This window comes from Pseudomonas sp. AC172 (assembly GCF_979258595.1).
In genome coordinates, this window is sequence record NZ_OZ409868.1 from 2,452,894 (window position 1) to 2,914,266 (window position 461,373).

The 461,373-nt window shown below is 59.8% G+C and carries 397 protein-coding genes and 4 pseudogenes (2 of these 401 cut by a window edge); 210 read left to right on the plus strand and 191 right to left on the minus strand.

Features of this window, described 5'->3' with window-relative positions:
• From ACZ0A4_RS10980 to ACZ0A4_RS11000, 5 genes are all read left to right on the plus strand, one after another.
• On the plus strand, positions 1–654 hold the end of the coding sequence (locus ACZ0A4_RS10980) for a methyltransferase regulatory domain-containing protein (protein ID WP_463574633.1). Its footprint begins 888 nt before the window's first position; 654 of the gene's 1,542 nt are visible here — the last part of the coding sequence; the start codon falls outside the window, past its left edge; its stop codon occupies positions 652–654.
• 59 nt (positions 655–713) lie between these two features.
• Complete coding sequence (locus ACZ0A4_RS10985; RefSeq protein ID WP_463574635.1) at positions 714–1,175, plus strand: VOC family protein; 462 nt, start codon at positions 714–716, stop codon at positions 1,173–1,175.
• A gap of 66 nt (positions 1,176–1,241) precedes the next feature.
• Positions 1,242–2,150: an alpha/beta fold hydrolase gene (locus ACZ0A4_RS10990; protein WP_397481073.1), complete on the plus strand. Its 909-nt coding sequence runs from the start codon at positions 1,242–1,244 to the stop codon at positions 2,148–2,150.
• Positions 2,151–2,218: 68 nt separating this feature from the next.
• Positions 2,219–2,542, plus strand: coding sequence for a gamma-glutamylcyclotransferase family protein (locus ACZ0A4_RS10995; protein ID WP_463574637.1), 324 nt, complete (start codon positions 2,219–2,221; stop codon positions 2,540–2,542).
• 33 nt (positions 2,543–2,575) lie between these two features.
• Entirely contained in the window at positions 2,576–2,731 is a 156-nt protein-coding gene (locus ACZ0A4_RS11000; RefSeq protein ID WP_463574639.1) for a DUF2986 domain-containing protein, read from the plus strand.
• Positions 2,732–2,743: 12 nt separating this feature from the next.
• Here the strand turns inward: ACZ0A4_RS11000 and ACZ0A4_RS11005 are convergent, their stop codons facing one another.
• Positions 2,744–3,196, minus strand: a complete 453-nt coding sequence (locus ACZ0A4_RS11005; protein WP_463574641.1) for an Lrp/AsnC family transcriptional regulator — start codon at positions 3,194–3,196, stop codon at positions 2,744–2,746.
• 149 nt (positions 3,197–3,345) lie between these two features.
• On the opposite strand from ACZ0A4_RS11005, the gene ACZ0A4_RS11010 reads away from it, so the two are divergent.
• Both ACZ0A4_RS11010 and ACZ0A4_RS11015 read left to right on the plus strand, forming a co-directional pair.
• A complete protein-coding gene (locus ACZ0A4_RS11010; RefSeq protein WP_463574643.1) occupies positions 3,346–3,963 on the plus strand; it encodes a LysE family translocator in 618 nt (205 codons plus the stop codon).
• A gap of 230 nt (positions 3,964–4,193) precedes the next feature.
• Positions 4,194–4,745 (plus strand): GNAT family N-acetyltransferase, encoded by a 552-nt coding sequence (locus tag ACZ0A4_RS11015; protein WP_463574645.1) that lies wholly within the window; start codon positions 4,194–4,196, stop codon positions 4,743–4,745.
• On the opposite strand, the gene ACZ0A4_RS11020 is transcribed toward ACZ0A4_RS11015, so the two are convergent.
• Complete coding sequence (locus ACZ0A4_RS11020; protein WP_463574647.1) at positions 4,742–5,626, minus strand: EamA family transporter; 885 nt, start codon at positions 5,624–5,626, stop codon at positions 4,742–4,744. The two genes, ACZ0A4_RS11015 and ACZ0A4_RS11020, sit on opposite strands and share 4 nt — an antisense overlap.
• Before the next feature lie 108 nt (positions 5,627–5,734).
• Here ACZ0A4_RS11020 and ACZ0A4_RS11025 point away from each other — a divergent pair, with 108 nt between their 5' ends.
• A complete protein-coding gene (locus tag ACZ0A4_RS11025) occupies positions 5,735–6,502 on the plus strand; it encodes an AraC family transcriptional regulator (protein WP_463574649.1) in 768 nt (255 codons plus the stop codon).
• On the opposite strand, the pseudogene ACZ0A4_RS11030 reads toward ACZ0A4_RS11025, so the two are convergent.
• The 6 genes and pseudogenes from ACZ0A4_RS11030 to ACZ0A4_RS11055 all read right to left on the minus strand — a co-directional run.
• Positions 6,499–7,107, minus strand: a pseudogene (locus tag ACZ0A4_RS11030) (class I SAM-dependent methyltransferase); the annotation flags it as partial. The gene ACZ0A4_RS11025 and the pseudogene ACZ0A4_RS11030 sit on opposite strands and share 4 nt — an antisense overlap.
• Before the next feature lie 31 nt (positions 7,108–7,138).
• Positions 7,139–7,525: a nuclear transport factor 2 family protein gene (locus ACZ0A4_RS11035; RefSeq protein WP_463574651.1), complete on the minus strand. Its 387-nt coding sequence runs from the start codon at positions 7,523–7,525 to the stop codon at positions 7,139–7,141.
• A gap of 80 nt (positions 7,526–7,605) precedes the next feature.
• Positions 7,606–8,385, minus strand: coding sequence for an SDR family oxidoreductase (locus ACZ0A4_RS11040; RefSeq protein ID WP_463574653.1), 780 nt, complete (start codon positions 8,383–8,385; stop codon positions 7,606–7,608).
• A 46-nt stretch (positions 8,386–8,431) separates the two neighbouring features.
• Positions 8,432–9,500 (minus strand): annotated as a pseudogene (locus ACZ0A4_RS11045) (alkene reductase).
• A 117-nt stretch (positions 9,501–9,617) separates the two neighbouring features.
• Complete coding sequence (locus tag ACZ0A4_RS11050; RefSeq protein ID WP_463574655.1) at positions 9,618–10,874, minus strand: cation:dicarboxylate symporter family transporter; 1,257 nt, start codon at positions 10,872–10,874, stop codon at positions 9,618–9,620.
• Positions 10,875–10,986: 112 nt separating this feature from the next.
• Entirely contained in the window at positions 10,987–11,412 is a 426-nt protein-coding gene (locus tag ACZ0A4_RS11055; RefSeq protein WP_026000724.1) for a VOC family protein, read from the minus strand.
• A 155-nt stretch (positions 11,413–11,567) separates the two neighbouring features.
• Between ACZ0A4_RS11055 and ACZ0A4_RS11060 the strand changes: the two genes are divergently transcribed.
• From ACZ0A4_RS11060 to ACZ0A4_RS11075, 4 genes are all read left to right on the plus strand, one after another.
• Positions 11,568–12,446 carry a LysR family transcriptional regulator gene (locus ACZ0A4_RS11060; RefSeq protein ID WP_463574658.1) on the plus strand — a complete coding sequence of 293 codons (879 nt, stop codon included), beginning with the start codon at positions 11,568–11,570 and terminating at the stop codon, positions 12,444–12,446.
• Positions 12,447–12,571: 125 nt separating this feature from the next.
• On the plus strand, positions 12,572–12,805 hold the full coding sequence (locus ACZ0A4_RS11065) for a hypothetical protein (RefSeq protein ID WP_034155454.1): 234 nt from the start codon (positions 12,572–12,574) through the stop codon (positions 12,803–12,805).
• A gap of 168 nt (positions 12,806–12,973) precedes the next feature.
• Positions 12,974–15,358, plus strand: coding sequence for a DUF3772 domain-containing protein (locus ACZ0A4_RS11070; RefSeq protein ID WP_463574661.1), 2,385 nt, complete (start codon positions 12,974–12,976; stop codon positions 15,356–15,358).
• Between the two features lie 197 nt (positions 15,359–15,555).
• The gene (locus ACZ0A4_RS11075; RefSeq protein WP_463574663.1) at positions 15,556–16,017 is read left to right on the plus strand and encodes a DUF3574 domain-containing protein; all 462 of its coding nucleotides are present in this window, start codon (positions 15,556–15,558) and stop codon (positions 16,015–16,017) included.
• 296 nt (positions 16,018–16,313) lie between these two features.
• On the opposite strand, the gene ACZ0A4_RS11080 is transcribed toward ACZ0A4_RS11075, so the two are convergent.
• The 21 genes from ACZ0A4_RS11080 to ACZ0A4_RS11180 form a co-directional block, all read right to left on the minus strand.
• Positions 16,314–17,405, minus strand: a complete 1,092-nt coding sequence (locus ACZ0A4_RS11080; protein ID WP_463577540.1) for an IS481 family transposase — start codon at positions 17,403–17,405, stop codon at positions 16,314–16,316.
• Entirely contained in the window at positions 17,291–18,898 is a 1,608-nt protein-coding gene (locus ACZ0A4_RS11085) for an APC family permease (RefSeq protein WP_463574665.1), read from the minus strand. The genes ACZ0A4_RS11080 and ACZ0A4_RS11085 overlap by 115 nt, the downstream gene beginning before the upstream one ends.
• Positions 18,888–21,275 carry a TonB-dependent receptor plug domain-containing protein gene (locus tag ACZ0A4_RS11090; protein WP_463574668.1) on the minus strand — a complete coding sequence of 796 codons (2,388 nt, stop codon included), beginning with the start codon at positions 21,273–21,275 and terminating at the stop codon, positions 18,888–18,890. Before ACZ0A4_RS11090 ends, ACZ0A4_RS11085 begins: the two co-directional genes overlap by 11 nt.
• 429 nt (positions 21,276–21,704) lie before the next feature.
• Positions 21,705–22,370 carry a sulfite oxidase-like oxidoreductase gene (locus ACZ0A4_RS11095; RefSeq protein WP_463574669.1) on the minus strand — a complete coding sequence of 222 codons (666 nt, stop codon included), beginning with the start codon at positions 22,368–22,370 and terminating at the stop codon, positions 21,705–21,707.
• 69 nt (positions 22,371–22,439) lie between these two features.
• A complete protein-coding gene (locus tag ACZ0A4_RS11100; protein ID WP_463574671.1) occupies positions 22,440–23,495 on the minus strand; it encodes a substrate-binding domain-containing protein in 1,056 nt (351 codons plus the stop codon).
• A 23-nt stretch (positions 23,496–23,518) separates the two neighbouring features.
• A complete protein-coding gene (locus ACZ0A4_RS11105) occupies positions 23,519–24,544 on the minus strand; it encodes an ABC transporter permease (RefSeq protein WP_463574673.1) in 1,026 nt (341 codons plus the stop codon).
• A complete protein-coding gene (locus ACZ0A4_RS11110; RefSeq protein WP_463574675.1) occupies positions 24,537–26,093 on the minus strand; it encodes a sugar ABC transporter ATP-binding protein in 1,557 nt (518 codons plus the stop codon). Before ACZ0A4_RS11110 ends, ACZ0A4_RS11105 begins: the two co-directional genes overlap by 8 nt.
• Positions 26,094–26,101: 8 nt before the next feature.
• A complete protein-coding gene (locus ACZ0A4_RS11115) occupies positions 26,102–26,773 on the minus strand; it encodes a methionine ABC transporter permease (protein WP_463574677.1) in 672 nt (223 codons plus the stop codon).
• A complete protein-coding gene (locus tag ACZ0A4_RS11120; RefSeq protein ID WP_463574679.1) occupies positions 26,770–27,570 on the minus strand; it encodes a methionine ABC transporter ATP-binding protein in 801 nt (266 codons plus the stop codon). Before ACZ0A4_RS11120 ends, ACZ0A4_RS11115 begins: the two co-directional genes overlap by 4 nt.
• On the minus strand, positions 27,567–28,376 hold the full coding sequence (locus tag ACZ0A4_RS11125; protein WP_463574681.1) for a MetQ/NlpA family ABC transporter substrate-binding protein: 810 nt from the start codon (positions 28,374–28,376) through the stop codon (positions 27,567–27,569). Before ACZ0A4_RS11125 ends, ACZ0A4_RS11120 begins: the two co-directional genes overlap by 4 nt.
• 27 nt (positions 28,377–28,403) lie before the next feature.
• On the minus strand, positions 28,404–29,450 hold the full coding sequence (locus ACZ0A4_RS11130; RefSeq protein WP_463558622.1) for an isopenicillin N synthase family dioxygenase: 1,047 nt from the start codon (positions 29,448–29,450) through the stop codon (positions 28,404–28,406).
• Positions 29,451–29,945: 495 nt separating this feature from the next.
• Positions 29,946–30,863, minus strand: a complete 918-nt coding sequence (gene catA, locus ACZ0A4_RS11135) for a catechol 1,2-dioxygenase (RefSeq protein ID WP_463574683.1) — start codon at positions 30,861–30,863, stop codon at positions 29,946–29,948.
• A 171-nt stretch (positions 30,864–31,034) separates the two neighbouring features.
• Complete coding sequence (gene catC / locus ACZ0A4_RS11140; RefSeq protein WP_463396569.1) at positions 31,035–31,325, minus strand: muconolactone Delta-isomerase; 291 nt, start codon at positions 31,323–31,325, stop codon at positions 31,035–31,037.
• Positions 31,326–31,340: 15 nt separating this feature from the next.
• Positions 31,341–32,459 carry a muconate cycloisomerase family protein gene (locus tag ACZ0A4_RS11145; RefSeq protein ID WP_463574685.1) on the minus strand — a complete coding sequence of 373 codons (1,119 nt, stop codon included), beginning with the start codon at positions 32,457–32,459 and terminating at the stop codon, positions 31,341–31,343.
• Between the two features lie 21 nt (positions 32,460–32,480).
• Positions 32,481–33,242: a 1,6-dihydroxycyclohexa-2,4-diene-1-carboxylate dehydrogenase gene (locus ACZ0A4_RS11150; RefSeq protein WP_463574687.1), complete on the minus strand. Its 762-nt coding sequence runs from the start codon at positions 33,240–33,242 to the stop codon at positions 32,481–32,483.
• A 20-nt stretch (positions 33,243–33,262) separates the two neighbouring features.
• Complete coding sequence (gene benC, locus ACZ0A4_RS11155) at positions 33,263–34,276, minus strand: benzoate 1,2-dioxygenase electron transfer component BenC (RefSeq protein WP_463574689.1); 1,014 nt, start codon at positions 34,274–34,276, stop codon at positions 33,263–33,265.
• Between the two features lie 20 nt (positions 34,277–34,296).
• Complete coding sequence (gene benB / locus ACZ0A4_RS11160; protein WP_463574691.1) at positions 34,297–34,785, minus strand: benzoate 1,2-dioxygenase small subunit; 489 nt, start codon at positions 34,783–34,785, stop codon at positions 34,297–34,299.
• Entirely contained in the window at positions 34,785–36,140 is a 1,356-nt protein-coding gene (gene benA, locus ACZ0A4_RS11165; protein ID WP_463574692.1) for a benzoate 1,2-dioxygenase large subunit, read from the minus strand. The genes benB and benA overlap by 1 nt, the downstream gene beginning before the upstream one ends.
• Positions 36,141–36,293: 153 nt before the next feature.
• Positions 36,294–37,250 carry an AraC family transcriptional regulator gene (locus ACZ0A4_RS11170; protein WP_463574693.1) on the minus strand — a complete coding sequence of 319 codons (957 nt, stop codon included), beginning with the start codon at positions 37,248–37,250 and terminating at the stop codon, positions 36,294–36,296.
• 879 nt (positions 37,251–38,129) lie between these two features.
• Complete coding sequence (locus ACZ0A4_RS11175) at positions 38,130–39,053, minus strand: bifunctional helix-turn-helix transcriptional regulator/GNAT family N-acetyltransferase (RefSeq protein WP_463574695.1); 924 nt, start codon at positions 39,051–39,053, stop codon at positions 38,130–38,132.
• A gap of 67 nt (positions 39,054–39,120) precedes the next feature.
• Positions 39,121–39,396: a hypothetical protein gene (locus ACZ0A4_RS11180; RefSeq protein ID WP_463574697.1), complete on the minus strand. Its 276-nt coding sequence runs from the start codon at positions 39,394–39,396 to the stop codon at positions 39,121–39,123.
• 137 nt (positions 39,397–39,533) lie between these two features.
• Here ACZ0A4_RS11180 and ACZ0A4_RS11185 point away from each other — a divergent pair, with 137 nt between their 5' ends.
• Entirely contained in the window at positions 39,534–40,370 is an 837-nt protein-coding gene (locus ACZ0A4_RS11185) for an AraC family transcriptional regulator (RefSeq protein WP_463574699.1), read from the plus strand.
• 54 nt (positions 40,371–40,424) lie between these two features.
• Complete coding sequence (locus ACZ0A4_RS11190) at positions 40,425–41,021, plus strand: LysE family translocator (protein WP_463574701.1); 597 nt, start codon at positions 40,425–40,427, stop codon at positions 41,019–41,021.
• Here ACZ0A4_RS11190 and ACZ0A4_RS11195 read toward each other — a convergent pair.
• Positions 41,018–41,788, minus strand: a complete 771-nt coding sequence (locus ACZ0A4_RS11195; protein ID WP_463574703.1) for a PAS domain-containing protein — start codon at positions 41,786–41,788, stop codon at positions 41,018–41,020. The genes ACZ0A4_RS11190 and ACZ0A4_RS11195 overlap by 4 nt on opposite strands.
• A 231-nt stretch (positions 41,789–42,019) precedes the next feature.
• Here ACZ0A4_RS11195 and ACZ0A4_RS11200 point away from each other — a divergent pair, with 231 nt between their 5' ends.
• The 7 genes from ACZ0A4_RS11200 (at position 42,020) to ACZ0A4_RS11230 (ending at position 50,471) form a co-directional block, all read left to right on the plus strand.
• Complete coding sequence (locus ACZ0A4_RS11200) at positions 42,020–43,645, plus strand: APC family permease (protein WP_463574704.1); 1,626 nt, start codon at positions 42,020–42,022, stop codon at positions 43,643–43,645.
• Between the two features lie 22 nt (positions 43,646–43,667).
• Positions 43,668–44,594 (plus strand): 4-hydroxyproline epimerase, encoded by a 927-nt coding sequence (locus ACZ0A4_RS11205; RefSeq protein WP_463574705.1) that lies wholly within the window; start codon positions 43,668–43,670, stop codon positions 44,592–44,594.
• A 56-nt stretch (positions 44,595–44,650) separates the two neighbouring features.
• Positions 44,651–45,598: a dihydrodipicolinate synthase family protein gene (locus ACZ0A4_RS11210; protein ID WP_463574706.1), complete on the plus strand. Its 948-nt coding sequence runs from the start codon at positions 44,651–44,653 to the stop codon at positions 45,596–45,598.
• A gap of 72 nt (positions 45,599–45,670) precedes the next feature.
• Positions 45,671–47,263, plus strand: a complete 1,593-nt coding sequence (locus ACZ0A4_RS11215; protein ID WP_463574707.1) for an aldehyde dehydrogenase (NADP(+)) — start codon at positions 45,671–45,673, stop codon at positions 47,261–47,263.
• Positions 47,253–48,515, plus strand: a complete 1,263-nt coding sequence (locus ACZ0A4_RS11220; RefSeq protein ID WP_463574709.1) for an NAD(P)/FAD-dependent oxidoreductase — start codon at positions 47,253–47,255, stop codon at positions 48,513–48,515. Before ACZ0A4_RS11215 ends, ACZ0A4_RS11220 begins: the two co-directional genes overlap by 11 nt.
• A 172-nt stretch (positions 48,516–48,687) precedes the next feature.
• The gene (locus ACZ0A4_RS11225) at positions 48,688–49,521 is read left to right on the plus strand and encodes an oxidoreductase (protein ID WP_463574711.1); all 834 of its coding nucleotides are present in this window, start codon (positions 48,688–48,690) and stop codon (positions 49,519–49,521) included.
• 11 nt (positions 49,522–49,532) lie between these two features.
• Positions 49,533–50,471 carry an AraC family transcriptional regulator gene (locus ACZ0A4_RS11230; RefSeq protein WP_463574712.1) on the plus strand — a complete coding sequence of 313 codons (939 nt, stop codon included), beginning with the start codon at positions 49,533–49,535 and terminating at the stop codon, positions 50,469–50,471.
• A gap of 5 nt (positions 50,472–50,476) precedes the next feature.
• Here ACZ0A4_RS11230 and ACZ0A4_RS11235 read toward each other — a convergent pair whose 3' ends face one another.
• Positions 50,477–50,677, minus strand: coding sequence for a hypothetical protein (locus ACZ0A4_RS11235; RefSeq protein WP_463574713.1), 201 nt, complete (start codon positions 50,675–50,677; stop codon positions 50,477–50,479).
• 169 nt (positions 50,678–50,846) lie between these two features.
• Entirely contained in the window at positions 50,847–51,773 is a 927-nt protein-coding gene (locus ACZ0A4_RS11240; RefSeq protein WP_463574714.1) for a Gfo/Idh/MocA family protein, read from the minus strand.
• Positions 51,774–51,961: 188 nt separating this feature from the next.
• On the opposite strand from ACZ0A4_RS11240, the gene ACZ0A4_RS11245 reads away from it, so the two are divergent.
• The 6 genes from ACZ0A4_RS11245 (at position 51,962) to ACZ0A4_RS11270 (ending at position 56,652) form a co-directional block, all read left to right on the plus strand.
• The gene (locus ACZ0A4_RS11245; RefSeq protein ID WP_463574716.1) at positions 51,962–53,011 is read left to right on the plus strand and encodes an NAD(P)-dependent alcohol dehydrogenase; all 1,050 of its coding nucleotides are present in this window, start codon (positions 51,962–51,964) and stop codon (positions 53,009–53,011) included.
• 145 nt (positions 53,012–53,156) lie between these two features.
• Positions 53,157–53,852 carry a tRNA (adenine(22)-N(1))-methyltransferase gene (locus tag ACZ0A4_RS11250; protein WP_463574718.1) on the plus strand — a complete coding sequence of 232 codons (696 nt, stop codon included), beginning with the start codon at positions 53,157–53,159 and terminating at the stop codon, positions 53,850–53,852.
• 158 nt (positions 53,853–54,010) lie between these two features.
• The gene (locus tag ACZ0A4_RS11255; protein WP_007916028.1) at positions 54,011–54,226 is read left to right on the plus strand and encodes a tautomerase family protein; all 216 of its coding nucleotides are present in this window, start codon (positions 54,011–54,013) and stop codon (positions 54,224–54,226) included.
• Positions 54,223–54,879 (plus strand): DsbA family oxidoreductase, encoded by a 657-nt coding sequence (locus tag ACZ0A4_RS11260; RefSeq protein WP_463574719.1) that lies wholly within the window; start codon positions 54,223–54,225, stop codon positions 54,877–54,879. Before ACZ0A4_RS11255 ends, ACZ0A4_RS11260 begins: the two co-directional genes overlap by 4 nt.
• 48 nt (positions 54,880–54,927) lie before the next feature.
• A complete protein-coding gene (locus tag ACZ0A4_RS11265) occupies positions 54,928–55,638 on the plus strand; it encodes an SDR family NAD(P)-dependent oxidoreductase (protein WP_463574720.1) in 711 nt (236 codons plus the stop codon).
• A 93-nt stretch (positions 55,639–55,731) separates the two neighbouring features.
• Positions 55,732–56,652, plus strand: a complete 921-nt coding sequence (locus ACZ0A4_RS11270; protein ID WP_463574721.1) for a LysR family transcriptional regulator — start codon at positions 55,732–55,734, stop codon at positions 56,650–56,652.
• A gap of 75 nt (positions 56,653–56,727) precedes the next feature.
• Here ACZ0A4_RS11270 and ycaC (ACZ0A4_RS11275) read toward each other — a convergent pair whose 3' ends face one another.
• Positions 56,728–57,360 carry an isochorismate family cysteine hydrolase YcaC gene (gene ycaC / locus ACZ0A4_RS11275; RefSeq protein WP_007916011.1) on the minus strand — a complete coding sequence of 211 codons (633 nt, stop codon included), beginning with the start codon at positions 57,358–57,360 and terminating at the stop codon, positions 56,728–56,730.
• A gap of 128 nt (positions 57,361–57,488) precedes the next feature.
• Entirely contained in the window at positions 57,489–58,085 is a 597-nt protein-coding gene (locus ACZ0A4_RS11280) for a TetR family transcriptional regulator (RefSeq protein WP_463577541.1), read from the minus strand.
• Positions 58,086–58,226: 141 nt separating this feature from the next.
• On the opposite strand from ACZ0A4_RS11280, the gene ACZ0A4_RS11285 reads away from it, so the two are divergent.
• From ACZ0A4_RS11285 to ACZ0A4_RS11305, 5 genes are all read left to right on the plus strand, one after another.
• A complete protein-coding gene (locus tag ACZ0A4_RS11285) occupies positions 58,227–59,327 on the plus strand; it encodes an alkene reductase (RefSeq protein ID WP_463574723.1) in 1,101 nt (366 codons plus the stop codon).
• A 71-nt stretch (positions 59,328–59,398) separates the two neighbouring features.
• Positions 59,399–60,181: an SDR family NAD(P)-dependent oxidoreductase gene (locus ACZ0A4_RS11290; RefSeq protein ID WP_463574724.1), complete on the plus strand. Its 783-nt coding sequence runs from the start codon at positions 59,399–59,401 to the stop codon at positions 60,179–60,181.
• A 5-nt stretch (positions 60,182–60,186) separates the two neighbouring features.
• Positions 60,187–61,026, plus strand: a complete 840-nt coding sequence (locus ACZ0A4_RS11295; protein ID WP_463574725.1) for an alpha/beta fold hydrolase — start codon at positions 60,187–60,189, stop codon at positions 61,024–61,026.
• Positions 61,027–61,079: 53 nt separating this feature from the next.
• Entirely contained in the window at positions 61,080–62,078 is a 999-nt protein-coding gene (locus tag ACZ0A4_RS11300; RefSeq protein WP_463574726.1) for an NADP-dependent oxidoreductase, read from the plus strand.
• A gap of 32 nt (positions 62,079–62,110) precedes the next feature.
• Positions 62,111–62,272, plus strand: coding sequence for a hypothetical protein (locus ACZ0A4_RS11305; protein WP_463574728.1), 162 nt, complete (start codon positions 62,111–62,113; stop codon positions 62,270–62,272).
• A gap of 16 nt (positions 62,273–62,288) precedes the next feature.
• Here the strand turns inward: ACZ0A4_RS11305 and ACZ0A4_RS11310 are convergent, their stop codons facing one another.
• Positions 62,289–63,221: a helix-turn-helix transcriptional regulator gene (locus tag ACZ0A4_RS11310; RefSeq protein WP_463574729.1), complete on the minus strand. Its 933-nt coding sequence runs from the start codon at positions 63,219–63,221 to the stop codon at positions 62,289–62,291.
• A gap of 562 nt (positions 63,222–63,783) precedes the next feature.
• On the opposite strand from ACZ0A4_RS11310, the gene ACZ0A4_RS11315 reads away from it, so the two are divergent.
• From ACZ0A4_RS11315 to ACZ0A4_RS11330, 4 genes are all read left to right on the plus strand, one after another.
• Complete coding sequence (locus ACZ0A4_RS11315) at positions 63,784–65,133, plus strand: MFS transporter (protein ID WP_463574730.1); 1,350 nt, start codon at positions 63,784–63,786, stop codon at positions 65,131–65,133.
• 99 nt (positions 65,134–65,232) lie between these two features.
• Positions 65,233–65,925, plus strand: a complete 693-nt coding sequence (locus tag ACZ0A4_RS11320) for a fumarylacetoacetate hydrolase family protein (protein ID WP_463574732.1) — start codon at positions 65,233–65,235, stop codon at positions 65,923–65,925.
• A 50-nt stretch (positions 65,926–65,975) separates the two neighbouring features.
• Positions 65,976–66,734, plus strand: coding sequence for an SDR family oxidoreductase (locus ACZ0A4_RS11325; RefSeq protein WP_463577543.1), 759 nt, complete (start codon positions 65,976–65,978; stop codon positions 66,732–66,734).
• Between the two features lie 32 nt (positions 66,735–66,766).
• The gene (locus ACZ0A4_RS11330; protein WP_463574733.1) at positions 66,767–67,723 is read left to right on the plus strand and encodes a 2-hydroxyacid dehydrogenase; all 957 of its coding nucleotides are present in this window, start codon (positions 66,767–66,769) and stop codon (positions 67,721–67,723) included.
• A 251-nt stretch (positions 67,724–67,974) separates the two neighbouring features.
• Here ACZ0A4_RS11330 and ACZ0A4_RS11335 read toward each other — a convergent pair.
• Positions 67,975–70,102, minus strand: a pseudogene (locus tag ACZ0A4_RS11335) (TonB-dependent siderophore receptor).
• 167 nt (positions 70,103–70,269) lie between these two features.
• The gene (locus tag ACZ0A4_RS11340; RefSeq protein WP_463574735.1) at positions 70,270–70,854 is read right to left on the minus strand and encodes a TetR/AcrR family transcriptional regulator; all 585 of its coding nucleotides are present in this window, start codon (positions 70,852–70,854) and stop codon (positions 70,270–70,272) included.
• 212 nt (positions 70,855–71,066) lie between these two features.
• On the opposite strand from ACZ0A4_RS11340, the gene ACZ0A4_RS11345 reads away from it, so the two are divergent.
• The 4 genes from ACZ0A4_RS11345 to ACZ0A4_RS11360 all read left to right on the plus strand — a co-directional run bounded on the left by ACZ0A4_RS11345 (position 71,067) and on the right by ACZ0A4_RS11360 (position 77,282).
• Positions 71,067–71,744 (plus strand): type 1 glutamine amidotransferase domain-containing protein, encoded by a 678-nt coding sequence (locus ACZ0A4_RS11345; protein WP_463574737.1) that lies wholly within the window; start codon positions 71,067–71,069, stop codon positions 71,742–71,744.
• 105 nt (positions 71,745–71,849) lie between these two features.
• The gene (locus ACZ0A4_RS11350) at positions 71,850–72,974 is read left to right on the plus strand and encodes an alkene reductase (RefSeq protein ID WP_463574738.1); all 1,125 of its coding nucleotides are present in this window, start codon (positions 71,850–71,852) and stop codon (positions 72,972–72,974) included.
• Positions 72,975–73,154: 180 nt separating this feature from the next.
• Positions 73,155–74,693 carry a cryptochrome/photolyase family protein gene (locus ACZ0A4_RS11355; protein ID WP_463574740.1) on the plus strand — a complete coding sequence of 513 codons (1,539 nt, stop codon included), beginning with the start codon at positions 73,155–73,157 and terminating at the stop codon, positions 74,691–74,693.
• Positions 74,694–74,819: 126 nt separating this feature from the next.
• Positions 74,820–77,282 carry a PAS domain-containing protein gene (locus ACZ0A4_RS11360; RefSeq protein WP_463574742.1) on the plus strand — a complete coding sequence of 821 codons (2,463 nt, stop codon included), beginning with the start codon at positions 74,820–74,822 and terminating at the stop codon, positions 77,280–77,282.
• Here ACZ0A4_RS11360 and ACZ0A4_RS11365 read toward each other — a convergent pair.
• The gene (locus ACZ0A4_RS11365; protein WP_463574743.1) at positions 77,244–78,791 is read right to left on the minus strand and encodes a sensor domain-containing diguanylate cyclase; all 1,548 of its coding nucleotides are present in this window, start codon (positions 78,789–78,791) and stop codon (positions 77,244–77,246) included. The two genes, ACZ0A4_RS11360 and ACZ0A4_RS11365, sit on opposite strands and share 39 nt — an antisense overlap.
• 265 nt (positions 78,792–79,056) lie before the next feature.
• Here ACZ0A4_RS11365 and ACZ0A4_RS11370 point away from each other — a divergent pair, with 265 nt between their 5' ends.
• Complete coding sequence (locus ACZ0A4_RS11370; RefSeq protein WP_463574744.1) at positions 79,057–80,313, plus strand: MFS transporter; 1,257 nt, start codon at positions 79,057–79,059, stop codon at positions 80,311–80,313.
• Between the two features lie 179 nt (positions 80,314–80,492).
• Positions 80,493–81,515: an alpha/beta hydrolase gene (locus ACZ0A4_RS11375; RefSeq protein ID WP_463574745.1), complete on the plus strand. Its 1,023-nt coding sequence runs from the start codon at positions 80,493–80,495 to the stop codon at positions 81,513–81,515.
• 86 nt (positions 81,516–81,601) lie between these two features.
• On the opposite strand, the gene ycaC (ACZ0A4_RS11380) is transcribed toward ACZ0A4_RS11375, so the two are convergent.
• A complete protein-coding gene (gene ycaC / locus ACZ0A4_RS11380) occupies positions 81,602–82,234 on the minus strand; it encodes an isochorismate family cysteine hydrolase YcaC (protein ID WP_007916011.1) in 633 nt (210 codons plus the stop codon).
• 320 nt (positions 82,235–82,554) lie between these two features.
• On the opposite strand from ycaC (ACZ0A4_RS11380), the gene ACZ0A4_RS11385 reads away from it, so the two are divergent.
• Positions 82,555–83,301, plus strand: a complete 747-nt coding sequence (locus tag ACZ0A4_RS11385; protein ID WP_463574746.1) for a response regulator transcription factor — start codon at positions 82,555–82,557, stop codon at positions 83,299–83,301.
• A gap of 201 nt (positions 83,302–83,502) precedes the next feature.
• Here the strand turns inward: ACZ0A4_RS11385 and ACZ0A4_RS11390 are convergent, their stop codons facing one another.
• From ACZ0A4_RS11390 to ACZ0A4_RS11420, 7 genes and pseudogenes are all read right to left on the minus strand, one after another.
• The gene (locus ACZ0A4_RS11390; protein ID WP_463574747.1) at positions 83,503–83,784 is read right to left on the minus strand and encodes a DUF6124 family protein; all 282 of its coding nucleotides are present in this window, start codon (positions 83,782–83,784) and stop codon (positions 83,503–83,505) included.
• A gap of 59 nt (positions 83,785–83,843) precedes the next feature.
• Positions 83,844–84,209 (minus strand): annotated as a pseudogene (locus ACZ0A4_RS11395) (DUF6124 family protein).
• Between the two features lie 593 nt (positions 84,210–84,802).
• Positions 84,803–86,761, minus strand: coding sequence for a MacB family efflux pump subunit (locus ACZ0A4_RS11400; protein ID WP_463574748.1), 1,959 nt, complete (start codon positions 86,759–86,761; stop codon positions 84,803–84,805).
• Between the two features lie 2 nt (positions 86,762–86,763).
• Positions 86,764–87,912, minus strand: coding sequence for a macrolide transporter subunit MacA (macA, locus tag ACZ0A4_RS11405; RefSeq protein WP_463574749.1), 1,149 nt, complete (start codon positions 87,910–87,912; stop codon positions 86,764–86,766).
• 66 nt (positions 87,913–87,978) lie between these two features.
• Positions 87,979–105,825, minus strand: coding sequence for a non-ribosomal peptide synthase/polyketide synthase (locus tag ACZ0A4_RS11410; protein WP_463574751.1), 17,847 nt, complete (start codon positions 105,823–105,825; stop codon positions 87,979–87,981).
• On the minus strand, positions 105,822–118,838 hold the full coding sequence (locus ACZ0A4_RS11415; RefSeq protein WP_463574753.1) for an amino acid adenylation domain-containing protein: 13,017 nt from the start codon (positions 118,836–118,838) through the stop codon (positions 105,822–105,824). The genes ACZ0A4_RS11410 and ACZ0A4_RS11415 overlap by 4 nt, the downstream gene beginning before the upstream one ends.
• A 257-nt stretch (positions 118,839–119,095) precedes the next feature.
• Positions 119,096–125,506 (minus strand): amino acid adenylation domain-containing protein, encoded by a 6,411-nt coding sequence (locus ACZ0A4_RS11420; protein WP_463574754.1) that lies wholly within the window; start codon positions 125,504–125,506, stop codon positions 119,096–119,098.
• Between the two features lie 486 nt (positions 125,507–125,992).
• On the opposite strand from ACZ0A4_RS11420, the gene ACZ0A4_RS11425 reads away from it, so the two are divergent.
• The 4 genes from ACZ0A4_RS11425 (at position 125,993) to ACZ0A4_RS11440 (ending at position 129,457) form a co-directional block, all read left to right on the plus strand.
• Positions 125,993–126,787, plus strand: coding sequence for a helix-turn-helix transcriptional regulator (locus ACZ0A4_RS11425; protein WP_463574755.1), 795 nt, complete (start codon positions 125,993–125,995; stop codon positions 126,785–126,787).
• A gap of 33 nt (positions 126,788–126,820) precedes the next feature.
• Positions 126,821–128,215, plus strand: a complete 1,395-nt coding sequence (locus ACZ0A4_RS11430; protein WP_463574756.1) for an efflux transporter outer membrane subunit — start codon at positions 126,821–126,823, stop codon at positions 128,213–128,215.
• 157 nt (positions 128,216–128,372) lie between these two features.
• Positions 128,373–128,978, plus strand: coding sequence for an SCO family protein (locus ACZ0A4_RS11435; RefSeq protein WP_008079652.1), 606 nt, complete (start codon positions 128,373–128,375; stop codon positions 128,976–128,978).
• On the plus strand, positions 128,978–129,457 hold the full coding sequence (locus ACZ0A4_RS11440) for a copper chaperone PCu(A)C (protein ID WP_463574758.1): 480 nt from the start codon (positions 128,978–128,980) through the stop codon (positions 129,455–129,457). Before ACZ0A4_RS11435 ends, ACZ0A4_RS11440 begins: the two co-directional genes overlap by 1 nt.
• A gap of 79 nt (positions 129,458–129,536) precedes the next feature.
• Here the strand turns inward: ACZ0A4_RS11440 and ACZ0A4_RS11445 are convergent, their stop codons facing one another.
• The 3 genes from ACZ0A4_RS11445 to ACZ0A4_RS11455 form a co-directional block, all read right to left on the minus strand.
• Complete coding sequence (locus tag ACZ0A4_RS11445; protein WP_463574760.1) at positions 129,537–130,034, minus strand: hypothetical protein; 498 nt, start codon at positions 130,032–130,034, stop codon at positions 129,537–129,539.
• 127 nt (positions 130,035–130,161) lie between these two features.
• Entirely contained in the window at positions 130,162–131,178 is a 1,017-nt protein-coding gene (locus ACZ0A4_RS11450; RefSeq protein ID WP_463574761.1) for an ABC transporter substrate-binding protein, read from the minus strand.
• Positions 131,179–131,252: 74 nt separating this feature from the next.
• On the minus strand, positions 131,253–132,272 hold the full coding sequence (locus ACZ0A4_RS11455; RefSeq protein ID WP_463574762.1) for a sterol desaturase family protein: 1,020 nt from the start codon (positions 132,270–132,272) through the stop codon (positions 131,253–131,255).
• Between the two features lie 375 nt (positions 132,273–132,647).
• Between ACZ0A4_RS11455 and ACZ0A4_RS11460 the strand changes: the two genes are divergently transcribed.
• Positions 132,648–134,858 carry an LTA synthase family protein gene (locus ACZ0A4_RS11460; protein ID WP_463574763.1) on the plus strand — a complete coding sequence of 737 codons (2,211 nt, stop codon included), beginning with the start codon at positions 132,648–132,650 and terminating at the stop codon, positions 134,856–134,858.
• Between the two features lie 63 nt (positions 134,859–134,921).
• On the opposite strand, the gene ACZ0A4_RS11465 is transcribed toward ACZ0A4_RS11460, so the two are convergent.
• A complete protein-coding gene (locus tag ACZ0A4_RS11465) occupies positions 134,922–135,317 on the minus strand; it encodes a hypothetical protein (RefSeq protein ID WP_463574765.1) in 396 nt (131 codons plus the stop codon).
• A gap of 272 nt (positions 135,318–135,589) precedes the next feature.
• Between ACZ0A4_RS11465 and katG the strand changes: the two genes are divergently transcribed.
• Entirely contained in the window at positions 135,590–137,860 is a 2,271-nt protein-coding gene (katG, locus tag ACZ0A4_RS11470; protein WP_463574766.1) for a catalase/peroxidase HPI, read from the plus strand.
• Between the two features lie 283 nt (positions 137,861–138,143).
• Here the strand turns inward: katG and pepN are convergent, their stop codons facing one another.
• From pepN to ACZ0A4_RS11500, 6 genes are read right to left on the minus strand one after another with little or no spacing between them, the layout of a single operon-like run.
• The gene (pepN, locus tag ACZ0A4_RS11475) at positions 138,144–140,801 is read right to left on the minus strand and encodes an aminopeptidase N (RefSeq protein WP_463574767.1); all 2,658 of its coding nucleotides are present in this window, start codon (positions 140,799–140,801) and stop codon (positions 138,144–138,146) included.
• 10 nt (positions 140,802–140,811) lie between these two features.
• The gene (locus ACZ0A4_RS11480; protein WP_463574768.1) at positions 140,812–141,642 is read right to left on the minus strand and encodes a DUF2797 domain-containing protein; all 831 of its coding nucleotides are present in this window, start codon (positions 141,640–141,642) and stop codon (positions 140,812–140,814) included.
• Positions 141,639–141,899 (minus strand): YeaC family protein, encoded by a 261-nt coding sequence (locus ACZ0A4_RS11485; RefSeq protein ID WP_007919229.1) that lies wholly within the window; start codon positions 141,897–141,899, stop codon positions 141,639–141,641. The genes ACZ0A4_RS11480 and ACZ0A4_RS11485 overlap by 4 nt, the downstream gene beginning before the upstream one ends.
• 34 nt (positions 141,900–141,933) lie before the next feature.
• Positions 141,934–142,803, minus strand: a complete 870-nt coding sequence (locus tag ACZ0A4_RS11490; RefSeq protein WP_463574769.1) for a rhomboid family intramembrane serine protease — start codon at positions 142,801–142,803, stop codon at positions 141,934–141,936.
• Complete coding sequence (locus ACZ0A4_RS11495) at positions 142,800–143,771, minus strand: metallophosphoesterase (protein WP_397481172.1); 972 nt, start codon at positions 143,769–143,771, stop codon at positions 142,800–142,802. The genes ACZ0A4_RS11490 and ACZ0A4_RS11495 overlap by 4 nt, the downstream gene beginning before the upstream one ends.
• Entirely contained in the window at positions 143,771–144,661 is an 891-nt protein-coding gene (locus ACZ0A4_RS11500) for an NAD(+) kinase (protein WP_003224174.1), read from the minus strand. The genes ACZ0A4_RS11495 and ACZ0A4_RS11500 overlap by 1 nt, the downstream gene beginning before the upstream one ends.
• Positions 144,662–144,776: 115 nt before the next feature.
• On the opposite strand from ACZ0A4_RS11500, the gene ACZ0A4_RS11505 reads away from it, so the two are divergent.
• Positions 144,777–145,727 carry a DUF1853 family protein gene (locus tag ACZ0A4_RS11505; RefSeq protein ID WP_463574770.1) on the plus strand — a complete coding sequence of 317 codons (951 nt, stop codon included), beginning with the start codon at positions 144,777–144,779 and terminating at the stop codon, positions 145,725–145,727.
• Positions 145,728–145,831: 104 nt separating this feature from the next.
• On the opposite strand, the gene ACZ0A4_RS11510 is transcribed toward ACZ0A4_RS11505, so the two are convergent.
• Positions 145,832–147,115, minus strand: a complete 1,284-nt coding sequence (locus ACZ0A4_RS11510) for an arsenic transporter (RefSeq protein WP_463574771.1) — start codon at positions 147,113–147,115, stop codon at positions 145,832–145,834.
• Positions 147,116–147,280: 165 nt separating this feature from the next.
• Positions 147,281–147,838 carry an NADPH-dependent FMN reductase gene (locus ACZ0A4_RS11515; protein ID WP_463574772.1) on the minus strand — a complete coding sequence of 186 codons (558 nt, stop codon included), beginning with the start codon at positions 147,836–147,838 and terminating at the stop codon, positions 147,281–147,283.
• Between the two features lie 183 nt (positions 147,839–148,021).
• On the opposite strand from ACZ0A4_RS11515, the gene ACZ0A4_RS11520 reads away from it, so the two are divergent.
• Both ACZ0A4_RS11520 and ACZ0A4_RS11525 read left to right on the plus strand, forming a co-directional pair.
• Positions 148,022–148,252: a hypothetical protein gene (locus ACZ0A4_RS11520; protein ID WP_129394326.1), complete on the plus strand. Its 231-nt coding sequence runs from the start codon at positions 148,022–148,024 to the stop codon at positions 148,250–148,252.
• Positions 148,253–148,337: 85 nt separating this feature from the next.
• Complete coding sequence (locus tag ACZ0A4_RS11525) at positions 148,338–149,231, plus strand: LysR family transcriptional regulator (RefSeq protein ID WP_463574774.1); 894 nt, start codon at positions 148,338–148,340, stop codon at positions 149,229–149,231.
• Here ACZ0A4_RS11525 and ACZ0A4_RS11530 read toward each other — a convergent pair.
• The 5 genes from ACZ0A4_RS11530 to ACZ0A4_RS11550 form a co-directional block, all read right to left on the minus strand.
• A complete protein-coding gene (locus ACZ0A4_RS11530) occupies positions 149,197–149,811 on the minus strand; it encodes a GNAT family N-acetyltransferase (RefSeq protein ID WP_463574775.1) in 615 nt (204 codons plus the stop codon). The genes ACZ0A4_RS11525 and ACZ0A4_RS11530 overlap by 35 nt on opposite strands.
• A gap of 14 nt (positions 149,812–149,825) precedes the next feature.
• Entirely contained in the window at positions 149,826–152,081 is a 2,256-nt protein-coding gene (locus ACZ0A4_RS11535) for an Orn/Lys/Arg family decarboxylase (protein ID WP_463574776.1), read from the minus strand.
• Positions 152,082–152,269: 188 nt separating this feature from the next.
• Entirely contained in the window at positions 152,270–153,028 is a 759-nt protein-coding gene (gene dnaQ / locus ACZ0A4_RS11540; RefSeq protein ID WP_122599561.1) for a DNA polymerase III subunit epsilon, read from the minus strand.
• Between the two features lie 180 nt (positions 153,029–153,208).
• On the minus strand, positions 153,209–153,679 hold the full coding sequence (gene rnhA / locus ACZ0A4_RS11545; RefSeq protein ID WP_007910572.1) for a ribonuclease HI: 471 nt from the start codon (positions 153,677–153,679) through the stop codon (positions 153,209–153,211).
• Positions 153,680–153,770: 91 nt separating this feature from the next.
• Positions 153,771–154,529: a class I SAM-dependent methyltransferase gene (locus ACZ0A4_RS11550; protein ID WP_007910573.1), complete on the minus strand. Its 759-nt coding sequence runs from the start codon at positions 154,527–154,529 to the stop codon at positions 153,771–153,773.
• Between the two features lie 66 nt (positions 154,530–154,595).
• On the opposite strand from ACZ0A4_RS11550, the gene gloB reads away from it, so the two are divergent.
• From gloB to fabI, 8 genes are all read left to right on the plus strand, one after another.
• Positions 154,596–155,363 carry a hydroxyacylglutathione hydrolase gene (gene gloB / locus ACZ0A4_RS11555; RefSeq protein WP_463574777.1) on the plus strand — a complete coding sequence of 256 codons (768 nt, stop codon included), beginning with the start codon at positions 154,596–154,598 and terminating at the stop codon, positions 155,361–155,363.
• A gap of 99 nt (positions 155,364–155,462) precedes the next feature.
• Positions 155,463–156,926 (plus strand): transglycosylase SLT domain-containing protein, encoded by a 1,464-nt coding sequence (locus ACZ0A4_RS11560; RefSeq protein ID WP_463574779.1) that lies wholly within the window; start codon positions 155,463–155,465, stop codon positions 156,924–156,926.
• Between the two features lie 334 nt (positions 156,927–157,260).
• Complete coding sequence (locus ACZ0A4_RS11565; RefSeq protein WP_463574781.1) at positions 157,261–159,093, plus strand: extracellular solute-binding protein; 1,833 nt, start codon at positions 157,261–157,263, stop codon at positions 159,091–159,093.
• Positions 159,090–160,931, plus strand: coding sequence for an extracellular solute-binding protein (locus tag ACZ0A4_RS11570; RefSeq protein WP_463574782.1), 1,842 nt, complete (start codon positions 159,090–159,092; stop codon positions 160,929–160,931). The genes ACZ0A4_RS11565 and ACZ0A4_RS11570 overlap by 4 nt, the downstream gene beginning before the upstream one ends.
• Positions 160,932–160,935: 4 nt before the next feature.
• On the plus strand, positions 160,936–162,009 hold the full coding sequence (locus ACZ0A4_RS11575; protein ID WP_016987121.1) for a microcin C ABC transporter permease YejB: 1,074 nt from the start codon (positions 160,936–160,938) through the stop codon (positions 162,007–162,009).
• A 1-nt stretch (position 162,010) separates the two neighbouring features.
• Positions 162,011–163,030, plus strand: coding sequence for an ABC transporter permease (locus ACZ0A4_RS11580; protein ID WP_016987120.1), 1,020 nt, complete (start codon positions 162,011–162,013; stop codon positions 163,028–163,030).
• A 1-nt stretch (position 163,031) separates the two neighbouring features.
• On the plus strand, positions 163,032–164,642 hold the full coding sequence (locus ACZ0A4_RS11585; protein WP_463574783.1) for an ABC transporter ATP-binding protein: 1,611 nt from the start codon (positions 163,032–163,034) through the stop codon (positions 164,640–164,642).
• 19 nt (positions 164,643–164,661) lie between these two features.
• A complete protein-coding gene (gene fabI / locus ACZ0A4_RS11590) occupies positions 164,662–165,456 on the plus strand; it encodes an enoyl-ACP reductase FabI (RefSeq protein ID WP_007910591.1) in 795 nt (264 codons plus the stop codon).
• Between the two features lie 174 nt (positions 165,457–165,630).
• Here the strand turns inward: fabI and ACZ0A4_RS11595 are convergent, their stop codons facing one another.
• From ACZ0A4_RS11595 to ACZ0A4_RS11610, 4 genes are all read right to left on the minus strand, one after another.
• On the minus strand, positions 165,631–166,596 hold the full coding sequence (locus ACZ0A4_RS11595; protein ID WP_463574785.1) for a GGDEF domain-containing protein: 966 nt from the start codon (positions 166,594–166,596) through the stop codon (positions 165,631–165,633).
• Positions 166,597–166,659: 63 nt separating this feature from the next.
• Entirely contained in the window at positions 166,660–167,238 is a 579-nt protein-coding gene (locus tag ACZ0A4_RS11600; RefSeq protein WP_463574786.1) for a hypothetical protein, read from the minus strand.
• 1 nt (position 167,239) lies between these two features.
• Positions 167,240–169,402, minus strand: a complete 2,163-nt coding sequence (locus tag ACZ0A4_RS11605) for a xanthine dehydrogenase family protein molybdopterin-binding subunit (protein WP_463574787.1) — start codon at positions 169,400–169,402, stop codon at positions 167,240–167,242.
• A 22-nt stretch (positions 169,403–169,424) separates the two neighbouring features.
• On the minus strand, positions 169,425–169,880 hold the full coding sequence (locus tag ACZ0A4_RS11610) for a (2Fe-2S)-binding protein (RefSeq protein ID WP_003224136.1): 456 nt from the start codon (positions 169,878–169,880) through the stop codon (positions 169,425–169,427).
• Positions 169,881–170,146: 266 nt separating this feature from the next.
• On the opposite strand from ACZ0A4_RS11610, the gene ACZ0A4_RS11615 reads away from it, so the two are divergent.
• Entirely contained in the window at positions 170,147–170,977 is an 831-nt protein-coding gene (locus tag ACZ0A4_RS11615; RefSeq protein WP_463574789.1) for an alpha/beta fold hydrolase, read from the plus strand.
• A gap of 143 nt (positions 170,978–171,120) precedes the next feature.
• Here ACZ0A4_RS11615 and ACZ0A4_RS11620 read toward each other — a convergent pair whose 3' ends face one another.
• Positions 171,121–171,513, minus strand: a complete 393-nt coding sequence (locus tag ACZ0A4_RS11620) for a GFA family protein (RefSeq protein ID WP_463574790.1) — start codon at positions 171,511–171,513, stop codon at positions 171,121–171,123.
• Positions 171,514–172,141: 628 nt separating this feature from the next.
• Here ACZ0A4_RS11620 and ACZ0A4_RS11625 point away from each other — a divergent pair.
• From ACZ0A4_RS11625 to ACZ0A4_RS11635, 3 genes are all read left to right on the plus strand, one after another.
• The gene (locus tag ACZ0A4_RS11625) at positions 172,142–172,507 is read left to right on the plus strand and encodes a DUF6124 family protein (RefSeq protein WP_463574791.1); all 366 of its coding nucleotides are present in this window, start codon (positions 172,142–172,144) and stop codon (positions 172,505–172,507) included.
• A gap of 156 nt (positions 172,508–172,663) precedes the next feature.
• On the plus strand, positions 172,664–173,575 hold the full coding sequence (locus ACZ0A4_RS11630) for a carboxymuconolactone decarboxylase family protein (RefSeq protein ID WP_463574792.1): 912 nt from the start codon (positions 172,664–172,666) through the stop codon (positions 173,573–173,575).
• 103 nt (positions 173,576–173,678) lie between these two features.
• Positions 173,679–174,347: a class I SAM-dependent methyltransferase gene (locus ACZ0A4_RS11635; protein ID WP_463574793.1), complete on the plus strand. Its 669-nt coding sequence runs from the start codon at positions 173,679–173,681 to the stop codon at positions 174,345–174,347.
• 250 nt (positions 174,348–174,597) lie between these two features.
• Here the strand turns inward: ACZ0A4_RS11635 and ACZ0A4_RS11640 are convergent, their stop codons facing one another.
• Positions 174,598–174,849, minus strand: coding sequence for a transmembrane sensor/regulator PpyR (locus tag ACZ0A4_RS11640; RefSeq protein ID WP_463574794.1), 252 nt, complete (start codon positions 174,847–174,849; stop codon positions 174,598–174,600).
• 289 nt (positions 174,850–175,138) lie between these two features.
• Between ACZ0A4_RS11640 and ACZ0A4_RS11645 the strand changes: the two genes are divergently transcribed.
• From ACZ0A4_RS11645 to ACZ0A4_RS11680, 8 genes are all read left to right on the plus strand, one after another.
• Complete coding sequence (locus ACZ0A4_RS11645; RefSeq protein ID WP_463574795.1) at positions 175,139–175,663, plus strand: sigma-70 family RNA polymerase sigma factor; 525 nt, start codon at positions 175,139–175,141, stop codon at positions 175,661–175,663.
• Entirely contained in the window at positions 175,656–176,633 is a 978-nt protein-coding gene (locus ACZ0A4_RS11650) for a FecR domain-containing protein (protein ID WP_463574796.1), read from the plus strand. The genes ACZ0A4_RS11645 and ACZ0A4_RS11650 overlap by 8 nt, the downstream gene beginning before the upstream one ends.
• A gap of 87 nt (positions 176,634–176,720) precedes the next feature.
• Positions 176,721–179,144 (plus strand): TonB-dependent siderophore receptor, encoded by a 2,424-nt coding sequence (locus tag ACZ0A4_RS11655; protein WP_463574797.1) that lies wholly within the window; start codon positions 176,721–176,723, stop codon positions 179,142–179,144.
• A 94-nt stretch (positions 179,145–179,238) separates the two neighbouring features.
• The gene (locus tag ACZ0A4_RS11660; protein WP_463574798.1) at positions 179,239–179,742 is read left to right on the plus strand and encodes a VOC family protein; all 504 of its coding nucleotides are present in this window, start codon (positions 179,239–179,241) and stop codon (positions 179,740–179,742) included.
• Between the two features lie 35 nt (positions 179,743–179,777).
• Positions 179,778–180,611 carry a helix-turn-helix transcriptional regulator gene (locus tag ACZ0A4_RS11665; RefSeq protein WP_463574799.1) on the plus strand — a complete coding sequence of 278 codons (834 nt, stop codon included), beginning with the start codon at positions 179,778–179,780 and terminating at the stop codon, positions 180,609–180,611.
• A 191-nt stretch (positions 180,612–180,802) separates the two neighbouring features.
• Entirely contained in the window at positions 180,803–181,105 is a 303-nt protein-coding gene (locus tag ACZ0A4_RS11670; protein ID WP_077572353.1) for an ArsR/SmtB family transcription factor, read from the plus strand.
• Between the two features lie 61 nt (positions 181,106–181,166).
• Complete coding sequence (locus tag ACZ0A4_RS11675) at positions 181,167–182,150, plus strand: zinc-dependent alcohol dehydrogenase family protein (protein WP_463574801.1); 984 nt, start codon at positions 181,167–181,169, stop codon at positions 182,148–182,150.
• Between the two features lie 21 nt (positions 182,151–182,171).
• Positions 182,172–182,480: an antibiotic biosynthesis monooxygenase family protein gene (locus ACZ0A4_RS11680; RefSeq protein WP_463574802.1), complete on the plus strand. Its 309-nt coding sequence runs from the start codon at positions 182,172–182,174 to the stop codon at positions 182,478–182,480.
• 55 nt (positions 182,481–182,535) lie between these two features.
• Here the strand turns inward: ACZ0A4_RS11680 and ACZ0A4_RS11685 are convergent, their stop codons facing one another.
• The 3 genes from ACZ0A4_RS11685 to ACZ0A4_RS11695 form a co-directional block, all read right to left on the minus strand.
• Complete coding sequence (locus tag ACZ0A4_RS11685) at positions 182,536–183,123, minus strand: LysE family translocator (protein ID WP_463574803.1); 588 nt, start codon at positions 183,121–183,123, stop codon at positions 182,536–182,538.
• Between the two features lie 197 nt (positions 183,124–183,320).
• A complete protein-coding gene (locus ACZ0A4_RS11690) occupies positions 183,321–185,558 on the minus strand; it encodes an ATP-binding protein (RefSeq protein ID WP_463574805.1) in 2,238 nt (745 codons plus the stop codon).
• Positions 185,555–186,169, minus strand: coding sequence for a biliverdin-producing heme oxygenase (locus ACZ0A4_RS11695; RefSeq protein ID WP_463574806.1), 615 nt, complete (start codon positions 186,167–186,169; stop codon positions 185,555–185,557). Before ACZ0A4_RS11695 ends, ACZ0A4_RS11690 begins: the two co-directional genes overlap by 4 nt.
• Before the next feature lie 275 nt (positions 186,170–186,444).
• Here ACZ0A4_RS11695 and ACZ0A4_RS11700 point away from each other — a divergent pair, with 275 nt between their 5' ends.
• On the plus strand, positions 186,445–187,065 hold the full coding sequence (locus ACZ0A4_RS11700; RefSeq protein WP_463574807.1) for a LysE family translocator: 621 nt from the start codon (positions 186,445–186,447) through the stop codon (positions 187,063–187,065).
• Here the strand turns inward: ACZ0A4_RS11700 and ACZ0A4_RS11705 are convergent.
• Entirely contained in the window at positions 187,062–187,475 is a 414-nt protein-coding gene (locus tag ACZ0A4_RS11705) for a VOC family protein (protein WP_463574808.1), read from the minus strand. The genes ACZ0A4_RS11700 and ACZ0A4_RS11705 overlap by 4 nt on opposite strands.
• Before the next feature lie 196 nt (positions 187,476–187,671).
• On the opposite strand from ACZ0A4_RS11705, the gene ACZ0A4_RS11710 reads away from it, so the two are divergent.
• Genes ACZ0A4_RS11710 through ACZ0A4_RS11720 form a run of 3 tightly spaced genes read left to right on the plus strand, consistent with a single transcriptional unit; the run spans position 187,672 to position 190,215 of the window.
• Positions 187,672–188,754, plus strand: coding sequence for a bifunctional transcriptional activator/DNA repair enzyme AdaA (locus ACZ0A4_RS11710; RefSeq protein WP_463574809.1), 1,083 nt, complete (start codon positions 187,672–187,674; stop codon positions 188,752–188,754).
• Between the two features lie 32 nt (positions 188,755–188,786).
• The gene (locus ACZ0A4_RS11715) at positions 188,787–189,584 is read left to right on the plus strand and encodes an isocitrate lyase/PEP mutase family protein (RefSeq protein WP_463574811.1); all 798 of its coding nucleotides are present in this window, start codon (positions 188,787–188,789) and stop codon (positions 189,582–189,584) included.
• A gap of 1 nt (position 189,585) precedes the next feature.
• On the plus strand, positions 189,586–190,215 hold the full coding sequence (locus ACZ0A4_RS11720; protein WP_463574812.1) for a DNA-3-methyladenine glycosylase family protein: 630 nt from the start codon (positions 189,586–189,588) through the stop codon (positions 190,213–190,215).
• A 194-nt stretch (positions 190,216–190,409) separates the two neighbouring features.
• On the opposite strand, the gene ACZ0A4_RS11725 is transcribed toward ACZ0A4_RS11720, so the two are convergent.
• The 3 genes from ACZ0A4_RS11725 to ACZ0A4_RS11735 all read right to left on the minus strand — a co-directional run bounded on the left by ACZ0A4_RS11725 (position 190,410) and on the right by ACZ0A4_RS11735 (position 193,609).
• The gene (locus ACZ0A4_RS11725) at positions 190,410–191,507 is read right to left on the minus strand and encodes an extracellular solute-binding protein (protein ID WP_463574813.1); all 1,098 of its coding nucleotides are present in this window, start codon (positions 191,505–191,507) and stop codon (positions 190,410–190,412) included.
• Between the two features lie 2 nt (positions 191,508–191,509).
• Positions 191,510–192,625: an agmatine deiminase gene (gene aguA / locus ACZ0A4_RS11730; protein ID WP_463574814.1), complete on the minus strand. Its 1,116-nt coding sequence runs from the start codon at positions 192,623–192,625 to the stop codon at positions 191,510–191,512.
• A 99-nt stretch (positions 192,626–192,724) separates the two neighbouring features.
• Entirely contained in the window at positions 192,725–193,609 is an 885-nt protein-coding gene (locus ACZ0A4_RS11735; protein ID WP_463574815.1) for a LysR substrate-binding domain-containing protein, read from the minus strand.
• A 378-nt stretch (positions 193,610–193,987) separates the two neighbouring features.
• Between ACZ0A4_RS11735 and ACZ0A4_RS11740 the strand changes: the two genes are divergently transcribed.
• Positions 193,988–194,503: an HvfX family Cu-binding RiPP maturation protein gene (locus tag ACZ0A4_RS11740; protein ID WP_463574816.1), complete on the plus strand. Its 516-nt coding sequence runs from the start codon at positions 193,988–193,990 to the stop codon at positions 194,501–194,503.
• Positions 194,504–194,506: 3 nt separating this feature from the next.
• On the opposite strand, the gene ACZ0A4_RS11745 is transcribed toward ACZ0A4_RS11740, so the two are convergent.
• On the minus strand, positions 194,507–196,123 hold the full coding sequence (locus ACZ0A4_RS11745; RefSeq protein WP_463574817.1) for a L,D-transpeptidase family protein: 1,617 nt from the start codon (positions 196,121–196,123) through the stop codon (positions 194,507–194,509).
• Positions 196,124–196,274: 151 nt separating this feature from the next.
• Here ACZ0A4_RS11745 and ACZ0A4_RS11750 point away from each other — a divergent pair, with 151 nt between their 5' ends.
• The 4 genes from ACZ0A4_RS11750 (at position 196,275) to ACZ0A4_RS11765 (ending at position 199,582) form a co-directional block, all read left to right on the plus strand.
• Positions 196,275–196,988 carry a murein L,D-transpeptidase catalytic domain family protein gene (locus tag ACZ0A4_RS11750; RefSeq protein WP_463558745.1) on the plus strand — a complete coding sequence of 238 codons (714 nt, stop codon included), beginning with the start codon at positions 196,275–196,277 and terminating at the stop codon, positions 196,986–196,988.
• Between the two features lie 255 nt (positions 196,989–197,243).
• Positions 197,244–197,501: a DUF2790 domain-containing protein gene (locus ACZ0A4_RS11755; protein ID WP_463574818.1), complete on the plus strand. Its 258-nt coding sequence runs from the start codon at positions 197,244–197,246 to the stop codon at positions 197,499–197,501.
• A gap of 9 nt (positions 197,502–197,510) precedes the next feature.
• Entirely contained in the window at positions 197,511–198,182 is a 672-nt protein-coding gene (locus ACZ0A4_RS11760) for a heavy metal response regulator transcription factor (RefSeq protein ID WP_016985270.1), read from the plus strand.
• On the plus strand, positions 198,179–199,582 hold the full coding sequence (locus ACZ0A4_RS11765; protein WP_463574819.1) for a heavy metal sensor histidine kinase: 1,404 nt from the start codon (positions 198,179–198,181) through the stop codon (positions 199,580–199,582). The genes ACZ0A4_RS11760 and ACZ0A4_RS11765 overlap by 4 nt, the downstream gene beginning before the upstream one ends.
• Before the next feature lie 55 nt (positions 199,583–199,637).
• On the opposite strand, the gene ACZ0A4_RS11770 is transcribed toward ACZ0A4_RS11765, so the two are convergent.
• Positions 199,638–201,050 carry an MFS transporter gene (locus ACZ0A4_RS11770; RefSeq protein WP_463574821.1) on the minus strand — a complete coding sequence of 471 codons (1,413 nt, stop codon included), beginning with the start codon at positions 201,048–201,050 and terminating at the stop codon, positions 199,638–199,640.
• Between the two features lie 103 nt (positions 201,051–201,153).
• On the opposite strand from ACZ0A4_RS11770, the gene ACZ0A4_RS11775 reads away from it, so the two are divergent.
• Complete coding sequence (locus ACZ0A4_RS11775; RefSeq protein ID WP_463574822.1) at positions 201,154–202,041, plus strand: LysR family transcriptional regulator; 888 nt, start codon at positions 201,154–201,156, stop codon at positions 202,039–202,041.
• Here ACZ0A4_RS11775 and ACZ0A4_RS11780 read toward each other — a convergent pair.
• Positions 202,038–202,658 carry a cell wall hydrolase gene (locus tag ACZ0A4_RS11780; RefSeq protein ID WP_463574823.1) on the minus strand — a complete coding sequence of 207 codons (621 nt, stop codon included), beginning with the start codon at positions 202,656–202,658 and terminating at the stop codon, positions 202,038–202,040. The two genes, ACZ0A4_RS11775 and ACZ0A4_RS11780, sit on opposite strands and share 4 nt — an antisense overlap.
• Before the next feature lie 199 nt (positions 202,659–202,857).
• Between ACZ0A4_RS11780 and ACZ0A4_RS11785 the strand changes: the two genes are divergently transcribed.
• On the plus strand, positions 202,858–203,709 hold the full coding sequence (locus ACZ0A4_RS11785) for a CAP domain-containing protein (RefSeq protein ID WP_463574824.1): 852 nt from the start codon (positions 202,858–202,860) through the stop codon (positions 203,707–203,709).
• 182 nt (positions 203,710–203,891) lie between these two features.
• Here the strand turns inward: ACZ0A4_RS11785 and ACZ0A4_RS11790 are convergent, their stop codons facing one another.
• The 4 genes from ACZ0A4_RS11790 to ACZ0A4_RS11805 form a co-directional block, all read right to left on the minus strand.
• Positions 203,892–204,047 (minus strand): DUF2474 domain-containing protein, encoded by a 156-nt coding sequence (locus tag ACZ0A4_RS11790; RefSeq protein WP_081265204.1) that lies wholly within the window; start codon positions 204,045–204,047, stop codon positions 203,892–203,894.
• On the minus strand, positions 204,034–205,050 hold the full coding sequence (gene cydB, locus ACZ0A4_RS11795) for a cytochrome d ubiquinol oxidase subunit II (RefSeq protein WP_463574825.1): 1,017 nt from the start codon (positions 205,048–205,050) through the stop codon (positions 204,034–204,036). Before cydB ends, ACZ0A4_RS11790 begins: the two co-directional genes overlap by 14 nt.
• Before the next feature lie 3 nt (positions 205,051–205,053).
• Positions 205,054–206,457 (minus strand): cytochrome ubiquinol oxidase subunit I, encoded by a 1,404-nt coding sequence (locus tag ACZ0A4_RS11800; RefSeq protein WP_463574826.1) that lies wholly within the window; start codon positions 206,455–206,457, stop codon positions 205,054–205,056.
• Between the two features lie 106 nt (positions 206,458–206,563).
• Entirely contained in the window at positions 206,564–208,888 is a 2,325-nt protein-coding gene (locus tag ACZ0A4_RS11805; protein ID WP_463574827.1) for an FdhF/YdeP family oxidoreductase, read from the minus strand.
• A gap of 354 nt (positions 208,889–209,242) precedes the next feature.
• Between ACZ0A4_RS11805 and moaA the strand changes: the two genes are divergently transcribed.
• A complete protein-coding gene (gene moaA / locus ACZ0A4_RS11810) occupies positions 209,243–210,241 on the plus strand; it encodes a GTP 3',8-cyclase MoaA (protein WP_463574828.1) in 999 nt (332 codons plus the stop codon).
• A 36-nt stretch (positions 210,242–210,277) separates the two neighbouring features.
• Entirely contained in the window at positions 210,278–211,174 is an 897-nt protein-coding gene (locus tag ACZ0A4_RS11815) for a bestrophin family protein (protein ID WP_463574829.1), read from the plus strand.
• A gap of 406 nt (positions 211,175–211,580) precedes the next feature.
• Here ACZ0A4_RS11815 and ACZ0A4_RS11820 read toward each other — a convergent pair whose 3' ends face one another.
• Together ACZ0A4_RS11820 and moaB are read right to left on the minus strand one after the other, a co-directional pair.
• Positions 211,581–212,786 carry a molybdopterin molybdotransferase MoeA gene (locus tag ACZ0A4_RS11820; protein ID WP_463574830.1) on the minus strand — a complete coding sequence of 402 codons (1,206 nt, stop codon included), beginning with the start codon at positions 212,784–212,786 and terminating at the stop codon, positions 211,581–211,583.
• Positions 212,783–213,322 (minus strand): molybdenum cofactor biosynthesis protein B, encoded by a 540-nt coding sequence (moaB, locus tag ACZ0A4_RS11825; RefSeq protein WP_064389336.1) that lies wholly within the window; start codon positions 213,320–213,322, stop codon positions 212,783–212,785. Before moaB ends, ACZ0A4_RS11820 begins: the two co-directional genes overlap by 4 nt.
• Positions 213,323–213,611: 289 nt before the next feature.
• Here moaB and ACZ0A4_RS11830 point away from each other — a divergent pair, with 289 nt between their 5' ends.
• From ACZ0A4_RS11830 to ACZ0A4_RS11865, 8 genes are all read left to right on the plus strand, one after another.
• Positions 213,612–214,511: a LysR family transcriptional regulator gene (locus tag ACZ0A4_RS11830; protein ID WP_463574831.1), complete on the plus strand. Its 900-nt coding sequence runs from the start codon at positions 213,612–213,614 to the stop codon at positions 214,509–214,511.
• Between the two features lie 240 nt (positions 214,512–214,751).
• On the plus strand, positions 214,752–215,597 hold the full coding sequence (gene fdhD / locus ACZ0A4_RS11835) for a formate dehydrogenase accessory sulfurtransferase FdhD (protein ID WP_463574833.1): 846 nt from the start codon (positions 214,752–214,754) through the stop codon (positions 215,595–215,597).
• Entirely contained in the window at positions 215,594–216,079 is a 486-nt protein-coding gene (moaC, locus tag ACZ0A4_RS11840) for a cyclic pyranopterin monophosphate synthase MoaC (RefSeq protein ID WP_123376707.1), read from the plus strand. The genes fdhD and moaC overlap by 4 nt, the downstream gene beginning before the upstream one ends.
• Positions 216,076–216,327: a MoaD/ThiS family protein gene (locus ACZ0A4_RS11845; protein WP_463574834.1), complete on the plus strand. Its 252-nt coding sequence runs from the start codon at positions 216,076–216,078 to the stop codon at positions 216,325–216,327. The genes moaC and ACZ0A4_RS11845 overlap by 4 nt, the downstream gene beginning before the upstream one ends.
• Before the next feature lie 3 nt (positions 216,328–216,330).
• Positions 216,331–216,792 carry a molybdopterin synthase catalytic subunit MoaE gene (gene moaE / locus ACZ0A4_RS11850; RefSeq protein ID WP_463574836.1) on the plus strand — a complete coding sequence of 154 codons (462 nt, stop codon included), beginning with the start codon at positions 216,331–216,333 and terminating at the stop codon, positions 216,790–216,792.
• 312 nt (positions 216,793–217,104) lie between these two features.
• Positions 217,105–218,448 (plus strand): chromate efflux transporter, encoded by a 1,344-nt coding sequence (chrA, locus tag ACZ0A4_RS11855; protein ID WP_463574837.1) that lies wholly within the window; start codon positions 217,105–217,107, stop codon positions 218,446–218,448.
• Between the two features lie 408 nt (positions 218,449–218,856).
• Positions 218,857–220,221 carry a glutamine synthetase family protein gene (locus tag ACZ0A4_RS11860; protein ID WP_463574838.1) on the plus strand — a complete coding sequence of 455 codons (1,365 nt, stop codon included), beginning with the start codon at positions 218,857–218,859 and terminating at the stop codon, positions 220,219–220,221.
• Between the two features lie 148 nt (positions 220,222–220,369).
• A complete protein-coding gene (locus tag ACZ0A4_RS11865; RefSeq protein WP_463574839.1) occupies positions 220,370–221,653 on the plus strand; it encodes an NAD(P)/FAD-dependent oxidoreductase in 1,284 nt (427 codons plus the stop codon).
• 140 nt (positions 221,654–221,793) lie between these two features.
• Here the strand turns inward: ACZ0A4_RS11865 and ACZ0A4_RS11870 are convergent, their stop codons facing one another.
• Positions 221,794–222,579 (minus strand): DeoR/GlpR family DNA-binding transcription regulator, encoded by a 786-nt coding sequence (locus tag ACZ0A4_RS11870; protein ID WP_463574841.1) that lies wholly within the window; start codon positions 222,577–222,579, stop codon positions 221,794–221,796.
• Between the two features lie 255 nt (positions 222,580–222,834).
• Positions 222,835–223,728: a LysR family transcriptional regulator gene (locus tag ACZ0A4_RS11875; RefSeq protein ID WP_463574842.1), complete on the minus strand. Its 894-nt coding sequence runs from the start codon at positions 223,726–223,728 to the stop codon at positions 222,835–222,837.
• Between the two features lie 85 nt (positions 223,729–223,813).
• Between ACZ0A4_RS11875 and ACZ0A4_RS11880 the strand changes: the two genes are divergently transcribed.
• On the plus strand, positions 223,814–224,590 hold the full coding sequence (locus ACZ0A4_RS11880) for an NAD(P)H-dependent oxidoreductase (protein WP_463574843.1): 777 nt from the start codon (positions 223,814–223,816) through the stop codon (positions 224,588–224,590).
• Positions 224,591–224,807: 217 nt separating this feature from the next.
• Here ACZ0A4_RS11880 and ACZ0A4_RS11885 read toward each other — a convergent pair whose 3' ends face one another.
• The 4 genes from ACZ0A4_RS11885 to ACZ0A4_RS11900 form a co-directional block, all read right to left on the minus strand.
• A complete protein-coding gene (locus tag ACZ0A4_RS11885; RefSeq protein ID WP_463574844.1) occupies positions 224,808–225,830 on the minus strand; it encodes an AbrB family transcriptional regulator in 1,023 nt (340 codons plus the stop codon).
• A 50-nt stretch (positions 225,831–225,880) separates the two neighbouring features.
• Positions 225,881–226,528 (minus strand): hypothetical protein, encoded by a 648-nt coding sequence (locus tag ACZ0A4_RS11890; RefSeq protein ID WP_463574845.1) that lies wholly within the window; start codon positions 226,526–226,528, stop codon positions 225,881–225,883.
• A gap of 71 nt (positions 226,529–226,599) precedes the next feature.
• Positions 226,600–227,022 carry an HD domain-containing protein gene (locus ACZ0A4_RS11895; RefSeq protein ID WP_463574846.1) on the minus strand — a complete coding sequence of 141 codons (423 nt, stop codon included), beginning with the start codon at positions 227,020–227,022 and terminating at the stop codon, positions 226,600–226,602.
• Between the two features lie 15 nt (positions 227,023–227,037).
• The gene (locus ACZ0A4_RS11900; RefSeq protein WP_463577545.1) at positions 227,038–227,427 is read right to left on the minus strand and encodes a hypothetical protein; all 390 of its coding nucleotides are present in this window, start codon (positions 227,425–227,427) and stop codon (positions 227,038–227,040) included.
• A 166-nt stretch (positions 227,428–227,593) separates the two neighbouring features.
• Between ACZ0A4_RS11900 and ACZ0A4_RS11905 the strand changes: the two genes are divergently transcribed.
• Entirely contained in the window at positions 227,594–228,025 is a 432-nt protein-coding gene (locus ACZ0A4_RS11905; RefSeq protein WP_463574848.1) for a hypothetical protein, read from the plus strand.
• Between the two features lie 77 nt (positions 228,026–228,102).
• On the opposite strand, the gene ACZ0A4_RS11910 is transcribed toward ACZ0A4_RS11905, so the two are convergent.
• On the minus strand, positions 228,103–228,387 hold the full coding sequence (locus ACZ0A4_RS11910) for a hypothetical protein (protein ID WP_463574849.1): 285 nt from the start codon (positions 228,385–228,387) through the stop codon (positions 228,103–228,105).
• A 738-nt stretch (positions 228,388–229,125) separates the two neighbouring features.
• Here ACZ0A4_RS11910 and ACZ0A4_RS11915 point away from each other — a divergent pair.
• Positions 229,126–230,199 carry a hypothetical protein gene (locus ACZ0A4_RS11915; RefSeq protein WP_463574851.1) on the plus strand — a complete coding sequence of 358 codons (1,074 nt, stop codon included), beginning with the start codon at positions 229,126–229,128 and terminating at the stop codon, positions 230,197–230,199.
• Between the two features lie 707 nt (positions 230,200–230,906).
• Here ACZ0A4_RS11915 and ACZ0A4_RS11920 read toward each other — a convergent pair.
• The 4 genes from ACZ0A4_RS11920 to ACZ0A4_RS11935 all read right to left on the minus strand — a co-directional run bounded on the left by ACZ0A4_RS11920 (position 230,907) and on the right by ACZ0A4_RS11935 (position 236,554).
• Positions 230,907–231,455, minus strand: coding sequence for a cupin domain-containing protein (locus ACZ0A4_RS11920; protein ID WP_007950154.1), 549 nt, complete (start codon positions 231,453–231,455; stop codon positions 230,907–230,909).
• 643 nt (positions 231,456–232,098) lie between these two features.
• Complete coding sequence (locus ACZ0A4_RS11925) at positions 232,099–233,382, minus strand: NAD(P)/FAD-dependent oxidoreductase (RefSeq protein ID WP_122854266.1); 1,284 nt, start codon at positions 233,380–233,382, stop codon at positions 232,099–232,101.
• Between the two features lie 51 nt (positions 233,383–233,433).
• Positions 233,434–234,924, minus strand: a complete 1,491-nt coding sequence (locus ACZ0A4_RS11930; protein ID WP_463574852.1) for an aldehyde dehydrogenase — start codon at positions 234,922–234,924, stop codon at positions 233,434–233,436.
• A gap of 253 nt (positions 234,925–235,177) precedes the next feature.
• A complete protein-coding gene (locus ACZ0A4_RS11935) occupies positions 235,178–236,554 on the minus strand; it encodes a glutamine synthetase family protein (protein WP_007918694.1) in 1,377 nt (458 codons plus the stop codon).
• A 282-nt stretch (positions 236,555–236,836) separates the two neighbouring features.
• Between ACZ0A4_RS11935 and ACZ0A4_RS11940 the strand changes: the two genes are divergently transcribed.
• The 5 genes from ACZ0A4_RS11940 to ACZ0A4_RS11960 all read left to right on the plus strand — a co-directional run bounded on the left by ACZ0A4_RS11940 (position 236,837) and on the right by ACZ0A4_RS11960 (position 242,171).
• On the plus strand, positions 236,837–237,598 hold the full coding sequence (locus tag ACZ0A4_RS11940) for a gamma-glutamyl-gamma-aminobutyrate hydrolase family protein (protein ID WP_463574853.1): 762 nt from the start codon (positions 236,837–236,839) through the stop codon (positions 237,596–237,598).
• A 368-nt stretch (positions 237,599–237,966) separates the two neighbouring features.
• Complete coding sequence (locus ACZ0A4_RS11945) at positions 237,967–239,109, plus strand: ABC transporter ATP-binding protein (RefSeq protein ID WP_007919249.1); 1,143 nt, start codon at positions 237,967–237,969, stop codon at positions 239,107–239,109.
• Entirely contained in the window at positions 239,106–240,020 is a 915-nt protein-coding gene (locus ACZ0A4_RS11950; protein ID WP_064120850.1) for an ABC transporter permease subunit, read from the plus strand. Before ACZ0A4_RS11945 ends, ACZ0A4_RS11950 begins: the two co-directional genes overlap by 4 nt.
• A complete protein-coding gene (locus ACZ0A4_RS11955) occupies positions 240,017–240,892 on the plus strand; it encodes an ABC transporter permease subunit (RefSeq protein ID WP_034155531.1) in 876 nt (291 codons plus the stop codon). The genes ACZ0A4_RS11950 and ACZ0A4_RS11955 overlap by 4 nt, the downstream gene beginning before the upstream one ends.
• Before the next feature lie 181 nt (positions 240,893–241,073).
• The gene (locus ACZ0A4_RS11960) at positions 241,074–242,171 is read left to right on the plus strand and encodes a polyamine ABC transporter substrate-binding protein (protein ID WP_463574854.1); all 1,098 of its coding nucleotides are present in this window, start codon (positions 241,074–241,076) and stop codon (positions 242,169–242,171) included.
• 252 nt (positions 242,172–242,423) lie between these two features.
• Here ACZ0A4_RS11960 and thpR read toward each other — a convergent pair whose 3' ends face one another.
• Positions 242,424–242,945, minus strand: a complete 522-nt coding sequence (gene thpR, locus ACZ0A4_RS11965; protein WP_463574855.1) for an RNA 2',3'-cyclic phosphodiesterase — start codon at positions 242,943–242,945, stop codon at positions 242,424–242,426.
• Positions 242,946–243,052: 107 nt separating this feature from the next.
• Between thpR and ACZ0A4_RS11970 the strand changes: the two genes are divergently transcribed.
• Positions 243,053–243,247: a hypothetical protein gene (locus ACZ0A4_RS11970; protein WP_463574856.1), complete on the plus strand. Its 195-nt coding sequence runs from the start codon at positions 243,053–243,055 to the stop codon at positions 243,245–243,247.
• A gap of 157 nt (positions 243,248–243,404) precedes the next feature.
• Here ACZ0A4_RS11970 and ACZ0A4_RS11975 read toward each other — a convergent pair whose 3' ends face one another.
• Entirely contained in the window at positions 243,405–243,758 is a 354-nt protein-coding gene (locus ACZ0A4_RS11975) for a DUF1428 domain-containing protein (RefSeq protein WP_463574857.1), read from the minus strand.
• Between the two features lie 2 nt (positions 243,759–243,760).
• Complete coding sequence (locus ACZ0A4_RS11980; RefSeq protein ID WP_463574858.1) at positions 243,761–244,843, minus strand: hypothetical protein; 1,083 nt, start codon at positions 244,841–244,843, stop codon at positions 243,761–243,763.
• Positions 244,844–245,142: 299 nt separating this feature from the next.
• Between ACZ0A4_RS11980 and ACZ0A4_RS11985 the strand changes: the two genes are divergently transcribed.
• A complete protein-coding gene (locus tag ACZ0A4_RS11985) occupies positions 245,143–245,418 on the plus strand; it encodes a hypothetical protein (protein WP_277758297.1) in 276 nt (91 codons plus the stop codon).
• 71 nt (positions 245,419–245,489) lie between these two features.
• On the opposite strand, the gene ACZ0A4_RS11990 is transcribed toward ACZ0A4_RS11985, so the two are convergent.
• Together ACZ0A4_RS11990 and ACZ0A4_RS11995 are read right to left on the minus strand one after the other, a co-directional pair.
• The gene (locus ACZ0A4_RS11990) at positions 245,490–246,554 is read right to left on the minus strand and encodes a hypothetical protein (RefSeq protein WP_463574859.1); all 1,065 of its coding nucleotides are present in this window, start codon (positions 246,552–246,554) and stop codon (positions 245,490–245,492) included.
• A gap of 115 nt (positions 246,555–246,669) precedes the next feature.
• The gene (locus tag ACZ0A4_RS11995) at positions 246,670–246,873 is read right to left on the minus strand and encodes a hypothetical protein (RefSeq protein ID WP_463574860.1); all 204 of its coding nucleotides are present in this window, start codon (positions 246,871–246,873) and stop codon (positions 246,670–246,672) included.
• 243 nt (positions 246,874–247,116) lie between these two features.
• Between ACZ0A4_RS11995 and ACZ0A4_RS12000 the strand changes: the two genes are divergently transcribed.
• The 4 genes from ACZ0A4_RS12000 (at position 247,117) to paoC (ending at position 252,919) form a co-directional block, all read left to right on the plus strand.
• Positions 247,117–248,871, plus strand: coding sequence for an L-lactate permease (locus tag ACZ0A4_RS12000; RefSeq protein ID WP_463574861.1), 1,755 nt, complete (start codon positions 247,117–247,119; stop codon positions 248,869–248,871).
• A gap of 207 nt (positions 248,872–249,078) precedes the next feature.
• Positions 249,079–249,771 (plus strand): aldehyde dehydrogenase iron-sulfur subunit PaoA, encoded by a 693-nt coding sequence (paoA, locus tag ACZ0A4_RS12005; protein WP_463574862.1) that lies wholly within the window; start codon positions 249,079–249,081, stop codon positions 249,769–249,771.
• Positions 249,768–250,724 carry an FAD binding domain-containing protein gene (locus tag ACZ0A4_RS12010; RefSeq protein WP_463574863.1) on the plus strand — a complete coding sequence of 319 codons (957 nt, stop codon included), beginning with the start codon at positions 249,768–249,770 and terminating at the stop codon, positions 250,722–250,724. The genes paoA and ACZ0A4_RS12010 overlap by 4 nt, the downstream gene beginning before the upstream one ends.
• Complete coding sequence (paoC, locus tag ACZ0A4_RS12015; RefSeq protein WP_463574864.1) at positions 250,721–252,919, plus strand: aldehyde oxidoreductase molybdenum-binding subunit PaoC; 2,199 nt, start codon at positions 250,721–250,723, stop codon at positions 252,917–252,919. The genes ACZ0A4_RS12010 and paoC overlap by 4 nt, the downstream gene beginning before the upstream one ends.
• Positions 252,920–253,199: 280 nt before the next feature.
• Here the strand turns inward: paoC and ACZ0A4_RS12020 are convergent, their stop codons facing one another.
• The gene (locus ACZ0A4_RS12020) at positions 253,200–253,676 is read right to left on the minus strand and encodes a (R)-mandelonitrile lyase (protein WP_463574865.1); all 477 of its coding nucleotides are present in this window, start codon (positions 253,674–253,676) and stop codon (positions 253,200–253,202) included.
• A 97-nt stretch (positions 253,677–253,773) separates the two neighbouring features.
• Here ACZ0A4_RS12020 and ACZ0A4_RS12025 point away from each other — a divergent pair, with 97 nt between their 5' ends.
• Entirely contained in the window at positions 253,774–254,667 is an 894-nt protein-coding gene (locus ACZ0A4_RS12025) for a LysR family transcriptional regulator (protein WP_463574866.1), read from the plus strand.
• 357 nt (positions 254,668–255,024) lie between these two features.
• Here the strand turns inward: ACZ0A4_RS12025 and ACZ0A4_RS12030 are convergent, their stop codons facing one another.
• Complete coding sequence (locus ACZ0A4_RS12030) at positions 255,025–255,969, minus strand: aldo/keto reductase (protein WP_463574867.1); 945 nt, start codon at positions 255,967–255,969, stop codon at positions 255,025–255,027.
• 113 nt (positions 255,970–256,082) lie between these two features.
• Between ACZ0A4_RS12030 and ACZ0A4_RS12035 the strand changes: the two genes are divergently transcribed.
• Both ACZ0A4_RS12035 and ACZ0A4_RS12040 read left to right on the plus strand, forming a co-directional pair.
• A complete protein-coding gene (locus ACZ0A4_RS12035) occupies positions 256,083–256,853 on the plus strand; it encodes an alpha/beta hydrolase (RefSeq protein WP_463574868.1) in 771 nt (256 codons plus the stop codon).
• A gap of 88 nt (positions 256,854–256,941) precedes the next feature.
• Positions 256,942–257,808, plus strand: coding sequence for a CAP domain-containing protein (locus ACZ0A4_RS12040; RefSeq protein WP_463574869.1), 867 nt, complete (start codon positions 256,942–256,944; stop codon positions 257,806–257,808).
• Here ACZ0A4_RS12040 and ACZ0A4_RS12045 read toward each other — a convergent pair.
• The 3 genes from ACZ0A4_RS12045 to ACZ0A4_RS12055 all read right to left on the minus strand — a co-directional run bounded on the left by ACZ0A4_RS12045 (position 257,778) and on the right by ACZ0A4_RS12055 (position 261,759).
• Entirely contained in the window at positions 257,778–258,719 is a 942-nt protein-coding gene (locus tag ACZ0A4_RS12045; protein ID WP_463574870.1) for a DHH family phosphoesterase, read from the minus strand. The two genes, ACZ0A4_RS12040 and ACZ0A4_RS12045, sit on opposite strands and share 31 nt — an antisense overlap.
• A 127-nt stretch (positions 258,720–258,846) precedes the next feature.
• Positions 258,847–260,130, minus strand: a complete 1,284-nt coding sequence (locus tag ACZ0A4_RS12050; RefSeq protein WP_463574871.1) for an allantoate amidohydrolase — start codon at positions 260,128–260,130, stop codon at positions 258,847–258,849.
• 144 nt (positions 260,131–260,274) lie between these two features.
• On the minus strand, positions 260,275–261,759 hold the full coding sequence (locus ACZ0A4_RS12055) for an NCS1 family nucleobase:cation symporter-1 (RefSeq protein WP_463574872.1): 1,485 nt from the start codon (positions 261,757–261,759) through the stop codon (positions 260,275–260,277).
• Between the two features lie 626 nt (positions 261,760–262,385).
• Between ACZ0A4_RS12055 and hydA the strand changes: the two genes are divergently transcribed.
• The 3 genes from hydA (at position 262,386) to preA (ending at position 266,625) form a co-directional block, all read left to right on the plus strand.
• Positions 262,386–263,825, plus strand: a complete 1,440-nt coding sequence (gene hydA / locus ACZ0A4_RS12060; RefSeq protein ID WP_463574873.1) for a dihydropyrimidinase — start codon at positions 262,386–262,388, stop codon at positions 263,823–263,825.
• A 157-nt stretch (positions 263,826–263,982) separates the two neighbouring features.
• The gene (locus ACZ0A4_RS12065; RefSeq protein ID WP_463574874.1) at positions 263,983–265,350 is read left to right on the plus strand and encodes an NAD(P)-dependent oxidoreductase; all 1,368 of its coding nucleotides are present in this window, start codon (positions 263,983–263,985) and stop codon (positions 265,348–265,350) included.
• Positions 265,351–266,625 (plus strand): NAD-dependent dihydropyrimidine dehydrogenase subunit PreA, encoded by a 1,275-nt coding sequence (gene preA / locus ACZ0A4_RS12070; RefSeq protein ID WP_077573438.1) that lies wholly within the window; start codon positions 265,351–265,353, stop codon positions 266,623–266,625.
• Between the two features lie 183 nt (positions 266,626–266,808).
• On the opposite strand, the gene ACZ0A4_RS12075 is transcribed toward preA, so the two are convergent.
• On the minus strand, positions 266,809–267,429 hold the full coding sequence (locus ACZ0A4_RS12075; protein WP_463558803.1) for a TetR/AcrR family transcriptional regulator: 621 nt from the start codon (positions 267,427–267,429) through the stop codon (positions 266,809–266,811).
• Between the two features lie 139 nt (positions 267,430–267,568).
• Here ACZ0A4_RS12075 and copC point away from each other — a divergent pair, with 139 nt between their 5' ends.
• Both copC and copD read left to right on the plus strand, forming a co-directional pair.
• Positions 267,569–267,931, plus strand: a complete 363-nt coding sequence (gene copC, locus ACZ0A4_RS12080; RefSeq protein ID WP_102899264.1) for a copper homeostasis periplasmic binding protein CopC — start codon at positions 267,569–267,571, stop codon at positions 267,929–267,931.
• 3 nt (positions 267,932–267,934) lie between these two features.
• Positions 267,935–268,792 (plus strand): copper homeostasis membrane protein CopD, encoded by an 858-nt coding sequence (copD, locus tag ACZ0A4_RS12085; RefSeq protein ID WP_463574875.1) that lies wholly within the window; start codon positions 267,935–267,937, stop codon positions 268,790–268,792.
• A gap of 115 nt (positions 268,793–268,907) precedes the next feature.
• Here copD and ACZ0A4_RS12090 read toward each other — a convergent pair whose 3' ends face one another.
• Together ACZ0A4_RS12090 and ACZ0A4_RS12095 are read right to left on the minus strand one after the other, a co-directional pair.
• Positions 268,908–270,050, minus strand: a complete 1,143-nt coding sequence (locus ACZ0A4_RS12090) for an HlyD family secretion protein (RefSeq protein WP_463574876.1) — start codon at positions 270,048–270,050, stop codon at positions 268,908–268,910.
• Positions 270,047–271,702, minus strand: coding sequence for an MFS transporter (locus tag ACZ0A4_RS12095; protein ID WP_463574877.1), 1,656 nt, complete (start codon positions 271,700–271,702; stop codon positions 270,047–270,049). The genes ACZ0A4_RS12090 and ACZ0A4_RS12095 overlap by 4 nt, the downstream gene beginning before the upstream one ends.
• Positions 271,703–272,026: 324 nt before the next feature.
• On the opposite strand from ACZ0A4_RS12095, the gene ACZ0A4_RS12100 reads away from it, so the two are divergent.
• From ACZ0A4_RS12100 to ACZ0A4_RS12125, 6 genes are all read left to right on the plus strand, one after another.
• Complete coding sequence (locus ACZ0A4_RS12100; protein ID WP_463574878.1) at positions 272,027–273,313, plus strand: OprD family porin; 1,287 nt, start codon at positions 272,027–272,029, stop codon at positions 273,311–273,313.
• Positions 273,314–273,583: 270 nt separating this feature from the next.
• Positions 273,584–274,408: an NAD-dependent epimerase/dehydratase family protein gene (locus tag ACZ0A4_RS12105; RefSeq protein ID WP_463574879.1), complete on the plus strand. Its 825-nt coding sequence runs from the start codon at positions 273,584–273,586 to the stop codon at positions 274,406–274,408.
• A gap of 30 nt (positions 274,409–274,438) precedes the next feature.
• Positions 274,439–275,332, plus strand: coding sequence for an SMP-30/gluconolactonase/LRE family protein (locus tag ACZ0A4_RS12110; protein WP_463574880.1), 894 nt, complete (start codon positions 274,439–274,441; stop codon positions 275,330–275,332).
• A gap of 62 nt (positions 275,333–275,394) precedes the next feature.
• Positions 275,395–276,366 (plus strand): TRAP transporter substrate-binding protein, encoded by a 972-nt coding sequence (locus ACZ0A4_RS12115; protein ID WP_463574881.1) that lies wholly within the window; start codon positions 275,395–275,397, stop codon positions 276,364–276,366.
• Between the two features lie 75 nt (positions 276,367–276,441).
• Positions 276,442–276,969 (plus strand): TRAP transporter small permease, encoded by a 528-nt coding sequence (locus tag ACZ0A4_RS12120; RefSeq protein WP_463574882.1) that lies wholly within the window; start codon positions 276,442–276,444, stop codon positions 276,967–276,969.
• Entirely contained in the window at positions 276,969–278,249 is a 1,281-nt protein-coding gene (locus ACZ0A4_RS12125; RefSeq protein WP_397481281.1) for a TRAP transporter large permease, read from the plus strand. Before ACZ0A4_RS12120 ends, ACZ0A4_RS12125 begins: the two co-directional genes overlap by 1 nt.
• A 43-nt stretch (positions 278,250–278,292) precedes the next feature.
• Here ACZ0A4_RS12125 and ACZ0A4_RS12130 read toward each other — a convergent pair whose 3' ends face one another.
• The 3 genes from ACZ0A4_RS12130 to ACZ0A4_RS12140 all read right to left on the minus strand — a co-directional run bounded on the left by ACZ0A4_RS12130 (position 278,293) and on the right by ACZ0A4_RS12140 (position 280,856).
• Entirely contained in the window at positions 278,293–279,093 is an 801-nt protein-coding gene (locus ACZ0A4_RS12130) for a sulfite exporter TauE/SafE family protein (protein WP_463574883.1), read from the minus strand.
• A gap of 9 nt (positions 279,094–279,102) precedes the next feature.
• Positions 279,103–280,347, minus strand: coding sequence for an NAD(P)/FAD-dependent oxidoreductase (locus tag ACZ0A4_RS12135; protein ID WP_463574884.1), 1,245 nt, complete (start codon positions 280,345–280,347; stop codon positions 279,103–279,105).
• Positions 280,348–280,514: 167 nt separating this feature from the next.
• Complete coding sequence (locus ACZ0A4_RS12140; protein WP_008086967.1) at positions 280,515–280,856, minus strand: ArsR/SmtB family transcription factor; 342 nt, start codon at positions 280,854–280,856, stop codon at positions 280,515–280,517.
• A gap of 104 nt (positions 280,857–280,960) precedes the next feature.
• On the opposite strand from ACZ0A4_RS12140, the gene ACZ0A4_RS12145 reads away from it, so the two are divergent.
• Both ACZ0A4_RS12145 and ACZ0A4_RS12150 read left to right on the plus strand, forming a co-directional pair.
• Entirely contained in the window at positions 280,961–281,824 is an 864-nt protein-coding gene (locus ACZ0A4_RS12145; RefSeq protein WP_463574885.1) for an MBL fold metallo-hydrolase, read from the plus strand.
• Between the two features lie 202 nt (positions 281,825–282,026).
• On the plus strand, positions 282,027–284,555 hold the full coding sequence (locus tag ACZ0A4_RS12150) for a UvrD-helicase domain-containing protein (protein WP_463574886.1): 2,529 nt from the start codon (positions 282,027–282,029) through the stop codon (positions 284,553–284,555).
• 26 nt (positions 284,556–284,581) lie between these two features.
• Here ACZ0A4_RS12150 and bkdR read toward each other — a convergent pair whose 3' ends face one another.
• Positions 284,582–285,070 carry a Bkd operon transcriptional regulator BkdR gene (gene bkdR / locus ACZ0A4_RS12155; RefSeq protein ID WP_008059350.1) on the minus strand — a complete coding sequence of 163 codons (489 nt, stop codon included), beginning with the start codon at positions 285,068–285,070 and terminating at the stop codon, positions 284,582–284,584.
• Between the two features lie 185 nt (positions 285,071–285,255).
• Between bkdR and ACZ0A4_RS12160 the strand changes: the two genes are divergently transcribed.
• The 5 genes from ACZ0A4_RS12160 (at position 285,256) to ACZ0A4_RS12180 (ending at position 291,457) form a co-directional block, all read left to right on the plus strand.
• Entirely contained in the window at positions 285,256–286,491 is a 1,236-nt protein-coding gene (locus ACZ0A4_RS12160) for a 3-methyl-2-oxobutanoate dehydrogenase (2-methylpropanoyl-transferring) subunit alpha (RefSeq protein ID WP_160058537.1), read from the plus strand.
• 1 nt (position 286,492) lies between these two features.
• Complete coding sequence (locus ACZ0A4_RS12165; protein WP_003224000.1) at positions 286,493–287,551, plus strand: alpha-ketoacid dehydrogenase subunit beta; 1,059 nt, start codon at positions 286,493–286,495, stop codon at positions 287,549–287,551.
• Complete coding sequence (locus ACZ0A4_RS12170; protein WP_463574887.1) at positions 287,552–288,823, plus strand: dihydrolipoamide acetyltransferase family protein; 1,272 nt, start codon at positions 287,552–287,554, stop codon at positions 288,821–288,823.
• 7 nt (positions 288,824–288,830) lie between these two features.
• Complete coding sequence (lpdA, locus tag ACZ0A4_RS12175) at positions 288,831–290,204, plus strand: dihydrolipoyl dehydrogenase (protein WP_463574888.1); 1,374 nt, start codon at positions 288,831–288,833, stop codon at positions 290,202–290,204.
• A gap of 233 nt (positions 290,205–290,437) precedes the next feature.
• Positions 290,438–291,457 carry a branched-chain amino acid aminotransferase gene (locus ACZ0A4_RS12180; RefSeq protein WP_053121443.1) on the plus strand — a complete coding sequence of 340 codons (1,020 nt, stop codon included), beginning with the start codon at positions 290,438–290,440 and terminating at the stop codon, positions 291,455–291,457.
• Between the two features lie 265 nt (positions 291,458–291,722).
• On the opposite strand, the gene ACZ0A4_RS12185 is transcribed toward ACZ0A4_RS12180, so the two are convergent.
• The 3 genes from ACZ0A4_RS12185 to ACZ0A4_RS12195 all read right to left on the minus strand — a co-directional run bounded on the left by ACZ0A4_RS12185 (position 291,723) and on the right by ACZ0A4_RS12195 (position 294,668).
• Positions 291,723–292,556, minus strand: coding sequence for a TIGR03915 family putative DNA repair protein (locus ACZ0A4_RS12185; RefSeq protein ID WP_463574889.1), 834 nt, complete (start codon positions 292,554–292,556; stop codon positions 291,723–291,725).
• Positions 292,553–293,773 carry a putative DNA modification/repair radical SAM protein gene (locus ACZ0A4_RS12190; protein WP_463574890.1) on the minus strand — a complete coding sequence of 407 codons (1,221 nt, stop codon included), beginning with the start codon at positions 293,771–293,773 and terminating at the stop codon, positions 292,553–292,555. Before ACZ0A4_RS12190 ends, ACZ0A4_RS12185 begins: the two co-directional genes overlap by 4 nt.
• 121 nt (positions 293,774–293,894) lie before the next feature.
• Positions 293,895–294,668: an ArsR/SmtB family transcription factor gene (locus tag ACZ0A4_RS12195; RefSeq protein WP_463574891.1), complete on the minus strand. Its 774-nt coding sequence runs from the start codon at positions 294,666–294,668 to the stop codon at positions 293,895–293,897.
• 79 nt (positions 294,669–294,747) lie between these two features.
• Here ACZ0A4_RS12195 and ACZ0A4_RS12200 point away from each other — a divergent pair, with 79 nt between their 5' ends.
• Entirely contained in the window at positions 294,748–295,851 is a 1,104-nt protein-coding gene (locus tag ACZ0A4_RS12200; RefSeq protein ID WP_463574892.1) for a cytochrome P450, read from the plus strand.
• Positions 295,852–295,981: 130 nt separating this feature from the next.
• On the opposite strand, the gene ACZ0A4_RS12205 is transcribed toward ACZ0A4_RS12200, so the two are convergent.
• Together ACZ0A4_RS12205 and ACZ0A4_RS12210 are read right to left on the minus strand one after the other, a co-directional pair.
• Positions 295,982–297,301: an Nramp family divalent metal transporter gene (locus ACZ0A4_RS12205; RefSeq protein ID WP_463574893.1), complete on the minus strand. Its 1,320-nt coding sequence runs from the start codon at positions 297,299–297,301 to the stop codon at positions 295,982–295,984.
• Positions 297,302–297,373: 72 nt separating this feature from the next.
• Entirely contained in the window at positions 297,374–297,910 is a 537-nt protein-coding gene (locus tag ACZ0A4_RS12210; protein WP_463574894.1) for a chalcone isomerase family protein, read from the minus strand.
• A gap of 147 nt (positions 297,911–298,057) precedes the next feature.
• Between ACZ0A4_RS12210 and ACZ0A4_RS12215 the strand changes: the two genes are divergently transcribed.
• A complete protein-coding gene (locus tag ACZ0A4_RS12215) occupies positions 298,058–298,831 on the plus strand; it encodes a hypothetical protein (protein ID WP_463574895.1) in 774 nt (257 codons plus the stop codon).
• Between the two features lie 84 nt (positions 298,832–298,915).
• Positions 298,916–299,473: a DcrB/PsbP domain-containing protein gene (locus ACZ0A4_RS12220; RefSeq protein WP_463574896.1), complete on the plus strand. Its 558-nt coding sequence runs from the start codon at positions 298,916–298,918 to the stop codon at positions 299,471–299,473.
• Here ACZ0A4_RS12220 and ACZ0A4_RS12225 read toward each other — a convergent pair.
• The 4 genes from ACZ0A4_RS12225 to ACZ0A4_RS12240 form a co-directional block, all read right to left on the minus strand.
• Positions 299,463–300,179: an alpha/beta hydrolase gene (locus ACZ0A4_RS12225; protein WP_463574898.1), complete on the minus strand. Its 717-nt coding sequence runs from the start codon at positions 300,177–300,179 to the stop codon at positions 299,463–299,465. The genes ACZ0A4_RS12220 and ACZ0A4_RS12225 overlap by 11 nt on opposite strands.
• A gap of 204 nt (positions 300,180–300,383) precedes the next feature.
• The gene (locus ACZ0A4_RS12230; protein WP_463554868.1) at positions 300,384–301,496 is read right to left on the minus strand and encodes a succinylglutamate desuccinylase/aspartoacylase family protein; all 1,113 of its coding nucleotides are present in this window, start codon (positions 301,494–301,496) and stop codon (positions 300,384–300,386) included.
• A 210-nt stretch (positions 301,497–301,706) separates the two neighbouring features.
• Positions 301,707–302,486 carry an ABC transporter substrate-binding protein gene (locus tag ACZ0A4_RS12235; protein ID WP_016775210.1) on the minus strand — a complete coding sequence of 260 codons (780 nt, stop codon included), beginning with the start codon at positions 302,484–302,486 and terminating at the stop codon, positions 301,707–301,709.
• Positions 302,487–302,732: 246 nt separating this feature from the next.
• Positions 302,733–303,161, minus strand: a complete 429-nt coding sequence (locus ACZ0A4_RS12240) for a rhodanese-like domain-containing protein (protein ID WP_463574901.1) — start codon at positions 303,159–303,161, stop codon at positions 302,733–302,735.
• A 100-nt stretch (positions 303,162–303,261) separates the two neighbouring features.
• Between ACZ0A4_RS12240 and ftrA the strand changes: the two genes are divergently transcribed.
• From ftrA to ACZ0A4_RS12265, 5 genes are all read left to right on the plus strand, one after another.
• Positions 303,262–304,236, plus strand: a complete 975-nt coding sequence (ftrA, locus tag ACZ0A4_RS12245; RefSeq protein ID WP_463574903.1) for a transcriptional regulator FtrA — start codon at positions 303,262–303,264, stop codon at positions 304,234–304,236.
• A 438-nt stretch (positions 304,237–304,674) separates the two neighbouring features.
• Complete coding sequence (locus ACZ0A4_RS12250) at positions 304,675–305,055, plus strand: DUF6124 family protein (protein ID WP_463574905.1); 381 nt, start codon at positions 304,675–304,677, stop codon at positions 305,053–305,055.
• Between the two features lie 2 nt (positions 305,056–305,057).
• Positions 305,058–305,327: a hypothetical protein gene (locus ACZ0A4_RS12255; protein WP_116030089.1), complete on the plus strand. Its 270-nt coding sequence runs from the start codon at positions 305,058–305,060 to the stop codon at positions 305,325–305,327.
• Positions 305,328–305,604: 277 nt separating this feature from the next.
• The gene (locus ACZ0A4_RS12260) at positions 305,605–305,928 is read left to right on the plus strand and encodes a type II toxin-antitoxin system RelE/ParE family toxin (RefSeq protein ID WP_463574906.1); all 324 of its coding nucleotides are present in this window, start codon (positions 305,605–305,607) and stop codon (positions 305,926–305,928) included.
• A gap of 3 nt (positions 305,929–305,931) precedes the next feature.
• Positions 305,932–306,243, plus strand: coding sequence for a helix-turn-helix domain-containing protein (locus ACZ0A4_RS12265; protein ID WP_405123365.1), 312 nt, complete (start codon positions 305,932–305,934; stop codon positions 306,241–306,243).
• An 88-nt stretch (positions 306,244–306,331) separates the two neighbouring features.
• Here the strand turns inward: ACZ0A4_RS12265 and ACZ0A4_RS12270 are convergent, their stop codons facing one another.
• Positions 306,332–306,670, minus strand: a complete 339-nt coding sequence (locus tag ACZ0A4_RS12270) for an FKBP-type peptidyl-prolyl cis-trans isomerase (RefSeq protein WP_053121462.1) — start codon at positions 306,668–306,670, stop codon at positions 306,332–306,334.
• A gap of 163 nt (positions 306,671–306,833) precedes the next feature.
• Between ACZ0A4_RS12270 and ACZ0A4_RS12275 the strand changes: the two genes are divergently transcribed.
• On the plus strand, positions 306,834–307,910 hold the full coding sequence (locus tag ACZ0A4_RS12275; RefSeq protein WP_463574907.1) for a diguanylate cyclase domain-containing protein: 1,077 nt from the start codon (positions 306,834–306,836) through the stop codon (positions 307,908–307,910).
• Positions 307,911–307,995: 85 nt separating this feature from the next.
• Here ACZ0A4_RS12275 and ACZ0A4_RS12280 read toward each other — a convergent pair whose 3' ends face one another.
• Both ACZ0A4_RS12280 and ACZ0A4_RS12285 read right to left on the minus strand, forming a co-directional pair.
• Positions 307,996–309,963 (minus strand): DUF262 domain-containing protein, encoded by a 1,968-nt coding sequence (locus ACZ0A4_RS12280; RefSeq protein ID WP_463574908.1) that lies wholly within the window; start codon positions 309,961–309,963, stop codon positions 307,996–307,998.
• Positions 309,964–310,220: 257 nt separating this feature from the next.
• Complete coding sequence (locus ACZ0A4_RS12285) at positions 310,221–310,526, minus strand: RcnB family protein (protein ID WP_463574909.1); 306 nt, start codon at positions 310,524–310,526, stop codon at positions 310,221–310,223.
• A 468-nt stretch (positions 310,527–310,994) separates the two neighbouring features.
• Here ACZ0A4_RS12285 and tcuC point away from each other — a divergent pair, with 468 nt between their 5' ends.
• A complete protein-coding gene (gene tcuC, locus ACZ0A4_RS12290; protein WP_463574911.1) occupies positions 310,995–312,287 on the plus strand; it encodes a tricarballylate/proton symporter TcuC in 1,293 nt (430 codons plus the stop codon).
• Between the two features lie 12 nt (positions 312,288–312,299).
• On the plus strand, positions 312,300–313,070 hold the full coding sequence (locus tag ACZ0A4_RS12295; protein WP_463574912.1) for a substrate-binding domain-containing protein: 771 nt from the start codon (positions 312,300–312,302) through the stop codon (positions 313,068–313,070).
• On the opposite strand, the gene ACZ0A4_RS12300 is transcribed toward ACZ0A4_RS12295, so the two are convergent.
• Entirely contained in the window at positions 313,060–313,974 is a 915-nt protein-coding gene (locus ACZ0A4_RS12300) for a LysR family transcriptional regulator (RefSeq protein WP_463574913.1), read from the minus strand. The genes ACZ0A4_RS12295 and ACZ0A4_RS12300 overlap by 11 nt on opposite strands.
• 252 nt (positions 313,975–314,226) lie before the next feature.
• Between ACZ0A4_RS12300 and ACZ0A4_RS12305 the strand changes: the two genes are divergently transcribed.
• Entirely contained in the window at positions 314,227–316,035 is a 1,809-nt protein-coding gene (locus ACZ0A4_RS12305; RefSeq protein WP_463574914.1) for a monovalent cation:proton antiporter-2 (CPA2) family protein, read from the plus strand.
• 117 nt (positions 316,036–316,152) lie between these two features.
• On the opposite strand, the gene hcnC is transcribed toward ACZ0A4_RS12305, so the two are convergent.
• The 6 genes from hcnC to ACZ0A4_RS12335 all read right to left on the minus strand — a co-directional run bounded on the left by hcnC (position 316,153) and on the right by ACZ0A4_RS12335 (position 321,566).
• A complete protein-coding gene (gene hcnC / locus ACZ0A4_RS12310) occupies positions 316,153–317,412 on the minus strand; it encodes a cyanide-forming glycine dehydrogenase subunit HcnC (protein WP_463574915.1) in 1,260 nt (419 codons plus the stop codon).
• Positions 317,405–318,814 (minus strand): cyanide-forming glycine dehydrogenase subunit HcnB, encoded by a 1,410-nt coding sequence (gene hcnB, locus ACZ0A4_RS12315; RefSeq protein WP_463574916.1) that lies wholly within the window; start codon positions 318,812–318,814, stop codon positions 317,405–317,407. The genes hcnC and hcnB overlap by 8 nt, the downstream gene beginning before the upstream one ends.
• Positions 318,811–319,128, minus strand: coding sequence for a (2Fe-2S)-binding protein (locus ACZ0A4_RS12320; protein WP_463574917.1), 318 nt, complete (start codon positions 319,126–319,128; stop codon positions 318,811–318,813). Before ACZ0A4_RS12320 ends, hcnB begins: the two co-directional genes overlap by 4 nt.
• A 241-nt stretch (positions 319,129–319,369) precedes the next feature.
• Entirely contained in the window at positions 319,370–319,909 is a 540-nt protein-coding gene (locus tag ACZ0A4_RS12325; RefSeq protein WP_463574918.1) for a hypothetical protein, read from the minus strand.
• Between the two features lie 226 nt (positions 319,910–320,135).
• Complete coding sequence (locus ACZ0A4_RS12330) at positions 320,136–321,065, minus strand: hypothetical protein (RefSeq protein WP_463574920.1); 930 nt, start codon at positions 321,063–321,065, stop codon at positions 320,136–320,138.
• A 192-nt stretch (positions 321,066–321,257) separates the two neighbouring features.
• The gene (locus ACZ0A4_RS12335; RefSeq protein ID WP_463577546.1) at positions 321,258–321,566 is read right to left on the minus strand and encodes a YdcA family protein; all 309 of its coding nucleotides are present in this window, start codon (positions 321,564–321,566) and stop codon (positions 321,258–321,260) included.
• Positions 321,567–321,759: 193 nt separating this feature from the next.
• Here ACZ0A4_RS12335 and ACZ0A4_RS12340 point away from each other — a divergent pair, with 193 nt between their 5' ends.
• Positions 321,760–322,443 carry a response regulator transcription factor gene (locus tag ACZ0A4_RS12340; RefSeq protein WP_007914996.1) on the plus strand — a complete coding sequence of 228 codons (684 nt, stop codon included), beginning with the start codon at positions 321,760–321,762 and terminating at the stop codon, positions 322,441–322,443.
• The gene (locus ACZ0A4_RS12345; protein ID WP_463574922.1) at positions 322,421–323,815 is read left to right on the plus strand and encodes a sensor histidine kinase; all 1,395 of its coding nucleotides are present in this window, start codon (positions 322,421–322,423) and stop codon (positions 323,813–323,815) included. The genes ACZ0A4_RS12340 and ACZ0A4_RS12345 overlap by 23 nt, the downstream gene beginning before the upstream one ends.
• Before the next feature lie 140 nt (positions 323,816–323,955).
• On the opposite strand, the gene ACZ0A4_RS12350 is transcribed toward ACZ0A4_RS12345, so the two are convergent.
• Genes ACZ0A4_RS12350 through ACZ0A4_RS12360 form a run of 3 tightly spaced genes read right to left on the minus strand, consistent with a single transcriptional unit; the run spans position 323,956 to position 326,206 of the window.
• Positions 323,956–324,366 carry an SRPBCC family protein gene (locus ACZ0A4_RS12350; protein ID WP_463574923.1) on the minus strand — a complete coding sequence of 137 codons (411 nt, stop codon included), beginning with the start codon at positions 324,364–324,366 and terminating at the stop codon, positions 323,956–323,958.
• Between the two features lie 23 nt (positions 324,367–324,389).
• Positions 324,390–325,187, minus strand: a complete 798-nt coding sequence (locus tag ACZ0A4_RS12355) for an SDR family NAD(P)-dependent oxidoreductase (protein ID WP_463574924.1) — start codon at positions 325,185–325,187, stop codon at positions 324,390–324,392.
• Positions 325,184–326,206 carry an aldo/keto reductase gene (locus ACZ0A4_RS12360; protein ID WP_463574926.1) on the minus strand — a complete coding sequence of 341 codons (1,023 nt, stop codon included), beginning with the start codon at positions 326,204–326,206 and terminating at the stop codon, positions 325,184–325,186. The genes ACZ0A4_RS12355 and ACZ0A4_RS12360 overlap by 4 nt, the downstream gene beginning before the upstream one ends.
• 113 nt (positions 326,207–326,319) lie before the next feature.
• Here ACZ0A4_RS12360 and ACZ0A4_RS12365 point away from each other — a divergent pair, with 113 nt between their 5' ends.
• Positions 326,320–327,216 carry a LysR substrate-binding domain-containing protein gene (locus tag ACZ0A4_RS12365; protein ID WP_463574927.1) on the plus strand — a complete coding sequence of 299 codons (897 nt, stop codon included), beginning with the start codon at positions 326,320–326,322 and terminating at the stop codon, positions 327,214–327,216.
• Positions 327,217–327,388: 172 nt separating this feature from the next.
• Positions 327,389–328,048 (plus strand): methyltransferase family protein, encoded by a 660-nt coding sequence (locus ACZ0A4_RS12370; RefSeq protein ID WP_463574928.1) that lies wholly within the window; start codon positions 327,389–327,391, stop codon positions 328,046–328,048.
• 124 nt (positions 328,049–328,172) lie between these two features.
• Here the strand turns inward: ACZ0A4_RS12370 and ACZ0A4_RS12375 are convergent, their stop codons facing one another.
• Together ACZ0A4_RS12375 and ACZ0A4_RS12380 are read right to left on the minus strand one after the other, a co-directional pair.
• On the minus strand, positions 328,173–328,841 hold the full coding sequence (locus ACZ0A4_RS12375) for an HAD family hydrolase (protein WP_463574929.1): 669 nt from the start codon (positions 328,839–328,841) through the stop codon (positions 328,173–328,175).
• A gap of 69 nt (positions 328,842–328,910) precedes the next feature.
• Positions 328,911–329,324, minus strand: a complete 414-nt coding sequence (locus tag ACZ0A4_RS12380; RefSeq protein WP_463574930.1) for a response regulator — start codon at positions 329,322–329,324, stop codon at positions 328,911–328,913.
• Positions 329,325–329,522: 198 nt separating this feature from the next.
• Between ACZ0A4_RS12380 and ACZ0A4_RS12385 the strand changes: the two genes are divergently transcribed.
• Positions 329,523–330,464: a class I SAM-dependent methyltransferase gene (locus ACZ0A4_RS12385; RefSeq protein WP_463574932.1), complete on the plus strand. Its 942-nt coding sequence runs from the start codon at positions 329,523–329,525 to the stop codon at positions 330,462–330,464.
• Positions 330,465–330,600: 136 nt separating this feature from the next.
• Here the strand turns inward: ACZ0A4_RS12385 and ACZ0A4_RS12390 are convergent, their stop codons facing one another.
• Positions 330,601–331,380 (minus strand): helix-turn-helix transcriptional regulator, encoded by a 780-nt coding sequence (locus ACZ0A4_RS12390; protein WP_463574934.1) that lies wholly within the window; start codon positions 331,378–331,380, stop codon positions 330,601–330,603.
• Positions 331,381–331,490: 110 nt separating this feature from the next.
• Here ACZ0A4_RS12390 and ACZ0A4_RS12395 point away from each other — a divergent pair, with 110 nt between their 5' ends.
• Together ACZ0A4_RS12395 and ACZ0A4_RS12400 are read left to right on the plus strand one after the other, a co-directional pair.
• Positions 331,491–332,606 carry an extracellular solute-binding protein gene (locus ACZ0A4_RS12395; RefSeq protein ID WP_463574936.1) on the plus strand — a complete coding sequence of 372 codons (1,116 nt, stop codon included), beginning with the start codon at positions 331,491–331,493 and terminating at the stop codon, positions 332,604–332,606.
• 158 nt (positions 332,607–332,764) lie between these two features.
• Positions 332,765–333,883 (plus strand): DmpA family aminopeptidase, encoded by a 1,119-nt coding sequence (locus tag ACZ0A4_RS12400; protein ID WP_463574938.1) that lies wholly within the window; start codon positions 332,765–332,767, stop codon positions 333,881–333,883.
• Positions 333,884–334,220: 337 nt separating this feature from the next.
• Here ACZ0A4_RS12400 and ACZ0A4_RS12405 read toward each other — a convergent pair whose 3' ends face one another.
• Positions 334,221–334,853, minus strand: coding sequence for a TetR/AcrR family transcriptional regulator (locus tag ACZ0A4_RS12405; protein ID WP_463574939.1), 633 nt, complete (start codon positions 334,851–334,853; stop codon positions 334,221–334,223).
• Positions 334,854–335,017: 164 nt separating this feature from the next.
• Between ACZ0A4_RS12405 and ACZ0A4_RS12410 the strand changes: the two genes are divergently transcribed.
• On the plus strand, positions 335,018–335,458 hold the full coding sequence (locus ACZ0A4_RS12410; RefSeq protein WP_463574940.1) for a hotdog fold domain-containing protein: 441 nt from the start codon (positions 335,018–335,020) through the stop codon (positions 335,456–335,458).
• Positions 335,459–335,522: 64 nt separating this feature from the next.
• On the opposite strand, the gene ACZ0A4_RS12415 is transcribed toward ACZ0A4_RS12410, so the two are convergent.
• Positions 335,523–336,209, minus strand: a complete 687-nt coding sequence (locus ACZ0A4_RS12415; RefSeq protein WP_463574942.1) for a GNAT family N-acetyltransferase — start codon at positions 336,207–336,209, stop codon at positions 335,523–335,525.
• A 151-nt stretch (positions 336,210–336,360) separates the two neighbouring features.
• Here ACZ0A4_RS12415 and ACZ0A4_RS12420 point away from each other — a divergent pair, with 151 nt between their 5' ends.
• Positions 336,361–336,846: a hypothetical protein gene (locus ACZ0A4_RS12420; RefSeq protein WP_463574944.1), complete on the plus strand. Its 486-nt coding sequence runs from the start codon at positions 336,361–336,363 to the stop codon at positions 336,844–336,846.
• Positions 336,847–336,855: 9 nt separating this feature from the next.
• Here ACZ0A4_RS12420 and ACZ0A4_RS12425 read toward each other — a convergent pair whose 3' ends face one another.
• The gene (locus tag ACZ0A4_RS12425; RefSeq protein WP_463574946.1) at positions 336,856–337,413 is read right to left on the minus strand and encodes a YceI family protein; all 558 of its coding nucleotides are present in this window, start codon (positions 337,411–337,413) and stop codon (positions 336,856–336,858) included.
• Between the two features lie 73 nt (positions 337,414–337,486).
• Positions 337,487–338,842, minus strand: coding sequence for an MATE family efflux transporter (locus ACZ0A4_RS12430; RefSeq protein WP_463574948.1), 1,356 nt, complete (start codon positions 338,840–338,842; stop codon positions 337,487–337,489).
• Positions 338,843–339,042: 200 nt separating this feature from the next.
• Between ACZ0A4_RS12430 and ACZ0A4_RS12435 the strand changes: the two genes are divergently transcribed.
• From ACZ0A4_RS12435 to ACZ0A4_RS12445, 3 genes are all read left to right on the plus strand, one after another.
• The gene (locus ACZ0A4_RS12435) at positions 339,043–339,603 is read left to right on the plus strand and encodes a chorismate mutase (RefSeq protein WP_463574950.1); all 561 of its coding nucleotides are present in this window, start codon (positions 339,043–339,045) and stop codon (positions 339,601–339,603) included.
• Positions 339,604–339,726: 123 nt separating this feature from the next.
• Positions 339,727–340,206: a phage infection protein gene (locus ACZ0A4_RS12440; RefSeq protein ID WP_463574951.1), complete on the plus strand. Its 480-nt coding sequence runs from the start codon at positions 339,727–339,729 to the stop codon at positions 340,204–340,206.
• Positions 340,207–340,352: 146 nt separating this feature from the next.
• The gene (locus ACZ0A4_RS12445) at positions 340,353–341,996 is read left to right on the plus strand and encodes a sensor domain-containing diguanylate cyclase (RefSeq protein WP_463574953.1); all 1,644 of its coding nucleotides are present in this window, start codon (positions 340,353–340,355) and stop codon (positions 341,994–341,996) included.
• Positions 341,997–342,004: 8 nt separating this feature from the next.
• On the opposite strand, the gene ACZ0A4_RS12450 is transcribed toward ACZ0A4_RS12445, so the two are convergent.
• The 3 genes from ACZ0A4_RS12450 to ACZ0A4_RS12460 form a co-directional block, all read right to left on the minus strand.
• Positions 342,005–342,700, minus strand: coding sequence for a hypothetical protein (locus ACZ0A4_RS12450; protein WP_463574955.1), 696 nt, complete (start codon positions 342,698–342,700; stop codon positions 342,005–342,007).
• 97 nt (positions 342,701–342,797) lie between these two features.
• Positions 342,798–343,217, minus strand: coding sequence for a c-type cytochrome (locus ACZ0A4_RS12455; RefSeq protein WP_463574956.1), 420 nt, complete (start codon positions 343,215–343,217; stop codon positions 342,798–342,800).
• 52 nt (positions 343,218–343,269) lie between these two features.
• A complete protein-coding gene (locus ACZ0A4_RS12460; protein ID WP_463574957.1) occupies positions 343,270–344,601 on the minus strand; it encodes an aminotransferase-like domain-containing protein in 1,332 nt (443 codons plus the stop codon).
• Between the two features lie 89 nt (positions 344,602–344,690).
• Here ACZ0A4_RS12460 and ACZ0A4_RS12465 point away from each other — a divergent pair, with 89 nt between their 5' ends.
• Entirely contained in the window at positions 344,691–345,584 is an 894-nt protein-coding gene (locus ACZ0A4_RS12465) for a DMT family transporter (protein ID WP_463574959.1), read from the plus strand.
• A 3-nt stretch (positions 345,585–345,587) separates the two neighbouring features.
• Here the strand turns inward: ACZ0A4_RS12465 and ACZ0A4_RS12470 are convergent, their stop codons facing one another.
• Positions 345,588–346,403 carry a cupin domain-containing protein gene (locus tag ACZ0A4_RS12470; RefSeq protein WP_463574960.1) on the minus strand — a complete coding sequence of 272 codons (816 nt, stop codon included), beginning with the start codon at positions 346,401–346,403 and terminating at the stop codon, positions 345,588–345,590.
• A 131-nt stretch (positions 346,404–346,534) separates the two neighbouring features.
• Here ACZ0A4_RS12470 and ACZ0A4_RS12475 point away from each other — a divergent pair, with 131 nt between their 5' ends.
• Positions 346,535–346,957, plus strand: a complete 423-nt coding sequence (locus tag ACZ0A4_RS12475) for a carboxymuconolactone decarboxylase family protein (RefSeq protein WP_463574961.1) — start codon at positions 346,535–346,537, stop codon at positions 346,955–346,957.
• A gap of 406 nt (positions 346,958–347,363) precedes the next feature.
• Here the strand turns inward: ACZ0A4_RS12475 and ACZ0A4_RS12480 are convergent, their stop codons facing one another.
• Positions 347,364–348,809, minus strand: a complete 1,446-nt coding sequence (locus ACZ0A4_RS12480; RefSeq protein ID WP_463574962.1) for a SulP family inorganic anion transporter — start codon at positions 348,807–348,809, stop codon at positions 347,364–347,366.
• Between the two features lie 157 nt (positions 348,810–348,966).
• Between ACZ0A4_RS12480 and ACZ0A4_RS12485 the strand changes: the two genes are divergently transcribed.
• Both ACZ0A4_RS12485 and ACZ0A4_RS12490 read left to right on the plus strand, forming a co-directional pair.
• Positions 348,967–349,284, plus strand: coding sequence for a DUF7693 family protein (locus tag ACZ0A4_RS12485; RefSeq protein ID WP_463574964.1), 318 nt, complete (start codon positions 348,967–348,969; stop codon positions 349,282–349,284).
• A 53-nt stretch (positions 349,285–349,337) separates the two neighbouring features.
• Positions 349,338–349,883: a hypothetical protein gene (locus tag ACZ0A4_RS12490; protein ID WP_463574965.1), complete on the plus strand. Its 546-nt coding sequence runs from the start codon at positions 349,338–349,340 to the stop codon at positions 349,881–349,883.
• 41 nt (positions 349,884–349,924) lie between these two features.
• On the opposite strand, the gene ACZ0A4_RS12495 is transcribed toward ACZ0A4_RS12490, so the two are convergent.
• Complete coding sequence (locus tag ACZ0A4_RS12495; RefSeq protein ID WP_463574966.1) at positions 349,925–350,560, minus strand: hypothetical protein; 636 nt, start codon at positions 350,558–350,560, stop codon at positions 349,925–349,927.
• A gap of 128 nt (positions 350,561–350,688) precedes the next feature.
• On the minus strand, positions 350,689–351,147 hold the full coding sequence (locus tag ACZ0A4_RS12500) for a GNAT family N-acetyltransferase (RefSeq protein ID WP_463574967.1): 459 nt from the start codon (positions 351,145–351,147) through the stop codon (positions 350,689–350,691).
• Between the two features lie 143 nt (positions 351,148–351,290).
• Between ACZ0A4_RS12500 and ACZ0A4_RS12505 the strand changes: the two genes are divergently transcribed.
• Positions 351,291–351,935 carry a TetR family transcriptional regulator C-terminal domain-containing protein gene (locus ACZ0A4_RS12505; protein ID WP_463574969.1) on the plus strand — a complete coding sequence of 215 codons (645 nt, stop codon included), beginning with the start codon at positions 351,291–351,293 and terminating at the stop codon, positions 351,933–351,935.
• 48 nt (positions 351,936–351,983) lie between these two features.
• On the opposite strand, the gene ACZ0A4_RS12510 is transcribed toward ACZ0A4_RS12505, so the two are convergent.
• The 3 genes from ACZ0A4_RS12510 to ggt all read right to left on the minus strand — a co-directional run bounded on the left by ACZ0A4_RS12510 (position 351,984) and on the right by ggt (position 355,528).
• Positions 351,984–353,003 (minus strand): lysozyme inhibitor LprI family protein, encoded by a 1,020-nt coding sequence (locus tag ACZ0A4_RS12510; protein WP_463574971.1) that lies wholly within the window; start codon positions 353,001–353,003, stop codon positions 351,984–351,986.
• Positions 353,004–353,200: 197 nt separating this feature from the next.
• A complete protein-coding gene (locus ACZ0A4_RS12515; protein ID WP_463574972.1) occupies positions 353,201–353,734 on the minus strand; it encodes a cysteine hydrolase family protein in 534 nt (177 codons plus the stop codon).
• A gap of 66 nt (positions 353,735–353,800) precedes the next feature.
• Entirely contained in the window at positions 353,801–355,528 is a 1,728-nt protein-coding gene (gene ggt, locus ACZ0A4_RS12520) for a gamma-glutamyltransferase (RefSeq protein WP_141129087.1), read from the minus strand.
• Between the two features lie 154 nt (positions 355,529–355,682).
• On the opposite strand from ggt, the gene ACZ0A4_RS12525 reads away from it, so the two are divergent.
• Positions 355,683–356,198: a methylated-DNA--[protein]-cysteine S-methyltransferase gene (locus tag ACZ0A4_RS12525; protein WP_463574973.1), complete on the plus strand. Its 516-nt coding sequence runs from the start codon at positions 355,683–355,685 to the stop codon at positions 356,196–356,198.
• A gap of 1 nt (position 356,199) precedes the next feature.
• Here ACZ0A4_RS12525 and ACZ0A4_RS12530 read toward each other — a convergent pair whose 3' ends face one another.
• Positions 356,200–356,790 carry an NUDIX domain-containing protein gene (locus ACZ0A4_RS12530; RefSeq protein ID WP_463574974.1) on the minus strand — a complete coding sequence of 197 codons (591 nt, stop codon included), beginning with the start codon at positions 356,788–356,790 and terminating at the stop codon, positions 356,200–356,202.
• Between the two features lie 195 nt (positions 356,791–356,985).
• Between ACZ0A4_RS12530 and ACZ0A4_RS12535 the strand changes: the two genes are divergently transcribed.
• The 3 genes from ACZ0A4_RS12535 (at position 356,986) to ACZ0A4_RS12545 (ending at position 362,732) form a co-directional block, all read left to right on the plus strand.
• Complete coding sequence (locus tag ACZ0A4_RS12535) at positions 356,986–361,836, plus strand: RHS repeat-associated core domain-containing protein (RefSeq protein WP_463574975.1); 4,851 nt, start codon at positions 356,986–356,988, stop codon at positions 361,834–361,836.
• Positions 361,833–362,225 carry a hypothetical protein gene (locus ACZ0A4_RS12540; RefSeq protein ID WP_463574976.1) on the plus strand — a complete coding sequence of 131 codons (393 nt, stop codon included), beginning with the start codon at positions 361,833–361,835 and terminating at the stop codon, positions 362,223–362,225. The genes ACZ0A4_RS12535 and ACZ0A4_RS12540 overlap by 4 nt, the downstream gene beginning before the upstream one ends.
• A gap of 102 nt (positions 362,226–362,327) precedes the next feature.
• Positions 362,328–362,732: a hypothetical protein gene (locus tag ACZ0A4_RS12545; protein WP_463574977.1), complete on the plus strand. Its 405-nt coding sequence runs from the start codon at positions 362,328–362,330 to the stop codon at positions 362,730–362,732.
• A 298-nt stretch (positions 362,733–363,030) separates the two neighbouring features.
• Here the strand turns inward: ACZ0A4_RS12545 and ACZ0A4_RS12550 are convergent, their stop codons facing one another.
• The 3 genes from ACZ0A4_RS12550 to ACZ0A4_RS12560 all read right to left on the minus strand — a co-directional run bounded on the left by ACZ0A4_RS12550 (position 363,031) and on the right by ACZ0A4_RS12560 (position 365,427).
• Positions 363,031–364,089, minus strand: a complete 1,059-nt coding sequence (locus tag ACZ0A4_RS12550) for a chitinase (protein WP_463574978.1) — start codon at positions 364,087–364,089, stop codon at positions 363,031–363,033.
• A 43-nt stretch (positions 364,090–364,132) separates the two neighbouring features.
• Positions 364,133–364,768: a lytic polysaccharide monooxygenase auxiliary activity family 9 protein gene (locus tag ACZ0A4_RS12555; protein ID WP_463574979.1), complete on the minus strand. Its 636-nt coding sequence runs from the start codon at positions 364,766–364,768 to the stop codon at positions 364,133–364,135.
• A 221-nt stretch (positions 364,769–364,989) separates the two neighbouring features.
• A complete protein-coding gene (locus tag ACZ0A4_RS12560; protein WP_463574980.1) occupies positions 364,990–365,427 on the minus strand; it encodes a hemerythrin domain-containing protein in 438 nt (145 codons plus the stop codon).
• A gap of 148 nt (positions 365,428–365,575) precedes the next feature.
• On the opposite strand from ACZ0A4_RS12560, the gene ACZ0A4_RS12565 reads away from it, so the two are divergent.
• Complete coding sequence (locus ACZ0A4_RS12565; protein WP_064390654.1) at positions 365,576–366,001, plus strand: GNAT family N-acetyltransferase; 426 nt, start codon at positions 365,576–365,578, stop codon at positions 365,999–366,001.
• 117 nt (positions 366,002–366,118) lie between these two features.
• On the opposite strand, the gene ACZ0A4_RS12570 is transcribed toward ACZ0A4_RS12565, so the two are convergent.
• Entirely contained in the window at positions 366,119–366,469 is a 351-nt protein-coding gene (locus ACZ0A4_RS12570) for a hypothetical protein (RefSeq protein WP_463574982.1), read from the minus strand.
• A gap of 134 nt (positions 366,470–366,603) precedes the next feature.
• Here ACZ0A4_RS12570 and ACZ0A4_RS12575 point away from each other — a divergent pair, with 134 nt between their 5' ends.
• The 8 genes from ACZ0A4_RS12575 to ACZ0A4_RS12610 all read left to right on the plus strand — a co-directional run bounded on the left by ACZ0A4_RS12575 (position 366,604) and on the right by ACZ0A4_RS12610 (position 371,300).
• Positions 366,604–366,933, plus strand: coding sequence for a DUF6388 family protein (locus ACZ0A4_RS12575; RefSeq protein ID WP_463574983.1), 330 nt, complete (start codon positions 366,604–366,606; stop codon positions 366,931–366,933).
• A 23-nt stretch (positions 366,934–366,956) separates the two neighbouring features.
• Positions 366,957–367,661 (plus strand): YoaK family protein, encoded by a 705-nt coding sequence (locus ACZ0A4_RS12580; RefSeq protein WP_463574984.1) that lies wholly within the window; start codon positions 366,957–366,959, stop codon positions 367,659–367,661.
• A gap of 172 nt (positions 367,662–367,833) precedes the next feature.
• Positions 367,834–368,226, plus strand: a complete 393-nt coding sequence (gene tusD / locus ACZ0A4_RS12585; RefSeq protein WP_463577548.1) for a sulfurtransferase complex subunit TusD — start codon at positions 367,834–367,836, stop codon at positions 368,224–368,226.
• A 1-nt stretch (position 368,227) separates the two neighbouring features.
• Positions 368,228–368,584 (plus strand): sulfurtransferase complex subunit TusC, encoded by a 357-nt coding sequence (gene tusC, locus ACZ0A4_RS12590; protein WP_463574986.1) that lies wholly within the window; start codon positions 368,228–368,230, stop codon positions 368,582–368,584.
• Positions 368,584–368,877 carry a sulfurtransferase complex subunit TusB gene (gene tusB, locus ACZ0A4_RS12595; RefSeq protein ID WP_141129772.1) on the plus strand — a complete coding sequence of 98 codons (294 nt, stop codon included), beginning with the start codon at positions 368,584–368,586 and terminating at the stop codon, positions 368,875–368,877. Before tusC ends, tusB begins: the two co-directional genes overlap by 1 nt.
• Entirely contained in the window at positions 368,874–369,209 is a 336-nt protein-coding gene (locus ACZ0A4_RS12600) for a TusE/DsrC/DsvC family sulfur relay protein (protein WP_463574987.1), read from the plus strand. Before tusB ends, ACZ0A4_RS12600 begins: the two co-directional genes overlap by 4 nt.
• Entirely contained in the window at positions 369,206–370,207 is a 1,002-nt protein-coding gene (locus tag ACZ0A4_RS12605; protein WP_463574988.1) for a glycosyl transferase family protein, read from the plus strand. The genes ACZ0A4_RS12600 and ACZ0A4_RS12605 overlap by 4 nt, the downstream gene beginning before the upstream one ends.
• Before the next feature lie 91 nt (positions 370,208–370,298).
• Positions 370,299–371,300, plus strand: coding sequence for a glutathione S-transferase family protein (locus tag ACZ0A4_RS12610; RefSeq protein WP_463574989.1), 1,002 nt, complete (start codon positions 370,299–370,301; stop codon positions 371,298–371,300).
• A 132-nt stretch (positions 371,301–371,432) separates the two neighbouring features.
• On the opposite strand, the gene cysG is transcribed toward ACZ0A4_RS12610, so the two are convergent.
• The 6 genes from cysG to ACZ0A4_RS12640 all read right to left on the minus strand — a co-directional run bounded on the left by cysG (position 371,433) and on the right by ACZ0A4_RS12640 (position 379,075).
• A complete protein-coding gene (cysG, locus tag ACZ0A4_RS12615) occupies positions 371,433–372,827 on the minus strand; it encodes a siroheme synthase CysG (protein WP_463574990.1) in 1,395 nt (464 codons plus the stop codon).
• Positions 372,828–374,108 (minus strand): serine--tRNA ligase, encoded by a 1,281-nt coding sequence (gene serS, locus ACZ0A4_RS12620; protein ID WP_007908080.1) that lies wholly within the window; start codon positions 374,106–374,108, stop codon positions 372,828–372,830. It abuts the gene before it with no gap.
• Positions 374,109–374,123: 15 nt separating this feature from the next.
• Complete coding sequence (gene crcB / locus ACZ0A4_RS12625; RefSeq protein ID WP_007908079.1) at positions 374,124–374,498, minus strand: fluoride efflux transporter CrcB; 375 nt, start codon at positions 374,496–374,498, stop codon at positions 374,124–374,126.
• Positions 374,498–375,820, minus strand: a complete 1,323-nt coding sequence (locus tag ACZ0A4_RS12630) for a replication-associated recombination protein A (RefSeq protein ID WP_463577549.1) — start codon at positions 375,818–375,820, stop codon at positions 374,498–374,500. Before ACZ0A4_RS12630 ends, crcB begins: the two co-directional genes overlap by 1 nt.
• 137 nt (positions 375,821–375,957) lie before the next feature.
• Positions 375,958–376,578, minus strand: coding sequence for an outer membrane lipoprotein periplasmic chaperone LolA (lolA, locus tag ACZ0A4_RS12635; RefSeq protein WP_242207637.1), 621 nt, complete (start codon positions 376,576–376,578; stop codon positions 375,958–375,960).
• A 67-nt stretch (positions 376,579–376,645) separates the two neighbouring features.
• A complete protein-coding gene (locus tag ACZ0A4_RS12640) occupies positions 376,646–379,075 on the minus strand; it encodes a DNA translocase FtsK (RefSeq protein ID WP_177409230.1) in 2,430 nt (809 codons plus the stop codon).
• A gap of 288 nt (positions 379,076–379,363) precedes the next feature.
• Here ACZ0A4_RS12640 and trxB point away from each other — a divergent pair, with 288 nt between their 5' ends.
• The 4 genes from trxB (at position 379,364) to infA (ending at position 382,163) form a co-directional block, all read left to right on the plus strand.
• Complete coding sequence (trxB, locus tag ACZ0A4_RS12645; RefSeq protein ID WP_463574991.1) at positions 379,364–380,323, plus strand: thioredoxin-disulfide reductase; 960 nt, start codon at positions 379,364–379,366, stop codon at positions 380,321–380,323.
• A gap of 63 nt (positions 380,324–380,386) precedes the next feature.
• Positions 380,387–381,067: a leucyl/phenylalanyl-tRNA--protein transferase gene (gene aat / locus ACZ0A4_RS12650; protein WP_463574992.1), complete on the plus strand. Its 681-nt coding sequence runs from the start codon at positions 380,387–380,389 to the stop codon at positions 381,065–381,067.
• A 57-nt stretch (positions 381,068–381,124) separates the two neighbouring features.
• Positions 381,125–381,832 carry an arginyltransferase gene (locus tag ACZ0A4_RS12655; RefSeq protein WP_463574994.1) on the plus strand — a complete coding sequence of 236 codons (708 nt, stop codon included), beginning with the start codon at positions 381,125–381,127 and terminating at the stop codon, positions 381,830–381,832.
• A 112-nt stretch (positions 381,833–381,944) separates the two neighbouring features.
• Complete coding sequence (gene infA, locus ACZ0A4_RS12660; protein WP_002553999.1) at positions 381,945–382,163, plus strand: translation initiation factor IF-1; 219 nt, start codon at positions 381,945–381,947, stop codon at positions 382,161–382,163.
• A gap of 971 nt (positions 382,164–383,134) precedes the next feature.
• On the opposite strand, the gene clpA is transcribed toward infA, so the two are convergent.
• Entirely contained in the window at positions 383,135–385,405 is a 2,271-nt protein-coding gene (gene clpA, locus ACZ0A4_RS12665) for an ATP-dependent Clp protease ATP-binding subunit ClpA (protein WP_007920210.1), read from the minus strand.
• Positions 385,406–385,435: 30 nt separating this feature from the next.
• Complete coding sequence (clpS, locus tag ACZ0A4_RS12670) at positions 385,436–385,819, minus strand: ATP-dependent Clp protease adapter ClpS (RefSeq protein ID WP_011334948.1); 384 nt, start codon at positions 385,817–385,819, stop codon at positions 385,436–385,438.
• A 224-nt stretch (positions 385,820–386,043) separates the two neighbouring features.
• Between clpS and ACZ0A4_RS12675 the strand changes: the two genes are divergently transcribed.
• Positions 386,044–386,361, plus strand: a complete 318-nt coding sequence (locus tag ACZ0A4_RS12675) for a cold shock domain-containing protein (protein ID WP_141130076.1) — start codon at positions 386,044–386,046, stop codon at positions 386,359–386,361.
• An 84-nt stretch (positions 386,362–386,445) separates the two neighbouring features.
• Here ACZ0A4_RS12675 and icd read toward each other — a convergent pair whose 3' ends face one another.
• Entirely contained in the window at positions 386,446–387,702 is a 1,257-nt protein-coding gene (icd, locus tag ACZ0A4_RS12680) for an NADP-dependent isocitrate dehydrogenase (RefSeq protein WP_008087051.1), read from the minus strand.
• 481 nt (positions 387,703–388,183) lie between these two features.
• Between icd and ACZ0A4_RS12685 the strand changes: the two genes are divergently transcribed.
• The 25 genes from ACZ0A4_RS12685 (at position 388,184) to ACZ0A4_RS12805 (ending at position 417,029) form a co-directional block, all read left to right on the plus strand.
• Positions 388,184–390,409 carry an NADP-dependent isocitrate dehydrogenase gene (locus ACZ0A4_RS12685; protein WP_463574996.1) on the plus strand — a complete coding sequence of 742 codons (2,226 nt, stop codon included), beginning with the start codon at positions 388,184–388,186 and terminating at the stop codon, positions 390,407–390,409.
• A 205-nt stretch (positions 390,410–390,614) separates the two neighbouring features.
• Positions 390,615–391,061 (plus strand): NUDIX hydrolase, encoded by a 447-nt coding sequence (locus ACZ0A4_RS12690; RefSeq protein WP_463574997.1) that lies wholly within the window; start codon positions 390,615–390,617, stop codon positions 391,059–391,061.
• 59 nt (positions 391,062–391,120) lie between these two features.
• Positions 391,121–392,245 carry a tRNA 2-thiouridine(34) synthase MnmA gene (gene mnmA, locus ACZ0A4_RS12695; protein WP_127928939.1) on the plus strand — a complete coding sequence of 375 codons (1,125 nt, stop codon included), beginning with the start codon at positions 391,121–391,123 and terminating at the stop codon, positions 392,243–392,245.
• A complete protein-coding gene (gene hflD / locus ACZ0A4_RS12700; protein ID WP_038362633.1) occupies positions 392,242–392,865 on the plus strand; it encodes a high frequency lysogenization protein HflD in 624 nt (207 codons plus the stop codon). The genes mnmA and hflD overlap by 4 nt, the downstream gene beginning before the upstream one ends.
• 126 nt (positions 392,866–392,991) lie before the next feature.
• Complete coding sequence (purB, locus tag ACZ0A4_RS12705) at positions 392,992–394,362, plus strand: adenylosuccinate lyase (RefSeq protein WP_400776682.1); 1,371 nt, start codon at positions 392,992–392,994, stop codon at positions 394,360–394,362.
• 86 nt (positions 394,363–394,448) lie between these two features.
• On the plus strand, positions 394,449–395,618 hold the full coding sequence (locus ACZ0A4_RS12710; protein WP_463574998.1) for a ribosomal protein uL16 3-hydroxylase: 1,170 nt from the start codon (positions 394,449–394,451) through the stop codon (positions 395,616–395,618).
• Positions 395,611–396,036, plus strand: a complete 426-nt coding sequence (locus ACZ0A4_RS12715) for a GNAT family N-acetyltransferase (RefSeq protein ID WP_034155132.1) — start codon at positions 395,611–395,613, stop codon at positions 396,034–396,036. The genes ACZ0A4_RS12710 and ACZ0A4_RS12715 overlap by 8 nt, the downstream gene beginning before the upstream one ends.
• A 243-nt stretch (positions 396,037–396,279) precedes the next feature.
• Complete coding sequence (locus ACZ0A4_RS12720) at positions 396,280–397,041, plus strand: secretin N-terminal domain-containing protein (protein ID WP_099756645.1); 762 nt, start codon at positions 396,280–396,282, stop codon at positions 397,039–397,041.
• 473 nt (positions 397,042–397,514) lie between these two features.
• Positions 397,515–398,840, plus strand: a complete 1,326-nt coding sequence (gene aceA, locus ACZ0A4_RS12725; RefSeq protein ID WP_007920195.1) for an isocitrate lyase — start codon at positions 397,515–397,517, stop codon at positions 398,838–398,840.
• A gap of 643 nt (positions 398,841–399,483) precedes the next feature.
• Entirely contained in the window at positions 399,484–399,897 is a 414-nt protein-coding gene (locus tag ACZ0A4_RS12730) for an NADH-quinone oxidoreductase subunit A (RefSeq protein WP_003223812.1), read from the plus strand.
• A gap of 10 nt (positions 399,898–399,907) precedes the next feature.
• Entirely contained in the window at positions 399,908–400,582 is a 675-nt protein-coding gene (locus tag ACZ0A4_RS12735) for a NuoB/complex I 20 kDa subunit family protein (RefSeq protein WP_007920192.1), read from the plus strand.
• A gap of 73 nt (positions 400,583–400,655) precedes the next feature.
• The gene (gene nuoC / locus ACZ0A4_RS12740; RefSeq protein WP_463574999.1) at positions 400,656–402,440 is read left to right on the plus strand and encodes an NADH-quinone oxidoreductase subunit C/D; all 1,785 of its coding nucleotides are present in this window, start codon (positions 400,656–400,658) and stop codon (positions 402,438–402,440) included.
• Positions 402,441–402,442: 2 nt separating this feature from the next.
• A complete protein-coding gene (nuoE, locus tag ACZ0A4_RS12745; protein ID WP_007920186.1) occupies positions 402,443–402,940 on the plus strand; it encodes an NADH-quinone oxidoreductase subunit NuoE in 498 nt (165 codons plus the stop codon).
• Complete coding sequence (nuoF, locus tag ACZ0A4_RS12750; protein ID WP_007920184.1) at positions 402,937–404,292, plus strand: NADH-quinone oxidoreductase subunit NuoF; 1,356 nt, start codon at positions 402,937–402,939, stop codon at positions 404,290–404,292. Before nuoE ends, nuoF begins: the two co-directional genes overlap by 4 nt.
• 134 nt (positions 404,293–404,426) lie before the next feature.
• A complete protein-coding gene (gene nuoG / locus ACZ0A4_RS12755) occupies positions 404,427–407,141 on the plus strand; it encodes an NADH-quinone oxidoreductase subunit NuoG (protein WP_463575000.1) in 2,715 nt (904 codons plus the stop codon).
• Positions 407,138–408,145 carry an NADH-quinone oxidoreductase subunit NuoH gene (nuoH, locus tag ACZ0A4_RS12760; RefSeq protein WP_007920179.1) on the plus strand — a complete coding sequence of 336 codons (1,008 nt, stop codon included), beginning with the start codon at positions 407,138–407,140 and terminating at the stop codon, positions 408,143–408,145. Before nuoG ends, nuoH begins: the two co-directional genes overlap by 4 nt.
• Positions 408,146–408,156: 11 nt before the next feature.
• The gene (gene nuoI / locus ACZ0A4_RS12765) at positions 408,157–408,705 is read left to right on the plus strand and encodes an NADH-quinone oxidoreductase subunit NuoI (RefSeq protein WP_007920177.1); all 549 of its coding nucleotides are present in this window, start codon (positions 408,157–408,159) and stop codon (positions 408,703–408,705) included.
• Positions 408,706–408,714: 9 nt separating this feature from the next.
• Positions 408,715–409,215, plus strand: a complete 501-nt coding sequence (gene nuoJ / locus ACZ0A4_RS12770) for an NADH-quinone oxidoreductase subunit J (protein ID WP_322844037.1) — start codon at positions 408,715–408,717, stop codon at positions 409,213–409,215.
• Positions 409,216–409,218: 3 nt separating this feature from the next.
• Entirely contained in the window at positions 409,219–409,527 is a 309-nt protein-coding gene (gene nuoK / locus ACZ0A4_RS12775; RefSeq protein WP_003223790.1) for an NADH-quinone oxidoreductase subunit NuoK, read from the plus strand.
• Positions 409,524–411,377 carry an NADH-quinone oxidoreductase subunit L gene (nuoL, locus tag ACZ0A4_RS12780; RefSeq protein ID WP_007920175.1) on the plus strand — a complete coding sequence of 618 codons (1,854 nt, stop codon included), beginning with the start codon at positions 409,524–409,526 and terminating at the stop codon, positions 411,375–411,377. Before nuoK ends, nuoL begins: the two co-directional genes overlap by 4 nt.
• A 39-nt stretch (positions 411,378–411,416) precedes the next feature.
• Complete coding sequence (gene nuoM, locus ACZ0A4_RS12785) at positions 411,417–412,949, plus strand: NADH-quinone oxidoreductase subunit M (RefSeq protein ID WP_186622542.1); 1,533 nt, start codon at positions 411,417–411,419, stop codon at positions 412,947–412,949.
• A 7-nt stretch (positions 412,950–412,956) separates the two neighbouring features.
• Complete coding sequence (gene nuoN / locus ACZ0A4_RS12790; protein ID WP_007920173.1) at positions 412,957–414,420, plus strand: NADH-quinone oxidoreductase subunit NuoN; 1,464 nt, start codon at positions 412,957–412,959, stop codon at positions 414,418–414,420.
• Between the two features lie 455 nt (positions 414,421–414,875).
• Complete coding sequence (locus ACZ0A4_RS12795; RefSeq protein ID WP_093434372.1) at positions 414,876–415,226, plus strand: type II toxin-antitoxin system RelE/ParE family toxin; 351 nt, start codon at positions 414,876–414,878, stop codon at positions 415,224–415,226.
• Positions 415,216–415,530: a helix-turn-helix domain-containing protein gene (locus ACZ0A4_RS12800; protein WP_007964870.1), complete on the plus strand. Its 315-nt coding sequence runs from the start codon at positions 415,216–415,218 to the stop codon at positions 415,528–415,530. The genes ACZ0A4_RS12795 and ACZ0A4_RS12800 overlap by 11 nt, the downstream gene beginning before the upstream one ends.
• Positions 415,531–415,703: 173 nt before the next feature.
• A complete protein-coding gene (locus tag ACZ0A4_RS12805; RefSeq protein ID WP_463575002.1) occupies positions 415,704–417,029 on the plus strand; it encodes an OprD family porin in 1,326 nt (441 codons plus the stop codon).
• Positions 417,030–417,493: 464 nt separating this feature from the next.
• Here the strand turns inward: ACZ0A4_RS12805 and ACZ0A4_RS12810 are convergent, their stop codons facing one another.
• From ACZ0A4_RS12810 to ACZ0A4_RS12840, 7 genes are all read right to left on the minus strand, one after another.
• Positions 417,494–417,739 carry a hypothetical protein gene (locus tag ACZ0A4_RS12810; protein ID WP_463575003.1) on the minus strand — a complete coding sequence of 82 codons (246 nt, stop codon included), beginning with the start codon at positions 417,737–417,739 and terminating at the stop codon, positions 417,494–417,496.
• A gap of 85 nt (positions 417,740–417,824) precedes the next feature.
• Positions 417,825–418,205, minus strand: coding sequence for a DUF6124 family protein (locus ACZ0A4_RS12815; protein ID WP_463575004.1), 381 nt, complete (start codon positions 418,203–418,205; stop codon positions 417,825–417,827).
• Positions 418,206–418,578: 373 nt separating this feature from the next.
• Positions 418,579–418,911, minus strand: coding sequence for a DUF2790 domain-containing protein (locus tag ACZ0A4_RS12820; protein ID WP_463575006.1), 333 nt, complete (start codon positions 418,909–418,911; stop codon positions 418,579–418,581).
• Positions 418,912–418,990: 79 nt separating this feature from the next.
• Positions 418,991–419,194, minus strand: coding sequence for a co-regulatory protein PtrA N-terminal domain-containing protein (locus ACZ0A4_RS12825; protein WP_463575007.1), 204 nt, complete (start codon positions 419,192–419,194; stop codon positions 418,991–418,993).
• A 222-nt stretch (positions 419,195–419,416) separates the two neighbouring features.
• On the minus strand, positions 419,417–422,569 hold the full coding sequence (locus tag ACZ0A4_RS12830; RefSeq protein WP_463575008.1) for a CusA/CzcA family heavy metal efflux RND transporter: 3,153 nt from the start codon (positions 422,567–422,569) through the stop codon (positions 419,417–419,419).
• A gap of 14 nt (positions 422,570–422,583) precedes the next feature.
• Complete coding sequence (locus tag ACZ0A4_RS12835; RefSeq protein ID WP_463575009.1) at positions 422,584–423,771, minus strand: efflux RND transporter periplasmic adaptor subunit; 1,188 nt, start codon at positions 423,769–423,771, stop codon at positions 422,584–422,586.
• 49 nt (positions 423,772–423,820) lie between these two features.
• Positions 423,821–425,068: a TolC family protein gene (locus tag ACZ0A4_RS12840; RefSeq protein WP_463575010.1), complete on the minus strand. Its 1,248-nt coding sequence runs from the start codon at positions 425,066–425,068 to the stop codon at positions 423,821–423,823.
• Between the two features lie 536 nt (positions 425,069–425,604).
• On the opposite strand from ACZ0A4_RS12840, the gene ACZ0A4_RS12845 reads away from it, so the two are divergent.
• From ACZ0A4_RS12845 to ACZ0A4_RS12860, 4 genes are all read left to right on the plus strand, one after another.
• A complete protein-coding gene (locus ACZ0A4_RS12845; protein ID WP_095048087.1) occupies positions 425,605–426,279 on the plus strand; it encodes a heavy metal response regulator transcription factor in 675 nt (224 codons plus the stop codon).
• Positions 426,276–427,709: a heavy metal sensor histidine kinase gene (locus ACZ0A4_RS12850; protein ID WP_463575011.1), complete on the plus strand. Its 1,434-nt coding sequence runs from the start codon at positions 426,276–426,278 to the stop codon at positions 427,707–427,709. The genes ACZ0A4_RS12845 and ACZ0A4_RS12850 overlap by 4 nt, the downstream gene beginning before the upstream one ends.
• 365 nt (positions 427,710–428,074) lie before the next feature.
• The gene (locus ACZ0A4_RS12855; RefSeq protein ID WP_224789363.1) at positions 428,075–428,413 is read left to right on the plus strand and encodes a type II toxin-antitoxin system Phd/YefM family antitoxin; all 339 of its coding nucleotides are present in this window, start codon (positions 428,075–428,077) and stop codon (positions 428,411–428,413) included.
• Complete coding sequence (locus tag ACZ0A4_RS12860) at positions 428,410–428,787, plus strand: type II toxin-antitoxin system VapC family toxin (RefSeq protein WP_064389299.1); 378 nt, start codon at positions 428,410–428,412, stop codon at positions 428,785–428,787. Before ACZ0A4_RS12855 ends, ACZ0A4_RS12860 begins: the two co-directional genes overlap by 4 nt.
• Before the next feature lie 221 nt (positions 428,788–429,008).
• On the opposite strand, the gene ACZ0A4_RS12865 is transcribed toward ACZ0A4_RS12860, so the two are convergent.
• Genes ACZ0A4_RS12865 through ACZ0A4_RS12890 form a run of 6 tightly spaced genes read right to left on the minus strand, consistent with a single transcriptional unit; the run spans position 429,009 to position 434,958 of the window.
• On the minus strand, positions 429,009–430,751 hold the full coding sequence (locus ACZ0A4_RS12865; protein WP_016986564.1) for an ABC transporter substrate-binding protein: 1,743 nt from the start codon (positions 430,749–430,751) through the stop codon (positions 429,009–429,011).
• 47 nt (positions 430,752–430,798) lie between these two features.
• Entirely contained in the window at positions 430,799–431,071 is a 273-nt protein-coding gene (locus ACZ0A4_RS12870; protein ID WP_007912485.1) for a DUF2160 domain-containing protein, read from the minus strand.
• 10 nt (positions 431,072–431,081) lie between these two features.
• Complete coding sequence (locus ACZ0A4_RS12875) at positions 431,082–431,882, minus strand: carbohydrate ABC transporter permease (protein WP_090284391.1); 801 nt, start codon at positions 431,880–431,882, stop codon at positions 431,082–431,084.
• 9 nt (positions 431,883–431,891) lie between these two features.
• A complete protein-coding gene (locus ACZ0A4_RS12880; protein ID WP_007912484.1) occupies positions 431,892–432,758 on the minus strand; it encodes a carbohydrate ABC transporter permease in 867 nt (288 codons plus the stop codon).
• A complete protein-coding gene (locus tag ACZ0A4_RS12885; protein ID WP_463575012.1) occupies positions 432,755–433,864 on the minus strand; it encodes an ABC transporter ATP-binding protein in 1,110 nt (369 codons plus the stop codon). The genes ACZ0A4_RS12880 and ACZ0A4_RS12885 overlap by 4 nt, the downstream gene beginning before the upstream one ends.
• The gene (locus ACZ0A4_RS12890) at positions 433,864–434,958 is read right to left on the minus strand and encodes an ABC transporter ATP-binding protein (RefSeq protein ID WP_064117772.1); all 1,095 of its coding nucleotides are present in this window, start codon (positions 434,956–434,958) and stop codon (positions 433,864–433,866) included. Before ACZ0A4_RS12890 ends, ACZ0A4_RS12885 begins: the two co-directional genes overlap by 1 nt.
• A gap of 370 nt (positions 434,959–435,328) precedes the next feature.
• On the opposite strand from ACZ0A4_RS12890, the gene ACZ0A4_RS12895 reads away from it, so the two are divergent.
• Positions 435,329–437,167 (plus strand): sigma-54-dependent Fis family transcriptional regulator, encoded by a 1,839-nt coding sequence (locus ACZ0A4_RS12895; protein WP_463575013.1) that lies wholly within the window; start codon positions 435,329–435,331, stop codon positions 437,165–437,167.
• 174 nt (positions 437,168–437,341) lie between these two features.
• On the opposite strand, the gene ACZ0A4_RS12900 is transcribed toward ACZ0A4_RS12895, so the two are convergent.
• The 3 genes from ACZ0A4_RS12900 to ACZ0A4_RS12910 form a co-directional block, all read right to left on the minus strand.
• Positions 437,342–438,559, minus strand: a complete 1,218-nt coding sequence (locus ACZ0A4_RS12900; protein ID WP_463575014.1) for an MFS transporter — start codon at positions 438,557–438,559, stop codon at positions 437,342–437,344.
• Positions 438,560–438,934: 375 nt separating this feature from the next.
• On the minus strand, positions 438,935–440,317 hold the full coding sequence (gene cysS, locus ACZ0A4_RS12905; RefSeq protein WP_463575015.1) for a cysteine--tRNA ligase: 1,383 nt from the start codon (positions 440,315–440,317) through the stop codon (positions 438,935–438,937).
• 22 nt (positions 440,318–440,339) lie between these two features.
• On the minus strand, positions 440,340–442,037 hold the full coding sequence (locus ACZ0A4_RS12910) for a glutamine--tRNA ligase/YqeY domain fusion protein (RefSeq protein WP_463575016.1): 1,698 nt from the start codon (positions 442,035–442,037) through the stop codon (positions 440,340–440,342).
• Positions 442,038–442,302: 265 nt separating this feature from the next.
• Between ACZ0A4_RS12910 and ACZ0A4_RS12915 the strand changes: the two genes are divergently transcribed.
• Both ACZ0A4_RS12915 and lpxH read left to right on the plus strand, forming a co-directional pair.
• On the plus strand, positions 442,303–442,809 hold the full coding sequence (locus ACZ0A4_RS12915) for a peptidylprolyl isomerase (protein ID WP_123450822.1): 507 nt from the start codon (positions 442,303–442,305) through the stop codon (positions 442,807–442,809).
• Positions 442,806–443,552, plus strand: a complete 747-nt coding sequence (gene lpxH, locus ACZ0A4_RS12920) for a UDP-2,3-diacylglucosamine diphosphatase (protein ID WP_463575017.1) — start codon at positions 442,806–442,808, stop codon at positions 443,550–443,552. The genes ACZ0A4_RS12915 and lpxH overlap by 4 nt, the downstream gene beginning before the upstream one ends.
• A gap of 194 nt (positions 443,553–443,746) precedes the next feature.
• On the opposite strand, the gene ACZ0A4_RS12925 is transcribed toward lpxH, so the two are convergent.
• The 8 genes from ACZ0A4_RS12925 to ACZ0A4_RS12960 form a co-directional block, all read right to left on the minus strand.
• The gene (locus ACZ0A4_RS12925; protein WP_016986555.1) at positions 443,747–445,276 is read right to left on the minus strand and encodes a DHA2 family efflux MFS transporter permease subunit; all 1,530 of its coding nucleotides are present in this window, start codon (positions 445,274–445,276) and stop codon (positions 443,747–443,749) included.
• Positions 445,277–445,356: 80 nt separating this feature from the next.
• On the minus strand, positions 445,357–446,559 hold the full coding sequence (locus ACZ0A4_RS12930) for an HlyD family secretion protein (protein ID WP_463575018.1): 1,203 nt from the start codon (positions 446,557–446,559) through the stop codon (positions 445,357–445,359).
• 15 nt (positions 446,560–446,574) lie between these two features.
• On the minus strand, positions 446,575–448,044 hold the full coding sequence (locus ACZ0A4_RS12935; protein WP_463575019.1) for an efflux transporter outer membrane subunit: 1,470 nt from the start codon (positions 448,042–448,044) through the stop codon (positions 446,575–446,577).
• The gene (locus tag ACZ0A4_RS12940; protein ID WP_463575020.1) at positions 448,034–448,516 is read right to left on the minus strand and encodes a MarR family winged helix-turn-helix transcriptional regulator; all 483 of its coding nucleotides are present in this window, start codon (positions 448,514–448,516) and stop codon (positions 448,034–448,036) included. Before ACZ0A4_RS12940 ends, ACZ0A4_RS12935 begins: the two co-directional genes overlap by 11 nt.
• Before the next feature lie 253 nt (positions 448,517–448,769).
• Positions 448,770–450,089, minus strand: coding sequence for a hypothetical protein (locus tag ACZ0A4_RS12945; protein WP_463575022.1), 1,320 nt, complete (start codon positions 450,087–450,089; stop codon positions 448,770–448,772).
• 118 nt (positions 450,090–450,207) lie between these two features.
• Complete coding sequence (locus tag ACZ0A4_RS12950) at positions 450,208–453,882, minus strand: translocation/assembly module TamB domain-containing protein (RefSeq protein WP_463575023.1); 3,675 nt, start codon at positions 453,880–453,882, stop codon at positions 450,208–450,210.
• Entirely contained in the window at positions 453,879–455,606 is a 1,728-nt protein-coding gene (locus ACZ0A4_RS12955; protein WP_463575024.1) for an autotransporter assembly complex protein TamA, read from the minus strand. Before ACZ0A4_RS12955 ends, ACZ0A4_RS12950 begins: the two co-directional genes overlap by 4 nt.
• A gap of 66 nt (positions 455,607–455,672) precedes the next feature.
• Positions 455,673–456,323, minus strand: a complete 651-nt coding sequence (locus ACZ0A4_RS12960; RefSeq protein ID WP_108225630.1) for a GNAT family N-acetyltransferase — start codon at positions 456,321–456,323, stop codon at positions 455,673–455,675.
• Positions 456,324–456,619: 296 nt separating this feature from the next.
• On the opposite strand from ACZ0A4_RS12960, the gene xthA reads away from it, so the two are divergent.
• Together xthA and ACZ0A4_RS12970 are read left to right on the plus strand one after the other, a co-directional pair.
• Positions 456,620–457,432 (plus strand): exodeoxyribonuclease III, encoded by an 813-nt coding sequence (gene xthA, locus ACZ0A4_RS12965; RefSeq protein WP_463575025.1) that lies wholly within the window; start codon positions 456,620–456,622, stop codon positions 457,430–457,432.
• 191 nt (positions 457,433–457,623) lie between these two features.
• Positions 457,624–458,958, plus strand: coding sequence for a substrate-binding domain-containing protein (locus tag ACZ0A4_RS12970; RefSeq protein ID WP_463575026.1), 1,335 nt, complete (start codon positions 457,624–457,626; stop codon positions 458,956–458,958).
• Between the two features lie 144 nt (positions 458,959–459,102).
• Here the strand turns inward: ACZ0A4_RS12970 and ACZ0A4_RS12975 are convergent, their stop codons facing one another.
• Positions 459,103–460,332, minus strand: coding sequence for an acyl-CoA dehydrogenase (locus ACZ0A4_RS12975; protein WP_007917231.1), 1,230 nt, complete (start codon positions 460,330–460,332; stop codon positions 459,103–459,105).
• A gap of 185 nt (positions 460,333–460,517) precedes the next feature.
• On the opposite strand from ACZ0A4_RS12975, the gene ACZ0A4_RS12980 reads away from it, so the two are divergent.
• A protein-coding gene (locus tag ACZ0A4_RS12980; RefSeq protein ID WP_016986544.1) for a LysR family transcriptional regulator crosses the window boundary here: on the plus strand, positions 460,518–461,373 show its 5' portion. It continues 74 nt past the right edge of the window; only the first 856 of its 930 coding nucleotides appear in the window; it begins with the start codon at positions 460,518–460,520; its stop codon lies off the right edge, out of view.

The following is a 461,373-nucleotide window of genomic DNA, read 5'->3' on the forward strand; positions in this document are numbered from 1 at the left end:
GATCTATACGTGCGCGGTGCCAACCGACTCAGCGCGGCCGAGCGCCGGTCGCGTATGCTCAACACGCGATTTATCCTCATGCAACCGACAGAGAACGTAGCGTCCAGCGTCACCGGCCCCGCTGGCGAAGCGTCATTGCAAGCGGACATTTACCGCCCGCTCCTCGCTGCCCTCGCGGGCCAGACGTATGAAGCCAAAACGATGCAGCATTTGCTCGATGCGCTGTCGCCAATGGCCTATGACGATCTGGAACAGGCCATCGCCATTCTGGTTGGCATGGGCGCGGTAGCCCCTTGCCAGAGCGAAGCTGCCGAGGCGCTGGTGTACGAACGCTGCGCTGCGTTCAACCTGCAACTGTGCAAGCGCGCGTTGTTCAACGCCGACATTCAGGTGCTGAGCAGCCCGGTCACCGGGGGCGGCGTCATGGTCAGCCGCTTCCAGCAACTGTTCCTGATTGCAATCCGCCAAGGCAAACAGCACCCGGCAGAGTGGGCGCAACTGGCGTGGAGCATCATCGCTGAACAAAACGAAGTGTTGGTCAAGGACGGCAAACCGCTGACCACCGCCGAAGCCAACATTGCCGCGCTGACCGAACAGGCTCAGGCTTTTGCCGAGCAATCGCTGATTGTGCTGAGTGCTTTGAAAATCGTCTGACACTCGAATCAAGCGGACCTCGTCCGTGCCTCTCGACACCGCTCGACAGGAGCCGTTCCATGGATTTGAAATTCAGCCACATCGACGTTCTGGTCAATGACCTTGAAGAAACCTGCGCCTACTACACAAAGATACTCAAGGCGCGGATCTCCACAACGCAGATCTGGAATCGTGGTGGCCTGCACGTGCGCTATGCCGTCGCGCTGATCGGTCAGGAACGCTTCATGCTGGTCCAGCCGCTGGCGGGGAATCTCAAGGAACTGTTGGATACAGTGGGCGAAGGCATGATTTACCGTCATTGCTACACGACCCCTGATATCGAACTGGCCTACGACGAACTGGTCGCCAGCGGGGTTCAGCCGGAGGACGAAAACGGCCAGCCGCTGACTCGCGAGCACCTGCATTCGCCGTCCGGAACGCGCATCCTCTGGTTGCCCAAACGCTTCGGTCACTTCTCTATCGAGATTCTTGAGGAGAAGGCGCTGGGGGCGTTTATCGAGGCGGCGTTCGCTTCCAAATGAAACTCCTCCGGCCCTGATCGATACGTCTACGCTTTCTCCATCGCCATCACGCTTGGAGACTTCGTCATGACTCGCCCGCTACTGACCGCCCTCGCCCTTCTTGCCCTAAGTTTCCAGGCTCATGCCGACGTCGTCCCTTTTCCTGCGACCTTCCATACTCAGGACATCAAGGTCGACGGCGCGACGATGCACGTGCGTGTCGGTGGCAAAGGCCCCGCCGTGGTGCTGTTGCATGGTTTCGGTGATACCGGTGACATGTGGGCGCCGCTGGCGGCGGATCTGGCCCGCGATCACACCGTGGTGGTGCCGGATCTGCGTGGCATGGGCTTGTCGTCGATTCCCGAAGGCGGCTATGACAAAAAGACTCAGGCCGGCGACATTCGTCAGGTATTGAGCGCACTGAAGATCGAGCACTCGGTGGTCATCGGGCATGACATCGGCACCATGGTCGCGTTCGCCTATGCCGCGCGCTATCCCGAGCTGACCGAGCGCCTGGTGGTGATGGATGCGCCCGTGCCCGGCATCACACCGTGGAACGACATCGTTCGTTCGCCGATGCTCTGGCACTTCGACTTCGGCGGTGCGGACATGGAGCGTCTGGTCGCCGGGCGTGAGCGCATCTACCTCGACCGCTTCTGGAACGAGTTCGCCGGCACCCCGGCCAAAGTCGATGAAGGCACCCGCCAGCACTACGCCAAGCTTTACGCCCGCCCTGGCGCCATGCACGCCGCGTTCGCCCAGTTCCGCAGCATTCGTCAGGACGCCCTCGACAACGCCCCCGTTCTGCAGAAACACTTGAGCATGCCGGTGCTGGCCGTGGGCGGTGAAAAGTCCTTCGGCAACAACGAAGCGATCGTCATGCGCAATGCTGCGGACAATGTGACCGAAGTGGTGATACCGGCGGCGGGACACTGGTTGATGGAAGAAGCCCCGGCGCCGACCATCAAGGCTGTACGCGACTTTATCGCGATGTAAGGAATTGGCATTGCCTTGGCCCGAGGCTTACGTCAGGATTCGCCCCTTTTCGAGCGAAAGGAGCAAACGTGGAGCGTCTATTCGTTTATGGAACCCTGGGACCAGGGCGCCCGAATGAGCATGTCATGCTGAACATCGGCGGCACATGGCAAACCGCCTCGCTCAAGGGCCGTTTGGCTCAGGCAGGCTGGGGCGCGGAAATGGGTTTCCCGGGGCTGGTGATTGCGGACGATGGCGACGCTATCGAAGGCTACGTTTTCTCGTCTGAAAACTTCGCCGCCCATTGGGCGGCCCTCGATGAGTTCGAAGGCGCCGAGTACCAGCGTCTCCTGACTCAAGTGACACTGGCTGACGGCTCGCCCCTTGATGCGTACGTTTACGCCCTTCGCTAGTCGTTACTCAAACTTGTAGGCCGGACAGAAAACATGAATCGCCAAAAGAAACTCAAGCAGTTGTTCAAGGAAAAGGCCAAAAAGGCCAGCGCCAAACTGGCACCGAAGAAGCCCAAATACATCAGTAAGGCTGACCGGGCGAAACTGGAGGCTGAAGCCGCAGAGCCAATCGAGACCAGCGAAAGCTGAAATCCCCCTCACCTACAACGGCAGCGGCCGATCCTGTACCACCCGTTTCATCACCAGCGTCGAGGTCAGCCGCTGCACGTTGGGCAAGGTCGACAGGCTGTCGTCATACAGACGCTGGAACGCAGGCAAGTCCTCAGTGATGACGTGCAGCAAGTAATCCGGTTCGCCAAACAGCCTTTGCGCATCGACCACTTGTGCAATGTCCACCAGCGCCGATTCAAAGGCCTCGACTGCTGGCCGGTCCCCCTCACGCAACGTGACAAAGACCATCGCGGAGAAATTGAGGCCGAGTGCGCTGGGGTCCAGTTGCGCACGATAACCCAGCAGCACACCGGACTCTTCCAGTGCGCGCACACGACGATGGCAAGGCGAAAGGCTCAGGCCGACGCGGTCTGCCAGTTCAGTGACCGACAAGCGACCGTCCTTTTGCAGTTCAGCAAGAATCTTCCTGTCTATTCTGTCCATGCAGTAAAACCTTCCAATATGAAGTGCAATGACGACGCTCTTTGAAAGAAGATTCTAGCGGACTTTCATTATTCTTCCTTCAGGCAAAAACGTCTTCGGGGAGTCATGATGAAACAAACAACGTCGTATCAACGGTCGTGGGTGACGCCATGACCTTCAGCATGTTCGTCGCGTTCTGGGCGGTGTCGATCCTGTTCGTGATCACTCCGGGCGCCGATTGGGCCTACGCGATCTCCGCCGGCCTGAAGCACCGCGTCGTGCTGCCCGCCGTAGGCGGACTGCTATCCGGTCATTTGCTGGCGACGCTGATCGTTGCCGCCGGCGTCGGCACGCTGATCGCCAACCACCCACTGGCCTTGTCCGTACTGACCGTGGCCGGCGCGGGTTACTTGCTGTGGCTCGGCGTCAACATGCTCGTCCGCCCTTCCACACCGCATGCGGATGCCAGCCAGGCGACTGACTCATGGGCACGCTGGGCATTCAAGGGGCTTTGCGTCAGCGGTTTGAATCCGAAAGTGTTCCTGCTGTTTCTGGCGTTGTTGCCGCAGTTCACCGATACACACGCACCATGGCCGCTGCCGGTACAAATGGTGGCGCTCGGTTTGCTGCATACCGTCAGCTGTGGGGTGATTTATCTGCTGGTGGGGTTTGGCTCACAAATCGTGCTGCAGGCGCGACCTGCGGCGGCGCGCTGGGTCAGTCGAACGTCTGGATTGATCATGATTGTCATTGCGCTGGTGTTGCTGATTGAGCAGTGGCGCGGTTGACCTATTCTGGCTGAACGATCGCCCATGAGCGGCACATGCCTGAGAATCGCCAATCTGCACACGGACCCGCGTCAAACGCTTGCATAACCTTTCAAAGCAACAGATCCACCCACTTACGCTGCGAAACCCGTAAGCCGATGGCTCCATGAATCCACCTCGAATTGGATCTTTCCCTAATGTCCTGCCGCCCTAAACTGGCCGCACACCGGGTTCGACCAGGAACGGAAACCATGCCTGTACGAGATTTCTACTGCCCATCCGCCCTTTATGGACGCACGCTGACACTCAGGGCGCTGACCGCCAGTGATTGTGAAGCGCTGTTCCTGGCCGCCAGCGACCCGCTCATCTGGGCCGGCCACCCCGCCAGCGATCGCTATGAACGGCAAGTGTTTGAAGCGTACTTCGCCGCGCGACTGGCCAGCGCAAAAGCACTTGCCGTCATCGATATCGAGTCGGGGCAGATCGTGGGAATGTCCAGCTACTACTCGCCGCCGGATCTGCCCGAAAGTATCGCCATCGGCTACACCTTTCTGGTGCGGGCGAAATGGGGTGGCGATGCCAATCGTGAGTTGAAGTCACTGATGCTGGAACATGCATTCACGGTCTACGACATCGTCTATTTCCACGTCGGCCCCGCCAATATCCGATCGCAAAAAGCGCTGCTGAAAATCGGCGCCGTGCACTTTTATGATGCCGAGTTGAATCTCTCCGGGGGACCTGCGCTGTGCAAGTGCTACGGACTGTCCAAGGCACAGTGGCTGGCCTCAATCGCTGAACGTTAATGGCGTACGCGAGGGCGAAGTAGCAATCCGTGCAGGTGCCCTGACCCCAAGGCGATTGCCAGTAGCACCAGCATAATCAAAAGCCAATCAGCAAGACCTGGATACTGGCCGAAAATCGCCATCGAGCTGAGGATGCCGAACACAGGAATCAACAGCGACAACGGTGCCACTCGCGACATCGGGTATTCGCGCAACAGCAGGTTCCATCCCCAATAACTGAAGTGCGTCGCGGCGTAGACCTGAAACGCCAGCGAAAACACCGTCAGCGCATTGAGCTGCGACGGCAGCGCAGTGAACGGTGCCGAGCCATGCAGCAACCATGTCAGCAGCATGAGCGGGATGGGCGGGAACAGGCTGGCCCACACCACAAACGCGAAGATCTCACGCACTTTCGACACCTTGATCACCACGTTGCCGATGCTCCACGCCAAGGCGCTGCCGATAACCAGTGCCAATCCAGCGGTTGAAGCGTCGCCGGGGCTACTCAGTACGATGCCCAGCAAACCTGCGGCGGCCAACAAGCTGCCGAGCCATTGCAACCGGCCCAGACGTTCACCAAAAAAGACCACGCCCCACGCCAAGGTGAAAAACGCACTGAACTGGATCAGCAAAGATGCCGTCCCCGGTGGCACGCCCCAAGCGATACCGAGGTTGATCAACGCCCACATCGCCACGCCAAAGATCAATCCGTAAGCAGCCAGCCAGCGAAACGCCACGCGCGGACGCTCGACGAAAAACACCCAAGGCAATGCAGCCAGGGTGAAACGCAATGCCGTCAGCAACAGCGGGTCGATAGCGGCCAGTCCGAGTTTGGTCACGGGGAAGTTCAATCCCCAGACAGCCGTCACCAGAACGGCGAGTACAAGATGCTTCTTTTGCATGGTCAATCTTTCCCGGCGCCGAGCGGAAGTACTCGGCCGCGAGGAAATATGCAGGCAATCGGCTTGGCCTGCTTTCATTCACAGGCCAACTTTCATTAGAATCGGGCCATGCGAGAAATCTCCAGCCATCCCTATCAGAACACCCCACGCGATGCCGTCGTGACCGCCATTGATTACGCGGACGGCACGCTGTTCCCGCTGCACGATCATCAGCGCGGCCAATTCGCCTATGCCGCCAGCGGCGTCATCACGGTTTTTACCGATGTCGGCAACTGGGTCGTGCCGCCGCAACGCGGCATCTGGGTACCGGCGCAACTGCCCCACTCCATGCAAATGCGCGGGCCTGTCACGCTGCACAACACCTACATCCGCAAACAAGCGGCGCAGCGCCTCGGACTATCGGGGCAATGCCAGGTGCTGGACGTGTCGCCGTTGCTGCGACATCTGCTGATGAAAGCCATCGATGTGCCCGCGCGCTATTCCACTAAAGGGCGTGACGGCCATTTGATGGGCTTGCTGCTGCATGAAATCGCCAGCATGCCTGCGCTTTCGCTCAACGCGCCGTTACCGGCAGAACCGCGTCTGGCGACGGTGTGCCGCGCGTTTCTGCAGCAGCCTTCTTTGCAGGCCGGTATTGATGAAATGGCGCACCGTGCAGGAATGAGCCGACGCACCTTTACCCGCCATTTTCGTCTGCACACCGGAGTCAGCTATATCGAATGGCGGCAACAAGCCTGTCTGCTGGCGGCGGTTGTCATGCTGGGCAACGGTCAGTCGGTCACACAAGTCGCGATGGACTTGGGTTACAGCAGCTCCAGTGCGTTTGCGACGGTGTTCAAGCAAGTGTTGGGGGAAGTGCCGAGTCGCTACTTTTAGAGGCTTTCGTTTTTATACGTCAGCCACGCCCCCCAAAATAAACTGCTGAAGAACCGCGTCGCCTCGCCAAACCCGGCCTCGCTCAACAGCGTCTGAACCGCTGCCTCGGAATGCGGTGGATCGGCACCTTGCAGAATCTTGCCCAGCTTGGCCTTCACCTCCTCCGCACAGGCACCTTGCTGCCGCCAGCGTTGTCCCCACGCCTGGAGCAATAGCGGTTGGCTGGCATAAGCGTAATGGTTGCCCGCGACAATCAGCGGCGCGCCCGGTTTGAGACAAGCCTGAATCGATTGCAGGATCTGGCGTTTGGGGTCATCACCGTTCAGATGATGGAGCACGCCTATCAATGTTGCGGCGTCGAACGACGCTTCGGCCGGCAAGTCCTCGACCTGCCCGAGATGAACCTGCGTGCGATGCAGCAAGTCGTTGGCCTCCAACTGCTGCACGGCGGCTTCAAGCATCGGCGCGGAGGGATCAACCGCCATGAAACGCCACTGCGGTTCCAGCGCCGCCATCGCAATGATTTCCTGTGCCGTACCGCCCGCGCCGACCACCAGTATGTTGGCCGGTCGCGAACCGAGACTGGCCGCCAACATGCAGGCCGCCCGGCAGCAGACTGCCGGGACCGATGGGTACTCAGCCCTCGAACTGGTGATACACCTTGGCGATGACCTTCCAGACGCCGTCAATTTTGATCAGGGTCAGGTAGTCGTTGTAGTCGGCACCGATCGCATCCGCTTCCATGTCCACACGTACCACCGCAGTGGTCGGGGTGATCGCCAGCACGTCAAGTCGCGTGCTGATCTCGGGGGCTGCGCCGTTTTTCTCGACGAAATCGAACAGGTTCCTGATCGGCCCGCCGAGCAGTTCCCCGTTGGTGAAACCGTACATCACTGCCTCTTTATGGAAGGCTTGAGCGAGGCCTTGCGCGCTGCCAATGCGAAGGCCTTCGACGTATTGATTGGCGGTAGCGATGACAGCGTTGTATTCAGCCGTCGGCACGGCTTTGATGTTCTTGGACATGATTGTTCCTATCGTTGCAGGTGAATGACAAAGTCTGCCGGGAGCCGGGGTTGGCACTCGGCAGCGGGAGTAGCCGACGTTCACCAATCCTGGCGCGTCGGCGAAATGATCAGGTCGTTGACGGTGACGTTTTCCGGTTGGTTGAGCGCGTAGATCACGGCACGCGCGATATCGTCGGGCGCGATGGCGATGCGGTTCAGTTCCTGGGCGACCTTGCGCCCTTGTGGATCACTGACCTTGTCCGCCCAGCCGGTATTGATGACGCCGGGGCTGACCGTATTGACGCGGATGCCGTGCTGCACGCCCAACTCTTTGCGCATGGACTCGGTCATGGCCTGCACGAAAAATTTGGTGGCGCTGTAAACACCCGCCGCTGGCCCGACCTGGTGCCCGGCCACCGAGTCCATGTTGAGGATCTGCCCGGACTTCTGCTCCAGCATCTTTGGCAGCACGGCCGCTGTGGCATTGAGATAGCCTTTGATGTTCACGTCGATCATCTTGTCCCAATCCGTCACAGCCAGATCGACCCAGTTGGAGAACAGCATCAGCCCGGCGTTGTTCACCAGAATGTCGACAGCGCCATAGGTGTCCTGCGCGAATCTGGCGAGCGCCCGGGTTTGATCCGGCCGGGTCACATCAGTGGTAAAAGCGGCCACGTCGTGACCGGTTTCACGCAACTCGGCGACGAAGGCTGCCAGACCGTGTTCATCCAGCGCGGCGGCAACGACGCGAACGCCGTGTGCGGCCAGCGCGGCGGCAACGACGCGAACGCCGTGTGCGGCCAGCGCACGAGTGATTGCCGCCCCGATACCGGACGATGCGCCGGTGACGATGGCGACTTTGTTGTGTAGATAATTCATGTTCCGTTCCTCTTTACAGTGAATGCGATTGCGCCCGGGCAGTCATTCAGGCGTTGGCGGTTGGCCAATCGATGTAGCCTTTGGCGCCCCCGCCGTAGTAACTCTCACGCGGCGCAATGGTCAGTTCGAGACCGCGCCGCAGACGCTCCACCAGGTCGGGGTTGGCGATAAAAAAGCGACCAAACGCCACCGCGTCGATACGGCCCTGCGCCCGACGCTCAAGCGCCATCGCCAGGTCGTAATTGTTGTTGCCAATGAACGCGCCTTCGAACTGCGCACTCAACGCGTCCAGATCCACGCCCGCCGGCACGGTGCGCGAAGTGGCCGTGGCGCCTTCGACGAAATGCAGGTAGGCCAGATTGAATCGATTGAGTTGCTGGATCAGGTACCCGTATGTCGCCATGACGTTGCTGTCGGGCGGCGTATTGCCGGCATCGGGCGTTACAGGTGAAAGGCGGATACCGACGCGGTCGCTGCCCCAGATGGACACCACCGCTTCGGTGACTTCCAGCGTAAGCCGGGCACGGTTTTCGATGGAGCCGCCGTACTGATCGGTGCGCTGATTGGTCGAATCGCGCAGAAACTGGTCGAGCAGATAACTGTTGGCAGAATGCACTTCCACACCGTCGAAACCGGCGCGCTTGGCGTTCTCGGCAGCCAGTTTGTACTGCTCGATGATTCCCGGAATTTCCGAGGTCTCAAGCGCACGCGGCATCGACACTTCAACAAAACCTTTCTCGGTGTACGTGCAGCCCTCAGCCTTGATCGCCGAAGGCGCGACCGGTACCTGGCCATTGGGCTGCAACTCGACACTGGAAAAACGCCCGACATGCCACAACTGGCTGACGATTTTTCCGCCCGGCGACCTGCTCTTGCGACCAGATTCCCGGGGTCATCGCATAGCCGCGTCCCTGAGCGGAAATGTTCGTCGCTTCGGCGATGATCAAGCCTGCACTGGCGCGCTGGGCGTAATAGGTCGCATGCATTTCATTCGGCACGCCGTCTTCGGCCATCCGGCTGCGGGTCACCGGTGCCATGACAATCCGGTTGGCTAACTGCAGCGCGCCCATGGCCATGGGCGAAAAAAGGTCGGTATCAACAACGTTATCAATCATAAGAACTCCAAATCAATAGACCGGTCGTCTAGTAAAAAGACCCAAAAAAACGCCCCTGTGCCAGCGGGCGTGCACTCGTTAAAAGTGCGATTTCAAAAGCGAATGTCCGCGAAAAACTCACACTTCGGCTGCGGTACGAGCACGTGAGGGTTCAAGCACAGCCCTTTCCCACTTGGCAATCACCAGCGGCGCGATGGCGTTGCCCAATACGTTCAGCGTGGTAGTACCGCTATCGATGATCCTGAAAATACCTGCGATCAACGCCACACCCTCTAAAGGAAGACCGGCCGAAGCCAACGTTGCGGAGAGGATGATGATGGCAAACCCGGGCACCCCCGCCGCGCCTTTCGAGGTCAGCACCATCGTCACCACCAGCAGGATCTGCTGCGACAACGACAGGTCGATGCCATAGAGCTGCGCGACGAAGATCGTCGCGACGCCGAGGAAGATCGAAGCGCCATCCAGATTGAATGCATAACCCACCGGCACCACGAAACTGACGATCCGACGCGGTACACCGTAACTCTCCAATCGGCTCATCAACTGCGGCATGACGGCGGCGGATGCGGCACTTGAGAACGCCAGAATCAATTCACTGCGGAAGTAGCGGATCAATTTGAAAATGTTCTCGCCAATCAAGTAACAGATGCCACCGAGTATCACCAAGGCGAAGACCACCAGCGCCAGGTAAACCACGCCGATCAACTTGAGCAACGGCAAGAGCGAGGCGAAACCAAACGTTGCGACAGTCGCGCCGATCATGCCGAAGACCCCAATCGGCGCGTAGGCCATGACCATTGAGACCACTTTGAACATCGCGTCGGAAATGCTCTGAACCAGCGCGATTGCAGGTGCACTTTTTTCTCTCGGCAGCGCATTCAGGGCGAGGCCGAACAGCACGGCGAAGAACAGCACCGAGAGCAATTTCGCTTCCGACATCGCCAGCAGAACGTTGTCCGGCACGATGTTCTGCAAGATCACCAGCGCGCCTTTTGACGGCTCCATGTTGATCGATGCCGTACCGTGGGACAGGCCGGAAATATCGGTACCGTTACCCGGTTCGAAGATATTTGCGAAACACAGGCCGATAACAATCGCCAGCGCGGTAATCGCAAAGAAATACCCCAGCGACTTGATGCCCATGCGGCCAAACGACTTGTTATCGCCACCGCCGGCAATGCCCAGGATCATGCAGCAGAACACAATCGGTACCACCACCATCTTCATCATCTTGATAAAGATGTCACCCAGAGGCTTCAGAATCTGCGCGCTGACCCATGTTTGATACTGCGGATGGGTATTCAAATACCAACCGACGAGCACGCCAAGCAGCAGCCCGGCAACGATTTGCCACACCAGGGGAATACGTTTCATGTCTAGCCTTTTTGTTGGAATGAAAGGTCTGCGCTAAGGGCAGTTGCTAGAGTCATGAGCTTCCAGCTCACTTGAAACCGAATGGCACAACCGGGTTGTGCCATGACGTTTGTCACTTGGCGAAGAGCTGGCTCATATCCTTGAACGCTTTGAATTCCAGAGCGTTGCCGCAGGGATCAAAGAGAAACATGGTGGCTTGCTCGCCAACCTGCCCCTGAAAGCGAATGTACGGTTCGATCACAAACTCGGTGCCAAAGGACTTAAGGCGTTCGGCCAACGCTTCCCACTGCTGCCATCCCAAAATGATGCCGAAGTGCGGAACTGGAACGTCATGTCCGTCGACCGGATTGCTGTGAACACTTTCCTGGGACGCGGTTTTCGGGTGTTCGTGAATGACCAGTTGGTGGCCATAAAAGTCAAAATCGACCCACTGAGTACTGGAGCGCCCTTCTTCAAGACCAAAAACTTCACCGTAAAAGGTGCGCGCTGCAGCCAGATCGTAAACGGGGATAGCGAGGTGGAAAGGCGAGAGGCTCATCAGAACTCCGATCATATTGTTGTGGGTTGGCGAACATTCCTGTCGTCATCGGCGCTTGGGTTCAGCCGCTGCCGGTGGATGGGAAACATCCTAGGACGGAAAACCAAACATAAAAATCAATATATATTTCTCAGAAACACAATTAATATTTGTGAATGATCAAAGAACTGAAGACACTTATCGCCGTTGCGCGTGAAGGTACTTTTGCTGCCGCAGGCAACAAAATCGGCCTCACGCAGGCCGCCGTCAGCGCACAGATCCAGCGCCTGGAAGCTGAGCTCGGCTTCGAACTTTTCGACAGAAAGGGGCGCTCGGCACACCTCAACAGAATGGGCCATCAGATCCTTCTGCAAGCGCAGGAACTGCTCAGGCTCTACGACAGCCTCGGTTCGACAACGGTGGGACTGCCGCCCAGCGTGCTGGTCAACATTGGCGCGATTGCCTCGGTGCAGCGCTCTTATTTGCCTGACGCGCTGGCAAAGTTTCACCAGCACTGCCCGCAATGCCGATCCCGGGTAGTGCCGGGTTTGTCGATGGAACTGGTCAACCTGGTGGATGCTGGCGAGATCGACATGGCCGTGATCATCCGCCCGCCCTTTTCACTGCAGAGCGACCTGCGCTGGACGACGCTGGCGCTGGAGCCTTACCGGTTGATCGTGCCGCGTGATATGCCGGGAGATGACTGGACCCGGTTGCTTTCCAGCCAGCCGTTCATTCGATATGACCGATCTTCCTTTGGCGGCAGGCAGGTCGACCGCTTTTTACGGCAGATGCATTTCACGCTGCGTGAGGTCTGCGAACTGGATGAGCTGGAGGCGATTATCAAACTGGTCGAGAACGGTGTCGGGGTGGCGCTGGTGCCGCAAACGGCGCCCGACTTTGCATGGCCTGCCGGTGTCCGGGTGCTCGACCTGGGGCAGCACACCTTCCACCGTGATATCGGACTGGTGCACCGGTCGCGGCAGACTTTTACAGAACCTGTGCGGATGCTGGCTGAACTGATCAGTGCTCAGGTGAAGGTGGGGTATGAGTGAGGCCTTCAAAAAAAACAATCATTAACCGCATCAATAACAACCATTGATTCAATGAAGTTCTCTTATCAGGCTCGCGGCGTAAGATCGGCTCCAGATCTCACCACTACCCCACGGAGCACACACTCATGAAACGCCAAGCCCTTTTCAGCATCGCTTTCTCACTGTTCGCCCTGAATGCTTTTGCCGCTGAACCTGCCACCCAGACTGATCCACTGTTCAGCGATGCAGTAGCCGCCGCGACCCAGACTGATCCGCTGTTCAGCGATGCCGTAGCCGCCGCCACCCAGACCGATCCACTGTTCAGCGACGCAGTCGCCGAAGGCGGTTCAGACCGTTTGCTCGAACGCCGCGCCGTCTGAATGCGGCGCTTCAACGCCGTCACCGAAGAAAGGCCCGACCTCACCCGTCGGGCTTTTTTCGTCTGGAAGCGCTGCGCAGCTGCCCTGCTCTGCCGGAAAGTTTTCCTCGCTGATCGGCTCGATCACCTAACCTCATAGACTGTGTGATCCATTCGAGCCGCCTCACCCATGCGCAACACATTGAAGTCGTTGTTTTTTGTCGCATTCATGCTGCTGGTTGGCGGCATTCCGACGCTATTGGCTGCCGACTTGCCGGCGCCGGTGACTACCGCTGCCACGCCGTTGCCGGTGATTTCGCAAAGCGATCTGCAAGCCCTGCAACAACGCCTCGACGGCCTCAAACAACAGATTTCTGCAGCAAATAACTACAACCAGCTCGAAGGCCCGCAGGATCGGGTGCAGGCATTCATTCTGGATGTCGACCGGTTGTCGGCGGCGTTGTTGCCGCAGCAGGCGCAACTGGCGGTGCAGCTGGGGGTGTTGGGGGCTGCGCCGGATGCCGATCTGGCGGCGGAGCAGGCCGATATCGTCGCGCAGCGGGCGTCGCTGGCCGAGCAAAAGAGCAAGGTCGACGGCACGTTGAAGAGCCTGGCGGCGCTGAAGCAGAGCGCGGCGGATCTGATTACGCAGATCGCCGGTATCCGCCGCACACTGCTCGAAAGTGAGCTGACGCTGGGCACTGACAGCGTGCTGAGCCCGAGTTTCTGGTCGCCGCTGGTGAGTCCGAGTGACGACGACCGTCAGCGTTTACGCTTTTTCGTCGCGCAGGTGCGCGATACCTGGGCCACCGTGTGGGCACCAGGGGAACGGTTCTACACCAGTGTGTTGATGGCGTTGGCGCTGATCATCTGGACATTTGGGCGCAGGCTGGCCGAACGCGGTCTGACCTGGGTGTGCATTCACCGCATGCCCGAGGGCCGCCTGCGTCGCAGTGCGCTGGCGTTCGCCTCGGCGCTGGCGACCATCGCCACCACCGGCATTGCCTTGCAATTGTTGTTCTACGCCTGCACCCGCCACCAACCCTTGCCGCCAGTGCTGGAAACCTTCTCCGAAGAGTTCGAGAAGGTCGTGTATGCGTGCGTGCTGCTCACCGGGTTGAGCCGCGCGTTGCTGTCGACCGAACACCCCTCGTGGCGCCTGCCAGCAATTGCCGATCAGGTGGCGCTGGCGCTCAGGCCCTACCCGCGTATTTTGTCCTGCACGTTATTGGTGCTGGTGACGCTGGTGCAGGTCAGCAATGCCACGGGCATGAGCAGCCAGATTGTGATTGCCGGGCGCGGGGTCATTTCAATCGTCGTGCTGGCGATCGTGACGGTCCTGCTGCTGCGCGTCGGCAAGGTGCGCAAGGCACTGGTCGCGGCCAATGATACGGCGGCGGCCAACAGTACGTTCGCCGGGGTGATTTACACCATTGCCAGCCTCTCGATGTTCGTCTCGGCAATCGCTTTGCTCACTGGTTATGTGTCGCTGGCGCGGTTCATCAGTTATGAGCTGGTGTGGGCGTACATTGTCTTGTCGGGTTTCTACCTGCTGATTCAACTGGTCAAGGACGCCTGTGAGCATGTGTTTTCACCCCGACATGCGAGCGGCAAGGCGCTCAAACAGCTGCTCGGCATTGGCGATCGACGGCTTGATCAGATCGAGATTCTGCTGTCGGGTTTCAGTCGGGCAGCGCTGCTGTTGCTGGCGGTCATCGCCCTGTTTGTCGGCGGCATCGGCACCACGCTCGGGCAACTGACGAGCAACATCATGGCGATCCTCGGCGGCGCCGGACTGCGCAAACTGAACATCGTCCCCGGCCACCTGCTCAATGCCGTCCTCGCACTGATGATCGGCATCTGGCTGATCCGCGCCCTGCGCCGTTGGCTCGACAACGAGTTCCTGCCTAAAACCGACATGGACCCGGGCATGTGTGCCTCGCTGAGCACGCTGTTTTCCAACATCGGTTACGCCTTCGTGATTCTGCTGACGTTGTCGTCGCTGGGGGTGCAGTGGACCAATCTGGCGTGGATTGTCAGTGCGCTGTCGGTGGGTATCGGTTTCGGCCTGCAGGAGATCGTGAAGAACTTCGTCTCCGGCCTGATTCTGTTGACTGAACGACCGGTGAAAGTCGGCGACTTGATCAGCATCAGTGGCGTCGAAGGCGACATCCGCCGCATCAATGTGCGCGCCACGGAAATCCAGCTCAGCGACCGCTCGATCGTCATCGTGCCCAACTCGCAACTGATCTCGCAGAACCTGCGCAATGTGACCCTGGGCGGCAGCGCGCAAGGTGTGGCGTCACTGGAATTGGTGTTCCCGCTGGACATCGATCCCGAAGAGGTCAAGGACCTGTTGCTCAACACGTATCGGGAGAACGAAACCATCCTCGATAAACCGGCACCGTTCGTGCGCTTCAGCAAGTTGTCGCCGGACGGGATCACCTTGACGGTGACCGGGTATGTAGGCAGCCCGAGGATTGTCGGGGTGACCAAAAGTGATTTGTTGTTTGAAATTCTCAAGCGCCTGGGTGCAGCAGAAATTGCGTTGGCGAAACCACCGGCGAGTGCGTAATGAATCGGTGAGGCTCTGGCATGGAATATTTTCGCCGTCTGAAAAATCGCTTTCGCGAGCAGGCTCGCTCCCACAATTTTTGCGCGGTAAAGGGTTATTCCCGAAGCGCCTAAACGCCTGCTTTTTAGGTCTTTATTGGCGGTCAGACAGCAACCTTATACTTGAGCGGTTTACTCATCGTTCAATAAGGATGTTCCATGCCTCGACGTCTTCTACTGGCGGCGCTGTTCGTCGCCCTCGCCGGTTGTGCCAGCCCTCCTCCTGCGTCCGTTCACACCCATGATCCCGCCAGTTCGACCCTGCAAGGCGATGCTTCACGACCGGCGCAGGCGCAGTGGATTCGCACCGAGTTGTACTTCTCCGTGGGCTCGATTGATGGAAAGGAAGGTGCGGTCAGCCCGGCGCGCTGGCGCGAGTTTCTTGATCAGGAAGTCACGTCGCGCTTTCCCGATGGTTTCAGTGTGCTGGATGCCTATGGGCAGTGGCGGGACAAGGGCGCGAAAGAGCCTGAGCGCTTGAGCACCAAGGTGATTGTGATCTTGCATGAGAACAGTGCGAAGAATGGGGCCAGCATCGAAGCGATCCGATTGGCTTACAAGCGTATTACCGGGGATTTGTCGGTGCTGCGGTTGTCGCAGCCGGCGGAGGTGTCCTTCTAGAATCAGAAGCCCCTCACCCTAGCCCTCTCCCCGAGGGAGAGGGAACTGATTGGGGGATATTGGAGAAGTACGCCGACCTGAACGTGGCGCACTGAATCCATAATCGACCTCAGCCTGTTTTTGCCTCACTGAATCCATAATCGACCTCGACCTGTGCTTGCCTCACTGAATCCATAATCGACTCGGTCTTTCAGGTCGATGTATCACCCAAGACACCTCGGTCGGCCCCCTCTCCCTCTGGGAGTGTATGTACCGGAGACATGGTGGACACATGTTCGGAGACATGGTGGACGGTTTTAGATCTTCTTACCTGCCGTAACGATCTGCAAGTTCAAGTCGATCCGGGCGATACGATGTCTACTCCAGTAGACATCGTGGATGCCGTCCTCCGTCGTTTCCCGGATAGCTACTGACCTCCCGTGAAAAGCCTTTCCGACTGTGTATTCACGGTTCCTCCAGTAGATCTCTCCTTTTACCTGAACCTTCCTGACCACATCCCCATCGTCGTACTCCGGCGCCGCCGGTTGCTCCTGATATTCCCGTGGGCTGCTGCTGTAGCGAGTAGCAGGAACCTGCATGTTCAACGCTTGATGCGGACGCTTCTGGTTGTAAATCTCACGCCAGATATCAAACGCCCGTTGTGCATCGTCCAGATCGGTGAAGGGATGGCCTTGCAGGACTTCCCTTTTCAGGCTGCGGTGGAAGCGCTCCAGCTTTCCCTGGGTTTGCGGGTGATAAGGTCGGGAGTGGCCGACCTTGATGCCCTGGCTCATCAGCCAGACCTCCAGCGCGGTATAAACGCCGGTCTGGTCACCCCATGGCGAACCGTTGTCCATCGTCATGCGCAGAGGCAGACCGTAGAGCCGAAAGGCCCGCATTAGTTGCTCCTGGACGGTTCGGCGCTGCTCATTGGCGCACGCAGCGATGCACAGTGAGAACCGCGAGTGATCGTCCAGTATCGTCAGCGGATGGCAACGTCCGTGGCTCAGGCTGATATGGCCCTTGAAGTCGATCTGCCAAAGATCGTTGGGCTCCTCGTGCTCGAACCGGATAAACGGTTTGACCTCGGCAGCCTTTGGATCAACCCGCGAATGACGTTGTAAAACCGCATGCACGGTGCTGACAGAGGGCATCACTTTGCCGTCGTCTTCCAACACACGCTTGAGCTTGCGAGCGCCCCAAGCGGCGTACTCCTGACTCAGGGTCAAAATCTGCTGCTCAACCTCTTCAGCGCAGCGTTTGGGTGACGTCTTTGGTCGTCGAGACTGATCGATCAACCCTTGCGCACCGAGATTTTCAAACCTGCTGAGCCATTTGTAGGCAGTGCTTGGGCTGATATTGAATCGACGGCAAAGCTGCCGAACATTGGCCCCTTCTTGCCGAGCCAAAAGCACGAATTCTGAACGAAGCTGCACGGTGGACACCTCTTCCCAGGACACAGGTCATCTCCTCGGTGATGAGCAATGTGTCTATTAAAAAGTGTCCACCATGTCTCCGAACACCCGTCCACCATGTCTCCGGTACATACAGGGAGAGGGCTGGGGTGAGGGGCTGTTGGCAGTCGGCTCAACACGGCCAGAATCACCGCCCCCACCAACAACACCGCAATCCCCAACAACGCCCCAAACCCCACCACCGTCACGCTGCAATACAGCATGTACAGGCACAACCCGAAAAACAGCAGCGGTAACAACGGATACAACGGCACCTTCACCGGTCGCGGTACCTCGGGAAAACGCCGTCGCAGAATGATCAGCGCCACACTGCTCAAACTCAAGAACAGCCAATACACCGGGGTCAGGTATTCGACCATGGTGTTGAAGCCACTCTGGGTAAAACTGCCGAACAACACCAGCAACAACGCCACCGCGCCTTCTGCCAGCAACGCTTTGCGCGGTACACCGTCGCGGTCGTCCCAGTCGCCGAAACTGCGCAGTGGCGGCACATCGCGCGCAGCAGCGTAGGTGGTGCGCGCGCCGACCAGCAGGGTCGAGTTGATGGTCGCAATCGCGGCAATGCCGACCATCAGCAAAATCAGCATGACACCCGGTGCACCGAAGGCCCGGTTCAACAACTCAACCGCTGGCGCATTGCTGGCGGCCAGTCCAGCGAATCCCAAGCCCTGAACGAACGCCCAGTTGAGCGCCAGATAGATCGCCATCAACACGCTCAGCGCACCGAGCATGGCGATGAAAATCCCCCGCCGGCCATCACGCACTTCCGACGACAACGTCGCCGCATCGCTCCAGCCACCGAACGCCAGAAAGACGAAAATCATCGCCGCCGAAAACCCGGCCATCCCGGTGTTTTCCGCGACGGGCGAGAGACCCGGCGCAGGCGGTTCGATGCCTTGCCAGGCCAAAAAAACGCCGGCACTGGCAATGCTCAAAAAACCCAGTGCCAACAGCCCCACCAACAAGGTCTGGGTCATAAAACCAATCTGCTTGCCAGTGAGGTTGAGCAGCACCAACGCCGCAATCACCGCCCCGGCAAACAGCCCCGAACCGTACTGCCCCAATGGCACCACCGCATTGACATAATCGGCAAACATGAACGCCGATAACGCTATCCACCCGGTGTGCATCACCGAAAACCTCGACCAGGCGAACAACAATCCCATGCGTTCGCCGTACGCAGTGCGCAGAAAGTGATAGTCGCCGCCCGGGTGCGCAAACGCTGTGGCCATCTCGGCAAAACACAGCGCGCCCATCATCGAGGCGACACCGCCCAGCACCCACACCAGGTAGAAATGCTCCGGCCCGACGTTGAGAGCGACGGTCGGCGCGGTTTTCAGGATGTCGGTGGTGATCACCATGCCCAGCGTGATCAACAACGCCTGAAACACCGGCAGATGCCGCCCCGGCCCTGCGTCAGAAACCATAGGTAGCGCGGGCGTAGTAATAGGCGCCGTTGGTGCCGATGGGCGAGAGCACGTCGTACGGCAGGTTGCCGCCGTAGTTGATCGCCGAGCCGGAACGTTCCGGGTAGTTGTCGGTGAGGTTGTTGCCGCCCACGGCAAGGTTGAATTTCGGGGTGAATTTGTAAGCCACCTCGGCGTCCAGTTGCCACACCGCGCCGTAGGTTTGCTCCGGTTGCGAGTCGCCGAAATCGAACACGCGAGTGGTCTCGCCCTGTCGCGTCAGCCTCCCCAGCAGGCCCCAGTGTTCGCTGGCCCAGTTGGCGGAAAAGATGAAGCGATCCTTCGGCGCTGCATCGGTCAGGGTGTTGGTTTCTTCAACGCCAACGAGGGCGTCATTGCCGATGCCCAGCGCCGTCAGTTGCGACGGCGTGCCTTTGGTGCTGGTGACTTTGGTGTGGTTGTAGGTGTAGGCGGTGGTCAGGCCCAGTTGCCCTTCGTAAAACGGTTGGTGGTAGTTGAGCACCAGTTCGGCGCCGTGGGTGCTGGTGTCCGCAGCGTTGGTGAAGAAGTTGACGTCGTGCACGCCAGCAACGCCGAAGTTGTCATTGATGTAGTTTTCCAGCGCATCGCTGCCGATGCGTTGCGACAGGGTGATGCGGTCTTTGACGTCGATGCGGAACACGTCCAGAGATGCATCGAAGCGTTCGTTCAACTGAAAGGTCAGGCCGAGGCTGAAGTTTTTCGAGGTTTCCGGGTCGAGCTTCTCGGCGCCGAGTGCACGGGCGATCGGGTCGTTGACCGAGAGCACGCGGATGTCGGTCAGCGTGCCGCCATCACCGAAGTTGCTGGTGGTGTTCTGAAAGCCGCTTTGGGCCAGAGACGGCGCGCGGAAGTTGTTCGAGACCGCACCGCGCAAGGCCCATTGCTCGGTGAGTTTGTAGCGACCACTGAGTTTGCCGGTGAGTTTGCTGCCGGCATCGTCGTAATGCTCCCAGCGGGTGGCGGCGTCGACGAAGAAGCGGTCGGTGAGATCGCCGGACAACTCGGCGTAAGTGCCGAACACGTTGCGATCCAGATCCGACTCTTCGCTCGGGCGCAGGCCATTGGCGCCGTCGGCTCCGGAGCCGATGTAGGAGGCCTCGTCACCGGCATGGGTCAGGTAGTTTTCGTAGCGGTATTCACCACCGACCGCCAGTACGAACGAGCGCTCGCCGAGGCGCAATTCGCGGCTGAAATCGAGGTTGGTGGTGGTCTGGCGCAGCTCGTAATCGCCGGTATCGAACTTCGTCGGTGAGTCTTCGCCGAGGCTGACGTTGAGCGTGTGCCGGGTCGATCCGTCGAAGCGGTTACGACCGTGGGTGACGCTGCTGTCGAAGTCCCACTCGTCACCGATCAGACCCTTGAAACCGGCGGTGGCGGAGACGTCTTTGTTGTCACCGAGCGATTGCGGCAAGTAGCCGTTGGGGTAGAACTGCGGCTGTTCGTACGGGTAGCGATAGAACTCGGCGCCGGTGGTGTGACGCTGGTTATAGGTGCCGAAGCTGTACGCCTTGCCGCCGGCCAGCGGCAATTCGCTGTTGAACCACAGGTTGACGTCGCGCGCGACGCCGTCGCCCATCACGTAGTTGCGCTGGCCGGGGGTATCGGCAAAGCCGTCAAAACCGGCGCGGTTGGTCGGGTTGCGATCCTTGTATTCGGTGCCGCCACGGATAAACCCGCCCTCCTCACCCAAACGCGTGCCGATCTTCGCGGTGGTCACACTGTTCTGGCCGTCGGTGGTGGTCTTGTCGATGGCGTCCTGATGGGTGTGATAGGCGCCATAGCTGGTCGACACTTCGCCGCCCTCGGGCGCGTCGTCGAGAATGATGTTGATGACCCCGGCAATCGCGTCTGAACCGTACTGCGCACCGGCGCCGTCACGCAGCACTTCGATGCGTTTGATCGCGCTGATCGGGATCGAGTTGAAGTCCACCGGTGCTGTCCCGCGACCGATCTTCGAGGAGTCGTTGACCACCGCTGACGTGTGGCGACGCTTGCCATTGACCAGCACCAGCACCTGATCCGGGCTCATGCCACGCAGTTGCGCCGCACGCACGTGGTCGGCGCCACCGGAGTTGGATTGGCGCGGCAGGCTGAAGGATGGCAACAGCGTCTGCAACGCCGCGCCCAATTCACCGTCAGCGGCGCCGGCGGATTTGAGGTCTTCGGCGGTGAGCACGTCGACCGGCACCGGCGAATCGAGCACGGTGCGCGAAGTGCCGCGAGTGCCGGTGACCAACACGGTGCCGAGTCGGGATTCGCTGTCGGCACTGACGGAAGTTTCTTCTGCGTTGGCCGGAAGTTGCCAGATGGCGGACACGACGGCAGCCGCCAGTAATGAACGGGAACGGTAATGCATATAACAGCTCCTTGAATCGCAGTTAATACCCGGCCGTTACCGACAATAAAGTTCGGCAAGCAATGCGCGGCAATGTCTGCTGTAGTTTTGGATTTCTGGAAGGCAGTGAAGGCTTTTCAACTTGGAATTAATGGTGAATCGCAGTTTCCCCAGCGTGAGACGTTTCCCCTTTAAAGCTGATGCTAGAAGATCGGCTGCCGATCGCAAAAGAACCAATAACACTTAGGTTAGATCGCTATAAAGGAGTGTTCTTAGTTCAGCAGAAGTGTTGCTGAGCCAACACTTAAACCAACTAACAAACTACTGAATCAACTGTAAACACGATTCCTGTGGGAGCTGGCTTGCCAGCGATGACGGTGTATCAGCCAACTAAGATATCGACTGACAGGACCTCATCGCTGGCAAGCCAGCTCCCACAGGGTACGAGGCTTAATCGAACTCTTTTTCCAGCCATGCATCCTCCGCAATATCCAGTTCATCACCACTGAAACGCTGCTCTGCAAACGGATCGGCGTGCAAATGAAAGCCGTTTTGCTCCCAAAACCCCGCTTGTTCCTGCTCGACAAACTCCAGCCCGCGCAACCACTTCGCACTCTTCCAGAAATACCGCCCCGCCACCACCAGCCGCAGTGGCCAGCCATGTTGCGCGGTCAGCGGCTGGCCAGCGTAATGGGTGGCCAACAGACTGTCGGGGTGCAACAGATCATCGAGTCGCAAGTTGGTCTGGTAATCGTGGTCGGCATGGGCCATGACGAACGCTGATGTCGGTTGGATATCGAACGCCTGCAACAAATCCTGCAGATGCACCCCGCTCCACTCGGTGTCGAACTTAGACCAGCGCGTCACGCAATGGATGTCGCAGCGCAGTTGCCGTTGCGGCAGAGCTTGCAGATCGGCGTAGCGTAATTCGATTGGCCGTGCGAGTGTGCCGAACAGGCGCAGCGACCAATGAGCAAAGTCGTATTCCGGTATCTCGCCCTCGTGGAGAATGGGAAATCGCTCCGTCAGCACCTGGCCTGGGGGCAGTCGATTGCCTTGCGCGGGATCCGCCTTCGGGGAACGGCTTTTGCGTAAGCGGTCAGCTTTGTTGTGCATGTTAGCTCCAGAACTCCCTCAGTTTCCGCAACTACGCGCTCCCACATGGGCGATGTCGTGGCAAATGTTCTAGTTAGCCACTGGAATCCACGGTGCCCGCGCGACATTCGCGGTATCACCGAAGCTCGGGAGCTTCTGCGCCAGGTCACGAACATTCTTCACATCCAGATCCAGCAACTGCTGACGGGTAATCAGCGTCGGCGGCACCAACACCTGATGCCCCGGATTTTCCCCGGCAATCAACATCGCCAGACTGCGCACGCTGATCGCCCCCGCCACTTGCGGATTGACCGCGGCCGTTGCCGCCCAGGCGCTGTCCGGTTCTTTCATGATCTGAATATCAGCGGTGGAAATATCGGCGCTGTAGATCTTCACCTTGCTCGTCAGCCCCGCCTCGTCAACGGCGATTTTCGCGCCTTTGGCGAACTCATCGAACGGCGCAAAAATCACGCTGATACCGGGGTTGGCTCGAAGCACGGCGCTGGCCTGATCAGCAACGGAGTTGGCAATCGGCGGATTCAGCGTGCCAAAGCGGGCCTTCTCGACGATCCCCGGATTGGCCTTCTTCACCTGACTCCAGATCTCGTCACGCCGCTCCATCGGCGTAAAACCGCTGATGTACACATAGCCGGCATCGAACTTCGTGCCGTTATCCTTCACGGCTTGATCGAGGGCCAAACGCGCCAGCGCATGGTGATCCTGCTCGACCTGGGTCACTTGCGGCGTGTTCAGATCGACATCGAAAGCGACGACTTTGATGCCTTTGGCAATCGCCCGGTCGATCGGTGCTTTCAGGGTTTCGGCCAAGCCGAGCTGGACGATGATGCCGTCGACGCCGAGATCGATCGCCTGATCGATCATTTCGCCCTGGCTCGCCGCCTGCTGCCGGGCATCGAATACCCGCAGATTGACACCGAGCGCTTCGGTCTGTTTTTCCACGCCACGCAAATACGCCTCGGGGAAGTCCCCGGAGAACAAATAACCGACCAATGCAATCTGTACCTGACCTTTGTCGAACGGCGCGGGTGCACCGGGCAAGGCTTTGGCCTGAGCGTTCAGCGCCATCGCCGAAAACAACGCACCGGCGAGGCAATGACGGGCGAACTGGGTGATTGAACCGTGCATACAACATCCTTGAATGAAGCGGCTCAACGCGCCCGATGCGCGAGGCCGAAGGTGAACATCAGGGCCAGCACCAAAACCAGTCCCTTGACGAAATCCTGCGCGTAATACGGCGCGTTGAGCATGGTCAGGCCGTTGAGCAGCGCCGCCACCAGCAGCGCACCGACCAGGGTGCCGAAGGCGTTGGGCTTCTTCGCACCGAGTACGGCAAAACCGATCAGCGCCGCGCCGAGAGCATCCAGTACCAGACCGTTGCCCGAACTGACGTCACCACGGCCCAAGCGCGCCGCAAGCAACAATCCGCCCAGCGATGCGAGCAACGCCGAAAGCACGTAAGCCAATAACTTGAAGCGCTGCACCGGCGCACCGGCCAGTCGCGCCGCTTGCTCGTTGCCGCCGATGGCATAGAACAAACGACCAATGCGCGTGCGTTCGAGAAACAGCCACACAGCCACCGCTACCACCGCCGCGATCAATACCGGAATCGGCACGACCTCCCACAATCGCCCGCGCCCCAGCGCCAGAAACGCGGCACTGAACGTACCTTCGGTTTCCTCACCGCTGGGCAAGGTCATGCCCACTGCAATCGAGCGTCCACCGGTGGGAATCAGTTGCACGCCGATCACCAGAAACATGCTCCCCAGCGTCGCGAGAATGTCCGGCACCCGCAATTTTACGATCAGCCAGCCATTCAGCAGACCGACCAACGCCCCACCCGCCAGACTGATCAACACCGCCGGCACCGCGCCCCAGCCGAGCACGACCATCACGTAACTGGCGATCATCAGACTCATCGCCGCCACCGCGCCAATCGACAGATCGAGGCCGCCGACGGCCATGGTCAGCGTCACGCCCAGCGCCAGCAGCGCGACAATCGACACTGATTGCAGGATGCTGAACAGGTTGCCGACGCGCAGGAATGCCGGCTCGGCCAGACTGAAAAAAACCACAATAAGCGCCAGCAGCCATAACAGGCCGTAGCGGATCAACCCGTGCAGCAGACGTTCGGCGCGTGCCGGCCCGGTCGATAACAGTGAACTTGAATCAGGCACTCGCTCTGCTCCTTGGCGTGGCTTGAGGGGGATGTTCGGTCACGTCGCTGCCGGCCAATGCAGCGACCAGATCAGCACGATTGAGGCCGGCGCGCGGGTACTCGGCAACCACGGCGTGATCGCGCACCAGCAGGATGCGGTCGGCGATTTCCAGGGCCTCATCGACGTCGGCGCAAATCACCAGCGTCGCGCGGCCCTTGGCGCTGTCGCGCAGCAGTTGGCCGATATCGCGACGGGCGCGTACGTCGACGCCTTGAAAGGGTTCATCGAGGATCAATGCCCGCCCCTCGCCGAGCAGCCAGCGGCCGAGCACGACTTTCTGTTGATTGCCACCCGACAGCGCGGTCATTGGCTCATCGATGCCGGCAGTCTTGATCCCGAGCGCGGCTACTTGCGCTGTCACCGCTGCCGCTTCTGCGCGGTTGCGGATGAAACCGCCGCGGGTAAAGCGTTCAAGAAACGGCAAAGTCAGGGTGCGACGCAAAGAGAAATCAGGTACCAGCGACTGACTGGCGCGATCTTCGGCCGCGAAGAAAACCCCGCTTTGAATGGCTTGACGCGGTGAGTCCGCACGCCAGTCCGCGTTATCCAGTTGCACGCGGCCCGAGGTGGCTTTACGCAGGCCGAACAGCACCTCGGCGATTTCACTTTTACCGGCGCCCAACAGCCCGGTGAGCACCACCACTTCGTTTTCGTGCAGGGTCAAATCAAACGCAGCGGATCGCGGCAGGATTTGCAGGGCGTTGAGTTTCAACACCTCGCGACCGGCCACGCACGGCTGGTAAACATGCTCGGCCAGCGCCTGCCCGAGCATGGCGCTCACCGCTTCGGGTAACTGCCGTGCCGTGAACTCGCCCGCGAACTGGCCATCGCGCAGAACGATGGCGCGATCTGCCACGCGTTGCAGGTCGGAGAGTCGATGGGAAATGTACAGAATCGCCACACCGCGACTGCGCAAGGTGTCGATCAAACCAAACAAACGCTGCGCTTCGGCATCGGAGAGCGCGGCGGTGGGCTCGTCCAGAATCAGCAGGCGCGGTTGCAAGGCCAAGGCCCGAGCAAGCACCACCAATTGCCGTTCGGCCTGACCGAGATGTTCGATTGGCTGCTCCAGCGGCAAGGTCAAACCCAGCCCGGCGGCGATGCTCGCAGCGCGCTCCAGCAGGCGTTTACGATTGAGCCAGAAGACCGCGTCCGGCTTGCACAGTTCATCGAGCAGAAGGTTTTCCGCGACGCTCAAACCCGGTGCGATGCCCTCGTTGATCTGCTGGTGCACCGCGACAATGCCGAAGCGCCGCGCCGACAGCGGCGAACTGAAATGGCGGGGCGCGCCCTCCAGCCAGATCTCGCCAGCGTCGGCAGTCTGGCTGCCCGCCAGGATCTTCACCAGGGTCGACTTGCCCGCGCCATTGGCACCGAGCAGCGCCACCACTTCGGCGGGATAAATATCCAGGCTGACGGCATCAAGCGCCCGGCTCGCACCAAATATTTTGCTTAACTCACGCACACGAATCAGTGGCTCGCGAACCACAGCGACCGGCACACTCATACAATTCCTTAGCGGCGATGCGCCAGCGAACGAACCAATCGATCGCCCAGGCTTTGCACGCCCTGAACGAGGATCACCAACACCACCACCGTGGCAACCATCACTTCATTGTTGAATCGCTGATAGCCGTAACGGATCGCCAGATCACCCAGCCCGCCACCACCGATCACGCCGGCCATCGAGGAAAACCCGATCAGCATCACCAGCGTCAGCGTGATACCCGCAAGCAATGCCGGCAGCGCTTCGGGCAACAACACTTTGAAAATCACATGGCCGATGTCGCCGCCCATGGCGAGGATCGCTTCGATGCGGCCCTTGTCGACTTCGTCCAGAGCGTTTTCGACGATGCGTGCGAAGAACGGAAAGGCGCCGATGGTGATCGGTACCACAGCGGCAGTGCTGCCCAGCGTTGTGCCGACCACCAGCCGCGTCAGCGGGATCAGGGCAATCAGCATCACCACGAATGGCAGTGAACGGCCGAGGTTGACCACGCCACCCAGCACGGCATTCAAGCGTTGCATCGGCAGCAGTCCGTCGCGGCGACTGATAAACAGCAACACGCCCAGCGGCAAACCGATCAGCAGCGTGAACAGCCCCGCGAGCAGGACCATGTACAGGGTTTCACCGGTGGCGTTGAACACCAGTTGCAGGATTTCATCCCGGTTGACCGTGCGGTTCATAAGTGCGCCGCCCGTAAACCGTATTGTTTTAGAAAACTCAGGCCCGGTGCATCGTGACCCAACGGCAAGCCGCAGGTCGGCCGCAGCGATGCGCCTAGTTGTGACTGCGGATCGGCCAGCAGCCGCGGCACCGGCCCAGCCTCGACCAGACGTCCGTTGGCCATGAACGCGGCGTGGTCACAGATCGACTTGACCACCTCCAGTTCATGGGTGATCAGCACGATGGTCACGCCCAGTTGCCGATTGATATCGCGCAGCAGCTCAAGGATGGATGCTGTGGTTTCCGGGTCGAGCGCACTGGTGGCCTCGTCCGACAACAGATACGCCGGTTCAGCAGCCAGAGCGCGGGCAATGCCGACGCGCTGTTTCTGCCCGCCGGACAACTGCGAGGGAAAGGCCTGCGCCTTGTCACTCAAACCGACCAGATCAAGCAGTTCGCGAACCCGCACGTGACGCCACGGCTTGCCCACCTTGGCGATCTCCAGCGGCACCGCGATGTTGTCGAACACCGTGCGCGAATGCAGCAGGTTGAAGCCTTGAAAGATCATGCCGATGCGCTGGCGCTGCTGGCGCAGTTCGCTGACCGACAGCATCGTCAGGTCGATGCCATCGAGCAGTATGCGTCCGCTGTCCGGTCGTTCGAGCAGATTGAGGCAGCGTAGCAGCGTCGATTTACCCGCACCGCTGCGCCCGAGAATCCCGTAGACCGCGCCGTTGGGAATGCTCAGCGAGACCTGATCGAGTGCCGGTTGCGCGGCCGAAGGATAGGTCTTGCTCAACTGCTCGACGGTAATCATGGCTTGCCGCCTGCCACTGGGATCACCGAGCCGGCGAAGTTGTCGGTGATGTATTTGGCGACCTCTGGCGACGTCAGGTCTTTGGCCAGTTGCGCGATGCGCGGGTCGTGCGCAAGCTTCGGCGTCGTCACCAGTATGTTGGCGTAGGGATTGTGTTCCGCCTTCTCCAGGCCCAAGGCATCCTTGGCCGGCACCAGACCTGCGTCCAACGCGTAGTTGCCGTTGATCACGGCCAGATCGACGTCGTCCAGCGAGCGCGGAATCTGCGGCGATTCGATCTCCAGAATCTTCAGCTGTTTGGGGTTTTCGGCGATGTCCTTGGGCGTTGCCTGATCGGCCGCCGGATCGTTGAAGCCGGGTTTGAGTTTGATCAGGCCATTGTCCTGCAACAGGTACAGCGCCCGGCTCAGATTGGTGACGTTGTTAGGCACGGCGACGGTGCCTTTTACCGGCACGTCGGCGAAGCTTTTGTGTCGATGTGAATAGATGCCCAAGGGCTCGATATGCACCGTGGCCGCCACCGCGAGTTTTTCACCGAGGGCTTTTTCCTGTGATTTCAGGTACGGCAGGTGCTGGAAGTAATTGGCATCGACGTCACCGTGTACCAACAGCTCGTTGGAGTTCACGCCGTTGGGGATCTCGATGACTTTGAGATTGAGCTGCGGATCGATTTTCTGGATGTACGCGAGAATCTGCGCGTGGGGCACCGGGTCGGCGGCGACGCGCAACGGCTCCAGCGCCTGCGCACTGAACGACGTCAGCAGCGCGCCGAGCACGGCCAGGGTCAAACCTGCTTTCTTGATCATGTGCGGAGTCCTTGAGCGAGTGATGAGTCAGGCAGATTTGCGAACGGGCGGTGGCGGCAGCAGCGCGTCGGCGTAGAAGCGCTGCGCGACATCGGGATGCGAGCGCAAACGACCTTTGAGGTAGTTCCAGCCGACATCGCGAAACAGTGGGTTGAGCGGATCACTGGCCGGCCCGCGCGCCTCGCGTAACAGTGCGGTGGGCAGCGGATACAGCGGCACCACGGCGTCGAGTTGCGCGCCAAGGAAGAAGGCGATGGACAGGCGTTCACTGCCCTCGGGCGGTGATACGACCCGGTGCACCGTAGCGCGCAGATAACCGTTGCTGGCCAGCTCGAGCAGTTCACCGATGTTCACCACCAGAGTGTTCTCGCGCGGCAACGCGTCGATCCAGCGGCCGTCTTCGATTTCGACCTGCAGACCGGCCTGCTGGTCTTGCAGGAGAAAGCTGAGGAAACCGGAGTCCTTGTGCGCGCCGACACCTTGATGGCTCGACTCGCTGGACTGGCCGGGATAGCGCATCAGTTTGATGTGTTCGTTGGGTTTGTCGCCGTAGAGTTGATCGAAAGCATCGGCGCGCAGCGACAGTGCCTGAGCGAAGGCGCGCAGCAGGCGCAATGACATCCGCGTCATCGCCTCCTGCCATTCCAGCAGTAACGGTTTCAGTTCCGGCAATGCCGCCGGCCATTGATTGGGACCTTGCAGCCGCGCCCAGAACGGGCTGTCCGCCGTCAAGGGCAGCGCCTCGCGCTCGGCGCCCAGATCGAACTGTTCACGCAAATCGGGCTGGCCACGGGTGATCTCCGAGGCGGCACGGTTGTAACCGCGAAAGTGCGGTGAATTGATCATGCCAACGGCGGTTTTCTCGCTGTCGGACAAGGCGAAGAACTGCTGAGCATGAGCCTGAACGCGCTTGAGTAAAGCGCTGTCGATGCCGTGACCGGTCAGGTAGAAGAAGCCAACATCGCGGGCGGCGTGGCGCAGGTTTTCAAGAAACTCGTAACGCTGCTGTGCCGTGCCTTCGAACAGCGACAGGTCCAGCGTCGGTAATGCGGTGATGTCGAGGGTATGCGGCATGATTCACTCCCGTGTGAATCAAACCTGAAAAACCTGTGATCGATTCAGCGTGTGCCGTCATGGCAATCGGGGGTCTATCGGTTTGATGCGTTTTGATTCGTCGTTAAATCAAAACTAAACGATCTTAAAAACGCTGAGCCAATATCTTTTTCGCATTACCTTAGGCCTGATTTCCCCTCACCCCAGCCCTCTCCCGGAGGGAGAGGGAGCCGACCGAGGTGTGTATCGCGATACATCGACCTGAACGACCGAGTCGATTATGGATTCGGCACAAACTGTTCAGGTCGGCGTAGCACTAAATATCGCCTCGGTCAGTACCCTCCCAGCCCTCTCCCGGAGGGAGCCGACCGAGTTGTTTAGCGTTATGCACCGACCTGAACGACCGGGTTGGATTCGGTACAAAACGTTCAGGTCGACGTAGCACTCAAGATCACCCCGATCAGTCCCCTCTCCCTCTGGGAGAGGGTTAGGGTGAGGGAATCAGACGACGCGGTATCAAGCCTCTTGCAACGCACGCGGCCGCTGACTGCGCTGTTCGGCACTGATGTCCGGCGCCGGTTGCAACTGGAAGTCGAACTTCAGCTCGGCATAGCGCCCCAACGCCGCGTCCTCACGAAACACCACCTCCCCGACCAACCCTTCACGGGTCGCATAGGCGAAGTCATCCCACAAATACTGATCACCCGACAGATTGATCTGCGTGGTCAGGTGCCGATGCCCCGGTGCACTGATGAAGAAGTGCACATGGGCCGGGCGCTGGCCATGGCGGCCGAGCAGGTTCAGGCATTCCTGGGTCGGCCCTTGCGGATCGCAACCATACCCGGACGGCACGATACTGCGAGCGCGGTAACGGCCTTCGGCGTTGGTGATGATGCGGCGACGCAGGTTGTATTCGGACTGGCTCGAGTCGAAAAACGAGTAGGTGCCCTTGGTGTTCGCATGCCACAGGTCAACCGTGGCACCGGCCAATGGCTGGCCATGCAGATCGAACACCTGACCTTCAAGAAGCATCACCGTGGCGACGCCCTCCTCACTGCCGTCATCCATTCGGCACTCACCTTCACACAACGGTGCGCAAGCCACGTACAGCGGGCCTTCGATGGTGCGCGGCGTGCCGCCGGTCAAGCCGACCTGTGCGTCCTTGGCGTCCTGCAACAGGTCGAGGAAATGTTCCAGGCCAAGGCCGGCGACCAGCAGTCCTGCTTCCGAGCGAGCGCCCAAACGGTTGAGATAATCGACCGATTTCCAGAACTCGTCCTCGCTGATTTCAAGGTCTTCGATGATTTTCGCGCTGTCCTGCAAGATGCGCAGGACGATGGTTTTCAGCCGGGAGTTACCGTCATCGTTGGCAAGACCGGCGGCTTCTTTGAAGAAGGCTTGCAGTTCGGCGGTGTGGGCAATTTTCACGGTCATGGTGGTTTACCTCATCTTGTTTTTTTCGGCGCAGTTCTCTTACTCAGCGCACTTCCCCTGTGGGAGCGAGCTTGCTCGCGAATGCGTTGTGTCATCCTGCATCTATGGCGACTGGCTCACCGCTTTCGCGAGCAAGCTCGCTCCCACAAGGAAAATGCGGCGAGCTCAGAATTAGCGGTCGTCGCTGTGCATCGACGACGGATGCCGGCACAGGCCATCCACCTCGATGTCCATGTAGGGAAACAACGGCAAGCGCATCAGCGTGTCGTGCAGCGCCTCAACGCTCGGCACATCGAAAACGCTGTAATTGGCGTAGTGCCCGGCAATGCGCCACAGGTGCCGCCATACGCCTTCGCGTTGCAGGCGTTGCGCGAGTTCCTTCTCGTCAGCCTTGAGCCGATTGGCCAGTGACGGATCCATATCGACGGGCAATTTCACGGTCATTTTTACGTGGAACAACATGCTGGTTCTCCTGATTCAATGGCGACGAAAACGCGCCAGACGCTCTTCATCCAGCGCTAGGCCAAGGCCCGGAGTTCGCGGGATGTGCAGGTGAAAATCGCGGTACTGCGGCGTTTCGATGACGATGTCTTCTGTCAGCAACAGTGGGCCGAACAGCTCGGTGCTCCAAGTCAGTTTCTTAAGGGTCAGGAAGGCATGCGCCGAGGCCAGCGTGCCGACGGAGCCTTCGAGCATGGTGCCGCCGTACAGCGCGATGCCAGCGGCTTCAGCGATCTGCGCGGTTCTGAGCACGGCACGCGGGCCGCCGTTCTTGGCGATTTTCAGGGCGAACACACTGGCGGCGCCGTCGGCAGCGAGGCTGAAGGCGTCTTCGACACTTTCGATCGATTCGTCGGCCATAATCGGTGCCGGGCCGCGCTGATTCAGGCGAATCTGCCCGGAGCGATTGACCCGCGAGATCGGCTGTTCAATCAGGTCAATGCCGTTGTCACCCAATACCTGGCAGCCGCGAATCGCCTGGGATTCATCCCAATACTGGTTGACGTCGACCCGCCTGGCGCGTTCGCCCAAGGCTTTTTTGATCGCCACGACGTGCTTGAGGTCTTGCTCCAGCGGATTGGCGCCGATCTTCAATTTGAAGATGCGATGGCGGCGTGCTTCAAGCATCTGCTCTGCTTCGGCGATGTCGCGGGCGGTGTCGCCGCTGGCCAGAGTCCAGGCCACCTCGAGGCTGTCACGCACGCGGCCGCCGAGCAGCTCGCTGACCGGCAGTCCGAGGCGTTTGCCTTGAGCATCGAGCAGTGCGCTTTCGATGCCGGACTTGGCGAAGGTGTTGCCTTTGGCGATCTTGTCGAGCCGCTGCATCGCCGCGTTGATGTTGTCGGCTTCCATGCCCACCAGCGCTGGTGCGAGATGCGCATCGATATTGGCTTTGATGCTTTCCGGGCTTTCGTAGCCGTAGGCTAGGCCACCGATGGTGGTGGCTTCGCCGATGCCTTCAATGCCATCGCTGCAACGCAGGCGCAGGATCACCAGCGTCTGTTTCTGCATCGTGTGCATCGCCAGTTTGTGCGGGCGGATGGTCGGCAGGTCGACGATGATCGTCGACAGGCTCTCAATCAGAACTCGCTGCATTTCAATGTCCTTGAAAAGTGCTCAACCGAGGTCGCCGCCACCGACCGGCAAGGTCACGCCGGTGATGTACGAGGCGTCATCGGAAGCCAGAAAGAGGATCGCTCCGACCTGTTCGTCGAGGCTGCCGTAGCGCTTCATCAGGCTGCTGTCGAGGGTTTGCGCGACGATCTCCTGATACCAGGCCTGCTCCTGCGCCGACTGTTCGCCGGCACTGCGCGGGATGCGTCGCGGCGGAGCTTCGGTGCCGCCCGGTGCGGTGGCGTTGACGCGAATCCCGCGCTCGGCGTTCTCGAACGCCAGGCACGCAGTCAGGGCATTGATGCCGCCCTTGGCCGCGCCGTACGGCACGCGATTGATGCTGCGGGTAGCGATCGACGACACGTTGACGATGGCGCCGCGCCCTTGCTTGAGCATGTACGGCAGCGCCGCGTGGCAGCACCATAGAGTCGGAAACAGCGAACGGCGCACTTCCGCTTCGATCTGTTCGACTTCGTAGTGCTCGAACGGCTTGGCCCAGATCGTGCCGCCGACGTTGTTGATCAGGATGTCGAGGCGGCCGAAGGTGTTGATCGCCTCGGCCATGACCCGCGCACAATCGGCGTATTGTTCAAGGTCAGCGGTCAGCACGAGAACGCCCTCGCCTTGCATTTCGTGAACCAGTTCGGAGCGATCAACCGCGACCACTTGCGCGCCTTCGTTCAGCAGGCGTTCACACACACGGCGGCCGATACCCTGCGCCGCGCCGGTGACCAGCGCGACCTTGTTGGAGAATCTGTTGTTCATGACAACCTCGGAAAAGGATTTCAGGCAGCCGCAGCGGCAAATTTTTCGTAGTAGAAATTCGCAGGGGTGATGCCCTGCTCGCGGATGTATTGGCTGACGGCTTCAACCATCGGCGGCGGCCCGCACAGGTACACGTCGACGTCGCCCTCATTGAGATGGCGCGGCTCAATGTGCTGAGTGACGTAGCCCTTAAGCGGATGCGCGCTCTGCGGGTTGGCGACGCAGGCGCCGAAGCTGAAATTGGCGATGCGGGCGGCGAAGGCTTCGAGGCGGTCGAGTTCAACCAGATCGAAGTCATTGGTGACGCCGTAGATCAAATGCACGGGATGATCGCTGCCCTGCTCGGCGATTTTCTCCAGCATCGCGGTGAACGGTGCCAAGCCTGTACCGCCCGCCAGCAACAAGAGCGGACGCTTGATTTCGCGCAGGTAAAAACTGCCCAACGGCCCGGCCAGATTCAGGCTGTCACCCGCCTTGGCCAGCCCGGTCAGAAAGCTGCTCATCAAGCCACCGGGCACGTTGCGAATCAGAAAGCTGACCTCGCCGTTCTTCTGCAACGAGCTGAAGGAATAGGCGCGGGACTGTTCGCTGCCGGGCACTTGCAGGTTGACGTACTGGCCCGGCAGAAACGCCAGTTTGCTCAGCGCCTCGCCCTTGATCGACAGCGCGATTGTGCTCTCGGACAACTGTCGTACATCGCTGATCGAGGCCTGGAAATTCGCCTGTTCGGTCTTGCACACCTGCGAACCGGCCGGCACTCGCACGACGCAATCACTTGCGGCGCGCATCTGGCAGGTCAGCACATAACCTTGCGCAAGCTCATCTGCGCTCAAGGCGTCTTCGATAAAATTGTCGCCCATGTCGTAACGCCCGGCTTCGGCGAAACATTTGCAAGTGCCGCAGGCGCCGTCACGGCAGTCCAGCGGGATGTTGATGCCTTGGCGATACGCCGCATCGGCCACGGTTTCATGGCCGCCAGCCTCGATGAATCGGGTGACGCCGTCTTCAAAATTAAGCGCGATCTGGAAATTCATGGTGCACCTCGTCGTGTCGACTAGATGTGATAAATGTCGATGACCTGACGGACGTAGTCGTTTTTCAGCACGACTTTCTTCGCCTTGATCAGCGGCTGTTCGCCGCGCAGATCGAGGGTGTAGAAACTGCTGCCGAAGTAGCTGTCGGTGACCTGGTAGCGAAAGCTCAGGGTGTGCCAGTTGAAACGCACTTGGCACTGGCCTTCGCCGTGCTCGACGATTTCGATGTTGCTCAGGTTGTGCGAGGTGCGGGTGTCGGGGATGGTCGCGCTGGAGCGTTCGGTCTTGATCCGGAAGACGCGGTCTTCGAGGCCGCCACGGTTGCCGTACCAGATCAACGAGATTTCGCTTTGCGGGTCTTCGGTGAGTTTGTCGTTGTCGTCCCAGGCCGGCATCCAGAAAGACGCGTCGCAGGCGTAGAGTTCCAGCCATTGATCCCACTGGCCGTCATCGAGATAGCGCGCTTCGCGGTAGAGAAAATCGCGCACGGTGTCGTAGAGATTGCTCATCACACGGCCTCCACGGAGATCAACTGTGGCTCGGTGGCAGCGGCCTTGAGCATGGTTTCTTGCCAGTACTTGTGTTGCAGCACAAACAAGCCTTCGTCCTCGGTACGCATACCGGAGAGCAACGGTTTGAGATCGATTTCTTCGGCGGCAGCGTCAGCGCCTTCAACCCAGTGGGTCGCGCCCCGGGACATGTCGTTCCAGCCTCGCCCGGCGCCGTATCCGGTCTGGCACGAACGAAACTCTTCCAGGTCATCCGGCGTGGCCATGCCGCTGACGTTGAAGAAATCTTCGTACTGCCGAATGCGTTTGGCGCGCGCCTCGGCACTCTCGCCTTTGGGGGCGATGCAGTAAATGGTGATTTCGGTCTTGTCGACCGAGATCGGCCGGGCGATACGGATCTGCGAACTGAACTGATCCATCAGGTAAACGTTGGGGTACAGGCACAGATTGCGCGAGTTTTCGATCATCCAGTCGGCACGGGCCTGACCGAAATCCCGGGCGAGTTCGTCGCGGCGCTCGTAAGCGGGACGGTCTTCGGGGTTGGCCCAGCGGGTCCAGAGCAACAGGTGGCCATGATCGAACGAATAGAAACCGCCGCCCTTCTTCGCCCAACTGCCGGCGCTCATGGTCTTGATCGCTTCGCCCGCTTCGCGCTGTTGGCGCTGGTTCTGGGTGGCAGCGTAGTTCCAGTGCACCGAGCTGACGTGGTAGCCGTCGGCACCGTTTTCGGCGGTGAGTTTCCAGTTGCCTTCGTAGATATACGAGCTGGAACCACGCAGCACTTCCAGGCCTTCTGGCGACTGGTCGACGATCATGTCGATGATCTTCGCTGACTCGCCCAAGTGTTCAGCGAGGGTTTTCACATCGGCATTCAGGCTGCCGAACAGAAAGCCGCGATAGGATTCGAAACGCGCGACTTTGGTCAGGTCGTGGGAGCCTTCGCAATTGAAACCCTGCGGGTAACCGGCTTCGCTCGGGTCTTTGACCTTGAGCAGTTTGCCGCTGTTGTTGAACGTCCAGCCGTGAAACGGGCAGGTGTAGCTGGAACGGTTGCCGGACTTGTGCCGGCAGAGCATGGCGCCGCGATGGCTGCAGGCATTGAGGAACGCGTTGAGCACACCGTCCTTGTTGCGCGCGATAAAGATCGGCTGACGCCCCATGGTGGTGGTCAGAAAATCGTTGTTGTTGGGGAGCTGGCTTTCGTGGGCGAGGTAAATCCAGTTGCCTTCGAAGATGTGCGCCATCTCCAGTTCAAACAGACGCGGATCAGTGAACATCTCCCGCTTGCAGCGGTAGGCACCCTTCTCCTTGTCTTCTTCAAGCATGGCATTGAGGTAATCGATTCCCAGGGACATGGCCGGGGCCTCCATTGTTATTGTTCAGGCCAGGTCAGATTAGGGAGGCGATGCACGGGGCAATAGCCGAATCCTGCAGATCGCTATCCGTTTTTTGCAGGATGGCGCGCGTCAGATGATCCGGATTGTTTTATAGAGGGTTTAACGGGAGCTTCAATGGCGGCGTTTGAAGGTCTGCGACGGCAGTTCGCCGAACTGCTGACGATAGCTTTCGGAGAAACGGCCCAGGTGCAGGAAACCGTAGTCCAGGGCCAGTTCAGTGAGGTTACGTACCGGACAGCTCGGATCGCTGAGGCAGGTGTGGATGCGCGCAAGTTTGCGCTGGCGGATGTATTGCATCGGTGTGACGCCGAGTTGGCGCTCGAACAAGCTGTACAGCGAGCGCGGGCTCATGCTCGCCTGCGCGGCCAGATGTTCGGCCGGCAGATCCTGTTTCAGATTGCGCTCGATGTAATCGACGATGCGCTCGAAGCTGACGTTCGGTGCACTCAGGCACTCACGGCTGACGTTGGTGTTCATCAGCGAGATCAGTTTGCTGCCGATGATCTGCGCGTAATGCTCCTGCACGCGCAGCAACGGATCGCTGGCCTCGGCTTCCTGGCAGATCATCGCCAGCAGGTGGGTGAAGCCTTCCAGCTCATCCAGCCGATAGTGATTGCGCAGGAAACGGATACCACTTGCCGGACGCTGCCAACGCTGCTCGTCGCACACCGATTCGAGCACGCTGACCGGCACCTTGAGGATGAATTTCTCGCAATCATCCGAGTAAGTCAGATCGACCCGATCATCCGGGTTGATCAACAGCAACTCGCCAGGCACCAGATGCTGCTCGCGCTTGTGCCCGCGCCAGAGGCAATTGCCTTGCAGCAGCACTTGCAGATGGTAAACGGTCTCTAGCGCCACCGAGGTCACGCGCACACTGCCGCCATAGCTGATGCGCGCCAGATCGAGGTCGGCCAGTTTTCGGTGGTTGAGGCTGGCTTGCGGGTGGGCGGTCCTGGACAGGCCGATGAAGTGCTGGCCGACGTGCTGATTGACGTAGTCGGAGACGGCATAAGGGTCAGCGTGACGGAACACGCTGCTGCGATCGCTCAGCAGATGGCTGTCCATGGGAAATGCTCGTTGTTGTCGTTATTTTGGTTTCACGGGGTTTCAGGCATCACGAGTCACAGTACGCCGGAGTGTCAGGGTGGGCAATTGGACGAAGGTTTGGGTACTCGATAATCGAACACTTTTTGCGGATTACAGAGTGGTTTTAACAACGCCTACACTTGCGGAAGAAATGCCCTACACGCCAAAAAATCAGATACAGAAAATTCCTACTTATGACAGCTTTAAAAGGACAAAAAAAGCCCGCTTCAGTCGAAACTGAAACGGGCTTTTCCCACATTAACGGCCGTTACTTCAGGCCGTCAAAGTGGTCTCGCAGGAACTCGTAAAAGCGAAAGGCTTTAAACAATCTCCATACAAGGCTCAGCGTACGCAGCAAAAGCTTCATACGTTTTGGCCTCCAGGGCTGGGGGCCAAACCTCCAGCAAGCTTACCGGACCATGCTTGCTTTCAGCCTGAACGTCAGTTCGACTAGTGAGGCGGCCGGTTGAAAGCCCTCTGAGCCATCATCCCGGCACGGGTGCAAAACCGTGTCAAAGGGAATGAAACTGTTAAGTTTTCCAGCCAGACCTCACTACCGAACCAACATACGAGCGCCTGCATCATAACCTCAATAAAAGGATTTCATGCAGAGAGTTCTATTGCCTTTGTAAACCGTTATTTCTGTCTGTTTATTAGAGTAAGCAGATCTGGAAAAAGTCGTTCAAAAAAAGCCATTACCGTTGCAAGGTGGCGCAAAGGCTCATACTATCCTCACACGTCAGTTCGGCTAGTGAAGCAACAAACCTCGGTCGCAAACCAAGGTTTACAAAAAAACCACCTCGCTAAGGTGGTTTTTTTTCGTCTGCCTTTTCACTGCACCCGACGACGAAAAACAGATCACAACACCCGCGCCCACGTCTGACTCACCAGATCCTTGCCAAAGCTGTGAACCGCCTCCTCCTCCACCAATTCAAATCCGGCCTGCTGATAAATCTTGCGCGCTGCCGTCAGGTTGCTGGTCGTCCACAAGGTCATTTTCTGGTAGCCAATCTGCCGGGCAAAGCGCAGGCACTCCTCGACCAGACGGCTGCCAATGCCCAAGCCCCGCGCGCTGGCGTCGACGTAGAGCATGCGCAGTTTGGCGGTGGTGGCGTCCTGGCGAACGATGAACACGGAGCCGATGACCTTGCCGTCCTTTTCCGCTATCCAGCAGCGCTCACAGGTGGGGTCGTAGTCGCGCAGGTACTTGGCGACCACCTCGGCCACCAGCGCCTCGAACTCTGAGTTCCAGCCGTATTCGCGGGTATACAGTGCGGCTTGCTGTTGCATCACCGTGCCCATGTCACCGGGCTGCGGATCGCGCAATACATAGTTCGAATCCTTGTTGCCTTGCAGCAGTGTCTGAATCAGCGTCATGGCGCCGATCAGTTGCTTCTGCTGCGGCTCCGGCAATCGTTCGAGCATGGCAACGATCTGTTCACGGGAGGCCTTTTCCAGCGGAGTCAGGATTTCCCGGCCCAGATCGGTTAAGTGCAATTGCGCAGCGCGGGCATCCGTGGGCGACGGGACTTTCTCAATCAGGCCGCGCTTCTCGAAACCGCTGATGATGCGACTCATGTAACCGGCGTCCAGCCCTAGCATCTGGCGCAGATTCGCGCTGGTCAGGTCACCGCGCGAGGCCAATTCATACAAGATGCGCAGCTCAGTCAGCGAGTAGTCGCTTTGCAGCAGATGCTCCTGCAGTACGCCGATCTGATGGGTGTAGAAGCGGTTGAAGCCGCGCACAACGTCGGCTTGCTGAAGGAGATGGCTGCTGGACATGACCCATGCTCATATAATTGCTTTAGGCAACTATATATTTGCCTGAAGCAACGATGTCAACAGAAAGCTATCGACACTTGGCCAACACTACCTGACAGGTAGCTGGCGTCCCCCCTGAGCGCCCGGCATAACGAATACAGTTGTTCATCGACTTCTGCCGCGCCATGTTCAAACTGGAACCCCAGGCCAGACCGCCCTCGCCGACCGACGGCAAGGCCTTGGCGTAGCAGGCATCGCCAACACCCGACGGTGGATAGTGTTTTCGGCTGGAGCAGCCTGCGGTCAGCGCCAGGCTTAGGCCGATCAAGGTGAGCAGGCCCCAGAGCGAGCATCGGATGAGCATCGTATTTCACCTGCTGCCAAAGGGGTTGCGACCTACAGAGTCTAGTCCCCTCACCTGCACAAATCTTCTAAACGTGGATGACCATTGCGCGGTATTTTATGGGGCCGCACCTTTCAACGTCGAACTCTGGAGCCTTCGTGGATAAACGCAACTGGATCGAGCTGTCCCAGGATGTCGACACCGGGATTGAATCGATTCGCGCTCACTTCGAGGGGCATGCCTACGATCCGCACTGGCATGACAGTTTCCTCGTCGGCGTCACCGAGCAAGGTGTGCAGCAGTTCAATTGTCGCCGCGTGCGCCATCGCAGTACGCCGGGCAACGTGTTCCTGCTGGAGCCGGGCGAAATCCACGATGGGCAAGCGCCGACCGAGGAAGGTTTTACCTATTCGATGCTCTACCTCGATCCGCACTGGCTGGAGCGCGAAATGCACGCGCTGTTCGAAGACGCCCCGGCCGACAGCCAGCCCGGTTTTGCCGACACGCTGAGTCAGGACCCGCGTCTGGCCACAGCGATCAGTCACGCTTTCCATGCGGTGCATGACGGCGATCTGCGCATCGTCCGGCAGACCGCCATCGATGGTTTGCTGGGTTCGCTCACGCGCCATCTCGACTGGCGCAAACGTCAGGAATTCGATCCGCGCCTGCCATTGGTGGCGCAACTGGCACGGGATTATCTGCACGCGCATACCTATGAAGATATCGGTCTCGATGATCTCGCGCAGGTCTGCGGGGTAGACCGTTTTCGTCTCAGCCGCGCCTTCAAGACAACATTTGGCCTGGCGCCGCACGCGTACCTGATCCAGTTACGGCTGGCCAAGGCGCGGCAATTACTTGCCCGCGGTGAAACACCGGCGCAGGTCGCCAGCGTGCTCGGTTTTGCTGATCAGAGTCACCTCGGGCGCTGGTTTCGCCGGGCCTACCAACTCACTCCCGCCGACTACCGCAAGCGCTGCTCAAACCTTCCAGACTGACGCGCACCGACTGGCGATCATGGCTTCCTGTGTTCACTCCCAAGGAATCCGCCCATGGCGTCATTATTGCCCTTCCTGCTGTTTGCTTTCGTTGCCTCGATCACGCCGGGGCCGACCAATATTCTGGTGTTGAGCCACAGTTCACGCCAAGGCTTGGTCGCCACGCTGCCGATCATTTTTGGCGCCTGCGCGGCGGCGGCGCTGATTGTGTTGGTGGTTGGCCTCGGTGCCGGCGAAACGTTGCTGCGCTACCCGCGTGTGCAGCAAGGCATGGCCTGGGGCGGCGTGCTCTGGTTGAGCTGGCTGGCGTGGCAGATCTTTCGAAGCGCGCCGCCATCGCTGAACCCTGCTGATACACACGGGGAAGGTTTCAGCGTGCTGGGCGCCGCCATGCTGCAACTGGTCAATCCCAAGGTGTGGATGATGGCCGTGGCGGTGGTTAGCGTGTTTGTCGGCGGTGGCGACAAAACCCTGCGGCTGCTGGTGTTGTCGCTGGCGTTTCTGTTGGTGTCGCTGCCGTGCATGACGTTCTGGGCGTTGCTGGGTGTGGGCAGTGCGCGGTTGATGGGATCGCCAAAGGCGTTCAAGCGGATGAACGCAGCACTCGCGTTGTTGTTACTGCTCTCGGCCTGGCTGACCGTCCTGGCCTAGTGCCCCGTGGCGTGGCGATACTCGCGGGGGGTAAAACCAGTCGATGCCTTGAACTGGCGGGTGAAAGCGCTGTGATCGGTATAACCGCATTGCAGCGCCACATCGGTAATCGGCAAGTCGGTGTGCAGCAATCGATGCGCGTGTTCGAGGCGCACTTTCTGGATCATCTGCCGTGGCGTCAGGTGGAACACCCGTTTGCAGTAACGCTCCAGTTGCGCGACTGAAATACCGGCAATGCGGGTCAGCTCACCGAGGGTCACGCGGCGATGGAAATTCGCGCGGATATGTTCATCGACAGCCGCCAGCCGCTCGAATGCCGGGTGCGTTTCACTGGCCGATTGCAGGTCCACCGAAATCCCCGCCAAGCCAATGATCACCCCATCACGGTTGTACAGCGGTTGCTTGTGCGTCAGGCACCAGCCCGGTTCGCGACTGCCATACAGATGCAGCTCCAGCTGATCTTCCAGCACAAAGCCCTCCTCCAGCACCTTGCGATCCTGCTCGGTGTACCCCGGCCCGAGTTGCGCCGGGAACACCTGCGCGCTGGTTTTTCCTAGCAGCGGGCGCAAATCCTTCAAGCCACAGCGCTGCACCAGCGTGCGGTTGGCGAGCACGTAACGGGCTTGCACATCCTTGATGAAAATCGCCGCGTTGGGGATCACATCGAGCATCGGCAACAGCAGCGCGGCGCCGGCCAAGAGTTCCTCCAGTGTCTGCGGACGATGCCCATCAATGCCTTGAGACAGGATCGAGAAAGCCTGCTGCATCAAACAATCCCCTCATAACGTGGATGGACAAAGTGCCTGCCATGCGGCCTTCGCGTGCAGATTGCAGCATCGTTCAAGACCTGTCGAGGGCCACGTTTCGCCAGCGCGATTGTGCTGATTTCGTCATCGAAGCCGCCGCAAAACATCAATCGCCACAGCGTCGACAAGTTCAAAGTCTGGCCGTCCCAGTGACACAACTGCCTATCCAATAACTCACAAGAAGGCGATGCCATGTCAGGCCAAGGCAAGTTCAAAAAACAGCTTTCACTGATCGACCTCACATTTATCGGGCTGGGGGCGATCTTCGGTTCCGGCTGGTTGTTCGCGGCCAGCCATGTGTCCGCCATTGCCGGGCCGGCGGGGATTTTTTCCTGGCTGCTGGGCGGCTTCGCCGTGTTGTTGCTGGGCATCGTCTATTGCGAACTCGGCGCCGCATTACCGCGTGCAGGCGGCGTGGTGCGTTATCCGGTTTACTCCCACGGGCCACTGCTCGGCTACCTGATGGGCTTCATCACCCTGATCGCGTTTTCCAGTCTGGTGGCGATCGAAGTGGTTGCTTCACGCCAATACGCGGCAGCGTGGTTTCCCGAGCTGACCAAGGCTGGCTCTGGCGATCCGACGATCCTCGGCTGGATGGTGCAGTTCGGCCTGCTCTGTGTGTTCTTCCTGCTCAACTACCGCAGCGTGAAGACCTTCGCCAAAGCCAACAATCTGGTCAGTGTGTTCAAGTTCATCGTGCCGCTGCTGGTGATCGGCGTGCTGTTCACCTTCTTCAAACCGGCCAACTTTCACGTGCAAGGTTTCGCCCCGTTCGGCTTGTCCGGTATCGAAATGGCGGTATCGGCGGGTGGCGTGATTTTCGCTTATCTGGGGCTGACACCGATCATCTCGGTGGCCAGTGAGGTGAAGAATCCGCAGCGCACCATTCCCATCGCGCTGATCCTCTCGGTGCTGCTGTCGACGTTGATTTATGTGCTGCTGCAAATGGCCTTTCTCGGCAGTATCCCGACGGAAATGCTCGCCAATGGCTGGGCCGGTATCAGCAAGGAGTTTTCCCTGCCGTACCGCGACATCGCACTGGCACTGGGCGTGGGCTGGCTGGCCTGGCTGGTCGTCGCCGACGCGGTGATCTCGCCAAGTGGTTGCGGCAACATCTACATGAACGCGACCCCGCGCGTGATCTACGGCTGGGCGCAGACCGGGACCTTTTTCAAAGTCTTCACCCACATCGACGAAAAATCCGGCATCCCACGTCCGGCACTGTGGCTGACCTTCGCCCTGTCGGTATTCTGGACACTGCCGTTCCCGTCGTGGGAAGCGCTGATCAACGTGGTCTCCGCCGCGCTGGTGTTGAGCTACGCCGTGGCGCCGGTGTCCGTGGCTGCGCTGCGTCGCAATGCGCCAGACATGCCGCGGCCGTTCCGGGTCAAGTGCATGGGTGTACTCGGACCGGTGTCGTTCATCATCGCCGCGCTGATCGTTTACTGGTCGGGCTGGAACACCGTGTCGTGGCTGCTCGGCCTGCAGATCCTGATGTTCGTGGTGTACCTGCTCTGCGGTCGTTTTGTGCCGACCGCTCACCTCAATCTGGCCAGCCAAGTGCGCTCCTCGGCGTGGCTGATCGCCTTCTACGCGGTGACCATCGTGCTGTCGAAACTCGGCACCTTCGGTGGCCTGGGCATCCTCGCTCATCCGTTCGACACCCTCATCGTCGCTGCTTGCGCCACCGGCATTTATTACTGGGGCGCGGCGACCGGTGTGCCGGCGCATCTGCTGCGTCTGGAAGAGGACGACGAAGAAAGCGAAGTCACCGCCCCTGCCTCGACCGTGGCTGCGCGCCCTGCCGGTGCCTACTGAAATCACCTAAAGGAATCTATCCATGAAAGAACTACACGTCATTGATTCACACACCGGCGGTGAACCCACGCGTCTGGTGATGACAGGCTTCCCCGACCTGCCCGGCAACAGCATGGTGGAAAAACGCGATGCGCTGCGCACACAGCATGATCAATGGCGCCGCGCCTGCCTGCTGGAACCGCGCGGTAACGATGTGCTGGTCGGCGCGTTGTATTGCGAGCCGGTCTCGCCGGACGCCACTTGCGGGGTGATTTTCTTCAACAACGCCGGCTATCTGGGCATGTGCGGCCACGGCACCATCGGCTTGATCAATTCATTGCAGTACTTGGGAAAAATCCAACCGGGCATCCACAAAATCGACACGCCCGTCGGCACGGTCAGCGCCACGTTGCATGACGACGGAACCGTCACCTTGGGCAACGTGCCCGCTTATCGCCACCGCAAACAGGTGCCGGTGGATGTTCCAGGATTCGGCCGTGTCTTCGGCGACATCGCCTATGGCGGCAACTGGTTTTTCCTCGTTTCCGAGCACGGTCAGACGCTGACGATGGACCACGTCGAACGCCTCACCGCTTACACCTGGGCGATGCTCAAGGCCCTCGAAGACCAAGGCATCTACGGCGAGGACGGTGCCGTCATCGATCACATCGAACTGTTCGCAGACGACGCCGTTGCCGACAGCCGCAACTTCGTCATGTGCCCCGGCAAAGCCTACGACCGCTCCCCGTGCGGCACCGGCACCAGCGCCAAACTCGCCTGTCTGGCCGCCGACGACAAGCTGCAACCCGGCGTGACCTGGGTGCAGGCGAGCATCACTGGCAGCCAGTTCGAAGGCCGCTTCGAATGGCAAGGCGAACACATTCGCCCGTACATCACTGGCCGCGCCTACATGACCGCCGACAGCACCTTACTGATCGACGAAGCAGACCCGTTCGCGTGGGGCATCTGAGCCACCGCGCGGGCTTTTCACCTCAATTTGAATGATGTGCCAAGGAGTTAAAAACAATGAGCGACAACATCTTCACCGGTTGCATGCCAGCCCTGATGACCCCGTGCACCGCCCAACGCAAACCGGACTTCGATGCGCTGGTCGCCAAGGGTCGCGAGCTGATCGATATCGGCATGAGCGCCGTAGTCTATTGCGGCTCGATGGGTGACTGGCCGCTGCTGACCGAAGCCGAACGTCAGGAAGGCGTGGCGCGTCTGGTCGCCGCCGGGGTTCCAACCATTGTCGGTACCGGCGCAGTGAACTCTCGTGAAGCGGTTTCCCACGCGGCCCACGCGGCAAAAGTCGGCGCTCAGGGTCTGATGGTAATCCCCCGCGTGCTGTCCCGTGGCGCTTCGGTCACTGCGCAAAAAGCCCACTTCGCAGCGATTCTGCAAGCCGCGCCAAACCTGCCAGCAGTGATCTACAACAGCCCTTACTACGGCTTCGCCACCCGCGCCGACCTGTTCTTCGAACTGCGCCGCGAGTACCCGAACCTGATCGGCTTCAAGGAATTCGGCGGTGGCGCCGACCTGCGTTATGCCGCCGAAAACATCACCTCCAAGGACGATGACGTGACCCTGATGGTCGGCGTCGACACGCAAGTGGTGCACGGTTTCGTCAACTGCAACGCCACCGGCGCCATCACCGGCATCGGCAACGCTCTGCCCCGCGAAGTACTGCAACTGGTGGCGCTAAGCAAGCAAGCGGCCAAGGGTGACGCCAAGGCCCGCCGTCAGGCGCGGGAACTGGAATCGGCGCTGGCCGTGTTGTCGTCGTTCGATGAGGGCTGCGATCTGGTGCTGTATTACAAGCACCTGATGGTGCTCAACGGCGATAAGGAATACACCCTGCACTTCAACGAAACCGATGCGTTGAGCGATTCGCAGCGGCGTTATGCCGAGAAGCAGTATTCGCTGTTCCGTCACTGGTACGAGAACTGGTTGGCGGAACAGAACTTCGCCTGATCGTCTTACCCTCACCTGCCGCGAAGCCTTGTGAGGCGCGGCAGGCCCCCCCTTTTTTTTCAGGAAGACACCATGACTCTGACGGGCCACATGCTGATCGGACAGCACACGGTTGCTGGCCATCGCGCCGCCATTCGCGGGACCAATCCGGCTACCAATGAAACGCTGGCGCCAGCGTATGCCGGCGGATCGGCCGAGCATGTCGAACAGGCCTGTGCTCTGGCTTGGGCAGCGTTCGATGTTTATCGCGAAACGGCGCTGAATGTTCGCGCTGATTTTCTCGAAAGTATCGCCATGGAAATCGAAGCCATCGGCGATGAACTGATCGACCGCGCCCACGCCGAAAGCGGCCTGCCGCGTGCGCGTTTACTGGGCGAACGCGGGCGTACTTGTCAGCAATTAAGAATGTTCGCCCGCACGGTGCGCGCCGGCGAATGGCTGGATGTGCGTGTCGATAGCGCACAACCGCAACGCCAGCCGCTGCCGCGTGCGGATCTGCGTCAGCGTCAGATCGCGCTGGGGCCGGTCGCGGTGTTTGGTGCGAGCAATTTTCCGCTGGCATTTTCGGTGGCAGGCGGTGACACCGCGTCAGCATTGGCCGCCGGTTGCCCGGTGATCGTCAAGGCGCACAGCGCGCATCCCGGCACCAGCGAACTGATCGGTCGCGCGGTTGCTCGGGCGGTAAAAAACTCTGGCTTGCCGGAAGGCGTGTTCTCGTTGCTGTACGGTTCCGGCCGCGAAGTGGGCATCGCACTGGTCACAGATTCACGGATCAAAGCGGTGGCATTTACCGGTTCGCGCAGCGGTGGCCTGGCGTTGATTCAAGCGGCACAGGCCAGACCCGAACCGATTCCGGTGTACGCGGAAATGAGTTCGATCAATCCGGTGCTGCTGTTTCCGACGGCGCTGGACAATCGCACGCAGGCGTTGGCTGAAGGGTTTGTGGCCTCGCTGACACTCGGCGCGGGCCAGTTCTGCACCAATCCGGGCTTGCTGATTGCCTTGAAAGGACCGGCGCTGGACAGGTTTATTGCCGCCACCGCCGAGATCATTCAACGCAGTCCGGCGCAGACGATGCTGACACCGGGCATTTTCAGCGCTTACGAATCTGCTGTGAATTCACTGGCCGGGAATGCCGCAGCACGCATCACCGGCATCGGTCAGGCCAGCACCGGCCCGAACCAATGTCAGGCGCACCTGTTCGTCACCGAGGCCGCCGACTTTCTCACCGATCACAGGCTGCAAGCCGAAGCGTTCGGGGCGGCCGCGCTGATCGTGCAATGCAGCAGTGAGGCTGAAATCCGCCAGGTCACCGAACATCTGGAGGGCCAGTTGACCGCGACATTGCATCTGGATGAGCAAGACCTGGAACAGGCGCGTGCATTGCTGCCGACACTGGAGCGCAAGGCCGGTCGGTTGCTGGTCAACGGCTGGCCCACCGGGGTCGAGGTGTGTGACGCAATGGTGCATGGCGGGCCGTTCCCGGCAACCTCAGACTCGCGAACGACATCCGTGGGTTCAGCGGCGATCCTGCGTTTTCTGCGTCCGGTGTGCTATCAGGACTTCCCGGACAGCCTGTTGCCGACCGCACTGAAGCAGGCCAATCCGCTGCAATTGCGTCGTCTGCTCGATGGGCAAAGGGAAGCTCTGCACCATGGCCAATAACGTTTACCATGACATCGCCGTGGTTGGCGCAGGCATCATCGGCGTCGCCTGTGCATTGCGTCTGGCTCGCCAAGGGTTGCGCGTGGTGGTGATCGATCGGCAGCCACCCGGCCATGGCGCTTCGTTCGGCAACGCCGGGCATCTGGCGACCGAGCAGGTGTTTCCGATTGCCGACGCGTCCATCCTCAAGCACTTGCCGGCGATGCTGATGGACCCTATGGGACCACTGAGGCTGGACTGGAAATACCTGCCGCGCGCCTTGCCGTGGTTCACCCGGTTGTTACTGAATCTGCGTCGGGCGCCTTTTCAGAACACCGTGGCCGGATTGCGCGCACTCAATGAAAGCAGTCTGGAGGCCTGGCAGCGCTTGCTCGCCGATATCCAGCGGCCCGATCTCCTCAGGGTCGACGGCTCATTGCTGGTGTTCGAAAAGCCTGAATCCCGTCACGCCATCGAAGCGCTGCAAGCGCGCATGGCTCAGCAGCAGGTAGCGGTCGACTACTGGCAAGCCAGCGCCATACGCGAAACCGCGCCGCAACTCAGCGAACACATTCAGGGCGGCTTGTTTTTTCCGCGCACCGGGCACTTCATCGACCCGTATCGCGTGGTGTGTGAATTGGTCGAAGCGGCCAAGACCAGCGGCGTGAGCTTCGTACAGCAGCAGGTTCAGGGTGGCTATGTGCAAGAGCACGGGGTGACGCTGACCACCGGCAATGGCGGTCTGACTGCCAGCCGCGTGCTGATTGCCTGCGGTGCACATTCGGCGAAACTCACCGCCGCCCTCACCGGCAAAAAAGTACCGCTGGACACCGAGCGCGGTTATCACCTGATGCTGCCCCAGGAACACGACCGACTGCCCTTCCCCGTGACCTCACTGGAGCGCAAATTCATCATGACGCCGATGTCCGAGGGGTTGCGGTTGGCGGGTACCGTCGAGTTCGCCGGTCTGGAAAAACCGCCGAGCATGGAACGCGCGTGGCAGTTGCATCGATTGAGTCAGGGCTTGTTTCGCAGGGATCTGAGCGCTGAAGCGGCGACGCCGTGGATGGGTTTTCGACCGTCGTTACCGGATTCGTTGCCAGTGATTGATCAGGTCTGTGGGGGCAAGGTGTTGCTTGCTTTTGGGCACCAGCATCTGGGGCTGACACAGGCGGCGGTGACTGCGGAGATGGTGGTGCGGATGACGGGCGCAGATGCAATCCCGGCAACGGCTTTGCCAAGTGGCGCGCCCTATCGACTGGCACGTTTCTGACGGCCACAGAACGGCAAGATCGACCGTGAGCGTGCTTAGCGGCGCTGCCACCGTTTTTTCTGAACATCACGAGCGCCTGATAGAAATAGGCAAGGCTGCAAGACAAACCGGCATAGGTTACCGCTTGTGTGGTGGCTACCATGACGTCACACCCGAGTCATTGGAGACCGTCATGAAACCAAGCAAAACCCTGTTCATCACCGGCGTCAGCAGCGGTTTCGGCCATGCGCTGGCCAAGGAAGCCATTGCCAACGGCCACCGCGTGATCGGTACTGTGCGCAATGAAACCGACCTGAAAAATTTTCAGGCACTGTCCCCGGACAACGCTTGCGGCGTGCTGCTGGATGTCACTGATTTCGAGCGGATCGACAGTGTCGTTGCGCAAGTCGAAGCCACACACGGCCCGATCGACGTGCTGGTCAACAACGCCGGTTATGGCCACGAAGGCGTTTTCGAAGAATCACCCTTGCAGGAGATGCGCCGTCAGTTCGACGTCAACGTGTTCGGTGCCGTGGCGATGATCAAAGCCTGTTTGCCGTTCTTTCGCGAGCGCCGCGCGGGGCATATCCTCAATATCACCTCCATGGGCGGCACCATCACCATGCCGGGCATCGCCTATTACTGCGGCAGCAAATTTGCCCTCGAAGGGATCTCAGATACCCTGAGCAAGGAGCTGCGGCCCTTTAACATTTTCGTCACTGCCGTGGCACCGGGCTCGTTCCGTACCGATTGGGCGGGTCGTTCGATGCAACGCACCGAGCGCAGCATTGCCGACTACGACGCCAGTTTCGACCCTATCCGTAAAGCGCGGGAGGAGAAAAGCGGCAAACAGCTGGGCGATCCGCAAAAAGCGGCCCAAGCGATGTTGCAGATCATCGCCAGCCCGGCACCACCCGCCCACTTGCTGCTGGGCAGTGACGCCTTGAGTCTGGTCCGTGACAAACTGAAATATGCGGCCAACGAGATAGATCAATGGGAAGCGTTGACCCGGTCCACCGATCATTGAGAGAGGATGTGATGACGCAGGTCGATGCAAGCACCGCGCGCATGGTGCAACTGATGGAAGTCCTCGCGCCGGTCGAGGGCTACAACCTCAGCGCGCTCGATGACGTGCGCTTCCTGCGCTCGAATCGCCCACTGACCCGCACGCCGGTGTTGTACGACCCCGGCATTGTCATCCTCTGCCAGGGTCGCAAGCGCGGTTATCTGGGTGGGGACACCTACGTCTATGACGCGCAGCATTATCTGGTGGTGTCCGTGCCCATCCCCTTCACCATGGAGACCGACGCCACGGCAGCCGAGCCGATGCTCGCGATTTACATGCAACTGGACTTTCAGCTGGCCAGCGAGTTGATGTTGCAAGTCGATGAGGTGCATGGCGTCAGCGATGCTGAGCCAAAAGGCATGTACGCCTCGCCGATGGACGACGCGCTGCGCACCACGACCCTGCGTTTTCTCGAGGCGATGAGCGTCGCCGGTGAAGCGCAAATTCTCGGGCCGGCGCTGGTACGTGAGATCTATTACCGCATCCTCACGGGCGAGCAAGGTGGATCAATGCGTGCCGCGCTGCATCGTCGCGGGCATTTCGGCAAGGTGAGCCGGGCGATCCGCAAGATTCACAGCTGTTATCAGCAGCGCCTCGACGTCGAGCAGTTGGCCCACGAAGCGAGTATGAGCGTGCCGAGTTTTCACCTGCACTTTCGCAGCGTGACCGATACCTCGCCGATGCAGTACCTGAAGTCGACACGCCTGCATCAGGCGCGACTGCTGATGCTGCGCCAAGCCATGAGCGCATCGGCGGCGGCGTTCGACGTCGGTTATGAAAGCGCCTCGCAATTCAGTCGCGAGTTCAAACGTTTTTTCGGCCGGACGCCACAGGCGGAGATTGAATGGATGAAGGCGACGTACTCATTGCCGCCGCCGACAACGCCTTGCGAATTCGTATCGTCGCACTAGACCGGTCATTGCGACTCGGGATGCTCGCTCGACACCGAGTTGTTGGCCGTCACATCCGTCATGTCTTCATCGACCGGCGACTCTTCATCGGCGGGCAACGGAACCTCGGGCTGGTTGCGTTTCGGATCATGCCCCGTCTCATTGTCCGTCGTTCGTGTCACGTCTTGCTGTGACCGGTTGCCCGGCGCATTTTCATCGATGTCCATGCTTGTTTCTCCGTTCTTGTACGCGGGATATCCGCGCTTAAACGTGAGAGGCAACGGCACCGCGCAAGTGCCGGGCAATGGACGAACGGTGCTCCAACGAAAAAAGCCTGCCGTTCAAGGGCAGGCTTTCGCTTGGCGACTGAAATAACCGCGCCGGGCCAGCCGGCCTCTAATCGTAAAACGCCTCGACCGACACTCGACTCCCGACAAAGAAACTGTCCGCCACCAAGCGCAGCGGCTGCACATCCAGATCGCTGGCCTTGTCGCCAATCAACTGCTGAAAATGCCGATACACCGCTGCGTACTCGCCCTCCTCCGACACCGCCTGGCGCACGCCGTCGATGCTCAACAGCGCGCCACCGTTATCCAGGCGCAAAACGCCTTCGGCGCAACGCACCTCGATACTCCACAGCTCATCATGGCCGTGGTCGAAGTCGAACTCCGCACGCACATCGAGTTGATGCGCATCAGCCATTTTGATCGACGCAGCAATCGGTGACTGGCAGTTGTTCGGTACGCGCAGTTCGGCCGATTCGACAAACAGCGGCAGCGCCAGTAAATGAGTCACGATCGACAAGGCATTGATGCCCGGATCGAATACGCCGAGACCACCGGGTTGCCAGATCCACGTTTGGCCGGGGTGCCATTTGCGTACATCTTCTTTCCAGTCGATCTGCACGCTTTGCAAAGTGCGCGAGGCAAGCCAGTCGCGAGCGGCTTCGATACCGGGCGCGTAGCGTGAATGCCAGGCAAACAATGCGCTGACGCCCTGCCCGGCAGCCTGATCGACCAGCGCCATTGCCTCGCCCAACGTGGCACACGGCGGCTTTTCCACCAGCACGTGTTTGCCGGCGGCCAGTGCTTGCTGCACCAGCGCAAAGCGCCCTTGCGGGGGGGTGCAGAAGGCAATCGCGTCAACCGGCGGGCCGTTTTCCAGCAACTCACTCAGCGATTGGAAATTTTCCACGCCAGCACAAGGCTTGCCTTGGGTGGCGACGGAGACCAACTGGAAAGCGGGATTGGCGAGGATTGCCGGGACGTGTTGATCCTGGGCGATCTTGCCGTAGCCCACCAGACCGAGACGGATTGGTTGCATCAATGACTCCTGTTTTGATTTTGTTGTCGTCAGTGAACCGGGAGATTACCTGCAAACGCCACGAGCGTCTGTCCGCGCAATGTCACAACAACGCACAGGATCAGGCAAGGATTGCACAGGAATGCACTAGTGCCCGCAGCGCTGGAAAAGAAACAATGCCTTACGACAAACCGATCGAGGATGTTCCCATGCTTGTACAAGCCTACGGCGCCCACGCGGGCGACAAACCCCTTGAACCGATGCAGATCAAGCGCCGCGCGCCGGCCGCCCATGATGTGCAGATCGATATCGCGTTTTGTGGCATCTGCCATTCCGACCTGCACCAGGTGCGCGCCGAATGGGCCGGCACACAATTTCCTTGCGTACCGGGGCACGAGATCGTCGGTCGCGTGTCGGCCGTTGGCGCCCATGTTTCAGACTACAAGGTCGGTGACCTGGTCGGCGTCGGCTGCATTGTCGACAGCTGCAAACATTGCGATGACTGTGAAAGCGGTCTGGAAAACTACTGCGACAGCATGATCGGCACCTATAACTTCCCGACGCCGGATGCACCGGGCTGGACGCTGGGTGGCTATTCGCAAAACATCGTCGTGCATGAACGCTACGTGCTGCGCATCCGTCATCCCGAGGCACAACTGGCCGCCGTCGCGCCGCTGCTGTGTGCCGGTATCACCACCTACTCGCCACTGCGCCACTGGAACGCCGGTCCCGGCAAGAAAGTCGGCGTGGTCGGCATCGGTGGCCTCGGCCACATGGGCATCAAACTGGCTCACGCTCTGGGTGCCCACGTTGTCGCGTTCACCACCTCTGAATCCAAGCGTGAAGCGGCCAGGGCGCTGGGCGCCGATGAGGTTGTGGTGTCGCGCAATGCCGAAGAAATGGCCGCGCACGCCAAGAGTTTCGACCTGATCCTCAACACCGTCGCGGCGCCGCACGATCTCGATGCTTTCCTCGTGCTGCTCAAGCGCGATGGTGCCTTGACGCTGGTCGGCGCGCCAGCCACCTCGCACCCGTCGCCGAACGTCTTCAACCTGATCATGAAGCGCCGCACGATTGCCGGTTCGATGATCGGCGGCATTGCGGAAACTCAGGAGATGCTCGACTTCTGCGCCGAGCACGGCATCGTTTCCGACATCGAACTGATCCGCGCCGACCAGATCAACGAGTCCTACGAGCGCATGCTCAGGGGTGACGTGAAATATCGCTTCGTGATCGACAACGCGACGTTGGCGGGCTAAGCGCAAACGGCTGACGGGCAGCCCGGTGTTGCCAATCAGCCGTTGAATTCCGTCGCCGGGATTTGACAGGCCCGGCGATGCTCGCCAGAGTCGCACCCCTTTGCCTGCCATCGGGCCGCAGGATTGTGTTGAACAGGGGTTGCCGTTGAACGAACAGACATTGTCCATGCGCCTTGAGCGCGTGGCTGCACACGTGCCGGCCGGCGCGCGACTGGCCGATATCGGCTCGGATCACGGCTATCTGCCGGTGGCGCTGATGCGCCGTGGCCTGATCGCATCGGGCGTGGCGGGTGAAGTCGCGTCGACGCCGTTCCACGCGGCCGCACGCACCGTGCGCGAGAATGATCTGCAGCGCCACATCAGCGTGCGCCTGGCTGATGGTCTGGCGGCCATCGAATCTGACGACGCGATTACCGCCATCACGATCTGCGGCATGGGTGGTGAAACCATCCGCGACATCCTCGACAGCGGCAAAGCCCGTTTGAGCGGCAAAGAACGCCTGATCCTGCAACCCAATGGTGGCGAACAACCGCTGCGCCTATGGCTGATGGAAAACGGCTATCGCATCCTCAGCGAAGAACTGCTGCGGGAGAACCGCTTCCACTATGAAATCATCGTTGCCGAGCGCGCCGAACCGGTGACTTATTCCGCCAGGGAACTGTACTTCGGCCCCTTGCAGATGCAGACCCGCAGCCCCGAGTTTCTGCGCAAATGGCAGCACAAACTTCGCCACAAGCAGAAGACGCTCAGCCAGCTCGCCCATGCGCAGCAGGGTTTACCGGATGGAAAGGTGCAAGACCTGACGCAACAGACACGCTGGATTAGCGAACTGCTGGCCTGAGCGCCGGCGTCTCGCTGGAAAGGCGCGCGCCCTCATTTGATACACCGCATCACAAATGATGTACCTCAAACCCCATTTATCAACTCCCACCCTCCTCTTAAAGTTCTCTCCAACAGCCGCCCATCACTCCGACGGGCCGGCGACTGGAGAGTCCTCAAATGCCTTTCATCAGCGTACGCATCACCCGTGACGGCGTGACCCGGGAACAGAAAGCCCAAGTCATCAAGGAAATCACCGAAACGATGGAGCGGGTTCTGCACAAGGATCCGAAACTCACCCACATCGTCATCGAAGAAGTCGACACCGATAACTGGGGTTATGCCGGCATCACCACCACCGAATATCGCCAGCAGTTAGCGGATTCGCAGTCGTGAGTCGTACCGTGAAAATCGACTTCGTCTCGGATGTCGTTTGCCCCTGGTGCGCGTTGGGTGTCACTGCGCTGGAGCAAGCGATCCAGAATCTGGCCGGCGAAGTCGACGTGGAACTGACCTACAAACCGTTCGAACTGAACCCGGACATGCCCGCCGAAGGTGAGCACGCCATCGAGCACATGATGCGCAAATACGGGCGCAGTGCCGAGCAAGTGGCGGATCGCAACGCGATGATCATCGAACGCGGCGAGCAGATCGGTTTTCACTTCGACCTGGAAAAACGCAGCCATTTCCACAACACCTTCGATGCCCATCGACTGCTGTTCTGGGCCGCCACACAAGGCCGTCAGCGTGAGTTGAAGCGAGCCTTGCTCAAGGCCTACTTCACTGACGGCTTGAACCCGAATGACCACGCCACGCTGGTGATGCTGGCAGGCGCAGTCGGGCTCGACAGTCAGCGTGCGCAAGAGGTGCTGGCCAATGCTGAGTTCAGCCAGGCCGTGCGCGAACTCGAACGGTTTTATCAGCAGCGCGGTATCGATTCGGTTCCGGCGATGGTGATCGATGACAAACAGGTCATCCCCGGTTCCCAGTCCATTGCTTATTACGAGCAAGCATTACGTCAGGCAGCGCAGCTTCCGGCTCACGCCTGACCAGCGACATCCGTTTATTCAACCATCCAGATTGCATGAGGAAACATCATGAGCACGTCCAAGAAAGTTGTTGTGATTACCGGCGCCTCGCAAGGCATTGGTGCAGGCCTGGTCAAGGGTTTCCGTGAGCGCGGCTATCAGGTTGTCGCGACCTCGCGCTCGATCAAAGCGTCCACCGACCCGGATATTCTCGCCGTCGCCGGTGACATCGCCGACCCGCAAACCGCCGAGCGGGTGATCCGCGAAGCCGTCGCACGTTTCGGGCGCATCGACACGCTGGTCAATAACGCCGGGATCTTCGTCGCCAAACCCTTCACCGAATACAGCAAAGAAGACTACTCACAGGTCGTGGCGACCAACATGAGCGGCTTTTTCCATATCTCGCAATTGGCCATTGCCGAAATGGAGAAAAACGCCAGCGGCCACATCGTCAGCGTCACCACTAGCCTGGTTGACCACGCGATTGACGGCGTACCGTCGGTGCTCGCCTCGCTGACCAAGGGTGGCATCAACGCAGCGACCAAGTCGCTGGCCATCGAGTACGCCAAGCGCGGCATTCGGGTCAACGCGGTATCACCGGGCATCATCAAAACGCCGATGCACGGTGAAGAGACTCACGCCGCCCTCGGCAGCCTGCACCCGGTGGGTCATATGGGTGAAATCGATGACATCGTGCAAGCGATCCTCTACCTGGACGGCGCGAACTTCGTGACCGGCGAAATCCTCCATGTCGACGGTGGTCAGAGCGCTGGCCACTGAGACCGCCGCGCAGCACTGCCGGTGTGTACCGGCGGTGCCGCTTCATGAGATAAGGCGGAGGATGAAATGTCAGTTGATCCTCGGTGTACTCACATGAAGCGCCACTTTGATGACTTGCAACTGGGCAGTATCGAACTGTTCTGCCTCGCCGCTGAAGCCGGCAGTTTCACCGCTGCCGCCCAGCTTGCAGGCGTTACGCCGGCAGCGGTGAGCCGGTCGATTCTGCGTCTGGAACAGCGCTTGGGCTCACGCTTGTTTGCCCGAACCACCCGCAGCATTCGCTTGACCGAGGCTGGCAGAAACTTTTTCGTCCAGTGCAGCCAGGCGCTGACGCAACTGGTCGAAGCGCAACAAGAAGTCATGGGCGCACAGTCGTCACCCTCCGGGCTGTTGCGCATCAGCCTGCCCACCACTTACGGGCATCACCGCATCCTGCCGCTGCTGCCAAAATTTCGCGCGCTCTACCCTGACGTCACCGTCGACATCCACTTGGGCAACCGCAACATCGACTTTGTCGGCGAAGGCTACGATCTGGCGATCCGCGTCCGCGCGCAGCCGGACTCGACCATGGTCGCGCGCCTGCTGGAGGATGCAAAACTGGTGGTGGTCGCCTCCCCCGACTATCTGAAAAAGGCTGGCACACCGCAGACGCTTGAGGATCTGGTGCAACACGAGTGCATTCAGTTCGAACTGCCGAGCAGCGGGCGGCGAATTTCCTGGCTGTTTCAGGAACACGGGCAGGATCGCGAAGTGTTTTCCGACGGGGGGTACTCGTGCTCCGACGATGTACTGGGCGGCGTCACCTTGGCCAAACATGGTGCCGGGGTCTTCCAGACGTACAAGTTCATTGTCGAAAAAGAGCTGGCCGACGGCAGCCTCGTCGAAGTTCTCCAGCCGTACGCCGGCCGCTCGCGCCCCTACACATTGTTGTACCCGCACGGTCGGTATGTGCCGCAACGGGTACGGGCGTTTGTTGATTTTCTGTTGCAGTTTCGGGATGAGTGGGCCAGTTAACGCTGATTAAATCGGCGCAGCACAAATGATAAAAGCCTGCTTTTCATGGCAGGCTTTCGTTTGTATCGCGCAGGCTTACTTCTGCTGAGCGGTCAGCGCCGAGTAGCTGTTCATCAGGTTGCGGTAGTTCGGGATCCGTTGCGACAGCAGGTTGCCCAAGCCTTCAATGTCGTTGCGCCAGTCACGGTGCAGCTCACACGCCACCGAGAACCAGTTCATCATCTGTGCACCGGCCTGAGTCATGCGGCTCCACGCGGCTTGTTGCACAGTGGTATTGAAGGTGCCGGAAGCGTCGGTCACCACAAACACATCAAAGCCTTCCGCCAGCGCCGACAAGGTCGGAAACGCTACGCAGACATCGGTCACCACACCGGCAATGATGATCTGCTTGCGACCGGTGGCCTTGATCGCTTTGACGAAGTCTTCGTTGTCCCAGGCGTTGATCTGGCCTGGACGAGCGATGTACGGCGCGTCCGGGAACATCTCTTTCAGCTCCGGGACCAGCGGGCCGTTCGGGCCTTGTTCGAAACTGGTGGTGAGGATGGTTGGCAGTTCGAAGAACTTGGCCAGGTCGGCCAAGGCCAGCACGTTGTTCTTGAATTCGTTTGGCGAGAAGTCCTGCACCAGAGAAATCAGGCCGGTCTGGTGGTCGACCAGCAGCACGATGGCGTCGTCTTTGTTCAGGCGGTTGTAGGTTGGAGTGGTCATGGTCTGAGTCCCTTTTGAGTTTTTGAATTTGTTGTTGCGTTCAAGTTGGGTACAGATTACTGACGCACAGGGACGGGATAAATCGGCTGAAACGCGTTTCACCGTCAACTCAAAAGGGACAATACCGATCAACCACCCTCTGCTTCACTGTTGGTAGAAGTCGACAATGAGGCGGTCATTTCAGCGTGGCACACCGCAAGTATTTCATCGGCCAGCGCTGAATCATCCGGGCAGGCCCGCGACAGGATAATCGCGCCAACCGCTCGCGCTAGCATGTCGATCATTTTCACTCGCCCCTCACCAGATTCCGCGTCGGGCCCTGTCGGGTACTTGTCGCCAAGCGTCTGCAGCGTGCGCTCGATCCCATCGGCAAACGCCGTTTTCACATCGTCAGACTGACGCGCTGCGTCGCCGCACAAAGCGGCCATGGTGCAACCGCTGCCCCGCCCGTCCCGATGCTCCCTCGACACATAGACGTCGACAAAGCCCTGAACATCGACCATTTCGGCACCGACCAAAGAGCGCGCAAGACTGTTGGCCGAAGCTTCGGACATCAGGTCGGCTTTCGAGCCAAAGTGTTTGTAGAAACCGCCGTGGGTGAATCCGGCAGCCGCCATGAGATCCGCGACGCCGACACCGTCAAAACCTCGCTCACGAAACAACTCCGAAGCGGTCTCGACGATGTGCTCGCGGTTTGCCTGGGCCTGGGCTTTGGTGACTCTCACGTGCAATACCTCCGCTGAAAAATCATGCGCCGATGATACATAGATGTCAGCCATAATCAAAACCGTTGACAGTTTAGATTTCGATCATCATCCTAATGACAGACATTATCGCTGCTCATCCACAGGCACGGATCCAACCCCATGACCGATCAAAATCTGTTCACGTCGTACACGCTTGGCTCCCTGACGCTGGCGAATCGCATCGTTCTCGCGCCGCTGACCCGTAATCGAGCGGGCGAAGGCTTTGTGCCCAGTGAATTCGCAGCCACCTACTACAGTCAGCGCGCCTCTGCAGGCCTGCTGATTTCCGAGGCGTCGCAGATCTCCCGACAAGGCCAGGGCTATCAGGACACCCCGGGGATTTACACGCAGGCGCAGATCGATGGCTGGCGCAAGGTGACCGCTGCGGTGCACGAAAAAGGCGCGAAGATCTTTCTGCAACTGTGGCATGTCGGTCGTGTTTCACATGTTGATCTTCAAGAAAACAGCGCCGCACCAGTAGCGCCCTCCGCGATACGCCCGGCGAGCAAAGTGTTCGTCAACAACCGTTTTGAAGACGTTTCGGCGCCGCGCGCGCTGGACATCAGCGAGCTGCCCGGGATCGTCAACGATTTTCGTCAGGCAGCGGTTAACGCTATCGCTGCCGGGTTTGATGGTGTGGAAATCCACGGTGCCAACGGCTATCTGCTCGATCAATTCATCAAGGATGGCGCCAACGTGCGCACCGATGCCTACGGCGGCTCGATTGAAAATCGTGCGCGCTTGTTGCTGGAAGTGACGGCCGCGGTCGTCGCCGAGATTGGCGCAGATCGCACCGGCATTCGCCTCTCGCCGGTGTCGCCGGCCAACGGCGTTTCGAGCAGCGACCCGCAAGGGCAATTCGATTACATCGTCGAGCAACTCGATGCGCTGGGCATCGTTTATCTGCACGTGGTCGAAGGCGCAACCGGCGGGCCGCGCGATGTCGCGCCGTTCGATTTCGGCTCTCTGCGCCAGCGTTTCAAAAACACTTACATCGCCAACAACGGCTACGACCTCGACCTGGCGAACGCGCGGATCGCCGAGGACCACGCCGATCTGATCGCCTTCGGTCGCCCGTTCATTGGCAATCCCGATCTGGTCGAGCGTTTGGCGGCCGGTGCACCGTTGGCCGGTTTCAACCCCGCCACCCTGTATGGCGGTGGTGCGGAAGGCTACATCGACTACCCGACCCTGGCGGAATGGAGCGCTGCTGCTCAGTAAGCCGAGCACCAGCGCATTTACTGCTTCATGCATCAGTCCCTGATCGACTTTTTTGACTAAGAGATGACCCTATGAACGCCCAACCTGCTGCTCTGATCACTGGCGCCTCTACCGGCATTGGCGCGGTTTACGCCGAACGCTTTGCCCAACGCGGGCATGATCTGGTGCTGGTCGCCCGCGACCTTGATCGCTTGGAAACACTCGCAGCGAAGTTGCGTAACGAACACAGCGTCGCCGTGGACGTGCTTCAGGCCGACCTGACCCAACTCAGCGATCTGCACACCGTCGAAACGCGCCTGCGCGACGATGCGCGCATTGGCATCCTCGTCAATAACGCGGGTGCCGCGCAGTCCGGCAACTTCATCGAGCAGAGCACCGACAAAGTGGCCAATCTGGTCGCCCTCAACACCACGGCACTGGTGCGGCTCGCCAGTGCCATCGCCCCCCGTCTGGCCAAGGCCGGTGACGGCGCGATTATCAACATCGGCTCGGTAGTCGGTCTGGCCCCGGAGTTCGGCATGTCGGTGTACGGCGCGACCAAGGCGTTTGTCCTGTTCCTGTCTCAGGGCCTGAGCCTGGAACTGTCACCACTGGGCGTTTACGTGCAAGCCGTGCTGCCGGCCGCGACGCGTACCGAGATCTGGGATCGCGCGGGCATCGACATCAACACCTTGAGCGAGATCATGGAAGTCACCGATCTGGTCGATGCGGCGCTGGTCGGTTTCGATCGTCGTGAGCCGGTGACCATTCCGCCGCTGCACGAAGGTGAGCGCTGGGACGCCTTGCAAACCGCGCGGCAGGGCCTGCTGACACAGATCCGCCAGTCGGCAGTCGCCCAGCGCTATCTGGCGTGAGTGCAATGGAGCAGATGCTTTTCGTCAGCGCCGCCAACCAATCGATTGAGGTTGGCAACACGACCTTCGCCTATCGAGACCTCGGCCCGAAATCGGCGGTGCCGCTGATCATGCTGAATCATTGGGGCGCGGTACTGGACGACTTCGATCCGCGAATCGTCGATGGTCTGGCGCGGAACCGGCGCGTGATCGCCATTGACTATCGCGGTGTCGGCGGCTCAGGCGGCACCGCGCCCCTGACCGTCGCGCAGATGGCTGACGACGTCATCAGCCTGATCGGCGCGCTGAAATTCACCAGCGTCGATCTGCTGGGTTTTTCCCTCGGCGGATTCGTTGCTCAGGACATTGCGCTCAAAGCCCCGGCCTTGGTACGTCGATTGATTCTGACGGGCACCGGACCTGCTGGCGGTGTCGGTATCGACAAGGTCGGTGCGGTTTCCTGGCCACTGATGTTCAAGGCCTCGTTGACCCTGCAAGATCCCAAGGTCCACTTGTTTTTCACCACAACAGCCAATGGACGCCGGGCCGCGACAGACTTTTTGCAACGCCTGAAAGAACGCCGCAAAGACCGCGACAAGCGCCCGACACCCAGCGCTTTTCTGCGTCAGTTGAAAGCCATCAAGGCCTGGGGGAAACAGACGCCGCAGAACCTTGGCGGCCTGCAAATTCCGACACTGGTGGTCAACGGGGACAACGACATCATGGTGCCCACGGTCAACTCGATTGATCTGGCGAACCGGATTGCCCACGCGCAATTGATCATTTATGAAGACGCCGGACACGGTGCAATCTTCCAGAACTACGCTGATTTTGTCAGTAAGGCGCAGGCGTTTCTCGATCGCTGAGGCAATCCGCTCGGGCAACGCAGCCCTCCCCCAACACTGTGAGAACCGTCCCCATGAAAGCATTTTTGATCGATCGCTACGGCAAGCAGAACGGCGGTATCGGCGAGGTACCCGAACCTGTGCCAGGCAGCCACGACGTGCTGATTGAAGTGCATGCTGCCAGCGTCAACCTACTCGACTCAAAGATTCGCAGCGGCGAATTCAAACTGATTCTGCCGTATTCATTCCCCTTGGTACTGGGCAACGACTTAGCCGGCGTGGTGATTCAGACAGGCGCTGAGGTCAAGGGATTCAAGCCCGGAGACGAGGTATATGCGCGCGTGCCCGAACAGCGAATCGGCACCTTTGCCGAGCGAATCGCCGTCGACCAAAACGCGGTGGCCTTGAAGCCCGCCAACCTCAGCATGGAGCAAGCCGCAGCTGTTCCTTTGGTTGCCCTGACAGCCTGGCAAGCGCTGGTCGATATCGCCGGTTTGCAAAAGGGCCAAAAAATCTTGATTCACGCCGGTTCCGGCGGTGTCGGAACCATCGCCATTCAACTGGCCAAACACCTCGGTGCTGTTGTCGCAACCACCACCAGCACCGCGAATGTCGAGTGGGTGAAGGCGCTGGGCGCAGACGTGGTGATTGATTACAAACACCAGCAATTCGAGCAGGAACTGCGCGACTACGACGTGGTACTGAACAGCCTTGGCGCTGATGTTCTGGAGCATTCATTGAAGGTGCTCAAGCCAGGCGGCCAGCTGATTTCCATTTCAGGCCCGCCAACCGCAGAGTTCGCCAAGGCGCAAGGATTAGCCTGGCCACTGCGGCAAGTCATGCGTTTGTTGAGCCTGAGTATTCGGCGCAAGGCGCGCAAGCAGGATGTCCGTTACAGCTTTCTGTTCATGCGGGCGAACGGCTCACAGCTGAGCGACATCACCACCCTGATCGAGGCTGGCGAGATCACGCCGGTGCTGGACCGCACCTTTGCCTTCGAGTCGACGAGTGAAGCCCTGAAGTACGTTGAACAGGGTCGCGCAAAAGGCAAAGTCATCGTTCGGATCAAATAGCGGCAGATCGGTCATCATCTGGCGAAAGACATATGGATAACGCAACCTGCACCACCGAAGATCCTGCCGCCGGTGAACAACACGACGTGCAGAACCAAAAGGACACTGAGCAGGCGTCGCCCACGCCTGCATTGCAAGGCACGATGCTCAGCACGGCGCCTGTCGTCTGGCGACCTTTAATGCTCGAATCTTAAACGCCCCGGTCCTGGCTCAGGTGTCCAACGGCGTTTGCGGCGTATCGGGATTGAGTTGCCGACGACGGAATTGCCCGGGCGGCTGGCCATGAATCTGTCGAAAACGTCGAGAGAAATACGCCTCGTCCGCGAAGCCGCACAAGCGTGCGACCTCGCCCACCGAGCGCGTGCTGTTGAGCAGGAAATTGCGTGCCGCGTGCATTCTGCGTTCGAGCACCAGTTCGGTGAAAGTCTTGCCAATCTCCTTGCGCAACCAGTGCGTGAGATACGTCGGTGACAGGTAAGTCGCTGCTGCCACTTTGATCAGATTGAGATCGGGGTCAGCGATGTTCTTGCGCAAGTACTCGAACATCCGGCTCATTGCATCCCGCCGGCTGGCCTCGGCCGCGTTCTCTTCAGCCAGGCGTTTGAGCGGCTCGGCGTATAGAAAGCAAACGCTGCCGATCAGTTGCAACAGCAAGCCCTTGAGCATCTCGCGCGTACCGAACTGGCGGTTCTCGTCCAGCGCGCGCATCTCTTCGATCAGGGCGCAAACCCTGGCGAAATCCTCATCGCCCAGAGTGAAATCCAAGTGCTCCTGAAAACGGAACGGCGACAACTCCGGCGCCAGCAGGATCGACACTTCTTCGAGATCCATCGGGTCGCACTGCAAATGCGGCAGCAGAAAGGTCTGGGAAAAATTGATCACTATAAAGTTGCTGTCCGCCGGATGCGGAATCACATGCACCCGGTGCGGCAGGATGAATGCCAGGGTGTTACGCGGGAACGGTCGCTCGACGTTGCCGATGTGCTGCAAGGTGTCGCCACCAAGGTTGATCTGAATCTGGAAATACTCGTGCCGATGCGGACTGGTCTCGGCACGGCGACCCTTTTTGTCGCGGATGTAGAAGTCCGTCAATTCGCTGCGTTGCTGCATGACATAGGTGGGAATGCGGTGCTGTGACGACATCTGCTGAGGATCCTCGACAGGTACGTTGGGCGTAAACGGGCGTCCGTCATCTTGCAGCCATGCGGCCAACGCATCAAGACGTCATACGATGACTTTGTCGAGGCGAAATTATTTCGCCGCAGGGTGGCATTTAGCCTGTCCAAAAAAACCATGAAAGAACAAAATTTTTTTTGTTCTTATTTTCAGTATGTTGAGAGATATTCCTCATCTATAAAATCAAAAGTCTAGCGTTTGATTTTCTTGGACAGGTTTATCAAAGCCATTTTCATATGGAAAAAATGATCTAACACCGCAGTTGATTAGAAGAGGTTGTACGACCACTGTAACAACCAACGCAGCCCAACCTCTTCCAAAAACAATCAAAGGTGTGCACGTCATGATCCTGCTATTGCCCCTCGCTGACCCGCCCGATTGCTCCCCGATCACGCCGCCCGGAAGACGTACCTGAACGTCTGACGCAGCCGCTCATTTCAGTCTCGATTGCCATGCCCTGTCCGATGCGGGCAACGCTTTCGGCTGCGCGAAAACATCTCGATTCTTCTAACAATAACGAGGTCTCTTCATGTCGAATTCACATGTTTCCCAAGCCACCGTGCCGCCGGTGATAGACGGTTCCCGGGACGCCATCGTGCCGCAACGCCTGCCCTCGCGGCGACGCTGGTTCATGCTCTCGCTGTTGCTGATTGCGACGATCATCAACTACATCGACCGGGTCAACATCTCGATTGCCGCGCCGTTCATGGCCAAGGATCTGGGTCTGGACAAGATCGAGATGGGCCTGATTTTCTCGGCATTTGCCTGGACTTACGCCTTGGCCCTGGTGCCGGCCGGGTTCATCGCCGACCGCTTCGGTTCGCGCTTCACTTACGGGGTTTCCCTGATCAGTTGGTCGACGGTGACCGTATGCCAGGGCTTTGCCACAGGCTTCGCGTCATTGTTCGGTTTGCGTCTGGCGGTCGGTGCCATGGAAGCACCGGCGTTCCCGGCCAACAGCCGTGCGGTGACGGTGTGGTTTCCGGCGCGGGAACGCGGGCTGGCCAGCAGTATCTATGTCTGCGGGCAATACCTGGGGACGGCGCTGTTTACCGGTGCGCTGCTCTGGCTGGCAACCACCTTCGACTGGCGTCACGTGTTCTACAGCACCGGCGTACTCGGCATCGTGTTCGGGGTGTTGTGGCTGTACCTGTATCGCGACCCGCTGAACTGCAAGAAAGTCAGCAAAGAAGAACTGAAGTACATCGAAGCCGGCGGCGGTCTGGTCAAAAGCAGTCAGGAACGCACCCGATTCAACTGGCGGCAAATCGCCGAGTTGTTCAGCTACCGGCAGATCTGGGCGATTTGCATCGGCAAATTCGCCAGCACCTCGGCGCTGTACTTCTTCCTGACCTGGTTCCCCACCTATCTGATTGAAGAACGCAAGCTGACCATGATCAAGGCCGGGATCTTCGCCGTGTTGCCCTTCGTCGGTGCAACAGTCGGCATCCTCCTCGCCGGCATCGTGTCGGACTTGTTGATCCGCCGTGGCTACTCGATGTCGTTCGCCCGCAAGTTGCCGCTGGTGATCGGCTCGATGCTGGGCATGTCCATCGTGCTGGTGAATTTCACCGACTCGAACACGATCTGCATTGCCGTGCTGACCATTGCCTTCTTCGCCCAAGGCATTGCCTCGTCCTCGTGGGCAGCGGTGTCGGAAGTTGCGCCCAAGGAACTGATCGGCTTGACCGGCGGAATCACCAGCCTCGCTGCAAACATTGGCGGCATCGTCACGCCGATCGTGATTGGCGCGATTGTGCATGCCACCGGTTCCTTCGCCTGGGCCTTCTGGTTCATCGGTGGCGTAGCCCTGATCGGCACTCTCTCCTACTCGCTGTTGCTCGGGCGCTTGTACCGCATCGAATTGAAGGTGCGCTGAAGCCAACAGCACCGTTTTCTCCAACTGGAGGCGGCTTTCGTCCAACTTCACCAACGACTGCCGCCGTACGCTGAAGATACCAACAGGACTCTTAACAGGATGAACATGACTGAATACGTCTTCACCCCGGATCTGCCCGTGACTTTGCCGGTGCTTGGCAGTGAGCAGCGTTTTCCCGTCGGCCGGGTGTTTTGTGTCGGCCGCAACTATCCATGGCCAGACGCAGTCGGCCAGTCGCGCCAGCCGCCGGTGTTTTTCATGAAGCCGGCGAGCAATGTCGTCGACGCGGTCGGTGAGGTGGCGTTCCCGGCGCTGACCGATGATTTCGCCCACGAAATCGAACTGGTGGTAGCCATCGGTGAAGGTGGCGCGAACATCCCCGAAAGCGAGGCGCTGGCTTATGTCTGGGGTTACGCCGCCGGCCTCGACCTGACCCGCCGCGACGTTCAGCGCGCAGCCAAGAGCAACGGTTTGCCGTGGGAGGGCGCCAAGGTATTTGACGGAGCCGCGCCGATGACCGCCATCGTCCCGGTGACCCGCGCCGGCCATCCCGAAGGCGAATTATGGTTGAACGTCAACGGCGAGGAGCGTCAACGCGACAGCCTCGACAGCCAGATCTGGTCGGTCGCTGAAGTGATCAGCCGGATCTCCCGGTCAGTCGCGCTCAGGGCCGGCGACCTGATCATGACCGGCAGCCCGGCCGGCGTCGACGGCCTGCAACCGGGCGATGTGATCAACGCCGGAATCGACGGCATCGGCCAGCTGGAAATGCGCGTCGGCCGCAAGCCTTGACCGCTACGTACGCCTCAGTGATTTGAAGACAGGAGAACAACAGGATGTCCATCACTCAACCTTTGAAAGTCGCGCTGGTCACCGGCGCCGGTAGCGGCATCGGCCGCTCCGTGGCGCTTGGCCTGCTGGCCGACGGTTACACCGTGGTGCTTGCCGGGCGCCGGCCGGAACCGCTGCAAGCACTGGTCGAACTGGCGGCGAGCGAGGGCCACGCAGCCTTGGCAGTGCCGACCGATGTGCGCGATCCAGCCAGTGTCGATGCACTGTTTGCCAGCATTGCCGAGGTCTACGGACGTCTGGATGTGGTGTTCAACAATGCCGGAGTCAATGCCCCGGCCGTGCCGCTCGATGAACTGACGTTCGAGCAGTGGCGCAACGTGATCGACACCAACCTCAACGGGGTTTTCCTCTGTGCTCGTGGTGCCTTCGGACTGATGCGTCGTCAGCAGCCTCAGGGCGGACGCATCATCAATAACGGTTCGATTTCGGCACACACACCACGTCCATTCAGCAGCGCCTACACCGCCAGTAAACATGCGGTACTGGGCCTGACCAAATCGCTGGCGCTGGACGGTCGCGAATTCAACATCGCCTGCAGCCAGATCGACATCGGCAACGCCCTGACCGAAATGTCGGTACGCATGACCAAAGGTGTACGTCAGGCCAACGGCAGCATCGCCGTGGAGCCGATGGTTGACGTCAAGCATGTCGCCGATGCCGTGCGCTACATCGCCGGCCTGCCGCTGTCGGCCAACGTTCTGAACATGACCGTCATGGCCAGCGCCATGCCGTTTGCCGGCCGCGGTTGAGCCGGTCTTTTTATTCGGTTAGAGAGGTTTACATGAAGCCAGAAGTCTTGCAGCTCAGCCCGATCCTGATTCCTGAAATCAACACGCGTCTCGATGAACTGTTCACGGTCCGCCGCTATTTCCAGCAAACGGACAAAGCGGCGTATTTGCAGGAACACGGCGCGAATATTCGCGGGGTGATCACCGGCGGCCATACCGGCATCACCCAGGCCGTCATGGCGCAACTGCCGAAACTTGAAGTGGTGGCGGTCAACGGCGTCGGCACCGATGCGGTTGATCTGGCTTACGCTCGGGATCGCGGTATCCGCGTGACGGCGACCATTGGCGCGCTGACCGAAGACGTCGCCGACCTTGCCATCGGCTTGCTGATTTCCGTGTGTCGCGGACTGTGCACCAGTGATCGTTACGTACGCTCCGGCCAGTGGCCGCAAAGTCCGACTCCGCTGGCGCCACTGCCCCTCGCGCGTCAGGTGTCCGGCATGCGTATCGGCATCGTCGGCATGGGCCGGGTTGGCCGCGCGGTGGCCAGCCGAGCGGCTGCCTTCGGCTGTCCGATCAGTTACACCGACCTGCAACCGATGAGCGATGTCACCCACACTTTCGTCGCCGACCTCAAGCAATTGGCCCGTGACAGCGATGCGCTGATTCTCGCCGCCGCTGCCGACAAGGCTGAAGCCATCATCGATGCGCGAGTGCTCCAGGCCTTGGGCAAGGATGGCTATCTGATCAACGTGGCACGGGGCAAACTGGTCAACGAGGGTGATCTGGTGGCGGCGCTGAATGCCGGAGAGATCGCCGGTGCGGGGCTGGATGTGTTTGTTGATGAGCCGAATGTGCCGGAAGCCTTGTTCGGTAACGAACAGGTGGTGCTGCAACCGCACCGCGCCAGCGCGACATTGCAGACGCGCACGCGGATGGGTGAGATGGTGGTGGCGAGTTTGCTGGACAGCTTTGCCGGGAGGACGCCGGAGGGTTGTGTCACTGGTTAAGTGGCGCGTGCCGAAACAGCTGCCCTCACCCTAGCCCTCTCCCCCAGGAGAGGGGACCGATTGGGGGATATTAAGCATGAGCGCCGACGTGCAATAGCGTCTGTGAATCCATTACCGCCAAGCATTGCGGATGAAACCGTAATCGACGCGTTCTGTCAGGTCGATGCATCTCCCAAGACACCTCGGTCGGCTCCCTCTCCCTCCGGGAGAGGGCTGGGGTGAGGGGCCGCCGTTGCAGCGTCGATCTCAACTTACAGAGTGTAAGAAATCCCCACTTGCACGGTTCTTGGCGCCCCCGGATAGGCGTACACATTACCGAACGCGCCCTCTTCGTAATCGCGGTCAAACAGGTTTTTCACGTCTAGATTCAGCCGCACCTTCTCGTTGACCTTGTAGAAGCCAAGCAAATCGACAACGGTGTAGCTGTCCATCGAGAACGCGGTATTGGCGGTTTGTCCGGCGCGCTCGTCGACGTATTTGAGTCCGGTGCCCAGGCCGAGGCCTTTGAGCGTGCCGTCCTGAAACTCATAGACGTTGAGCAGGCTGAAGCTGTTTTGCGGAATGTTCATCAGCCGTGTGCCTGAGCGAATCACGTTGTCCTTGGTCACCTCGGCATCTACATAGGCGTAGCCACCGATCACGCGCCATTCGGGGGTCAGATTGCCGGCGACGTTCAGGTCGAAACCACGGCTGCGCACTTCCCCGGCCGCCACACTGAAGGTTGAATCTACGGGGTCGGTGGTCAGCACGTTGCGTTTTCTCGATCTGGTAAATCGCGGCATCCACGCTCAACTGATGATCCAGCGCTTCCCACTTGACGCCCATTTCGTAGGATTTGCCTTTCTCCGGGGCGAAGCCTCCGCCCACGCGGCTCGCGCCGGTATTGGGCTTGAACGAGCGCGCGGTGTCCGCATAAACCGCCAGGGTCTCGGTCAGGTCGTAGGTCACGCCGAGGCGTGGGGTCACCGCGTTATCACTGGCCTGCCAGCTCTTGCCGCCCGGCACGTAGGTTTCATAGTCGTGTTCGAAGCGCTCGAAACGCGCCCCGGCGAGAACCTTCAGACGCTCGGTCAACGCCACCTGATCCTGCACGAACGCCGCATAGGTCTTGAGGTTTTCCTTGTCGTGGGTCGGCGTGCGAGTCAGCGCCGGACGCGGTTGGCCGTAGACCGGATCGAAGATGTCGATCGGGTAGGCGCCGACCGCGCCGCTGGAGCGTTGAATGATCGACTTGTAGTCGTAATCTTCGTATTCGATGCCGGTCAGCAAGGTGTGCTGCAAGCCACCGGTGCTGAAATGACCGGTCAGATTGAGCTGGGCGTCCTTATCGGTCCACTCCAGTTTGCGGTAGTTGAAATTGCGGCCCAGGGTTCGGCCGTCAGCGGCAATGCCGTTGGCTTCGATCGCGTTGCCTTCCAGCGAACCGTCGAGCCACTGGAAGCCACCGCCCAACGTCCAGTCATCATTGAGCAGATGTTCGAAACGAAGCTGCGCCATGTTGTTGTCGTTGCGCAATTTGCCGGCGTCTTTTTCGCCGAAAAACGTATCCCGCGAGGCGGTGCCAATCTGCTTGGGGTAACGCGTCACACCGCGATCCAGCGGGTGATTGTTACGCATGAAATCACCCTCGAAGATCACTCGCGTGGCGTCACTGGCCTGCCAGGTCAGCACCGGCGTCACCCCGTAGCGCTCGGTTTCGACGTGATCGCGGAAGGTATCGCCACCCTCACCCACCACGTTCAGTCGATAGGCCAGGCGCCCCTCTTCATCCAGCGGGCCGGAGGCATCGAGGGTGCCGCGCTTCATGCCTTGATCATTCAACTGACTGCCCAACGTGACCGTGCGCTCGGCCAACGGCTGCTTGGAAACAACGTTGAAGGTGCCGCCGGGATCGCCACGGCCGTAGAGCATGGTCGCCGGCCCGCGCAACACTTCCAGACGCTCGATGGTGTTGGCGTCAGGCATGTTCGGGTAACCGCGATTGATCGGGAAACCGTTGCGGTAAAACTCGCCCGTGGTGAAGCCGCGCACGGTGAACGTGGTCAGTCCCTGCCCGCCGAAATTGTTCGCCCGGCCCACGCCGCCCGCGTAGTCCAGTGCATCTTGCAGTCGCGTGGCGCCGAGGTCTTCGACCGCATCCCTGGTCACTACGCTGATCGATTGCGGGATTTCATGGATGGCGGTATCGGTGCGCGTAGCACTGGCAGAACGCGTCGCGCGATAACCCTGCACCGGGCCGTCGGCCCGTTCGTAATCCGCCGTGCCGACCACATCGGTCGCCTCCAGCTCTAGCGCTGCGGGTGTTGAATCGGCCTGTTCGGCCCACGAGGAAGAAGACAACGCTTGCAGTACACACACGGAAAGCAGAGTACGACGCATGAAAAGAAAACCTTACGAATAGGCCAGAACGAAGGGTAAAACCGCCAGCAAAGCGCTGCGGATGGTATACCAAAGCATTCTGTTATTGAAACTTATTCCCATTCGTATGTTTAAGCTGACCGCGTGCCGGTACACATGTCATCCATTGCGTCGCAAAAAAAACCTGGTCAAACGTGCAAAAGCTGTTTCGTCATCGCCATCGAAGTGTCCAGAGATTGCCCGGTACGCTGCAACTTGTTGAGCAAACTGGCGCCCAGCCACAGCTGATACAAGGTTTCCGCCAGATGCCGGGCATCGCCCTTGGGCAGGCTGTTTTCAGCCTGACCCTGCTCGATACACAGGGTGATTCGCGCCACCACTTGCTCGGCACCATCGCGCAAGGTGAGGCGCATCGACTCCGACAAGTCGGCAACTTCGGCGCTGAGTTTCACCACCAGACACTCATCACCGTGGCCTTCGAGGATGCAGCGGTTCTGCCAGCCTTGCCAGTAATCCATCAGCCGCTCATTGGCGCTCAGGCCCGGCAGCGTCAGGCGTCGCTCCATGTCGGCGAGGTAGCCGACGAAGTAATCCGCCAGCAACGCCTGGCCGTACAGCTCCTTGGATTTGAAGTAGTGATAGAACGAACCCTTGGGCACACCGGCGGTTTGCAGGATTTCGTTGAGGCCGACACTGGTGAAGCCCTTCTCGGCCATCATCCGGTGGCCGGTGTCGAGCAAATGTTGGCGGGTATCGTCGTAGGTCGCTTTCATGGGGCGCAAATTACCAGGCAATAGACCAGTCGTATATTGGGAGGAACGGAAGTTTGCCATACCTGTCGATGAAAAACCCTAGGATAAAAAATTACTAGACGACTGGTCTAATTGGAATCTATGCTGCGCCCCGACAAACGTTTTCTGACCGGTGTGGCCGATGTGCGAATCCTTCGCCCAATCGAAGACACCTGATCGACTCAAGGTGCTCTATGAAAATCCTGATGGTTTTGACTTCCCACGATCAACTCGGCAACACCGGCAAGAAAACCGGCTTCTGGCTGGAAGAGTTCGCCGCGCCCTACTACGCCTTCAAGGACGCTGGCATCGACGTCACCCTGGTCTCGCCGGCAGGTGGCCAGCCGCCGCTCGACCCGAAAAGCGATGAGCCCGATGCGCAGACCGCCGAGACTGATCGCTTCCGCAAAGACTCTGCCGCGCAACAGGCACTGGCCAATACCGGGCGCTTGGCCGACGTCAGCGCTGATGAATTCGATGCGGTGTTTTACCCGGGCGGCCACGGCCCACTGTGGGACCTGGCCGAAGACAAGCAGTCGATCGCATTGATCGAAGCGTTTGACCGCGCGAACAAACCCCACGGTTTCGTCTGCCATGCGCCGGGTGTGTTGCGTCACGCCCTCACCGCTGATGGCAAACCGCTGGTCCAGCATCGTCAGGTCACCGGTTTCACCAATTCCGAAGAAGAGGCCGTAGGCCTGACGGACGTGGTGCCGTTCCTGATCGAGGACGAGTTCCAGCGCCTCGGCGGTTATTACTCGAAAGTGGCTGACTGGCAGGTGCATGTGGTCGCCGACGGGCAACTGGTCACTGGCCAGAATCCTGCCAGTTCCGCCGCCGTCGCGAAAAAACTGCTGGAGATGCTGGGCTAAAACTTCGCTTCCAACCTTCCTAACGTCGGGTGCGTGTTACCCGGCGTTATTTTTTCACCTGATAAATAGTCGACTGGTCTAATAAACCGAAAGGCAAGGTAATCCATGAATAGCAGCCCGTTCTTCACCCCGGCCAAACTCGGCCATCACACCCTGAAAAACCGCATCGTCCTGCCGCCACTCACCCGCCAGCGCAGCACCCAACCGGGCAACATCGCCAATGAGCTGATGGCCGAGTATTACCAACAGCGCGCCGGCGCCGGTTTACTGGTCACCGAAGGTACGCAGATCGAGCCGCGTGGCCAGGGTTATGCATGGACGCCGGGCATTCATACGCCTGAGCAAATCGCCGGATGGCGCAAAGTCACCGACGCCGTGCACGCCGTGGACGGGGTGATTTTCGCCCAGCTGTGGCACGTCGGCCGTGTCTCCCACACCGCGCTGCAACCCGACGGTGCTGCTCCGGTCTCGGCCTCCGCCGTGGCTACAGATCGGGTCAGCGTGTTTATCGAAACCGCGCCCGGCGCCGGTGAACTGGTGCCGCCATCGGCACCGCGCGCACTCAGCACCGATGAAGTTCAGGCATTGATTCAGCTGTACATCCAGGCGGCGCGCAACGCCATGGACGCGGGTTTCGATGGCATCGAATTGCACTGTGCCAACGGTTATCTGGTCAACCAGTTCATCTCGGCTCACAGCAACTTGCGCGACGATCAGTACGGTGGTTCGCTGCACAATCGCCTGCGCTTTTTGAAGGAAGTAGTGGCTGGCGTCGCCGAGTGCATCGGCAAGGAAAAAGTCGGCGTGCGTTTCGCCCCGTTGTTCACCACCACCGATGAAGCGCGCACCTACCTGGGTATGGTCGAGGAAGATCCGCACGCCACTTACATCGAAGCGATCAAAATCCTGCAAGACGTCGGCATTGCTTATCTGTCCATCGCCGAAGCCGATTGGGACAACGCCCCGGCGATGCCACAAACGTTCCGTCAGGCGGTGCGCGAGACCTTCAGCGGCGCGATCATTTATGCCGGGCGCTACACCGCCGAATCCGGCGCGCAACTGCTCGAATCCGGGCTGGCCGACCTGGTCGCCTTCGGCCGGCCGTTCATGGCCAACCCCGATCTGCCGGCGCGGATTGCCAATGACTGGCCGTTGAATGCGTTGAACCCGGCGACGGTGTATGGCGGCAACGCCGAAGGCTATACCGACTACCCCGTTTATCGCGGCTAACCGTTAAACACCTCGCCAAAGGCGCACCTGAGACATCAGGGGCGCTTTTCGCGTTCGCCCTGATTTTGCTCAATCCTGACCATAAATACCTATACACCAACTACAATCTGTACAACTATCTGGACTTAGCACTTAAACGTCCACTCGGCAGCCTGCTGCTCACTACGCTGAATCCGTGAAATGAACAAAACCCATCGGCTTTGCCTCGTTCTGGGCGACCAGTTATCGTTTGATCTGGCTTCATTGGCAGGTCTGGATCGCGAACATGATCGTGTGCTGCTGGTCGAGGTCATGGAAGAAGCCAGCCATGTCGCCCATCACCCACAAAAGATCGCCCTGATCTTCAGCGCCATGCGTCACTTCGCTCAGGCACTCAAAGACCAAGGCTTCCAAGTGCACTACGTGATCCTCGACGATCCGCAGAACAGCGGCTCGGTGCCCGGCGAATTAAAGCGCTGGCAGGCTTTGTTGCAGGCCAACGAATTGCACGTGACGGAGTGCGGCGACTGGCGTCTGGAGCAATCGCTGAAAGATTGTGGTTTACCCATCCACTGGCACGCCGACAACCGCTTCCTGTGCAGCCGCGACGAATTCCGCACGTGGGCCGCTGGCAAAAAGCAGCTGCGCATGGAGTTCTTCTATCGCGAGATGCGCCGCAAAAGTCGCCTGTTGCTCAACGGTGACGGCACGCCAGTCGGCGGCGCGTGGAACTTTGATGCCGACAACCGCAAAGCCCTGCCAAAATCCGTCAAGGCGCCCTACCCGACCGGTTTTACCAACGATGCAATCACCCTCGAAGTCCTCGCCCTGGTCAAGGAGCGCTTCGCCAATCACTACGGCAGCCTGGATGATTTCAACTATCCGGTGACCCACGCCGACGCCCAGGCATTGTGGGCGTACTTTCTCGACTATGGGCTGGCGGGCTTCGGCGATTATCAGGACGCCATGGCCAGCAACGAACCGTTTCTGTTCCATGCCCGTATCAGCGCTGCGCTGAACATTGGTTTGCTGGACCTGCGCCAACTCTGCAGTGATGTGGAGTCGGCCTATTGGTCCGGCAGCATCGCACTGAATGCTGCTGAAGGCTTCATCCGCCAACTGATCGGTTGGCGCGAATATGTTCGAGGCGTTTACTGGCTGCACATGCCCGAGTACGCCGAGGGCAATGCCTTCGGTAATACGCGGCGCCTGCCAGAGTTCTACTGGACCGGCGAGACGCAGATGAACTGCATGCGCCAGGCCATCGGCCAAAGCCTCAAACACGCCTACGCCCATCACATTCAGCGCTTGATGGTGACCGGCAATTTCGCCCTGCTCGCCGGCATCGCACCGAGCCAGATTTGTGAATGGTATCTGGCGATTTATATGGACGCTTTCGACTGGGTCGAGCTGCCCAATACCCTCGGCATGGTCATGCACGCCGATGGCGGTTACCTCGGTTCGAAGCCTTATTGCGCCAGCGGTCAGTACATCAACCGGATGTCCGACTACTGTCGCGATTGTGCTTACTCAGTGCGTGAAACCACGGCCGATAACGCTTGCCCGTTCAATGCGTTGTACTGGCATTTTCTGATGCGCCACGGTGACCTTCTACGCGGCAATCAGCGCATGGGCATGATGTACAAAAACCTCGATCGCATGCCGCTGGAAAAACAGCAGGCTTTGTGGCAACGCGGGCAAGGCCTGCTCGACAGACTCGATCGCGGCGAATCGATATGAAAGCGCGCATGCCTTGATCCCCGTGCAACTTAAACATGAGGCCCCGGGTCAATGGCTCACAAAGCTTGTAAAGCAGAGGCTTGAAACACGCCAATTGAACGCAAGCCAACCATCAACGCATGAAGGGTGAACATCCTGAAACAGCTTACTCGCGAGGAGCTTGAGTCTGAGGTCACGCGCCTGCGTCTGGCCGTCAAGGCGACCTGCGACGCCGTCTGGGACTGGGATCTGAAAACCAATCAGGTCATCTGGAACGACTCGCTGCAACAGGCGTATGGTTACGCGTCAGCAGCCATCGAGCCGACGTGTGATTGGCGATTTGCGCAGATCCACACGCAGGATCGCGCGCGCGTGACAACCTCGATTCGCTCGGCGATTGACGGCTCCGGGACGACCTGGAGCGCGGAGTACCGCTTCCTCTGCCACGATGGTTCATACGCCGAAGTGCTTGATCGCGGGCATCTGATCCGCAATGCCGATGGCGAGGCCGAACGCATGATCGGTGCGATGCTCGACCTGACCCGTTCGCGCAGCGCCGAAACGGCATTGCGCCAGAGTGAAGAGCGCTTCAGCACCATTCTGGAAACCATCGAGGCGGCGTTCGCCATCGTCAAAGTCAAATTCGACGCCGACGACCACCCCATCGACTATTGCTTTGTCGAGGCCAACCCGGCGTTCGAACGTCAGGCCGGGGTTAATCTGCGTGGCAAGTGGGTGACCGAATTTGCGCCCAACCTGGAGAAATTCTGGTTCGAGACCTACGGCCATGTGGCCAAGACCGGCGAGCCGGCCAACTTCGAGAACTACGCCAATACCTTCGAGCGCTGGTTCGATGTGCGCGCCGTCCGCGTCGGCGACCCGGCCGATCGGCAGATTGCGATCTTCTTCAGCGATGTCACCGAGCGCCGCGACGCGCAAGAACGCTTGCGCATCAGCGAGTCCGTCGCCCGGGAAAACGTCGAACGTGTCCAGCTCGCCCTGGCCGCCGGCGCCATTATCGGTACCTGGCACTGGCACCTGCCCAGTGATCGCTTCAGCGTCGATGAAGCCTTCGCACGGGTTTTCGACCTCGATCCGGCCTGGGGTCTCGACGGTCTGAGCCTGGAGCAAGTGGTGATGACCGTTCACCCGGATGACAGAGAAGGACTCACAACCGCGATCAACGAAGTCATTGCCCGCGGAGGTGCCTATTCGCACCAATACCGAGTGCGCGGAGCGGCTGGCAAATACACCTGGATTGAAGCGAACGGCCGCGTCGAGTGCGCCGAAGACGGCACGCCTTTACGCTTTCCTGGCGTGCTTATCGATGTCGAAGACCGGCGCAACGTCGAAGCCGAGCGCGACCGGGTCACCGCCGCGTTAAAAGCCCTCAACGACACCCTGGAACAACGGGTCTCGGCGCGCACCGCAGACCTGATGCAGGCCGAAGAAAAGTTGCGCCAATCGCAGAAAATGGAAGCGGTTGGACAACTCACTGGTGGTCTGGCCCATGACTTCAACAACCTGCTGGCGGGCATCTGCGCATCCCTTGAGCTGATGGACAAACGCATCACTCAGGGTCGTCTGAACGACATCGACAAATACATGCTGATCGCTCAGGACGCAGCCAAACGCGCCACCGCCCTGACCCATCGCCTGCTGGCCTTTTCCCGGCGACAGACCCTCGATCCACGGCCGACCGAAGTCAACGCACTGATTGCCGGCATGACCGAGTTGATCCAGCGCACCGTCGGCCCGAGCATTCGCCTGAAGACGGTCGTCGCTGCCGATTTGTGGCCAGCGCTGGTCGATGCCAGCCAACTGGAAAACGCCCTGCTCAACCTGTGCATCAACGCCCGCGACGCGATGCCCGATGGCGGCAGCATCACCGTCGAGACTGCCAATCGAACCCTGGATGCTGAATCGGCGCGCGTACGGGAAATGCCCGAAGGACAATACCTGTGCTTGTCGGTCGCCGACACCGGTACCGGTATGAGTGCGGAAGTGATCGCCAAGGCCTTCGACCCGTTTTTCACCACTAAACCGCTGGGCCAGGGCACCGGGCTCGGGCTGTCGATGATCTACGGTTTCACCAAGCAATCAGGCGGACAGGTGCGGGTGCAATCGACCGTGGGGCAAGGCACCACCATGTGCGTTTACCTGCCGCGCTACCTCGGCGAAACGCAACGCAATCACGATGACGCGCAAAGCTCGGCAACCCTGCAGGCAAAGGCCGGCGAGACCATCCTGATTGTCGACGACGAACCCACCGTCCGCATGCTGCTCAAGGATGTGCTGAACGACCTCGGCTACAACCTGCTCGAAGCGGCCGACAGCGTTGAGGGACTGGAAGTATTGCGTTCCAGCGCGCACATCGACCTGCTCATTACCGATGTCGGTTTGCCCGGCGGCATGAACGGCCGGCAGATGGCCGATGCGGGCAGGCAAATCAGGCCGAAGCTGAAGACCTTGTTCATTACCGGGTACGCGGAAAACTCAGTAATCGGCAACGGTCAACTCGGCCCAGGCATGCAGGTGCTGACCAAACCGTTTGCTGTCGACACGTTGGTATCACGGGTCAATGGTCTGTTGTCCATTAACGTCGAATGAGGGTTGCGCAGCGGACGTCATGAACCGGTTGCGCCCTGCCGTTTTCGCTTGATACAGCGCTTGATCGGCGCACTCGATCAGAGCGCTCACCGGATCCAGGCGCGGACCGCGCGCAGCGGCAATACCGATGCTCAGGCTCACGCGGGCCACGGGACTGTCAGGGTGGGCAAAGTTGGCGTACTGCAAGCGCTCGATTATCAGCTGCGCCACCACCTCGGCACCGTCAATATCGGTGTCGGGCATGATCACCGCGAACTCCTCGCCACCGTAGCGCGCCACCAGATCTGACGGGCGCCGCACGCACGCATCCAGCACGCTACCGACGGCTTGCAGACAGGCGTCGCCGGCAACGTGCCCAAGCGCGTCGTTGAACCGCTTGAAGTAATCGATATCGATCATCATCAAGGCCAGCGACGAGCCATCGCGCTGTGCCCGCCGCGCCTCTGTGGCCAGGGTCTGATCAAAGCAACGCCGATTCGCCAGACCGGTCAGCGCATCCTTCATGGCCAACAGTTCCAGCTGTCGATTGGAACCGAGTAATTGCTGCTGAGCGATGCGCAGTTCGCCTTCAACCTGGGTCCGGCGCCGGATGTCGAGGATCAAGAACCAGCCAATCAGGCCGGTAAGCCCCAACAGCCCCGCCACCACCACCGCCGACAAAAGCGCTTCCGTTCGCCACGCGGTAAGCGCTTCACGCTTGCCGATGGCGACCGTGGTGATCAGCGGCAATTTCTCACTTTTGCGGAACGCATAGAGGCGTTCGACGCCATCCAGGCTGGAGGTATAAGACGCGGTGCCGACCGATTGATCGACCAGGTATTTGGCGTAGATCGGCGACTTGGAAAAGTTGCGGCCCATGTCCTGCTCGCGGAACGGATAGCGCACCAGCAACGTGCCGTCGGTGTACGACAAACCGATGGCACCTTCCTGCCCAACGTCGAGTTTGCCGAACAGGCGCAGGAAGTTTTCCACGCCCAACGTCACGGCCACGACACCGGCAAACTCACCGCGATCATCATTGAAACGCCGGCTTACAGTGATCACCCACTCCTGATTGGAGCGGCTACGGATGGGTGGCCCGATAAAAGGTTCGCGGCTCGGGTCGTCACGATGATGAATGAAATAGGCCCGGTCACTGCTGTTGGCACCCGCCGGAATCGGCCGGTTCGACGACATCAGCCAATGACCCTGACGGTCATAGATGGTGATACCGCTCATTTGTGGCATCAACGGCTGCTGGCGGTTGATCAGCGCACCCAAGCGCTGGATCTGCGCGGGACCACTGCCTTCGGTTTCCAGGCGTTCGACCAGCCCGAGTAGCAGCAGCGAACTTTGCCGGACAATGCCCTCGGAATAGGTCTCGAGTGCCTGGGTCAGGTTCAACCCGTGCACGTTGACCTCTTCCAGCGCGCGATCGCGCGAAGACAGCACTTTCCAGATGGTCAGCGACGCCAGAGAGCAGCCGATGACCAGCAGCAAGAGGATGACGAGGTGGGTATCACGCTTCACGAAAGTACCTAATGGAAAGTCCGGTTTCCCGTTCCGGCCGTTACTGATTCAAGGCAATAACAGCGGTCGTATGTCCTCGACCGGCGCAAGGATACAAGTAGCGCGTCGAACGCGCAGCAACCGTGTGACGGAACCTCGTTTTCAGCCCCTTGGCGTTGTTTCGCAACGACACGGCGACGGCCTGCAACTTATATTCGTGGCCGCAGGTCATTAGGCTTGCTGAGGTTGAATCCATCCGCAAACCTCGAACATTGAAGACACTGCCGTGGCCGTTGACCTCGATCGCCGCAACAACCTGTCACTGGACAGCCTGAACTTTTTCCTCGCCGACGTGCGTGATGGTCTCGGCCCCTATCTGGCCATTTACCTGTTGGCGGTGCATCACTGGGAACCGGCGAGCATTGGCCTGGTGATGACCATCGCCGGGGTCGCCGCGCTGATCACCCAGACACCCGCCGGCGCCTGGGTCGACAACAGCCGGCGCAAACGTGCGCTGATTGCGATCGCAGCCCTGCTGGTGACCGCAAGTTGCCTGCTGCTGCCGTTCGTGACGTCCTTCACGTGGGTGGCGTTGACACAAACCCTGAGTGCGATGGCCGCTTCGATATTCGCCCCGGCCATTTGCGCAATTACCCTGGGCATGACCGGGCCACGGGCGTTTACCCGCCGAACCGGGCGCAACGAAACCTTCAATCATGCCGGCAATGCCTGCGCCGCGCTGCTGGCCGGCGTGTTCGCTTATCTGTTCGGCCCGGTGGCGGTGTTCTATCTGATGGCGGCCATGGCCCTGGCCAGTGTCATCGCCATTGCCTGCGTGTCGCCAGCCGCCATCGACCATGATCTGGCACGCGGACTGGATCCGGCCGACGCCGGGCATCGCCAGCCTTCCGGTTTGTCGGTGCTGCTGAGCAACCGGCCGCTGTTGCTGTTCGCCATTTGCTGTGCACTGTTCCACCTCGCCAATGCGGCGATGTTGCCGCTGGTGAGTCAAAAGCTTGCGCAAGCCAATTTGCAGATGGCCACCCCGCTGACCTCGGCCTGCATCGTCGCGGCGCAACTGGTGATGGTGCCAGCGGCATTACTGGTCGGAGCGAAAGCCGATCTGTGGGGACGCAAACCGCTGCTGCTCGCCGGTTTTCTGATCCTGCCGTTGCGCGGTGTGCTCTATACGCTGTCGGACGATGCTTATTGGCTGGTCGCGGTGCAACTGCTCGACGGTGTTGGCGCCGGTCTGTTCGGCGCCTTGTTTCCGATCATGGTCAAGGATCTCACCCGGGGCACCGGCCACTTCAACATCAGCCTGGGCGCACTGACGACTGCGTTCGGACTCGGCGCGGCACTGAGCAACGGCCTTGCCGGGTTCGTTGTGCAGGAGGCCGGCTACAGCGCAGCGTTTCTGACCCTGGCCGCTATTGCGGCGGTGGCGGTTGTGTTGCTCGGGATCGGGGTTCCTGAAACCCAGCGCAGTGGTCGTCAGGCTGAACCCGGCGTGATCGAGGCCAGCGCTGATTCCTCAGCGTAATCCAATCTCATCCCTGCCCTCTGATCGCCGCCATATCGTGTCTGCGCGGCGTTGAAAATCCAGATTCAGTGGATCAGGCAAGCAATCCAGAGGAATGCACTACGGCGCTGAAGCGCTGATCGAGAGAATGTTCGTGCACAGGCTCAGACGAACAAACCCTCAATCGCAAGGACATTCCAGTGAAAGGTTTTTGCTTGGCCTTCGGGCTGCTCTTCAGTACTTTTTCAGCCATGGGAGCCGATATGTCGAACGGCGCAGACAACTTCTACACCAGCGATAAAGTGACCGTCGAAAAGGTCACCTTCAAGAACCAGTACGGGATGAAGGTCGCAGGCAATCTGTTCAGCCTGAAGAACCTCGACCCCCAGTCAAAAAATGCCGTGATCATCGTCGGCCACCCGATGGGCGCGGTGAAAGAGCAAAGTGCCAATCTCTACGCGACCAAAATGGCCGAACAAGGCTTCGTCACGCTGTCGTTCGACTTGTCCTTCTGGGGCGAAAGCGAGGGCCTGCCACGCCAGTCGGTTGCGCCGGACATTTATGCCGAAGACTTCAGCGCGGCGGTGGACTTTCTCGGCACTCGCCCACTGGTCGATCGCGAGCGCATCGGCGTCATCGGTATTTGCGGCAGCGGCAGCTTTGCCATCAGCGCCGCCAAGATCGACCCACGTTTGAAAGCGATTGCCACCGTCAGCATGTACGACATGGGTGCCGCCAACCGCAACGGCCTCAAGCATTCGCTCACGCCAGCGCAACGCCAATCCATCATTGAACATACGGCGCAGCAGCGTAACGCGCAGTCCTGGGGCGGCCCCGTCCGCTACACCGGCGGCACATCGCTCAAACTCACCGGCAACGCCGTGGGTGACGAGTTCTACGATTTCTACCGCACCCCGCGTGGTCAGGTCACTCCGGCCGGCGCTTCGCCGCAGACCACCACCATGCCGACGCTGATCAGCAATGTGAAGTTCATGAGCTTCTACCCGTTCAATGACATCGAGAGCATCTCCCCGCGCCCGCTGCTGTTCATTGCCGGTGCTCAGGCGCACTCCCGCGAGTTCAGTGAAGACGCGTACCAGCGCGCGGCCGAACCCAAAGAGCTGCTGATCATTCCAGGGGCCGGCCATGTCGACTTGTACGACCGGGTCAACCTGATTCCCTTCGCCAAATTGACCGAGTTCTTCAGCCATAACCTTAAGTAACGCCATCGCAACGCTGCCAGCGCTTTAAAGCGCAGACACGACAAAAGCCTGCTTTTCAGGGCAGGCTTTTGTTCGGTCGCGCAGGCTTACTTTTGCTGAGCGGTCAACGCCGAGTAGCTGTTCATCAGGTTGCGGTAGTTAGGAATCCGCTGCGACAGCAGATTGCCCAGCCCTTCAATATCGTTGCGCCAGTCACGGTGCAGCTCACACGCCACCGAGAACCAGTTCATCATCTGTGCGCCGGCCTGAGTCATGCGGCTCCACGCGGCTTGTTGCACGGTGGTGTTGAAGGTGCCGGACGCATCAGTCACCACAAACACATCAAACCCCTCCGCCAGCGCCGACAAGGTCGGGAACGCTACGCAGACATCCGTGACCACACCGGCAATGATGATCTGCTTGCGCCCGGTGGCCTTGATCGCTTTGACGAAGTCTTCGTTGTCCCACGCGTTGATCTGACCTGGACGAGCAATGTACGGCGCATCCGGGAACATCTCTTTCAGCTCCGGGACCAGCGGGCCGTTCGGGCCTTGTTCGAAACTGGTGGTGAGGATGGTCGGCAGTTCGAAGAACTTGGCCAGGTCGGCCAGGGCCAGCACGTTGTTCTTGAATTCGTTTGGCGAGAAGTCCTGCACCAGGGAAATCAGGCCTGTCTGGTGGTCGACCAGCAGCACGATGGCGTCGTCTTTGTTGAGGCGGTTGTAGGTTGGAGTGGTCATGGTGGGCGTCCCTTTTCAATGTTGGAAAGTTGTTGTTGCGTTCAAGTTGTGTACAGGTTACTGACGCATCGAAAAGGGATAAATCGGTTGAAACGCGTTTCACCGTCAACCTGAGCAGGACAATTCAGGGACAGAACCCTCAGCGCTTTCACCTCCGAGCCAGCAGAGTCGTGGTTATTAGCTAATAACACCTTCATTAAACCGTCGCTCAAACGTTGTACTAGGATAGGATCCAAGTCTGCCGTATTTCGTCGACCAAGGAGATCGACAACAGTGCGGCAGACGTTTATGACTTAACGCCTCTCAGGGATGACACGCATATGAATTCACACTTGTTCCCCCACATCGGCAAGGTCATCGCCAGCACCGGCAGCCGGCACTTTCCGCGGATGCTGCATGACCTGATCCTGACGCAACTGGCGGTAGACGCCACGCACATCCGGCAGATGCGCGTCGAACCCGTAGGCCGCGCGTCGAACCGCAGCGAGCCGGAGCCGCTGAAAGAGCCGGCGCTGCTCGCCGAAACGGTGTTTTCCGAACACAGTGCGGCGGCCCACCATTTACAGAATCCGCCGGCCGCGACCAGCGCTGACGCCTCGCAACTGCACCTGACCCGGCGCAAGGACGGCTACCGCTACGTGATTTCGGTGTATCGCAACGATGAGTCGCAGCGTTTTTCCGCGCAGGAACGCAGCCTGTTGCAGGACATTTCCCCGGTGCTGCTGCCGATGGTGGAAAAACACATCAACGCCCTGCAACCGACCACCCCTGATCCACAAAGCCCACCCGAGGCCGCCGAAGGCAACGGTCTGGAAACCTTGCGCCTGCGCTTTGACGAACGCCTGGAGCAACTGGGGCTGAGCCTGTCGAACCGTGAAACCGAAGTGTGTGTCGGCCTGCTCGCCGGCCGCACCGCGCCGGAACTGGCTGAGCAGTTGGCGCTGAAGGTCAACACCGTGGAGAGTTATCTGAAACGGGCGGCGATCAAGTTGGGCATCAGTGGGCGGCATTCGTTGATGCGCTGGATGTATTCGCCGTTGGAGACGTTGGCGTCGAGTGCGGCGTGATACGCAGGGATAGTGAGAGTTTCGGCTTTTTGGGTGTGTCAGTGAGATTTCCCCCCTCACCCCAGCCCTCTCCCCCCAAGGGGGCGAGGGGGAAAGGGAGCCGATCGTTGTGCTGTTCAAAACCCGAGTTCGGCTCGGCATCCCACGTCGGTGCATCTCGACAGAACCCTGCGATCAGTCCCCTCTCCCTCCGGGAGAGGGTTAGGGTGAGGGCAATCCCGCGACGTGCTCCAATGCCTGATTCACCGCCAATTCCCCCAACATCACCACTTGCGCAATGCCCAGCAAGGTATTGCGATGCGGCCCCTCCAGCATCCCGGCAAAATCACACAACATGACCGAGGCAGATGCCAGCGATTCACAGGCATTTGCCAGCAGGGATTCGGTATCGGTTTGCGGGTTGACCTGGAACATAGCGTTGGGCGTGTAGGGCGTAGCCATGATGCTGGCCGCAGTCACCGGCGGATCGGGTGTCTTGGACATCAGTTCAAACTCCTTCTGCGCAGCGAGGGAGCAGGCTCCCTCTCGCGGCTGTTTCGCAATTAGTTGGGCAAGCGCTGGTTGTCGAGGACGCGACTCACCACCAATTCACTCAACATGATCACCTGCTGCAGGATCAACATTTTCTTGCGGTGAGGGCTGTCGACCGAGTCGGCAAGGTCGCGGGCCATGTCACTGGCCGATCACAACGATTCGTAGGCTTCGACGAGCAGGGTTTCGTCATCAACGGTAGGGTCGATCAGGTAGATCTTGCCGGTTTTGCGGGTGGGTTTTGAGGTTTTGAGCGCGGAAGGATTGAGGTAGAAATTGATCGCCCGTTCTGTGGCCTCTTTGATGTTTTGAGGTTCGAGCGCGGCGTCGTAGGGGATTGGATCGGTATCTGGTGGGTTGGGTGTGGCTTTGAACATAGATAAAGTCTCGTATCGAAATTAACCGGAGCCATCACTTTCGCTACCAAACGAAGGTGGCGGCCATGCGCGGGTTGGTAGACCGGTCGATACGGAAACCCGGCGCTCATGAATGAGCCCCACGCATGTCCACCATATAAAACGCAGCCGCAAAAAAAGACTGCATAAGGTGGCGCCATACGGCGGTACCGAAGCGGGCTACCAAACCCGATCACTGATTTGCAGTGACAGGCGAACGATATATCCCGACCCATAGCCGCGTAAGCCGGCGGATTCTGGCGTACGCGTAGGTAACGACGCAAGGTGTTGTAGGCGTTATGACGTAACGGTTCGTGTAATTTAAACGCGCTCACGGCGTTGTGTTTATTGATGGCAATTCTGGATGGCGGTGGTTCGAGGTTTCGCGGTGGGTCAGTGGGATCTACCCCCTCACCCCAGCCCTCTCCCCCAGGGGGGGTGAGGGGGAAAGGGAGCCGATTTTTGTGCTGTTCAAAACCTGAGTTCGGCTCAGTATCCCACGTCGGTGTAACTCGAAAGAACACCGCGATCAGTCCCCTCTCCCTCCGGGAGAGGGCTAGGGTGAGGGTCGGCCCTTAATCCCGCGCCAACGCCTCAATCGGATCAAGCCGCGAAGCATTCCGCGCCGGCACAAAGCCAAACACAACGCCAATCAAGGTCGAGCACACTACCGCCGTCAGCACTGACGCCAGCGAGAACACCATCTCCCATTCCTTGATAAACACCGAAAACAGATGCCCGATGGCATACGACAGAGATATCCCGATCGCTCCGCCCAACAAGCAAACCATCACCGCCTCCACCAGAAACTGCTGACGAATGTCCGACTGCCGCGCACCTACCGCCATGCGAATGCCGATCTCGCGGGTCCGCTCGGTCACCGACACCAGCATGATGTTCATCACCCCGATACCGCCGACGACCAGGGAAATCACCGCAATCAGCGACAGCAGCAACGCCAGTGAGCGGCTGGTTTTCTGCACGGTCTGCAAGACGCTGTCGAGGTTGTTGGTGAAGAAATCCTTGGTGCCGTGGCGTTGCAGCAACAGTTGGGTAACGTGCTCTTCCACCACTTTGCTCGGCTGGCCGTCCTTCATGCGCACGCTGATGCTGTCCAGATAACGCTGGCCCAACACCCGCCCGGCGGCGGTTTCGTAGGGCACCCAAACGTTGAGGGTCTTGCCCGAGGCAAACAGGCTTTTATCCTGCGCGGCCACGCCGATCACCGTGCACGGCAGGTTGCCGATCAGGATCACCTGGCCCAACGGATCGACATCCTGGCCGAACAGGCGCTGCCGGGTGTTGTGATCGATGACCACCACCTGCGCCTGGCGCCGCGCATCGCTTTCGCTGAAGGGGATACCGGCGGCCATCTTGATTCCGCGCACTTTGAAGTACTGATCGCTGACGCCGTTGACCTGCGCATCCAGGTCGATATTGCGATAGCGCAGCAACAGGCTGCGGCCGATCATCGGCGTGGCGCTGTCGACGTAGTACAGCTGATTCAAAGCGGTGACATCGGCCGGTGTCAGGGTTTCGATGGCCGCTGCACGTTTGTCGCCGTAACTGCTGCCGGGATAGACATCGATGGTGTTGCTGCCAATCGCGGCGATGTCCTTGAGCACGTAGTTCTTCGCGCCCTCGCCGACCGCTGAAATTGACACCACCGAGGTGATGCCAATGACGATGCCAAGCATGGTCAGCAAGGTGCGCATGCGATGGGAAATCAACGCCACCCAAGCCATGGCGAACGCCTCTTTGAACAAACCGAGACTGGCAACAAGACGTCGAGAGGCGGTGGCTTTCGGCGTTACCGGTTCGTCGCTGAGCATCTGCGTAGTGTCGCGTTCGTTGGCACGGTCGCTGAGGATTTCGCCGTCGCTGACTTCGATGATGCGCTCGGCATTGGCGGCGACTTTCGGGTCGTGGGTCACCAGAATCACCGTGTGCCCCGCCGCGTGCAGCTCCAGCAGGATGCGCATCACCTCCTTGCCGCTGGCGGTGTCGAGGGCGCCGGTGGGTTCGTCGGCGAGGATCACTTCACCGCCGTTCATCAACGCCCGGGCGATACTCACCCGTTGCTGCTGACCGCCGGAAAGCTGGCTCGGCCGATGCGTCAAATGCCCTTCCAGGCCCAGGCGTGCCAATAACTCGCGGGCGCGGGCATGGCGCTGAAGCTGCGGTATGCCGGCGTAAATAGCCGGCATCTCGACGTTGTGCATCGCGCTCAAATGCGGCAGCAAGTGGTAACGCTGAAAGATGAAACCAAAGTAGTCGCGGCGCAGCTCGGCCAAGGCCTGATTGTCCAGATCGCGGGTTTCCTGGCCGCTGATCCTGTAGCTGCCGGCGGTGGCGTAATCGAGGCAACCGAGGATGTTCATCAGCGTCGATTTACCGGAGCCGGAAGCGCCGATGATCGCGACCATTTCCCCGGCATGGATCGTCAGGTTGATGTTCTTCAACGCAAGAAATTCGCGGTCGCCCGCGGTGAAACTGCGGGTGATGCCGGTGAGCTGTAACAGTGGCTCGGTCATGCTCAGGCCCCCGCCACATTGGTCAGCGGATCACCGATGACCACGCGATCACCTTCAGCCAGACCATCATTGATCTGCACTTTGACGTTGTTGTTGATCCCGGTCTGCACATTGCGCGACTGCGCGTGGCCCTTGGCGTCGAGCACCCGTACCGGAAAACTGCCATCGGCATTGCGCGGGCCGAGCGCTGCGACCGGCACGGTCAGCACAGCCTTGGCGGTGTCGAGGATAATGCGCACCTGCGCGGTCATCGATATGCGCAAACGATGGTCGGGGTTCGGCACCTCGAACAAGGCGTTGTAGAACACCGCGCTGCTTTGCTTCGGTGTACCGGCGGGCGGCGTTTCAAGAAAGTTCTGTGGCGCCGGATCCGTGCCGCGCAATTTCGCGTAGTAGCGTTTGTCCTCGCCAAGAATGGTGAAGTACACCTCCTGACCCGGGGCGATGTGAATCACATCGGCCTCGGACACCTGCGCTTTCACCGTCATGGTGTCCAGATCCGCCAGTTTCAGCAGGACCGGCGCCAGTTGGCTGGCGATCACCGTTTGCCCTTCCTGGGTCACCACGCCGACCACGTCGCCATCGATTGGCGCGACAATCCGCGTGTACGCCAGATTGACCTTGGCCGTGTCGATCTGGATGTGCGCGCTTTTGATCTGCGCGTCCAGCGACATCAGATTGGCCTGCTGAACCTGATAGTTCGACTCGGCGTTTTCGAAATCCTGGCGCGAGATCGACGCGTCGTCCTGCAAGTTCTTGTAGCGCTCGTAAATTGCCTTGGTCTGCCTGAGCTGGGCTTGCGTGGCGCGCTTTTGCGCTTGCAGGTTCTCCTCATCGACCTGGGCCTGACGCAGGGTGTTCTGCAACACCAGCGGATCGATTTCCGCCAGCCACTGCCCTTTCTTCACCTTGTCGCCGACCTTGACCTTGAGCGACTTCAATTGCCCGGACACTTGCGCGCCGACGTCCACTTGCTTGATGCCTTCGAGCAACCCGGTGGCGAGCACCGCGTTTTCGATGTCACTGCGTTCAACCGGCGCGGTCAGGTATTGCGGCGCCTCGGCCGGTGCCTGCACCGCGTAGAACGCCAATCCTGTTACTGCCACTAACGCTAAACCCATACCGACTTTGCGCAACTTCGACTTTTCCATAAATAACCACAAGTCCGTTCAGGGGTGAACCCGGCCAACGGCCGGGCTCTGGTAGATAAACAACAATCAGGACATTACTTTGCCGGCCGGCACTTTCAGGCCGTCATGCCACCACGCCGCGAGACTGAAGACGTTAGGCGCCTTGAGAATCGTGAAGTGGTTGCCCGGCCCGTACCACACCGCCAGATCCGCAACCTGTCGCTGCCAGCCTTCGACCATCGCCGCTTGCTCGCGCTGATTGCCCCACGCATCCAGCGTCGGATCATCGACCAGCGCCAGCCGCACCGGCCCGGTGTAGGCCCGTTGCGGTTGATAGACCGTGCGCAAGGCTGTGGCGAAGGTGCGGACCGGGCCGTGCATGGCCTGCGCCGACGAACGCGCAGACAACACACCGGCGCGCACCATGCCCTCGTGCAACAGGCGCATTTGCGTGGTGTCGTCAGCCTCGGCGAACAACAGCGGATCGATGCCCAACGACTTGCCGCTGGACAGTTGCAGCGTCTCGATCAAACGCTCCAGCGCAGCGGTCGTTGTGTACGGCTTGCCCGCCGTACCGTTGCCGCCGGGAGATTCACTGTCGATCAGGGTCAACGACGCCACCTCCCGCCCAGCCGCCTGCAACAGCGCGGCCATGGCATGCGCGACCCAACCGCCGAACGAATGGCCGATCAGGTGCACCGGGCCTTGCGGATACAACTGCTCGACGGCTTGCAGATAACAACCCGCTGCCGCCTCTACCTGACTGTGCGGTACGCCGCTGCCATCAAGCCCGCGGGGTTGCAGACCGTAGATTGGCCACTCCGGGCCGAGCGCTTCGGTCAGATGAATGAACCCGGTGACACTGTCGCCCGCCCCCGGCACGCAGAAGATCGGGGCATGCCCGGGGTGCCCGCTCTGGATCGTCAACACGGGCTGATACGCCTGTGGTTGCGGGGCTTGAGCAGCGGCCATAGCCTGACTCAAGGCCTGGCCGAGTGCCTGGACATCCGGGTTTTTCATCATGCTGCGGTGATCCCCCGGCACATCGATGCAGCGCAGCAATCCTGTACCGACCTTGTTCTCCCAACCACGGGTCGGACTCGGCTGTGCCTGCCCCGGCATCAATCCCTGCGCGCGGAACAAGTGCACTGGCTGACTGGCCGGGCTGACCCGGTAATGCGCCAGCGCCAGGCCATGAGCGGTCTCACGATCGAAGTAACTTAAGGCCTGCGACGCGGTCAGTGCGGCCAGTTCCGGGTCGGGCAATTGCTGTTCGCAGCAGCGCTGGAACAGTTCATCGAACGCGATGAGTTCGACTTCAGCCTCCAGCCGCTTCACCTCAGCCAACGCTGGCAGCCCTTCTTCTCCACGCATCTGCGAACGCGCGCGGCAGTGCTCAAGCAATTGACGCTTGTCGCGATGCTCGCCGCTCCAGCGGGTTTTATCCTGACTCGCAGGATGTGGCGCGTAGGTATCGAGCAGGCCGACAAACGCCACCGCCTCATCGAGACCGAGCAATTGCTGGGCGACTTCGTACGCCAGCAAGCCGCCAAACGACCACCCGGCCAGACGATACGGCCCATGCGGCTGCACCGCGCGGATAATCCCGACCATCCGCGTGGCCATGCACTCAAGGGTGCGCAGTTGCGGCTGCCCCAGTGGCACGCCGGGCAAACCGTAAATCGGAAACTCGCCCTCGATATGCAGGCCCAATGCCGGGAAATATACGTCCCGGCCGCTGAACTCATGAATCAGGAACAGCGCATTGCCGCCCTCGCCCGGTCGCACCACGACCAGTCCTTCCGGCTGCGCGGGCACGGCATGGCGTTGACTGAGCAGCGCAGCCAGCGACTCGACACTCGGACGCTGGAACAGCTCCGCCAGCGTCACCTGCTGCCCCGCACGTTGCAGCAGATTGACCAGACGAATCGCCAGCAACGAATGCCCGCCCAATTCGAAAAAGTGGTCGTGGCGCCCTACCTGTTCGACCTTCAACACCTCGCCCCAGACCTGCGCAAGCAAGCTTTCGACTTCGCCTTGCGGCGCTTCGTAGTGGCGGCTGAGCACCGCATCGAGGCCCGGCGCCGGCAGCGCCTGCCGGTCGATCTTGCCGTTGGGACTCAACGGCAGAACCTCAAGCGCGACGAACGCACCCGGCACCATGTACTCGGGCAATTGTTCGAGGATGAATGCGCGCAACGTGTCGATAGCGGGCGCAGCAATGCCCTCGCACAGAGTGAAATACGCCACCAGACGCTCGTCGCGCATCAGTACCACCACCTCGCGCACCTGCGGGTGCTGGATCAAGCGTGCTTCGATTTCACCGAGTTCCAGACGCAAGCCGTGCAGCTTGACCTGGAAGTCGTTGCGCCCGAGGAATTCGAGGTTGCCGTCAGCGCGGTAACGCACCAGATCGCCCGTGCGGTACAAGCGATCACCGGCCACAAACGGACTGTCGATAAAGCGCTCGGCCTGCATCTGCGGCAGCCCCATGTAACCGCGCGCCACGCCGATACCGCCGATGTGCAACTGGCCGATGACGCCCAGCGGTACCGGTTGGTCATGCGCATCGAGCACATACAGGCGGGTGTTACAGATGGCTTTGCCGATCGGCAATTCCGACGTTGGCACCGGCATGTGCGGTTCCAGTGTCCATGCCGTGCTGTCGACCGTGGCTTCGGTCGGGCCATACACGTTATGCAGGCGCACCCACGGCAGGTGCTGGCGCACAGCAGCGGCCAGCGCCGCCGTGAGTTCGCCACCACCACAGAACACATCGGTGAGGCTGGTGCATTCACTGACCTCCTGCAGTTCAACAAACTGCTGCAGCAGCGCCGGCACAAACTTGACCACTGTAATTCGTTGCTGACGAATCACTTGCGCGAGATAGGCCGGCTCCCGGTGACCGCCCGGCCGTGCCAGCACCAGACGCACACCGGCCGTCAGCGGCCAGAAGAACTCCCACACCGAACCATCGAAACTGAACGGCGCTTTCTGCAACAGCGCGCCGTCCGTGGTCGGCGGGCAGATCTGCGAGCCCCAATGCATCAGATTGCACAAGCCACGATGTTCCAGCATCACGCCTTTTGGTGTGCCGGTCGAACCCGAGGTGTAGATCATGTACGCCAGATTCGCAGGGCTCAGGCCAGGCACCTGCGGATTGCCCTCCGATTGCGCGTGCCAGTTGCATTGGTCAAAGTCGATCACAGCTACGTTGGTCCCGGCAAACAGCGATCGGGTGGCCGAGTGAACCAGCACTGCCACCGGCGCGCAGTCCCTGAGCATAAAATCGAGGCGCTCCGTCGGGTAAGACGGATCCAGCGGCACGTAGGCACCACCGGCCTTGAGAATACCAAGTAACCCCACCACCAGATCGAGTCCCCGCTCGACGCACAGCGCCACCCGCGCATCCGGCCCCACGCCCTGTTCGCGCAGGTGATGCGCGAGACGGTTGGCACGGGCATTCAGCTCGCGATAGGTCAGGCTGTGTTCGCCCGACTGTACGGCAATGGCTTCAGGCTGACGCTGCACCTGCGCTTCGAACAGGCTCTGGACCGGTTGTTCGACCGGGCAATCGAGTTGTGTCGCGTTGAAGTCGCCGAGCAAGCGCTGCTGTTCCTGCGCCGCGAGCAAATTGACCCGCGCCAACACCGCTTGATCATCGCTGACCAGCGCCGTCAGCAAGCGCTGCAAGTAACCGACAACACGCTGCACGGTCGACTCATCGAACAACGCCGTGGCATAGCGCAGCGTGCCTCGGATACCTTGCGGGTTTTCCCCCAGGCTCAGCGACAGGTCGAACTTCACAAAGTGATTGTCCCCGGCCAGACCTTCCAGCGTCAGCCCGCCCAACGCCAGGGCGGGCGCGACGCTGCTGTCCCAGCTCACCAAGGTCTGGAACAACGGCGTGTGGGAAAGGCTGCGCACCGGTCGGGTGATTTCCACCACGTGTTCGAACGGCAGATCCTGATGCGCCTGCGCCGCCAGCGTCTGCGCCTTGACCCGCGCCAGCAGCGCCGCACCGGTCAGATCGCCCGAGGTATCGATGCGCAACGCAAGCGTGTTGACGAACATGCCGATCAACCCTTCGATCTCGGCGCGGGTACGGTTGGCCACCGGCGAGCCAATGACCACATCAGATTGCCCGGACAGGCGCGCGAGCAACATTGCCCAGGCGCTCATGAGCACCATGTACGGTGTCACGGCATGACGCTGACACAACGTCTTCAGGCCGGCGCTGGTCTGCACATCCAGCACGATCTCGACACTACCGCCGCGGTGATCCTGTTGCGCCGGGCGCGGACGGTCGGTTGGCAGGCTCAACAAGGCCGGGGCACCGGCCAGCGTCTGCTGCCAGTAGTCGCTCTGGCGCTGCAACACCTCGCCGCTCAGCCAGCGCCGTTGCCACACCGCGTAATCCGCGTATTGCAGGGCCAGTGGAGGCAGCGGATCGTCCTCGCCGTGGCTGAACGCCTGATACAGCGCCATCAGTTCGCGGGTCAGCACGCCCATCGACCAGCCGTCGGAGATGATGTGGTGCATCGTCAACAAGAGCACATGGTGCTCATCGGCCAGACGCACCAGACGTCCACGAATCAATGGATCGTCCTGCAAGTTGAATAGCCCACGCGCTTCAGTTTCGACCAAAGCACGCAAGGTCTCCTCGGTCTGCGGCTGTTGTCGCCAGTCTTCCACAATCAGCGGCAAGCCACTGTCGACCGGGGCAATCAGCACCTGTGCTTCGTCGCGCAATTGCGCGAAACGGCTGCGCAGGGTTTCGTGACGAGCGACGATCCGCGCCAATGCCCGTTGCAGGGCCACGGCGTCGAGGCGGCCACGCAAATGCAGGCCCAGAGGAATGTTGTAGGCGGTGTTGCCGCCGTCCATCTGCGCGAGGAACCACAAGCGTTGCTGGGCGAAGGACAACGGCAGCGCCTGATCGCGCGGCGCTGGCAGAATCTCCGGCAAGCGGCTGCGTTCGGCCTGGCTCAACACCTCGGCGACCGCCGCCAGTTCCGGGTTGGCAAACAGATCGGCCAGCGCCAGTTCCACGCCCAATTGCTGGCGCACCTGGGAGAGCATGCGCATGGCCAGCAATGAATGGCCGCCGAGTTCGAAGAAGTTGTCGTGGCGACCGACCTGCCCGACCTGCAACACCTCGGCCCAGACCCGCGCCAGGCTTGCCTCCAGTGGATTGGCCGGCGCCTCGTAGACCCGACTGAGCAGCGCCTCCTGGGTCGGTGCCGGCAGTGCCTTGCGGTCGACCTTGCCGTTGTTGTTCAGCGGCAATACCTCGAGTTGCACCCACGCCGTCGGCAGCATGTATTCCGGCAGGCGGGCATGCAATTGCGCGTGCAGTCCGGCGCTGTCCAACAGTCCCGCTTGCGCCGTGTAGTACGCCACCAGACGCGGGGTGTCCTGTCCGTCACGGCGCGCCAGCACCACCGCCTCCTTGATCCCCGGGCAATTGAGCAGGCGATTCTCGATTTCTCCCAGCTCGATACGGAAACCGCGAATCTTCACCTGATCGTCGTTACGCCCGATGCAGTCGAGTTGCCCCGGCGCCAGCCAGCGCGCGAGGTCGCCGGTGCGATAGAGCAACGCGCCGGGCTTGTCGCTGAACGGATCGCGGAGGAATTTCTCGGCGGTCAGATCCGGCCGGTTCAGGTAACCCAGCGCAACGCCCTGCCCGCCGATATACAGCTCACCAGTCACGCCCATAGGCACCGGGTGCTGATACGCGTCGAGCACGTACACTTGCGTGTTGCCGATCGGCCCGCCAATCGGCACGCTGTCGGCGTTTTCGGCCACCGCTTGCACTTCGAACGTCGTGGCGTAAGTGGTGGTTTCGGTCGGGCCGTAGCAATGCACGATACGCAGCGCGGGTGCCTCGGCCAACAGTCGACGGAACGCTGCCGGATCACCACGTTCACCGCCGCACAAGAGGATGCGCAAGCCCTTGAGCGCCTGCGGAATCAGTTGCACGTACTGGTTGAACAGCGCAGTGGTGACGAACAGCACCGTCGCGCCACTGGCACTCAGTTCGCGGCCAAAGGCATTCGGATCGAGCAAGGTTTGATGGTCAATGATCACCACGCGACCGCCATTAAGCAGTGGCCCCCAGATGTCCATGGTGCTCGCATCGAACGCCGGGTTCGAGGCGAAGACCACACGATCCTGCGCATTGAAATCGGCGTAACCGTTGTTAAGCACCAAGCGGCCGATGCCCCGGTGCGGCACCATCACCCCTTTCGGTGTGCCGGTGGAACCCGAGGTGTACATGATGTACGCCTGCGTCTGCGACGACTGCACAAGATTCGGGTTGTGCGTCGGCTGGCCGTTGAGGGTCAGCGTGTCGAGGTCGATACGCGGTGCGGCGTAGTCGATGACTTCGCTGCTGAGGGTTAACAGCGCCACCGCCTGACAATCCTCGACCATGAACGCCTGACGCTCGCTCGGCGCATGGATGTCCAGCGGCACATAGGCCGCCGCGCATTTGGCAATGGCCAGTTGCGCGACCAGCAGTTCCAGCGAACGTGGCAGCAGAATCGCCACGTGATCGCCCGGTTGCACGCCCTCTTCGACGATCAGGTGATGGGCCAGACGGTTGGCCTGAGCGTTCAACTCAAAGTAGCTCAGTGACTGTGCGCCATGCACCGCCGCCACAGCCTTGGGATGTGCGGCGGCCTGCTGTTGGAAAATCCCGTGCACGGTCAGCGTTTGCGGGTAGTCACGCGCGGTGGCGTTGAAGTCGCTGAGCAAGCGCTGGCGCTCATCCGCCGCCAGCAACGGCACGCTTTCCAGCACCACTTGATCACTGGCAATCATTGCTTGGAGCAGGCGCTCGAAATAACCGATGTAACGCGCAATCGTCGGCGCTTCGAACAGCGCCGTGGCGTAGTTCAGCGTGCCACGAATCACCCCGTTGACCTCACCCAGTGTCAGCGTCAGGTCAAACTTGGCGACCTCGCCCGGGCCGGCAACGCCCTCCAGCGTCAGATCACCCAACGCCAGTTGCGGGCCGACGCTGCTGTCCCAGCTCAGCGTGGTCTGGAACAGCGGGCTATGGGCCAGACTGCGCAGCGGCCGGGTGATTTCCACCACCTGCTCGAACGGCAGATCCTGGTGCGCCTGCGCCTCAAGTGTCCGCGCCTTGACCCGTGCCAGCAACGCTTCGACGCTCGGTGCGCCCGAGGTGTCGATGCGCACGGCGAGCGTATTGACGAACATGCCGATCAGGCCTTCGACTTCAGCAAGGCTGCGGTTGGCCACCGGCGAGCCGATCACGATATCGGACTGCCCGGACAGGCGACTCATCAGCATCGCCCAGGCACTCATCAGGGTCATGAACAGGGTCGCGCCGTGACGCTGGCTCAACGCTTTGAGGCCGGTACTCAGGCGCTCGTCCAGCAGCACTTCGACGTGGCTGCCGGCATAGTCCGGTTGTGCCGGTCGCGGGCGATCGGTGGGCAGCGTCAACAAGGCCGGCGCGCCGTCGAGGGTCTGCTGCCAGTAGTCGCTTTGCCGCTGCAGCACGTCACCGCTGAGCCACTGACGCTGCCACACCGCGTAGTCGCCGTATTGCAGGGTCAGTGGCGGCAGCGGATCAGGCTGACTGTGGCTGAACGCTTGATACAACGCCATCAACTCACCGGTCAGCACGCCCATCGACCAGCCGTCGGCGACGATGTGATGCACCGTCAACAGCAACACATGGTGATCGTCGGCCAGGCGCACCAACCGTCCGCGAATCAACGGATCGTTGTGCAGATCAAACGCTGTCGAGGCTTCCTGCGCCATCAATCCCTGCACGGAGTGCTCAGCTTGCAAGTCTTCGCGCAGGTCTTCCACGCGCAAGAGCAAACCGCTGTCAACCGGGGCAATCGACACCTGCGCGCTGTCGTTGAGGCTGATGAAACGGCTGCGCAGGGTTTCATGACGGGCAACGATCCGTGCCAGTGCCGCTTGCAGGGCGTCGACGTCGAGGTGACCGCGCAGGCGCAGGCCGAGAGGAATGTTGTACGCCGAGTTGCCACCCGTCATCTGCGCCAGGAACCACAGGCGTTGCTGGGCGAAGGACATCGGCAACGGTTGATCACGCGGCACCGGCACAATGTCCGGCAGCACGCTGCGCCCGGCGCGATTCAATACTTCGGCGACTGCGCTCAATTGAGCGTCGGCAAACAGATCACTCAGCGCCAGTTCCACCCCAAGGCGCTGACGAATCAGCGAGACCATGCGCATCGCCAACAGCGAATGACCGCCGAGCTCAAAGAAGTGATCGTGACGACCGACCTGCCCGACTTGCAGCACGTCGGCCCAGATCTGCGCCAGTGCGGTTTCCAGTTGGCCTTGCGGCGCCACGTATTCGCGAGTCGGCAGCGCGGCCAGATCAGGTTTCGGCAACGCCTTGCGGTCGACCTTGCCATTGGCGGTCAGCGGTAAAGCCTCGAGCCGGACAAACGCGGCGGGCACCATGTAATCCGGCAACTGCATGAGTAACTGCGCGCGCAATTCGGCCACCGCCAGTGGCTCGGCCCCCGCCCGTTCGGTGAAATACGCCACCAGTTGCGGTTGACCGGGTTGGTCCTCACGGGCCAGTAGCACCGCCTCGTTGATACCGGGGAGCTGATTGAGGCGAGTCTCGATTTCACCCAACTCAATGCGCATGCCACGGATTTTTACCTGGTCGTCGTTACGCCCCAGATAGTCGAGCGAGCCGTCTTCGCGCCAGCGGGCAAGGTCACCGGTGCGGTACATGCGCGCATTCGGCGTGCGGCTGAACGGGTCGTGCAGGAAGCGTTCGGCAGTCAGATCGGCGCGGTTCAGATAACCCCGGGCCACCCCCGCCCCGCCTACGTACAACTCGCCCATGACGCCCATTGGCACCGGACGTTGCTGCTCGTCGAGCAAGTAAATAAAGGCGTTAGCCACTGGTTTGCCGATGTGCAATGCCGCGCCGACTTCAATGCGGCCCGAAGTGGCAACCACGGTGGCCTCGGTAGGGCCGTAGTTGTTGATCACGGCGAAGCGCTGGTCGAGGTTGAACTGACGCAAGCGGTCGCCACCGATCAACAGGGTGCGCAAGGTCGGATGGTCGAGGTTCTGGCTGAATGCGTATTCGGCAATCGGCGTCGGCAGGAAGCTCACATCCAGTGGTTGCCCGCGCCACCAATCGAGCAGCGCGTCGATGTCTTCACTGCCTTCGTGCACCGGCGCCAAGTGCAAGGTCGCGCCCACACACAGCGCCGGCCAGACTTCCCACGCCATCGCATCAAAGCCAAACCCGGCCAGGCTTGAGGTGTGGCTGTCAGCGCGCAGATCGAACGTTTCACAGTGCCAGTCGACCAGGTTGGACAGCGTCTGATGCTCGACCATGACCCCTTTGGGCAGACCGGTCGAACCCGAGGTGTAGATCACGTACGCCAGAAGCGCAACGCTCAGTCCCGGCACCGCAGGGTTGTGCTGCGCCTGCGCTGGCCATGCGCACAGGTCGACATCGATCACTGGCACGGTCAGCAGTGGCAGTCTCTCGTGCAGATCGCTTTGCGTGAGCACTGCGACTGGCGCGCTGTCGCCGAGCAAATAGCTGATCCGCTCGACGGGATGCGCCGGATCAATCGGCACATAACCGGCGCCAGCCTTGAGAATAGCCACCAGACCGACCAGCGTATCCAGACCGCGACGGGCGACGATGGCCACCCGATCATCGGGTTTCACACCCAATTCAATCAGGTGATGCGCCAACGCATTGGCCTGTCGATTGAGCTGCAAGTAAGTCAGTGGCTGCCCGGCAAACACCGCTGCCACCGCTTGCGGACGCTCGGCGACCTGCGCTTCGAAGCGCTGTGCAATCGTCAGCCCACGCGGGTAGTCAGCCGAGGTCGCGTTGAAGCCCGCCAGCAGCTGGTCACGCTCGTGCGCCGGCAGGATCGACAACCGATCAAAACCCACAGGCGGCGTGTGCTCCAGCGCATCAAGCAACACGCTCAACGCAGCTCGCATGTACCCGCAGATTCGCTGTGCATCAATCCCAGCCCCGGCCAATACTTTCAGACTGAAACCTTCACCGAGATCGTCAACGCTGAGGGTCAGGCGATAGTTGGTATGCTCCTCGGCTGCCAGCAATTGCATGCCCTGCCACGCCGCTTGCACCTCGGCGGACACCGACCCGACCGGAGCGCTGTGACGATAGTTGAGCAGTGTGCTGAACAGCGGCGTTCCCGACGGCATCGCGCTGCACTGTTGCACCTGCGCCAGTTGCGCGTGCTCATGAGCGAGTAGCTGACTCAGGCGTTCATGGGTGGACAGCGCCGCTCCTTTGACGCTGTGCGCGTTGAGTTCGATGCACAGCGGCAAGGTGTTGATGAACACACCCAGCGCGCGCTCCGAGCCTTCACCGCCCTGCAATCGGCCGAGCAACACCGTGCCGAACACCACCGCGTCGCGCCCGGACAATTGCCCCAGCACCTGCGCCCAGGCGAGGTGCATCAGGCTGGCTGCGCTGACACCCAAGCGCCGTGCTTGTTGACGTACGCTGTGGCTGAGTGTGTTTTCCAGCATCAACCGGGCTTCTTGCGCGGGACCGTCATGGGCCAGATTCTGACCGTAGGGCAAGGTCGGTTCATCGATCGCACCGAGCATTTCGCGGAAGAAGCTTTCGTGCTCTTGCGCGCTCAGCCCGGCGCGGGTGTGCGCCACGTAGTTGCGATACGGCACCGGTTCGCTCAAGTGCGCGGCGTTGCCCAACAGAAACGCCTGCATCTCGTGCTGCAACACCTCAAGCGCCACGTGATCCATGACCAAATGATGGAACAGCAACAACGCCACCACGCGTTGATTGGCGGCATCGCGGCTGTACACCACGCGCATCAGCGGCGCCTCGGTGACGGGCATGCGGTAGTTGTCGATGGTGAAGCGGTCACGCAACTGGCTCAGTGCATCGCCCGCTTCGTTATCCAACTCCAAGGCCTCACAGCTCAGCGAAGCCTGACGCCAGACCACTTGCACCGGCTCATCCAGCCCCTCCCAGAACAGCGAAGTACGCAGAATGTCATGGCGTTCAATCACCCGATGCAGGGCAGTGGTGAAAGCTTGCAAACGCTGTTCATCGGCGAAGGCAAACTGCGCCTGCAGCACATACGGATCACCCTGCGCGGCCGACAAATGGTGGAACAGGATGCCGGTCTGCAAAGGCGCCAGCGGGTAGATGTCCTGCACGTTACGCGCACCGCCGGGGACACTCGCAACGATGCGGTCAATCGTCGCTTGATCCAGCGCCACCAGTGGCAGCAGTTCGGGCGTAATACGCGCGCAACCCGCCGGAACAAGATTAGCCGGCACCGCTGCCTCAGGCTCTCCGCCCACCGCCGCTGCCAATGCGGCCAGCGTCGGCTGGCCGAACAGCACGCGGATATCCACCGACAGTCCGGCCCGGCGCATGCGCGCGACCAGATTGACCGCCAGCAGCGAGTGGCCGCCCAGTTCGAAGAAATGATCAAAGCGCCCTACCCGCTCGACCTTGAGCAATTCGGCCCAGATACCGGCAATCACGGTTTCGACTTCACCGACCGGCGCTTCGTACTCGCGGGTCAGCCGTGCAGTCTGGTCAGGGGCCGGCAAGGCCCGTCGATCCAGTTTGCCGTTGGGGCTCAGCGGCAAGGCCTGCAAATGCACAAACACGGCAGGCACCATGTAATCCGGCAGATGCGTGAGCAATTGGCTGCGCAGCTGATCTGTTTCCAGTAGCTCGCCGCTGTAATACGCCACCAGCCGCTGATCGCCCGGCACGTCTTCACGGGCCAGCACCGCCGCTTCACGCACGCCGTCGACATGCGCCAGATGCGCCTGAATCTCGCCCAGTTCAATGCGCAAACCACGGATCTTGACCTGATCGTCATTGCGCCCCAGATACTCGATGTTGCCATCGGCCAGATACCGTGCGACGTCGCCGGTGCGGTACAAACGTGCGCCAGGCTGATCACTGAACGGATCGTCGAGGAAGCGTTCGGCGGTCAGCTCAGGCCGATTCAGATAACCCCGCGCCACCTGCACCCCGCCCAGATACATCTCGCCGACCACACCCAATGGAGCCGGTTGCTGGTGAGCGTCGAGGATATACACGCGGGTGTTGCACAGTGGTTTGCCAATCGGCGGCGCGCCTTGCGGTACCGGCGAATGAGGCTCCAGCGTCCATACGGTGCTGTCGACGGTGGCTTCGGTCGGGCCATAAACGTTGTGCAAGCGTACCTGCGGCAGACGCTCGCGGACGCTGCGCACCAACGCGGCGGTCAGCTCACCGCCACCACAAAACACATCGCTCAGGCTGCTGCACTCAACGACTTCTTCCACTTCGAGGAATTGTTGCAACAACGCCGGTACGAACTGGATGACATTGACCTGTTGCTCACGAATCAGCTGTACCAGCGCGGCCGGATCGCGGTGATCGTCCGGGCCGGCGAGAACCAGGCGCATGCCGCAGCTCAACGGCCAGAACAGCTCCCACACCGAGGCGTCAAAACTGAACGGGGTTTTCTGCAGCAGTGCGGCGCCGGTAGAAAGCGGGCACAGCCCGGCACTCCAGTGCAGCAGATTGCCCAGGTTACGATGCTCGACCATTACGCCTTTCGGCGTGCCGGTGGAGCCGGAGGTGTAAATCACATAGGCCAGATTCGCCGCGCTCAAGTCCGGTACCTGCGGATTGCTCTGCGCAAGGTCTTGCCAGGTGCACTGGTCGAAATCGACCCGCACGCCCGCCCACTCGCCGATCAGCGCACGCGTCGGCGCATGCACCAGCACCGCCACGGGCGCGCTGTCCTCAAGCATGTAGGCCAGACGTTCGGCGGGATAACCCGGGTCCAGCGGCACATAAGCGCCGCCGGCCTTGAGAATCGCCAGCAGACCGACCAGCAACTGCGGCCCACGCTCGACGCAGATCGCCACCCGCGATTCGCTGCCCACGCCACACTGGCGCAGGTGATGGGCGAGTTGGTTGGCGCGGCGGTTCAACTCGGCGTAACTCAAACGCAGCTCACCGGCCACCACGGCGTCAGCGTCAGGTGTGCGCAATACCTGCGCCTCGAAGCGGCCATGAACGGTCTGCTCGAGATCGTGGGCGACGGCGGTTGCGTTCAGATCGAACAGCAGATGCTGACGCTCGTCATCTGCCAACAGCGCCACCTGCTCCAGCACCGCTTGATCGTTGTTGACCATTGCCTGCAACAGTCGCTGGAAGTAACCGACGTAGCGCTGAATAGTCGACTCATCGAACAAGGCAATCGCGTACTCCAGCACACCGCGAATCCCGCCCGGCGCCTCAGCCAGCGTCAGCGACAAATCGAATTTGGCAAAGTGGCTCGGCTCGGCGACGCTTTCCAGCGTCAGCTCACCCAGGCTCAGGCTCGCGCCGTGGCCGCTGTCCCAACTGAACATCGCTTGAAACAGCGGACTGTGCGCCATGCTGCGCAGCGGCCGGGTGACTTCCACCACTTGCTCGAACGGCAGATCCTGATGCGCCTGCGCTTCTAACGTTCGCGCCTTGACCCGCGCTAACAGCGCCTCAGTGCTCAACTCGCCGGAGGTATCGATTCGCAAGGCCAGCGTGTTGACGAACATGCCGATCAAGCCTTCGATCTCGGCACGGGTACGGTTAGCCACAGGTGAACCGATGACCACTTCCGATTGCCCGGACAAACGACTCAACAGGCTCGCCCAGGCACTGAGCATGAGCATGTACATCGTCACGCCATGTCGCTGAGCCAAGGCCTTGAGTCCTGCGCTCAAGCGTTCGTCGAGCAGCACCTCGACGGTGTTGCCGGCGTAATCCTGCTGTGCCGGGCGCACGCGGTCAGTCGGCAGGGTCAGCAGCGCTGGCGCGCCGGCCAAGGTCTGTTGCCAGTATTGACTTTGGCGCTGCAACACCTCACCACTGAGCCAGCGTCGCTGCCACACCGCGTAGTCGCTGTATTGCAACGCCAAGGGCGGCAGCGGATCCGGCTGACCGAGGCTGAACGCCTGATACAACGCCATCAGTTCACGGGTCAGAACCCCCATCGACCAGCCATCGGAGATGATGTGGTGCAGGGTCAGCAACAGCACGTGATGATCGTCGGCGAGGCGCACCAACCGACCGCGAATCAGCGCATCGTCCTGCAAATCGAACGGCCCCGAGGCTTCGCCCTGAATCAGCGCCGCTAAGGTTTCGTCGGGTTGCGCGTGCTGGCGCAGGTCTTCAACGCGCAACAGTAGACCGCTGTCGACCGGGGCGATCAGCACTTGCGCATCGTCATTGAACTGGGCAAAACGGCTGCGCAGGGTTTCATGCCGCGCGACGATGCGCGCCAAGGCTTGTTGCAGGGCCGGTTCATTCAACTGCCCACGCAGGCGCAGGCCGATGGGAATGTTGTACGCGGTGTTGGCGCCTTCCATTTGTGCAAGAAACCACAAGCGCTGCTGAGCGAACGACAACGGCAAGGCGCCGTCACGGGCCACCGCAACTATTTCCGGTTGCGTGCTGCGCCCCGCTTGCGCCACCGCCTCGGCAACCGCAGCCAGTTCGGCGTTGGCAAACAGATCGCCCAGTGCCAGCTCCACGCCCAGACGCTGGCGAACCTGGGACACCATGCGCATGGCCAACAGCGAATGGCCGCCCAGTTCAAAGAAATGATCCTGGCGTCCTACTCGCTCGACCTGCAGCACCTGCGCCCAGATCTGCGCCAAGGCGCTTTCCAGTTCGTTGTGCGGGGCCTCGTATTCGCGGGTGAACAGCGCCGCACGCTCGGGTTTCGGCAGGGCCTTACGGTCGACCTTGCCATTGGCGGTCAGCGGTAGTGCGTCGAGTCTGACGAAGGCCACCGGCACCATGTACTCCGGCAAGCGGCTCAGCAGTTGCGCGCGCAACTCGCCGACCGGCAGCGCTTCAACCTGTGCTTGTTCGGTGAAATACGCCACCAGTCGTGGCTGGCCGGGCTGATCTTCGCGGGCCAGCAGCACGGCTTCCTGAATCCCCGGCAACTGATTGAGGCAGGTTTCGATTTCCCCCAGTTCGATGCGCACGCCACGGATTTTCACCTGATCGTCGTTGCGACCCAGGTATTCGAGCGTGCCGTCCTCGCGCCAGCGCGCAAGATCACCGGTGCGATACATGCGCGCGTTCGGCAGGCGGCTGAACGGGTCACGCAGAAAGCGCTCGGCGGTCATTTCCGGTCGATTGAGGTAACCACGAGCGACACCCGCCCCGCCGACGTACAGCTCGCCCGCCACGCCCATCGGCACCGGACGTTGCTGCTCATCAAGCAGGTACACCGTGGCGTTGCTCACCGGTTGACCGATGTGCAATGCGTCGCCGCTGTCGACCCGTCCCGATGTCGCGACCACCGTGGCCTCGGTCGGGCCATAGTTGTTGATCACGTCGAAATGCTGGTTGCGATTGAACTGGCGCAAGCGGTCACCGCCGATCAGCAGCGTGCGCAGCGTCGGGTGTTCGAGGTTCTGGCTGAAGGCGTATTCAGCCACTGGCGTCGGCAGAAAGCTCACGTCCAGCGGTTGCGCCTGCCACCACGCCAATAGCGCGTCGATGTCTTCATTGCCATTGTGGGTCGGCGCCAAGTGCAAGGTCGCGCCTGCGCACAGGGCCGGCCAGACTTCCCAAGCCATCGCGTCGAAACCGAAACCGGCGAGGCTTGAGGTGTGGCGACCGGCGCACAGGTCGAAGGCCGTGCAGTGCCAATCGACCAGGTTGTTCAAGGTGTGATGCTCGACCATCACGCCTTTGGGCAGGCCGGTAGAGCCGGAGGTGTAGATCACGTAGGCGAGGTGTGAGGGAGTCAGGCCCGGCACGTGCGGGTCGAGCGTGCAGGTCAGTGGCCAGGTGCAGCGGTCGAGGTCGATCACCGGCACGTCCAGCGCCGGCAAGCGCTCACGCAGATCGGTTTGGGTGAGGACGACCACCGGCGCGCTGTCACCGAGCAGATAGTTCAAGCGCTCGGCCGGGTGTGCCGGATCGACCGGCACGTAACCGGCGCCGGCCTTGAGAATAGCGACGAGCCCGATCAGCGTATCGAGCCCCCGGCGGGCGACGATGGCCACGCGGTCGTCGGGTTTTACCCCGCGCTCGATCAGGTGATGCGCCAAGGCATTGGCGTGGCGGTTCAACTCGGCGTAGGTCAATTGTGCGCCGGCAAACACAGCTGCCAGCGCTTCCGGCCGCTCGGCAACCTGGGCTTCGAAGCGTTGCTGAAGGGTCTGAGCCGGCGGGAAACTCATTTGTGTAGCGTTGAAGCCGACCAGCACTTGCTCAAGCTCCGCTGCCGGCAGAACCGGCAACTGATTGACCGGCGTTTGCGGCGCCTGCTCGAGTGCCAGCAGCAGATTTTCGAGTGCGCAGTGCATGTAGGCGCAGATCCGCTGCGGGTCGATTTGCGTGCTCGCCAGCAACGTCAGACTGAACGCGTCGCCGAAGTCGTCAACGCTCAGGGTAAGCGGATAGTTGGTGCGCTCCTCGGAGTGCAGGGTGGCAATGCCCTCCCACGCCGCGAGCGTTTCAGCGCTGGCCGTGGTGACGTTGTGGCTGTGGCGGTAGTTGAGCAGCGTGCTGAACAGCGGCGTCGGTGCGACCACGTTGCTGCAGCGCTGGGCCAATGCCAGCGGCGCGTATTCATGGCGCATCAGTGAGGTCAGCCGCGCATGGGTCGCGTTGACGGTGGCACGCACGTCGGCGCTGTCGACATTCACCCGCAACGGCAAGGTGTTAATGAAAATCCCTAGCGCGCGGTCAATGGCTTCGGCGCCCTGCATGCGCCCCATCAGCACCGTGCCGAACACCACCTGCTGCTTGCCGGTCAACGCTGCCAGCACCTGCGCCCAACCGAGGTGAAACAGGCTCGCGGCACTCACCCCGAGCTGGCGTGCCTGGGCGCGCAAGCGCTGGCCCAGCAGCGGCTCGATCGGCTGGCTCAATTCGGCAATCTCGCTGCCGTCACCTTGCACGTCTTGCAAACCGTACGGCAACGTCGGCTCGTCGATGTCGCCAAGCATGTCGCGGAAAAACGCCTCATGCTCGGCCTCACTGACACCCAGACGCGCCTGCGCCACGTAATTGCGAAACGGCACCGGCCGCCCCAACAACTCGCGCTGGCCGCTGAGGCAGGCGCGCATTTCATGCCGCACCACGTCGAGGGCCGAGTGGTCGAGGGCCATGTGATGGAACAGCAAGGTGGCGATCACTCGCTGTCCGGCCTCGTCCCAGGCATGGGCCAGACGCATGAGAGGCGCGCGGCTGACGTCGAGGCGAAAGTGTCGGGCGTCGAAACGCTCGTGCAGGTACGCCAGCACATCGCTGTCAGCGTCAGGCACCACGACCTCTTCCACGGGCAGTTCGGCGCGACGCCAAACCACCTGCACCGGAGCGTCCAGGCCTTGCCAGTGCACCGAGGTGCGCAGAATGTCGTGGCGATCGATCACCGTTTGCAACGCTTGCGCGAACGCCTGAAAACGTTCGCGGCTGGCGAAGGCGAATTGCGACTGCATGACATACGGATCGCCTTCACCGCCACTGACGTGATGATAAAGAATGCCTTCCTGCAACGGCGCCAGCGGGTAGATATCCTGGACATTCACCGCGCCGCCGGGCACTTGCGCCACGAGGTGGTCGATACTGGCCTGATCCAGCTCGACCATGGTCAGCATCGACGGAGTGATCAGCGTGGCGTCGGCCGCGATGCCGTTGGCCGGTACTTCGACCTGACCGGCCTTGGTGGCCGAGTATTGCCCGGCCTTGATCAGTTCGATCAGCGCCGGTTTATGTTCACGCAACAGCGCCAGCAATGCCGGATCGCTCAAGGCCTGCTTGTTGCCGTTCACCCGCAGCTGATCATCGGTCACCGCCAACTGAATGTCTTTTGCCTTCAGGGTTGCCAATAGTTCGAGCACATTCACAGGACGATCTCCATTCTTTCCGTAATTGCGGCGTAGCCGGCCAGGGTCGGTTGTTCGAACAACGCCCTGACATCGGCTTCCATGCCTTCCTGACGTAACCGGCCGATCAGACTGACCGCCAGTAATGAGTGACCACCCAGTTCAAAGAAGTGGTCGTGGCGCCCTACCCGTTCGACGTTGAGCAGTTCGGCCCAGAGCCGTGCGAGGGTGATTTCGACGTCACCGACCGGGGCTTCGTATTCGCGTGTTTTCAACGATTGCTGATCCGGTGCCGGCAGCGCCTTGCGGTCGAGCTTGCCGTTGGGGCTCAGTGGCAAAGCGTCGAGATGCACAAACACCGCAGGCACCATGTAGTCCGGCAAATTTTCCAGCAGTTGAGCGCGCAGCACGTCGATTTCCAGGCGTTCACCGGTGTAATACGCGACCAGACGTTTGTCGCCGGGCACGTCTTCACGGGCGACCACCACGGCCTCCTGCACACCTTCGATCCGGGCAAGCCGCGCCTGAATTTCGCCCAGCTCAATGCGCAGACCGCGAATTTTCACCTGATCATCGTTGCGCCCCAGATATTCGATGTTGCCGTCCGCCAGATAGCGGGCGACGTCACCGGTGCGATACATCCGCCCGTTGGCCTGGAACGGATCGTCGAGGAAGCGCTCGGCACTTAGCTCAGGTCGGTTCAGATAACCGCGCGCCACCTGCACACCGGCGATGTACAACTCGCCGATCACGCCTTGCGGCACCGGTTGCTGCTGCGCATCGAGGATGTAGAGGCGGGTGTTGGCGATCGGTTTGCCGATCGGCGTGTTGTCCGGGGTCTGCTCGACAGGCCCGGCGCAGTTCCACGCGGTCACATCGACGGCGGCTTCCGTCGGGCCGTAGAGGTTATGCAACTCGCTGCCCGTCAACTGAAGTTTGAAACGTCGCACCAGACTGCCCGGCAACGCTTCACCGCTGCACATCACCTGACGCAGGCTGTCGCAGCGTGTGGTGTCGCTGTTGGCGAGGAACACATCGAGCATCGACGGCACAAAGTGCAGCGTGGTGATGTGTTCGCGCTCGATTACATCGCTGAGGTATTGCGGATCCTTGTGCCCGTCGGGCCGCGCCATGACCAGGCGTGCGCCGGTCATCAACGGCCAGAAGAACTCCCACACCGACACGTCGAAGCTGAACGGGGTCTTCTGCAACACCGAATCGGCAGCGGTCAGGCGATAGGCGTCCTGCATCCACAGCAAGCGGTTGACCACCCCGGCATGCTCGTTGACCACGCCTTTCGGTTGGCCCGTGGAGCCGGAGGTGTAAATCACGTAGGCGCTGTGTTGTGGTGTCAGCGCCGGGATCTGCGGATTGTCTGCGGACAGGGATTGCCAGGTGTTCTGGTCGAGATCGACCGCCCTAATATCCCCCAGCAACTCGCGGGTCGCCCTGTGCACCAACACCACGGCCGGCGCGCTGTCCTCAAGCATGTAGGCCAGACGCTCCGGCGGATAGGCCGGGTCCAGCGGCACATAAGCGGCGCCAGCCTTGTTGATCGCCAGCAGGCCGATGACCATTTCCAGGCTGCGTTCGACGCAGATCGCCACCCGTGAATCCACTTGCACGCCGAGGCTGATCAAGTGCCGGGCCAAGCGGTTGGCGCGCTCGTTCAGTTGCGCGTAGCTCAATGTCTGATCGTCGGCGACGACGGCCAATGCCTGTGGCGTGCGCCGCACCTGCGCCTCGAACAGGCCGTGCAGCGTCTGCTGCACATCGTAATCGACGTCGGTGGCATTGAGGCCGAACAGCAACGTCTGCCGCTCTTTGTCCGACAACACCGTCAGGCGATTCAACGCTTGCTGTGGGGTGTGCTCCAAGGCTTCAACCAGCGCGGTCAGCGCGTTGTGCATGTACTGACCGATGCGTGCTGCACCGATGCGCGACGGCGTCATCACTGTCAGTTCAAAACCGCTGCCCAGATCGTCGACGTTGAGGGTCAACGGGTAATTGGTGCGCTCCTCGCCGGCAAGGGATTCGATGCCCTGCCAGGATTCACGCTTGGCGTTCTGACGGGCCTCGCTGTCGCTATGCCGGTAATTGAGCATCGCACTGAACAGCGGCGACGGCGCCGCGATACCGCTGCAACGCTGGGCCAGCGCCAACGAAGCATGTTCGTGCGCCAACAGCGCACTGAGCCGCGCATGCGTGGCCTTGACCCCGGCGCGCACGTTGCTTTCGTCAACATCCACACGCAATGGCAAGGTGTTGATGAACATGCCCAACCCGCGATCCGCGCCCGCCCCGCCCTGCATGCGGCCAAGCAGCACCGTGCCAAAGACCACGCGTTCCTGACCGGACGTTGCCGCCAGCACCCGCGCCCAGGCGAGATGGAACAAACTGGCGACGCTGACACCGAGCAACCGCGCCTGACTGCGCAGTCGCTGCGCCACCACGGCGGGCAGCGGCTGGCAGACCTCCTCGATGTCATTACCGTCGCCATGCACATCGTGCAGGCCGAACGGAAGCGTCGGTTCGTCGATGTCGCCGAGCATTTCGCGGAAGAATGCTTCGTGCTCTTGTTCGCTGACGCCAAGGCGAGTCTGTGCGACATAATTGCGGTACGGCACAGCGGCCACCGGCAATCGTTCATCGCCGCGCAAAATGGCCTGCATTTCTTCGCTGACCACCGCCAGCGCGGTGTGGTCCATGGCAATGTGGTGGAACAACAGTATGGCAACCACGCGCTGATTGTCCGGGTCGAGCGCATACACCAGACGCATCAGTGGTGCCTGATCCAGCTCCAGACGCCAGTGCCGCGCATCGAAGCGCGCCCGCAGTTGCTCGATGGCTTCACCCTGCGCGGGCTCCAGCGCCACGGCTTGTACCGGCAACTCGGCACGCCGCCAGACCACTTGCACCGGCGCCGCCAGCCCTTGCCAGACGATGGACGTGCGCAGAATGTCGTGGCGCGTCATGACCTGGCGCAGCGCGGCAGCGAACGCCTGGAAACGCTCGAGACTGTCGAATGCCAGACACGATTGCAGCAGGTACGGATCGCCTTTCACGGCGCTAAGGTGGTGATACAAAATCCCTTCCTGCAACGGCGCCAGCGGATAAATGTCCTGCACATTGGCCGCGCCACCCGGCACCGTAGCGACGATGCGCTCGATGCCGGCCTGATCCAGTTGCAACAGCGGCAGCATGTCCGGGGTGATGTGAATGCAATCGGCTGCAATCAGGTTCTCCGGCACTGCAACCTCACGCCCACTGCCCACCGCAGCCGCCAGTGCGGCCAACGTCGGCTGGCTGAAGAGCACACGCACATCGGTGCTCAGATCGACCTGACGCATGCGCTCGATCAGCGTCACCGCCAGCAATGAATGCCCGCCCAGTTCGAAGAAGTTGTCGTGACGGCCGACCTGTTCGACGTTCAAGACGTCCGACCATATCTGCGCCAGCGCGATTTCCACCGAACCTTGCGGCGCGGCATATTCGCGGCTCAGCCACGCCGTTTGATCCGGCTCCGGCAACGCCTTGCGGTCGAGCTTGCCGTTGGCCGTCAGCGGCAGTGTTGGCAGGCGCACGTAAGCGGCGGGCACCAGGGCTTGCGGCAATTGCGTTTGCAGATGATTGCGCAAGTCCTCGATCTCGACGCTCAGGCGCTCGGTGAACCACGCCAGCAACTGGCCGTCGCGCACCAGCACCACGCAATCCTGCACGGCTTCGTGAGCGCTCAACGCCGCTTCGATTTCGCCCAACTCGATGCGCACGCCGCGCAGTTTGACCTGATCATCGTTGCGTCCCAGATACTCGATTGTGCCGTCGGCGAGCCAGCGCGCGAGGTCACCAGTGCGATACATGCGCGCCTGCGGTTCGTCGCTGAACGGGTCGTCGAGGAAGCGCTCGGCAGTCAACTCGGGGCGATGCAGATACCCCCGCGCCACACCGGCACCGCCGACATACAACTCTCCCGCAACGCCGACCGGGACTGGACGCTGCTGGTCGTCGAGCAAGTAAATCTTCGCGTTGGCCATTGGCCGACCGATATGCAGCACCTGCCCGGCCTCGACCGCGCCGGAGGTGGCAACCACCGTGGCTTCGGTCGGGCCGTAGTTATTGATCACCGCGAAGGTCTGCTCACGCGAAAACTGGCGCAGTTTGTCGCCACCGATCAACAGCGTGCGCAAGGTCGGGTGGCCGAGGTCGCGACTGAACGCATATTCGGCAACCGGCGTCGGCAGGAAACTCACCTGTAACGGCTGCGCACGCCACCATTCCAGCAACTCATCGAGGTGCTCGTTGCTCACCGATTGAGGCGGTAGGTGCAGGGTCGCGCCCACGCACAACGCCGGCCAGACCTCCCACGCCATCGCATCGAAACCGAACCCGGCGACACTCGACGTGTGGCTGCCGGCGCGCAGGTCAAAGGCCTCGCAGTGCCAGTGCACCAGGTTCTCCAGCGTCGCGTGTTCGACCATCACGCCCTTCGGCTGGCCGGTGGAGCCGGAGGTGTAGATCACGTAGGCCAGATGTGCCGGGGTCAGCGTCGGTACTTGCGGATTGCTCTCGGACAACTGCTGCCAGGTGGGATTGTCCAGATCAATCAGCGGTACGGCGCCGAGCAAATCAGCCGTCGCAGCCTGGGCCAGCACCGCCATCGGCGCGCAGTCCTGCAACAGATAAGCGATGCGTTCCGCCGGATACGCTGGATCGACCGGCACATAACCGGCCCCAGCCTTGAGGATCGCCAACAACGCGACGAGCATGTCCGGGCCACGGCGCAGACACACGGCAATGCGGTCATCGGGCTGCACGCCGAGCCCGAGCAAGTGATGGGCCAGGCGATTGGCGCGCTGATTGAGCTGAGCGTAGGTCAGTTGCCGGGCGCCCTGAACCACTGCCAGTGCCTCCGGCCGCTGCTCGGCCTGAGCCTCGACCAGGCGGTGAATCGTCGCGCCACGCGGATAGGCCGCTGAATGTTGGTTGAAGCCGACCAGCAAATGCTCGTATTCCGCCACCGAAAGCACCGGCAAACGGTTGAGCGGACGCTGCGGCGTCTCTTCCAGTGCCGTCACCAGATGTTCGAGCGCGGTGTGCATGTAATTGCAAATCCGTTGCGCACCGATCTCGGCGAGCGCCAGCACATTGAGGGCAAAGCCTTCGCCCAGATCATCCACCGACAAGGTCAGCGGATAATTGCTGCGCTCCTCACCGCCCAGCATGCGCACGCCCTGCCAGATCCCCTGGTTGTCGCGCGGCTGTTGTTCGGCGGCGCTGTGTCGATAGTTGAGCAAGGCGCTGAACAACGGTGCGGAACCGCCCATTGCAGTGCAACGCTGGGCCAGCGCCAGCGACGCGTGTTCGTGGCCGAGCAACGCCGTCAGCCGCGCATGGGTGGTTTTCACCCCGGCACGCACGCCTTCAGCGAGATCAACGCGCAGCGGCAAGGTATTGATGAATACCCCGAGCGTGCGGTCGGCGCCCTCCCCGCCCTGCATCCGCCCCATCAACACAGTGCCAAAGACCACGTCGCAGCGGCCGGAGACCACGCCCAGCACCTGCGCCCAGGCCATGTGCATCAGGCTCGCCGGGCTGACGCCCAATTGCCGGGCGTGCTCACGCAGGCGCAGATTGAGCCCGGCATCGACCGCTTGCAGCGCTTCTTCGATGCCACGCCCGTCGCCCTGAACATCCTGCAGACCGAAGGGCAAGGTCGGCTCGTCGATATCGCCGAGCATCTCGCGGAAGAACGCCTCATGTTCCTGCGCATCGGCGCCCAAGCGCGCCTGCGCCACGTAGTTGCGGTACGGCATCGGCGGCGTCAGCGTGTCGATCTGATCGAACATCAATGCGTGCATTTCCCGGCCGATCACGTCCATGGCGGTGTGGTCGAGAATCGAGTGATGGAACAGCACGATGGCGACGACTTGCTGTTGCGCCGGATCCTCGGCGTAGACCATGCGGATCAGCGGTGCCTGATTCAGATCGAGGCGGAAATGCCGGGCATCGAAACGCGCGTGCAGCTGTTCGAGGATATCGCCGTCCTGTGGATCAAGCGGCACTTGCTGCACGACCATCTGCGCCTGCCGCCAGACCACTTGCTGCGGGCTGGGCAAGCCTTCCCAGACCACGCTGGTGCGCAGAATGTCGTGACGGGCGATGACCTGCTGCAAGTGTGCGGCGAAGGTCTGTAAACGTTCGCGGTTGTCGAAAGCCAGACGTGATTGCAGCAGATACGGATCGCCCTGCCCGGCACTCAAATGGTGATAGAGGATGCCTTCCTGCAACGGCGCCAGCGGATAGATATCCTGCACATTGACGGCGCCGCCCGGCACCGTGGCGACGATGCGTTCGATGCTGGCCTGATCGAGTGTGGTCAGTGTCAGCATGTCGGGGGTGATGTGCGTGCAATCGGCTGGAATCAGATTGGCCGGCACGTCGATTTCCCGGCCACTGCCCAAGGCCCGCGCCAGCGCGGCCAGGCTCGGTTGGTTGAACAGCACGCGCACATCGGCGCTCAGACCGGCCTGACGCATGCGCTCGATCAGGCTCACCGCCAACAGCGAATGACCGCCGAGTTCGAAGAAGTTGTCGTGACGACCGATCTGTTCGATGTTGAGTACGTCGGCCCAGATCTGCGCCAACGCCATTTCGACCAAGCCTTGCGGCGCTTCATATTCACGGCTGAGCCACGCGTCCTGATCCGGTTCGGGCAAGGCCTTGCGGTCGAGTTTGCCGTGGGCGGTCAGCGGCAGGCTGTCGAGCCGCACATAGGCAGCCGGCACCAACGTGTCCGGCAGTCGCGCTTGCAGATGGCGGTGCAAGTCGCCGATCTCGACCTGCTCGATGTCAGTGAACCACGCAACCAGACGCCCGTCGCGCACCAGTACCACGCATTCGCGGACCGCGTCATGAGCGCTCAACGCGGCTTCGATTTCGCCGAGTTCAATGCGTACACCGCGCAGTTTCACCTGATCGTCGTTGCGCCCCAGGTATTCGATATTGCCGTCGTCCAGCCAGCGCGCGAGGTCGCCGGTGCGGTACATGCGTGCGAGCGGCTCGTCGCTGAACGGGTCGTCGAGGAACTGTGTGGCGGTCAAATCCGGGCGATTCAGATAGCCGCGTGCAACCCCGGCGCCACCGACATACAACTCGCCCTGCACACCGGTCGGCACCGGCTGTTGCTGGCGGTCGAGCAGATAAACCCGGGCATTAGCGATTGGCCGGCCAATGTGCAAAACCCGCCCGGTTTCGATGCGCCCGGACGTCGCGACCACCGTGGCTTCGGTCGGGCCGTAGTTGTTTATCACATCGAACGTCTGATCACGCGGGAACTGGCGCAACTTGTCGCCACCGATCAGCAGCGTGCGCAGGGTTGGATGGCCCAGTTCACGACTGAAGGCATATTCGGCCACCGGGGTCGGCAAAAAGCTCACTTGCAACGGCTGCGCACGCCACCATTCGAGCAGTTCATCAAGGTGTTCATTTTTGATCGAGGGCGGTGGCAGATGCACGGTCGCGCCGACACACAGCGCTGGCCAGACTTCCCAGGCCATGGCATCGAAACCGCAACCGGCAACACTGGCGGTGTGGCTGCCAGCGTGCAGATCGAAGGCTTCAGCGTGCCAGTGCACGAGGTTTTCCAGGGTGCGGTGCTCGACCATCACGCCTTTCGGCTGCCCGGTGGAACCCGAGGTGTAGATCACGTAGGCGAGATTCGCCGGGGTCAGCCCCGGCCGTTGCGGGTTGTTGTCCGGCAAATGCTGCCAGTCGCTGGCATCCAGATCGATCACCGGCACTCTGCCAAGCAGGTCACGCGTCGAGGCCTGCGCCAGCACCGCGATCGGGTCGCTGTCCTGCAACAGGTAGACAATGCGTTCTGCCGGATAATCCGCATCGATCGGCACGTAACCCGCGCCGGCCTTGAGAATCGCCAGCAGTGCGACGAGCATGTCCGGCCCGCGACGCAGGCACAGCGCAACACGATCGTCGACTTGCACGCCGAGGCCGATCAAGTGATGAGCGAGACGATTGGCGCGCTGGTTCAGTTCGCGGTAGCTGAACTGTTGCTCAGCCTGCACCACTGCCAACGCTTCGGGATGCGCCAAGACTTGCGCTTCAAAGAGCCGCGGCACTGTCTGCGCGGGCGGGTATTCCCGACCGCTGATGTTGAAGCCAACCAGCACGCGCTGCCGCTCGCCCGGCGACACGATCGATAGCTGCTGCAACGGTGCCGTCGGCGTGTACTCCAGCGCCGTGACCAGACTGTGCAGCGCGGTTTGCAGGAAATCACAGACCCGCGCGCCATCCACCTGCGGCACGGCCTGCACGCTCAGACGGAACCCTTCGCCGAGGTCGTCGACACTGACCACCAACGGATAGTTACTACGCTCGCGCGAGCTGAGAATCTGCACGCCGTCCCACGTTACAGCGGCCGACTCCGGCGTACTGTGGCGGTAGTTGAGCAAGGTGCTGAACAGCGTCTGCGCACCGCCAACACCGCTGCAACGCTGGGCCAGCGCCAATGACGCCTGCTCATGGCCGAGCAACTGCGCCAGACGCGCATGCGTGGCACGCACGCCGTGTTCTACCGCATCAGCACCGACGCTGACGCGTAACGGCAAGGTGTTGATGAACATGCCCAGCGCCCGATCTGCACCTTCTCCGCCCTGCATGCGCCCCAGTAATACAGTGCCGAACACCACGTCTTGCTGGCCGGAAACCTGCGCCAACACCTGAGCCCAGGCCTGATGCACCAGGCTGGCAACGCTGACACCCAGCCGCCGCGCCTGCTCGCGCAGACGTTGGCCCAGGTCGGCGTCCAGCTCTGATTGGCTGTCGAGGATGGCGCTGCCGTCGCCGTGCACGTCCTGCAAACCGAAGGCCACGGTCGGTTCGTCGATATCGCCAAGCATCTCGCGGAAGAACGCTTCGTGGGCCTGATCATCGGCGCCGAGCCGCGCCTGCGCGACAAAGTGGCGGTATTGCACCGGCGGCGGCAGGTCGCTGCTGCGGCCGAGCATGACGTCGTTCATTTCCGCGACCAGCACGTCCAGCGCGGTGTGATCGAGGACGATATGGTGCAGCAGGAGAATGCCGATCCAGCGCTGGTGCGGCTGATCTTCGGTGTAGACAAAGCGCATCAGCGGCGCGCGATTGAGGTCCAGACGATAGTGGCGTGGATCGAAACGCGCCTGCATCTGCTCCAGCACGTCGCCGTCGAGTTCATCGGCATCGACGCGCTCCAGCGCCAGTGGCGCCTCACGCCACACCACTTGCACCGCCTCTTCCAGCCCTTCCCAGACAATGCCGGTGCGCAGAATGTCATGGCGCTCGATCACGCCGTTCAAGGCACGAACGAAGTCTTTGATCTGCGCCAGACCGTCGAACGCAAATTGCGCCTGCAACACATAGGGATCACCGGCACTGGTCGCCAAGTGGTGATAGAGAATCCCCGCCTGCAACGGCGCCAGCCCATAGATGTCCTGCACATTGGCGATGCCGCCCGGTACGCTGGCAACCACGCGGTCGATCGCGGCCTGATCGAGATGGGCCAGCGGCAGCATGGCCGGGGTAATGCGCGAGCAACCCGCCTCGATCAGATTGTCCGGCACGACGATGACGCGTTCGCTGCTCAAGGTCGCCGCCAGCGCTGCCACACTTGGCTGACCGAACAGCACGCGCACGTCGCAATGCAAATCCTGTTGGCGCATGCGCTCGATCAGCTTCACCGCCAGTAACGAATGCCCACCGAGTTCGAAGAAGTTGTCATGGCGACCGACCTGCTCGACTCCGAGTAACGTCTGCCAGAGATCGGCAATCAGGTTTTCCACGGCACCGACCGGCGCTTCGAAACCACGGTGGGCGAAGGCCTCGCTGTCCGGTGCCGGCAAGGCTTTGCGGTCGAGCTTGCCATTGGTGGTCAGCGGGAAGGCTTCCAGGCGAACGAACGCGCTCGGCACCATGTAGTCGGCCAACGTGGCCAGCAAATGATCACGCAACTGCGCCACGTCAGGCGCGGCGCCGACGTCGGCGTCGGCCAGCCAGTAGGCAACCAGACGCTGATCACCGGGGCTGTCCTCACGGGCAATCACCACGGCTTCGCGCACGCCTTCGCAACTAGACAGACGTGCCTCGATCTCACCCAGCTCAATGCGGAAACCGCGAATTTTCACCTGATCGTCATTGCGGCCGAGATATTCGAGGCTGCCATCCGCCGCCCAACGTGCAAGGTCGCCGGTTTTATACAACCGCGCCTCGGCGTTTGCGCCAAACGGATCATTGATAAAACGCTCGGCCGTCAGCGCTTCGCGATTCAGATAACCGCGCGCCAGCCCGGCGCCTCCGACGTACAGCTCACCGATCACGCCGACGGGGACCGGCTCGCGCAGAGCATCGAGGACATACAGTTGCAGGTCGGGAATGCGCACGCCTATCGGGCTGACACCGAGCAACTGCGCGTCGGCGGCTTGCAGCGGGCGATAGGTCACGTGCACCGTGGTTTCGGTGATGCCGTACATGTTCACCAGCCGCGTTCCGGCATTGCCGACCCGTGCGTACCAAGGTTTGAGCAGACCCGGCTCCAGCGCTTCGCCACCGAAAATCACTTCCCGCAAGGAGTGCTGCAACCGACTGCGACCCTGCGCGGCGATGAGTTGGCGGAACGCACTCGGCGTCTGGTTGAGCACGGTCACGCCGGTTTCGCAGAGCAATGCATAGCAGTCGTCCGGCGCGCGGCTGACGGCTTGCGGGACCAGTAGCAATTGCCCGCCGAAAGCCAATGCGCCCCAGATTTCCCACACCGAGAAGTCGAACGCGAAGGAATGGAACAGCGCCCAGGTGTCCTGTTGATTGAACTGAAACCAGTCATGGGTGGCAGAAAACAGCCGCGCCACGTTGCGGTGCTCGACCATTACGCCTTTGGGCAGACCCGTGGAGCCTGAGGTGTAGATCACGTACGCCAGATGCGTCGGGGTCAGCTCGGGGATCTGCGGATTGCTGTCGGGTTCGGCCTTGAAGTGAGCGCTGTCGAGGTCGATCTGCGGCACGTCGAGAGCGGTCACGCGATCACGGGTCGCCGCCTGCATCAGCACCGCTGCCGGGGCGCTGTCCTCCAAGGTGAAGCTGATTCTGTCGAGCGGATAGGCCGGATCGATCGGCACGTAACCGGCGCCCGCCTTGAGCACGCCGAGCAGGCCAATGATCATCTGTGGGCCACGCTCGACGCAGATGGCCACGCGGTCGTCAGGGCGAATGTTCAGCGCCAGCAAATGGTGGGCGACCTGATTGGCGCGACGATTGAGTTGGCCGTAGCTGAGCGTCTGCCCTTCGAAGATCAGCGCCGTGGCGTCCGGGCGGGCCATTGCATGGGCTTCGAATTGCTGGTGGATCAGCGGGGTGGCGGGGAACTGCGTCAGCGGCAAATTGCTGCCGTGCAGCAGGTGCTCGCGTTCGCTGGCGGGGAGGATTTTCAGCGCTTGCAGCGCCACATCGGCACTGGATTGCAGGGCTGCCGCCAGACTCTCCAGCGCCGTATTCAGGTACGCGGCCATGCGCTCGGCACCCAGCGCCGCATCCGCCAGTGCGGTGATGCGCAAGTCTGCGCCGAGGTCATCGATGTTGATGGTCAACGGATAATTGGTGCGCTCACGCGCGCCGAGCACCTGCACACCGGGGGCAATGTCGACCACGTCAGCGACTTCTTCGGCACTGCTGTGCCGGTAGTTGAGAATCGCGCTGAACAGCGGCGTCGGCACCGCGACGGCGCTGCAGCGTTGCGCCAACGCCAGCGAAGCCTGCTCATGCGCCAGCAGCGCGGTCAGGCGCCGATGGGTCGCCCGCACGCCGGCACGCACGTTTTGCTCGCCGACATCAACGCGCAGCGGCAAGGTGTTGATGAACATCCCCAACGCCTGCTCACCGCCCTCGCCCGCGTCCATCCGCCCCAGCAGCACGGTGCCAAACACCACCGCCGTGCGCCCGGACAATTGCCCCAACACCCGCGCCAAGGCCAGATGCGTCAGGCTCGCGACACTCACGCCGAGCTGCCGCGCCTGCTCGCGCAACTGCCGGCTCAAGCGGCTGTCGAGCATCAGCGAGGCTTCCTCGATGGCGTGGCCGTCACCCTGCACATCTTGCAAACCACAGGGCAGCGTCGGCTCGTCGATATCGGCGAGCATGTCGCGGAAAAAAGCTTCCTGCGCCTGCTCGTTGCCGGCACCGCGTGCATTGGCCAAGTGATCACGATACGGCACCGCCGCTGGCACCTGCGCAGTTTGCCCGAGCAGACAGGCCTGAATTTCCCGGCGCAGCACATCCAGCGCGACGTGATCCATGATCATGTGATGAAACAGCAACAGCGCAACGACGCGGCCCTGCGCAGGATCCTGCGCATAGACCATGCGCAACAGCGGCGCTTGCTGCATGTCGAGACGAAAGTGCTGCGGATCGTGACGTTCGAGCAGTTGCGTGAGCACGTCGGCACCACTGTCGACGCTGACTTCCTCACACACCAGCGGCGCCTCGCGCCAGACCACTTGCACCGCTTCATCGAGGTATTCCCAGACGAACGAGGTGCGCAGGATATCGTGGCGCTTGACCACCCAGCGCAGCGCGTCGGCGAAGGCGTCCAGCCGGTGCCGGCTGTCGAACGCGAAGCGTGCCTGCGAGATGTAAGGGTCGCCAGCAGCCGCCGAGAGGTGGTGATAGAGCATGCCCTCCTGCAATGCGGACAGCGGATAAATGTCCTGCACATTGGCGGCGCCGCCCGGCACGGTGGCGACGATGCGGTCCAGCGTGTCCTGATTCAGCTTTACCAGCGGCAGCATGTCCGGGGTGATGCGAAAGGCCGGGCTCAGCCAGTCACCGCCGTGTTCTGCAACCAGTTCCAGCAGTTGCGCCTTGTGCGCCGAGAGGCTGTCCCACAACGCGTCATCCAGCGCGTCGTCGCTGCCCAGAATGATCAGGTCTTCATCTTCCTGTTGAAGGCGGATCGCATGGGTGGAAATAACAGCCATCAGTTCGCTGAAATGCATGAGGTAACCTGCTGTAAATACGGAAAAAAGGAGCGCGCAGCAGCGAGTCCGTGCACGCGGCGCGCAGCCTGGAAAAACTAAAACATCGGGGCTTGGGTGTCTGACATGGGAAGCGGGGACAAGCCGCGCGCTTGAGCACCGCAAGCCCCCTGTGGGAGCGAGCCTGCTCGCGAAAGCGGTGGGTCAGTCGACATCATCATTGACTGAACCAACGCCTTCGCGAGCAGGCTCGCTCACACAGGTTTTGTGTCCGAGGATCAGAGCCGGCGTTTGCGGTTGAGGTTCGGGATGGTGGTCTGGGCGATCTCGACGTGCCTGGCCTGCCGCGTGGTCTGTGCTGCCAGCGCGGCCAGTGTCGGCTGGCTGAACAGCGTCCGCGCGTCGACATGCAGGCCGGCCAGGCGCATGCGCGCGACCAAACTGACCGCCAGCAGCGAATGCCCGCCCAGTTCGAAGAAGTTGTCGTCGCGCCCCACCTGCTCGACCTTGAGCACCTGCGCCCAGATCTGCGCCAGGGCCGTTTCCACATCGCCTTCCGGGGCCTCGTAAGGACGGCTGAGCAGCGCCTCCGCCCCCGGTTCCGGCAACGCCTTGCGATCGATTTTGTCGTTGGGCGTCAACGGCAACGCCGCCAGCATCACGTAGGCGCCGGGCACCATGAACTCCGGCAACTGCGCCAATACATGCGCTCGCAATGCTTCAAGCGTCGGCGCAGCCAGCTCGGCACGCAGGGTGTAATAAGCCACCAGCCGCTCATCGCGCACCAGCACCACCGCCTCGCGAATGGCCGGATGTTCCAGCAGGCGCGCTTCAATCTCGCCCAGCTCAAGGCGCACCCCGCGCAGCTTGACCTGGAAGTCATTGCGACCGAGGAATTCGAGATTGCCGTCAGCGCCGTAACGCACCAGATCCCCAGTGCGATACAAGCGGTCACCGGCCACGAACGGGCTGTCGATAAAGCGTTCGGACTGCAATTGCGGCAGTCCCAGATAGCCCCGCGCCACGCCCACCCCGCCAATGTGCAAATGCCCGCTGACGCCAAACGGCACCGGTTGATCGCCGGCATCGAGCACATACAGCCGCGTGTTACTCAGGGCCTTGCCGATCGGCACCAGCGTCGGCGGCACCGGTTCGCCGGGTTCCAGGGTCCAGCCACTGCTGTCGACCGTGGTTTCGGTCGGCCCATAGACGTTGTGCAGACGCACCCACGGCAGGCGCTCGCGCACTTGCCGGGCCAGGGCAACGGTCAACTCGCCGCCACCGTTAAGCACGTCGGTGAGGCTGGTGCACTGGCTGACATCGTCCTGTTCGATGAACTGTTGCAACAACGCCGGCACGAACTTGACCACGGTAATGTTCTGCTCGCGGATCACTTGCGTCACATAGGCCGAATCGCGATTGCCATCGGCCCGCGCCAAGACCAAACGCATCCCCGAGCACAGTGGCCAGAAAATCTCCCACACCGAACTGTCGAAACTGTACGGCGCCTTTTGCAGTAACGCGCCGTGTTCAGTGGGCGGCGACAACTGCGAACCCCAGTGCACCATGTTGCAGGCACTGCGGTGCTCGATCATCACGCCTTTTGGCGTACCGGTGGAGCCGGAGGTATAGATCATGTAGGCCAGATTCGCCGCGCCGAGGCCCGGCACCTGCGGATTGTCGTGCGGTTGGTCCTGCCATGCACCGAGATCGAGATCGATCAGCGGCACGCCGGGTTCGCCCAGCAGATCGCGCGTCGCGGCATGCACCAGCAGCGCGACCGGTGCGCTGTCCTGCAACATGTAGTTCAGTCGTTGCAGCGGATAATCCGGATCGAGCGGCACATATGCACCACCCGCCTTGAGAATGCCCAGCAGACCGATCACCAGCTCAGGCCCGCGCTCGACGCAGATCGCCACCCGTGAATCCGGCTGTACGCCGAGTTCGCGCAGTTGATGGGCCAGACGGTTGGCCTGCTTGTTCAACTCGCGATAGCTCAGGCGCTGCTCGGCAAATTGCACGGCGATGGCATCCGGTTGGCGCTGCACCTGCTGTTCGAACAGCGCCTGCAGTGGCTGGTCCATCGGGCAATCGACTTCAGTAGCGTTGAACTCGATCAGCAGCCGTTGCCGTTCTTCCTGCGGTAACAACGGCAAGCTGTTCAGCGGCCGCTGCGGCGTGGTCTCCAACGCTTCGACTAAACCGTTCAGCGCTGACTGCACGTAAGCGCAAATCCGCTGCGCGCCTATGTTCAACAAGGTTCTGCTGGTCAGACGCAAACCTGTGCCGAGGTCATCGACACTCAGGGTAAACGGGTAATTGGTGCGCTCCTCGTTGGCCAGAGTCTCGATGCCCTGCCAGGTCTGCCGGGAGGTTTTTTGCTCGACATCATCGCTGTGCCGATAGTTGAGCAAGGCGCTGAACAACGGCGCTGGCGCAGCAACGCCGCTGCAACGTTGAGCCAGCGCCAAAGAGCCGTGCTCATGGGCGAGCAACGCGGTCAGGCGGGAATGGGTGGACTTCACCGCCGCGCGCGCGCCTTGGCCGACATCGACCCGCAGCGGCAAGGTGTTGATGAACACCCCCAGCGCCCGGTCGGCACCCGCGCCGCCCTGCATGCGCCCCATCAGCACCGTGCCGAATACGACACTTTGCTGGCCGGATGTCGCCGCCAATACTTGCGCCCAAGCGAGGTGGATCAGGCTGGCGACACTCACGCCAGCCGAACGCGCCTGCTGTTGCATGCGCTGATAGAGACCGGATGCCAGGGTTTGCTCGGCTTCTTCGATGTTGCTGCCGTCACCCTGCACGTTCTGCAAAGCGAACGGCAAGGTCGGCTCGTCGATGTCGCCGAGCATCTGGCGAAAGAACGCTTCATGCTCCTGCTCGCTGACGCCCAGCCGCGTCTGCGCCACGTAGTTGCGATACGGTACTGGCGGCGCCAGCGTCTCCGAGTGCCCGGACAGGCTGGCATGAATTTCTTCGCGCATCGCTTCCAGCGCAATGTGATCCATCGCCAGATGATGGAACAGCAAAATGCCGACCAATCGGTTGTGCGCCGGATCACGGGCATACATCAGGCGCAGCAGCGGCGCCTGACTGACGTCGAGGCGATAGCGCCGCGCATCGAAGCGCTGGTGTAATTGATCGATGATCGCGCCGTGGGCAGGATCAAGTTCAACCTCTTGCACCGGCAAGATGGCCTCGCGCCAGACCACTTGCACCGGTGACGTCAGTCCTTCCCAGACCACTGCCGTGCGCAAGATGTCGTGCCGCGCCATGACCTCACGCAGCGCAGCGGCGAAGGCCTCGACCCGTTCGAGACTGTCGAACGCCAGCAGTGATTGCAGCAGATACGGATCGCCCTGTGCGGCGGTGATGTGGTGATAGAGAATGCCTTCCTGCAATGGCGCCAAGGGGTAGATGTCCTGCACGTTGGCGGCACCGCCCGGCACTGTTGCGACGATATGCTCGATCATCGCCTGATCCAGCTGCACCAGCGGCAGCAGCTCTGGCGTGATGTGCGTGCAATCGGCGGGAATGCGATTGGCCGGCACCTCGACCTCACGGCCGCTGCCCTCCGCTGCAGCCAACGCGGCCAGTGTTGGTTGGCTGAACAGCACGCGAACATCGCTGCTCATGCCGATCTGGCGCATGCGCTCGATCAGCCCGACCGCCAACAACGAGTGGCCGCCCAGCTCAAAGAAATGGTCGTGACGCCCTACCCGTTCGACCTGCAAGACCTCGGCCCAGATCTGCGCCAGGGCGATTTCGACGTCACCTTGCGGCGCCTCGTATTCGCGACGGATCAACGCCTCCGGTCCCGGTGCTGGCAAGGCCTGGCGATCGAGCTTGCCGTTGGCGGTCAGTGGCAACGTTGCCAAGCGCACGTACGCCGTCGGCAACAGGGCGGACGGCAAGCGCGAGGTCAGGTGCGCGTGCAGATGCAGGATGTCCAGCGCTTCACGCTCGGTGAACCATGCCAACAGCTGACCGTCGCGCACCAGCACCACAGCTTCCTGTACCGCGTCATGACTGCTGAGCGCCGCTTCGATTTCGCCCGGCTCGACACGCACACCGCGCACCTTCACCTGATCATCGTTGCGACCGATGTATTCAAGGTTGCCGTCGGCGCACCACCGGGCCAGATCGCCGGTGCGGTACATGCGCGCATCCGGCTGCACACTGAACGGGTCGTCGAGGAAGCGTTCGGCGGTCAGATCAGGACGATTCAGGTAACCCCGAGCCACCCCGGCGCCGCCGACATACAACTCGCCAATAATGCCGATCGGCACCGGGCGCTGTTGATCATCGAGCAGGTACGTCGTGGCATTGCTGACGGGTTTGCCGATGTGCAACGCCTGCCCCGGTGCGATCAGTCCTGAAGTGGCGACCACCGTGGCTTCGGTCGGGCCATAGTTGTTGACCACCGCAAACGACTGCGCACGGTTGAACTGGCGCAGACGATCACCGCCGATCAGCAAGGTGCGCAAGGTCGGGTGATCGAGTTGTTTGCTGAAGGCATATTCGGCAATCGGTGTTGGCAGGAAACTGACGTCCAACGGCTGCGCACGCCACCAGTCGAGCAGCGCGTCGATGTCTTCGCTGCCTTCGCTTGCGGGTGACAAATGTAGCGTCGCCCCGGCACACAACGCCGGCCAGACCTCCCACGCCATCGCGTCGAAACCGAAGCCGGCGAGGCTCGACGTGTGCTGTCCGATGCCGAGACCGAACGCCGCGCAGTGCCAGTCGACCAGATTGCCGAGTGTGCGGTGCTCGACCATCACGCCTTTGGGCAACCCGGTTGAGCCGGAGGTGTAAATCACATAAGCGAGGTTGTCCGTGGTCAAACCCGGCAGGTCAGGATCGGTCGTGTTGTCGAGCAACCATTCGCGCCGATCAAGCTCGATCACCGGCAGCGCTGTGGCAGGCAAACGCTCACGCAGATCGCTTTGGCTCAGCAACGCCACCGGAGCGCTGTCACTGAGCAAATAGCTCAGGCGCTCGGGCGGATGCGCCGGGTCAATCGGCACATAAGCGGCGCCAGCCTTGAGAATCGCCAACAGCCCGACCAATGTCTCCAAGCCCCTGCGCGCGACGATTGCCACCCGGTCATCCGGCCGTACACCGAGGCCCAGCAGATGATGAGCCAACGCATTGGCTTGCCGGTTCAGTTCGGCGTAGCTCAGCGTCCGCCCCTGACAAGTCGCCACAACAGCGTCCGGTTGTTCGCTCACTCGGGATTCAAATCGCCGATGAATCAGTTGGCCCTGCGGATAACTGACCCAGGTGTCGTTCCACTCGTTCAGCAGGGCCTGCTCTGCCAGGCTATTGAGGTTGAAGTCAGCGATAACCCGTTCCGGACATTCCAGGCCTTGCTGCAGAATCAGCAACAAACGCTCGGTGAACGACGCGATCTCGTCAGCCGTGAAACAGGCCGGCGAGTACACCAGATGCAACCAGGCTTTGTCGTTGTAGCGGTTGCTGCGCAGGTGAATGGCCAGCGGTGTCGCCTCGTGCTGGCTGGAGACCTTGACCGAGTGTCCCGACGCCTCACCGTAACGGTAGTCATGGTCGTCCTGCTCGTAGGACACCGACAGTTCGAACAGTTGCGCACGGTCTTCACGCAACAGGCCCAGTGCGCGGTTCATCTCGCTCAGCGGGTAGCGTTGATGGCGGAAATCCTGCTTCAGGCCAGCACCAATCGCTTTGATCAACTCACCGAATGACAGCGCCCGGCCAAACCCCATGCGCATTGCACTGACCTGGGTGAATAACCCTAGCGTGCTTTTGAAGCGGGCACCGGAGCGATTGAGAATCGGCAACCCGACCACCCACTCGTCACGTTGGGCCGTGCGACTGAAATACACATGCAGCGCCGCGAGCAAGACGTGAAAGGCCGAGCCACCCAATTGCCGCGCGCAGTCTTTCATGCGCTCGTGCAGCACGGTTGGAAAAGCCTCGACGTGGATGCGGCTGGGGGCGGCTTCAACGTCGAGGGATTCGCGATGGCGAGCAGTCAACAAGGGTTCGGGCAAGCTGTGGTACTTGTCCAGCCAGTAGCGTTGGTCTCGCTCATAGCGGGGTGACTGATGGTAGCGCGCGTCATCTTCGATAAAGCCGACATAGGACGGTGCCGCCCCACTCGGGCGCTCGCCACGGCACAACGCGCTGTAGATGTCGCCCAGCGACTTGAACAGCAGAGCGAAAGCCCAGCCATCGATAATCAAGTGGTGGGCCTGCGCTGCCAACCAGTGGTGATCGCGATCGAGGCGAATCAGAGTGAAGCGGAACAACGCTTGCCCGTGCAACACGAAGGCATGCGCCATCTGCTCTTCGACCAGCGTGCGGGCCGCCGACTGCGGATCGGGGTGCCCACTGAAGTCATGCAGTGGCATGGCCACCGGCAACGCCTGGGCAAACCCTTGCAACGGCAGCCCGTCGTGACCAACGTTCGATCGCAGAACAATGCGCAAGGCATCGTTGGCTTCCACCAGATATTCAAGTGCCGATTGCAGCAATGCCGGATCCAGCGGCCCGGTCAGTTCGACATAACCGCCAATGTTATACAGCGGCGAATCTCCGCGGCTCAGTTGGTCCAGCCAGATATCCCGTTGAGCGGCTGTCAGCGCGAATGTCTCGACAGGCACGGACAGATCGTCCGCCACGTTGGCAGAATTAGGCTGCATAAGATCCTTCTCATGTGATTTTGCCGGTATTCAAACATCGGCCCTGACGCTGACATGACACCTGAAACCCGGACAATCACCCCGTCCGTACCCGCCTGTGAAGCTTTGCTGGCGTGGTTGTCGCAGGCACTGTCTAAAAGTTCGGAGAGGAAATACTGAAAAGCTTGTAGGAAAAAAACCACATAGCAGCGCCGCCATTTGCTCGAGCGTTGCCGATCAGAATTGACCATCGCCCGGGTTTCCGGGGCCTGAGCGTGACTGAACAGTCACTCACACCGGTACACCTGTGTTCAGCGGCGTCAGAACCCCGGCGCCAACATTCAGAAATAGTGGCACTTTGTGTCCCTGTTTTCCCCTACAGACGTAGGACAAATCCATAGGCTTAAATCCCGCTCCAGATCATGTTCAAGGAGAAATGACTGCGTGGGCGGCTTTTACAGAGACGGCAGACGATTCAGTGATGGCTCTGAACCAGGGATGAAGGATATGAATCTGACCGGCACTATTCGCAACACCGAAAACCCACACTTCTACTGGCAACTCGGTGAACTGATTGCCAGTACCGGCGATGATCATTTTGCCACGAACATGTTCCAGTTGGTCGACACACTGGTGCCGGTCAACCGGGTAGATCTCAGTGAGTGGACGCTGGATGAGCGTCAGGCCAGTGTGGTCGACATCAAACCCTTGGGCAGCGCCGGTCCGGCGCAGACGTGTGCCCCGCCCGATCCGCTGGAGAGTCCCGACGATCATCCGCTGTTGCAAAAAATGATCGAGATGAACGATTCGCTGCTGATTCAACTGAGAGCCTCGCTGCAGCCGCGCCATCCGCAGCACAGCGCCCATCAATGCAATCTGGTTTCGCGTACGTCTAACCGCCGTTGCGTGATTTCGTTTTACCGACCGCATACGCAACGGGTGTTTTCCCTGCCGGAGTTGTCGTTTCTGAAAAGTCTGTCCGACACCCTGCTGCCACTGATCGAACGTCACGCGCAGATCAATCGGCAAATCCTCGCCCGGCAACCTCGCCAGCCCTTGGCCGAACTTGATCAGGCGCCGCTGGCACAGGTGTTCGATGAGCGCCTGGCATTAAGCGACATCGCCCTGTCGGTGCGCGAAAAAGAAGTCTGTCTGGGCCTTTTGACCGGCGGCACCGTGCCGCAAATGGCGGAAAAGCTGCGGGTCAAAAACAGCTCGATCGAGACCTATCTCAAACGCGCCACGGCCAAACTTGGGGTCAGTGGTCGCCACGGTCTGGCGAAATGGATGGCCGGCGCCTGAGCACAACGCTCTTTTAATGCATGAGGCAGTTCGATGTTGACGTTGCGACTTTCCCTGCTGTCCATGGCAATGCTGATGGGCGGTTGTTCCTTGATTCCCGAGTACCAGCGCCCCGCTTCACCCAGTGCCGCGCAATATCCGACAGAAACGCAAGCGGCCACGACCAGCGAGGACTGGCGCACGCTGTTCACCGACCCGGCGCTGCGACAGCTGATTGAAAGCGCCTTGGTCAACAACCGTGACCTGCGCGTGGCGGCATTGAACGTCGAAGCCTTTCAGGCGCAATACCGCATTCAGCGCGCCGACCTGTTCCCGGCGGTGTCGGCCAACGCCAACGAGTTACGCCAGCGGATGCCGCCGAGCGTGACCGGAAGCAAAGCGCTGATCAACTCGACGTACTCGGCCAACCTCGGCATCAGCGCCTATGAACTGGACTTCTTCGGTCGCGTGCGCAGCCTCAGCGAGCAAGCCTTGCAAACCTGGCTTGCGACTGAGGAAGCGCGGCGCAGTGCGCAGTTGAGTCTGGTAGCCAACGTCGCCAATGCCTACCTGACCTGGCGCGCCGATCAGGAGCTGCTGGAACTGACCCGCGACACCCTCGCCGCCGACGTACAGAGCCTGCACCTGACCACGCGCAATCGCGAAGCCGGCAAGTCTTCGGCGTTGGAGCAGGCGCAGGCGCAGACCAGCGTCGACAGTTCACGGGCCAATCTGGCGCGTTATCAGCGGCAGGTCGCGCAGGACTTGAACAGCCTGACCCTGCTGGTCGGCGCACCAGTGCCGGACTCTCTGCCGGCACGTCCGCTGGCCAGCGATCTGGTGCAACAACTGCCGGCCGGTTTGCCATCGGATCTGTTGCAGCGCCGTCCGGACATTCTCCAGGCTGAATACAAACTCAAGGCCGCCAACGCCAATATCGGTGCAGCGCGAGCGGCGTTTTTCCCCAGCGTCAGCCTGACGGCCAATGCCGGCACCTCCAGTCGTGACCTGTCCGGATTGTTCGGCGCCGGCTCGGGCGCGTGGACCTTTCAGCCGCAGATCAGCCTGCCGATCTTCAACGCCGGCAGCCTGCGCGCGAGTCTGGATTATTCGAAGTTGCAGAAAGACGTGGCGGTGGCCGAATACGAAAAGTCGATCCAGACCGCGTTTCAGGAAGTCGCCGACGGCCTCGCCGCGCGCAGTACGTATCAGCAGCAATTGCAGGCGCAGCGCGATCTGGTCGCGGCTACTCAGACCTATTACAACCTCGCGCAGAATCGTTACAAGAACGGCGTCGACAGCAGCCTGACGTTTCTCGATGCGCAGCGTTCGCTGTTCAGTTCGCAACAGGGTCTGATCACCGATCGCCTCGCGCAACTGGTCGCCGAGGTCAATCTGTACACCGCGCTGGGCGGCGGCTGGAGCGTTGAGGATTCGCGGGTGCAGTGAGTCCGTCGTCACTTTTTCTTACACCTTTTGTCGCTCGATCCTGTGCCGCGCGGCGATCCGTGGCCGGCGTCTGCCTGCAGTTTGGTATCATGCGCCGCTTTTACGGTTAACCCCCCGCCAGTCCTGCCGACTGACGGGCTGCAAAAGGCGGTATTAGATGACGGCTTTGTTGACTCGCCGCAAGGTGCTTGCGGGAATGGGCGTGCTTGGGCTCGGCCTGCTCGCCGGCTGCGACACCCGTGGCCAATTGTCGTACAAGTACGGCAAGGATCTGAGTAACAAGATCATGGGACGTACCTTCAAACTGAAGAACACCGATGGCGAAACCATGACGCTGTCGAGCTTTCGCGGCATGATGCCGATGGTCTTCTTCGGCTTCACCCAGTGCCCGGCAGTCTGCCCGACCACCCTCGCCCGCGCGGCGAAAATCAAGAAGCTGATGGGCGCCGATGGCGACCGTTTACAGGTGATTTTCATCAGCCTCGATCCCGAACGCGATACACCAGAAATCCTCGACGCCTACATGAAAGCCTTCGACCCGACGTTCGTTGCGCTGTACGGCACGCTTGAGGAAACCGCGGCCACGGCAAAGGAATTCGACGTGTTCTACGAGAAAGTCCCGGCCGGCGACACCTATACCATCTCGCACACTGCCACCAGTTACGTTTACGACTCCAATGGCGGCTTGCGCCTGGGGCTGTCCACTTCGCTTTCGGCAGAACAATGCACGGAAGATTTGCTTACTGTTATGGAGGTTTGCTGATGCAACCTGTTCTGAACCACATCAAACGCGCTGTTATCGGTCTGTCTCTGCTGGGCCTGGCGTTCCAGGTCTCCGCGCAGACCAAAGTCGACGACGCCTGGGTCCGTGCCACCGTGGCGACCCAGTCCGCCAGCGGCGCGTTCATGACCCTCACCGCCGACACCGACAGCAAGTTGCTCAGCGTCGCGACGCCCGTGGCCAAAGACGTGCAGATCCACGAAATGACCATGAAGAACGACGTCATGAGCATGGGCCCGGTGAAGTTCGTCGAACTGCCAGCCGGCAAAGCCGTCAAGCTGGATCCGAACGGCTACCACGTGATGCTGATGGGCCTGACCGGTCAGCTCAAGGAAGGCGAAAGCGTGCCGCTGACCCTGACCGTGGAAAACGCCAAAGGCGAGAAAGAGACCATCGAAGTCAAAGCGCCGGTTCGCGCGCTGACCAACATGGAAGGTCACGATCACAGCAAAATGCACTGATCTGACTGAGCGGCAATAAAAAAGGGGCGGCCTGATCGATGATCAGGCCGCCCCTTTTTTGTTTTTGATGTGTGCCGAATTACCGCTTGCGGGCCAATGCCTTGCGCACGCTTTCCCGTGACATCCCCGAGCCGGAACGGGGCACGGCTTCAACGACGGTTGCCTTGGCCAACTGTCCCTTGCGCTTTTCCACCTCACGCCACTGGTAACCGAGATATCCGCCTGCCACCACAATCCCCAGCCAACCGAACACCGAACTGACGAAGAACCACAGCGCCAGTGTGATCCACACGGTTTTCGAGTTGAACAACTTCAAACTGTCATCGACAGGCAGCGGTTCCTCCGGTTCAACCGCTGCCTGCGTTACCGGTACTCTATGCACCCCATCCAGATCAATGCGCCAAGCGAAATCCGCCCCGGCCACCGGAACGTCTAGCTGATTGCCTTCAGCACGATGCACACGAATGTCGCCATCGACGAGCGACATGGAGCTAAAACTGATCTGGGTTTCATAGTGAATCTCGCCGTTGACCTGGGTCACGACCGTTCGTTTTTGGTCAATGGGGGTGTCGCGCATGTCGATTCCTTGAGCGTTCCACGTCGGACGACGTGCGAAGAGATAATCCGTTGGAGTCGAATGCTACTGAGTGGCTATTACGCTGTCCAGAAACAACCCACGGCGTTCCCTCCTTGACCCGGCGTTATCAGCTCCCCGCGCCACCATGCGCTTCCTCAAAGAAATAATCCTTCCAGCTGTCGGCCTTGTTCTTCAGCACGCCCAGCTCCTGCAACTTCTCGGCGTAGATAAAGGTGCGCTGCGGTACCACGGTGAAATCGATTTCCGGGTCTTTGACGATTTGCTCGACCAGGGCCAGCGGCAATTTCGACTGTTCGACACGAATGTACGCCTGTGCAGCAGCGGGTTTGTCAGCCTTGATGATTTTCTCGGCCTCAGCCAACGCGTCGTAGAACGCCTTGTAGGTTTTCGGGTTTTCGTCGTGGAATTTTTCTGTGGTGTAGAGCACGTTGAACGTCGCCTGTCCGCCGAGCACGTCGTAGGAACTCAGCACTTTGTGCACGTTGGGATTCTGCAAAGCCTGATACTGGAACGGCGGGCTGGAGAAATGCGAGTTGATTTCCGAGCCGCCGGCAATCAGCGCGGCCGTCGCATCGGGGTGCGGCAGGCTGACTGAGATGTCGTCGAATTTCTTGAATTGCGCGTCACCGAATTCCTTCGCGGTTTCGATCTGCAAGGTGCGTGACTGGAAGCCCACGCCGGCGGCAGGCACGGCGATCCTGTCCTTTTCGGTGTAATCCTTGAGTGTCTTGATATTGGGATTGTTGGTCAGCAGATAGTTGGGCATCGAACCCAGTGCGGCGATGGCTTTGACGTTCTGTTTGCCTTTGGTGCGATCCCACACGGTGAGCATCGGCGGTACACCGGCGGAAACCACATCGAGCGATCCGGTGAGGAGCGCTTCGTTCATCGCCGTGGCGCCGGAAATGCTGTTCCATTCGACCTTGATGTCGAGGCCCTGCGCTTTACCGTGTTTTTCGATGAGGTTCTGGTCGCGCACCACATCGAGAATCAGGTAACCGATACCGAATTGCTGGGCGATGCTGATCTTGCCTTCAGCCTGAGCGCCGGTGCTGAACAACGCACTCGCGGCCAGAGAAGCGGCCAGCAGAGTCAGTGCGGAACGTTTAAACGGTGTGGCCATGACAACCTCGCAGCATGGGGTGGTTTGCTGAAAGGTCTGACTTTATAGATATAAAAAACAGAAATTAAATATCTTTATCGCATATCGATAGCACGAGGACGCTTGGCAGGCAGAAAGCGCCGCGTGCTATCGACGAAGGGTTTCACGATCAAGTCGTACAGCGTGAGGTAGCGCCCGCGATCGGCCTCGCCCGTGCCAAAGCGCAACGGTTCCGGTGTCGAAGTGGTGAGGTAGAGCGTGCCGAACATCCAGTCCCAGATCGACAAATTCGTGGCGAAGTTCTTGTTGTGGTGGCGAGGTGCATCGCTGTGGTGAATCTGGTGTTGCGCCGGGCTGTTGAGCACATGCTCGATCCTCGGGCCGAACGATAGCCAGACGTGACTGTGACGCAGATTGGCTGCCAGGCTGTTGACGAACAACACCAGCCAGGTCACGCCGAACAAGGTGTAGCGGCTGACTTCACCACCACAGGCGTACCAGACCACGCCGGCAAACGCCGCGAGCCCGACCGTCATCACCAGTCTTTCCACTACCGTTTCGACGATGTGAATCCGGCTCGCCGTGGCCGGCACCAGTACCGGCGCGGAATGATGAACCTTGTGAAAATCCCACAGGTAGCGCGAATGAAAGGCGCGATGAATCCAGTAATGCAGGAAGTCTCTGAGCAGGAACGCCCCGAAGCCGTAGAGCGAAGCGATCCATGGGTGATTGGGCACTTGCTCGCGTGCGCCCCATAGTTGCGTGAAAAACTGCTGATAGTCGCCGGAGCGCAGGATGTAGGGATCAACCAAGGCCACCAGCGGCAAGACCAGCGCCACTTTGAGTATCGCCTTGATGAAGTAGTAGCGGTAATCGAGCCATGCCGAGCGATGGCCGAACACCCGCCGGCCGCCGATAAATTGCCAGAAGGTCTGCGCATCGGTCAGCTGGCGCGACTTTCTATAGCGGAACAGTGCGTAGGCAATGCTGAACGAAGCAAAAAGAAAAACCACGCCGAGGCGACCATTGAGGTCGAACAGGCCGAAAAATTGCGTGGTGACCGGGGTGATCACCCATCGCTCAAGCAGAGCAAGCAGTTGTGTGAGGACATCCACGAAGACCGGTCTCCGACAGAGGTCGGGCATTGTAAATCGCAACGGTTCGCAAATGCAGCTTTTACGGATCAAAGGCCCATTCTGCTTTCCTGGTCTGTCTACCCATCAAATGTGGGAGCGAGCAAGCTCGCTCCCACACTGGATCTTCGGTGGCGGATGACGGGTTAAACAGCCTGAAACAATAAATCCACCCGCAGCAATATCGCCGATTGCCCTGCCACACAAGGCCCGGTCAGGGCCGCAGACATTCCAGCGCCTTCAGAGGGCACCGCGCCAGCGCATCGGCTGTGCGTTTAAAAGGGCGATCAGACAGCCTACCCTTGGTATCATCGCCCACACTTTTATGACGTTTTAATGGCTGGAAGGTCTTTTTTTGTGAGCGCTCTTTTTAACCGGTTGCGGCAGCCGTATGCCCGCCTCTTTTCGCTGATTTTTCTCGTGTTGATTGTGCCGGTGTGCCTGCGTGCAGCACTGGGCTGGTCGACACCGCTGGGCTATGTGTCGGACCTGGCCATTGGCAGTCTGCTGGTGGCTTTGCTGCATCGTCGGGCCTGGTGGCTGGCCTTGCCGGTGCTGCTGTTCTGGGGCTTGCTGGCCGTGGCGACCGCTGAACTGGTCAGCGCCGTCGGTCGTCTGCCGACGCCTTCCGACATTCATTATCTGATCGATCCGCAGTTCGTGGAAAATTCCACCGGTGGCGGACTGGCGCATCCGGCATTGGGCATCACCTTGCTGCTGGCCCTGCTGTTTTGGCTGCTGACTCAATTTGCCGGCCGTGGCGTGCCGCGTCCGCCCCTGCTACGCGCGATCTGGAGCGCACCGCTGGTGTTGTTCGCCGCGCACTGGGGCGCGCAGAATCTTTGGCCGAGCGAAGCGGACCCGTGGCGCCAATACAACCTGCCGCACCAGTTGCTGGCCACCGAGGTCGCCGATCTGCAGATTCGGGGCGAGGAATGGCTGGACGGCGATGTAGAAGAACCCGCGCCAGCCATGGCCGGGCTCACCGACGTCGACCTCAACGGGCAGAAAATGCTGGCCGCACCGGGGCAAGCGCGCAACGTGCTGATCATCGCCCTGGAAGGCATTCCCGGTGCCTATATCCGCGCAAACCGCGAGGCCATCGGCAGCCATTATCAAGAAGACCTGATGCCCAACCTCAGCCGCTGGGCCGAGCGCGGCATGAACACCCCGGATTACGTGCTGCATACGCACCAGACCATTCGCGGTCTGTACGCGATGCTTTGCGGTGACTACGACAAACTCAACAACGGCACGCCCAAAGGCGTGGAGATGCTTACTCTCAACGAGCGCAATCAGGCCTGCCTGCCGGCGCAACTGCGGGACCACGGCTTCAGCACGCACTATCTGCAAGGTGCCGGGCTGCGCTTCATGGCCAAAGACAAGATCATGCCGCACATCGGTTTCGATGCGACTCATGGTCTGGAATGGTTCAGCAACAGCAACTATCTGGAATTCCCGTGGGGCAAGGATGACAAGGCGTTTTTCGAAGGCGCGCTGGACTATGTCGGCCAACTGAAAAAGCAGAAAAAGCCGTGGATGCTAACGTTGCTGACCGTCGGCACCCATCAGCCCTACTCCGCCCCCGAGGAATATCTGGAGCGCTACGAAACGCCGAAACAAGCCGCCGTCGGTTATCTCGACGATGCGCTGGAACAGTTCCTCAGCGGCCTCGAACGTCAGGGTGTTCTGAAAGACACGCTGGTGGTGATCACTTCCGACGAATCCCACGGTATCGATGGCGTGCGACTGGCCTCGTCGTGGGGCTTCAATCTGACCCTGGCGCCGGAACATGAACAACTGCCACGACTGAACAAAGGCGTATATGGCCACGTCGATCTGAGCACCTCGATCCTCGACTACTTCGACTTGCCGGTGCCTTCCGCGCTGAGCGGCCGCTCGCTGTTTCGCGACTACGACAGCGGCCGCGAAATCATGTCGTTCACCAACGGCAAACTGCGCTATCACAACGGTCAGGGGATCTTCTCCGAGTGCGACATGCCACGCCGCTGCCGCTATTACGAAAGCGCCGGCTTCATCGCCGAAACTGCCACATACAAAGGCAACTACAGCGGTCACCCGGCCCGGCAAATCGCCGCTCGCGCTAACGCCCTCGATCTGTCACTGCTGCGCACGCCGCTCAATCACCGCTATCAGTTCGGCAGTACCAACGTCATCCCGCTGCAAGCGCAGATCAACGATGACTGGGCCGACAACCTGATTGGCGCGCAGTACCTGGAAATGCCCAAAGGCTCGCACACTCGCGTGCGTCTGACGGTACGCTCAGTCGATCCGCAGCAGGCGGCTTACATTCAGCTCAAGGCCAAGGAATTCGAACAGGACGTGCAGATCGGCCTGCCGCAGGAAATGGTCGCAACCGCCGACCAGCCGCTGGAAATGAACTTCAGCTTCGACAACCCCCAAGAGCGCAAAGCGTTTTCTTTCCATTTGCTGGGGTATGGGCTGGGTGCGGTTGAGGTGACGGACTTCAGTGTGATTACTGAATTGCCGGGGCAGGATGACTTGCTTGATGAAGTGCCAGACGATAACACCGCACAATCAAGCTGATCCTGCCCTTCTGACCGTGAATAACGCGAACGGTTTACCGGAAATACCCGGCTCAAACGCGCATTACACAGGACCAGGATTCTGGAGATTGAATTTCCCGGTCACACTCCTTCCATCCTTAAGTTTGAAGTCGATGTCTCCGACTGCTCGCCTATAATTGAAATCAAAGGTAATTGTTACAAAGCCTGAATCCACAACATGTACATCACCATTGATCCAGACATCCCATCGAAGTCCCTCGGTGTAAAGCTTTACTTGGTGTGGGCGGTTTTCTTCCAGCTTTGTCGGCACGGAAAAAGCCGCTTCGTTTCCGTGACCATCGCCTGCAGTAATTATGAAATCCGTGCCTGCGTCATGTAGCAAACAATAGCTGCTCTCAAGAAATATCTTTTCATTAACGAAAGCACTGAGTGATCCTTTCGTACCTCTCCATTTACCCAAAAGTTCGAAAATTTTCATTGATGTCTCTCCTTGAGTATTCGTTAATTTAACTTTCTTCGCACAACAAAACTAACTGGCACAAGCATCGAGCACCACTGTCAGAACTGACAGTCATTCAGATCTATTCGAAATAAGAACCGAACTTTCAATTACCCGTTAGAAAAAAATGAAAGACTTTGCCTATCAGCGTCCAATAGTCGGCCTATTAGCTGACTCTCCAAGTCGGGTCTAGCCTTACTAGTCCGAAGTCGGCACGAGCCGGCCGTAGCAGACCTGATAAGGACCCGAACATGGCAAACGAATCGAAATGCCCGTTCAACCACGCCGCCGGTGGTGGTACGACGAACCGTGACTGGTGGCCGAATCAACTCAACCTGAAAATCCTCAGTCAGCATTCGCCCAAGTCCGACCCGCTGGGCAAGGATTTCGACTACGCCAAAGCCTTCAAAAGCCTCGACTTTCAAGCGCTGAAACAAGACCTCACCGCATTGATGACTGACTCTCAGGACTGGTGGCCGGCCGACTTCGGCCACTACGGCCCCCTCTTTATCCGCATGGCCTGGCACAGCGCCGGCACTTATCGCACCGCCGATGGCCGTGGTGGCGCCGGCTCCGGCCAGCAACGTTTTGCGCCACTGAATAGTTGGCCGGACAACGTCAGCCTCGACAAGGCCCGCCGCCTGCTTTGGCCGATCAAACAGAAATATGGCCGCAATATTTCCTGGGCGGACCTGATTGTTCTCACCGGTAACGTTGCGCTGGAATCCATGGGTTTCAAAACCTTCGGTTTCTCCGGTGGCCGCCCTGATGTGTGGGAACCGGACGAAGACGTTTACTGGGGTTCGGAGCACGAGTGGCTCGGTGGCGACAGTCGTTACGGCAAAGACAAGTCCGCCATGCAGGAGCCCGGTGACGGCACGCTGGTCGCCGAGCCGGATTTGCATGGCAAGGAAGAAAGCCGCACCGATCAGGGCGAACGCAATCTGGAAAACCCGCTCGCTGCGGTGCAAATGGGCCTGATCTACGTTAACCCCGAAGGCCCCGAGGGCAACCCGGACCCGGTCGCTTCCGCCCACGACATCCGCGAAACCTTTGGCCGCATGGCCATGAACGATGAAGAAACCGTGGCACTGATCGCCGGCGGTCACGCCTTCGGTAAAACCCACGGCGCCGGCCCTGCCGACAACGTCGGGCCTGAGCCGGAAGCGGCGGGCCTGGAAGAACAGGGCCTCGGCTGGCGCAACGCGTTCGGCACCGGCAAGGGCGCCGACACCATCACCAGCGGCCTCGAAGTAACCTGGACCACCACACCGACGAAGTGGAGCAACAACTACCTGGAAAACCTGTTCGGCTTCGAGTGGGAGCTGAGCAAAAGCCCGGCCGGTGCGCATCAGTGGATTCCGAAGAACGGCGCCGGTGCCGGTACCGTTCCCCACGCCCATGATCCGAACAAGAAACTCTCGCCAACCATGCTCACCTCTGACCTGGCGCTGCGTTTTGACCCGGCTTACGAGCAAATTTCCCGGCGCTTCCTCGCCAACCCGGATCAACTGGCCGATGCCTTCGCCCGCGCCTGGTACAAACTGATCCACCGCGACATGGGCCCGCTGTCCCGCTACCTTGGCCCGGAACTGCCGAACGAAGAACTGCTGTGGCAGGACCCGATTCCTGATGTCACCCACCCGTTGATCGACGACAGCGACGCGGCTGCGCTGAAAAGTAAAGTGCTTGCCTCGGGTTTGTCGGTGTCGCAACTGGTCTCCACCGCCTGGGCGGCACTCTCGACGTTCCGCGGTTCAGACAAGCGTGGCGGCGCCAACGGTGGTCGTCTGCGTCTGGCGCCGCAGAAGTTCTGGCAGGCCAACCAGCCTGAGCAACTGGCCAACGTGCTGCAAACACTTGAAGGCATTCAGGGCGAGTTCAATAGCGGCGGCGCTGGCAAGAAAGTCTCGTTGGCAGACCTGATCGTATTGGCGGGTAATGCCGGGGTTGAGCAAGCAGCGAAAAACGCCGGCCATTCGGTCACGGTGCCGTTCTCGCCGGGACGTGCGGACGCCTCGCAAGAGCAAACTGACGTTGACTCATTCGGTTTCCTTGAGCCGATCGCCGATGGTTTCCGCAATTACAGCAAGGGCAAATACACCGTGTCGGCCGAGGCGCTACTGATCGACAAGGCGCAACTGCTGACCCTCACCGCACCGGAGATGACTGTGCTGCTGGGTGGCTTGCGCGTGTTGAACACCAATGTCGGGCAAACCCGGCATGGCGTGTTCACTTCGCAGACTGAAGCGCTGACCAACGACTTCTTCACCAACCTGCTGGACATGGGGGTGGAGTGGAAGCCGACTTCGAGGGATGCGGATGAGTTCGAGGGGCGCGACCGTAAAACCGGCAGCGTGAAGTGGACGGCGACGCGGGTTGATCTGGTGTTTGGTTCCAACGCGCAGCTAAGGGCGTTGGCTGAGGTGTATGCCAGTTCGGATGCGAAGGAGCAGTTTGTTAAGGACTTCGTTGCTGCGTGGACGAAGGTGACGAATCTGGATCGATTTGATTTGAAGTAATTTCGGCAAATAAAAACGCCGCATTGGTTAATGCGGCGTTTTTTTATGCGTACGGCTCGGGGTTTGTGGTGAGGCGTGGATCTTACCCCCTCACCCCAGCCCTCTCCCCCAGGGGGGCGAGGGGGAAAGGGAGCCGATCTTGGGGCTTTTCAAAATCCGGGGTCGACTCCGGACTTTCAGGTCGGCGTATAGCGCAAAAACACCTCAGTCAGTCCCCTCTCCCACTGGGAGAGGGTTAGGGTGAGGGCCGGTCCAAAGCTGGAATACCGACGCCAACACACCATCAAGCCAGGCTTTTGCTCACCACTTCATACACATCACTCGACAACTGCCCCGACGCCCGAATCCGCTCCAGCTCGCCTTTCATCAACGCCTGCCGCGCATCGTCATATTTGCGCCAGCGCGTCAGCGGCGCCAGTTGACGCGAAGCAATCTGTGGGTTGAAGCCATTCAACTCAATCACCAGATCCGCGAGGAAGCGATAACCCGAGCCGTCCGCCGCATGGAAGTTGATCAGGTTCTGCCCGGCAAACGCGCCGACCAATGCACGCACCTTGTTCGGGTTCTTGATGTTGAACGCCGGGTGCTGCATCAACGCTTTCACGCGTTCCAGACCGCCTGGCAAAGTGCTGCCGGCCTGCACGCTGAACCACTGATCCATGACCAACGGGTTGTCCTTGAAGTGGTCGGCGAAACTGGCCAGCGCCAATGCCTTCTGCTCTTCGAACGGCGAGTTGACCAACACCGCCAGCGCCGTCAAGCGCTCGGTCATGTTGTCGGCGCTCTCGAACTGCTCCAGCGCCGCCGCCAATACTTCCGGCTTGCCGCTGAGCATCAGGTACGACAGCGCAATGTTTTGCAGCGCGCGACGGGCAAAGTGCTCGGCTTCAGCCACGTACGGGGTTTTCTTCGACAGGTCACGATTGGCCTGATAACGCAGCCACAGCGCTTCGAACAGGCCTTCGGCCAATTGCTGACGAGCGAACTCACGGGCGATATGAATCGCATCGACGTCAGCCACTTCGCTGATTTCAGTGAGGTACGCCTCACCCGGCAACGAGAGCATTTCCGCGACCATCGCCTGATCCAGCGATTCGTCCGACAGCACCGTGCGCAGTGCCGACACCAGACGCGGGTCAAGCTTCAGGCTCTCGCCCTTCTGCTGCTGGGCAATCAGTTCTTGCAGCACTTGCACCGACAGTTGCTGACCGGCATCCCAGCGGTTGAAACCGTCGCTGTCGTGCTGCATCAGGAACATCAACTGATCGCGGTTATACGGGAAGCTCAGTTTCACCGGTGCCGAGAAACCGCGCAGCAGCGATGGCAGCGGTTGCTCAGCGATGTCGACGAAGGTGAAAGTCTGCTCGGCTTCGGTCACCGAAATCACGCGCGTGGTGCCTTGCGCCGACGCTTCGCCGCTCAGACGCAGGGCAATCTCGTTTCCTTGGCTGTCCAGCAGGCCCAACTCGACCGGAATCACAAACGGCAGTTTTTCAACCTTGTCCGGGGTTTCCGGGCAACTCTGGCGGAAGGTCAGGCTGTAGGTTTTCGCGGCAGCGTCGTACGACTCGCTCACCGCCAGACGCGGTGTACCGGCCTGGCTGTACCAGCGCTTGAACTGGGTCAGATCGACGCCGTTGGCATCTTCCATCGCCTTGATGAAGTCGTCGCACGTCACGGCTTGGCCATCATGGCGATCGAAGTACAGATCGCTGCCCTTACGGAAGCCTTCAGCGCCGAGCAAGGTGTGGATCATGCCGACCACTTCCGAGCCTTTTTCGTACACGGTAAGGGTGTAGAAGTTGGAAATCTCGATGAAGCTGTCCGGGCGCACGGCGTGAGCCATGGGACCTGCATCTTCGGCGAACTGGTGGGTACGCAGATAGGCGACGTCCTGAATGCGCTTGACCGTGGCCGAGTTCATGTCGGCCGAGAAGCCGGAATCACGGAATACGGTGAAGCCTTCTTTCAGCGACAGCTGGAACCAGTCGCGGCAGGTCACGCGGTTGCCCGACCAGTTGTGGAAATATTCGTGGGCGACGATCGCCTCGACGCGCTGGTGCGCAGCGTCGGTCGCGGTTTCGGCGCGAGCGAGCACGGCGCTGGAGTTGAAGATATTGAGGCCCTTGTTCTCCATCGCGCCCATGTTGAAGTCATTCACGGCGACGATCATGAAGATGTCCAGATCGTACTCGCGACCATAGACCTCTTCGTCCCAGCGCATCGACTTCTTCAGGCTGTTCATCGCGTGCTGGCACTTGTCGATGTTTTCCGGCTCGACATAAATGCGCAGTGCAACGTTGCGGTTGGTCATGGTGGTAAAGGTGTCTTCGACGCACCACAAGTCACCGGCCACCAGCGCGAACAGGTACGCCGGTTTCATGAACGGGTCTTCCCAGGTTGCCCAGTGCCGGCCGTCTTCGCCCGGGCCACTGGCAATCGGGTTGCCGTTGGAGAGCAATACCGGATAGCTGTGCTGCTCGGCGACCACGGTGGTGGTGAACTTGCTCATCACGTCCGGGCGGTCGAGGTAATAAGTGATCTTGCGGAAGCCTTCGGCTTCGCACTGGGTGCAGAACATCGTGCCCGACTTGTACAGGCCTTCCAGCGCGGTGTTGGTTTCCGGGTGGATCTTGACGCTGGTGTCGACCGTGAAGGTTTCGGCGGTCGGCTGCAGGGTCAGATGATTCTCGGACAATTGATAGTCAGCAGCGCCAAGCTCTTTATCGGCCAGGGTCACCGAGAGCAATTCCAGCTGCTGGCCATCGAGTACCAGCGGCGGCAGGCCCGGGCCACGCGCCGGGTTGCGGCGCATGACCAACTGCGCATGCACCAGGCTGTGATCCTCGAACAACTCGAAGGTCAGGTGTGTTTCGTCGATCAGGTACTCGGGCGCCTGATAGTCCTTCAGGTAAATCATCTTCGGTTGTTCGGTGCGCATGCTGGCGTCCTTATTGATGCACGGCGAGCTGATAGGCCGTGTACTTGCGAATGTTGATCACGCCGGTGTCGAAGATCAGGTACTGGCCCTTGATCCCCAACAACGTGCCTTCGGCAATCGGGTTCTTGTCCAGGTTGAAGCTAACGATTTTGGCCGGATATTGCTCGACCGGGTAGCGGATTTCCAGCGGCTCTACATCGGCAATCGTCTGAATGGCTTGTAGGCCGAATCGCTCTTGCAAGCCTTGCAGACCTTCAGCGCAACTCTCGAACAGTTGATCGCGCACTTGCGCCAGATCGACCGCTACCGCATCGCCCTTGAGCAACGCGCGCCAGTTGGTCTTGTCGGCCACCTGACTGCGGAACAGATCTTCAACAAAGCCCGATTGCTGCCGCGTGGCAACGCGCATGATCGGCAACGCCTGACACGCCCCCTGATCGATCCAGCGAGTCGGCAGTTGCGTAGCACGAGTGATGCCAACCTTGATGCCCGACGAATTGGACAGGTAAACCACATGATCGGTCATGCAGAACTGCTCGCCCCACGCTGGATCGCGGCAGGTACCGGCGTCATAGTGGCAACGCTCCGGGCTCATGATGCACAGGTCGCACTGCGCCAGTTTGGTCATGCACGGGTAGCAATAACCCTGACTGAAACTGGTTTTGGTCTTGCGCCCGCAATGGGTGCAGTGGATCGCCCCCAGGTATTCCAGACGCACCGTGCTGCCGATCAATGGGTTGACCGGCACCTCGACGTCATCCAGACGAAACGCGTATTGCACGTTCGGCCCGTCGAGGCGCGCCGACATTTTGCTGATTGCACCGCGGCCAATCTCGATCAATGGATGGCATCCGACTTGAACAGGATGTTCGGCACTTCGATCGACTTCGATGCACATTCCTGCGGGCCCATGTAACCGGTGCGCTGGTCTTCAGGCAGGTTCTGGATTTCCCAGGCGATCATCGCCTGCAACGACAGCTCGCGCTGCTCGGCGGTGAGCTTGCCACCGTCGGACCACTTGCCGATTTCCACGGCCAGTTTCAGGCTCTCGTAGATGTCCGGGGTAATGTTGTTGATCATGTCGTTAAAAGAGGACATCAGGGGTCTCCGTGCTCTTTATCTTCAGAAAATTTTAGGCGGCCAGTTTACGGCGGTTATACAAACCGCCCAACAAACCGGTGAAGCATCCGATGAGTAACCCGCCGACGTGCGCGGCGTTGGCGATTTCGCCGAAACCGATCATCGAGATCAGCCCGGACATGCATACCAGCAACCACACCAGCATCATCACCAGCACGCCGCGCGGCAGGCGATAGGCCGGGTTCGGCGCCAGCAACTGGAAGATCCAGCAATGTCCGAGCAAACCGTAAAGCACGCCGGACAGACCACCGAACAAGGTCGGGCCGCTCCAGACAAACTGTGCGTAGTTGGACACCAGGCTGAACAGCAGCGTCAGGCCGATCAGGTTGATACTGCCCTGACGCGACTCGATGCGTCGCCCCAGCTCCCAGTACCACATGCCGTTCATGGCCAGGTGGAGGATGCCGAAGTGGATCAGCATCGGCGTGACCAGCCGCCACCACTGCCCCGCCGCCAGGCTGTCGGCCAACGGCGTGAAATGGATGTACTCGCCGACCACCTGAAAATCGAGGAAGGTCAGCCAGCGCAGGGTCTGCAGATTCTCACCGAGGTACGTCAATCCACCAACGATCAGGCACAACAACAGGATGAACCCGGTGGCCCTGGCGTATTTCAGTTGCTCGGCAAAGCTCGGCCGCTTGACGGTCGGCGCGACGGGAATGTCCATTTGCTGATCGGGATCGCCAGCCGGGAAGCGTTCGTAGAGTGAACGCACGTCTTCGCTGATTTCCGCCGGCGCCCACAGCACCTGTTCGCCAGCCTCTTCGCTGACGCGATGTGGCACTTGCATGCGTTGCAGCAGTTTGACGAAACCGCTCAAGTCCACCGCCAACGGCAGACGCAATACCGCTACCGCACTCATTGCAGCACCTCCGGCCGCTCGACATCGACCCAGACAAATTTATGCGGATCCAGACGGGTTTCCTGATCCAGACGATAGGCGACCAGTTTGCCGTAGAGCACCGCGCTGTAATCCAGGCACGCGAGGTTCGGGCGGATCGGCGCCGGTTTGCCGCTGCGCCAGTAGTGGCCGACGAACAACAAGGGTTCGTCGACGCCGTAGCGCAGCAGATTGTTTTTTTCGCTGGAGGTCAGCGGTTTCTGCGCCACCGGTTCCGGCAGTGCATCAGGCTGGAAGACGATGTCGCCGTAGGTTTTCGGGTCATCTTCCCAGAACTTGGTGCGGAAGAAGGAACGCACCAGACCGTCGCCGCTGGTCATGGTCAGACCATCCGGCAGGCGCATGTCGGTGCCGCGCAGCAGGCGGTCGAACACGGTGCAGGCAAAACTGCCGGGCACGGCGGACGCCTGAAGAAAGTGTTCATCAATGCAGCCGTTCGCAAATTGCGCACGCAACGGTTCGATCAGGCCGGCGTCCCAACAGGCATGCACCACCCGGAAGCGTCCAGCGTCGACAAACAACGGCAACTCATAGAACCAGCGCTGGAAATCGTGCCAGTCGCCAGGATGGTCTTCAAACTGGGTCAGGGTTTCGTGCAGCAGACGCGCATGGCGCGGCGTGTGTTCGCGGACGAACTGCTTGCCGCTGCCCGGAGGCGCCGGAGTGCTCCAGCCGAGGGCGTTGAATTCGTGGTTGCCCATGATGCACAAGGCTTGACCGGCCTCGACCATGTCATGGACGATGTGCAGCGCCTCGCGAATGCGCGGGCCACGGTCGATGATGTCGCCGACGAACACGGCCATGCGCGATGGATGCCGCCAGACCCCGCCCTGCTTGTGATAACCGAGGCGGTCAAGCAAGTGTTCGAGGGTCAGGGCGCATCCGTGCACGTCACCAATCAGGTCATAACTGCGCGCGGGATCGAGCATCAGTCGCCTCCACCGCCCAGCTTGCTGCCCCAGCCGAGCTTGGTGCGGCAGACTTCGTAATAGTTGTGGTCGAGCGGGTGAATCAGGCGCAGCTTCTGCGCTTTCTTGCTGACGGTGATGGTGTCGCCCGGCGCGCAGGTGAAGTGATTCTGCCCGTCGCAGGAGACTTGCGGGTAAATCTGCATGTTTTTCGACACGACGATTTTCAGCTCACTGTTGCCATCGACCACAATTGGTCTACTGGACAACATATGGGGGTACATCGGCACGATCACAATGGCATCGAGCTTGGGATGCATGATCGGCCCGCCGGCAGACAATGCGTACGCGGTGGAACCGGTCGGCGTGGCGACGATCAGGCCGTCGGCCTTCTGGCTGCAGACGAACTGGCCGTCGATGTACAGCTCGAACTCGATCATCCGCGTCGATTTGCCGGGATGCAGCACCACGTCGTTGAGTGCATCGCCCTGGCCGATGGCCTCGGCATGCCGGCGGACTTCGGCTTGCAGCAGGAAGCGGTTTTCCACCAGATAGTGGCCGTCGAGCACCTTGGCGACTTCGACTTCCAGCTCATCCGGGCGAATATCGGTGAGGAAACCGAGGCTGCCACGGTTGATCCCCAGCACCGGAATATTGTGTTTGGCCAGCGCCCGCGCTGCACCGAGCAGGCTGCCGTCACCGCCGACGACGATGACCATGTCGCAGACTTCGCCGAGCATCTTGCGCGACGAGGTTTGCAGGCCGTGGCCCGGCAGGACCTCGGCGATAGTGTCTTCGAGGATCACATGCAGGTGACGATCGAGCAGAAACCGTTTCAGTCGGCGGACGGTATCCAGCACCTGGGAACTGCCCAGGCGACCGATGATGCCGATATTGCGAAATTGCTCCATGGGACCTCTGCGGACAATCGAAAACGCGAAAAACCCGATTATGGGCGAAAGCGCCGGTTAGACAAAATCCTTTCAGCCTCAAGGGTGTGCTCGTGTTTACGGCTATGCTCGCAAGATGATCCTATTTCCCGACTTGCTGCAGTTACCTCACCAATTACGTCACCCGGAAGTGCGCGATCTGGCGTGGGTGATCCTCGCCCCGCCGATGCTCGCCACCACGCCATGGCCGCAGCGCCATCCGTTGGCGGGCAGCGATTGGGTGCACGACCCGCAACGACTGGAACACTGGTTGCGCCAGCTCGACCGCGACAGTTATGGCTTGTTGCATTGGCTGTCGCAGGCACGTACGCGACGGCTGGGCCTGTATTATGAGCGCTTGTGGCAATTTGCGGTTCAGCATGCGCCAGGGATCGAGCTGATCGCCGCCAACCTGCCGATCCGTCGCGAGGGCCATACCCTCGGCGAGCTGGACATGCTGCTGCGAGACCGCGACGGCGTGCATCACCAGGAACTGGCGATCAAGCTTTACCTCGGTCCGCAAAATGGCGACGGTCGTGATCCGGCGCAGTGGCTGGGGCCGGGTTGTCATGATCGGCTGGACCGCAAACTGGCGCATCTGGCCGAACATCAGTTGCCGATTTCGGCGCGCCCGGAAAGCCGCGCCGTGCTGGCGGCGCTGGATATCGAGGTGTTCAGCGCGCAGCTGTGGCTGGGCGGTTATTTGTTGTATCCGTGGCCGGGACAGGCTGAATCACCGAGCGGCGCACATCCGCAACATTTGCGCGGTAGTTGGTTGCATCAAAAGGATTGGCCGGCGTTTGTCGCGCAACGTCCGGCCGGCCGCTGGCAACCCCTGCCCCGCCACGCCTGGCTGGCACCGGCGCATTACCCGGCGGATCAGACGTGGACTTTGGAGCATTTACAGATGTGGCTGGAAGACCTGGAGCCACTGGCTCCGGCGCAATTGCTGGTGCGCCTGACCGAGAATGCGCGGGGGGAATGGGAAGAGGCGGAGCGGTTGTTTCTGGTGTCGGACCTTTGGCCGAATGTCCCCGGCCAGGCCTGAGTTTTTGGGGCGTGTGTACCGGCCCCATCGCGAGCAGGCTCACTCCTACAGGGGAACGCATTTCAAGGTAGGAGTGAGCCTGCTCGCGATGGGGCCACCTCGTTCTAGAGCGAAAGCCGCACCGCCAAAGCCGCCAACGTCACCAATAACACCGGCACCGTCAGCACAATCCCGACCCGGAAGTAATAACCCCAGCCAATGTGAATGCCCTTGCGCTCCAGCACATGCAGCCACAACAACGTGGCCAGACTGCCAATCGGCGTAATCTTCGGCCCCAGGTCACTGCCAATCACGTTGGCATAAATCATCGCTTCCTTGACCACCCCGCTCGCCTGACTGGCATCAATCGACAGCAAACCAATCAACACGGTCGGCAAGTTATTCATGATCGACGACAGCAACGCTGTCAGCACACCGGTGCCCATTGCCGCGCCCCACACGCCGTGGCCGGCAAACACATCCAGCCAACCGGCCAGATACCCGGTCAGCCCGGCATTGCGCAGGCCATACACCACCAGATACATGCCCAGCGAAAAAATCACGATCTGCCACGGCGCTTCTTTCATCACTTTGCGCGTGGAAATCTTGTGGCCGCGAGCGGCGATGCCCAACAACAGCGCGGCGCAAACAGCGGAAATCGCACTGATCGGAATGCCCAAGGGCTCCAGCGCGAAACAGCCGATCAACAGGATTGCCAACACCGCCCAACCGGCATAGAACGTGGCTTTATCGTGGATCGCGGTTTCTGGATGCTCCAGTTGCTCAGGATCGTAAGCCGATGGAATGTCACGGCGAAAGAACCACAGCAACATGCCCAGCGTTGCCGCCACGCTGACGAAGTTCACCGGCACCATCACCGCTGCATAGCGGTTGAAACCGATGTGAAAGAAGTCCGCCGAGACAATGTTGACCAGGTTCGACACCACAAGCGGCAGGCTCGCGGTATCCGCAATAAACCCCGCGCCCATGACGAATGCCAACGTAGCCGCCGGAGAAAAGCGTAGCGCCAGCAGCATCGAAATCACGATTGGCGTGAGGATCAGCGCCGCGCCGTCATTGGCAAACAACGCCGATACCAGCGCGCCGAGCAGCACCATGAAGGCAAACAGCTTGCGCCCGCTGCCCCGCCCCCAACGCGCCACGTGCAGCGCCGCCCAGTTAAAGAACCCGGCTTCGTCGAGCAACAGGCTGATGATGATCAGCGCGACGAAAGTGCCGGTGGCGTTCCAGATGATTTGCCACACCAGCGGGATATCGCTGAGGTGCACGACGCCGAAAATCAGCGCCAATACGGCGCCAAGCGTCGCACTCCAGCCGACGCCGAGGCTTTTGGGTTGCCAGATGACAAGGGTAATGGTCAGCAGGAAAATCAGTGACGCAGCGAGCATCCGCAACAGCCTTAAATTAAGTAAAAGAGCTGAACACTAAAACCTGTGGGAGCGAGCTTGCTCGCGAAGGCGGACTGTCAGTCACCCATGATGGGTGGCTGATGGCCCCTTCGCGAGCAAGCTCGCTCCCACAGGATCTCTGTTGTGCCAGGAATTTCGGTGAGGTTACTTCTTGTGTTGCTCTACGAACTCTCCGTAGGCATTGATAAAACTCTGCAGAAAAGGTTTCACCGACTCGCTCAACTTGCCCGCCTCATCAAACGCCGAACCCGCGCCGCCCAGGTATGCTTCAGGCTGCTGCATGCACGGCACATTGAGAAACACGAACGACTGGCGCAGATGTTGATTCGCGCCGAAACCACCAATGGCGCCGGGCGATACGCTGATCACCGCCCCCGGTTTGCCACTCCAGACAGCTTTGCCATAAGGCCGCGAACCAACGTCGATGGCATTCTTCAACGGCGCCGGCACCGAACGGTTGTATTCGGGCGTGACAAACAGCACCGCGTCGGATGAAGCCACTTTTTGCCTGAAAGTGCTGTAGGCTGCCGGCGGTGAATCACCGTCGATGTCTTCGTTATACAGTGGCAGATCGCCAATTTCGACAATCTCAAGTTTGAGGTTGGCCGGGGCCAGCTCCGCCAGTGCCAGGGCGACTTTACGATTGATCGATGCTTTGCGCAGGCTACCGACCACTACGGCGACGTTGTAGACATTGCTCATGGAAGACTCTCGATGGTCCGTGGGAAGAGCCAGTAGTTATAGATGATCCGGTGACGATTCCACCAGCACCCGAGGGAAATTCCCGCGTGTTGATTATTTTTTTCCTGTAGGAAAACTTACAGGCCTTGATGACGGTCTACCAAGCCGCAAATCAAGCGTTTTATCTCCAGAGGTTCTAAGCAGATGGCAGCAGTACTCGTCGGTCAGTTCCATGCAAGAGATGCGGAAGGCCGCGTTTATTCCGTGCATGAGTTCCAGGAATCCAACCCGTCGGTAGACGGTATCACCGGCTCGGAGCCCGTTTACAAACTGGCCATCGGCGATCGCATCAGAAAGATCGATGAGCAAACGTTCGAGCTGGTTCAGTCAGGCATCACCCTGACGCGCGAACCTGAGCCAACCGTCGCTTCATAACCGACCGTTATGAGCAGAAGTCATATGCGCAGACTTGGGGTAGGATTCAGCCACTGACCCCACCTGCTGAACATGGACTTCACGCATGCGTTTACGTCATATCGAAGTGATTCAGGCGCTCTTGCAGACCGGTCACCTGGGCACCGCCGCCGAATGGTTGCAGTTGCCGGTGGCCGAGGTCGAAGAGCGTTTGCGCGAAGCCGAGAGTCAGTTGGGGTTCATGCTGTTCGCCAGCGTGCGCGGACGCCTGCAATCGACGCCCGAGGCGCGGGCGTTGCAGATGGAAATCGCCCACGTTTATGACGCACTTGAACCGGTGCAACGGCTGGCCAGCAGCCTCAGGCAATACCTCGCCCCGCCCGTGCGCATCATCGGCACCCCGCCGTTGGCGCAGCAATTACTGCCACAAAGTCTCGCCGCCCTGCGCCGACGTCTGCCGGATGCACCATGCAGCCTGCTCAGCGCGCCGACCCGGGATATCGTCCGCAGCCTGCTGTTGCGCGAAAGCGAGCTCGGCTTGAGCCTGCACGATCCCGAACATCCCGACATTGATTGCCGCCCATTGGCCCAAGGCAAGCTGCAATTACTTGCGCCCCACGGCTGGCTGCAACCGAAACAGAAATACATTTCCCTGCAAGATCTCGCGGGTCAGGCCATGGTCGGCCTCGAAGGCCAGGACCCACTGAGCCCGGCGCTGGAAAACAAACTCCAAGCGCTACGTCCGGCGCCAAACATCCAGACCCGCGTGCAAACCCATCAGATGATGCGCAGCATGGTCGAGGCCGGCGAAGGCCTGGCCATCGTCGACCCGTTCACCGCACTGGGCGCGCGCGCCGCCGGGCTGGATGCCTGCCCGCTATCGCCGGCCGTGCCGATCAGCCTCTACGCTCTGACCTTCAAGCACGCCGCGCCAGCATCGGCGATTCAGACGTTACTGCCGATCATCACGGAACAAGCCGAGGCGATGCTGTCGAGCTGAGCGGATTTTCCAGCGGATTATCAAACAATCGATACCAGAACAGCGCCACTTCGGCGGTGTTCGGATCAATGCCGCGATAGCGCAACTGGTCAACGCCACCGATCACGTAGCCGCAACGCTCATACAGCCGACAGGCGCCAAGGTTGTTGTTCTGGGTTTCCAGCATGATCCCCGGCAGCTTTTTCTTGCGGCTCCAGAACTGCGCGACATCCAGCAATGCCTTGGCCACACCATGCCGACGCGCCGGCGCATGCACCGCCAGCTCGTCAATATGCGCGAAGCCGTTCCAGTTGGTGCTGATCACCAGATGCCCGACCGCCTCATCGTCGAGATAGGCCATGAAAATCGCGCTGTCCGGCGCGTTGTGGAAAGCGCTGAATTCCTCGGGGTCGATGCCGTAACACTTGCGGTACGGGAGGATCGGCGTCACCCGCCATTGCTCGACAGCCTGGCCAATCACGGCGGCGCCATAGGCTGCAACTTCGAAACTGAAGTCGCTGCCCCAGATATACGGCGCAAAGCCTTCATCGGCGACCCGTACCGACAGCCCTGGGTATTTCGGATTCATGACCGGTCGCATGCTCGCAAAGCTCCTCATTCCTTGACGCAATCGACGGTGTAGTGCCGTCCATTGCCTTCATCTTCGTGCTGCAATCCATGCACATCCGCGACAAAACCGGGGAAGCTGCTATCGAACGTGCGAGCAAATTTCAGGTAATCAATAATCGAGCGGGTCGATTCGGTAAAGCGTTCGCCGGGCATGATCAACGGAATGCCCGGTGGATACGGCACCAGCATCACCGCTGCGATGCGCCCTTCCAGCTCGTCGATGGGCACCGCCTCGACTTCGCCGCGCACCAGATGATCGTAGGCGTGGGCCGGCTTCATGGCGATTTCCGGGAGCACGGTGTACATGCGTTTAAGGTGTTTGGCCGTGGCGTTGCTGCGGTAGCAGGCATGCAATTGATCGCACAGATCGCGCAGGCCCATGCCGCGATAACGCGCGGTGTCTTCTTGCGCCACACACGGCAGGCAAGTTTCCAGACGCACGTTGGCGTCGTAACTGCGTTTGAATTCGAGTAATTCGGTGAGCAGCGTGCTCCATTTGCCTTTGGTGATGCCCATCGAGAACAGCACCAGGAATGAATACAGCCCGGTCTTCTCCACCACCAGGCCGCGCTCCCAGAGAAACTTGCTGACGACCGCCGCCGGGATGCCTTTCTCGCTGAGCGCGCCACCGGCATTGAGCCCCGGCATTACCAGCGTGACCTTGATTGGGTCGAGCAAGACGTAATCGTCACTGACTTCGCCAAAGCCGTGCCATTCGGCATCCGGTTGCAATAACCAGTCTGCGGTCTGCACGCGCTCGATACCCTCGACACCCGGCGGCTGCCAGATCGAAAACCACCAGTCATCAGCGGCGATGTGCTGGCGCAGATTGGCCAGCGCGCGACGGAAGCTCAGCGCTTCATCGAAGGTTTCCTGCAACAGCGAACGCCCGGCCGGGCCTTCCATCATCGCCGAGGCGACGTCGAGCGAAGCGATGATGCTGTACTGCGGCGAGGTCGAGATGTGCATCATGAACGCTTCGTTGAAGCGGTCGCGATCGAGTTGCCGCGCGCCGCCGTCCTGTACATGAATCATCGAGGCCTGACTGAACGCCGCGAGCAGCTTGTGGGTGGAATGGGTGGTGAACACCAGCGGGCTGTCGTCGCTGCGCGAAGTGGCCATGCCGTAGCGCCCGGCGAAAAACTCGTGGAATGCCGCATAGGCGTACCAGGCCTCATCGAAATGCAGCACTTCGACGCTGTTGCCGAGGCTTTGCTTGATCAGCTCGGCGTTGTAGCAGAGGCCGTCGTAGGTCGAGTTGGTGACCACGGCGAGTTTGACTTTCGGTGCGCGGCCCTTGGTCAACGGGCTGGCATCGATCTTGGCCTGAATCGATTCGCGGCTGAATTCACTCAGCGGGATCGGCCCGATAATCCCCAGCTCATTGCGCTCCGGGCACAGGTACAACGGAATCGCGCCGGTCATGATGATCGCGTGCAAAACAGACTTGTGGCAGTTGCGATCGACCAGCACCAGATCGTCGCGCGCAACCATCGAATGCCAGACAATCTTGTTGGCAGTCGAGGTGCCATTGATCACGAAAAAGGTGTGATCAGCGCCGAAATTGCGCGCCGCTCGCGCTTCCGCTTCGGCGAGCGGGCCGGTGTGATCGAGCAGAGAGCCAAGCTCCGGCACCGATACCGACAAATCCGAACGCAGGGTGTTTTCACCGAAGAACTGGTGAAACGCCTGTCCCACCGGGCTTTTGTGATAGGCCACACCGCCGCCATGGCCGGGGGTGTGCCAGGAATAATTGGAATCGGCGGTGTGCTGCACCAGCGCCTTGAAAAACGGTGGCAACAAACCATCCAGATACTTGCGCGCCGCCCGCGCCACTTGCCGGGCCAGAAACGGCACGGTGTCTTCGAACAGATAGAGAATGCCGCGCAGTTGATTGAGCTCGGCCATGGCATCCGCCGGCGCGTTTTCCAGGGTGACTTGCTCACCGAGGGCAAAGATCGGCAGATCCGGCGCACGCACCCGCGCCAGACCGATCAGTTCGGCCATGTTCTGCAACAAATGCGAGTGGGTGCTGGCGTCCTCGGCGGCAATCAACATGCACGCCAAGCCATGGTGAGTAGACGCAACCAGCCGCCCTTCGGCGTAATCGATGGCCGAAACGATATTGAAACCTTCCTGCTCCAACTCCCGGGCGATGCCACGGATACGGTCACCGGCGACCGTGTCGGCCTTGATATCGCGATGGACGATCAACACCGGAAACTTCAAATCTTTGTACATGAGGCTCAGTGTCCTGAGGCGGCAGGTTTGAATCTGCCAATGCACTCAGGGTAGAGGGTTGCAGCGAATGTGGCGAGGGTGGCCAGTTGTCAGTATTTCCAGAAACAAAAAGATCGCAGCCTGCGGCAGCTCCTACATTGGAATGTGATCCCCTGTAGGAGCTGCCGCAGGCTGCGATCTTTGGAACTTCAGGCCTGAGCGTCGGCCTCGGCGATTTGCGTCCACATCGCCGGGCCGCCGGCAGACTTGGCAATAATTTCCAGCCGCACCAGATGCGCCGCGAGCTCATCTTCAGTTGCACGAATGATCCGCGCTGGCTGGCGATCCGCCGGCAAACGACGAATTTCCGTGGCCGAGTTGTCGGCGCCATCGCCGGTGCCATTGCCGTCAGACGCGTTACCCGCCAGCGACAGACTGGTCTGGCCGCCGGTCATGGTCAGGTAGACGTCGGCGAGAATCTCCGAGTCGAGCAAGGCGCCGTGCAACTCACGGCCGGAGTTGTCGACGCCATAACGTTTGCACAACGCATCGAGGCTGTTGCGCTGCCCCGGGTGACGTTCCCGGGCCATCATCAGGGTGTCGAGGATCGAACAGTGTTGCGTGATGTCAGCGCGATCCTGCTGACCCATCAAGGCGAATTCGTTGTTGATGAAGCCAACGTCGAACGCCGCGTTGTGGATGATCAGCTGCGCGCCTTTGATGAACTCGAAGAACTCATCAGCGACTTCGGCAAAGCGCGGCTTGCCGACCAGGAATTCATTGGTGATGCCGTGAACGCCGATGGCGCCTTCATCACTCTCGCGATCCGGTTGCAGGTAAACGTGAAAATGCCGGCCCGTCAGGCGCCGACCGATCAGTTCGACACAGCCGATTTCAATGATCCGGTGACCATCGGTCACCGGCATGCCGGTGGTTTCGGTATCGAGTACAACGGATCTGGTGGCCATCAGTGCTCAGCTCTCAACGGGTCGATCTTGCAAAAAACGCGGATGTTAACACGCTCGGTGGGGTGTTTCAGTCAGACCGTGGCGCCCCATTCGCGAGCAGGCTCGCTCCCACAGGGAACCGTATTCCCAGGTGGGAGCGAGCCTGCTCGCGAATGGCCGCACCACGGTTCAGAAGCGGAATCAGCTCTGCTTGTACCCGCGCACTTCGTCAACGCCACGGTTAGCCAACTGGTCAGCCCGCTCGTTACCGTGATGACCAATGTGCCCACGTACCCATTTCCAGGTGACCTTGTGGCGGTTGACCTGCTCGTCCAGCTCTTTCCACAAATCAGCGTTCTTTACCGGTTCTTTCGCGGCGGTTTTCCAGCCACGCTTTTTCCAGTTGGCCATCCACTCGTTGATGCCCTTCATTACGTACTGCGAGTCGGTCACCAGCAGCACTTCACACGGGCGCTTCAAAGCTTCGAGGCCACGAATCGCGCCGAGCAGTTCCATGCGGTTGTTGGTGGTATTGGCTTCGCCGCCCCACAGCTCCTTTTCGACGCCCTTGCACACCAGCAAGGCGCCCCAGCCGCCCGGGCCGGGGTTGCCCTTGCAGGCGCCGTCGGTGAACAGTTCTACGGTGTCGACGCTTTCAACGCTTTCGCTCATGCCAATCTATCCAGAAAAATGCCTGTCTTGCCGATCACGGATCGACAATGACCGAGGCCGGAACAAGTCCAGCCACTTATAAAAAGAAGGTTTACGGTTCGATACGGCGGCGGTTGACCTTGGCCATCGGCAGCGGAATCAGCTTGCCCATCGGCTCGCGACGCTCCTGACGCAATGGCCGTAGACCAACCACAATTTTACGCGCGACCAGTAAATAGAAGCCGCCGCCGGACAGTTGCCAGTCACCGGCCTTGCGTTCCCAGCCGGCCAGTCGGGCCTGCCACTTGGGTGACGCGAGCGGCGGACGATAGCACCCGAAGCGGCGTTTCTCCAGCGCGAAGCCCAGCAGATTGAGCCAGTCGGCAACCCGTGATGGCGAGATGCAGCGCGCCTGGCGCAAGGCGTCGTGGGCGAACACATGACGCAAGCCCCAGGTGCTCCAAGGGTTGATGCCGATGATCAGCAGGTGCCCGCCGGGGCGCACGCTGCTCGCCGCTTCACGCAGCAAACCGTGGGGCGACAGGCAGAAATCCAGACCGTGCTGCATCACCACCACATCGGCGGCATGCTCGCTGAGCGGCCAGGCCTGCTCTTCGCAGACGATTTCGACCCCGGGCAGCGGCGCACCGAGACGCACATTGCGCTGCACTTGCGGCGCTGCCGGCGGGGTTTCGGCCGATGGCCCGTAATGCACCAGATAGCCGCCAAAGAAGCGGCCCAACTCGTCTTCGAGCATGCGCCGCTCTTCATCGAGCAGAAATTGCCCGAGCGGGCCGGACAGCCATTCACGGGCTGCACCGATCAGGGCCAGCCAGTCAGGATCAGCCTGTGCGAACGCTTTATCACTCATCGCATTCTCCAAAGCGCCAGGAACTACTAAGATGCGCCAATGTTTTCCGCTTGGCGAATTCCGACGATGATACAGATCAGTGCCCTGCCCGCGTTCACCGACAACTACATCTGGTTGTTACAAGATCACCGCACCCAGCGCTGCGCGGTGGTCGATCCCGGCGATGCCGCGCCAGTGCGGGCATGGCTCGAAGCGCATCCAGGCTGGGTGTTGAGCGATATCCTGATCACTCACCACCATCATGATCACGTCGGCGGCGTTGAAGGCCTGAAAGCGCTGACCGGGGCAAAAGTCTACGGTCCGGCCAGCGAAAGCATTCCGGGGCGCGATGTCGCGCTCAAGGACAACGACACGGTCAGCGTGCTCGGCTGGGAGTTCGATGTCTATGCGGTGCCCGGTCACACTCTGGGACACATTGCCTATTACCACCACGGCCTGCTGTTCTGCGGCGATACCCTGTTCGCCGCCGGTTGCGGACGTTTGTTCGAAGGTACGCCGGAGCAAATGCACCACTCGCTCGGCCGCCTCGCCGCTTTGCCCGAAGATACGCTGGTCTACTGCACCCATGAATACACCCTGAGCAACCTTAAGTTTGCCGCTGCCGTCGAGCCGAGCAACCCGGACATTGCCGCCCGTCTGGAAAAAGTTACCCAGCAACGGCAAAACGGTGTGATGACCCTGCCCTCGACCCTCGCCCTGGAAAAGCTCACAAATCCGTTTTTGCGCACCGCTGAAACATTAGTTACACAAAAAGTGGACGAACGGGCAGGCGCTCAAAACCGGGCGCCGAGTGAGGTATTTGCGGCTCTGCGGGCCTGGAAAGATAAGTTCTAAGTGCCCCGCCACTTGGTACAAAAATTCTGAATGGTTGACCTAGGGGGGTGCGCTTTCTAGAATCGCCCGACATTTTTGCCCGGAACTTACTTCCAGCCAATGTCGTCATCCATACGTAAGTCCGTCAATTCAGACGCATTGACCCGCCTGGCGCAAGCCATCGCGGTGGCTGTGTCCGCCACGCTGGCGGGCTGTTCCAGCCATGCTCCGCAGACTGAAGCGACCCATACGCCGAACATTGCTGCGCGAGCCAAGCAGAAGCCGATCTGGCTGACCGAGAAGCCCAGCCCACAGGTTCCCCAGGATATCTGGGAACGCATGCGCCAGGGCTTCCAGTTGCAGGAAGGCCTTGGCGTGAACCCGCGCATCGAGCAACAGCGCCTGTGGTTCGCCAGCAATCCCTCTTTCCTCGAGAACGCCGGCGAACGCGGCAGTCTCTACATTCATTACATCGTCGAACGCCTCGAAGAACGCAATATGCCGCTGGAACTGGCCCTGCTGCCAGTGATTGAAAGCGCCTACAACCCGATGGCCTATTCCCGGGCCGATGCTGTCGGGCTGTGGCAATTCATTCCGTCCACCGGGCGTTACTTCAACCTGCGTCAGACCCGCTTCTACGATGGCCGTCGCGATATCACCGCTTCAACCACAGCAGCGATGGACTACCTGACCCGTCTGCACGACATGTTCAACGGTGACTGGTTGCTGGCCCTGGCGGCGTATAACGCCGGTGAAGGCACGGTCAGCCGCGCCATCGAGCGTAACGAAAAGCTCGGCCTGCCAACCGACTACTGGAACCTGCCGCTGCCGGCGGAAACCCAGGCGTACGTGCCGAAGTTGCTGGCACTGTCGCAAGTGGTGCTGGCGCCAGAAGCCTACGGCGTCAACCTCAACCCGATTGCCAACGAACCGTACTTCCAGGTCGTCGAAATCAACCAGCGCATGGATTTGTCCAAGGTCGCAGCCGTTGCCAACATCGACGAAGACGAACTGTTCCAGCTCAACCCGGCGTTCAAGCAACGCACCACCATCGACGGCCCTCAGCATTTGCTGGTACCGACGTCGAAGGCGCAATTGCTGACGGCCAGTTTGCAGACCATGCGACCTGACGAACTGATCAGCCCGCGTTCGCTGAAACCGGTGTTCGAAGGCGCCGATCCTTCCGAAGTGGCCAAGCTCAAGCGTGCCTATCGCGTGAAGCGTGGCGACAACCTCGGTTCGATTGCCAAGGCCAACAAGGTCGAAGTCAAGGATCTGCAACGCTGGAACAAGCTGACCGGCAAGAACCTCAAGGTTGGCCAGACGTTGGTGATGCAGGACACCACCAAGCGCGCTACGGCTCGCAAGTCCGGTCGGGTCAACACAGTGGTGGCGGCCAACAGCAAGAGCAAAGGCAAGAGCGACAGCGAGCAGCAGACCCAGTACAAGGTCAAACGCGGCGACACGCTGTACGTCGTGGCCAAGCGATTCAACGTTGAGATGCAGCATCTCAAGCGCTGGAATCCGGGTGCGGGTAAAGCGTTGAAGCCGGGGCAGATGCTCACGGTTTATCAGCCGCACTGATGAAGAGCCCCTGAGTTTTCAGGGGCTTTTTTTTGGATGAAGTTTTGTGGTGCCCTGAAGATACATCCCCCTCACCCCAGCCCTCTCCCCCAAGGGGGCGAGGGGGAAAGGGAGCCGATCGGGGGGCTTTTCAAACGTGAGTTCGGCTCGGTACTTCAGGTCGGCGTAGCTCGAAGAAACAACTCGGTCAGTCCCCTCTCCCTCCGGGAGAGGGTTAGGGTGAGGGGCTCTTCGCGCAAACGATTAACCCCGCATTAACCCGCATCTTTTTCCTGTCCAGACAAGCTGTTACTGTACGGCCCACAAAGCCCAAGCCGCCTGGATCGGATCTGACTTGAAGCGTCCCCTCCTCCTGCTCCTGATCAGCCTGGCCTTGAGCTCAACCGCAAGCGCGACGATTACCGAAAGTCACGGTTATGCGCAGTTCGGCACGCTCAAGTACCCGGCCAGATTTACCCACTTCGACTGGGTCAACCCGCAAGCGCCCAAGGGCGGTACGTTGCGGGTGATGGCGTTCGGCACCTTCGATACGGTCAATCCGTACACCTTCAAGGGCACCAGCCCGGTCACTACAGCGAATTTCCTCCAGTACGGCATCAATGAGCTGAACGAGCCGCTGATGGTCGGTACCGGCCAGTATTCGCCGTCCGGCGACGAACCGGCGTCGAGCTATGGATTGATCGCGCAATCGGTGGAGTACAGCGAAGATCGCAGCTGGGTGGTGTTCAATCTGCGCCCGGAAGCGCGTTTTCACGATGGCACCCCAATCACCGCCTTCGACGTGGCGTTCTCCTATCGAACGCTGCTCAAGGACGGTCATCCGCTGTACCGCACCGCCCTGCAGGAAGTGCTGCGCGTCGACATTCTCAACAAACAGCGCATCCGCTTCGTGCTCAAGCGCTCGGGCAATCCGCTGTTGATCCTGCGTCTCGGTGAACTGCCGGTGCTGCCACAGCACTACTGGAAGGACCGCGACTTCAAGGCCACCACCTTCGAACCGCCACTGGGCAGCGGCCCTTACCGCATCACTTCGGTGACGCCGGGTCGGCAGTTGATCTTCGAACGGGTCAAGGATTACTGGGGCAAGGATCTGGCGGTCAATCGCGGCAAGTACAACTTCGATCGCATGGAAGTCGAGTTCTACCGCGACAGCGACGTCGCCTTCGAAGCGTTCAAGGCTGGCGAATTCGACATCTACATCGAGCATCAGGCGAAGAACTGGGCCAACGGCTACAACTTCCCCGCGATACGCCGTGGCGACGTGATCAAGGCACAGATTCCGCATCAGATCCCGACCCAGAGCCAGGGTCTGTTCATGAACACCCGCCGCGCCACGTTTTCTGACGTGAAGACCCGCGAAGCGCTGGGTCTGATGTTCGACTTCGAGTGGACCAACCGCGCACTGTTCAGCGATGCCTACAAACGCACAACCAGTTACTACCCCAACAGTGAATTCACAACCTCCGGCCTGCCGGTCGGGGGTGAATGGCTGATGCTAAAGCCGTACAAGGAACAATTGCCGGCCAAGCTGTTCACCGAGCCGTTCACCCTGCCAACAACCGACGGTCGCGGCATTCCCCGGGAAACCATGCGCAAGGCATTGGCATTGCTCGCCGAAGCCGGCTGGAAGCTCAACGGCCAGCGCCTGCAAAACGCTGACGGCCAACCGCTGCGGTTCGAACTGCTGCTGGTCAATCCGAACCTGGAGCGCCTGTACCAGCCCTACATCGAGAACCTCAACAGCATTGGCATCGACGCGCGCCTGCGCACCGTGGATCGGGCTCAGTACAAACAGCGCCTCGATCAATTTGATTTCGACATGATCTCGATGACACTCAACCAGACCCTGAGCCCGGGGCTTGAACAGTGGCAGTACTTCCATTCCAGTCAGGTCGGGGTCAAAGGCAGCAAGAATTACGCGGGCATCGCCAATCCGGTGGTCGATCACCTGCTCGAACAATTGCTCGCCGCGCGCACCCGCGACGAACAGGTCGCCGCCGGCAAGGCGCTCGACCGCGTACTGCTCTGGCAGCACTACAGCATTCCCAACTGGTACCTCAATTATCACCGTCTGGCCTACCGCAACCGGTTGGCCTTCGTCACCACGCCGCCCTACACCCTGGGCCTGAGCGCATGGTGGCTGAAGTCTTCGGAGAAAGATCAATGAAACCGATCCGCGCCCTGCTCGTCCAGGCCAGCGGCTTGCTGTTCGCCGGGCTAGCCTTTGCCGCCCCGCAACACGCCGTGACCCTGTACAACGAGCCGCCGAAATACCCGGCCGATTTCAAGCAGTTCGATTACGTAAACCCCGACGCGCCCAAGGGCGGCATCTTCCGTCAGGCCGGGTTCGGCGGCTTCGACAGCCTCAACCCGTTTATCAGCAAAGGCGTGCCCGCCGATGACGTCGGGCAGATCTACGACACCCTGACCAAACACAGCCTCGACGAGCCGTTCACCGAATACGGCCTGATCGCCGGCAAGATCGAAAAAGCCCCGGACAACAGTTGGGTGCGTTTCTACCTGCGCCCCGAAGCACGTTTCCACGACGGTCACCCGGTGCGCGCCGACGACGTGGTGTTCAGCTTCAACACGCTGACCAAGGAAGGCTCGCCGATGTTTCGCGGCTACTACAGCGACGTTTCCGAAGTCATCGCTGAAGACCCGCTCAAGGTGCTGTTCAAGTTCAAGCACAGCAACAACCGCGAGTTACCGTTGATTCTCGGCCAGTTGCCGGTGCTGCCGAAACACTGGTGGGCCGATCGCGATTTCAACAAGGGCAACCTCGAAATTCCCCTGGGCAGCGGCCCGTACAAGGTCGCCGAAGTGAAGGCCGGACGTTCGGTGCGTTACGAGCGGGTCAAGGATTACTGGGGGAAGGACCTGCCGGTCAATCGCGGTTTCTACAATTTCGACACGATGACCACCGATTACTACCGCGACAACACCGTCGCCCTCGAAGCCTTGAAGGCCGGCCAGTTCGATTACTGGCTGGAGATGACCGCGAAGAACTGGGCCAACGCCTACAACATCCCGGCGGTCACCGAAGGTCGCTTGATCAAGGAGCAGATCGCCAACAGCAACCCGACCGGCATGCAGGGCTTCGTCTACAACCTGCGTCGCCCGGTGTTCCAGGACGTGCGCGTGCGTCAGGCGCTCGGTCTGTTGTTCGATTTCGAATGGACCAACAAGCAACTGTTCAACGCAGCCTACTTCCGCACCCGCAGCTATTTCGAAAACTCGGAAATGGCCGCCACCGGTCTGCCTGATGCCGATCAACTGGCGATCCTCGACCCGTTCCGCAGCAAGTTGCCGGCGCAGGTGTTCAGCGAAGCCTTTGACAATCCCAAGACCGACGCCAGCGGCATGATCCGCACCCAGCAGCGCGAAGCCTATCAACTGCTGCAAGAGGCTGGCTGGAAGATCGTCGACGACAAAATGGTCGACACCACGGGCAAGCCTGTCGTGATTGAATTCCTGCTCGCGCAAACCGAATTCGAACGGGTATTGCTGCCGTTCAAACGCAACCTCAGCGACCTCGGCATCGATCTGGTGATCCGTCGCGTTGACGTCTCGCAGTACATCAACCGCGTGCGTTCGCGGGATTTCGACATGATGGTCGGCAGCTTCCCGCAGTCCAACTCGCCGGGTAACGAACAGCGCGAATACTGGATGAGCGCCGCTGCCGACAAGGCCAGCAGCCGCAACACCATGGGCCTGAAGGACCCGACCGTCGATCAACTGGTGGAAAACCTGATCAACGCCGAGTCGCGCAAAAGTCTGGTGGCCCACGCCCGGGCGCTGGATCGGGTGCTGCAATGGGGCTACTACGTGATCCCCAACTGGCACATCAAGACCTGGCGCGTGGCTTATTGGAATCACATCGGTCACCCGAAGGTCTCACCCAAATACGACATCGGCATCAACACCTGGTGGGTCAAGCCTGACGCGAAACCTGCGATAGAAGTCGAAACCAAACTGCAAGCCGACCCTGTGGGCACGGAGTAATCAGATGCTGGCGTATATTTTTCGGCGACTGCTGCTGATCATCCCGACCCTGTTCGGCATTTTGCTGATCAACTTCGTGATCATCCAGGCCGCGCCCGGCGGCCCGGTGGAACAGATGATCGCCAAGCTCGAAGGCTTCGAAGGCGCCACCAGCCGCATTGCCGGCGGCGGTGCCGAGGTCTCGGTGGCCGGCTCGTCCTATCGCGGCGCGCAAGGTCTGGACCCGGCGCTGATCAAGGAAATCGAGCACATGTACGGGTTCGACAAGTCGGCCCCGGAACGCCTGTGGATCATGGTCAAGAACTACGCGACGCTGGATTTCGGCGACAGTTTTTTCCGCGACGCCAAGGTCATCGACCTGATCAAGGAAAAGATGCCGGTATCGATCTCGCTCGGGCTGTGGAGCACGCTGATCATGTACCTGGTGTCGATCCCGCTGGGGATCGCCAAGGCCACCCGGCACGGCAGTCACTTCGATGTGTGGACCAGTTCGGCGATCATCGTCGGCTATGCGATCCCGGCGTTCCTCTTCGCGATTCTGCTGATCGTGGTGTTTGCCGGCGGCAGTTATCTCGACTGGTTTCCGTTACGCGGGCTGACCTCGAACAACTTCGATGAACTGAGTTTCGGCGGCAAGATCCTCGATTACTTCTGGCACCTCGCGTTGCCAGTGACGGCGCTGGTGATCGGCAACTTCGCGACCATGACCCTGCTGACCAAGAACAGCTTTCTCGATGAGATCAACAAACAGTACGTGGTCACCGCCAAAGCCAAAGGCCTGACCCGTCATCGCGTGCTCTACGGCCACGTGTTCCGCAACGCCATGCTGTTGGTGATTGCCGGGTTCCCGTCGGCGTTCATCGGCATCTTCTTCACCGGCTCCCTGCTGGTGGAAGTAATCTTCTCCCTCGATGGCCTCGGTCTGATGAGTTTCGAAGCGGCGATCAACCGCGATTACCCGGTGGTGTTCGGCACCCTGTTCATCTTCACCCTGCTCGGACTGGTGGTGAAACTGATCGGCGACCTCACTTACACGCTGGTCGATCCGCGCATCGACTTCGAAAGCCGGGAGCATTGAGATGAACCTGTCCCCTCTCAACCGCCGCCGCTTCGAACTGTTCAAGGCCAACAAGCGTGGCTGGTGGTCACTGTGGCTGTTTCTGATCCTGTTCGGCGCCAGCCTCGGCGCCGAACTGATCGCCAACGACAAGCCGCTGGTAGTGCATTACGACAATAACTGGTACTTCCCGGCGATCAAGCGCTACCCGGAAACCGCCTTCGGCGGTGAATTCCCGCTGGAAGCCAACTACAAGAGCCCGTACATCCGCGAACTGCTCAAGGCCAAGGACGCGTGGGTGCTGTGGGCGCCGATTCCCTACAGCTACCAGAGCATCAACTACGATCTGAAGGTCCCGGCGCCGGCGCCACCGTCGGCGGACAACCTGCTCGGTACTGACGATCAGGGCCGCGATGTATTGGCGCGAGTGATTTACGGCTTCCGCATTTCCGTGCTGTTCGCGCTGACGTTGACCGTGTTGAGCTCGATCATCGGCGTGATTGCCGGTGCGTTGCAGGGCTTCTATGGCGGCTGGGTCGATCTGGCCGGGCAGCGTTTTCTGGAGATCTGGTCGGGGCTGCCGGTGCTGTATCTGCTGATCATTCTCGCCAGTTTCGTCCAGCCGAATTTCTGGTGGCTGCTGGGGATCATGCTGCTGTTTTCGTGGATGAGCCTGGTCGACGTGGTGCGCGCCGAGTTTCTCCGTGGCCGTAATCTCGAATACGTGCGTGCGGCGCGGGCGCTGGGCATGCAGAACGGCGCGATCATGTTCCGCCACATCCTGCCCAACGCGATGGTTTCGACCATGACCTTCATGCCATTCATCCTCACCGGCGCCATCGGCACCCTCACCGCGTTGGACTTCCTCGGTTTCGGTTTGCCGGCCGGCAGTCCGTCGCTGGGTGAACTGGTCGCGCAGGGCAAATCCAACCTGCAAGCGCCGTGGCTGGGCATGAGCGCGTTTGCCGTACTCGCATTGATGCTGAGTTTGCTGGTGTTTATCGGCGAGTCCGCTCGCGATGCCTTCGACCCGAGGAAGTGAAATGAATCAGGACAATCTGATCGAAGTGCGTGACCTCGCCGTCGAATTCGGTTTCGGCGAACGCGTGCACCGGGTCGTCGAAGGCGTGAGTTTCGACATCAAGCGTGGCGAAACCCTCGCGCTGGTGGGCGAATCCGGCTCGGGCAAATCGGTGACCGCGCACTCGATCCTGCGTTTGCTGCCCTACCCGATGGCCCGCCATCCGGCCGGCAGCATCAATTACGCCGGGCAAAACCTGCTGGGCCTGAGTGAAAAGACCATCCGCCATATTCGCGGCAACCGCATTGCGATGATCTTTCAGGAGCCGATGACCTCGCTGAACCCGCTGCACTCGATCGAGAAGCAGATCAACGAAGTGCTCGGCATCCACAAGGGTCTGACCGGCAAAGTGGCGACCAAACGCACGCTGGAGCTGCTGGAGATGGTCGGCATCCCCGAGCCGCACAAGCGCCTCAAGGCCCTGCCCCACGAATTGTCTGGTGGCCAGCGCCAACGGGTGATGATCGCCATGGCGCTGGCCAACGAGCCGGAACTGTTGATTGCCGACGAGCCTACAACGGCATTGGACGTGACCGTTCAGCTGAAAATCCTCGATTTGCTCAAGGAATTACAAGCCCGATTGGGCATGTCGCTGCTACTGATCAGTCACGATTTGAACCTCGTGCGAAGAATTGCGCATCGTGTATGTGTCATGCAGCGCGGTTGCATCGTCGAACAGGCATCGTGCGAAGAGCTGTTCCGTTCGCCGCAGCATCCGTACACTCGGGAATTGCTCGGCGCGGAGCCCAGCGGAGGCCCGGCGAGCAATAAAATCGGCGCGCCGCTGCTGGAGGTCGAGGACCTGAAAGTCTGGTTCCCGATCAAGAAAGGCCTGCTCAAGCGCACGGTGGATCACGTCAAGGCAGTGGACGGCATCAATTTCAGCCTGCCTCAGGGTCAGACCCTAGGGATTGTGGGGGAAAGCGGTTCCGGCAAATCCACGCTGGGTCTGGCGATTTTGCGGCTGATTGGCAGCAAAGGCGCGATCCGCTTTGAAGGCAAGCAGCTAGACTGCCTGACGCAGAACGAGGTTCGCCCGTTGCGTCGGGAGATGCAGGTGGTGTTTCAGGACCCGTTTGGCAGCCTGAGCCCGCGCATGTGCGTCAGCGACATCGTTGGCGAAGGCCTGCGGATTCACAAGATGGGCACCGCCGAGGAACAAGGGGCGGCGATTATTGCGGCATTGAAGGAGGTAGGTCTGGATCCGGAAACCCGGCACCGCTACCCCCACGAATTTTCCGGTGGGCAACGGCAACGAATCGCCATTGCCCGGGCCTTGGTGCTGAAACCGGCGCTGATCCTGCTGGACGAGCCGACTTCGGCGCTCGACCGGACGGTGCAGCGGCAAGTGGTGGAGCTGTTGCGTTCACTGCAAGCCAAGTACAACCTGACGTATTTGTTTATCAGCCATGACCTGGCTGTCGTCAAAGCGCTGAGCCACCAGTTGATGGTGGTCAAGCATGGCCAAGTGGTCGAACAGGGAGACGCGCAAAGTATTTTTGCCGCCCCCCAACATCCGTATACACAGCAGTTGCTGGAAGCCGCTTTTTTGGCACCAGCCACTGCGCAATAACCTGAAAGAGGAGCAACACATGGGTTTTCTCGCCGGTAAGCGCGTACTGATCGTCGGTGTCGCCAGCAAGCTGTCCATCGCATCCGGCATCGCTGCCGCCATGCATCGCGAGGGCGCTGAGCTTGCCTTCACTTATCAGAACGACAAACTGAAAGGTCGTGTTGAAGAATTCGCCCAAGGCTGGGGTTCGAGCCCTGAGCTGTGCTTCCCGTGCGACGTGGCCAGCGATGAAGAAATCGCCAAGGTCTTCGAAGCGCTGAGCAAGAAGTGGGACGGCCTGGACTGCATCGTTCACTCCGTTGGTTTCGCCCCGGGCGACCAACTGGACGGCGACTTCACCGAAGCCACCACCCGTGACGGTTTCCGCATCGCTCACGACATCAGCGCCTACAGCTTCGTGGCCCTGGCCAAAGCCGGCCGTGAAATGATGAAGGGCCGCAACGGCAGCCTGCTGACCCTGTCGTACCTGGGCGCCGAGCGCACCATGCCGAACTACAACGTAATGGGCATGGCCAAGGCTTCGCTGGAAGCCGGCGTCCGTTACCTGGCCGGCTCCCTGGGCCCGGACGGCACCCGCGTCAACTGCGTATCGGCTGGCCCGATCCGTACCCTGGCAGCGTCGGGTATCAAGAACTTCCGTAAAATGCTGGCTGCCAACGAAGCGCAAACCCCGCTGCGTCGCAACGTCACCATCGACGAAGTCGGCAACGCCGGCGCCTTCCTGTGCTCCGACCTGGCGTCGGGCATCAGCGGCGAAATCATGTACGTCGACGGCGGCTTCAACACCACCGCCATGGGCAACATCGAAGAGTGATCTTCGCCTAGCCAATAAAAACCCGCCGATCTGGCGGGTTTTTTTATGCCCGCAACGCTGTCCCTGTGGGAGTGAGCCTGCTCGCGAAGAGGCCGGCACATTCAACAGAGATGTTGACTGACCGGACGCCTTCGCGAGCAGGCTCACTCCTACAGGGGATCTGCAGTGCATTGGCTAGCAGCGCTTCAGGGCCTGCTTGTGCGCATACATCGCGCCATCTGCATCCGCCAGCAATCGATCCACAGTGTCATGGCGTTTCGAATCATATTCGATCTGGCCCACACTGAAGCGGATCGCATAACCCCGGTGCAACGTGGCATTGCGCTCTTCGAGAATTTCCTTGAGCCGCGCCATGATCGTCGTGGTTTCGACATGGCTTGAACCTGTAAGCAGCGCAACAAATTCATCGCCGCCCAAGCGCCCGACCACATCGCTTTCGCGAAAGGCGATGCGCAGCACATCGGCGAAAGTCTTCAGCGCACTGTCGCCCTCGGCATGGCCATACAGATCGTTGATCTGTTTGAAGTCATTAAGGTCGAAAAACAGCAAGGTCGCCGGCCGTTTTATTCGCGCGCAGGCGTCAAGCGCATGCTGCGCCAGTTGCTTGAAACCACGGCGATTGGACAGCAAGGTCAATTCATCCATGCTCGCGATCTGCACAGCGGCCAGCTCTTGCTCGGCCATTTCCGCCAGGTCCCGCAATAACGCGCGCTCTTCCTGGTCGAGGTCGCGGGGCTTGGTGTCGATCAGGCACAGCGTGCCCATTTTATTGCCATTGGGCACGGTCAAAGGGTAACCGGCGTAGAAGCGAATGTTCGGCGCGCCCGTCACCAGCGGGTTGTCATGAAAGCGCACATCTTCGCGGGCGTCCGGTACCAACAACAGGCCGTCGTTAAGAATCGCATGGCCGCAGAATGAAACATCCCTCGGCGTCTCGCTGACATCAAGCCCCACACACGATTTGAACCACTGCCGATTGGTGTCGACCAGCGTCACCAGTGCAATCGGCACATTGAACAGGCGTTTCGCCAACCGCGTCAGTCGATCGAAACGCTCTTCAGGGGCGGAATCGAGCAGTTCGAGGCCGTGCAGCACCTGAATGCGTGCAGCCTCATTGGCAGGTTTTCCTGGAACCAGCATTAGCACACTCCATTGGCAACAATGCTTTTAAGCGTAGCGCTAATTCGCCGAGGGTTCACCTCATCAGATCCCCGCCACCGGACATGGCCCGCCCGCATCGGCCCACAGCTTGAATTGCGCGACAAAAATATCGTGCGGCACCGGCACGGGCGCACGCCCTGCCCCGGGATTCCAGCCCCACAGCACCAATTTGTCTTCGCTGACATGTTTGAGCAGCGCGGCAAAGTCGCGATCACCGTTGCTCGAACGATCCTTGATCATCGCGCAGAGCTTGTCCGGCGGCAGGCCGATCCAGGCCATTTTGTGCGCCGCCGGCGGCAGGCTCCAATGCGGTGCACCCGGTGGCGCATGCGGGCCATAACTGGCCGGCGGATTGTTTTCCGCGTGACAGGTTGCACAGGGCAAACCGGCCGCACCTTTGCCGTCCATACCGCGTACCACATTCATGGCGTGGGGGATGCCGGCGTCAAACTGCAATGGTGAATCACCGGGAATGTGACAGTTCTGGCAGCGCGGACTCTGGAAGACTTTCTGCACCGTGCCGAAGGCTTTCAGCGCTTCCTGATCATCGGCGAACAGGTCCGAGGCATAACCGCCCAGCCCCAGTAAAACCACCGTGCCCAACACTAGATGTCGTTTCATCTCACACCCCCGACAGTTGCAGCGGCAACTCGCGCAGGCGCTGCCCGGTCAGGGCAAACACCGCGTTGGCCACGGCTGGCGCGGTCGGCGGCACACCGGCCTCGCCGATGCCGCCGGGTTTGTCGCTGCTGGGCACGATGTGCACCTCGACCACCGGCATCTCGTTGAGCCGCAACACCTGATAATCGTGATAGTTGGACTGCACGACCGCGCCGTCCTTAAGCGTCAGTTTGCTGTGCAGCGCCATGCCCAGACCGAAAGTGATGCACGACTCCATCTGCGCGGCGATGCTTTGCGGATTCACCGCAATCCCGCAGTCCACCGCACAAACCACGCGGTGCACGCGAATCGCCAGATTGTCCTGCGACACCTCGGCGACCTGCGCCACGTAACTGCCGAATGACTCATGCACCGCCACGCCTAGGCCATGGCCATCCGGCAGCGGCGCTTTCCAGTTGGCTTTCTCCACCGCCAGATTGAGCACACCCAAATGCCGAGGATGATCCTTGAGCAACGTTCGTCGGTATTCGACCGGATCCTTGCCGGCCGCCGTGGCCATTTCATCGATCAGCGATTCCATGACAAACGCCGTGTGGCTGTGACCGACTGAGCGCAACCACAGCACATTGATACCGGTCTGCGGCGAATGCAGATCGACCTGATGATTGGCCAGGCCTTCAATGTAAGGGCTGTCGGAGACACCTTCGACCGACGTCGCGTCAACGCCGTTCTTGACCATGGTTTTTTCCAGCATCGTCCCGGCCATGATCGACTGCCCGACCAGCACATGCTGCCAGCTTGACGGCAAACCATCGGCGCCCAAACCGATCTTTGCCTTATGCAAAAACATCGAACGGTAATAACCGCCGCGAATATCGTCTTCGCGCGACCACACGGTTTTCACCGGCATCGCGGCGGCTTTCGCCACTTGCACCGCTTCAGCGACAAAGTCTGATGTCGGGTTGGCGCGGCGCCCGAAACCACCACCCAGAAACTCAGTGTGGATTTCGACCTGCTCCGGCTTCAGCCCGGTGATCTTGCCGGCGACCATTTGATCGAGTGTCTGAAACTGCGTACCGGTCCAGATCTCGCATTTCTCGGCGCTGATTTTCACCGTGCAATTGAGCGGTTCCATCGGCGCATGGGCCAGATACGGCACGCTGTATTCGACGTCGATCTTCTTCGCCGCTTTGCCGAAACTGCCTTTGGCATCCCCGGCCTGACTGGCTGACGTGCCTGGCGTCGCGGCCAGTTTGCGGAAACCCGCCAGCAATTTCTCGCTGCTCAGGTCCGCATGCGGGCCCAGATCCCAATCGACTTTCAGCGCGTCACGGCCGAGTTTCGCAGCCCAATAATGATCGGCAATCACCGCAACTCCGCTCGGCACCTGCAGCACTTTGTGCACGCCTGGCACCGCCAGCGCTTCGGCACCTTCGAACGATTTAACGCTGGCACCGAACACCGGCGCGCGGGCGACCATCGCCGTCATCAAGCCGTCAAACTGCACGTCCATGCCAAACTTGGCGCGACCAGTGATTTTCTCCGGCGTGTCGAGGCGTTTGGTCGGTTTGCCAATGATTTTCCAGTCCTTGGCTTCCTTGAAGGTGATCGACTTCGGATCCGGCACCGGCAGTTGCCCAGCGGCATCTGCCAGCTCGCCATAAGTCGCACGTTTATCACCGGCAATCACCACGCCCGATTCGGTGCGAATCGTCGACGGCGCCACCTCAAAGCGCTTCGCCGCCGCCTCGATCAGCATCTGCCGAGCGGTCGCGCCCGCTAGTCGATAACGGTCAAACTCCATCCACGTCGACGTTGAGCCGCCGGTAATCTGCATGCCGCCAAACCCCGGCATGCCGTAATCCGCCGCTGACGCCGGCGAGTGTTCAACGCGGATCTTCGACCAGTCCGCGTCCAGCTCTTCGGCAATCAACATGGTCAGGCCGGTCCAGATGCCCTGGCCCATTTCCGAATGGCCGAGCAAAACGGTGACGCTGTTGTCAGCCGCGATGCGCAGGAACGCATTCGGCGCAAACACCTTGCCTTCGTTCTCGGCCGCATAGGCAAACTTATGGCCGCCGGGGACGACAAACGCCACCACCAACCCACCGCCCAACACGGCGCTGCCCTTGAGAAAACCCCGACGCGATACAGGACTGTTCATCACCTATCTCCCACAGATTGAATCAGCCGATTTCCGATGCGCGTTTAACTGCTGCGCGAATGCGGGGATAGGTGCCGCAGCGGCAGATGTTGCCGGAGAGCGCCTGATCGATATCGCTGTCGGTGGGTTTGGGGATTTTCGCCAGTAGCGCGGCAGCCGACATGATCTGCCCTGACTGGCAGTAACCGCACTGCACCACGTCGAGTTCGGCCCAGGCTTGCTGCACCGGGTGCGAACCGTCGGTGGACAGGCCTTCGATGGTGAGGATTTTCTGGCCGTGGGCTACGGCGGTCGCGGGGGTGATGCAGGCGCGGAGCGGCGCGCCGTCAACGTGCACGGTGCAGGCCCCGCACTGGGCCATGCCACAGCCGAATTTGGTACCAGTCAGGTGCGCGACATCGCGCAGGACCCAGAGCAACGGCATGTCCGCGGGGACATCGAGCTCCTGATCCTTGCCATTGATATTCAAGGTCAGCATCGGGGAAATTCCTCAGACTCACGGTGTTCTGAAGGGGCGCCGCTGTGGCCGTCAATGCCTGTGCGCGCCTCGGCTTATCCCTTTCAGCAAAGCCTAATTTGCGCACGAAGCCAGACGTTGCGACCACCGGTCATGCAGATATTGGCTTTAATCCTACAGTTGATAACGGCTCGCACTGAGCCTGCACTGTAGAAAACTCGTCATGAGCGAAACCGGTCCGCGATCACCGCGCGGGTTATCCATCAGATTGGTCTGGAGTTGCGAATATGGGATTTGTCACCACAAAAGACGGCGTCGAGATTTTCTACAAGGATTGGGGTCCGAAAGACGCGCCGGTGATCCACTTCCACCACGGCTGGCCACTCAGCTCGGACGATTGGGATGCGCAGATGCTGTTTTTTCTGGGCAAAGGCTTCCGGGTGGTCGCCCATGATCGACGTGGGCACGGGCGTTCTAGCCAGGTCTGGGATGGCCACGATATGGACCATTACGCCGACGACACGCTGGCGGTGGTCGATCATCTGGGCCTGAAGAATGTCGTGCATGTCGGTCACTCGACCGGTGGCGGCGAGGTGATTCATTACATCGCCCGGCATGGCCAGGCCAATGTGGCCAAAGGCGTGCTGATCAGCGCGGTGCCGCCGCTGATGGTGCAGACCGAGAGCAATCTGGGTGGGCTGCCGAAGTCGGTGTTCGATGATTTTCAGGCGCAGTTGGCGGCGAACCGGGCGCAGTTCTATCGGGATATTCCGACCGGGCCGTTTTATGGCTACAACCGGCCAGGCGCCACGCCTTCGGAGGGGATTATTGCCAACTGGTGGCGGCAAGGGATGATTGGCGGGGCGAAGGCGCATTACGACGGGATCGTCGCGTTTTCGCAGACCGATTTCACCGAGGACTTGAAGAAGGTCACGGTGCCGGTGCTGGTGATGCATGGCGAGGATGATCAGATTGTGCCGTATGCGAACTCGGGGCCGCTTTCGGCGAAGTTGTTGCCCAATGGCACGCTGAAGTCATATCCGGGGTTTCCGCACGGAATGCCGACGACGGAGGCCGAAACGATCAACGCGGATCTGCTGGCGTTTATTCGCGGCTGAAATCATTGGCAGCCTTACACTCCCCCCCCGTGGGAGCGAGCCTGCTCGCGAAAGCAATCTGTCAGTTGAACTTGAGCTGAATGACCCACCGCTTTCGCGAGCAGGCTCGCTCCCACAGGGGGATGTGATTGGGCTCACGTCCATTATTCTTCTGTGCGACTTGTACTCTCGCGATCACGCTCGTAGTGGTGAGCCAGTGGCAGCGCCGGTAGCCACGACTCGCGGCGGAGGGTCCAGAGTTCGTAGGTGGGTTTGAACTGATTAGGCTCATCGAGCGATCCGACGTTTACCTCTACTTCATCTTCGGAACGCGTGAACACCGGTGAGCCGCAGCGCGGGCAGAAAAAGCGCCCGTTGTAGTCGCGGGTTTCGCCGGTGACCTTCAGCGCATCCTCGGGAAATATCGCCGAGGTGCCGAACAGCGCGCCGTGGCGTTTGCGACAGTCGAGGCAGTGGCAGATGCCGACGCGGTAGGGTTGACCTGTCACTTCGAAACGGACATCGCCGCAAAGGCATCCGCCAGTCAATCGATTCATGTCACACCTCCTCTTCAGAATTTGAAATTACCGACAGCCCTCACCCTAACCCTCTCCCAGAGGTAGAGGGAACTCACCGCGCTGAATGTGCAAGTTGCACCGACTTGAGATACCGAGTCGAACTCAGTTTTTGAAAGGCCTGGAGATCTGCTCCCTTTCCCCCTCGCCCCCTTTGGGGGAGAGGGCTGGGGTGAGGGGGGAATCGCACTGACACACCGCAAACCCCAAAGCCCCCGCCATCCCGTACTTTCATCAATAAACACAACGCCGTGATCGCGTTTAAAACACACAAACCGTTACGCCATCCTACCTACAACACCTTGCGTCGTTACCTACGCGTACGCCAGAATCCGCCGGCTTACACGGCTATGGGCCGGGCTATATCGTTTGCCTGTCACTGCAAAACAGTGATCGGGTTTGGTAGCCCGCTTTAAATTGTCGTTGTTGCGACACCGTCGATGCTGTCTCCTTTTTTTGAGGTATGGCTTTGTATGGTGGGCATGCGTGGGGCTCATCCGTGAGCGCCGGGTTACCCAATTTGACCGGTCTACCAACCTGCGCATGGCCGCCACCCGCCGTTTGGTAGCGAGGGTGATGGCTCCCATTTTTTCAAATTGGAGCTTTATCTATGTTCAAGATCACGCCAAATCCACCGATCACCGACCCAATCCCTCACGACCCCGCGCTCAACCCGCAAAAGGTCAAAGAGGCAACCGACCGCGCCCTCGACTATTACCTTCGACCCGATGCACTGGGTGCTCCACCAGGCTCGCCTCCATTTCGCCCGGTCTATCTGGTCGACCCCACGCTGGATGAAGAAACCCTGTTGGTCGAAGCCTGTGAGTCGCTTTCATACGCCCACTCCATGGCGGGTAACATCGCCAATTCGATAGGCGGCCCGGAGCGCAAACCACTGCTGGCGCTGCAACAGGTGATCATGCTGAACGAGCTGTTGGTCAATCGACTGCTGGACAAGCTGCGCGTACCGCAATAATCATCAGACCGAATAAGTGAGGGGTTACCCCTCACTTTCGCGTTTGCTCCCTCTGTCGATTAATGAACAGAACTCATCAAACCATCCCGATTTACCCGTCTAGTCCTCACCAGTCACCTCCCTTACTGTTCTCCCCACGCCCAACGGGAGATCGACATGCACAAGCGCACACTCGGCAACAGTTCACTCGAAGTATCCGCCCTCGGCTTTGGCTGCATGGGCCTGAGCCATGGCTACGGCCCGGCCACGGATATTCAGAGAATCGCAGAACCGCAGTGGACGGAGCCTTTCACGATGGCCACTGACACACGCAGCAGCGCAACCCTCCCCGCACTCATGGCGCTCTGCCTGAGCGTTGGGTCGATGTTTAGCCTTACCACTCAAGCAGCCGAGGCACCGAAATCCATGACCACCCCGCAAACCACCGCACAAGCCCTGCCGAGCAAACAACAGACGATTCCACTGATTGCTGCGTTCATGGCGACCAGCGACATGCCCAACCTCAACGCGGCCCTCAACCAAGGACTGGACGCTGGCCTGACGATCAGCGAAACCCGGGAAATTCTCGTGCAGCTCTACGCCTATGTAGGTTTCCCGCGCAGCCTCAATGCCTTGAATGAATTCATGTCCGTGGTGCAGGCGCGCAAACAACGCGGCATCGAAGATGCGCCGGGGCGTGAGCCGAGCCAGGCGATTCCAGTCGGGGATGAACTGCTGGCGGCCGGCACCGCGAATCAAACGAAGATCTCGGGCGCTCCGGTCAAAGGCCCGGTGTTCGAGTTCGCCCCAGTCATCAACCGGTTCCTGCAAACCCACCTGTTCGGCGACATCTTCGAACGCGACAACCTCGACTGGCAAAGCCGCGAACTGGCTACCGTCGGCGCGCTGGCAGCGACGCCGGGCGTGGAACCGCAACTGCGCGCGCATATGGCGGCAAGCTTGCGCGTCGGGCTCAGCGCGGCACAGTTGGGCGAGGTCACTGCACAGCTGAAAAAGCACGGTGACGCGCAAACTGCCGAACGTGCGAATGCAGCGCTGAAAGAGGTTGTGGCGGCGTTGAAAAAATAATCGGCGTTCGGGGTTGTCGTGGATGCGCTGATCTGCAAACCCTGATGGGGCGCTTCTGCGATCAGCGTCCATACTGTGGTTTTTCAATCGTCGGGACACCGCCATGCCCTCCCCCGAATCCAGCCTTCTGCAGAGCTGGCACGACAACGCTGATGCCTGGATCGAAGTGATCCGCAGCGGTGCCATCGAAAGTCGGCAGCAGGTCACCGATCAGTCAATTCTGCTCGCGATCATGAGCCGGCAGCCGCAGCGTGTGCTGGATCTGGGTTGCGGCGAAGGCTGGTTGTTGCGGGCGCTGACGGATCGGGGGATTGAAGCCGTGGGTGTGGATGGCGATGCGCGGCTGGTCGAGGCAGCGCGTTTGGCAGGAGCGGCGCAGGTGCATGTGGCCAGCTATGAAGCGCTGGTCGATGGGACGGTCGACATCGGGCGCGACTATGACCTGGTGTGCGCCAATTTCTCGCTACTGCATCAAGACATCATTCCGCTGCTTGCCGCGATGAATGCCTTGCTTGTTCCCGGAGGTGTTGTGGTCATTCAGACATTGCATCCGTGGGCTGTGGCGGCTGGGGATTACCAGGATGGCTGGCGCGAAGAAACCTTCGCCGGGTTCAAAGGCCAATGGCAGCCGATGCCGTGGTATTTCCGCACGTTGTCGAGTTGGCTGAATGCGCTCGATATGGCCGGGTACCAGCTGGCCGGCCTGCAAGAGCCACAACACCCGCAAAGTCCGCTGCCGCAGTCGTTGCTGATGGTTGCCGAGCGCCGCTGAAATTTCAGTAACAGCACCACACGGTGGGAGCGAGCTTGCTCGCGAAAGCGGTGTGTCAGGCAACGCAGATTCCGACTGTGCCGACGCCTTCGCGAGCAAGCTCGCTCCCACAGGGTTTTGCGTTAACCAAATATCCAGGGAACGCTGCTGCCCATTGTGGGAGCGAGCCTGCTCGCGAAAGCGGTGTGTCAGGCAATACAAATGCAGACCGTGCTGACGCCTTCGCGAGCAGGCTCGCTCCCACAGGGATCTATGCGGTTTGCGGGATCATCTGCGTGTCATGGATGCGGTACTGCGCCAGCAGGCGCATGACGTAGCCGATCTTGATCAGGGTCGGGCCGAGGATGGTCAGGGCGTGCATCGCCACCAGCAGTGCAATCGGCATCTGGCCATTGTAGAGGTAGGCGCCGTAGATGCCGGTCAGCAGCATGACCAGACCGGCGACGAGGACTTTGCTCGACAGGTGCAGAACGTTCAGCGGGCTTTCGAAGAAAGTGAGCATGGTGGCGTACTCCTGATCGGTTCGTTGTTTACGTTAAGTAAATCAAGTCCTGTGCCAGTTTTTAAAAGCAACAAAATCATTCACTTGCAACATAACGAGTCAATTTGACACCACTCCACCCATGTCAATTTGACCCACAATCTTGTCATTACGACTACACCCAGACAGAAACCAATAACCCTCCACCTAAAAGCAAACCAATATCATTTGCGCGGCCGCTCTCCTTTTTGCTTTAATCGCGACCCATTCCTATTTAGACCTACACCGGTCGCCCTGGACGTTTGCGCTGATGACCGTCGCCGATGCTTCGCACGTGCAAAATCTCTACCTCAGCCACCATCGCTGGCTGCACGAGCTATTGCGTCGACGCCTGAGCAACGCAATGGATGCTGCCGACCTCGCCCACGACACCTTCATCCGTGTGCTCAAGCGCCCGCAATCGTTCAATGGCGAAGTTCACGAGCGCTCCTATCTGGCGACCATCGCCCGGGGCTTGTGCATCGATCACTGGCGCCGCCGACAACTTGAACAGACCTGGCTGGAGACCCTCGCCAGGCGCCCTCCCGCCTTGCAGCCGTCACCCGAACAGCAGGCGATCATCGTCGAAACCCTGCACGAAGTGGACGCCATGCTGCAGCGCCTGCCGCAACGGGTCAGCGCGGCATTCATCCTCGCGCAACTGCACGGCATGCCTTACAAACTGATTGCCGAACAGATTGGCGTCAGCGAGCGGATGATCAAGAAATATCTGGCACAGGCGATGATGCATTGCGCGATCCTCGAAGCTGAACTCGACGGCTTGCTGATTGAATAGCCCCGAGAACAAGCTCAGCCATGCCAGCCTTGAACAGGCCGCCAACTGGTACGTGCAATTGCATGACGAGCAGGTCGCCGAGCCTGAGCGTCTGCGCTGGCAGGCGTGGCTGGCGCAAAGTCCCGAGCATCAGGCGGCGTGGCGTTACGTAGAACGAGTTGGGCAACGTTTCGCGCCATTGCAGAACGAAAGCGAAGCCGTCAGCCATACCCTGCGCACCAGCGCGCGCAGTTCGATCAGCCGCCGTCAGTCGCTCAAGGGCTTGCTGATTCTCGCGGCCACCGGGCTGGCGGGCTGGACGGTCGGGCGCAACACGCCGCTGCTGGACCCGGTCGAACGCTTAAGCGCTGACCTCTCCACTGGCACCGGGGAAACCCGCGAAGCCACGCTAAGCGACGGCAGTCGCATCTGGCTCAACGCCTTGAGCGCGTTGAACGTGCGTTTCGATGCGCATCAGCGCTTGCTGCAATTACGTGCCGGTGAAGTGCTGATCGATACCGCGAAAGACCTCGGCCGAACCTTTTTGGTCGAGACCGAACAGGGCCGGATGCGTGCGCTGGGAACGCGTTTCAGCGTGCGCCAGACGGATCGCAACACCGTGCTCAATGTCTACGAAGGAGCCGTTGAGGCCAGCAATCGTCAGGGCGAAAGCCAAGTGGTTCAGGCTGGCCAGCAACTACTGTTCAGCGCCGGGCAGCTATCCACCGCATCCGCAGCGGATCCATCCCGCGAATCGTGGCGCCGGGGCCTGTTGCTGGCCGATAACCTGCCGCTGGGCGAGCTGATCGAAGAACTCAGCCAATATCGGCCGGGGCATCTGCATTGCGATCCGGCCGTGGCCGCGCTGCCGGTGATGGGTTCGTTCCCGCTCAAGGACACTGATCAGGCCTTGCGTCTGCTGGAAGCGGCGCTGCCGATCCGCGTCGATAAAACCTTCAACTGGTGGGTCAGTGTCGGGCCGAAAGGCTGATTTTTTTCACATCACGGTTCCCTTTTCTCGGGTTCATTCGGTTAACCCACAGCAGCCCTCATTTCGTTGATAAACCCCGGAATCTCCATGTTGCGCTCCCCCCTCGCCCGCACCCGTTTTGCCTTGGCCATGGCGTTTGCCGTGCCAGGATTGTGCGCGTCAATGGCGACAGCGGATCAGGCGCAGAAGCAGCATTACTCAGTCGCGCCTGGTTCCTTGGTCGCGGTACTCAACCGCTTCGCCGAACAGAGCGGTGTGTTTATCGCCGGTCACAACGATCTGGCGGCGGACAAACGCAGCCCCGGCATCAGCGGTGATTACACCCCGCAACAGGCCCTGCAAATCCTTCTTGAGGGCAGCGGACTGCACGCTCAGCAACAGAGCGGCGGCGGTTATGTCCTGCGTAGCAGCCCTTCCGCAGACCCACTGCAACTTGACGCCACCACCATCAGCGGCAAAACCCTCGGCGCTATCACCGAAGGCACTCACGCCTACACTACCGGCCTCAGCGCATCCGCCACTGGCCTGCCGCTGTCCCTGCGCGACACCCCGCAATCGGTCACGGTGATCACCCGCCAGCAACTCGACGATCAGGGCGCCAACGGCATTGCCGAGGTGTTGCGCCGCGCGCCGGGGATCAGCGTGCAAAACTACGACAGCGAGCGCTGGGAATTTTCCAGCCGTGGCGCGCCGATCACCAATTTCCAGTACGACGGGGTCAACACCGATTACGACGGGGTCTACGATTACGGCACCACCAGCACCGACATGGCGACCTTTGATCGCGTCGAAATCATCAAGGGTGCCACGGGATTGATGACCGGTTCAGGCGACCCGTCGGCCACGGTCAATCTGATCCGTAAACGTCCGACGCCCGCGTTCAAAGCCGCACTCAGCGGCGGCGTTGGTTCGTGGGACAACTACCGCAGCGAGTTCGATGTCTCCGGGCCGCTAAGCGAAAACCTGCGCGCACGCTTCGTCAGCGTTCATCAGCAGCGCAGCGCTTACGCCGATCACTACCAGAACAGCAAGGACATCGCCTACGCCGTCGTCGAAGCCGATCTGAACCCGGACACTCTGCTGACGCTGGGTTTCGACCAACAAAACACCCGCTCACGCGGCGCCACCTGGACCGGTTTTCCGATGTTCTACAGCGATGGCTCGCGAACGAATTTCTCGCGCTCGTTCAACCCGGCAACCGACTGGAGCCGCCGCGATTTCATCAACCAGACCCTGTTCGCCTCCGTCACCCGGCAACTGCCAAACGACTGGATCATGAAGCTCAGCTACGACCGCAGACACCGCGAGCACGACACCCTGCTCGGCTCCGCCAGCGGCGGTAATCCGGACCCGGCGACCGGAGATGGCATGTTCCTCTACATGGGCAAATTCAAGGGCGACGAGGTGCAGGACAACGTCGATATCAACCTTGGCGGGCCGTTCAGCCTGCTCGGTCGCGAGCATCAATTGCTCGTAGGTTTCATGGCGATGAACACGCGCCAGGACAACCCGGTCTACGGCTCGGTGTACCCGCCGCTGGACGCCAGCATTTTCGATTGGCACGGCGAATTCGCCAAACCGGATATCCCGCAAATCGGCACGGACGCCATCCGCCAGCGCCAGACCGGCGCGTACGTTTCTACCCGCTTCAAGGCCAGCGATAATCTGGCGCTGATCGTCGGTGGACGGGTCAGCGACTTCAGCGCCAGCGACCACCTCGATTACAACGACCCGAACACCGCCAATGTCCGCGATGGCTACCGCCAGACCGGGGTGGTCACACCTTATGCGGGTGCGGTCTACGACCTCGATGACACCTACTCGATCTACACCAGTTACACGCGCATCTATCAACCGCAACTGAGCAAGAACGCCGCGCGCCAGGTGCTCGATCCGGTGCAAGGCGATAGCTACGAAGCGGGGATAAAAGCCGAATACTTCGACGGCCGGCTAAACGCCAGTTTTGCCGTGTTCCGCATCGAGCAGGACAACGTCGCCGAACAGGTCAGCGGCTTCGACAATCAGGCGGTGTACCGCGCCGTGCAAGGCGCGACCACCAAAGGCTTCGAGTTCGAACTGGCCGGTGAAATCGCCGACGGCTGGAACCTCTCCGCCGGCTACGCCTACAACCACACCCGCGACGCCAAAGGGAATCCCGTTTACGCCTCGATTCTGCAAACTACCGCGCCCGAGCAATTGGTCCGAGTGTTTAGCAGCTATCGCCCGTCGGGTGTCTGGCAAAACCTGACCCTGGGCGGCGGCGTCAGTTGGCAGAGCGAATTCTTCGGCAACGTCTTTCAGCCAGCAGTGGGCCAGAACGTACGCATCACTCAGGACAGCTATTACCTGGTCGATGCGATGGCGCGCTATCGCTTCAACGAGCACCTGAGCACTTCGCTCAACATCAAGAACCTGTTCGACAAGAGCTACTACACCGGCCTTGGCAACTTCGGCACCGGTTTCTACGGCGAACCGCGCAGCCTGCAACTGGCTGCGCGCTGGGATTTCTGACGCACGGCAACTTGTCGATCTACGGCACCGGCAATCGACCTAGGACTGACTACGCTGTTATTCCAGCGTGTCTAACCTGCCGAGGATGACTGCCATGCAACGCTTTCAGAAACTCACGCCCTGCCTGTGGTTCGACGATCAGGCCGAAGCGGCCGCGAAGTTTTACTGCTCGATCTTCGATCACTCGAAAATCACCGGCCTGACCCACTACAGCAAGGTCGGCCAGGAATTTCACGGCAAGCCGGAAGGTGCGGTGATGACCGTCAGCTTCGAACTCGATGGCCAGGCCTTCACCGGGCTCAACGGTGGACCGATGTTCAAATTCAGCGAGGCGATCTCGTTTCAGGTCAATTGCCAGAACCAGGAAGAAGTCGACCATTTCTGGGGCAACCTGTCCGAGGGTGGCCCGGTCGAAGCCCAACAATGTGGTTGGCTCAAAGACAAGTTCGGCGTGTCGTGGCAGATCGTCCCCGTGGCGTTCATGCACATGATGCTCGATGCCGACACCAGCAAATCACAGCGAGCGATGCAGGCCATGTTCACGATGAAAAAACTCGACATTGCCGAACTCGAACGGGCCTTTGCCGGCCAGAGCTAATACACTGGCGCACTGGCCTGCCGGGAATAACAACGATGAAACACGCTGCCGCCAAAAACCCTGAAAAAGCCCCGCGTTTCTGGCGCGACGCGGCACTGCCGTTCATTGAAGCGCGAGCCATCGCCGATGGCCGCGAGGTCTGCTATGCGCGGCATTCCCACGCGCATTTCTCCATCGGTGCGATCACCGCCGGGCGCAGCAGCTATGTGCATGAACAGGCACAGTTCGAAGTCGCGGCGGGCACCGTGGTGCTGATGAATCCCGGCGATGTGCATGCGTGCAATCCGATCGATGATCAGCCGTGGTCGTACGTGATGCTCTACGTCGAGACGCCTTGGCTGACGGATTTGCAGCATCAGTTGGGCTTTGCCAGTGATCTTGAGTTTCGGCGCTTTTCCACCACACACCTTGATGACGCTGCGCTGTTCAACGAACTGAACGGGCTGTATCAAACGTTAATCGACCCGCAACAGGATGTGCTGCGCAAGCAAAGCGCTGCAGTGGAATTTTTCAGCGATCTGCAACTGCGTTTGAACCCCGCCGGCCCCTCTCTGCGCGAGCCAAATTTCAAACTGGAACGCGCTGCAGACTTCATCCGCGAGCACTGCACCGACTTGCTGAACCTCGATGACATCTGCGCGGCGGCACAGCTGTCACCCTCATACCTGATCCGCGCCTTCAGACAGCATTACGGCATGACGCCCCACGCGTTTCTGGTCAACCAGCGCATCCAGTTCGCCCGCGAGCGTTTGCGCAGCGGGCAGTTGATTGCCGATGTAGCGCTTGAGGCCGGGTTTGCCGATCAGGCGCATTTTCAGCGGGCGTTCAAGCAGCATCTGGCGGCAACGCCCGGCCAGTACCGCGGCTGACACGTCATCTGAAACCCAACACTTCCCCCTGTGGGAGCGTGCTTGCTCGCGAAAGCGTTGGTTCAGTCAGTTCATTCATCGACTGATACACCGCTTTCGCGAGCAAGCTCGCTCCCACTGGGTCAGATGACACAACTCTGGCCATGACTTTCAGATATTGACATATCGGTAAATTCCGATATCTTCGCGGCATGGAACTACTCGAAATCTTCAAAGCCCTCTCGAACCGGACACGCCTGGAAATCCTCAAAGGACTGAAGGATCCCGAGAAACACTTTCCTCCCCAGGATGAAGGTGACGTGCACACGGTGGGCGTTTGCGTCAGCAGTATTCAGGAAGGCGTCGGGCTGTCGCAGTCGACGGTGTCTGATTATCTGGCGACGCTGCAACGCGCCGGCCTGGTGGAAGTCAGGCGTATCGGCCAATGGACCTATTACAAACGAAACGAAGCTGCGATCAGCGCACTGGCCGAGATCATCGGCAGCGAGCTGTGATTTTTTAGCCCATGATATCGAGATTTCCCGATATCCCTTTTTACCGAAACGAGGCAATGCAATGAAAGCGATGATCCTTACATCATTTGGCGGCGCGCAATCGTTCGAACTGTGTGAAGTGCCCAAGCCAGTGCCGCAGGCGGGCGAAGTCCTGGTGCGGGTGCACGCCACCTCCATCAATCCGCTGGATTATCAGGTGCGCCGTGGCGACTATGCCGATCTGGTGCCCCTGCCAGCCATCACCGGTCACGACGTCTCTGGCGTTGTCGAAGCCGTCGGGCCCGGGGTGAAGGCGTTCGCACCAGGTGACGAAGTCTGGTACACCCCGCAAATATTCGACGGCCCGGGCAGTTATGCCGAGTACCACGTCGCGGCCGAAAGCATTGTCGGCAAGAAGCCGCCCGCGCTGAGTCACCTTGAAGCGGCCAGCCTGAGCCTGGTTGGCGGAACGGCGTGGGAAGCGCTGGTCGTGCGGGCGGCGCTCAGAGTCGGCGAAACCATTCTGGTCCACGGTGGCGCGGGCGGCGTCGGTCATGTCGCGATTCAACTGGCCAAAGCCATTGGCGCGAAGGTGTTCACCACCGTGCGTGAAGGCAATTTCGAGTTCGCCAGGCAGATGGGCGCCGATGTGCTGATCAACTACGAGAACGAGGATTACGTCGAAGCGATCCTGCGGGAAACCGATGGCCACGGCGTCGATGTGGTGTTCGACACCATCGGCGGCGGCACCTTGGCGCGCAGCCCCGACGCCCTCGCACAGCTTGGCCGCGTGGTGTCGATTGTCGACCTTGCCCAACCACAAAACCTGATTCAGGCCTGGGGCAAGAACGCCAGTTATCACTTCGTTTTCACCCGGCAGAACCGCGGCAAGCTCGACGAGCTGAGCGCATTGATCGCCAACGGTCAGTTACGGCCACACGTTGGCGCGGTCTATTCGCTGGCCGACATCGGCCTCGCCCATGCCCTGCTCGAAACGCCCAACAATGGGGTTCAAGGGAAAATCGCGATTGCTGTTGCGCCGTCGCCCGAACTCGCCAATCGCTGAACTCAATGCCAGGAGAACACCATGATTTATGAAATCGCTTTACTGCCCGTTCACACAGGGAAAACCGAAGCCTTCCGGCAGGCATTTTCCAAGGTAGAACCCCTACTCAGCCGCGCCAAGGGTTACGGCGGCCACCTGCTCGCGCAAGGGATCGAAACGCCCGAGGTATTCAATCTGATCGTGCGCTGGCAATCCCTCGAAGATCACACGCCGGGGTTTGAAGCGAGTGAGGATCATCGGTTATTCATGCTGGGTCTAGAGGAATATTTTGCCGAAGAGCCGAAGGTTTATCACATTGAGGGCGGCGCCTTTCAGCAGCCGTTCAACTAACCTGCGGCAGTGACGCCCGATCAATGTGGGAGCGAGCTGGCTCGCTCCCACAGGGTCATGTGAACAACAGGTAGATTGCGCTCAATGCCAACAGCCCTGCCATGGTCCGATTGAACCAACGCATCCCCGCCGCATTGCTCAAATACCCCCGCAAAAACGTCCCGGCATACGCCCAGCAACCAACCGACAGATAACAGATCACCAGATACACCGCCGCAAACTGCCACACCAGCTGTGCCTCGCCATCGGCGACAAACGCGCCCATCCCTGCGACACACGCCAGCCAGGCTTTCGGGTTGAGCCATTGCATCACCGCGCCATAGAGCATCGATGGCGCCCGGGCAGAATCCTTTGCATTCAACTGCCCGTCGTCCAGGGCCAGTTTCCACGCCATGAACAGGAGAAACGCGACACCGGCCAGTTGCACCACCCGGGTCATGAACGGCCAGAGCTTGAGCACCTCGTGCAGGCCCAGCCCCATCAGCACCAGCAGCAACACAAACCCTAACGTGGCCCCGGCGACATGCCGCTGACTGGCGCGAAAACCGAACTGCGCCCCGGAACTTAACGCAACAATGTTCACCGGCCCCGGCGTGATCGACGCCGCCAGCGCAAACGCCGCCATGGAAACAATCAGACTCATCGCACACCTGCTTCAAATCGAGGAACAAGGTGCACACGGTATCGAGCGCCCGATCCCCGGTATTGAAGAAAATGCCCCTGACGACACAAATCCCCTGTGGGAGCGAGCCTGCTCGCGAAAGCGGTGGATCATTCAATGCTGCATTGACAGAACAATCCCATTCGCGAGCAAGCTCGCTCCCACATAAAAATCGCCGCTCAGTCCAGGCGCGGCACGGTGAAGCGGAACTCGCTGCCCTGCCCCGGTTCGCTCTCGGCGAAGATCCGCCCACCGTGGGCTTCGACGATGCCTTGGGTGATGTACAAACCCAGCCCCGTGCCGGTCGGGTTGCCCTCTTTCACCGTCCAGTAACGGTCAAACACATGCGGCAAATGTTCCTTGGGAATGCCTTCGCCACTGTCGCGCACGGTGAAGACGATGTCATCGCCGACAGACGTGGCCTGCACGCCGACCGTACCGAGGCGCGGGGTGAATTTGATGGCGTTGCCGACCAGATTGGACAGCACCTGAAACAGCCGCTCGGGGTCGGCGTGAATGCGCAAATCAGGATCGGCGTCGAAGGAAATGCTGATGTCCTTGTCCAGTGCCAGCGGCGCGAGCAACGCCTGCGCTTCCTCGAACATCTGCCCGACGTCAAGTTTCTGCGGGGTGATCGAGTAGCGGCCGGCGTCGATTTTCGAGGTGTCGAGCAAATCCTCCAGCAGGGTGTTCATGCGTCCGGCGGCCTGTTGCATGGTGTCGATGGCCGTGGAAATGCGCCGCGAAGTGTGCGGGCCGTCCGAGCTGAAGGCCTTCTGCATCATGCCGCAGAGCATCGAAATCACGGTCATCGGATTACGCAGATCGTGTGACACCACGGCCACCAGCTCATCGCGGGCGCGCACCGCTTCCTGCTCGCGGCGCACCTGCCGAGCCAGATCATTTTCCAGTGCCGAACGCCGTAGATCGTTGGCGGCAAACAAATCACCGGGGCTCCACTTGGCGGAGATCCCAGCCATCTCGACTTTCCAGATTTCAAACGAGGTGCGCGGGCGCAAGCGCAGGCCGGCATCGGAGTTTTCCAGGTCCAGCGGCTTGCGCGGATCGCCGCTCCAGTTGATGTTTTCCTTCACCTCCGGACGGAACCAGAACACACCGTTGTCCACCGGTTTCGGCAAGCTCATGGCGAGCACGCCGCTGGCCACCGGCTGATACTGCGCGGCCGGCGGGTAGACGCTGGCCAGATGATGACTGGCAAACACCGCCTCACCGCTGTCCTGCAACCACTTGTGCAAGGCGCGGATTTCTTCCGGCTCCGGGCAGTTGCCGTAACGGTGCAGTTGCTTGTCTTCGATGATCGCGATACCGCCGGCATTGGTCAGCGCCATCAGGGTCTGTGGCTGATTGGCGAGGCCGTCGAAGACATTCTGCGGCGAGTCGATCATCGCTTGATTGAGCAGCGCCAATGCCTCGACCTTTTCTTCGCGCTGACGGCTGATCTCCAGCGCTTCCATGGCGCTGATCTGCAGCGACAGCACCTGGCCGATGGTCTGACACGCCGCGCGCAATTCGTGCGGCACGTGCAGTGGCTGGCGATTGCCGCAACTGATCAGGCCCCAAAGCTTGTTGCCCTTGAGCAGGGAAATGCTCATCGACGAAAGAACGCCCATGTTCTTCATGTACTGGCAGTGAATCGGCGACACGCTGCGCAGCGTGGCAAAACTCAGGTCCAGCGGCGTGTTCGTGTCCGGGCGCAGCTTTGGCAGCAGCGGCACCGGTTGGTAGTCGGCATTGGGGATGATCCGCAGCCAGTTGGTGCGATACAGCTCGCGCGCCTGCTCGGGAATGTCCGACGCCGGGAAAAACAGGCCATTGAACACTTCCATCGACGGGTCGGAGGCTTCGGCGATGACCTGACCGTGGCCCTCCTCCTCGAAACGATAGATCAGCACCCGGTCGTAACCGGTCATGGCCTGGATTTCCTTGACGCTGATGTCGTACAGCGCCTGCAACGTGGTGGCCGCTTGCAGACGCTGGAGCATGCGCCCCAGATGGGTAGGGTTGCCGGCAACATTGCGTGGCTGGAAATTTTCCACGTGGATTTCCAGTTCCAGAATCAGCACGCCCTGATGGCGATGCAGCAAGCCCTCGAACGCGGTGCCATTAAGCCTGAAGTGCAGCGGCGGTGCGTCGGACAACGCCGGTTGCAGCAAGGCTTCGCGTACTTGTGCGGCCTCGGTGTTGCCGATCAGATTTTCCAGCGGCTGGCCGATCACGCTTTGCGGTGCGCGGGCCAGCAGGGTTTCGACGTTGGCGCTGACCTGAATGATCGCCAGGTCAGGCTCGCTCAGGGTCAGCAGCAGACCGTGAGGCTGGATCGCACCGGGGAAACGAATCGGCTCGTCGGCACAGTTGGCCAGCAGTTCTTCAAAGGCTTCTTTGTCTTGCGGGTTCATGCCAGTACCTCCCGGCTTTCGAGCCAGCGCTCGAAACAGCTGAATGTGGTTTGTGCTGCCGTGACCACAGCGGCGCGCTCGGCGGCGCTCATTGGCCGACTGCCGAGGTATTCGATGAAGTCACGCCAGCGCCGGCCCGTGGCGGCACCGTAGATATCGAGAAAAGCCGCGCCGTTGTTGGCTTCCAGGCCTAACCGGGTAGAGATTTCCCGGCGCAGAATCTGCCCGCCGAGCGTCGCACCCTCGAGGACGTAGAGCACGCCAAGGCAGGCAGCGCTTGAGTCGATGATCGGCAATTGCTCGCACTGCGACAGGCCTTGCAGCGCTGCGGCAGATACGCCCAACGCGTGCAGATCAGTGCGCAAAGTTGACGCTTTGAGTCGAGGCGTCAGATCAAAATCGGCAGGAATTGCATCGCTGCGGAGCAAGGCGTTTTCCAGCGGCAGATAGAAGCCGTAATAAGCCTGCATCAGCCGCACAAAAGCCTGGGTATCGAGGGTGTCGGAGAAAAAAGGAAGGCGTTTTTCCAGTGCGATGTGCAGTTCGGCAGTGCCGGCTCGCAGATCTTGCAGCACCGGTGGCACATAAACTTCACGGGCCTTTGCTTGCATGTAGATCGCTCTTGGTGGGGCCGCCTGGGGCCAAACAGGGTGAGTGCAACGTCGGCGAAATCTTACACGGCTATCGCGGTTTCTGACCGGATGGATAGCTTTTTCTGCCGAGGCCATCACCCTCTGATTCATTCAGAGTGAAGGCATCTGCAAAAAGTTCGACCGCGTTGCCCAACAGCGCTGGGCGCTGTACCGCGACAGCGCTGCGTGACTGTATGGGTCTGGGCGCGTGGGGGCTGTGATAAAAATATCGCTCTCGTTACCGGAGTACCGTCATGGATCTCGCCACCCTTACCGTGTTTCTTCCGGCTTGTTTTGCCCTGAACATGGCCCCCGGGCCGAACAATCTGCTGTCGGTCAGCAACGCCACGCGTTATGGCTTTCGCCGCGCCTGCACGGCGGGTATCGGGCGGATTCTGGCGTTCGCCGGGATGATTGCGCTGGCCGGTGCCGGGCTGTCGGTGGTGTTGCAGACCTCGGAATGGCTGTTCCATGCGATCAAGATCATTGGCGCGGCGTATCTGTTGTATCTGGCCTGGCAGTTGTGGCGGGCCAATCCCGAGGCCGAGCAGCAGGTAACGGGCGCGACCGTTGGCTTCTTTGCGTTGGCGCGGCAGGAGTTTCTGGTGGCAGCGGGCAATCCGAAGGCGATCTTGCTGTTCACCGCGTTTCTGCCGCAGTTCGTCGACCCGGCGCGCCCGGTGCCGGCGCAATTCGCGGTGCTGGGCGTGCTGTTCCTGCTGCTGGAGTGGATCGCCATCAGCGCCTACGCGTGGATGGGCCTGCACATGCGCCGCTGGTTCGCCGAGCCGCGCGGCAAACGGATGTTCAACCGTTGCTGCGCCGGCTTGCTGTCGGCGGCGGCTTCGCTGCTGTTGCTGGCGAAACGCGCTTAAGCCGCGGACGGGCCTTTGAGTTCGACCTGATTGCCGTCCGGGTCGAAGCAGTACAGCGACAGCCCTTTGCCCTCGGCGCCGAAGCGTGACTCGGCTTTTGCCACAGTCAGGCCGAAGGTGTGCAGATGTGCAATCAACGCCGCCTCATCGAACGGTTCGATGCGCAGGCAGAAGTGATCGACGTTACGCCGCTCGGCCCCGGCCGCCCCGCCGCCCTTGCGGCCGAGTTCGCCTTGCAGGTCGACGAGGTCGATCATCGAAGTGCCGGCGCGCAGGTGGATCAGGCCCAGCGGTTCGTTGCGTTTGACCACTTCGGCGCCGAAGACCTGGTTGTAGAAGTCGATGCTGCGTTGCAGATCGGCGACGCGCAGGACAATGTGATCAATGTGTTGGATGGAAAATGGATGCATAAACCCGGCACCTCGAAAACTTGTTAGCTACCCGTGGGCGGCAATCTTTTTGGGACGCGGAGCGTCCCGGGCTGCATTCCCACGCAGAGCCTGGGAATGATCAATTAAGCGACCCGATCATTGTGGTGCAGAATCGAAAAAATTCACTGTCGATTTTTCGGTGGAGCCATCGACAAACTGGTTTTACTCTCAGCCCATGAACATACAAACCGCTGTCCTGCCGCCCCACGCCGAGATGGTTCGCGCCATGCTCGAACGCGACACGGCCTATGAAGGCGTGTTCTTCACGGCCGTGAAAACCACCGGGATTTTTTGCCGCCCCAGTTGCACGGCGCGCAAGCCGAAACCGGAGAACGTCGAGTTCTTCGCCCATGCCGACGATTGCCTGTCGGCGGGCTATCGCGCCTGCCTGCGCTGCAAACCGCTGGACGCCGCCGCCATCGCCCCGGACTGGGTGCAACGCCTGCTCAAAGCCGTGGAAGCCGATCCAGAGATGCGCTGGAGCGATGCGCAGTTGCTCGCCGAAGGCATCGAACCACTGAAGCTGCGGCGCTGGTTCAAGCAGCATTTCGGCATGACCTTCCATGCGTGGCTGCGTACGCGTCGACTGGGAATGGCGCTGGGCGGGATCAAGCAAGGCACCTCGATTGATCACGCCGCGTTTGATTCGGGTTATGAATCGCTCAGCGGCTTTCGGGATGCTTTCCAGAAGTCCTTCCACATCACCCCGGGTCGCGCCGAACACAGCGAGCCGCTGCTGTTCACCCGCCTGACCACCCCGCTGGGGCCGATGATCGCCATGGCAGAACGCCGTGGACTGGTATTGCTGGAGTTTCTTGATCGCCCGGCGCTGACCCGCGAAGTCGAGGAACTGCAGAACCGCTACGGCTACGCGGTGGCGCCGGGGCAAAACGCGCATTTGCAGCAGATCGAGCAGCAACTGGCGCAGTATTTCGCCGGCCAACTGAATGCCTTTACCGTGCCTCTGCATTTGCCCGGCAGCGAATTCGCCCGGCAGGTCTGGTCGGCGTTGCTGCAGATCCCTTTCGGCCACACCAGCACTTACGGCGCGATCGCCGCCGGTTTGGGCAAGCCCGGCGCCAGTCGCGCAGTTGGTCTGGCCAACGGGCACAATCGCCTGTCGATTGTGGTGCCCTGCCATCGGGTGATCGGCGCGGATGGCTCGTTGACCGGCTATGGTGGTGGGCAGCCGCGCAAGGCGTTTTTGCTGAGACTGGAAAACGCCGCCGTGCAGCTCACCCAACCCCTGGCATTCTGACCAACCCCATCAACTGACAAGAAGGATTTTTGATGAACGCGCTCGCTACGCAGTTTCACCAGTTGCACCAGCAAGGCTTATTGATTCTGACCAATGTCGCCGATGCCACCGGTGCGCGACTGGTCGAGCACTTGGGCGGTAAGGCCGTGGCGACCAGCAGTGCGGCGGTGGCCTGGGCCCACGGTTACCCGGACGGCAACGCCCTGCCCCTCGAACGTCTGGTGTCGACGGTGGAATCCATCGCGCGGGTGATCAGCATTCCGTTGACCGTGGACGTCGAGGCCGGTTACTCCAATGACCTCGGGGGCGTAGCCGAAGTGCTGGATGCGGTGATCGCAGCGGGTGCCGTGGGCATCAATATCGAGGACGGTTCTGCCGATCCCGAGTTGCTCGTGCGCAAGATCGAAGTGGCGCGACAGGTCGCCAGCAAGCGCGATGTGCAGCTGTTCATCAATGCGCGCACCGACGTCTATCTGAAAAGCCTGGTGCCGGCCGAGGATCGCGTCGCCGAGACGCTGCACCGTGCCGCGCTGTATCAAGCGGCGGGTGCCGATGGTTTGTTCGCGGCGGGCGTCACGTCGGCCTATGAAATCGAGGCCATCTGCAAGGGCACTGCGCTGCCGGTCAACGTGCTTGGCTTTGCTTGCCTGCCTTCGCCGCAAGAGCTGCAAGCGCTGGGCGTACGCCGCTTGAGCGCGGGTTCCGGCATTGCCGAATTCCTCTATGGCGCGATGGCTGGGCTGGTGAAAAGCTTTCTCGCCAGCGGCAAACTCGACACCCATGACCTCAAGGCGTTCGGCTACGGCGAAGTCAACGGCCTGCTGAAATAACATGCCTGACGCTTATCAAGCGGCCAGCGAGTATCTGGCCGCGCTTGATCCGGACTGGCAGCGTCACATCGCTGCGGTCGGCCCGTGCCTGCATCAACCCCATCCGGCGCGTGATCCGTACGAGTCGCTGGTGCGGGCGATTGCTTATCAGCAACTGCATGCCAAGGCTGGCGATGCGATCGTCGGGCGCTTGGTGGGGTTGTTTCCCGGGCAGTCGTTTCCGCGTCCCGAGCAGATTCTTGCGACGGATTTTGATCGAATGCGCAGTTGCGGGTTTTCAGCGGGCAAGATTGCGACGATTCAAGGGATCGCTCACGCGACGCTGGATGGCGTGGTGCCGGATTACGCCACGGCGTTGGCGATGGATGATGAGGCGTTGATTGAGCGCCTGATCAGCCTGCGCGGGGTGGGTCGCTGGACGGTGGAAATGTTGTTGATCTACAGCCTCGAGCGCATGGATATTTTGCCGGCGGATGACTTTGGTGTGCGCGAGGGTTATCGGCGGATGAAGGGGCTGGAGGTACAGCCGACGCGCAGGCAGATGGTTGAGATTGGCGTGGCGTGGCGGCCGTATCGGACGGTGGCGGCGTGGTATTTGTGGCGGGTGCCGAAACTGCTGCCCTCACCCTAGCCCTCTCCCGGGGGGAGAGGGGACTGATCGGGGGAGATTGGAGATTCACGCCGACCTGAAATAGCGTTTGTGAATCCATGATCGCCAAGGCTTAAAACCATAATCGACTCGGTTTTTCAGGTCGATGTATAACGCAAGACACCTCGGTCGGCCCCCTCTCCCTCTGGGAGAGGGCTGGGGTGAGGGTTTGCTTTTCAAAGCCCGGACTTCAACCGGCTAAACGCCCGGATCAACGCCCGATTGAACGCCTTGCCATTGTCATTCTTGCTGTACAGCGATGCCCTGACGTCGGCCGACGGATACGTCCCCGGATCATTGCGAATCGATGCATCGACCAATCCATCCGCCGTCGTGATCGCATTGGCGTAATGAATAGTGTCGGTGATCGGCGCAATCACCTGCGGCGTCATCAAATAATCCATCAACGCCAACCCCGCTTGGGGATGCGGCGCGTCCTTGGGGATGACCATGGCATCAAACCAGATCAACGTGCCTTCTTTCGGAATCCGGTAACTCAATTTGAACGGCTTGTTCGCCGTCTCAGCCTGCCCCGCTGCGATGGCGACGTTGCCGTTCCACGACATCGCCACGCAAGTGTTGCCATTGGCCAGATCGCTGATGTTCAGATCATTGTCGAAATAGCGAATGTACGGCCGAATCTTCGCCAGTTGCTGCTCGGCGAGTTTCAAGTCATCGAGACTCTGCCGGTTGATGTCCAGCCCCATGTACTTCATGACAGCGGCGAATACCTCGTTGGGGTCGTTGAGCAAACTCACTCCGCAATCGGCGAATCTGGACACCACCGCCGGATCGAACAACATCGCCCAACTGTCCGTCGGCGCTTCGGGCAAACGCTGCTTGATCGCCTGTTCCTGATACCCGACGCCGGTGGTGCCCCAGGCGTAAATCCCCGCATAGCGATTGCCCGGATCAAACACCGCCATGTGCTGGCGAAACTCCTCGCCAACCCCGGCAAAATGCGGCACCCGGGTCTTGTCCAGCGGCTGGATCGCGCCGCTCTCGATGGCGCGCGACAGGTGCTGTCCGGCGGTCAACACCAAGTCGTAGCCGCTGCGCCCGGTGAGCAATTTGGTCTCGACGGTTTCCAGTGAATCGAAGTGATCGGCAACCACGTGAATGCCGGTCTGCGCCTCAAAATTTTTCAGCGTATCCGGCGCCAGGTACTCGCCCCAGATGTACAGATTAACCACCGGTCTGGCGGAGTCAGCGGCCTGCACACACAGGGGTGCAAGCACCAGCAATAACGCTTGAGTCAGTTTGTGCAGGCGCATGCTCAGGCTCCTTTTTTCAGGCCGGCGTATTGCGGCATAGTGATGCACGCGACGTTGCCGCCGCCGAGAAGGATTTCCCGGGAGTTTTCGATGCCAACGATTTTGTGCTGCGGGAACAGTTCGGCCAGCGTCGCCATCGCGACTTTGTCGTTGCGATCACCGAACAGCGGCACCACGATCGAGCTGTTGCCGGCGTAATAGTTGATGTACGACGCGCAGATTTTCGTGCCGGCCTGACGGGTGTGGGTGCTGTCCTGCTGATCGAGGCCCTCGGCTTCTTCGGCAGTCCACTCGAGCACGTCCGGTTGCGGAAGTTTGTGCACGATCAACTCGCGGCCGCGGCTGTCGCGGGTGCTGCGCAAGATGTCGTAAGCCTCCTGATAGATTTCCCACTGCGGATCGTCGCGGTTGTCGGTCCATTGCAGCACCACTTCGCCGGGACGGACGAAACAGGCGAGGTCGTCGACATGGCCGTCGGTTTCGTCGAACTTGCAGCCGCGTGGCAGCCAGATCACTTGCTCGGCGCCGAGGTAATCAGTGAGCCTGCGGGTCACTTCGTCCTTACCCAGATGCTGGTTGCGATTGCGGTTGAGCAGGCATTGCTCGGTGGTAAGGATGCTGCCCTGGCCGTCGCTCTGGATGCCGCCCAGCTCGGCAATCAGCGGCGCACGGTAGCGGTCGAAACGCTCGATCTCGAGGATCTTGCTGGCGATCTGGTCGTCCTTGTCCCACGGGTAATACAGGCCGCCGTCGAGCCCGCCATAGGCGTTGAACTCGAAGTCGACGCCGCGCACTTCACCGCTCTGGTCGTTGACCACAAAGCACGGGCCGCTGTCGCGAAACCACGTGTCGTTGCAGGTCATCTCGACCACGCGCACTTGCGGCGGCAACTGCCGGCGCGCCGTGGCGAACTGCGCGGCCGAGGCGCAGACGGTGACCGGTTCGCTGTGGGAGATGGCGGTGACGATCTGCACCCAGACCTTCTGTGCCGGTTTCGCGCCGTTGCGCCAGACGTCGGTGCGCTCCGGCCAGCCAAGCCAGCAGCCAGACTTGGTTTCGAATTCGCCGGGCAAACGGAAGCCGTCGAGTTTAGGGGTGGAGTCGAGCAAACGTGCCATGGTCAAACCTCGTCTTCGCGATGGGAATGACCACAGGCTAAGGGCGCGGACCTCGCGCTCGCCAACGATGATTATTACGGAACAGTTGAATTCAACTCATCAATCGGCCAGTTGATCGTTGAACCATTCGAGCATCTGCGCCACCGCCGGGCGCTCCAGCCGCAACCGTTCGCATACCAACGCGTATTGGCCGAGGGCAGTCATGCTGGATGCGAAGGGCCGCACGAGGCGACCACTCTGTAAATCCTCCTGCGCGGTGAGGTTGTCGCCCATCGCAACACCCTGCCCCTGCGCCGCCGCTTCCAGCGCCAACCCGGCGTGGGCGAAATACAACTGGCGCTGCGGGCGTTGATCACCGGCGTGGCTGGTCAGCCAGGCGGTCCAGGTCTTGCCGTCCTGATCGTCGTGCAGCAGGCAGTGGCGAGCCAGATCCTTCGGGGTTTTCAAGCTGCCCTGGTTGAACAGGCCGGGGCTGCACACTGGGAAGAACTGCAAGGCTGGCAGCGGCCGGACGAAGTAGGCGCTGCTGTCCACCGGGCCGGTGCCGTAGGTGATCGCCAGGTCGATGTCTTCGCCGGGCGCCGTGGCGTCGATCGGTTGTTCGTAAAGGTGCAAGGTGATGTGCGGATAGCGCGCGTAGAAGTCGGTGAGGCGACTCATCAGCCACTTTTGCGCGAGTTCGGCGGTAACCGCCAGTCTGAGCACTGCCAGTGAGGATGGATCACGCAGTTCATCGCAGGCATCGCCGATCAGTTCGAAGGCCTGTTGCAGGCTTTGCATCAGACGTCCGGCGGCGATGGTCGGGCGGATTTGCCGGCCTTCGCGGATGAACAGCGAGACACCGAGTTGCTCTTCGAGCTGGCGGATCTGATGGCTGACGGCGCTGTCGGTGACGCACAGTTCGGCGGCGGCCCGGCCGAAATGCGCGTGGCGGGCGGCGCATTCGAAGGTGCGCAGGGCGGCCAGTGAGGGAAGTCGTCGCATGGGAGGTGGTCCGTTTTTTGGGTCATGCTGACTGGGCTTAGGGTTTGCGTCCAGCCCTGTTACCCTCACCCCAGCCCTCTCCCAAAGGGAGAGGGAGCCGATCGAGGTGTCTGGCGTCATACATCGACCTGAAAATCCGAGTCGATTATGGATTCAACGAGGAACGCTCAGGTCGTCGTACCTCTTCAATATCCCACCGTCAGTCCCCTCTCCCTCCGGGAGAGGGTTAGGGTGAGGGGCCTTTGACTGTATCGCACTGTATACCCCGCAGCCGCAGACACACCAAAAGCACAATCCGCCACCCCGCCGACACATCCCCGATACACCCCGACGCTGAAATGCCCCGGTCGATTTCACTCAATTCACCGGAGCTGCACCATGACCACCACCCTTTCCACCGCCGTCAAACACCTGCACCTGAACCTCGACCGCGCCGGCAGCTGGCTCGCCCCTCTGACCCTGCGCCTGTTCATCGCCTGGGAATTCTTCGAGTCCGGGCTGGAGAAACTCAACGGGCAGAACTGGTTCGAAGACATTCAGGACAAATTCCCCTTCCCGTTCGATCACCTGCCCGCGACGCTCAACTGGGAGCTGTCGATGTGGGCCGAACTGATCTGCGCACTGGCGATTCTGGTGGGCTTCGGCACGCGGGTCTCGGCAATTTCGCTGGTGGTCGTAACGGTCGTGGCCACCGCCGCCGTGCACTGGCCTGCCGATTGGTCGTCACTGAGCGAGCTGGCGCAGGGTTATGCGATCACCAACAAAGGCTTCGGCAACTTCAAGCTGCCGGCGATTTACCTGGCCGCACTGCTGCCGCTGGTGTTCGCCGGGGCGGGCAAGTTGAGTGTCGATGCGTGGCTGGCGCGGGTGTTCTGGAACAGAAGCACCCGCTGAGGCTCAATGCGCCCGATCAAGTCCGGCCAGCAACGCGTTGTCACGGCTGTAGATATCCGGCGAGTAACGCACGCGGCCGCTACTATCGACCTGTGCCGTCCAGTAGGTCATCAGGATCGGCACCGGCGCCGACAGACGAAATTCGTGGGTGCTACCAGTGGCCAACAGGGTTTCGGTGCGGGCCTTTTCCGCCGGGGTGAGCAGCAGATCGCGCAGTTGCATCGGATGCTCGACCCGCACGCAGCCGGAACTGAAAGCGCGCGGGCCTTTTTCAAACAGCGCCTTGCTTGGCGTGTCGTGCAAGTACACCGAGAACGGGTTGGGGAAGCGGATGACCATTTGCCCCAACGGATTACGCGGCCCGGCGTCCTGACGCAGCATGATGTTGCCGGGGTTGTCCCAGTCGATGTCCGCTGCCGCCAGCGGCTGACCGTTGGCGTCGAGCACTTGCAGGTTCTGGCGGCTGAGGAAGGTCTGGTCCTTGCGGATTTCCGGCAGTTTGTCTTCCTTCCAGATGGTCGGCGGCACGGTCCAGGTCGGGTTCAGGGTCAGGCGTGTCACCCGGGATTTGAGCAACGGCGTCTGGCGCTCGGCACGCCCCACCTGAGTGCGCGTCTGCCAAACCGGCACGCCGCCCTGATACAGCGTCAGTTCAGCGGCGGCGACGTTGACCAGCAGGCCATTGGGTTCCAGGTCCTGGGCCATCCAGCGGAAGCGTTCGAGGTTGACCCGCAACTGTTCGCGACGGGTGAGCGGACTGATGTTGAGTTCGGCAATCGTGCCCGGCCCGACCACACCGTCAGCCTGTAGGGAATGGTTGGCCTGAAAACTCTTCACCGCATCAACCAGCACGCCGTCATAAGCATTGTCAGGCGTGCCAATGACGTGAGTCAGGTAGCCTTCGCTGTACAGCCGCTGAGCCAGCTCCGGCACTCGTTTGTCTTCCATCGCCGGGCGCAACAGCGGCCCGCTGCCCACTGATTGCCATTGCGGCAAGGCTTTGAGCCGTTGCGCCGCATAGAGCTGCCGCAGGTCCTGATATTGCGCCAGACGCGGACGGGCCAGATCGAACGCGGCAGGAATGTCGTGCATGCCCGGAACAGCGATGGCCAACAATTCCGCCTGACGGTCGCGCGGGGTGTCGTCGGCGTGCCACAAAGGTTCGAAGTGCGATTGCAGCAGGCGACCATAGTGCAGGTCTTGCAGGGCCTGGAGGTAGTTGCGACTGATGTCGATGTCAGCACACAACTCGCCATCCTGCGGCGCCGTGGTCGCGACCGGGTAACGTTTTGGATTGAGCCCATCATCGGCCAACAGCTGCAACTGCGCCTGCAACACCGGCAATCGTGCCGATTCATTCGCCCACACTGGCATCCAGTCCTGCTGCTGGTAGAAGGCTTGCAATTGCGTCAGCGCCGGGCCGTTGAGCTGTGCGGCAATCGCCGGGCAAGACTGCGCCAGACTGATTAATACAGCCTGCAACGGACTTTGCGGCTCGACCGGCATTTCGGCCGGTGGCGTAGGCAATGTCTCCAGCGGCGGCAGCGGCTCATCGGCACAAGCGACAAACGGCGCAGCGAGCAAACAAATGCTCAAGTAGCATGCGTACTTTTTGAACAACTGCTTTACTCCAATCCATGGCCGTCCAGATGATGGCCAACCTTACATCAGGTGCGCTGAACAGTCAGGCTCGATCGACGGGCTTGCGGGTATTGACTGGGAGTCAGGAGCCAAAGTGCCAAATAAGTAACAAGTGAGGACACTTTATAAAATGTTGACGTTTTTGCGCCGACTGCTGTTGACCACCGCGACCCTGGTCGTGGTGTCCAGTCCCGTTTTTGCCGCCGGCAAACCATCGCCGGTTCTCTACACCAGCCTCGCGCACGCCGCGCCAGAACTCAATCCCCAAGCGCTGAAAGGTGCGTTGAACGCCATGCAATGCGCGGTCAACAACGGTGCGAAAGCGTCCCGCCATCTGGCGATCATCGACTATTCGCAGCCGTCCACCGAACGCCGCCTGTGGATCTTCGACCTCAGCAAAAAGAAACTGGTGCTGCGCGATCTGGTCGCCCACGGCTCCAATTCCGGGGAAAACTTCGCCACGCAGTTTTCCAATGTCGAAGGCAGCTATCAGTCCAGCCTCGGCCTGTTCCGCACGCAAGAAAGCTACAGCGGCACCCACGGTTATTCGTTGCGCATGGACGGTCTGGAGCCAGGCTTCAATGACATGGCCCGCGATCGCGCGATCGTCATTCACGCCGCCAGCTATGTGAACCCGTTGTGGAGCAAGAAACAGGGACGCATCGGCCGCAGCCAGGGCTGCCCGGCGGTTCGGCCGCAGATTGCCAAACAGGTGATCGACCGGTTGAAGAATGGCCAGTTCATGTTTTCGTGGTACCCGGATCAGCGCTGGTTGAAGTCTTCGCCGTACCTGAACTGCCAGCCGCAGCAGGTGGCGAGCATCCTCAATACCCACGCGAGCTGACGGCACAACCTATAACCCTGTGGGAGCTGGCTTGCCAGCGATAGCGGTGGATCAGTCAATGCAAACCTTGACTGTGCCGGCCTCATCGCTGGCAAGCCAGCTCCCACAGGGATTTGAGTTGAGCCTGGAAAATCTTCGCACACCGTTTCATTACAACTTTGTCATTCAGCTGTCGGTTTGCCGTGCGGATCGCTCGGTAGCCTGAAGTTGTCCCGGCGCCAATGCCGATCAACTTTGACCACTGAGTGACTGACCATGAAAACCCTCCTGCTCGCCTTCACCGCCCTCCTCGCCACCGGCAGCGTGTTCGCCGCAAACATGCCCGACAGCGCCGTGACTCATGACAAATCCGGCTTTTACGTCAATCTGGATGTCGACAAAGTCCTGTCCAGCACCGATATTTCACAAGCGTGTGGCGTGGTCCCGGCGCAATTGAATTACCTCGACCATCAGGGCCGCGAACATGTGCTGGACTATCAGGTACAGGGCAGCGGCTGCATCAATGACCATTGAGACTGATCGATGAATATTCTGGTTGTCGAAGACGAACCCAAGGCGGGTAACTATCTGCTCAACGGTTTGCAGGAACTGGGTTACAGCGTCAGTCTCGCCCGCGACGGTGCCGATGGTTTGCACCTGGCGCTGGAACACAGTTTCGATGTGATCGTGCTCGATGTGATGATGCCGAAAATGGATGGCTGGGAAGTCCTGCGCCGGTTACGCAAGGAAGCTGACACGCCGGTGCTGTTTCTCACCGCCCGCGATGACATCGCCGATCGCGTCAAAGGCCTGGAACTGGGCGCCGACGATTACCTGATCAAGCCGTTTTCCTTCGCCGAACTGGTGGCGCGCTTGCGCACCCTGACCCGGCGCGGGCCGATCCATGAAGACGAACAGTTGCAAGTCGCCGATCTGCAGATCGACGTGCTCAAGCGCCGCGTTACCCGTGCCGGGGTGCGCATCACCCTGACCAACAAGGAGTTTGCGTTGTTGCAATTGTTCGCTACGCATACCGGGCAGGTTCTCGCCCGTTCGCTGATTGCCTCTCGGGTGTGGGACATGAATTTCGACAGCGACACCAACGTCGTCGATGTCGCCGTGCGCCGCTTGCGGGCGAAGATCGATGACCCGTTTCAGCTCAAGCTGATCCACAGCGTGCGCGGCATCGGCTATCGCTTCGATACGCAGCCATGAGCAGCCGCCGTCCGTACTCGCTGACCCTGCGTCTGGCGCTGCTGTTCGCCCTGCTTGCGTTCGCTTCGCTGGCTGGCCTCGGTGCCGCGCTGTACAACGAACTGGAGCAACAACTGATTCGCCGCGATGACATCTCACTGGTCAGTCGCGTCGATCAACTGCGCACCTTCCTTAACGACAGCAACACCCTCGAGTTGATCAAGAACAAACCGGCGCTGTTCCAGAACATGCTCGGCAACCGCGAAGCACTGCTGACCATCGGCGCGCCGGGGCAACCGCCACTGCTGGAGGTCAACCCGGGCAACCTGAACACGCCGACGTTGCCAGCAGTACCCGTCGATCATGCGATGACGCTGAAAGATGTGCAGCATCTGCCGAGCGTCGACGGCGTGCCGTTTTCAGCGGTGGCGGCGAGTATCGATTCCGGCGAGCTGGGCAATCTGCAAGTCACCACCGGGCGCCTGATGAGCGAGCGCACGGCGATGCTCGCCAATTACCGCTTGAGTGTTTATGGCCTGGCCTCGCTGGCGGCGCTGTTGCTGGCGGTGGTGGGTTGTCTGCTGGTGTATCGCGGTTTGCTGCCGTTGCGGCGACTGGCAAAACACGCTCATGGCATCGGTGTCGGCAACCTTGGCGAACGCCTTGCCAGCAGCGGTGCACCGCGCGAATTACAGCCGATGATCGAGGCGTTCAATGCCATGCTTGATCGCCTCGCCAAAGGTTTTGCGCAGTTGAGCCAGGTGTCCACCGACATGGCCCATGAATTGCGCACGCCGATCAACAATCTGCTCGGCGAAACCCAGGTCGCGCTGCAGCAGAATCGCAGCAGCGAGGCCTATCAACAGCTGCTCGCCTCCAACGTCGAAGAGCTGGAACGCCTGACGCGGATGCTCGACAACATGCTGTTTCTGGCGCGCACCGATCCGGCCAGTGCCCTGAGCCAGCGGCAAGCGCTGGACGCTGCGGATGAGATGCAACGCATTGCCGATTATTTTGAAGGGCTGGCGGCGGATGTCGGTGTGTGTATCGAGGCCCGTGGCAGCGGCGTGATCTGGGCTGAGCCGATGCTGTTGCGCCGCGCGTTGGCCAACCTGTGTGCCAATGCGATCAAGTACGGTGCGGCGAATTCGACGGTGCAGGTGGAGGCGATTGCCGAGCCGGATGGCAGTTATCTGCGGGTGCGCAACCACGGCGCGACCATTGCGCCTGAGCATCTCGCGCGACTGTTCGAACGCTTTTACCGCGTTGACCAGTCCCGTGAGCGTTCGGCGCAATCGAATGGTCTGGGCCTGTCGATTGTCGCGACCATCATGCAACTGCATCAGGGCCGCTATAGCGTCAGCAGTGCCGATGGCATCACCTGCTTCGAACTGTTCTTCCCGGCCCGGCAATCAACATAAATCGCCAACACACCACAAATCCTGTGGGAGCGAGCTTGCTCGCGAAAGCGGTGTGTCAGTCACCGGAGATGCTGGCATTGCCGGCCTCTTCGCGAGCAAGCTCGCTCCCACAGGGGATCGGTGCTCGGCTGATGATCAACGCCATGAGCATCAACGCCACCGCTACGCCGAAAGTGATATGCAATCCGCTGGCAACCGCCGTTGCAGGCGCTTGTGTCGGATCCCCCGCCGCCAGCGCAAACACCGCGCCCATCACCGCCGCCCCGGTGATCAAGCCGAGGTTGCGCGCCAGCCCGAGCATCGCCGAGACCACACCACGCTGCTCCTGACGAACTCCGGCCATCAATCCGGTGTTGTTCGCCGCCTGAAACAGCGCATAGCCGACGGCGACCACTGCAATCGGCAGTAAATAGGCGGGCAACCCCAGACTCATCGGCAACAGTGCCAACAGACCGCAACCGCAGGCCATGGCGAGTAGCGCGCCCGGCACGATCCGTCGCGCGCCGAAGCGATCCACCAGACGTCCAGCCGGTACACCGCCAAATGCCGACAGCAACGGCCCGACCGACAACGCCAAGCCAACAACGGTACTGCTCAGACCCAGCCCGCGGCTCAGGTAAAACGGCCCCACCACCAGCGTGGTCATCATTACGGTCGTCACCAGCAAAGTCAGCACCAGGCTACTGCTCAAGCGCCGGTCGCTGAACAGCGACAAGCGAATCAGCGGCGCCTTGGCCTTCATCTCGACCACGATAAACAACCCGCCACCGCACAGGCTGGCCAGCAACAATGGCCACGTGAAACCTTCAAGCGTCATTGCCAACGCATAGGCCGCCAGCGTCAACACCAGCACCGCGCTGCCAGAATAATCGAACGCTGCGCGCGGCCCTGTTGCCCGATCCGCTGGCAAAAAGCGGTACACCAGCCAGATATTGAGCAACCCCAACGGCACGTTGAGAAGAAATATCGCCTGCCAGCCGACATGCGTCATCAACAGCCCGCCCAGCGACGGCCCAAGGCTTGTGCCCGTCGCCGACATCGTCGCCAACAAACCCATCGCGCTGCCCGCCCGCGATTTGGGCACGGCTTCTGACACCAGCGCCACCGTCAAGGCGAACATGATCGCAGCACCAATGCCTTGCACCGCCCGTGCGCCAATCAGCCAGCCGAGTCCCGGAGCCAACGCGCAAGCCAACGAAGCGCTGGTGAAAATGCCAATGCCGATCAACAGCAATCGACGCCGACCGAAGCCATCGCCCAGACGCCCGACGCTGACAATCAGCGTGGTGACCGCCAGCAGGTAAGCGAGCACGATCCACTGCACTTGCTGAAACGTCGCCTCAAACGCTGTCGCCAGAATCGGCAAACCCGCGTTGGCGATGCTGGTATCCAGCGAAGGCATCAACATCGACAGGGCCAGACTGGTCAGCGCCCAACGGGCCGGGGTGCTCAGAGATTCGTGGGACATGGCGGGCTCACAATGCAAAGGTGACCAGCCATAGCCTGAGCCTCGACAACACACGGCGCAAGACGCATGCTTTGCACTAAATACCTGCATGGAACGCCATGTCATGACCACGCCGGACCTGAACCTGCTGATCACCCTCGATGTCTTGCTGCGTGAAAGCAGCGTCGCCCGCGCCGCCAAATGCCTGCGGTTGAGCCCTTCGGCCATGAGCCGCGCCCTCGCCCGTCTGCGCGAAACCACCGGGGATCCGTTGCTGGTGCGCGCGGGTCGAGGCTTGGTGCCGACGCCGCGCGCACTGGAATTACGCGAACGAGTCAGTCATCTGGTGCAAGACGCGGAAGCGGTTTTACGGCCTGCCGAAGTGCTGGACCCCAGCCGCTTGCAACGCACTTTCACCCTGCGCAACACCGACGGCTTTGTTGAAACCTTCGCCGCCGCCCTGCTTGCGCGAATCGCTGAAGAGGCGCCCGATGTACGCCTGCGCTTTGTGCAGAAAGCCGACAAGGACAGCACGCCGCTGCGCGAAGGTCGTGTCGATCTGGAAACCGGCGTGGTCGACGACACGACCGATCCGACGCTGCACAGCCGCATCCTGTTTCAGGATCAGTGGATTGGTGTGGTGCGTGAGGGACATGCCTTGAGCGCGGGGAGGATCACTAGCAGACGCTTCGCTGGCGGCGAGCACATTCTCATCTCACGGCGCGGGCGCAGCAGCGGCCCGGTGGATGAGGCGCTACTCGCACTCGGCCTGACGCGAGACATCGTCACCTCATTCGGTGGATTCTCGGCAGCGCTGACGCTGGTGCGTGAGTCAGACCTGATTGCCACGGTTCCGCAACGTCATACCAGCAAACTACGCACCGGCCTGCACAGTTTCGCCCTGCCCTTCGCGATGCCGGACATCAGTGTGTCGATGCTCTGGCACCCGCGCATGGACGCTGATCCGGCGCATCGCTGGTTGCGCGATTGTGTGCGGCAGGTCTGCGCTTAACGCGCGTCGCCACCGGCAGGTTTGTAGAAGAGGAATTTTTTCGTTTCAGCGGTTCTGCGGTATTCCTTGGCCCAGCTCGGATGCACATTGCGGTCGTGGAAATACAGCGCGCCGTTGGTGCGATCCTTGAGTTGGCGATTCAGTGCTTTGCGGGCGATATCCTTGGCCAGCGTGTATTCGGCATCTTCCTTGACCTGATCCGGTTTGCCGTCGCACCACCAGGAAAACTGGCAGCTCTTGGTTTCCGAACCTTGTTTGACGACAGCGCACACCGTGTCGGGGAAGCCTTCGTGGCCGAGGCGATTCATCACCACACTGGCCACGGCTTCCATTTCCGGGGTGTCTTTGCCTTTGGCTTCCCAATAGATACTGCGCGCCAGACAGGTAATCGGATCGTCCAGCGGCGCCGCGCCAGCCGGGTCGACCGCTTGCACTTCGGTCGGGGTGATGGCTTCGGCTTTCGGCGCCGGTGCGGCGCTGACTTTGTCCGCCGCTTTTTCCTCCAGCACTTGGGCCTTCTCTTCGGCCTTCGCTTTGATCGGGGCCTGATCGGTGGCCCATGCAGAGCCTGCCAACAGGGTGAATACGAGACAACCCGCCCAGCCTTTCAATCCCATGTCTGTTCTTCCGGCAGCGCCCGAATCGGGCAAGGTGTTACGTCGGGGAGACACCCGGTTTCCGGGGCCTTCGGTGAGTGTAGACGGCAAATCCATCGGCACAGTTGCGCCGAAAAACGGCTGAATGAAGAAAAAAGACATTGCACTCACCGGGGGACTTTCGCGCATCATGGGCGCATTCAGCTCAAGGGAGATTTCCATGCGCTTCATGCCATCTGTTTTGCGTCTTGCCGCGTTGTCCGTGGGCGTTGTGTTTGCCATCCCGGCGCTGGCCGGCGATGAGTCGCAACTGATCGAGTCGATCAACAGCTACCGCAGCCAACCGCAGCGTTGCGGCAGCCAGGCGTCGAATGAACTGTCACCGCTGTCGGCGGATCCACGGCTGAGATTACGCGCCACCGGTGCTGTCGATCTGCAACAAGCCATGGCCAGCGCCAGTTACCCGATGGTCAATGTGCAGGCGATCACACTGAACGGCCCGCGCGATGCAGCGTCGGCGATGCAGGCGATCAAGGAAAGTTTCTGTCAGGTGGTGCTTGATCCGCAGTTTGTCGATGTCGGAGTCAGCCGCGACGACCGCGACTGGCGCATTGTGCTGGCACGGCCGCTGCTGTCGGCCAAGTTGGGCGATGCGCAAAGTGAGGGGCAGAAATTGCTGAGTGAACTTAACGTCGCCCGCAGTCAGGCACGTCAGTGTGGTGGTCAGGCTTTTGCCGCTGCCGCACCGCTGGCCTGGAACGCGGCATTGGGTACGATCGCCCAGGATCACAGCCGCGACATGGCCAACAACAATTACTTCGACCACAAGGACCGCGACGGCCGCACCCCGGGTGATCGCGCTGAACTCGCCGGCTACGGCGGCCAACAGGTCGGCGAAAACATCGCCGCCGGGCAAGACACCGTGCACAAAGTCGTCGAAGGCTGGCTCGCCAGCCCCGGCCACTGCGCCAACCTGATGAACCCGCAATACCAGGAACTCGGCGCTGCCTACGCGACCGACCCGAAAAGCAGCGCCGGTATCTACTGGACCGCGATGTTCGGCGCCCAATAACTCAAATCTCAAAAACACCACAAAACCTGTGGGAGCTGGCTTGCCAGCGATGAGGCCAGCCCATCCAGCATTGATGTCGACTGACCCACCGCCATCGCTGGCAAGCCAGCTCCCACAGGGTCAACAGTCGCCCGGAAGATCGGGGCAATAAAAAACCGGAGCCAGGCTCCGGTTTTTCAGGCTCAGTGGGTTCTCATCCCCGCCGCATACATCGCCAGTTTCAGCAGGCTCGCCACCACCGCCAGCGACACCACACTGCCAAGCCAGATCAACAACAGCCAGCCCAGACGTTTGTACCAGCGACTGCTTTTCACTTCGCGCGAATCAATGGTAGCCATCGCCAATCCTCACTTTGCCGCGGAATACGTAGTAGCTCCAGAAGGTGTACATCAGGATCACCGGCAGGATGAACAGTGCGCCAATCAGCGCAAACAACTGGCTCGACGGCGGTGACGCGGCGGCCCAAATGCTCACCGACGGCGGGATGATGTTCGGCCAGATGCTCAATGCCAAGCCGATGTAACCGAGCAACATCAACGCCAGGGTGAACACAAACGGCCAATGGGTATGCCGCTGACGCAACGTGCGCAGCAGCCCAAACACCGACAGCAAGGCCAACACCACCAGCCCGGCAAACACCTGTAGATGCCCGTGCGTCGACCAACGTGTCGCCAGCTCCGGATGCAATTGCAGCGTCCACACGCCAATCACCAGCACCATCGCCATCAACAGCAAGGCCAGCGGCCGGGTGAACAGGCGCATCCGTGATTCGAGCATGCCCTCGGTCTTGACCAGCAACCAGGTGCTGCCGAGCAACGCATAAGCGAACACCAGACCCACGCCACACACCAGCGGAAACGGCGCCAACCAGTCCAGACCGCCGCCGGCAAATTGTCGATCGACCACCGGAATGCCGGACACATACGCGCCAATCACCACGCCTTGGGAGAACGTCGCCAGCAGCGAGCCACCGATAAACGCCTTGTCCCACCAATGGCGTTTTTGCGGCGAAGACTTGAAGCGAAACTCGAACGCCACACCGCGGAAAATCAGCCCGCAAAGCATCAGGATCAGCGGTAGATACAGCGCCTCGAGAATCACCCCGTAGGCCAGCGGAAACGCCCCGTACAACGCCGCCCCACCCAACACCAGCCAGGTCTCGTTACCGTCCCAGACCGGGGCGACGGTGTTCATCATCACATCGCGTTCCTGCTCATCCGGGATCAGCGGAAACAGGATCCCCAGCCCCAGATCGAAGCCGTCCATGATCACGTACATCATCACCCCGAAGGCGATGATCACGCCCCAGATCAACGAGAGATCGATACCTTGAATACCCATGACTCAATGCTCCTTGATAGGGGCGATAGCCGCCGAAATCGGTCGACGCGGCGTCTGCAATTCATCGCCCGCTGGCGGATGTTCGTGGTGCGGCTGCGGGCCTTTTTTCACCAGTTTCATCATGTAGCCGATACCCACGCTGAACACCGTGAAATAGATCACCACGAACAGCGCCAGCGACGTGCTCATCTGCGCCACCGAGTGATGCGACGCGGCATCGTGGGTGCGCAACAAACCATAAACCACCCACGGCTGACGCCCGACTTCCGTGGTAATCCAACCGGCCAGCAACGCAATCAAGCCACTCGGCCCCATCAGCAACACCAGACGCTGAAAGCCGCGATGCTGATAAAGCTTGCCGCCCCGGCGCAACGCCAGACCGAGCAAACCGACGAGGATCATCAACATCCCCAACCCGGCCATGACGCGGAAGCTCCAGAAGATCACGGTCGAATTCGGCCGGTCTTGTTTCGGGAAGTTCTTCAGTGCCGGGATCTGCTTGTCGAGGCTGTGGGTGAGAATCAGGCTGCCGAGATACGGAATTTCCAACGCATATTTGGTTTTCTCCGCCTCCATATCGGGGATGCCGAACAGCACCAGCGGCGTCGGCCCGTTGTCGGCGTTTTCCCAGTGACCTTCGATGGCGGCGATTTTTGCCGGTTGATGCTCCAGCGTATTCAAACCATGAGCGTCACCGACCACTGCCTGAATCGGCGCCACGATCAGCGCCATCCACAACGCCATGGAAAACATCTTGCGCACCGGTGCAGTGTTGTTGCCGCGCAGTAAATGCCAGGCAGCAGACGCGCCGACAAAGAACGACGTCGCGACAAACGCGGCAATCGCCATGTGCGCCAGACGGAACGGGAACGACGGGTTGAACACAATCGCCAGCCAGTCCAGCGGCATCACCCGCCCGTCAACAATCTCGAAGCCTTGCGGCGTCTGCATCCAGCTGTTGGACGCAAGAATCCAGAAGGTCGAGATCAACGTGCCGATCGCCACCATTACCGTGGCGAAGAAGTGCAAGCCACGGCCGACGCGATTCCAGCCGAACAGCATCACCCCGAGGAACCCGGCTTCAAGGAAGAATGCCGTCAGCACTTCATAGGTCAGCAGCGGCCCGGTGATGCTCCCGGCAAAGTCCGAGAAACCGCTCCAGTTGGTACCGAACTGGTAAGCCATCACCAGTCCCGAAACCACGCCCATGCCAAAGTTGACCGCGAAAATCTTCGACCAGAAATGGTAGAGATCGCGGTACGTGTCGTTGCGGGTTTTCAGCCACAGGCCTTCGAGTACCGCGAGGAAACTCGCCAGGCCAATGGTGATCGCCGGGAAAATAATGTGGAACGAAACCGTGAACGCGAATTGAATCCGCGCCAGGTCCAGTGCCTCCAGATTGAACATGATGATGTCCTCATCCAAGCTGAAAAGCGGCAGCACAAACCCGGGCCACCGCCAGACGCGAACGCCTGCAGCCAGTCAAATTGCTATGGTTTTTATGAGTCGCGGGTTACGCCACCGACGACGGGATCAGGTTGCTGACCTTCGCGGCTTCGAGGCGAATCGCCACGAACTTGGAGGTCGGCGTGTACGTCCGCTCGCCGTAGCTTTCCAGCGGTACCAAAGGGTTAGTCTCCGGGTAATACGCCGCTGCCTGCCCTGCGGGAATGTCGTAGGCAATCAGGGTGAAACCGCTGACCCGACGCTCACGCTCGTCATCCCACAGCGCTACCAGATCAACCTTCTGACCCGGCTCAAAACCCAGACGCTGAATGTCCTGTTCGTTGGCGAAGATCACATCGCGCATGCCGTAAACCCCGCGATAACGGTCATCGAGGCCGTACAGCGTGGTGTTGTACTGATCGTGGGAGCGCATGGTTTGCAGAATCAGGTGTGGCTTGACCGGCAGATTGCGTACACCCTCGCTGATCAAGTGCTCGGGCAGCACGCACGGGGTGAACTGCGCCTTGCCGCTGGCGGTGTTCCAGACCCGATCCGAGGCATCGTTGCCAAGGTGGAAACCACCCGGAATCAGCAGTTTTTCATTGAAGTTTTCGAAGCCCGGAATCACGTCGGCAATCAGGTTGCGGATGCGCCCGTAGTCGCCCACCACCCACTCCCAATCGATCGGGTGCTTGCCCAAAGTCGCGGCGGCGATCCCGGCAATGATCGCCGGCTCGGATTTCAGGTGCGCCGACTTCGGCTTCAACTGGCCGAACGACAAATGCACCATGCTGAAGGTGTCTTCGACGGTTACGCCTTGCGGACCTTCAGCCTGAATATCGATGTCGGTACGCCCGAGGCACGGCAGGATCAACGCGTCGCGACCGGTGACCAAATGGCTGCGGTTGAGCTTCGTGGCGATGTGCACGGTCAGGTCAAGTTTGCGCATCGCTGCGTGAGTGCGCGGGGTGTCTGGCGTGGCTTGGGCGAAGTTGCCGCCCAGACCGATGAACACCTTGGCTTCGCCGCGTTCCATGGCACCGATCGCCATTACTGTGTTGTGTCCGTGCATGCGCGGCACGTCGAAGTTGAAGCGCTTTTCCAGCGCGTCCATCAAGTCTTTCGGCGCCAGTTCGTTGATGCCCATGGTGCGGTCGCCCTGCACGTTACTGTGGCCGCGAACCGGCGACAGACCTGCGCCCGGACGACCGACGTTGCCGCGCAGCAGTTGCAGGTTGATGACTTCCTGCAAGGTCGCCACCGAGTGCACGTGTTGGGTCAGGCCCATGGCCCAGCACATGATCACGCTTTTGGCGCGGCCATACATGCGCGCGGCCAGTTCGATGTCATGCAGCGGCACGCCGGACTGCTCGAGAATGTGCTCCCAGCTTGTTGCCTCGACTTCAGCCAGATAGCTGTCGAGCCCTGTGGTGTGCTCGGCAATAAACGCATGATCGAACACCGGTTCGCCGCCAGTCGCCTGCGCTTCGCGCTCCCACTGCAGGAGGAATTTGACCATGCCGCGAATCATCGCCATGTCGCCGCCAAGGGCCGGACGGAAGTACGCGGTGTTGGTCGCTTCCCAGCCGTTGCTGAGCATCTCCAGCGGGTTCTGCGGGTTCTGGAAACGCTCCAGCCCACGCTCTTTCAACGGGTTGATGCACACCACTTGCGCGCCGCGCTTGACCGCTTCGCGCAGTGGTTCGAGCATGCGCGGATGGTTGGTACCGGGGTTCTGGCCGATGACGAAAATCGCATCGGCGTGGTGCAGATCCTCGTAGACCACGGTGCCTTTGCCGACGCCGAGGGTCTCGTTCATGCTCACCGCGCTGGCCTCGTGGCACATGTTCGAGCAGTCGGGGAAGTTGTTGGTGCCGAATGCGCGGACGAACAATTGATAGAGAAACGCCGCCTCGTTGCTCGCGCGGCCCGAGGTGTAAAACTCCGCTTCGTGCGGCGACTTTAGGTTTTTCAGATGATCGGCGATCAGCGCGAACGCGTCTGCCCAGCTGATTTCCACGTAGCGATCGACCCGCGCGTCGTAGCGCATCGGGTGGGTCAAACGGCCCTGATATTCCAGCCAGTAGTCGCTCTGCTCGGCCAGGCTCGACACCGTGTACTTGTTGAAGAATGCCGGGTCGACCAAACGCCCGGTCGCTTCCCAGTTCACCGCTTTGGCGCCGTTCTCGCAGAACTTCAACATGCTCGCGCCGGGTGCTTCACCCCAGGCACAACCCGGGCAGTCGAAGCCGCCGTTCTGGTTGGTCTTGAGCATGGCACGGATGTTTTTCAGGGCGTTTTCACTGCCCAGCCAGCTCTTGGTCAGGCTGATGACAGCGCCCCAACCGGCAGCGGCGCCTTTGTAGGGTTTGTAACGGTCGACTTGTGACATGGGACTCTCCATGACGATGCACACAGGCATGAACCTGATTCGGTTAAACAGCGACGGCCGACTTTCAAGGTTGAAAAGTGGTCGTTTGGTTTGCCAGGGCAAGGATATGAACCGTTACAAAACATTGTCTAATTGCTATTAATGACTGTCTTATCGAAAGCATCTATCACGCCTGAAAACCCTTTACTTACGGGGCCTTGCGAAACTAAAGAAGCAACTTTCGGCGAAAAACAATTCATCATCGACGGGATCAATCACCCGTTCATTAACAGTGATTGGACGCCATTGAAAGTTGCCCATAACCTGCGCTGACCAAACTCCTTCAACCGGGGTTTTCATTCCTGCGAGGCTGTCATGTCAGAGCGTGTCTTGATCGATGGTTACAACCGCCGCGTCGACTATCTGCGCATGTCGGTGACCGACCGCTGCGACTTCCGCTGCGTCTATTGCATGGCCGAAGACATGCAGTTCCTGCCACGGCAAAAAATCCTCACGCTCGAAGAGATCTATCAACTGGCGCAGAGCTTTGTGGCGCTGGGGACGCGCAAGATTCGCCTGACCGGTGGCGAGCCGCTGATCCGTCCGGGCGTGGTCAAATTGTGCGAGCAGATTGCCGCCCTGCCCGGCCTGCGCGAGTTGTGCATGACCACCAACGGTTCGCAACTGGGCAAACTGGCCGCGCCGCTGTTCGACGCCGGGGTCAAACGCCTGAACATCAGCCTCGACAGCCTCGATGCGCAGCGCTTCAAGCAGATGACTCGCACCGGCGATCTGGCGCAGGTGATCAACGGCATCGATGCCGCGCGCAAGGCCGGTTTCACGCGCACTAAACTCAATGTCGTGGTGATGCAGGGCCGTAATGATCAGGAAATCAACGATCTGGTCAACTTCGCCATTGATCGGCAGCTCGACGTCTCTTTCATCGAAGAGATGCCGCTGGGGATCATCAGTGAACACAGCCGTGCCGAGTCATTTTTCTCCAGTGCGCAGGTGCGCGAAAAGATTGCCGAGCGCTACACCCTGATTGATTCGGCGGAGTCGACTCAAGGCCCGTCGCGCTACTGGCGGCTGGCCGAGGCGCCGGAGATTCGCCTGGGGTTTATCTCGCCGCACAGCCACAACTTTTGCGGCACCTGCAACCGCGTGCGGCTCACCGTCGAAGGGCGCCTGCTACTGTGTCTGGGTAACGAGCATTCGGTAGATCTGAAAGCGCTGCTGCGTGCGCACCCGGGGCAACCGCAGCGGCTGGAGAAAGCCATTGTCGAGGCGATGAAACTCAAGCCGTATCGGCACAATTTCGAAGTGAACGATGATGTTCAGGTCGTGCGCTTCATGAACATGACCGGCGGCTGATCCCGCCAGTTTCATCGGTTATCGGAACCGCACAGCATGATCATCAGACCCAAGGTCAACCAGTTCGCCATCCTCTTCACCCTCAAGGGTTCGATCGCCAAGCGCATTGCCCTGCGCACGCTGATGGTCACCCTCCTCGCCTCCGCCATCGTGCTGGTGGAAATCCTCCATCCAAGCAACTTCACCAAGGTCAACGCCACGCCGTTTACCTTGCTCGGTTTGTCGCTGTCGATCTTCATGAATTTTCGCAACAACGCCTGTTATGACCGCTGGTACGAGGCGCGCAAAGCCTGGGGTGAAGTGATCGTGCATATTCGCTCGGTGATTCGTGAAACCCATGTGATTCGCGAGTCCGCTGAGCGTAGGCCGTTGCTGCTCAATCTCTGTGGTTTTGCTCATGCGTTGAACGCGCGGTTGCGTAAAGAAAGCGAAGCGGACGCCAGCAGCCAATGGGTCATGCCGAAACCCGATCCGCAGACGCCGGATTACAGCGGGCGCATTTTGCAGACGGTCGGCCAGCAGTGTTCCGATCTGCATCAGAACGGTGAGCTGACTGAATGGCGCTACATGCTATTGGCCAATCACCTGACCAGCCTGACCCAGGCGCAAGCCGTGTGCGAGCGGATCAAAACCACGCCGCTGCCATTTCCCTACACGCTGTTGCTGCACCGGACGATTTATCTGTTCTGCATCCTGCTGCCGTTCGCCATGGCCGAACCGCTGGGCTGGCTGACGCCGCTGTTCACGGCGATCGTCAGCTACACGTTTTTTGGCCTGGATGCGATTGCCGATGAACTGGAAGACCCGTTCGGCCGCGACGAAAACGACCTGCCCACCGATGCACTGGTGCGCACCATCGAACGCGATATCCTCGCCGAACTGGGCGCTGAAGTGCCGCCAGCGTTGAAGCCGGTGGACTATGTGCTGAGCTGATCCTTAGCTCTGCAAACACCTCAAAACCCTGTGGGAGCTGGCTTGCCAGCGATGAGGCCGTGTCAGTCAACATCAATGTGACTGATATGCCGCCATCGCTGGCAAGCCAGCTCCCACAGGTTCTGTGTACATCCTCAATATCAAGCACCACCACAAAACCCATTGTGGGAGCTGGCTTGCCAGCGATGAGGCCGTGTCAGCCGACATCAATGCCACCTGACCTGCCGCCATCGCTGGCAAGCCAGCTCCCACAGGTTCTGTGTACATCCTCAATATCAAGCACCACCACAAAACCCATTGTGGGAGCTGGCTTGCCAGCGATGAGGCCGTGTCAGTCAACATCAATGTGACTGATATGCCGCCATCGCTGGCAAGCCAGCTCGCACAGTTTTAATTTGTGATGGGATCAGAAGAGTTCGTTGAACGGGATAAAGCGCAGCGGATCGCCGAGGCTGTGGGTACTGTTTTCCGGGATTTCCACCAGGCCGTCGGCCCAGGTCGCGCCGAGCAGGACGCCGGAGCTTTGACTCGGATAGAGCACCGCGCGCCCTGCCTCCAGCTTCACCCGCAGGTATTCACGACGGCTGCCGGACTTGTGCCAATCGAAGCCCGCGTTAACCGTAAAACTCAGCGGCGTGACGTCTTCGACACCTTGTACGCGCAGCAGATACGGCCGCGCCAACAAGCCAAACGTCACCAGCGCCGAGGTCGGATTGCCCGGCAATCCTATCACCGGCATCGTGCCGAAATGCCCGACTGTCAGCGGTTTGCCTGGCTTGATCGCCAGTTTCCACAACAACGGTTTGCCGTTGTCGCGCAGCACCTGTCCGAGACAATCGGCATCACCGGCAGACACGCCGCCCGTAGTCAGAATCAGATCCGCGCTCACTTGCAGTTGCTCAAGCTTGAGCCGCGTCTGCGCCGGGCGATCCGGGAGGATCCCGGCGTCGATCACCTCGCAGCCCAACTCACGCAACCAGTGGCCGAGCAACACGCGGTTGCTGTTGTAGATGCTGCCGGGGCGCAGTGGCTGACCCGGTTCGACCAGTTCATCACCGGTCGACAGCAGCGCCACACGCGGGCGACGCACCACGTGCAGTTGCGCCAGCCCTTGCCCGGCGGCGACTGCCAGTTCGAACGGCCCAAGGCGCTTGCCGGCCCGCAGCAATATGTCGCCGACGCGATTTTCCTGACCTTGCGCGCGGATGTTCTGCCCCGCTTTAAGCGGCTGCAAGAAGCGCACGCGGCCGTCCTCCAGCACTTCGACGTTCTCCTGCATCTCGACGCAGGTAGCGCCGGGCGGCAGCGGTGCGCCGGTAAAAATCCGTGCGCAGGTGCCGGGCAACAAGGTGTCCGGCGCCAACCCGGCGTAAACCTTTTGCGAGACCTTCAGCGGCTGTCGGTGCAGATCGCTGAGATTAAGCGCGTAACCGTCCATGGCGCTGTTCGGCCACGGCGGCAAGTCGAGTGTCGCCACCAGATCACTGGCCAGCACCCGCCCACGCGCATCGTCGAGCGCCAGCAGTTCGCTGTCGGCCAGACGTTGCTCATTGGCCATGCCGAGCAATTGGTCGAGGGCGTCCTCGACCGGCATCAGCGGTGCCTTGCTCATCCGCGTGGCCCGCAGGCTTGCGCGGCTTTCAGGTGCGGGACGAAATTGCACGGGCGATGACGGTTGTCGAGTTGCTCGGCAAGAATGCCTTCCCACGCGGTGCGGCAAGCGCCGGTCGAGCCCGGCAGGCAGCACACCAGCGTGCCGTTCGACAACCCGGCCAGCGCACGGCTTTGCACGGTGGATGTCCCGATATCCAGAATCGAGATCGCGCGGAACAGTTCACCAAAACCATCGATCTGTTTGTCGAACAGGCAGGCCACCGCTTCCGGCGTGCTGTCACGACCGGTGAAGCCAGTGCCGCCGGTGATCAGCACCACTTGAACGGTGTCGTCGGCAATCCAGTTCGCCACCTGTGCGCGGATCTTGTACAGATCGTCCTTGAGCAAGTTGCGCTCGCTCAGCGTATGACCGGCCTCCAGCAAACGACTGACCAGCAACTGGCCCGACGTATCGCTGGCATAATCGCGCGTATCGCTGACCGTCAGCACGGCAATATTCAGGGGGACAAACAGGGCATCGGCTTTGGCGCTCATGGCAGTTCTCCGGCAGCAGTCAATCAACATTGCCGAGCAGCCTAAGTGCCACTTATGAGTACTGTCTAATCACTCTGGCCAACCACATTATCGACCGGCTCTATCGGTGCTTTTTACCTCGCTAAACGCCAGTAAAACCGGGCCTGATAGAGCTGATCGATAGTCCCTTAAACACTTCCGATTGGACGAATAACCGTTCAAGTGAGATCGTCGCACCCTGCGCTTTTCGTGCGCCTTGCGCATCTGCGTCAATACTCAATCAAAAAATCCCCATCGAGCAGGTGCCGTCGTGGACATCAAACAACTCAAGTTCCTGATCGCGCTGGACGAAACCCGTCACTTCGGCCAAGCCGCCGCACGCTGCCACATCACCCAGCCGACCTTGTCGATGCGCCTGCGCAATCTGGAAGACGAACTGGATCTGGTGCTGGTCAACCGTGGCCAGCGCTTTGAAGGTTTCACCCAGGCCGGCGAGCGCGTGCTGGCTTGGGCGCGCACCTTGCTCGCCGCCCATGACGGTTTGTTTGCCGAAGCGGCGGCGTGTCGCGGGCAACTGGTGGGTAGTCTGCGTTTGGGTCTGGTGCCGCTGAGCAGCTTTAACCCGGTCAATTACATTCAGGGGTTGTCGGGGACGTATCCGGAGTTGAAGTTCAGCCTGTCGTCGCTCAGTTCTGACGAGATCATTGCCGGGTTGGGCAATAACCAACTGGACTTGGGCGTGTGCTATCTGGACCACGTCAACCCGAATTACTTCGAGTTTTTCGAGATCGGCGAAACCCGTGTCGGCCTGCTCTACGACAACCGGCATTTCAACTTCGAAGGCTCGGAAATGAGCTGGGAAGACGCCGCCGAATTGCCGCTTGGGATGATCACCGCCGGCATGCATTACCGTAAATCCATCGACTTGAGCTTCCGCAGCCGTGGGCTCAGCCCGCAGCCGATCATGGAAAGCGATTCGACCTATCAGCTGTTGCAGGCGATTCACCAAGGCTTCTGCTGCGCGATCATGCCGCTGGACAGCGGGCTTGAGGAGCCGATCGAGCACCTGTCGTTCATGCAGCTGCCAGATGCCAGTGTGCTCGCGCCGCTGGGCTTGGTGATGCGCAAGACCGAACCGCGCTCGGCGATTGCCGAGAAGTGTTTTGCCGAGGCGCGGAAGTTGTTTGGGGTTGAGGTTCCTGCCGAATAAGCAAGGGTGGATGTCCCGGCCTCATCGCTGGCAAGCCAGCTCCCACAGTTTCCGATGTGATCACAGTTTCTGTGCACGACACAGAAACCTGTGGGAGCTGGCTTGCCAGCGATGGGGCCCGACCAGCCAACACAAATCCTGCTGATCGACCAAAACAATCACCACATCGGAACAAGCGATTGGACGCACTTTTAACGCCCCCGTAGCCTGAGCACTCTTCAGCGCTTCCGGACTTTCAAGATGCTCTGCCAAGTCGAAACCATCACAGAATCCACCAGCGAACCCAACGCCCCCGCCCCACAACCGGCGCAAGTGGCGTTTCGCGAATACCTGCCCGACGCCGCCATCTCCCACGCCGCGCTAGCCTCGGAAATCGCCCTCGCCATCACCTACAACGGCCTCAGCCAGGCAGTGATGATGGTCTCACCCGGCAACCTTGAAGACTTCATCCGTGGCTTCAGTTTGAGCAACGCGATCATCGACAGTGTCGACGAGATCTACGACATCCGCCTCACGCATTTCGACCAGGCCTGTCAGGCCGACGTGCAGATTTCCAGCCGGGCGTTCTGGGCACTCAAGGATCATCGTCGGCAAATGACCGGCACCAGCGGCTGCGGTATCTGTGGCGTCGAAGCGCTGGAGCAGGCACTGCCGCAACTGCAGATTCTGCAACCTTCACCACTGCCGCCAGCAGAACAATTCGACGGCATCCGCCAACGCATCGAAGCCGCTCAACAACTGGCGCGCAGCAGCGGTGCCCTGCACGCCGCGCTGTACTTCGATGTCGACGGTGAAGCGCTGCTGTGCCGCGAAGACATCGGCCGCCACAACGCCCTCGACAAGCTGATCGGTGCAATGCAAATCGACGCCATCGATGTGGCTGAAGGCTTCGTCGTGGTCACCAGCCGTTGCAGCCTCGAACTGATCCACAAAGCCGTGCGCGCCCGCCTCGGCACCCTCGTCAGCCTGTCCGCGCCTACCGCGTTGACCGTGCGTTGGGCGCTCAAGCACCGGCTCAATCTGATCCATGTGCCGCACCGCAACGCCCCGCGAATTTATAGCCCGATCCAGGAGTTTTCCACATGAGCCACACCCTCACTCACCTCGACGATCAGGGCCGCGCCAACATGGTCGACGTCAGCGATAAAGCCGCGACCCGCCGCGAAGCCAGCGCGCAGGCCTGGGTGCAGATGCGCCCGGAAACCTTGCAGATGATTCAGGCCAACGGCCACCCGAAAGGCGATGTCTTCGCGGTGGCGCGGATCGCCGGGATACAAGCGGCCAAGCGCACTCACGAGCTGATTCCGCTGTGCCACGCGTTGCTGCTCAGCTCGATTCACGTCGAACTCAAGGCCTGCGAACCGGACCGAGTACAGATCACCAGCACCTGCCGCCTCACCGGCCAGACCGGCGTCGAACTCGAAGCATTGACCGCCGCCAGCGTCGCCGCGCTGACCATTTACGACATGTGCAAAGCGGTGGATCGGGCGATGGTTATTGGCGATATCCGCCTGCTCAGCAAACAGGGTGGACGCTCGGGTCACTTTCAATGGGAGGATGCGCAATGATCCTGATCAACTACTTCGCCAGTTACCGTGACCGGCTCAATCTGGGCGGTGAAAAGATTCCGCTGACTGAGGCTTTGGGCAGCGTTGAGGACGTGCGGCAAATGCTCATGCAGCGCGGCGATCTGTGGCGCGAAGTGCTCGGTGCCGGGAATCTGATGTGCGCGGTGAATCAAGAGCTGTGTCAGCCGAGCCAGGCGATTGAGGATTTTGATGAAATCGCGTTTTTTCCGCCAGTGACCGGGGGTTGATCGATGGCTATTCGAGTCCAGCACAAAAGCTTCGATGTCGGCCAGTTGACGGCCGATCTGCACGCGCGCAATCCACGGGTGGGCGCGGTGGTGAATTTCATTGGTTACGTGCGTGATCTGAACATTGGCCAGACGGTGAACGAGTTGTTTCTTGAGCACTATCCGGGCATGACCGAAAAAGCCCTCGAGCAGATCGCCGAAGAAGCTCGCGAGCGTTGGCCGCTGTTGGGGGTGGAGATTGTGCATCGGGTCGGCGCGTTAGCGGTGTGCGAGCCGATCGTGTTTGTCGGGGTCAGCAGCAAGCATCGGCATATGGCGTTCGAGGCCTGCGCGTTCATCATGGACGTGCTCAAGACCCGTGCGCCGTTCTGGAAGCGTGAGACCACACCTGAGGGTTCTCGCTGGGTCTTGGGCCGGGAAAGCGATCGGGATGCGGCGTTGCGCTGGAGCCTGGCGCACGCCTGAAAAGCAAAAGCCCCTCACCCTAGCCCTCTCCCGGAGGGAGAGGGGACTGATTGGGGGATATTGCAGAGGTACGCCGACCTGAAATGGCTGAGGTGAATCCAAAAACGATGGACGATGCCAGACGCCTGCGTCAGCCCCCTCTCCCTCAGGCGTCTGGCTGAAGACCCAATCCATAATCGACTCGATCTTTCAGGTCGACGGATAGCACCAGACACCTCGGTCGGCCCCCTCTCCCTCTGGGAGAGGGCTGGGGTGAGGGTTGAAAGTCTGATTAGATAGCCACTCCGCCAGGATTCAACTCCGGAGTCTCGCTTGAGCACAGCGTCGAACAACCTGCCCCGCCCCGATCCCGTCACCCTGCGCCACGCCTGGCGTTTCTGGCTGAAACTCGGCTGCATCGGTTTCGGCGGGCCGGCCGGGCAGATCGCGATCATGCATCAGGAGCTGGTCGAGCGACGGCGCTGGATCTCTGAAAAGCGTTTTCTGCACGCGCTCAACTACTGCATGTTGCTGCCCGGCCCCGAGGCTCAGCAACTGGCGACTTACATCGGCTGGCTGCTGCATCGCACCTGGGGCGGTGTCATCGCCGGTGCGCTGTTTGTGCTGCCGTCGCTGTTCATTCTGATTGGCTTGTCGTGGCTGTACGTCGCTTTCGGTGACGTGCCGGCGGTGGCCGGGGTGTTTTACGGGATCAAACCGGCGATCACCGCGATTGTCCTGCACGCCGCGCATCGCATCGGCTCGCGTGCATTGAAAAATGCCTGGCTGTGGGCGATTGCCGGGGCGTCGTTCGTGGCAATTTTCGCCTTCAATCTGCCCTTCCCCTTGATCGTCCTCGGGGCTGCGTTGATCGGCTATCTGGGCGGACGGTTCGCGCCGCAGCGGTTCAGCAACGCAGGGGCGCGCAACAGCGAGAAATCCTTCGGCCCGGCGTTGATCGATGACGATACGCCGGCCCCCGAACATGCCCGTTTCAGCCTGCCGAAGCTGCTGCGTCTGGCTTTGATCGGCGCAGTGCTCTGGTGTTTACCGATGGCGTTGTTGACCGCATTATTCGGCTGGGACGGCACGTTCACGCAAATGGCCTGGTTCTTCACCAAAGCCGCGCTGCTTACCTTTGGCGGCGCCTACGCGGTACTGCCTTACGTCTATCAGGGCGCCGTCGGGCATTACGGCTGGTTGACGCCGACGCAGATGATCGATGGCCTCGCGCTCGGCGAAACCACGCCGGGACCGCTGATCATGGTGGTGGCGTTTGTCGGTTTCGTCGGCGCCTATGTGCAACCGGCATTCGGCCCCGAACATGCGTTTGCCGCCGGGGCGCTGGCGGCAACGCTGGTGACATGGTTCACCTTCCTGCCCTCGTTCCTGTTCATCCTCGCCGGCGGGCCGTTGGTGGAGTCGACGCACAACGAACTGAAGTTCACCGCACCGCTGACGGCAATCACCGCCGCCGTGGTCGGGGTGATTGTGAATCTGGCGTGTTTCTTCGCCTATCACGTGTTCTGGCCGAATGGCTTTAACGGGGCGACAGATGTTTTTTCAGTGGCGTTGGCCGTTGCGGCGGCATTGGCCTTGTTCGTTTTCAAACGCGGCGTGATCAGTGTGTTGATCGTTTGCGCCCTCGGCGGGCTGGGCTTTCAGCTGATGCACTGAACCCGGGCCTGCGAATCTCCCGTTTACACGCCCGCGAGTTCCCCCTTACTATCCGGGCACACCGGTCGGCGGGTCAGCCCGCCACCGACGTTTTCCGCCATCGGAAACACGCGTTATGAGTACGTCACCACAACAAGCAGAATCGTTGAACGTCTCTACCCTGCGCGCCCTCTCTCACAAGGGCGGCGTATGAATCGTATCGTCAATCTCCCCATGGCCCTGCGCCGTTCCAAGCTGCGTCACTCCGCACGCCCGCCGGATATCGCCCGGTCTGTCTGATCGCGTCCGTTAAAGAACCGCGACAGCCCCCTGCTTCTTGATATCCCTGCCAGGACAGCCACGCCTATTGCCGCGTCGTGTCCGGCCCGAATCTGCGCGCCTGTGCGGCGCCATCGTGAGTGATTGATTATGAAATTCGCAGCTATCGAAGACGCACGCCTGTTCCTTGAACAGAACCCCGATATCGACATGATCGAACTGTTCATCCTCGACGCCAACGGCGTGCCGCGCGGCAAGCTGTTGCACCGCGAAGAACTGCTCGCCGTATACGAAAGCGGCCGGCCGCTACCGAGCACCATTCTCGGCCTGACCGTGCAGGGTGAAGACGTCGAGAACTCCGGTCTGGTCTGGGACGTCGGCGATATCGACTGCCGCGCCTATCCGCTTGAGGGCAGTCTGGTGCGCCTGCCGTGGCGCAAGATTCCGACCGCCGCCGTGCAGGTCAGCATGCACCCGACCGAGGGCATGCCGGCGAGCATCGCCGACCCACGCCACCTGCTGATCAAGGTCATCGACGGCCTCAAAGCGGAGGGTTATCACCCGGTGATGGCGTGTGAACTGGAGTTCTATCTGCTCGACGCCAAACGCGATCACAACGGCCGTCCGCAACCGGCGCTGGACGCTGACGGAGGCCGACCGCGACACACTCAGGTTTACGGTTTGCGTGAACTGGAGCAGATCGAACCGTTCCTCGCCGACCTCTACAGTGCCTGCAAACTGCACGGCATTCCGGCACGCACGGCGATCTCCGAATACGCGCCGGGTCAGGTGGAAATCACCCTCGAACACGGCGATGCACTGCAGGCGATGGACCAGGCCGTGCGCTACAAACGTCTGGTCAAAGCCATCGCCCACAAGCACGGCATGCAGGCGACATTCATGGCCAAGCCGTTCGATGATCTGGCCGGCACCGGCATGCACATGCACGTGAGTCTGGCCGATGGCGCGGGACATAATTTGTTTGCCTCCGAAGACCCGGCCGGCACGCCGCTGCTGCGCACGGCGATTGGCGGCATGCTCGCGTCCTTGCTCGATTCGTTGCTGCTGTTCTGCCCGAACGCCAACTCGTACCGGCGCTTTCAGGCCAACAGCTACGCGCCGTTGGCGCCGACCTGGGGCGTCGACAACCGTACCGTCAGCCTGCGCGTTCCGGGCGGCCCGGCCAACACCCGGCACATCGAACACCGCATCTGCGGCGCCGACGCCAACCCGTATCTCGCCGCAGCAGCAATCCTTGCCGGGATTCATCGTGGCATTCGTGAAGACCTTGATCCGGGTGCGCCGGTCGAGGGCAACGGCTATGCGCAAGCGAAGGAATTGCTGCCGACGGATTGGCTGACATCGCTGCAGGCGCTGGAGAATTCGGTGTGGGCACGGGATGCGTTAGGACAGGAATTTCTCGGGGTGTATCTGGCGGTGAAACGTGCCGAGTACCGGCAGTTCATGGCCGAGGTGGGTGAGCAGGATTGGCGGTGGTATCTCACCGAAGCTTAACCATTGGACATAGATCCTGTGGGAGCTGGCTTGCCAGCGATGAGGCCAGCACATTCACCTTCTGTGGTGATTGACACTCCGCTATCGCTGGCAAGCCAGCTCCCACAAGGATCCTGCTTAGCCTCCCGAATTTTGTGTGGACACTGACATGACCGAACGCTGCAATTCCTACTACACCGCCACCCTCAACCAGGACACCGACTACCCTACCCTGCAAGGCCGGCACACCGTCGACGTGGTGATTATCGGCGGCGGCTTCACCGGCGTCGCCACCGCTGTCGAACTCGCCGAAAAAGGCCTGAAAGTCGCCATCGTCGAAAGCCACAAGATCGGCTGGGGCGCCACCGGGCGCAATGGCGGCCAAGTCACCGGCAGCCTTTCCGGCGACGGCGCGATGCGCAAACAGATGCGCGGGAAACTCGGCGATGACGTCGATGATTTCATCTGGCACCTGCGCTGGCGCGGGCATGAAATCATCAAGCAGCGTGTCGAGAAATACGGCATCCAGTGCGATCTCAAACACGGCCATTTGCACGCGGCGTACAAACCCAGTCACATGACCGGTCTGCGCAACGATTACGAAGAAGCCGTGCGGCGCGGACTGGGCGATGAGGTCAGCCTGCTCGACCGCAGCCAAGTGCGTGACCTGCTGCAAAGCGACCTCTACCACGGTGCAATCAAGAACACCCGCAACATGCATCTGCACCCGCTCAACCTGTGCATCGGTGAGGCGCGGGCGGCGGAAAGTCTCGGCGCGCTGATCTTCGAAAACAGCGAAGTGCTGGAGATCACTCACGGCGCTACGCCGGGCGTACGCACGGCTCACGGCCAGATCGATGCCAATCAGGTGATGCTCGCCGGCGACGTCTATCACAAGCTCGAACCGGGGCAGCTCAAGGGCAAGATTTTTCCGGCCATGGGCGGCATCGTCACCACCGCACCGCTCGGCGATCTGGCCAAGCAGATCAACCCGGAAGATCTGGCCGTATACGACTGCCGCTTCGTCCTCGACTACTACCGCCTCACCGCTGATGGCCGTCTGTTGTTCGGCGGCGGCGCCAACTACAGCGGCAAGGATTCACGGGACATCGCCGCCGAACTGCGCCCGTGCATCGAGCAAACCTTCCCGGCGCTCAAAGGCGTGCAGATCGATTACCAGTGGAGCTGCGCGATGGGCATCGTGATCAACCGCATTCCGCAACTGGGCAAGCTCTCGGACAACGTCTGGTATTGCCAGGGGTACTCGGGGCACGGCATTGCGACGACGCACATCATGGGCGAAATCATGGGCCGGGCGATCACCGGGCAGATGGAGCAGTTCGATACGTTTGCCGCGTGCCAGCACATTCGTGTGCCGATGGGGGATTTGCTCGGCAATCCGTTACTGGCTGCCGGGATGTGGTACTACCAGATGCTTGAGCGACTTCGCTAAGCCTGTGTTGATCCTGCTGACCCCATCGCTGGCAAGCCAGCTCCCACAGTGTCCGTGGCGTACCCAAATTTCATGTACACCGCAAAAACCTGTGGGAGCTGGCTTGCCAGCGATGAGGCCATCAGCCCCACTACAAAACTTCAATCCGCCAACTGCTCCACCACAATCCCCAACCGCCGATAATCCTCGATACTCCCCGACGCTACATGCCGTTCGGTAATCAACGTATGCAGGCGCGCACACGGCGCCACCACAAACGGCTCCACCGCCCCGAGCTTGTCCGCCGTGGTCACTGCAATCACCCGCGTCGCGCCCTCCAGCATCGCCTGCTTCACCGGCACTTCATCAAAATGCAGCGAAGTAATCCCCACTTCCGGATGAATCGCACAGACGCCGGTGATCGCCAGATCCGCCCTGATCCCGGCCAGCAGCCGCAGCGCCTCATGCCCACCCGCCGCCATCGTGCGCGGGTTCAACTGGCCGCCAGCGAGAATCACTTTCACACCCTTGAATTCCGAGAGCGCAATCGCCGTCATCGGCGAAGCGGTCAGCGCCGTGATGCTGATATCTGCACGTAACGAGCGCGCCACTTGCAACGTGGTCGAGCCGGAGTCGAACAGCACAATCTGCCCGTCTTCAATCTCTTGCGCCGCCCGTTGCGCCAAACGGATCTTGATCTCATCCGTCTCGTCCAGCCGCGTGAAGTAGTCCTTGCCGGAGTCCTTCGGACGCGGTAGCGCCCCGCCGTGCACGCGCTGTACCAGACCGGCGTTGTCCAGTTCGGCGAGGTCGCGGCGGATGGTGTCTTCGGAGACTGCGAAGTGCTGGCTCAATCCGGAGGCCATGACCTTGCCGTCACGTTCGAGGAGCAAGAGGATTTTCTGCCGGCGCAGGGAGGGCAGTTCGGCTGAAGAATGATCGCGCATGGTTATGCCTGTTTGTGCTTGTAATTGCATGTTTTGCGAGAGTAGCGAAAGGCGTCAACAAACACAAACCGACGGGGTATCAATTGTTTCGATCATTGGAATCAACAAGGCGAATTTTTTCTTTGCTTTCAGCCTGTTCAGAATGGCCGCACTTCTAAAAGGCTCAGGATGAACACCTCATGAATCTCAATTTTGCGTTTGCGTGCATGATCGTCGTGTCGTTTGCGATTGCCCTGGGCCACGCCTGACAGCGCCTCAGACCGATGCCAACAAATGTTCACGCAGCCATTTATGCGCCGGATCGCGATGCGAACGCTCGCCCCAGAACATCGCCATCTCGTAACCGGGCACTTCCAGCGGCGCGTCGACCACTTGCAACGCCGGGTTACCACGCACCAGGCGTGACGGCAGCATCGCCACCAGATCGGTGCTGGCCAGCACCGACATCGCCATCAGAAAGTGCGGCACCGACAGCACCACTTTGCGCATCAGCCCGACATCGGCTAACGCCCGGTCGGTCACCCCGAAAAAGCCCCCGCCCTCGCGCGACACCATCACGTGCTCAAGCGCGCAGAACTGTTTGCGGCTCGGCGCATGCATCAAATCTGGATGCCCGACTCTACCGGCGAGCACATAACGTTCGGTGAACAGCGGTCGCCGATGCAGTTCCGGCGGTGCGTCTTCGCTGATGTGCAGCGCCAGATCGAACACGCCCTGCTCGGCCTGTTTGACCAGATGCGCCGGTGTCAGATCGATCACCGCCAGCCGCGTGCCCGGCGCCTGTTCGCGCAAACCACTCAGGGCCGGCAACACCACCGTCGATTCGCCGTAATCGGTCGCGGCGATTTTCCAGGTGTGCGTCGCCAGCGCCGGGTCGAACGCACTGGCCGGCGCCACTGCCCTCTCCAACGCCTCCAATGCCTCGCGCAGCGGCTCACGCAGTTCATCGGCGCGCGCCGTCGGGCGCATACCACGCGGTCCGGGCAACAGCAGCGGATCGCCAAAGATGTCGCGCAACTTGGCCAGATGCACGCTCACCGAAGGCTGCGACAGGTTCAGGCGCTGCGCCGCGCGGGTGACGTTGTGCTCCGACAGCAACACATCCAGCGTCAACAGCAGGTTGATATCCAGCCGTCTCAAATTATTCATGGCTATACCAGACATATCAGACATTCATTTCCAATATACCTGTTGAACGCCGATCCTGCTGTCACTCAGCTAACGGAGCTTCAACATGAACGTATTACTCGTCTACGCACACCCGGAACCGACGTCCCTCAATGGCTCGCTGCGCGACTTCAGCGTCCAGCGCCTACAAGCCGCCGGTCACACCGTGCAAGTCTCCGACCTCTACGCAATGAACTGGAAAGCCACCCTCGACGCCGACGACGCTCCGCAGCGCGATGCGAGCAAACCGTTCCACGCTTCGCTCGACTCGAAAATCGCTTACGCCGAAGGCACCCAGGCTGCCGACATTGCCCGCGAGCAGGAAAAACTGTTGTGGGCGGATGCGTTGATTCTGCAGTTTCCGCTGTGGTGGTTCACCATGCCGGCGATTCTCAAAGGCTGGGTCGATCGGGTGTACGCCTATGGTTTTGCCTACGGCGTGGGTGAACATTCCGACAGTCGTTGGGGCGAGCGGTATGGCGAAGGGAAAATGAAAGGCAAACGGGCGATGTTGATGGTCACCACTGGTGGCTGGGAATCGCACTATGCGCCGCGCGGGATCAATGGGCCGATGGATGATCTGCTGTTCCCGATCCAGCACGGGATTTTGTATTACCCGGGGTTTGAAGTGGTGCCACCGTTTGTGGTGTATCGGACGAGTCGGATGGATGCGGCGCGGTATGCCGAGACTTGTGAGGAATTGGGGCGGCGGCTGGATGAGTTGTGGAGTGCACGGCCGATTGGGTTTCGGCAGCAGAATGCCGGGGAGTATGAGATTCCTGCTTTGACGTTGAAGAGCGATATCGCACCGGATAGCGAAGGCTTCGACGCACACATCCGTTAGCGCCGCATTTCCCTCACCCCAGCCCTCTCCCGGAGGGAGAGGGAACCGACCGCGTTGGATGTTCAAGTTACGCCGACCTGGGATATCGAGCCGAACTCAAGTTTTGAACAGCCCACAATCGGCTCCCTTTCCCCCTCGCCCCCCTGGGGGAGAGGGCTGGGGTGAGGGGGATGGATCTGACTGACACACCGCAACATGCAGGCATCAGTGGCTCCAGTCAGGCTTCCTCACGCGCCCGCCGCACCTGCACCAACAACGCCGGGGCAAAATGCAGCAACACCATCCTGCTCAAATGATGAGTCAGAATAAACACCACATTCAGCCCCCCACCAAACGCGACAATCGCAATCGTCTCAATCGCCCCCGGCATGTACGCCAGCCACAGCGACAGCGGATCACTGCCCAACCACCGCGCCGCGACTTCAGCAAACACGGCCGCAACCACGATCATCAACCCAACCGAGACCAACGCCGTGCGGCCGTGACGCCCGAGCTCCGCAAAGCCAAGGCCCTGAAACCTTGAGCCGATCCGCACGCCAAGAATCAGCGCCGCCAGATTCAGGCTCCAGTCCGGCATGTGAAACCCGTGCAGCCATCCCGATTTCACAAACACCGCCGTGATGATGATCGCCGTGAGCATGAACGGCGCCGGTACGCCGATCACCAGCAGCAAACGCCCGAGCAGCACGCTCAATGCGATGACCGAAAGCGCAGTCAGTGCCATGCCTGTCGTCAAAGGGTCGCCATCGGCAACCGCCACGGCTGCTGCCTGGCCGGGAATCAAGAAGCTCACCAATACCGTGATTAGCAGCAAGCGCATCAAGTGCACGATGATGACCTTGCTCGACGCCTTTTCCGACTCCAATAAATCGAACACCGCCGCCAGCGCGCCGGGATAAACCGCCAACAGCGCATCGGTACGGTTCCAGCCTGCGCCGCGCGTCAGCCACCATCCGGCCAGCACGATCTGCACTGCCAGGCAAATCAGCAACACACCAAGGCTAGGCAACATCGTCGAGGCCGTCTCACTGTCCCACGCTTCGAACATCAGCCCGGTGGCGATGCCCAGCGTAACCTGGATGTAGCCCAGCCCATAAGGTGTTGCCGGCGCGATACCAGTTTTGCTGGCAAACAACGCGGTAACGACGATTGAACCCAGCAGCAGGCCATGGGGTACGCCTTCGAACTGCAACAGTGCGCCGAAACCAGCCGCAATCAACAAACACAGAATAGATTTCATCAATCCTCCATCGACTTGAAAGTGTGACTTACGTCGTCTGAACCAATGAGTCAGGATGTACTTTCATGGCGCGTGATCGATGGTTTCTTCGGTGTTTGCGCAACCAGTATTCTGCGGGTGTGCTGTTCCTGTGACTGAACCAGCTTCTCGCCCTTGATAATCTTCAGGCATTCAAGCAACGAGATGACACCAAAGAAACCCGCGACCGGCACGGTGATACCCATCCAAAAGGCGAATGTAGGTTCAAGCCCCATTGGCTGGATCAACAGGAGTGGAGACATCGCAATAGCGGACCACACGATATACAGCGTGAAACTCCAGGCTTTTCTCCAGATCCTGGAAAAACGCTTTCTGTATTTCGGGCGGAAATCAATTCTGTGGCGCTCGACATCAAGCTCAACGTACTTTCTGGAAAGCACATAGTCCCTGAGGTTTCTGGCCGGATTAACGAGGGAAATCAGGTACGCGACATCGGCGGGATTGATCGTCGAAGTACCCGCGATCGCCAGGTAGCCGCGCTCTTTGACCAAAAGAGGTAAATCCGGGTTTTGCTCAATATCCTTCAACACCTCTTTAGCGACCCGGTACTCCTCCGCAAGCCGGCTCTTGCCCATGAACGATAATTCGCGAATCACCTTTGTCGCAGCAGCGACGACACCGATTACCGTCAGTAGCTGAACGATCGTTGCAAACTCCATCCTTGGTTCCTTCCTCTGTGCCTTGCATGGCAGTAAATCGATCGGGAAATGACCTAAGCGGCAATCCCCTGTTAACCGCGCAACCGTCCAATCGCCCGGCGGTATTTTTCGACCCGTTCCAGATCCTCCCAGCTCGGCGAAGCAATCCGCGACAGGTCGCTGTTCTCTTCCAGATCCGCCAGCTTCACCACCCGACCGATCGGGTTCTGCGCGGCGCGGTCAACGAAGTCTTCATAGGATTCGCCCGGCACTTTGCTCACCGACTCAATCGCCGTCAGCACTTCTTCGCTGAAACCTTCCTTGCGCAAGTCATCGAGGCTGACACCGCAATCCTCAACCACATCGTGCAGCACGGCGACGATGCGTTCTTCCAGCGTGGTCATGCGCAACATGACTTTCAGCGGATGCAGAATGTACGGCGCACCGCCCTTGTCGACCTGCCCGGCATGAGCCGTGGCGGCGATGGCGATAGCGCGTTCGAGGGTCTGGGTCATGAAAATCTCCGAGGGTTAAACGCCGTAGCGGCCGCCGACATGGATATTGCGCTTGAGCCAGTTGCCGATAGCCTTCAGCCTTCCGACTGGTTTGGCTGGCCCAGAGTGACGCTGAAGGATCAACGACACCAAGGTTGCCTGATCGGCTTTCGGATGGGCATCGATCAATTCGGCAACCCAGGCGCAATCAGCTTTGTTCAAATGCTCACGCCACTCACCGGGCCAGGCGTCCAGCTCATCCAGCGCCAACCACCGCGCACCGCCATGCTCCATATGCCCGCCGGACATCGACTGCTCGAAACAGAACGGTGTTTCTGGCTTTGCGGGGTCAATGTGAAACAGATAGATGTCGTGGAATGGATGCTGCGAGGGGAGCGCGTTATTGCGGCTGCCGATTTCGATCATGGGCAATGTTCCAATCCTTGGGCGCTGAATGTTTCCGATTGTTTCGCAGTGTACGCCATGGGAGCAAATCAAAAACCCGATGGAACCTCCCTCCTCCGCGCCGTCTCGAAACTATAAAGCGCCAACATCATCGATCAGACCCGGCGCCATTGGAGAGGAAACCCCGATGAACATTCGCTTCCTGCTTCTGATCGCCACCTTCGCCATCATCCCCACCTGCGTAATGGCCGAAGGCTGCGACGTGCAGACCCAATCCTCCAGCGCCTCAGTGCCGTCGGTCGAAAGCCACAGTTGTTATGAATACGAAGGCATGCCGGTGAACTCAATCGACTGGTCGTGCAGCAACGAAAGCAAAGACATGCTCAGCAGCACCAAGAACAAAGTCGAACATTGCGCCGACCACTATCAGGCCTCGTGCATCGCCACGATCACCCAGGAATCCCTGGCCAACCCGCATTCCACCAGTAAAAACAAAAACGCCAAGGCGCTGAACATCCCCGATAACGCGCAAGTGACCACGTATTACTACGACGTGGAGCATTTGGCGCAGGCACGGATCGATTGTGAGAATGGTGGCGGGCAGTGGAAGGCAAAGTGAACGCCTGATATCTGCGTTCGCGGCAGGCAAAGAAAGCCCGGCTCAAAAGACCGGGCTCTTTTAGTGCGCAATATCCGTTAACCACCGCCATTACCACCACTGCTGCTACCGGAAGGTTGACCCGCAGGGCTGGGCTTGGAGGCAGAAGGCACCGGCCCATTGTCGGTTTTGCCACCATCACCACCCTTGGGCAGCGTACTGGAATCCGGGTCGGCATTGGTGGCAGGGGACGCCGGGTCACGCGTCTGGCTGGTGCCGTCGTTCGCCGTCGGAGTCGGCGTTTCGCCGGCAGCGATCGCGTACAGCGAACTGCCGGACAGCAACGCCGCGAGGGTAAACGCCGCGATTTTATGGTTCAGCATGATGGCTCTTCCTTTGCGTGGGGAGTTACAGCATTGGAAGAAGGTGTGCGGCGAAGGTGCGGCGTGTCGGACGAATGGTTATCGCCCCAAAGGCTCGCGCAATTTCGATGTCTGAAAATCTCGTAGGAAAACATCCCTTGTGGCGAGGGAGCTTGCTCTCGTTGGGCTGCGAGGCTGCGCCAAAACCTGATAGTCCGTTTCTCTCAGACATACCGCACGCCCCGATTACGACGACTGCTGCGCCGAACGCCTTGATACCGTACTCAAATACCTCGACTTCCTCGCCTAGACCGGCCTCTCCAACCACGCTGGCCACGACTTCAATACCATCACCAATATGGCTAGGAACATTTGCAGGACGTAAGCGATGTGGTTCATGTGACTGAACAGGGGAGTGACAATCCAATCAATCGATTGGGGAGCGTCCGTAAGAACGCATCCATGCGTTTTTACGGGGGAAAAACTTCATTATTTCTCAGAGAATGGGAGCAGTTGGACAAGGAAGATGCTTAAGTGCGATGTCAACTTTAAACCTCCCCCCTTCCACTGACCGGAAGATAATGGCACTCTGACACCCATCAAATGAATCGGATTAATGGCACATTAGCTGAAGGACAGCAGGATTCTGATGAGTCTTTTTTCTGACTACGACAGTCATCTACCGTCCAACAACATGTACTTTCTACTAAATTGGCTTTCAGCTTCTTTAAAAACTATTAACTTTGAGAACCTCAAATAATGACAACAGCCTATTTAAGCAACAACATAGATAGTTTTAATTTAATCTCTGTAGACGACCAGCTAGACGGCAACACAGTAACTGAAATATTACTTTGCAACCATGAATACATTATATTCATCAGCAACGGAATACTCCGATATAACTTGAAGAACGTTAGTAACTCAGCTGCCACCAAGTTAAACGAATTATCTTTACTACAATCACGCGCATTCAGAAAATTCAACCATACCTGTTCCGATATTGTAGACACTCACGTTGTAGCTGTTCTCTCCGAAATAGTTGGAAACGACTGCTCCAATGAAGAAGTAATTATAAAAATCGACAAGAGGATTAAAAATTTCCACGATTACATAGAAGCCGAACCAGCTCCAAACTTGGTTATCACCTCAAATAAAGACTATACAATTTATCTTGACAATCTATGCATGGCCCGCCACCAAGTAAGAGAAAAATCACTGCAAAACACTAACATTTTAGACGACTTTTATAGAATTAGGGCGTGGGGCATGGCAGTTCTGCCCGAAAAAAAACATCGTCTACTCAACTTAAAACTTGGAACTTGTTTAGCAGCCGGTTTCAGGGCAAAACTAGTTGACGAAACAAGCAACACAGACAACATATTCACTCCAGTAGTCTCCTTCATTGAAAAAAACATCACTGACGGCGCAAGATTTTATCTAACCTTCTACTCGATAGCATTTTCAATCATAGTAATGACTGTGTCTGCGATCTTTTACTACAAATTTTCCACGCACTTGACGGTCAACTTAAATATATTAATCATGGGAATATTTGGAGGTGTTTGCGGAGCACTCATTTCGGTACTTCAGAGAACAAAAGATCTAAAGGTAGGTTTGTATGAGCCAACAAAAATGATTGTCCTCCAAGGTGTTGTTCGAGTAGGCCTTGGGTGTGCTTTCGGCGTTATATCTTTAGTCGCATGCAAAGCAGGCTTACTTCTTGACCTAATGAGCGAGAACAATAGCAGACTCCTGACTTTAGCAATTATCGCGGGTTTCAGTGAGCGACTAATTCCCGACTTCATTGAAAAAACCCCAGCCAGCAAGTAAACAAAAACACAGAGCACCAACACACCAAGCAATATAATACGCAATCACCAATGAAGTCGAAACAATGTGCACAGACGTCCCATCAACGACTCAATCGAGGACAACCCTGCAACTCACCCACTAGTTTTTTTGAATAACTAATTATGAAAAAACCAACTCATGAAGAACCACATCGGCGCATAATATAATGCAAAGGGTGTACGTCAAAACTTGGGTTTTTATCGAACATAATCGAACTAAATTTGAAGCATTAAAAAAGACGCTCACTACCTCTCAAATGACTAACCTCCCTGAGCATTTAAAGAAATCATCGATATAACTCTTCAATAACCAGCGAAGCGACAGATGATTGGAGCACAACTAAAACCTCCATCATTAACACATCGCACTAAGCCTTGTTATAGCTTCAAGCTCATTCAGAGACGGTTCAACTTAAGCTTCCAGGCTAAAGTTGATTACGATAGATCCACCCCCACCTACGAGAGCCACATTTCAACCGTAAAGTTTAAATACATTTACTCAGTCAACCGAAAGACAAATTAGCTGCAAAAGAACGAACCATCACGGACATATCCGAGCGGAAGAATTTTATCAAACTATCGAAGCACGACAAAGATCATTATAAAAATTTACTAAATCATTTACACCACCTTAATTAGCACCACCCACACTGAGAATCGCGCCAGCAGATAACCACTAATAAACAATCAAAAATTCGCCGGCGTATTAGCACTAATAATCTCAGCCTCATCCGCCCCGATATTCCGGAACTTATGCGGCAGCGTCGTCGGAAAGTAATACCCATCCCCCGCATTCAACACACTCACCGACCCATCCACGGTCAACTCAACCGTGCCACGCGTCACCAGCCCGCACTCCTCGCCCTCAGCATGCACAATCGGCTCTTCTCCGGAGCTCGCACCCGGGGCGTATTGCTCGCGCAGCAAGCGCATCTGCCGGCTGGGCACGGAGGCGCCGATCAATAGCAGGCGCAGGCCGTGGCGGCCGAGGTCGGGTTGTTCGTTGGCGCGGAAGACGTATTGGTGTTCGCGCGGGGGTTGGTCGAAGGTGAAGAAGTCGGCCAGGGACATCGGTATGCCTTCGAGCAGCTTTTTCAGCGAGCTGACGGAGGGGCTGACACGATTCTGTTCGATCAGGGAGATGGTGGCATTGGTCACGCCGCTACGCCGGGCCAGCTCACGCTGGGAGAGTTTGTAGCTTTCGCGTACTAGTTTGAGTCGAGAACCCGTATCCATGACTGCCTTATGTGAGAAGTACTTAGGCTCTGCGCGAAAACTGCCTGCGCGACGATCATGCTGCGTTAAAAACAGGCTCGGAATGCTCATGTAGGGCCCTACACTCCGCTTCCTCGCCTGTTTTTGCCTTGCCTGATCGCCGCTCGGCGGTTCTCGCGCAGACCCACGGGTAATGGGGGTGGGTGGCGGGTGCCGCGCGAGGGGCGCGGATCACGTTGCTCCCGTGTCCCGGAACCGTGAAAGGCGGCTATTAAATCACGTTTGCCGGTGTTGCTCAGCAGGTTCGATGGACGGTGTGTGAAATGAACCTGCCGGTGGTAATTCCGGGCTGAATACAAAACCTGTGGGAGCTGGCTTGCCAGCGATTGGGTGGCACATTCAACATCCCTTTTGCTGAAAGACCGCCATCGCTGGCAAGCCAGCTCCCACAGGTTTTGTGGTGTGTCAGCGGGAGTGATGGTGTCTTTTCTAACCTCATCGCGATCAGGCTCACTCCTACAATTTGATCTTTAGTGTTTCAGTCGGATTGATGTTGTGTTTGCTGGCCTCATCGCTGGCAAGCCAGCTCCCACATTTGGATATCAGGGAGTGTTGCGATAAGAAAAACCGGCGGGGTCTTGGGGGCCGCCGCCGGGGAGGTAACTTAGAGGCCGAAGCGGTCGCGCAGCGAGTAGTAGACGGCGCCGAGGGCGGTCAGTGGCGCGGAGAAGGTGCGGCCACCGAGCATGGGCATGTGCGGCAAAGAGGCGAACGCATCGAAGCGTTCGGCATCGCCACGGATCATTTCCGAGATCAGTTTGCCGGCCAGGTGCGAGCAGGTGACGCCGTGGCCGCTGTAGCCTTGCATGTAGTAGGCGTTCTTTTCGATACGACCGAATTGCGGCATGCGTGACATGGTCAGCAGGAAGTTGCCGGTCCAGCGGTAGTCGATCTTGACGTCTTTGAGCTGCGGGAAGGTCTTGAGGATCTTCGGGCGGATCAGTTGTTCGATGTCGTCCGGTTCGCGTGCGCCGTAGACCACGCCGCCACCGTACAGCAGACGGTTGTCGGCGGTCAGGCGGTAGTAATCCAGCAGGTAATTGCAGTCTTCGACGCAGTAGTTGTTGGTGATCAGGCTGCGCGCCTGTTTCTCGGTCAGCGGTTCGGTGACGACGATCTGCGAGCCGCACGGCATGCTTTTCGCGGTCACGCGGTTGTCGAGACCTTGCGGCAGATAAGCGTTGCCGGCGATCAGCAAGTACTTGGCGCGGACCTGACCTTTGGCGGTGCGCACGACGTTTGGCTCGCCGTATTTGATTTCCACGGCAGCCGACTGCTCGTAGATTTTGCCACCCAAACGCGTAATCGCCGCTGCTTCACCGAGTGCGAGATTCAGCGGGTGAACGTGGCCGCCCTGCATGTCGAGCAGACCACCAACGTAAGCATCGGAGCCGACTTCACGACGAATGTCAGCCGCGTCGAGCATCTTCAGATTGCGGTTGCCGTAACGTTCCCAGCCACGCTTCTGCTCGGCCAGACCGTTGAGTTGTTTCTTGTTCATCGCTGCGAAGATGCCGCCCGGGCGGTAGTCGCATTTGATGTCGTATTCCTTGATGCGCGAACGGATGATGTCGGCGCCTTCAAAGATCATGCTGCCGAGAATTTCTGCAGTCTTGTCGCCGTAACGCTCTTCGATCACATCGACATCGCGGCTGTAGGAGTTGACCAATTGACCGCCGTTGCGACCACTAGCGCCGTAGCCGACTTTCGCCGCTTCCAGCACCGTCACTTTGTAGCCGGCCTCAGTCAGGAACAGGGCCGAGGACAGACCGGTGTAACCGGCGCCGATAATGCAGACATCGCACTCGACCGACTCTTCCAGAACCGGGAAGTCGATGACTTCGTTGCGGGTGGCGGCGTAGTAGCTGTTTACGTGTTGTTGCTTCATTTTATTGTTCTCCGAAGGCCGCTCATCAAGAGCGACCACCGCTGTAGAAAATCAGAGCTTGATCCAGGTCGCTTTCAGCTCGGTGTACTTGTCGAACGCGTGCAGCGATTTGTCGCGACCGTTGCCCGACTGTTTGAAGCCACCGAACGGTGCGGTCATGTCGCCGCCGTCGTACTGGTTGACCCAGACGCTGCCGGCACGCAGGCCACGGGCGAAGGTGTGCGCCTTGCTGAGGTTGCTGGTCCACACGCCGGCGGCGAGGCCGAAGATGCTGTCATTGGCGATCTGCAGCGCTTCTTCAGCGGTGTCGAAGGTGATCAGCGACAGCACTGGGCCAAAGATTTCTTCCTGGGCGATGGTCATCGCGTTGGTCACGCCGTCGAACAGCGCCGGTTGCACATAGAGGCCACCGGTTTCTTCGAGGGTGCGTTGGCCGCCGGCAATCAGCTCGGCGCCCTGCTCACGACCGATGCTGATGTAGCGCAGCACGTTGTCGAGTTGACGCTGATCGACCACGGCACCGACGGTGGTCGCCGGATCGAGTGAATGACCCGGTTTCCACGCTTGCAGCGCTTCCACCAACAGCGGAATGAACTGCTCGCGGATCGAGCGTTCGACCAGCAAGCGGGAACCCGCAGTGCACACTTCGCCCTGGTTGAAGGCAATGGCGCCGGCCGCTGCGTGTGCTGCCGCGCGCAAGTCCGGTGCGTCGGCAAACACCACGTTCGGGCTCTTGCCCCCTGCTTCGAGCCAGACGCGTTTCATGTTGCTTTGGCCGGCATAAATCATCAGTTGCTTGGCAATCGCCGTGGAGCCGGTGAAGGCCAGCACGTCGACGTCCATGTGCAACGCCAACGCCTTGCCGACGGTGTGGCCGAAGCCTGGCAGGACGTTGAACACGCCTTTCGGAATACCGGCATCCAGCGCCAGTTGGGCGATGCGGATCGCCGTCAGCGGCGACTTTTCCGAAGGCTTGAGAATGAACGAGTTACCTGCGGCCAGCGCCGGGGCGAACTTCCAGCTGGCCATGATCAGCGGGAAGTTCCACGGCACGATGGCCGCGACCACACCGGATGGCTCGCGAGTGACAAGGCCAAGTTGATCGTGCGGGGTGGCGGCGACTTCGTCGTAGATCTTGTCGATGGCTTCGGCGCTCCAGCGGATCGCGTTGGCGGTCGCCGGGATGTCGATGCTCATCGAATCGCTGATCGGTTTACCCATGTCGAGGGTTTCCAGCAGCGCCAGTTCTTCCTGGTTCTGCAGGATCAGATCGGCGAAGCGAATCAGAATACGTTTGCGCTCGGCCGGGGCTTTTTTCGCCCAGATGCCGGATTCAAAAGACTGGCGCGCGACGTCAACGGCGAGGTTGGCGTCGGCTTCATCGGTGCTGGCCACGGAGGCGAGGAAACGGCCGTCGACGGGGCTCAGGCATTCGAAGGTGTCGCCACTGATGGCCGGGCGGTATTCACCGTTGATGAACGCGCGGGCTTCGATGGTCAGGGACTGGAAGCGTTGTTCCCAGTCGTTGCGGGTCGTTGTCATTGTTGTGGCTCGACAAGGGGGAATTGGGGGTGTTGGTTTGAGATGGCTGCCCTCACCCTAGCCCTCTCCCAGGGGGAGAGGGGACCGACCGAAGTGTCTTGGGATCTGCACCGACCTGAACGACCGAGTCGAATATGGATTCGGCAAAAATCGTTCAGGCCGGCGGATTGCCCGAGCATCCCCGAATCAGTCCCCTCTCCCTTTGGGAGAGGGTTAGGGTGAGGGGCTTTTGGCTTTTGGGGCCCTCAAACACTCAGACCGTATGCAGATACCAGTTGTACTCAAGGTCAGAAATCGAGTTCTCGAACTCGGCCAGCTCGCTCTCCTTACAAGCGACAAACACGTCGATGTACATCGGGTCGATGTAGCGGGCCATGACTTCGCTGTCGTCCAGCTCGCGCAGTGCGTCGCGCAGGTTGTTCGGCAGGCTCTGTTCGTTCTGCTCGTAGCTGTTGCCTTCCACCGGGGCGCCCGGTTCGATCTGGTTGGTCAGACCGTGGTGAATACCGGCCAGCACCGAAGCCATCAGCAGGTACGGGTTGGCGTCAGCGCCAGCAACGCGATGCTCGATACGCACAGCGTCGGCCGAACCGGTTGGCACACGGACCGCAACGGTGCGGTTGTCGATGCCCCAGCTCGGCGAGTTCGGCACGTAGAACTGCGCGCCGAAGCGGCGGTACGAGTTGACGTTCGGGCAGAGGAACGCCATTTGCGCAGGCAGGGTCTCCAGCACACCGCCGATCGCGTGACGCAGTGCGGCGTTCTGCTCGGGATCCTCGCTGGCGAAGATGTTGTTGCCTTCTTTGTCCAGGATCGAAATGTGCACGTGCAGACCGTTGCCCGCCTGACCCGGGTACGGCTTGGCCATGAAGGTGGTGTCCATCTCGTGGTCGTAGGCGATGTTCTTCACCAGACGCTTGAGCAGGACAGCGTAGTCGCACGCCTTGATCGGGTCGGAGACGTGATGCAGGTTGACCTCGAATTGCGCCGGGGCGCTTTCCTTGACGATCGCGTCAGCCGGGATGCCCTGCTCTTTCGCGCCTTCGAGGATGTCTTGCAGGCAATCGACGTATTCGTCGAGGTCGTCGATCAGATAAACCTGAGTCGACACCGGACGCTTGCCGGACACCGGCGAACGTGGCGATTGCGGACGGCCGTTCACGTTGTCCTGGTCGATCAGATAGAACTCGAGTTCGAACGCCGCGCAAATAGTCAGACCGAGGTCATCGAATTTGCGCACGACGTTGGCCAGCACTTCACGCGGGTCAGCGAAGAACGGCTGGCCTTCGATCTCGTGCATGGTCATCAGAAGTTGTGCGGTTGGGCGCTTCTGCCACGGCTCGATGCTCAAGGTGCCGGGAATCGGGTAGCAGATGCGGTCAGCGTCGCCGATGTCCAGACCCAGGCCGGTGCTTTCCACCGTGGAGCCGTTGATATCGAGCGCGAAAAGCGAGGCCGGCAGGTTGATGCCTTTCTCGTAAACCTTATGAAGACTGGTGCGTTCGATGCGCTTGCCGCGCACCACACCGTTCATATCCGCAATCAGAAGGTCGACGTACAAAACCTCAGGATATTTCTTAAGGAATGCGTTTGCTTCGTTGAGTTGAACGGTACGCAGAGGGACCGACATGATGCACCTATTTAGCTGTTAATTATTATGTTCACTGCTGTTTCGCCGAGCCAGTCAACCCGAACGGCAAAGTGAAGTCAATAGCGAACAGATGGCCGCTCAGGGTTTATTTTTCGGGCTTTTTTTAACACCTGCGTGCCAATACAGGCGCCAGAGCCCCGGAAATCATGAAGATATGATGAACGGCGTTTAGAATTTTTTACATGGCAGTTGTTAATTAAAATCAACGAGGCTAAGCTCCGGAAAAGCTCGTTCAAGTGTCAAACTTCGAGGTGAATAAAAATGGCATTCAAGCCATTGATCGGCGTTACTGCGTGCGTCAAACAGATTGGCCTGCACCCCTATCACATCAGCGGCGACAAGTACGTACGTGCTGTCAGCGTTGGCGCTGAAGGGTTGCCAGTGGTCATTCCTTCCCTTGGCAACCTGACTGAAATCGAAGACCTGCTCGGTCAACTCGACGGTCTGCTGCTGACCGGCTCGCCCTCCAACGTGGAACCCTTCCACTATCAAGGCCCGGCCAGCGAACCCGGCACGGATCACGATCCGGCGCGGGATGCCACCACCCTTCCTTTATTGCGTGCAGCCATCGCGGCGGGCGTTCCGGTGCTCGGCATTTGCCGTGGCTTCCAGGAAATGAACGTGGCGTTCGGCGGCAGCCTGCATCAGAAGGTGCACGAGCTGCCCGGCATGCTTGATCACCGCGAAGCCGACAGCCCGGACGTGGCCGTGCAATACGCACCGGCCCATGCCGTGACTGTGCTCGGCGGTGGCGTGTTCGAAGCACTGGAGCTGCCGGACGAGTTCCAGGTCAACTCGATTCACAGCCAGGGCATCGACCGCCTCGCGCCCGGCCTGCGAGCCGAAGCGGTGGCGCCGGACGGTTTGATCGAGGCGGTCTCGGTCGAACACAGCCCGACCTTCGCCCTCGGCGTGCAATGGCACCCGGAATGGCAAGTGCTCGACAACCCGAACTACCTGAAGATTTTCCAGGCGTTCGGCGCGGCTTGCCGACAACGGGCAGCGCGGCGCAACCAGCGCTGACTCAACCCAAGAATACGTAACGATTGACTGCCCCCACGGACGTCGGGTGTGCCTGCGCGCATCCGTCATTCGTGAACAACAACCGTAATAACAACAAGTACGACCCAGGCAGCCAGGACGGCGGCGCCGACCAAGCCGGATCGGTAAGTGCAATACCTGTCAGAACAATGCAAAACCCTGTGGGAGCTGGCTTGCCAGCGATGAGGCCGTCACCTTCAACATTAAGGGTGACTGCCCCACCGCCATCGCTGGCAAGCCAGCTCCCACAGGATATTGCGGCGATTCGACCGGGGCTGCGCTTACAGGCTTGCAATCCACTTAAGCCCGGCCACATTGGCCCGGCGAACGAAACCTGTTGGGAGTTTCACATGGCAAACGCCTCCAGCACTTACAGGAAGGCACTTGAAGGTCATCAGCAACCGAAAAAGGTGCTGGTGAAAGTCGATCGTGTCACCAAGAAGTTCGACGAAACCGTGGCAGTGGACGATGTGTCCCTGGAGATCCATCAGGGCGAAATCTTCGCCCTGCTCGGCGGCTCCGGTTCGGGCAAATCGACCCTGCTGCGCATGCTCGCCGGTTTCGAGCGCCCGACTGAAGGGCGGATTCTGCTCGACGGCGTGGACATCACCGACATGCCGCCGTACGAGCGGCCGATCAACATGATGTTCCAGTCCTACGCGCTGTTCCCACACATGACCGTCGCGCAGAACATCGCCTTCGGCTTGAAGCAGGACCGTTTGCCCGCCAGCGAAATCGACGCCCGTGTCGATGAAATGCTGCGCCTGGTGCACATGACCCAATACGCCAAACGCCGCCCGCACCAGTTGTCCGGCGGCCAGCGTCAGCGCGTCGCCCTCGCCCGCTCGCTGGCCAAGCGTCCGAAGCTGTTGCTGCTCGACGAGCCGATGGGTGCGCTGGATAAAAAGCTGCGTTCGCAGATGCAACTGGAGCTGGTGCAGATCATCGAACGCGTCGGCGTGACCTGCGTAATGGTGACCCACGACCAGGAAGAGGCCATGACCATGGCCGAGCGCATCGCGATCATGCACCTCGGCTGGATCGCCCAGATCGGCAGCCCGGTCGACATCTATGAAGCGCCGGTCAGCCGCATGGTCTGCGAGTTCATCGGCAACGTGAACGCCTTCGACGGCACCGTGGTGGAAGACCTTGAAGGTCACGCGATCATCCACAGCCCGGACCTGCAACAGAAGATCTACGTCGGTCACGGCGTCAGCACTTCGGTGCAGGACAAGTCGGTCACCTACGCGATCCGTCCGGAAAAAATGCTCGTCAGCACCACCCAACCCGAGTTCCGCTACAACTGGTCCGAAGGCAAAGTACATGACATCGCCTACCTCGGCGGCCACTCGGTGTTCTACGTCGAATTGCCCGGCGGCAAAATCGTCCAATCGTTCATGGCCAACGCCGAACGCCGTGGCGCGCGTCCAACCTGGGACGACAAGGTCTACGTGTGGTGGGAAGACGACAGCGGCGTGGTACTGCGCTCATGAAAACCTTCAATCAGCAATTCCTGCGCCTGGTGCCCAGCGGACGAAAACTGGTGATCGGCATCCCGTTCATCTGGCTGTTCCTGTTCTTCATGCTGCCGTTTTTCCTGGTGATGAAGATCAGCTTCTCGGAAGCCGCGCTGTCGATCCCGCCGTACTCGGAGATCTACACCTACGCCGAACAGAAATTCCAGCTGATGCTGAACATCGGCAACTACACCATGCTCGGCGAAGACGAGTTGTACCTGTCGGCGTATCTCGGCTCGCTGAAAGTCGCGGCGCTGAGCACGATGATGTGCCTGCTGATCGGTTTCCCGATGGCCTACGCGATCACCAAGACCGGCAAGGAAACGCAAAACGTCCTGCTGCTGTTGATCATGATGCCGACCTGGACCGCGATCCTGATCCGCGTTTACGCGTGGATGGGCATCCTCAGCAACAACGGACTGCTCAACGCGTTTCTGATGTGGACGGGGCTGACCGATCACCCGATCGAGATCCTCAACACCAACACTGCCGTGTATATCGGCGTGGTGTACGCCTACCTGCCGTTCATGGTCTTGCCGCTCTATGCCAACCTCGTCAAACACGATGGCAGCCTGCTGGAAGCCGCACAGGATCTGGGTTCGAGCAACTTCAACAACTTCTGGAAAATCACCGTGCCGCTGGCCAAGAACGGCATTATCGCTGGCTGCATGCTGGTGTTCATTCCGGTGGTCGGTGAGTTCGTGATTCCTGAACTGCTGGGTGGGCCGGAGACGCTGATGATCGGTCGCGTGCTGTGGCAAGAGTTCTTCAATAACCGCGACTGGCCGGTGGCGTCTGCGCTGGCGGTGGTGATGCTGTTGATCCTGATTGTGCCGATTCTGCTGTTCAACCGCAGCCAGGCCAAAGAGATGGAGGCACGGGGATGAAACGCTTCGGTTTTTCCAAGTTCATGCTGATCTTCGGTCTGATGTTCATTTATCTGCCGATGCTGATTCTGGTGATCTACTCGTTCAACGCATCCAAACTGGTGACAGTGTGGGGCGGCTGGTCGGTGAAGTGGTACGTCGGCCTGCTCGACAACACACAACTGATGGGCTCGGTGGTGCGCTCGCTGGAAATCGCCTGCTACACCGCAATTGCCGCCGTTGCATTGGGCACCCTCGCCGCTTTCGTCCTGACCCGTGTAACGCGCTTCAAGGGTCGCACCTTGTTCGGTGGCCTGGTCACCGCGCCGTTGGTGATGCCGGAAGTGATCACCGGTCTGTCGCTGTTGCTGCTGTTCGTGGCGATGGCGCAGTTGATCGGCTGGCCGCAGGAGCGTGGCATTGTCACGATCTGGATCGCCCACACCACGTTTTGTGCAGCCTATGTGGCGGTGGTAGTCTCCGCCCGCCTGCGCGAGCTGGATCTGTCGATCGAAGAAGCGGCGATGGATCTGGGTGCGAAGCCGTTCAAGGTGTTCTTCCTGATCACCATTCCCATGATCGCGCCGTCGCTAGCGGCGGGCGGGATGATGTCGTTTGCCTTGTCGCTGGATGACCTGGTGTTGGCCAGCTTCGTTTCCGGGCCGGGTTCGACCACGTTGCCGATGGAAGTGTTCTCGGCGGTGCGTCTGGGCGTGAAGCCTGAGATCAACGCGGTGGCCAGCCTGATTCTGCTGGCGGTGTCGCTGGTGACCTTCCTGGTCTGGTACTTCGGCCGCAAGGCAGAAGCCAACCGCAAACGTGCGATTCAGGAAGCGATGGATCAGACCGCAAACGAGTCGTGGCAGCAACCGCAACAAGCCGCCACCGCTTGACCGGTAGGAGCTGCGGCACGCTGCGATCTTTTGACGTTGTTTTTGCAGATCAAAAGATCGCAGCGTGCCGCAGCTCCTACAAACATGTAGTCAGCCCCTCGGTCAGTCCCCTCTCCCTCTGGGAGAGGGTTAGGGTGAGGGAGCTTTGCGTAACGTGAATAAAAAGAATGGAGTTGTACCGATGAAAATGTTTGGCAGGACTCTGCTCACACTGTCCTTAATGGGCGCAATGGTCATGGGCGCCCAGGCCAACGACAAGGTGCTGCGTGTTTACAACTGGTCCGATTACATTGCGCCGGACACCGTCAAGAAGTTCGAAGACGAGACTGGCATCCGCGTGACCTATGACGTCTTCGACAGCAACGAGACCCTTGAGGCGCGCTTGCTGGCGGGCAAATCCGGCTACGATCTGGTCGTGCCGTCGAACAGTTTCCTGGCCAAGCAGATCAAGGCCGGCGTCTATCAGACGCTGGACAAATCGAAGCTGCCGAACTGGAAGAATCTCAACCCGGTGCTGCTGAAAAACGCCGCCGCCAGTGATCCGGACAACGCCCACGCGTTCCCGTACATGTGGGGCTCGATCGGCATCGGTTTCAACCCGGCCAAGGTCAAGGAAGTGCTCGGCGCCAACGCCCTGACCAACTCCTGGGACTTGCTGTTCAAGCCGGAAAACGCTGAAAAGCTCAAAGCCTGCGGCATCAGTTTCCTCGACTCGCCGACCGAAATGATCCCGGCCGCCCTGCACTACCTGGGCTATTCGGTGAATGACAAGGACACCGCGCACATCAAGGAAGCCGAGGCGCTGTTCATGAAGATTCGCCCGAACGTGGCGTACTTCCATTCCTCGAAATACATCTCCGATCTGGCCAACGGCAACATCTGCGTGGCAGTCGGCTACTCCGGCGACGTGCTGCAGGCCAAGGCCCGCGCGGTGGAATCGGGCAACAACGTGGTGATCGATTACAGCATTCCCAAGGAAGGCGCCGGCAGTTTCTACGACATGGTCGCGATCCCGCGTGATGCCGCCAACGTCGAGAACGCCTACTTGTTCATGGACTTCCTGATGCGCCCGGACATCATCGCCGAAATCACCAACAGCAACGGCTACAGCAACGCCAACGCGGCGGCCACGCCATTGGTGGACGAAGCGATCCGCAACGACCCGGGTTCGTATCCGTCGCAAGCGGTGATGGCGACGCTGTATGCGGTGCCGGATCAGCCGATTGCCACGCAACGGATCATGACCCGTGGCTGGACCCGGGTGAAGCTTGGTAAATAGGACAAGCGCAAATCCAAATGTGGGAGCGAGCTTGCTCGCGAAAGCGGGTGAACAGGCGCTAGAGATGTTGGATGTGCCGACGCCTTCGCGAGCAAGCTCGCTCCCACAGGGTCAGTGGCTGACTCGAAGAAATTTATGATTTCCCGTTCACGCAGCGCCTTACCACCGCTGCACCCTGCTATGAACGGCCTCACCTGGCTCCCTCGGCTCAGGTGAATTCTCAGGCGCCCTCGGGCGCCTTTTTTTGTGCGCTCAAATCAGCGACCAATCTTGCAGAACCCGATAGCGGCCCTTGTGCGATTCGAACAAGGCAAAGCGTTCGGCGCGCAGGTAAAACTCCGGCGGCGTAGCGGATTCAGGCTCCGGCGCCCGGTAATCGCGGGCCAACGTCAGGTGCGGGCGAAACTCGCGGGGTGTCTCTTCAAAGCCGAACGGCAACATCGCTTGCTCCAGCGCGTATACCAATCGCAACAACGCGGGCGGCGCCTGCTCCGGCGCCAGCGACAACACCCCGGCGCGATGCCAGACCTGCAGACGATCCAGCGAAACCTTCAACGCCTCACCCGGTATGCGCACTTGCGCGGCTGCCTCGCAGACTTCATTGATTTGCGCCAATGGCACCGCGCCGAGAAACAGCAGCGTCAGATGAAAGTTGTCCGCCGACACCGGCTTACCGGTGCGTAAACCCAACTCCCCTCGCCATTGAGCAATCGCCTTGCGCTGCGCAGACGGGCAATCGAGGGCGAAAAACAGTCGCTTCGCTTCATCGGTCATGGCCCTGCTCCCTGTTCAAAGTGTTCCGCCGGATTCTACACAGCCTGATCTGACGACTCGTGACAGGAAGCTATAGTTCAAGGATTGCCATCGAAACGGAGGCCGCCATGCGCGAGATCCTCAGCAAAGAACCGTGGTGGGCCCGCCCGCCCAATCCCGGGCAGGACGAAAGCGAACTGGAATGGGGCTGGCTGGTGCATTACAGCGAGGGTGAGCCGCGCTTCGAGTTCGTCCGTGAACGCCCGACGGACGAGCAGATCCGCAACCGCAAAAGCTGCCGCATCACTCCTTCAGCCGACTGAACGCTGCCAGTGAACACTGACCCTGCGGGAGCGAGCCTGCTCGCGAAAGCGGAGTATCAGTGACCTTTTTATCGACTGACACACTGCATTCGCGAGCAGGCTCGCTCCCACAGGGTTTTGTGGTGAAACATGAATCTTGCCCATTCCAAAATCGGGTTCAGGACTCAAGAATATTTTTAAAACCACCAAAGATCATGCGTTGGCCATCGAACCCCATCGGGTTGACGTCCGGCTGCATGCGCGGGTCGTCCATCATTTTTGCCATGCCGGCGTCGCGGGTGGCTTTGTCTGGCCAGATCAGCCAGCCAGCCGAAACCGTTTCGCCTTCCTTGAGTTTTACCGCCATCGGCAATGAGGTGACCTTGCCATCCGGTACGTCATCGCCCCAGCACTGGACCACGTCCTGCGCACCGTATTCCTTGAACAGTTTCGCCGCGATTGCGCAGTGTTTCTTGTACTGCTCAAGGTTGGCACTCGGCACCGGCGCTACGAAAATATCGATGTAAGCCATGATCACTCTCCTTGCACGTTGGGTTCGATCTGCTGGTTAGTCGACTGCGGCGGTTGCCATTCGACACGATTCACACCCAACCCGACCGACGGTTCATCGCCCCCACCCAGATTGCGCTCGACCTGCCCGGCCATGTGCAGCGTGCCGGCCATGACACCGGTGGTCGGGTTCTGCACCAGTTTCAGCCAGGCCTTATCGAAGGTGCTGCCCAGACTGCTGCGGATCAACGCTTCGCTGTCGGGGCGGTCATTGGCCTGAATGATCGCGCGAATGCCGGCCACACCGACCGAAATCAGTCCGCCAGCCAGTTTACCGGCCGCAGCGGCTACTGCGCTGGCCGCACCGCGCGGGGCCATTTCCGCTTCCATCCGTTGGCTGGCGCGTTTGGCCACCGGCGCCATGCCGGCATCCGTCGAGGCAATCCCCTTTGAGCCACCCTCGGTGTGAATCTTGTCGATCAGCGCGGCGTAGGCCGGCAGCGTGTTCAGCGGCTCGGTACTGATGACCTGGTACAGCGAAGCATCGCGCGTCGGCGGCGGTCCCAGGGCAATGGCCGGGACTTTCTGCAAATGCCCATTGAGCTGACCAGCGGGCACACCATGGCGCTGGGCGATAAGCGGCATCCGCTGCGCCATCAACTGCGCATAGAACGCCGTCGCCTGGCCGAGGATCGCATCCGGATCGATCTCCACCGCCACCGGTGCCAGCACCCTTTCCTGATATTGCTCAAGCAGATACGCCGCCAACCGCTTGGCGGACGCGTCCTGCTCGCCACCGGCATTGATCGTGTACCAACTGACTTTCATGGACAGCCATTCCTGGGTCCAGTAGCTGCTGAACCACGGGATGAAATTTTCTTCAGTTTGCTGATAGACGCGAGTGCGCCAATGTTCCATCGAACCACGGGCGAAAACTTTGACTTGTTCGGTGGACTGCTGCGAAGCGCTGACGATTTCGCGGTCGATCTGCTGCCAGGTCTGCGGCGAGACGAACACGGCTTGCGGCGCCGACACCGGCGCCCGCGCCGAGGTGGCGCAGCCGGCCAGCAGCAACAGTGCGGCGACGAGCAGCGCACGCGGGTTCACGTTGGCGGTTTCCTTCAAATGTGTGGAGGCAGTTTGAGTATAGGTGTGTGCGTCGGACCATTTGTCCGCTGTCGCGAAAACTCCGCAGATCCCCTGTGGGAGCGAGCTTGCTCGCGAATGCGGTGTATCAGAAACCTATGAATCGACTGGCTCCACGCCTTCGCGAGCAAGCTCGCTCCCACAGTGGTCTGCGACAACCATCACTGCCATCGATATTCACCATCGCCACGATTGCCTTCCGCTCACCGCCCATCAACGGCACGATTAAGCCATCCGAAACACAACGAGGAGTTCTCAGCATGATTCACACCCACGTCACACTCTCCGTGAGTTTCCCAGTGTTCGGCAGCAACTATTACGACCAGCACGTTGTGTCGCACAAAGCGCAGGCACTGGTGTTCAACGAAGACTTCGAAGATCTGTTGATGCCCGCCGCGAGCAATCATTTCAGCAATGAAGTGGTCGGCATCAACGATCAGTTCCGTTTTCTGAGCGACATTCTCGCCACCCATTTGCTGGACATCGAGGCCTCCGTGCCTGCGCGATCCAGCGTCCGGGCGAGCGCTCACTTTTAATTGCAACACGCACAAAAAAGCCCACTGGCCATTTCGGCGCAGTGGGCTTTTTCACATCAGGGTTGCGCCGTTCAGCGCTTCCAGCACTCGGCATGACGCGAGCAAACGTTGTACTGCGCATCCATTTTGGCCATGCGGTCGAGATGGCGAATGACCGCCTCGCTCATGACTTCCTTGGACGACTGGAAGTAGTACATGATCATTTCGGTTTCCATGTCGGTCGGCGCTGCGTTGCCACGTTTGCCGGAAGTACCGTCGACGGCAGACCATTCTTTCAAGCGCTTGTCGTCGATACTGCGCAGGCGCTTGCGATACTCGTCGCTGGAGCGGGCTATCGCCTCGTCGGCAATCGCCGAACTCTCATTGTTGAATTCCGCCAGATTCTGACGATACAGCGTCCAGTAATCGTCTGGCAGTTCAAAGCCCATTTTCGCTTTGCGCTCGCTGACCAGCGAATCGAGCTTTTGCGGCGTAAACGTCGTCGAGGCCGACTTCTTCGCGTCAGACTTCATCACCACGAAGAGGCTGCCATTGACGATGCGGTCGATCATGACCGTACGTTCCGGCGTATCCGGCAGCAACGCTGGCGGCTTGGGAAAGATCGGGTTGCGCCCGGCACAGGCCGCCAGCCCCTCACGCTTCATCGGGATCGGCGTGCGCACATCCTTGCCATCGATGCGCTGCACACGCTGCATCAGCGTCGAGCACTGGCGACCCTTGAGGTCGAAGGTCAGCTCGTATTCTGTATCGCGCTGAGGTTTGAAGCTGAAACCCGACCCGCAGACAGCATAACCAGTCTGGGTATTGACCTTCAGGTACATTTCCTTGTCGGGCGGCAGTTTGATTTCCAGGTAGCTCTTGGCCTTTTCCGGTGGCGCCACACTCATGCCGACCCGGCGCGTGCTGTCGACGATGAACAGGTTGTTGAGCAAGCCGGTGGTCTGGCCATCGCAATGCTCTGCATCGTAATAATCCACCGACGCGTTATCAGTGCTGGCGACAAAGCGCAGCTTGGCAGCATCAGGTGCGACCGAATCCTGATAGGTGCCCATCTGAGTGCATCCCGACAGCAGGAGGCCCGACAGAACGACACCGATAACAACGGGTGTACGACGCAACAGCAAAGCCACAGACATGATCATCCTTGGGGGAGAAGGGGCAAAAAACGGCGATGCTACTGAATTGCCATCATTGCGTCCACTCCCCCCGAGTCTGCACGACTGCTCTGCTAATCGGGCGCGCAGAACTCAGTCAATCATCATCCCGATCACGGTAGTAACGACGCCCGTCGCGGCGATCATCGCGGTCGTCCCAGCGCCGATCGTGGTCGTAATTACGACCATGATCGCGGTCGTAATGCCGGCCATGGCGGTGGTCATCATCAAAATCCGCGACACAGCCGCCGAGCAATACGGCGGCGGTCATGGTCAGCAGCATCGTTGTTGCGCGCTTCATTCAACACTTCCCTAAAACCAAGGTCTTGACGACGGAATCGGCCACGCTGCCCGCGCCTACGGGACGCGGTGCATGCAGCCGCAGATACGACCGGACAAACCGAGGTTGATTCACTGGCCACTATCGACCGTTTGTCGCCCTGTTCGCGCTGCCCAAACAGCGGCGAAATGCCACCTATACTCCTTGCAACCAAGCCCCACGCAATGGATCTGCGCCCTCAATAACAACAAGCAGAGGTGGACCATGGTCTGGCAGCAAATCTACGACCCGTTCGGCAACCCGGTGATCTCCACGCTCATGGCCGCCGTACCGGTGGTGGTGATGCTCGCGGCGCTGGCGTTCTTTCACGTCAAGGCGCATCTCGCGGCGTTGCTGGCGCTGGCATCGGCGCTACTGATCTCGATCTTTGCCTTTGGCATGCCGGCGAATATGGCTGGTTCCGCCGCGTTGTTTGGTGCGGCCAATGGCTTGTTGCCGATCGGCTGGATCGTCCTCAACATCATTTTTCTGCATCGCCTGACCACCGAGAACGGCTCGTTCAAAGTGCTGCAGGATTCCCTTGCGCGCATCACTGATGACCGCCGTTTGCAGTTGCTGCTGATTGCGTTCTGCTTCGGTGCGTTTTTCGAAGGTGCGGCGGGGTTTGGCACGCCGGTGGCGGTGACCGGGGCGATTCTGATTGGTCTCGGTTTTTCGCCGTTGGCCGCGTCGGGTCTGGCGCTGATCGCCAACACCGCGCCAGTGGCCTTCGGTGCGCTAGGCACACCGATCATTACCCTGGCCAAAGTCACCGGGCTGGATGAAATGGAACTGTCGATGATGGTTGGTCGGCAGTTGCCGTTTTTCTCGGTGCTGGTGCCGTTCTGGCTGATCTGGGCGTTTGCCGGGTGGCGCAAGATGCTGGAGATCTGGCCGGCGATTCTGGTGGCCGGGGTCAGTTTCGCCGTGCCGCAGTTTCTGGTGTCGAACTACCACGGGCCGATGCTGGTGGACGTCATCGCCGCGCTGATTTCCATGGCCTGTCTGACGTTGTTTTTGAAGGTGTGGAAACCGGCGACCATTCATACTTCTGCTGCGCTTTCAGGGCGAGTCGACAACTCCAAGGTCGAAGAAGAAAAAGTCACCGCCAGCGCCGCGTTCAGCGATCAGGCGCGCCCGGCAGTGATGCGCGCGTGGATGCCGTGGATCATCCTCACCGTGTTCGTATTCGCTTGGGGCACGCAGGGGTTCAAGAACATTTTTGATGTGCGCCCGGCAATCGATCCGGTCACACACTCGGCCAAACTCGACCCCACGGGCAAACCGATGAACGAGGCCAACCCGATCTTCGCCCCGGCAGTGACGTTCACCACCCTGCACCTGCAAATCGAGAAAGTCCCGCCCGTGGTTGCCGCACCGAAAGCGGAAGAGGCGGTGTACAAGTTCACCTGGTTCACCGCCACCGGCAGCGGGATTTTGCTGGCCGCGATTGTTGGCGGTTTGCTGATGGGCTATTCGATTCCGCAACTGATCAAGCAGTACCTGCGCACGTTGTGGGTGGTGCGGTTTTCGCTGATCACCATTGCGGCGATGCTGGCGCTGGGGTTTCTCACACGCTACTCGGGACTCGACGCGACCATGGGTCTGGCGTTTGCGGCGACGGGGATTTTCTATCCGATGTTCGGCACGTTGCTCGGTTGGCTGGGAGTCGCGTTGACCGGTTCGGATACAGCGTCAAACGTGTTGTTTGGCGGCTTGCAGCGGGTGACCTCGGAACAGCTCGGGATCAGCCCGGTATTGATGGCGGCGGCGAACAGTTCCGGTGGGGTGATGGGCAAAATGGTCGATGCGCAATCGATTGTGGTCGCCTCCACGGCGACACGCTGGTACGGGCATGAGGGCGAAATTCTGCGCTATGTGTTCTTCCACTCGATCGTGCTGGCGATTCTGGTCGGCGGGTTAGTGACGTTGCAGGCGTATGTGGCGCCGTTTACGCATATGGTGGTTGGCTCGCATTAGCCAGGTACACCCCATTCCCCTGTGGGAGCGAGCCTGCTCGCGAAGGCGTCCGTTCAGTCAGTGAAGAGGTTGACTGTGCCGGCCTCTTCGCGAGCAGGCTCGCTCCCACACGGGTCAGCGATTGATGAACTGTACGCATAACTCTATAGCGAAAATCCGCAAAAACCTTTTCCTCTCTCCGGCAGTCACTCCTTAACGAGACCGGCGATGACGCTGGCTGCCCGCTTGGGCCATCCACGACCCTGCTGCCCTGATGAAGAGAAAAGGAATCGAACCATGACGATTTCCCGACGCAGATTTCTGATCCTCGGCGCCGTCACTGCGACGGCGTTCGCAATGCCGCCATTTATCAGCCTCAAGGCCTACGCCGCCAATCTGGAGAAACCGGCCATGAGTAGAGTGACCATCAACGTCAACGGCAAGCCGCGTGATTTGGACGTCGACACCCGCACCACCCTGCTCGATGCCCTGCGCGAGCACCTGCACCTGACCGGCAGTAAAAAAGGTTGCGACCACGGCCAGTGTGGCGCCTGCACGGTGATCGCTGATGGTCGACGCATCAACTCGTGCCTGACCCTGGCGGTGATGCATGAAGGCAGCGAGATTACGACCATCGAAGGCCTCGGCATGCCTGACAATCTACACCCGATGCAGGCCGCGTTCATCAAGCACGACGGCTACCAGTGCGGCTATTGCACGCCCGGACAAATCTGTTCGGCAGTGGCGATGATCAAAGAAATCCGCGACGGCATTCCCAGCCACGCCAGCGCCAGTTTGACCGAGCCACCGCAACTGATCGCCGCCGAGTTTCAGGAACGCATGAGCGGCAATATCTGCCGCTGCGGTGCCTACTCGAACATCATCGAAGCCATCACTGAAGTCGCGGAGGTGCCGGCATGAGACCGTTCAATTACAGCCGCGCCGACTCCCCCGCCGCAGCCGCCGCACAAGCTGCGCAAGTCGAAGGTGCGCGGTTTATCGCTGGCGGCACCAACCTTCTTGACCTGATGAAACTCGACATCGAAACCCCGCTGCATTTGATCGACGTCAACCATCTCGGCCTGGATCAGATCGAAGCCACGCCCGAAGGCGGCTTGCGCATCGGCGCGCTGGTGCGCAACACCGATCTGGCCGCCGACGCGCGTGTCAGAAAAGACTACGCCCTGCTCTCCCGCGCCTTGCTCGCCGGGGCTTCCGGACAATTGCGCAACATGGCGACCACCGCCGGCAACCTGCTGCAACGTACACGCTGCCCGTACTTCTACGACACCCATCAGGCCTGCAACAAACGCCAACCCGGCAGCGGTTGCGCAGCGATTGGCGGAGTCAGTCGGCAACTGGGCATCATCGGCGTCAGCGACGCCTGCATCGCCACCCACCCGAGTGACATGGCCATCGCCATGCGCGCCCTCGATGCCCAGATTGAAACGGTGAAACCCGACGGCACGACCCGCAGCATCGCCATTGCCGATTTCCATCAGTTGCCCGGCACCACGCCGAACATCGAAACCAGCCTCACCCCCGGCGAATTCATCACCTCGGTGACACTGCCCGCGCCGCTCGGCGGCACCCACGTTTATCACAAGGTGCGAGATCGCTCGTCCTATGCGTTCGCGCTGGTATCGGTCGGCCTGATCCTGCAAAAGGACGGCAGCGGCCGCATCGCCGTCGGCGGTATCGCGCCGAAACCATGGCGCGTTGAAGCCGCCGAGGCATTGCTGCATCAAGGCGCCAAAGCCGTCAGCGCACGTCTGCTCGACGGCGCCACGCCGACCCACGACAACCAATTCAAACTGACCCTGGTCGAGCGCACGCTCGGCTCGGTGTTGGCGCAAGCGAGGGATGAAGCATGAAATTCGACACGCCCGCCACCACCAACCCGATCGACCAGTTGAAAGTCATCGGCCAACCCACCGAGCGCATCGAAGGCCCGCTGAAAACCAGCGGGCAGGCGCCGTACGCCTATGAACAACATGAAGCGGTGGCCAATCAGGCTTACGGTGTCATGGTCGATGCGGCCATCGCCAAAGGGCGGATCAAGGCGATTCATCTGGACGAGGCGAAAGCCGCGCCGGGCGTGCTGGCGATTGTCACCGCCGCTAATGCCGGCAAGCTCGACAAGGGTCAATACAACGCCGCCCACCTGCTCGCCGGTCCCGACGTGCAGCATTATCAGCAAGCCGTCGCGCTGGTGGTCGCAGAGACCTTCGAACAGGCCCGTGCCGCCGCGCAACGGGTCAAGGTCGATTATGAAACCACCGAAGGCAAATTCGATCTGGCCAGCGTGAAAGACTTGGGCGTCGAGCCGAAAGACGAGTTGCCCGACGTCAATCATGGTGACTTCGACAAAGCCTTCGCCGCCGCGCCAGTGCAGTTCGATCAGACTTACACCACCCCGGACCAGTCCCACGCGATGATGGAACCGCACGCGACATTGGCGGCGTGGAAAGGCGATCAGCTGACTTTGTGGACCTCCAACCAGATGGTCGCCTGGAGTGTCGGCGACGTTGCGAAAACCCTCGGTCTTCCAAAGGAAAAAGTTCGTTTGGTCTCGCCTTATATCGGCGGCGGTTTCGGCGGCAAGCTGTTCATCCGCGCCGACGCGATTCTTGCCGCCCTCGGAGCACGCATGGCTGGCCGACCGGTGAAAGTCGCCCTCGCCCGTCCGCAAATGGCCAACAACACCACGCACCGTCCGGCGACGATTCAGCGCATCCGCATGGGCGCCACGGCCGACGGCAAGCTCACCGCCATCGCCCACGAGGGCTGGTCGGGAAACCTCGCCGACGGCAAGGTCGAACTCGCTGCCCAACCTAGCCAGTTGCTTTACGCCGCCGAAAACCGTCGCGTGAGCATGCGCCTCGCGCCGCTCGACTTGCCCGAAGGCAACGCCATGCGTGCACCGGGTGAAGCACCGGGGTTGATGGTGCTGGAAATCGCCATGGACGAGATGGCCGAGCAACTGCAGATGGACCCGGTGCAGTTCCGCATTCTCAACGACACTCAGGTCGATCCGGTAAAGACCGAGCGGCCGTTTTCCCAGCGCCAACTGATCAAGTGCCTGCAGACGGGGGCCGAGAAATTCGGCTGGGATCAGCGCAAGGCTCAACCGGGCAGCCGTCGAGAAGGCCGCTGGCTGATCGGCATGGGCGTGGCGGCGGCGTTCCGCAACAACCTGCTGGTCAAGTCCGGCGCCCGCGTTCATTTGGAGCGTGACGGCAAGATTGTTGTGGAAACCGACATGACCGATATCGGCACCGGCAGCTATACGATCATCGCGCAGACTGCCGCCGAGATGATGGGCGTAAGCCTCGACGCGGTGGTGGTGCGGCTGGGTGATTCGAACTTCCCAGTGTCGGCCGGTTCCGGCGGCCAGTTCGGCGGTAACTGCTCGACCTCCGGTGTCTACGCCGCATGCGTAAAGCTGCGCGAAGCGGTGGCAAGCAAACTGGGGCTGGCGGCGGACCAGGCCGAATTCGTCGATGGTCAGGTGCGGGTTGGCGACAAGAGTCTGCCGTTGCGCAATGCGGCTGAAGGCGGCGCGCTGGTCGGCGAGGACAGCATCGAATTTGGCGACCTGGCCGAGAAGTATCAGCAGTCGACATTCGGTGCGCATTTCGTCGAAGTCGCTGTCGACGCTGCCACCGGTGAGGTACGCGTGCGGCGCATGTTAGCGGTGTGTGCGGCGGGACGGATTCTCAATCCGACATCGGCGCGCAGCCAGGTTATCGGTGCGATGACCATGGGCGTCGGTGCGGCGTTGATGGAAGAGTTGGCGGTGGACAAGAAACTGGGGTTTTTCGTCAACCATGACCTGGCCGGGTATGAAGTGCCGGTGCATGCCGACATACCGCATCAAGAGGTGATTTTCCTTGATGAGACCGATCCGGTTTCCTCGCCGATGAAGGCCAAAGGTGTCGGTGAACTGGGGATTTGCGGGGTTAGTGCGGCGGTGGCGAATGCGATTTACAACGCCACGGGCGCGCGGGTGCGGGAGTATCCGATTACCCTCGATAAAATCCTCTCTTCATTGCCGGAGATGATCTGAACACCTGAAAAGAGCCCCTCACCCTAACCCTCTCCCAAAGGGAGAGGGGACTGAACCGGGGATATTGGAGAGTTTCACCGCCCTGAAAGTCCTGCTGTGAATCCATAATCGACACAGCCATTTCAGGTCGAAGTGCTGTGAATCCGTAATCGACTCGGTCTCTCAGGTCGATGTATGACACAAGACACCTCAGTCGGCCCCCTCTCCCTCCGGGAGAGGGCTGGGGTGAGGGAAATCAGGAGCGCACCAGCCTGGGGTGCTAGTGCGCTACCAACAGCTTTCAGTCCGCTCGCGGGTACTGCTCAGAACTCACCTGCTCCATCCACTCAACCACCTTGCCATCCAGCACTTCAGCAATAGCGATATGAGTCATCGCCGTGGTCGACGCCGCCCCATGCCAATGCTTGGCCCCTGGCGCAATCCACACCGTATCCCCTGGACGAATCTCCCGCACCGGCTGCCCCCACTCCTGCACAAACCCGGAACCGGCCGTGACGATCAATGTCTGTCCCAACGGATGCGTATGCCACGCGGTACGCGCGCCCGGCTCAAACGTCACCGTCGCACCACTGACCCGCGCCGCTTCGGTGCCTTTGAACGGCGCATCGACACGTACTGTGCCGGTAAACCAGTCCGCCGGACCTTTGGCCGAAGGATGCGAACCATTGGGCGTGACCGTCACACGTGGGGATTCACTGGCCTGCACCTCACCCGCCAACAGGGAAAGGGTCAACGCAGAAGCGGCAATCGGGTTCATGGCAATTCCTCCAGATAATCAATGCCACCACTTTACCGAGCCGAACTCTTCCGATAATCGTCTAGAATTCAAAAAAACTTATGCAGGACACTCATCAATGCTGCGGGAAAACGCCACCGACCTGCTTGCCTTCCTCGCCGTCGCCCGCGAGCGCAGTTTCACCAAAGCTGCTGCCAAACTGGGTGTTTCGCAATCGGCGCTGAGCCATACCATCCGCGCCCTCGAAGCCCGTCTGGGCCTGCGTCTGCTGACCCGAACTACCCGCAGCGTCTCGCCCACCGAAGCCGGTGAACATCTGCTGCAAACCATCGGCCCACGCTTCGAAGAAATCGAACTGGAACTCGCGGCGCTGAGCAACCTGCGCGACACACCGGCCGGCAAGATCCGCCTCAACGCCACCGATCACTCGCTGGACTGGCTGCTGCGCCCGGTGCTCAAGGACTTTCTGCCGAAGTACCCGGACATCAGCGTTGAGGTGAGCTGCGACTACGGTTTCGTCGACATCGCCGGGCAAGGTTTCGACGCTGGCGTGCGCCTGGGCGAAGACGTCGCGCAAGGCATGATCGCCACCCGTATCGGCCCGGACATGCGCATGGCGGTGGTGGGATCACCCGCCTATTTCGCCAGACGCACCCCGCCACAAACGCCACGCGACCTGACCGACCACGCCTGCAACAACCTGCGCCTGCCCACCAACGGCGGGCTGTACAGTTGGGAATTCGAGAAGGCTGGCGAAAGCCTGAAAGTACGGGTATCCGGGCAGATCACTTTGAACGGCGTCTACCCGTTGCTCGATGCGGCGCTGGACGGTTTCGGTCTGAGCTACATCCCGGAAAACATCGTCGCGCCGTATCTGGCCAACGGCAGTTTGCTGCAGGTGCTTGAGGATTGGTGCCCGACGTTTGCCGGGTATCACCTGTATTACCCGAGCCGGCGTCAGGCGGCGCCGGCGTTTGCGTTGTTGCTGGAGGCGTTGCGCTATCGCGGCTGAGGACTTGTCATTTTTTATAACAACCCGCAGCCCCCCAGGACGATTTGGCTATTTTGACTGCCGCCTCCACAGAGTTCGCCGCTACCGTCGCAATCTGTCCGCGCTGCATTCCCATACACACATAATTCTTATCGAGAGCGTAGGCAGCAAACAATATCAAGGCGAGGCAAACCCCAGTGAAGCAAGCCCATTTGCGGCTCTGCACGTCCATGATTGCTCTTCTTCGGTGAAGCAGAAGTCTCCATGATTGCTCGCCAACAAAAGCCTTCCAACTGTCAAATGTGACAGTCCTTCAGACTATTTGGGAATTAACGGCAAAGGAACCACACACTAAGGTGCGGTCGCTGGCGAGATCGATCAACCCGCCAGCGCAATCAACTGATGCCGCTGCGCATCGGTAAGCATCGGCCCAAACCCTGCCTTGGTGTTTTCGACCATATAGCGCGGATTACCCGTACCGGGAATTACGCAAGTCACCGCTGGATGCGACAGCAGAAACTTCAGCGCCAGTTGCGGCCAACTGTTGACCTGCACATCCGACACCCAGCCCGGCAGCGGTTTGCCTTTGAGCCGCGCGAGCAGACCGCCACCACCGAACGGTCGATTACAGATCACCGCGACGCCGCGTTCGCGACACAAAGGCAAAATACGTTTTTCCACACCACGGTCATCGAGGGCGTAATTGATTTGCAGAAAGTCCAGTTGTTCGGCCTTCAGCACCGCCTCGACTTCGTCGTAAGCCGAGGGCGTGTAATGGGTGATGCCGATGTAACGGATGCGCCCCTGCGCTTTCCACTCGCGCAGGGTTGGCAGGTGGGTTTGCCAGTCGAGCAGGTTGTGGATCTGCATCAGGTCGATGCGTTCGGTGCGCAGCAGGCTGAACGACTGCTCCATCTGCGCGATGCCCTCCTCGCGTCCGCGCGTCCACACCTTGGTTGCCAGGAATGCTGGCGAACGTGGCTCGTGGATCGACAGCAGTTCGCCGGTGGTCTGTTCGGCGCGGCCATACATCGGTGAACTGTCGATCAGCGTGCCGCCCTTGGTAAACAGCTCATCCAGCACCGCCGGCAATTGTCGAAAGGCCGGATCACCCGGGGCGATATCGAAACCGCGATAGGTACCCAGACCCACGATGGGCAGCGACTCGGAGCTGGACGGGATGGCGCGGGTCTGCATGGCGTGGCCTCCGGAAGTCGCGGGCGTGGTGGTTGCGGCCAACGCCCGATCAAAGGTGAAGACCGCCGAAACCCCGGCAGCCAGCGTGAGCAATCGGCGACGGGAGTAACCCTCAGTGTGGCTCATGCTGGCTCCCCTGCTGCGTGGATCTGTTGCATGTTGTGTGGACGAGCGGTCCGGTTGCCGGGCTGGACTACACTGCGACAGCGAACCCTCCACACCCCGTTAAAAGTAGCCGAATGTCCCGCACCCTGATGTCACTCGTCGCATTGATCGTTGCCGTGTACCTGGTGCTGTGCGCGGCGCTGTTCTTTTTTCAGCGTTCGCTGGTCTATTTTCCGCAGCCCAATGCCGTCACCAGCGCCGATTCACAACTGACCCTGGCGATGACTGACGCGCAGGTTTCGGTGATCACCCGCGAGCGTGTCGGGCCTCGGGCGTTGATCTATTTCGGTGGCAACGCCGAGGATGTTTCGCGCAACCTGCCGGAGTTTGCCGAGGCGTTTCCCGATTACGCGGTGTATCTGCTCAACTACCGCGGCTTCGGTGGCAGCGGCGGTTCCCCGTCCGAAGCGGCGATTGCCGAAGATGCCTTGGCACTGTTTGATCAGGTGTACGCCAGCCACCCGCAGGTTTCGCTAATTGGGCGCAGCCTGGGATCGGGCGTCGCCGTGCGTCTGGCCAGTCAGCGACCGGTGCAACATTTGATTCTGGTGACGCCTTACAACAGCCTCGAAGAAATCGCGGCACGGCAATATCCGTGGGTGCCGGTGAAGTGGTTGCTCAAGGATCGCTTTGAATCCGGCAAATACGCCGCGCATGTCCGCGTGCCGACGTTGCTGCTCGCGGCCAGTGACGACGAGGTGATTCCGCGCGCCAGCACCCAGCGCTTGCTGGGAAACTTCCCGCAAGGCGTGGCGGTGCTCAGGGTGGTGCCGGATTCGGGGCATAACTCGATTTCCGAGCGTGCGCAGTATCTGCAATGGATAGGGGATGTATTGAATCGGTGAACCAAGTCCCGATTCCCCAGTCCCACCCGCGCCGCGTTCTGCGGTTCAATCAACTTTTGCGCTGTCCCTCTTCAGAGCTACCCGTCTCATGCGCCACGCCGTTCGCTCGTCTCGCTTCGTTTCGCTGTGCCTGCTGATCCTTTCACCGTTGTTCGCTGAAACCGCCCACGCCGGTGCGGAACGGCAACTGGTGGCCGCCATCAACGACTATCGCGCCCATCCGCAGCGCTGTGATCGGCGCCCGGCGCAACGGCTGGCACCGTTGGCGCTGAAGTCGAACCTGGCCTTGCCGATCGGTTATCGCTACGCCGGCGGCATGCGTGAAGCGTTGAAGTCGTCCGGCTACTCCGCCGTGGCGGTGCGCAGTATTCGCGTGATCGGCGCCGAGGACGCCGAAGAGGCTTTCGACCTGCTGCAAGACGAGCACTGCGCCGCGCTGCTGGATGCGAGCTACGCAGACATCGGTGTCAGTCGCTCACGCAATGAATGGCAAGTGGTGTTGGCGCAACCAGTGCTCGACAGTCGCGTCGGCGATAATCGCAGCGTCGGCAAGGCGCTGCTGGCAGAGGTCAACGCCGCGCGCGCCCGGCCACGGATGTGTGGACGCCAACGCTTCGCCGCCGCCCGACCGTTGAACTGGAACGCGGCGTTGGGCGCCGCCGCACAGAGGCACAGCAAAGCCATGGCCTACGGCAACTACTTCGCCCACCGCGATCCGGACGGCGACCTGCCTGCCGATCGCGCCCGCGCGGCCGGCTATCGCGGTCGACAAATCGGTGAAAACATCGCCGCCGGACAGCGTTCACCGGGCAAGGCCATGGCCGGATGGCTGGCCAGCCCCGGGCACTGCGCCAACCTGATGAACCCGATGTTTACCCAGGTCGGCGCCGGGTTTGCCAGTGAGGCGCGCAGTGATGAAGGGGTTTACTGGACGATGGTGTTTGGTGCGCAGTGACTGGTCGCGCCAAGCCCCAGTTTCAACAATTCTTTGCGCAGTATTGAAGGTTCCCGAACGGCCAATCCGCCCTGCCATTCGAGTGGCAATAAATGATTAAGCTTTTGCTGGCTGACCTCGGCTGGCGCCAGTAAACAGCTTTTTCGGTCGTGGATACTGATCACATTCAACAGCCAGTCATCGCCCTGCTCTGCCATCCAGCGTTCGATCATCGACCGGTGTTTTTGCAGCAAAGCGTCGGCATCCCAAAGAGTCATCTGCGCAAAAAAACATGGCAGGTTACTTTCGGCTTTCATCTGTTTCGAGTCGGCCGCCAATGCAGCGGCGAGGTCCGATTCGATGCTGGCCTGGCATTCCAGAAAATATTGCCGAGGCCAGTCTGTCGGCAGTTTTGCCCGTGAAGCGAGGTCGGCGTAGGCCTCGATGTCCGCTGGCGTGGTCATCTGCCCGGTGAAATTCAGCGTGTTGTCGAGAATCGCGGTGGCCAGTAATGCGGCACTTTGCATGCTGATCTGCGGCAGCACACCGGCCGTCTGCCAGCGCTGAAAAACCTGTGTTGCCGCCGCGCCGATCGGACGGATATCGGCGGCAGCCCCAAGCTTCTGCGCCCAGTAATGCTCGAACCCTGGATGATGATCGATGACCTCTACCACTCGCTCAAGCACCACCAACGGATCGAAATGGTGAAAGTCCGAGACATCGACCAGGACAAACTCATCGTCCAGCGTCGGCGGGTAATCGTCAAAAGCAGCCGCCCAGCCGAGCACGCTTTGCGACACGCTGGCGTTGGGTTGCGCGCTACTGACGGCGCGGGCGGGAACGCCTTGCTGGTTGAGCAACTCTGCGTAGGCGATGCAGCAGGCGTAGGCGTCAATGTCCAGATAGGACGCGCCGGAGGTGATGATTTTCATGGGCCGGCAAAATCGCACATTTTCATGACGTTGTGGTGACAGCGAAAAGATCGCAGCCTCCGGTAGCTCCTACACAGGATCTATGGTTTCCCTGTGGGAGCTGCCGAAGGCTGCGATCTTTTGATCTTCAAGCCGAGCCCTGTCCTCCCGCGACCATCGCCGAAGCCGCCAGCATCGCCCGCAACAACACCGCGCACCCCGCCGCCAGATCATCCGGCGCGGCGTTCTCGATTTCGTTGTGGCTGATGCCGCCTTCGCACGGCACGAAGATCATTCCGGCCGGGCCGAGTTCGGCGAGGAAAATCGCGTCATGCCCGGCGCCGCTGACGATGTCCATATTCGACAGGCCAAGCCCTTTCGCCGCACCGCGCACCGCTTTCACGCAGCCTTTTTCGAAGTACAGCGGCGGGAAGTCCGCTGTCGGCGTCAGTTCGTAAGTCAGACCGTGTTCCTCACAGGTGGCTTCGATGACTTGCTTCACCTCGGCAATCATCGAGTCCAGACGCGCCGGTTCCAAATGACGGAAATCGAGGGTCATGCGCACTTCGCCGGGGATGACGTTGCGCGAGCCGGGATAGGCTTGCAGGCAACCGACCGTGCCGCAGGCATGGGGTTGATGGCCGAGGGCGGCGCGGTTGACCGCGCCAACGATCACCGAGGCGCCGACCAACGCGTCTTTACGCAGGTGCATCGGCGTCGGGCCGGCGTGAGCTTCGACGCCGCGCAGCTTGAGATCAAACCACTTCTGCCCCAGCGCACCGAGCACCACGCCGATGGTTTTCTGTTCGTCTTCGAGGATCGGACCTTGTTCGATGTGCGCCTCGAAATAAGCGCCAACCTTATGCCCGCTGACCTTGCGCGCGCCGGCGTAACCGATGGCGTTGAGCGCTTCACCGACGGTGACGCCGTCGGCATCGACTTTGGCGAGGGTTTCTTCGAGGGTGAATTTCTCCGCGAACACCCCGGAGCCCATCATGCACGGAGCGAAGCGCGAGCCTTCTTCGTTGGTCCAGACCACCACTTCCAGCGGCGCTTCGGTTTCCACTTTGAGGTCGTTGAGGGTGCGCATGACTTCGACGCCAGCGAGCACGCCGAAACAGCCGTCGAACTTGCCGCCGGTGGGTTGGGTGTCAATGTGGCTGCCGGTCATCACCGGTGGCAGATTCGGATTGCGCCCGGGGCGACGGGCGAAGATGTTGCCGACGGCATCGACGGTGACGCTGCATCCGGCGTCCTGACACCACTGCACGAAGAGGTCACGGGCCTGGCGGTCGAGATCGGTGAGGGCCAGGCGACAGACACCGCCCTTGGCCGTCGCGCCGAGCTTGGCCAGTTCCATGAGCGACGCCCACAGGCGATCGCGGTTGATGTGCTGATGGCTCGATTGCAGAACGTCTACGGCTGCGTTCATGGGGATCTCCTCAGGCTGCTTTTCTTATGGATTTCTTCAGATACATCTCTGCCGTAAGTCAGGCTGACTTCGCGAGCAAGCTCGCTCCCACATTTGGAATGCGTAAACATGTGGGAGCGAGCTTGCTCGCGAAGAGGCCTGCATTCACACCGCAGATTTCACTACTGACGGACTAGCACGCATCACGCACAACCCGAAATAAATAATCCCGCCCAGCGCCGAGCCGGTGAACCAGCCATAGCTGTAGAACCAGCTGAACGCATCGCTGCCCAACGACAGCAAGGTCAGCACTACCGGCACACCGAATGCGAGAAACCCGGCCCAGTTCCACGCCGGATAGACGTCGTCGCGGTACAGCCCGGCAAGGTCCAGTTGCTGTTTCTTGATCAGGAAATAGTCCACCACCATGATCCCGGCGATCGGTCCGAGCAGGCTCGAATAACCCAGCAGCCAATTGGAATAGACACTTTCCAGACTGACCTCGGAAACGATCCAGCCGAGTTTTTTCAGCAGTTCATGACCCATCAGCAACAGCCCGACCAACCCGGTCAGCAACACCGCTTTGGTGCGGTTGATCACTTTGGGCGCGATGTTCTGAAAGTCGTTGGTTGGCGAGACAATGTTCGCGGCAGTGTTGGTCGATAACGTGGCGATGATGATCAGTGCCATCGCCACCGCGACCCACACCGGACTTTGAATGTGACCAATCAGCGTGACCGGATCAGAGACAGTCACCCCGACCAGTTTCACCGAGGCGGCGGTCATCACCACACCCAGCGCGGCGAACAGGAACATGGTCAGCGGCAGGCCGATGATCTGCCCGAGAATCTGATCTTTCTGACTCTTGGCGTAACGGCTGAAGTCAGGAATGTTCAGCGATAACGTCGCCCAGAAACCGACCATCGCGGTCAGGCCGGCGGCGAAGTAACCGTACACGCTCGCGCCTTCCGGGCGTTTGGCCGGGATCGCCATCAATTCGCTCATCGACACATTGGGCATCGCCCACACCAGCAGACCGATGCCGACCGCCACCAGCAACGGCGCGGATAATGTTTCCAGCCACTTGATCGACTCGGCGCCGCGAATCACCACCCACAGGTTCAGCGCCCAGAACACCATGAAACCGATCACCTCGCCCGTGCCACCGAGGGATTTCCAGCCGTCGAATACCGAACCGAGAAACAGGTGAATCGCCAGCCCGCCAAACATCGTCTGAATGCCGAACCAGCCACACGCCACCAGTGCGCGAATCAGGCACGGCACGTTGGAGCCGAGAATGCCGAACGAGGAGCGCAGCAACACCGGAAACGGGATGCCGTACTTGGTGCCGGGGAAAGCGTTAAGCGTCAGCGGAATCAGCACAATGATGTTGGCGAACAGAATCGCCAGCAGCGCTTCGCCAACGCTCAAACCGAAGTACGCCGTCAGCACGCCACCGAGGGTGTAGGTCGGCACACAGATCGACATGCCGACCCACAGCGCTGTGATGTGCCACTTGTTCCAGGTTCGTTCACGCACCTTGGTCGGTGCCATATCGTGGTTGTAACGGGGACTGTCGAGGACGTCGCTGCCGGCTTCAAGCTCGAACAAGCCGTCGCGCTCGGTCACTTGCGATCTGATCTGTTGCATGGCCGCTCCACTGTTCTTCTGATTATTTTTTTGCTCATCAGGCGGCTTGCGCACGAGGGTGCGAGCCGGACGATGGCCGGAGGAACTGACAACTTTCGTACACCGGCCATGGTGTCAGCGGCGGCATCAATAAACGTGCCGGGTGCCCCGCTTACGCATCGGGCGGTGTTTCAAACGCTTTGCAACTTTCTGATATTCATCAGTTTTAATTATTCACCGGATGAGTTCGCGGAAACTTGTCTGGGTGCTCAGGCCAAACACTTGGCAAGTTGTCCGAACAGACAGGACTCAATCTGGTGCACTGCATTTATTTTCACCGTGAGCGAGCAGCCGCAGCTCAACTTCAAGCGGCTGATTTCACATACAAAATCTTGCTCATATTTCCATCCTGTCAAGTGCGTCAAAATGGTGAACAGCCTCACCATTTTGGTGATTTGCGTTTTTTATCGTTATTTTTCATACAGTTAAAACAGCAATAAGCTTATAAAAAATAATCTTGATCTATTGCAAATCTGCGACTAGTTTCTATTCCTGACAGCGCTGACAGGAATACACCCTGCAACGCTGTACATCAATAAAACATCTAGAACCGACACAAGTCGGTCAATGCCTGCGAGGAACTCGGAATGTCTCTGTTGATCCGTGGCGCCACCGTTGTTACCCATGATGAAAGTTACCGCGCCGACGTCTATTGCGCCGACGGCGTGATCAAAGCCATCGGTGAAAATCTTGATGTTCCCGCCAGTGCCGAAGTGCTCGACGGCAGCGGCCAATACCTGATGCCCGGCGGCATCGATCCGCACACGCACATGCAACTACCGTTCATGGGCACTGTGGCCAGTGAGGATTTCTACAGTGGCACGGCGGCCGGTCTGGCCGGCGGCACCACGTCGATCATCGATTTTGTAATTCCCAATCCGCAGCAGTCGTTGATGGAAGCCTTTCACCAGTGGCGCGGCTGGGCGGAAAAATCCGCGTCCGACTATGGCTTCCACGTCGCGATCACCTGGTGGAGCGAGCAGGTGCGTGAGGAAATGGCCGAGCTGGTCAGCCAACACGGCATCAACAGCTTCAAGCACTTCATGGCGTACAAGAACGCGATCATGGCCGCCGATGACACACTGGTGGCGAGTTTCGAGCGATGTCTGGAACTGGGCGCGGTGCCGACCGTGCACGCGGAAAACGGCGAGCTGGTTTATCACCTGCAACGCAAGTTGATGGCCCAGGGCATCACCGGGCCAGAGGCGCATCCGCTGTCGCGTCCGTCGCAGGTTGAAGGTGAAGCGGCGAGCCGGGCGATTCGTATTGCCGAAACCATTGGCACACCGCTGTACCTGGTGCACGTTTCGACCAAAGAAGCCCTCGACGAAATCACCTATGCACGGAGCAAGGGCCAACCGGTCTACGGCGAAGTGCTCGCCGGGCATTTGCTGCTCGACGACAGCGTCTATCAACACCCCGACTGGCAGACCGCTGCCGGTTACGTGATGAGCCCGCCGTTCCGCCCGCGTGGCCATCAAGAGGCTCTGTGGCACGGGCTGCAAAACGGTAACCTGCACACCACCGCGACTGACCACTGCTGCTTCTGCGCTGAGCAAAAAGCCGCCGGCCGCGATGACTTCAGCAAGATTCCCAACGGCACCGCCGGTATCGAAGATCGCATGGCGGTGCTGTGGGACGAAGGCGTCAACAGCGGGCGTTTATCGATGCAGGATTTCGTCGCCCTCACCTCGACCAACACCGCGAAAATTTTCAATCTCTATCCGCGCAAAGGCGCGATTCGCGTTGGCGCCGATGCCGATCTGGTGCTGTGGGATCCGCAAGGCACGCGCACCATTTCCGCCAAGACCCACCATCAGCAGGTGGATTTCAACATCTTCGAAGGCAAGACCGTGCGCGGCGTGCCGAGCCATACCGTCAGCCAGGGCCGATTGGTCTGGGCCGATGGCGACCTGCGCGCCGAGCGCGGCGCCGGGCGGTACATCGAACGGCCGGCGTACCCGGCGGTGTTTGATTTGCTGAGCAAGCGGGCTGAGATGCACCGGCCCACTGCTGTGAAACGCTGAAATCCAGGCCTTCGGCCTTCGCGAGCAAGCTCGCTCCCACAGGAGCATGCATTCCAAATGTGGGAGCGAGCCTGCTCGCGAAGAGGCCATCCCGAACGCCACAAAAACCACTGCCCGACAGAGGCAGAAACCTCAAATAACCGTGAGGCAAAAAACCGTGATCGAGACCCTGAACCATCTCCCCCACCCGCACGAAAGCGCGGCCGCCCTCGCTGGGCATTTCACCGATCTGGCGCCGCCGCTCAATGACCGGCAGGCGCATCTGGAAGCCTCGCGCTGTCTGTATTGCTACGACGCGCCGTGCGTGAATGCGTGCCCGAGCGAGATCGACATCCCCTCGTTCATCCGCAACATTCATCAGGACAACATCCCCGGCGCGGCGCAGAAAATCCTCTCGGCGAACATCCTTGGCGGCAGTTGTGCACGGGTGTGTCCAACCGAAATCCTTTGCCAGCAAGCCTGCGTGCGCAACAACGCCCACGAATGCGCGCCGGTGCTGATCGGCCTGCTGCAACGCTATGCCGTCGACAACGCACACTTCAGCGAGCACCCGTTCCAGCGCGCGGCTGCCACCGGCAAACGCGTTGCCGTGGTCGGTGCCGGGCCGGCCGGTTTGTCCTGTGCCCATCGCAGCGCCATGCACGGTCACGACGTGGTGATTTTCGAAGCACGGGAGAAGGCTGGCGGTCTCAACGAATACGGGATCGCCAAGTACAAACTGGTCGACGATTACGCGCAAAAGGAACTGGATTTTCTCTTGCAGATTGGCGGCATCGAGATTCGCCACGGGCAAAAGCTCGGCGAGAATCTGACCCTCAGCGAATTGCATCAGCAGTTCGACGCGGTATTCCTCGGCCTCGGCCTGAATGCCAGCAAACAACTCGGTCTGCCCCACGAGGATGCGCCGGGCCTGCTCGCCGCCACCGACTACATCCGCGAACTGCGCCAGGCCGATGACCTCACGCAACTGCCGCTCGCCGAGCGCTGCATCGTTCTCGGCGCCGGCAACACGGCGATCGACATGGCCGTGCAAATGGCCCGCCTCGGTGCCCGCGATGTGAATCTGGTGTATCGCCGTGGCGCCGCCGACATGGGCGCCACCGGTCACGAACAAGACATCGCCAAAGCCAGTCAGGTGCGCCTGCTGACCTGGGCGCAACCGGAAGAGGTGCTGCTCGACGCTCAGGGCCATGTGCGCGGCATGCGTTTCGCCCGCACCGATCTGGTCGACGGTCGCCTGCAAACCACCGGCGAAACCTTCGAACTGGCCGCTGATGCGATCTTCAAAGCCATCGGCCAGGCCTTCGATAGTAGCGCCCTCACCGACCCGCTGGCCCGCGAACTCAAGCGTCAGGGCGAACGCATTCAGGTTGACGAAAACCTGCGCACCAGCATCCCCGGCGTGTATGCCGGTGGCGACTGCACCAGCCTCGATCAGGACCTCACCGTGCAAGCCGTGCAGCACGGCAAACGCGCCGCCGAGGCGATCAACGTTCAACTGATGCTTAACGTGGAGGCTGCGTAAATGGCCGATCTGTCGATTGTCTTCGCTGGCATCAAAGCGCCAAATCCGTTCTGGCTGGCCTCCGCGCCGCCGACTGACAAGGCTTACAACGTGGTCCGTGCCTTTGAAGCGGGCTGGGGTGGCGTGGTCTGGAAAACCCTCGGTGAGGACCCGGCGGCGGTTAACGTGTCGTCGCGTTACTCAGCGCATTACGGCAACAACCGTGAAGTGCTCGGCATCAACAATATCGAGTTGATCACCGACCGTTCGCTGGAAATCAACCTGCGCGAAATCACTCAGGTGAAAAAGGACTGGCCGGATCGCGCATTGATCGTTTCGCTGATGGTGCCCTGTGTCGAAGAGTCGTGGAAACACATCCTGCCGCTGGTCGAAGCCACCGGCGCTGACGGTATCGAGTTGAACTTCGGCTGTCCTCACGGCATGCCTGAACGGGGCATGGGCGCGGCGGTCGGTCAGGTGCCCGAGTACGTCGAGCAAGTCACGCGCTGGTGCAAGACCTATTGCTCGCTGCCGGTGATCGTCAAACTGACGCCGAACATCACCGACATCCGCGTCGCCGCCCGCGCGGCCCATCGCGGTGGCGCCGATGCGGTGTCGCTGATCAATACGATCAACTCGATCACCAGCGTCGATCTGGAACACATGGTCGCCCTGCCCACTGTCGGCAGCAAAAGCACCCACGGCGGTTACTGCGGCTCGGCGGTGAAGCCGATTGCGCTGAACATGGTCGCGGAAATTGCCCGCGACCCGCAGACCCAGGGCTTGCCAATCTGCGGGATTGGCGGCATTGGCAGTTGGCGCGACGCGGCGGAATTCATGGCGCTCGGCAGTGGCGCGGTGCAGGTGTGCACGGCGGCGATGTTGCACGGTTTCCGCATTGTCGAGGAGATGAAGGATGGTCTGTCACGGTGGATGGACAGTCAGGGTTACGCCAACATTGCCGAGTTTTCCGGGCGTGCGGTGGGCAACACCACGGACTGGAAGTACCTCGATATCAACTATCAGGTGATCGCGAAGATTGACCAGGACGCGTGCATTGGTTGCGGGCGTTGCCATATTGCTTGCGAGGACACGTCACACCAGGCGATTGGCAGTCTGAAGCAGGCGGACGGCACGCATAAATATGAAGTGATTGATGAGGAGTGTGTGGGCTGTAACTTGTGCCAGATCACTTGTCCAGTGGCGGATTGCATCGAGATGGTGCCGATGGAGACTGGCAAGCCGTTTCTGGATTGGAATCATGATCCGCGCAATCCGTATCACGTTGCAGTCTGAAAAAGCCCCTCACCCTAACCCTCTCCCAAAGGGAGAGGGGACTGATTGGGGGATATTGGCGAGATGCACCGACTTGAAAGATCTGTTCTGAATCCATAATCGATACGATCTTTCAGGTCGATGTACCTCGAGAGACACGTCCGTAGGCCCCCTCTCCCTCCGGGAGAGGGTTGGCTTTTGCTTTCAGGGTTCCAAACCGATCCCACGCAATATCACACTCGTCACCGTCTGCACCGCCCGCTCAAACTGCATGTCCGACAGCGGCTGATGCTCATTCAGAATATTCACCTGATGATCAAAGTCAGCATAGTGCTGGGTCGACGCCCAGATCATGTACAGCAAACCCGACGGTTCCACCGGCAAAATCCGCTTGTCCTCGACCCACTGGCGAATCTTCGCTTCCTTCATCTTTGCCCAGTCATACAGGCTGACATCCAGCGCCTCGCCCAGTGTCGGCGCGCCGTGGATGATTTCGTTGGCCCAGACTTTCGAGCCGTACGGTCGGCTGCGCGAGTGGTTCATCTTGGCGCGAATGTAGCTGCTCAGCACCACGCGCGGATCGTCGAACATCTCGAAGCACAGCGCGTCCTGTTTCCACACTTCCAGCAGGTCGAACAGCACCGCGCTGTACAGCTCGCTCTTGGTGGAGAAGTAGTAATGCAGGTTGGAGCGCGGCAGTTGCACTTCAGCCGCGATGTCGGCCATGGCCGTGCCGCCAAAGCCTTTTTCGGCGAAGACTTTTTCCGCCGCCAGCAGGATTTTCTCGACGTTATTGCGACGAATCTCGATCTTGTGATTGCCCATGAGGGCTCCCTGACACCAGCGTTGCCCAAGACTAGCATCCGCTCTGCTCCGCGGGCGACCGCTGCAAACAAAACTTCGTACTGGCGTCAGCGGATGGCTAAACTGACGCTTCTTCACTCCTGCCCCAAAGGTATTCGCGATGCTGTTCAAGAACGTCCTGACCACCACTGCCCTGCTCGCTTCGCTGTTCGCCGCATCTTCCGTATTTGCCCACGCTCACCTGAAAAGCCAGACCCCGGCCGCCGACAGCACCGTCGCCGCGCCGGCCGATTTGCGCCTGACCTTTTCCGAAGGCGTTGAAGCCAGTTTCACCAAAGTCACCGTGACCAAGGACGGCGCGCCGGTCGCAGTCAAAGCGCTGACTACCGAAGGCGACAAGAAAACCCTGATCGTCACCCCTGCTGCGCCGCTGACCGCTGGCGAGTACAAAGTCGAATGGCACGCGGTGTCGGTCGACACGCACAAAAGCGAAGGCGCTTATCAGTTCAAGGTTGGTCAGTAATTCATGAGTGAAGCGCTGGTGCTGTGCCGCTTTGTGCATTTCATCGTGGTGTTGATGCTGTTCGGGGCCTGGCTGTTCAGGCCGTTACTGCTCAAGGATGAAGCGCCGCAAGTCGATCGGCACCTGGCGCGACTGGCGCGTTGGCTGGCCGCTGTGGCACTGCTCAGCGGGATTGCCTGGGCGCTGTTGATCACCGCGAGCATGGCCGGTTCGGCAGCGGCGGCGTTTGATCCGGACACGGTTGCGCTGGTGCTGGGCCATACGTTTTTCGGCCAGGTGTGGCGTTGGCATCTGCTGATCAATGCCGTGCTGTCGGCGTTGCTGTTCACACCTTGGCGTTCAAGCATGCCGTTGCGACTCGGCTTGAGTGCCCTGCTTCTGGCGACTCTCGCTCCGGTCGGGCATGGCGCGATGCTCGATGGTTTGAGCGGGCAACTGCTGATTCTCAACCAGATCGTTCATCTGACCTGCGTGGCGGGGTGGCTGGGTGGGTTGTTGTTGCTGGTGATGATTCTGCGTCAGCCGACGGAACCGATGCATGAGGTTTTGCGGCGCTTCAGCGGAGTCGGTTATGCGCTGGTTGCCGGGCTGCTAATCACCGGTTTGATCAACGTCCGCGTGCTGACCGGCCAGTGGTGGCCCACACCGTTGTTCAGTGGGTTTGCCTTGATTCTGTTGATCAAGGCGCTGATCGTGCTGGGGATGCTTGGGCTGGCGCTGTTCAATCGCTTGCGCATGGATGATTGCGAACAGCGCATGGGCGCAATCAGGCGCAGTGTCATGCTGGAGTGGTTGCTCGGCATTGGCGCGGTGGCGGCCGTCTCACTGCTCGGCACCCTGCCGCCGATGATCACTGGATAAACACAGTTCAAATGTGGGAGCGAGCCTGCTCGCGAAGGCGGTGTGTCAGATAAAGAAATGTCACTGATACATCGCTTTCGCGAGCAAGCTCGCTCCCACAGGGTTATGCACTGGGTCAGTGAGGTTGGGTGTTGCCGGCGGCTGTGTCGATGCTGACCACCACCGACATCCCCGGCCGCAACCGTTCCCCTTCCTGCTGATCCGCATCAATGGTGATCCGCACCGGCACCCGCTGGGCAATTTTGACGAAGTTGCCGGTGGCGTTATCCGCCTGCAATAGCGCAAATTCAGAACCCGTGCCCGGCGAAATATGCTGCACATGCCCGGTGAATTTGCGGTGGTTCAACGCATCGACGGTAAAGCGCACCGGTTGCCCGACGCGGACGTTGTCCATCTGGGTTTCCTTCATGTTGGCGATCACCCATTTCTGGTTCGGCACCAACGCCATCAACTGCGCCCCGGAGTTGACGTAGGCGCCGAGGCGCACGCCGATCTGCCCAAGCTGGCCGTCGCGCGGGGCGACGATGCGGGTGTTCGACAGGTCGATCCGCGCCAGTTGCACTGCCGCTTCGGCGCTGGCCACGGCTGCTTCCAGCGAGCCACGATTGACGATCACTGTTTGCAGATCCTGACGGGCAATTTCCAGATTGGCCTTGGCCTGAGCCACCGCTGCAATGCTTTGCGCATTGGCCGCCAACGCGACGTCCATCTCGCGTTTCGATACCGAACCGTCGCGCACCAACTCTTGGTTACGGCGCAGATCAGCCTCGCTTTTGCGCAACTGCGCTTCGCTGTCGGCCTGCACGGCCTGACGCAATTTGATCGTCGCCTCGGCGCTGTTGCGTTGCTGCACGACGTTGGCCAATGCGGCTTTCTGCACCGCCAGTTGCGCCAGCGACTGATCGAGACGTTGCTGATAGATGCGGTCGTCCAGACGCACCAGCAGATCCCCGGCCTTCACGTACTGAAAATCCTGCACCGGCACTTCATAAACATAACCGGCGAGCTGCGGACCAATGATCGTCACTTGCCCACGAATCAAGGCATTTTCAGTGGTCTCGACCGCACTGCTGAACGGCGGCAATTGCCAGGCATAGAGCACGATCAACACACCGACGATGGCAATCGCCGCGAAGCCCATTGAAGAGATGATCCGCACCCGCAGCGAGCGCGGCTCGGTGTTCGGCGATGATGGCGGCGCCACACCCTCGGGCGTGGCAGCAATGGCATTGGTGGTTGTGGTGGTCGGTTCGGTCATGAAGTAGAAGCACCGCTAGGAGGTACGGAAGGCGCTGGGGCGACGGCTTTGGTGGTGCTCATCAGCCACAGCGCGCGAATGGACAGCCAGATCATGGTCAGCACCGCAATCACGGCGATCAGCATGAACACATCGTTATAGGCCAGCACGTTGGCCTCACGGGTGGCGGCATTGGCCAGACTGCGAATTCCCGCAAGGTTGCGCAGACTCGGGTCGGCCAGCAACGAGCCATACGCCGAGCCGCCGCTCTGCACGCGCGCCGCCACTAAGGGGTCAGACAGCGTCAGGTGCTCAACGATGTGACTGGAATGAAATTTTTCCCGGACGATCTGGAAAGTGCCCAGCAGCGCCGCACCGAGCAGGCCACCGAGGTTGTTGCAGATCCCGAACAACACGGAAAAGCTCACCAGATTGCGCGGGTTGGTCAGCACGTTGCGCGTACCGAAAACCATGGTCGGGCCGAGGAAAAACGTGCTGCCGAACGCCAGCAGAAACTGACTGAAGTAGAGGTTTTCCGGGCGGGTCAGGTTGTTGGAAAAGCTGTCCATCACCGACCCGGTGGCCATCAGACCCAGCGAGATGATCAACGGCATCAGCAGGTGCTTGGGGTCGATGGTCAGCGCGCTGGTCAACAATCCCGCGACACTGCCGATCAGCATCACCACGTAGAGGCTGTGCAATTGCTCATAGCCCATGTTCAGGTTCTGCATAAAACCCACCGCGCCGGTGGACTGCTCCGAGGTGACCATGCGAATCAGGGTCACCGCCAGTGCCAGGCGGATCATCGTCCCGCTGCCCAGCCAACGGGTCATCAGCAGCGGGTTACTGCGATTATGTTCGATGGCCAGACCGGCGAGGATCAAGGCAATCGAGGCGGCCAACGCATAGCCGATCCAGTTAGCCTCCAACCACCAGTCAATCCGCCCCAGCGACAACACCGCACACAGCAGCGCCACGCCAGTGGCGAGAATGGCGAAGGTCAGAAAGTCGAGCTTTTCGAAGGTTTTGAAGCGGTCGCCCGGCGGCAACTTGAGCAGCAATACGCAGCCCAGCGAGAGCAGTGCCATGCCGAGTTCGAACAGGTACAAGCCGCGCCATTCGGCGATCTGCAGCAAGTCTTCGGAAAATAATCGCGCCAATGGCAGCGCCAGTTGTGAAGTGCCGAGGCCGATCACCAGCGCCTTTAGCCGCCACTTCGCCGGGAACGCCTGGACCATGTAATACAGTCCCAGCGAACTCAGCGCCGCGCCGACCATGCCGTGCGCTGCACGCACCGCCACGGCAGAGTTCAGGTCGTTGACGAACAAGTGGCCGAAGGTCACCAGCGCATACAGCACCAGAAACACCTCGGTGAACGCGCGCAAACCGAACTGCTGGCGAAACTTCACCAGCAGCAGGTTCATCGACACGTTGGTCATCACGTACGCGGCCGGCAGCCAGGCCATTTCCGCGGTGGTCGCCCCAAGCGCGCCTTGCAGATAAGGCAGGTTGGCAACCACCAGCGAGTTGCCCAAACCACCGGTCACCGCCACTAGCAAACCAACCAGCGCATAGGCCAGGCGCTTGGGGTTGGAGTGCAAAGGCGTCGAGGGGGAACCGGGCAGACTGGGCTTCTCGTGCGGTTGCCAGTTGCGCGGGGCGTATTGATCCATTGAAAGGCCTTGTGCGGAGGGTGGTTAAGTTTGCCGCAAATTCACCGGCAACACACTTTTCCCCTGTCATCCACCAAACCCTGTGGGAGCTGGCTTGCCAGCGATGAGGCCGGCATATTCAGCATCCTTGTTGAATGACACTCCGCAATCGCTGGCAAGCCAGCTCCCACAGGTTTTAGCGTCAAATCGAGAATTCAGGCACGACAAGGTCATCGTATAACTTAGTGTTGACATTCCCGCAAAACCTAGGAAATATCCGCATCCATGTTGTACGACGACGTATAACAAATAATAAAAACAACAAACGAAACAGGGAGCGTCACAGTGAGCACACTCGTCCGCAATTCCGTCCGCCCTTCCCGCTTTTCCAGCCGCTCCACACTTGGCCTGATCAGCTGCAGCAGCCTCGCCCTCGCCCTGCCGATGAGCGCCGATGCCGAAGGCTTCCTCGAAGACAGCAAAGCCACGCTGAACCTGCGCAACGCCTACTTCAACCGCAACTTCGTCAACCCGGCCAATGCTCAGGGCAAGGCTGAAGAGTGGACGCAGAGCTTTATCCTCGATGCCAAATCCGGCTTCACCCAAGGCACCGTCGGTTTCGGCATCGATGTGCTGGGGCTGTATTCGCAAAAACTTGATGGCGGTAAGGGCACGGGGGGCACGCAACTGTTGCCGATCCACGATGACGGACGTCCGGCGGACAACTTTGGGCGCCTAGGTGTAGCGCTGAAGGCCAAGGTGTCTAAGACTGAATTGAAGGTCGGTGAATGGATGCCGGTGTTGCCGATCCTGCGTTCCGACGATGGCCGCTCCCTGCCGCAGACCTTTCGCGGCGGCCAGATCACGTCCACCGAGATCAATGGCCTGACCGTCTACGGCGGCCAGTTCCGCGGCAACAGCCCGCGCAATGACGCGAGCATGGAAGACATGTCGATGAACGGCCGTGGCGCGTTCACTTCCGACCGCTTCAACTTCGGCGGCGGCGAATACACCTTCAACGACAAGCGCACGCTGGTCGGTGTGTGGTACGCCGAACTCAGCGACATCTACCAGCAGCAGTACTTCAACCTCAGCCACAGCCAGCCGTTGGGCGACTGGACGCTGGGCGCCAACCTCGGTTTCTTCACCGGCAAGGAAGACGGCAGCGCCCAGGCCGGCGACCTCGACAACAAGACCGCGTTCGCTCTGCTTTCGGCCAAATACGGTGGCAACACGTTCTATGTCGGCCTGCAAAAACTCAGCGGCGACGACGCATGGATGCGGGTCAACGGCACCAGCGGCGGCACCCTCGCCAACGACAGTTACAACGCCAGTTATGACAACGCCAAGGAACGCTCCTGGCAGTTGCGCCACGACTACAACTTCGTCGCCCTCGGCATCCCCGGCCTGACCCTGATGAACCGCTACATCAGCGGCGACAACGTGCACACCGGGACGATCACCGACGGCAAGGAGTGGGGCCGCGAATCGGAACTGGCCTACACCGTGCAGAGCGGGCCGCTGAAGAACCTCAACGTGAAATGGCGTAACGCGACGATACGCCGGGACTTCAGCACCAACGAGTTTGACGAAAACCGGATCTTTATCAGTTATCCGATTTCGTTGTTGTAAAGCCAGTTCCCCTGTGGGAGCGAGCTTGCTCGCGAATGCGTTGGGTCAGTCAATTCATCTTTAAATGACGCACCGCTTTCGCGAGCAAGCTCGCTCCCACAAGGGGATTGCATTGCAACCAAGGAATCGTGCTGATAGAAAAGTTAATCAGCCCCATCCGTCATCTACACCAAAAGTCGCGTTGACAAGTTCCGGAAACCCTACCGATACTTCAGCGCAGTCATACGACAACCTACAACAAACCTAATAACAATGTGTTCAGGGATTGCCATGACGTCTACCTCCACACCCCGTGCTCCATTCAATCGCCTGCTGCTGACCGGCGCTGCCGGTGGCCTGGGCAAAGTCCTGCGCGAACGGATGCGTCCTTATGCCAATGTTCTGCGCCTGTCGGACATCGCGGCCCTCACTCCAGCCGTCGATGATCGCGAAGAAATCGTTGTCTGCGATCTCGCCGACAAACACGCCGTGCATCAACTGGTCGAAGGCGTCGATGCGATCCTGCATTTCGGCGGTGTCTCCGTCGAGCGGCCCTTCGAAGAAATCCTCGGCGCCAACATCTGCGGTGTCTTTCACATCTACGAAGCCGCGCGCCGGCATGGCGTGAAGCGGGTGATCTTCGCCAGTTCCAACCACGTCATCGGCTTCTACAAACAGGACGAACCGCTCGACGCCAGTTCCGCGCGCCGCCCCGACGGCTACTACGGTTTGTCCAAGTCCTACGGCGAAGACATGGCCAGTTTCTATTTCGATCGCTATGGCATCGAGACCGTGAGCATCCGCATCGGCTCCTCGTTCCCCGAGCCGCAGAACCGCCGAATGATGCACACCTGGCTGAGTTTCGACGACCTCACGCAATTGCTCGAACGTGCGTTGTACACGCCAAACGTCGGCCACACCGTGGTCTACGGCATGTCCGCCAACAACGACGTCTGGTGGGACAACCGCTTCGCCAGCCATCTCGGTTTTGAAGCGAAGGACAGCTCGGAAGTGTTCCGCGAAAAGGTCGAAGCGCAGCCGATGCCGGCCGCCGATGACCCGGCGCGGATCTATCAGGGCGGCGCGTTTGTCGCGGCCGGACCGTTCGGCGACTGATCACCCTGACAACGACGCAAAGGAATGAGTATGCAAGCCGAATTGATCGTCGATGCCCGCAACGCCGTGGGCGAAAGCCCGGTCTGGGTGGCAGAGGAAAACGCGCTGTACTGGGTCGATATTCCCAACGGCGGCCTGCAACGCTGGAGCGCTGACACCTGCCATGTCCACGCCTGGAAAACCCCGGAGATGCTCGCCTGCATCGCCCGCCACGGCCGTGGCGGCTGGGTCGCAGGGATGGAAAGCGGCTTCTTTCATTTGCACCCGCACAGCGACGGCAGCGTCGACAGCGAGCGACTTGCCAGCGTCGAGCACGGCCGCAAAGACATGCGTCTCAACGATGGCCGCTGCGACCGTCAGGGCCGCTTCTGGGCCGGCAGCATGGTGTTGAACATGGGCCTGAACGCAGCCGAAGGCCGGCTCTATCGCTACGCCGCCGGAGCGTCTGGCGTGATCGAGGCGCAACTCGACGGCTTCATCGTGCCCAACGGCCTCGGCTTCAGCCCCGACGGCAGGACGATGTACCTGTCCGATTCGCACCCCGACGTGCAACTGATCTGGGCGTTCGATTACGACACCGATACCGGCACACCGTCGAACCGACGCGTCTTCGTCGACATGAACCACTTCCCCGGCCGGCCCGATGGCGCTGCTGTGGACGCCGAAGGTTTCTACTGGATCTGCGCCAACGACGCCGGCCTGATTCACCGTTTCGCGCCGGACGGCCGACTCGACTTCTCACTGGCCGTACCGGTGAAAAAGCCGACCATGTGCGCCTTCGGCGGCAGCCGGATGGACACCTTGTTCGTGACCTCGATTCGCCCCGGTGACGACCACGACCCGCAGTCCCTCGCCGGTGGCGTGTTCGCCCTGAACCTCAACGTCAAAGGTTTGCCGGAACCGCAGTTCAACGATTCGCTGTAACACCCGGCTCTGCTACACCGCTGTGCCTTGAACACAACAATAACAAGACTGGAGACACCCCCATGGACTTCAAACGCACCTTGCTCGCCGCTGCACTTCCACTGATGTTCACCTTTGCCGGTGCCGCTCAGGCGCTGGAACTCAAATTCGCTGACATTCACCCCGCCGGTTACCCGACTGTCGTAGCCGAAGAAAGCATGGGCAAGACCCTGACCAAGGAAACCAACGGCGAGCTGACCTTCAAGTACTTCCCCGGCGGTGTGCTCGGTTCGGAAAAGGAAGTCATCGAGCAGATGCAGGTCGGCGCGGTGCAACTGTCTCGCGTCAGCCTGGGTATCGTCGGCCCAGTGGTGCCGGACGTGAACGTGTTCAACATGCCGTTCATCTTCCGCGACCAGCAACACATGCGTGACGTCATCGACGGCCCGGTCGGCGACGAAATCCTCGGCAAAATCACCAACTCCGAATTCGGCCTGGTGGCCCTGGCCTGGATGGACGGCGGCACACGCAACATCTACACCAAGAAACCGGTGCGCAAGCTCGAAGACCTCAAGGGCATGAAAATCCGCGTGCAAGGCAACCCGATGTTCATCGACATGATGAACGCCATGGGCGGTAACGGCATCGCCATGGACACCGGCGAGATCTTCAGCGCCTTGCAGACCGGCGTGATCGACGGCGCGGAAAACAACCCGCCGACCCTGCTTGAACACAACCACTTCCAAAATGCGAAGTACTACAGCCTCACGGGTCACCTGATCCTGCCCGAGCCGATCGTGATGTCGAAAATCACCTGGGAAAAACTCACCCCGGATCAACAGGCGCTGGTGAAAACAGCCGCCAAGACTGCCCAGGCTGAAGAACGCGTGCTGTGGGACAAAAAGTCCGCTGCCAGCGAAGAAAAACTCAAGGCTGCCGGCGTCGAGTTCATCACCGTCGACAAGAAACCCTTCTACGACGCCACCGCCTCGGTTCGTGAGAAATACGGCGCGCCGTATGCCGATCTGATCAAAAAGATCGAAGCCGTTCAGTAACGCCTCCCGCTCCATACTCCTGAAAAGGCCCGACGCGCCCGATGTTCGAGGCGCGCCCGGTTACGGTGGAACCCGATGAAGAATTTGCTGCTGCGTATCAACGACAAGATTTACATGACGTGCATCTGGGTCGCCGGCCTTTCCGTCCTGGCGATTTCCCTGATGATCCCTTGGGGCGTGTTTGCCCGCTATGTGCTGGGCACCGGCTCGAGCTGGCCGGAACCCACAGCGATTCTGCTGATGATGGTGTTCACTTTTATCGGCGCTGCCGCCAGTTATCGCGCTGGCGCGCACATGGCCGTGGCGATGCTCACCGATCGCATGCCGCCGCAACTGAGAACCGCGGCGTCGATTTTTTCCCAACTGCTCATGGGCCTGATCTGCCTGTTCATGACCCTCTGGGGCTTCAAGCTGTGCATGTCCACCTGGAACCAGTTCATGGCCGCCCTGCCCGACCTGCGGGTTGGCGTGACCTATTTGCCGATTCCACTGGGCGGCTTGCTCACGCTGATTTTCGTTGTGGAAAAACTCTTGCTCGGTGACCAGAGCAAACGGCGGGTCGTGCAGTTCGATCTGGTTGAAGAAAGTGAAGGTACCGCCTAATGGACGCTCTGATTCTGCTGGGCAGTTTTATCGTATTGATCCTCGTCGGCATGCCGGTCGCCTATGCGCTGGGTGCTGCTGCCCTGATCGGGGCTTGGTGGATCGACATTCCGTTCCAGGCGGTGATGATCCAGGTTGCTTCGGGGGTGAACAAATTCTCGCTGCTGGCCATTCCGTTCTTCGTGCTGGCCGGTGCGATCATGGCCGAGGGCGGCATGTCGCGCCGGTTGGTGGCGTGTGCCGGGGTGCTGGTTGGATTCGTGCGCGGAGGCCTGTCACTGGTCAACATCGTCGCGTCGACTTTCTTCGGCGCGATCTCCGGTTCGTCGGTGGCCGACACCGCCTCGGTGGGTTCGGTGCTGATTCCGGAAATGGAGCGCAAAGGCTATCCACGGGAATTCTCCACCGCCGTGACCGTCAGCGGTTCGGTGCAAGCCCTGCTGACCCCGCCAAGCCACAACTCGGTGCTCTACTCGCTGGCCGCCGGCGGCACGGTTTCGATTGCCTCGCTGTTCATGGCGGGCATCGTACCGGGCCTGATGATGAGCGCCTGCCTGATGGTGCTGTGCCTGATCTTCGCGAAAAAGCGCAACTACCCAAAGGGTGAAGTGATCCCGATGCGCCAGGCGTTGAAAATCGTCGGCGAAGCGCTGTGGGGGATGATGGCGATGGTGATCATCCTTGGCGGGATTCTCTCCGGGATTTTCACCGCGACCGAGTCGGCGGCGATCGCCGTGCTCTGGGCGTTCTTCGTCACCATGTTCATCTACCGCGACTACAAGTGGCGTGAGCTGCCGAAACTGATGCACCGCACGGTGCGGACGATTTCGATCGTGATGATCCTGATCGGCTTCGCCGCAAGCTTCGGCTACATCATGACGCTGATGCAGATCCCGGCGAAAATCACCACGCTGTTCCTGACCCTGTCGGACAACCGCTACGTGATCCTGATGTGCATCAACGTCATGCTGCTGTTGCTCGGCACGGTGATGGACATGGCGCCGCTGATCCTGATCCTCACACCGATCCTGATGCCGGTGATTCTTGGCATCGGCGTCGATCCGGTGCAGTTCGGCATGATCATGCTGGTCAACCTGGGGATCGGACTGATAACGCCGCCGGTGGGCGCCGTGCTGTTTGTCGGTTCGGCGGTGGGCAAGGTCAGTATCGAGAGCACCGTGAAAGCGCTGCTGCCGTTTTACGCGGTGCTGTTTCTGGTGTTGATGCTGGTGACGTATGTTCCGGCGATTTCGTTGTGGTTGCCGCATCTGGTGTTGTAAGCCGATAAAAAAATCGCAGCCCTTGATGGGCTGCGCCTTTTTCTTAAGCCCGCAACAACATATACCCCGCCACCGCCAGACAAACACTGGCAAACCCCACCTGCAGCGTCCGCGTCGGTACCCGTGCGCACAGCTTGCGGCCGATGATCATGCCGACAATGCTGGCCACGATAAACGCCCCACCCTGCGCATCGATCCGCACGCCTGCGTGAAACGATCCAATCACGCCAATCGCCGAAATCAGACTGATCACCATCAACGACGTCGCGACAATCCCGCGCATCTGCACGTCGGTCAGTTGCTTGAACGCCGGCACAATCAAAAAGCCGCCACCGACACCGAGCAATCCGGACACCACGCCGGTAATTGCGCCCAGCGCCGCCAATGTAGCGGTGCATTTGGCGGTCCAGTCGAAGCGCCCGGTGTCTTCATTGAGCATGCAATTCTTCTGACCCCAACTGGCGTGACCGTGATCGCTCGGCCCCTCTTGCTGGCGCTCGCGGCGCAGCATGCGCCAGGCCACCATGACCATCAGCAGACTGAACAGAATCATCAGGATTTTCTCCGGCAACTGATGCGCGAAGTAGATCCCCAACGGCGAAAACACCGCACCCAACGCCGCAATCAACAACGCCGCGCGATAACGCACCAGGCCATGACGCAAACCGTCGATCGCGCCGACCGCCGCCGCACTGCCCACCGCAAACAACGCCACTGGCGCTGCCTGGGTCATCGTCCAGCCCAACCCGAGCACCAGCGCCGGCACCGCCAGAATGCCACCGCCGGCCCCGGTCAAGCCGAGGACCAATCCCATCACCACGCCAAACAGACTTGCCAGCAACATAGGTTTTTCTCAGTCAACCTTGGACAGACCAGTCAGCCACTCACGGCCCTTGAGCATGCCGTTCCAGTAGAACCACGGCAGCAGCGTCGCCTTGAGAAACCACGCCGAACGTCGCGCCTGCATCGGGTCCAGAGGGAACGTCGGCAGCAATTTACCGGCATAGCCGAACTCGGCGAGGATCACTTTGCCCTTCTCCACCGTTAGCGGGCACGAACCGTAGCCGTCGTACTTCAGCGGCAGTGGTTGCTGCTTGCGCAGGGCCAACAGGTTTTCCGCGACCACAACCACTTGTTTGCGCACTGCTGCGGCGGTTTTGGCGTTCGTCGTGCCACAGATATCACCGAGTGCGAACACCTCGGCATAGCGCGGATGCTGCAGGCTGTGCGGGTTGACTTCGCACCAGCCGGCGGCGTCGGCCAGCGGACTCTGCGCGATGAAATCCGGCGAGACTTGTGGCGGCACCACGTGCAGCAGGTCGAAGGTTTTCGCCTCGCGGGTGACGTTGCCGGTGGCATCCTTGATCTCGAACCACGCGGTTTTCGCCGGGCCGTCGACCTTGACCAGGTTCGAGTTGAAAGCCAGTTGCGCGTTGTACTTGTCGATGTATTTCATCAACGGCGGGACGAATGTCGCCACACCGAACAGTGCAGCGCCGGCCAGATTGAACTCAACGTTGATGTTGTTCAACACGCCGCGTTTCAGCCAGTGATCGCAGGACAAATACAGCGCCTTTTGCGGTGCACCGGCGCATTTGATCGGCATCGCCGGTTGCGTGAACAAGGCTTTGCCACCGCGCAGTTGCTGCACCTGATCCCAGGTGTATTGCGCGTGTTGATAGCTGTAGTTGGAGGTGACGCCATGTTGGCCGAGGCTTTCCTGCAAACCTTCGATTTTCTCCCAGGCGAGACGCAGGCCGGGGCAGACGATCAGGTTCTGGTAGCTGACAGTGCGATCGTCGTTGAGGGTGAGTTGTTTTTTGTCGGGATCGATGCCCGTGACGGCGGCTTGAACCCAAGTGGCCTGACGAGGCATCACCTTGGCCATTGGCCGTGCGGTGTCTTTCACGTTGTAGGCGCCACCGCCAACCAGCGTCCACGCCGGCTGGTAGTAATGGTGAGTGCCCGGTTCAATGATTGTGATGCTGAGGGCTGGATCACGCTTGAGCAGACTGGCGACGAATCCGATACCGGCAGTGCCGCCGCCGATGACCACGATGTCCGCACTGATGGATGGGCCCCAGTGTTGATCGTTCATTGCTTGTTCCTTTTGCTGCACGCAAGGATTTTTCCGAGTCAACCATTAAACCTGTGGGAGCTGGCTTGCCAGCGATGGCGGCCTGTCCTTCACCGTAGATGTCGGATGTGCCGGCCTCATCGCTGGCAAGCCAGCTCCCACAGGGTACGTGGTGTTCTGACTTGCATTTATGGTTGTTCCCAGCTTTTGAGTACCGCCCCGCAATAAAGCCCCGACAGGGTCTTCATCACCTGAATCACTTCGTGACTGGCCAGCCCGTAAAAAATGTATTTGCCTTCACGGCGGGTCGCGACCAGGCCTTCATCGCGCAAGATGCCCAATTGCTGGGACAGCGTCGGCTGACGCACGCCGGTCATGGTTTCCAGCTCACCGACATTGCGTTCACCCTGGGTCAGTTGACACAGAATCAACAAGCGATCTTCATTGGCCAGGGCCTTGAGCAATGCACAGGCCTTGGAGGCCGAGGCGCGCAGTTGGGCGACTTCACATTCGGTCAGACTGGATTGCATTTGCACGATGCCTTCAACGTCACTTAAGCTGCGAACATTATGTTTAAACATAAAGTGTTGCAACCCATGACTGTTTTTTCCTCATCCTGCACAGGTTCATGCCCATGCCCGCGCTGATTGAAGGCTTCCTCGACCCCGCCTCCTCGACCTACAGCTACGTGGTCTATGAAGCCGATGGCGGACAGTGCGCAATCGTTGACCCGGTGCTCGATTACGACGGTGCAGCGGGACGAACCTGTACCGCACAAGCAGATAAGATCATCACCTTCGTCCGCGCGCATCGGCTGCAAGTGCAGTGGCTGCTGGAAACCCACGCCCACGCCGACCACCTGTCCGCCGCGCCATATCTGCGCCGGGAACTGGGTGGAAAAATCGCGATTGGTGAATCGATCAGCAAAGTGCAGCACGTGTTCAAGGCGCTGTTCAATCTGGAGCCGGAGTTCTGTGTCGACGGCTCACAGTTCGATCACCTGTTTGCGCCGAACGAATCGTTCCGCATCGGTAACCTCAAGGCCACGGCCCTCCATGTTCCCGGGCATACGCCGGCGGACATGGCTTATTTGATCGATGGCGAGCAGATCATGGTGGGCGATACGCTGTTCATGCCGGATGTCGGCACCGCGCGCTGCGATTTCCCCGGCGGCAACGCCCATCAGTTATTTGCTTCGATCCACAAACTGCTGGCCTTCCCCGCCAGCGTGAAACTCTACGTTTGCCACGACTATCCGCCCGAAGGGCGTGTCGCGCAGTGCCAAACCACCGTCGGCGAGCAGCGCAAAAGCAATATTCATGTGCATGACGGGATCGATGAAGCGACGTTCGTCGAAATGCGCACAAAACGTGATGCCGGGCTGGGCATGCCAACGCTGCTGCTGCCGGCGATTCAGGTGAATGTGCGGGCGGGGAATATGCCACCGGCGGAGGACAATGGCGTCGTGTATCTGAAGATCCCGATCAACAAGATGTGAGTTGAACTGCCCCGTCGTTTTTTTCGCTCCCTCAACGAAAGAACCGCTCTAGGTCGTTCCCTAGCCAAAATGCCACTACCGTGTAATATCCGGAAACCTAAACCGCTCCGGTAGACACCTTGCGACTTAATCACGCGGGTGAGTAATAACACGGACATCGCCGAAGCCAGACTTCGTCGAGAAGACCTTTTGCAGGGACACCATGAGTCAAACTTCTCCACACGGGCAACCCCCTGAGCTGCAAACTGAAACATTCAATCGCGACCTCTCGATTCCCCGACGCGCAATCGCCTACCTGTTGTCCAAGGCCCTTGAGGCACTCAAAGCCATTGACGGGCGTTCTTTCTTCAAGGGTAAAGACGAAGGAATCAAACTGGGCAATGACACAGGCTTGCTTGCCGGAAAGAAGCTTGGCTACGCAGACGGGTATGCAAAGGGGCGCGCCGTTCTAGAAATCAATGATCTGCGCTCTGCCGCATCATTGCCGGGAGAAGATCACTGTCTCTTTGACAATGAGCTCATGCCCATCACCGATGCTATCAAGCAGAAAATGCGTGACGAGGTGTGGGAAAAACTTGATGAGAAAGAACAACCGAGCGATCAGCAGTGGGCGATGATTTTTGCCGACGCCACCTGTACATCAGTGATTGCTGGCGCGGGTTCCGGCAAGTCCACGACATTGGCCTTGCGTGTCGTACTTAAACACTTTCACCTGGGCATACCCCTTCATCACATGCAGGTGACTACTTTCACCACTGAGTCTAAAAAAGACTTGCAGAAAAAGATGGTGAACATCTTCAAATTGTGGGGCAAAGAGCTGAGCGAGGATCAAACCAGGAGTCTGGTGCGCACTTTCCACAGCAAGGTATTCGGCTTTATGAAAGCCTTCTCGGATGCGCCTATCGACTACTTCGATTTTCTAGGCGCAAAAAAATCGAGTGAAGATGAGGGCGAACTGGAAAACCCCTTCTCATCAAAAATCACGACTGAGCAGGGAGGCGTACTTTCCAAGGTGTTCAACACGCTGTATGAAAAGGACGCAGCATTCAAAAAGCATATCCTGGACCTTTACAAATCTATTGTCTTCGTCGCACCTGATCCTATGTCGGAGCGTATGCAGAAGGCAAAAAGCTACATCATCGGCAAGATGTCAGAAAGCGATGAAGCCGTTTGCGATGAGATTGAAGCAGCGTGGATTGAATTGGGTCTGTGGCCGATTGCGGGTGTAAGTGAGCGCCGAACCTTTAACATCGAGAGTAAACCATTCATAGCCAATGGTTATCTGGCAGAGCACGACACTTTAGTTATTCTTGGCTGGCCAGATACAAAAAATCAGGCGGCGGAGATTCCCACGCGTGAAGGCCAATCGGTCAATCTTGAGCGGGAGAGCTGGAGTCGCCAGGCAATGATTGGTGAGTGTTATCGTGGAAAAAAATACATTCTCGTCAATAACGTAATGGCTGCGCAGACTTTGATCGGCAATGCCGAACACATGATCATTCAGGATGCCGGTTTCGATTATCACTTGCCGGGCACGACTATCAAGGAAACGAAGCTGACCGAGGTGTTCTTTGCCGAAGGCAACTACATTGAGAACCTGGGTTTGGACGTCGTTCAGGCGATAGGTTCACTGGAATTTACCCCGGGCGATCCACGCCAGCCGTTCTACCTGGCCTTGCAGATATATTGGCGCGGCTTTCATGACTATCTGGAAAGTATGTCGCCCAAAAAGCTCATCACGTTCAACAAAGCATTCGCACTGTTCGGCGAGCATAATCCTGAAAATATAAAGCGCATTCCAACGGCCGAACTGGACGGCATGCGGCACCTCATGATTGATGAGTTCCAGGATGTCTCCGGCTTGAACATTTCCTGGGTACGGCAATGCTGCAAAGAGATCCGTACTCGTAATCAAGGCCTGCCTGGATTGGGCAACAGCCTGATGGCCGTCGGCGACGACTGGCAAAGCATCTATGGCTGGCGAGGCAGTTCCCCCCAATATCTGATGGACTTCCACGAGCATTTCCACGCTCATACGTGCAACACGCTGTACATGCAAAACAACTACCGTTCGCACCAGACAATCATTGATGCTGCCGAACAAATTGTCCGTCCAACCACGACCGACAAAGCCAAGCACGGGATTGCAGCGAACGAAAAGGTCATGAATGACAAGACGCCCGTACACCTGTACTACGTGGCCAAGGATAAAAAAATCAACGAACCGGACGAAACGATTTTACGACTCGTCAGACAAGCCTATGACGACGGTCACAGCATACTGATGGTGTTTCGCGTTCGCGATGTTGAGAAAGCATACAAAAACGCCCTGCGAGGTTTATTGAACGACGCACAAAAAAAACAGCGCAACGTCAAACTGATGACCTTTCACAAGTCCAAAGGATTGCAGGCGCAATCTGTTTTCGTTATCGGTGATTGTTTCTACAAACCGACGAAATCCAAACGCAACGACATATACAGCCTGACTAACCTTGGCGATAAATCGCCAGCGCCTTATGACAAAGCTCAATCGGATGAGGCACTACGTTTAGCTTACGTAGGTATTACACGAGCCGAACTCAGATGTCATTGGCTGGTTGATCGAGAGATCACCGCGACGGCCAAACAAAGCGGAACCAATGCATCCGGTTATGCCAATCTTAAATCCGGATGCTACAAAAAGTGGACTCATCAGGAAACATCCGGAGTTTCAGCTGTTTCGCCGCAATAGGTATTTATCCAGAGACGGCGAAAGCACTACGTGCCCAACGTCAAACCGTTCGCCGGCAGCGGCAGTGCCGTTTTGTATCGCACCTGCTTCAGCGCAAAGCTTGAGCGAATGTTCGCCACGCCGGGAACCTTTGTAAGGAAGTCCATCATGAAGCGCTCAAGAGACTGAATGGTCGGCACCAAGACCCGTATGAGGTAGTCCGGGTCTCCGGCCATCAGGTAACACTCCATCACCTCGGGGCGATCGGAAATCGCTTCCTCAAAATGCTGCAACGCCTCCTCGACCTGTTTTTCCAGGCTGACGTGGATGAACACGTTCACGTGCAGCCCCAGCAGGTCGGCGTCCAGCAGCGTCACTTGCTCGCGAATCAGCCCCAATTCCTCCATCGCTTTCACCCGGTTGAAACACGGTGTCGGCGACAGATTGACCGAGCGGGCGAGGTCGGCGTTGGTGATGCGCGCGTTCTCCTGAAGGCTGTTGAGAATGCCGATGTCGGTACGGTCCAGTTTGCGCATGAGACAAAACCACCTGTTTTTTATGTTTATGCAGAATTTCTATCTGCAAATCGTCTCCAGCGCAACGAAACAGAGATAAATATTCTTCTTGCCCGGGCCTATGATTGTTGTAGGACAAGATTTCTTCTACCGAAGAATGACTGCCAGCTCACTACAAGAAATTCACAAGATCGAGCGTAGAAGCCATGACCCAAGCGTATGAACCGCTGCGCCTGCACGTCCCTGAACCCTCGGGCCGTCCCGGCTGCAAAACCGACTTCTCCTACCTGCATCTGACCGATGCCGGTACGGTGCGCAAACCTTCCATCGACGTCGAACCTGCCGACACCGCCGATTTGGCGCGTGGCCTTATTCGCGTGCTCGACGATCAGGGCAACGCCCTCGGCCCATGGGCCGAGAACGTGCCGGTCGAGATTCTGCGTAAAGGCATGCGCGCCATGCTCAAGACGCGCATCTACGACAACCGTATGGTCGTTGCCCAGCGTCAGAAAAAAATGTCGTTCTACATGCAGAGCCTCGGCGAAGAAGCCATCGGCAGTGCTCAGGCGTTGGCCTTGAACATCGACGACATGTGCTTTCCGACCTACCGTCAGCAAAGCATTCTGATGGCCCGCGAAGTGCCGCTGGTCGACCTGATCTGCCAACTGCTGTCCAACGAGCGCGACCCGCTCAAGGGCCGGCAGTTGCCGATCATGTACTCGGTCAAGGACGCCGGTTTCTTCACCATTTCCGGCAACCTCGCCACCCAGTTCATTCAGGGTGTGGGCTGGGGCATGGCCTCGGCGATCAAGGGCGACACCAAAATCGCCTCGGCGTGGATCGGTGACGGCGCCACCGCCGAATCGGACTTCCACACCGCCCTCACCTTCGCCCACGTTTATCGCGCGCCGGTGATCCTCAACGTGGTCAACAACCAATGGGCAATTTCGACCTTCCAGGCGATTGCCGGCGGTGAAGCCACCACCTTCGCCGGACGCGGCGTCGGTTGCGGCATCGCTTCGCTGCGGGTTGATGGCAACGACTTCTACGCGGTCTACGCCGCTTCTGCCTGGGCTGCCGAACGCGCCCGCCGCAACCTCGGCCCGACCATGATCGAATGGGTCACCTACCGCGCCGGCCCGCACTCGACTTCCGACGATCCGTCGAAATATCGGCCTGCCGATGACTGGAGCCACTTCCCGCTCGGCGACCCGATCGCCCGCCTGAAGCAACACCTGATCAAGGTCGGCCACTGGTCAGACGAAGAGCACGCCGCTGTCAGCGCCGAACTCGAAGCCGAAGTGATTGCCGCGCAGAAACAGGCCGAACAGTACGGCACCCTCGCCGGCGGCCAGATTCCAAGCGCCGCGACCATGTTCGAAGACGTTTACAAAGAGATGCCGGAGCACTTGAAGCGCCAGCGTCAGCAGTTGGGGATCTGACATGAACGATCACAACAACAATATTCAGTTGGAAACCGCCATGACCACGACCACCATGACCATGATCCAGGCCCTGCGCTCGGCCATGGATGTGATGCTTGAGCGTGATGACAACGTCGTCGTGTTCGGTCAGGACGTCGGTTACTTCGGCGGCGTGTTCCGTTGCACCGAAGGCCTGCAGACCAAATACGGCACCTCGCGCGTATTCGACGCACCGATCTCGGAAAGCGGCATCGTCGGTGTGGCCGTCGGCATGGGCGCTTACGGTCTGCGTCCGGTCGCCGAGATTCAGTTCGCCGACTACGTCTACCCCGCCTCCGACCAGATCATTTCCGAAGCGGCGCGCCTGCGCTATCGCTCGGCTGGCGAGTTCACCGCGCCGATGACCTTGCGCATGCCATGCGGCGGCGGCATCTACGGCGGCCAGACCCACAGCCAGAGCATCGAGGCGATGTTCACTCAGGTGTGCGGCTTGCGCACCGTGATGCCGTCCAACCCATATGACGCCAAAGGCCTGCTGATTGCCTCCATCGAAAACGATGACCCGGTGATCTTCCTCGAGCCAAAACGCCTGTACAACGGCCCGTTCGACGGTCACCACGACCGCCCGGTAACCCCGTGGTCGAAACACCCGCAAGCCCAGGTTCCGGACGGTTACTACACCGTGCCGCTGGACGTGGCCGCGATCACCCGTCCGGGCAAGGACGTGACCGTGCTGACTTACGGCACCACCGTTTACGTGTCGCAAGTCGCAGCCGAAGAATCCGGCGTCGATGCCGAAGTTATCGACCTGCGCAGCCTGTGGCCGCTGGACCTGGAAACCATCGTCAAGTCGGTGAAGAAAACCGGCCGCTGCGTGGTGGTTCACGAAGCCACCCGCACCTGCGGTTTCGGCGCCGAACTGGTGTCGCTGGTGCAAGAGCATTGCTTCCATCACCTGGAAGCGCCGATCGAACGCGTCACTGGTTGGGACACCCCTTACCCGCACGCGCAAGAGTGGGCGTATTTCCCAGGGCCGTCCCGAGTGGGTGCGGCGTTGAAACGGGTCATGGAGGTCTGAATGGGCACGCACGTTATCAAGATGCCGGACATCGGCGAAGGCATCGCAGAAGTAGAACTGTCGCAATGGCACGTCAAGGTTGGCGATCTGGTGGTTGAAGATCAGGTGCTGGCGGACGTGATGACCGACAAGGCGATGGTCGATATTCCGTCGCCAGTACACGGCAAGGTGATTGCCCTCGGCGGTCAGCCGGGTGAAGTGATGGCGGTTGGCAGTGTGCTGATCAGCATCGAGGTTGAAGGTGCCGGCAACCTTAAAGACTCCGCCGCACCTGCACCTGTCAAAGAGACGCCTGTTGCCCCGAAAATTGAAGCCGTTGTTGAGAGCAAACCTGCTGCAGCCGCGCCGCGCCCTGCTCCTGTTTGCCAAGGCCCGATGGTTGCTCGCGAAGCAGACGAACGCCCTCTCGCCTCGCCGGCCGTGCGCAAACATGCCTTGGATCTGGGGATTCAATTGCGTCTGGTGCGCGGTTCCGGCCCGGCCGGTCGTGTGTTGCACGAAGACCTTGAGGCCTATCTGGCGCAAGGTCAGTCGAACGCCTCGGCGCCGGTTGCCGCTGCTTACGCCCAGCGTAATGACGAAGAACAGATTCAAGTCATCGGCATGCGCCGCAAGATTGCCCAGCGCATGCAGGACGCTACCCAGCGTGCCGCACACTTCAGCTATGTCGAAGAAATCGATGTCACCGCAATTGAAGAACTGCGCGCGCATCTGAATGAAAAACACGGTGCCAGCCGTGGCAAGTTGACCTTGCTGCCGTTCCTCGTCCGCGCCTTGGTCGTCGCCCTGCGCGACTTCCCGCAGATGAACGCCCGTTACGACGACGAAGCTCAGGTCATCACCCGCCTCGGTGCGGTGCATGTCGGCGTCGCCACGCAAAGCGATGTCGGCCTGATGGTGCCGGTGGTGCGTCACGCCGAGGCGCGCAGCCTGTGGGACAGCGCCGCCGAGATTTCGCGTTTGGCCAACGCCGCGCGCAATGGCAAGGCCAGCCGCGACGAGTTGTCTGGCTCGACCATCACCCTGACCAGCCTCGGTGCGCTGGGCGGCATCGTCAGCACCCCGGTGTTGAACCTGCCGGAAGTGGCCATCGTCGGCGTCAACAAAATCGTTGAACGGCCGATGGTCGTCAAAGGCCAGGTGGTGATCCGCAAGATGATGAACCTCTCCAGTTCCTTCGATCACCGCGTGGTCGATGGCATGGACGCGGCACTCTTCATCCAGGCCATTCGTGGCTTGATCGAACAACCTGCCACTTTGTTTGTGGAGTAAGGCGCGCATGCAATCTCTGAACACTACGCTGCTGATCATCGGCGGCGGCCCCGGCGGTTATGTAACAGCGATCCGCGCCGGGCAACTGGGCATTGCGACAATTCTGGTCGAAGGCCAGTCGCTGGGCGGCACCTGCCTGAACATCGGCTGCATCCCGTCGAAGGCGCTGATTCACGTGGCTGAGCAGTTTCACCAGACCCAGCATCACAGCCAGCATTCGGCGCTGGGCATCAGCGTTTCCGCGCCGACCCTCGACATCACTAAAAGCGTCGAGTGGAAGGACGGCATTGTTGATCGCCTGACCACCGGTGTTGCTGCGCTGCTGAAGAAGAACAAGGTTCAGGTCATCAATGGCTGGGCCAAGGTCATCGACGGTAAAACCGTGGATGTCGGCGACACGCGCATCCAGTGCGAGCACTTGGTGCTGGCCACCGGTTCGACCAGCATCAACCTGCCGATCCTGCCGCTTGGCGGGCCGATCATCTCCTCCACCGAAGCACTGGCACCGAAATCCGTGCCAAAACGCCTGGTCGTGGTGGGCGGCGGTTACATTGGTCTGGAACTGGGCATCGCTTATCGCAAGCTAGGGGCCGACGTCAGTGTGGTCGAGGCGCAGGATCGCATCCTGCCGGCCTACGACGCTGAACTGACGCAACCGGTGCATGACGCGCTGAAGCAACTGGGCGTGAAGCTGTATCTGAAACACAGCGTGCTGGGTTTCGATGGCACTTTGCAGGTGCGTGATCCCGAAGGTGAAACCCTGAACCTGGAAACCGATCAGGTGCTGGTCGCCGTCGGTCGCAAACCGAACACCCAGGGCTGGAACCTTGAAGCGCTGAATCTGGAGATGAATGGTTCGGCGATCAAGATCGACAGCCGCTGCCAGACCAGCATGCGCAACGTCTACGCCATCGGCGATCTGAGCGGCGAGCCGATGCTGGCCCACCGCGCCATGGCTCAGGGCGAGATGGTTGCCGAGCTGATCAGCGGCAAAACCCGCGAGTTCAACCCGACGGCCATTGCGGCGGTGTGCTTTACCGATCCGGAACTGGTGGTGGTCGGCAAAACCCCGGACGAAGCAAAAGCTGCGGGTCTGGACTGCATCGTTTCCAGTTTCCCGTTCGCCGCCAACGGCCGGGCGATGACGCTGGAATCGAAAAGCGGCTTCGTGCGCGTGGTTGCTCGTCGGGATAACCATGTGATTGTCGGCTGGCAAGCGGTGGGCGTTGGCGTGTCGGAGTTGTCGACAGCGTTTGCGCAAAGCCTGGAAATGGGCGCGCGGCTGGAGGACATCGGCGGCACCATTCATGCGCATCCGACTTTGGGCGAAGCGGTGCAGGAAGCGGCGTTGCGTGCTTTGGGGCATGCGTTGCACCTGTGATGATGGTTGGCGGTGATGGCCCCTTCGCGAGCAGGCTCGCTCCCACAATGGGAATGCATTTCAAATGTGGGAGCGAGCCTGCTCGCGAATTCTCAGGGGCAACCGGAACTATCTGTGTGTCATCCGATAGTCCGGGCTGCGAAACCGCTCAAGAATGAAGTATTGTTGTGCCCATCCAAAAAACGTCAGAAGCCTTGAACCGTTTCGACGGTTGTTCAGTGATAGAGGGTGTCATGGGTAACGAAAGCATCAATTGGGACAAGCTGGGTTTTGACTACATCAAGACCGACAAACGCTATCTGTCGTACTTTCGCGATGGCGAGTGGGACAAGGGCACCCTGACCGAAGATAACGTGCTGCACATCAGCGAAGGCTCGACAGCCCTTCACTATGGCCAGCAGTGCTTCGAAGGCATGAAGGCCTATCGTTGCAAGGACGGCTCGATCAACCTGTTCCGCCCGGATCAGAACGCCCTGCGTATGCAACGCAGTTGCGCGCGTCTGCTGATGCCGACGGTCGACACCGAGCAGTTCATCGAAGCCTGTAAAGAAGTGGTTCGCGCCAACGAGCGCTTCATTCCGCCCTACGGCACCGGCGGCGCGTTGTACCTGCGTCCGTTCGTGATCGGCGTGGGTGACAACATCGGCGTGCGCACTGCCCCCGAGTTCATCTTCTCGATCTTCTGCATCCCGGTCGGTGCCTACTTCAAGGGCGGCCTGACCCCGCACAACTTCCAGATCTCCAGCTACGACCGCGCGGCCCCACAAGGCACCGGCGCGGCCAAGGTCGGCGGCAACTACGCGGCCAGCCTGATGCCGGGCTCGAAAGCGAAGAAAGCCAACTTCGCCGATGCGATCTACCTGGACCCGATGACCCACACCAAGATCGAAGAAGTCGGTTCGGCCAACTTCTTCGGGATCACCCACGACAACAAGTTCATCACCCCGAACTCGCCGTCGGTTCTGCCAGGCATCACCCGTCTGTCGCTGATCGAGCTGGCGAAATCGCGTCTGGGCCTGGAAGTGGTTGAAGGCGATGTGCTGATCGACAAGCTGTCGGACTTCAAGGAAGCCGGCGCTTGCGGTACGGCTGCGGTGATCACCCCGATCGGTGGCATCAGCTACAACGACCATCTGCACGTGTTCCACAGCGAAACCGAAGTGGGTCCTGTGACCCAGAAGCTCTACAAAGAGCTGACTGGCGTACAGACCGGCGACATCGAAGCGCCAGCGGGCTGGATCGTCAAGGTTTGATTTGACGGCTGCTGATGTAGAAAAGCCCTCCACTGAGTGATTGGTGGGGGGCTTTTTTGATTGTGGTTGTTGGTTTTTTTTGGGTAAGGCTGGAGATCTTTTCCCCCTCACCCCAGCCCTCCCGAAACGTCGGACCGCCCCCAAGGGGGCGAGGGGAAAGGGAGCCGATCTCGGTTGTTCTCCAGACAGAAGTTCGACGCGATATTTCAGGTCGGTGTAGCTCGGGAATACACCTCGGTCAGTCCCCTCTCCCTCTGGGAGAGGGTTAGGGTGAGGGGCTTTTCAGCGTTATCCGTTTACCAAGTCGCTCAGCAATCCCGCTCGCCTGCCCATTCTGCTGCTTACCCATCCGCGCCTGCGTAATCAACCCGGGAATCAACTCCCCTTCCGGAAGATTCTTCCAGAACCGCGCCGGCAAATGCCCCTGCATGACCTTCTCGTTCAACCGCGCCGGGTTGAAGATGTGGCTGTAATAGGTCAACCACAGATCTCCATGAGGATCATCGACATTCTGCGCCAGTTGCTGCCATTCCAGCGGGCATTGGCGCTGATGGATCAGTTGCTCGCCATCGTAATAAACCCCGTCGCGCGGCGTGGCGATCAACCAGCGATGACGGCCCATTCGCCCGATGAAATGCTCACTGGCGCTGTGCAGAATGTCGTGGGCCGGCTCATGCCACGCCACATATTGCGGACCCGTGCTGGATGAAGGCCGCTCGATGAAACGCACAAACGCATGCAGATGATGGGCTTCCCGATTCACTTGCTTGATACGTCGCTGCAACTCGCTACCGAGTTTGTCCCCGGCCATCATCGCCGTACGATCACCGTGACTGACGCGCCACAACACTTCATACAGCAGGCTCCAGCGTTGGTCTCCTCGGTATTGCGCGGCTTGCTCCAGCGTGTCGAGCAACGCGCGCGGGATCCGCGCCATAAACGGCCCCTGCCCTTCAGGCACACGGTCATCACTGGCGAACAAATCCCCCACACCTTCCGACGCCCAGCTCACCAGACTCGGGTCGACTTCATGGCTCAGCAGCCAGCGCGCCTGCTGGCGCCAGGTGTCGAACAGATCATCGCAATCGAGATTGATCATCCCCACAGGCCCATCTGCTGCGGCATCGGCCGGTCGCGCAGTTGCTGATAGAGCAAATGGCTGGTGACCTCGGCCTGCTGCGGGTGATAGTCGCTGGTGATGATGAACGGTTTGGCCTTGGCCAGCACGCAACGCATGCGCGCGACGTCTTCGTAACGAATGCGCCGCTGTCGGCGCAGCTCCACCAGACGTTCGGTGGTGCGCAGTCCGATACCGGGAATACGCGCAATCAAGGACGCTTCGGCACGGTTCAGATCCAGCGGAAACACCTCGCGATTCTGCAACGCCCAGGCCAGTTTCGGGTCGATGTCCAGCGCCAGATTGCCCGGACCCTTAAGCAACTCATCGGCGCTGTAGCCATAGCTGCGCAAGAGAAAATCGGCCTGATACAAACGGTGTTCGCGCATCAGCGGCGGCGCGGCCAGTGGTACGCTTTTCGGGCTGTCGGGAATCGGGCTGAAGGCCGAATAGTAGACCCGGCGCAGACGGAAGTTGCCGTACAAGGCCTGGGCACTGTGGAGGATGGTGCTGTCGTCGGTGTCGTCGGCGCCGACAATCAACTGCGTGCTCTGCCCTGCCGGGGCGAACTTTGCCGAGCGCGGTTCGTTCAAAACCGTCTGCACGCCAGTGTAGATGGTGCTCATCGCCTTTTTGATCGAAGCGATATCCTTCTCCGGCGCCAGCACTTGCAGACTGGCATCGGTCGGCAATTCGATGTTGACGCTCAGGCGATCGGCGTAGCGCCCCGCCTCTTCGATCAATGCCGGATCGGCTTCTGGAATGGTCTTGAGATGGATGTATCCGCGAAACTCGTGCTCTTCGCGCAGCAGTTTCGCCACCCGCACCAGCTGCTCCATGGTGTAGTCCGCCGAGCGAATGATGCCGGAACTGAGGAACAACCCGCTGACGCAGTTGCGCCGGTAGAAATCCATGGTCAGCGCCACAACTTCTTCGGGGGTGAAACGGGCTCGCGGAACATCGCTGGAGCGGCGATTGACGCAGTATTGGCAATCGTAAAGACAGAAGTTGGTCAGCAGAATTTTCAACAACGATACGCAGCGGCCGTCCGGCGTGTAGCTATGGCAAATGCCCATGCCATCGGTCGAACCCAGCCCGCTCTTGCCCTCGGAGCTGCGCTTGGGCGCGCCGCTGCTCGCGCAGGAGGCGTCGTACTTGGCGGCGTCGGCGAGGATGCTCAGCTTGTCGATGATTTGCATGGCGCGGGCCCTATACTGTTTGCATGTACAGTATAGGGTCGACAGCGGTGATACAAGGTGGCAGATGCGCCCCTCGTCGGTCAGATGCGCAAAATCAAAAGATTGCAGCCTTCGGCAGCTCCTACAGGGCTTCGGTACGGTCGCAATTTATCGGGTGTGCACGCTTTGCCGAAGGCTGCGATCTTTTGATCTGCGCGTCTACCGGCAATTCAACGCCAAACCGCGCGCTGATCTCCTTGCGCCCTACCGCCGTCAACGCCAACGCCCGACTGTCCAGATCCTGCGTCACCCACTTGCGCTTCAGCGCGCTCTGCAACAACGCCGCGCCCAGCGAACCACCAAGATGCGGCCGGCGCATGCTCCAGTCCAGGCACGGGCAGGCAAACTTGCGGCGCAGGGTCATCAAATCCTCCACGTCTATTCCCAAACCCAGAAACAACGCCTCGCCCGTATCACTCAAGCGATACACCTGCTCGTCGGTCTGCACCAGCCAACCCGCTGCGATCAAACGATCATGCAGCAACACCGCCAGCGTCCCGGCCATGTGGTCATAACACGTGCGAGCGAATTGCAGACGATCCGGCGTATGCGCCTTGAACGTCGGCGCCGCATTCTGGCCAATCACCATCAACGCTTCCAGCGCCTGCGCCACACGCTGATCGGCGAGGCTGTAATAACGATGGCGGCCCTGCACATGCAGGCGCACCAGGGCCAGGTCCTTGAGTTTGGCCAGATGCGCACTGGCGGTCGAAGCGCTGACTTCGGCGATCGTCGCAAGCTCCGTACTGGTGCGGGCGTGGCCGTCCATCAGCGAGCAAAGGATTTTCGTCCGCGCCGGTTCGGCGATGGCGGCGGCCACCTGCGATACACCGATGTCTTGATGTTCTGCGTGCATAGTTCGCTCCCGGACGAATCATCGTCGTTGCGCAGTGGAGATAGTAGCAACACTTTCCCCGCCGACAAGGATGCAAACCATGAACCCGATCAGCGCCGCAACGCATGTCGATCCTTATCCCTACTACGCCGAACTGCGCGCAGCAGGTGGGCTGACGTTTCATCCGGATCTGAAACTGTGGGTCGCGAGCAGCGCCCACGCGGTGTGTGCGGTGTTGGCCCACGCCGATTGCCGCGTGCGTCCGGCGCAGGAGCCGGTGCCCAAAGCGATTGCAAAGGGCATGGCCGGCAAAGTCTTTGGCCAACTGATGCGCATGAATGACGGCGAACGCCAGCGCTGTCCGCGTGCGGCGATCGAGCCTGGTCTGGCAACGCTCGACCTTGAGACAGTCAATGCTTTGGTCGCCGCGCGGCTGATCACAGCGGATACCGACGGTCTCTACAAAGCCATGTTCCGTGGCCCGGTGTGCGTGGTCGCGGCGCTGCTGGGATTCGCGCCGGCGCAGGCACGAGTGATCAGTGAGCTGACAGCTGACTTTGTCGCCTGCCTGTCGCCGTTGAGCAATGACCTGCAACTGGCCGCAGCAGATGCGGCGGCTGAACACCTGCGCGGCTACTTTATCGAACTGCTCACCGAACCTGCCAGCGACTTGCTGAGCGCCATCCAGCAGGGCTATACCGGGGATGAAGAAACCCTCATCGCCAATTTGATCGGCCTCTGCTCACAGACGTTCGAAGCCTGCGCCGGCCTGATCGGCAACACGCTGTTGGCGTTACGTCGTCAGCCGGCGTTGCGCGGTGAATCCATCGAAGCACTGCTTGGCGAAGTCCAGCGCTTCGATCCGCCTGTGCAGAACACCCGGCGCTTTGTCGCCGCACCCTGCGAGATTGCCGGTGTGCGGGTCGAAGCAGGCGATGTGATTCTGGTTTTGTTGGCCTCGGCCAATCGTGATCCGGCGCTTAACGAACGGCCGGAGCAGTTTCTGCCACAACGCGCCGACCGCCGCAGTTTCAGTTTTGGCAGTGGCCGGCATCAGTGTCCGGGGCAAGCGTTGGCGATGAGTATTGCCGGGGCGACGGTGCGGGAAATACTCGCAAAGGGCATCGAACTGAATTGCTTGAACTGGCACTACAGACCTTCGCTCAATGGGCGCATTCCAGTGTTCAGCGATGTGGGTGCCTGACAGTCTGCATTCGCGAGCAAACTCGCTCCCACAGGGTTATCGGGTGTGCACACTATTATGGTCACCCGATAGCTAATGTGGGAGCGAGCTTGCTCGCGAAGAGGCCGGCCCAGTCACTACAAATACTGGCTCAAACCGCCCACTGCAAAATCAGCCAGCTGTTGGCACCACTGATCACCACAAACAACCCCCACGCCAACACCCGCGTTGGCCAACGGTTCACAAACGGCCCCATCAGCTTTTTATCATTGGTCATGCGAATCAATGGATACAAGGCAAACGGCAATTGCAGACTCAATACCACCTGACTCAGCACCAGCAACTTGCCAATCGCGTTATCGCCCATCAGCCACACGCCGATAAACGCCGGAATCAACGCCAGCCCGCGAGTAATCAAGCGTCGCTGCCAGCACGGAATCCGCAGGTTCAGGTAACCCTCCATGATCACCTGGCCGGCGATGGTGCCGGTAAAGGTCGAACTCTGCCCCGACGCCAACAGCGCGACGCCGAACAACACACTGGCCAGCGCGCCGCCGACCAGCGGATCGAGCAAGTGGTAGGCGTCCTGAATGTCGACCACATCGGTGTGCCCGGACTGGTGAAATGCCGCCGCAGCGAGAATCAGAATCGCCGCATTGACCAGCAACGCCAGGGCCAGCGAACCGATGGTGTCGATGCGCGCCAGTTTCACCGCGTCCTGCTTGCTCGGCAGGTCCTTGCCGATCATCCGCGTCTGCACGATCGAGGTGTGCAGATACAGGTTATGCGGCATCACCGTCGCGCCGAGAATACCGATGGCCAGGTACAACGGCGCCGCTTCGCCAATCGCCGCCAGCGACGGTTTGAAACCCTGGGCGACGTCCGGCCAGTAGGGTTTGATCAGCAGCAGTTCGACGAAGAAACACACACCGATGGTTGCGACCAGCACCAACATGATCGCTTCCAGTCTGCGGAAACCGCGATTTTGCAGGGCCAGCACCAGCAAGGTGTCGAACGCCGTCAGGGCGATACCGAAGGTCAGCGAACAACCGAGCAACAAGTGAAACGCCAGCGCACAACCAAGTACTTCAGCGAGGTCCGTGGCGATGATAGAGATTTCCGCCAGTACCCACTGCAGCCGCGCGGTCGGTGTGCTGTAGCGCTCGCGGGACAGTTGCGCCAGATCGCGCCCGGTGGCGATGCCCAGCCGCGAGCACAGACATTGCACAACCATGCCGGCCAGACTTGCCAGCAACACCACAAACAACAGGCTGTAGCCGAAGCGTGAACCGGCCTCGATAGCGGTCGCCCAGTTACCGGGGTCCATGTAGCCGATCGACACCAGCAAACCGGGACCGGCGAAACGCAGCACGCGTTTGAAGAACGAGGCGTTGGGATCAACCGCAACACTGCCAGCCACCTCCGGCGGGCAAAACGGCGCGGTGGCGATTTTGGGCAAACTGAATTTCACGCACACATCCAGAAACAAGTCGGAAAGACGCAGCTTAGAGGTTTCCGCCTGAGCCTTGAAGCGCAAAAAAATCTATTGGCTCATACCTAATAACTGTTCGCGCAACTCGGGACTGCGCGTGCGCGGATCAAGCCAGATATCAAAAAACGCCCGGGCAAACAGCGGGTCATCGATCTCATGCTGCAACTGCTGGCCGACAAAAAACCGCGCGCCCTGCCCCGGCAGATAAACACCAGTAATCCGCGTACCGGCCTGCACATCGACGAACGATTGCTGCATCTGGATTTGCCAACCGGCCAATTGCGCCGGGCTGACGCTACTGCCTGCGAGGCGTTTGATTTCATCGACGCTGGCCTTGACCAGGTCGTCGCGGGAAATGTTGCGGCGGTAGATCAGCTCCAGCGCAAACGGCTGGCCGTCGACCAAGGGTCGCGCGGCACTCCACAGGCGCGCGTTGTAGACATCGAAACCGAACACGCTGAAATCGCCTGTGCCGATGATCTGCGCGCCGGGCACCGCGTCCTGCCAGTTGGCCCAGGTCGGCGTCAGCAACAGCGCCCACAAACCGATGCCGCAGCATCCGCGCAACACCTTCGGTGTTCTGTTCATCGCGGTATCAACTCCGGCAAGCCCTGATAGTCAGAGCATAGCCGGGTATCACCTCTGGCACTTTGTATACAAAAACTGCGCACATAGGCAGCAATCGCCAGTCGACAATGCTAACGTGGCGAACCCTCAACGGATGGAGACTCCTGCGTGCTGATCCTCAAACTGCTGCTGATTCCCGGTTTTCTGCTGCTGATTTCCCTGGCGGGCAAACGCTGGGGGCCGAGCGTGGCCGGGTGGCTGTCGGGATTGCCGGTGGTGGTCGGGCCGATTCTGTTTTTCCTCGCCATCGAGCAGGGTCCGGGGTTTGCCGCGCAGTCGGCGGTGGCCGCGTTATCGGCGATGTTCGCGATGATTGCGTTCTGCATCACCTACGCGCAGGTCGCGCAACGGGCGAATTGGCCGCTAGCGCTAACGGCGTCGCTGTCGGTGTGGGCCATCATCGCGTGTGTGTTGTCGCTGATCCCGGCGTCGCTGCCGTTTTCCGTGGTGGCGGCGGCAATTGCGCTGCTGGCATCGCCATACCTGTTTCCCACCGTGCAACCGGTGTTGAACGGCCCGGCACCGAAGTCGGACAAACTGATCTGGCGGATGATCGCTGGCGCCGCGTTGACCCTGGTGGTGACGATGCTGGCCAGCACCGTCGGCGAGCGCTGGAGCGGTTTGCTCGCGGTGTTCCCGGTGCTCGGCAGTGTGATGGCGGTGTTCTCGCATCAAACGCGCGGCCCGGCGTTTACCGCCGCATTGTTACGGGCGACGGCCACCGGCATGTATTCGTTTTCGGCGTTTTGTCTGGTCTCGGCACTGACGTTGCCAAGCATGGGCCTGAGCGGTTTTGCCGTCGGCGTTGCGGTGTCGGTGGCCATGCTCGGCGTGACCAAACGCCTGGTGGCCCGTCCGCTGGCGAAAGCGCAGGCGCAGTAACCGCTCAGACGATTCGCGCTGGAACGCCCGCCCCCCTCCGTGGGATGATCGCCCGCCCCGCGCGACCATCCACCGGAGATTCACATGTCATTGTTGAGCAAAAAAGCCGTCGTCCTGCTGGTGGCGGCCCTCGCCGGTTTCGGCGCCCTCCACGCGCAAGCGGCCAAGAAAAATGCCGGCACCGAGAAAGTCTCGATGCTCGAGGGCAAGTTTACTTTTGTCCTGCCTAAAGGTTTCGTCGCCGACCCGCTGCCGACCAGCCCGAGCGGGACCACGGGCACGATGTACACCAATGAGGCCACGAAGACCGTGGTCATTACCGCGCAAAACAAGATTCCCGAAGGCCAGCACGTCAAGGACAACGACGGGCAGTTCCTCGATGGCAGCGTGGCGAGTTTCATCGAAGACCAGCGCAAGGCCCTGCCGGACTTCAACAAACTCAGCGAAAAGAGCCTGACCCAAAAAGGCACCGGCCTTGGCCTGCGTCAGGTCGACAGCACCGCGACCCAGGGCGGTGGCCAGACCCTCAACACCACGTTGATGGCCGGCTCCGGCACGAGGATGGCACTGGTGCAGGTGATCTCCCGCGCCAGCGACAAGAAGGGTCACGATGCTTTGGTGAAAACCATCCTCAAGGATTGAGCTGCTGCAGCCAGCCGTTCAAGTCACGCAGCTCGGCCGCAGTGATACTGTGGCCAACGCCGGGATAGGCGTGAAACTGCGGTTTGTAATCGAGTTTCTGTAGTTGCGCGTTGGCCTCGGTGCCGTCGTGGTACGGCACGCGATCATCGGCGGTACCGTGGCCGATGAAGATGTTCAGCGGCAACGGCTGCTGCTGGGCCTTGAGTTCAGCCTTCAACACCGGCAACAAACGTCCGCTCAACGCGGCGATCCCGCCGACCGCCAATGGCGACCGCAACCCGACCTCGTAAGTCATCATCGCGCCCTGGCTGAAACCGATCAGGTACACCTTGTCCGGGGTGGTGTGATATTTCTTCGCTGCTTGCGCGATAAAGTCGCGCAGTTTCTGGCCACTGACCGTCAGATCATCGGTCTCGCCGTTGTAGGCGCCTTCGCCTTTCTTGCGAAACCACTGGAATCGCCCTTCACCGAGCGACAGCGGCGCCTGCACCGACAGGTAGTTGTATTGCGCCGGCAACTGAAATTTCATGCCGATCAGATCGGCTTCGTTACTGCCGTAGCCGTGCAGGAAAATCACCAGCGGCCGCGCCTCGGCGTCGGCATGCACCTGTTCGATGTATTTGAGCGGCAGATCGGATTGCAGCGTGGTTTGCGCCTGCACAGCGCTGGACGCGAGCAGGGTCAACAGAGCAAAGACCTTCAACATAGAGCCTTCCTTCACAGAGTGTCGGGTTCGGGGGGAGCCTAACATCCTCGGCCAAGGATCCAAATTCTGTGGTGCTGTTGAAACCGCCATCGCTGGCAAGCCAGCTCCCACAGGTTTTGTGTGAACACCATATTTGTGAACACCTTCAATCACTGTGGGAGCTGGCTTGCCAGCGATGAGGCCAGTAGCCCCAACGAAGATCCGTCAGTCGTTGGTCAATTTACCCGTCCGAAACGCCACCCGCCCCGCCACTTTCGCCTGCCAGATCCCCGGCTCGGTATAACGCCCGCGATCCAGCGCAAACAACACCCCGCTGGTGCCGGCGCGCACGGTGGTCACGCGATCCTGCAACGGATCCACCACTTCAAACAGCGCATCGCCCTTCTCCACCCACTCGCCAGCATCGCGCAGGAAACTCACTACGCCATGGTGCGGTGCGAACAGGTATTCGGTGCCTTCGAACGGCAGACCTTCGCAGCACTCGCCAGGCGCCGCCGGCCATTCGCCGCTGATGAAACCCTGCTCGGCAAGGAAACCGAGAATCGCCTCACAATTGGCCTGAGCCTGATCGACCCGGGTGTCGCCCATGCTGCCCAGTTCCAGCGTGGTCGCCAGATTCGCCGCCGGAATTGCGGCATTCGGAAACGCCCGTGCCAGACGCAGCCACGGTGTCGAGCAGGATTCATCGAACGAACTGCCGCCGGAATCTTCACACAGCAGCGCCACGCCGGCCTTCAAACGAGCCGCCAGCGATTGCCACTGCGGCCAGTGCTGCGGCAGCGCATACAAATGAATCGCCGCGTCAAAATCACAATGCAGATCGAGGGTGATGTCGGCATCGCAGGCATGGCGCAGCAACAAACGATGCAACGCTTCCAGTTGCGAAGCCGGCGCCGGCAGCTCCTCGAATATTTGGCCCATGGTTTGGCGGATCAGCGCAACGTTGGCCTCGGCGTCCGCGCCCAGACGCTCACCGATCAACGCCGCGACCGGTGCACTGAGTTCAACGAAGGCGCGGTTGAAGTTTTTGCCGCTGCCCAGTTCGAAGCGGCCCATGTGCGCGCCTTGCACATGTTGATCGAGGCCGATCGGGTTGGCCACCGGAACCAGTTCGATCACGCCCTGCAAACGGCCTTGCTGTTCCAGCGCGTTGAGGCGCTGCTTGAGTTCCCATGCGGTGCGCATGCCCGGCAGTTCATCGGCGTGCAGGCTGGCCTGGATGTACACCTTGCGGGTGCCCGCGCCATAGCGAAACACGCTGAGAGAGCGCTCGCTGCCCAAGTGGCTCCAGGGCAGAACATGGTCGATGCGTTGCATGGGAAAACTCCTGCAGTCTGGTAGATCTGGATCAATGAGATCCTTGTGGGAGCGAGCTTGCTCGCGAATGCAATTGGACAATCGATAAAGAGGTTGAATGTTAAACCGTATTCGCGAGCAAGCTCGCTCCCACAGAGATCTCCATCTGTAGAAAGAAAGCGCAAAAAAAGTGGCCACCGCGCAGACGGGGCCACTTTTTTCTACGGCGTATTAATGGCCGTACACATCAAAGTCGAAGTACTTGTCCTGGACTTTCTTGTATTCGCCATTGGCGCGGATTTCGGTGATGGCTTTGTTGAATTGCTCGGCCAGCGCGGTATCGCCCTTACGCACCGCGATGCCGGCGCCGCCGCCGAAGTACTTGGCGTCTTCGTAGGTCGGGCCAACGAATTCAAAACCTTTGCCGGCATCGGTTTTCAGGAAACCGTCGCTCAGGTTGACCGAGTCGGCCAGCATCGCGTCGATACGTCCGGAAACCATGTCGAGGTTGGCTTCCTGCTGCGAGCCGTAACGCACCAGGTCGATCCCGGCCGGCACCAGCACTTCAGTGGCGTAACGGTCGTGGGTACTGGCGCGCAGCACGCCGACTTTCTTGCCTTTGAGCTCGGTCAGCGGGTCTTTGACACCGGAACCTTCCTTCATCACGAAGCGCGCCGGGGTGTGGTAGTACTTGATAGTGAAATCGACGTTTTTCTTGCGGTCGTCGGTGATGGTCATCGACGACAGGATCGCGTCGATTTTCTTCACTTTCAGCGCCGGGATCAGGCCATCGAATTCCTGCTCGACCCAGGTGCATTTGACTTTCATCTGCGCGCACAGCGCATCGCCGATGTCGACGTCGAAACCGGTGAGTTTGCCGTCAGGGGTTTTCATCGAGAATGGCGGGTAACCGGCTTCGATACCGATGCGGATCGGCTTGGCGTCTTCGGCCACGGCGGTCAGGGACAACATCGACAGTGCCAGGGCACCGAACATCACTAGCTTCTTCATTTATAACTCCTGTGTGCGGAGGCTTTATTGGCAGCTTTCGATTTCGCGTTCGGTCATGGCCAATTGGCTACAAAAACCGAAGTGGCCGGCAGTCTATGGCGGCGCGCACAGGGTAAATTGTGTTTAAGCGACAAATACTTATGAAAGATCGGCGCACCGATTGACCGGGGTCAACGGGTGCGCCGTCGTGGTGCAAGGGCTGTAGGACAAGCGCCTTTTTTGCTCAGGAATTGTCTGAAAAGAACGTCAGCATTCGCAGCCGATGGCCGCATTGACCCCTTGCGACACACTCAACTGAAAGCCTTCATCCAGCCATCCGGTAACCCCGCCGATCATTTCTTTGACCGGATAACCCAACGCCGCCAGTTTCACCGCTGCCTTGTTCGCGCCGTTGCAGTGCGGGCCGGCGCAATAGACCACGAACATCGTGGTTTTCGGGTAGTTCGCCAGTTCCGCCGCCGTCAGCAACCGGTTGGGGATATTGATCGCCCCCGGCACATAACCGCGCTCATAGGCCAGCGGCCCACGGACATCGACCAAGACAAAATCAATCTCGCCATCCTCCTGGCTACTGAAGACGTCGGAACAATCGGTTTCGAAGGTCAGACGATTGCTGAAGTGCATCAGGGCGATCGCCGACGGCGCCGCAGGGATGTCACGAACGAGGCTGGTCATGGGGTTGCTCCTTTATCTGAACGGGTGTGAACAGACTTTATCGAGCGGTCGCTTGCGGCTACAGTGGCGCACAAGACACTCACCGGGAATTTTCCGCCAAATGCCGACATCACCAGGTCTGGTTGCGATTCTGGCCTACGACGGCCTCTGCACATTCGAGTTCGGCATCGCCGTGGAGGTCTTTGGCCTGACCCGGCCGGAGTTCGATTTCCCGTGGTACACCCACGCCATCGCGGCAGTCGATAAAGGCCCGATGCGTGCCTTGGGCGGGATTCAGGTGCTGGCCGATGGTGGCCTGGAATTGTTGGCCGAAGCGCGCACCATCATCATTCCCGGCTGGCGCGATCGCAACGCGGCGGTGCCTCCAGCATTGATCGACGCGCTGTGCCAGGCCCATGCCCGGGGTGCGCGGTTGCTGTCGATCTGCTCCGGGGTGTTTGTGCTGGCGGCCACTGGTTTGCTCGACGGCCACGGGGCCACCACGCATTGGCGCTACACGGCGGAACTGGCGCAGCGCTTCCCGGCGATTGCGGTTGATGCCGATGTGCTTTACGTCGATTCCGGTCAGTTGATCACCTCGGCCGGCAGCGCGGCCGGCATCGATGCCTGCCTGCATCTGGTGGCGCGTGACTTCGGCACGCAAGTCGCCAACTCGGTGGCGCGGCGTCTGGTGATGTCGCCGCAGCGTACTGGCGGTCAGGCGCAGTTCATTCCGACACCGGTCAGCCCGACACCGCGCAACGATCTGTCACGGGTGATGCAGTGGGCGCGCGAGCGTATGCATGAACCGCTGGAAGTGCGCGATCTGGCCAGCGAAGCGGCGATGAGTGAGCGCACGTTTCTGCGGCGGTTTACCGAGGCCAGTGGGCAGTCGCCCAAAGCGTGGTTGCAGCACGAACGTTTGGCGCGGGCGCGGGAGTTGCTGGAGAGCACGCCGGACAATACCGAGCAGATTGCCGAGCGTTGCGGTTATCGGTCGGTGGAGAGTTTTCGTGTGGCGTTTCGTGGGGTGGTGGGGGTGCCGCCGTCGGTGTATCGGGAGCGGTTTGGGCGTGGGGTCAGGGTCGATTCCTGAGGTGATTTACCGGGCCTCTTCGCGAGCAAGCTCGCTCCCACAGTTTGGAATGCATTCCCCCTGTGGGAGCGAGCTTGCTCGCGAAGGCGCCCAGTCAAACGCAGCATCATTTAGACATCAGCCACAAGGCTACAGCGCCTTGCGCCTTTGCCTACAACTACGCCAGAATCCGCCGGCTTGTGCGGCTTGGGGGCTGCCGGTAACTTGGTTCGCGTCACTGAATGTTCAGTGATCGGGTTTAGTCGCTCGGTAATCCACTTAAACTGCACAACGTTCCAGACAGTAGGTATTTCGATACCTCACTCAATGGTAGCTGTGCGCAGGGCGCCTTCGGGTGCGCCGGTTTTGGTGGAGTTCCCGGTCGACTAACCTGCGTATAGCTGCCACCTTTTCGTTTAGTCGCGAGGTGGTGTCAGCATCACTTTGGAAAACTACACCATGTTCAAAGTAACGCCGAATCCACCTGAAACAGAAGCAGACATCGATCCGAATCCAACGTCGCCCTATTCCGAACCGGGTTCAAGAAAACTCCACGAAGCCGCCGAGCGCGCACTCGACCATTACCTGAAACCCACACCGCCGTCACCACCACGCAGACCCAGCACCATGTTCCTCGTCGACCCCAACACCGGCGCCGAAGACCTCATGGCCCACGCCTGCGAATCCATGGCTTCGGCCAGCGTCATGCTCAGCGACTTCGCCGCCCTGCTCGACTCGCCCTACCGCAACACCGTGCTCGGCATCCAGCAAGTGGTCATGCTCGGCGAACTCGCGGTCAACCGCGCCCTCGACAAAATCGAACCCGCCCTGAGGCAATAATCATGTCCAACAAAACCGATGCACAAGTCGTCGCAGCACTGGTGGCCATGGGCTTCAACGAACGGGACGGACGCTGGGCACAGAACGCCTGCCTGGTGCTGTTCGAAAGCGAACGCGAATCCATCGTCGCCTCCGCCGTCACCGTCCTTCCCCAACTCGATGAACTGGAAATCGACGCCGTGCTACCCGCACTGCGCCGCGTGACCCGCCGGTTCCCCTCACTGCAAAGAACCGTGGCCGACACACTGGCCGAGATGGCGCATGCGGCCTGATTGACCGCGTGATCGTTCTTCGCGAGCAGGCTCGCTCCCACACTAGATCTGCGGTGCACTCAAATCCCATGAGCATCCGCGATCAACTGTAGGAGTGAGCCTGCTCGCGATGGCGTTCTTTCTGCTGACGGATATCTGTAGCTGCAATCCTCGCTTGATTTATATCTGTTCTGATATAGCCTGTTATTAAGGTTCTTTCCGCCATTCCTTGCAACACAACGTCGCATCACGATTTCATCCGGGCGATTACGCTTTTCCTATCAACAAGGAGAAGTCGATGCCAAGACACAAGGATGTGAGGTTTGTCGGGAGTGCGCTTAAAGATCTGAAAGAATTCCCACCCGATGCCCGCAGAGCAGCGGGGTTTCAGTTGGATCTCTTGCAGCAGGGCGACGAACCGTTTGATTGGCGGCCAATGAAAACGGTCGGACGGGGCGTCAACGAAATCAGAATCACCGAGGACTCAGGGGCGTTTCGAGTGTTCTACGTGGTCAACCGACCTGAAGCGATCTATGTGCTGCACGCCATGCACAAGACCACGCGCAGAACTGAAACGCGAGATATCGAACTGGCACGCGCCAGATACCAGGAAATAAGGTAGACCATGATGGATCATCAAAATCTTTCCCAGCGCTATTCAAGTGTCTGGGATGCACTGGAAGACACGCCGCAGGATGCTGCCAATATGCGTCTGCGGGCTAAACTGATGCGCACGCTTTGCGAGACCATTCGAGCTTGGGAGCTTCCTCAAAAAGAAGCAGCCAAACGCTTGGGAATTACCCAGCCACGGCTTAACGATGTGCTCAATGGAAAAATCGACAAGTTCTCTTTGGATGCGCTAGTCAATCTGTCAGCCGCAGCAAAGCTGGAGGTAGACATCTGCTTCCCTTTGGGTCAACCGCTGCAATGGGCTTGATACAAAGCTGACTCCTCGCCGACATTTTGTACAACCAAATGATGAGGGGGCATTGCCCCTCTCACGGCCAAAGCAGACCCTGCCCACCTCAATCCTCCCGCGTCAGCACTTCCAACAATTCAATCTCAAACACCAGATTCGAATTCGGCGGGATCTTGCCCATCGTCCGCTCGCCATACCCCAGATGCGCCGGCACCAACAATTTGCGTTTGCCCCCCACCTGCATGCCCATCAAACCCTGATCCCAACCCTTGATCACCCGCCCGGTGCCAATCACGCACTGAAAAGGTTTGCCACGGCTGTAGGAAGAATCGAACTCGCTGCCGTCTTCCAGCCATCCGGTGTATTGGGTGGTGATCAGCGCGCCTTTGACGGCGGCTTTGCCTTCGCCGACCTGAAGATCGATTACCTGCAGTTCATCATTCATAACATTCACTCTATTGTTCTGCTGGCCGCCGTTTTCCCAGAATTGCCGGTAATTGGCAACCTTCCAGCGCAGATCAACGTGGTATCCGAACCGAGTGATGAAGCATTAACATAGCCAACCGCCATTACTCCACGGACCGACCCGCCATGCTGGCAGCGCCCGAATGACTCTGTTCTGGATCAGCCTTGCCGTGGGCTTGATAATGCTGGCCATCATCGCCCTGCTGCTATGGCGCGAACGCGGTTTTCGCAGGCAGCTCGCGCAGTACCGTGATCTGCTGAGGCGTGCCGCCGATGGTCAGAACATTCATCAGGACGGCGACGTCGAGCGTTTCAAGCGCAGCCAGTACTTTGCGCGCATCGGCACATGGGACTGGGAAGTCGACACGGATCGGCTGTACTGGTCGGATGCGATTTACGGCATGTTCGGGTTCAAGATCGGCGAAATCACGCCGTCCTATGCGTTGTTCTGTTCCTGCGTCCACCCGGACGACCGCACCAAGGTGCGCGAAGGTGAACTGCGTTGCCTGGAAACCGGCGAAAACCACGATGAGGAATACCGCGTGATCTGGCCCGACGGCACGATTCGCTGGCTACGGGAAACCGGCAACGTGGTACGCAACGACCACGACGCGGTGGTGAAAATGATGGGCGTGGTGCGCGACATCACCGAAGAAAAAGCCTCGGCCAGCTACCTGCAACACCTCGCTCACTTCGATCCGCTGACCGGCCTGCCCAATCGCCTGGTGCTGGAACAACGCTTGTCGGAAGCACTGGATCAAGCGCGCCAGACCGAGACCCGCGTCGCATTGGTGTTCGTCGACCTCAACGGTTTCAAAACCATCAATGATCGCTACGGCCATGCCGCCGGCGACCGGGTGCTGATCACTACGGCAACACGGTTGAAACGCATCTTGCGCGCCACCGACACCGTCGCGCGCATTGGCGGCGATGAGTTCGTGGTAATCCTGCAAGGCCTGGCGCCGAACCTGAGTTTGCCGGACGAAGCGCGCCGCATCTGTCAGAAAATCTTCATCGAACTCTCGCCCCCGATCAGCATCGGCAACGACCAGCGCCACATCGGCACCAGCCTTGGGGTGGCGGTGTTTCCGGACCATGCGACGGCGATGGATCGCTTGCTGCACGTCGCAGATCTGGCGATGTATGAGGCCAAGCGCAGTGGCAATAATCAGTATCGGCTGGGGGGTGGGCAGGTGATGAATCACGTGCGGGTTGAGTAAGCGAATAATCCAAGGCGCTACCGAAGTAGCGCCAACATCACAATCCACCTGACAATATGCCGATTTAAATGGCTGCCAAAAAAGCTTAGAGCTTATAGTCAGACATCATTGCCGCGACAAGCACATCGGTCCTTGCGTCAATTTGTTCATGATCCCAATTTGCAGCACTTGAAAGACTAGCAAGCTTTCTGCCTACTTTGAACTTCAAATCGTTCAGCAACAAGCCATTTTTATAGCCTATCGAAGCTTTATCACCGGCGAGAGTGACCACACTTTTCTTCTGTTTTTCAACCAACTCTGCGTTGGACAAATTTGAGTTGTAAGCAGACAACGTCAAGTTGCCAATCTGATCGGCAAATTGCTCCTGAATCTCAAGCGCCTTCTCAGTATCGCCACCCGCCAACATTTTAACCCAGCCAGGTTTCAATGTACCTTGAGGAAGAACATGCTCTATGGTCCAGACATATCGGCCTTTATCGTCTCTACGCCACAAATCAATCTGACGTTCTTTTGTTTCGCGCTCCATCACATAATTGCACAACAAATAGCGAGCGACGCCTGGATTATAATAATAAATATGAGTACTCAAGGCCTCTTCAAATTCGCCATCATCCGCCGGCGTATCGCTGCCCTTTGCTTTGAGCAGCGTGCTGCGAACCAACTCATAAGAAAAGCTACCACTTTTCTTGAGAGCCTTCTCACAAACACTCACCAGTTCGATAAACAAGCCGTCTAATCGGTTAGTAGCAGGAGTACTGGTAAGGTTTCGACGCACGAAGTATCGCGCAAGAAAATCGATTGACTTATTTACGTCAGCAGATGCACACAACCCTTCTTTCTCTCTGTCCAGCATATACAGTAGAAACTGATGACTTGGCTTGGCATCCAGACGGGATAAATTCAACAACTTCAAGCGACGCAATGGGGCAATCTCTGCTCGTTCCGGTTGCGTAATAGCACTATAAAAACTGGCGCGGCGAGCCAGTGCATCCAACAAACCACCTGCGTCTTTTTTTATCAAATACTCAAAAATTGAAATTAGCGAAGTCTTCGTTGCCCGTTTAAAATTGGGCACGCTACGCCCTGACTCCACCTGAAACGCATTATAAAAGTGACGCAGATAACTTTCATGAAGACTTGAATCCGGGCCTAGACTTTCGGTCATGGTAGACCAGATTTCGAAAGCCTCATCAATGGCACCAGTGCTACTTCGTTCCAGCGTGGCCAACATTGCATTTTTGATGATATCCAGAGCGGACAGCGGTACACCCCGATTGTTAATCGCCTCAAAAAGTCTAAATGCATCTGAATGATTGTCGACCCTGATATGAATAAAAATCAGCGCATTCACTCGTTGAGCCAGCAACTTCAGCGCGGTCACTTCATCGGGCAACTCATCAGAAAAATAGCGAATGCATTTAGCTATACGGCGATTCCCCCAATTCCTTGGTGCTTCATGTTCAACGAGCGCCAGCAATCCGTAATGACTCAGTGCATTAATATAATCAACACGATTTAAATCCTGGCTCGACGGCAGTATCCGGCAATAGTAATCGGTGCGATTTTTTCGCCCGATATAAAAGTCACCCAGCAACGTATTTTTACTCGAATGAACCGGCATTTTTTCATCTTTTTGATATCTACGCTCTCGTACTACCTTACGCCGAACATCATCCATCAATGCCTTTAAATCAGCGATATCGTCCTCATCCAGACTGGACTGCTCCTTCAAATCAACTTCAGCCGAAAGCACTTCATTCAGCCTTGACCAAATAGCAATCAACAAACAGGAAATAGTAGTAATTCGCTGCTGCCCATCAATCAGCTCATAAACCCGAGGCTCTCCGGGTGCACCTGAGCTGGCATCAACGCAAATAACCGACCCCATATAGTGGCCTTCTTTGTCATTCGCATCGTCATTTATATCATCTATCAACTGTTGCCAATCGCGGGCAGACCAAGAATAAGGTCGCTGATACTTGGGAACTCGATAGCTTTCCTGGGTACCTTCAATCGTGAGAAGTTTACTTAATGGCTGTTTTGACGGTTCCATTCGACGATTCGCTAAGCTGATAATGTTTTAGTTACCTCGGCAAATTTGCACCGATCCCTGCACGCTTTTTTCACGAAGCAGATTCTAATTAAAACCATCAACCAGTGTCAAAGAGCCACTACCCAAAACCATCAACCATTCAATATTTCATCAATACCATTGTAAAAACTCGATGAGATTAGAAAAATGGAAATTTTACAGCCGATGCCCTAACCATTCAGTCGATTCAACAAGAGCTGGTTAGGGCGTCACGTTGCTTACCGCTCGACCGCTTTCATCTCGACAATCGTCCCGTTGGTGATCATCACCATGACGTACTGATCATTGATCTGTACCCACTGCGCCTGATCAACAGGTTTTTTCAGGCCCTTGGCTTTCCAGTCGATGGCTTTTTCACTGCGCTGATAAATATCCGGGGCGCGGTCGTTGACCTTCAGTTCACGGTCGCTGACCGGGGATTGAACGGCCTGTTCATTTGAGGTTTGCGCCGCTTGAACAAGTGGGCTGATCCCGGCAATGCCGGCGACGAGGGCCAGGCTGGCGATTAGGGTTTTGCTGTTCATCGGTGAACCTCCTGAATTGGGTAGTACCTCAACTCCGACTGCGTGGGGCGGGAATCATTCCTTTTTTGCCGGGGGTGGCCGCTAGAGGTCATTGGAATTTGGGTGTCCTGTAAACAAAAGCAAAATCAAGAGCCCCTCACCCTAGCCCTCTCCCGGAGGGAGAGGGGACTGACCGAGGTGTTTGGTAGAAGTGCGCCGACGTGCGATTCCGAGTCGAATGCAAGTTTCAAAACCGACCGAAATCGGCTCCCTCTCCCTCGGGAGAGGGCTGGGGTGAGGGCAAAACCATAAGCAGTCGTTACCGCAGCAGTGGATTTGTACCAAAAAAACCATTGATCCACTTTGCACATCAATCCATGCCAATAATGCAATTAACATCTCGTTACACCTGCGCCACCATCCGCCTCAATAAAAACCGTGCGCCGCCCTCCCGTCGCGCACGTCATAAAAGCGGTGGAGTACTTTTCGATGACAGCCTCAATCCCACACAACGGCTCGCGGGCCGGCGCCATTTTCCGGGTGACCTCGGGCAACTTCCTCGAACAGTTCGATTTCTTTCTGTTCGGTTTCTACGCCACGCAGATCGCGGCGGTGTTCTTTCCGGCGAGCAGTGAGTTCGCTTCCCTGATGATGACCTTTGCGGTGTTCGGCGCAGGCTTTTTGATGCGTCCGCTGGGCGCCATTGTGCTCGGTGCGTACATCGATGATGTCGGCCGGCGCAAAGGTTTGATCGTCACCCTGTCGATCATGGCCAGCGGCACGATATTGATTGTGCTGGTGCCCGGATACGAAAGCATCGGCCTGTTTGCACCGGCACTGGTGTTGATCGGGCGCTTGCTGCAGGGCTTCTCGGCCGGTGCGGAATTGGGCGGTGTGTCGGTGTACCTCGCCGAGATCGCCACGCCGGGTCGCAAAGGTTTCTTCACCGCTTGGCAGTCGGCCAGTCAGCAAGTTGCAATCATCGTCGCCGCTGCTTTGGGCTACGCGCTGAACGCGTGGATGGCGCCGGATGTGATTGCCGATTGGGGCTGGCGGATTCCGTTTTTCGTTGGCTGCATGATCGTGCCGTTCATCTTTGTGCTGCGGCGTAACCTGGCGGAAACCGAAGAGTTCGCCGCACGCAAACACCGCCCGAGCATGGGCGAAGTGTTCCGCACCCTCGGTCAGAACTGGGGCGTGGTACTCGGCGGCATGTTGATGGTCGCGCTGACCACCACCGCGTTTTACCTGATCACTGTGTACGCGCCGACCTTCGGCAAAACCGTGCTGCACCTGAGCACCTCCGACGCGTTGCTGGTGACCTTGCTGGTCGGTGTGTCGAACTTCTTCTGGCTGCCGATTGGCGGCATGTTGTCGGATCGTATCGGCCGTCGTCCGGTGCTGATTGCGATGTCGCTGCTCGCCTTGGCCACGACGTATCCGGCGTTGTCGTATCTGGTGCAGGCGCCGAGCTTCAGCCACATGTTGCTGTCGCTGTTGTGGCTGTCGTTTATCTACGGCTTGTACAACGGCGCGATGATTCCGGCGCTGACCGAGATCATGCCGGTCGAGGTTCGCGTTGCCGGTTTCTCCCTCGCCTACAGCCTGGCCACGGCGATTTTCGGCGGCTTCACCCCGGCGATGTCGACCTTCCTGATCCAGTACACCGGCGACAAAGCCGCGCCGGGGTACTGGATGAGCATCGGTGCGCTGTGTGCCTTGTGCGCCACTCTTTATCTGTACCGCCGTGCCGGTGGTCGTCTGCGACCTGTCGCGGCCTGAGGGAAATTCGCCATGAAAAAACTGTTTACTGTCACCGCCCTGCTCGCCGGTCTCGCATTCAACCTCGCGGCCCAGGCCGAAGAATTGAGCGTGATGACCTCCGGGGGCTTCACCGCCGCCTACAAGATTCTCGGGCCGAAATTCGCTGCCACCAGCGGCAACACATTGACCACCAGCCTTGGCCCATCGATGGGCAAAGCCCCCGAGGCGATCCCCAATCGCCTCGCGCGCGGTGAACACGCCGACGTGGTGATCATGGTCGGTTACGCCCTCGATGACTTGATCAAGCAAGGCAAGGTCGACCCGGCCTCGCGCGTTGAGCTGGCGGATTCGCGGATTGGCCTGGTGGTGCGCGAAGGCGCGGCGAAACCGGACATCAGCAACGTCGACGCCTTGAAGAAAACCCTGCTCGACGCGCAGTCGGTGGCCTACTCCGATAGCGCCAGCGGCGTGTACATCGAACAGCAGTTGTTCAAGAAACTGGGGATCGAAGACCAACTGAAACCGAAGGCCAAGATGATTGCGAAAATCCCGGTCGGCTCGGTGGTTGCCACTGGCGACTATCAATTGGGCTTCCAGCAAGTCAGCGAATTGCTGCCAGTGCCGGGCGTGAGTTTCGTGGCGAAGATTCCGGAATCGGTGCAGTCGGTGACGCGTTTTGCTGCCGGGATTCCGGTGGGCGCGCAGCATCCAGAAGAGGCGAAAGCCTTGCTCGCCTACCTCGCCGCACCGGCTGCACAAGCTGACGTGCAGGCCACCGGGCTGGATTCGGTCAAGCGCTGATCGTTGGCGGCTTGACCTTCATTTCCACCACCAGCCGCTCCAGCTCCAGTGCCGCCGGGGTCAGCGTGCGACCCCGGCGCTTGATGATGCCGACACTGCGCATCACTTGCGGATCGGTCAGTGGCACCCGCGTCAGGATCGGATGATCCGGCCCGGGCATCGCCATCAACGGCACCGCCGCCACGCCCAACCCCGCCTCCACCAGACCGATCATCGTCGTCACATGCCGGGTTTCGCAGATGCTCGAGCGCTGCGGTGTCACGCTGCTCAAGGCCTGATCGAGCAGAAAGCGGTTGCCGGACGTCTTGTCGAGCGAGATGTAATCCTGCTGGTAAAACTCGTCCCAGCTCACGCTGCTGCGCCCGGCCAACGCATGATCGCGGCGGCAAGCGACGACGTAGCACTCCTGCACAAGCGGTTCGAACTCGACTTTGGCATCCTGCGTGCCGAGAAAACTCAAGCCGAAATCCGCCTCGCCATTGACCACCGCACTCAAGACATCGTGCGCGCTGGAGTCGAGCACTTTGACCTTGATGCGCGGAAATTGCTGGTGATACCGCGCAACCACGCGGGGCATGAAGTAGTACGCCGCCGAAGGCACACAGGCGACGGTGACATGGCCCAAACGAGTCGAGGCGACTTCGCTGATGCCCAGCAACGCGACATCGAGATCGTCCAGCAAACGCTCAACACTGGGCATGAAACCGCGCCCGGCCTGAGTCAGGCTGACCTTGCGTGTGGTGCGTTCGAAGAGTTTCACGCCGAGGGCGTCTTCGAGCTTCTCGATACGCCGGCTCAGTGCCGGTTGCGAGAGGCGCACGGTGTCGGCGGCCTTGCGGAAACTGCCCTGTTCGACCACGGCGCGGAAGGCTTGTAAATCGTTGAGGTCGAAGTTGATGGCCATGGCGGGACTCGGGGGATTGATTTGCTTAGGCTATAAATGTAACCAATTGATGCAATTTATTACAGACTCGACATCAGAACCCCTGTGGGAGCGAGCTTGCTCGCGAATGCAATCTGTCAGTGAAAACACTATTGGCTGACACTCCGCTTTCGCGAGCAAGCTCGCTCCCACATTGGATCTCCAGTGGCCTATAGGTCTTTGTAACCCTTATCCTTGTCACCCCCGCCGTACCGTTGTCAGGAGTAACCCCCCATGCCCCATGAAGGCAATCTGTTGCAAGCCGCTGTCGTCTTTCTGTTCGCGGCCGTGCTCACCGTGCCTTTGGCCAAACGCCTGCAACTGGGTGCCGTGCTCGGTTATCTGTTTGCCGGGGTGATCATCGGCCCGTCGGTGCTGGGCCTGATCGGCAACCCGCAAAGCGTCGCGCATATTTCCGAACTGGGCGTGGTGTTGCTGTTGTTCATCATTGGTCTTGAGCTGTCGCCACGACGTTTGTGGGTGATGCGCAAATCAGTGTTCGGCGTCGGCCTGGCGCAGGTGCTGCTGACGGCTTCAGTGATCGGCGTGCTGGCGTTGTCGGTGTTTGGCCAACCGCTGAACAGCGCAATTGTGCTCGGTCTCGGCCTGGCACTTTCCTCGACGGCATTCGGTCTGCAAAGTCTGGCAGAACGCAAGGAGCTGACCAGCCCCCATGGCCGTCTGGCGTTTGCGATTCTGCTGTTTCAGGACATCGCCGCGATCCCGTTGATTGCGCTGGTGCCGATGCTGGCGGGTGGTGCTCACGACACCAGCAACGCCGAGAGTCTGAATCACGCGTTGCAAGTGCTCGGTGGTATCGCCGTGGTCGTGGTCGGTGGGCGTTATCTGTTGCGTCCGGTGTTCCGCGTGGTGGCGAAAACCGGTCTGCCGGAAGTGTCCACCGCCACAGCGTTACTGGTGGTGATCGGCACGGCGTGGTTGATGGACCTGGTCGGTGTGTCGATGGCGCTGGGGGCGTTTCTTGCCGGTTTGCTATTGGCGGATTCAGAATATCGCCATGAGCTGGAAGCGCAGATCGAGCCATTCAAAGGTCTGCTGCTCGGGCTGTTTTTCATCAGCGTCGGCATGGGCGCCAACCTCAGCTTGCTGCTCAGTGCGCCGATCACCGTGCTGGGGCTGACGCTGCTGTTGATCGGGCTGAAATTGCCGCTGCTGTTCGTCGTCGGGCGTCTGGCCGGTGGCTTGAACAAGGTCAGTGCGATTCGCCTCGGTATCGTGTTGGCGGCGGGCGGTGAATTCGCTTTTGTGGTGTTCAAGATCGGTCGTGATCAGGGCCTGTTCGAACCGCGTTTGTATGACCTGCTGGTGCTGACCATCACCCTGTCGATGGCGGTGACGCCATTGTTGCTGCTGATCTGCGCGCGGCTGGTCAGTCCAAAAGTGCAACCGGTGGAAGTGCCGGAAAAATACCGTGAGATCGACACTGACACGCCGCGTGTGGTGATCGCCGGCATGGGCCGGATGGGCCAGATCGTCGCGCGGATTCTGCGTGCGCAGAACATCAAGTTCGTTGCGCTGGATACTTCGGTGGAAACCATTGAACTGTCGCGCAGTTTTGGCGGTGTGCCGGTGTTTTATGGTGATCCGATGCGCCCGGAAATTCTTAACGCGGCCAAGGTCGGCGAGGCGGAATATTTCGTGATTGCCACGGACGATCCAGACACCAACATCAAGACCGCCGAGGTGGTGCGCAAGCTGTATCCACACATGAAGATCATCGCCCGGGCCCGTAACCGTCAGCACGTGCACCGCTTGGTCGATGTCGGCGCCGAGGCAATTCGTGAGACTTATTATTCAAGTCTGGAGATGAGCCGACGGACGTTGGTGGGGCTTGGTCTGACTCAGGCACAGGCCGATGCGCGGATCAAGCGTTTCAAGCACCACGACGAACAGGTGCTGGAGGCGCAACACGCGATCTACGACGACGCCGCCAAAGTCCTGCAAACCGCCCAGGAAGCCCGGGCGGAACTGGCGCGGTTGTTCGAATCCGACCAACTGGAAGAAGAGTCACGCAACACCTGAGCCCTGCACAGAACCCCATGTGGGAGCGAGCCTGCTCGCGAAAGCGGTGTGTCAGTCAACCTATTCGTTACTGACAGATTGCCTTCGCGAGCAAGCTCGCTCCCACAGGGATCTGTGTCAGGCCGGCTCTAGCGTGCGCTCCTGTTTGACCGGTGCCACCTCAAACCGGTCTGCCAGAAACGGCGTGATATCCAGCGGCAACGGTTCATCGTTGACCAGTTTGTCCAGCAGCACGCCAGTAATCGCCGAGGTCAGAATCCCAGTACGGAAGTGCCCGCAGGCATTCAGATAACCTTCCACCCCGCGCATCGGCCCGAGTATCGGCAACTCATCCGGCGAACCCGGACGCAAGCCCGCCCACGTGCGTTTCAGATTGACGTCCTTGAGTTCCGGCAGACAGCGCACTGCGCCCTGCACCAGCCCGGCGATTTCCGGGTAGGTGGTGGTGACGTCGAAGCCTTTGTCTTCGGTGGTGCTGCCGATCAGGATTTCGCCGTTGTCTTTCTGCGCCACGTAACAGTCGCTGGTGGTCAGGCAGCCGTTGAGGATTTTCGGCATGCGCTCGGTCAACAAGATCTGGCCCTTGACCGGTTTTACCGGGATGCGAATTCCCGTCGCCCACTCGCTCAAGTCCGCCGCCCACGCGCCGCTGGCGTTGATCAGCGTCTTGCAGTGGAACACGCCCTGCTCGGCCGTTTGCACACCCGTGACGCGGCTGCCGTGGTGCAACACGCCGGTGACGTTGGTGTTGACGAAGATGTCGACGCCGTTCTGCCGTGCACCTTCCATGTAGGCATCGGCGAGGCGGAACGGGCTGACCTGATGGTCGCAAAGAAATTCCAGCGCCCCGCGTGCTTCATGGCTGACGCTCGGCTCGGACTCGCGCAGCGCCGCTTGATCGAGCCAGCGCACCTGATCGGCCAGGTGCGGAATGCAACCGACGATATGCTCGGCGTAGAGCCGGTCTTCATCGTCATAGATAACGAATTTCAGCCCGGTCTTTTCGAACTTGAAATCCATCCCGTGATTGTCTTTCAGCTCTCGGTGCAAAGCCGGATACATCGCGTTGGACTGCAGGGCAAAATCGAAAAACGACTCCGGCAGAATGTGCGGCGTGCTCGCGTCCACCGCCACCGCCGCGCCCTGGGTTTCGCGCTTGCGGTTGGCCGACATCATGCGGAAGAAAATCACCCCGCAGCCGAGGCCGACCGACTCACCGATCGCCCACAAACCACCGGCCGAAGCACGCGTCGCGTTGCCCGGGCGCTTGGCATCGATCAGTGCGATCTTGAGGTTTTTGCGTTTTGACAGTTGATAGGCGCAGGACGCCCCGATCACGCCACCGCCGGCGATGACCACGTCATAGAACTTACTCATGGGCAGCGGCCTCCGTGCCGACAGACTGGAACGCGGAAAAAGGTATCGGATCGATCGGGAAACGCGGGCGCAGCCAACCAACGTCCTTACGTCCGGTGGCCTGGCGCAGGCGGTCGCTGCAGTAGCCGACGCACATGCGTCCCTGACAGTCGCCCATGCTCACGCGGGTGCGCATTTTCAGGCTGGCGATGTCTTGCACGCCCTGCTCCAGCGCCAGGTCGATGTCAGCGCGGGTCGCGTGTTCACAGCGACAGATCACCGTGTCGGCGGCGGGCAATGCGGTCTGGCCGACGCCGCGTTCGGTGTAGCGATCCACGGCGGCGCGGAAACGCACGATGGCTTTGAGTTTGCTCAAGTAGCGATCGCGGCGAACCCGCGCCAGCTCCTCTTCGAGCACGCCGCGTTGCAGCAGAATCGATGTCGCGGCGATCTTGCCGGCGAGCATCGCTGCTTCACCGCCGCGAATCCCGCCCATGTCGCCGGCCAGATGCACGTGGGGTTCGTTGCTTTGCTGCCAGACATTCGCATTCGCACGCAGATAACCATCGTCGCTGAAGCCGTGGTCCAGGCCCATCTGCTGGCTCAGTTGCGTGCGCGGAATAAAGCCGTAACCGACCGCAAGGGTCTTGGCTTCGAAGCGCTCGACGCGGCTCATGTCCGGTTCCCAAGTGGCCGAATACGGCGCAACGCTGACGCTTTTCAGTTCGCCCTCGCCGTGGGCCTCGACCACACCCCAGCCGTAGTTCATCGGGATGCCGTGCAGTTTCAGGTAGGCGAGCATGCTCAAGCCATCGAGGAACAGCTGCGGCTTGTTCAGCAGCGCCAGACTTTCACGGGCAATCTTGCCGAACGCACAGGCTTCATACACGCCGGCGACGCTGACGCCAGAGGCATGCAACTGCGTCGCTACCAGCGGCAGCAACGGCCCGGTGCCGGCGATGATCACCGGCCCTTGCGGCTTGACCACGCCACTTTTGATTTGCAGTTGCAGACCGCCGAGCATGATCACTCCGGGCAGGGTCCAGCCCGGAAACGGTACGCTGCGTTCGTGGCAACCGGCAGCCAAGAGCAATTGCGGGTACTCGATCTCGTGCAGTTGTTCATCGCCATCGAGCACCTCCAGCGCGCGGGTGCCTTCGGCGCCGACCACGCGATGGTTGAGGCGCACGTCGATCAGCCCGGCCTGCTCCTGAAAATCACCGTGCAGTTTGCCCAGCGCTTCGGCGTAGCGCGGGCCGAGATAATCCAGTTGCACGCCATCACGCAGCGGCCCGCGATAGACCACACCGCCGAGGCGCGAAGCTTCTTCGAGCAAGGTGCAGCGCACGCCGTGGCGCGCCAGTTCGATGGCCGCCGCCATCCCCGCCGGGCCGCCGCCGACGATGACCGGTTGCAGGCTCATACGACCACCTCCTGCGCGGTGATGCGGTTGACCCGGGTTTCGATGTGCATGCCGTCACGCACCACGGTCTGGCAGGCGCGGCGTTTGTGTCGACCGTTGATTTTCACCAGACAGCACTGGCACACGCCCATGCCGCAGTAGGCGCCGGTGATCTGGTCGTGATCGTTGCGGGCAATCTGGCGTACGCCGAGGGATTGAAGAACGCTGAGTACGGTTTCGCCGATGGCGGCGCTGACCGCTTGCCCGTTGATGTGGACGGTCATATCCGCCTGCGCCAACGGCTGGATATCGAAGGTTCTTTCTAGGCAGTGCATTGCGATGTTCATCCGTGAAAGTTCGGTTGAGGTGGTGTCAGCTCCTTGCTGCACTACACCGTGTCGACGCATTTATTGTGGCTGTGAGGGGGCGTCGACGCGGGTACTCCGTCAGCGCAACAAGGTGCGCGTGAAGCACTGTAGTTCATACCTCAGCAAAGGCCGGGATCATTTACGTTAGGCGATATCGCCACAGCAAATATTGATCTAGGCCAGTGAAAGCGGTTGGATTGTCCAACGATCAATTGGAGAAGACGAACTGCCCTTTGATCTTTTTCGCGCCGATGAAACCCAGGTCCGGGAACAGCAGGGTTTTGATCCAGGCGGCGTAGAACACAATGGCCAGAGTGATGCCGACGGCAATCACGGTCGACAGCGGATCTTCCTCATAACCCTTGAACATGCGTGAAACCTGACTGACGGTCAGGATGACGTAAATGGTGTAAGCCGCCGCCACGTTCTTGTAGAAGCCCCATGCAAACAACAACGGAATGCCGCCAGCGATCAGCAGCATGGTCAGTGCCAGACCGGCGCTTGCGTCATAGAACAGGAAGAAACCGAAGACTGCGCCGATCAATGCCTGGATGCAGGTCAACGCTACGAGCAGAGTGACTTTGAGTGAATGCTTTTCTCTGAGGGCCGGATCCGGACGCCCCCCGATCCAGGCCGCCAACACTCGATCTTTGACCGCACCGCCCGACAACGCTTTGAACGTTTCGGTTTTCGAGCGCCCGGCTTCGAGCATTTCCACCAACTGGCGTTTGATTTCCTTCTTGTCCAACGTGTTCATCCTTAAAAAGAGGTAAAAGCGGCCAATCCACTTCCGGCGGCGATTCTCGCCGTTGCCCCCGCAGAAAGCAAAAAGCCGCTTCCACCCGAAGGTGGAAGCGGCCGAGGCATGGGCCTCAATGGAGCAATCAGTGCACGAACAGGGCGATCAGGATGATGATCGGGATTGGCACGCCGAGAAAAAACAGCAGTAGTGAGCGCATGGTCATGCTCCTTGTTTAACGGACTGGAGTGGTCGTGGTGTAGGTATCGACTTCAACGTACTCGACCGCATCGCGGCGACGACCGCCGAACGTGGCCGCGAGGCTGGCGAAGAACGCACCGGCCAGTAGCGAGATGAACATCCACAGCGAGGTCCAGGCAGCGACTTTCGCAGCGGTGTCAGCGGCTTGTTGAGCTTTCAGCTTGGCATCGGCCAGGGCTTTCTGGGTGCGGGCGTAGATCTCGTCAACACGACGTTCGGCGTCGGCCTGCGTCAGGTTGGTACGTTGCGCCACCAGTTGCGCCAGGTAGGTACGGTCTTCGGCACTCAGCTGACCGTTGGCCAGGCTTTGCGCGAAGATGCGGGCCACGGCGCCATGCGCGGCGTCATCGCTGACGGAGGCTGGGCGGTCATCGCGGAACAGGCTGTCGATGTAGTAGCCGTACTGATTGCTGTCGGTGTTGGCCGCAGCAGAACCGGCCGCTTGAGTCATGGCACTGGCTGCACCGCCAGCGACGCTGGCACCGGCCTGCACACCACCACTGATGACGCTGCTGACCGAGCCGACCACCAGCACTGCGGTGACCAACGTCGCCACACACCAGGCGAGGAAGCCGTGCGCGGTGTCGCGGAAATACACCTCATCACCGTGCATGTTCGCCCACTTCACGCGCAGACGACCGGCGATATAGCCACCCATGCCGGAAGCGATGATTTGCGTCGCCGCCAGCCAGATGATTGTCGATATGCCCAGGCCCTTGGCGCTGACGCCCTCTCCGGCCCACGGTGAAACAGCAGAGAAACCCAAACCGAACCCGAGCAGGACCAGAATCATCGACAGTGCAGCGGCAGCCGCAGCACCGGCGAAGATCGCGCCCCAGGACACGCCCGAAACGCTGCTCGACTCTTCAGCGGCAGGATAAAACCCATCAGAGGATCTATTCATTGTTGTTCTGCTCCAGGCATGAAAAATGGTGTTACAACTCGTCATCAGAGGAATTGCAGTGACCGTGCCAGTCGCTAAAAATAAATAAATCCTTAAGTTTCAATCAGTTAGAAAGAATGAACTTCCCAGAACCTTGCAAATTGCAACAAGGGTCGAATAACAGCGGGTTTTATGCATTGGCACAAATGCCAGTTATTTGCGTTTGTAGCTCTTGTTACCGCTGGGGGTCAGGCAATACACCCCGCCGCGTGGGCCAGTGCAGAAGGATCCGGTGCCACAGGCGCAGCCATCATCACTTTGCAGGAAGTTTTGCGGACGGGCCTGCTGGCGCTCGCCAAACATCGCCGCGCAGCTTTTCTTCGAGCCGCTGATGGAGCCGTCATTGCACAGGAACAGGTCGCCATCGCAGCGGGCAATCCCGCCCTTCTTTCCGGAACACGGCGTGTTGGCGGCCCATGCCGAGGCGTTGAACAGCACCAGCAACAGACCGGTGATCGGCATCCAGCCACGGCGAATCGAAAGACGCACGGCACCACTCCCGATGGAAATTATGGCTATATGATATCAACGTTGCGGCAAATAAATCCTCAAGACGCGCAAATGACAGCTACAACATGAAAGTTAATTTAAAGCGTCAGCGGAATTTCTTGGCAAAATGCTGCCATTCCGTTTGAACCGATCAGCAGGCCTGCCTATGACTCGTATCTTGACCATCGAAGACGACGCCGTGACCGCCCGGGAAATCGTCGCCGAACTGAGCAGCCACGGGCTGGAAGTCGATTGGGTCGACAATGGCCGCGAAGGTCTCGACCGTGCCGTCAGCGGCAACTACGACCTGATCACCCTCGACCGCATGCTGCCCGAACTCGATGGCCTGGCCATCGTCACCACGTTGCGCACCATGGGGGTAGCCACTCCGATCCTGATGATCAGCGCCCTCTCCGATGTCGACGAGCGTGTGCGCGGCTTGCGCGCTGGCGGTGATGATTACCTGACCAAACCGTTCGCCACCGATGAAATGGCCGCACGGGTTGAAGTGTTGCTGCGTCGGCAGAACAGCGGCGCCACCCAGGCAACGACGTTGCAGGTAGCCGACCTCGAACTCGATTTGATCAGCCACGAAGCGCGCCGTGCCGAACAAGTGCTGACGCTGCTGCCGACCGAGTACAAATTGCTCGAATTCCTCATGCGCAACAGCGGCCAGATCCTTTCGCGGATGATGATTTTCGAGGAAGTCTGGGGCTATCACTTCGACCCCGGCACCAACCTGATCGACGTACACATTGGCCGTCTGCGCAAGAAAATCGACGCCGCCGGCCATGTGCCGCTGATCCGCACGGTACGGGGCTCAGGTTATGTCATTGCCGAACCCGTCTGACGGCTGGCGCTCCTCCAGCAGCCGCTTGCTGGCGCTGTACAGTTCGCTGTTCGTGGCGTGGAGCGCGATCCTCATGGGGGTCATGTATTACGAGGTCTCCGGCTACCTCGACAACCTCGCCAAACACTCGCTGATGCAACGTCAGCACCTGTTTTCGCACTTTCGCGGCGCACAGTTGGAAGACGCCCTCGCCGCCAGCATGACCTTCGATATTCGCGGCATCGACGCCTATGGCTTGTTCGATGCCGATGGCGTTTACCTCGGCGGTGCGTTGCAGCAGATCCCCGAGGGCCTGCCGCTGGATGGCAAGATCCACATGCTCGCCGACTGCGCCGACTCCGATGACCCGACCCTGCCCAATGACAGCTGCGACGCGGTCGCCACGCAAACCCGCGACGGTCGCTGGCTGGTGTTGCTGCGCGACAACGGCTCGCTGTTTGCGGTGACGCGGATCATTTTGCATGCGTTGTTCTGGGGCGTGTCGCTGACGATCCTGCCGGGGATTGCCGGTTGGCATTTGCTGCGGCGTCGGCCACTGCGACGAATCAGGGCAATTCAGGACAGCGCCCAGGCGATTGTCGCCGGCGACCTGACCCATCGTTTGCCACTGTCCAATCGCCGCGATGAACTGGACATGCTCGCCGCCATCGTCAACGCCATGCTGGAGCGCATCGAGCGCTTGATGAATGAAGTCAAAGGCGTCTGCGACAACATCGCCCATGATTTGCGCACGCCGCTGACGCGCCTGCGCGCGCAGCTGTATCGCATGCAGCAGCAGGCTGGCGAAGGCTCGCAGGAGGCGGCGCAACTGGATCTGGTGCTGGCGGAAGCGGACACGCTGATGGCGCGGTTTCGCGGCTTGCTGCGGATTTCCGAGCTGGAAGATCGCCAGCGGCGCTCAGGGTTTGTCGAACTCGATCCGGTGCAGTTGCTGGAAGAACTGCATGAGTTTTACCTGCCGCTGGCCGAAGAGGGCGACCTGCGTTTCGACTTGAACATGCCGGAGACGTTGCCAGCGCTCAATGGCGACCGGGCGTTGTTGTTCGAGGCACTGGCCAACCTTTTGAGCAACTCGATCAAGTTCACCCCACCGGGCGGCACGGTGATGCTGCGCGGGGTAAACGCGGGTGGGCAGACGCGAATTGAAGTGCACGACTCGGGACCGGGGATTCCCGAAGCCGAGCGTGAGGCAGTGTTCCAGCGTTTCTATCGCGCCGAGGGTGGGCAACCGCAGAGTGGTTTTGGCTTGGGATTGTCGATCGTGGCGGCGATTGTCAGCTTGCATGGCTTCAGTCTTGACGTTGGCAGCAGTGATCTGGGCGGGGCGAAACTGGTGCTCGATTGCCGGCAGAGCCTGATCGAAAATTCCTGACCTCCACCTGATTTCCAAATTGATGCAGTCCCTGTGGGAGCTGGCTTGCCAGCGATAGCGGTGGTTCAGTCACCTTCTGCGGCGACTGACCGTCCGCTATCGCTGGCAAGCCAGCTCCCACAGTTTTTTGTGCTGAATGATTAAGTTGGGTAGTTAGCGCGCAGTGCTTCGAGGCCACCCTGATAGATGCCGCTGAACAGCGCCACCACTTCTTCATCGCTCACGCCTTTGGCGTTGAAGCGCCCCGACCACGTCACCCGTGCGCCCTGCCCCAGCGCTTCGACCTTGATCGTCGCCAAGTAATCAGTGGCCGGGAACGGCGCCTGTTCAATCGAATAGCTGTAGGTTTTCGCCGCGTTGTCGAACGCTTGCAGACGTTCGACCACCACGCCGCCGTCAGCAGTTTGCAGCGTGCGCACGCGGCCGCCGTCACTCAGTTCACTGTTGGGAATAAACGGCAGCCAATCGGGCAGCGTGTTGAAGCCGCCGATCAATTGCCAGACCTGATCGGCCGAAGCCGGAATATCGATGGTTGCAGATGCTGTTGGCATAAATAAACGTCTCTCTCGGGAATTCAGATCGTCAGGCTGTCGACCACGCCGCCATCAACGCGCAACGCGGCGCCAGTGGTGGCCGAGGACAGCGGCGAAGCGATGTAGGTGACCAGGTGCGCGACCTCTTCAACATCCGCGACACGCTGGATAATCGAAGTCGGACGGGCCTTGAGCACGAAAGCGTCGGCTTCATCGCGCAGGTTGCGCCCGGATTCGGCGGCGGCATCCTTGAGCATGTCTTGCAGACCATCAGTGAAGGTCGGCCCCGGCAGGATCGCATTGACGGTCACCCCGGTGCCAGCCAGACGTTTGGCCAGACCGTGGGACACCGCCAGATTGGCGCTTTTGGTCACGCCGTAATTGATCATGTCGGCCGGCGTGGCGACGCCGGATTCCGAAGACAGGAAAATCACTCGGCCCCAGCCTTGCTCGACCATTGCCGGCACGTAATGCCGTGCCAGGCGCACACCGGAAATCACGTTGACCTCATAGAAACGCGTCCACTCGCTGTCCGGCGCTTCGAAGAAATCAACGGCGTCGAAGATGCCGAGGTTGTTCACCAGAATGTCCGCGCGCGGTTCAGCGGCGAACAGTTTCTGCGCGCCCTCCGCGGTGCCCAGATCGGCAGCCAAACCACGCAACTGCGCACCCGGGACTTTTTCGCGAATACTCGCCAACGCCTGTTCAACTTTGCCCGTGTCGCGGCCGATCACCACCACCGTGGCGCCGGCTTCGGCCAGCGACTGGCAGATACCCAGACCGATACCAGCGGTGCTGCCGCTGACGATGGCCAGTTTTCCACTCAGATCAATCTTCATGCTTTCACCTCATCGATTGGCAATGGTGCACGTTCGGAAACCAGTCTGGCGTCGCGCATGGCCTGCCAGAAACCGGCAGGAATAACGGCTGACAATGCGGCGACGTCTTCAGCAATTCGGCCGGGTTTGCTGGCGCCGGGAATCACCGCAGCAACAGCGGGACTGGCCAGCGAAAACTGTAGCGCAGCGGCTTTGATATCGACGTTGTAAGCAGCGGCGATGCGTTTGATCTGCTCGACCTTGGCGATGACTTCAGGGCTGGCCTGCTGGTACTCGAAGTGCGAGCCACCCGCCAGGATTCCTGAGCTATAAGGGCCGCCGACGACGATTTCAACGTTCTGCGCCAGCGCTGCATCCATCAGGCGTTGCAGTGGACGTTCGTGATCGAGCAGCGTGTAGCGACCGGCCAACAGAAAACCGTCCGGCTGCGCCTCGCTGAGGTCGAGGGTCAGTTCACATGGCTCGACTTTGTTCACGCCCAGGCCCCAGCCTTTGATCACGCCTTCTTCACGCAAGCGGGTCAGTACTTTGAACGCGCCGGTGCGCGCCTGATTGAAGTACTCCAGCCATTGATCACCGTAGAAGTCCTGAGCGATGTCGTGCACCCAGACGATGTCGAGCCGATCGGTTTGCAGGCGCTTGAGGCTGTCTTCGATCGAGCGCAGGGTCGCGTCGGCGCTGTAGTCGTTGACGATCTTGTTCGGGCGACCGTGTTCGAACACACCACTCTTTTCACCGAGATCACGGGCAGCGGCGTCTTCGACTTCATCGAGAATCACTCGGCCGACCTTGCTGCTGAGCACGTAGTCGTCGCGCTTGTATTGCTTCAGTGCTTCGCCGAGGCGGATCTCCGACAGACCGGACCCGTAGAACGGCGCGGTGTCGAAGTAACGCACGCCGGCATCCCACGCGGCATGCACGGTGGCCTGCGCTTCTTCTTCGGGAATGGCGCGGAACATGTTACCCAGTGGCGCGGTGCCGAAGCCCAGTTGACCGGGCAGTTTGTCTTTCAAGCTCATGGGTTTTTCCTCGATAGGTTCTGGGTCTGTGTGACCGTTGAGCAGATCCTAGATTGCGACACCGAGACCGTCCAAGACATAATGCGCAGAACTTGAGTCCCTATAGGGCTGACATGATCGATATCCGTCAATTGCGCTACTTCGTTGTAGTCGCCGAGGAAGAACACGTCGGCCGCGCCGCCGAACGGCTGCATATTTCCCAGTCGCCGCTGAGCCGACAGATCGCCCAGCTCGAAGAACGCCTGGGCCTGACCCTGTTCGAGCGCAGCCAGCAACGCATTCGTCTGACCCGCGACGGCCAGACCTTTCTTGCCGAAACCCGCGCCCTGCTCACCCACGCCAATCGCCTGGAATCCCTAGGCAAACGTCTCGGTCGTGGCGAAGAAGGCGGCTTGTGCATCGGCTATATCGAGAACGCCATGCACGCCGGCGTCCTGCCCAATGCCTTGCGTGTGTTGCGCGCGGATCGACCCAATGTGCATGTCGCGTTGTACAACCTCAGTTCCGCCGAGCAATTGGAAGGTTTGCGACAGCGTAGTCTCGATATTGCCTTGGTGAGTGAGCCGCCGACCGATGACGATCCGGATCTGTTGGGCTTTCAGGTGCTGGATGATCCGATGCTGCTGGCGCTGCCGGAACATCATCCATTGGCGCAGCAAGCGGCGTTGAACCCCGAGGATCTGGCCGATCAGGAATGGATCGGCGTGCAGCCGCGTCAGGATGCCAACGATGAGTTTGCCAGCGCCTGCATCCGCGCAGGCTTCACCCCCGATGTGCGCATGCAGGCGACCGAGCCCTTTACTGCGCTGGGGCTGGTGGCGTCGGGGCTGGGGATTGCGATGATTCAGAAAGGCCTCAGCCATAACGCGCCGCCGGGCGTGGTGTTGCGTGAACTGCCATGGCTGACGTTGACCACGCCATTGTGGGCGGCATGGCACCGGATAAATTTGCGGCCGTTGGTCGAGACTTTCCGCACCGTTTTGACAGGTAATGAGATTTCCGCTGACTGAACGGGCCTCATCGCGGGCAAGCCCGCTCCCACAGGTTCATGGGTGAGCCTGAACTTTGTGTACGCCGCAAATCCCTGTGGGAGCGGGCTTGCCCGCGATGAGGCCAGCAGCCACAACCATTGCCCTCGGGCGTTCTACACTCAACGGATACGCACCCAGCCGTGAGTCGACCATGAAAATGTCTGCGCAAATGACCGTTGTCGCGGTACTCGCCACCCTCGCCTGGCTGGGTCTGGCGGTGTGGGGCATTGGCGGTGTGGCGATGTTCTTTTCCCACGGTTCACTGGTGATCGTCGCACTGGCGACAGTGGCCATGGTGATCGCCTCACTGTTCAGCGAGGTCAACCTCAGTTCTGGCGAACGTGAAGATCGTGCCAATCGCTGGGTGATTCCGGCGTTCGGTGTGATCGGGCTGGTCAGTGGTTTCTTGCCAGCCTACTGCGACCGGGTGAATTTCTGGACCTTTGGCGGTGAAGGCGTACGTTGGCTCGGCGCACTGCTGTTCATCATCGGCGGCGCATTAAGGCTGTGGCCGGTGTTTGTGCTGGGGCGGCGTTTCAGTGGACTGGTGGCGATTCAGCCGGGGCATCGATTGGTCACCGATGGCATCTACCAGCACCTGCGCAATCCAAGTTATCTAGGGCTGTTGGTCAATGCTGTGGGCTGGGCGCTGGCGTTTCGTTCGGTGGTCGGGTTGATGCTGGCGGCGCTGACGCTGATCCCGTTGATTGCCAGGATTCATTCGGAGGAAGCGCTGCTGCGTGCGCAGTTTGGGGCGGAGTACGAGGCTTATTGCGGGCGGAGTTGGCGTTTGGTGCCTGGGGTTTACTGACCACAGGGCAACACTTAACCCTGTGGGAGCTGGCTTGCCAGCGATAGCGGTGGTTCAGTCAAATATATAGTGACTGACAGGGCCTCATCGCTGGCAAGCCAGCTCCCACAGGGACTGTGTTGTGTCAGTTTTTTTGCAGGTGAAGTTTGCCGTCGCTGTCGACCTTGACCTGCACCGCAGCATAACTGGCCACCGTCGCATGCGCCGTTTCCAGCGGATGCTGATGCGTCGTAGTGATGATCATCAACGCCGCGCCGGCGGATTCGGCAGCTTGAATACCCACCGTGGCGTCTTCGAAGATCAGGCAATCACGCGCTTCCAGGCCAAGACGTTTGGCCGCCAGTAAATAGCCGGCCGGATCAGGTTTGCCGGCCTTCACATCTTCAGCGGTGATCATCACCGCAGGCTCTGGAATCCCCGCCGCCGCCATGCGCCGCAACGCCAGATCCCGTGGTGCCGACGTCACCATCGCCCAGCGATCTTTGGGCAGGCGGTTGAGAAATTTCGCCGCGCCGGGAATCTCGACAATGCCTTCGACGTCTTCGATTTCCGCCTCGGTGATGAACGCTGCTTGCGCCTCGGCATCCACGCCCGGCAGGTTCAGACGGGTAATGGTGTCGATGGCGCGCACGCCATGAATGGTTGGCAAAAAGGTTTCCACATCGACGCCATGGCGCACGGCCCAGGCTGACCAGATCCGCTCAGCGGCGGCGATGGAATTGAGGACAGTGCCGTCCATGTCGAACAGAAACGCGCCGAACGCGTGATCGAATACAGCATCGTGAGCAGACAAAGGGTCGCATCCTCTGGCAAAAAACCGGGCGGGCAATGTAGCACTTGCCCGGTCGATTCACCCAGCATGTCAGTGCAGGCGCGGTGCCTTGGATTTGAAGGCGCTGTCGACGCAGTCGAGCAATTGACCGATGGCCCAGGGCTTTTTGATGAACGCCACCGGATGCTTGACCCCGGAGGTCTCGGGCGTTTCATAGCCGGACATGACCATCACCGGTTTGTCCGGCCAGCGGTCGCCGACCAGATTGGCCAGATCAGCGCCATTGAGGGTGCCGGGCATGGTGATGTCGGTCAGCAACAACGCCACGTTCGGGGCGTTTTGCTCAAGGTAAAGTGATGCGGCGTCGGCACTGGTCTGCGGCTCGACTTTGAAACCTTCCTCCTGAAGAATTTCGCAGAGAAACTCCAGAATCAACGGATCGTCTTCAACCACCAGAATCAACCCGCCAGGAAGGTGCTCGTCCGCTGTCGGTATTGGGCACATGGAACTGCACTCCCTGAATTGCATTAACGATTTAGCGGCTTGAATCCGCTGCTTATCTGGTATGAGCAGCGGGCTCTGCAGAAATTCATTTTTGATACAGGTCTTTTGCGAAACGTCGTTTCTGCCCCCAGCGGCAATCGTTCGCGACGATGCATTTGTGGTTAAAATGCCGGCCCTTTTGCTTGCCGATCCTGACCGATGACCCCTGAAGCCCTCGCCACCCTCCACGCCCATCTGCTGCCGGCCCTCGCGGCCGCACCGAGCGAAACCCGTCGCCTGTTCCACGGGCGCGGGCGCTGCTGGGCCGGGCTGGAGCAGTTGACCGTGGACTGGCTGCAAGGCGTGGTGCTGGTGTCGCTGTTCAAGGAACCGGCACCTGAGCAGCTGGACAATCTCAAAGCGTTGCTACTGAAGCTCACCGGTTCCGCCGAATGGAAACAGTCTGGCGCGCACACTTTGCTGATCCAGCATCGCTACTTGCCGCAGAGCACTGCCGAATGGTTGCTGGGCGATGAAATCGACGAAATGAGCATCGTCGAGGGCGGTTTGCAGTATCGCGTCGATCTGGGACGCAAACAGAACGCCGGGCTGTTTCTCGATATGCGTTACGGACGCAACTGGGTACGCGAACAGGCCAACGGCAAACGCGTGTTGAATCTGTTTGCCTACACCTGCGGTTTTTCCGTGGCGGCCATTGAGGGTGGCGCCAGCCATGTGGTCAACCTGGACATGTCGCGGGCTGCTCTAAGCCGGGGTCGCGACAATCATCGCTTGAACGGCCATGACCTGAGCAAAGTCAGTTTCCTCGGTCATGACCTGTTCAAGTCTTGGGGCAAGGTGATCAACAGTGGCCCTTATGATCTGGTGATCATCGATCCGCCGTCGTTCCAGAAAGGCAGTTTCCTGCTGACCAAGGACTACCAGCGCGTCCTGCGTCGTTTGCCGGAATTGCTCACCGCGCAGGGCACGGTGCTGGCGTGCATGAATGACCCGGCGTTCGGTTCGGATTTTCTGATTGATGGCGTGACGCAGGAAGCGCCGAGTCTGCGTTTTGTAGAGCGGCTGGAGAATCCGCCGGAGTTTGCGGATATTGATCCTGAAAGCGGCCTCAAGGCTTTAGTCTTCCACCGCACCCCCTGACACCCCGCCATCGCGCAAACACCACGGCCCCCTGTGGGAACTGGCTTGCCAGCGATGAGAACGGCGCAGTCGACATTTTCATCGCCCGACATAGCGCCATCGCTGGCAAGCCAGCTCCCACAGGTTTTGTGGTGAATCAGGGAGTTGGTGGACGCAACACCAGCGCAAACAACTCCCCATGCCCGGTGACATTGAGCTTGTGATACAGATTGCGTCGATGCACCTTGACCGTCTCCGGCGAGATGCCCATCTGCTGGGCCATCGCCTTGCTGGAAAAACCCTGCAAGATCAGCCGCGCGGTATCGACCTCACGCACGGTCAGCCGCGCATTGAAGCGATCGAGTAACGTCGCCAGATCCCCAACCGGCGTTTCAGCCACCGTACCCTGCGGCGGCAGCAACTGCACATGCCGACGCATCGCGGCCAGCACCCAATCGCGCACGCACAACAATCTGCCCTGCTCGGCCATATCGAACGGTGTCGAACGACCCAATGACAAGCCGAGCACGCCGCCCTCAATGTTGATCATGAACTGCAACTCGTCCTCGCCGACCACCGAACGGAAGTAACTCTGGTAGTACTCGCTTTGCAGAAACTGGTCCGGCGCCACCGAAGCCAGGCTGTGCAAGCCGTCGGCGATGCCGGTCGATGCGGTTTGATAGAACGGATCGAGCAGGTACATCCCGGCGCTGTAACCGGCCAGTTCTTCCTGCTCGTCGGCGCGGCCGCTGCTGTCGAAGTCGATCAGCAACTGTGGCGTCTGCCCGGCTTGCATCAGCGCCACCAGCGCGTTGTCCAGCGGCACCAGCAGCCGCAACGTATCGACCAGCGCGCGCCAAAAACCGCCCTGACCGACCTTGGCAAATACCCGGGCCAGGCTTTGATGCACTGGCAGTTCCTGCAGCAACGCGTCCACGCACTACCCCTTTTGAGTAACCCATGATGGGAATGGGTCAGGCGAGACCGGCCCGATAGGCTGAGCACTCCTGTTCATCACCGGCCTGCACAGGCCAGGAGTGCCGCATCATGCGTCGTCACCGTGGCTGTATCAACCTCGGCATCAAACTGGGCCTGCTGGCCGGTCTCAGCGCCAGCTCAATCGCCATGGCCGCCGACACCCCGAGCGTGCACGTCTACAACTGGTACGACTACATCGGCCCGAACACCCTCAACGATTTCCAGCGCGACAGCGGTATCCAGCCGGTCTACGACACCTTCGACAGTGCCGAAGTCCTCGAAGGCAAACTGATGACCAGCCGCAGCGGCTACGACGTGGTGGTGGCGAGCAATTTCAGCCTGCCGACGCTGATCAAGGCCGGCGCCCTCGCCCCGCTGCCGCGCGATCAACTGCCGGGCTGGAAGAATCTCGATGCCGACCTGTTGGCGAAACTGGCCAACAACGATCCCGGTAATCAATACGCCGTGCCGTACCTGTGGGGCACCAACGGCATCGGCTACAACGTCGACAAAGTGCGTGCGGCGCTAGGCGAAAAAGCGCCGGTGGATTCGTGGGACCTGGTGTTCAACGAAGACAACCTCGCCAAACTTGGCCAGTGCGGCGTAGCAATGCTGGATTCGCCGTCGGAGATGCTGCCGGTCGCCCTGCATTATCTCGGCTTGCCACCCAACAGCACCGACGCTGAAGACTATAAAAAAGCCGAAGCGCTGCTGCTGAAACTGCGCCCGCACATTGCCTACTTCAACTCGTCGAAATTCATCAGCGACCTGTCCAACGGCAACATCTGCGTGGCAGTGGGCTGGTCGGGCGCGATGCTCGAAGCCAAGACCAATGCCGAGCAGGCCAACAACGGCGTGAAGATCGCCTACAGCCTGCCCAAGGAAGGCGCGCCGGTGTGGTTCGACACGCTGGTGCTGCTCAAGGACGCGCCGAATCGTCCTCAGGGTCTGGCCTTTATCGACTATCTGTTGCGCCCGGAAGTGATCGCGCCGGTCAGTGATCATCTGTCGTACCCCAATGGCAACCGCGCGGCGACAGCGCTGGTGGCCGCCGCCACGCGGGATAACCCGGCGGTTTATCCGTCTGCCGCAGCGATGGCCACGCTGTACACCCTTGAACCCCTGCCCAAAGCCACCGAACGCGTGCGCACGCGGGTGTGGAGCAAGGTCAAGAACGGCCAGTAAAGCCTTTTGGACATTTCACAAAACCCTGTGGGAGCGAGCCTGCTCGCGAAAGCGGTGGGTCAGGCACTGATGAGTTGAAAGTGCCGACGCATTCGCGAGCAGGCTCGCTCCCACAGGGTCAGTGCACAACCCAGCATTTTTCAGAGAGACAACAATCAATGAAACCTCGTGCCCGTGACCTCAACATCCGCATCGGCCAACTGCCTCCCGGCCCGCTCAACGCTATCACCGATGTACCCGGCGTGCGCGTCGGCCACAGCAATGTGCGCGGACGCAGCAGCGCCGGGCGCGACATCTACACCGGCGTCACGCTGATCGAACCGCGACAAGGCTCGACCAATCTGCAGCCGTGTTTTGCCGGGGTGCATGTGCTCAACGGCAACGGTGACGCCACCGGGCTTGAATGGATTCGCGAGGCGGGTCTGCTGACCAGCCCGATTGCGTTCACCAACACCCACAGCCTCGGTGTGGTGCGCGATGCATTGATTGGACTGGATCGCCAGCAACAACCCGACGACGGTCGCCTCTACTGGAACATGCCGGTGGTACTGGAAACCTTTGACGGCTTGCTCAACGACATCAACGGTTTTCACGTCCAGCCTGAACACGTCGCCGAAGCGCTCGCCGCAGCCGTAGATGGTCCCGTCACGGAAGGCGCCGTCGGCGGCGGCAGCGGCATGATCTGCCATGAATTCAAGGGGGGCATCGGCACCGCCTCGCGGCGTTTGAGCAGTGCTCAGGGTGGCTGGACCGTTGGCGCGATCCTGCAGGCGAATCACGGTATTCGCAGTGAGTTGCGGGTCGATGGCTACCCGGTCGGGCGCTATATGGAACAGAAAGATTCGCCGTTCCTGCGCGCCTCATTGCCGCATCCGGGCATGGGTTCGATCGTCGTCTGCCTGGCCACCGACGCGCCGCTATTGCCGCATCAATGCACACGTCTGGCGCAACGCGCGAGCCTGGGTCTGGCGCGCACCGGCGGTGGCAACGAGGATCACAGCGGCGACATCTTCATCGCTTTCGCCACCGGCAACGATCACGTACCGCCCGCAGCCTACGAGGGCAAAGGCGCACCGACCTGCGACGGTTTGCGCATGGTCAACAATGACCACATCAGCGAACTGTTTCTGGCCGCGACCGAGGCGGTTGAAGAAGCGATCATCAATGCTTTGCTGGCCAGCGACAGCACCGAGGGCAACGGGCACTCGGTGCCGGGCCTCGATGCCGAAAGCCTGCTCGCTGCCCTCGAAAAATCAGGCTGGCCTGGATCGCGCTGATACCGCAAAAACACTGTAGGAGCTGCCGATGGCTGCGATCTTTTGATTTTAAGAACAAGATCAAAAGATCGCAGCCTTCGGCAGCTCCAGGGAGTCTGTGAACATTCATGAAAGAGGCCAGCGTCTAGTTGCCCGGGCGACTGGCGGTACTTGAGCCGTCACTTGCACGCTCCTACGATGGAATCACGCAGTGGCTCCGCTCTATCGAGCGCTGCGTAGACACGGGTGCTCTGAACCCCAATCAAGCCCGTGTCTTGCTTCATGCGCATCTTGAGCCTCGAGGGCTCTACTTCCTCCCCATCAAAGAGCTTTGAGGCTCTTTTTTTGTCTGCGTAAATCAGCAGGCCGGCAGCGCATCGACGCGAATCGAGCGCCAGGCCGCTTGTGCCAGCAACTCGCGATAGTCCGCCGGACTGCCCTTCACCCGCCCCGCCAGCCAGGCACGGCAGTAACTGTCGGCCTGACCGATAATCAACGACGGCAACAGTTCGGCGGGCAGCGCCTTGAGTTCGGCAGCGCGCCCTGATTCGGCCAGCCAGTCGCGCAGACGCAGATTGCGGGCCTTGTTGCGCTCGGCCAGTTCGTCCTTGAATGGCCCTTTGGTCACGGCAAACCGCGCGTGGTACTGGAAGCGTGCCCACTGCGGTTGACGTTCGACCCAATCGACGTAGCTGAACACCAGCGCCTGCACACCTTCCTCGGTGGTTTTCGCCGCCTCCAGATAGGCATCGCGCAGGCGCGCCTGATCCTCCAGCGCGGTGAAAAACAACGCCGCGACCAAGCCCTCCTTATTGCCGAAATGGTGATAGATCGCCCCGACACTGGTGTCGCACTCGGCACGAATCATCTCGATGGTGGTGGCCTCGATGCCCTGTTCGTTGAACAGGCTCAGCGCCTTGCGAAAGATGTCGCGCTTGAGTTCGGCGCGGCGGCCGGGGTAGCTGCGTTCAAGTAAATCTGCGGTGTCCATGTTGCTCAAGGCCAGAAAGTAGAGGTTGGAAGGGCCACAGCGTGTCCCCTGACAAAACACGCTCAGGTTGACAGATTTGTCGCAGACAGAATACCGTTCCGTTACAGAACATTATTCTGTAACGGAACATCATTCTGCAAAATCACTTTCCGCGAGGCGTTTCCATGAGTCAGTTTCTCAGCATGTTCAACAGCGCAGGTCCGCAAGCGTTCAGCCAGATGGCGTGCCAGGTCGCGCCGTACTTCAGCAGCATCAATCCGCTGGTGACCGAGTTGCGTGCGAACTCGGCGACGGTACAAGTACCGTTCCGTCGTGAGATCACCAACCACCTCGGCACCGTGCATGCGATTGCCATGTGCAACGCGGCAGAACTCGCCGCCGGGATGATGACCGATGTGTCGATCCCGGCCGGCGCACGCTGGATCCCCAAAGGCATGACCGTGGAATATCTGGCCAAGGCGAAAACCGATGTGACGGCGGTGGCCAGTGGTGAGGGCGTGGATTGGCAAAGCGCGGGCGACAAGATCGTCACCGTGGATATTCGCGATACCGAGGGCAGGCACGTGTTCACGGCGCGGATCACCATGAACGTCAAACTCGGCTGAATGACGCGCACAAAAAAGCCCTTGCTGCGCCATTCACAGCAAGGGCTTTTTCAGCGATGTGAGGTCAGTGCACGGTCAGGCGCTGGCGGACAAACGCCTCGACATGGCGAGAGGTCTGATCGAGGTGTCGATCGCGCTGTTTTTCAGCGTCGAGCATCGCGCGCTTGCCGTTTTTCTGTAGCAGATAGGTGTGGATCTGCTGCACTTCCAGCGACCGGTAAATTGGGGTGGTGTCGATAAATCCGCGCAGGCCGTTGCTGCGGTAATGCCGGGTGCTCATCAACACCTGGGTTTCACGCTGGCCAATGACCTCAAAACCCAGTGCCTCGAAGTACGGGACTTTGCCGACCGTGCAGGCCAGTTCCGCGTGGGGATAACGCCCGAGCATTTCGCCGATCATTGCCCGCGCCACACCCTGACGCCGATGCCCTTCGCGCACCGCCATGTAAGCGACGCTGCACGCTTCCCAATCGCCCTGCACCGGCAGATACAACAGAAAGCCGATCACTTGCTCCGGATCATCCTCGTCGGTGGCGACCAGCAACTCGACGTCGGTGCCCTTCTCGCCATTCAACGCTTCCAGATACAGATGCACCTCATAGCCGACCGCGTACTGATAGACGTTGTACAGCAGATTGCTCGGGCCGAGACCGACCGCGCTGATGTCGCTCAGATAGTCGACGACCAGTTGCAGAATCTGGCTGTTGACGCCCTCGGGGCATGGGGATTTGTAGTGGGTGATACGTGGCATGAAGAACTCCGACGGTAAAAAGCGTTGCCGACAACCGCAGCGGTCGACGAACCGCGACATCATACCGTGACCGGCCCGGCGGACGTCTAAAGTTCCTTTTCCGAGCGCCGATGTAACGGTCTTCTACCAATGTCACCTCCAGGGACCGGCCATGTATTACCCGCGCGAAGCTGCCAAGGATCACCTCTACAACCGTATCGTCATGCTGACCGTTGCTTGCTGCGTAGTGCTGCTGCTCGCTGCAATGGCTCACAAGTCCGGCATGCTTTATGGGGCGCTGAGTTTCAACGGTGTGGAAACCCGGGGCAGTGTCACGGCACTGGAACAGATTCCGATGAACGCCAATGGCAAGGTCATTCACTATCAATACACCGATGCCCAAGGCCAGCCCCATGAAGGGCAACACGCCGACGAACGCTACGTCGAGCATACCCGGTATGAAGTCGATGGCCCCATCACCCTGCTAGTGTCGCCCTGGATGCCGGATAAAAGCTGCATCGCCAGCCAGTTGCAGAGTTACCGCACGAGCTTCTACATCATGAGCGGCGGCGCGCTGCTCGCGTTGCTGTTTCTGCTGATCTCCGGCAGGACGTTCTGGCAGATTCAGGCGATGAAAGAACAGGACCGGTTTTATTGACTGACCAGGTCACTGCTGCGGCGCCACCACCTTGAACTTGATGGCGATGTTCTTGGACACCACGGTGTCTGCCCACTCCCCCGCGCCGAGGCCGAAATCGTCGCGTTTGAGCACCAGGTCACCGTCGAAAATGCCGATGTCGCTGCCCGGCTTCAGTTCCACCGGTACCTGCACTTCGCGGGTAACGCCCTTGAGGGTGAGTTGTCCGTCGATCAGATAGCGACGCTCGGCCACTTGGGTGAAACGCCGGGACTCAAACACCGCCACGGGAAATTTTTCGGTGTCGAACCACGCCGGTTTCACCAGTTCGGTGTTGGCGTCTTCACTGCCGGCATCGATGCTGGTGAGGTCGATGTGCAACGTGGTGTGGGCGTTGGCGAGGTTTTCGGTGTCAAAGTCCAGCGTCGCCTCGAACTTGCCGAAGGTGCCGTACATCCGCGAGCCCATCTGGTTGTAGGTAAAGCTGATCTGACTGGCGCTGGTGTTGACCCGGGTGTATTCGACAGCGTGTGCGACAGAGACAACGCACAGCGAACACGCGGCAGCCACCAGCAATCGCATCGACATCGGATTCTCCAGGCGGGCTTGCCATCAAGGGCCTCGATTGACTTAAGCAAACAACCGGGCATTGCGCCAGCACCTACACCAGACGCTCGATTTTCTGATGCTGCCAGACCAGTTTGTAATAAAGAGTCTGCAACACCAGCATGCTCAGATACGCCACCGGAAACGCCATCCACACGCCCTGCAAACCATATTGCCCGTCCAGCCAGTACGCCGCCGGCAGTTGCACACCGACCACACAAATGATCGCAATGATCACCGGCACCAACACCGTCCCGCTGGCGCGCATGATCCCGCCGATGATGGCCTGAAAACCAAAGACCAACAGACTCCACAGCATGATATGCAGCAGATGCTCAGCCATTGCCCGGGTCGAATCCTCGGTCAGGAACAGCCCCAGCAACCAGGGCGACAACAGGTAACCGAGCACAATCAAACCGCCGGTCAGGCACACGTTGATCAATAGCCCGGTGCGCAAAATCGGCCCCATGCGCTCCAGTCGCCCGGCGCCGATAGCCTGCGCACCGAGGATCGAGGCGGTGATCGCAATCGACAACGCGGGGAACTGCACATAGTTGACGATCTGCGTCACTGCGCCATAGGCCGCCGTCGCTTGCGAACCGTGCTGGTTGACCAGCGCCAGGATCACCAGCTCCGACAGCGACAGCACAATCATCTGCACGCCGGTCGGCAGGCCGATGCGCAACACCTTGCCGAGAATCGCCCCGTCGAGCCGCAGTGCGGCGAAGAATTCGCGGTCCGGCGCCAACGGATGGCCCTTGCGAATCAGGCGCCACGCCAGCCATGCCATTGCCGCCAGGTTGCCGGCCAGCCCCGCGTACGCCGCACTCTGAATGCCCAGTTGCGGCAGGCCGAACCAGCCGCGAATCAGCGCCGGGGTCAAGGCCAGCCCGACACAGGTTGACACCACCAGTGCCAGCAGCGGCGACAGCGTGTCGCTGACCCCGCGCAACAGTTGGGTGAACAACACAAACACCAGCAGCGACGGCAAGATCCACATCATCACATGGGCATACGCCACCGCATCGTCGAGCACATCCGCCGGCGTCCCCAACCCCGCCAACGCCTGCCGCGCGAACACGCTGCCCAACACCGCAGCCACCAGTCCGATCAATACGCCCAGCAACAGCGTCGCCCCGGCAATCGCCTTGACCATGTGCGACTCACGCGCGCCCCACGCCTGACCGATCAACACACCGGCGCCTGCGCCGAGGCCGATCACCAGTGCGATAAAGAAGAACACGATGGGAAACATCCCCGACACGGCCGCAAGCGCCTGGGTGCCGAGCATCTGACCGATATAGATGCTGTTGACCGTACCCGACATCGATTGCAGAAAGTTCGACAGCACCATCGGCGCGAGAAACAGCAGGTAGGTGTGCCAGAGTGGGCGTTGGGCGACGGCTTGCATTGAATAGAGGTCCATCTCGAGCGGCGGGAGAGCTGATGAAGGATAGCTTCGGCGAGTTGCACGCGGGGCGCAATTAACATTTCAAATCGATGTTTATGACCGGTGCCCGCGCCTGTGTAATGAGCACGGATCTGTAGGTGTCGGTTCAGAGCTGTGGTAAACAACTGTCCACTTCCATTGCTCTCATTGAGACTCTGCTCATGCCGCACCTTGCCAATCTGTTGACCGCCAGCCTCTTTGCCCTGCTCGCCACCAGCGCTCACGCTGCCGCGCCCGCCGAAACGTTGAAGCCGTTGCTGGAAACACTCAACGAACGCCTGAACATCGGCGACCTCGTCGCACTGACCAAATGGGACAGCGGCAAGCCGATTCAAGACAGCCCTCGTGAGGCGCAGGTCATCGCCAATGCCCGAGCGCTGGCCGCCGAGCACAAGCTCGACCCGGAAGACGTGGCGCAACTGATTGCGGCGCAAATGGAGGCTAACAAACTGGTGCAGTACGGGTTGCTCGCGCAATGGCAGGCGGCGGGTGCCGCGCCGGACACTCCGCGCCCCGACCTGGGCAAGCAGATCCGCCCCCGTCTGGACGAACTGCAAACCCGCCTGCTGCAGCAATACGCTGACTTCACGCCGTATCGCCATGATGCGAATTGTCCGGTGTGGCTAGCCAAGGCGCGCAGTGGCCTGACCCACGACGTGCTGCATGAACTGGCTTTGACGCGGGCTACCGGTGAGCTGTGCGTGCGATCAACAACCCCATGAAACGGGGGCTCGGGCATACATTGCTGGCGTCGATAGTTACCATCACGTCAATGAAGTTCTCATAAAAAATCCACGGCGTAACATCGGCTCCAGACAAACAACTACCCCTTGGAGCACACGATCATGAAACGCCAAACCCTTCTCAGCATCGCTTTCTCGGTTTTCGCCATTAACGCTTTTGCCGCCACCCCGGCACATACCCAGGTCGCTGAAGGCGGCTCGGACAAGTTGATTGAAAGTCGTGTTGCCGAGGGCGGTTCCGATCGTCTGATCGAACGCCGCGTTGCCGAAGGTGGTTCCGATCGTCTGATCGAACGCCGCGTTGCCGAAGGCGGTTCCGATCGTCTGCTCGAACGCCGTGTTGCCGAAGGTGGTTCCGATCGTCTGATCGAACGCCGCGTTGCCGAAGGCGGTTCCGATCGTCTGCTCGAACGCCGTGTTGCCGAAGGTGGTTCCGATCGTCTGATCGAACGCCGCGTTGCCGAAGGTGGTTCCGATCGTCTGATCGAACGCCGCGTTGCCGAAGGTGGTTCCGATCGTCTGCTTGAACGCCGTGTTGCCGAAGGTGGTTCCGATCGTCTGCTTGAACGCCGCGTCGCATAAATCACTGGCTTTAGCGTAATCCCCTGAAAAGCCCGGCCTGATCAGCCGGGCTTTTGCTTGTTCGCGTCATCCATTACCTGACTGGTCACCCGGCGTCCATTGCGCATACCATGCGCTCACAACTCCAAAACAGACCTTGCCCCCCCATGCTCAAAGCCAGTCTGCGTAGCCACCTCACCCTTTGGTTTACCGGTTTATCTTTGTTGACGCTGCTTAGCGTGGGCTTCTATGTCGGCCACATCGCCACTGAACAAATGAAGCAGGTCAGTGGCAATGCGTTGCTCAACACCGCGCGTTCGGCCGCATCGTTATTGGGTGAACAACTGCGCGAACGCCAGTTGGAGGTTTATCTGCTCAGCCGCGCGCCGCATCTGGAGCGTGGCGATCTGGACAACCCGGCCATTCTCAAATCGATGCAGTTGCGCACCCAGGCACGCGCCGAATATGCGTGGATGGGCGTCACCGATGCCGAGGGCAAAGTGCATCAAGCGGTAAACGGCTTGCTGGTCGGCCAATCGGTGCAACAACGGCCATGGTTCCAGGCCGGGTTGCGCGGGGAGTACACCGGCGATCCCCATGAGGCGGTGCTGCTGGCGAAAATGTTGCCGGGGTTGCCGAACGGCGAACCGCTGCGTTTCATCGATTTCGCCGCGCCGATCCGTAACGCCGACGGTCAGGTGATTGGCGTCCTGGGCGCACACGCGCACTGGAGTTGGGTAACACGCATTGTTGAGTCAGCGGCGTTTTCACATAAAAACTCAACGCCGGATATCGAGGCGCTGATCATCGATCACGATGGCAAGATTCTCTATCCGGAAGCGCTGGCGGGCCAGCAACTGGCGGCGACGGATTCGAAGTTACAGGGATGGACGGCGGGCAACGGCTTTCTCACCAGCATGGTCACCGTACCAACACCGTCGAGCACGGCGCTGTCGTGGTCGATCGCCGTGCGCCAGCCATTGGAAACCGCGCTGCAACCGGCGCGTCTGCTGCTCTACAAACTGCTGATACTGGGCGTGGTCGCGGCCGTGCTGTTTGGCCTGGTGGCCTACTATCTGGCGCTGTATCTGAGCCGACCGATCGAACAGCTCGCGCATTCGGCCAGACAAGTTCAGAACAAACAGCCCGGTGCACAATTCCCGCTGCAACACCCGGTGCGGGAAATTGCTCAGCTCGGCCAGTCCATCGATGCAATGACGCAATCACTGCTCAGCAAAGAGCGCGAACTGCAAGAGGCCAATGCCTCGCTGGAAGCCACCGTCGCGCAACGCACCGCTGCCCTGACACAGGCCAACGCCGAGCTGCTGAGTCTGGCGACCCACGACAGTTTGACCGGCGTTTACAACCGTCGCCGTTTCGACGAGAAACTCACCGAATACACACTGCTGTTCCGCCGCACCGGACGTCCGTTTTCCCTGCTGCTGATCGATGCCGACCACTTCAAGCGCATCAACGACACCCACGGTCACGCGGTGGGTGATGAGGTGCTGCAACAGTTGGCGCAACTGATTCAGGCCAGCTTGCGCACCACCGATTTCGTCGCCCGTTATGGCGGCGAAGAGTTCGCTGTACTGTTGCCGGAAATCGCCCAACCCGACACCCCGGAAGTGGTCGCCGAGAAAATTCGCGCGGCAGTTGCCGAAGCCGATTTCCCTGCGGTCGGAAATGTGACGGTGAGCATCGGTGTCGGCCTGGCAGACCCGGCCGACAACAGCCACAGCGCACTGATCAAACGCGCCGATCAGCAGCTGTATCAGGCCAAGGCGGCGGGTCGTAATCGGGTGGCGTGATCAGGCCTTCACTGCTTCAAGTGGTCGACCAGCTTACCGACCACCAGATCTGAGACATGGCTGAACGCTTTGCGCAACGCATCAGGATCCGTGGCGTACTGCTCCGGTGTGTAGGCGATGGTGTTGGCATCGTTGGATACGGAAATAGTGTCGACATTGCGCCATACCGCCGAGCCGTTACGTTTGATTTGCGCCGTGGCGCCGATCACCGGGTACAACACACTGCTGAAATTCTTCAGGCAGAGGCCCCATTGCGAGACCAGGATTTCGACCTCGGCATCGGCTCGCTCACCCTCTCCCACCACGGTAAACAGATGTTCCTGCTGCACGCGTTTTTCGAAGCTTTGCCGAATCAGCTGACTCAGGTCGATGCCATTGGCCTTCATGTTGTTGCGAATCGCCAGAGTGATATCTCCGGTGGCCACGTCCGCCGCTTTCGTCCCAGCGACGGAACCCGCCCCCGCCAACGCACCGGCGCCACTGGTCAAAGCGCCGGAATTCATGCCCGCCGCTGCGCCTGCTCCGGCGCCCAGACCTGCGCCCCAGGCCTGCGTCATGCTCGTGTATTGAAAGTTGTCGACGGCAACATACACCGGCAGCACTTTCAGGGTTTTGATTTGCTGGCGGTCTTCAACGCTGAGATCTTTGGTCACACAACCCGTCAGCAGAACGAAGGCAGCCATAACGCCGAATAACTTTTTCATGTCATTTTTCAATCAGGGACTTGGGTAACAGGCATATCGCCCGGACACGCCAATACTTGAATCGCACACCGAAGCGCCAGCCATCCCCAACATTTGTTCAGGGTTGAACGATATTGGCCGGGGCGTGACCGTCAACGTCGAAGCTCTGCAGATACGCCAGCAAGTTGCCGACTTTCTCCTCGTCACTCAGCCCCCAGAAAATCATCCGCGTACCGGGCACCACGCCTTTCGGATCTTTCAGATACGCGATCAGCGTTTCGCGATCCCAGGTCAGGCCCGAGTTTTTCATCGCATCGGAATACACGTAATTGGCTGACGTCCCGGCAGCCCGGCCGATGATGCCGTTGAGTTGCGGGCCGAATCCGGGACGGGCCGATTCGCCAACCTGATGGCAGCCGCCACAGAGGCGCGGGAAGATTTTCGCCCCGGCTTCAGGATCGCCTGCAGCGTGGGTGAACGTACTGAGCAGGCTGGTGGCGAGCATCAGGGCGAGTGACAGTGCAGCGGTGTTTTTCATCACGGGTTCCGGGTCGGTCTGCATCGGGCGGCGCAAGGGTAGCATTTTGTTTTTACAGGTAAGCGCCAATGATCTTGCTGATTTTGCTCAATGCCTGGCGCAACACATCCATCTCTACCGAACCCAGCGCCAGACGAATCGCATGCGGCGCATGGCCCGCCACCGAAAACGGCTCCGCCGTGGTGACGGAAATCTGCTGGTGCATCAGCTCGACGACAATCTGATCGGCGCGCACATCCTCCGGCAGCGGCAGCCACAAGAAATACGACGCTGGATGGCCAATGCTCGGCAAGCCCTTCAGCACCTCGGCCGCCAGCGCTTGCCGCGCCTTGGCGTCGTGGCGTTTCTGTTCCTCGAGCAACGTCACCGTGCCGTCGTCGAGCCAGCCACAGGCGATGGCAGTCATGATGCCCGGCGTGTTCCAGGTGGTGGCGCGGATGATGCGTTCCAGTGCCGGTACCCGCATTGTCGGCGCGGCGATGAAACCGACGCGCAGGCCGGTGGCGATGTTTTTCGACAGACCCGAGACGTACACCGTGCGCTCCGGCGCCAGATCGACCAGCGTACGCGGTGGGTTGTCCACCAGAAACGCGTAGGCCGCGTCTTCGATGATCGTCAGATCATGTCGACGGGCAATCGCCACCAAGTGCTCGCGCTGCGCTAACGACATCACCCAGCCCAGCGGATTATGCAACGTCGGCATGCTGTACACGGCACGCACCGAGCGACTGCGGCAGAGTTTGTCGAGTGCCGCGAGATCCGGCCCCTGATCACTGAACGCAATCGCCACGACTTCCAGATGCAGCGCTTCGGCCAGTACCTTGAAGCCGGAATAGGTCAGCGCGTCGGCGGCAATGACATCGCCGGGTTTGAGCAATGCCATCAACGTGACGGCGAGGCCTTGCTGGGCGCCATTGACGATCAGCACTTGCTCGGCTTCGACCGTCACCCCGCGCGTCAGCAGATGCCGGGCAACCGACGCACGCTCGTGGGCACGCCCGGCATGCGGTTGATAACGCAGCAACGCTTCCAGGTCGCCCGACAACGCCAATTGGCGCAGCGCAGTGCGCAAAAGGTCGGCCTGACCGGGCAATGACGGGTAATTGAAATTGAGGTCGATCATACCGACCGCCACGTCTTTCTGATCGATGCCCTGCCCCGACGACAATGAGGTTTCGCGCACAAAGGTGCCGCGACCGGTCTCGCCGCTGACCAGGCCCATGGCCTCAAGCTCCGCGTACACCCGCGAGGCCGTGACCAGCGCCAGCCCTTCTTGAGCGGCCAGTTGCCGATGGGGCGGCAACCGCGTACCCGGCGGCAACTGCCCCGAGCGAATGTCCGCCGCGTAGGCGTCAACCAATGTTTTGTAGCGCGAACGTGGCATGCCGGGTGTATCCATGACAATTTTTTGATTGTGCTGATTCTCGGCCCTAGCATGGCCGCGACGCAACCCACTTCTGAGCGTGATCTGGCATGGAACAGACTTCGAATCTGAGCACCCCGGCACTGGAAAAAACCAGCGGCTGGATCAACGGCTTTATCGGTGTAGTGATCTTCAGCGGCTCGCTGCCGGCCACGCGTCTGGCGGTGCTGGAGTTCGATCCGGTGTTTCTCACCGTGGTTCGCGCAGCCATCGCCGGGGTCTTGGCGGTGGCGCTGTTGTGGCTGTTTCGCGAACGGCGTCCGGCGCGCGATCAATGGCTGCCGCTGTTGATTGTCGCGCTGGGCGTAGTGCTCGGCTTTCCCCTGCTGACCGCCCTGGCGCTGCAACACGTGACGTCGGCGCATTCGATTGTGTTTGTCGGATTGTTGCCATTGGCCACGGCGATATTTGCCGTGCTGCGCGGCGGTGAACGGCCGCGACCGGTGTTCTGGATTTTCTCCATTCTCGGCAGCGCTTTGGTCGTCGGTTTCGCCTTGGCACAAGGCCTGACTGCCTCGCCCACCGGTGACCTGCTGATGCTCGCGGCGATTCTGGCCTGCGGCCTCGGCTATGCCGAAGGCGCGAAGCTGTCGCGCGCCCTCGGCGGCTGGCAGGTGATTTGCTGGGCGCTGGTACTGTCGCTGCCACTCATGGCGGTGTTGAGTGTGTGGCTGGCGCCCGCCTCGTTCAGCACCATCAGTCTATCGGCGTGGGTGGGTCTGGCCTATGTGTCGCTGTTCAGCATGCTGATCGGCTTTGTGTTCTGGTATCGCGGCCTGGCTCAGGGCGGGATTGCAGCGGTGGGTCAGTTGCAATTACTGCAGCCGTTTTTCGGTCTGGCGTTGGCGGCGACCCTGCTGCATGAACAGGTCAGCCTCGGCATGCTCGCCTCGACGCTGGGTGTGATCCTGTGTGTGGCCGGAGCGAAGAAATTCGCCAAATGATCCTCAGGCGCCGGCCTTCCACTCGCGAGGGCTGAGCCCGGTCTTGCGCCGAAACGCCCGGGCCAGCGCCGAAGGACTTTCGTAACCGACCTCCTCGGCAATCAGCGCAATCGCTTTGCCTTCACGCAAGCGTTTCTGCGCCAGACTGACCCGCCAGCTCAGCAAATAATCGGCCGGCGTCTGCCCGACCACCCGGCGAAACTGCTCGGCAAAACCGGCGCGGGACAGGTTGGCGACAGCGGCCAGATCCGCCACGCTCCATGGCTTTTGCGGTTGCTCGTGCATCAGGTTCAAGGCACGCGACAGACGTGGATCGGCCAGCCCGGCGATCATCCCCGGTTGTTGCTCGCGACTGCTGATGAGGTGTCGCAGCAACAGAATCACCAGCAGTTCGAACAGGCGATCCATCACCGCTACGCGCCCGCAATGACCTTCGAACGCCTCCTTGAACAGCCACTCCACAGTACTGGCCAGTTCCGGGATTTGCGTCAGTTTCAGCACCAGATAATCCGGCAGTGCCGCCGCCAGCGCATTGCCGGAACCGCCGTCAAACGTCAGCGTGGCGCAAACTACCCGAGTGTCCATGGCTTCGTCGGCAAACATGCGATGGGCGAAGGGCCGGGGGAAGAAGATCAGCGACGGTTCACTGAGCCGGATCTCACGTTCGCTGCCCGGCTTGAGCAGCAATTCACCGGCCTGCAAGAGATGCACATGGCCGACCGGTTCATTTTCATGAACCGCGACGCCGCAGAACGTGCCGCTGTGAAAAGTGCCGGCCGTCACACCGAAATGGCTGAGCAATGTTGAAAGGCGATCCATGGACGACTCCAAGAGCATATCTGGACGATCTGCCGCATATCCTCGACGATTTGCCGCCAACCCACCAGCCTCACTCAATAACATGACCTCCATCCCCGGCGCACCTTGCACCGGACTCTCGGAGAATCACCATGAGCCGCATCCACGCTATCAGCCTCGAAACCGCCACCGACGCCAGCCGCCCAGTGCTGGAAGGCGTGAAAAAGAAAATCGGTTTCCTGCCCAACGTCTTCACCACCCTGGCCAAAGCACCGGTTGCCCTCGAAACCTACGTGCAAGCCTCAGCAATCCTCGGCAAAACCTCGCTGAGCGCCCAGGAAAAAGAAGCGGTGTACCTCGCCACCTCACAGGTCAATGGTTGCGATTATTGCCTCGCAGCGCACACCTTGTTTGCCGGCAAGGCCGGGCTCTCGGCGCAAGACATCGTCGCCGCCCGCACTGCCGGCATCGACGACGTGAAGATCATTGAAGTGATTGCACTGGTAGCCGTGCAGAGCCTGACCAACTACCTGAACAACGCGGCGCTGACCGATATCGACTTCCCGGCCATCTGAATTCTGGCCGAACACCAACACCAGTGGAAGCGAGCCTGCTAGCGATAGCGGCGTGTCATTCAAAGCATCTTTGATTGATCCGACCGCATCGCGAGCAGGCTCGCTCCCACAGTTTTAACGTGCGTACAACCCAAGCGGCAAAGCCGCTCCACTCAACAGGATGAGCGTTAGCTCGGCTGCCGCTCTTGATCTTGATCCAAGGGCGACGTCGGAAGGCTGAGTGGAGGGATCCCGCAGCGAAGGAACCCCGAGCCCCAGCGAGCGGGCCGCACGTAGGAGCAAGCCTTTTTGGTTACTTTTTTCTGGGCCGGCACTCCGGGCGTCTGGAAAAAGTGACCCGCCGTAAGGGCGGAACCCTAATCAGCAACACCCGCAGCAACGGATATGTACCCGGTAAGCCAGATAATCAATGATGCTCCTCACCCGCCCGCTTCAGCAATTTCTTGCACCGCTCAGACAAATGAAACACCTGCAAATGCTTACCCGCCTTGGCATAACGCTCGCGCAAAGTCTTCAACGCCGCAATCGCCGAATAATCGACAAAACTCAAATGCCGACAATCCAAAGTCACCCGAGCCGGATCATTAGCCGGATCGAACTGATTGAGAAACGGCGTAGTCGAGGCAAAAAACAAAGTGCCATGCAGACGATAAAGCTTGCTTCCGTCAGCCTCCAGATGCTGATCGGCATACAGTTCACGGGCCTGCTGCCAGGCAAAGTTAAGCGCGGCAATGATAATGCCGCAGAGCACGGCGGTGGCCAGATCAGTGAACACCGTGATAGTGGTCACAGCGATGATCACCAGCACATCGTTGAGCGGCACTTTGTTCACCACCCGCAACGACGCCCAGGCAAAAGTCTGCTGCGACACCACAAACATCACACCCACCAGCGCCGCCAGCGGAATACGCTCGATCAGCGGCGACAGAAACAGAATGAACAACAGAATCAGCACCCCCGCGACCACGCCAGACAAACGCCCGCGCCCACCGGAACTGAGGTTGATCACGGTCTGGCCGATCATCGCGCACCCGCCCATACCGCCGAACGCACCCGAGACCATATTGGCCGCCCCAAGCGCCACGCACTCACGATCCGGGTAGCCACGGGTTTCGGTGATTTCGTCGGTGAGGTTCAACGTCAGCAGGGTTTCCAGCAGACCGACCAGCGCCATCAGAATCGCGTATGGCGCGATGATGCGCAGGGTTTCGACATTCCACGGGATGTCCGGCAAAGCGAAAGTCGGCAAGCCGCCGGCGATGTGCGCCATGTCGCCAAGGGTGCGGGTCGGCAGGCCGAACAGGTAAACCAGCAGGCCGACGCCGAGGATCGCCACCAGTGCCGGCGGCACCGCTTTTGTCAGGCGCGGCAAGAGGTAAACGATGGCCATGGTCAGCGCCACCAGCCCGGTCATCAGATACAGCGGCGTACCGCTGAGCCAGTCTTCACCGCTCTTGAAATGCTCCAGTTGCGCCAGCGCAATGATGATCGCCAACCCGTTGACGAAACCGAGCATCACCGGGTGCGGCACCATGCGCACCAGTTTGCCCAGGCGCAGCAAGCCGAACGCCAGCATGATCAAGCCGCCGAGCAACACCGTCGCCAGCAGATACTGCACGCCGTGCTGCACCACCAGCGCGACGATGACCACGGCCATCGAACCCGCCGCGCCGGAGACCATGCCCGGTCGGCCACCGAACAACGCCGTCAGCGTGCAGATAATGAAGGCGCCGTACAGGCCCATCAACGGATTGAGGTGCGCCACCAGCGCGAACGCAATGCATTCGGGCAACAGGGCAAACGAGGTGGTGAGTCCGGCCAGGACATCGGCGCGCAGACGAATCGGTTTCATGGCTTACCTGATTGAGCGGCCGTCGAGCGCGGCTGCAGGTGTTCGGGAAAAAGAGGGTTGCGGATGTTACGGAATTGTCGCGGATCGGGCCAGTGAACGCTGACACTTGTGGGTTCGGGCTTTATGCTGGCGCGCTCCTGTATTCATCGAGTCCGACATGTCTGCATTTCTGACGTCCCGCGAAGTGTGCCAGCGTTTGCGTGAAGCGGCGCTCGGTGTGCTCGCATTGAAAGTCTGCGAAGCACCTGCCCAGACCGGACTGATCACAGTCGATATCGACGGCTGGCGCCTGCTGCTGGATTTTGCCGGGGGGCGATTACATCACTGCGAATACGCCCGCAGCGGCGAGGGGCAAGAGGGCTTGCTAGAGCGCTGGCAGCGTTTCGGCACTGACCCGGTGAGCCTGCTCAGTACCTGGGAATTGGCGCAGATCGAGCAATTGCTCAAAGCGCAGACGAACGAGGTTGCTCAATGATGGCACTCTGCCCATAATTCGCGCCCTCCTCTATTCCCACGCAAGGAACTGCCGTGAAGAAGTCGCTGTTGTTGATCCCGATGCTGGCCGTGCTGCTGCAAGGCTGTGGCATGACCATGACCCGCTACGAGCCGAGTTTCGAGAACGTGCAGAAGCTCAAGCAAACCCCGCCGCTGCATGCGATCAGCAATCCTCAGGTCAACGCCGAATCCGGTGAAGGTTCGCTGGTGGTCCGCGCCAACCCGGTGCGCTCGCCGTCCGGCAGCATCCCGGCGCACATTCAGGACGCGATCACCGAAGAACTGCGCAAGGCCGGTCTGCTTGATCCACAGGCTCAGCGTCAGTTGAAAGTGCTGGTGGTGAAAAACGAACTGTCCGCCGGCATGGGCACGGGCGACGGCAAACTGGCTGCTCGTTTCACCCTGCTCAACGGCAACGATGTGGTGTACGACGCCACCAAGAATGTCAGCAGCCAATGGAGCAGCAGCTTCTTTGGTTTCATTGCGATTCCGAATGCGGTCAACGCTTACAACCCGATGGTGCGTGACTTGCTGAAAGAACTGTATAGCGATCCACAGTTCATTCAGGCCCTGAAGTAAGGGCAAAAAAAAGAGTCGCGATTGCGGCTCTTTTTTTGGCTTCAAGCACGTGGAATACGGGTTTCGAGTGCCGAGTACTTCAGGTTTTTGTTATCAACCATTTGCTTGAGCAACGCGTTGACCTGACGGGTGAAGGTGTCATTCACCGCCTCTTTAGGCGTGTTGGCCATCAGCGGGATGAACCAGATACCGATCCAGGTGCCGATCGCATCGTGATTGCTTGCGGTGTTCAGGGCCTGGCCCGATCCGTCCACGGCTTCGAGGCTCATGGTGTACTGATCGGTGCCATACGCCGGGATCACCCCCAGGCTGAAACCGCTGATGAAGCCCAGCACCATGGAGCCGGCATTCGGCGGATGGTTGTACATTTTCAGACGCAGGCTGTAGTCGCCCGGCTGCTTCTGGAATTCATCCAGGGTGACACGGCCGAACAGGCCAGAATCGGTCAGGATTTTTTGTAGTTGTGGTTTCAGTTGATCACGGGCTTGCGGCACTTCCACGGCGGAGCCGCTTCTCGGTTCGCCCTGATAGAAGTCGAAATCGACGTAGACGTTTGGCTTGTTGGTGTAACTGGCCATCGACGGCATGGTCACCGGCGCCACTTCGTCTTTGGTGAAACTGGCACAACCGCCCAGCGCAAGTACCAGCCCCAGCGCCAGAATTTTCCCGAATTGCATGATGTCCGTCCCTATGTGTACAAGACCAGATGATGGCATTGAGCCTTCATTGCGAAGGCCGGGCGGATTCTAGAGAGAGCGGCCTTCCAGCGAAAGCCTGAATTGGCGAAATCGGCAAAAAAACTTGCTCAGCCCTGCCGCAAGTCGAGCAGGTAGGTGTAATAACCGCTGTCGCGTATGTAGCCAAGGGATTCATACAAGCCTTGCGCCGTGAAGTTGTCGGTGGCGGTTTCCAGCATCAGGCCCTTGGCGCCGGTCGCCAAGGCAAAGTCACGCGCCGTGTTCATCAGCAATCGACCCACCCCGCGCCCACGGGCGGCGGGTGCAGTGAACAGGTCGCTGAGCAACCAGGTACGGTGCGCATCGATGGACGAGAACGTCGGATACAACTGCACGAAACCCAGCGCCTCGCCGCGTTCATCCTGCGCGAGAAAAATCGCTGATTCGCTGGCAGCCATGCGATCAGCGATGAAGGCTCGCGATTGCTCAAGGTTCGAAGGTTGCTCGTAGAAACCTCGGTAAGCGTCGAACAACTGCGCCACCGCATCGAGATGTGTCGCGTTGGCCCGCACTGTTTGAAGGGTCATGTGCCCGCTCCGTTTCCAACCAATGATCGAAACAGCATAGCGCTGCCCTCCGAGTATGCTGGCTTCCTCGCTATATAGTTTTGTATATTGCGAATCCGAAATCGCCAGAATCTTTCCATGCCGTCCAGCCAGCCTGTGTGTCCATGAGTGCCATCCGCGTACGCAACGAGCAATTGATCCTCGCCGCCGCCAGCGAAGAGTTCGCCGCCAACGGCTTCGACGCTACCCAGACCCGCGACATCGCGGCGCGTGCCGGGGTGCCCAAGGCCAATCTGTATTACTACTTCCAGACCAAGGAAAACCTCTACAGCAAAGTACTGCTGGGTTTTGTCGAACCACTGCTGGAGGCCTCGGCGGCGCTGCGTGAAAGCGATGATCCGCTGACGGGGCTGCGCGCCTACGTGGCCGCGCGAATTCGTATTGCCCGCGAGCATCCGGCGATTGCCAAGGTGTTCAGTGGCGAGTTGCTGCTGGGCGGCCGACAGTTGCCGGATGAGTGCCGCAATCTGTTGCATGCCGAAGCGCGGCGCAATGTTGAATGCCTGCGCAGCTGGATCGAGCGCGGTTTGCTGGCGCCGGTGGATCCTGAGCATTTGATGTTGTTCATCTGGTCGGCGACGCGCACGTACACCAATATTGGCTGGCAGATGGGCCGGATCATGGAACGAGAAGTGCCGCTGGATGAGGATTATCAAATGGCGGCGCAGACGATTACGCGGATGGTGCTGGAGGGCGTGGTCGTAGTGCCGCGGGTAGGCGAGATTCGTGGGGTTTTGTTTGCGACTTGAGGGGCTGTGGTTTCACAGCCCCTCGGACGCCAGCAGGATTGATGCGGGTCAGGGCATGAAATCCAGAGGCATATAGCCTTCCCCGCCCTTTCCCGCATACCAGGCTTGCAGGACGTCCGGCATGCGCCCTTTCCATTGCGCAACATTCGTGTAGTAACGCGCGAGGGTTTTACCTCCAGCCCGGGGCACCAGGACTATGATCCAGAACTGCTCATTCGGTGCACGCATGACAATCGCCGCGTTGCTCGATGGCAATCCCCGGACCCAATAGTTGCTGACCTCACTGTTCGGTACGTCTTCAGAGGACTCACCGTTCGTCTTCAAGCCGCAGTTTTGCAGTAGCGTCTGATAGTCGCCGTTAAGCAGCGCGTGCAACATTGCGTTTTCCCGCTGCGTCTGTGCCACACCCAGCGTGAGCAAATCATAGTCGACCAGGACTGTTTGCTTCGAAGCCACATACCGTCCACCGTAGTAAACGCCCATTCCGGCGCCGCAATCGGAATCCGCGCCATCCTGTGTCACATCCATCACCCCGTTTAGGGCCTTGAAGGTTAAAACACACTCTCCCTGCTCGTAACGGGCCTGCGTCCCCTCTATCGTTGCAATGCCTTCCAGTTCACCCGAGTGGGAGCCGTTCGCGGCTGAAATATCAAAGGCGATGTGAGAAGCATCCTGCCGCCTGGTGGTGATTTCTGCCCCTTCCGAAACTCCCCAGGGAATGAGCTGCCAAGTGGCGTCCCAGGAAAACGGTTTGACCATGTATTCAAGTGCCGTGAGACGCATCAGGTATTGCCGGTGTAAACAGGGCGCCAGATCGTCACATTGATTACGTTGCTTAAGCCACCCTCGCTGATCCGTTTTAAGCGCTTTCGGATCCGAAGCCTTGGTCAGGGTGGAACGCCAGCGCACCGCGAGTTGTTCGTCGAGGCGCGAGAGATCCGGATCGGCGCAAATGGCTTTTTCAGTTTTGCTGGCAGCGCTGGCGCAATCGAAACTGCTGGCGTGGATAACAGCGGCAAACGCAAGGGCGGTCAGCAGCAAGGCATGACGCAGGGAGATCGCGAACATCGAGAGATTCCATTCTTCGGACGGCGCGCAGTATGCCAGTGCTGCCAGCGGAAATCCCTGATGGTCGCAGCAATCCGTTTCCTTCAATCAATGTGGGAGCGAGCCTGCTCGCGAAAGCGGTGGATCAGCCACTATCAATGTCGACTGACACACTGCCTTCGCGAGCAGGCTCACTCCTACAGGTTTTGTGTGGGTTGTCAGAACGTTATGTCGGCCGCAGCTTTGACGTCGACGCGGCCAGTAGCGCCAGTCAGATGCGCCAGATCCTTGTTGTGTTCGGAGATGATGTCTTCGGCGCTCATGTTGCCGTTGTCGACCGTGGAATGCGCGTCGGCCACAAGCACTACGTCATAACCCAGTTGATGGGCCTGACGTACGGTGGCGTTGACGCAGTAATCGGTTTGCAGACCACAGATGACCAGTTTTTCGAAATCTTCGCTCGGCAGCAGTTTGCGCAAGTCAGTCTGGTAGAACGAATCCGGAGTGGTCTTGCGTACGCGCAGGTCTTTGGGCGATGTCTCAAGCCCTTCGGCCAGTTGCCAGCCTTCGGCACCATGAGCCAACGGGCTGCCCTTCTCTTCGTGCTGAATCAGCACCACCGGAACGCCAGCCTTGCGCGCGCGGGCGCTTAAACCGTTGATGGTGTTGATCACGTGGTGAATGTCATGGCACTGGTATTCGCCCGAACAGAGGGCGCGCTGGACGTCGATGATCAGTAATGCGGTGGTCATGATGAGCCTTCCTTGATCAGTCCTTGAGGCAGGGGCGGACCTGAGCCCGCCCCCTTTTTACGCCCCTCAGTAGCCCAGTGACAAGCCAGTATTGCGACGTGGATCGTTAGCGCCGTAGAAGCGATTTTTTCCAACCGGCTTACCGCCCAGCGACGGTGCGCCGACGAGAATCGCAGCGATGTGGTTGGCGTCTTGCGGCCCGGCGAACTTGTGGCCCCAGCTCTCGAGGATCTTCTTCGTGTCGGGGCTGGCGGCGAAGTCTTCGAGGTTGGTTTCTTCCGGCATCCACTGCTGGTGGAAGCGCGGTGCATCGACCGCTTCCTGCAAGCCCATGCCGTAGTCGATGACGTTGAGCATGGTCAGCAAAGTTGCCGTGATGATGCGGCTGCCGCCCGGTGTGCCGACCACCATCACCACTTTGCCGTCCTTGGTGACGATGGTCGGGCTCATCGATGACAAAGGTGCCTTGCCCGGAGCAATGGCATTGGCTTCGCCCTGCACCAGACCGTACATGTTCGGCACGCCGACCTTGGAGGTGAAGTCGTCCATTTCATCGTTGAGAATCACCCCGGTCTTGCTCGCCATCACGCCCGCGCCGAACCAGTCGTTGAGAGTGTAGGTGACCGACACCGCATTGCCCCACTTGTCGACGATCGAATAGTGGGTGGTGTTGCTGCCTTCATGGGGCGCTACGCCGGGTTTCAGCTCTGCCGACACGCCGGCCTTTTGCGGCTGGATGGCATCGCGCAGTTTGGTCGCGTAGTTCTTGTCCAGCAGGTGCTCGATCGGATTTTTGACGAAATCCGGATCGCCGAGGTAGCTGTTGCGATCGACATACGCGTGGCGCATGGCTTCGATCTGATAGTGCATGCCCTGGGCAGAATGGAAGCCCAGATCCTTCATCGGATAGCCTTCGAGGATGTTCATGATCTGGCAGATCACTACCCCGCCAGAGCTTGGCGGTGGCGCCGAGACAACGTGGTAACCACGGTAGTCACACTCCACCGGCGCCAGTTCGCGGGTCTTGTATTTGTCGAGGTCGGCTTGAGTGATGATGCCTTTGTTGGCCTGACTCGACGTCACGATGGCATCCGCGACCCAACCTTTATAGAAGCCGTCGGCGCCTTTTTCGGAAATCGTCCGCAGGGTCTTGCCGAGGTCTTTCTGCACCAGTTTCTGCCCGACCTGCATCGGCTCGCCTTTGCTGAGGAAGATCGAACCCGAGTCGCGCATGTCCTTCTTGAACACGTCGGTGGCGTACTCCAGCAACTCGACGTCACCCTGCTCCAGCTCGAAACCGTCTTCCGCCAGTTTGATCGCCGGGGCAATCATCTCCTTGCGCGGTTTGGTCCCGTATTTGCTCAGCGCCAGTTCCATGCCAGAGACAGTGCCCGGCACACCCACCGCCAAATGCCCACGGGTGCTCAGGTCGGGAATGACGTTGCCTTCCTTGTCGAGGTACATATTGGCGGTGGCCGCCAGCGGCGCTTTTTCGCGGAAATCGAGGAAGGTCTTGCGCCCGTCCGCCAGTTGAATGGTCATGAAGCCGCCACCGCCGAGGTTGCCGGCTGCGGGATAAACCACCGCCAGCGCGTAACCCACGGCGACCGCCGCATCGACGGCATTGCCGCCACTTTTCAATACGTCGACACCCACATGGGTGGCCAGATGTTGCGCGGTGACCACCATGCCGTTTTCGGCGGCAACCGGTGCGACTGACGCCGCGTGAGCCATGAGACAGCTGAGTGCCAGTGAGGTCGCTATCAGCGATTTGGCCAAAGGTTCGTACTTCATGAGTCGATCTCTTTTTTTGTTTTCAGGGTCTGTGCAAAACAGAGGGGGGAACGCTTCAAGAGCAACAAGCAGTATGGTCTGCTTTGCGTATTGCGCCTCCCCGCTCAGGCAGTATGCTGGGCGCTGTTGCCGCCCTGATCTGGAGTCTGCCGTCATGTCTTACACGTTCATCACCCTGCCCTCGCCCGTCGGTGAGCTGAAGCTGGTCGCGAACGGCTCACGACTGGCAGCCATCCTCTGGGAAAACGACAAACCGAACCGTGTGCGCCTCGGGCCAATGAGTGAAGCGCCCGACAATCCGATCCTGCGTAAAGCCGCCCGGCAACTTGAAGAATATTTTTCCGGGACGCGTGACAGTTTTGATCTGGAACTGGATTTCGCTGGCACCGACTTTCAGAAAAAGGTCTGGGCGGCGCTACTGACTATCCCGTTTGGCGAGACGCGGACCTACAGCGAGATTGCCGAACAGATCGGCAATCCCAGCGCCGTGCGGGCAGTGGGCGCTGCCAACGGACGCAACCCGATTTCCATTGTGGCGCCGTGTCATCGAGTGATCGGCGCCTCGGGAAAACTGACCGGGTTTGCCGGTGGGCTTGAGGCGAAAGAGCGCTTGCTGACCCTGGAGGGTGGCGACTGGTCGACGGTTGGCAAAACCGGGGATCTATTCTGAATCAAACGCCGAACAGGTTATTCATCGCCGCATACTGCAACAGCATGATGGTCTTGGCGTCGCAGATCTCACCGCGCTGAAACGCCGCCAACGCGTCATCGAATCGCCACTCCAGCACTTCCAGCTCTTCGGTCTCTTCTTCCAGTCCACCGCCCTCGCCGACCTTCGATGCCGAGTCGTATTCGGCAATGAAAAAGTGCAGCTTCTCGGTCACCGAGCCGGGACTCATGTAGGCCTCGAACACCTTCTTCACATCGTGCACGCGATAACCGGTTTCCTCCTCGGCTTCATCGCGAATCCGTTGTTCCGGCGCAGCACCTTCAAGCAAGCCGGCAGCCACCTCGATTAACAACCCATCATGACCATTGACGAACACCGGCAAACGAAACTGCCGGGTCAGCACCACCGTGCGTTGCTCGCGATTGAACAACAGAATCGCTGCACCGTTGCCTCGGTCATAGACTTCACGAGTCTGACGCTGCCACTCGCCGTTGTTGCGGTGATAGTCGAATGTAATTTTCTTCAGCAGATACCAGTCATGGGACAACACCTGAGTGTCGACGATGTTGACCCGCTCGGCTGTGTTGGACATGACGCTTGATCCTTTTGTCATTGAAGGCACCTGGGTAGGTAAAAGCCCTTTTTTGTGAACGAAAAAACGAAACCCTATACCGCCCCACAAACTATGTCGAAATATCCTACAGACATCACCTACTCGCCCGACTTCTTTCCTGATTGATCCCCCGCAAAGTCCCCGCACCTTTTTGATGTGCGCGAGAGACTGCGAATGCTTCCAACCGATCGGCTGCTGGCCCTGAACAACAGCATCGGCCTGCTCGTTGTTGCTGCTTTGAATCCCGATGAGCCGGACTTCGAGCACCTGATCCGCGAATTTCGCCTGTGCCTGAACCACTACGACGCCTGGGCCGAGCAGTTCTGGACCGGGACCGCGCTGGATATCGAGCAGGTCTTCACTGTCGGCAACGACGTGCGCCTCAGCGCGCCGATCAAGTCGCGCCAGCCGCTCAGTTCATCGGTGGTCATGTGCTCGGCCAGCGGGGCGTTGACGCTGGTGCACATGTTCGAGGCCGCGCGGTTTGTGCCGATCGGCAACACCCCGGTAACCCTCGAACCGGTGCTTGCCGATGTCGGCGGTGTGCTGACTTTCGGCGAGCCGCTGCATTACACCATCGGCCCCAGCGGCATTCTGCAGGTGACCGATTGTGATCGGGGCCAGCGTTATCGCATCACCTTCTTTCCCGATGTGTCCACCGACCATGTGCGTGCCCTGTATGCCTCTTATGAGGGTGTCATTGCAGGCCTGGAAGGCTGGCTGCGCGCTGAGTGGGCAGGGTTTCAACCACAGTGGACGGAGTTTTCCAGCGCCGGGTTTCTTGACCGTTACGGTCAGTTGCAACAAGCCGACTGGCGCGGGTTAGAGCAAGCCCTGAATGGCGTTTGGGACGATATCAAACAGGTATTCGCCCTGCTCGCCGACTTGCAGGCCAACAGTGAAAAATTGCTGGAATACCTCAGCGAGGCCGAGCTTGAGGCGTTGTTGAATGCCTCCAGCGACGCCATTGCCAACGGCCTGCTGATCCTCAGTGACGAACCTCTTCTGTTTATTCATCTGGCCGCGTTTACCAGTTGGCTGAAGATGCTGCCGCCGCAGTATCTGGCCGAAGTGGTGGCCGAAGTGCGGGCCGAACTGCTGGTCAGTTTTCTGTTGATGGGGTTGTCGGGTGGCGTCGGCGTGCCGGTGCGCTTGAGCAGCAAGGTGCTGGCGAAGGTCAAGTCACCCCGGGCGCGGGAATGGCTGGCGGCTTCGGCTTTGCGACTCGCGGAATTAACGTCAGCGCCGGAACTGAACAAACATGCGGGCGCGTTGAAGCCGCTGATGTTTCACGCGCGTGACGTTGAGTTGAAACCGACACCGTCGATACCGCTGAACATTCGTCAGGCTGACGCTGTGGTGTTGACAGTGCCGAACCCGGCGCCTGTTGTGCGGGACAAGCCTGGCGGTTCGAGCCGGCTGGAACGGCATGAGCCGCATGACGATTCGCCGGATCAGGCGAAAAATCCCAACGGCGACAGCGCTGATTGCGTGCCCTTCACCTGCACCAACGGTTGCCCGGTGTCGATGGTCACCGGTGAAGAACTGCTGACCCTGACTGATGCGGTGCTCGATGGCGTATTGCCGTTTGAGTTCACGCGGTTGTATCGCTCTAGTGCCGCCGAAATCGATGTTGGGTTGGGCTTTGGCTGGAGTCATTCGCTGGCGCATCGGCTGGAGTTTGAGGGCGACTTTGTGGTCTGGGTTGACCACGAAAACCGGCGCACCCGTTTTCCGTTGCCGAGTAGCGAGCGACCGGCGATTCACAACAGCCTGTCGCGGGCGGCGATTTTCCTTGGCGATGAACCGGAAGAGCTGATCCTCGCACTGGCCGGGGACACGGCGCGGTTTTATCACTTTCGTGCAGGACGGCTGACGGCAATCAGCGATGCGTACGACAACCGTTTGCGCGTTATTCGTGATCGGTCAGACCGCGTGCAGCGCCTGGACAACGGTGCCGGGCGTTCGCTGCTGTTGCGCTATGACCGCGCGCAGTTGGTCGGTGTGGATTATCAGGTGTTTCGTGACGGTGCCTGGAGCACCGAACAGGCGCTGGTCAGTTACCGCTACGACGCCTATCAGCACCTGATCGAAGCGACGAACGCCGTCGGTGACAGCGAGCGTTACGACTACGACGACGCTCACGTGATCCTGCAGCGGCAACTGGCGGGCGGCGCGAGTTTTTTCTGGGAGTGGGAGCGGTCGGGGAAAGCTGCCCGTTGCGTCAGGCACTGGGCCTCGTTTTCGCAGATGAACACGCGTTACGTCTGGGCGGGCGACGGCAGTGTCGCGGTGCATTACGTCGATGGCACTGAAGAGACATACGTCCACGACGAGCGTGCGCGGTTGGTGCGCAAGGTCGAGGCGGATGGTGGTGAGCAGCTCAAGGCCTATGACTCATCGGGCCGTTTGATCGCCGAGCAGGATGCCTTGGGCGCGGTCACCGAATACCGCTACGACGAAGTCGGACGGCTGATCGCGCTGATTCCACCTGTTGATGCGCCCACGTCCTACGAGTACCGCAACGGTTTCCTTTATCGGCGTTCGCGCGGTGATGCGGTGTGGATCTACCGGCGTAATGCCGAGGGCGATATCACCGAAGCGGTCGATCCCGACGGCCAGGTCACCCATTACTACTACGACACCCGTGGCCTGTTGCTGTCGATCCGCTATCCGGACAGCAGTCGGCATCGGCTGGTATGGAATGCCCTGGGTCAGTTGACCGAGGAAACCCTGCCCGACGGTGGCGTGCGGCGCTTTTCCTACGATGCGCTGGGGCGACGGACCACCACCGCCGACGAACATGGCGCAGTCACCCGTCAGCATTGGGACGCCGTCGGCCGACTGATTCAGACGACATTTCCTGACGGTGCGACCCGCGCCTACAGCTACGGCGCCTATGGTCAGGTCACTGCCGAGCGCGATGAACTCGGGCGCATCACCCGCTACGAATACGACGATGACCTGCACCTGGTCTCGCGGCGGATCAACCCCGACGGCACGCGGGTGCAGTACCGCTACGACCATGCGCAACTGCTGCTCACCGAGATCGAAAACGAGTCCGGGGAAAAGTACCGGCTGGACTACACGCCGACCGGGCTGATCCGTCAGGAAAGCGGTTTTGACGGCCGCCGCACGGCGTACACCTATGACCTCAACGGCCATCTGTTGGAGAAGACCGAGTTCGGTGATGACGGCTCTTGTTTGCTCACTGCGTATGAGCGCGATGCTGCCGGGCGTCTGCTGATCAAGACCCTGCCCGACGGCCTCAAGGTTTTTTATCAATACGACCGACTCGGCCGTTTGATCGGCGTCGACGACGGCCAGCAACATCCTCTGGCCTTCGAATACGACCGCCAGGACCGCTTGATCACCGAGCATCAGGGCTGGGGCACCCTGCGTTACCGCTACGATGCCTGCGGCCAGCTCAAACGCATGCGTCTGCCGGACAACAGCGTGCTCGACTACCGCCACGCCAAGGGCGGCGCGCTGACCGGCATCGACCTCAATGGGGCCGAGCTGAGCCGCCATGTCTACCAGTCCGGCCGCGAACTGCAACGCCAACAAGGTTTGCTGCTCAGCGAATATACCTACGACGATCAAGGACGATTACTCGCCCACGCCGTAGGCCATCAGCGCGATGCGCTGTACCGCCGCGATTATGCCTACAACGCCAACGGCAATCTCGCGCACATTGCCGACAGCCGCCACGGCCAGCGCACCTACGGCTACGACGCCCTCGACCGCCTGATCCGCGTACGCCACTCGCGCGACGAACTGCCGGAAAGCTTCGCCCACGACCCGGCCGGCAACCTGCTGATACAGGACCGCCCCGGCCCGAGCCAGATCAAGGGCAACCGCCTGCTCATGCAAGGCGACCGCCACTACGACTACGACGCCTTCGGCAACCTGATCCGCGAACGTCGCGGCCGCGCGCAGACACTCGTCACTGCATACCGCTACGACAGCCAGCACCGCCTGATCGGCCTGACCCGCCCCGACGGCCAAACCGCCAGTTACCGCTACGACGCCTTCGGCCGACGCATCAGCAAAACCGTCGGCGACGACACCACCGAATTCTTCTGGCAAGGCGACCACCTCGTCGCCGAAAGCAGCGAACACGAATACCGCAGCTACGTCTACGAACCCGGCACCTTCCGCCCCCTCGCGCTGCTCGACGGCAAAGGCCCGAAAAAAGCCTGCCCGTTCTACTACCAGCTCGACCACCTCGGCACCCCGCAAGAACTCACCGACTACAGCGGCGACATCGTCTGGTCGGCGCAATACGACGCCTACGGCAAAGTCGCCGCACTGACCCTGGCCGGCGAGGACTACCTGAACCAGCCGCTGCGCTTTCAGGGACAGTATTTCGATGCGGAAAGCGGCCTGCATTACAACCGCCACCGGTATTACGACCCGCGGCTGGGGCGGTATCTGACCCCGGATCCGATCAAGCTGGCCGGTGGGCTGAATCAGTACCAGTACGTGCCGAATCCGACGGGGTGGGTGGATCCGTTGGGGTTGAACTCTAACTGCCCGCCGCCGAATAAGCCTGGATGCGACGTACCGGACGTAGTGAGTGGTGCTGAGGTATCTGATGGAGGCCCAGAAACTCCCGCCCCACAACAAAAGAACTATTATTTATATCGAGGCGATGAACGCGAGCCTTGGGAAATATTTGAGGCAGGATTTGAACCTTGGGGTGATAGCAAAGATTTATATTTACATGCGCTCGACAACAAGAACCCGCCTAGTTGGTTTGTAAGCTCATCTATTTCGGAAAAAGAGGCCTCAAAATTTGCGACTGGACACGGGTTTGCAGAGGGATACATCTACGTTCTGAAAAATATTCGTGGAGTTGACGTCAATAAAGAGCTGGGGGCCATGTCGCCGCATCGACGAGAAATAGAGATCGCGTTTCCTGGCGGAATTAAAAACGACGACATAGTCGGCGCTATACCCGTAACCGCTGACGGTGACTACAAGGGCTACTCCATACCGAACCCATTTAGGAAGCAACCATGAAAACGATAGAAATTGAAATTATAAAAGGTGGGCAAAGAGAAGTGGCCACCTTGATAGTAGATAGAAGAACAAGAAAGCTTACGTTTATTATGAATAATGGAACAACCAGCTCTTGTACAGCCGATGATCTGTACGTTTGTTTCGGCTTGATCAGAGCGCAGTACCCGGACATAGTTTTTCTATGCAAAGGCGCCAAAATAAATGTTCACCCTTCGCGTATGACATCACAAATGTCCACTGGTTTGGTTGCATACGAACTCACTAATGGCCAACCCACCGAAGAGTCTGACATTGTTCGCATCTTCGATTACGAGGACAACAATTTAACGAATGACCTTGAGGCTCAAAAAGCCTTTTACTTTCGCTGGATTAAATCTTTAAAGACTTAAAAAGAGAAATTCAACCCCGACACACATACCTGCACCGAATACTCAACACCTACCAAGAAATACACCGCAGGCCTTTTTAACATACCCTAAGAGAGAGCAACAATGGAGTGCAGAAAAATATCACTTATCGTCGATGGTGCTAGGGAAGAGACCACAATCTATTACGACTCGATAAAAAGCACTATAAATTTCTCCATGCAAAATGGCTTCACCAAGACCTACGAGTCGACTGACCTCTATTTATGCCTAGCAAAAATAAGACAGGATCACCCTGATGTTATTTTTATGTGCAAAGGGGCAAAACTAAATGTAACTCCATCAAGAATGTGCTCACAAATGAGTGGCGGCGTGATCGCTTACGAACTTAAGAATGGTAAGGCCGCAACTTTTGAAGACATTGTCCAAATATTTGATTACGAAGAAAATAACTTAGCAAAAAGCCTGAAGGAGCAGCGAGAGTTTTACTACAAATGGTTAAACTCCCCTTTTGATGGTTCTGACTTATAAATAACACCGAAAGCCTTTGTAAGATGAGTGGCTCAAATCACGCCTCTTAATTTTATAAATACATCGGTACCGTCGCATCATCCCTCAGCGACCCCAGATCCTTGTTCCCCGAATCATTTATAAACGACAGCCAACTCGGGACTCTCTCTCCCTTGCCTTCAGTTTTTCAGGTGTTACGGCAACCCTCATCATTTCCAAGGGATGCAAACGTTCAAAAATTCCCAACAGCCAATCGTTCCAGCGTCTGACCGGAAAATACGAAAAGCCCGGCAGCGCTACCGGGCTTCTTTATTTGCAGCTAACGAGCGATGAGCGACTGCATGTCACCGACAGCCTGCTCGGCGGCAGGAACCCCGTGAATCAACGGCCCATAACGCCGGCTGAATTCCCAGTTGTACGGCACGCCATCCTTGCTGCTGCCGTTGTCCCAATTCACCGACCAGGTCATCAAGCCTTTGATCGGTATCCCCTTGATCGCCAGACGCTTGAGGACATTCCCGACCACGGTTTTGTCGATCACATACCCGGTGGCCGCCGCATCGTTGTTGGCCGGCAGGCCGATGACGAACTTGTCCGCCGGGATCCGGGCGAAACCACGCGTGCCGGTCACCAGACTTTCGGTCAGGTAATAAAGGAAATCCTCCTTCAGCGCATCGTTGTTCTGCGCAAGCCACGCACCCGCGCCGTTGTTGGCTTCCGGCACCCAGACACCGTCACCACCCTGGTTATAGAACTGCGGGGCGATGAAGTCGTAGTAGCCTTCCAGCGCATGCAGATAGCCAACGTATTTGCCGGTGCTGGTCAGGTATGGAAACTCCGGCGCCATGCTGATGATGAAATGTTTGCCTTGGCCTGCGTAGTGATCCTTGACCAGTTTCAGTGCGGCCGGCAGGACGGTCTTGTTGGCAGCGAAGTCAATCGCGCTCTGTTCAAGATCGATGTCCAGCCCGTCGAAGCCGTAGGTTTCCACCAGACGGATGATTTCATTGGCCAGCGGTTGTTCCTGACCGCTGCGCAACTCGATGTGCGCATCGGCGCCGCCAAGGGAAATCAGTACCGCACGCCCCTGACTGTTGAGCACGCCGACCTGGCGGCGGAACTCGGCATCGGAAACGTTGAACGGTTTGAAAGTCGGAATCCCGCTGCCCTTCATAAAAGCGACCGCGACGACGTTGTACTCTTTGGGCACCTCCTCCAGTGAAAGGCTGGCGAAGCGGCCCTGGCGGTAACCATCGCTCGGGCCTGCGGGCCAGTTGTGCCAGAAGCCCATGAGGATCTTTTTGCCGGCAATGCTCGGCATCAGCGAGGCGGCATCGCTTGCGGCGTTTTGCACTAAAGAGAAATCGATTTTTGACATGTTCTAATCCTTCAGAACGTGTGGGTTTGGCGACGCAGCGCCGTTATTTGAAGTCGACGTCGAAAGCCTGATAGAAGGCGTTGCCGGTGTTGGCGACGATCCACATCAGCACGATCACGTGATGGCCCTTCTTGTTGGCTGGCAGTTTCACCGCGTGATTGACCTTGGCCTTCAGCTCATTCGGATAGCTGTAATAAGGCACCTGAGTGTAGAAGTCCTCGAAGAACGGTTGGGCTTCCAGTTGAGCGCGGCTGATGCGTTGTTTCGGGTCCCAGCCATCCTTGGTGATCAGCCAGCGGTAACCACGGGTGGTGTGCGGCGCGGTGTATTCCCATTTGATTTCGAGGGTCTGCCCCGGGGTAACGTTAAGCAGCGGCCAGGTGAACGGACGAGCGAGCTTCTTGCTCATTTCCTCGTTGGTGAAGTTCACGCAGTCGCGGGCATCGGTCTTGCCGCCACTGAGGATGTAGCCATCGGCCGGTGGCGTGACACTGTCCGAGTCGCTCTGGTAAGGCGCCGGAAACGGCCCTGCTGCCAGCGCCGGGAAATTCTTCCCGCCTTCCATTTCGTTGACCTGCCACGCGCCGAGCAATCCTTGCTCGATCGCTACTGCACCGCGGCTGGCAGGAGAGATGACGCGACCGTGTCGCAGTTGGGTGTGTGCTTGTGGTTGATTCATGTTTTTCACTCCGTTGATTTAAGAACTCTCCTTTCCGAGGAGAGGCCTTCAAGCTAACGGAGAGGGATTTTTTGTCCATCGGCGGTTTTGTCGCAGTCAGCCGGTGAAAGCCAGCAATACACCGCAAATACTGTATGCATACACAGTCTTTTACGATAACACCCACCCGAGATGACGCCAAAAGATTACACGCCGATGCTGCAAAAGCTGCCATTCAGTACTCACGACAACTGTGCCTTGAACTCCTTTTCGTACTGCCCGGCGAGTTGTTCTTTCTGTTTTTCGCTGAGCAGTTTGCCAGCCATCTGGAAGAACTTCTGTTCCTCCTCCTTCAGGTGATGGTGAACTTTGTCAGAGAGCTTTTTGGCGGTGGCCAGCCAAGCCGGGCTGGACAACTCGGTCTCGTCGAGTTCTTCCATCATCTCGTCCATTTCATGGTGTTCGGAGATAGCATGGCGGCTCAGGTCGACGCCGTTATCGAACTCCATCAGTGGAATGTAGAAGTGACGTTCTTCGGCCGTTTCGTGGGCCTGGAGTTCTGCCTTGAGCTGTTTGTAGGCTTCAACCCGCTCCGGCGTATCGCCGCTGGTTTCGATCAGGGTTTTGGCGTAGCTACGCTGGCGGTCATGGCTTTCGCGAAGGGCTTCAAAAATATTCATGGGGATTCCTTCTCAACCGCGTGCTGGAATGACGCTGTAAGGGCTAGACCCCGAGGCGAGAGCGGCAGTTCCACCGGGTTGAAGAAGGGCTTGGAAGATGGCCGCGGGGCAGGATAGGCTGCGAATTCAAACAACAAGGAAGTCATGCATGAACTTACGCATCGAGCTGTCACAAAACCCGACCGAAGAAGAACGCACAGCCATCCTCGCGCCGCTGCGTGCGCACAACGTTGCCAAAGCCGGACCGTCGACCTTCGAGCCGATCGCTCTGTTAGTGCGTGATGAACACGACGCCATCCTCGGTGGTTTGTATGCCCACACGTTCTATCGTTGGCTGTTCATTGAGTTACTGGCCGTGCCGGAGCAAGGTCGCGGCAAGGGTATCGGCTCGCAGTTGATGCAGAGGGCGGAAGATCTGGCACGGGAAAAAGACTGCGTTGGCATCTGGCTCGACACCTTCTCCTTCCAGGCACCGGAGTTTTACAAGAAGCTTGGATTTAGCGAATGCGGAGAGATTCTGGATTATCCACTGGGGCATAAGCGGCATTTCTTCCAGAAGCGATTGATCGGTTGAATGTTGCGGCCCCTTCGCGAGCAGGCTCGCTCCCACATCGGAATGCATTGCAAAATGTGGGAGCAAGCCTGCTCCGGGTGGCGTTCCGACGAAGGCGGCAGCCGCTTCAATGCATGATTAGAGGCAGGTCGCTAAAGCCGCCAACCGGCGCTTGGCGACAAAGTCATCCTTCTGCGCGTAGTAATTCAGCGTCGTGCCGGAAGCTTCAGTGATCACATCGACAAACGACTCCGCCGACCGGGTATACACCGTCGTCCCGCCCGATTTGCGCGGTTCCAGATACGCCGCCGCGTCCACGCCGAACACCGCTTCGTCCTGCCAGCCAAACTGCACACACTGGGCGACGACTTTCTCGGCTTTGTCCGAAGTCAGTACTTTATAGGGGGCTTTGGTGCGAGCATCGTCCATCACCGAGCCTGCGCAACCGGCCAGCATTGTCGCCGCCAGCGCTACCATCAGAATTCGCATTGCATTCGCTCATTCAGAAAAAAGCGGACTGTATCACCGCAGCAGCAGAAATCGTTCTGCTTTACTGCATTTATAGCGCGACACGCGCAGGCCGCTGCGGCAACCTAAGCTCATCAGACTCACAAGGAAACCACATGGCGCCTACCGACCAGCGACATGAACATGCCCTGAAAGTATTTCTCGACGCGCGCCCCGAACTGCGCGAAACCCTCGACCACCTCAACCCGTTACTGGCTCAGGCCAAAGGCGAAACTCAAGTGCAGTATCGCGAAGAGCGCCTGCATGAAGCGTTTGAGGCCGAAGCGGAAAGCCTTGGCCTGTTCGCCTGGGAGTTGACCTTGCAACTGACGGCTGATTCGCCTGAGGAATACCAGGCGCAGCGTCTGGAAGTCCATCGAGAAGTGGCGGAAATGGCCGGGATGGATTGGCTGGAATATTGCGATCTGTATGGCATAGAACCGTAAACGCCGGAAGGACACCGCCACTCATGCTGCCATCCACCTCGACTCACCGCGCCAGCCCCGGCCATCTGCACACGCAAAAGTGGCGCGGACGAGTGGGTCTGGCGCTGGTAGCCAGCCTCTCGGTACTGGCCGGAATGACTGACGCCATCGGCTTTATGGCCAGCGGCGATTTCGTTTCGTTCATGAGCGGCAACACCACTCGACTCGCCGTGGCGATCAGCGATGGCGATATCGGGCTGACCTTGCGTTTGTTGATCCTCATCGCAACATTTATTGTCGGGAATGCCCTGGGGGTTGTCGTCGCACGTTTCGGTGGACGCCGGGCGCTGCCGCTGCTGCTGTGTATCGCCACCCTGCTGTGCGCAGCGGCTGTCTGGCCATTCGACACCCAACTGCCGGCGCTGATGGCGGCGATCACTGCGATGGGCATGCTCAACGCGGCGGTCGAAGAAGTGAATGGCTTACCGGTCGGGCTGACTTACGTGACTGGCGCGTTGTCGCGGTTCGGCCGTGGATTGGGTCGCTGGATGCTTGGCGAACGGCGCAGTGGCTGGCGGGTGCAACTGGTGCCATGGGGCGGTATGTTTATCGGCGCGATTCTCGGGGCGGTGCTGGAACATCATTTGGGACTGAAGGCGATGTTTGTCAGCGGCTTGCTGGCCGCGATGATCGGACTGCTATCGCTTAAAATCCCGCGGCGCTGGCAGTTGGGTTACATGCCTCGCTAATGGACTCTTATACAAATCCTTGTGGGAGCGAGCCTGCTCGCGAAGAGGCCGGCACATTCTTCATCTTCACCAGCTGACAAACCGATATCGCGAGCAGGCTCACTCCTACAAGGTTTCGCGGCGGCCTCGATAAAGCTTTATCATGACCGCAGTTTTGCTGATCGAGTCCGTCATGAAGTTCGCCATCGCGCTGTTTTCCGCCGCCCATGCGCCCTCCTCGCGCCGCGCCCTGCTGTTTGCGCAAGCCGCCCTGGCCAGTGGGCATGAGATTGTCCGACTGTTTTTTTATCAAGACGGCGTTTATAACGCTTCGGATGCGGTGGTCACCCCGCAGGACGAACTCGACCTGCCCAAACAATGGCGTGCCTTCATCACCGAGCAAAAGCTGGACGGAGTGGTGTGCATCGCCGCCGCCCTGCGCCGTGGTGCGCTAAATGCCGAAGAAGCCAAGCGCTACCAGCGTGAAGCGATTTCGGTCAGCGCACCGTGGGAATTGTCCGGTCTTGGCCAGTTGCATGACGCGGTGCAAGACGCCGACCGTTTGATCTGCTTTGGAGGTGCGTGAGATGGCCAAATCCCTGTTGATCGTCAGCCGCCAATCACCGTGGTCTGGCCCCGGTGCCCGCGAAGCGCTGGACATCGTGCTGGCCGGTGGCGCGTTCGATCTGCCGATCGGTTTGCTGTTTCTCGATGACGGCGTGCTGCAACTCAGCGCCGGGCAAAACGCCAAGGCACTGCAGCAGAAAGACCTCAGCGCCAATCTGCAGGCGCTGCCGATGTTTGGTGTCGAAGAGCTGTTCTATTGCGCCGACAGCGCCAGCACTCGCGGACTGAACAATCTATCGCTGGACGAAGCGCAGCCGCTGGCCGCCGAGCAAATCACCGCCCTTATTGACCGTTACGACCAGGTGATCACCCTCTAATGTCGACTTTGCATGTGTTGTCTCATTCCCCGTTCGGCGACGATCGCCTGTCCAGCTGCCTGCGTCTGATCGGCAGCGCTGATGCTTTGTTGCTGTCCGGCGATGCGGTCTACGCCTTGCAATCGGGCACCGCGCCGTTCACTGCACTTGAACACCGTCAAATCAAATTATTCGTCCTTGCCGAAGATGCACAGGCTCGCGCCATCGAAGTTCCGGACTGGGCCGAGGCGATCGATTACCCGGCCTTCGTCGAACTGTCGATCCATCACGACAAGGTCAACAGCTGGCTATGAATTCCATGACCGTCGGCGCCCGCGCCATCGAACTGGACAAGGACGGTTTTCTTGTCGACCTCAGCGACTGGTCCGCCGACGTTGCCAGCGCCCTCGCTGCCGCCGAAGAGATCGAGTTGACCGCCGAACACTGGGAAGTCCTCGAACTGTTGCGCAGCTTCTACGAAGAATTCCAGCTGTCCCCGGCCACACGGCCATTGATCAAGTACACCGCGTTGAAACTCGGCCCGGAAAAAGGCAACAGCCTGCACCTGAACCGACTGTTCAAAGGCACCCCTGCCAAACTCGCCGCAAAACTGGCGGGCCTGCCCAAACCGACGAATTGCTTATGACCGACTTTCCAGCACTGACCCTCGAAACCCCTGCCGAACATCCGTTCGCCCAATTCGTGCGAATCCTCGGCAAGGGCAAACGCGGCGCCCGCGATCTGACTCGTGAAGAAGCCCGCGAAGCCATGGGCATGGTGCTCGATGACAAGGTTGAAGACACCCAGCTCGGCGCGTTCCTGATGTTGCTGCGGCACAAGGAAGAAAGCGCCGAGGAGATGGCCGGTTTCACCGAAGCCCTGCGCGCACGTTTGCAGGCACCCGAGTTGAACGTCGACCTGGACTGGCCGACCTATGCCGGTAAGAAGCGGCATCTGCCGTGGTATCTATTGGCGGCGAAGTGCCTGGCGCAGAACGGCGTACGCATCTTCATGCACGGCGGCGGCGCTCATACCGCCGGGCGTCTGTACAGCGAGCAATTGCTCGACGAATTGAACATCCCGTTGTGCCGCACCTGGCAACAGGCCGGCACGGCGCTGGACAACGGTGGACTGGCGTTCATGCCGCTGGTGGACTGGGCGCCGCAACTGCAAAAGATGATCGATCTACGCAACACCTTGGGCCTACGCTCACCGATTCACTCCCTGGCACGGATTCTCAATCCGCTGGGCGCACGTTGCGGGCTGCAAAGCATTTTCCATCCTGGCTATCAGGCCGTGCATCGCGATGCCAGTGGTTTGCTTGGCGACACGGCGATTGTGGTCAAGGGCGATGGCGGCGAAATCGAGATCAACCCGGATGCCGACAGCCACCTCTACGGCACCACCGGCGGCGAGAGCTGGGACGAGGAGTGGCCGCAGATGTCGGCGCAACGTCACGTCAAACCGGCAACTTTGGACGTTGAACATCTGAAAGCGGTGTGGCGTGGCGATGCGATGGACAGCTATCCGCAGATGGCGCTGATTGCGACCATGGCCCTGGCCTTGCGCGGCCTCGGCCAATCCCGTGAGCAGGCCTTCGAAACCGCCGAGCAGTACTGGGCCGCACGCAACAAATCGATTTAACCGATCATTCACGCCCGATCTTTGCGCTTTTTGTTCGAACTCATCGGAATAGACTCGACTCCAACGATTATTGGTTTACGGAGTCTTGATCATGGGTTTACTCGTCGATGGCCACTGGCAGGACAAGTGGTACGAAAGCAGCAAGGACGGCGCGTTCCAGCGCGAACAGGCCAAGCGCCGCAACTGGGTGACCGCTAACGGCGAACCCGACCCCAGCGGCGAAGGCGGTTTTGCCGCTGAAGCCGGGCGCTATCACCTCTACGTTTCCCTCGCCTGTCCGTGGGCACATCGCACGTTGATCCTGCGCAAGCTCAAAGGCCTGGAAAATCTGATCGACGTTTCAGTGGTCAGTTGGCTGATGCTGGAAAACGGCTGGACCTTCGACAAAGCACTCGGCTCTACGGGCGATAAGCTCGATGGTTTTGAATTCATGCATCAGCGCTATACCGCCGACACGGCCGATTACACTGGCCGCGTCACCGTACCGGTGCTGTGGGACAAAAAGCTCAAACGCATCGTCAGCAATGAATCAGCGGAAATCATCCGCATGTTCAACAGCGCGTTTGATGATCTGACCGGCAACGACCTGGATTTCTACCCGGCGCCGTTACGCGGTGAGATCGACGCCTTGAACGAGCGAATCTACCCGGCCGTGAACAACGGCGTGTACCGCGCAGGCTTTGCGACGTCGCAACAGGCTTATGAAGAAGCGTTCGATGAGGTGTTTGCCGAACTCGATCATCTTGAAGGCGTTTTAAGCGCAAACCGGTATCTGAGCGGCGAATACCTCACTGAAGCTGACGTACGCCTGTTTACTACGATCATCCGGTTTGATGCGGTGTATCACGGGCACTTCAAGTGCAACCTGCGGCGGATTGCCGATTATCCGAACCTGTCGAACTGGTTGCGTGAGGTGTATCAGTGGCCGGGGATTGCCGAGACCGTGGATTTCCAGCACATCAAGAACCATTACTACGGCAGTCACAAGACGATTAACCCGACGGGCGTTGTGCCGAAGGGGCCGGAGCAGGATTTCACCGTGGCCCATGATCGGGCGCGGCTGGCTGGCAAAGGGGTTTGGCGCCGGGGCTGAGATTTGTATTGTTTTTGATGGTCCCATCGCTGGCAAGCCAGCTCCCACAGGGATTTTGATGATGCTGAAGATTGCAGCTTCAACACAAAACTTGTGGGAGCTGGCTTGCCAGCGATGGGGTCAACTCGGTTTTCAGACCTGCGCCTGAGCCCCTTCGAACCACGCCAGTTTCTCGCGCAGTTGCACCACTTCCCCGACGATCACCAATGTCGGCGCATGCACTTCATGCTCCGCCACCAATCGCGGCAAATCGGCCAGCGTGCCGGTAAAGACCCGCTGATTGACCGTGGTGCCCTGCTGAATCAGCGCCGCCGGGGTATCCGCCGAACGACCATGCTTGATCAGTTGCTCGCAAATAACCGGCAACCCGACCAGGCCCATGTAGAACACCAGCGTCTGCGCCGGCGCGACAAGGTCGGCCCATGGCAGATCGGTGGAACCGTCCTTCAAATGCCCGGTGACAAACCGCACGGACTGCGCGTAATCACGATGAGTCAGCGGAATCCCGGCATACGCCGCGCAACCGCTGGCCGCCGTGATACCTGGCACCACCTGAAACGGAATGCCGTGAGCGGCCAGCTCTTCAATCTCTTCACCGCCACGGCCGAAGATAAACGGATCGCCGCCCTTCAACCGCACGACACGTTTGCCGGCCTTGGCCAGATCGACCAGTTGCTGGTTGATCTGATCCTGCGGTACGGCGTGATCAGACCGACGCTTGCCCACGTAGACTCGCTCGGCATCACGACGGCACAGCTCAAGAATCGCCGGCGCGACCAAGCGGTCGTACAGCACCACATCGGCCTGCTGCATCAGACGCAACGCCTTGAAGGTCAGCAGGTCCGGATCGCCCGGGCCCGCGCCGACCAGATACACCTCACCGGTGGTGACCATGGCTTCGCCATCGATCTTGGCTTGCAGCAGACGCTCGGCCTCGGCGCCCTGTCCGGCCAGTTGGCGATCGGCAATCGGCCCCTGAAACACGTCTTCCCAGAAACCACGACGCTGCTGCACATCCGGAAACAGGTTTTTCACCTGATTGCGAAAACGCGCGGCGAGTCCGGCCAACTGACCGTAAGTCGATGGAATCCAGGTTTCGATCTTGGCGCGGATCAAGCGCGCCAGCACCGGCGCATCGCCGCCGCTGGACACCGCGATGATCAGCGGCGAGCGATCGACGATCGCCGGGAAGATCACACTGCACAAGGCAGGCGCATCGACCACGTTAACCGGCACGCAGCGCTTGTGAGCATCGGTGGAAACTTGTGCGTTGAGCGCCTCATCGTCGGTGGCGGCAATGATCAGCCCGCAACCGTCCAGATCCGCTTCAACGTAACCGCGCAACAGGCATTCACCGCCAGAAGCGGCGACCAGTTCACGCAGTTGCGTTTCGATTTCAGGTGCGACCACCCGCAGCAGCGCACCGGCATCGGCCAGCAGGCGGGATTTGCGCAAGGCAATTTCCCCCCCACCGACGACCAACACACGACTGCCGCGCAGGTTGTGAAACAGCGGCAGATATTTCATTTAGCCGATGACCTCAAGGCCACCCATGTACGGCTTCAGCACGTCCGGCACACGGATCGAACCGTCGGCCTGCTGGTAGTTTTCCAGCACGGCAACCAGGGTGCGACCTACGGCAAGACCGGAACCGTTCAAGGTGTGCACCAGCTCAGGCTTGCCGGTTTCCGGGTTGCGGAAACGCGCCTGCATACGGCGGGCCTGGAAGTCGCCGCAGTTCGAGCACGAGGAGATTTCACGGTACTTGTCCTGGCTTGGGATCCACACTTCGAGGTCGTAAGTCTTGACCGCGCTGAAGCCCATGTCGCCGGTGCACAGCGCCAGGGTGCGGTAAGGCAGACCGAGCAGTTGCAGGACTTTTTCAGCGTTGGCGGTCAGGCCTTCCAGCGCTTCCATCGAGGTCGATGGCTCAACGATCTGGACCATTTCAACCTTGTCGAACTGGTGCTGACGGATCATGCCGCGGGTGTCACGACCCGACGCGCCCGCTTCGCTGCGGAAGCACGGAGTATGGGCAACGAACTTGATCGGCAGCAGTTTCGAATCGACGATTTCGCCGGCGACGATGTTGGTCAGCGACACTTCGGCGGTCGGGATCAGGTACAGATCGGCTTCGCCTTCGCGAGCGATCTTGAACAGGTCTTCTTCGAACTTCGGCAGTTGACCGGTGCCTTGCAGTGCCGGCGCCTGAACCAGGTAAGGCGTGTAAGCCTCTTCGTAGCCGTGCTCGTTGACGTGCAGGTTGATCATGAACTGCGCCAGTGCGCGGTGCAGACGGGCGATCGGGCCACGCAGCAAGGCGAAACGCGCGCCGGACAGCTTGGCGGCGGTTTCGAAATCCAGCCAGCCGAACTTTTCGCCCAGGGCAACGTGGTCTTTCACTTCGAAATCGAAAGCAGTCGGCGTGCCCCAGCGGCGCACTTCGACGTTGTCGTCTTCGTCTTTGCCGACCGGAACCGATTCGTGCGGCAGGTTCGGAATGCCGAGCAGGATCGAGTCCAGTTCGGTCTGGATCGCGTCCAGTTCGACTTTACCGGCACTCAGTTCGCCCGCCATGCGCTCGACGTCCGCCATCAGCGGCGCGATGTCTTCGCCGCGCTGCTTGGCCTGACCGATGGATTTGGAACGCGCGTTACGCTCAGCCTGCAGTGCTTCGGTGCGGGTCTGGACGGTCTTGCGCTGTTCTTCCAGCGCTTCGATGCGCGCGGTATCCAGGGCAAAGCCACGGGAAGCCAGGCGGTCCGCTACGTCCTGAAGGTTGCTACGTAACAGTTTGGAATCGAGCATGTCGGTTTCTCGTTATCAAAGTTTGGTCAAAGACAGGCCAGCCCACGTCGCGAGCAGCCCGCCGAATACGCTGAGTGCCGCATAGCCCAGGGCCAGCGGCACTTGCCCGCTTTCCAGCAGGCGCACCGTATCCAGTGAAAAGGATGAAAAAGTCGTCAGCCCCCCAAGGAAGCCGACCATCAACCCGGCACGCACCTCGATCGGTACTTCCGGGCGTATCAAAAACAGGCCGTACAACACGCCAATCAACAGACAGCCCACGATATTAACGGCCAGCGTCGCGGTATAGAAGTGCCGCGGCCAATTGGCGTTAACCCAATTGCCGGTAGCGAAGCGCAACAAGGTGCCGGCAACCCCGCCGGCGGAGACCGCAATGATCAATGGAAGCACTATTTTCTCCGTTGCCGAGGGCTTAAACGATCAAGTTGAGCGAGATGGTTGAGCTTCTCGCCGATCTTCAATTCCAGGCCGCGCGGCACCGGTTGGTAGAACGGGATCGGCTCAAGCTCTTGCGGGAAATAGTCTTCGCCAGCGGCGTAAGCGTCCGGCTCATCGTGGGCGTAGCGGTATTCGTCACCGTAGCCCAATTGTTTCATCAGTTTGGTCGGCGCGTTACGCAGGTGCAGCGGCACTTCCAGCGAACCGTGTTCGGCGGCAGCACGCAGCGCGGTTTTGAAGCCCATGTACACCGCGTTGCTTTTCGGCGCGCAGGCCAGATAAGTGATGGCCTGCGCTACCGCCAACTCGCCTTCCGGGCTGCCGAGGCGTTCCTGCACTTCCCACGCCGCCAGGCACAGGCTGAGGGCTCGCGGGTCGGCATTACCGATATCTTCGCTGGCCATGCGCACCACGCGCCGGGCCAGGTACAGCGGATCGCAACCGCCGTCGATCATTCGCGCGAACCAGTACAACGCGCCGTCGGGGTTGGAGCCGCGCACCGATTTGTGCAGCGCCGATATCTGGTCGTAGAACGCCTCGCCACCCTTGTCGAAACGCCGGCGCGTGTCGCCGAGCAGGCTTTGCAGCAGCTCGGTGCCGATCTCGCTGTTGTCTTCGGCCAGATCCGAGGCGTTTTCCAGCAGATTGAGCAAGCGCCGGCCATCGCCATCGGCGGCGGAAAGCAGCATCTGGAAGCCTTCGTCGTTCAGCGTCAGGTTGCGCTTGCCCAGACCGCGCTCTTCGGTGAGCGCGCGGTGCACCAGTTTGCGCAGTGCGGCTTCGTCGAGGCTTTTCAACACATAAACACGGGCACGCGATAACAAGGCGTTGTTGAGTTCGAACGAAGGGTTTTCGGTGGTGGCGCCGATGAAGATCAGCGTGCCGTCTTCAACGTAAGGCAGGAACGCGTCCTGCTGGGATTTGTTGAAGCGGTGCACTTCATCGACGAACAAAATCGTGCGCTTGCCGTACTGGCCGGCCTGCTGCTTGGCGATTTCAACGGCCTGGCGGATCTCCTTGACCCCGGCGAGCACCGCCGAGACTGTTTCGAAGTGCGCATCGGAGACTTCCGCGAGCAACCGCGCCAGCGTGGTTTTGCCCACGCCCGGCGGGCCCCAGAAGATCATCGAATGCAGGGCACCCTGCTCCAGCGCCTCACGCAACGGCTTGCCGCGAGCGAGCAGGTGTTCCTGACCGACGTACTCATCCAGATTGGTCGCACGTAAACGCGCGGCCAGTGGCTGGGCAATCGGTGCACTGCGAAACAGATCCATCACTACCTATGAAACCTCACTGGTGACAACAATCCCTGTGGGAGCGAGCTTGCTTGCGAAGGCGGTGTGGCAGGCGCCCTACAGGCTGACTGCTCCGACGCATTCGCGAGCAAGCTCGCTCCCACAGGTTATTGCATTTATTCCTGGATCACGTCGGCACCCTTGGGGATGTCGAACTTGAACTTGGACGGCGATACCGGCTCGTTGGCCTTGACCCCGGTGAACAGGATGTTGGTGCGCTGGCCGACGCTGTCGATCAGTTGCATATCGTTAAGCAGGCCGTTGCGGAACGACAAACGCAGGTTGTCGAACAGGGTGTCCTTGGTTTTCGGCTTGAGGGTGAAGTCGATCACACCGCCCGCCTCTTTCGCGGAAATATCAAAGCTCTGGCTGATCTTCGATACATCACCGGACAGCAGCAGCGCCGGGGTCTGGGTCAGGCGCTCGTCGAGTTTCTTGATGGTCGCCTGTTCCAGATCCGGATCCCACAGGGTGACTTTCTTGCCATCAGACACCATGGTCTGCTCGGCCGGCGCGTTGGTGTGCCAGTAGAACAGGCCCGGACGCTGCAAGGTCATGTCGCCAGTGGTTTCCTGCAACTGCGTGCCGCTGCCGTCGAGGGTCAGCTGCGAGAAGTTCGCGCTCAGGGTCTTGGATGTTTCCAGCAATTGGGTCAGACGCGCCACGTCCTTGTCATCGGCGTGGGCCGTGAGAGTGGTCAGCGCCAGTACTGGCAGCAGCATGCGGATAAGACGCATGGGAGTCCTCTTGAATACTCGTTGGGAGAGCGGCGGCACATCATTGTCCCGCCTCTTGCGTTTGCAATCAGTCGCGTACCGGGCCCGGGGCCAGGACTTCACGGGAACCGTTGGTGTTCATCGAGGTGACGACGCCGGCCATTTCCATGGCTTCGATCATCCGTGCGGCGCGGTTGTAGCCGATTTTCAGCTTGCGCTGTACAGCGGAAATCGAGGCACGACGGCTTTCCAGCACGAACTGTACAGCTTCGTCATACAGCGCGTCGGCTTCCGGATCATCACCGTCGCCGCCACCGCTGCTGCCTTCAAAACCGCTGCCGGCTTCTTCGACACCGTTGAGGATGTCGTCGTTGTATTCCGGTGCGCCGCGCAGTTTCCATGCTTCGACCACGCGGTGTACTTCATCGTCGGATACGAATGCACCGTGAACCCGGATCGGCAGGCTGGTGCCCGGTGGCATGTAAAGCATGTCACCGTGGCCGAGCAGTTGTTCGGCGCCACCCTGGTCGATGATGGTGCGCGAGTCGATCTTGCTCGATACCTGGAACGCCATACGGGTCGGAATGTTGGCCTTGATCAGACCGGTGATCACGTCCACCGACGGCCGCTGGGTCGCGAGGATCAAGTGAATACCCGCCGCACGCGCCTTCTGCGCAATACGGGCGATCAGTTCTTCGACCTTCTTGCCGACGATCATCATCATGTCGGCGAATTCGTCGACCACCACGACGATGGTTGGCAGTTTCTGCAGCAATGGCGCTTCGTCGTGGATGCTTTCGCGCTTGTACAGCGGATCGCTCAACGGCTCGCCGGCGTCCTGCGCTTCCTTGACCTTGGCATTGAAGCCAGACAGGTTGCGCACGCCCATTTTCGCCATCAACTTGTAGCGGCGCTCCATCTCGGCAACGCTCCAGCGCAAGGCGTTGGCGGCGTCTTTCATGTCGGTCACGACCGGGCACAGCAAATGCGGAATGCCTTCGTAGATCGACAGCTCCAGCATTTTCGGGTCGATCATGATCAGCTTGGCGTCTTCCGGGCCGGACTTGAACAGAATCGACAGGATCATCGCGTTCACACCCACCGACTTACCGGAACCGGTCGTACCGGCCACCAGCAAGTGCGGCATCTTCGCCAGGTCAGTGATCACCGGTTTGCCGCCGATGTCATGACCGAGTGCCAGGGTGACCGGCGATTTAAAGTTGTCGTATTCAGGCGTCGACAGCACTTCGGAGAAACGCACGATCTGCCGGTCTTCGTTGGGAATCTCGATACCGACAGTGGTCTTGCCCGGAATGACCTCGACCACCCGCACACTGGTCACGGCCAAGGAACGCGCGAGGTCTTTGGCGAGGTTGGCGATGCGGCTGACTTTCACACCGGCAGCAGGCTGGATTTCGTAACGGGTAATCACCGGGCCGGGGTGGATCGAATCCACCGTGACCTCGACACCGAACTCCTTGAGCTTGATCTCCAGCAAATGGCCGACCGCCGCCAGGGATTCCGGTGAGTAATTGAGTTGTTTCTTTTCCGCAGGATCAAGAATCGAGATCGGCGGCAAGGTGCCCTCCACGGCACTGTCGACGAACAACGGCACCTGTTTTTCTTTCTGCACGCGCTTGCTTGGTTCGGGTGCTTTGGCCGGGGCCGGGGCGATAACCGGCGGCACCTGCTTCTCACGATCGGACATGTGCTTGCTCAGGGCTTGCTCACGTTCGATCAGGCGTTCTTTGACTTTGGCCTGTTCACGCTTGTCAGTGACCGTCGGCGCGACTACGTCGTGGACGCGATCGTCGACTTCACGCAGTTGCGCAACCAGTTGTTTGCGTTCGGTGCGCGCCGACCACCAGCGGTTGAGCGCGCCCTGGAACAGTTCGAACAAGTCGAGGGTGATCTTGCCGGTGATGTCCATCACCTTGAACCACGACAGGTCGGTAAACACCGTCAGGCCGAACAGGAACAGCGCGATGAACAACAGCGTGCTGCCCTGAATGTTCAGCGCATTCTTTGCCAGATTGCCGAGGCTTTCGCCTAGCGCACCACCGGCACCCGCCGGCAGACCCGAGGCCGCGTGAAAATGCAGATGCGCCAGCGCCGCGCCGGACAGCACCAGAAACACCAGACCGATCAGGCGCCAGGAGAACAGCCAGCCGCTCCACTGCCACGGTTCGTGGCGCTGACGGAAGATCTGGTAAGCCTTGATCGCCAGCAGCAACGGGAAGATGTAAGCGAAGTAACCCAGCACCATGAACAGGATGTCGGCGCTGTAGGAGCCCGCCGGGCCGCCGAAATTCTGCACGTCGTCGATCTTGCTGTTGTGGCTCCAGCCCGGATCGTCTTTGCCATAGGTCAGCAAAGCCATCATCAGGAACAGGCACAAGGCGCCGATGGCGATCAATGCACCTTCCTTGAGCCGGTAGTGCAATTGTTGGCGCCAGAGCGGAACGACTGTTTTTGGTGCTTCGGTGGATTTCTTCAAAACGCTTCTTTTCCTGCGCACGAGGCGCGTCCATCTATTGAATGACGATAAAAAACTGCCCGATCCAGGCAGGTAAAAAAGTGAACGAGCGCAACTGAGACTACTTTTAACACTGTGCTGTGGGTTTTATAAACACAGCCAAGAACACAGCGCACCGCGAATATTCTGTAACAGCCCGGCATTGTACGGGTTTGTGCGTCCGATGCCATGCTTCAAACCTCAGGATTGAGCATAGTCAAGCACACAGAAGCCGCGACTCAATTTGAGCATGCATTACCTTTTGTGACAAAGGCTTATGAGGTGTATTTGATGAACGTAGCGAAGCATTCACGCCTGATCATCCTCGGCTCCGGTCCGGCCGGTTACAGCGCTGCCGTGTATGCCGCCCGCGCCAACCTCAACCCCGTGGTCATTACCGGCCTGCAGGCCGGTGGCCAGCTCACCACCACCGTTGAAGTCGACAACTGGCCCGGCGACGTCGAAGGCCTGACCGGCCCGGTGCTGATGGAACGCATGCAGAAACACGCCGAACGCTTTGCCACAGAGATCGTTTACGACCACATCCACACCGCCAAGTTGCAGCAGCGCCCGTTCGAGCTTATTGGCGACAGCGGCACTTACACCTGCGATGCGCTGATCATCGCCACCGGCGCGTCGGCGCAATACCTGGGGCTGCCCTCGGAAGAAGCCTTCGCCGGTAAAGGCGTTTCCGCCTGTGCGACCTGTGACGGCTTTTTCTATCGCAATCAGGTGGTCGCGGTCGTCGGTGGCGGCAACACGGCAGTTGAGGAAGCACTGTACCTGTCGAACATCGCCAAGGAGGTGCACCTGATCCATCGCCGCGACAAACTGCGCTCGGAGAAAATCCTCCAGGACAAACTGTTCGAGAAAGCCGCCAACGGCAACGTACGCCTGCACTGGAACCAGAATCTCGACGAAGTACTCGGCGATGCCAGCGGCGTCACCGGCGCGCGACTGCGTGACAGCCATACCGGCGAAACTCGCGAACTGGCACTGGCCGGCGTCTTCATCGCCATTGGCCATAAACCCAACACCGACCTGTTTCAAGGCCAGTTGTCGATGCGCGACGGCTATTTGCAGGTCAAGGGTGGCAGCGACGGCGACGCGACCTCCACCGGGATTCCCGGGGTGTTTGCCGCCGGTGATGTAGCCGACCACGTTTACCGCCAGGCGGTGACGTCGGCGGGCGCCGGCTGCATGGCCGCGCTCGATGCCGAGAAGTATCTGGACGACATTCCTGTCATTTAACGGCACACTTTATCGCGGGCCGAACAGCCCGCACCGCCCTCCCCTTCTGCAAGCCTGGATGCCATGCTGACTTGGTTACAACGTAATTCCCTGACTTTTCCGCCGCTGGAAAAGGCCATGCGCGACCCTAACGGATTGCTCGCCGCCGGTGGCGACCTGTCGGCCGATCGCCTGATCCAGGCTTACCGTCATGGCTGCTTTCCGTGGTTTTCCGAGGGCCAGCCGATTCTCTGGTGGTCGCCGGATCCTCGCACAGTGCTGTTTCCCGACGAACTGCATGTCTCGCGCAGCCTCGGCAAACTGCTGCGCCAGGAACGCTACCAAGTGACCTTCGACCAGGACTTCGACGCCGTGATCCGCGCCTGCGCCGCGCCACGGGATTACGCCGACGGCACCTGGATCACCGAAGCCATGCAGGACGCCTACATTGAACTGCATCGTCGCGGCTTCGCGCATTCGGTGGAGGTCTGGGATCAGGGCGAACTGGTCGGCGGCCTGTACGGCCTGGCGATGGGCCAACTGTTTTTCGGCGAATCGATGTTCAGCCGCGCCGACAACGCTTCGAAATTCGGCTTTGCCACCTTGGTACGCCATCTGAACGACTCGGGGTTCGTGCTGATCGACTGTCAGATGCCGACCGATCATCTGCACAGCCTCGGCGCGCGGGCCATTCCTCGCCAGCAATTCGCCGACTATCTGGCAAATCACCTGGATCAACCCAATCGTGCCACCTGGGTTTGCTGAGCGACTTTTGCGCGCGTGGCTTACACTTAATTCACCAGCTTATCCCGAGGGTTGATCATGACCGAGTTGGCGCGTTTGAAGTTCTATGCCACTCAGCCTCACTCTTGCAGTTATCTGCCCGAGGAGCAGGCCACGACCCTGTTTCTCGATCCGAGTCAGCCCATGGATGTGCATGTCTACGCAGACCTGTCGGAAATGGGCTTTCGCCGCAGTGGCGATCATCTGTACCGGCCGCATTGCCAAAATTGCAATGCGTGCGTGCCTGCACGCATTCCGGTGGCGCAGTTCCTGCCCAATCGCCAGCAGAAGCGGATTTTCAAGCGCAACATGGATTTGCAAGTGCGCCCGGCCAAGCCGCAATTCAGTGAAGAATATTTCGATCTGTACCAGCGCTATATCGAACAACGCCACGCTGACGGCGATATGTACCCGCCAAGCCGTGATCAATTCTCGACTTTTCTGGTACGTGATCTGCCCTTCTCGCGTTTTTACGAGTTCCGACTCGACGGACGGTTGCTCGCCGTGGCGGTGACCGATTTGCTGCCGAATGGTTTGTCAGCGGTCTACACCTTCTACGAACCCGACGAAGAGCGCCGCAGCCTTGGCCGTTTTGCCATCCTCTGGCAAATCGCCGAGGCTCAGCGCCTCGGGCTTGAAGCGGTGTACCTCGGATACTGGATCAAGAACTGCAAAAAGATGAACTACAAGACGCAATACCGACCCATCGAATTGCTGATTAATCAGCGCTGGGTCATCCTCAACTAAACCCAAGCCGTAAACCCCTTGGCGTAAACCCCATTTTTCGGGCACAATGCACGCCGCTTTTGCCTGGCGCAGTTGCACCGGGCCATTCATTGGATACCGAGGGCTTTACTGCATGTCGAAAGAAGACAGCTTCGAAATGGAAGGCACTGTCGTCGACACCCTGCCCAACACCATGTTTCGTGTGGAGTTGGAAAATGGGCACGTCGTAACCGCGCATATTTCCGGCAAGATGCGCAAGAACTACATTCGTATTCTTACCGGTGACAAAGTGCGCGTCGAGCTGACGCCCTATGACTTGAGCAAAGGGCGCATTACTTACCGCGCTCGCTAATCAAGTCAATACAGAACGCCCGGTTTATGCCGGGCGTTTTTGTTTGTGCGTTCTGGGGTTTTGGGGCTGGAGGCATATCCGTTTTTGCGGGTGCTGCCGCTGGCGGTTTCGCTCTTACAGCGACTCACTTTTCCAGACGCCGAAAAGTAAGCAAAAGGCTTTGCCCCTGGCGTACGGCACTTCGCTGAGGCTCAGTGTTCCCTCGCTACGGCGTCCATCCGGGGGCATCGCCTACGGTTTGCTTCGCTGCACCTCCTCTCGATGTATGCGGCTACGCCGCACGGCGCTGCGCGCCTACCCCCGGATGGACACCTCCGCTCGGCCTGCCGATGGGGCAAAAGATCAAAAGCCAAAGCCAGATCACAAGCCAGATCAAGAGCCCCTCACCCTAGCCCTCTCCCGGAGGGAGAGGGAACTGACCGAGGTGATTGCGAGAGATACGGCGACGTGAAATACCGAGTTGAACGCAAATTTTGAGATACCCACCATCGGCTCCCTCTCCCTCGGGAGAGGGCTGGGCGGGCGGCGTTCCGATGAGGGGCAGCTCCAACGCAAATCCAAAGCCGACCACGCTGTGCCCCTCACCACTCAACAGGATGAGCGTTAGCTCGGCTGCGGCTCTTGATCCACGGGCGACATCGGAAGGCTGAGCGCAGGGATTGATCCGGGGGTGGGAGCGCAGCGACCGTTTGGCGAAGCCAAACACAGCGAGAGGAGGTGCAGCGAAGCAAACCGTAGGCGCTGCGCCCGGATCGATGCCGGAGCGAAGGAACCCCGAGCCCCAGCGAGCGGGCCGCACGTAGGAGCAAGCGTTTTTTGCTTACTTTTTTTGGCGTTTGAAAAAAAGTGAGTCGCCGTAAGGGCGAAACCCTAAGCCGCCGTTACCGCAGCAACGGATATACACCCAAAACCCAAAAACACCAGACAACAAAAAGGCGCCCGAAGGCGCCTTTCCAATCTACATCAAGCCATCAGGCCATCTCAGCGGTAGTCTCGAAGTCAAACGTCAACTCGCCATCCTTGATGTCGATGTGAACCACACCGCCATGCTCGGCCAGCTCGCCAAACAGAATCTCCTCCGCCAACGGACGCTTGATCTTGTCCTGGATCAGACGCGCCATCGGACGCGCACCCATCGCCGAGTCATAACCACCCGCCGCCAGCCAACTACGCGCCGCGTCGGTAACCTCAAGCAGCACACGCTTGTCTTCCAGCTGCGCCTGAAGCTCGGTAAGGAACTTGTCCACCACACTTTTGATGACCTCATGACTGAGGCGACCAAACTGAATAATGGTGTCCAGGCGGTTACGAAACTCCGGCGTGAAGCTCTTCTTGATCACTTCCATCGCATCAGACGAGTGGTCCTGATGAGTGAAACCGATCGAAGCACGCGCCGCCGTTTCGGCACCGGCGTTGGTGGTCATGATCACAATCACGTTGCGGAAGTCCGCCTTGCGCCCGTTGTTGTCGGTCAGCGTACCGTGGTCCATCACCTGCAGCAGCAGGTTGAAGACTTCCGGATGCGCCTTCTCGATTTCGTCGAGGAGCAATACGCAGTGCGGCTGCTTGGTGATCGCTTCGGTCAACAAACCGCCCTGATCAAAACCGACATAGCCCGGAGGCGCACCGATCAGACGCGATACGGTGTGACGCTCCATGTACTCGGACATGTCGAAGCGAACCAACTCGATCCCCAACGCCTTGGCCAGTTGCCGCGCAGCCTCGGTTTTACCGACACCGGTCGGGCCTGCGAACAGGAACGAACCGACGGGTTTGTCAGGCGACTTGAGGCCGGCGCGAGACAGCTTGATCGCGGTTGACAGCGAATCGATCGCCGCGTCCTGACCAAACACCGTCAGCTTCAGGTCACGCTCAAGGTTACGCAGCAACTCCTTGTCGGAGCTGGTGACGTGCTTAGGCGGAATCCGCGCGATTTTCGCGACGATGTCTTCAACGTGCGGCACTTCGATGCGCTTGGCGCGCTTCTCGACCGGTTGCAAGCGCTGATAGGCGCCCGCCTCGTCAATAACATCAATGGCTTTGTCCGGCATGTGCCGGTCATTGATATAGCGCGACGCCAGTTCAGCAGCAGCCCGTAGCGCTTCGTCGCTGTATTCGATGTTGTGGTGCTGCTCGAAACGCCCTTTCAGGCCACGCAGGATACCAATGGTGTCTTCCACCGATGGCTCGACGACATCGACCTTCTGGAAGCGACGCGCCAAGGCACGATCCTTCTCGAAGATGCCGCGAAACTCCTGGAACGTGGTCGAACCGATGCAGCGAATGTCGCCAGACGACAGCAGCGGCTTGAGCAGGTTCGAAGCGTCCATGACCCCGCCCGACGCAGCACCGGCACCGATAATGGTGTGGATCTCGTCGATAAACAGAATGGCTTGCGGACGTTTTTTCAGTTCATTGAGCAGCGCCTTGAAGCGCTTCTCGAAATCACCGCGATACTTGGTGCCCGCGAGCAGAGCACCGAGATCCAGCGAATAAACAACACTACCGGCCAGCAGATCCGGAACCTGATTGTCGACAATGCGCTTGGCCAGGCCCTCGGCAATCGCGGTTTTACCCACGCCTGCCTCACCGACCAGCAGCGGATTGTTTTTGCGCCGACGCGCGAGAATCTGCGCGACACGTTCGACTTCCGATTCACGGCCGACCAGCGGGTCGATGCGACCCTGGCGCGCGAGTTCGTTGAGGTTGCTGGCATAAGCATCCAGAGGATTGCCTGAAGAAGAAGACTCGCCGCCCTCGTCGTCCTGCATATCTTGTTCACCTTCAGAGTGATCGCCATGCCCCGGCACTTTGGAAATGCCGTGAGCGATGTAGTTGACGACATCGATGCGCGCCACGCTCTGCTGCTTCAGCAGGAACACGGCCTGACTCTCTTGCTCACTGAAGATTGCAACCAGCACGTTAGCGCCGGTTACTTCGCGTTTGCCCGAGCTCTGTACGTGGAAAACAGCACGTTGCAGTACACGCTGGAAGCCCAGGGTTGGCTGGGTTTCGCGATCTTCGTCATGAACGGGGATCAATGGCGTGGTGGAGTCGATGAACTCCTGCAGGTCATGCTTGAGTTTGTCGAGGTTTGCGCCGCAGGCACGCAAAACGGTGGCGGCAGCCTCATTGTCCAATAGGGCCAGCAAAAGGTGTTCGACGGTCATGAATTCATGACGTTTCGAACGAGCCTCCTTGAAGGCTAGATTGAGGGTGACTTCGAGCTCGCGGTTTAACATAGCTTCACCTCATACCCAAGTGGTCGGCGATTAACCGTCCTTCTCGATTTCACAGAGTAGCGGATGCTGGCTTTCCCTGGCGTACTGGTTGACCTGCATGGCCTTTGTCTCGGCGATGTCGCGGGTAAACACTCCACATACTGCCCGTCCTTCTGTGTGGACGGCCAGCATGACCTTGGTCGCCAGCTCGCGATTCAGGTTAAAAAACACCTCGAGCACTTCGACGACGAAATCCATCGGTGTGTAGTCATCATTAAACAAAACCACCTTGTACATCGGCGGCGCCTGTAACGCAGGCTTTGCTTCCTGAACAGCAACGCCTGCCGAATCGTCGTCGTGCTCCTGTGGAAGATCCTTTTGGAGAAGCGGGCGATCCTGATTGAATGTTAGTCGAATCTGGCTGATTGCATGCATGGAAAGAAAGGTTCGTCAGTTGTGCAAATACAGTGGTGGGGGCGGTTGTCCACGTTTTCAACTCCGACTGCCCGGTCACCTTGACTATCGGGAAAACGGTGTTACAACCAATAGAGCCCACAGTGGGTAAAAAAGATCCGCGGAGTCAATTCTTTTAACGAATAAGATTGCGGATGAACTGGATGATACTCCAGCGATGGAGTCTGTTGCAGAGGGATTTGAGCATGGCTGTCGGCAAGGTGAAATGGTTCAACAATGCCAAGGGATTCGGCTTTATCAATACCGACGCCCGCGAAGGCCGCGACGAGGATGGGAAAGAGATCGACTTCTTTGCTCATTTTTCTCAGATTAAGATGGATGGGTACAAAACCCTCAAAGCCGGGCAAGCGGTGGTTTTTAGTATTATTCAAGGTCCTAAGGGGCTGCATGCCACAGACATCCAATCTGTCATCACTGAGCCATCCAGTGCCGTTGAGAGCGCAGCTGTCGGCGCGGCTGCGGCTGCGGCTGCGGCTGCCGCAAACGCCAAAGCAATGAGCTGACTGATTCTCACCTGATATTCCAAGCAATAAAAAACCGCCTGACTCAATTCAACGAGTCAGGCGGTTTTTATGTGCCTGAGTTTCCTACATATGCGAAATCAACGCATCCCCGAAGCCCGAAGACGAAACCAGCTTGGCACCTTCCATCAAACGTTCGAAGTCATAGGTCACTGTCTTGGCCGAGATAGCGCCGTTGGTGCCCTTGATGATCAAATCCGCCGCTTCAGTCCAGCCCATGTGGCGCAGCATCATCTCGGCCGACAGAATCAGCGAACCCGGGTTAACCTGGTCCTTGCCGGCATACTTCGGCGCAGTACCGTGGGTGGCTTCGAACATCGCCACGGTGTCGGACAGGTTGGCGCCCGGCGCGATACCGATGCCGCCCACTTCCGCCGCCAGAGCGTCAGAAAGGTAGTCGCCATTGAGGTTCAGGGTCGCGATCACATCGTATTCGGCCGGGCGCAGCAGGATCTGCTGGAGCATGGCGTCAGCGATGGCGTCCTTGACCACAACGTTCTTGCCGGTTTTCGGGTTTTTGAACTGCATCCACGGGCCGCCGTCGAGCAGGGTCGCGCCGAACTCTTCGGCGGCCACTTCGTAGGCCCACTCTTTGAAGGCACCTTCGGTGAACTTCATGATGTTGCCTTTGTGCACGATGGTCAGCGAATCGCGGTCATTGTCGACCACATATTGCAGAGCCTTGCGCGCCAGACGCTTGGTGCCTTCCAGCGAAACCGGCTTGACGCCGATGCCGCAGTTTTCGTCGAAACGGATCTTGGTGACGCCCATTTCTTCTTTAAGGAATTTGATGACTTTGGTGGCTTCCGGCGAACCGGCCTTCCACTCGATGCCGGCATAGATGTCTTCGGAGTTCTCGCGGAAGATGGTCATGTCGACGTCGCCAGGCTTTTTCACCGGGCTTGGTACGCCTTCGAACCAGCGCACCGGGCGCAGACAGACGTACAGGTCGAGTTGCTGACGCAGGGCCACGTTCAGCGAGCGGATGCCGCCACCAACCGGGGTGGTCAGCGGGCCTTTGATGGAAACCACGTAATCCTTGACTGCATCGAGGGTTTCCTGAGGCAGCCAGGTGTCCTGATCGTAAACCTGAGTGGCTTTTTCCCCGGCGTAGACTTCCATCCAGGAAATCTTGCGTTTACCGCCGTATGCCTTTTGAACTGCAGCATCGACAACCTTGATCATCACCGGACTGATGTCGACACCAATGCCGTCACCTTCGATGAAGGGGATGATCGGGTTATCAGGAACATTGAGAGAATGGTCTGCATTGACGGTGATTTTGTCGCCGACGGCTGGAACCTGAATCTTCTTGTAACCCATGCTGAACTCCATTGTTTGGATTGAACATCTGGCTTGGTTCGAGCGTAACCCAGTTAAATCAACACGCAAACCCTCTGTTCCCGGCAATCGCACAACTCGTTTCGTACAAGCCTGAAAGCAAAGGGAAAAGCGCCAAACTCAAGCATTCGCGACGACTCTACGCGCCACCCTGCCCTGCGACCTTTAGACCAATGGACGAGAATCGTTGCATATGAACCATCGGCAGATTGCCAGCTACCTATGTATAATGCCGCCCGCTGACCACAGGGTCACGACGGCTGGCCTCTCTAGCACGAGACTTTCCGCCTGATTGGTCGGGTTGTTACCGCAGCCTGACTGCTTGACGCTCTACTGATGCACCCAACATCACCGCGAAGAATCTCGACATTCGGTTCATGGATGACTTTGAACGAACGCGCTTACCCGGCGCCCCTCGAGTTTCTGCGCACGCTTTAGCAAAGAAGAGAGAGTTAATCCGAATATGCCCACCCGCTCGAAGATCATCTATACCTTCACCGACGAAGCTCCAGCCCTCGCCACCTATTCCCTGCTGCCGATCATCGAGGCGTACACCGCTTCGGCCGATATCGCCGTGGAAACCCGCGATATCTCTCTTGCAGCACGCATTCTGGCCAGCTTCCCCGAGCAACTGGGCGACAAAGCCGTAGCCGACCACCTCGCCGAACTGGGCGACCTGGCCGTTACGCCTGAAGCCAACATCATCAAGCTGCCGAACATCAGCGCTTCGGTGCCACAGCTGCAAGCCGCGATCAAAGAGCTGCAAGCTCAGGGTTACAACCTGCCGGACTATCCGGAAACCGTAACCAGCGACGCCGACAAAGAAGCCAAGGCGCGTTACGACAAGGTCAAGGGCAGCGCCGTGAACCCGGTTCTGCGCGAAGGCAACTCTGACCGTCGCGCACCGCTGTCGGTGAAGAACTACGCACGCAAGCACCCGCACAAAATGGGCGCCTGGGCCAAAGACTCCAAATCCCATGTCGCTCACATGAGCACCGGCGATTTCTACGGCAGCGAAAAAGCTGCCCTGATCGACGCCGCTGACGCTGTGAAGATCGAGCTGATCGCCAAGGACGGCACCGCGACCGTCCTGAAAGAAAAAACCACCGTTCAGGCCGGCGAGATCCTCGACTGCGCCGTGATGAGCAAAAACGCTCTGCGCGCGTTCATCGCTGCTGAAATCGAAAGCGCCAAGGCTCAAGGCGTGCTGCTCTCGGTTCACCTGAAAGCGACCATGATGAAGGTCTCCGACCCGATCATGTTCGGCCAGATCGTTGCCGAGTTCTATAAAGACGCACTGACCAAGCACGCTGACGTGCTGGCCGAGATCGGCTTCAACCTGAACAACGGCATCGGCGATCTGTACGCACGCATCAAGGCCCTGCCGGCCGAGCAGCAAGCGCAGATCGAAGCCGACATGGCCGCCGTCTACGCTGCTCGCCCATCGCTGGCGATGGTCAACTCCGACAAAGGCATCACCAACCTGCACGTGCCGAGCGACGTTATCGTCGACGCCTCGATGCCAGCGATGATCCGTGACTCCGGCAAAATGTGGGGCACCGACGGTCAACTGCACGACACCAAGGCGGTTATCCCGGATCGTTGCTACGCGACCATCTACCAGGCTGTGATCGAAGACTGCAAAGCCAATGGCGCTTTCGACCCGACCACCATGGGCAGCGTGCCAAACGTTGGTCTGATGGCGAAGAAAGCCGAAGAGTACGGCTCGCACGACAAGACTTTCCAGATCAAGGCTGACGGCGTGGTTCGCGTCACCGACAGCAAGGGCAACCTGCTGATGGAACAGGCTGTTGAAGCCGGCGACATCTTCCGCATGTGCCAGACCAAAGATGCGCCGATCCAGGACTGGGTCAAACTGGCCGTCAACCGCGCTCGCGCCAGCAGCACGCCAGCGATCTTCTGGCTGGACCCGATGCGCGCTCACGACGGCGTAGTGATCGAGAAAGTTCAGGCTTACCTGAAGGATCACGACACGGCCGGTCTGGACATCCAGATCATGGCGCCGGTCGACGCAATGAAGTTCACCCTGCAGCGCACCCGCGAAGGCAAGGACACCATTTCGGTGACCGGCAACGTACTGCGCGACTACCTGACTGACCTGTTCCCGATCATGGAACTGGGCACCAGCGCCAAGATGCTGTCGATCGTGCCGCTGATGAACGGCGGTGGTCTGTTCGAAACCGGCGCCGGCGGTTCGGCTCCGAAGCACGTGCAGCAACTGGTTGAAGAGAACTTCCTGCGCTGGGATTCGCTGGGTGAGTTCCTCGCACTGGCAGCGTCCCTCGAGCATCTGGGTGTGAACTACAACAACCCGAAAGCGCTGGTGCTGTCGAAAACCCTGGATCAGGCCACTGGCCAGTTCCTCGACAACAACAAGTCGCCATCGCGCAAAGTCGGCAACATCGACAACCGCGGCAGCCACTTCTACCTGGCGATGTACTGGGCTCAGGCCCTGGCTGCCCAGACTGAAGACGCGGCACTGCAAGCGCAGTTCGCGACGCTGGCAAAAACTCTGACCGAGAACGAAGCGACCATCGTTGCCGAGCTCAACGCCGTTCAGGGCAAGCCAGTCGACATCGGCGGTTACTACCACGCCAATGCCGAGCTGATCAGCAAGGCCATGCGCCCAAGCGCAACCCTCAACGCGGCGATTGCTGCGCTGGTTTAAGGTTGTAAAGGGAACATCACAAACCCCGGCCTCGTGCCGGGGTTTGTGTTTCCGGGTTTTATGATCACCACAAAACCCTGTGGGAGCTGGCTTGCCAGCGATAGCGGTGGATCAGTCACCTTCAATGCTGAATGATAGGCCGCCATCGCTGGCAAGCCAGCTCCCACAGGGATCGGGTTCCAATATTCAAAAACGAGGACACCGTATGGAATGGCTCCCCCACATCACCGTCGCCACCATCGTCGAGGACAACGGCCGCTTCCTGATGGTTGAAGAACACAAGGCCGGGCGCAACGTGCTGAATCAGCCCGCCGGCCACCTCGACCCGGACGAATCCCTGATCGACGCCGCCGTGCGCGAAACCCTCGAAGAAACCGGCTGGGACGTCGAACCCACCGGCGTCATCGGCATTTACCTGTACACCGCGCCAAGCAACGGCGTGACCTACCAGCGCGTGTGCTTCAGCGCCAAAGCCGTCAAACACCATCCGGATTACCAGCTCGACGACGGCATCGTCGGCGCCAAGTGGCTGACCCGCGACGAATTAGTCGCCCAACGCGACAACTGGCGCAGCGAACTGATCATCCGTTGCATCGACGATTATCTGGCCGGTCATCACTACAGCCTCGAACTGATCCGTCCTTCTCTTTAGCCTTGAGGCCGCGAGCCTGCTAGAATCGCGTCCTTTTTCAAGACACTCATTGAATCCCTATGCGTGATCCAGCCCCTTCTGACACATCCAAGAAGCGCGTCATTGTCGGCATGTCCGGCGGCGTGGACTCTTCCGTTTCCGCTCTCCTGCTGATCGAACAGGGTTACGAGGTGGAAGGCCTGTTCATGAAGAACTGGGAAGAAGACGACGGAACGGAATACTGCACCGCCATGGACGACCTGGCGGATGCTCAGGCTGTCTGCGACAAAATCGGCATCAAGCTGCACACCGCTAACTTCGCTGCGGAATACTGGGACAACGTGTTCGAGCATTTCCTCGCCGAATACAAGGCCGGTCGCACGCCGAACCCGGACATCCTGTGTAACCGCGAGATCAAGTTCAAGGCGTTCCTCGACTACGCCATGATGCTTGGCGCCGACCTGATCGCCACCGGCCACTACGTGCGCCGCCGTGACATCGATGGCCGCACCGAACTGCTCAAAGGCCTCGATCCGAACAAGGATCAGAGCTACTTCCTGCACGCCGTCGGCGGCGAACAGATCGCCAAGACCCTGTTCCCGGTCGGCGAACTGGAAAAACCGGAAGTCCGCGCAATTGCCGAGAAATACGAACTGGCCACCGCCAAGAAGAAGGATTCCACCGGGATCTGCTTCATCGGCGAGCGTCGCTTCAGCGATTTCCTCAAGCAATACCTGCCGGCGCAACCGGGCGAAATCAAAACCACCGAAGGCGAAGTCATCGGCCGTCACCACGGCCTGATGTATCACACCATCGGTCAGCGCCAGGGCCTCGGCATCGGCGGTTTGAAAGACGCCGGTGATGAGCCGTGGTACGTACTGCGCAAGGATCTGGACACCAACGAGCTGATCGTCGGCCAGGGCAACAACCATCCATGGCTATTCTCCGGCGCCCTGCTCGCCTCGGAAATCTATTGGGTCAACCCGATCGACCTGAGCCAGCCGCTGCGCCTGACCGCCAAGGTGCGTTATCGCCAGAGCGATCAAGCCTGCACCCTGGAAAAAACCGCCAGCGGCTACCGCGCTGTGTTCGACGAACCGCAACGCGCGGTGACGCCGGGCCAGTCCGTGGTGTTCTACGACGGTGAAATCTGCCTCGGTGGCGGCGTGATCGAAGTGGCAGAGCCGTGGAGCGGCCAGGCATGAGCCCGACTCAGGAGCAACTGACGGCGCTCGGCGGTGTGTTTCTCGCCGCCGTGCTGGTCGACCGGATCGCCAAGACCGGCCAGACCAGCGAGGCCGGTCTGACCTGCATGCTCGGCAGCCTGTTGGTGCGCGACCCGAAGGACACGCTGGACGTATACGGCGGCGATGACCTTAATCTGCGCGAAGGCTATCGAGCGCTGATCGGCGCACTGGAACGCGACCCGAGCACGTTGCAGCGCGAGCCGTTGCGCTATGCGCTGTCGATGCTCGGTCTGGAGCGTCAATTGGCCAAGCGCAATGACATGCTCGACACCATCGGCAAGCGTCTGCCGCAGATCCAGTCGCAGGTCGAGCATTTCGGCCCGGCCCACGAAAACGTGGTGGCGGCCTGCGGCGCGCTGTATCAGGACACCCTGAGCACTTTGCGCCAGCGCATTCAGGTGCACGGCGACATGCGCAACCTGCAGCAACCGAGCAATGCCTCGAAGATTCGCGCCCTGTTGCTCGCCGGCATTCGTTCGGCGCGCCTGTGGCGGCAGCTCGGCGGCCATCGCTGGCAGTTGGTGATCAGCCGGCGCAAGCTGCTCAAAGAGCTGTATCCGTTGATGCGCAGCGAGTAAACGCCGCGCAATAAAAGCTTTGTAGTCTGTAACGCGTAATACGCCGGTCAGTTGGCAACGGACCAGCGGATTTTTTCATGTATGATACGCGCCCCATTTCGTTGCCCGACTGTCCGAGAACACCCCATGCAGCTTTCTTCGCTCACTGCGGTTTCCCCTGTTGACGGCCGCTACGCCGGCAAAACCCAGGCCCTGCGCCCGATTTTCAGCGAGTACGGCCTGATCCGTGCCCGTGTTCTGGTTGAAGTGCGCTGGCTCCAGCGTCTGGCCGCCCACGCTGGTATCCCTGAAGTGCCAGCCTTCTCCGCCGAGGCCAACGCCGTTCTCAATGAACTGGCTGAAAACTTCTCGCTGGAGCACGCCGAGCGCGTCAAAGAAATCGAGCGCACCACCAACCACGACGTCAAGGCGATCGAATACCTGCTCAAAGAGCAGGCGGCCAAGCTGCCGGAGCTGGCCAATGTCAGCGAGTTCATCCACTTTGCCTGCACTAGCGAAGACATCAACAACCTGTCCCACGCCCTGATGCTGCGCGAAGGCCGTGACGAGGTGATGCTGCCGCTGATGCGCCAGACTGCCGAAGCCATCCGCGAACTGGCCATCCGTTTCGCTGACGTGCCGATGCTGTCGCGCACTCACGGCCAACCAGCCTCGCCGACCACTCTGGGTAAAGAGCTGGCGAACGTGGTTTACCGTCTCGAGCGTCAAATTGCTCAAGTCGCTGCCGTTCCGCTGCTGGGCAAAATCAATGGCGCTGTCGGCAACTACAACGCACACCTGTCGGCCTACCCGCAGATCGACTGGGAAGCCAATGCCCGCGCCTTCATCGAAGACGAGCTGGGCCTGGGCTTCAACCCGTACACCACGCAGATCGAACCGCACGACTACATCGCCGAGCTGTTCGACGCGATCGCGCGCTTCAACACCATCCTGATCGACTTCGACCGTGACATCTGGGGCTACATCTCCCTGGGTTATTTCAAACAGCGCACTATCGCTGGCGAAATCGGTTCGTCGACCATGCCGCACAAGGTCAACCCGATCGACTTCGAAAACTCCGAAGGCAATCTGGGCATCGCCAACGCACTGTTCCAGCACTTGGCGAGCAAACTGCCAATCTCCCGCTGGCAGCGCGACCTGACCGACTCCACCGTACTGCGCAACCTCGGTGTCGGCTTCGCCCACAGCGTTATCGCATACGAAGCCAGCCTCAAAGGCATCAGCAAGCTCGAGCTGAACGCTCAGAAGATTGCTGCCGACCTCGACGCTTGCTGGGAAGTATTGGCCGAGCCGATCCAGACCGTGATGCGCCGTTACAACATCGAAAACCCGTACGAGAAGCTGAAAGAACTGACCCGCGGCAAGGGCATCAGCCCTGAAGCGTTGCAGACTTTCATTGATGGCCTGGACATGCCAGCGCAAGCGAAAGCCGAACTCAAGCAACTGACCCCGGCCAACTACATCGGTAACGCTGTAGCGCAAGCCAAACGTATCTGATCGACCGCTTGACCCGTTTGAGACGCCCGGCCGCGCCGGGCGTTTTTATTCCCGTCTGAAAAGTGCTTTTTTTCAATAGGTTACATATGAATTCCGATATTCCTCTTCAACTTCTGGGCGGCATCACGGCGCGCGAATTCCTGCGCGACTACTGGCAGAAAAAGCCACTGTTGATCCGTCAGGCAATTCCTGACTTCGAAAGCCCGATCGACGCCGACGAACTGGCCGGCCTGGCCCTGGAAGAAGAAGTCGAATCGCGTCTGGTGATCGAGCACGGCGAGCGCCCATGGGAACTGCGTCGCGGCCCGTTCGCTGAAGACGAGTTCAGCAAACTGCCGGAAAAAGAGTGGACCCTGCTGGTGCAAGCGGTTGACCAGTTCGTCCCGGAAGTCAGCGAACTGCTGGAAAACTTCCGCTTCCTGCCGAGCTGGCGCGTTGACGACGTGATGATCAGCTTCGCCGCCCCGGGTGGCAGCGTCGGTCCGCACTTCGATAACTACGACGTGTTCCTGCTGCAAGGTCACGGCAAGCGCAACTGGAAAATCGGCCAGATGTGCGATTCCGAGAGCCCGCTGCTGCAGCACGCGGATCTGCGCATCCTTGCTGAATTCCACGAGACCGAAGAGTGGACGCTGGAACCGGGCGACATGCTCTACCTGCCGCCACGCCTGGCTCATTGCGGTGTCGCGGTCGACAACTGCATGACCTACTCGGTCGGTTTCCGTGCGCCAAGCGCCTCTGAAGTGCTGACTCACTTCACTGACTTCCTCAGCCAGTTCCTGACTGACGAAGAGCGCTATACCGACGCCGACGCGCAACCAGCGGCTGATCCGCATCAGATTCAACACGATGCACTGGATCGCCTGAAAGCCCTGCTCGCCGAGCACATGAGCGACGAGCGCCTGCTGCTGACCTGGTTCGGCCAGTACATGACCGAGCCGCGTTATCCAGAACTGGTGGCCGGCCCGGAAGAAATCGAAGAAGAAGATTTTCTCGCCGCCCTGCAGGATGGCGCCATTCTGATCCGCAACCCGAGCGCGCGCCTGGCCTGGTCGGAAGTCGATGACGACCTGCTGCTGTTCGCCAGCGGTCAGAGCCGTTACCTGCCGGGCAAACTGCGCGAATTGCTGAAACTGATCTGCGCTGCTGACGCCCTGCACACCGACAACCTCGGCGAGTGGCTGAACGACGAAGACGCCTGCAGCCTGCTGTGCCAGTTGGTCAAGCAAGGGAGCCTGGGGTTCGCTGATGAATAAAATTCGCGTTCGTGTCGCAGACTGGCAGAAGGACATCGCCGAGATCCGGCGCATTCGTGAAACGGTGTTCATCGCCGAACAATCGGTGCCACCTGAGCTGGAATGGGACGCGGATGACGCGACCGCCGTGCATTTTCTGGCGTTTGAAGGCGACTTCCCGATCGGCACTGCGCGCCTGCTGCCTGATGGGCATATCGGCCGGGTTTCGGTGCTGAAAGACTGGCGCGGGATGAAGGTGGGTGATGCGCTGATGCAAGCGGTGATTGCTGAGGCTGAAGAGCGCGGACTGAAGCAGCAAATGCTCAGTGCGCAGGTACAGGCCACGGCGTTCTATGAGCGCCTGGGCTTCAGCCTGGTCAGCGAGGAATTCCTCGAAGCCGGGATTCCGCATGTCGACATGGTTCGGCATTCGGCCTGAGACCGAGTTGCTGCCTTCGCGAGCAAGCTCGCTCCCACACTGGATCTGTGCCTGACGCACAATTTGTGTCCGCTGGAGATCTACTGTGGGAGCGAGCTTGCTCGCGAAGAGGCCCTCGAGAACACCACAAAACGCCCCGCCATTTTCGTATGCCGGGGCGTTTTGCTGTCTACGATTCAACTTGCCCCACCCAAGGCCGACAAACTGGCAATATCAAGCCTTTCGAAAGCGGAGATAACGGACATGTCCCTACGCACCCTGCTCACCACCCTGCTGCTCGGTTGCAGTTTTTCGGTGATGGCAGCCACAGAAATCGTGCCTCTAAATTACCGCACCAGCACCGACATGCTGCCGATGGCGCAAGACTTCCTCGGCAAGGACGGTCAGGTCAGCGCCTACGGCAATCAACTGATCATCAAGGCCGAACCGGACAAGATCCAGGAACTCAAGGCGCTGATCACCCAACTCGACACGGCACCCAAGCGCCTGCTGATCACCGTCGACACCAATGAAAACAATGGCCGTGGCGACGAAGGCTATTCGGTCAACGGCGCCCAACCGAACCAGACCCGCATCATCAGCCGCAGCACTGCCAGCCGTGACGGCGGTGTGCAGCAAGTGCAGGCCACCGACGGCATGCCGGCGCTGATTCAAGTCGGCCAGAGCGTGCCGATCACCAGCAGCCAGAGCAATTCCTACGGCGATTACAGCAGCCAGACCCAATATCGCAACGTCACTCAGGGTTTCTACGTCACCGCCAGTGTCACCGGAGACATCGTTCACCTGGCAATCAGTACCAACCGTGACCGCATGAGCCAGGAACGTCCTGATGTAGTGAACGTGCAAAGCACCGACACAACTGTCAGCGGTCGCCTCGGTGAGTGGATCACCCTCGCCGGCGTGAATCGCCAGACTCAGGCCGACAAACAGGGTCTGACCCGCAGCTACTCGACTCAAGGCCGGGATGACATGACCTTGCGGGTGAAAGTCGACGCCTTGGACTAAAGCACCAAAAACTGACTGATTAGTCGTATTAGACGAAAGATGTAGTGCTTGAAAAAAAGCACTACAAAACGTTTGACGAGGCAAAAAAGCGAAGGCATGATGGCCTCGCTCCCGCTAATCAGAGGCCCTGGCAAGGGCCTTCGAAGCGATGTTCGCACCTACCCCGCGAACCGTTTCGTGTCTGTACCGCCCACAAGGTGTGTTTGACGAGGTTGCCGACTGGAACGAAGTTGTCCCGAGGGACGGAAGCGTAATTAGGTAACCCGGCTCCACACTGTAGACCGTATAGAGGCCCACGACGCCCGAATGCGCCCGCAGTCCGCCACTACCTGCTCACTTCCCCTCGAGCCCATCGTTCATCCCGTCGCCTACCCCGCCGAATCCGACTTGACCACCTAAGCTTCTGGTCAGCGAGCGCAGGAATTTTCCACCGCAGAACAACTTTTCATAAAGACGCGACGAGGTTTATCTCCATGGCACTGACACGCGAACAGCAAATTGCAGCCCTCGAAAAAGACTGGGCTGAAAACCCGCGCTGGAAAGGCGTGACACGCACTTACTCCGCTGCTGACGTCGTCCGTCTGCGTGGCTCGGTTCAACCTGAGCACACCTTTGCAAAAATGGGCGCCGACAAGCTGTGGAACCTGGTCACCCAGGGTGCCAAGCCGTCCTTCCGTCCTGAGAAAGATTTCGTCAACTGCATGGGCGCCCTGACCGGCGGCCAGGCTGTTCAACAGGTTAAAGCCGGTATCCAGGCAATCTACCTGTCGGGCTGGCAAGTGGCTGCGGACAACAACTCCGCAGAATCCATGTACCCGGACCAGTCGCTGTACCCGGTGGACTCGGTTCCAACCGTGGTCAAGCGCATCAACAACTCGTTCCGTCGTGCTGACCAGATCCAGTGGAAAGCCGGCAAGAACCCGGGCGACGATGGCTACATCGACTACTTCGCACCGATCGTGGCTGACGCTGAAGCCGGTTTCGGCGGCGTACTGAACGCTTACGAGTTGATGAAGAGCATGATCGAAGCAGGCGCCGCCGGCGTTCACTTCGAAGACCAACTGGCTTCCGTGAAAAAATGCGGTCACATGGGCGGCAAGGTACTGGTTCCAACTCAGGAAGCCGTACAGAAGCTGACCGCTGCACGTCTGGCTGCCGACGTTGCCGGTACTCCGACCATCATCCTGGCCCGTACCGACGCCAACGCTGCTGACCTGCTGACCTCCGATTGCGACCCGTACGACCAGCCATTCGTGACTGGCGAGCGCACTCAGGAAGGTTTCTACAAGGTCCGCGCCGGCCTCGATCAAGCCATCGCCCGTGGTCTGGCTTACGCGCCGTACGCCGACCTGATCTGGTGCGAAACCGCCAAGCCGGATCTGGACGAGGCTCGTCGCTTCGCCGAAGCGATCAAAAAGGAATACCCGGACCAACTGCTGTCGTACAACTGCTCGCCTTCCTTCAACTGGAAGAAAAACCTGGACGACGCGACCATCGCCAAGTTCCAGCGCGAACTGTCCGCCATGGGTTACAAGCACCAGTTCATCACCCTGGCCGGCATTCACAACATGTGGCACAGCATGTTCAACCTGGCGCACGACTACGCCCGCAACGACATGACTGCCTACGTGAAGCTGCAAGAGCAGGAATTCGCTGACGCCGCCAAGGGTTACACCTTCGTGGCTCACCAGCAGGAAGTGGGCACCGGCTACTTCGACGACATGACCACCGTGATTCAGGGTGGCTCGTCTTCGGTCACCGCACTGACCGGTTCGACTGAAGAAGAACAGTTCCACTGATTCTGCTTCGCTGAGCAAACGGCCTCTGCGGATCGTATAGAAAGCTAACCGCAGAGCCGCAAAACTGACGCCCCGACTGGTTCGGGGCGTTTTTTTTGCTCGAGACAATCTACCAGACACCACAAACCCCTGTGGGAGCGAGATTGCTCACGAAGGCGTTGTGCCAGCTTGCACACGTGATGACTGACCCACCGCATTCGCGAGCAAGCTCGCTCCCACAGGAAAGCGTCAGCCGCGAGACAAAACATTGATCCAGCGCGGTACAACCGTCAGAAAAATCCGCTAAAACGGGCGCCGTCGCTACTTGCAGTAACGTGCAAGTAAGACAACTTCCCAACTGACATCCCGTTAAACAGTTACAAAACCACTCCAAACGATATTAATTATCATTTAGCCGCAACTATGTTCGTTACATTCCCTACAAAACATTATTTGCATAAACCCGCCTAATGCCCGCTACGCTTGGGCTGCAGGGCATTGGAGATGCGCTATGTCCTTATTCCAATAAATAATTTCGCTATAGGAATTTTACTTGCAGGGTGTTTAGCCATAAAATCAGCGCGATTGATTGCTGCGACATATCGTCACTGCCTATTTCTTTATCAAGCTCAGAGACCTTTGCTCTCTGTTAAGGATTACCAGCATGCCCGAAGCGACAGGACTCATGGCCCACAACTGGGGCTTTGCCATTTTCCTTCTGGGTGTCGTCGGCCTGTGTGCCTTCATGCTTGGCGTCTCCAGCCTCCTTGGGTCAAAAGCCTGGGGCCGCAGCAAAAACGAACCGTTCGAGTCGGGCATGCTACCTACCGGTGGCGCCCGCTTGCGGCTCTCAGCCAAATTCTATCTGGTCGCGATGCTCTTCGTGATCTTCGATATCGAAGCCCTCTTTCTCTTTGCATGGTCTGTGTCCGTCCGCGAAAGCGGCTGGACCGGATTCGTCGAAGCTCTCGTTTTCATAGCAATTCTGTTGGCAGGTCTTGTCTACCTGTTCCGAGTGGGCGCCCTTGACTGGGCTCCGGAAGCTCGTCGCAAGCGGCAGGCGAAGCTGAAACAATGAGGCTTTGGCAATGCAATACAATCTCACCAGGATCGACCCCGATGCTCCTAACGAGCAATATCCGATTGGCGAACGGGAAACCGTTTCCGATCCGTTAGAAGATCAAGTCCACAAAAACATTTTCATGGGCAAGCTGGAAGACGTGCTGAGTGGCGCGGTCAACTGGGGGCGTAAAAACTCCCTGTGGCCGTACAATTTCGGCTTGTCGTGCTGCTACGTGGAAATGACCACCGCCTTCACGGCGCCCCACGACATCGCGCGCTTTGGCGCCGAAGTTATCCGGGCATCGCCGCGTCAGGCCGACTTCATGGTTATCGCCGGTACCTGCTTCATCAAGATGGCGCCGATCATCCAGCGTCTCTACGAGCAAATGCTTGAGCCTAAGTGGGTTATCTCCATGGGTTCGTGCGCCAACTCCGGTGGCATGTACGACATCTACTCTGTGGTTCAAGGGGTGGACAAGTTCCTGCCCGTGGACGTCTACGTACCTGGCTGCCCTCCTCGCCCGGAAGCTTTTCTGCAGGGCTTGATGCTGCTGCAGGAATCGATTGGCAAGGAGCGTCGTCCGCTTTCCTGGGTCGTTGGCGATCAAGGCGTTTATCGCGCCGACATGCCTTCGCAGAAGGAAGAGCGCCGCGAACAGCGAATCGCAGTCACCAACCTGCGCAGCCCTGACGAAGTCTGATCCAGATCTGTTCTGACAAAGAAACGAGAAGCTGGCTTCATTCTTTACGTTGACCGAAAGCGAAAAAATAACCATGACTACAGGCAGTGCTCTGTACATCCCGCCTTATAAGGCAGACGACCAGGATGTGGTCGTTGAATTGAACAACCGTTTTGGCGCCGAAGCGTTCACCGCTCAATCGACCCGCACCGGCATGCCGGTGCTGTGGGTCGCGCGCGCCAGGCTCGTTGAAGTCCTGACTTTCCTGCGCAATCTGCCCAAGCCGTACGTCATGCTTTATGACCTGCACGGCGTGGACGAGCGTCTGCGCACCAAGCGTCAAGGGCTGCCGAGCGACGCTGAGTTCACCGTGTTCTATCACCTCATGTCGCTGGAGCGTAATAGTGACGTGATGATCAAGGTCGCCTTGTCCGAGAGCGACCTCAGCTTGCCGACCGTCACCAGCATCTGGCCGAACGCCAACTGGTACGAGCGTGAAGTCTGGGACATGTTCGGCATCGATTTCAAAGGTCACCCGCACCTGTCGCGCATCATGATGCCGCCGACCTGGGAAGGTCACCCGCTGCGCAAGGACTTCCCGGCGCGCGCCACCGAATTCGATCCGTACAGCCTCAACCTCGCCAAGCAACAGCTCGAGGAGGAAGCCGCGCGCTTCCGTCCGGAAGACTGGGGCATGAAGCGTTCCGGCCCGAACGAGGACTACATGTTCCTCAACCTCGGTCCGAACCACCCTTCGGCGCACGGTGCGTTCCGCATCATTCTGCAACTGGACGGCGAAGAGATCGTCGACTGCGTACCGGACATCGGTTACCACCACCGTGGTGCCGAGAAGATGGCCGAGCGTCAGTCGTGGCACAGTTTCATCCCGTACACCGACCGTATCGATTACCTCGGCGGTGTGATGAACAACCTGCCGTACGTGCTCTCGGTCGAGAAGCTGGCCGGCATCAAGGTGCCTGAGAAGGTCGACGTCATCCGCATCATGATGGCCGAGTTCTTCCGGATCACCAGCCACCTGCTGTTCCTCGGGACTTACATCCAGGACGTTGGCGCCATGACCCCGGTGTTCTTCACCTTCACCGACCGCCAGAAGGCGTACACGGTGATTGAAGCCATTACCGGTTTCCGTCTGCACCCGGCCTGGTACCGCATCGGTGGTGTCGCCCACGACCTGCCGCGCGGCTGGGAAAAGCTGGTGAAAGACTTCGTTGAATGGCTGCCAAAACGCCTCGACGAATACACCAAGGCTGCCCTGCAGAACAGCATCCTCAAGGGTCGTACCATCGGCGTTGCCCAGTACAACACCAAAGAAGCCCTGGAATGGGGCGTCACCGGTGCCGGCCTGCGTTCGACCGGTTGCGACTTCGACCTGCGTAAGGCGCGTCCGTACTCCGGCTACGAGAACTTCGAGTTCGAAGTACCGCTGGCCGTCAACGGCGATGCCTACGACCGCTGCATGGTTCGCGTTGAAGAGATGCGCCAGAGCATCAAGATCATCGACCAGTGCATGCGCAACATGCCGGAAGGCCCGTACAAGGCGGATCACCCGCTGACCACGCCGCCGCCGAAAGAACGCACGCTGCAGCACATCGAAACCTTGATCACGCACTTCCTGCAAGTTTCGTGGGGCCCGGTGATGCCGGCCAACGAATCCTTCCAGATGATCGAAGCGACCAAGGGCATCAACAGTTATTACCTGACGAGCGACGGCGGCACCATGAGCTACCGTACCCGGATCCGCACTCCAAGCTTCCCGCATCTGCAACAGATCCCTTCGGTGATCAAAGGCAGCATGGTCGCGGACATGATTGCGTACCTGGGTAGTATCGATTTCGTTATGGCCGACGTGGACCGCTAAGCATGAACAGCACGCTTATCCAGACAGACCGTTTCACCCTCAGTGAAACCGAACGCTCGGCCATCGAGCACGAGCTGCATCACTACGAAGACCCGCGCGCGGCGTCGATCGAAGCCCTGAAGATCGTTCAGAAAGAACGCGGCTGGGTGCCGGATGGCGCCTTGTACGCGATCGGCGAGATTCTCGGCATCCCGGCCAGCGACGTTGAAGGTGTGGCGACGTTCTATAGCCAGATTTTCCGTCAGCCGGTTGGCCGTCACATCATTCGCGTCTGCGACAGCATGGTCTGCTACATCGGCGGCCATGAGTCGGTGGTCAGCGAAATCCAGAACAATCTGGGCATCGGCCTGGGTCAGACCACCACCGACGGTCGTTTCACCCTGCTGCCGGTCTGCTGCCTCGGCAACTGCGACAAGGCACCGGCGCTGATGATCGACGACGACACCTTTGGTGATGTGCAGCCTGCTGGCGTCGCCAAACTGCTCGAGGGCTACGTATGACCCTGACATCTTTCGGTCCTGCCAACCGCATCCAGCGTTCGGCCGAGACTCACCCGCTGACCTGGCGTCTGCGCGATGACGGCGAAGCCGTTTGGCTCGACGAGTACCAGGCCAAGAACGGTTACGCCGCTGCGCGCAAAGCCTTCGCCGACATGGATCAGGACGCCATCGTCCAGACCGTGAAAGACGCAGGTTTGAAAGGTCGTGGCGGTGCAGGCTTCCCCACGGGCGTGAAGTGGGGCCTGATGCCCAAAGACGAATCCATCAACATCCGCTACCTGCTGTGCAACGCGGATGAAATGGAGCCGAACACCTGGAAAGACCGCATGCTGATGGAGCAACTGCCCCATCTGCTGATCGAAGGCATGCTGATCAGTGCTCGCGCGCTGAAAACCTACCGTGGCTACATCTTCCTGCGCGGCGAATACACCACCGCCGCCAAGCACCTCAACCGTGCCGTGGAAGAAGCCAAGGCTGCGGGCCTGCTGGGTAAAAACATTCTGGGCAGCGGCTTCGATTTCGAGCTGTTCGTCCACACCGGCGCCGGGCGTTACATCTGCGGTGAAGAAACCGCACTGATCAACTCCCTCGAAGGTCGGCGCGCCAACCCGCGCTCCAAGCCGCCCTTCCCTGCCGCCGTTGGCGTGTGGGGCAAGCCGACCTGCGTGAACAACGTGGAAACCCTGTGCAACGTGCCGGCGATCATTGCCGACGGCGTTGACTGGTACAAATCGTTGGCCCGTGAAGGCAGCGAAGACATGGGCACCAAGCTCATGGGCTTCTCCGGCAAGGTCAAGAATCCGGGCCTGTGGGAACTGCCATTCGGCGTCACCGGTCGCGAGCTGTTCGAAGACTACGCCGGCGGCATGCGCGACGGTTTCAAACTCAAGGCCTGGCAGCCAGGTGGCGCCGGTACCGGTTTCCTTCTGCCAGAACACCTCGACGCGCAAATGTATGCCGGCGGCATCGCCAAAGTGGGCACCCGTATGGGTACCGGCCTGGCCATGGCGGTGGACGACAGCGTCAACATGGTCTCCTTGCTGCGCAACATGGAGCAGTTCTTCGCTCGCGAGTCGTGCGGTTTCTGCACCCCGTGCCGTGATGGCTTGCCATGGAGCGTGAAGCTCTTGATGGCCATCGAACAAGGCCGCGGTCAGCCAGGCGACATCGAGACCCTGCTGGGTCTGGTCAACTTCCTCGGCCCAGGCAAGACCTTCTGTGCTCACGCACCGGGTGCCGTGGAACCGTTGGGCAGTGCCATCAAATACTTCCGTCCAGAGTTCGAAGCCGGTATCGCGCCTGTTAGCGCCGCCGTCCCGCCTCTGGCAAGGCCGATCGTAATCGGCGCGTAAACGCTTAATAAGGTGAAGGGCTCGGGCCCTTCGCCTCCTGCGATGACGCCTTTCGAGGCTGGTTTGATTCGCACGGATAACAAGATTCCATTAGCCACGCCCGCTGACACCGGGCCAACGAAGACCTTTGAACCATGGCCACTATCCACGTAGACGGCAAAGCGCTCGAAGTCGACGGGGCAGACAACCTGTTACAGGCATGTCTGTCGCTGGGCCTCGACATTCCATATTTCTGCTGGCACCCCGCGCTTGGTAGCGTCGGGGCTTGCCGCCAGTGCGCGGTCAAGCAGTACACCGACGAGAACGACACCCGTGGTCGCATCGTCATGTCCTGCATGACCCCCGCCACTGACAACACCTGGATCTCCATCGAAGATGAAGAATCCAAGGCGTTCCGCGCCAGTGTTGTTGAATGGCTGATGACCAACCACCCGCACGACTGCCCTGTGTGCGAAGAAGGCGGTCATTGCCACCTGCAAGACATGACCGTGATGACCGGCCACAACGAGCGCCGTTATCGCTTCACCAAACGCACCCACCAGAACCAGCAACTGGGCCCGTTCATTTCCCACGAAATGAACCGCTGCATCGCTTGCTACCGCTGCGTGCGTTTCTACAAGGATTACGCTGGCGGCACCGACCTCGGTGTATTCGGCGCCCACGACAACGTGTACTTCGGTCGCGTTGAAGACGGCACCCTCGAAAGCGAGTTCTCCGGCAACCTCACCGAGGTCTGCCCGACCGGTGTGTTCACCGACAAGACTCACTCCGAACGCTACAACCGCAAGTGGGACATGCAGTTCGCGCCGAGCATCTGCCATGGCTGCTCGAGCGGTTGCAACATTTCCCCGGGCGAGCGTTACGGCGAACTGCGTCGCATCGAAAACCGTTTCAACGGTTCGGTGAACCAGTACTTCCTGTGCGACCGTGGCCGTTTCGGTTATGGCTACGTCAACCGCACCGACCGTCCACGTCAGCCGTTGTTGGCCGACGGCACCAAGCTGGGCCTCGATGCTGCACTGGATAAAGCCGCTGATTTGCTGCGCGGTCGCAACATCGTCGGTATCGGTTCGCCGCGTGCCAGCCTTGAAAGCAACTACGCGTTGCGTGAACTGGTTGGCGCCGAGCACTTCTACTCGGGTATCGAAGCCTCTGAACTGGAGCGCATCCGTCTGGTCCTGCAAGTGCTGAAAGACAGCCCGCTGCCAGTGCCGAACATGCGCGACATCGAAGATCACGACGCGATATTCGTCCTCGGCGAAGACCTGACCCAGACCGCCGCCCGTGTGGCGCTGTCGCTGCGTCAGTCGGTCAAGGGCAAAGCCGAAGACATGGCCGAAGCCATGCGCGTTCAGCCTTGGCTCGACGCTGCGGTGAAGAACATCGGTCAGCACGCGCTGAACCCGCTGTTCATCGCCAGCCTGGCGGAAACCAAGCTCGACGACATCGCTGAAGAATGCGTACACGCCGCGCCTGACGATCTGGCTCGCATCGGTTTCGCCGTTGCCCACGCACTGGATGCCAGCGCTCCGGCCGTTGAAGGTCTGGACGCTGAAGCACTGGAACTGGCTCAGCGTATTGCTGACGCCCTGCTCGCCGCCAAACGTCCGCTGATCATCGCCGGTACTTCGCTGGGCTCCAAAGCCCTGATCGAAGCCGCCGCGAACATCGCCAAGGCGTTGAAGCTGCGCGAGAAAAACGGTTCGATCAGCCTGATCGTGCCGGAAGCCAACAGCCTTGGTCTGGCCATGCTCGGTGGCGAATCGGTCGACGCCGCGCTGCAAGCCGTCATCGACGGTAAGGCTGACGCGATCGTTGTGCTGGAAAACGATCTGTACACCCGCACCGCCAAAGAGAAAGTCGATGCGGCACTGAACGCGGCGCAAGTGGTGATCGTTGCCGACCATCAGAAAACCGCTACCAGCGACCGCGCGCATCTGGTGCTGCCAGCCGCAAGCTTTGCTGAAGGCGACGGTACGCTGGTCAGCCAGGAAGGTCGCGCCCAGCGCTTCTTCCAGGTTTTCGATCCGCAATACCTGGACGCAAGCATTCTGGTACACGAAGGCTGGCGCTGGCTGCACGCCCTGCGCGCGACCCTGCTGAACCAGCCGATCGACTGGACGCAACTCGACCACGTCACCGCTGCCGTTGCTTCGAGCACCGAGCAACTGGCGCGTATCGTCGACGCTGCACCGTCTGCGGCATTCCGCATCAAGGGTCTGAAACTGGCGCGTGAGCCGCTGCGTTACTCCGGTCGCACCGCGATGCGCGCCGACATCAGCGTTCACGAACCGCGCACCCCGCAAGACAAAGACACCGCGTTTGCCTTCTCCATGGAAGGTTACTCGGGTTCGGTTGAACCGCGTCAGCAGGTGCCATTTGCATGGTCGCCGGGCTGGAACTCGCCACAAGCGTGGAACAAGTTCCAGGACGAAGTCGGTGGTCACATCCGCGCTGGCGACCCGGGCACCCGCCTGATCGAAAGCACGGGCGATTCGCTGAACTGGTTCGCTGCAGCACCGCGCGCATTCAACCCGGCGCCGGGCACCTGGCAAGCCGTGCCGTTCTTCCACCTGTTCGGCAGCGAAGAAAACTCTTCGAAAGCCGCACCGGTTCAAGAGCGCATTCCGGCTGCTTACGTGGCACTGGCCAAGTCGGAAGCGGATCGTCTGGGCGTCAACGACGGTGCCCTGCTGAGCCTGAACGTCGCCGGTCAGACCCTGCGTCTGCCGCTGCGCATCAATGAAGAACTGGGCGCAGGTCTGGTGGCATTGCCTGCGGGCATCGCCGGCATTCCACCGGCATTCGCCGGCGTATCCGTCGACGGTCTGCAGGAGGCAGCGCAATGACCTGGTTCACCCCTGAAGTGATCGATGTGATCCTCTCGGTCGTCAAAGCCATCGTGATTCTGCTGGCCGTTGTGGTTGCAGGCGCGTTGCTCAGCTTTGTCGAGCGTCGCCTGCTGGGCTGGTGGCAGGACCGTTACGGTCCGAACCGCGTTGGTCCGTTTGGTATGTTCCAGATCGCCGCCGACATGCTGAAGATGTTCTTCAAGGAAGACTGGACCCCGCCGTTTGCCGATAAAGTGATTTTCACTTTGGCACCGGTGGTGGCGATGTCGGCCTTGCTAATCGCGTTTGCGATCATCCCGATTACCCCGACCTGGGGCGTCGCGGATCTGAACATCGGCCTGCTGTTCTTCTTCGCCATGGCCGGTCTGTCGGTCTACGCGGTGTTGTTCGCCGGCTGGTCGAGTAACAACAAGTTCGCCCTGCTCGGCAGCTTGCGTGCGTCGGCGCAGACCGTGTCCTACGAAGTGTTCATGGGCCTGGCCCTGATGGGCATCGTGGTTCAGGTTGGCTCGTTCAACATGCGCGACATCGTCGAGTACCAGGCGCAGAACCTGTGGTTCATCATTCCGCAGTTCTTCGGCTTCTGTACCTTCTTCATCGCTGGCGTCGCCGTGACTCACCGTCACCCGTTCGACCAGCCGGAAGCGGAACAGGAACTGGCCGACGGTTACCACATTGAATACGCCGGTATGAAGTGGGGCATGTTCTTCGTCGGTGAATACATCGGCATCATCCTGATCTCGGCGCTGCTGGTCACCCTGTTCTTCGGTGGCTGGCACGGTCCGTTCGGCATCTTGCCGCAACTGGCCTTCGTCTGGTTCGCACTGAAGACCGCGTTCTTCATCATGCTGTTCATCCTGCTGCGCGCTTCCATTCCGCGTCCGCGTTATGACCAGGTGATGGATTTCAGCTGGAAATTCTGCCTGCCACTGACCCTGATCAATTTGCTGGTGACCGCTGCAGTCGTGTTGTGGAACACGCCTGCGGTCGCGGTTCAGTGAGGATTTGACCCATGTTCAAATATATTGGCGACATCGTTAAGGGTACTGGTACCCAGTTGCGCAGCCTGGTCATGGTCTTCGGCCATGGCTTTCGCAAGCGCGACACCCTGCAATATCCGGAAGAAGCGGTCTACCTGCCACCACGCTACCGTGGTCGTATCGTCCTGACCCGCGACCCCGATGGCGAAGAGCGTTGCGTAGCCTGCAACCTGTGCGCCGTGGCTTGCCCGGTGGGTTGCATCTCGCTGCAGAAAGCTGAAACCGAAGACGGTCGCTGGTACCCGGACTTCTTCCGTATCAACTTCTCGCGCTGCATTTTCTGCGGTCTCTGCGAGGAAGCCTGTCCGACCACCGCAATCCAGCTGACACCGGATTTCGAGATGGCCGAGTTCAAACGTCAGGACCTGGTGTACGAGAAAGAAGATCTGTTGATCTCCGGCCCCGGCAAAAACCCTGATTACAACTTCTATCGTGTTGCAGGTATGGCAATCGCTGGCAAGCCGAAAGGCTCCGCGCAGAACGAAGCCGAACCGATCAACGTGAAGAGCTTGCTGCCTTAAGGAAGAACGATGGAATTCGCTTTCTATTTCGCATCGGGTATCGCTGTTGTGTCCACGCTTCGCGTAGTCACCAACACCAACCCTGTGCACGCCCTGCTCTACCTGATCATCTCGTTGATCGCCGTGGCCATGACCTTCTTCGCACTCGGCGCGCCGTTCGCCGGCGTGCTCGAAGTGATCGCCTACGCCGGCGCCATCATGGTGCTGTTCGTGTTCGTGGTGATGATGCTGAACCTGGGCCCCGCCTCGGTTCAGCAAGAACGCACCTGGCTGCGGCCCGGCATCTGGGCCGGTCCGGTGATTCTCGCCGCGCTGCTGCTGGCCGAACTGCTGTATGTGCTGTTCGCTCACCAGAGCGGTCAGGCCATCGGCCACACCACCGTAGACGCAAAAGCCGTGGGCATCAGCCTGTTCGGCCCGTACCTGCTGGTGGTCGAACTCGCCTCGATGCTGCTGCTTGCTGCAGCCGTCACGGCGTTCCATTTGGGCCGTAACGAGGCGAAGGAGTAAGACATGCCTGCTATCCCTCTCGAGCATGGATTGGCCGTTGCCGGCATCCTGTTCTGCCTTGGTCTGGTCGGCCTGATGGTCCGCCGCAACATTTTGTTCGTGTTGATGAGTCTGGAAGTGATGATGAACGCCTCTGCACTGGCGTTCATCGTTGCAGGCGCCCGTTGGGGCCAGCCGGATGGACAGATCATGTTCATCCTGGTGATCAGCCTTGCAGCTGCCGAGGCCAGTATTGGTCTGGCGATCCTGCTGCAACTGTATCGCCGCTTCCACACGCTCGATATCGACGCTGCCAGTGAGATGCGCGGATGAACCTGATCTTTCTGACTTTCGTATTCCCTCTGATCGGTTTCCTGCTCCTGTCGTTCTCCCGTGGACGCTGGTCGGAAAACCTCTCGGCGCTGATCGGCGTGGGTTCCATTGGCTTGTCGGCGATTGTCGCCGCCTACGTCATCTGGCAATTCAACGTCGCGCCACCCGAAGGCGGTCACTACACCCTGGTGCTGTGGAAGTGGATGGCGGTTGAAGGCTTCAAGCCTGACTTCGCCCTCTACGTCGACGGCCTGTCGATCACCATGCTCGGCGTGGTCGTTGGCGTCGGTTTCCTGATCCACCTGTTCGCGTCCTGGTACATGCGCGGCGAAGCGGGTTACTCGCGCTTCTTCTCGTACACCAACCTGTTTATCGCCAGCATGCTGTTCCTGGTGCTCGGCGATAACCTGTTGTTCCTGTACTTCGGCTGGGAAGGCGTGGGCCTGTGCTCGTACCTGTTGATCGGTTTCTACTACAGCAACCGCAACAACGGTAACGCCGCACTCAAGGCGTTCATCGTGACCCGGATCGGCGACGTGTTCATGGCCATCGGCCTGTTCATCCTGTTCCAGCAAGTCGGCACACTGAACATCCAGGAACTGCTGGTGCTGGCACCGCAGAAATTCCAGGTCGGCGACTTCTGGATCACCCTGGCAACGCTGATGCTGCTGGGTGGCGCGGTCGGTAAATCGGCGCAACTGCCGCTGCAAACCTGGCTCGCGGACGCGATGGCTGGCCCGACTCCGGTTTCGGCACTGATCCACGCCGCAACCATGGTGACCGCTGGTGTTTACCTGATCGCCCGTACCCACGGTCTGTTCACCCTGGCGCCGGAAATCCTGCACCTGGTCGGCATCGTCGGTGGCGTGACCCTGGTTCTCGCAGGCTTCGCTGCACTGGTACAAACCGACATCAAACGTATCCTCGCCTACTCGACCATGAGCCAGATCGGCTACATGTTCCTGGCGCTGGGCGTTGGCGCATGGGATGGCGCGATTTTCCACCTGATGACCCACGCCTTCTTCAAGGCCCTGCTGTTCCTTGCTTCCGGTGCGGTGATCGTTGCCTGCCACCACGAGCAGAACATCTTCAAGATGGGCGGGCTGTGGAAAAAACTGCCACTGGCCTACGCCAGCTTCATCGTCGGTGGTGCTGCCCTCGCCGCTCTGCCTCTGGTTACCGCAGGCTTCTACTCCAAGGACGAAATCCTTTGGGAAGCGTTCGCCAGCGGCAACCACGGTCTGCTCTACGCAGGTCTGGTCGGCGCGTTCATGACGTCGCTGTACACCTTCCGCCTGATCTTCATCACGTTCCACGGTGAAGCCAAGACCGAAGCCCACGCCGGTCACGGCATCTCGCACTGGCTGCCACTGTCGGTGCTGATCGTGCTGTCGACCTTCGTCGGCGCCATGATCGTGCCACCGCTGCATGGCGTGCTGCCAGAAAGCGTTGGCCATGCCGGTGGCGAAGCCAAGCACAGTCTGGAAATCGCTTCGGGCGCCATCGCTCTGGCCGGTATCCTGCTGGCAGCGCTGCTGTTCCTCGGCAAGCGTCGCTTCGTCACGGCCATCGCCAACAGCGGCATCGGCCGTTTCCTCTCGGCCTGGTGGTTCGCTGCCTGGGGCTTCGACTGGATCTACGACAAACTGTTCGTCAAGCCTTACCTGGCGATCAGCCACGTACTGCGCAAAGACCCGCTCGACCAGACCATCGGTCTGATCCCGCGTATGGCCAAGGGTGGTCACACCGCCCTGAGCCGCACCGAGACCGGTCAACTGCGTTGGTACGCTGCTTCGATGGCTGCTGGTGCCGTGCTGGTTATCGGCGCCATCGTGCTGGTAGCGGTCTGATATGAACCTTGCGAATTTGCGAAAGGAAACGAGCCCGTCATGATTCTGCCTTGGCTAATCCTGATCCCCTTCATCGGCGGCCTGCTGTGCTGGATGGGTGAGCGCTTCGGCGCTACCCTCCCGCGCTGGATTGCGCTGTTGACCATGACCCTGGAACTCGCCCTCGGCCTCTGGCTGTGGGCCCACGGTGACTATTCATTTGCGCCGGCGCCTGGCGCCGATCCGACCTGGGCGCTTGAGTTCAAGCATGTCTGGATCCAGCGCTTCGGCATCAACGTGCACCTGGCCCTCGACGGCCTGTCGCTGTTGATGATCCTGCTGACCGGTCTGCTGGGTATCCTCTCGGTACTCTGCTCATGGAAAGAGATTCAACGTCACGTTGGCTTCTTCCACCTGAACCTGATGTGGATCCTGGGCGGCGTTGTCGGCGTGTTCCTCGCCCTCGACCTGTTCATGTTCTTCTTCTTCTGGGAAATGATGCTGGTACCGATGTACTTCCTCATCGCGCTCTGGGGTCACAGTTCTTCGGACGGCAAGAAAACCCGGATCTACGCAGCGACCAAGTTCTTCATCTTCACTCAGGCGTCCGGCCTGATCATGCTGGTGGCGATCCTCGGTCTGGTGCTGGTCAACTTCAACAATACTGGCGTGATTACTTTCAACTACGCCGACCTGTTGAAAACCAAGATGTCGATGACCACCGAGTACATCCTGATGCTCGGTTTCTTCATCGCCTTCGCGGTCAAGCTGCCGGTCGTACCGTTCCACTCGTGGTTGCCTGATGCCCACGCCCAGGCGCCGACTGCCGGTTCCGTCGACCTCGCCGGTATCTTGCTGAAAACCGCTGCCTACGGTCTGCTGCGTTTCGCTCTGCCGCTGTTTCCGAACGCTTCGGCCGAGTTTGCGCCGATCGCCATGACCCTCGGTCTGGTCGGGATCTTCTACGGTGCGTTCCTCGCCTTCGCGCAAACCGACATCAAGCGTCTGATCGCCTTCTCGTCTGTTTCCCACATGGGTTTCGTGTTGATCGGCATCTACTCCGGCAGCCAACTGGCCCTGCAAGGTGCAGTGATCCAGATGTTGGCGCACGGTGTCTCGGCGGCGGCACTGTTTATCCTCAGCGGTCAGTTGTACGAGCGTCTGCACACTCGGGACATGCGTGAGATGGGCGGTCTGTGGTCGCGTATCGCTTACCTGCCGGCGATCAGCCTGTTCTTCGCTGCCGCATCCCTGGGTTTGCCGGGTACCGGTAACTTCGTCGGTGAGTTCCTGATCCTGATCGGTACTTTCGCCAGCGCTCCATGGATTACCGCGATTGCTACCTCCGGTCTGGTGTTCGGTTCGGTCTACTCGCTGATCATGATCCACCGTGCCTACTTCGGTCCGTCGAAATCGGATTCGATCCTGCACGGTATGGACGCTCGCGAACTGATCATGGTGCTGGGCCTTGCGGTGCTGCTGATTTACCTCGGCGTTTACCCGCAACCGTTCCTCGACACGTCTGCCGCCACGATGCATGGCGTGCAGCAGTGGCTCGGCACCGCCTTCACTCAACTCGCTTCGGCCCGGTAAGAGCGCTATGGAATTCACGATTCAACACTTTATTGCGCTTGCGCCACTGTTGATCACCAGCCTCACCATTATCGTGGTGATGCTGGCAATCGCCTGGCGCCGCAACCACTCGCAGACCTTCCTGATCTCGGTCGCCGGTCTGAACCTGGCCTTGCTGTCGATCCTGCCAGCGCTGAAAGTCGCGCCTCTGGCCGTGACTCCACTGCTGCAAATCGACACTTTCGCTTGCCTGTACATGGCGCTGATACTGGTCGCCACCCTCGCCTGCGTCACCCTCGCCCACGCTTACTTGGGTGATGGCGGTTCGGGCTACCCGGGCAACCGTGAAGAACTGTACCTGCTGATCCTGATGGCCGCCGCCGGTGGTCTGGTTCTGGTCAGCGCGCAGCACCTCGCCGGTTTGTTCATCGGTCTGGAGCTGCTCTCGGTGCCGGTTTACGGTCTGGTGGCTTACGCCTTCTTCAACAAGCGTTCGCTGGAAGCCGGCATCAAATACATGGTGCTGTCGGCCGCAGGTTCCGCGTTCCTGTTGTTCGGTATGGCGCTGCTGTACGCCGACTCGGGTTCGCTGAGCTTCGTCGGTATCGGTCAGGCGCTGGCTGCGACTGGCCTGCCTAGCTCGCTGGCGCAACTGGGCCTGGGCATGATGCTGATCGGTCTGGCGTTCAAGCTGTCGCTGGTACCGTTCCACCTGTGGACGCCGGACGTTTACGAAGGTGCTCCGGCGCCGGTGGCTGCGTTCCTCGCAACCGCTTCGAAAGTGGCCGTGTTTGCGGTGATGGTGCGTCTGTTCCAGATCTCCCCTGCCGCCAGCAGTGGTGTACTGAGCGACGTGCTGACCGTTATCGCTATCGCCTCGATCCTGTTCGGTAACCTGCTGGCCCTGACCCAGAGCAACCTCAAGCGTCTGCTCGGTTACTCGTCCATCGCGCACTTCGGCTACCTGCTGATCGCGCTGGTAGCGAGCAAGGGTCTGGCAGTGGAAGCCATCGGCGTGTACCTGGTCACCTACGTGATCACCAGCCTCGGCGCCTTCGGCGTGATCACCCTGATGTCCTCGCCGTACAACGGCCGTGACGCAGACGCGCTGTACGAGTACCGCGGTCTGTTCTGGCGCCGTCCGTACCTGACCGCCGTACTGACCGTGATGATGCTGTCGCTGGCGGGTATCCCGCTGACCGCTGGCTTCATCGGCAAGTTCTACATCATCGCTACCGGTGTTGAATCGCACCAATGGTGGCTGGTCGGCTCGCTGGTGCTGGGCAGCGCCATCGGCGTCTTCTACTACCTGCGCGTGATGGTCACCCTGTACCTGATCGAGCCAAACCTGCGTCGCCACGACGCCCAGCTGCACTGGGAACAAAAGGCAGGCGGCGTGATGCTGCTGGCCATCGCCCTGGTCGCATTCTTCCTGGGTGTGTACCCGCAGCCATTGCTGACTCTGGTTCAGCAGGCGGGTCTGGCGGGCTGATTGCTCCGTTAGAGCTGGCAATAAATGAAAACGGCACCTTCGGGTGCCGTTTTTGTTTTTGTGGGATTCAACATCTCGAGCGCTTGCGCTGGCCTCATCGCGGGCAAGCCCGGCTCCCACAGGTTTCGATGGTGTTCACAAAGTCTGTACCCACCCTGGACCACTGTGGGAGCGAGCCTGCTCGCGAAGGCGTCGGCGCATTCAACCTCTTCTTAGCCTGCCCCCCCCACCGCTATCGCCATTCGGCGTTGGGCACTGCTGCGGGATTATTCCGACACGGCAGCTGCGAAGCCTCTTCATAGAACAGTCGAACGTTCTCACCACACGCGGCGATTCGTCCTACAGGTGTTTTTACGAGCGGCGCCTACCGTTGAAAAAGGGACGAAAAGCAAGGCCAAGAGGCCTTGACCGATTCGATTATCGAGACAACACTATACGTAGGTAGCGTACAGAACATGGATGCTCTATTTATCGAATTGCCTGTATTTCAGAAGCACCGAGATGACTATCTGGATGACGATCTGTTTCGCAGCTTTCAACTGGAGTTACTGAAAAACCCGGAAGCGGGCGATCTCATAGAAGACACAGGTGGGCTTCGTAAAATTCGCTTTGGCGACCAACGAAGAGGGAAAGGCAAGCGCAGCGGATTACGAGTGATTTATTACTGGTGGTCAGGCTTCGATCAGTTCTGGCTCTTTACCGTCTACAACAAAAACGAGCAGGACGATTTGACGCCTGCCCAGAAAAAACTTTTCAGAAAAACACTGGATAGAGAACTCAACGCGAGAACCCATTATGAAACGTGACATTTTTTCCGAACTGATGGATGGACTGGAAGCACTGGCCGATGAACGCCAAGGCAAAATCACCTTGCGTACCCACAAAGTTCAGCTGCCAAAACTGATGCCGATCACTGCGGAGGAAGTGGTAGCCATCCGTCAGCAACTTAATCTTTCCCGGTCAGTATTCGCGATGTATCTACGCACCAACACGCGAACGCTCGAAAACTGGGAGCAAGGACGAGCAACGCCCAATGCTCAGGCCACAACCCTGATCCGTCTGGTCGAGCGTTTTCCACAGACAATCGAACAACTCGCAGCCCTGACCTGACACAGGGTTGTGATTCCAGCCACATGACGAAATTGTAATTCCCTCATCACCTTGGCGTTATCCGCAGCTTGCAACGATGTGACCCGGCGACCATGCCGGCGGGCCCTGCCCCGCCGAACAACAAAACCCACGCCGAAGCACGTTCCCGTTCTGCCGAACCCAAGGAGTGTTTGATGGTTAACCCTACAAAAATATCGATGGCCGCTTTAGCGGTGGTGGTCGGCTCAGGGCCGTCCGTGGTGTTTGCAGAAGACAAGCCTGAAGGCTTTGTCGAAGGCAGCAGCCTGACGCTGCTCAACCGCAACTTCTACTTCAATCGTGATCATCGCAACGGCCAGTCCAGCCCCACCGGCAACGGTTATTCCGAAGCCTGGGCGCATGCCGTGATCAGCAAGTTCGAATCCGGTTTTACCCAAGGCACCGTCGGCTTCGGTGTCGATGCGTTTGCGATGATCGGGCTGAAGCTCGATACCGGTGACGGGCGAAATGGCGGGCGCAGTTCGTTCGATGTGTTGCCGGTGAACAGTGATGGCGAGGCGCGAGACGAATACACCAAAGTCGGTGGCGCGGCCAAGGTGCGGGCGTTCGATACGGTGGTCAAGGTTGGCGATGTGTTCCCGGCCAATCCGGTGGTTGCGGCGGGTGACTCGCGCTTGTTGCCGGAGAGCTTTCGCGGGGTGACGGCGAGCAACACCAGCATTGAAGGTCTATCGGTGCAGGGCGGGCGGTTGCATGCGATGAGCCAACCGGTGTCGAGCGACATGCGCGAGAACTTCGCCACGTTCTACGCCGGGCCGGTCAATTCGCCGTGGATCGCTTATGGTGGCGGCGATTACGCGTTGAACAAGAACCTCAGTTTCAGTCTGTATTCCAGCCGTCTCAAGGATGCGTGGAATCAGTATTACGCCGGTACGGCCTGGACGTATCCGCTGTCCGATGACCTCTCACTGTTCGGTGGCCTGAACTATTACAAGGCCGTCGACGAGGGCAAGCAACTGCTCGGCGAATTCGACAACAACATCTGGAGTGGCCGCGTCGGCGTCAAGCTTGGTGCCCACTCCGTCGCCCTCTCCCACCAGCGCAACAACGGTAATGACGACTTCGATTACCTGCGCCAGTCCGACTCGATCTTCCTCGACAACTCGATCCAGTACAGCGATTTCAACTCGCCGAAAGAACGCTCGTGGATGGTGCGGTATGACCTCGACATGAGCACTTACGGCGTGCCGGGTCTGTCGTTCATGACCCGTTACGCGCGCGGCACCGACGCTGATTATTCCAACGCAAACGCCGTGTATATGCGCCGCGATGCCGAGGGCAATCCGCTGACCGATCAGAAGCGATGGGAGCGCGATATCGAAGTCAAATACGTGGTGCAAAGCGGTTCGATGAAGGACCTGTCACTGCGCTTGCGCCAAGCCACCACCCGCGCCACGGCGTTCGAGTCGGATCTGGATGAAGTGCGGGTGATCGTCGAGTATCCATTGGCGATTCTTTGATTGCGCGGTTGATGCAAATTCACCTTTAGAAGCTCCTTGCTCCTTTGGTAAGAGGTGAATCTTTTGGCGTCCTTCGGGGCGCTTTTTTTTTGCGCTGCGTTTTGCCGTGGTTATGTATTCCAGGTTTAGGCCCGGCCCTCACCCTAGCCCTCTCCCAGAGGTAGAGGGGACTGACCGAGTTGGCTGTTGAAGATACATCGACCTGAAAAACCGAGGCGTACTCTGGTTTTGAATGGCTTGAAGATCTGTTCCCTTTCTCCTTTGGGGTTGTCCGCCGCTTCGAAAAGGGCAGATGAGGGATTGTGAGAGCCTCACGCAACACAAATAAAATCGACCCTCGGTAAATAAGCCACAGGCTCGACATCATCGAGCGCACTGCTCACCGTCAGTTCGCCAATCATTACGACTTGCACGCCTCGAAAAACGTCATCTGATTTCGGCAGCACACCCAGCGATGGTTAATGTCAGCTCCAACGTTTTGGGCGAGCTTTCAATTGGTGTAAGCGAATATTGCTTCGGGCGGGGTTAGCTTCGATAGTCTGCTCGAATGCGTTGAATGCGACGTCATCGAGAAGATACGGTTGCGCCTCCAGAATCGTCTGCTGGCACATGACGGGTGCAAGATCATTCACGTGCTGTTTCTTTCGATCTGTTCTTCGACAGCTTGAAAGGAGATCGGTAATCACATCACGCTCGATTGGACTGGGCATTGACCTGTCTCCGTTGTGTTCGGGCATTGGCCTGCGTTAGCCACGGCGTGGCGAGAAATACAACTCCCGCCACTTTGTCAGTGACCTATTGAGCAGGATCTACGTTATCCAGCGCTTTGTTCACCGCCAGTTCGCCGAGCATGACGACCTGCGCGATGCCGAGCAGGGTCTTGCGATGGGTGCCGCCTAATAGCGCGGCGAAGTCACCGAGCATCACTGTGGCCGAGGCCAGGGATTCGCTGGCGTTGGCCAGTAATGACTCGGTGTCGGCTTTGGGATTGACCAGGAACATCTGGTTGGGGATGTACGGCGCGGACATGATGGCGGCTGAGGGTTTGAGGTAGAAGTCGAGGGCGCGGTCGGCGGCTTCGTGGAGTTTTCGGGTGTCGACGGAGGCGTAGGGGGATGTTGAGTTGGCGTCGGGGATGGCGTCTGCTTCGGGAGGATTGGGTGTTGGCTTTTTCATGATGTTTTACTCAGCTTGAAGGTGGAGCTGGCCCTTTCGGTTCCACGCGAAAGGGTGGCAGCTGTACGCAGGTTGGAACCCGGGCAACTGAGCAAACCCGACAGACTCGAAGTCTCCCGCGCACAGCCGCCATAACGGAGTGCACACATGAAAGTGCGCAAGCATACGTCATGAACAGTGCGTTTTGCTTCAGTTGAGCCGCGGGGTTCCAATCCCGATCGCTGATTTGGCAGCGACCCATACAGGCTAGAGAGCGGACGTCCGACAGACAACCTGAAAACATTGTGGGAAGGTTCCGCACTTCTCACACAACACATAAACATTACGAATTGAAATACAGAACGTGTAGGAGCTGCGTTTCGCCGTAAAGGATTCAGCTCCCGCCGTTGCGACACACGCCCATCACGTTGTACTTGATGGTGTTGAGCTGCCCCTTGGAGTCCTCGTAGGTCATGGCCGTTGGCACCACTTTGCACGCAGGCTGCGGCTTGACCACGCTCACCACTTTGGCCACGTCCAGTTTCATTCCGTATTCGTAATCCTTCACCACCGGCGGCGCTTTGCCCTGGTTGGCGGCGTACTGTTCCATGGCTTTGCTGTTGGCGCTGAGCGCACGTTCAAAGGTGCGGTCACCACCGCCTTCGGCCAGCACATTTACCGACGTCGCCATGACAGCCGCGAATGCGATCAACTTGAGTACTTTCATATCCATTTCCTTCCCGTCCGAGCTTGAAAAAAAGCCCGGCATCGATGCGCGATGAAGGGCTTGTTCAGGTGCAACAGGCTTACAGATCGCGGGTTTTGTCGTCTTTCTTGTCATTGACCACGACCGGGTTGCCGGCGGCTTTTTCCTTGGCGACGAAGAGCTCCATGGAGCGCTCGTTGCTGGTCATCATCCGCTCGAATGTGCGGTCACCGCCGCCTTCGGCCAGGGCCACAGAAGAGATCGCCAGAGCAGCGGCGAAGGCAGTGAGTTGGGCAAGTTTCATCTTTGATTCCTCGTTTAAGTAGCTGACGGAATCAAGGTAACAATCCGAACCTTTCGTGACGGTGGCGGGGAAATTACATATCCGTTATGTGCCGGGCACTCTTCTGAAGTCGAACACAAAACCTGTAGGCCTTCGCCTGCTCGCGATGGCGGTGGGTCAGTCAATGTAGATCTGACTGATAGACCGCTATCGCGAGCAGGCTCACTCCTACAGGGGGATTGCCTAGTTAGATGGAACGGTGTCCTCATCCCGGCGATGGGCGAGTTGATAGAGCGCCGGCAAGATCAGCAACGTCAGGATCGTGGAAGACAAAATCCCGCCGATCACCACGGTCGCCAGTGGTCGCTGCACCTCTGCACCGGTGCCCGTCGCAAGCGCCATGGGAATAAAGCCCAGCGACGCCACCAACGCCGTCATCAACACCGGCCGCAAACGCGTCAACGCACCTTCGTTAATGGCATCGGACAGCGTCCGCCCCTCCTCACGCAAATTACGAATAAACGCAATCATCACCAAGCCGTTCAACACCGCCACCCCGGACAACGCGATAAACCCGACGCCAGCGGAAATCGACAACGGAATATCCCGCAGCCACAGCGCCATGACCCCACCGGTCAAGGCAAACGGAATCCCGGTAAACACCAGCAAGCCGTCCTTCAGATTGTTGAACATCATGAACAACAAGCCGAACACCAGCAGCAACGCCACCGGCACGACAATCTGCAAGCGCTTGGCCGCCGATTGCAGTTGCTCGAACTGGCCGCCCCAACTGGTCCAGTAACCCGCCGGGACTTGCACATCACGCTCGATCACATCGCCGGCCTCGCTGACAAATGAGCCAATGTCACGCCCGCGCACGTTGGCGCTGACGATCACCAGACGCTTGCCATTCTCGCGGCTGACCTGATTCGGCCCGAGCACCAGATCGAGGCTGGCGACGTCTTGCAGCGCGATGAAACCAATCTGATTGGCCGCTGCATTCAGAGGCGCCGGCACCGGAATCAACAGCGCCGACAAGCCATCGATGTCCTTGCGCATGGCATCAGACAAACGCACCACCATGTCGAAACGCCGGTCACCCTCATACAACGTCCCGGCCTGTCGACCACCGACCGCGACCGCAATGGTGTCCTGCACATCACCGACATTCAGCCCATAACGCGCGGCCTTGTCGCGATCAATGTTGATGGTCAGCACCGGCAGCCCGGTTGTTTGTTCAACCTTGACCTCGGAGGCACCGTTGACCTTCTGCATCGCGGCGGCAATTTTCGCAGCGGTGGCGTTGAGCACGTCCATGTCATCACCGAACACCTTCACTGCGACATCGCTGCGCACCCCGGAGATCAGTTCGTTGAACCGCAGTTGAATTGGCTGCGACAGTTCATAGTTGCTGCCCGGCAGCGTCGCGGCGGCGGCTTGCAGTTCGGCCATCAGGGTTTCGCGGGATTTGTCCGGGGCCGGCCACTGCTCTTTCGGCTTGAGCATCACGTAGCTGTCGGAGATATTCGGCGGCATCGGGTCGGAGGCGATCTCGGCGGTGCCGGTGCGAGCGAAAACACGTTCGACCTCCGGCACCTTGGCCAGAATCAATGTCTCGAGGCGCTGCTGCATGTCCACCGATTGCGTCAGGCTGGTGCCCGGCACGCGCAGCGCCTGCAAGGCAAAATCGCCTTCGCTGAGGCTGGGCACAAACTCGCTGCCCATGCGGCTGGTGAGCACACCGCTGAGCACGATCACGCCCAAAGCAGCGCCCACTGCGACAGCACGATGACTCATCACCCATAGCAGCGCCGGCGCATAAACACGACGCGCGCCACGCATCACCGCGCCCTCTTCTTCCTTGACCTTACCGGTCACAAACAACGCAATCGCCGCCGGCACGAAGGTCACCGACAATAGCATCGCGCCAAGCAAAGCGATGACCACAGTGAACGCCATCGGGTGGAACATTTTCCCTTCGACACCGCTCAGGGCAAAGATCGGCAGGTACACGACCATGATGATCAACTGGCCGAAAATCAGCGGTCGCCGCGCCTCTTTCGCCGCCGCAAAGACTTCCTTGAAACGCTCGGCACGGGTCAACAATCGGCCGTGATGCTGCTGCGCGTGAGCCAAGCGGCGCAGGGTGTTTTCGACGATGACCACCGCACCGTCGACAATGATGCCGAAGTCGAGCGCGCCGAGGCTCATCAGATTGGCGCTGACCTTGTTGCTGAACATCCCGGTGAAGGTGAACAGCATCGACAGCGGAATCACCATCGCGGTAATCAGCGCCGCGCGGATATTACCGAGGAACAGAAACAGAATCGCGATGACCAGAATCGCGCCTTCGATGAGGTTCTTTTTCACCGTGGCGATGGCTTTGTCGACCAGGTGCGTGCGGTCGTACACCGGCACGGCGATCACGCCTTGCGGCAAGGATTTGTTGATCTGTTCGAGCTTGCTGGCGACCGCTTGCGAGACCGTGCGGCTGTTCTCGCCGATCAACATGAACACGGTGCCGAGCACCACTTCGCGACCGTTTTCCGTGGCCGCGCCGCTGCGCAATTCGCGGCCGATTTCGACTGTTGCTACGTTCTTCACCCGGATCGGCGTGCCGTCGACATTGGCCATGACAATGTTGGCGATGTCCTCGGTACTCGCCACTTGCCCCGGCGCGCGGATCAGCAACTGCTCGCCGCTGCGCTCGATGTAGCCGGCACCGACGTTGGCGTTGTTACGCTCAAGTGCGGTGACCAGATCGGTCAGCGTCAGCTTGTAGGCGGCCAGGCGTTTCGGATCCGGCGCAATCTGATATTCCTTGGCGAAACCGCCGATGGTGTTGATCTCGGCGACACCCGGCACGTTGCGTAATTGCGGCTTGATGATCCAGTCCTGAATCACCCGCAGATCGGTCGGCGTGTAGGCTGTGCCGTCGTCCTTCAGCGCGCCTTCCTTGGCTTCCACGGTCCACAGAAAGATCTCGCCGAGGCCGGTGGAGATCGGCCCCATGACCGCCTCCGCGCCTTCGGGCAATTGCTCCTTGGCGATCTGCAAACGCTCGTTGACCAATTGGCGAGCGAAAAACAGGTCGGTGCCGTCCTTGAAGATCACCGTGACCTGCGACAGCCCCGAACGCGACAACGAACGGGTCTGCTCCAGCGCCGGCAAACCGGCCATGGCGGTTTCAATCGGGAAAGTGATGCGCTGCTCGGTTTCCAGCGGCGAGAACCCGGCGGCGCCGGTGTTGATCTGCACCTGGACGTTGGTGATGTCGGGCACGGCGTCGATCGGCAGTTTTTGATAACTGGCGATGCCGAGGCCGGCCATGAGCAGAACGGCGAGCAGGACGATAATGCGCTGCTCGATGGCAAACTGGATCAGGCGTTCGAACATGGGATTCTTCCGGATCAGTGGCTGTGCTCGGCTGAGGCTTTGCCCAGTTCCGATTTGAGGACGAAGCTGCCAGCGCTGGCGACTTGCGCGCCCGGCTCCAGGCCTTGGGTGATTTCCACGTGGCCGGCGGCGCGACTGCCCAGCTCAACCGCGCGCGCTTCGAAACCGTCGTCGGTTCGCACGAATACCGTTGGTTTATCCTCCACGGTCTGGATCGCAGATTCCGGCACGGCGACTTTCGCTTCGCGGCTGTCGGTCGCCACCAGCGCAGTGACGAACAGACCGGGGCGCCACGAGCCTTGCGGGTTTTCCAGCGTTACGCGAACGGTCGCAGTGCGGGTTTGTTCGCCGAGCAAGCTGCCGACGTAAGCCACGCTGCCGACGACTTCCGCGTTCAATTCCGGGGCGCTGACGGTGACCGCTTTGCCGATTTGAACCTTGTTCAGATCCTTCGGTGAAACGCCGAACGTGACCCATACTCGCGACAGATCCGAGAGCGTGAATGCCGCCGTGGTTTCATCAACGACTTCCCCCGGCGTCAGGTGTTTTTCCACCACCACGCCGTCGAACGGCGCGCGCAATTCGTAACGGTTGCCACCGGTGGCGACCACGCTGCCGCTGAGCACGCTGATCTTTTGCCGGGCATTGCTCACGGCGATTTCGGCTTCTTGCAGTGCCTGGCGCGCCTGGAGGAAATCCTGCTCGGCGGAGATCTTGTCCTGCCAGAGCTTTTTCTCGCGCTCGTAGGTGGTGCGCGCCAGGGCCAAGCGACGCGCCGCGGCGGCTTGTTCGCTGCGTTGATCGGAGATCTGCTGACTGGCGATCACCGCCAGCAACTGGCCCTTCTTCACGGTTTGCCCGAGGTTGACTGCCACCGACTCGACCACACCCGGGACGCGCGGCACGACGTGGGCGGTGCGGTCTTCGTCGAAGCGCACTTCGCCGGGGAACGGCAGGCCAAGGCTGATGTTTTGCGCCTTTGCTTCGGCGAGTTGAATACCGGCAGCCGTGATCTGCTCGACGCTCAATTCGATGTGCCCTTCTTCGGCATGTTCAGCCGCTGCACCTTCTTCGGCGTGATCGGCGTGTTCAGCAGCCTCATCGGCGTGGGCGTCGATGCTTGAGTTACCGGCCCACTGCGATCCGATGCCAATGCCCAGCGCCAACGTCGCCACCGCGACAATCATCAGTTTTTTATCCATGGAAACTCCTCTGCACCGTACCTGCGCGCAGTGATGTGAAAGGTGAAATTCAAGGGCTGACGGCGAGCTCGCCGAAGATCCGTTCAATGCGTACGCGGGCGTCGGTGGCGTCGCTGACGGCCTGGATGTATTGGCTTCGCGCAGCGATCAACGTGCGTTGCGCATCGAGCACATCAAGGAAGCCGAACTTGCCCATTTCGAAACCGCGCGTGGCGCTGTCGACCGCACTTTGCGCGGCGGGCAGGATGGTCTGGTTGAACGCTTTGACTTCGCCATTGGCGGTCTGCCATTGCTCGAGACTGGTCTGGATTTCCGTGCGCAATCGCAGCTCGGTGGCGTTGCGCAGATCCCGTGCCTGATCGGTTCGGCGGGCGGCCGCGAGGACGTTGCCCTGATTGCGGTTGAACAGCGGAATCGGCATCGACAGGCCGACCACGTTGACCCGCTCGCGCTCGGTTTCGCTGTATTGGCTGCCGATGCTCACGGTAAGGTCGGGGATGCGCTGGGACTTTTCCAGGCCCAATGACGCTTCGCGCTGATCGATCTGCAACGTGGCCAGACGCAGCTCGGCGGTCTCGTTCAGACGCTCGAGCAATCGTGTCGGTGGAGGAACGGCCGGCATGCTTTGCGTGGGCGCCTGTACCTTGCTCGACGTCGGCAACGGTGTGCCCATGACTTGCGCCAACTGCTGATAGGCATTGGCCTGATCGCGTTCGGCGCGGCTCAGCTCCAGGCGCACTTCCGAGAGCTGCACTTGCGCCCGCGTGCCCTCGACGGGCGACGATTTACCCGCCTCGATGCGCCCCTGCGCCACGCGTAAACCGTGCTCGGCCAGTTGCAGCGACTGCCGAGACAGCTGCAAACGTTGCTGTGCGGTTTGCGCGCTGTTGAACGCCTGAATAACATCGGCACGCAAGGCATTGCGCTTGCGCGCAAGCTCGAGGCTGGCAGCGTCTTGCGCACGGCTGGCGACATCGATGCGTGCACCGCGTTTGCCGCCAAGTTCAATCGGTTGACTGAGCATCACCGTGGTCGTGCGCGACTCGCGCCGAGTGTCTTCAGCCTCCCAGGAGACTTCGGGGTTGGGGATCAGACCAGCCTGCACACGATCGCCTTCGGCAATGCCGATTTCCCACTGCGCGGCGGCCAGATCCGGGTTACCGGCGAAGGCGCTTCGCAAGGCTTGATCCAGCGTCAACGTCGAGGCATTCGCCAGACTGGCACTGGCCAATAACAGCAGGCCGCCGAGTGTTTTTTGCAGGCGTGATTGCGCCGTCAGTTCTATTAAACCGGGCAATGGCAGACTTCCTTAATTCAAGAATCTTTGATGCCGCCACGGTAGGGTTTTGAACTTATCGACAAGGTGACTGGAACATTACAAATCCGTTATCCACGGTTTGAACTCGTTGTTTTGTTTTAGGATGCGAAATGCGAACGCTGTTGTCGTAATACATCGAAACAAATGCACGCTAGTTATCTGCTGAACTGCACTTGTGTAAATCAATGTCATGGGAATTTTGCAGTTTGTGCTGCGACAGGCTGTCGCAGAGCTCCGTTTTTAAACGCTTGGCGGTTGACCCTGTAGCCACTACAACCTTTATTGTCCTGGCCTCCCCTCGCCCCAGCCCTCTCCCGGAGGGAGAGGGAGCCGACCAAGTTGTCTGGCGTTATTTATCGACCTGCTACATCAAGTTGATTATGGATTCAGTAAAGCTTTTTCATGTCGGCGTAGTTCTGAAATATCCCCCATTCAGTCCCCTCTCCCTCCGGGAGAGGGCTAGGGTGAGGGCCTTTTGTAATTAAATATCCATTAAATAAAAGTGGTGAAAGATCATGCGAATCCTTGTCGTCGAGGACGAGCTTAAAGCTGCCGAATACTTGCATCAGGGTTTGACCGAAAGTGGCTATGTCGTTGACCACGCCGCCACCGGTGCCGATGGCCTGCATCTGGCGCAGCAACAAGCGTATGACCTGATTATTCTCGACGTGAACCTGCCGGAACTGGATGGCTGGGGCGTGCTGGAGCAACTGCGTCGCACCCATTCGACGCGGGTGATGATGCTGACAGCGCGCGGGCGTCTGGCCGACAAGATTCGTGGTCTCGATCTGGGCGCCGACGATTATCTGGTCAAGCCGTTCGAGTTTCCCGAACTGCTGGCGCGGGTGCGCACCTTGATGCGTCGTAGCGAAAATATCCCGGTGCCGCAGGTGCTGAAAGTCGCTGATCTGGAGCTCGATCCGGGCCGCCATCGCGCGTTTCGCGGGCAACAGCGGATCGATCTGACCACCAAGGAATTCGCCCTGCTGCATCTGCTGATGCGTCAGTCCGGCGAAGTGCTGACGCGCACACAAATCATCTCGTTGGTGTGGGACATGAATTTCGACTGCGACACCAACGTGGTCGAAGTGTCGATCCGCCGTTTGCGGGCGAAGATCGACGACCCGTTCGACAGCAAACTGATCCACACCCTGCGCGGTGTCGGCTATGTGCTGGAGGCACGGGAATGAAGCCCTCCAGCCTGTCGATGCGCCTCGGTTTGACGGTGAGTATTCTCGGTGCGCTGCTGGTGGTGTTCCTGGCGATCCTTGCCTATTTCGCCCTGACCCATGAGCTGAATTCGCTTGCCAGAGACAGCCTGGAAAAGAAGATGGCGCAGGTGGAGCACAGCCTGTCGTTGTACGTCGATGCCAATGAAATCACCGGCAAGCCGCATATTCTTCTGGACCAGGTGATGGGGCACGACAACCTGACGCTGACCATTTATGACCGCCTCAATCATCGCTCGCCGCTGCTCAAATCCGGCTCGGGATTGAGCGATCCGCGCGTCGAATTGAAAGCGGTGCGCGCCACCACCGATCAACTGACCTACAGCGACAGCACCGACGCGCTAGGCAAGAAATTCCTCACCGCCTCGAAACTGATTCGCCTCAAGGACAGCAGCAGCGTGCCGGTGCTGCTGTCAGTGGATAACGCTCACGATGAGGCGTTGCTCAGCGCCTATCTGCGCTCGACGCTGATTGCCTTGCCGTTGTTGCTGGTGTTTATCGGCCTGACCGCTTGGGGCGCGGTGCAGCGTGGTTTGGCGCCGTTGCGCGAGTTTCGAAAGGTCGCGGCAATGGTTTCGACCCAGGATCTGGAACATCGGTTATCGGTGGTGAACATGCCGCAGGAGCTGAGCGAATTGGCGCAAGGCATCAACTTCATGCTGCATCGGCTGGATGCCGGGGTGCAGCAGTTGTCGCAATTCTCCGATGATCTGGCGCATGAGTTGCGCACGCCGATCAATAACCTGATGGGCAAGGCGCAGGTGACCTTGTCCCGCGAGCGCACGACCGAAGAATACAAGGACGTGCTGGTGTCGTGCACCGAGGAACTGGACCGCGTGGCGCGGATTGTCTCGGACATGCTGTTTCTCGCACAGGTGAGTCATCCGTCGGCACTGGCACCGTTTGAAGCGGTGGCGCTGGAGGACGAGGCGGCAAAGGTCGCGGAGATGTTTTCGTTGTCGGCGCAGGACAAGAATATTCATTTGAATGTCATTGGCAGCGCACAGGTGATGGGCGATCGGTTAATGATTCAGCGGGCTATTTCCAATCTGCTGTCCAACGCGCTGCGTCATTGCCCGAACGGGAAAACCGTGACGCTGCTGATTGAACAAAGTGCGACGCAGGCATCCCTGCTGGTCAGCAACCCCGGCGCCGGAATTGAGGCTCAGCATTTGCCGTATCTGTTCGACCGCTTCTACCGCGTCGACAGCAGCCGCTCACGCTCGCAGGGCAGCACCGGGTTGGGGCTCGCAATCGTGCGCTCGATCATGAGCCTGCATCAGGGTGTGGCGCAGGTTAAGAGTTTGCCGGGGGCGATGACCGTGTTCCGCATCGGTTTTCCTGCGGTGCCATCAACGGCCCCATCGCTGGCAAGCCAGCTCCCACAGTGATCTCGGGTATTCCAGGAATTTGTGGACACCACCGAAACCTGTAGGAGTGAGCCTGCTCGCGGTTGCGGTGGGTCCGTCGATATCTTTGTCGTCTGACACGCCGCTTTCGCGAGCAGGCTCACTCCTACAGTGATTTGCGGTGCATACGCAATTTGAGGGCTCCACAGAAACCTGTGGGAGCTGGCTTGCCAGCGATGGCGGCGGGTCAGTCGATATTTTTGTACGATTTTTTACCGATTTGCTCCCGTCCCCACACAAACGCCGAAAGCTCTCGCCGCAACCTCCGTTTTGTCCTACAGCCAGTTTTGAGTAGATAGCTCTATCGTGGAGGCCTTGGCAGATGGAATACCGACGAGAGGCTAAAAATGAACAGGGATATCGTTTGCGAATGGGCTGAAGAAGTCTATGGTTTGGCAGCGTTGAAATATTCTGGCTATATTTGTCCAGAATACAGGGGTGAGCTGATGATCATCGTTCCGTTGGCTGAAGCCAAAAACAATTTATCCAAACTCGTCGATGATGCCGCTGCAGGCCAAGTCATCACGATTGCCAAGCATGGGCGGGCGATGGCTCGCCTCGTTCCCGTAGGAAAACCCAGCGCTCAGCGTATTGGCGCAATGAAAGGCAAACTGGTGTTGCCCGACGATTTCGACTCACCATTGCCCGATGACATGCTTGATGCATTTGAGGGCACTCAAGCATGAGGCTTCTGCTCGACACGCACATTTTGCTCTGGACGCTCAGTGATGACGCCAGACTGTCCGGCAAAGCCAGAAAACTGATTGAGAACGCCGCCGAAATCTACATCAGTGCCGCCACCTTCTGGGAAATGGCGATCAAGGTCGGGCTCGGCAAGCTGAATGTTGATCTGGAAGAAATCCGCCAATATTGTCTCGACAGTGGCTTTATCGAACTGCCAGTGACTGCAGAGCACGCCATCGCCGTGAAGGATCTTGAGCACCATCATCGCGATCCGTTTGACCGCATTATCGTGGCCACAGCAATGACTGAACCAATGAAGTTGCTCACGGCTGATGCTTTGGTTGCTCGTTACACCGATCTGGCTGTTCTGGTCTGATCAAGACACATCCAGTACCGGCACACATCAATGCTGGCAGCCAGGCCGCCATCGCTGGCAAGTCGAATCGTCGAACCGCAGCTCCCACAGTGATCTGCGGCGTGCTCGGAGTTTGTGAACATCCCAGAAAACTGTGGGAGCTTGCCTGCAAGCGAAAGCGGTAGATCAGACGCAAAAAAAACGGCACCTCGCGGTGCCGTTTGCCTTTCACATTTCCCCTATCACTTACGCGCATCCGCCCACGATTTCAGCAGTTCGTTGTAGCTCACGGTCTCGCCTTTCGGCTTCTCGTTGGCCAGTTTCGGTTTCGGTGCGCCTGGCTGATCAAACCAGTACTGGGCATCGCGTTCCGGATTCATCTTCGGTGCACAAACGGCCTGGGCCTTGGAGCGTTCGAGGCGCGTCATGATCGCGTCCTGATCCTTGGCCAAACCATCGAGCGCCTGTTGCGGGGTTTTCTCGCCACTGGCCGCTTCGGCGATGTGGCTCCACCACAGTTGCGCCAGACGCGGATAATCCGGCACGTTGGTCCCGGTCGGGGTCCATTGCACGCGGGCCGGGCTGCGGTAGAACTCGACCAGGCCACCGAGTTTCGGCGCCAGATCGGTCATCGCCTGCGAGTTGATGTCCGACTCGCGAATCGGCGTCAGCCCTACGATGGTTTTCTTCAGCGACACGGTTTTCGAGGTCACGAACTGTGCATACAGCCAAGCCGCGAGTTTCTGCTTTTCAGGCGTGGATTTCATGAACGTCCAAGAACCCACGTCCTGATAGCCGAGCTTCATGCCCTCCTCCCAATACGGCCCACGCGGCGATGGCGCCATGCGCCATTTCGGCGTGCCGTCGGCGTTGACCACCGGCAGGCCCGGTTTGGTCATGTCAGCGGTGAACGCGGTGTACCAGAAGATCTGCTGAGCGATGTTGCCCTGCGACGGCACCGGGCCGGACTCGGAGAAGGTCATGCCCGCCGCTTCCGGTGGCGCGTACTTCTTCAGCCAGTCGACATACTTGGTGGTGGCAAACACCGCCGCCGGGCCGTTGGTGTCGCCGCCACGGGTCACGCTGGAGCCGACCGGGTGGCAGTCCTCGACACGAATCCCCCACTCGTCCACCGGCAAGCCATTAGGTAGCCCCTTGTCGCCGCCACCGGCCATGGAGAACCAGGCATCGGTAAAGCGCCAGCCCAGCGACGGGTCTTTCTTGCCGTAGTCCATGTGCCCGTAAACGCGCTTGCCGTCGATTTCCTTGACGTCTTCGCTGAAGAATTTGGCGATGTCTTCATAGGCCGACCAGTTCACCGGCACGCCCAATTCGTAGCCGTACTTTTCCTTGAACTTGGCTTTCAGGTCAGCACGCTCGAACCAGTCGGCGCGGAACCAGTAGAGGTTGGCGAATTGCTGGTCGGGCAGTTGATAGATCTTGCCGTCCGGCGCGGTGGTGAACGAGATGCCGATAAAATCCTTGATGTCGAGGGTCGGCGAGGTGAAGTTCTTGCCTTCATTGGCCATCAGGTCGGTGATCGATTCGGTCTTGCCGTAGCGAAAGTGCGTACCGATCAGGTCCGAGTCGTTGACCCAGCCGTCATAGATATTCTTGTCCGACTGCATCACCGTCTGCATTTTCTCGACCACGTCGCCTTCTTGTAGCAGGTCGTGGGTGAGCTTGATCCCGGTGATTTCGCTGAACGCCTTGGCCAGCACCTTCGACTCGTATTCGTGAGTGGTCAGGGTCTCGGAAACGACCTTGATGTCCATGCCGCGAAAAGGCTCGGCTGCCTTGATGAACCACTTCAGTTCTTCGAGTTGCTGCTCGGCCGTCAGGGTCGACGGCTTGAATTCACTGCCGATCCATTTTTTCGCCGCGTCTTCGTAGGCATCCGCCCACGCGGCGGCGCTCAAACCGCTGAGTGCCAGCATGGCTGCCAATGAAATGCTATGTCGCAGCTTATTGTTTTTGTCGAACATAGAGACCTCCTGTTTAAGTTGTGGAGCCGCGTTGCCGAACGACTCGACTAGCCCCAACGCATCACAGCCAACAGCCACACCAGGGACAACGCGGACGCCACCCAGATGCTCCAGTCGGTGGCGCCGATCACCAGCAAATGCAGGTAGGCGCTGCCGAGAAGACCGATAAACAAGCGATCGCCACGGGTGGTGGCAATCGGCAGAAAACCTCGCCGCAGGATGCTCGGCGAGCGCAATTCCCACGTGGTCATGCCGACCAGAATCAGGCCGATGACGATGAAGAATGCTGCAGTAGGCGTGGTCCAGCTCATCCATTCCATCATCAGCTCCTCAGACCCGACCGAGGGCAAAGCCCTTGGCCACGTGGTTGCGAACAAACCAGATCACCAGCATGCCGGGCAGAATGGTCAACACCCCCGCTGCTGCCAGCACGCCCCAGTCGATACCCGACGCCGACACCGTACGCGTCATGACGGCGGCAATCGGCTTGGCGTTTACCGAGGTCAACGTGCGCGCCAGCAGCAATTCGACCCAGGAAAACATAAAGCAGAAAAACGCCGTCACACCGATGCCGGAACCGATCAGCGGGATGAAAATCTTCACGAAGAACTTGGGGAAACTGTAGCCGTCGATGTAGGCGGTTTCGTCGATTTCTTTCGGCACACCGGACATGAAACCCTCAAGAATCCACACCGCTAGCGGCACGTTAAACAGGCAATGCGCCAAAGCCACGGCGATGTGCGTGTCGAACAGGCCAATCGACGAATACAGCTGGAAGAACGGCAGCAGAAACACCGCTGGCGGCGCCATGCGGTTGGTCAACAGCCAGAAAAACAGGTGCTTGTCGCCGAGAAAACGGTAGCGAGAAAACGCATACGCCGCCGGCAGCGCCACGCTCAGAGAGATCACCGTGTTCAAACTCACGTAATACAGCGAGTTGAGATAACCGGTGTACCAGCTCGGGTCGGTAAAGATCACCTTGTAGTTCGCCAGCGTAAAGGCCTGTGGGAAAAGTGTCAGGCCGCCAAGGATTTCGGTGTTGCTCTTGAACGACATGTTCAGCAGCCAGTAGATCGGCACCAGCAGGAACAGGATGTACACCAGCAACGGAATAAGCTTTCTTTTGCTCATGGCCGGGCCTCAGCGGTTGGCGTCGGAGTGCGTCATGGCGGTGTAGAACAGCCAGGACACCAACAGGATGATCAGGAAGTACACCAGCGAAAACGCCGCTGCCGGACCGAGGTCGAATTGCCCTACGGCCATCTGGGTCAAGGTCTGACTCAAGAAGGTCGTGGCATTGCCCGGCCCGCCGCCGGTGAGCACGAACGGCTCGGTGTAGATCATGAAACTGTCCATGAAGCGCAGCATCACTGCGATCAGCAGCACGCTCTTCAGTTTGGGCAATTGGATATGGCGGAACACCGCCCAGGCCGAAGCCCGATCAATGCGCGCAGCCTGGTAGTACACATCGGGAATCGCGCGCAAACCGGAGAAGCACAGCAGCGCCACCAGCGAAGTCCAATGCCAGACGTCCATCACCAGCACCGTCACCCAGGCGTCCATGGTGTTGGCCGCGTAGTTGTAACTGATGCCCATGGCGTTGAGGCTCGACCCCAGCAAACCAATGTCCGCGCGGCCGAAAATCTGCCAGATGGTGCCGACCACGTTCCACGGGATCAGCAGCGGAATCGCCAGAATGATCAGCACCACCGACGACCAGCGACCTTTGGTTGGCATGGTCAGCGCGACGGCGATACCCAGCGGAATTTCAATCAGCAATACGCAGGCCGAGTAGATGAACTGGCGTAGCAATGAATCGTGCAGACGCGGATCGAGGAGCACTTGCTTGTACCAGTCAGCACCGACGAAGTAGCGGCTGGACTGGTCGAAGATGTCCTGCACCGAATAGTTGACCACGGTCATCATCGGGATCACCGCACTGAACGCCACCAGCAGAAACACCGGCAACACCAGCCACCAGGCCTTGTTGTTCTGCACCTTGTTCATGGCTGCACCTCATCGTCGGCTTCGATCAGAAACTCATCGGCATAAACCATCAGCCACTGCGCCGGAAAACTGATGTACGCCGTGCCCTGCGGCACCGGTTTGTCTTCGGCCAGCCGCACTTTCAACGGGGCACCGTCAAGGTCGAGGGTCATGATCTTGTAGGTGCCAAGGTCTTCGACGTGTACGACCCTGGCCTGCATCGCGTCATCAAACGGCTCGTCCCACACGTGAATAAACTCGGGACGGATGCCGACCTTCAGATTTTTCCACTGGCCGTGTTCGATATGTCGCTGCATGGCGTCGGACAACGGCAGGTGCGTCGAGGCGAAACCGACGCCGCCGGGCTGCGGCTGCACGTCGATCAGGTTCATCCCGGGGCTGCCGATGAAATAGCCGACAAAGGTGTGGCTTGGCCGCTCGAACAATTCCCGTGGCGTGCCGAACTGGACGATCTGGCCGCCGTACATCACCGCAATCTTGTCGGCGAAGGTCGAGGCCTCGAGTTGATCGTGGGTGACGTAGACCATGGTGATGTTGAACTGCTCGTGGATCTGCTTGAGCTTGCGCCGCAGTTTCCACTTCAGGTGCGGGTCGATCACCGTCAGCGGTTCATCGAAGAGGATTGCCGAGACGTCATCGCGGACCAGACCACGGCCCATCGAAACTTTCTGCTTTTCGTCGGCGGTGAGGTTTCGCGCCTTTTTGCTCAGCAGGTTTTGCAGGTCGAGCACTTCGGCAATTTCCTGCACCTTGCTGTGCACTTTCGCCTCGGCCATGCCCTGATTGCGCAGGGGGAAAGCCAGGTTGTCGAACACAGTCATAGTGTCGTACACCACCGGAAACTGGAAAACCTGGGCGATGTTGCGCTTCTCCGGCGTCAGGTCGTTGACCGCTTTGCCGTCGAACAACACGTGGCCCTGCGAGGGGCTGAGCAGGCCGGAAATGATGTTGAGCAAGGTCGACTTGCCGCAACCCGACGGCCCGAGCAAGGCATAGGCGCCGCCCTGCTCCCAGACGTGATCCATCTCGCGGATCGCGTAATCCTCGGCGCCGCTCGGAGTTTTGCTGTAGCTGTGGGCGAGGTGCTGCAAACGGATTTCGGCCATCAGGCAACCCTCGCGACGCGCCGGCCCGGTGCTTGCACCAGACGGCCCTGCGCATCGAAAACGAACAGTTTGTGGGTCGGGATGTAAATGCGGATCGGCGCATCGACGTCGTATTCGTGAACGCCTGGCAGGTGCAGCACCAGCAGGAAATGCTCGTTGCGCACGTGCAGGAAGGTTTCCGAACCGCTGATCTCGGCGACTTCGACGGTGACCGCCAGTTCGAGGTCGTCATCGTTGCTCGGCACCAGCGAGATGTGGCTGGGGCGCACGCCAAAACGGAACTCGCCCTCGCCCACCGGACGCAGATCAACGTTCAACGGGAAGTGCACAAAATTGGCAAAACTGACCTCGTTGCCGGCGATGCGACCGGGCATCAGATTGATCGGCGGTTCGGAGAACAGTTCGGCAGCGAGCACGGTTTGCGGCTGATGATAGACCGAAGTCGACGGCCCGCTCTGAATCACCCGGCCTTCGTGAAGAATGGTCGTGGTGCCGCCGAGTGCCAGCGCTTCGTTGGGTTCGGTGGTGGCGTAAATGGCGATGGTGTGACGCGCCTTGAACAGCTCGCGCATTTCCTGACGCAGTTCTTCGCGCAGTTTGTAGTCGAGGTTGACCAGCGGCTCATCGAACAGAATCAGCTCGGCGTCTTTGACCAATGCGCGGGCCATGGCGGTGCGCTGCTGTTGGCCGCCGGAGAGTTCCAGCGGATAGCGCTGCAGAAACTTCTCGATGCGCAGCATCTTCGCGGTTTCTTGCACTTTGCTATGGATGATCTCTTTCGACACACCGGCCTGTCTCAGCGGCGAGGCGATGTTCTCGAACACGGTCATGGTCGGGTAGTTGATGAACTGCTGATAGACCATCGACACGTTGCGCAGGCGCACCGGGCGTTGGGTGACGTCGACACCGTTCATCAGGATGCGGCCGCTGTCGGGCTTGTCCAGACCAGCCATCAAGCGCATCAGGCTGGTTTTGCCGGACAGCGTACGGCCGAGCAAAACGTTGAAGGAACCGGCTTCGAATTTCAGGCACGCATCGTCGATCCAGGTCTGGCCCTCGACGGTACGGCTGACGTGCTCCAGGGTGAGTGACATGGCTCGGCCTTTTTATTATTGGAGTCAAGCGACCTGTGCACGGGAGCGAGTTTCGTGCCAGAAACGGCAAGTGGTTGATTTATCGTGAAAATCGTTGAAAGCGTGGGAATTGAGCGTTCATTGCTGAACACATTTGAACAGGTGGGCGATTGACAATGAACAATAGTGAACAACACTCTATGAACTCATTTCGGTGAATACCGGGTCCTGTGGGAGCGAGCTTGCTCGCGAATGCAGTGTGTCATTCAACCTATTCGGTGACTGATACTCAGCCTTCGCGAGCAAGCTCGCTCCCACACTTGATCTGTGTTGTTCTCAGGATTTGGGTTTATAACAACAATAAAAATCGCTGCATCAGAGGCCCACTGCCATGGCCGCACCTGCCCCGCCGCTGTCCCACGACGCGATCGTCCAGACATCCTGGCAACGTTGCCGCGCGTTCGGTCTCGACCACCAGAGCACGCCGGCCTTCGATCAACTGCCTGCCGCCGGCATCGCCCATCTGCTCGACAGCCATCATTCGCTGGTGCAGACCACGCATCAGGAAGTCCTGCCCTACTACGAAAACATCCTCAGCAATTCCAACTGCCTGATCATGCTCGCTGACAATCAGGGCCAGGTGCTGACCTCGTGGGGCACGCAGCGCTTTATCGAGCCGAATCTGGCACGCGGCTTTCAAGCTGGGGCGAGCTGGATGGAGCGCTGCAGCGGCACCAACGCGATCGGCACGGCGCTGGCCTGTGAGCAGGCGGTGCACATTGAACACGATGAACACTTTCTCAAGGCCAACCGTTTCATGACCGGTTCCGCCGCGCCGATTTTCGACGCCGAGCGCAAGGTCATTGCCGTGCTCGACGTTTCCAGCGACAGCTACCTGCCGCCCTCGCACACTTTGGGCATGGTCAAGATGATGAGCCAGACCGTGGAGAACCGGCTGATCCTCAACCTGTTCCATGGCCAGCATTTTCAACTGACCTTCAACACCGGGTTGAACAACCTCGACAGTCAGTGGGCCGGGTTGTTGATTTTTGATGAGAGTGGGCAGGTGTTGTCGGCCAACCGTCGGGCTGACAATTTGCTGGGTGTGCGTTTGTCGCGGGTCAGCGTTGAAAGCCTGTTCAAGGTATCGCTGCTGGAGCTGATCAATCAACCGGACGGCTTGCCGTTTGCCCTGCAGACCTCCGGGCGCAACCGTTTTCAGTGTTTGTTGAAGCGGCCGAAGCAGGCATCGATTCAGCCGCGCGTTTTCGCTGCTGAACCCAAAACCGCCGCGCCCACCGCCATCAGCCTCAACACCCTGCACTTCGGCGACAGCCGCGTGGAAAAAGCCGTGCGTCAGGCTGAGCGTTTGCTGGAGAAAGACATTCCGCTGCTGATCCATGGCGAAACCGGGGTCGGTAAAGAGGTCTTCGTCAAAGCCCTGCATCAGGCCAGTTCGCGCAGCAAACAGGCGTTTATCGCCGTCAACTGCGCGGCGATCCCCGCCGAACTGGTGGAATCCGAGTTATTTGGCTACGAGAAAGGCGCATTCACCGGTGCCAATCAGAAAGGCAGCATCGGCCTGATTCGCAAAGCAGACAAAGGCACGCTGTTCCTTGATGAGATTGGTGATATGCCGTTGCCGACTCAGGCGCGGTTGTTGCGGGTTTTGCAGGAGCGCTGTGTGCAACCGGTGGGCAGTAGCGAGTTATTCCCGGTAGATCTGCGGATTATTTCGGCGACCAACCGTTCCTTGCGCGAACAAGTGCAGTTGGGGCGGTTTCGTGAGGATTTGTATTACCGCATTGGTGGGCTGACGCTGGAACTGCCGCCGCTGCGGGAGCGCAGTGATAAAGAGGCATTGTTCAAACGGTTGTGGGAACAACATCGCGAGCCGACGCAGTGGGCCGGGCTGAGTCAGGAAGTGTTGGCGTTGTTTGAAAGGCATCCGTGGCCGGGGAATTTACGGCAAGTCAGCAGTGTGATGCAGGTGGCGCTGGCGATGGCTGAGGAGCAGCCGGTGAGGCTGGAGCATTTGCCGGATGATTTTTTTGTCGATCTGGAGATGGAGCCGGTGGAGAGCGTGGCGCCGTTGGGGCTGGATCTGAATGATGTCGAGGCCTTGAACCGGGAGTTGAAGGCGGCCGGGGGGAATATTTCGCATTTGGCGCGGCGGTTGGGGGTGAGTCGGAATACGCTTTATAAGCGGTTGCGGCAGATTGAGGGTTGAGTGAACCCCTTCCCCTCACCCCGGCCCTCTCCCCCAGGAGAGGGAGCTGACCGCGGTGTCTGGCGTTGTACATCGACCTGAAAAAACCAGTCGATTATGGATTCAAAGCAGCACGTTCAGGTCGGCGTATCTCGTAAACATCCCTCAATCAGTCCCTTCTCCTGCGGGAGAGGGCTAGGGTGAGGGCGAAAATTGCGGCTCAACATGCGCAACCGAAGCCGCCTCCAATGTGCGCAACCCGACCAGCACCACCACCACCATCATGATCCCCGCGCCAATCGCCACGCCGAACCCTGCCCGTGCGCCCCAGGCATCGATAACCAGCCCCGCCAGCATGCCGCCCAGCGCGACACCGATGCTGATACCCGTGGTCATCCACGTCAGCCCTTCGGTGATCCGCGACGGCGGGATGATGATCGTCCCCAGCTTCATCACCACGACCATCGTTGGCGCAAACGAAATCCCGGCAATAAACAGCGTCGCTGACAGGACATAAACGTCCGCTGCAAAAATCGGCAACACGCCGGTGAACGCCGTGACCAATATTCCGATCAGGAACTGTTTTTCGATCGCCAGGGAAACCCTCATCGCACCGAAGGTCAGGCCTGCCACCAGTGAACCGAACGCATAGGCGGCAAGGATAAAGGTTGCGGATGCTGGCCAGCCTTGCGCATTGGCGAAGGCCACGACGGCGACGTCGATTGCTCCACCAATGACACCCATCGCCAACAGCGCCAGAACTATGGTGCGCACGCCGGGAATCAGCAGAGTTGAGCCGTTATGGCTGGCGTGGCCGACGACAACCTTCGGCTCAGTCTGGCGTTGTAGCAGAAACGCCGTGACCCCGACGGCCAGCAGCCCGACCGCAACAAGCGGCCCGGCTTCGGCAAAAAAACTCACGCTCAAACCGATCGCCAGGGGCGGGCCGATGATGTAAGCGAGTTCGGTCAACACCGTGTCCAGCGAGAACGCCGTGTGTAACTGCGGCTTGCCCCGGAACAACTGCGTCCATCGCGCGCGGATCATCGACGGCATGCTCGGCATCGTTCCCGCCAATGCCGCCAGAACAAACAGCAGTGCGGCAGGTGCGCGCAAGTAGACGGCGGTGATCAGCGCCAGCAGCATGGCAATGCTGAACGCGGTGACGATGGGCAGTACGCGACTCTGGCCATGTTGATCGACCAGTCTCGAGATGTGCGGGCCGAGCAGCGCATTGGCCAGGGTGAATGTCCCGGCGACGGCGCCGGCCAGCCAGTAAACCCCGGTTTGCTGCACCAGCATGGTGATGATGCCGATGCCGATCATTGCCTGTGGCAAGCGGGCGATAGAACTCGCGAGCACTAACCCGGTGGCGCCGGGGGTTGTCAGCAGTTCGCGATAGTGGTTAGCCATGGTGTTTCCCTTACATGATCGTCACCGCTCAGCATCCGGCGGAGCGCGTTGCCGACATCAAGACCTACGCGAACGTCAAAAGCAACCCTCACCCCAGCCCTCTCCCGGAGAGAGAGGGGGCTGACCGAGGTGTCTGGCGTCGTACATCGACCTGAAAGACCGAGTCGATTATGGATTCGGAGAAAAACTTTCAAGTCGGCGTATCTCTTGAGCATCCCCCATTCAGTCCCCTCTCCCTACGGGCGGTCCGACGTTTCGGGAGGGTTAGGGTGAGGGGCTTTTCTTGCGCCCAAACAAAAACCCGCACAAGGCGGGTTTTGTTCTGATCGTTCCCACGCTCCGCGTGGGAACGATCATCACACCGAGCAGGTTCGGTCAGTCAGCCAGACGCCAGGTAGTCCCACCCTTGCCGTCTTCCAGCACAACGCCCATCGCCGTCAGCTGATCACGGATACGATCTGACTCAGCCCAATCCTTACCCGCACGTGCTGCCAGACGCGCCGCAATCAGCGCATCGACTTCAGCCGCATCGACACGCCCTTCGGCGCCCGCCTGCAGGAAGTCATCGGCCTCCAACTGCAACACACCCAGCACGCTCGCCAGCTCTTTCAGACGTGCCGCCAGACCCGCCGCCGCATCGAGATCGCTCTCACGCAGACGGTTGATCTCACGCACCATCTCGAACAGCACTGCGCAGGCTTCTGGCGTGCCGAAGTCGTCGTTCATCACCGTGGTGAAACGCTCGACGAAAGCTTCGCCGCCCGCCGGTGCAACGTTCGGCAGGCCTTTCAACGCGTGGTAGAAACGCTCGAGCGCGCCTTTGGCGTCCTTGAGGTTGTCTTCGGAGTAGTTGATCGCGCTGCGGTAGTGGCTCGACACCAGCAGATAACGCACGACCTCCGGGTGGTACTTTTCCAGCACGTCGCGAATGGTGAAGAAGTTGTTCAAGGACTTGGACATCTTCTCGCCATTGATGCGAATCATGCCGCAATGCATCCACGCGTTGGCGTAGGTCTTGCCGGTGGCCGCTTCGCTCTGGGCGATTTCGTTTTCGTGGTGCGGGAACTCGAGGTCGCTGCCGCCGCCATGAATGTCGAAGGTCTCGCCGAGGCAGCAGGTGGACATCACCGAGCACTCGATGTGCCAGCCCGGACGTCCGGCGCCCCACGGCGATTCCCAGCTCGGCTCGCCCGGCTTGGTGGCTTTCCACAGGACGAAGTCCAGCGGATCCTGTTTGGCTTCGTCGACTTCGATGCGGGCGCCGATGCGCAGGTCTTCGATTCTCTTGCGCGACAGCTTGCCGTAGCCCATGAACTTGGCGACGCGGTAGTACACGTCACCATTGCCCGGAGCGTAGGCGTAACCTTTGTCGATCAGCGTCTGGATCATGCTCAGCATGCCCGGAATATGATCGGTGGCACGCGGCTCCATGTCCGGCTTGAGGATATTGAGGCGCGCCTCGTCCTCGTGCATCGCGGTGATCATGCGCTCGGTCAGCGCGTCGTATGGCTCGCCGTTTTCGCGGGCACGATTGATGATCTTGTCTTCGATGTCGGTGATGTTGCGCACATACGTCAGGTTATAACCGCTGAACCGCAACCAGCGAGTCACCAGGTCGAACGCGACCATGCTGCGGCCGTGGCCAATGTGGCAGTAGTCGTACACGGTCATCCCGCAGACATACATGCGCACATTGTTGCCATCCAGCGGTTTGAAGACTTCTTTGCTCTTGGTGAGCGTGTTGTAAATCGTCAGCACTTTTAATTTCCTTGACGCGAAATCACTGGCCCCACGAATCACGCAGGGTCACGGTACGGTTGAATACCGGCTGACCTGGTTTCGAGTCCTTCAAATCAGCGACGAAGTAGCCTTCGCGCTCGAACTGGAAACGGTCTTCCGGCTGTGCATTGCCAAGCGATGGCTCCGCACGACAACCGGTGAGTACCTGCAGCGAATCAGGGTTGATGTTGTCGAGGAAACTCGCGCTGTCTTCAGCCTTCTCTGGGTTGGCCGAACGGAACAGACGATCGTACAGACGCACTTCGCACTCGACGCTGGCCGCAGCCGGCACCCAGTGGATCACGCCTTTGACCTTGCGGCCTTCCGGGTTTTTGCCGAGGGTTTCCGGGTCGTAGGAGCAACGCAGTTCGACGATGTTGCCATCGGCGTCCTTGATCGCTTCGTCGGCACGGATCACGTAGCTGCCGCGCAGACGCACTTCACCGGCCGGCTCCAGGCGCTTGTAGCCCTTCGGCGGCTCTTCCATGAAGTCGTCACGGTCGATGTAGATTTCCCGGGCGAATGGCAAGGCGCGTACGCCCATGTCTTCTTTCGGGTGGCGCGGCAATTCGAGGTTTTCGACCTGACCTTCCGGGTAGTTGGTGATGACGACTTTCAGCGGACGCAGCACGCACATGGCGCGCGGCGCGGTGTGATCGAGGTCGTCACGAATGCTGAATTCGAGCATGCCGAAGTCAACCACGCCGTCGGAACGGTTGGTGCCGACCATTTCGCAGAAGTTGCGGATCGATTTTGGCGTGTAGCCACGGCGGCGGAAGCCCGACAGCGTGGACATGCGCGGATCGTCCCAGCCATGCACGTGTTTTTCATCGACCAGTTGCTTGAGCTTGCGCTTGCTGGTGATGGTGTAGTTGAGGTTCAGACGGCTGAACTCATACTGACGCGGGTGCGCCGGCACTGGCAACGCGTCGAGGAACCACTCGTACAGCGGACGATGGCTTTCGAACTCGAGGGTGCAGATCGAGTGGGTGATGCCTTCGATAGCGTCGGACTGACCGTGGGTGAAGTCGTAGTTCGGGTAGATGCACCACTTGTCACCGGTCTGGTGGTGATGCGCGTGACGGATGCGATACATGATCGGGTCGCGCAGGTTCATGTTCGGCGAGGCCATGTCGATCTTGGCACGCAGCACGCGAGCGCCATCGGCGAACTCGCCGGCACGCATGCGGGCGAACCAGTCGAGGTTCTCTTCGACGGAACGGTCGCGGAACGGGCTGTTCTTGCCCGGCTCGGTCAGGCTGCCACGGTATTCCTTGGCTTGCTCCGGGGTCAGGTCGTCGACGTAGGCTTTGCCGGCCTTGATCAGCTCGACGGCCCAGTCGTGCAACTGGTCGAAATACTGGGAGGCGTAGCGCACTTCGCCGGACCACTCAAAGCCCAGCCATTTGACGTCGGCTTCGATCGCGTCGATGTATTCCTGGTCTTCCTTGGCCGGGTTGGTGTCGTCGAAACGCAGGTGCGTGACGCCGCCGAACTCCTGGGCCAGGCCGAAGTTCACGCAGATCGACTTGGCGTGGCCGATGTGCAGGTAGCCGTTGGGCTCGGGCGGGAAACGGGTGACGATCTGCGTGTGCTTGCCCGAGTCCAGGTCTGCCTGGATGATCGGCCGCAGGAAATTGACCGGCACGGCAGGGCCGGACTTGGCATTCGAGGTAGGGTCGACAGTGGGCTTGCTCATAGGATCCTTGACTTACAGGTGCGCGGCCGCAGAGGGGCCAGACAAAACAAAGCCGCTATCATAGCCGATGCTGTCAAGGCCCTGACAGAGCACGGCCTATAAAGGAGCGCATTTAATCGCCGGGAATTGAAAAACAACCTCGAAATTCGCGCCTGTCACGCTAAACTGCGCACCTTGGCCGATGCAGGCTGAACCGGTTGTGGGGCTGAATGTCCCAGAACCACGAATTCCTTATAAAACGCTTCATTGAAAAAGAGCACCGATCATGACTCAAGTCAAACTGACAACCAATCATGGCGACATCGTCATCGAACTGGACGCGGAAAAAGCGCCAATCACCGTTGCCAACTTTCTCGAATATGTTAAGGCCGGTCACTACGAGAACGTGGTTTTCCACCGTGTGATCAAAGGTTTCATGATCCAGGGCGGTGGTTTCCAGCCTGGCATGCAGGAAAAGAAAGACAAGCGCGCCAGCATCCAGAACGAAGCTGACAACGGCCTGAAGAACGAGAAGTACACCCTGGCCATGGCTCGCACCATGGACCCGCATTCGGCATCGGCGCAGTTCTTCATCAACGCCACCAACAACAGTTTCCTCAACCACACCGCCAAGACTGCTCAGGGCTGGGGTTATGCAGTGTTCGGTAAAGTCGTTGCAGGCACCGAAGTTGTCGACAAGATCGAAGGCGTGGCGACCACTTCCAAGGCCGGCCACCAGGACGTACCAGCAGACGACGTGATCATCGAGAAAGCCGAGATCATCGAAGCGTGATATTGCTGATTTCAGACTTGCATCTGGAAGAGGAGCGCCCGGACATTACCCGGGCGTTTCTGGATTTGCTCGCCGGACGCGCCCGCTCGGCGAGTGCGTTGTACATTCTCGGCGACTTCTTCGAAGCGTGGATTGGCGACGACGCCATGACGCCCTTCCAGCGTTCCATCTGCCAGGCCCTGCGCGAATTGAGCGACAGCGGCACGGCGATCTTTCTGATGCACGGCAATCGCGACTTCATGCTCGGCAAGGCCTTCTGCAAGCAGGCCGGCTGTACGTTGTTGAAGGACCCGAGTGTCGTGCAGTTTTACGGCGAGCAGGTGCTGTTGATGCACGGCGACAGCCTCTGCACCCGCGACGTCGGCTATATGAAGCTGCGGCGTTATCTGCGTAACCCGATCACGCTGTTTATCCTGCGTAACCTGCCGCTGAGCAGCCGCCACAAACTGGCGCGCAAACTGCGCAGCGAGAGCAAGGCACAGACACGGATGAAGGCCAATGACATTGTTGATGTCACGCCGGAGGAAGTGCCGCGGATCATGCAGGCATTTGGCGTGAAAACCCTGATCCACGGGCACACCCACCGCCCGGCGATCCATAAGTTGCAGCTTGGTGAGCAAGCGGCGAAGCGGATTGTGCTGGGGGATTGGGATCGTCAGGGTTGGGCGTTGCAGGTGGATGAGAGCGGGTACGCCTTGGCGCCGTTCGACTTCGCCCCGCCGCTGGCTTTGCCGCACGGCTGAGGATCGCTACCCCCTCACCCCAGCCCTCCCGAAACGTCGGACCGCCCCCAAGGGGGCGAAGGGGAAAGGGAGCTGACCGCATGCAGTTCAAAACCTGAGTTCGACTCGGTATCGCAAGTCGGTGTACCTCAAACAATCAACTCGGTCAGTCCCCTCTCCCTCTGGGAGAGGGTTAGGGTGAGGGGCTCTTGACCTCAGTGCCCGGAAGCCGCCGGCCCTGCCTTGGCGGCAAACGGCGGTTTCGCCAGCCACACAATCAGAATCAACCCCATAAACCCCCAGCCCAACAGCGTGAAGTAATCCACGGTGGAGAGCATGTACGCCTGGCTGGTGAGGATCTGATCCATCTGCGCATAAGCCGATTGGCTCGCCCCGCCCAAATGATTCAAGGTCTCGCGAGTCGCCGGTTCAAAGGTACTGATGCTTTCACTCATATACGCATGATGCTGATCGGCCCGGCGAATCCAGATCCACGTGGTCAGCGACGCCGCAAAACTACCGCCCAACGTCCGCAGGAACGTCGCAAGACCGGCACCATCGGCAATCTGGCTCGGCGGCAGGTCCGACATCAGGATGCTCAGGGTCGGCATGAAGAACAGCGCCACACCAATACCCATGAACAGCTGCACCAGCGCGATGTGCTGGAAGTCGACTTCATTGGTGAATCCAGCGCGCATGAAGCAACTCAAGCCAATCGCCAGAAACGCCAGCCCGGCCAGCAAGCGCAGGTCGAACTTGTTCGCGTACTTGCCGACAAACGGCGACAGCAGCACCGGCAGAATGCCGATCGGCGCCACGGCCAGACCGGCCCAGGTCGCGGTGTAGCCCATCTGCGTTTGCAACCATTGCGGCAGGATCAGGTTGATGCCGAAGAACCCGGCGTAACCCAGCACCAGCACCAGCGTGCCGATGCGAAAGTTGCGGTACGCGAACAGCCGCAGGTTAACCACCGGGTGCTGGTCGGTCATTTCCCAGATAACAAACACCGCCAGCGCAATCACCGAAATCGCCGCGCCGATGATGATGAAGTTCGACTCGAACCAATCCAGGTCATTGCCCTTGTCCAGGATCACCTGCAACGCCCCGACGCCAATGATCAACGTGATCAGACCGACGTAATCCATCGGCTGACGGCTGGTTTCCACCGGACGTTTGGCCAGTTGCGAGCGCACCACCATCACCGCAAAGATGCCAATCGGCACGTTGATGAAGAAGATCCATGGCCAGCTATAACTGTCGGTAATCCAGCCACCGAGAATCGGCCCGGCAATCGGCGCGACCACCGTGACCATCGCCAGTAACGCCAGGGCCATGCCGCGCCTGGCGGGCGGATAGACCGCGATCAACAGGGTTTGCGTCATCGGGTACAGCGGCCCGGCGACCAGACCTTGCAGCACGCGGAAGCCGATCAGTTCCGGCATCGATGTGGAGATACCGCAGAGAAACGAGGCCAGTACAAACAAAATCGTGGCCCAGAGAAACAGCTTCACCTCACCAAAACGGCGGCTGAGCCAACCGGTCAGCGGCAACGCAATTGCGTTGCTCACGGCGAACGAAGTGATCACCCAAGTGCCCTGCTCCGAACTCACCCCGAGGTTGCCGGAAATCGTCGGCAGCGCCACGTTGGCGATGGTGGTGTCGAGCACTTGCATGAACGTCGCCAGCGACAGGCCGATGGTGCTGAGCAACAGGCTGGGCGGCGTGAAAGAGGCGTTATTGCTCATTGTGAATCCTATGAAACCGGGTTGACGCCGTGCCCTTTGTGGGAGCGAGCCTGCTCGCTCCCACAGGGTCAGGTGTGATCTCAGCGTTGCGCGGTTTTGCTCACCGCAGCGCTGTTGTCGTGGATCAGCTGCGCAATCATCGCGTCGGCTTCGGCCAGTTGGCGGTCGTAGACGTTGGTGCTGAACGAAGCCTTTTGTGGAGGCTGCTGTGCCAATACCGGGCCGCTCTGGTCGTGCAGGTTCACTTCAACATTGGTCGACAGGCCGACGCGCAGTGGATGCTTGGCCAGTTCTTCAGCGTTGATGTGGATACGCACTGGTACACGCTGCACGATCTTGATCCAGTTACCGGTGGCGTTCTGCGCTGGCAACAGGGCAAACGCGCTACCGGTACCCGCACCGAGGCTGTCGACAGTGCCGCTGTACTTCACGTCGCTACCGTAGATGTCGGATTCGATATCGACCGGCTGACCGATGCGCATGTCACGCAGTTGGGTTTCCTTGAAGTTGGCGTCGATCCACAGCTGATCCAGCGGAATCACCGCCATCAACGCGGTGCCCGGTTGCACACGCTGACCGAGTTGCACGGTGCGTTTGGCGACGTAACCGGTGACCGGCGCGATCAAGGTGCTGCGGGCATTGGTCAGGTAGGCCTGACGCAGATCGGCGGCGGCGGACATCACGTCCGGATGCGACGACACCACGGTGTCATCAACCAGCGCGCTGGTGGTTTTCAATTGCTGCCTGGCGTTGGCCAGAGCGTTTTGCGCCGAGGTCAGGTCGTCACGAGCGTGGGACAGTTCTTCCTGGGAAATCGCCCCGCCCTGCGCGAGGTTTTTCCGGCGGTTGTAGTTGTCCTGGGCTTTCTGCACTTCGGCCTGTTGCGCGTTGACCTGGGCTTTCATGCCGTCGACATTGCTGTACAAGCCGCGAACCTGACGCACGGTGCGCGCCAGTTTCGCTTGCGCACTTTGCAGGCCGACTTCGGCGTCGTTGGGGTCGAAGTTGATCAGCACCTGACCTTCGTGAACCAGATCACCATCGTCAGCACCGATGCTGACCACGGTGCCGGTGACCAGCGGGGTGATTTCCACAACGTTGCCATTGACGTAGGCGTCGTCGGTGCTTTCGTTAAAGCGCCCGATGAATTCGTGATACGCCCAGACGCCGGCGCAGGCGAGTGCAACCACAACGGCCAGCACCAACAGCATGACTTTGCGCTTGCGCGGGTTGCCGGTGTCCGGGGTGTTGCCTTGAGCTTGGGTGTTTTCGGCAGTGGCCATGACAATTACCTTGAATTAGTTGTGCGGCGTGGCTGGGCTGGCGTTGGCTGCGGTCAGGGTGTCACCCTGGAAGCCGCCGCCCAGCGCTTGCATCAGTTGAATCGACAGGTCGATCTGCTCGGCATTGAGGGTGGCCAGTTGACGCTGGGCCTGCAGTAATTGCTGCTCGATGCTGAGCACGTCCAGGTAGTTGCCGATGCCGGAACCGTAACGCTGGACGACGGTGTTGTAAGAATCCTGAGCAATGTCGGTGGCGTGCTGCTGCGCACCGATCTGCCGACCGATGTCTCGCAACTGGTTGATCGTGTCGCTGACATCGCCCAGTGCTTTCACCAGGCTTTTGTTGTACTGCGCCACCGCCAGATCGTAATCGGCGTCGCGCGCATCGAGGTTGGCGCGCAGGCGTCCGCCGTCGAAGATCGGCACCGAGATGGTCGGGGCAATGTTGAAGAAGCGACTGGCCGAGCCGAACATCGCGTCACCCAACAAAGATTCGGCACCGGCCGAGGCCGTGAGGTTCAAGTTGGGGTAGAACTGCGTTTTCGCCGAGTCGATGTCTTTGCTCGCCGCTTCGACGCGCCAACGCGCAGCAACCAGATCCGGGCGACGACCGAGCAGTTCCGCCGGCAATACCGACGGCACAGCCACTGCACTCGCTTGCAGGACTTTCGGTCGGGCGATTTCGTTGCCGCGATCCGGGCCTTTGCCGAGCAGCACGGCCAAGGCGATTTTGGCGCTGTTCAGGCGTTTTTCCGCATCGATCAGACTGGCTTCGGAACTGGCTTCCAGACTTTGCGTTTGCTGGAACTGGTACTGACTGTCGATCCCGGAGCTGAGGCGACGCTGGCTCAAGTCGAGCATCTGCTTGGTGCGCTTCAGATCGTCGTTGGCCAGGTCATAAACGATGTGCGCCTGGCCGAGATCGCTATAGGCACGAGCGACGTCAGCGGCGAGGGTCAGTTGTGCAGCCTGACGATCGACTTCAGCCGCGCGGGCCTGACCGAGTGCGGCTTCCCAGGCATCACGCTGGCCGCCCCAGAGGTCGAAGTTGTAATTGAAACCGGCGCTGACGTTACGCACGGTGGCGTAGGCATCGCCCTGCCCCAACGGGTCCTGATCCTTGGCCAGGCGCGAACGGCTGATGCCGGCGCTGGCGTCGAGGGTCGGATAACGGGCGGCGTCGGCGGCATACGCGGCGGCGCTGGCTTGATGGGCGCGGGCTTCGGCGATTTGCATGTCCGGGCTGTCGTGCAGGGCTTCGCGGATCAAACCGTCGAGTTGCGGATCGCCGAGGCTGGTCCACCAGTCGCTTTTCGGCCACGCGGCCGGCGACAGGGCCACGCCGTTGAGGGATTGGCCGACTTTCAGGCTTTTCGCATCAAGGCTCGCGGCCGCAGTGTCGAGGCCACTGTAGTTGGCGCAACCGGCGAGGATCATCGCCGACAGCACCAGGGTCAGGCTGCTGCGCAAGGTTTTACCGCTCATTGTGTTCACCTAACCGCTGGATAGTGATCGGGTCACCGGCTGCCAGCAGGATTTTCTTGAGGATGTATTCCAGGGTCTTCAACTCGTCCGGAGTGACGGCGCCGGCCAGTTCATTCATGGCGTCGGCGCCGATGTACGGCAGGCGATCGGCCAGTTGCTGGCCTTGCTCGGTCAGTTTCAACTGCACCTGACGACGATCGCCTTCGCTGCGGTGGCGAGCCAGAAAGCCTTTCTGCTCCAGACGATCGAGCATGCGCGTCATCGAACCGCTGTCGAGCGAAAGATGCCGGCACAGCTCGGCCGGGGTATCGACGCCGTACTGGGCCATGATGATCAACACCTTGAACTGCGCGGCGGTGATGCCGTGGGGTTCCATGTGCGTGTCGATGATCCGGTCCTTGAGCAGCGCCGCACGGCCAAGCAACAGGCCGAGATGGCAATGTTTGAATTCGTCCGGGGTGAAATGCTTCATTTGCTCACCTAATAACTGCCTAGGCAGTGAATGTATGTCGAGATGTTACTGCCTAGGCAGCGAATGTCAATGGAATAGTTAGGAGGCTTGGTAATTAGTTGACCAGTGGAGTTGGTTTTTGTGTCGCACAGGCGGACGCCTTCGCTGGCAAGCCAGCTCCCACAGGGTCCGTTTCGTACACAATATTCATGTACGCCAGAGAAACCTGTGGAGCTGGCTTGCCAGCGATTGGAGCGACTCGGTGTGAAGCCGGTCAGGAATCGTCGGAAGAATGCACAGATGGCGGCTGAACGGGATGCACCTCGCGCCCGCGCAAGGCAGTCGCCACATACCCAAAGGCGCGTTTGCTCACCGCATAAATACTGTGCCAGCCCGCCGGTGCCGGCTCGATCGCAGCATGCAATGCCCGCGCATAGTCGAGGACCAGCCCGGGCGTCCAGGCCATCACTTCGGCGCGCTTGCGCACTTGCGCGGCGACCCAGAACTCGGGGCTGATAATGACTCGGGCGAAATCCAGCATGCTCGAATGCCCCCGGTTCATCGCCCCTTCCAGCGCCGCTTCGAGGCTATGGGCGACGGCGCTGGAACAGTTGCGGCTGGTGAGGTTGTACGTACTGTTCTGCCGATACTCCGTCCAGAACGCATGCAGGCGCCGGGCGTCGTAGTGGGCAAAACTGACCTGCACCGAGGACGGACACCAGTCAGCCACTTCGCCCGCATAGTTGGGCAAAAACCTGCCGGCAACATCGTTGTTCGGCGTCGCCCGCAGCAAGCGCACGAAATCCCCTGCCGAACGATCAATGTCGTCCTGCGGGTAATGGCTGATGTAGATGTCCGGGCCGCATTCCAGTGCCACATGGCCGGCGGAGATAACGCCGTTGATGTCGACGGCTGCGATGTAGCGGTTGAGCAGGCGATTGCGCACCAGGGTGTCATCCACGGTGCCGCTGGGGGTCCAGACATGAATCACCAACGCGTCGCTGCTCGCCGGCGCATTGACTGACAAAGGGCTTGTCAGCGGCGGTTGGTTTTTGAAGCGCACCGCTTGCCGCAACAAGGCGCAACCGGTGAGAAAGAGGCTCATGCCGATGCAAAACGGCACCGTGCCTTTATAGAGCGTCGGATACGGCTCGAGGATAAACACGCCAAAGCCGATTTCGAACAACCCCGCGAGCAGCGACACTTGCCAGCCGACAAAGCGCACCACCAGCGCCGCCGCCAGCCTGAAGACCCCATCAATGATGAAAGCCCCGCCAAACAGCACCGCCAGAATCAGCCCGGCAGCATGTTGCCGGTCGACGATAAGCAGTCCCAGCAAGAGAAAAGCCAGCCCTCGCGCTCTGCGCAGGGCCGCAGCGGTCCCGGCTTGTGGTGCCGGCACCAGCAGCAGGATCAGCGCTTCGAGCAACAACAGATAGCCGAAGAGATGCAGCGGAAAATACAAAACGCCGTCCAGCGCATCAATGAAGATGCCCACACCGGCCGCGCCCCAGACAATGCCCGTCAGCGCCAGCGCGGACCAACGCTTGCGGACGAATTCGTGACCGAGCAAGACCATACTCAAGCGGACCATATGCTTCCCCGTGCTCTTCGGGTAGCCGCCAACCGCGCAGCTTTCTAGTTGCGGTGAGTCTAATCCATTCTGCAAAAGCCGGATCGCAGCGATGCGACCCGGCCAGGGGAAACGCGCGTTAGAAATCACGCTTGTAGAAAATATCCAGCGAACTCGCCACACCACTGGCGGCCTCGACATAGACCTTCTTGCTCAGCTTGTAACGCAGCGCAATGGTGCTGGCCGGTTCAAACACGCCCACGCCATAACGCAAACTGAGCTTCTCGGTAATATTGCCGCTGGCCACCACACTGGTGGCATCGCCGCTGCCTGCCGTATCGAGCTGGAAGTCCTGAATCCCCAGGTCCTTGGCCAGACTGCTGGTGACTCCCGAACTGCCCATCAAGCCCAGCCCCAATGCCGCTTGCGCGAGCATGTTGTTGTCTTCGCCGTTGGTGCTCAACGGCCGACCGAGTACCAGATAGGAGAGCGCCTGCTCCTGACTCATCGCCGGCTCGGAGAATATCTGCGTGGTCGGCTGTTCGGCGCTGCCACTGAGGCGAATACCGGCGATCACGTCGTCGGTCTGGCGAATCGCTTCGATGTCCAGATACGGCTGATCGATAGGGCCGGCAAACAGCAAACGCGCACGCCGTACTGACAGGCGCTGGCCGTAAGCACTGTAGCGGCCGTCGTTAAGCCACAGTTCGCCGCGAGTATCCATGTTGTCGCCGATGTGCACATGACCTTGCACGTTGGCGGTCAGGCCAAAACCGGCGAAGGCCAGTTTGTCTTCGCCGACCACCACGTCGATGTCCATTTTCATTGCAAGCGGCGGTTTGCCCTCTTCGGTCTGCGCACCGACGATGATCGTGTCATCGGAGACTTTTACCGTTGACGGCGGCAGTTCACGCACGGTGATTTCGCCTTTGGGGACGTGCACTTTGCCAGCGATTTTCAGCTCCTCGTCTGCCATGGAGATCTTCAGATCCGGCGCCACTTCCAGCTTGGCATACGGCTCGACGGTGACCGGCAACTGCGTGCCCTTCAACGCCAGATCGACCACCAACGCCTGCCCCCAGGCAACGTTGCCGTTGAGGCTGCCCTGACCGCTCTTGCCGCTTTTCCAGCCGCCGTCGAGGCGCACCGACTCGCCGGCAATCAGGGCGGTGAGTTGCAGGTTCTGCAGCTCCATCGGCAACTCGGCGCCGGACACTTCGCCGTCGCTGAGTTGCACGGTGCCGTTGACCAACGGTGCCAGCAGTCCGCCGGAAATCGTCCCGCTGCCATTCAGGCGTCCGGTGAGTTTTTCAACCATCGGCACAAATGGCCGCGCGACCGATAGGTCCAACCCACTGAGACGGAACGAGCCGCTCAGCGGTTTGTTTTTCGGCAGCGGATTGAGCTGCGCCTGCACCATCAGTTCGCCGAGTTTGCCGCCGACGAAATTGAGTTCGGTGTCGACGCGCTTCGGTGTGAGTTTGCTGGTGAGTTTCAGGGTCTGGTACGGGAAGTCCAGCCACTGATCCTTTTCCTTCATGCGCATGGTGCCGCCGCTGGCGTCGATGCTGACCACGCCGTTCGGGCCGCTGGCCGGCAGATCAAGTTGCAGGTCGGCGTTGAGCTTGCCCTTCCAGGCGAAGTCTTTCGGCAGCCATTGCGCCAGACTTTCAATCGGGAATTGCTTGAGGTGGTAGCGCAGTTTCGGCTCCGGCATCAGCCGTTGGTCTTCACCGCACAGGCTGGCATTGCCGGACATCCAGCAATGCGCGCCGAAGTTGATTTTGCCGTCGGCGAGACGTTCGAGTTTGGCCGGGTTTTGCAGTTTCCAGTCCTGGCCACCGGCCTGAATGTCGCCACTGGCCAATCGACCGCGCCAGTTGCCTTTGTCGAGATTGCCGTCCAGACCAAGGGCCAGTTTCAGTTTCGGCCCGATCAGATCGAGGTTGAGTTTCTGGTTCTTGATGTCGCCTTGAGCGCTGGCGGTCAACACGCCCAGGTTGGTGTCACCAGCCTGAATGCCGCTGCCTTTCAGATCGATCTTCGCCCGCTGTGCACTGTCGAGGGTGGCGTCGAGGTTGAGGCTTTGCAGGCGATTGTCCTGGAACGCCAGTTGCGAACCTTGCAGGTCGAGTTTGCCCTGCGGCGCTTTCAACGTACCGGCCACATTGACCTGACCGTTGACCTGCCCGCGCAGTTGCGGCCAGAGCTGGGCCAGACGCGACAGCTTGATGTCGATCTGCCCGGTGAGCTTCTGTTGCAGGCTGCCCTTGCCGTTGATGCTGTTGTCGCCGAGGCGGATTTGCAGCGCGTTGAGGTTCCACTGTTCGCCAGCGCCGTCAGCCTTGGCCTGGAGGATCGCCGGTTGCCCGCGCAGTTTGCCTTTCAAGTCGAGGTCGGCGGTGAGGCTCAGGCGTTCGTTCTTCATTTCGCCCTTGCTCTTTAGCGGCCCGGCCAGGGTGCCAGGCAATTCAGCGACCCAGTACGCCGGGTTGAGCGCCGACAACTCCAGCGCCGTGTCCCAGGCGACGCCGTCGGCGAACTGTACGTTGACGTGACCTTCAGCCTTGCCCTGCCCGGCTTCCATTTTCAGTTGCGGCAAGGCGATCTGTTTAAGGCTGCCGCTGAACGGACTGCTCAACGTAAACGCGCCCGCCGGACCATCCAGTGCGGCGGCGAAGTTGCCGAGGTATTGGCCGTCGGTGTAGGAGACTTCGCCGGTGAAGGTACGCAAAGCGACCTCAGGTTCGTCGATTTCGTTGTAGAGCCGATGCCACGGGAAATCCTGCCAGTTTATATTGGCTTGCGCGCTGAGGCCTTTGCTCCAGTCGACGCTGCCGGTGAGTTTGAGGCTTTGTTTATCGTTGGCCGTCAGGTCGAGGCCGGCAATCTGCGCGCCGCTGGCGTCGACTTTGCCTTTGAGCAGCAGCGCCACCGGGCCTTTGTCGGCGGGTAGCGTGGCGTTGCCGTTGAGCTGGTAACCATTTTTCAGGTCGCCTTCACCGGTCAACAGCAATTGATTGAGTTGCAGGGTGTCCGGCAGGTCGGCGCTCGGTTTGAACGCGTCGGAAGTGATGCGCACCTTGGCTGGCAGGTTTTCCGCGAGCGGTTGCAACTCGCCGCTCAACTGGCCCTCGAGGTAGCCACGGCTGTCGGCATGCAGGTTGAGGGTTTTCAACAGGTCGCCGTCGATTTTCAACGCCAGCGTCCACGGACCTGCGCCCGGAGACGGCAGAGTCAGGTCACCGGCAATGTTCAGCGGCCAGTTGGCGGTCGGCGTGAGTGTTCCGGACAGGTTCAGGCTGAGGTCGTCGCGCTGCAATTTAACGCTGTCGATCTGCATGCCCTGAGCAGTCCAGTGCGCTGCCAGTTGCAGGCCCTTGAGCTGCTCGCTACCGTTGAACAGCAGGCTGCCGACCTGCACGTCGCCCAGCTCGATGGCCACCGGCAATTGCAGATCCGGCAGTTTGATCGGGCCGCTTTCGGTCGTCTCTTCGCTCGGCGGGAATTGCAGAATGACCTGATCAGCCTTGAGCTGTTCGATGCACAGGGTCATGCGCGTCAGACACAGGGGTGACCAGGCGAAGATTGCCTTGTTCAGCTCGACGCGGCTGCTGTCCTGCTGCCACACCAGATGATCGGCGCTCCATTGCCCGCCGAGGCGACCCTGAAAATTGTCTACCGTCAGCCCCGGCACGAGGCCCAGCACCCAGCGGCTGCCGGCCGCCGTGCCGAGTACGGCGGTGACACTCAATACAATCAACAACAGCAGCGCCAACACCGCCAGCGCCGTCATTTTCAAACCACGCTTCACAGCTCAGGCCCCATGGAAAAGTGCAGCCGGATGCCGCCATCGTCGTCGAGTGCGTGGGCCAGGTCGAGGCGGATCGGCCCGACCGGCGAGACCCAGCGCACACCAATACCGACCCCGGTCTTGAGGTTCGGCAGTTCGAGTTTATTGAAAGAGTTGCCCTGGTCGACGAAGGTCGCCACGCGCCATTTCTCGGCGATCGAGTATTGGTACTCGACGCTGCCGGCGACCATGTAGCGCCCGCCGATTCGGTCACCGTCGGAGTTTTTCGGCGACAGACTCTGATAGTCGTAACCGCGCACGCTCTGATCGCCACCGGCAAAGAAGCGCAGCGACGGCGGAATCGAGTTATAACCATTGGTGGCGCTGCCGCCGACCTGTACACGACCGAGGAAACGGTGTTTGTCGAATACCGTGGTCAGGCCTTTGACCAGCGCCGTGCCATACAGAAGGTTGTTGTCCGAACCCAGACCTTCCTTCGCCACTTTGCTTTCGAAGCTCAGCCGATAGCCGTTATGCGGGTCGATGCGGTTGTCGCTTTTCAGGTACGAGTAACTGATGCCGGGCATCAGCAAGGTACTCAGGCCGGAGTCATCGCCGAGTTCATATTCTTCGCGCTGCCATTTCAGCGAGATCACCCGCTGCCAGCCGCTCGGTAATTTGCTGTGCCATTCCGGGCCGAAAGTCAGCAATTTGCTGAGCGTGTCGGAACCGTCGATGTCTTCGAACTGATAGCCGCCGGCCCAACGCAATTTGTCGGTCAGCGGCGGGTCGAGCGGGATGTCGTAGAACAGCCCGACGTTTTGCCGTGGCGCCGAGAGCTCGGCTTCCCAGCCATAGCTGTCGCCTTGCGGGTTGACCCAATGGCGCGTCCAGTTGGCCTTGATGCGTGGGCCGACGTCGGTCGAATAACCGAGGCCCAGGCCCATGGTCCGTGGCTTGCGCGTGTCGAGTTTGACTTCCACCGGGATCACGTCGTTTTTTGCGGCGGTCGGTGCAGCATCGACGCGCACACCTTCGAAATAACCGCTTGATTGCAGATCGCGATTGAGTTCGGCGATCAGCTCGGAGTCATACGGCTCGCCTTCCTTGAACGGCACCATGCGTTGCAGCAGGTCTTCGTCGAACGGCGTGTCGCCTTCGAATGTGACCTTGCCCAGCCCATAACGCGGGCCGCTTTCGTAGATCAGCTCAACATCGGCCACCCCGGCACGCGGGTCGACCATGAGTTTTTGACTGGTGAAATGGCCACTGAAGAAACCGAAGCGCGAGGCCTGATTCTGAATAAGTCGTTTGGCGTCTTCATAACGCCCATGATTGAGCACAGCACCGGATTTCAGCACGTCGCTTTTCGGTACACGAAAGGATTTGAGGGAGGCAGCCGGGCCGTCGACACGGATGGTGACGTTGCGCAGGCGAATCGGCTCGCCGGGATCGATGTTCAGCACCAGACGCGGTTTGTCGCCGCCCTTGACATCACTTTCGATCTGCGGCTGGTAGTAGCCCAGCGCCTGAGCCGCTTTGCGCGCCTGCTCTTCGGCACCGCGACTGAAGCGCTGCAGAGCTTCTTCGTCACGATCGCCGAGGCTGCCGATATAGCCTTCTATATTGGCCTTGAGTTCATCGTTGGACGGTTTGATCCGCACATCCAATTCACTTTGCGCCAGCGCCGCGCAGCTGGTTAACAGCATGAGCACGCCACTGGTAAATCTTCCTGGAAACTTCATAGGCGCGGATGCTATCACGGGCTTGGGAGCGTGATAGAACAGGAAATTTCCCAAGAAGTTCGATTGTCATGCTGTTGCAGTTTGTAACACCTGCGGATTGGCGTGAAAAAAAACGTGTTCGCGCACCGGCCCGACAGCAACTTCGCCGATCTCTTCGTAACCCTGCCTTTTATAGAATTCCAGGTAGCGCGGGTTGCCGGTGTCGAGCACAACACCTTGCGAAGTTTCATCGACCGCGCACCAGTTGTGTACGGCCGTCAGCAGTTGTTCGCCGAAATGTTTGCCTTGAAATTGTGGATGAATGCCCAGCAGCGGCAGCATGTGCACCGAATCGGTCGGCACGCAGGCGGAAACGGCATCGTGGTATTCCAGATAGCGGCGGGTGCAGCGAAAACCGGTGCTGAGCACCATGCGCAAACGCCATGCCCAACTTTCGGTGATGCCCAAACGGCGCTGCGGCGGCGCGATCAGGGCGATGCCGATCAAGCGATCGTTGACCAGCAGGCCGATGGCAGGCAGATCCTGAAGGAAGTGTTGTTTGACCAGCTCACGTACGGTGGCGCGCACGCGTTGCTCGTAACCGGGCCGCTCGGCTTCGAACAGGTAGCCGAAGGTCGGCTCGTGGCGATAGGCCTGATACAGCAAGGAGCGCGCTTCACGCGAGTAGCCACGGTCGAGCATGTGAATGTCGGCGATGGCGGTCTGGGTTTCAGGCATGACGGTGATTCTCCCCGGGGCGCGTTCAGATGGCGGCGCTCTTGTTGGTACGAACCTTTTACGGGTGGCGTGGTTCCCCACAGGTATAGACCAACTCGGGATCTTCATCGACCAGGCGGCCGCCTTCGCGAGCAAGCTCGCTCCCACATTTGGAACGCATTCCCCTGTGGGAGCGAGCTTGCTCGCGAAGAGGCCGGCACTGGCAGCACAAATCCCACAGGCCAAAATGATTTCTCCCACACTGGCCCCCATCCCACATGTCAGCTAGCATCGCCCTTTTGCCAGGACTGCCGACCATGAAGATCGTTTCCTTCAACATCAACGGACTGCGTGCCCGTCCGCATCAGCTGGCAGCGCTGATCGAAAAACACCAGCCGGACGTCATCGGCCTGCAGGAAACCAAGGTTCACGACGACCAGTTCCCGCTGGAAGAAGTCCGCGCCCTCGGCTACCACGTGTACTTCCACGGCCAGAAAGGCCATTACGGCGTGGCGATGCTCTCGCGCCGGGAACCCATCGCCATCCATAAAGGTTTCGCCACCGATGAAGAAGACGCCCAGCGCCGCTTTATCTGGGGCACCTTCGCCGACGCCAATGGCGTGCCGGTGACCATCATGAACGGCTACTTCCCGCAGGGTGAAAGCCGTGACCACCCGACCAAATTCCCGGCCAAGCAGCGTTTCTACAGCGATCTGCAAGCGCTGCTGGAAAGCCAGTTCCACAATGAACAGCCCGTGGTGGTGATGGGCGATGTGAATATTTCCCCGGAAGACTGCGACATCGGCATCGGCCCGGACAACATGAAGCGCTGGCTGAAAACCGGCAAATGCAGCTTCCTGCCGGAAGAGCGCGAGTGGATGGCACGCCTGAAGAATTGGGGTTTGACCGACAGCTATCGTCACCTGAACCCGGACGTGACCGACATGTTCAGCTGGTTCGACTACCGCAGCCGTGGGTTTGAGGATGAGCCGAAGCGTGGCCTGCGCATTGACGTGATTCTGGCCTCTCATGGTTTGTTGCCACGGGTGAAGGCCGCCGGTGTGGATTATGAATTGCGCGGGATGGAAAAACCTTCCGACCATGCGCCGATCTGGCTTGAGCTCAGCTGATCTTCGAATCGCCTGCCCCCCCCTTGTGGGAGCGAGCTTGCTCGCGAATGCGGTGTGTCAGTCACCAGATATGTTTCTGATGCACCGCCTTCGCGAGCAAGCTCGCTCCCACAGTTTCATCGGTGTCATCTTTCGGTCATGCGCCTGACTTAATCTCCCCGGCAATCCCCTTGGCTTGATTCGGTGCCGGCATGACCCTGCGTGTTCTGTGCGTGTTTCTCTTGAGTGCGTGGCTGACGGTTTCTGCCGCTGCCCTGCCCCTTCCTGAAAACGGCCCCGCGCTGCGCATTCAAGGTTCCAACACCATCGGCGCCGAACTCGGCCCGGCGCTGGTCGAAGGGTTGCTGCAAGAACAGGGCTTGCTGAAAATCCACCGCGAAACCCCGGACACCGCCAACGAACTGCGCATCGTCGGCCAGACCGCCCAAGGCAAACGCGTGGTCGTGGAAGTGGCCGCGCACGGTTCCAGCACCGGTTTCACCGCGTTGAAAAATGCCAGCGCCGACCTGGCAGCGTCCTCTCGCGAGATCAAGGACAGTGAATTGCAGGCCCTGCAATTGCTGGGCGATCTGAAAAGCCCCGCCGCCGAGCAAGTCATCGCCATCGACGGTCTGGCGATCATCCTTCATCCCGACAATCCGCTGCAGCAACTGGACACCGAACAACTGGCGCGGATCTTCGCCGGCGAAGTGAAAAGCTGGGAAGACCTCGGCGGGCGTGGCGGTGCGATTCATTTATATGCGCGGGATGATCAGTCCGGTACGTACGACACGTTTAAAGAACTGGTCCTTAGCCGGCGAGGGAAAAGTCTGAACAGCGCCGCGAAACGGTTTGAGTCCAGCGAGCAATTGTCCGACGCCGTCAGTACGGATCCACAAGGCATTGGCTTCATCGGTTTGCCTTACGTGCGTCAGGCCAAAGCCGTGGCGATTGCCGATGGAGCTTCGCTGTCCATGCTGCCGCTCACCAGCCTGATCGCCACTGAAGATTATCCATTGTCGCGGCGGCTGTTCTTTTATCTGCCTCCCGACAGCACAAACCCGTGGGCCAAGGCACTCGTGACATTTGCGCAGAGCCGTCAGGGCCAGGCGATTGTCGCGGCCAACGGGTTTGTCAGCCAGAGCGTGCACGCCATGACCGTCGCGCCGAATGCGCTGATGCCCGAGGGGTATCAATCCCTTAGCCGTCACGCCCAACGTCTGACAGTGAACTTCCGTTTCGAGGAAGGCAGCGCCAACCTGGACAACAAGGCGCGTCAGGATCTGGCGCGGGTGCTCGACTATATAAAGAGGCATGACAAGCGCGAGCGCGCGGTGACACTGGTGGGTTTTGGTGACGCCAAAGACGACCCGGCACGTGCGGATCTGCTGTCGAAGCTGCGGGCGATGGCGGTGCGACGGGAGTTGGTGAAGAACGGTGTGGTGTTGCGCGAGGTTCGCGGGTTTGGCGCGTTGATGCCAGTGGCGGCGAACAATGCGGATGAGGGGCGGATCAAGAATCGCCGGGTTGAGGTTTGGGTGTATTGAGCCTGATGTTGATGTGTTGAGCCTGCTTACGTCATCGCTGGCAAGCCAGCTCCCACAGTGTCCGAGTCGTACACAAAATTCATGTGCACCCAAAAAACCTGTGGGAGCTGGCTTGCCAGCGATGAACGATAACTCGGTCTAGGATCAGCGCTCGCTACGCAGCATTTCCTTCGGCACATATTTGCCGATCTCGAACTTGCCGATCGCCGCGCGGTGCACTTCGTCTGGACCATCGGCCAGGCGCAATGTGCGTTGCATCGCATACATATAAGCCAGCGGGAAATCGTTCGACACACCTGCCCCGCCATGCATCTGGATCGCTCGGTCGATCACCCGCAGCGCGACGTTCGGCGCAACGACTTTGATCTGCGCGATTTCGCTTTTCGCCACTTTGTTACCGACGGTGTCCATCATGTACGCCGCTTTCAGCGTCAGCAGGCGCGCCATGTCGATCTCCATCCGCGAGTCGGCAATCTTGTCGACGTTACCGCCCAGACGCGCGAGCGGTTTGCCGAACGCAGTGCGGCTCACCGCGCGTTTGCACATCAATTCCAGTGCGCGTTCAGCCATGCCGATCGAGCGCATGCAGTGGTGAATGCGGCCTGGGCCAAGGCGACCTTGAGCAATCTCGAAGCCACGGCCTTCACCGAGCAAGACGTTTTCGTACGGCACGCGCACATTATCGAACAGCACTTCGGCGTGGCCGTGTGGCGCGTCGTCGTAGCCGAACACCGGCAGCGGGCGGACAATTTTCACCCCGGGGGTGTCGACCGGCACAAGGATCATCGAGTGCTGGGCGTGGCGCGGCGCATCGGGATTGCTCAGGCCCATGAAAATCAGGATTTTGCAGCGTGGATCACAGGCGCCGGACGTCCACCATTTTTTACCGTTGATCACCCACTCGTCACCATCACGCACCGCGCGGGCAGCCATGTTGGTGGCGTCAGACGAGGCCACATCCGGTTCGGTCATGGCGAACGCCGAGCGAATCTCGCCGCGCAGCAACGGTTCGAGCCAGCGCTGTTTTTGTTCTTCGTTGGCGTAGCGCACCAGCACTTCCATATTGCCGGTGTCCGGCGCCGAGCAGTTGAACGGCTCGGGACCGAGCAGCGAGCGGCCCATGATTTCCGCCAATGGCGCGTATTCGAGGTTGCTCAGGCCGGCGCCGAGTTCCGACTCCGGCAGAAACAGATTCCACAAGCCTTCGGCCTTGGCCTTGGCTTTGAGCTCCTCCATGATCGCCGTCGGCTGCCAGCGATCGCCTTCGGCAACCTGGCGCTCGAACACGGCTTCGGCCGGGTAAACGTAAGTGTCCATGAACGCGGTCACGCGCTCACGCAGTTCTTGCACCTTGGGCGAATAAGCGAAATCCATGAGCAGCTCCCGATGGTTAAGGCAGTTCTTTGGCAGAGGTTGTTCAAGTCATGCAATCGATGCTAGAACAGCGTTGATAATTTACCTAGCCTATTCTCGGCGTGTATAAACATTCATCACCGATATATGATCGGCTGATTGCCAGCCCCCAAAACACCGCCCTAAATAACAAGAGAAGCCGCGTTATGAATCTGAGTAAGGTCGACCTCAACCTTTTCATCGTCTTCGACGCGATCTACACCGAAGCCAACCTGACCCGTGCCGGGCAGATTGTCGGCATCACCCAGCCGGCGGTGTCCAACGCGCTGGCACGGTTGCGCGAGACCTTCAACGATCCGCTGTTCGTGCGCACGGCGCAGGGCATGGTGCCGACACCGATGGCGCAGAACATCATCGGCCCGGTGCGCAACGCGCTGTCGTTGCTGCGCGTATCGGTTCAGGAAAGTCGCATTTTCAACCCCGCGCAAGCGGTCAAGACCTACCGCATCAGCATGACCGACCTCACCGAGGCGGTGATTTTGCCGCCGCTGTTCCAGCGTCTGCGCCGATTGGCGCCGACGGTGATCATTGAAAGTTTTCTGTCCAAGCGCCGCGAGACCACTAAAGAACTGGCTGCCGGACGTCTGGATTTCGCCGTGGATGCACCGCTCAACACCGACCCGCAAGTGCGTCACGTCAAGCTGATGGAAGACCGTTACGTGTGTGCGATGCGCAAGGGCCATCCGATGGCGGGCAAGGAAAAACTCTCGCTGGATGACTATCTGTCGCTGACGCATATCCACATTTCCAGTCGCCGCAGTGGCTTGGGTTATGTCGATCTGGCGCTGGGCAAAATGGGTATTCAGCGCAAGATTGCCCTGCGTTCGCAGCATTACTTGATGGCGTCGCAGGTGATGCAGCAGACCGACATGGTCATGACCGTGCCGGAGCGCTTTGCCCGCCGGCATGAGCTGCAGGCCTTCAATCTGCCGGTGAATGACGTGCCGCCGGTGGAGACACATCTCTATTGGCATGAAAGCACTGACCAGGACCCGGCGAATC

Excerpts from the sequence above, each read along its gene's own strand:
- ycaC (WP_007916011.1), bottom strand. The coding sequence starts at position 57,360 with ATGACCACTCCAACCTACAACCGCCTGAACAAAGACGACGCCATCGTG.
- ACZ0A4_RS12970 (WP_463575026.1), top strand. The coding sequence starts at position 457,624 with ATGACCCTGCGTGTTCTGTGCGTGTTTCTCTTGAGTGCGTGGCTGACG.
- ACZ0A4_RS12535 (WP_463574975.1), top strand. The coding sequence starts at position 356,986 with ATGCTTCCAACCGATCGGCTGCTGGCCCTGAACAACAGCATCGGCCTG.
- ACZ0A4_RS12090 (WP_463574876.1), bottom strand. The coding sequence starts at position 270,050 with ATGACCGAACCGACCACCACAACCACCAATGCCATTGCTGCCACGCCC.
- ACZ0A4_RS11580 (WP_016987120.1), top strand. The coding sequence starts at position 162,011 with ATGAACCTGTCCCCTCTCAACCGCCGCCGCTTCGAACTGTTCAAGGCC.
- ACZ0A4_RS12255 (WP_116030089.1), top strand. The coding sequence starts at position 305,058 with ATGTCCAACAAAACCGATGCACAAGTCGTCGCAGCACTGGTGGCCATG.
- ACZ0A4_RS12395 (WP_463574936.1), top strand. The coding sequence starts at position 331,491 with ATGCGTCGTCACCGTGGCTGTATCAACCTCGGCATCAAACTGGGCCTG.
- clpA (WP_007920210.1), bottom strand. The coding sequence starts at position 385,405 with ATGTTAAACCGCGAGCTCGAAGTCACCCTCAATCTAGCCTTCAAGGAG.
- ACZ0A4_RS11010 (WP_463574643.1), top strand. The coding sequence starts at position 3,346 with ATGACCTTCAGCATGTTCGTCGCGTTCTGGGCGGTGTCGATCCTGTTC.
- ACZ0A4_RS12335 (WP_463577546.1), bottom strand. The coding sequence starts at position 321,566 with ATGCCGATCACCGGTCTGTTGCTGGTGCTGTTCAACGCCTCGGCATGG.
- ACZ0A4_RS11015 (WP_463574645.1), top strand. The coding sequence starts at position 4,194 with ATGCCTGTACGAGATTTCTACTGCCCATCCGCCCTTTATGGACGCACG.
- cysG (WP_463574990.1), bottom strand. The coding sequence starts at position 372,827 with ATGAAATATCTGCCGCTGTTTCACAACCTGCGCGGCAGTCGTGTGTTG.
- ACZ0A4_RS11935 (WP_007918694.1), bottom strand. The coding sequence starts at position 236,554 with ATGTCGGTCCCTCTGCGTACCGTTCAACTCAACGAAGCAAACGCATTC.
- ACZ0A4_RS12895 (WP_463575013.1), top strand. The coding sequence starts at position 435,329 with ATGGCCGCACCTGCCCCGCCGCTGTCCCACGACGCGATCGTCCAGACA.
- ACZ0A4_RS11910 (WP_463574849.1), bottom strand. The coding sequence starts at position 228,387 with ATGCTGAACCATAAAATCGCGGCGTTTACCCTCGCGGCGTTGCTGTCC.
- ACZ0A4_RS12580 (WP_463574984.1), top strand. The coding sequence starts at position 366,957 with ATGCTGCCATCCACCTCGACTCACCGCGCCAGCCCCGGCCATCTGCAC.
- ACZ0A4_RS11430 (WP_463574756.1), top strand. The coding sequence starts at position 126,821 with ATGTTGACGTTGCGACTTTCCCTGCTGTCCATGGCAATGCTGATGGGC.
- ACZ0A4_RS12600 (WP_463574987.1), top strand. The coding sequence starts at position 368,874 with ATGAATTCCATGACCGTCGGCGCCCGCGCCATCGAACTGGACAAGGAC.
- ACZ0A4_RS12455 (WP_463574956.1), bottom strand. The coding sequence starts at position 343,217 with ATGAAAAACACCGCTGCACTGTCACTCGCCCTGATGCTCGCCACCAGC.
- ACZ0A4_RS11700 (WP_463574807.1), top strand. The coding sequence starts at position 186,445 with ATGGATCTCGCCACCCTTACCGTGTTTCTTCCGGCTTGTTTTGCCCTG.
- ACZ0A4_RS11340 (WP_463574735.1), bottom strand. The coding sequence starts at position 70,854 with ATGAAAGCGACCTACGACGATACCCGCCAACATTTGCTCGACACCGGC.
- rnhA (WP_007910572.1), bottom strand. The coding sequence starts at position 153,679 with ATGAGCGAAAGCGTTGAAAGCGTCGACACCGTAGAACTGTTCACCGAC.
- clpS (WP_011334948.1), bottom strand. The coding sequence starts at position 385,819 with ATGCATGCAATCAGCCAGATTCGACTAACATTCAATCAGGATCGCCCG.
- ACZ0A4_RS11755 (WP_463574818.1), top strand. The coding sequence starts at position 197,244 with ATGAAAACCCTCCTGCTCGCCTTCACCGCCCTCCTCGCCACCGGCAGC.
- ACZ0A4_RS12815 (WP_463575004.1), bottom strand. The coding sequence starts at position 418,205 with ATGAAAAAGCCAACACCCAATCCTCCCGAAGCAGACGCCATCCCCGAC.
- ACZ0A4_RS11115 (WP_463574677.1), bottom strand. The coding sequence starts at position 26,773 with ATGAACCGCACGGTCAACCGGGATGAAATCCTGCAACTGGTGTTCAAC.
- ACZ0A4_RS12280 (WP_463574908.1), bottom strand. The coding sequence starts at position 309,963 with ATGGAACCGTCAAAACAGCCATTAAGTAAACTTCTCACGATTGAAGGT.
- ACZ0A4_RS12350 (WP_463574923.1), bottom strand. The coding sequence starts at position 324,366 with ATGCCAACAGCATCTGCAACCATCGATATTCCGGCTTCGGCCGATCAG.
- ACZ0A4_RS11285 (WP_463574723.1), top strand. The coding sequence starts at position 58,227 with ATGACCGATCAAAATCTGTTCACGTCGTACACGCTTGGCTCCCTGACG.
- ACZ0A4_RS11205 (WP_463574705.1), top strand. The coding sequence starts at position 43,668 with ATGAAAGAACTACACGTCATTGATTCACACACCGGCGGTGAACCCACG.
- ACZ0A4_RS11190 (WP_463574701.1), top strand. The coding sequence starts at position 40,425 with ATGGCGTCATTATTGCCCTTCCTGCTGTTTGCTTTCGTTGCCTCGATC.
- ACZ0A4_RS11640 (WP_463574794.1), bottom strand. The coding sequence starts at position 174,849 with ATGCTCACTTTCTTCGAAAGCCCGCTGAACGTTCTGCACCTGTCGAGC.
- ACZ0A4_RS11235 (WP_463574713.1), bottom strand. The coding sequence starts at position 50,677 with ATGGACATCGATGAAAATGCGCCGGGCAACCGGTCACAGCAAGACGTG.
- ACZ0A4_RS11870 (WP_463574841.1), bottom strand. The coding sequence starts at position 222,579 with ATGCGCGATCATTCTTCAGCCGAACTGCCCTCCCTGCGCCGGCAGAAA.
- ACZ0A4_RS12525 (WP_463574973.1), top strand. The coding sequence starts at position 355,683 with ATGTCTTACACGTTCATCACCCTGCCCTCGCCCGTCGGTGAGCTGAAG.
- ACZ0A4_RS12830 (WP_463575008.1), bottom strand. The coding sequence starts at position 422,569 with ATGTTCGAACGCCTGATCCAGTTTGCCATCGAGCAGCGCATTATCGTC.
- pepN (WP_463574767.1), bottom strand. The coding sequence starts at position 140,801 with ATGCGCACCGAACAACCGAAGATGATTTACCTGAAGGACTATCAGGCG.
- ACZ0A4_RS11925 (WP_122854266.1), bottom strand. The coding sequence starts at position 233,382 with ATGAAGCAACAACACGTAAACAGCTACTACGCCGCCACCCGCAACGAA.
- ACZ0A4_RS11930 (WP_463574852.1), bottom strand. The coding sequence starts at position 234,924 with ATGACAACGACCCGCAACGACTGGGAACAACGCTTCCAGTCCCTGACC.
- ACZ0A4_RS12505 (WP_463574969.1), top strand. The coding sequence starts at position 351,291 with ATGAGTGCCATCCGCGTACGCAACGAGCAATTGATCCTCGCCGCCGCC.
- ACZ0A4_RS10990 (WP_397481073.1), top strand. The coding sequence starts at position 1,242 with ATGACTCGCCCGCTACTGACCGCCCTCGCCCTTCTTGCCCTAAGTTTC.
- ACZ0A4_RS12095 (WP_463574877.1), bottom strand. The coding sequence starts at position 271,702 with ATGGATCAATACGCCCCGCGCAACTGGCAACCGCACGAGAAGCCCAGT.
- ACZ0A4_RS11450 (WP_463574761.1), bottom strand. The coding sequence starts at position 131,178 with ATGGCCACACCGTTTAAACGTTCCGCACTGACTCTGCTGGCCGCTTCT.
- ACZ0A4_RS11715 (WP_463574811.1), top strand. The coding sequence starts at position 188,787 with ATGAACGCGCTCGCTACGCAGTTTCACCAGTTGCACCAGCAAGGCTTA.
- ACZ0A4_RS11150 (WP_463574687.1), bottom strand. The coding sequence starts at position 33,242 with ATGAACAACAGATTCTCCAACAAGGTCGCGCTGGTCACCGGCGCGGCG.
- ACZ0A4_RS12515 (WP_463574972.1), bottom strand. The coding sequence starts at position 353,734 with ATGACCACCGCATTACTGATCATCGACGTCCAGCGCGCCCTCTGTTCG.
- ACZ0A4_RS12575 (WP_463574983.1), top strand. The coding sequence starts at position 366,604 with ATGGCGCCTACCGACCAGCGACATGAACATGCCCTGAAAGTATTTCTC.
- ACZ0A4_RS11270 (WP_463574721.1), top strand. The coding sequence starts at position 55,732 with ATGAAGCGCCACTTTGATGACTTGCAACTGGGCAGTATCGAACTGTTC.
- katG (WP_463574766.1), top strand. The coding sequence starts at position 135,590 with ATGGCAAACGAATCGAAATGCCCGTTCAACCACGCCGCCGGTGGTGGT.
- ACZ0A4_RS11265 (WP_463574720.1), top strand. The coding sequence starts at position 54,928 with ATGAGCACGTCCAAGAAAGTTGTTGTGATTACCGGCGCCTCGCAAGGC.
- ACZ0A4_RS11330 (WP_463574733.1), top strand. The coding sequence starts at position 66,767 with ATGAAGCCAGAAGTCTTGCAGCTCAGCCCGATCCTGATTCCTGAAATC.
- hydA (WP_463574873.1), top strand. The coding sequence starts at position 262,386 with ATGTCTCTGTTGATCCGTGGCGCCACCGTTGTTACCCATGATGAAAGT.
- ACZ0A4_RS12885 (WP_463575012.1), bottom strand. The coding sequence starts at position 433,864 with ATGGCCGAAATCCGTTTGCAGCACCTCGCCCACAGCTACAGCAAAACT.
- ACZ0A4_RS12360 (WP_463574926.1), bottom strand. The coding sequence starts at position 326,206 with ATGAGCTTGAAAGACAAACTGCCCGGTCAACTGGGCTTCGGCACCGCG.
- ACZ0A4_RS11605 (WP_463574787.1), bottom strand. The coding sequence starts at position 169,402 with ATGAACAGTCCTGTATCGCGTCGGGGTTTTCTCAAGGGCAGCGCCGTG.
- ACZ0A4_RS11350 (WP_463574738.1), top strand. The coding sequence starts at position 71,850 with ATGAATAGCAGCCCGTTCTTCACCCCGGCCAAACTCGGCCATCACACC.
- ACZ0A4_RS11600 (WP_463574786.1), bottom strand. The coding sequence starts at position 167,238 with ATGAAACGACATCTAGTGTTGGGCACGGTGGTTTTACTGGGGCTGGGC.
- ACZ0A4_RS11955 (WP_034155531.1), top strand. The coding sequence starts at position 240,017 with ATGAAACGCTTCGGTTTTTCCAAGTTCATGCTGATCTTCGGTCTGATG.
- aceA (WP_007920195.1), top strand. The coding sequence starts at position 397,515 with ATGGCACTGACACGCGAACAGCAAATTGCAGCCCTCGAAAAAGACTGG.
- ACZ0A4_RS11875 (WP_463574842.1), bottom strand. The coding sequence starts at position 223,728 with ATGAATAATTTGAGACGGCTGGATATCAACCTGCTGTTGACGCTGGAT.
- ACZ0A4_RS12105 (WP_463574879.1), top strand. The coding sequence starts at position 273,584 with ATGACGTCTACCTCCACACCCCGTGCTCCATTCAATCGCCTGCTGCTG.
- dnaQ (WP_122599561.1), bottom strand. The coding sequence starts at position 153,028 with ATGGCCACCAGATCCGTTGTACTCGATACCGAAACCACCGGCATGCCG.
- ACZ0A4_RS12150 (WP_463574886.1), top strand. The coding sequence starts at position 282,027 with ATGAGTCAAACTTCTCCACACGGGCAACCCCCTGAGCTGCAAACTGAA.
- ACZ0A4_RS11550 (WP_007910573.1), bottom strand. The coding sequence starts at position 154,529 with ATGAGTGATAAAGCGTTCGCACAGGCTGATCCTGACTGGCTGGCCCTG.
- ACZ0A4_RS12610 (WP_463574989.1), top strand. The coding sequence starts at position 370,299 with ATGGGTTTACTCGTCGATGGCCACTGGCAGGACAAGTGGTACGAAAGC.
- ACZ0A4_RS12940 (WP_463575020.1), bottom strand. The coding sequence starts at position 448,516 with ATGAAGCATTTCACCCCGGACGAATTCAAACATTGCCATCTCGGCCTG.
- ACZ0A4_RS11530 (WP_463574775.1), bottom strand. The coding sequence starts at position 149,811 with ATGCGACCGGTCATGAATCCGAAATACCCAGGGCTGTCGGTACGGGTC.
- ACZ0A4_RS11120 (WP_463574679.1), bottom strand. The coding sequence starts at position 27,570 with ATGATTACCGTCGAGCAGTTGAGCAAGACCTATCCTTCGGCCGCGCAA.
- ACZ0A4_RS12425 (WP_463574946.1), bottom strand. The coding sequence starts at position 337,413 with ATGTCGATGCGATTGCTGGTGGCTGCCGCGTGTTCGCTGTGCGTTGTC.
- ACZ0A4_RS11900 (WP_463577545.1), bottom strand. The coding sequence starts at position 227,427 with ATGATCGAAATCGGCAGCCGCAATAACGCGCTCCCCTCGCAGCATCCA.
- nuoC (WP_463574999.1), top strand. The coding sequence starts at position 400,656 with ATGACTACAGGCAGTGCTCTGTACATCCCGCCTTATAAGGCAGACGAC.
- ACZ0A4_RS11595 (WP_463574785.1), bottom strand. The coding sequence starts at position 166,596 with ATGCTGGTTCCAGGAAAACCTGCCAATGAGGCTGCACGCATTCAGGTG.
- ACZ0A4_RS11890 (WP_463574845.1), bottom strand. The coding sequence starts at position 226,528 with ATGGAGTTTGCAACGATCGTTCAGCTACTGACGGTAATCGGTGTCGTC.
- ACZ0A4_RS11060 (WP_463574658.1), top strand. The coding sequence starts at position 11,568 with ATGATCAAAGAACTGAAGACACTTATCGCCGTTGCGCGTGAAGGTACT.
- ACZ0A4_RS11385 (WP_463574746.1), top strand. The coding sequence starts at position 82,555 with ATGAATTCACACTTGTTCCCCCACATCGGCAAGGTCATCGCCAGCACC.
- lolA (WP_242207637.1), bottom strand. The coding sequence starts at position 376,578 with ATGCGTCTTATCCGCATGCTGCTGCCAGTACTGGCGCTGACCACTCTC.
- nuoK (WP_003223790.1), top strand. The coding sequence starts at position 409,219 with ATGCCTGCTATCCCTCTCGAGCATGGATTGGCCGTTGCCGGCATCCTG.
- ACZ0A4_RS11660 (WP_463574798.1), top strand. The coding sequence starts at position 179,239 with ATGCAACGCTTTCAGAAACTCACGCCCTGCCTGTGGTTCGACGATCAG.
- aguA (WP_463574814.1), bottom strand. The coding sequence starts at position 192,625 with ATGGCACGTTTGCTCGACTCCACCCCTAAACTCGACGGCTTCCGTTTG.
- ACZ0A4_RS11220 (WP_463574709.1), top strand. The coding sequence starts at position 47,253 with ATGGCCAATAACGTTTACCATGACATCGCCGTGGTTGGCGCAGGCATC.
- ACZ0A4_RS12945 (WP_463575022.1), bottom strand. The coding sequence starts at position 450,089 with ATGGTCCGCTTGAGTATGGTCTTGCTCGGTCACGAATTCGTCCGCAAG.
- ACZ0A4_RS12380 (WP_463574930.1), bottom strand. The coding sequence starts at position 329,324 with ATGTGCCCAATACCGACAGCGGACGAGCACCTTCCTGGCGGGTTGATT.
- ACZ0A4_RS12250 (WP_463574905.1), top strand. The coding sequence starts at position 304,675 with ATGTTCAAAGTAACGCCGAATCCACCTGAAACAGAAGCAGACATCGAT.
- ACZ0A4_RS12260 (WP_463574906.1), top strand. The coding sequence starts at position 305,605 with ATGCCAAGACACAAGGATGTGAGGTTTGTCGGGAGTGCGCTTAAAGAT.
- ACZ0A4_RS11145 (WP_463574685.1), bottom strand. The coding sequence starts at position 32,459 with ATGCAGCGAGTTCTGATTGAGAGCCTGTCGACGATCATCGTCGACCTG.
- ACZ0A4_RS12045 (WP_463574870.1), bottom strand. The coding sequence starts at position 258,719 with ATGAAAATCATCACCTCCGGCGCGTCCTATCTGGACATTGACGCCTAC.
- nuoF (WP_007920184.1), top strand. The coding sequence starts at position 402,937 with ATGACCCTGACATCTTTCGGTCCTGCCAACCGCATCCAGCGTTCGGCC.
- ACZ0A4_RS12300 (WP_463574913.1), bottom strand. The coding sequence starts at position 313,974 with ATGGCCATCAACTTCGACCTCAACGATTTACAAGCCTTCCGCGCCGTG.
- ACZ0A4_RS11035 (WP_463574651.1), bottom strand. The coding sequence starts at position 7,525 with ATGTCCAAGAACATCAAAGCCGTGCCGACGGCTGAATACAACGCTGTC.
- ACZ0A4_RS12865 (WP_016986564.1), bottom strand. The coding sequence starts at position 430,751 with ATGTTCGACAAAAACAATAAGCTGCGACATAGCATTTCATTGGCAGCC.
- ACZ0A4_RS12135 (WP_463574884.1), bottom strand. The coding sequence starts at position 280,347 with ATGAACGATCAACACTGGGGCCCATCCATCAGTGCGGACATCGTGGTC.
- ACZ0A4_RS12445 (WP_463574953.1), top strand. The coding sequence starts at position 340,353 with ATGCTCAAAGCCAGTCTGCGTAGCCACCTCACCCTTTGGTTTACCGGT.
- ACZ0A4_RS12145 (WP_463574885.1), top strand. The coding sequence starts at position 280,961 with ATGCCCGCGCTGATTGAAGGCTTCCTCGACCCCGCCTCCTCGACCTAC.
- ACZ0A4_RS11445 (WP_463574760.1), bottom strand. The coding sequence starts at position 130,034 with ATGCGCGACACCCCCATTGACCAAAAACGAACGGTCGTGACCCAGGTC.
- nuoI (WP_007920177.1), top strand. The coding sequence starts at position 408,157 with ATGTTCAAATATATTGGCGACATCGTTAAGGGTACTGGTACCCAGTTG.
- copD (WP_463574875.1), top strand. The coding sequence starts at position 267,935 with ATGAGTGAAGCGCTGGTGCTGTGCCGCTTTGTGCATTTCATCGTGGTG.
- ACZ0A4_RS10985 (WP_463574635.1), top strand. The coding sequence starts at position 714 with ATGGATTTGAAATTCAGCCACATCGACGTTCTGGTCAATGACCTTGAA.
- ACZ0A4_RS12165 (WP_003224000.1), top strand. The coding sequence starts at position 286,493 with ATGAACGATCACAACAACAATATTCAGTTGGAAACCGCCATGACCACG.
- ACZ0A4_RS12845 (WP_095048087.1), top strand. The coding sequence starts at position 425,605 with ATGCGAATCCTTGTCGTCGAGGACGAGCTTAAAGCTGCCGAATACTTG.
- ACZ0A4_RS11345 (WP_463574737.1), top strand. The coding sequence starts at position 71,067 with ATGAAAATCCTGATGGTTTTGACTTCCCACGATCAACTCGGCAACACC.
- ACZ0A4_RS12835 (WP_463575009.1), bottom strand. The coding sequence starts at position 423,771 with ATGGATAAAAAACTGATGATTGTCGCGGTGGCGACGTTGGCGCTGGGC.
- ACZ0A4_RS12000 (WP_463574861.1), top strand. The coding sequence starts at position 247,117 with ATGGTCTGGCAGCAAATCTACGACCCGTTCGGCAACCCGGTGATCTCC.
- ACZ0A4_RS11705 (WP_463574808.1), bottom strand. The coding sequence starts at position 187,475 with ATGCATCCATTTTCCATCCAACACATTGATCACATTGTCCTGCGCGTC.
- ftrA (WP_463574903.1), top strand. The coding sequence starts at position 303,262 with ATGCCGACATCACCAGGTCTGGTTGCGATTCTGGCCTACGACGGCCTC.
- ACZ0A4_RS11770 (WP_463574821.1), bottom strand. The coding sequence starts at position 201,050 with ATGTCCCACGAATCTCTGAGCACCCCGGCCCGTTGGGCGCTGACCAGT.
- ACZ0A4_RS11025 (WP_463574649.1), top strand. The coding sequence starts at position 5,735 with ATGCGAGAAATCTCCAGCCATCCCTATCAGAACACCCCACGCGATGCC.
- ACZ0A4_RS11400 (WP_463574748.1), bottom strand. The coding sequence starts at position 86,761 with ATGACCGAGCCACTGTTACAGCTCACCGGCATCACCCGCAGTTTCACC.
- ACZ0A4_RS11020 (WP_463574647.1), bottom strand. The coding sequence starts at position 5,626 with ATGCAAAAGAAGCATCTTGTACTCGCCGTTCTGGTGACGGCTGTCTGG.
- ACZ0A4_RS11815 (WP_463574829.1), top strand. The coding sequence starts at position 210,278 with ATGATCATCAGACCCAAGGTCAACCAGTTCGCCATCCTCTTCACCCTC.
- ACZ0A4_RS12955 (WP_463575024.1), bottom strand. The coding sequence starts at position 455,606 with ATGAAGTTTCCAGGAAGATTTACCAGTGGCGTGCTCATGCTGTTAACC.
- ACZ0A4_RS12180 (WP_053121443.1), top strand. The coding sequence starts at position 290,438 with ATGGGTAACGAAAGCATCAATTGGGACAAGCTGGGTTTTGACTACATC.
- ACZ0A4_RS12270 (WP_053121462.1), bottom strand. The coding sequence starts at position 306,670 with ATGAATGATGAACTGCAGGTAATCGATCTTCAGGTCGGCGAAGGCAAA.
- ACZ0A4_RS12555 (WP_463574979.1), bottom strand. The coding sequence starts at position 364,768 with ATGAATCAACCACAAGCACACACCCAACTGCGACACGGTCGCGTCATC.
- benB (WP_463574691.1), bottom strand. The coding sequence starts at position 34,785 with ATGAGCAATCTCTACGACACCGTGCGCGATTTTCTCTACCGCGAAGCG.
- ACZ0A4_RS12365 (WP_463574927.1), top strand. The coding sequence starts at position 326,320 with ATGATCGATATCCGTCAATTGCGCTACTTCGTTGTAGTCGCCGAGGAA.
- ACZ0A4_RS11780 (WP_463574823.1), bottom strand. The coding sequence starts at position 202,658 with ATGGGATTGAAAGGCTGGGCGGGTTGTCTCGTATTCACCCTGTTGGCA.
- mnmA (WP_127928939.1), top strand. The coding sequence starts at position 391,121 with ATGCGTGATCCAGCCCCTTCTGACACATCCAAGAAGCGCGTCATTGTC.
- hcnB (WP_463574916.1), bottom strand. The coding sequence starts at position 318,814 with ATGAGCCTGCAACCGGTCATCGTCGGCGGCGGCCCGGCGGGGATGGCG.
- ACZ0A4_RS12960 (WP_108225630.1), bottom strand. The coding sequence starts at position 456,323 with ATGCCTGAAACCCAGACCGCCATCGCCGACATTCACATGCTCGACCGT.
- ACZ0A4_RS11500 (WP_003224174.1), bottom strand. The coding sequence starts at position 144,661 with ATGGAGCAATTTCGCAATATCGGCATCATCGGTCGCCTGGGCAGTTCC.
- ACZ0A4_RS11435 (WP_008079652.1), top strand. The coding sequence starts at position 128,373 with ATGACGGCTTTGTTGACTCGCCGCAAGGTGCTTGCGGGAATGGGCGTG.
- ACZ0A4_RS12570 (WP_463574982.1), bottom strand. The coding sequence starts at position 366,469 with ATGCGAATTCTGATGGTAGCGCTGGCGGCGACAATGCTGGCCGGTTGC.
- paoC (WP_463574864.1), top strand. The coding sequence starts at position 250,721 with ATGAAATTCGACACGCCCGCCACCACCAACCCGATCGACCAGTTGAAA.
- ACZ0A4_RS11075 (WP_463574663.1), top strand. The coding sequence starts at position 15,556 with ATGCCTCGACGTCTTCTACTGGCGGCGCTGTTCGTCGCCCTCGCCGGT.
- ACZ0A4_RS12345 (WP_463574922.1), top strand. The coding sequence starts at position 322,421 with ATGTCATTGCCGAACCCGTCTGACGGCTGGCGCTCCTCCAGCAGCCGC.
- nuoL (WP_007920175.1), top strand. The coding sequence starts at position 409,524 with ATGAACCTGATCTTTCTGACTTTCGTATTCCCTCTGATCGGTTTCCTG.
- nuoN (WP_007920173.1), top strand. The coding sequence starts at position 412,957 with ATGGAATTCACGATTCAACACTTTATTGCGCTTGCGCCACTGTTGATC.
- tusC (WP_463574986.1), top strand. The coding sequence starts at position 368,228 with ATGGCCAAATCCCTGTTGATCGTCAGCCGCCAATCACCGTGGTCTGGC.
- ACZ0A4_RS12860 (WP_064389299.1), top strand. The coding sequence starts at position 428,410 with ATGAGGCTTCTGCTCGACACGCACATTTTGCTCTGGACGCTCAGTGAT.
- ACZ0A4_RS12305 (WP_463574914.1), top strand. The coding sequence starts at position 314,227 with ATGCCCCATGAAGGCAATCTGTTGCAAGCCGCTGTCGTCTTTCTGTTC.
- ACZ0A4_RS12010 (WP_463574863.1), top strand. The coding sequence starts at position 249,768 with ATGAGACCGTTCAATTACAGCCGCGCCGACTCCCCCGCCGCAGCCGCC.
- ycaC (WP_007916011.1), bottom strand. The coding sequence starts at position 82,234 with ATGACCACTCCAACCTACAACCGCCTCAACAAAGACGACGCCATCGTG.
- ACZ0A4_RS12935 (WP_463575019.1), bottom strand. The coding sequence starts at position 448,044 with ATGAGCGGTAAAACCTTGCGCAGCAGCCTGACCCTGGTGCTGTCGGCG.
- aat (WP_463574992.1), top strand. The coding sequence starts at position 380,387 with ATGCTGACTTGGTTACAACGTAATTCCCTGACTTTTCCGCCGCTGGAA.
- preA (WP_077573438.1), top strand. The coding sequence starts at position 265,351 with ATGGCCGATCTGTCGATTGTCTTCGCTGGCATCAAAGCGCCAAATCCG.
- ACZ0A4_RS11425 (WP_463574755.1), top strand. The coding sequence starts at position 125,993 with ATGAATCTGACCGGCACTATTCGCAACACCGAAAACCCACACTTCTAC.
- ACZ0A4_RS12655 (WP_463574994.1), top strand. The coding sequence starts at position 381,125 with ATGACCGAGTTGGCGCGTTTGAAGTTCTATGCCACTCAGCCTCACTCT.
- lpdA (WP_463574888.1), top strand. The coding sequence starts at position 288,831 with ATGCAATCTCTGAACACTACGCTGCTGATCATCGGCGGCGGCCCCGGC.
- ACZ0A4_RS12870 (WP_007912485.1), bottom strand. The coding sequence starts at position 431,071 with ATGGAATGGATGAGCTGGACCACGCCTACTGCAGCATTCTTCATCGTC.
- ACZ0A4_RS12340 (WP_007914996.1), top strand. The coding sequence starts at position 321,760 with ATGACTCGTATCTTGACCATCGAAGACGACGCCGTGACCGCCCGGGAA.
- ACZ0A4_RS11685 (WP_463574803.1), bottom strand. The coding sequence starts at position 183,123 with ATGAGTCTGATTGTTTCCATGGCGGCGTTTGCGCTGGCGGCGTCGATC.
- nuoE (WP_007920186.1), top strand. The coding sequence starts at position 402,443 with ATGAACAGCACGCTTATCCAGACAGACCGTTTCACCCTCAGTGAAACC.
- ACZ0A4_RS12710 (WP_463574998.1), top strand. The coding sequence starts at position 394,449 with ATGAATTCCGATATTCCTCTTCAACTTCTGGGCGGCATCACGGCGCGC.
- ACZ0A4_RS11750 (WP_463558745.1), top strand. The coding sequence starts at position 196,275 with ATGTTGACGTTTTTGCGCCGACTGCTGTTGACCACCGCGACCCTGGTC.
- ACZ0A4_RS12690 (WP_463574997.1), top strand. The coding sequence starts at position 390,615 with ATGGAATGGCTCCCCCACATCACCGTCGCCACCATCGTCGAGGACAAC.
- ACZ0A4_RS11440 (WP_463574758.1), top strand. The coding sequence starts at position 128,978 with ATGCAACCTGTTCTGAACCACATCAAACGCGCTGTTATCGGTCTGTCT.
- ACZ0A4_RS12025 (WP_463574866.1), top strand. The coding sequence starts at position 253,774 with ATGCTGCGGGAAAACGCCACCGACCTGCTTGCCTTCCTCGCCGTCGCC.
- ACZ0A4_RS12140 (WP_008086967.1), bottom strand. The coding sequence starts at position 280,856 with ATGCAATCCAGTCTGACCGAATGTGAAGTCGCCCAACTGCGCGCCTCG.
- ACZ0A4_RS12685 (WP_463574996.1), top strand. The coding sequence starts at position 388,184 with ATGCCCACCCGCTCGAAGATCATCTATACCTTCACCGACGAAGCTCCA.
- moaA (WP_463574828.1), top strand. The coding sequence starts at position 209,243 with ATGTCAGAGCGTGTCTTGATCGATGGTTACAACCGCCGCGTCGACTAT.
- cydB (WP_463574825.1), bottom strand. The coding sequence starts at position 205,050 with ATGGGTATTCAAGGTATCGATCTCTCGTTGATCTGGGGCGTGATCATC.
- ACZ0A4_RS11390 (WP_463574747.1), bottom strand. The coding sequence starts at position 83,784 with ATGTCCAAGACACCCGATCCGCCGGTGACTGCGGCCAGCATCATGGCT.
- ACZ0A4_RS11355 (WP_463574740.1), top strand. The coding sequence starts at position 73,155 with ATGAACAAAACCCATCGGCTTTGCCTCGTTCTGGGCGACCAGTTATCG.
- ACZ0A4_RS11865 (WP_463574839.1), top strand. The coding sequence starts at position 220,370 with ATGACCGAACGCTGCAATTCCTACTACACCGCCACCCTCAACCAGGAC.
- ACZ0A4_RS11805 (WP_463574827.1), bottom strand. The coding sequence starts at position 208,888 with ATGTCACAAGTCGACCGTTACAAACCCTACAAAGGCGCCGCTGCCGGT.
- ACZ0A4_RS12285 (WP_463574909.1), bottom strand. The coding sequence starts at position 310,526 with ATGAACAGCAAAACCCTAATCGCCAGCCTGGCCCTCGTCGCCGGCATT.
- ACZ0A4_RS11420 (WP_463574754.1), bottom strand. The coding sequence starts at position 125,506 with ATGCAGCCTAATTCTGCCAACGTGGCGGACGATCTGTCCGTGCCTGTC.
- ACZ0A4_RS12805 (WP_463575002.1), top strand. The coding sequence starts at position 415,704 with ATGGTTAACCCTACAAAAATATCGATGGCCGCTTTAGCGGTGGTGGTC.
- ACZ0A4_RS12795 (WP_093434372.1), top strand. The coding sequence starts at position 414,876 with ATGGATGCTCTATTTATCGAATTGCCTGTATTTCAGAAGCACCGAGAT.
- ACZ0A4_RS12475 (WP_463574961.1), top strand. The coding sequence starts at position 346,535 with ATGAGCCGCATCCACGCTATCAGCCTCGAAACCGCCACCGACGCCAGC.
- nuoM (WP_186622542.1), top strand. The coding sequence starts at position 411,417 with ATGATTCTGCCTTGGCTAATCCTGATCCCCTTCATCGGCGGCCTGCTG.
- ACZ0A4_RS12470 (WP_463574960.1), bottom strand. The coding sequence starts at position 346,403 with ATGGATCGCCTTTCAACATTGCTCAGCCATTTCGGTGTGACGGCCGGC.
- ACZ0A4_RS11315 (WP_463574730.1), top strand. The coding sequence starts at position 63,784 with ATGTCGAATTCACATGTTTCCCAAGCCACCGTGCCGCCGGTGATAGAC.
- ACZ0A4_RS11675 (WP_463574801.1), top strand. The coding sequence starts at position 181,167 with ATGAAAGCGATGATCCTTACATCATTTGGCGGCGCGCAATCGTTCGAA.
- icd (WP_008087051.1), bottom strand. The coding sequence starts at position 387,702 with ATGGGTTACAAGAAGATTCAGGTTCCAGCCGTCGGCGACAAAATCACC.
- ACZ0A4_RS11895 (WP_463574846.1), bottom strand. The coding sequence starts at position 227,022 with ATGACCCAGACCCTCGAACGCGCTATCGCCATCGCCGCCACGGCTCAT.
- ACZ0A4_RS12240 (WP_463574901.1), bottom strand. The coding sequence starts at position 303,161 with ATGACCAGCCTCGTTCGTGACATCCCTGCGGCGCCGTCGGCGATCGCC.
- ACZ0A4_RS11670 (WP_077572353.1), top strand. The coding sequence starts at position 180,803 with ATGGAACTACTCGAAATCTTCAAAGCCCTCTCGAACCGGACACGCCTG.
- ACZ0A4_RS11615 (WP_463574789.1), top strand. The coding sequence starts at position 170,147 with ATGGGATTTGTCACCACAAAAGACGGCGTCGAGATTTTCTACAAGGAT.
- ACZ0A4_RS11195 (WP_463574703.1), bottom strand. The coding sequence starts at position 41,788 with ATGCAGCAGGCTTTCTCGATCCTGTCTCAAGGCATTGATGGGCATCGT.
- ACZ0A4_RS12930 (WP_463575018.1), bottom strand. The coding sequence starts at position 446,559 with ATGGCCACTGCCGAAAACACCCAAGCTCAAGGCAACACCCCGGACACC.
- ACZ0A4_RS12530 (WP_463574974.1), bottom strand. The coding sequence starts at position 356,790 with ATGTCCAACACAGCCGAGCGGGTCAACATCGTCGACACTCAGGTGTTG.
- ACZ0A4_RS12410 (WP_463574940.1), top strand. The coding sequence starts at position 335,018 with ATGAGTCAGTTTCTCAGCATGTTCAACAGCGCAGGTCCGCAAGCGTTC.
- ACZ0A4_RS12265 (WP_405123365.1), top strand. The coding sequence starts at position 305,932 with ATGATGGATCATCAAAATCTTTCCCAGCGCTATTCAAGTGTCTGGGAT.
- ACZ0A4_RS11125 (WP_463574681.1), bottom strand. The coding sequence starts at position 28,376 with ATGATCAAGAAAGCAGGTTTGACCCTGGCCGTGCTCGGCGCGCTGCTG.
- ACZ0A4_RS12925 (WP_016986555.1), bottom strand. The coding sequence starts at position 445,276 with ATGAGCAATAACGCCTCTTTCACGCCGCCCAGCCTGTTGCTCAGCACC.
- ACZ0A4_RS11170 (WP_463574693.1), bottom strand. The coding sequence starts at position 37,250 with ATGGACAGCCATCTGCTGAGCGATCGCAGCAGCGTGTTCCGTCACGCT.
- ACZ0A4_RS11760 (WP_016985270.1), top strand. The coding sequence starts at position 197,511 with ATGAATATTCTGGTTGTCGAAGACGAACCCAAGGCGGGTAACTATCTG.
- ACZ0A4_RS11100 (WP_463574671.1), bottom strand. The coding sequence starts at position 23,495 with ATGCACGGTTCAATCACCCAGTTCGCCCGTCATTGCCTCGCCGGTGCG.
- ACZ0A4_RS12735 (WP_007920192.1), top strand. The coding sequence starts at position 399,908 with ATGCAATACAATCTCACCAGGATCGACCCCGATGCTCCTAACGAGCAA.
- ACZ0A4_RS11490 (WP_463574769.1), bottom strand. The coding sequence starts at position 142,803 with ATGAGTGCGGTAGCGGTATTGCGTCTGCCGTTGGCGGTGGACTTGAGC.
- ACZ0A4_RS12190 (WP_463574890.1), bottom strand. The coding sequence starts at position 293,773 with ATGCAAATCATCGACAAGCTGAGCATCCTCGCCGACGCCGCCAAGTAC.
- ACZ0A4_RS11130 (WP_463558622.1), bottom strand. The coding sequence starts at position 29,450 with ATGCCGCATACCCTCGACATCACCGCATTACCGACGCTGGACCTGTCG.
- moaC (WP_123376707.1), top strand. The coding sequence starts at position 215,594 with ATGAGCCACACCCTCACTCACCTCGACGATCAGGGCCGCGCCAACATG.
- moaB (WP_064389336.1), bottom strand. The coding sequence starts at position 213,322 with ATGAGCGCCAAAGCCGATGCCCTGTTTGTCCCCCTGAATATTGCCGTG.
- ACZ0A4_RS12235 (WP_016775210.1), bottom strand. The coding sequence starts at position 302,486 with ATGAAGAAGCTAGTGATGTTCGGTGCCCTGGCACTGTCGATGTTGTCC.
- ACZ0A4_RS12275 (WP_463574907.1), top strand. The coding sequence starts at position 306,834 with ATGACTCTGTTCTGGATCAGCCTTGCCGTGGGCTTGATAATGCTGGCC.
- ACZ0A4_RS12850 (WP_463575011.1), top strand. The coding sequence starts at position 426,276 with ATGAAGCCCTCCAGCCTGTCGATGCGCCTCGGTTTGACGGTGAGTATT.
- ACZ0A4_RS11240 (WP_463574714.1), bottom strand. The coding sequence starts at position 51,773 with ATGCAACCAATCCGTCTCGGTCTGGTGGGCTACGGCAAGATCGCCCAG.
- ACZ0A4_RS11720 (WP_463574812.1), top strand. The coding sequence starts at position 189,586 with ATGCCTGACGCTTATCAAGCGGCCAGCGAGTATCTGGCCGCGCTTGAT.
- ACZ0A4_RS11305 (WP_463574728.1), top strand. The coding sequence starts at position 62,111 with ATGGATAACGCAACCTGCACCACCGAAGATCCTGCCGCCGGTGAACAA.
- xthA (WP_463575025.1), top strand. The coding sequence starts at position 456,620 with ATGAAGATCGTTTCCTTCAACATCAACGGACTGCGTGCCCGTCCGCAT.
- ACZ0A4_RS12115 (WP_463574881.1), top strand. The coding sequence starts at position 275,395 with ATGGACTTCAAACGCACCTTGCTCGCCGCTGCACTTCCACTGATGTTC.
- ACZ0A4_RS12040 (WP_463574869.1), top strand. The coding sequence starts at position 256,942 with ATGCGCCACGCCGTTCGCTCGTCTCGCTTCGTTTCGCTGTGCCTGCTG.
- ACZ0A4_RS11765 (WP_463574819.1), top strand. The coding sequence starts at position 198,179 with ATGAGCAGCCGCCGTCCGTACTCGCTGACCCTGCGTCTGGCGCTGCTG.
- ACZ0A4_RS11520 (WP_129394326.1), top strand. The coding sequence starts at position 148,022 with ATGGCAGCAGTACTCGTCGGTCAGTTCCATGCAAGAGATGCGGAAGGC.
- ACZ0A4_RS11055 (WP_026000724.1), bottom strand. The coding sequence starts at position 11,412 with ATGAGCCTCTCGCCTTTCCACCTCGCTATCCCCGTTTACGATCTGGCT.
- ACZ0A4_RS12170 (WP_463574887.1), top strand. The coding sequence starts at position 287,552 with ATGGGCACGCACGTTATCAAGATGCCGGACATCGGCGAAGGCATCGCA.
- tusD (WP_463577548.1), top strand. The coding sequence starts at position 367,834 with ATGAAGTTCGCCATCGCGCTGTTTTCCGCCGCCCATGCGCCCTCCTCG.
- ACZ0A4_RS11515 (WP_463574772.1), bottom strand. The coding sequence starts at position 147,838 with ATGAGCAATGTCTACAACGTCGCCGTAGTGGTCGGTAGCCTGCGCAAA.
- ACZ0A4_RS11295 (WP_463574725.1), top strand. The coding sequence starts at position 60,187 with ATGGAGCAGATGCTTTTCGTCAGCGCCGCCAACCAATCGATTGAGGTT.
- ACZ0A4_RS11255 (WP_007916028.1), top strand. The coding sequence starts at position 54,011 with ATGCCTTTCATCAGCGTACGCATCACCCGTGACGGCGTGACCCGGGAA.
- ACZ0A4_RS11625 (WP_463574791.1), top strand. The coding sequence starts at position 172,142 with ATGTTCAAGATCACGCCAAATCCACCGATCACCGACCCAATCCCTCAC.
- ACZ0A4_RS11110 (WP_463574675.1), bottom strand. The coding sequence starts at position 26,093 with ATGAGTGTGCCGGTCGCTGTGGTTCGCGAGCCACTGATTCGTGTGCGT.
- ACZ0A4_RS11225 (WP_463574711.1), top strand. The coding sequence starts at position 48,688 with ATGAAACCAAGCAAAACCCTGTTCATCACCGGCGTCAGCAGCGGTTTC.
- fdhD (WP_463574833.1), top strand. The coding sequence starts at position 214,752 with ATGCTCTGCCAAGTCGAAACCATCACAGAATCCACCAGCGAACCCAAC.
- ACZ0A4_RS11610 (WP_003224136.1), bottom strand. The coding sequence starts at position 169,880 with ATGCTGACCTTGAATATCAATGGCAAGGATCAGGAGCTCGATGTCCCC.
- gloB (WP_463574777.1), top strand. The coding sequence starts at position 154,596 with ATGATACAGATCAGTGCCCTGCCCGCGTTCACCGACAACTACATCTGG.
- ACZ0A4_RS11495 (WP_397481172.1), bottom strand. The coding sequence starts at position 143,771 with ATGCTCGATCCCGCGCGCAGTTATGACCTGATTGGTGACGTGCACGGA.
- ACZ0A4_RS11230 (WP_463574712.1), top strand. The coding sequence starts at position 49,533 with ATGACGCAGGTCGATGCAAGCACCGCGCGCATGGTGCAACTGATGGAA.
- ACZ0A4_RS12420 (WP_463574944.1), top strand. The coding sequence starts at position 336,361 with ATGTATTACCCGCGCGAAGCTGCCAAGGATCACCTCTACAACCGTATC.
- ACZ0A4_RS11200 (WP_463574704.1), top strand. The coding sequence starts at position 42,020 with ATGTCAGGCCAAGGCAAGTTCAAAAAACAGCTTTCACTGATCGACCTC.
- ACZ0A4_RS12675 (WP_141130076.1), top strand. The coding sequence starts at position 386,044 with ATGGCTGTCGGCAAGGTGAAATGGTTCAACAATGCCAAGGGATTCGGC.
- ACZ0A4_RS11695 (WP_463574806.1), bottom strand. The coding sequence starts at position 186,169 with ATGCAAGCAAAGGCCCGTGAAGTTTATGTGCCACCGGTGCTGCAAGAT.
- ACZ0A4_RS11740 (WP_463574816.1), top strand. The coding sequence starts at position 193,988 with ATGACCACCACCCTTTCCACCGCCGTCAAACACCTGCACCTGAACCTC.
- ACZ0A4_RS11040 (WP_463574653.1), bottom strand. The coding sequence starts at position 8,385 with ATGAATTATCTACACAACAAAGTCGCCATCGTCACCGGCGCATCGTCC.
- ACZ0A4_RS11970 (WP_463574856.1), top strand. The coding sequence starts at position 243,053 with ATGCGCGAGATCCTCAGCAAAGAACCGTGGTGGGCCCGCCCGCCCAAT.
- ACZ0A4_RS11290 (WP_463574724.1), top strand. The coding sequence starts at position 59,399 with ATGAACGCCCAACCTGCTGCTCTGATCACTGGCGCCTCTACCGGCATT.
- ACZ0A4_RS11990 (WP_463574859.1), bottom strand. The coding sequence starts at position 246,554 with ATGTCTGTGGCTTTGCTGTTGCGTCGTACACCCGTTGTTATCGGTGTC.
- copC (WP_102899264.1), top strand. The coding sequence starts at position 267,569 with ATGCTGTTCAAGAACGTCCTGACCACCACTGCCCTGCTCGCTTCGCTG.
- tcuC (WP_463574911.1), top strand. The coding sequence starts at position 310,995 with ATGACAGCCTCAATCCCACACAACGGCTCGCGGGCCGGCGCCATTTTC.
- ACZ0A4_RS12030 (WP_463574867.1), bottom strand. The coding sequence starts at position 255,969 with ATGAGCCACACTGAGGGTTACTCCCGTCGCCGATTGCTCACGCTGGCT.
- ACZ0A4_RS12550 (WP_463574978.1), bottom strand. The coding sequence starts at position 364,089 with ATGTCAAAAATCGATTTCTCTTTAGTGCAAAACGCCGCAAGCGATGCC.
- ACZ0A4_RS11985 (WP_277758297.1), top strand. The coding sequence starts at position 245,143 with ATGATTCACACCCACGTCACACTCTCCGTGAGTTTCCCAGTGTTCGGC.
- ACZ0A4_RS11320 (WP_463574732.1), top strand. The coding sequence starts at position 65,233 with ATGAACATGACTGAATACGTCTTCACCCCGGATCTGCCCGTGACTTTG.
- ACZ0A4_RS12875 (WP_090284391.1), bottom strand. The coding sequence starts at position 431,882 with ATGAGCAAAAGAAAGCTTATTCCGTTGCTGGTGTACATCCTGTTCCTG.
- ACZ0A4_RS11175 (WP_463574695.1), bottom strand. The coding sequence starts at position 39,053 with ATGTCCAGCAGCCATCTCCTTCAGCAAGCCGACGTTGTGCGCGGCTTC.
- ACZ0A4_RS12400 (WP_463574938.1), top strand. The coding sequence starts at position 332,765 with ATGAAACCTCGTGCCCGTGACCTCAACATCCGCATCGGCCAACTGCCT.
- ACZ0A4_RS11800 (WP_463574826.1), bottom strand. The coding sequence starts at position 206,457 with ATGTTCAATCTGGAGGCACTGGACCTGGCGCGGATTCAATTCGCGTTC.
- ACZ0A4_RS12820 (WP_463575006.1), bottom strand. The coding sequence starts at position 418,911 with ATGAAAGTACTCAAGTTGATCGCATTCGCGGCTGTCATGGCGACGTCG.
- ACZ0A4_RS12415 (WP_463574942.1), bottom strand. The coding sequence starts at position 336,209 with ATGCCACGTATCACCCACTACAAATCCCCATGCCCCGAGGGCGTCAAC.
- ACZ0A4_RS12435 (WP_463574950.1), top strand. The coding sequence starts at position 339,043 with ATGCCGCACCTTGCCAATCTGTTGACCGCCAGCCTCTTTGCCCTGCTC.
- ACZ0A4_RS11560 (WP_463574779.1), top strand. The coding sequence starts at position 155,463 with ATGTCGTCATCCATACGTAAGTCCGTCAATTCAGACGCATTGACCCGC.
- ggt (WP_141129087.1), bottom strand. The coding sequence starts at position 355,528 with ATGAAGTACGAACCTTTGGCCAAATCGCTGATAGCGACCTCACTGGCA.
- ACZ0A4_RS12715 (WP_034155132.1), top strand. The coding sequence starts at position 395,611 with ATGAATAAAATTCGCGTTCGTGTCGCAGACTGGCAGAAGGACATCGCC.
- nuoH (WP_007920179.1), top strand. The coding sequence starts at position 407,138 with ATGACCTGGTTCACCCCTGAAGTGATCGATGTGATCCTCTCGGTCGTC.
- ACZ0A4_RS12480 (WP_463574962.1), bottom strand. The coding sequence starts at position 348,809 with ATGAAACCGATTCGTCTGCGCGCCGATGTCCTGGCCGGACTCACCACC.
- ACZ0A4_RS12130 (WP_463574883.1), bottom strand. The coding sequence starts at position 279,093 with ATGTTGCTGGCAAGTCTGTTTGGCGTGGTGATGGGATTGGTCCTCGGC.
- ACZ0A4_RS12370 (WP_463574928.1), top strand. The coding sequence starts at position 327,389 with ATGAAAATGTCTGCGCAAATGACCGTTGTCGCGGTACTCGCCACCCTC.
- ACZ0A4_RS11845 (WP_463574834.1), top strand. The coding sequence starts at position 216,076 with ATGATCCTGATCAACTACTTCGCCAGTTACCGTGACCGGCTCAATCTG.
- ACZ0A4_RS12855 (WP_224789363.1), top strand. The coding sequence starts at position 428,075 with ATGAACAGGGATATCGTTTGCGAATGGGCTGAAGAAGTCTATGGTTTG.
- ACZ0A4_RS11905 (WP_463574848.1), top strand. The coding sequence starts at position 227,594 with ATGAACATTCGCTTCCTGCTTCTGATCGCCACCTTCGCCATCATCCCC.
- ACZ0A4_RS12160 (WP_160058537.1), top strand. The coding sequence starts at position 285,256 with ATGACCCAAGCGTATGAACCGCTGCGCCTGCACGTCCCTGAACCCTCG.
- ACZ0A4_RS12460 (WP_463574957.1), bottom strand. The coding sequence starts at position 344,601 with ATGCCACGTTCGCGCTACAAAACATTGGTTGACGCCTACGCGGCGGAC.
- ACZ0A4_RS11630 (WP_463574792.1), top strand. The coding sequence starts at position 172,664 with ATGCACAAGCGCACACTCGGCAACAGTTCACTCGAAGTATCCGCCCTC.
- ACZ0A4_RS11735 (WP_463574815.1), bottom strand. The coding sequence starts at position 193,609 with ATGCGACGACTTCCCTCACTGGCCGCCCTGCGCACCTTCGAATGCGCC.
- ACZ0A4_RS12880 (WP_007912484.1), bottom strand. The coding sequence starts at position 432,758 with ATGAACAAGGTGCAGAACAACAAGGCCTGGTGGCTGGTGTTGCCGGTG.
- fabI (WP_007910591.1), top strand. The coding sequence starts at position 164,662 with ATGGGTTTTCTCGCCGGTAAGCGCGTACTGATCGTCGGTGTCGCCAGC.
- ACZ0A4_RS11065 (WP_034155454.1), top strand. The coding sequence starts at position 12,572 with ATGAAACGCCAAGCCCTTTTCAGCATCGCTTTCTCACTGTTCGCCCTG.
- hflD (WP_038362633.1), top strand. The coding sequence starts at position 392,242 with ATGAGCCCGACTCAGGAGCAACTGACGGCGCTCGGCGGTGTGTTTCTC.
- ACZ0A4_RS11085 (WP_463574665.1), bottom strand. The coding sequence starts at position 18,898 with ATGGTTTCTGACGCAGGGCCGGGGCGGCATCTGCCGGTGTTTCAGGCG.
- ACZ0A4_RS12185 (WP_463574889.1), bottom strand. The coding sequence starts at position 292,556 with ATGATCAATCTCGATTGCGATGATCTGTTCGACACCTGGCGCCAGCAG.
- ACZ0A4_RS12320 (WP_463574917.1), bottom strand. The coding sequence starts at position 319,128 with ATGCACTGCCTAGAAAGAACCTTCGATATCCAGCCGTTGGCGCAGGCG.
- ACZ0A4_RS11575 (WP_016987121.1), top strand. The coding sequence starts at position 160,936 with ATGCTGGCGTATATTTTTCGGCGACTGCTGCTGATCATCCCGACCCTG.
- ACZ0A4_RS11585 (WP_463574783.1), top strand. The coding sequence starts at position 163,032 with ATGAATCAGGACAATCTGATCGAAGTGCGTGACCTCGCCGTCGAATTC.
- ACZ0A4_RS11645 (WP_463574795.1), top strand. The coding sequence starts at position 175,139 with ATGACCGTCGCCGATGCTTCGCACGTGCAAAATCTCTACCTCAGCCAC.
- paoA (WP_463574862.1), top strand. The coding sequence starts at position 249,079 with ATGACGCTGGCTGCCCGCTTGGGCCATCCACGACCCTGCTGCCCTGAT.
- ACZ0A4_RS12890 (WP_064117772.1), bottom strand. The coding sequence starts at position 434,958 with ATGTCACTCACCCTGGAGCACGTCAGCCGTACCGTCGAGGGCCAGACC.
- ACZ0A4_RS12500 (WP_463574967.1), bottom strand. The coding sequence starts at position 351,147 with ATGACCCTTCAAACAGTGCGGGCCAACGCGACACATCTCGATGCGGTG.
- ACZ0A4_RS12810 (WP_463575003.1), bottom strand. The coding sequence starts at position 417,739 with ATGCCCAGTCCAATCGAGCGTGATGTGATTACCGATCTCCTTTCAAGC.
- catA (WP_463574683.1), bottom strand. The coding sequence starts at position 30,863 with ATGACCGTGAAAATTGCCCACACCGCCGAACTGCAAGCCTTCTTCAAA.
- ACZ0A4_RS11620 (WP_463574790.1), bottom strand. The coding sequence starts at position 171,513 with ATGAATCGATTGACTGGCGGATGCCTTTGCGGCGATGTCCGTTTCGAA.
- ACZ0A4_RS11095 (WP_463574669.1), bottom strand. The coding sequence starts at position 22,370 with ATGCACAACAAAGCTGACCGCTTACGCAAAAGCCGTTCCCCGAAGGCG.
- ACZ0A4_RS11880 (WP_463574843.1), top strand. The coding sequence starts at position 223,814 with ATGAACGTATTACTCGTCTACGCACACCCGGAACCGACGTCCCTCAAT.
- ACZ0A4_RS12195 (WP_463574891.1), bottom strand. The coding sequence starts at position 294,668 with ATGCACGCAGAACATCAAGACATCGGTGTATCGCAGGTGGCCGCCGCC.
- ACZ0A4_RS11505 (WP_463574770.1), top strand. The coding sequence starts at position 144,777 with ATGATCCTATTTCCCGACTTGCTGCAGTTACCTCACCAATTACGTCAC.
- ACZ0A4_RS12405 (WP_463574939.1), bottom strand. The coding sequence starts at position 334,853 with ATGGACACCGCAGATTTACTTGAACGCAGCTACCCCGGCCGCCGCGCC.
- ACZ0A4_RS11820 (WP_463574830.1), bottom strand. The coding sequence starts at position 212,786 with ATGAGCAAGGCACCGCTGATGCCGGTCGAGGACGCCCTCGACCAATTG.
- ACZ0A4_RS12485 (WP_463574964.1), top strand. The coding sequence starts at position 348,967 with ATGTCTGCATTTCTGACGTCCCGCGAAGTGTGCCAGCGTTTGCGTGAA.
- ACZ0A4_RS11180 (WP_463574697.1), bottom strand. The coding sequence starts at position 39,396 with ATGCTCATCCGATGCTCGCTCTGGGGCCTGCTCACCTTGATCGGCCTA.
- ACZ0A4_RS12540 (WP_463574976.1), top strand. The coding sequence starts at position 361,833 with ATGAAAACGATAGAAATTGAAATTATAAAAGGTGGGCAAAGAGAAGTG.
- ACZ0A4_RS12565 (WP_064390654.1), top strand. The coding sequence starts at position 365,576 with ATGAACTTACGCATCGAGCTGTCACAAAACCCGACCGAAGAAGAACGC.
- hcnC (WP_463574915.1), bottom strand. The coding sequence starts at position 317,412 with ATGAGTAAGTTCTATGACGTGGTCATCGCCGGCGGTGGCGTGATCGGG.
- ACZ0A4_RS12110 (WP_463574880.1), top strand. The coding sequence starts at position 274,439 with ATGCAAGCCGAATTGATCGTCGATGCCCGCAACGCCGTGGGCGAAAGC.
- ACZ0A4_RS12430 (WP_463574948.1), bottom strand. The coding sequence starts at position 338,842 with ATGCAAGCCGTCGCCCAACGCCCACTCTGGCACACCTACCTGCTGTTT.
- ACZ0A4_RS11710 (WP_463574809.1), top strand. The coding sequence starts at position 187,672 with ATGAACATACAAACCGCTGTCCTGCCGCCCCACGCCGAGATGGTTCGC.
- ACZ0A4_RS12020 (WP_463574865.1), bottom strand. The coding sequence starts at position 253,676 with ATGAACCCGATTGCCGCTTCTGCGTTGACCCTTTCCCTGTTGGCGGGT.
- nuoJ (WP_322844037.1), top strand. The coding sequence starts at position 408,715 with ATGGAATTCGCTTTCTATTTCGCATCGGGTATCGCTGTTGTGTCCACG.
- ACZ0A4_RS12330 (WP_463574920.1), bottom strand. The coding sequence starts at position 321,065 with ATGAATAGATCCTCTGATGGGTTTTATCCTGCCGCTGAAGAGTCGAGC.
- ACZ0A4_RS12825 (WP_463575007.1), bottom strand. The coding sequence starts at position 419,194 with ATGAAACTTGCCCAACTCACTGCCTTCGCCGCTGCTCTGGCGATCTCT.
- ACZ0A4_RS11005 (WP_463574641.1), bottom strand. The coding sequence starts at position 3,196 with ATGGACAGAATAGACAGGAAGATTCTTGCTGAACTGCAAAAGGACGGT.
- ACZ0A4_RS11070 (WP_463574661.1), top strand. The coding sequence starts at position 12,974 with ATGCGCAACACATTGAAGTCGTTGTTTTTTGTCGCATTCATGCTGCTG.
- ACZ0A4_RS12495 (WP_463574966.1), bottom strand. The coding sequence starts at position 350,560 with ATGCAATTCGGGAAAATTCTGGCGCTGGGGCTGGTACTTGCGCTGGGC.
- ACZ0A4_RS11635 (WP_463574793.1), top strand. The coding sequence starts at position 173,679 with ATGCCCTCCCCCGAATCCAGCCTTCTGCAGAGCTGGCACGACAACGCT.
- ACZ0A4_RS11665 (WP_463574799.1), top strand. The coding sequence starts at position 179,778 with ATGAAACACGCTGCCGCCAAAAACCCTGAAAAAGCCCCGCGTTTCTGG.
- ACZ0A4_RS11245 (WP_463574716.1), top strand. The coding sequence starts at position 51,962 with ATGCTTGTACAAGCCTACGGCGCCCACGCGGGCGACAAACCCCTTGAA.
- ACZ0A4_RS11050 (WP_463574655.1), bottom strand. The coding sequence starts at position 10,874 with ATGAAACGTATTCCCCTGGTGTGGCAAATCGTTGCCGGGCTGCTGCTT.
- ACZ0A4_RS12050 (WP_463574871.1), bottom strand. The coding sequence starts at position 260,130 with ATGAACGCAGCCGTAGACGTTCTGCAATCGAGCCATCAGCACATCAAC.
- bkdR (WP_008059350.1), bottom strand. The coding sequence starts at position 285,070 with ATGCGCAAACTGGACCGTACCGACATCGGCATTCTCAACAGCCTTCAG.
- ACZ0A4_RS11690 (WP_463574805.1), bottom strand. The coding sequence starts at position 185,558 with ATGAACCCGCAAGACAAAGAAGCCTTTGAAGAACTGCTGGCCAACTGT.
- benC (WP_463574689.1), bottom strand. The coding sequence starts at position 34,276 with ATGAATTTCCAGATCGCGCTTAATTTTGAAGACGGCGTCACCCGATTC.
- ACZ0A4_RS11950 (WP_064120850.1), top strand. The coding sequence starts at position 239,106 with ATGAAAACCTTCAATCAGCAATTCCTGCGCCTGGTGCCCAGCGGACGA.
- ACZ0A4_RS12730 (WP_003223812.1), top strand. The coding sequence starts at position 399,484 with ATGCCCGAAGCGACAGGACTCATGGCCCACAACTGGGGCTTTGCCATT.
- ACZ0A4_RS12510 (WP_463574971.1), bottom strand. The coding sequence starts at position 353,003 with ATGTTCGCGATCTCCCTGCGTCATGCCTTGCTGCTGACCGCCCTTGCG.
- ACZ0A4_RS12915 (WP_123450822.1), top strand. The coding sequence starts at position 442,303 with ATGACTCAAGTCAAACTGACAACCAATCATGGCGACATCGTCATCGAA.
- ACZ0A4_RS12975 (WP_007917231.1), bottom strand. The coding sequence starts at position 460,332 with ATGGATTTCGCTTATTCGCCCAAGGTGCAAGAACTGCGTGAGCGCGTG.
- ACZ0A4_RS11510 (WP_463574771.1), bottom strand. The coding sequence starts at position 147,115 with ATGCTCGCTGCGTCACTGATTTTCCTGCTGACCATTACCCTTGTCATC.
- ACZ0A4_RS12120 (WP_463574882.1), top strand. The coding sequence starts at position 276,442 with ATGAAGAATTTGCTGCTGCGTATCAACGACAAGATTTACATGACGTGC.
- ACZ0A4_RS11655 (WP_463574797.1), top strand. The coding sequence starts at position 176,721 with ATGTTGCGCTCCCCCCTCGCCCGCACCCGTTTTGCCTTGGCCATGGCG.
- ACZ0A4_RS11465 (WP_463574765.1), bottom strand. The coding sequence starts at position 135,317 with ATGAAAATTTTCGAACTTTTGGGTAAATGGAGAGGTACGAAAGGATCA.
- ACZ0A4_RS12800 (WP_007964870.1), top strand. The coding sequence starts at position 415,216 with ATGAAACGTGACATTTTTTCCGAACTGATGGATGGACTGGAAGCACTG.
- tusB (WP_141129772.1), top strand. The coding sequence starts at position 368,584 with ATGTCGACTTTGCATGTGTTGTCTCATTCCCCGTTCGGCGACGATCGC.
- ACZ0A4_RS12230 (WP_463554868.1), bottom strand. The coding sequence starts at position 301,496 with ATGCAACGCATCGACCATGTTCTGCCCTGGAGCCACTTGGGCAGCGAG.
- ACZ0A4_RS12220 (WP_463574896.1), top strand. The coding sequence starts at position 298,916 with ATGTCATTGTTGAGCAAAAAAGCCGTCGTCCTGCTGGTGGCGGCCCTC.
- ACZ0A4_RS11535 (WP_463574776.1), bottom strand. The coding sequence starts at position 152,081 with ATGTACAAAGATTTGAAGTTTCCGGTGTTGATCGTCCATCGCGATATC.
- ACZ0A4_RS11310 (WP_463574729.1), bottom strand. The coding sequence starts at position 63,221 with ATGTCGTCACAGCACCGCATTCCCACCTATGTCATGCAGCAACGCAGC.
- ACZ0A4_RS11300 (WP_463574726.1), top strand. The coding sequence starts at position 61,080 with ATGAAAGCATTTTTGATCGATCGCTACGGCAAGCAGAACGGCGGTATC.
- ACZ0A4_RS11775 (WP_463574822.1), top strand. The coding sequence starts at position 201,154 with ATGACCACGCCGGACCTGAACCTGCTGATCACCCTCGATGTCTTGCTG.
- ACZ0A4_RS11975 (WP_463574857.1), bottom strand. The coding sequence starts at position 243,758 with ATGGCTTACATCGATATTTTCGTAGCGCCGGTGCCGAGTGCCAACCTT.
- ACZ0A4_RS12630 (WP_463577549.1), bottom strand. The coding sequence starts at position 375,820 with ATGGATCTGTTTCGCAGTGCACCGATTGCCCAGCCACTGGCCGCGCGT.
- ACZ0A4_RS12385 (WP_463574932.1), top strand. The coding sequence starts at position 329,523 with ATGACCCCTGAAGCCCTCGCCACCCTCCACGCCCATCTGCTGCCGGCC.
- ACZ0A4_RS11725 (WP_463574813.1), bottom strand. The coding sequence starts at position 191,507 with ATGCGCCTGCACAAACTGACTCAAGCGTTATTGCTGGTGCTTGCACCC.
- ACZ0A4_RS12560 (WP_463574980.1), bottom strand. The coding sequence starts at position 365,427 with ATGAATATTTTTGAAGCCCTTCGCGAAAGCCATGACCGCCAGCGTAGC.
- serS (WP_007908080.1), bottom strand. The coding sequence starts at position 374,108 with ATGCTCGATTCCAAACTGTTACGTAGCAACCTTCAGGACGTAGCGGAC.
- ACZ0A4_RS11945 (WP_007919249.1), top strand. The coding sequence starts at position 237,967 with ATGGCAAACGCCTCCAGCACTTACAGGAAGGCACTTGAAGGTCATCAG.
- ACZ0A4_RS12225 (WP_463574898.1), bottom strand. The coding sequence starts at position 300,179 with ATGTTGAAGGTCTTTGCTCTGTTGACCCTGCTCGCGTCCAGCGCTGTG.
- nuoG (WP_463575000.1), top strand. The coding sequence starts at position 404,427 with ATGGCCACTATCCACGTAGACGGCAAAGCGCTCGAAGTCGACGGGGCA.
- ACZ0A4_RS12440 (WP_463574951.1), top strand. The coding sequence starts at position 339,727 with ATGAAACGCCAAACCCTTCTCAGCATCGCTTTCTCGGTTTTCGCCATT.
- ACZ0A4_RS11000 (WP_463574639.1), top strand. The coding sequence starts at position 2,576 with ATGAATCGCCAAAAGAAACTCAAGCAGTTGTTCAAGGAAAAGGCCAAA.
- ACZ0A4_RS11090 (WP_463574668.1), bottom strand. The coding sequence starts at position 21,275 with ATGCATTACCGTTCCCGTTCATTACTGGCGGCTGCCGTCGTGTCCGCC.
- ACZ0A4_RS11785 (WP_463574824.1), top strand. The coding sequence starts at position 202,858 with ATGCGCTTCATGCCATCTGTTTTGCGTCTTGCCGCGTTGTCCGTGGGC.
- benA (WP_463574692.1), bottom strand. The coding sequence starts at position 36,140 with ATGTCCCTGGGAATCGATTACCTCAATGCCATGCTTGAAGAAGACAAG.
- ACZ0A4_RS12125 (WP_397481281.1), top strand. The coding sequence starts at position 276,969 with ATGGACGCTCTGATTCTGCTGGGCAGTTTTATCGTATTGATCCTCGTC.
- ACZ0A4_RS11790 (WP_081265204.1), bottom strand. The coding sequence starts at position 204,047 with ATGGCTACCATTGATTCGCGCGAAGTGAAAAGCAGTCGCTGGTACAAA.
- ACZ0A4_RS11915 (WP_463574851.1), top strand. The coding sequence starts at position 229,126 with ATGACAACAGCCTATTTAAGCAACAACATAGATAGTTTTAATTTAATC.
- ACZ0A4_RS11525 (WP_463574774.1), top strand. The coding sequence starts at position 148,338 with ATGCGTTTACGTCATATCGAAGTGATTCAGGCGCTCTTGCAGACCGGT.
- ACZ0A4_RS11885 (WP_463574844.1), bottom strand. The coding sequence starts at position 225,830 with ATGAAATCTATTCTGTGTTTGTTGATTGCGGCTGGTTTCGGCGCACTG.
- ACZ0A4_RS12605 (WP_463574988.1), top strand. The coding sequence starts at position 369,206 with ATGACCGACTTTCCAGCACTGACCCTCGAAACCCCTGCCGAACATCCG.
- moaE (WP_463574836.1), top strand. The coding sequence starts at position 216,331 with ATGGCTATTCGAGTCCAGCACAAAAGCTTCGATGTCGGCCAGTTGACG.
- ACZ0A4_RS12910 (WP_463575016.1), bottom strand. The coding sequence starts at position 442,037 with ATGAGCAAGCCCACTGTCGACCCTACCTCGAATGCCAAGTCCGGCCCT.
- ACZ0A4_RS11860 (WP_463574838.1), top strand. The coding sequence starts at position 218,857 with ATGAAATTCGCAGCTATCGAAGACGCACGCCTGTTCCTTGAACAGAAC.
- ACZ0A4_RS12295 (WP_463574912.1), top strand. The coding sequence starts at position 312,300 with ATGAAAAAACTGTTTACTGTCACCGCCCTGCTCGCCGGTCTCGCATTC.
- trxB (WP_463574991.1), top strand. The coding sequence starts at position 379,364 with ATGAACGTAGCGAAGCATTCACGCCTGATCATCCTCGGCTCCGGTCCG.
- ACZ0A4_RS12055 (WP_463574872.1), bottom strand. The coding sequence starts at position 261,759 with ATGCAACAGATCAGATCGCAAGTGACCGAGCGCGACGGCTTGTTCGAG.
- ACZ0A4_RS11940 (WP_463574853.1), top strand. The coding sequence starts at position 236,837 with ATGGCATTCAAGCCATTGATCGGCGTTACTGCGTGCGTCAAACAGATT.
- thpR (WP_463574855.1), bottom strand. The coding sequence starts at position 242,945 with ATGACCGATGAAGCGAAGCGACTGTTTTTCGCCCTCGATTGCCCGTCT.
- ACZ0A4_RS11995 (WP_463574860.1), bottom strand. The coding sequence starts at position 246,873 with ATGAAGCGCGCAACAACGATGCTGCTGACCATGACCGCCGCCGTATTG.
- ACZ0A4_RS11920 (WP_007950154.1), bottom strand. The coding sequence starts at position 231,455 with ATGGATACGGGTTCTCGACTCAAACTAGTACGCGAAAGCTACAAACTC.
- ACZ0A4_RS11570 (WP_463574782.1), top strand. The coding sequence starts at position 159,090 with ATGAAACCGATCCGCGCCCTGCTCGTCCAGGCCAGCGGCTTGCTGTTC.
- ACZ0A4_RS11485 (WP_007919229.1), bottom strand. The coding sequence starts at position 141,899 with ATGTCCTCTTTTAACGACATGATCAACAACATTACCCCGGACATCTAC.
- ACZ0A4_RS12465 (WP_463574959.1), top strand. The coding sequence starts at position 344,691 with ATGGAACAGACTTCGAATCTGAGCACCCCGGCACTGGAAAAAACCAGC.
- ACZ0A4_RS12720 (WP_099756645.1), top strand. The coding sequence starts at position 396,280 with ATGTCCCTACGCACCCTGCTCACCACCCTGCTGCTCGGTTGCAGTTTT.
- ACZ0A4_RS11960 (WP_463574854.1), top strand. The coding sequence starts at position 241,074 with ATGAAAATGTTTGGCAGGACTCTGCTCACACTGTCCTTAATGGGCGCA.
- ACZ0A4_RS12450 (WP_463574955.1), bottom strand. The coding sequence starts at position 342,700 with ATGAAAAAGTTATTCGGCGTTATGGCTGCCTTCGTTCTGCTGACGGGT.
- ACZ0A4_RS12035 (WP_463574868.1), top strand. The coding sequence starts at position 256,083 with ATGTCCCGCACCCTGATGTCACTCGTCGCATTGATCGTTGCCGTGTAC.
- ACZ0A4_RS12900 (WP_463575014.1), bottom strand. The coding sequence starts at position 438,559 with ATGGCTAACCACTATCGCGAACTGCTGACAACCCCCGGCGCCACCGGG.
- infA (WP_002553999.1), top strand. The coding sequence starts at position 381,945 with ATGTCGAAAGAAGACAGCTTCGAAATGGAAGGCACTGTCGTCGACACC.
- ACZ0A4_RS12210 (WP_463574894.1), bottom strand. The coding sequence starts at position 297,910 with ATGAACAGAACACCGAAGGTGTTGCGCGGATGCTGCGGCATCGGTTTG.
- ACZ0A4_RS12075 (WP_463558803.1), bottom strand. The coding sequence starts at position 267,429 with ATGGGCAATCACAAGATCGAGATTCGTCGCAATAACGTCGAGAAAATC.
- ACZ0A4_RS12355 (WP_463574924.1), bottom strand. The coding sequence starts at position 325,187 with ATGAAGATTGATCTGAGTGGAAAACTGGCCATCGTCAGCGGCAGCACC.
- ACZ0A4_RS12200 (WP_463574892.1), top strand. The coding sequence starts at position 294,748 with ATGAACCCGATCAGCGCCGCAACGCATGTCGATCCTTATCCCTACTAC.
- purB (WP_400776682.1), top strand. The coding sequence starts at position 392,992 with ATGCAGCTTTCTTCGCTCACTGCGGTTTCCCCTGTTGACGGCCGCTAC.
- ACZ0A4_RS11215 (WP_463574707.1), top strand. The coding sequence starts at position 45,671 with ATGACTCTGACGGGCCACATGCTGATCGGACAGCACACGGTTGCTGGC.
- ACZ0A4_RS12545 (WP_463574977.1), top strand. The coding sequence starts at position 362,328 with ATGGAGTGCAGAAAAATATCACTTATCGTCGATGGTGCTAGGGAAGAG.
- ACZ0A4_RS11210 (WP_463574706.1), top strand. The coding sequence starts at position 44,651 with ATGAGCGACAACATCTTCACCGGTTGCATGCCAGCCCTGATGACCCCG.
- macA (WP_463574749.1), bottom strand. The coding sequence starts at position 87,912 with ATGGAAAAGTCGAAGTTGCGCAAAGTCGGTATGGGTTTAGCGTTAGTG.
- ACZ0A4_RS11415 (WP_463574753.1), bottom strand. The coding sequence starts at position 118,838 with ATGCATTTCAGCGAACTGATGGCTGTTATTTCCACCCATGCGATCCGC.
- catC (WP_463396569.1), bottom strand. The coding sequence starts at position 31,325 with ATGTTGTTCCACGTAAAAATGACCGTGAAATTGCCCGTCGATATGGAT.
- ACZ0A4_RS11680 (WP_463574802.1), top strand. The coding sequence starts at position 182,172 with ATGATTTATGAAATCGCTTTACTGCCCGTTCACACAGGGAAAACCGAA.